The organism is Arenimonas alkanexedens, from assembly GCF_054781355.1.
In genome coordinates this window covers 592,134-945,340 of sequence record NZ_BAAGUO010000001.1, presented here as the reverse complement: position 1 = coordinate 945,340, position 353,207 = coordinate 592,134, and the positions used below count along the sequence as shown (strand labels likewise).

At 67.1% G+C, this 353,207-nt stretch carries 307 protein-coding genes, 8 tRNA genes and 8 pseudogenes (1 of these 323 only partly in view); 131 read left to right on the top strand and 192 right to left on the bottom strand.

Translation table 11 applies throughout. From position 1 onward, the window contains the following. The 5 genes and pseudogenes from ACYVGY_RS04365 to ACYVGY_RS04345 all read left to right on the top strand — a co-directional run. A pseudogene (locus tag ACYVGY_RS04365) lies at positions 1-122 on the top strand (IS3 family transposase); the annotation flags it as partial. Between the two features lie 586 nt (positions 123-708). After that, complete coding sequence (locus ACYVGY_RS04360; protein WP_460456233.1) at positions 709-2,145, top strand: IS1182 family transposase; 1,437 nt, start codon at positions 709-711, stop codon at positions 2,143-2,145. A gap of 623 nt (positions 2,146-2,768) precedes the next feature. Then, positions 2,769-3,665 carry a hypothetical protein gene (locus ACYVGY_RS04355; protein ID WP_460456232.1) on the top strand — a complete coding sequence of 299 codons (897 nt, stop codon included), beginning with the start codon at positions 2,769-2,771 and terminating at the stop codon, positions 3,663-3,665. A 3-nt stretch (positions 3,666-3,668) separates the two neighbouring features. Further along, the gene (locus ACYVGY_RS04350; RefSeq protein ID WP_460456231.1) at positions 3,669-4,925 is read left to right on the top strand and encodes a DUF4785 domain-containing protein; all 1,257 of its coding nucleotides are present in this window, start codon (positions 3,669-3,671) and stop codon (positions 4,923-4,925) included. A gap of 79 nt (positions 4,926-5,004) precedes the next feature. Beyond that, entirely contained in the window at positions 5,005-6,150 is a 1,146-nt protein-coding gene (locus ACYVGY_RS04345; RefSeq protein ID WP_460456230.1) for an MFS transporter, read from the top strand. Between the two features lie 48 nt (positions 6,151-6,198). On the opposite strand, the gene ACYVGY_RS04340 is transcribed toward ACYVGY_RS04345, so the two are convergent. From ACYVGY_RS04340 to ACYVGY_RS04325, 4 genes are all read right to left on the bottom strand, one after another. After that, positions 6,199-7,122, bottom strand: coding sequence for a 5'-nucleotidase (locus ACYVGY_RS04340; RefSeq protein WP_460456229.1), 924 nt, complete (start codon positions 7,120-7,122; stop codon positions 6,199-6,201). Between the two features lie 46 nt (positions 7,123-7,168). Beyond that, the gene (locus ACYVGY_RS04335; protein ID WP_460456259.1) at positions 7,169-7,939 is read right to left on the bottom strand and encodes an NAD kinase; all 771 of its coding nucleotides are present in this window, start codon (positions 7,937-7,939) and stop codon (positions 7,169-7,171) included. 127 nt (positions 7,940-8,066) lie between these two features. Beyond that, entirely contained in the window at positions 8,067-12,980 is a 4,914-nt protein-coding gene (locus ACYVGY_RS04330) for an NAD-glutamate dehydrogenase (protein WP_460456228.1), read from the bottom strand. A 133-nt stretch (positions 12,981-13,113) separates the two neighbouring features. Further along, complete coding sequence (locus ACYVGY_RS04325) at positions 13,114-14,310, bottom strand: acyl-CoA dehydrogenase family protein (protein WP_460456227.1); 1,197 nt, start codon at positions 14,308-14,310, stop codon at positions 13,114-13,116. Positions 14,311-14,434: 124 nt separating this feature from the next. On the opposite strand from ACYVGY_RS04325, the pseudogene ACYVGY_RS04320 reads away from it, so the two are divergent. Beyond that, positions 14,435-15,361 (top strand): annotated as a pseudogene (locus ACYVGY_RS04320) (ArsR/SmtB family transcription factor); the annotation flags it as partial. Further along, positions 15,361-19,122, top strand: a complete 3,762-nt coding sequence (gene metH / locus ACYVGY_RS04315; RefSeq protein WP_460456226.1) for a methionine synthase — start codon at positions 15,361-15,363, stop codon at positions 19,120-19,122. The pseudogene ACYVGY_RS04320 and the gene metH, both read left to right, overlap by 1 nt. Positions 19,123-19,217: 95 nt before the next feature. Here the strand turns inward: metH and ACYVGY_RS04310 are convergent, their stop codons facing one another. The 5 genes from ACYVGY_RS04310 to ACYVGY_RS04290 all read right to left on the bottom strand — a co-directional run bounded on the left by ACYVGY_RS04310 (position 19,218) and on the right by ACYVGY_RS04290 (position 22,944). Continuing rightward, complete coding sequence (locus tag ACYVGY_RS04310; protein ID WP_460456225.1) at positions 19,218-19,937, bottom strand: DUF2058 domain-containing protein; 720 nt, start codon at positions 19,935-19,937, stop codon at positions 19,218-19,220. Between the two features lie 13 nt (positions 19,938-19,950). Further along, on the bottom strand, positions 19,951-20,184 hold the full coding sequence (locus ACYVGY_RS04305; protein WP_460456224.1) for a SlyX family protein: 234 nt from the start codon (positions 20,182-20,184) through the stop codon (positions 19,951-19,953). 10 nt (positions 20,185-20,194) lie between these two features. Beyond that, positions 20,195-21,535: a UDP-glucose dehydrogenase family protein gene (locus tag ACYVGY_RS04300; RefSeq protein WP_460456223.1), complete on the bottom strand. Its 1,341-nt coding sequence runs from the start codon at positions 21,533-21,535 to the stop codon at positions 20,195-20,197. Positions 21,536-21,618: 83 nt separating this feature from the next. After that, positions 21,619-22,392 (bottom strand): FKBP-type peptidyl-prolyl cis-trans isomerase, encoded by a 774-nt coding sequence (locus tag ACYVGY_RS04295; protein ID WP_460456222.1) that lies wholly within the window; start codon positions 22,390-22,392, stop codon positions 21,619-21,621. Between the two features lie 96 nt (positions 22,393-22,488). Continuing rightward, on the bottom strand, positions 22,489-22,944 hold the full coding sequence (locus tag ACYVGY_RS04290; protein WP_460456221.1) for a DUF3429 domain-containing protein: 456 nt from the start codon (positions 22,942-22,944) through the stop codon (positions 22,489-22,491). A 35-nt stretch (positions 22,945-22,979) separates the two neighbouring features. Between ACYVGY_RS04290 and ACYVGY_RS04285 the strand changes: the two genes are divergently transcribed. Beyond that, entirely contained in the window at positions 22,980-23,480 is a 501-nt protein-coding gene (locus ACYVGY_RS04285; protein ID WP_460456220.1) for a nuclear transport factor 2 family protein, read from the top strand. Between the two features lie 18 nt (positions 23,481-23,498). Here ACYVGY_RS04285 and ACYVGY_RS04280 read toward each other — a convergent pair whose 3' ends face one another. Further along, positions 23,499-24,071: a glutathione peroxidase gene (locus ACYVGY_RS04280; RefSeq protein ID WP_460456219.1), complete on the bottom strand. Its 573-nt coding sequence runs from the start codon at positions 24,069-24,071 to the stop codon at positions 23,499-23,501. 140 nt (positions 24,072-24,211) lie between these two features. Between ACYVGY_RS04280 and ACYVGY_RS04275 the strand changes: the two genes are divergently transcribed. The 5 genes from ACYVGY_RS04275 (at position 24,212) to ACYVGY_RS04255 (ending at position 27,299) form a co-directional block, all read left to right on the top strand. Then, entirely contained in the window at positions 24,212-24,448 is a 237-nt protein-coding gene (locus ACYVGY_RS04275; protein WP_460456218.1) for a hypothetical protein, read from the top strand. A 1-nt stretch (position 24,449) separates the two neighbouring features. Next, positions 24,450-24,818 (top strand): GntR family transcriptional regulator, encoded by a 369-nt coding sequence (locus tag ACYVGY_RS04270; protein ID WP_460456217.1) that lies wholly within the window; start codon positions 24,450-24,452, stop codon positions 24,816-24,818. Beyond that, the gene (locus ACYVGY_RS04265) at positions 24,815-25,672 is read left to right on the top strand and encodes an ABC transporter ATP-binding protein (protein ID WP_460456216.1); all 858 of its coding nucleotides are present in this window, start codon (positions 24,815-24,817) and stop codon (positions 25,670-25,672) included. The genes ACYVGY_RS04270 and ACYVGY_RS04265 overlap by 4 nt, the downstream gene beginning before the upstream one ends. Further along, positions 25,669-26,640: a hypothetical protein gene (locus ACYVGY_RS04260; protein ID WP_460456215.1), complete on the top strand. Its 972-nt coding sequence runs from the start codon at positions 25,669-25,671 to the stop codon at positions 26,638-26,640. Before ACYVGY_RS04265 ends, ACYVGY_RS04260 begins: the two co-directional genes overlap by 4 nt. 65 nt (positions 26,641-26,705) lie before the next feature. After that, positions 26,706-27,299 carry a hypothetical protein gene (locus ACYVGY_RS04255; RefSeq protein ID WP_460456214.1) on the top strand — a complete coding sequence of 198 codons (594 nt, stop codon included), beginning with the start codon at positions 26,706-26,708 and terminating at the stop codon, positions 27,297-27,299. A 60-nt stretch (positions 27,300-27,359) separates the two neighbouring features. On the opposite strand, the gene ACYVGY_RS04250 is transcribed toward ACYVGY_RS04255, so the two are convergent. Next, entirely contained in the window at positions 27,360-28,796 is a 1,437-nt protein-coding gene (locus tag ACYVGY_RS04250) for a class II fumarate hydratase (protein WP_460456213.1), read from the bottom strand. A gap of 189 nt (positions 28,797-28,985) precedes the next feature. Between ACYVGY_RS04250 and purB the strand changes: the two genes are divergently transcribed. The 8 genes from purB to ACYVGY_RS04210 all read left to right on the top strand — a co-directional run bounded on the left by purB (position 28,986) and on the right by ACYVGY_RS04210 (position 39,810). Continuing rightward, a complete protein-coding gene (gene purB / locus ACYVGY_RS04245; protein WP_460456212.1) occupies positions 28,986-30,353 on the top strand; it encodes an adenylosuccinate lyase in 1,368 nt (455 codons plus the stop codon). 111 nt (positions 30,354-30,464) lie between these two features. Next, positions 30,465-31,604: a JmjC domain-containing protein gene (locus ACYVGY_RS04240; RefSeq protein WP_460456211.1), complete on the top strand. Its 1,140-nt coding sequence runs from the start codon at positions 30,465-30,467 to the stop codon at positions 31,602-31,604. A gap of 4 nt (positions 31,605-31,608) precedes the next feature. Further along, complete coding sequence (locus ACYVGY_RS04235) at positions 31,609-32,568, top strand: GNAT family N-acetyltransferase (RefSeq protein ID WP_460456210.1); 960 nt, start codon at positions 31,609-31,611, stop codon at positions 32,566-32,568. Positions 32,569-32,751: 183 nt separating this feature from the next. Further along, positions 32,752-35,580 (top strand): 2-oxoglutarate dehydrogenase E1 component, encoded by a 2,829-nt coding sequence (locus ACYVGY_RS04230; RefSeq protein WP_460456209.1) that lies wholly within the window; start codon positions 32,752-32,754, stop codon positions 35,578-35,580. A 27-nt stretch (positions 35,581-35,607) separates the two neighbouring features. Continuing rightward, a complete protein-coding gene (gene odhB, locus ACYVGY_RS04225; RefSeq protein WP_460456208.1) occupies positions 35,608-36,798 on the top strand; it encodes a 2-oxoglutarate dehydrogenase complex dihydrolipoyllysine-residue succinyltransferase in 1,191 nt (396 codons plus the stop codon). Between the two features lie 103 nt (positions 36,799-36,901). Further along, positions 36,902-38,326, top strand: a complete 1,425-nt coding sequence (lpdA, locus tag ACYVGY_RS04220) for a dihydrolipoyl dehydrogenase (RefSeq protein WP_460456207.1) — start codon at positions 36,902-36,904, stop codon at positions 38,324-38,326. Between the two features lie 61 nt (positions 38,327-38,387). Beyond that, entirely contained in the window at positions 38,388-39,380 is a 993-nt protein-coding gene (locus ACYVGY_RS04215) for an oxidoreductase (RefSeq protein ID WP_460456206.1), read from the top strand. A gap of 61 nt (positions 39,381-39,441) precedes the next feature. Next, positions 39,442-39,810: a response regulator gene (locus ACYVGY_RS04210; RefSeq protein WP_460456205.1), complete on the top strand. Its 369-nt coding sequence runs from the start codon at positions 39,442-39,444 to the stop codon at positions 39,808-39,810. A gap of 104 nt (positions 39,811-39,914) precedes the next feature. Here ACYVGY_RS04210 and ACYVGY_RS04205 read toward each other — a convergent pair whose 3' ends face one another. Next, the gene (locus tag ACYVGY_RS04205) at positions 39,915-40,817 is read right to left on the bottom strand and encodes a DnaJ C-terminal domain-containing protein (RefSeq protein WP_460456204.1); all 903 of its coding nucleotides are present in this window, start codon (positions 40,815-40,817) and stop codon (positions 39,915-39,917) included. Between the two features lie 188 nt (positions 40,818-41,005). Between ACYVGY_RS04205 and ACYVGY_RS04200 the strand changes: the two genes are divergently transcribed. Then, complete coding sequence (locus ACYVGY_RS04200) at positions 41,006-41,485, top strand: redoxin family protein (protein ID WP_460456203.1); 480 nt, start codon at positions 41,006-41,008, stop codon at positions 41,483-41,485. 76 nt (positions 41,486-41,561) lie between these two features. Here the strand turns inward: ACYVGY_RS04200 and pbpC are convergent, their stop codons facing one another. The 4 genes from pbpC to mtnA all read right to left on the bottom strand — a co-directional run bounded on the left by pbpC (position 41,562) and on the right by mtnA (position 52,869). Further along, entirely contained in the window at positions 41,562-43,958 is a 2,397-nt protein-coding gene (gene pbpC / locus ACYVGY_RS04195) for a penicillin-binding protein 1C (RefSeq protein WP_460456258.1), read from the bottom strand. A 10-nt stretch (positions 43,959-43,968) separates the two neighbouring features. Beyond that, on the bottom strand, positions 43,969-48,879 hold the full coding sequence (locus tag ACYVGY_RS04190; protein WP_460456202.1) for an alpha-2-macroglobulin family protein: 4,911 nt from the start codon (positions 48,877-48,879) through the stop codon (positions 43,969-43,971). A gap of 182 nt (positions 48,880-49,061) precedes the next feature. Further along, positions 49,062-51,683 (bottom strand): DNA gyrase subunit A, encoded by a 2,622-nt coding sequence (gene gyrA, locus ACYVGY_RS04185; protein ID WP_460456201.1) that lies wholly within the window; start codon positions 51,681-51,683, stop codon positions 49,062-49,064. Between the two features lie 139 nt (positions 51,684-51,822). After that, on the bottom strand, positions 51,823-52,869 hold the full coding sequence (mtnA, locus tag ACYVGY_RS04180; RefSeq protein WP_460456200.1) for an S-methyl-5-thioribose-1-phosphate isomerase: 1,047 nt from the start codon (positions 52,867-52,869) through the stop codon (positions 51,823-51,825). 62 nt (positions 52,870-52,931) lie between these two features. On the opposite strand from mtnA, the gene ACYVGY_RS04175 reads away from it, so the two are divergent. Further along, the gene (locus ACYVGY_RS04175) at positions 52,932-53,636 is read left to right on the top strand and encodes a hypothetical protein (protein WP_460456199.1); all 705 of its coding nucleotides are present in this window, start codon (positions 52,932-52,934) and stop codon (positions 53,634-53,636) included. Here ACYVGY_RS04175 and ACYVGY_RS04170 read toward each other — a convergent pair. From ACYVGY_RS04170 to ACYVGY_RS04135, 8 genes are all read right to left on the bottom strand, one after another. Then, positions 53,630-54,202, bottom strand: a complete 573-nt coding sequence (locus ACYVGY_RS04170) for a DUF3011 domain-containing protein (RefSeq protein WP_460456198.1) — start codon at positions 54,200-54,202, stop codon at positions 53,630-53,632. The genes ACYVGY_RS04175 and ACYVGY_RS04170 overlap by 7 nt on opposite strands. 112 nt (positions 54,203-54,314) lie before the next feature. Continuing rightward, positions 54,315-55,283: an EF-P lysine aminoacylase EpmA gene (gene epmA / locus ACYVGY_RS04165; RefSeq protein WP_460456197.1), complete on the bottom strand. Its 969-nt coding sequence runs from the start codon at positions 55,281-55,283 to the stop codon at positions 54,315-54,317. 34 nt (positions 55,284-55,317) lie between these two features. Further along, entirely contained in the window at positions 55,318-57,444 is a 2,127-nt protein-coding gene (ligA, locus tag ACYVGY_RS04160; protein ID WP_460456196.1) for an NAD-dependent DNA ligase LigA, read from the bottom strand. A gap of 9 nt (positions 57,445-57,453) precedes the next feature. Further along, entirely contained in the window at positions 57,454-58,227 is a 774-nt protein-coding gene (zipA, locus tag ACYVGY_RS04155; protein WP_460456195.1) for a cell division protein ZipA, read from the bottom strand. Between the two features lie 74 nt (positions 58,228-58,301). Then, positions 58,302-61,799, bottom strand: a complete 3,498-nt coding sequence (gene smc / locus ACYVGY_RS04150; protein ID WP_460456194.1) for a chromosome segregation protein SMC — start codon at positions 61,797-61,799, stop codon at positions 58,302-58,304. 197 nt (positions 61,800-61,996) lie between these two features. Further along, entirely contained in the window at positions 61,997-62,278 is a 282-nt protein-coding gene (locus tag ACYVGY_RS04145) for a BolA family protein (RefSeq protein WP_460456193.1), read from the bottom strand. Further along, on the bottom strand, positions 62,275-62,574 hold the full coding sequence (locus ACYVGY_RS04140) for a YciI family protein (RefSeq protein ID WP_460456192.1): 300 nt from the start codon (positions 62,572-62,574) through the stop codon (positions 62,275-62,277). Before ACYVGY_RS04140 ends, ACYVGY_RS04145 begins: the two co-directional genes overlap by 4 nt. A 10-nt stretch (positions 62,575-62,584) precedes the next feature. Next, positions 62,585-64,486: an alpha/beta hydrolase family protein gene (locus tag ACYVGY_RS04135; RefSeq protein WP_460456191.1), complete on the bottom strand. Its 1,902-nt coding sequence runs from the start codon at positions 64,484-64,486 to the stop codon at positions 62,585-62,587. A 107-nt stretch (positions 64,487-64,593) separates the two neighbouring features. On the opposite strand from ACYVGY_RS04135, the gene ACYVGY_RS04130 reads away from it, so the two are divergent. The 4 genes and pseudogenes from ACYVGY_RS04130 (at position 64,594) to rluB (ending at position 68,799) form a co-directional block, all read left to right on the top strand. After that, entirely contained in the window at positions 64,594-65,220 is a 627-nt protein-coding gene (locus ACYVGY_RS04130) for an L-threonylcarbamoyladenylate synthase (RefSeq protein ID WP_460456190.1), read from the top strand. A 120-nt stretch (positions 65,221-65,340) separates the two neighbouring features. Further along, positions 65,341-66,279, top strand: coding sequence for a segregation and condensation protein A (locus tag ACYVGY_RS04125; RefSeq protein WP_460456189.1), 939 nt, complete (start codon positions 65,341-65,343; stop codon positions 66,277-66,279). A gap of 19 nt (positions 66,280-66,298) precedes the next feature. Further along, positions 66,299-67,144: pseudogene (scpB, locus tag ACYVGY_RS04120) on the top strand (SMC-Scp complex subunit ScpB); the annotation flags it as partial. A 5-nt stretch (positions 67,145-67,149) separates the two neighbouring features. After that, entirely contained in the window at positions 67,150-68,799 is a 1,650-nt protein-coding gene (gene rluB, locus ACYVGY_RS04115; RefSeq protein WP_460456188.1) for a 23S rRNA pseudouridine(2605) synthase RluB, read from the top strand. A 24-nt stretch (positions 68,800-68,823) separates the two neighbouring features. Here rluB and ACYVGY_RS04110 read toward each other — a convergent pair whose 3' ends face one another. The 3 genes from ACYVGY_RS04110 to ACYVGY_RS04100 all read right to left on the bottom strand — a co-directional run bounded on the left by ACYVGY_RS04110 (position 68,824) and on the right by ACYVGY_RS04100 (position 74,627). Beyond that, positions 68,824-69,621, bottom strand: a complete 798-nt coding sequence (locus tag ACYVGY_RS04110; protein WP_460456187.1) for an amidohydrolase — start codon at positions 69,619-69,621, stop codon at positions 68,824-68,826. Further along, positions 69,621-70,769 carry a pyridoxal phosphate-dependent aminotransferase gene (locus tag ACYVGY_RS04105; RefSeq protein WP_460456257.1) on the bottom strand — a complete coding sequence of 383 codons (1,149 nt, stop codon included), beginning with the start codon at positions 70,767-70,769 and terminating at the stop codon, positions 69,621-69,623. Before ACYVGY_RS04105 ends, ACYVGY_RS04110 begins: the two co-directional genes overlap by 1 nt. 171 nt (positions 70,770-70,940) lie before the next feature. After that, on the bottom strand, positions 70,941-74,627 hold the full coding sequence (locus ACYVGY_RS04100) for a S8 family peptidase (RefSeq protein WP_460456186.1): 3,687 nt from the start codon (positions 74,625-74,627) through the stop codon (positions 70,941-70,943). 198 nt (positions 74,628-74,825) lie between these two features. Here ACYVGY_RS04100 and ccmA point away from each other — a divergent pair, with 198 nt between their 5' ends. The 10 genes from ccmA to metX are packed head-to-tail and all read left to right on the top strand — an operon-like array spanning position 74,826 to position 82,534. Continuing rightward, positions 74,826-75,479 carry a heme ABC exporter ATP-binding protein CcmA gene (gene ccmA / locus ACYVGY_RS04095; RefSeq protein WP_460456185.1) on the top strand — a complete coding sequence of 218 codons (654 nt, stop codon included), beginning with the start codon at positions 74,826-74,828 and terminating at the stop codon, positions 75,477-75,479. Beyond that, on the top strand, positions 75,476-76,159 hold the full coding sequence (ccmB, locus tag ACYVGY_RS04090; RefSeq protein WP_460456184.1) for a heme exporter protein CcmB: 684 nt from the start codon (positions 75,476-75,478) through the stop codon (positions 76,157-76,159). Before ccmA ends, ccmB begins: the two co-directional genes overlap by 4 nt. A gap of 18 nt (positions 76,160-76,177) precedes the next feature. Then, positions 76,178-76,927 carry a heme ABC transporter permease CcmC gene (gene ccmC, locus ACYVGY_RS04085; protein ID WP_460456183.1) on the top strand — a complete coding sequence of 250 codons (750 nt, stop codon included), beginning with the start codon at positions 76,178-76,180 and terminating at the stop codon, positions 76,925-76,927. Next, positions 76,924-77,082, top strand: coding sequence for a heme exporter protein CcmD (gene ccmD, locus ACYVGY_RS04080; protein WP_460456182.1), 159 nt, complete (start codon positions 76,924-76,926; stop codon positions 77,080-77,082). Before ccmC ends, ccmD begins: the two co-directional genes overlap by 4 nt. Further along, the gene (gene ccmE / locus ACYVGY_RS04075; RefSeq protein WP_460456181.1) at positions 77,079-77,555 is read left to right on the top strand and encodes a cytochrome c maturation protein CcmE; all 477 of its coding nucleotides are present in this window, start codon (positions 77,079-77,081) and stop codon (positions 77,553-77,555) included. The genes ccmD and ccmE overlap by 4 nt, the downstream gene beginning before the upstream one ends. Continuing rightward, on the top strand, positions 77,556-79,475 hold the full coding sequence (locus ACYVGY_RS04070; protein ID WP_460456180.1) for a heme lyase CcmF/NrfE family subunit: 1,920 nt from the start codon (positions 77,556-77,558) through the stop codon (positions 79,473-79,475). It abuts the gene before it with no gap. After that, positions 79,472-80,005 carry a DsbE family thiol:disulfide interchange protein gene (locus tag ACYVGY_RS04065; protein ID WP_460456179.1) on the top strand — a complete coding sequence of 178 codons (534 nt, stop codon included), beginning with the start codon at positions 79,472-79,474 and terminating at the stop codon, positions 80,003-80,005. Before ACYVGY_RS04070 ends, ACYVGY_RS04065 begins: the two co-directional genes overlap by 4 nt. Beyond that, positions 80,002-80,427 carry a cytochrome c-type biogenesis protein gene (locus ACYVGY_RS04060; RefSeq protein WP_460456178.1) on the top strand — a complete coding sequence of 142 codons (426 nt, stop codon included), beginning with the start codon at positions 80,002-80,004 and terminating at the stop codon, positions 80,425-80,427. Before ACYVGY_RS04065 ends, ACYVGY_RS04060 begins: the two co-directional genes overlap by 4 nt. Further along, positions 80,427-81,425: a tetratricopeptide repeat protein gene (locus ACYVGY_RS04055; RefSeq protein WP_460456177.1), complete on the top strand. Its 999-nt coding sequence runs from the start codon at positions 80,427-80,429 to the stop codon at positions 81,423-81,425. The genes ACYVGY_RS04060 and ACYVGY_RS04055 overlap by 1 nt, the downstream gene beginning before the upstream one ends. Beyond that, positions 81,422-82,534 carry a homoserine O-acetyltransferase MetX gene (metX, locus tag ACYVGY_RS04050; RefSeq protein ID WP_460456176.1) on the top strand — a complete coding sequence of 371 codons (1,113 nt, stop codon included), beginning with the start codon at positions 81,422-81,424 and terminating at the stop codon, positions 82,532-82,534. Before ACYVGY_RS04055 ends, metX begins: the two co-directional genes overlap by 4 nt. A gap of 59 nt (positions 82,535-82,593) precedes the next feature. On the opposite strand, the gene ACYVGY_RS04045 is transcribed toward metX, so the two are convergent. The 3 genes from ACYVGY_RS04045 to ACYVGY_RS04035 form a co-directional block, all read right to left on the bottom strand. Continuing rightward, positions 82,594-82,679 (bottom strand) — tRNA-Leu (locus ACYVGY_RS04045). 23 nt (positions 82,680-82,702) lie between these two features. Beyond that, positions 82,703-83,281 (bottom strand): cysteine dioxygenase family protein, encoded by a 579-nt coding sequence (locus tag ACYVGY_RS04040; protein WP_460456175.1) that lies wholly within the window; start codon positions 83,279-83,281, stop codon positions 82,703-82,705. 67 nt (positions 83,282-83,348) lie between these two features. Then, positions 83,349-83,801, bottom strand: coding sequence for a hypothetical protein (locus ACYVGY_RS04035; RefSeq protein ID WP_460456174.1), 453 nt, complete (start codon positions 83,799-83,801; stop codon positions 83,349-83,351). A 168-nt stretch (positions 83,802-83,969) separates the two neighbouring features. Here ACYVGY_RS04035 and ACYVGY_RS04030 point away from each other — a divergent pair, with 168 nt between their 5' ends. Then, entirely contained in the window at positions 83,970-85,289 is a 1,320-nt protein-coding gene (locus ACYVGY_RS04030) for a hypothetical protein (RefSeq protein ID WP_460456173.1), read from the top strand. On the opposite strand, the gene ACYVGY_RS04025 is transcribed toward ACYVGY_RS04030, so the two are convergent. Both ACYVGY_RS04025 and ACYVGY_RS04020 read right to left on the bottom strand, forming a co-directional pair. Beyond that, positions 85,290-85,949 (bottom strand): response regulator, encoded by a 660-nt coding sequence (locus ACYVGY_RS04025; protein WP_460456172.1) that lies wholly within the window; start codon positions 85,947-85,949, stop codon positions 85,290-85,292. 97 nt (positions 85,950-86,046) lie between these two features. Then, complete coding sequence (locus ACYVGY_RS04020; protein ID WP_460456171.1) at positions 86,047-86,856, bottom strand: 3-hydroxybutyrate dehydrogenase; 810 nt, start codon at positions 86,854-86,856, stop codon at positions 86,047-86,049. A 109-nt stretch (positions 86,857-86,965) separates the two neighbouring features. Between ACYVGY_RS04020 and ACYVGY_RS04015 the strand changes: the two genes are divergently transcribed. Continuing rightward, a complete protein-coding gene (locus tag ACYVGY_RS04015) occupies positions 86,966-88,870 on the top strand; it encodes a 3-hydroxybutyrate oligomer hydrolase family protein (protein WP_460456170.1) in 1,905 nt (634 codons plus the stop codon). Positions 88,871-88,993: 123 nt separating this feature from the next. Here ACYVGY_RS04015 and ACYVGY_RS04010 read toward each other — a convergent pair whose 3' ends face one another. The 3 genes from ACYVGY_RS04010 to ACYVGY_RS04000 form a co-directional block, all read right to left on the bottom strand. Continuing rightward, positions 88,994-92,320, bottom strand: coding sequence for a hybrid sensor histidine kinase/response regulator (locus tag ACYVGY_RS04010; protein WP_460456169.1), 3,327 nt, complete (start codon positions 92,318-92,320; stop codon positions 88,994-88,996). A 16-nt stretch (positions 92,321-92,336) separates the two neighbouring features. After that, positions 92,337-93,275, bottom strand: coding sequence for an extracellular catalytic domain type 2 short-chain-length polyhydroxyalkanoate depolymerase (locus ACYVGY_RS04005; protein ID WP_460456168.1), 939 nt, complete (start codon positions 93,273-93,275; stop codon positions 92,337-92,339). Positions 93,276-93,406: 131 nt separating this feature from the next. Beyond that, on the bottom strand, positions 93,407-95,662 hold the full coding sequence (locus ACYVGY_RS04000) for a TonB-dependent receptor (RefSeq protein ID WP_460456167.1): 2,256 nt from the start codon (positions 95,660-95,662) through the stop codon (positions 93,407-93,409). 161 nt (positions 95,663-95,823) lie between these two features. On the opposite strand from ACYVGY_RS04000, the gene ACYVGY_RS03995 reads away from it, so the two are divergent. From ACYVGY_RS03995 to ACYVGY_RS03980, 4 genes are all read left to right on the top strand, one after another. After that, complete coding sequence (locus ACYVGY_RS03995; RefSeq protein WP_460456166.1) at positions 95,824-97,221, top strand: GntP family permease; 1,398 nt, start codon at positions 95,824-95,826, stop codon at positions 97,219-97,221. A 310-nt stretch (positions 97,222-97,531) separates the two neighbouring features. Continuing rightward, positions 97,532-98,035 carry a GNAT family N-acetyltransferase gene (locus ACYVGY_RS03990; RefSeq protein WP_460456256.1) on the top strand — a complete coding sequence of 168 codons (504 nt, stop codon included), beginning with the start codon at positions 97,532-97,534 and terminating at the stop codon, positions 98,033-98,035. Positions 98,036-98,043: 8 nt separating this feature from the next. Further along, complete coding sequence (locus tag ACYVGY_RS03985; RefSeq protein WP_460456165.1) at positions 98,044-98,721, top strand: site-2 protease family protein; 678 nt, start codon at positions 98,044-98,046, stop codon at positions 98,719-98,721. A gap of 162 nt (positions 98,722-98,883) precedes the next feature. Further along, a complete protein-coding gene (locus ACYVGY_RS03980; RefSeq protein ID WP_460456164.1) occupies positions 98,884-99,255 on the top strand; it encodes a hypothetical protein in 372 nt (123 codons plus the stop codon). Between the two features lie 199 nt (positions 99,256-99,454). Here the strand turns inward: ACYVGY_RS03980 and ACYVGY_RS03975 are convergent, their stop codons facing one another. The 33 genes from ACYVGY_RS03975 to ACYVGY_RS03815 form a co-directional block, all read right to left on the bottom strand. Further along, the gene (locus ACYVGY_RS03975) at positions 99,455-99,619 is read right to left on the bottom strand and encodes a hypothetical protein (protein ID WP_460456163.1); all 165 of its coding nucleotides are present in this window, start codon (positions 99,617-99,619) and stop codon (positions 99,455-99,457) included. A gap of 199 nt (positions 99,620-99,818) precedes the next feature. After that, the gene (locus tag ACYVGY_RS03970) at positions 99,819-100,910 is read right to left on the bottom strand and encodes a hypothetical protein (protein WP_460456162.1); all 1,092 of its coding nucleotides are present in this window, start codon (positions 100,908-100,910) and stop codon (positions 99,819-99,821) included. A 50-nt stretch (positions 100,911-100,960) separates the two neighbouring features. Continuing rightward, a complete protein-coding gene (locus ACYVGY_RS03965; RefSeq protein ID WP_460456161.1) occupies positions 100,961-101,575 on the bottom strand; it encodes a trimeric intracellular cation channel family protein in 615 nt (204 codons plus the stop codon). 14 nt (positions 101,576-101,589) lie between these two features. Then, the gene (gene pssA / locus ACYVGY_RS03960) at positions 101,590-102,201 is read right to left on the bottom strand and encodes a CDP-diacylglycerol--serine O-phosphatidyltransferase (RefSeq protein ID WP_460456160.1); all 612 of its coding nucleotides are present in this window, start codon (positions 102,199-102,201) and stop codon (positions 101,590-101,592) included. A 181-nt stretch (positions 102,202-102,382) separates the two neighbouring features. Beyond that, positions 102,383-104,482, bottom strand: coding sequence for a polyribonucleotide nucleotidyltransferase (pnp, locus tag ACYVGY_RS03955; protein ID WP_460456159.1), 2,100 nt, complete (start codon positions 104,480-104,482; stop codon positions 102,383-102,385). Positions 104,483-104,604: 122 nt separating this feature from the next. Further along, positions 104,605-104,865, bottom strand: a complete 261-nt coding sequence (gene rpsO / locus ACYVGY_RS03950; protein ID WP_460456158.1) for a 30S ribosomal protein S15 — start codon at positions 104,863-104,865, stop codon at positions 104,605-104,607. Positions 104,866-105,027: 162 nt separating this feature from the next. Beyond that, positions 105,028-105,984, bottom strand: a complete 957-nt coding sequence (gene truB, locus ACYVGY_RS03945; RefSeq protein ID WP_460456157.1) for a tRNA pseudouridine(55) synthase TruB — start codon at positions 105,982-105,984, stop codon at positions 105,028-105,030. A gap of 9 nt (positions 105,985-105,993) precedes the next feature. After that, positions 105,994-106,356 (bottom strand): 30S ribosome-binding factor RbfA, encoded by a 363-nt coding sequence (rbfA, locus tag ACYVGY_RS03940; protein ID WP_460456156.1) that lies wholly within the window; start codon positions 106,354-106,356, stop codon positions 105,994-105,996. A gap of 15 nt (positions 106,357-106,371) precedes the next feature. Further along, complete coding sequence (gene infB, locus ACYVGY_RS03935) at positions 106,372-109,056, bottom strand: translation initiation factor IF-2 (RefSeq protein ID WP_460456155.1); 2,685 nt, start codon at positions 109,054-109,056, stop codon at positions 106,372-106,374. An 82-nt stretch (positions 109,057-109,138) separates the two neighbouring features. Then, on the bottom strand, positions 109,139-110,626 hold the full coding sequence (nusA, locus tag ACYVGY_RS03930; RefSeq protein ID WP_460456154.1) for a transcription termination factor NusA: 1,488 nt from the start codon (positions 110,624-110,626) through the stop codon (positions 109,139-109,141). Positions 110,627-110,673: 47 nt separating this feature from the next. Beyond that, the gene (rimP, locus tag ACYVGY_RS03925) at positions 110,674-111,207 is read right to left on the bottom strand and encodes a ribosome maturation factor RimP (RefSeq protein ID WP_460456153.1); all 534 of its coding nucleotides are present in this window, start codon (positions 111,205-111,207) and stop codon (positions 110,674-110,676) included. A gap of 473 nt (positions 111,208-111,680) precedes the next feature. Next, entirely contained in the window at positions 111,681-112,340 is a 660-nt protein-coding gene (locus tag ACYVGY_RS03920) for a hypothetical protein (RefSeq protein WP_460456152.1), read from the bottom strand. A gap of 313 nt (positions 112,341-112,653) precedes the next feature. Then, positions 112,654-112,730, bottom strand: a tRNA-Met gene (locus ACYVGY_RS03915). A 64-nt stretch (positions 112,731-112,794) separates the two neighbouring features. Next, complete coding sequence (gene nuoN, locus ACYVGY_RS03910; RefSeq protein WP_460456151.1) at positions 112,795-114,246, bottom strand: NADH-quinone oxidoreductase subunit NuoN; 1,452 nt, start codon at positions 114,244-114,246, stop codon at positions 112,795-112,797. 10 nt (positions 114,247-114,256) lie between these two features. Continuing rightward, positions 114,257-115,786: an NADH-quinone oxidoreductase subunit M gene (locus ACYVGY_RS03905; RefSeq protein ID WP_460456150.1), complete on the bottom strand. Its 1,530-nt coding sequence runs from the start codon at positions 115,784-115,786 to the stop codon at positions 114,257-114,259. Between the two features lie 19 nt (positions 115,787-115,805). Continuing rightward, complete coding sequence (gene nuoL / locus ACYVGY_RS03900; RefSeq protein ID WP_460456149.1) at positions 115,806-117,938, bottom strand: NADH-quinone oxidoreductase subunit L; 2,133 nt, start codon at positions 117,936-117,938, stop codon at positions 115,806-115,808. Positions 117,939-117,945: 7 nt separating this feature from the next. Then, the gene (gene nuoK, locus ACYVGY_RS03895; protein WP_034209925.1) at positions 117,946-118,251 is read right to left on the bottom strand and encodes an NADH-quinone oxidoreductase subunit NuoK; all 306 of its coding nucleotides are present in this window, start codon (positions 118,249-118,251) and stop codon (positions 117,946-117,948) included. Then, on the bottom strand, positions 118,248-118,865 hold the full coding sequence (locus tag ACYVGY_RS03890) for an NADH-quinone oxidoreductase subunit J (protein ID WP_460456148.1): 618 nt from the start codon (positions 118,863-118,865) through the stop codon (positions 118,248-118,250). Before ACYVGY_RS03890 ends, nuoK begins: the two co-directional genes overlap by 4 nt. 16 nt (positions 118,866-118,881) lie before the next feature. Beyond that, complete coding sequence (gene nuoI, locus ACYVGY_RS03885) at positions 118,882-119,370, bottom strand: NADH-quinone oxidoreductase subunit NuoI (RefSeq protein ID WP_460456147.1); 489 nt, start codon at positions 119,368-119,370, stop codon at positions 118,882-118,884. 7 nt (positions 119,371-119,377) lie between these two features. Next, a complete protein-coding gene (gene nuoH / locus ACYVGY_RS03880; RefSeq protein WP_460456146.1) occupies positions 119,378-120,436 on the bottom strand; it encodes an NADH-quinone oxidoreductase subunit NuoH in 1,059 nt (352 codons plus the stop codon). Position 120,437: 1 nt separating this feature from the next. Then, entirely contained in the window at positions 120,438-122,741 is a 2,304-nt protein-coding gene (gene nuoG, locus ACYVGY_RS03875) for an NADH-quinone oxidoreductase subunit NuoG (RefSeq protein ID WP_460456145.1), read from the bottom strand. Continuing rightward, positions 122,738-124,108, bottom strand: a complete 1,371-nt coding sequence (nuoF, locus tag ACYVGY_RS03870; RefSeq protein ID WP_460456144.1) for an NADH-quinone oxidoreductase subunit NuoF — start codon at positions 124,106-124,108, stop codon at positions 122,738-122,740. Before nuoF ends, nuoG begins: the two co-directional genes overlap by 4 nt. 8 nt (positions 124,109-124,116) lie before the next feature. Then, positions 124,117-124,644: an NADH-quinone oxidoreductase subunit NuoE gene (gene nuoE / locus ACYVGY_RS03865; protein ID WP_460456143.1), complete on the bottom strand. Its 528-nt coding sequence runs from the start codon at positions 124,642-124,644 to the stop codon at positions 124,117-124,119. A 14-nt stretch (positions 124,645-124,658) separates the two neighbouring features. Further along, positions 124,659-125,915, bottom strand: coding sequence for an NADH-quinone oxidoreductase subunit D (locus ACYVGY_RS03860; RefSeq protein WP_460456142.1), 1,257 nt, complete (start codon positions 125,913-125,915; stop codon positions 124,659-124,661). Next, complete coding sequence (locus ACYVGY_RS03855) at positions 125,912-126,646, bottom strand: NADH-quinone oxidoreductase subunit C (RefSeq protein WP_460456141.1); 735 nt, start codon at positions 126,644-126,646, stop codon at positions 125,912-125,914. The genes ACYVGY_RS03860 and ACYVGY_RS03855 overlap by 4 nt, the downstream gene beginning before the upstream one ends. A gap of 16 nt (positions 126,647-126,662) precedes the next feature. Further along, positions 126,663-127,217, bottom strand: coding sequence for a NuoB/complex I 20 kDa subunit family protein (locus ACYVGY_RS03850; protein WP_460456140.1), 555 nt, complete (start codon positions 127,215-127,217; stop codon positions 126,663-126,665). Further along, positions 127,208-127,564, bottom strand: coding sequence for an NADH-quinone oxidoreductase subunit A (locus ACYVGY_RS03845; RefSeq protein ID WP_460456139.1), 357 nt, complete (start codon positions 127,562-127,564; stop codon positions 127,208-127,210). The genes ACYVGY_RS03850 and ACYVGY_RS03845 overlap by 10 nt, the downstream gene beginning before the upstream one ends. 80 nt (positions 127,565-127,644) lie before the next feature. Further along, positions 127,645-127,729, bottom strand: a tRNA-Leu gene (locus tag ACYVGY_RS03840). Between the two features lie 55 nt (positions 127,730-127,784). Then, positions 127,785-128,228: a preprotein translocase subunit SecG gene (gene secG / locus ACYVGY_RS03835; RefSeq protein WP_460456138.1), complete on the bottom strand. Its 444-nt coding sequence runs from the start codon at positions 128,226-128,228 to the stop codon at positions 127,785-127,787. Positions 128,229-128,240: 12 nt separating this feature from the next. Continuing rightward, positions 128,241-128,993: a triose-phosphate isomerase gene (gene tpiA, locus ACYVGY_RS03830; RefSeq protein ID WP_460456137.1), complete on the bottom strand. Its 753-nt coding sequence runs from the start codon at positions 128,991-128,993 to the stop codon at positions 128,241-128,243. 43 nt (positions 128,994-129,036) lie between these two features. Next, positions 129,037-129,459 carry a group I truncated hemoglobin gene (locus ACYVGY_RS03825; protein ID WP_460456136.1) on the bottom strand — a complete coding sequence of 141 codons (423 nt, stop codon included), beginning with the start codon at positions 129,457-129,459 and terminating at the stop codon, positions 129,037-129,039. Positions 129,460-129,491: 32 nt separating this feature from the next. Continuing rightward, positions 129,492-131,837 (bottom strand): putative bifunctional diguanylate cyclase/phosphodiesterase, encoded by a 2,346-nt coding sequence (locus tag ACYVGY_RS03820; protein WP_460456135.1) that lies wholly within the window; start codon positions 131,835-131,837, stop codon positions 129,492-129,494. Next, positions 131,837-132,514 carry a methylamine utilization protein gene (locus tag ACYVGY_RS03815; protein WP_460456134.1) on the bottom strand — a complete coding sequence of 226 codons (678 nt, stop codon included), beginning with the start codon at positions 132,512-132,514 and terminating at the stop codon, positions 131,837-131,839. Before ACYVGY_RS03815 ends, ACYVGY_RS03820 begins: the two co-directional genes overlap by 1 nt. 107 nt (positions 132,515-132,621) lie before the next feature. Here ACYVGY_RS03815 and ACYVGY_RS03810 point away from each other — a divergent pair, with 107 nt between their 5' ends. Then, positions 132,622-133,428, top strand: coding sequence for an SDR family NAD(P)-dependent oxidoreductase (locus tag ACYVGY_RS03810; protein WP_460456133.1), 807 nt, complete (start codon positions 132,622-132,624; stop codon positions 133,426-133,428). 27 nt (positions 133,429-133,455) lie between these two features. Here ACYVGY_RS03810 and ACYVGY_RS03805 read toward each other — a convergent pair whose 3' ends face one another. The 11 genes from ACYVGY_RS03805 to prmB all read right to left on the bottom strand — a co-directional run bounded on the left by ACYVGY_RS03805 (position 133,456) and on the right by prmB (position 145,903). Further along, positions 133,456-134,394 (bottom strand): isopenicillin N synthase family dioxygenase, encoded by a 939-nt coding sequence (locus tag ACYVGY_RS03805; RefSeq protein WP_460456132.1) that lies wholly within the window; start codon positions 134,392-134,394, stop codon positions 133,456-133,458. 70 nt (positions 134,395-134,464) lie between these two features. After that, positions 134,465-135,808 (bottom strand): phosphoglucosamine mutase, encoded by a 1,344-nt coding sequence (gene glmM / locus ACYVGY_RS03800; protein WP_460456131.1) that lies wholly within the window; start codon positions 135,806-135,808, stop codon positions 134,465-134,467. Positions 135,809-135,813: 5 nt separating this feature from the next. Further along, a complete protein-coding gene (accD, locus tag ACYVGY_RS03795) occupies positions 135,814-136,704 on the bottom strand; it encodes an acetyl-CoA carboxylase, carboxyltransferase subunit beta (RefSeq protein WP_460456130.1) in 891 nt (296 codons plus the stop codon). Positions 136,705-136,780: 76 nt separating this feature from the next. Continuing rightward, a complete protein-coding gene (gene trpA, locus ACYVGY_RS03790; RefSeq protein ID WP_460456129.1) occupies positions 136,781-137,590 on the bottom strand; it encodes a tryptophan synthase subunit alpha in 810 nt (269 codons plus the stop codon). Next, positions 137,587-138,807, bottom strand: coding sequence for a tryptophan synthase subunit beta (gene trpB / locus ACYVGY_RS03785; RefSeq protein WP_460456255.1), 1,221 nt, complete (start codon positions 138,805-138,807; stop codon positions 137,587-137,589). The genes trpA and trpB overlap by 4 nt, the downstream gene beginning before the upstream one ends. 1 nt (position 138,808) lies before the next feature. Then, a complete protein-coding gene (locus ACYVGY_RS03780; RefSeq protein WP_460456128.1) occupies positions 138,809-139,444 on the bottom strand; it encodes a phosphoribosylanthranilate isomerase in 636 nt (211 codons plus the stop codon). A gap of 136 nt (positions 139,445-139,580) precedes the next feature. Next, positions 139,581-140,348 carry a tRNA pseudouridine(38-40) synthase TruA gene (gene truA, locus ACYVGY_RS03775; RefSeq protein ID WP_460456254.1) on the bottom strand — a complete coding sequence of 256 codons (768 nt, stop codon included), beginning with the start codon at positions 140,346-140,348 and terminating at the stop codon, positions 139,581-139,583. Further along, positions 140,349-142,733 (bottom strand): FimV/HubP family polar landmark protein, encoded by a 2,385-nt coding sequence (locus ACYVGY_RS03770; RefSeq protein WP_460456127.1) that lies wholly within the window; start codon positions 142,731-142,733, stop codon positions 140,349-140,351. Positions 142,734-142,813: 80 nt separating this feature from the next. Next, positions 142,814-143,833 (bottom strand): aspartate-semialdehyde dehydrogenase, encoded by a 1,020-nt coding sequence (locus tag ACYVGY_RS03765; protein ID WP_460456126.1) that lies wholly within the window; start codon positions 143,831-143,833, stop codon positions 142,814-142,816. A gap of 50 nt (positions 143,834-143,883) precedes the next feature. Further along, a complete protein-coding gene (gene aroC, locus ACYVGY_RS03760) occupies positions 143,884-144,975 on the bottom strand; it encodes a chorismate synthase (RefSeq protein ID WP_460456125.1) in 1,092 nt (363 codons plus the stop codon). Between the two features lie 7 nt (positions 144,976-144,982). Further along, positions 144,983-145,903: a 50S ribosomal protein L3 N(5)-glutamine methyltransferase gene (prmB, locus tag ACYVGY_RS03755; RefSeq protein WP_460456124.1), complete on the bottom strand. Its 921-nt coding sequence runs from the start codon at positions 145,901-145,903 to the stop codon at positions 144,983-144,985. A gap of 80 nt (positions 145,904-145,983) precedes the next feature. On the opposite strand from prmB, the gene ACYVGY_RS03750 reads away from it, so the two are divergent. The 5 genes from ACYVGY_RS03750 (at position 145,984) to ACYVGY_RS03730 (ending at position 150,346) form a co-directional block, all read left to right on the top strand. Beyond that, positions 145,984-146,649 carry an SCO family protein gene (locus ACYVGY_RS03750; RefSeq protein ID WP_460456123.1) on the top strand — a complete coding sequence of 222 codons (666 nt, stop codon included), beginning with the start codon at positions 145,984-145,986 and terminating at the stop codon, positions 146,647-146,649. After that, positions 146,646-147,485, top strand: a complete 840-nt coding sequence (gene asd / locus ACYVGY_RS03745; RefSeq protein WP_460456122.1) for an archaetidylserine decarboxylase — start codon at positions 146,646-146,648, stop codon at positions 147,483-147,485. The genes ACYVGY_RS03750 and asd overlap by 4 nt, the downstream gene beginning before the upstream one ends. 46 nt (positions 147,486-147,531) lie before the next feature. Next, positions 147,532-148,242: an arginyltransferase gene (locus ACYVGY_RS03740; RefSeq protein ID WP_460456121.1), complete on the top strand. Its 711-nt coding sequence runs from the start codon at positions 147,532-147,534 to the stop codon at positions 148,240-148,242. 43 nt (positions 148,243-148,285) lie between these two features. Further along, positions 148,286-149,491: an endonuclease/exonuclease/phosphatase family protein gene (locus tag ACYVGY_RS03735; RefSeq protein WP_460456120.1), complete on the top strand. Its 1,206-nt coding sequence runs from the start codon at positions 148,286-148,288 to the stop codon at positions 149,489-149,491. Positions 149,492-149,602: 111 nt separating this feature from the next. Continuing rightward, positions 149,603-150,346, top strand: a complete 744-nt coding sequence (locus ACYVGY_RS03730) for a hypothetical protein (RefSeq protein ID WP_460456119.1) — start codon at positions 149,603-149,605, stop codon at positions 150,344-150,346. A gap of 86 nt (positions 150,347-150,432) precedes the next feature. Here ACYVGY_RS03730 and purT read toward each other — a convergent pair whose 3' ends face one another. After that, positions 150,433-151,632 (bottom strand): formate-dependent phosphoribosylglycinamide formyltransferase, encoded by a 1,200-nt coding sequence (gene purT / locus ACYVGY_RS03725; protein WP_460456253.1) that lies wholly within the window; start codon positions 151,630-151,632, stop codon positions 150,433-150,435. A 136-nt stretch (positions 151,633-151,768) separates the two neighbouring features. Between purT and ACYVGY_RS03720 the strand changes: the two genes are divergently transcribed. The 6 genes and pseudogenes from ACYVGY_RS03720 (at position 151,769) to ACYVGY_RS03695 (ending at position 155,511) form a co-directional block, all read left to right on the top strand. Then, entirely contained in the window at positions 151,769-152,650 is an 882-nt protein-coding gene (locus ACYVGY_RS03720; RefSeq protein WP_460456118.1) for a hypothetical protein, read from the top strand. 275 nt (positions 152,651-152,925) lie between these two features. Further along, positions 152,926-153,615, top strand: a pseudogene (locus tag ACYVGY_RS03715) (SPFH domain-containing protein); the annotation flags it as partial. 7 nt (positions 153,616-153,622) lie between these two features. Next, positions 153,623-153,934, top strand: coding sequence for a hypothetical protein (locus ACYVGY_RS03710; protein WP_460456117.1), 312 nt, complete (start codon positions 153,623-153,625; stop codon positions 153,932-153,934). Next, positions 153,934-154,107 (top strand): type II toxin-antitoxin system antitoxin, encoded by a 174-nt coding sequence (locus ACYVGY_RS03705; RefSeq protein WP_460456116.1) that lies wholly within the window; start codon positions 153,934-153,936, stop codon positions 154,105-154,107. Before ACYVGY_RS03710 ends, ACYVGY_RS03705 begins: the two co-directional genes overlap by 1 nt. A gap of 50 nt (positions 154,108-154,157) precedes the next feature. Next, on the top strand, positions 154,158-154,688 hold the full coding sequence (locus tag ACYVGY_RS03700; protein WP_460456115.1) for a PH domain-containing protein: 531 nt from the start codon (positions 154,158-154,160) through the stop codon (positions 154,686-154,688). 31 nt (positions 154,689-154,719) lie between these two features. Then, positions 154,720-155,511: a M15 family metallopeptidase gene (locus ACYVGY_RS03695; RefSeq protein ID WP_460456114.1), complete on the top strand. Its 792-nt coding sequence runs from the start codon at positions 154,720-154,722 to the stop codon at positions 155,509-155,511. Positions 155,512-155,546: 35 nt separating this feature from the next. Here the strand turns inward: ACYVGY_RS03695 and ACYVGY_RS03690 are convergent, their stop codons facing one another. The 9 genes from ACYVGY_RS03690 to ACYVGY_RS03650 form a co-directional block, all read right to left on the bottom strand. Then, positions 155,547-156,221, bottom strand: coding sequence for a DNA-3-methyladenine glycosylase family protein (locus tag ACYVGY_RS03690; RefSeq protein WP_460456113.1), 675 nt, complete (start codon positions 156,219-156,221; stop codon positions 155,547-155,549). 2 nt (positions 156,222-156,223) lie between these two features. Further along, entirely contained in the window at positions 156,224-156,580 is a 357-nt protein-coding gene (locus tag ACYVGY_RS03685; protein ID WP_460456112.1) for a DUF423 domain-containing protein, read from the bottom strand. Beyond that, the gene (locus ACYVGY_RS03680) at positions 156,577-157,677 is read right to left on the bottom strand and encodes a DUF4340 domain-containing protein (protein WP_460456111.1); all 1,101 of its coding nucleotides are present in this window, start codon (positions 157,675-157,677) and stop codon (positions 156,577-156,579) included. Before ACYVGY_RS03680 ends, ACYVGY_RS03685 begins: the two co-directional genes overlap by 4 nt. A 3-nt stretch (positions 157,678-157,680) precedes the next feature. After that, complete coding sequence (locus ACYVGY_RS03675; protein ID WP_460456110.1) at positions 157,681-159,543, bottom strand: GldG family protein; 1,863 nt, start codon at positions 159,541-159,543, stop codon at positions 157,681-157,683. A 4-nt stretch (positions 159,544-159,547) separates the two neighbouring features. After that, positions 159,548-160,282 carry an ABC transporter permease subunit gene (locus ACYVGY_RS03670; RefSeq protein ID WP_460456109.1) on the bottom strand — a complete coding sequence of 245 codons (735 nt, stop codon included), beginning with the start codon at positions 160,280-160,282 and terminating at the stop codon, positions 159,548-159,550. Beyond that, entirely contained in the window at positions 160,279-161,208 is a 930-nt protein-coding gene (locus tag ACYVGY_RS03665; protein WP_460456108.1) for an ABC transporter ATP-binding protein, read from the bottom strand. Before ACYVGY_RS03665 ends, ACYVGY_RS03670 begins: the two co-directional genes overlap by 4 nt. Before the next feature lie 98 nt (positions 161,209-161,306). Then, positions 161,307-162,578: an SRPBCC family protein gene (locus ACYVGY_RS03660; protein ID WP_460456107.1), complete on the bottom strand. Its 1,272-nt coding sequence runs from the start codon at positions 162,576-162,578 to the stop codon at positions 161,307-161,309. A 140-nt stretch (positions 162,579-162,718) separates the two neighbouring features. Beyond that, complete coding sequence (locus tag ACYVGY_RS03655; protein WP_460456106.1) at positions 162,719-163,360, bottom strand: response regulator; 642 nt, start codon at positions 163,358-163,360, stop codon at positions 162,719-162,721. Continuing rightward, complete coding sequence (locus tag ACYVGY_RS03650; RefSeq protein ID WP_460456105.1) at positions 163,357-164,535, bottom strand: sensor histidine kinase; 1,179 nt, start codon at positions 164,533-164,535, stop codon at positions 163,357-163,359. The genes ACYVGY_RS03655 and ACYVGY_RS03650 overlap by 4 nt, the downstream gene beginning before the upstream one ends. A 169-nt stretch (positions 164,536-164,704) precedes the next feature. Here ACYVGY_RS03650 and ACYVGY_RS03645 point away from each other — a divergent pair, with 169 nt between their 5' ends. From ACYVGY_RS03645 to ACYVGY_RS03615, 7 genes are all read left to right on the top strand, one after another. Then, positions 164,705-165,301, top strand: coding sequence for a GNAT family N-acetyltransferase (locus ACYVGY_RS03645; protein ID WP_460456104.1), 597 nt, complete (start codon positions 164,705-164,707; stop codon positions 165,299-165,301). A gap of 2 nt (positions 165,302-165,303) precedes the next feature. Then, a complete protein-coding gene (gene minC, locus ACYVGY_RS03640) occupies positions 165,304-166,071 on the top strand; it encodes a septum site-determining protein MinC (protein ID WP_460456103.1) in 768 nt (255 codons plus the stop codon). Positions 166,072-166,118: 47 nt separating this feature from the next. Continuing rightward, positions 166,119-166,928 carry a septum site-determining protein MinD gene (gene minD / locus ACYVGY_RS03635; protein ID WP_460456102.1) on the top strand — a complete coding sequence of 270 codons (810 nt, stop codon included), beginning with the start codon at positions 166,119-166,121 and terminating at the stop codon, positions 166,926-166,928. A 3-nt stretch (positions 166,929-166,931) separates the two neighbouring features. After that, positions 166,932-167,204, top strand: a complete 273-nt coding sequence (gene minE / locus ACYVGY_RS03630) for a cell division topological specificity factor MinE (RefSeq protein ID WP_460456101.1) — start codon at positions 166,932-166,934, stop codon at positions 167,202-167,204. A gap of 3 nt (positions 167,205-167,207) precedes the next feature. Next, complete coding sequence (locus ACYVGY_RS03625) at positions 167,208-167,660, top strand: hypothetical protein (RefSeq protein ID WP_460456100.1); 453 nt, start codon at positions 167,208-167,210, stop codon at positions 167,658-167,660. A 149-nt stretch (positions 167,661-167,809) separates the two neighbouring features. Further along, positions 167,810-169,768, top strand: coding sequence for a M2 family metallopeptidase (locus ACYVGY_RS03620; protein ID WP_460456099.1), 1,959 nt, complete (start codon positions 167,810-167,812; stop codon positions 169,766-169,768). A 178-nt stretch (positions 169,769-169,946) separates the two neighbouring features. Next, a complete protein-coding gene (locus ACYVGY_RS03615; RefSeq protein WP_460456098.1) occupies positions 169,947-171,011 on the top strand; it encodes an aromatic ring-hydroxylating oxygenase subunit alpha in 1,065 nt (354 codons plus the stop codon). On the opposite strand, the gene ACYVGY_RS03610 is transcribed toward ACYVGY_RS03615, so the two are convergent. After that, entirely contained in the window at positions 170,991-172,217 is a 1,227-nt protein-coding gene (locus ACYVGY_RS03610; protein ID WP_460456097.1) for a multidrug effflux MFS transporter, read from the bottom strand. The genes ACYVGY_RS03615 and ACYVGY_RS03610 overlap by 21 nt on opposite strands. 125 nt (positions 172,218-172,342) lie before the next feature. Between ACYVGY_RS03610 and ACYVGY_RS03605 the strand changes: the two genes are divergently transcribed. Further along, on the top strand, positions 172,343-174,496 hold the full coding sequence (locus ACYVGY_RS03605; RefSeq protein WP_460456096.1) for a tetratricopeptide repeat-containing diguanylate cyclase: 2,154 nt from the start codon (positions 172,343-172,345) through the stop codon (positions 174,494-174,496). A 5-nt stretch (positions 174,497-174,501) separates the two neighbouring features. Here ACYVGY_RS03605 and ACYVGY_RS03600 read toward each other — a convergent pair whose 3' ends face one another. Next, entirely contained in the window at positions 174,502-174,645 is a 144-nt protein-coding gene (locus tag ACYVGY_RS03600; protein WP_460456095.1) for a hypothetical protein, read from the bottom strand. A gap of 89 nt (positions 174,646-174,734) precedes the next feature. Between ACYVGY_RS03600 and parC the strand changes: the two genes are divergently transcribed. Both parC and ACYVGY_RS03590 read left to right on the top strand, forming a co-directional pair. Continuing rightward, complete coding sequence (gene parC / locus ACYVGY_RS03595) at positions 174,735-176,987, top strand: DNA topoisomerase IV subunit A (RefSeq protein WP_460456094.1); 2,253 nt, start codon at positions 174,735-174,737, stop codon at positions 176,985-176,987. Beyond that, positions 176,984-177,325 carry a zinc ribbon domain-containing protein YjdM gene (locus ACYVGY_RS03590; RefSeq protein WP_460456093.1) on the top strand — a complete coding sequence of 114 codons (342 nt, stop codon included), beginning with the start codon at positions 176,984-176,986 and terminating at the stop codon, positions 177,323-177,325. Before parC ends, ACYVGY_RS03590 begins: the two co-directional genes overlap by 4 nt. Here ACYVGY_RS03590 and ACYVGY_RS03585 read toward each other — a convergent pair. After that, positions 177,322-178,509, bottom strand: a complete 1,188-nt coding sequence (locus tag ACYVGY_RS03585) for a fatty acid desaturase family protein (RefSeq protein WP_460456092.1) — start codon at positions 178,507-178,509, stop codon at positions 177,322-177,324. The two genes, ACYVGY_RS03590 and ACYVGY_RS03585, sit on opposite strands and share 4 nt — an antisense overlap. 239 nt (positions 178,510-178,748) lie before the next feature. Here ACYVGY_RS03585 and ACYVGY_RS03580 point away from each other — a divergent pair, with 239 nt between their 5' ends. Continuing rightward, entirely contained in the window at positions 178,749-179,840 is a 1,092-nt protein-coding gene (locus ACYVGY_RS03580) for a c-type cytochrome (protein WP_460456091.1), read from the top strand. 90 nt (positions 179,841-179,930) lie between these two features. Beyond that, positions 179,931-180,401 carry a YehS family protein gene (locus tag ACYVGY_RS03575; protein WP_460456090.1) on the top strand — a complete coding sequence of 157 codons (471 nt, stop codon included), beginning with the start codon at positions 179,931-179,933 and terminating at the stop codon, positions 180,399-180,401. 60 nt (positions 180,402-180,461) lie between these two features. Here the strand turns inward: ACYVGY_RS03575 and ACYVGY_RS03570 are convergent, their stop codons facing one another. Next, positions 180,462-180,641, bottom strand: a complete 180-nt coding sequence (locus tag ACYVGY_RS03570; protein WP_460456089.1) for a hypothetical protein — start codon at positions 180,639-180,641, stop codon at positions 180,462-180,464. Between ACYVGY_RS03570 and ACYVGY_RS03565 the strand changes: the two genes are divergently transcribed. From ACYVGY_RS03565 to ACYVGY_RS03555, 3 genes are all read left to right on the top strand, one after another. Next, positions 180,640-180,843 (top strand): DUF924 family protein, encoded by a 204-nt coding sequence (locus ACYVGY_RS03565; protein WP_460456088.1) that lies wholly within the window; start codon positions 180,640-180,642, stop codon positions 180,841-180,843. The genes ACYVGY_RS03570 and ACYVGY_RS03565 overlap by 2 nt on opposite strands. Positions 180,844-180,921: 78 nt before the next feature. Then, on the top strand, positions 180,922-183,312 hold the full coding sequence (locus ACYVGY_RS03560; protein ID WP_460456087.1) for a penicillin acylase family protein: 2,391 nt from the start codon (positions 180,922-180,924) through the stop codon (positions 183,310-183,312). Positions 183,313-183,479: 167 nt separating this feature from the next. Then, positions 183,480-183,911, top strand: coding sequence for a hypothetical protein (locus tag ACYVGY_RS03555; RefSeq protein WP_460456086.1), 432 nt, complete (start codon positions 183,480-183,482; stop codon positions 183,909-183,911). Positions 183,912-183,935: 24 nt separating this feature from the next. Here ACYVGY_RS03555 and dapE read toward each other — a convergent pair whose 3' ends face one another. From dapE to map, 5 genes and pseudogenes are all read right to left on the bottom strand, one after another. Beyond that, complete coding sequence (gene dapE / locus ACYVGY_RS03550; protein WP_460456085.1) at positions 183,936-185,066, bottom strand: succinyl-diaminopimelate desuccinylase; 1,131 nt, start codon at positions 185,064-185,066, stop codon at positions 183,936-183,938. Beyond that, positions 185,063-185,422, bottom strand: a complete 360-nt coding sequence (locus ACYVGY_RS03545; RefSeq protein WP_460456084.1) for a Spx/MgsR family RNA polymerase-binding regulatory protein — start codon at positions 185,420-185,422, stop codon at positions 185,063-185,065. The genes dapE and ACYVGY_RS03545 overlap by 4 nt, the downstream gene beginning before the upstream one ends. Then, positions 185,419-186,240 (bottom strand): annotated as a pseudogene (dapD, locus tag ACYVGY_RS03540) (2,3,4,5-tetrahydropyridine-2,6-dicarboxylate N-succinyltransferase); the annotation flags it as partial. The pseudogene dapD and the gene ACYVGY_RS03545, both read right to left, overlap by 4 nt. A gap of 16 nt (positions 186,241-186,256) precedes the next feature. After that, a complete protein-coding gene (gene glnD / locus ACYVGY_RS03535) occupies positions 186,257-188,893 on the bottom strand; it encodes a [protein-PII] uridylyltransferase (RefSeq protein ID WP_460456083.1) in 2,637 nt (878 codons plus the stop codon). Between the two features lie 13 nt (positions 188,894-188,906). Then, positions 188,907-189,683: a type I methionyl aminopeptidase gene (map, locus tag ACYVGY_RS03530; RefSeq protein ID WP_460456082.1), complete on the bottom strand. Its 777-nt coding sequence runs from the start codon at positions 189,681-189,683 to the stop codon at positions 188,907-188,909. Positions 189,684-189,958: 275 nt separating this feature from the next. On the opposite strand from map, the gene rpsB reads away from it, so the two are divergent. After that, positions 189,959-190,786, top strand: a complete 828-nt coding sequence (rpsB, locus tag ACYVGY_RS03525) for a 30S ribosomal protein S2 (RefSeq protein ID WP_460456081.1) — start codon at positions 189,959-189,961, stop codon at positions 190,784-190,786. A gap of 97 nt (positions 190,787-190,883) precedes the next feature. Continuing rightward, a complete protein-coding gene (gene tsf, locus ACYVGY_RS03520) occupies positions 190,884-191,759 on the top strand; it encodes a translation elongation factor Ts (RefSeq protein WP_460456080.1) in 876 nt (291 codons plus the stop codon). Between the two features lie 63 nt (positions 191,760-191,822). On the opposite strand, the gene ACYVGY_RS03515 is transcribed toward tsf, so the two are convergent. Further along, entirely contained in the window at positions 191,823-195,455 is a 3,633-nt protein-coding gene (locus ACYVGY_RS03515; protein ID WP_460456079.1) for an autotransporter domain-containing protein, read from the bottom strand. A 240-nt stretch (positions 195,456-195,695) separates the two neighbouring features. On the opposite strand from ACYVGY_RS03515, the gene pyrH reads away from it, so the two are divergent. From pyrH to ACYVGY_RS03430, 17 genes are all read left to right on the top strand, one after another. Further along, positions 195,696-196,418, top strand: a complete 723-nt coding sequence (pyrH, locus tag ACYVGY_RS03510) for a UMP kinase (RefSeq protein ID WP_460456078.1) — start codon at positions 195,696-195,698, stop codon at positions 196,416-196,418. Between the two features lie 61 nt (positions 196,419-196,479). Then, positions 196,480-197,037 (top strand): ribosome recycling factor, encoded by a 558-nt coding sequence (frr, locus tag ACYVGY_RS03505; protein WP_460456077.1) that lies wholly within the window; start codon positions 196,480-196,482, stop codon positions 197,035-197,037. Between the two features lie 14 nt (positions 197,038-197,051). Then, entirely contained in the window at positions 197,052-197,798 is a 747-nt protein-coding gene (gene uppS / locus ACYVGY_RS03500) for a polyprenyl diphosphate synthase (RefSeq protein WP_460456076.1), read from the top strand. Next, the gene (locus ACYVGY_RS03495) at positions 197,795-198,622 is read left to right on the top strand and encodes a phosphatidate cytidylyltransferase (RefSeq protein WP_460456075.1); all 828 of its coding nucleotides are present in this window, start codon (positions 197,795-197,797) and stop codon (positions 198,620-198,622) included. The genes uppS and ACYVGY_RS03495 overlap by 4 nt, the downstream gene beginning before the upstream one ends. Further along, on the top strand, positions 198,607-199,791 hold the full coding sequence (locus ACYVGY_RS03490) for a 1-deoxy-D-xylulose-5-phosphate reductoisomerase (protein WP_460456074.1): 1,185 nt from the start codon (positions 198,607-198,609) through the stop codon (positions 199,789-199,791). The genes ACYVGY_RS03495 and ACYVGY_RS03490 overlap by 16 nt, the downstream gene beginning before the upstream one ends. Continuing rightward, positions 199,788-201,122 carry an RIP metalloprotease RseP gene (gene rseP / locus ACYVGY_RS03485; protein ID WP_460456073.1) on the top strand — a complete coding sequence of 445 codons (1,335 nt, stop codon included), beginning with the start codon at positions 199,788-199,790 and terminating at the stop codon, positions 201,120-201,122. The genes ACYVGY_RS03490 and rseP overlap by 4 nt, the downstream gene beginning before the upstream one ends. Before the next feature lie 47 nt (positions 201,123-201,169). Next, a complete protein-coding gene (bamA, locus tag ACYVGY_RS03480) occupies positions 201,170-203,674 on the top strand; it encodes an outer membrane protein assembly factor BamA (RefSeq protein WP_460456072.1) in 2,505 nt (834 codons plus the stop codon). 37 nt (positions 203,675-203,711) lie between these two features. After that, a complete protein-coding gene (lpxD, locus tag ACYVGY_RS03475; protein WP_460456252.1) occupies positions 203,712-204,707 on the top strand; it encodes a UDP-3-O-(3-hydroxymyristoyl)glucosamine N-acyltransferase in 996 nt (331 codons plus the stop codon). Positions 204,708-204,720: 13 nt separating this feature from the next. Then, positions 204,721-205,185, top strand: coding sequence for a 3-hydroxyacyl-ACP dehydratase FabZ (gene fabZ / locus ACYVGY_RS03470; protein WP_460456071.1), 465 nt, complete (start codon positions 204,721-204,723; stop codon positions 205,183-205,185). Between the two features lies 1 nt (position 205,186). Continuing rightward, complete coding sequence (gene lpxA, locus ACYVGY_RS03465) at positions 205,187-205,957, top strand: acyl-ACP--UDP-N-acetylglucosamine O-acyltransferase (protein ID WP_460456070.1); 771 nt, start codon at positions 205,187-205,189, stop codon at positions 205,955-205,957. Positions 205,958-205,973: 16 nt separating this feature from the next. Next, positions 205,974-207,170 carry a lipid-A-disaccharide synthase gene (lpxB, locus tag ACYVGY_RS03460; protein ID WP_460456069.1) on the top strand — a complete coding sequence of 399 codons (1,197 nt, stop codon included), beginning with the start codon at positions 205,974-205,976 and terminating at the stop codon, positions 207,168-207,170. Continuing rightward, positions 207,167-207,778, top strand: coding sequence for a ribonuclease HII (rnhB, locus tag ACYVGY_RS03455; RefSeq protein WP_460456068.1), 612 nt, complete (start codon positions 207,167-207,169; stop codon positions 207,776-207,778). Before lpxB ends, rnhB begins: the two co-directional genes overlap by 4 nt. 27 nt (positions 207,779-207,805) lie before the next feature. After that, positions 207,806-211,324 carry a DNA polymerase III subunit alpha gene (gene dnaE, locus ACYVGY_RS03450; RefSeq protein WP_460456067.1) on the top strand — a complete coding sequence of 1,173 codons (3,519 nt, stop codon included), beginning with the start codon at positions 207,806-207,808 and terminating at the stop codon, positions 211,322-211,324. 185 nt (positions 211,325-211,509) lie between these two features. Beyond that, a complete protein-coding gene (locus ACYVGY_RS03445) occupies positions 211,510-212,469 on the top strand; it encodes an acetyl-CoA carboxylase carboxyltransferase subunit alpha (RefSeq protein ID WP_460456066.1) in 960 nt (319 codons plus the stop codon). 31 nt (positions 212,470-212,500) lie between these two features. Next, complete coding sequence (gene tilS, locus ACYVGY_RS03440) at positions 212,501-213,793, top strand: tRNA lysidine(34) synthetase TilS (protein WP_460456065.1); 1,293 nt, start codon at positions 212,501-212,503, stop codon at positions 213,791-213,793. Between the two features lie 32 nt (positions 213,794-213,825). Next, positions 213,826-214,083: an exodeoxyribonuclease VII small subunit gene (locus ACYVGY_RS03435; RefSeq protein ID WP_290888461.1), complete on the top strand. Its 258-nt coding sequence runs from the start codon at positions 213,826-213,828 to the stop codon at positions 214,081-214,083. Next, complete coding sequence (locus tag ACYVGY_RS03430; protein WP_460456064.1) at positions 214,073-214,951, top strand: polyprenyl synthetase family protein; 879 nt, start codon at positions 214,073-214,075, stop codon at positions 214,949-214,951. The genes ACYVGY_RS03435 and ACYVGY_RS03430 overlap by 11 nt, the downstream gene beginning before the upstream one ends. 19 nt (positions 214,952-214,970) lie before the next feature. On the opposite strand, the gene ACYVGY_RS03425 is transcribed toward ACYVGY_RS03430, so the two are convergent. Then, complete coding sequence (locus tag ACYVGY_RS03425; RefSeq protein WP_460456063.1) at positions 214,971-215,306, bottom strand: DUF4870 domain-containing protein; 336 nt, start codon at positions 215,304-215,306, stop codon at positions 214,971-214,973. 100 nt (positions 215,307-215,406) lie between these two features. After that, positions 215,407-216,765 carry a metalloprotease PmbA gene (gene pmbA, locus ACYVGY_RS03420; RefSeq protein WP_460456062.1) on the bottom strand — a complete coding sequence of 453 codons (1,359 nt, stop codon included), beginning with the start codon at positions 216,763-216,765 and terminating at the stop codon, positions 215,407-215,409. Between the two features lie 35 nt (positions 216,766-216,800). Here pmbA and yjgA point away from each other — a divergent pair, with 35 nt between their 5' ends. Continuing rightward, on the top strand, positions 216,801-217,337 hold the full coding sequence (gene yjgA / locus ACYVGY_RS03415; RefSeq protein ID WP_460456061.1) for a ribosome biogenesis factor YjgA: 537 nt from the start codon (positions 216,801-216,803) through the stop codon (positions 217,335-217,337). Between the two features lie 71 nt (positions 217,338-217,408). Here the strand turns inward: yjgA and tldD are convergent, their stop codons facing one another. The 10 genes from tldD to leuS all read right to left on the bottom strand — a co-directional run bounded on the left by tldD (position 217,409) and on the right by leuS (position 230,637). After that, complete coding sequence (gene tldD / locus ACYVGY_RS03410) at positions 217,409-218,851, bottom strand: metalloprotease TldD (protein WP_460456060.1); 1,443 nt, start codon at positions 218,849-218,851, stop codon at positions 217,409-217,411. A gap of 82 nt (positions 218,852-218,933) precedes the next feature. Beyond that, positions 218,934-222,764 carry a YhdP family protein gene (locus ACYVGY_RS03405; protein WP_460456059.1) on the bottom strand — a complete coding sequence of 1,277 codons (3,831 nt, stop codon included), beginning with the start codon at positions 222,762-222,764 and terminating at the stop codon, positions 218,934-218,936. 7 nt (positions 222,765-222,771) lie between these two features. Further along, positions 222,772-224,253: a ribonuclease G gene (gene rng / locus ACYVGY_RS03400; protein WP_460456058.1), complete on the bottom strand. Its 1,482-nt coding sequence runs from the start codon at positions 224,251-224,253 to the stop codon at positions 222,772-222,774. A gap of 11 nt (positions 224,254-224,264) precedes the next feature. Next, positions 224,265-224,834: a Maf family protein gene (locus ACYVGY_RS03395; RefSeq protein WP_460456251.1), complete on the bottom strand. Its 570-nt coding sequence runs from the start codon at positions 224,832-224,834 to the stop codon at positions 224,265-224,267. Between the two features lie 73 nt (positions 224,835-224,907). Next, complete coding sequence (gene rlmH / locus ACYVGY_RS03390; protein WP_460456057.1) at positions 224,908-225,378, bottom strand: 23S rRNA (pseudouridine(1915)-N(3))-methyltransferase RlmH; 471 nt, start codon at positions 225,376-225,378, stop codon at positions 224,908-224,910. Between the two features lie 8 nt (positions 225,379-225,386). After that, on the bottom strand, positions 225,387-225,788 hold the full coding sequence (rsfS, locus tag ACYVGY_RS03385) for a ribosome silencing factor (RefSeq protein ID WP_460456056.1): 402 nt from the start codon (positions 225,786-225,788) through the stop codon (positions 225,387-225,389). Between the two features lie 31 nt (positions 225,789-225,819). After that, the gene (gene nadD / locus ACYVGY_RS03380) at positions 225,820-226,482 is read right to left on the bottom strand and encodes a nicotinate-nucleotide adenylyltransferase (protein ID WP_460456055.1); all 663 of its coding nucleotides are present in this window, start codon (positions 226,480-226,482) and stop codon (positions 225,820-225,822) included. Continuing rightward, the gene (holA, locus tag ACYVGY_RS03375) at positions 226,479-227,522 is read right to left on the bottom strand and encodes a DNA polymerase III subunit delta (protein ID WP_460456054.1); all 1,044 of its coding nucleotides are present in this window, start codon (positions 227,520-227,522) and stop codon (positions 226,479-226,481) included. Before holA ends, nadD begins: the two co-directional genes overlap by 4 nt. After that, the gene (locus ACYVGY_RS03370; protein WP_460456053.1) at positions 227,522-228,013 is read right to left on the bottom strand and encodes an LPS-assembly lipoprotein LptE; all 492 of its coding nucleotides are present in this window, start codon (positions 228,011-228,013) and stop codon (positions 227,522-227,524) included. The genes holA and ACYVGY_RS03370 overlap by 1 nt, the downstream gene beginning before the upstream one ends. 5 nt (positions 228,014-228,018) lie before the next feature. Next, on the bottom strand, positions 228,019-230,637 hold the full coding sequence (gene leuS, locus ACYVGY_RS03365; RefSeq protein WP_460456052.1) for a leucine--tRNA ligase: 2,619 nt from the start codon (positions 230,635-230,637) through the stop codon (positions 228,019-228,021). A 148-nt stretch (positions 230,638-230,785) separates the two neighbouring features. Between leuS and ACYVGY_RS03360 the strand changes: the two genes are divergently transcribed. The 6 genes from ACYVGY_RS03360 (at position 230,786) to ACYVGY_RS03335 (ending at position 237,310) form a co-directional block, all read left to right on the top strand. Beyond that, positions 230,786-232,075, top strand: a complete 1,290-nt coding sequence (locus tag ACYVGY_RS03360; RefSeq protein ID WP_460456051.1) for a metal-dependent hydrolase family protein — start codon at positions 230,786-230,788, stop codon at positions 232,073-232,075. Between the two features lie 84 nt (positions 232,076-232,159). Then, complete coding sequence (gene trxA / locus ACYVGY_RS03355; protein ID WP_460456050.1) at positions 232,160-233,023, top strand: thioredoxin; 864 nt, start codon at positions 232,160-232,162, stop codon at positions 233,021-233,023. 10 nt (positions 233,024-233,033) lie between these two features. Then, positions 233,034-233,507: a DUF4442 domain-containing protein gene (locus ACYVGY_RS03350; RefSeq protein WP_460456049.1), complete on the top strand. Its 474-nt coding sequence runs from the start codon at positions 233,034-233,036 to the stop codon at positions 233,505-233,507. 70 nt (positions 233,508-233,577) lie between these two features. Next, complete coding sequence (locus tag ACYVGY_RS03345; RefSeq protein ID WP_460456048.1) at positions 233,578-235,899, top strand: bifunctional serine/threonine-protein kinase/formylglycine-generating enzyme family protein; 2,322 nt, start codon at positions 233,578-233,580, stop codon at positions 235,897-235,899. A gap of 18 nt (positions 235,900-235,917) precedes the next feature. Next, positions 235,918-236,568 (top strand): DUF502 domain-containing protein, encoded by a 651-nt coding sequence (locus tag ACYVGY_RS03340; protein ID WP_460456047.1) that lies wholly within the window; start codon positions 235,918-235,920, stop codon positions 236,566-236,568. A 100-nt stretch (positions 236,569-236,668) separates the two neighbouring features. Beyond that, positions 236,669-237,310 (top strand): hypothetical protein, encoded by a 642-nt coding sequence (locus ACYVGY_RS03335; RefSeq protein WP_460456046.1) that lies wholly within the window; start codon positions 236,669-236,671, stop codon positions 237,308-237,310. A 78-nt stretch (positions 237,311-237,388) separates the two neighbouring features. On the opposite strand, the gene ACYVGY_RS03330 is transcribed toward ACYVGY_RS03335, so the two are convergent. The 3 genes from ACYVGY_RS03330 to ACYVGY_RS03320 form a co-directional block, all read right to left on the bottom strand. Next, a complete protein-coding gene (locus tag ACYVGY_RS03330; RefSeq protein ID WP_460456045.1) occupies positions 237,389-238,150 on the bottom strand; it encodes a DUF2189 domain-containing protein in 762 nt (253 codons plus the stop codon). 9 nt (positions 238,151-238,159) lie between these two features. Then, positions 238,160-239,542 carry an MBL fold metallo-hydrolase RNA specificity domain-containing protein gene (locus ACYVGY_RS03325; RefSeq protein ID WP_460456044.1) on the bottom strand — a complete coding sequence of 461 codons (1,383 nt, stop codon included), beginning with the start codon at positions 239,540-239,542 and terminating at the stop codon, positions 238,160-238,162. Positions 239,543-239,632: 90 nt separating this feature from the next. Next, positions 239,633-241,768, bottom strand: coding sequence for a S46 family peptidase (locus ACYVGY_RS03320; protein ID WP_460456043.1), 2,136 nt, complete (start codon positions 241,766-241,768; stop codon positions 239,633-239,635). 106 nt (positions 241,769-241,874) lie between these two features. Between ACYVGY_RS03320 and ACYVGY_RS03315 the strand changes: the two genes are divergently transcribed. Both ACYVGY_RS03315 and tdh read left to right on the top strand, forming a co-directional pair. After that, positions 241,875-243,017, top strand: coding sequence for an autotransporter outer membrane beta-barrel domain-containing protein (locus ACYVGY_RS03315; protein ID WP_460456042.1), 1,143 nt, complete (start codon positions 241,875-241,877; stop codon positions 243,015-243,017). An 81-nt stretch (positions 243,018-243,098) separates the two neighbouring features. Further along, positions 243,099-244,136, top strand: coding sequence for an L-threonine 3-dehydrogenase (tdh, locus tag ACYVGY_RS03310; RefSeq protein ID WP_460456041.1), 1,038 nt, complete (start codon positions 243,099-243,101; stop codon positions 244,134-244,136). A gap of 72 nt (positions 244,137-244,208) precedes the next feature. Here the strand turns inward: tdh and ACYVGY_RS03305 are convergent, their stop codons facing one another. After that, a complete protein-coding gene (locus ACYVGY_RS03305) occupies positions 244,209-244,943 on the bottom strand; it encodes a TorF family putative porin (protein WP_460456040.1) in 735 nt (244 codons plus the stop codon). Positions 244,944-245,208: 265 nt separating this feature from the next. Here ACYVGY_RS03305 and kbl point away from each other — a divergent pair, with 265 nt between their 5' ends. Next, complete coding sequence (kbl, locus tag ACYVGY_RS03300; protein WP_460456039.1) at positions 245,209-246,408, top strand: glycine C-acetyltransferase; 1,200 nt, start codon at positions 245,209-245,211, stop codon at positions 246,406-246,408. Between the two features lie 17 nt (positions 246,409-246,425). On the opposite strand, the gene ACYVGY_RS03295 is transcribed toward kbl, so the two are convergent. Beyond that, positions 246,426-247,184: a pseudouridine synthase gene (locus ACYVGY_RS03295; RefSeq protein WP_460456038.1), complete on the bottom strand. Its 759-nt coding sequence runs from the start codon at positions 247,182-247,184 to the stop codon at positions 246,426-246,428. 130 nt (positions 247,185-247,314) lie between these two features. Here ACYVGY_RS03295 and ACYVGY_RS03290 point away from each other — a divergent pair, with 130 nt between their 5' ends. Genes ACYVGY_RS03290 through ACYVGY_RS03260 form a run of 7 tightly spaced genes read left to right on the top strand, consistent with a single transcriptional unit; the run spans position 247,315 to position 253,930 of the window. After that, positions 247,315-248,268 carry an acyl-CoA desaturase gene (locus ACYVGY_RS03290; protein WP_460456037.1) on the top strand — a complete coding sequence of 318 codons (954 nt, stop codon included), beginning with the start codon at positions 247,315-247,317 and terminating at the stop codon, positions 248,266-248,268. Further along, positions 248,265-249,509: an NAD(P)/FAD-dependent oxidoreductase gene (locus ACYVGY_RS03285; RefSeq protein ID WP_460456036.1), complete on the top strand. Its 1,245-nt coding sequence runs from the start codon at positions 248,265-248,267 to the stop codon at positions 249,507-249,509. Before ACYVGY_RS03290 ends, ACYVGY_RS03285 begins: the two co-directional genes overlap by 4 nt. Then, positions 249,500-250,273 carry a DUF1365 domain-containing protein gene (locus ACYVGY_RS03280; protein ID WP_460456035.1) on the top strand — a complete coding sequence of 258 codons (774 nt, stop codon included), beginning with the start codon at positions 249,500-249,502 and terminating at the stop codon, positions 250,271-250,273. Before ACYVGY_RS03285 ends, ACYVGY_RS03280 begins: the two co-directional genes overlap by 10 nt. Beyond that, positions 250,270-251,550, top strand: coding sequence for a class I SAM-dependent methyltransferase (locus ACYVGY_RS03275; RefSeq protein ID WP_460456034.1), 1,281 nt, complete (start codon positions 250,270-250,272; stop codon positions 251,548-251,550). Before ACYVGY_RS03280 ends, ACYVGY_RS03275 begins: the two co-directional genes overlap by 4 nt. A gap of 1 nt (position 251,551) precedes the next feature. Then, positions 251,552-252,100: a DUF2878 domain-containing protein gene (locus ACYVGY_RS03270; RefSeq protein ID WP_460456033.1), complete on the top strand. Its 549-nt coding sequence runs from the start codon at positions 251,552-251,554 to the stop codon at positions 252,098-252,100. Positions 252,101-252,147: 47 nt separating this feature from the next. After that, positions 252,148-252,882 carry a DUF1295 domain-containing protein gene (locus tag ACYVGY_RS03265; RefSeq protein ID WP_460456250.1) on the top strand — a complete coding sequence of 245 codons (735 nt, stop codon included), beginning with the start codon at positions 252,148-252,150 and terminating at the stop codon, positions 252,880-252,882. A gap of 13 nt (positions 252,883-252,895) precedes the next feature. After that, positions 252,896-253,930 (top strand): SAM-dependent methyltransferase, encoded by a 1,035-nt coding sequence (locus ACYVGY_RS03260; RefSeq protein WP_460456032.1) that lies wholly within the window; start codon positions 252,896-252,898, stop codon positions 253,928-253,930. Here ACYVGY_RS03260 and ACYVGY_RS03255 read toward each other — a convergent pair. The 3 genes from ACYVGY_RS03255 to ACYVGY_RS03245 all read right to left on the bottom strand — a co-directional run bounded on the left by ACYVGY_RS03255 (position 253,914) and on the right by ACYVGY_RS03245 (position 257,206). Continuing rightward, the gene (locus ACYVGY_RS03255) at positions 253,914-254,378 is read right to left on the bottom strand and encodes a hypothetical protein (RefSeq protein WP_460456031.1); all 465 of its coding nucleotides are present in this window, start codon (positions 254,376-254,378) and stop codon (positions 253,914-253,916) included. The two genes, ACYVGY_RS03260 and ACYVGY_RS03255, sit on opposite strands and share 17 nt — an antisense overlap. A gap of 162 nt (positions 254,379-254,540) precedes the next feature. Next, positions 254,541-255,617: an OmpA family protein gene (locus ACYVGY_RS03250; protein WP_460456030.1), complete on the bottom strand. Its 1,077-nt coding sequence runs from the start codon at positions 255,615-255,617 to the stop codon at positions 254,541-254,543. Between the two features lie 140 nt (positions 255,618-255,757). Continuing rightward, complete coding sequence (locus ACYVGY_RS03245; RefSeq protein ID WP_460456029.1) at positions 255,758-257,206, bottom strand: bifunctional 2-methylcitrate dehydratase/aconitate hydratase; 1,449 nt, start codon at positions 257,204-257,206, stop codon at positions 255,758-255,760. A 162-nt stretch (positions 257,207-257,368) separates the two neighbouring features. Here ACYVGY_RS03245 and ACYVGY_RS03240 point away from each other — a divergent pair, with 162 nt between their 5' ends. Both ACYVGY_RS03240 and ACYVGY_RS03235 read left to right on the top strand, forming a co-directional pair. Next, complete coding sequence (locus tag ACYVGY_RS03240; RefSeq protein ID WP_460456028.1) at positions 257,369-259,417, top strand: oxidoreductase; 2,049 nt, start codon at positions 257,369-257,371, stop codon at positions 259,415-259,417. A 345-nt stretch (positions 259,418-259,762) separates the two neighbouring features. Next, positions 259,763-260,221: pseudogene (locus ACYVGY_RS03235) on the top strand (cell wall hydrolase); the annotation flags it as partial. A 194-nt stretch (positions 260,222-260,415) separates the two neighbouring features. Here ACYVGY_RS03235 and prpC read toward each other — a convergent pair. The 4 genes from prpC to ACYVGY_RS03215 all read right to left on the bottom strand — a co-directional run bounded on the left by prpC (position 260,416) and on the right by ACYVGY_RS03215 (position 264,771). Then, on the bottom strand, positions 260,416-261,561 hold the full coding sequence (gene prpC, locus ACYVGY_RS03230; protein WP_460456027.1) for a bifunctional 2-methylcitrate synthase/citrate synthase: 1,146 nt from the start codon (positions 261,559-261,561) through the stop codon (positions 260,416-260,418). Positions 261,562-261,564: 3 nt separating this feature from the next. Then, the gene (prpB, locus tag ACYVGY_RS03225; RefSeq protein ID WP_460456026.1) at positions 261,565-262,458 is read right to left on the bottom strand and encodes a methylisocitrate lyase; all 894 of its coding nucleotides are present in this window, start codon (positions 262,456-262,458) and stop codon (positions 261,565-261,567) included. Between the two features lie 52 nt (positions 262,459-262,510). Beyond that, the gene (locus ACYVGY_RS03220) at positions 262,511-263,494 is read right to left on the bottom strand and encodes a malate dehydrogenase (protein ID WP_460456025.1); all 984 of its coding nucleotides are present in this window, start codon (positions 263,492-263,494) and stop codon (positions 262,511-262,513) included. Positions 263,495-263,571: 77 nt separating this feature from the next. Beyond that, a complete protein-coding gene (locus ACYVGY_RS03215; RefSeq protein WP_460456024.1) occupies positions 263,572-264,771 on the bottom strand; it encodes an aminotransferase class I/II-fold pyridoxal phosphate-dependent enzyme in 1,200 nt (399 codons plus the stop codon). Positions 264,772-264,907: 136 nt separating this feature from the next. Between ACYVGY_RS03215 and ACYVGY_RS03210 the strand changes: the two genes are divergently transcribed. The 3 genes from ACYVGY_RS03210 to ACYVGY_RS03200 are packed head-to-tail and all read left to right on the top strand — an operon-like array spanning position 264,908 to position 267,392. Beyond that, entirely contained in the window at positions 264,908-265,639 is a 732-nt protein-coding gene (locus tag ACYVGY_RS03210) for a hypothetical protein (protein WP_460456023.1), read from the top strand. Beyond that, complete coding sequence (locus ACYVGY_RS03205) at positions 265,636-266,802, top strand: M48 family metallopeptidase (protein WP_460456022.1); 1,167 nt, start codon at positions 265,636-265,638, stop codon at positions 266,800-266,802. The genes ACYVGY_RS03210 and ACYVGY_RS03205 overlap by 4 nt, the downstream gene beginning before the upstream one ends. Next, positions 266,799-267,392 (top strand): hypothetical protein, encoded by a 594-nt coding sequence (locus ACYVGY_RS03200; RefSeq protein ID WP_460456021.1) that lies wholly within the window; start codon positions 266,799-266,801, stop codon positions 267,390-267,392. Before ACYVGY_RS03205 ends, ACYVGY_RS03200 begins: the two co-directional genes overlap by 4 nt. Before the next feature lie 41 nt (positions 267,393-267,433). On the opposite strand, the gene ACYVGY_RS03195 is transcribed toward ACYVGY_RS03200, so the two are convergent. Beyond that, positions 267,434-267,943 carry a peptidylprolyl isomerase gene (locus tag ACYVGY_RS03195; RefSeq protein ID WP_460456020.1) on the bottom strand — a complete coding sequence of 170 codons (510 nt, stop codon included), beginning with the start codon at positions 267,941-267,943 and terminating at the stop codon, positions 267,434-267,436. 161 nt (positions 267,944-268,104) lie between these two features. Here ACYVGY_RS03195 and typA point away from each other — a divergent pair, with 161 nt between their 5' ends. The 3 genes from typA (at position 268,105) to ACYVGY_RS03180 (ending at position 272,408) form a co-directional block, all read left to right on the top strand. Beyond that, positions 268,105-269,946 carry a translational GTPase TypA gene (gene typA / locus ACYVGY_RS03190; RefSeq protein ID WP_460456019.1) on the top strand — a complete coding sequence of 614 codons (1,842 nt, stop codon included), beginning with the start codon at positions 268,105-268,107 and terminating at the stop codon, positions 269,944-269,946. A 30-nt stretch (positions 269,947-269,976) separates the two neighbouring features. Next, positions 269,977-270,744, top strand: a complete 768-nt coding sequence (locus ACYVGY_RS03185; protein ID WP_460456018.1) for a sulfite exporter TauE/SafE family protein — start codon at positions 269,977-269,979, stop codon at positions 270,742-270,744. 77 nt (positions 270,745-270,821) lie between these two features. Then, on the top strand, positions 270,822-272,408 hold the full coding sequence (locus ACYVGY_RS03180; protein WP_460456017.1) for an amidase: 1,587 nt from the start codon (positions 270,822-270,824) through the stop codon (positions 272,406-272,408). 35 nt (positions 272,409-272,443) lie between these two features. Here the strand turns inward: ACYVGY_RS03180 and ACYVGY_RS03175 are convergent, their stop codons facing one another. The 54 genes from ACYVGY_RS03175 to ACYVGY_RS02910 form a co-directional block, all read right to left on the bottom strand. Continuing rightward, positions 272,444-273,838 carry a class II 3-deoxy-7-phosphoheptulonate synthase gene (locus ACYVGY_RS03175; protein WP_460456016.1) on the bottom strand — a complete coding sequence of 465 codons (1,395 nt, stop codon included), beginning with the start codon at positions 273,836-273,838 and terminating at the stop codon, positions 272,444-272,446. Between the two features lie 81 nt (positions 273,839-273,919). Beyond that, positions 273,920-274,432, bottom strand: a complete 513-nt coding sequence (locus tag ACYVGY_RS03170) for a disulfide bond formation protein B (RefSeq protein ID WP_460456015.1) — start codon at positions 274,430-274,432, stop codon at positions 273,920-273,922. A 123-nt stretch (positions 274,433-274,555) separates the two neighbouring features. Beyond that, positions 274,556-274,936: a 50S ribosomal protein L17 gene (gene rplQ, locus ACYVGY_RS03165; RefSeq protein WP_460456014.1), complete on the bottom strand. Its 381-nt coding sequence runs from the start codon at positions 274,934-274,936 to the stop codon at positions 274,556-274,558. A 29-nt stretch (positions 274,937-274,965) separates the two neighbouring features. After that, positions 274,966-275,961: a DNA-directed RNA polymerase subunit alpha gene (locus ACYVGY_RS03160; protein ID WP_460456013.1), complete on the bottom strand. Its 996-nt coding sequence runs from the start codon at positions 275,959-275,961 to the stop codon at positions 274,966-274,968. A 23-nt stretch (positions 275,962-275,984) separates the two neighbouring features. Continuing rightward, positions 275,985-276,614 (bottom strand): 30S ribosomal protein S4, encoded by a 630-nt coding sequence (gene rpsD / locus ACYVGY_RS03155; RefSeq protein WP_460456012.1) that lies wholly within the window; start codon positions 276,612-276,614, stop codon positions 275,985-275,987. A 21-nt stretch (positions 276,615-276,635) separates the two neighbouring features. After that, complete coding sequence (rpsK, locus tag ACYVGY_RS03150; RefSeq protein WP_034213261.1) at positions 276,636-277,025, bottom strand: 30S ribosomal protein S11; 390 nt, start codon at positions 277,023-277,025, stop codon at positions 276,636-276,638. 12 nt (positions 277,026-277,037) lie between these two features. Next, entirely contained in the window at positions 277,038-277,394 is a 357-nt protein-coding gene (rpsM, locus tag ACYVGY_RS03145) for a 30S ribosomal protein S13 (RefSeq protein ID WP_460456011.1), read from the bottom strand. Between the two features lie 247 nt (positions 277,395-277,641). After that, positions 277,642-279,012, bottom strand: coding sequence for a preprotein translocase subunit SecY (secY, locus tag ACYVGY_RS03140; RefSeq protein ID WP_460456010.1), 1,371 nt, complete (start codon positions 279,010-279,012; stop codon positions 277,642-277,644). A gap of 4 nt (positions 279,013-279,016) precedes the next feature. After that, positions 279,017-279,454, bottom strand: a complete 438-nt coding sequence (rplO, locus tag ACYVGY_RS03135) for a 50S ribosomal protein L15 (protein ID WP_460456009.1) — start codon at positions 279,452-279,454, stop codon at positions 279,017-279,019. A 20-nt stretch (positions 279,455-279,474) separates the two neighbouring features. Next, the gene (gene rpmD, locus ACYVGY_RS03130; RefSeq protein ID WP_034225585.1) at positions 279,475-279,657 is read right to left on the bottom strand and encodes a 50S ribosomal protein L30; all 183 of its coding nucleotides are present in this window, start codon (positions 279,655-279,657) and stop codon (positions 279,475-279,477) included. Then, positions 279,650-280,171 carry a 30S ribosomal protein S5 gene (gene rpsE, locus ACYVGY_RS03125; RefSeq protein ID WP_460456008.1) on the bottom strand — a complete coding sequence of 174 codons (522 nt, stop codon included), beginning with the start codon at positions 280,169-280,171 and terminating at the stop codon, positions 279,650-279,652. Before rpsE ends, rpmD begins: the two co-directional genes overlap by 8 nt. Positions 280,172-280,267: 96 nt before the next feature. Beyond that, a complete protein-coding gene (rplR, locus tag ACYVGY_RS03120; RefSeq protein WP_460456007.1) occupies positions 280,268-280,621 on the bottom strand; it encodes a 50S ribosomal protein L18 in 354 nt (117 codons plus the stop codon). Between the two features lie 37 nt (positions 280,622-280,658). Next, positions 280,659-281,186, bottom strand: a complete 528-nt coding sequence (gene rplF / locus ACYVGY_RS03115) for a 50S ribosomal protein L6 (RefSeq protein ID WP_460456006.1) — start codon at positions 281,184-281,186, stop codon at positions 280,659-280,661. A 13-nt stretch (positions 281,187-281,199) separates the two neighbouring features. Beyond that, entirely contained in the window at positions 281,200-281,595 is a 396-nt protein-coding gene (gene rpsH, locus ACYVGY_RS03110) for a 30S ribosomal protein S8 (protein WP_460456005.1), read from the bottom strand. A gap of 63 nt (positions 281,596-281,658) precedes the next feature. Then, on the bottom strand, positions 281,659-281,964 hold the full coding sequence (rpsN, locus tag ACYVGY_RS03105; RefSeq protein WP_460456004.1) for a 30S ribosomal protein S14: 306 nt from the start codon (positions 281,962-281,964) through the stop codon (positions 281,659-281,661). A 17-nt stretch (positions 281,965-281,981) separates the two neighbouring features. Continuing rightward, a complete protein-coding gene (gene rplE, locus ACYVGY_RS03100; RefSeq protein WP_460456003.1) occupies positions 281,982-282,524 on the bottom strand; it encodes a 50S ribosomal protein L5 in 543 nt (180 codons plus the stop codon). Positions 282,525-282,535: 11 nt separating this feature from the next. Further along, positions 282,536-282,853 (bottom strand): 50S ribosomal protein L24, encoded by a 318-nt coding sequence (gene rplX, locus ACYVGY_RS03095; protein WP_460456249.1) that lies wholly within the window; start codon positions 282,851-282,853, stop codon positions 282,536-282,538. Between the two features lie 13 nt (positions 282,854-282,866). After that, positions 282,867-283,235: a 50S ribosomal protein L14 gene (gene rplN, locus ACYVGY_RS03090; RefSeq protein WP_290781665.1), complete on the bottom strand. Its 369-nt coding sequence runs from the start codon at positions 283,233-283,235 to the stop codon at positions 282,867-282,869. Positions 283,236-283,246: 11 nt separating this feature from the next. After that, positions 283,247-283,510, bottom strand: coding sequence for a 30S ribosomal protein S17 (gene rpsQ, locus ACYVGY_RS03085; protein WP_460456002.1), 264 nt, complete (start codon positions 283,508-283,510; stop codon positions 283,247-283,249). 9 nt (positions 283,511-283,519) lie between these two features. After that, positions 283,520-283,705, bottom strand: a complete 186-nt coding sequence (gene rpmC, locus ACYVGY_RS03080; protein ID WP_034213298.1) for a 50S ribosomal protein L29 — start codon at positions 283,703-283,705, stop codon at positions 283,520-283,522. 1 nt (position 283,706) lies between these two features. After that, a complete protein-coding gene (rplP, locus tag ACYVGY_RS03075; RefSeq protein ID WP_460456001.1) occupies positions 283,707-284,120 on the bottom strand; it encodes a 50S ribosomal protein L16 in 414 nt (137 codons plus the stop codon). A gap of 6 nt (positions 284,121-284,126) precedes the next feature. Next, a complete protein-coding gene (gene rpsC, locus ACYVGY_RS03070) occupies positions 284,127-284,828 on the bottom strand; it encodes a 30S ribosomal protein S3 (protein ID WP_460456000.1) in 702 nt (233 codons plus the stop codon). A gap of 16 nt (positions 284,829-284,844) precedes the next feature. Further along, the gene (rplV, locus tag ACYVGY_RS03065) at positions 284,845-285,180 is read right to left on the bottom strand and encodes a 50S ribosomal protein L22 (protein WP_034213338.1); all 336 of its coding nucleotides are present in this window, start codon (positions 285,178-285,180) and stop codon (positions 284,845-284,847) included. A 12-nt stretch (positions 285,181-285,192) separates the two neighbouring features. Continuing rightward, entirely contained in the window at positions 285,193-285,465 is a 273-nt protein-coding gene (gene rpsS / locus ACYVGY_RS03060) for a 30S ribosomal protein S19 (protein WP_460455999.1), read from the bottom strand. 6 nt (positions 285,466-285,471) lie between these two features. Beyond that, positions 285,472-286,299 carry a 50S ribosomal protein L2 gene (gene rplB / locus ACYVGY_RS03055; RefSeq protein ID WP_460455998.1) on the bottom strand — a complete coding sequence of 276 codons (828 nt, stop codon included), beginning with the start codon at positions 286,297-286,299 and terminating at the stop codon, positions 285,472-285,474. 9 nt (positions 286,300-286,308) lie between these two features. Beyond that, positions 286,309-286,605 (bottom strand): 50S ribosomal protein L23, encoded by a 297-nt coding sequence (gene rplW, locus ACYVGY_RS03050; RefSeq protein WP_460455997.1) that lies wholly within the window; start codon positions 286,603-286,605, stop codon positions 286,309-286,311. Beyond that, entirely contained in the window at positions 286,602-287,204 is a 603-nt protein-coding gene (gene rplD / locus ACYVGY_RS03045; RefSeq protein WP_460455996.1) for a 50S ribosomal protein L4, read from the bottom strand. Before rplD ends, rplW begins: the two co-directional genes overlap by 4 nt. Positions 287,205-287,214: 10 nt before the next feature. Further along, positions 287,215-287,862, bottom strand: a complete 648-nt coding sequence (gene rplC / locus ACYVGY_RS03040) for a 50S ribosomal protein L3 (RefSeq protein WP_460455995.1) — start codon at positions 287,860-287,862, stop codon at positions 287,215-287,217. A 10-nt stretch (positions 287,863-287,872) separates the two neighbouring features. Continuing rightward, positions 287,873-288,184, bottom strand: a complete 312-nt coding sequence (rpsJ, locus tag ACYVGY_RS03035) for a 30S ribosomal protein S10 (protein WP_027070119.1) — start codon at positions 288,182-288,184, stop codon at positions 287,873-287,875. Between the two features lie 245 nt (positions 288,185-288,429). Continuing rightward, the gene (tuf, locus tag ACYVGY_RS03030; protein ID WP_460455984.1) at positions 288,430-289,620 is read right to left on the bottom strand and encodes an elongation factor Tu; all 1,191 of its coding nucleotides are present in this window, start codon (positions 289,618-289,620) and stop codon (positions 288,430-288,432) included. Positions 289,621-289,663: 43 nt separating this feature from the next. Continuing rightward, the gene (gene fusA, locus ACYVGY_RS03025; RefSeq protein WP_460455994.1) at positions 289,664-291,754 is read right to left on the bottom strand and encodes an elongation factor G; all 2,091 of its coding nucleotides are present in this window, start codon (positions 291,752-291,754) and stop codon (positions 289,664-289,666) included. 18 nt (positions 291,755-291,772) lie between these two features. Then, positions 291,773-292,240: a 30S ribosomal protein S7 gene (gene rpsG, locus ACYVGY_RS03020; protein WP_460455993.1), complete on the bottom strand. Its 468-nt coding sequence runs from the start codon at positions 292,238-292,240 to the stop codon at positions 291,773-291,775. A gap of 57 nt (positions 292,241-292,297) precedes the next feature. After that, positions 292,298-292,672, bottom strand: a complete 375-nt coding sequence (rpsL, locus tag ACYVGY_RS03015) for a 30S ribosomal protein S12 (RefSeq protein ID WP_460455992.1) — start codon at positions 292,670-292,672, stop codon at positions 292,298-292,300. Positions 292,673-292,881: 209 nt separating this feature from the next. Then, positions 292,882-297,090 carry a DNA-directed RNA polymerase subunit beta' gene (gene rpoC / locus ACYVGY_RS03010; protein WP_460455991.1) on the bottom strand — a complete coding sequence of 1,403 codons (4,209 nt, stop codon included), beginning with the start codon at positions 297,088-297,090 and terminating at the stop codon, positions 292,882-292,884. 25 nt (positions 297,091-297,115) lie between these two features. After that, positions 297,116-301,267, bottom strand: coding sequence for a DNA-directed RNA polymerase subunit beta (rpoB, locus tag ACYVGY_RS03005; protein ID WP_460455990.1), 4,152 nt, complete (start codon positions 301,265-301,267; stop codon positions 297,116-297,118). A gap of 242 nt (positions 301,268-301,509) precedes the next feature. After that, a complete protein-coding gene (rplL, locus tag ACYVGY_RS03000) occupies positions 301,510-301,878 on the bottom strand; it encodes a 50S ribosomal protein L7/L12 (protein WP_460455989.1) in 369 nt (122 codons plus the stop codon). A 50-nt stretch (positions 301,879-301,928) separates the two neighbouring features. Continuing rightward, positions 301,929-302,459, bottom strand: a complete 531-nt coding sequence (rplJ, locus tag ACYVGY_RS02995) for a 50S ribosomal protein L10 (protein ID WP_460455988.1) — start codon at positions 302,457-302,459, stop codon at positions 301,929-301,931. Between the two features lie 338 nt (positions 302,460-302,797). After that, positions 302,798-303,502 carry a 50S ribosomal protein L1 gene (gene rplA / locus ACYVGY_RS02990; RefSeq protein WP_460455987.1) on the bottom strand — a complete coding sequence of 235 codons (705 nt, stop codon included), beginning with the start codon at positions 303,500-303,502 and terminating at the stop codon, positions 302,798-302,800. 3 nt (positions 303,503-303,505) lie between these two features. Beyond that, positions 303,506-303,934: a 50S ribosomal protein L11 gene (gene rplK / locus ACYVGY_RS02985; RefSeq protein WP_034213888.1), complete on the bottom strand. Its 429-nt coding sequence runs from the start codon at positions 303,932-303,934 to the stop codon at positions 303,506-303,508. Positions 303,935-304,029: 95 nt separating this feature from the next. Next, a complete protein-coding gene (gene nusG, locus ACYVGY_RS02980) occupies positions 304,030-304,590 on the bottom strand; it encodes a transcription termination/antitermination protein NusG (RefSeq protein WP_460455986.1) in 561 nt (186 codons plus the stop codon). 17 nt (positions 304,591-304,607) lie between these two features. Then, entirely contained in the window at positions 304,608-304,985 is a 378-nt protein-coding gene (gene secE, locus ACYVGY_RS02975) for a preprotein translocase subunit SecE (RefSeq protein ID WP_460455985.1), read from the bottom strand. A 65-nt stretch (positions 304,986-305,050) separates the two neighbouring features. After that, positions 305,051-305,126, bottom strand: a tRNA-Trp gene (locus ACYVGY_RS02970). Between the two features lie 87 nt (positions 305,127-305,213). After that, complete coding sequence (gene tuf, locus ACYVGY_RS02965) at positions 305,214-306,404, bottom strand: elongation factor Tu (RefSeq protein WP_460455984.1); 1,191 nt, start codon at positions 306,402-306,404, stop codon at positions 305,214-305,216. Between the two features lie 72 nt (positions 306,405-306,476). Then, a tRNA-Thr gene (locus ACYVGY_RS02960) sits at positions 306,477-306,552 on the bottom strand. 34 nt (positions 306,553-306,586) lie between these two features. After that, positions 306,587-306,660: transfer RNA gene (locus tag ACYVGY_RS02955), tRNA-Gly, on the bottom strand. Between the two features lie 38 nt (positions 306,661-306,698). Continuing rightward, positions 306,699-306,784, bottom strand: a tRNA-Tyr gene (locus ACYVGY_RS02950). A 71-nt stretch (positions 306,785-306,855) separates the two neighbouring features. Beyond that, entirely contained in the window at positions 306,856-307,947 is a 1,092-nt protein-coding gene (gene ychF, locus ACYVGY_RS02945) for a redox-regulated ATPase YchF (RefSeq protein WP_460455983.1), read from the bottom strand. Between the two features lie 66 nt (positions 307,948-308,013). Then, a complete protein-coding gene (pth, locus tag ACYVGY_RS02940) occupies positions 308,014-308,595 on the bottom strand; it encodes an aminoacyl-tRNA hydrolase (RefSeq protein WP_460455982.1) in 582 nt (193 codons plus the stop codon). Positions 308,596-308,658: 63 nt separating this feature from the next. Beyond that, positions 308,659-309,354: a 50S ribosomal protein L25/general stress protein Ctc gene (locus ACYVGY_RS02935; protein WP_460455981.1), complete on the bottom strand. Its 696-nt coding sequence runs from the start codon at positions 309,352-309,354 to the stop codon at positions 308,659-308,661. 141 nt (positions 309,355-309,495) lie between these two features. After that, positions 309,496-310,452: a ribose-phosphate diphosphokinase gene (locus tag ACYVGY_RS02930; protein WP_460455980.1), complete on the bottom strand. Its 957-nt coding sequence runs from the start codon at positions 310,450-310,452 to the stop codon at positions 309,496-309,498. Positions 310,453-310,502: 50 nt separating this feature from the next. Next, a tRNA-Gln gene (locus tag ACYVGY_RS02925) sits at positions 310,503-310,580 on the bottom strand. Between the two features lie 23 nt (positions 310,581-310,603). Next, a complete protein-coding gene (gene ispE, locus ACYVGY_RS02920; RefSeq protein WP_460455979.1) occupies positions 310,604-311,470 on the bottom strand; it encodes a 4-(cytidine 5'-diphospho)-2-C-methyl-D-erythritol kinase in 867 nt (288 codons plus the stop codon). After that, positions 311,467-312,063, bottom strand: coding sequence for a lipoprotein insertase outer membrane protein LolB (gene lolB / locus ACYVGY_RS02915; protein ID WP_460455978.1), 597 nt, complete (start codon positions 312,061-312,063; stop codon positions 311,467-311,469). Before lolB ends, ispE begins: the two co-directional genes overlap by 4 nt. Next, complete coding sequence (locus ACYVGY_RS02910; protein WP_460455977.1) at positions 312,060-313,706, bottom strand: tetratricopeptide repeat protein; 1,647 nt, start codon at positions 313,704-313,706, stop codon at positions 312,060-312,062. The genes lolB and ACYVGY_RS02910 overlap by 4 nt, the downstream gene beginning before the upstream one ends. 101 nt (positions 313,707-313,807) lie before the next feature. On the opposite strand from ACYVGY_RS02910, the gene hemA reads away from it, so the two are divergent. Genes hemA through ppk2 form a run of 4 tightly spaced genes read left to right on the top strand, consistent with a single transcriptional unit; the run spans position 313,808 to position 317,450 of the window. Further along, positions 313,808-315,079 (top strand): glutamyl-tRNA reductase, encoded by a 1,272-nt coding sequence (gene hemA / locus ACYVGY_RS02905; RefSeq protein WP_460455976.1) that lies wholly within the window; start codon positions 313,808-313,810, stop codon positions 315,077-315,079. Continuing rightward, entirely contained in the window at positions 315,057-316,142 is a 1,086-nt protein-coding gene (gene prfA, locus ACYVGY_RS02900; RefSeq protein WP_460455975.1) for a peptide chain release factor 1, read from the top strand. The genes hemA and prfA overlap by 23 nt, the downstream gene beginning before the upstream one ends. Then, positions 316,139-316,660 carry a molybdenum cofactor biosynthesis protein B gene (gene moaB / locus ACYVGY_RS02895; RefSeq protein ID WP_460455974.1) on the top strand — a complete coding sequence of 174 codons (522 nt, stop codon included), beginning with the start codon at positions 316,139-316,141 and terminating at the stop codon, positions 316,658-316,660. The genes prfA and moaB overlap by 4 nt, the downstream gene beginning before the upstream one ends. 13 nt (positions 316,661-316,673) lie before the next feature. Then, entirely contained in the window at positions 316,674-317,450 is a 777-nt protein-coding gene (gene ppk2, locus ACYVGY_RS02890; RefSeq protein WP_460455973.1) for a polyphosphate kinase 2, read from the top strand. On the opposite strand, the gene ACYVGY_RS02885 is transcribed toward ppk2, so the two are convergent. Then, positions 317,451-318,011: a TlpA family protein disulfide reductase gene (locus tag ACYVGY_RS02885; protein ID WP_460455972.1), complete on the bottom strand. Its 561-nt coding sequence runs from the start codon at positions 318,009-318,011 to the stop codon at positions 317,451-317,453. After that, positions 318,008-319,285, bottom strand: a complete 1,278-nt coding sequence (locus ACYVGY_RS02880; RefSeq protein WP_460455971.1) for a YihY family inner membrane protein — start codon at positions 319,283-319,285, stop codon at positions 318,008-318,010. Before ACYVGY_RS02880 ends, ACYVGY_RS02885 begins: the two co-directional genes overlap by 4 nt. 144 nt (positions 319,286-319,429) lie before the next feature. On the opposite strand from ACYVGY_RS02880, the gene ACYVGY_RS02875 reads away from it, so the two are divergent. From ACYVGY_RS02875 to ACYVGY_RS02860, 4 genes are all read left to right on the top strand, one after another. Continuing rightward, entirely contained in the window at positions 319,430-319,801 is a 372-nt protein-coding gene (locus ACYVGY_RS02875) for a helix-turn-helix domain-containing protein (RefSeq protein WP_460455970.1), read from the top strand. 111 nt (positions 319,802-319,912) lie between these two features. After that, complete coding sequence (gene wrbA / locus ACYVGY_RS02870; protein WP_460455969.1) at positions 319,913-320,506, top strand: NAD(P)H:quinone oxidoreductase; 594 nt, start codon at positions 319,913-319,915, stop codon at positions 320,504-320,506. Next, the gene (locus tag ACYVGY_RS02865) at positions 320,503-320,865 is read left to right on the top strand and encodes a DUF2069 domain-containing protein (protein WP_460455968.1); all 363 of its coding nucleotides are present in this window, start codon (positions 320,503-320,505) and stop codon (positions 320,863-320,865) included. The genes wrbA and ACYVGY_RS02865 overlap by 4 nt, the downstream gene beginning before the upstream one ends. Positions 320,866-320,896: 31 nt before the next feature. Continuing rightward, positions 320,897-321,385: an asparaginase domain-containing protein gene (locus tag ACYVGY_RS02860; protein ID WP_460455967.1), complete on the top strand. Its 489-nt coding sequence runs from the start codon at positions 320,897-320,899 to the stop codon at positions 321,383-321,385. A 23-nt stretch (positions 321,386-321,408) separates the two neighbouring features. Here the strand turns inward: ACYVGY_RS02860 and ACYVGY_RS02855 are convergent, their stop codons facing one another. The 7 genes and pseudogenes from ACYVGY_RS02855 to sufT form a co-directional block, all read right to left on the bottom strand. Further along, on the bottom strand, positions 321,409-323,196 hold the full coding sequence (locus tag ACYVGY_RS02855) for a hypothetical protein (protein WP_460455966.1): 1,788 nt from the start codon (positions 323,194-323,196) through the stop codon (positions 321,409-321,411). After that, a complete protein-coding gene (locus ACYVGY_RS02850) occupies positions 323,196-326,822 on the bottom strand; it encodes a hypothetical protein (RefSeq protein ID WP_460455965.1) in 3,627 nt (1,208 codons plus the stop codon). Before ACYVGY_RS02850 ends, ACYVGY_RS02855 begins: the two co-directional genes overlap by 1 nt. A gap of 29 nt (positions 326,823-326,851) precedes the next feature. Then, positions 326,852-336,247 carry a DUF7507 domain-containing protein gene (locus ACYVGY_RS02845; RefSeq protein ID WP_460455964.1) on the bottom strand — a complete coding sequence of 3,132 codons (9,396 nt, stop codon included), beginning with the start codon at positions 336,245-336,247 and terminating at the stop codon, positions 326,852-326,854. A gap of 68 nt (positions 336,248-336,315) precedes the next feature. Continuing rightward, entirely contained in the window at positions 336,316-338,220 is a 1,905-nt protein-coding gene (locus tag ACYVGY_RS02840) for a hypothetical protein (protein WP_460455963.1), read from the bottom strand. A 310-nt stretch (positions 338,221-338,530) separates the two neighbouring features. Next, a pseudogene (locus tag ACYVGY_RS02835) lies at positions 338,531-338,761 on the bottom strand (proprotein convertase P-domain-containing protein); the annotation flags it as partial. A gap of 138 nt (positions 338,762-338,899) precedes the next feature. Continuing rightward, positions 338,900-340,675 (bottom strand): annotated as a pseudogene (locus ACYVGY_RS02830) (S8 family peptidase); the annotation flags it as partial. Between the two features lie 364 nt (positions 340,676-341,039). Next, positions 341,040-341,594, bottom strand: a complete 555-nt coding sequence (sufT, locus tag ACYVGY_RS02825) for a putative Fe-S cluster assembly protein SufT (protein ID WP_460455962.1) — start codon at positions 341,592-341,594, stop codon at positions 341,040-341,042. Positions 341,595-341,656: 62 nt separating this feature from the next. Between sufT and ACYVGY_RS02820 the strand changes: the two genes are divergently transcribed. Continuing rightward, entirely contained in the window at positions 341,657-342,079 is a 423-nt protein-coding gene (locus ACYVGY_RS02820; protein WP_460455961.1) for a hypothetical protein, read from the top strand. 16 nt (positions 342,080-342,095) lie between these two features. On the opposite strand, the gene ACYVGY_RS02815 is transcribed toward ACYVGY_RS02820, so the two are convergent. Beyond that, positions 342,096-343,487, bottom strand: a complete 1,392-nt coding sequence (locus tag ACYVGY_RS02815; RefSeq protein ID WP_460455960.1) for an NAD(P)(+) transhydrogenase (Re/Si-specific) subunit beta — start codon at positions 343,485-343,487, stop codon at positions 342,096-342,098. Next, on the bottom strand, positions 343,484-343,780 hold the full coding sequence (locus tag ACYVGY_RS02810; RefSeq protein WP_325129613.1) for an NAD(P) transhydrogenase subunit alpha part 2: 297 nt from the start codon (positions 343,778-343,780) through the stop codon (positions 343,484-343,486). The genes ACYVGY_RS02815 and ACYVGY_RS02810 overlap by 4 nt, the downstream gene beginning before the upstream one ends. A 160-nt stretch (positions 343,781-343,940) precedes the next feature. Here ACYVGY_RS02810 and ACYVGY_RS02805 point away from each other — a divergent pair, with 160 nt between their 5' ends. From ACYVGY_RS02805 to ACYVGY_RS02795, 3 genes are read left to right on the top strand one after another with little or no spacing between them, the layout of a single operon-like run. Next, positions 343,941-344,489 (top strand): RNA polymerase sigma factor, encoded by a 549-nt coding sequence (locus ACYVGY_RS02805; RefSeq protein WP_460455959.1) that lies wholly within the window; start codon positions 343,941-343,943, stop codon positions 344,487-344,489. Then, entirely contained in the window at positions 344,486-344,839 is a 354-nt protein-coding gene (locus ACYVGY_RS02800; RefSeq protein ID WP_460455958.1) for a hypothetical protein, read from the top strand. The genes ACYVGY_RS02805 and ACYVGY_RS02800 overlap by 4 nt, the downstream gene beginning before the upstream one ends. Further along, positions 344,836-345,342: a DUF3106 domain-containing protein gene (locus ACYVGY_RS02795; protein WP_460455957.1), complete on the top strand. Its 507-nt coding sequence runs from the start codon at positions 344,836-344,838 to the stop codon at positions 345,340-345,342. The genes ACYVGY_RS02800 and ACYVGY_RS02795 overlap by 4 nt, the downstream gene beginning before the upstream one ends. 7 nt (positions 345,343-345,349) lie before the next feature. Here ACYVGY_RS02795 and ACYVGY_RS02790 read toward each other — a convergent pair whose 3' ends face one another. After that, positions 345,350-346,447, bottom strand: a complete 1,098-nt coding sequence (locus ACYVGY_RS02790; protein ID WP_460455956.1) for an NAD(P) transhydrogenase subunit alpha — start codon at positions 346,445-346,447, stop codon at positions 345,350-345,352. A 100-nt stretch (positions 346,448-346,547) separates the two neighbouring features. After that, a complete protein-coding gene (locus ACYVGY_RS02785; protein WP_460455955.1) occupies positions 346,548-348,785 on the bottom strand; it encodes a DUF1631 family protein in 2,238 nt (745 codons plus the stop codon). Between the two features lie 132 nt (positions 348,786-348,917). On the opposite strand from ACYVGY_RS02785, the gene ACYVGY_RS02780 reads away from it, so the two are divergent. From ACYVGY_RS02780 to ACYVGY_RS02770, 3 genes are read left to right on the top strand one after another with little or no spacing between them, the layout of a single operon-like run. After that, positions 348,918-349,484, top strand: coding sequence for a nitroreductase family protein (locus ACYVGY_RS02780; RefSeq protein ID WP_460455954.1), 567 nt, complete (start codon positions 348,918-348,920; stop codon positions 349,482-349,484). Next, complete coding sequence (locus tag ACYVGY_RS02775) at positions 349,472-350,362, top strand: 5'-3' exonuclease (RefSeq protein ID WP_460455953.1); 891 nt, start codon at positions 349,472-349,474, stop codon at positions 350,360-350,362. Before ACYVGY_RS02780 ends, ACYVGY_RS02775 begins: the two co-directional genes overlap by 13 nt. A 16-nt stretch (positions 350,363-350,378) precedes the next feature. Beyond that, positions 350,379-350,915 (top strand): NUDIX hydrolase, encoded by a 537-nt coding sequence (locus tag ACYVGY_RS02770; protein ID WP_460455952.1) that lies wholly within the window; start codon positions 350,379-350,381, stop codon positions 350,913-350,915. 21 nt (positions 350,916-350,936) lie between these two features. On the opposite strand, the gene pip is transcribed toward ACYVGY_RS02770, so the two are convergent. Then, positions 350,937-351,878: a prolyl aminopeptidase gene (gene pip / locus ACYVGY_RS02765; RefSeq protein WP_460455951.1), complete on the bottom strand. Its 942-nt coding sequence runs from the start codon at positions 351,876-351,878 to the stop codon at positions 350,937-350,939. 112 nt (positions 351,879-351,990) lie between these two features. On the opposite strand from pip, the gene ACYVGY_RS02760 reads away from it, so the two are divergent. Both ACYVGY_RS02760 and ACYVGY_RS02755 read left to right on the top strand, forming a co-directional pair. Further along, complete coding sequence (locus ACYVGY_RS02760) at positions 351,991-352,638, top strand: HNH endonuclease (protein ID WP_460455950.1); 648 nt, start codon at positions 351,991-351,993, stop codon at positions 352,636-352,638. A gap of 83 nt (positions 352,639-352,721) precedes the next feature. Then, on the top strand, positions 352,722-353,207 hold the start of the coding sequence (locus ACYVGY_RS02755; protein WP_460455949.1) for a serine/threonine-protein kinase. 552 nt of this gene lie beyond the right edge of the window; 486 of the gene's 1,038 nt are visible here — the first part of the coding sequence; its start codon is at positions 352,722-352,724; the stop codon falls past the right edge of the window.

The window sequence follows — 353,207 nt, the reverse complement described above, 5'->3', positions numbered from 1 at the left end:
AAGCGCGTGCCGACCTGTTCGACTACCTGGAGCGGTTCCACAATCCGCGAATGCGTCGTAGAGTTGCCCGGCGTGATCGGGAGTTTCAGACCTTAATCAAACCGTCCGCGGAAACGGGGTAGAACCCATCTTGGCCTGGTGCTCAAGGAGGTTCTGGACAACGACCGCGGCCTGGCTCTTCTTGTAAGTGTCTTTGATAGCCGAAAAGATTCCCATTTATTCCTCAATTAATAGAACGCCAAATTCTGATTGGTCTCACGACCCCGAACTTTAGGCTGACAAAGCGCCGAGAGTTTAGGGCGAAGCCACCACAGCAGACAATGCGATTCGGTCGCATTGCGCTACGCGAATCACAGAATCGTGGTTTCAGCCACAGGCGAAGGGAGTCGGGGTAGGACGAACCAGCGCGGTGGCGGTCGCAATAGTGAACTACGCGGAAGGACTACGGCTCACGCCGGGCGCCTCGTGAGCCTGGTCGAACTAATCTGCGCCCCAACCTTAGGGCCGGTCACTGGTGGGGCTGACGCTCTGACTTGCAGCTGCACCAGACTGAGAACCTTTCTCGCTGCTGTCATACCTCATGGCTTATCACCAGCCAACGCAGAGTTTTGGACCGACCGTAAGGAAAACGGTCCACTTCGGGTCGAGGCTGTGTGAAAAACCCACCGCCGATGGCAAAATATCGACACCGTTCGATTGGTGCTCGGGATGAAAAGATTCGTCGATGGTGTCGACCGCTCACAGGGTCTTCTGCTCCCTGATCGGCTTGAAGATTACGTCCACGAAGACAACCCGGTCCGGGCGGTCGATGCCTTCGTCGAAGCCCTCGACCTCGCTACCCTGGGGTTTGCAGCAGCCAATCGTGCCGGCGGTGGCCGTCCGGCCTATCATCCAGCCGTCCTGCTCAAGGTCTACATATACGGCTACCTCAATCGCATCCAGTCCACCCGGCGCCTGGAGCGGGAAGCCCAGCGGAACCTGGAGCTGATCTGGCTGACCGGGCGCCTGGCGCCCGACTTCAAGACCATCGCCGACTTTCGCCGGGACAACGGCAGCGCCATCACGGCGGTGTGCAGCCAGTTCGTCGCGCTGTGTCGGAAGATGAAGGTGTTCTCGCATGCCGTCGTTGCAATCGACGGCAGCAAGCTTAAGGCGGTCAACAGCCGAGACCGCAACTTCACGGCCGGCAAGGTGGAGGCGCGACGCAAGCAGCTTGATGAGAGTGTCGCCCGCTATCTGGCCGAGCTTGATCGCGCGGACCGCGATCCGAGCCTGCTGCCGGAGGGCCGCGTGCCCCACCTGAAGGGCAAGCTGGCAAAGGTACGCGAGCAGATGGCGCAGCTCGACGCGCTCGAGCGTCAGCTGAAACAGGTGCCGGACCATCAGATTTCGCTAACGGATCCCGATGCCAGGTCGATGACCTCGACCGGGCGCGGGACAGGCACGGTCGGCTACAACGTGCAGGCGGCGGTGGATGCCGAGCATCATCTGATTGTGGCGCACGAGGTAACGAATGTCGGCAACGATCGTGGCCAACTCTCCGCCATGGCGAAGAGGGCACGCGATGCGCTCGGCACCGAGCAGATGACGGCGCTGGCTGACCGTGGCTACTTCAATGCCCCGGAAATTCTTGCGTGTGAGGAGGCCGGCATCATTCCGCTGGTGCCCAAGCCCCTCACATCCAACAGCAAAGCGGAAGGTCGATTCGACAAGCGAGACTTTACCTACGACCCGGATGCTGATGAGTACGAGTGCCCGGCTGGCGAGCGTGCTATTCGTCGATTCGCAACACAAGAGAACGGACTGACGTTGCACAAATACTGGTCTTCCGCCTGCCCACGCTGTCCGTTGAAGGCGAGATGCACGACCTCTTCCTATCGACGAATCACGCGATGGGAGCACGAGCACGTGCTGGAGCGGATGCAGGTCCGACTCGACGCGACGCCGCAAGCAGCGGTCGCTCGGCGGCAGACGGTCGAGCATGTGTTTGGCACCCTAAAATGCTGGATGGGCACCACGCCATTGCTGACCAAGACCCTACCGAGGGTTAGAACAGAGGTCAGCTTGGCGGTAATCGCCTACAACATGAAGCGGATGATCAAGATCATGGGTGCGCGAGGTCTGGTTCAGGCGATCGCTGCCTGACCGGCTCTAATTTTTCTTCTTGCAGCGCCGCTACAGCAGAACGTGCGGCTGCCCATGCATGGCGTCCAGTCTTTGGTTTTCACACAGCCTCGGTCGAAAGCTGCCCTCTGGCACATCTGAACTCGTATCAGGCACGACGAGCAGACCAGATATTCGCATTCGGCGTTATGGGAATTTTTCCGAGGCAGCCAGCTTCCGCGTGACCTTCCGCCTAGGACAGCCCGCCGGCCCGGATGATCCGCAGTCCGTCGTGCGTGAGGTCCCTTTCCCGGGGTATCGAAAACATGGACGTTTTCGATAAGCGCCCATGGATGGGTTCACGGCGTCCCCGGAAAAGGGACCTCGCGTGCGGCGGGCGTTCGCGGGGGGCGATCCCGGGGCGGGGGTGGTTTGGTTGGAAGGGCATCGGGACTGAAGTCCCTCCCACATGGGGTGGTGGGGAGAAGACAAAAAGCGTAGGTCGGAGAGCCAGGGGCTTCGGGCCTGAAGGCCCTCCTACAGGGGCGCAGGGTGCGGCGGTGCAGCATGGGAATGTGTTGACCGTCATGGTTTGGGTCGGCATGGTCGGTGTCCATACGCCGGCGCAGGGGAGCACCGGTTCAACCGGACGTGGCCACCCAGGGATGGGGCAATCGCGTTTCGCATCGAGTTCCTGGGGAGGGATCGTGCGCTATCTACTCTTGGCTGCCCTGGCAGCCGTTTCAACACTGTGCGAGGCCAATACCGGCGTCGCCTTCGTCCACGGCACCGGCAAACAGACCAATGCCACCGCCAACTACTGGCAGTCGCCCTTCGTCAACAACGTGCGCGGCGGCCTGGTTGATCCGAACAACTACGTCGTCATCAACTGCGACTTCGAAAAGTACATGTGGGACAACGCAGCCGCGGGTTGCCTCGCCGGCCAGCTGACCACCTTCATCAACAACCGCGGCATCACCCGCCTGATCGTCATCACCCACAGCAACGGCGGCAACGTCATGCGCTGGATCCTGTCGAACCCGACCTGGGACAGCCGCTACCCGAACATCATCGCCAAGACCGTCCGCGTCAACGCGCTGGCGCCTTCGTCCGCCGGCACGCCGCTCGCCGATGCAGTGATTTCCGGCAACGTGTTTGAAGGCGCCCTCGGCTGGCTGCTCGGCTACAAGAACGACGCCGTGCGCATGCAGCAGACCAGCTGGATGGCCAGCTACAACGCCAACTGGCTGCTCGGTACCGCCGGCCGCCCCGCCCTGCCCCGCACCTTCCGCAGCGTGGTCGGCACCGACGTGGATTCCGCGATCTGGGATTCCGACAGCTACTGCGGCGGCTACGTCGAGAACGTCGGCCTAGAGACCACCCAGAACTGGCTGGCCTCCTGCTCCGACGGCTTCCTCAACTGCAGCAGCCAGTCCGCCGCGGGCTACGTCTGGTTCCAGGACAAGAGCCGCATGCGCGGCTCCGAACCGCTGTCGCACAACCAGAGCCGGCGCGCCTGCTTTGGTCTCGACACCATCCTGCGCAGCGACATGAGGTCCTGAGCCATGAAGAAGACTCTCTTGTTCTGCCTGATGTCCCTGGCCGTCTCGGCCCAGGCCGCCACCCTGCTGCCGCCGGGCAGCCGCGACCAGGCGCCGTCGCGGCTGGTGTCGGCGCCGGCACCGGTCGGTGACTTCGAACGCGCGCCGGTGTCCTTTGCCTGGGCGCTCGATCCCTGGGCCGAGCTCGGCGAACAGACGCCCTTCGTCGCCGAGAGCCGCGAATACTGGGCCCTGGCCGAGGCCAGCGAACTGCAGGCCGGCCTCAACATCGACACCACCGCCCCGGGCGCGCTGATCCGCGTCAGCCCGGCCACCGGCAGCCGTGCGGTCGCGCCGGGCCAGCTGCGCATGCTGCGCAACGGCAAGGCCATCGCCGAACCGGAATCCTTCCAGCGGCGTGCCAATACGGCGCAGCTCAAGGCCGCCGGCATGGACGTGCCGGACGGCTCGTCCATCGTCCAGCTCGCCGCCGAACAGGGCCAGGGCCGGTTCCAGGTGCAGCTGGCCGAGGCCAAGGGCCGCTATCTGGTGCACGTGTTCGAGCCCAACAGCGATTACGTGCTCCAGGCCCAGGCCGACCGCAGCCATGTGCTGGCCGGTGACACGCTGGAGGTATCGGCGCAGATGGGACGCGGCACGGCCAAGCTCGGTGGCGGCGCCATGGGCGGTTCGCTGATTTCGCCCTCTGGCCGCAGCTATGACCTCGCCTTCCGCAACGGCAAGGCGCAGATCCAGGTGCCCGATGAAGCCGGCACCCTGCCGGGCCTGTGGGAAGTACACCTCTCGGCCGGCAGCTTCGACCAGGGCGCCAGCATCCAGCGTGATGCCCGCACCGCGGTGGAAGTGACGCGGCCGACCGCACGCCTCGGCGGCGGCTATGCCTTCGATGCGGCGACGCTTCGCTTCGACCTGCCGGTGCAGGTGGCGGCGCCGGGTCGCTACGAGCTGCGCGGCACGCTGTTTGCGAAAGGTCCCGACGGCATTTCGCGTCCGGTGGCGCAGGCGCATGCGGCGAACTGGTTCGAGGCCGGCAACCGGTCGCTGGCGCTGGCCTTCGGCCGCGGCAACATGCCCAGCGGCTTCGGGGCGCCGTTCGAACTGCGCTACGTCGAGCTCAAGGACCAGGCCCGCATGGGCACGCTGGAAACCCGTGAGCTGGCGGTTCGCGAGGCGGGGGCCACGCCGGCCCCGCGCGCCGTCCCCGCCGGTGAGGTGACGGCGCCGGTTCGTGGTGCGATCGGGCGTGAGCGCATCCGCTAGTTCCGGACGCGCGCCAAAGCGGCGATGATGACGGCCGGGCCTTCGGGTCCGGCCGTTTTCTTTTTTGGCGCCGCCCTGCATGGACGCGAGTCTTCGTCGCTTCTCGATTTTCTATTTCTGCTACTACGCCGCGCTCGGCGCCTACTCGCCCTACGTCGGGCGTTGGGTGGACGCGCTCGGCCACGGCGGTTACGTGGTCGGCGGCATGCTGGTGCTTTGGTACGGCACCCGCATCGTGGCGCCACCGGCCTGGGCCGCGCTGACCAGCCGCAGCCAGCGGCCGGGCCATTGGTTCGTCGCCGGCTGCGCGCTGACGATGCTGTGCTTCTCGGTCTTCCTGTTCACCGGCAGCGCCTGGGCGCTGCTGTCGGTGATGGCGGTGTTCGGGTTGTTCTACAACGCGGTGATGCCGCAGTTCGAGGCGATGACGCTGACCGCGCTGGGCCCGCGCGCGGACCACTACGGGCGGCTGCGGGTCTGGGGCTCGATCGGCTTCCTGGTCGTGGCCGGCAGCTATGGCGCCTTGCTCGATCGCGTCGGCGCGCAGCACTTCGCCTGGGTCACCCTGCCCCTGTTCGTGCTGATGCTGGCCGCCGCCTGGCCGCACCGCCACGACCGCCAGGTCGACTACAGCACCCATGCCAGCGACGCCGGCCACCTGTGGAAACGCCCTGGCGTGCGCCGCTTCCTGCTGGTGGCGCTGCTGATGCAGGCCAGCTTCGGGCCGTTCTATGTCTTCTACACCCTTCACCTGCAGGCTGCGGGGCATTCGGGCGCGACGGTCGGCGGGCTGTGGGCGCTGGGCGTGCTGATCGAAATCGCGATGTTCTGGAAGGCGCCGAAACTGATCGCCCGCTTCGGCGCCAGCCGCCTGCTGATGGTCTGCCTGGCCGTGACCGTGCTGCGCTGGACCCTGACCGCGCTGTACGCAGAATCACTGCCGATCATGGCGCTGGCGCAAACCACCCATGCGCTCAGCTTCGCCACCTTCTACGCCTGCTGCATGCGCCTGATGGCCGACTACTACCCCGGCCGCCGCGCCCGCGCTGGCCAGAGCCTGTTCTTCGGCTTCAGCCAGGGCGTGGGCGGGGTGCTGGGCGCGGGGCTGGCGGCGGTGGCGTGGGAACGCAGCGGCGGGGAGCTGGCGTTTCTGGTCGGTGCAACTGTGGCGGCAAGCGCGTGGCTGCTCTACGCGCTGCGGCGACCACCCCCGGTCCAGTTGTAATGAATGTCCATGCCGCCTGCGTCAACGAGGCTTGATCGGACATCGGCTTTACTCGTTGGTGACGCCGAAGGGCACGTGCCCGGTGGCGACGTGCTGGCTGGCGTTTTCGATGTTGTGGCGGGAATCGTCGAAGAAGATGTCGGCGCCGAAGGCCTGCAGGAAGGGGCCCTTGTTGCGGCCGCCGAGGAACATGGCTTCGTCCAGGCGCACGCCCCATTCGCGCAGGGTCAGGATGACGCGTTCGTGGGCGGGCGCAGAGCGCGCGGTGACCAGCGCGGTGCGGATCGGCGAGTCTTCGCCGGGCGGGAAGGCCAGCTGCAGTTCGTGCAGGGCGGCGAGGAAGCCGCGGAAGGGTCCGCCGGACAGCGCCTCGTTGACGCGGGTGGATTCGTTGTCGTGGAAGGCCTGCAGCCCAGATGCCTGCGACACGCGCTCGGATTCGTCGCCGAAGATCACCGCATCGCCGTCGAAGGCGATGCGCAGCTGCGGATGCGCGGGCTCGTAGGCCTTGGCCGGCAGGATGGTGGCGGCGGCGAAGCCGTTCTCGAGCGCGCTGCGCACCGAGGCCGGGTTGGCCGAGAGGAACAGCTGGGCGCCGAAGGGCTTGATGTAGGGCCAGGTCTCGGCGCCGCTGGTGAATACGGCGCGGATGATGCCCAGCCCGTAGTGGCGGATCGAGTTGAAGATGCGCAGCCCGGTGTCGGAGGAGTTGCGCGAAAGCAGCACCACCTCGACCCGCGGCGATTCCGGCGGCGCGCCAGCGTTGAGCGCCAGCAGCTTCTGCACCAGCGGGAAGGCGATGCCCTGCCCCAGGATTTCCTTCTCGCGGCTGCGCTGGAACTGGGCGTAGGCCTCCAGCCCGTCGGCCTGGAACAGCGCATGGCTGTCCTCGAGGTCGAACAAGGCGCGCGCAGTGATGGCCACGACCAGGCGGTCGGCAGGACGGTCGGGCGGTACGGAAAGGGGGCTCATGGCTTGGAGTGTGCGCCGCCGCGGTCTCAGGAGCTGAGAACGGGGCTCAGGTGATGAACTGTTCGTTGAGGATGCGTTCCTCGAGATTGTGCTCGCGGTCGAACAGCAGGGTCACGTGGTGCTCGCGCGACTCACGGATGCTGACCTCGACCACGTCGCGAACCTCGTGCGAATCGGCGGTGGCGCTGACCGGGCGCTTGTAGCCATCCAGCACCTCCAGCCTCACCTCGGTGTCCGAGCGCAGCAGGGCGCCGCGCCAGCGCCGCGGCCGGAAGGCGGCGATCGGCGTCAGCGCGATCACCTGCGAGCCCAGCGGCAGGATCGGCCCATGGGCCGAGAAGTTGTAGGCCGTGCTGCCGGCCGGCGTCGCCACCAGGGCGCCGTCGCAGACCAACTCTTCCAGCCGCATGTGGCCGTTGAGATGCACACGCAGGTGCGCCGCCTGGCGGGTTTGGCGCAGCAGCGAGACTTCGTTGTAGGCCAGCGAATTGACGGTGGCACCGGACTCGGTGGTGGCGCGCATTTCCAAGGGATGCAGCACGGTGGTCTCGGCCGCGTGCAGGCGCTCGAGCAGGCTTTCGGGCCGGTGCTGGTTCATCAGGAAACCGACGCTGCCCAGCTTCATCCCGTAGACCGGCCGGCCCAGCGGGCCGTGGCGGTGCAGCGTGTGGAGCATGAAGCCGTCGCCGCCGAGCGCACAGATGACGTCGGCGTCCTCCGGCGGCACCTGGCCATGGCTGGCGGTGAGCTTGGCCAGCGCGGACTGGGCTTCCGGCGCGGGGCTGGCAAGGAAGGCGATGCGCGGATGGGCGGGCAAGGACATGCCCAAAGCTTACGTCATGTCCCCCGACTGTAGGAGGGCCTTCAGGCCCGAAGCTCTTTGGCGAGAAGCTTCGGGCCTGAAGGCCCTCCTACAAGGGCTTGACGCCGGTGTGGGAGGGACTTCAGAGGGCGCCGGCGGCGACGACCTGGGCCAGGCGGCGGACGGCGACCGACAGCGTCGGGTAGTCGAGGCCGCGAAGGTTCCGCATGTCGGCGAACATCGACATCGTGTACTTGAGCGTGGCGTCGTCGCGGGCCAGCCAGGCTTCTACCAGCGCCTGCGACGAACTGCCGGCGTGCGAGGCACCCAAGACCTGGGCGACCAGCGCGCGCTGCTGCGCCTGCAGCTCGTCGCGCAGCACGCCGCGGGCCTGGGCATGCCAGCGGCCCTCGACCGGCAGCGCTTCGACGCTGTCCATCAGCCACTTGGTGTGCAGGGCGTCGGAAAGGTTGAAGTAGGCCTCGGCCACATCGGCCACCGGCAGGTCCTGCTCAATCGAGACCTCGACGATGTCCAGCGCGTAGGCCAGGAACGGCAGGCTGGCGAAGGCCTGGGCCAGGTCCTCGGGGTAGCCCAACTGCTGCCAGTGGGCGACATCGGCCTGCAGGTCGGCGCGCGCCTCAGCGGGCAGCAGACCGCCCAGCGAACCACGCAGGGCCGCCACGCCGCCGGCATAGCGCTCGACCTTCTCGGCGATATTGAGGTTCTCGCCGGGTCGGTTGAGCAGCCAGCGGGTCATGTTGCGCTGCAGGTGCCAGATGCTGGTGAGGGCATCGAGCTGGGCCGCCTCGGACACCTTCAGGTCGAGGGCATCAATGCGGGCCCACAGTTCGCGGGCGTCCAGCACTTCGCGGCTGATGGTGAAGGCCTTGGCGATCTGCGCCGGGGTCTGGCCGGTGTCTTCCTGCATGCGCAGGATGAAGGTCGACCCCATGCGGTTGACGGTGGAGTTGGTGACCGCGGTGGCGATGATCTCGCGGCGCAGGCGGTGGTTCTCCATGTCCTGCGCGTACTTTTCCTGCAGGGCATTGGGGAAGTAGCGCACCAGTTCCTTGGAGAGGTAGGGATCCTCGGGCACATCGGACTCGAGCATCTGGTTGAACACGACGATCTTGTCGTAGCTCAGCAGCACCGCCAGCTCGGGGCGGCTGAGGCCCTGGCCACGCGCCTTGCGGTCATTGATCTCGGCCTCGCTGGGCAGGAACTCAATGGCGCGATCGAGCAGGCCCTGGCCTTCCAGCGTACGGATGAAGTGGCCGAAGGAACCCAGCCGCGAAGCACTCATGCGCTCCATCAGGCTGATGGCCTGGTTCTGGCGGTAGTTGTCGTTGAGCACGAGTTCGCCGACCTCGGCGGTCATGCTGGCCAACAGCGCATTGCGCTGCTCCTGGCTCAGGTCGCCGCGCATCAACGGCGCCGACAGCAGGATCTTGATGTTCACCTCGTGGTCGGAGGTGTCCACGCCGGCGGAGTTGTCGATGAAGTCGGTGTTGACCAGCACGCCGGCCCAGGCCGCCTCGATGCGGCCCTTCTGGGTCATGCCCAGGTTGCCGCCCTCGCCCACCGCGCGGCAGCGCAGCTCGCCGCCGTTGACGCGCAGGCCATTGTTGGCGCGGTCGCCGGCATCTGCGTGGCTCTCGGTGCTGCCCTTGACGTAGGTCCCGATGCCGCCGTTCCAGAGCAGGTCCACGGGCGCCCTGAGGATGGCGTTCATCAGTTCGTTCGGGCTGAGCTGCTCGACGCCCGCGGGCAGGTCGAGGGCTTCGCGCACCTGCGGCGTGATGGCGATGTTCTTCACCGAGCGCGGATGGATGCCGCCGCCCGCGGAGATCAGCGAACGGTCGTAGTCTTCCCAGCTCGAGCGCGGAACCTTGAACAGGCGTGCGCGCTCCGCGTAGCTGCTCGCGGCATCAGGCGTCGGGTCCAGGAAAATGTGGCGATGGTCGAACGCCGCCACCAGCCGGATGTGCTTGGACAGCAACATGCCGTTGCCGAACACGTCGCCCGACATGTCACCGATGCCCACGCAGGTGAAGTCCTGCGACTGGCTGTCGATGCCCAGCGCGCGGAAGTGGCGCTTGACCGACTCCCAGGCGCCCTTGGCGGTGATGCCCATGCCCTTGTGGTCGTAGCCCACCGAGCCGCCGGAGGCGAAGGCGTCGCCCAGCCAATAGCCATGCTCGGCCGAGATGCCGTTGGCGATGTCGGAGAACGTAGCGGTGCCCTTGTCGGCCGCGACCACCAGGTAGGGGTCGTCGCCGTCGTGGCGCACGACGTCAATCGGATGCACGAGCTCGCCATCAACCAGGTTGTCGGTGATGTCGAGCAGGCCGTTGATGAAGCGCTTGTAGCAGGCGATGCCTTCCGCCAGCTGGGCATCGCGGTCACCGCCGACCGGCGGCCGCTTGACCACGAAGCCGCCCTTGGAGCCAACGGGCACGATGACGGTGTTCTTGACCATCTGCGCCTTCACCAGGCCCAGCACTTCGGTACGGAAATCTTCGCGGCGGTCGGACCAGCGCAGGCCACCGCGCGCCACCGGGCCGAAGCGCAGATGCACGCCTTCGACGAAGGGCGAATACACGAAGATCTCGCGGTAGGGACGCGGCTTCGGCAGCTCGGGCACCAGCGCCGGGTCGAACTTGAAGCTGATGTAGTCGCGGTACTCGCCGTCCTTCTTCTGGAAGAAGTTGGTGCGCAGCGTGGCGTTGATCAGGCTCATGTAGCCGCGCAGGATGCGGTCGTCGTCGATGCTGGAGACGGCGGTGTCGAGCAGGATCTCGAGCGCGTCGGCGCAGGCGTCGATCTGGGCGGCGCGGTCGAGGGCGCGGGCGGCGGCGATTTCCTGCGGGATGGTGTCCAGTGACTGGCGGCTTGCCTGGGGCAGCAGCCAGGCGATCTGGTCGTGCAGTGCGGTTTGGCCAGCTTCGTCCAGCGGCTGTTCGCGGCCGGGCTGGAAACGGGCGGCGAACAGTTCGTACAGCAGTCGCGCGATAACCGGGTAGCGCTGCAGCGTTTCTTCCATGTAGGGCTGGGAGAACGGCACGCCGGTCTGCAGCGCGAACTTGGTGTAGCCGCGCAGCATGGCGATATCGCGCCACTCGAGCCGGGCGCTGGGCAGCAGGCGGTTGAAACCATCGTTCTCGGCGCCGCCGCGCCAGACTTCGGCGAAGGCTTCCTCGAAGGGCTTGCGGGCCGCCTCGACGTCGATCTCGCCGTGCAGCGGCTGGACCTCGAAGTCCTGGATGGACAGGCGCTCGCCGTCCACGTCAATGACGTAGGGATGTTCGGTAAGGATGCGCAGGCCCAGGTTCTCCATCACCGGCAGCACGTCCGACAGCGCGATGTCGCTGCTGCGGCGGATGAGCTTGAAGCCGAGCTGGTCACCGTCGGCGCGGTAGAAGGAAACCCGCTGGTCATCGGGACCGGTCAGCTGCGAAGCCTGCACCACGTCGGCGGCGGCGATCTGCGGGCTGACTTTCTCGACGTAGCCTGCCGGCAGGCTGCGGCCGTAGCGCTGGAACAGGCGCAGGCCCTGCTCTTCGCCCAGGTCGCGGACCAGGGTTTCGCGCAGTTCGTCGTGCCAATCGCGGACGATCCGGGCCAGCTCGGCCTCGAGCTTCTCCTGGTCGAAGGCGACCGTGCAGCCCGCTTTCGGGCGGATCACCAGGTGCAGCTGGGCCAGCGGCGACTCACCGATCTGCACGCTGTGGTCGAGCCGCTCACCCTCCAGCGCGGCCATCAGCAGCGCTTCGACGCGATGGCGGATGCCGGTGTTGAAGCGATCGCGCGGGATGTAGACCAAGGCCGAGAAGAAACGGCCGTAGCGGTCGCGGCGCAGGAACAGACGCGTGCGCGCACGATCCTGCAGACCCAGGATGCCCATGGCCGTGCGCTGCAGCTCTTCGGCGCTGGACTGGAACAGCTCGTCGCGCGGCAGGGTCTCGAGGATGTGGCGCAGCGCCTTGCCGCTGTGGCTGTTGGTGGAAAGGCCCGAGGACGCCATTACGAACTCGTGGCGCTGGCGCACCAGCGGGATTTCCCACGGGCGGCGATTGTAGGCGCTGGAGGTATAGAGACCGAGGAAGCGGTGCTCGCGCACCGCGCGACCGGCGGCGTCGAACACCAGCACGCCGATGTAGTCCATATAGCCGGGACGATGCACGGTGGCGCGGGCATTGGTCTTGGTCAGGATCAGCGCGTCCAGCCGCTGGCCCGGGGCCAGGTCGGCGGCGGCCAGGCCTTCGACCGGGCGCGGTTTCACCAGGTGGTCCTTGCCGCGCAGCATGCCCAGGCCGCTGCCCTGCACCGCGCCCAGCTGGCGGTCGGTGACTTCGTACTCGCGATAGCCCAGGAAGGTGAAGTGATTGTCGGCAGCCCAGCGCAGGAAGGCCTGCGCCTCGGTGCGCGCGGCGGCGTCGACGGGCAGCGCGCTGGTGTCGAGCTCATCGGCGATGCGCACCATCTTGTCGCGCATGGCCTGCCAGTCGATGACCGATTCGCGCACGTCCGACAGCGCGGCCAGCAGGTTTTTCTCGATCGTCTGCATGGCCTCGGCATCGGCCTGGCGGTCGATCTCGATGTACATCATCGACTCTGGCTGGCCCTGGTCGACCGCCTGCAGCTGGCCGCCGGCGTCGCGGGCGATGTTGAACACCGGGTGGGCGATCTGGTGCAAGGACGTGCCGAACTGCGCCAGCGCCATGCGCACCGAGTCGACCAGGAAAGGCATGTCGTCGTTGACGATGCGGACCACGGTATGGGTGCTGTCGAAACCGTCGCCGGCGACGCTGGGATTGAACACCGCCAGCTTGGGGACACCGGCAGTACGCTGCCGGGTGAAGCCCAGGAAGGATTGGGCGATCAGGGCCCACTCACGCGGCGGCCGACCCGCCAGCTCATCTTCCGGAAGCCGCGCGAAGAAGTCGCGGGTGAACCGCTCGAGCAGCGCGTGCTCAGCGGCGGATGCACCGGGCGGCAGGGCCGCGATGACGGCGTTGAGGGTGTCGGCGGAAGCCAAAGCGTGGGCGTTCATTGACCGCGTTCTCGCAGAGCGTGATTAAAGTGCGAAATTGTAGCCCTGCAAAATGGTTCCGGCCAGCCAAAATACAGGCAAAAAGAAGCCCCGCTTCAGCGGGGCTTCGGGTACGCCGGCGTACGGATCGGGCTTAGCGAAGGCCGGTTTCGTTGCGGGCGATCACCAGGCGCTGGATTTCGCTGGTGCCTTCGTAGATTTCAGTGATCTTGGCGTCGCGGAAATAGCGCTCGAGCGGCATTTCTTTGGAATAACCCATGCCGCCGTGGATCTGCAGGGCCTGATGGGTGATGAACATCGCCGCTTCCGAGGCGGTGAGCTTGGCCACCGAGGCTTCCGTGCTGAAACGGCCGCCGACCTTGTCGGCCTCGGTCTTGGCCCAGGCGGCGCGCAGGGTGAGGATCTCCGCGGCGTCGAGCCGGCACTTCATGTCGGCGATCTTGGCCTGGATCATCTGGAACGAGCCGATCGGCTGGCCGAAGCTCTTGCGCTCCTTAACGTAGGCCACCGACGCCTTGTAGGCCGCCTTGCCCAGGCCCACGGCCTGGGACGCGATGCCGATGCGGCCGGCGTCGAGCACGCCCATGGCGATCTTGAAGCCCTCGCCGTCCTTGCCGATCACTTCCTCGGCCGTGGCCACGTAGTCCTGGAGCTCGATCTCGCAGGTGGCCGAGGCCCGGATGCCCAGCTTGGGCTCGGTCTTGCCGCGGTGGAAGCCCGGCTTGGCGGTGTCCACCATGAAGGCCGTGATGCCCTTGGCGCCCTTGCTCGGGTCGGTGATGGCGAACAGGATGATGTACTTCGCCACTGGGCCAGAGGTGATCCAGCTCTTCTTGCCGTTGATGACGTAGCTGCCGTCGTCCTGCTTCACGGCCTTGCAGCGCATGGCGGTGGCGTCGGAGCCCGACTGCGGCTCGGTCAGGGCGAAGGCGCCGATCTCGCGGCCCTCGGCGATCGCGCGCACATACAGCTGCTTCTGCGCCTCGGTGCCGAACTTCAGGATGCCGTTGCAGAACAGCGAGTTATTGACCGAGACGATGGTCGAATGCGCGCAGTCAGCCTCGGCGATCTCGATCATGGCCAACACGTAGCTGATCGGGTCCATGCCGGCGCCGCCGTATTCGGCCGGGACCTCGATGCCCATCAGGCCGTTCTCGCCCAGGGTGCGGATGTTGTCGAGCGGGAACTCGCCGGTTCGGTCGTGGTGCTCGGCGCTGGGCGCGATCTTTTCTTGCGCGATGCGCCGGGCCACGTCCTGGATCATCAGCTGCTCTTCGGTGAATCGGAAGTCCACGGCGGTTCCTCGGTTGGTATGCGGGAAAGGCGTCAATTGTAACGGTTGGCACCCGCCCGCACAGGTCCACGGCGCGTGAAGCGTGGCCGCGCGCGCCTTGACGCCCCACAGCGGCAGGCCTAACCTTCATATCTTTGAATCCGGATGAAAGGATAAAGCCATGGATCTCGACGCTTGGTCGGCCTGCCTCAAGGTCCTCGCCGACCCAACCCGGGTCCGCCTGCTGGCCCTGCTGGAGCGCGAGGAGCTGACCGTGGCCGAGCTCTCGGGCGTCACCCGCCTGGCGCAGCCGCGGGTGTCCACCCATCTGGCGCGCCTGAAGGAAGCCGACCTGGTGCGCGATCGGCGCGCCGGTGTCTCGGCCTACTACCGCTTCAACGCAGAATCCCTGGACCCGGCCGAAGGCAGGCTCTGGGAAGCACTGCGCGACAGCACCGACGACCCGCTGCTGCGCCAGGACGCCGAGCGGCTGCCGGCCATCCTGGCCACGCGCGCCAGCGACCGGAACTGGGCCGACTCGGTAGCCGGCGACATGGAGCGCCACTATTCCCCGGGACGCACCTGGGAAGCCTTGGCGCGCTCCACCCTGCCCCTGCTCGAGCCCGGCGATGTCCTGGACGTAGCTTCCGGCGACGGCGTGCTGGCTGAACTGCTGGCCCCGCACGCCCGCCGCTACGTCTGCGTTGATTCCAGTGCAAGGGTGGTGGGCGCCGCCCGCGAGCGGCTGCGCAAGTACCGGCATGTCGAAGTGCTGGAGGGTGACATGCAGGCGCTGGACTTCCCCGCGGCGCAGTTCGACCTGGTGCTGCTGATGCATGCCCTGACCTACGCCACCAAGCCCGGCCAGGCCATCATCGAGGCCGCGCGGGTGCTGCGTCGCGGCGGTCGGCTGGTCGCCACCTGCCTGGGCAAGCACGAGCACCAGTCGGCGGTAACGCCCTATGGCCACGTCAACCTGGGCTTCACCGTCAAAGACCTGCGCCGCCACGCCGAAAAGGCCGGGCTGGAGGTCACCGTATGCGAGCCGGTCACCCGCGAGAAACGACCGCCCCACTTCGAAGTCCTCACCCTGCTGGCGCGTAAACCATGAAGCTCCTTCCCTGGCACAATCCGGCGCGCACCGAGCGCCTGCTCGCCGCCCTGGCCGAACGCATCCTGGTGCTCGACGGCGCCATGGGCACCATGATCCAGCGGCATTCGCTGGACGAAGCCGCCTACCGCGGCGAACGCTTCGCCGAGGGATACGACGGCCTGCGCTTTTCCGAGGGTCACGCCCACGGGCCGGACTGCGGGTGTAGCGGCTCGGATCTCAAGGGCAACAACGACCTGCTGACGCTGACGCAACCGGCGATCATCGCCGACGTGCATCGCGCCTACCTGGCGGCCGGCGCCGATCTGGTCGAAACCAATACCTTCAATTCCACCAGTGTGTCCCAGTCCGACTATCGGCTCGAGCACCTGGTGCCCGAGCTCAACCGGGAAGCCGCCCGGCTGGCGCGTGCCTGCTGCGACGAAGCCGAGGCGGCCGACCCGGCGCGCCCGCGTTTCGTCGCCGGCGTGCTGGGGCCCACCAGCCGCACGGCCTCCATCAGCCCGAAGGTCGAGGATGCCGGCTATCGCAATATCCACTTCGACGAGCTGGTGACCAACTACGTCGAGGCCGCTCGCGCGCTGGTCGAGGGCGGCGCCGACATCCTGATGGTGGAGACCGTGTTCGACACGCTCAATGCCAAGGCCGCGCTGTACGCGATCGAGGAACTGTTCGAGTCGTTGGGCGTGCGCCTGCCGGTGATGGTGTCGGGCACCATCACCGACCGCAGCGGCCGCACCCTGTCGGGACAGACCGCCGAAGCGTTCTGGTACTCGCTGCGACATGCCCGGCCGCTGTCCATCGGCCTGAACTGCGCCCTCGGCGCGCGCGACCTGCGTGCGCACATCGACATGCTGTCCCAGGTGGCCGACACCCACATCAGCTGCCACCCCAATGCCGGCCTGCCGAACGCCTTCGGCGGCTATGACGAAGGCCCGGAGGAAACGGCCGGCGTGCTGCGTGAATTCGCCGAAGCCGGCCTGCTCAACCTGGTGGGCGGCTGCTGCGGCACCACGCCGGAACACATCGCCGCGATCGCCGGGGCCGTGGCCGGCCTGGCGCCGCGCGCGATTCCTTCGATCGCGCCGTTTACGCGACTGGCCGGCCTCGAGCCGTTCGTCATCACGCCCGACACCAACTTCGTCAACGTTGGCGAACGCACCAATGTCACCGGCTCCATCCAGTTCAAGAAGCTGATCCTGGAGGGTCGCTACGACGAGGCGCTGACCGTGGCGCGCCAGCAGGTGGAAAACGGCGCCCAGGTCATCGACGTCAACATGGACGAGGGCATGCTGGACGCCGAAGTGGCGATGGCCCGGTTCCTGAACCTGATCGCCGCCGAGCCGGACATCGCCCGGGTGCCGGTGATGATCGACTCTTCGAAATGGAGCGTGATCGAAGCCGGCCTCAAGTGCGTGCAGGGCAAGGCCATCGTCAACTCGATATCAATGAAGGAAGGCGAAGCCGCCTTTCTGGCGCAGGCCGCGAAAGTGCGCCGGTACGGCGCCGCCGTGGTGGTGATGGCCTTCGACGAGAAAGGCCAGGCCGACACCTACGAGCGCAAGGTCGAGATCTGCTCCCGTGCATGGAAGCTGCTGGTCGAGCAGGCCGGCATCCCGCCCGAGGACATCATCTTCGACCCCAATATCTTCGCCATCGCCACCGGCATCGAGGAGCACGACGGCTATGCCGTGGCTTTCATCGAGGCGGCGGCCGAACTCAAGGCCCGGTTCCCGCTTAGCCACGTGTCCGGCGGCGTGTCGAACGTTTCCTTCTCGTTCCGCGGCAACAACGCCGTGCGCGAGGCGATCCACGCGGTGTTCCTGTACCACGCCATCCGCGCCGGCATGGACATGGGCATCGTCAACGCCGGTGCGCTGGCGCTGTACGACGACATCGAACCGGCGCTGCGCGAGGCGGTCGAGGACGTGGTGCTCAACCGGCGTGCCGACGGCACCGAACGCCTGCTGGGAGAGGCCGACAAGCACAAGTCGAAGAAAGGCGAGGTGCGGGTCGAAGACCTGGCCTGGCGCGAGGCGCCGGTGGCCGAACGCATCCGGCACGCGCTGGTGCACGGCATCGACCGCTTCGTCGAAGCCGATACCGAAGAGGCGCGCCAGGCCGCGACCCGACCGCTGGACGTGATCGAAGGTCCGCTGATGGCCGGCATGAACGTGGTCGGCGACCTGTTCGGTGCCGGCAAGATGTTCCTGCCCCAGGTGGTCAAGTCGGCGCGCGTGATGAAGAAAGCGGTCGCCATCCTGATCCCCTACATCGAAGCCGAGAAGGCACTCAGCGGCGACGCCGGCAAGGCCAAGGGCAAGGTGCTGCTGGCGACGGTGAAGGGCGACGTGCACGACATCGGCAAGAACATCGTCGGCGTGGTGCTGGCCTGCAACAACTTCGACGTGGTGGATCTGGGCGTGATGGTACCCGCCCAGGTCATCCTCGACCGCGCCCGCGAGGAGAAGGCCGACATCATCGGCCTGTCCGGGCTGATCACGCCCTCGCTGGAGGAAATGAGCCACGTCGCCAAGGAAATGAAGCGCCAGGGCTTCGAGCTGCCGCTGCTGATCGGCGGTGCCACGACCTCGCGCGCGCATACGGCGCTCAAGATCGACCCGCACTATGGGTCGCCCGTGGTCTGGGTAAAGGATGCTTCGCGCGCCGTCGGCGTGATGCAGTCCCTGCTCAGCAAGGACCTGCGAGCGCCCTTCGTGGCGGCCAACGAGGCTGACTACGCCGAGGTCCGCGCCCGCCATGCCAACCGCGGCGACGCCAAGCCGCTGATGGGCCTGGCCCGGGCACGCGGCAAGAAATTTGACGGTGGCTGGACCGACTATGTTCCACCGGTGCCGCTCAAGCCCGGCCTGAGCGTCTTCGACGATTACCCGCTCGCGGACCTGGTCTCGATCATCGACTGGACGCCCTTCTTCCAGACCTGGGAGTTGGCGGGCCGCTACCCGGCCATCCTCGATGACGCCGTGGTCGGCACCCAGGCGCGCGAGCTGTTCAACGACGCCCGCGCCATGCTCGACCAGATCGTTCGGGAGAAATGGCTGACCGCCAAGGGCGTCGTCGGCCTGTGGCCGGCCAACGCGGTGGGCGACGATATCCACCTGCACGCCGACGGCGGCGACGCGGTGCTGCACTGCCTGCGCCAACAGGCCGAGAAGCCGGACGACCGCGCCAACTTCTGCCTCGCCGACTTCGTCGCGCCGCGCGACAGCGGCCGCAAGGACTGGGTGGGCGCGTTCGCCGTCACCGCGGGCCTGGGCATCGAGCCGCATGTTGCCCGCTTTGAAGCCGACCACGACGACTACAACGCCATCTTGCTCAAGTCATTGGCCGATCGCCTCGCCGAGGCCTTCGCCGAACGACTGCACCAGAAGGTCCGCACCGAGCTGTGGGCCTACGTGCCGGACGAAGCGCTGGAAAACGAGGCCCTGATCCGCGAACAATATCGCGGCATCCGCCCTGCCCCCGGCTATCCGGCCTGCCCCGAGCACAGCGAAAAATCGACGATCTTCCGGCTGCTCGACGTGGAGAAGAACACCGGCATGACGCTGACCGAAAGCTTCGCGATGTACCCGGCGGCGGCGGTCAGCGGGCTGTACTTCTCCCACCCCGGCAGTCAGTACTTCGTGGTCGGAAGGCTGTCGCGCGAACAGGTCGCCGACTACGCGCGGCGCAAGGGCGTCCCGGTGGTTCAGGCCGAACGCTGGCTGGCCTCCAACCTCGACTACGACCCCGAATAAGCCGTTTTTTAGAACAGGCGACTGTAGGAGGGCCTTCAGGCCCGAAGCTTTTCGCGAAGAGCTTCGGGCCTGAAGGCCCTCCTACATGTTCCGGGCTACCAGACCAGGTCGTCGGGGACCTGGTATTGCGGGTCGGCGTAGGGATCTTCGCCGGCCGGGGCATTCGGGTCGACGCGCAGGGCGAGGGCCGGTGCGAAGACCTTCTCGGCTTCGTCCAGCAGCGCCGCGGTAACCAGCAGGTAGCGGCCGTCGAGCTGCAGCACGCCGAGTTCGCCGGCGTTGAGCTGCTTGAGCTGGGCTGCGTTGACGTAGATGCGTTTGATCTTGCCGCCGTAGGGGAAGTGCCGGGCGATCTCGGCCTCCTTGTCGTTCAGGCCCTGGTCTTTCACCAGCTCGGTCAGCTTGGCCTTGGCCTCGCGGCGCAGGCGGGCCTCTTCCTGCTTCACCCGCTCGGCCTCGATGCGCTCTTCCTTTTCCTTCTGCGCACGGATGGCGTAAGCCTTGCCGAGGTCGATCTCTTCCTGGCTGCGCGGCTTGCCGCTGCGACGCGTTTCACCCGGCTTGCCCGGCGGGCGCCGGTTGTCCGCGCGCTTGGCGTCCGCCGCGCCGGCCGGACGCGGACCCCGCGGGCCTCGCGTTTCGCCAGGCTTGCCGCCCGGACGCTCACCGCGACGCTCGCCAGGCTTGCCCGGCGCGCGTGCTTTGCCACCCTCGCCCGTGCGGCCGCCCGGGGGCGGCTTGCGTTCGGGACGCGGTTCCGGCTCAGGTGCCTTGAAGCCCAGCCCCATCAATTTATCGCGCAGCGAATTGCTCATGCTTGGATCATGCTCAGTAGTGGGGCGGCGGCGGCTCGACGCCGGAATCGGAGTCCAGCACGCCACGCAGCTGCTTCAGGTCACCCAGCGCGCGCACCAACTGCTCGCTGGCGCGCGCCGTTTCCCTGCGGGTTTCGGCCAGCGCGTCGCTGAGTTCGGTCAAGGTGTGCTCCTGGAACGCGATCCGCGACTCGAGCTCGGCGATGCGGTCCTCGAGACTGGGGCTGCTGGAAGAAGATGTCGACATGTCGGTGGCCTCAATCGCGCCGCAGGGTGCGGCCGCGCCCGATGCCGTAGTAAGCCAGGCCGGCTTCCTCGACGGCATCGGGTGAATACAGATTGCGACCGTCGAAAACCACCCGCGCGCCCAGCTGCTTTGCCATCGTCGGGAAATCGGGGCTGTTGAAGGCCTTCCATTCCGTCACCAGCACCAGCGCATCGGCGCCCTCGAGCGCGGCATCGGGACTGTCGCAGAACACTAGGTCCTCGCGCTCGCCGAAAATGCGGCCAGCCTCGGCCATCGCCTCCGGGTCATGGACCCGGACACGCGCGCCGGCGGCCCATAGCTGGGCCAGCAGGGTTCGGCTGGGGGCTTCGCGCATATCGTCGGTATTGGGCTTGAAGGCCAGGCCCCAGATGGCGAAGGTCTTGCCGGCCAGCGCCGCGTCGAAGTGGCGGCTGATCAATTCGAACAGCTTGCCCTTCTGGTCGTCGTTCACCGCCTCCACCGCGCTCAAAATGCGCGCCGGGTAGCCGTGCTGGCGGGCGATGCGCTCCAGCGCCTGCACGTCTTTCGGGAAGCATGAGCCGCCGTAACCCGGGCCCGGATAGATGAAGTGGTAGCCGATGCGCGGATCCGAACCGATGCCGTGGCGGACCATCTCGATGTCGGCCCCCACGCGCTCGGCGATGTTCGCCATCTCGTTCATGAAGCTGATCTTGGTCGCCAGCATGGCGTTGGCGGCGTACTTGGTCAGTTCGGCCGAGCGCTCGTCCATCACCACCACGCGGTCGTGGCTGCGGTTGAACGGCGCGTACAGGCGCCGAAGCTGTTCGACGGCCTGCGGGCTGCGCGAGCCGACGATGATGCGATCGGGACGCATGCAGTCGTTGACCGCCGCGCCCTCTTTCAGGAATTCGGGATTGGACACCACGTCGAACGCGATATCCGCGCCGCGCGCCGCCAGCTCGGCGGCGATGGTGGCGCGAACTTTGTCGGCGGTACCGACCGGCACGGTGGACTTGTTGACCACTACCACGGGCCGCGAAAGCGTGCGGCCGATCGTGCGGGCGACGGCCAGCACGTATTGAAGATCGGCGCTGCCGTCCTCGTCGGGCGGCGTGCCGACCGCGATGAACAGCGTGTCGCCGTGCGCGATCGCCGAAGCGGCGTCGAGGGTGAACTCAAGGCGCCCGGCACCGTGGTTGGCGCGGACCATGGGCTCGAGGCCCGGTTCGTAAATGGGGATGACGCCGCGGTTGAGGCCCTCGACCTTGGCGGCGTCTACATCCACGCAAACCACGTGGTTGCCGACCTCCGCCAGGCAGGTGCCGGTGACCAGGCCGACGTAGCCGGTACCGAAAACGGTGACTCGCATAGCTTTCCCCTACGGTGCCCGGCGACGCCGGGACCGGGTGTCGCGCGGCCGGCGAGCGGCCGCGCGATTTTCCACGAACGTCGTTACTTGACGATTTCCAGCAGCTCGACTTCGAAGGTCAGGGTCGAGTTCGGCGGGATCGGACCACCGCCGCCTTCGCCATAGGCCAGCTCGGCCGGGATCCAGAAGGTGTACTTGCTGCCAACCTTCATCAGCGCCACGCCCTCCGACCAGCCCGGAATGACCTGGTTGAGGCCGAATTCGGCCGGCTCACCGCGATCGTAGGAGCTGTCGAACACGGTGCCGTCGAGCAAGGTGCCCTTGTAGTGCACCTTCACCACGTCGGTATCGGCCGGCTGGTCGCCGTTGCCGGCACGCACCACTTCGTACTGCAGGCCCGACTCGGTGGTCGTCACGCCCGGCTTTTCCTTGTTGGCGGCGAGGAACTCGGCGCCCTTGGCAAGGTTGTCGACCGCTGCGGCCTCGGCCTTGGCGGCGGCTTCTTCCTGCATCTTGGTGGTGAAGGCCTGCTGCACCTCGACCATCTGTTCGTCGGTGAGCTTGGGCTCGGCGCCGTTGAAGTGGGCAATCATCGCTTCGGTCATGACCTCGATGTCGAGGCTGTCCTTGATCGGGGTCAGCGACTTGGCCATATCCAGGCCAATCATGTAGCTGACCTGCTGCTTCTCAGTCTCCTGACCCTTGATGCCGGCTACCACGGCCGGGGCGTCGGCACCTGCCGCAACCGCGTCGGCGGTCGTGGCGGCGGTGTCTTCGGCTTCGGGCTTGCAGGCGCTGAGGGAGAGCACCAGGCTGGCGAGGACCAGCGGCGCGGCATAACGCAGAGCGGAATTCATTGCGGAAGGACTCCTGATGGGGCGGGCCGGAACGGCGCGACGCCGGCTATTGTCGCGGTGCGCGGCCCGAACGGCAATGCGCGCCGCAAGATTGGTTCAGGCGGGGCCGGTCAGCCAGGCCGCCAATGCCAGCGCGTGGCAGCCCACCACCGCCAGTCCGAGGCCCAGGCGCAGGCGCCGGAAGCTGGCGGGGGCCGGCAGCGCGTCGCCGCGCGCGTCCCACGCGCCAACGAGCACGAAGCCTGCGGCCAAGGCGGTCAATGCCGGAGCGGGCCCCAGCAGCAGCCAGGCGGCCCAGGCCCAGAGGCCGGGCAGCACGGCCCGGACGTACTGCCCCAGCCCGGCGCCTGCCGCCAGCGCACGCCCCCAGCGCACGCCGCCCAGGAAGGACAAAATCACGGCCGAGTAGGCCATGAACGCGTCCAGCGCCGGCAGCCGGAACGCCGGCACGAAAACCAGGCCGGCCAAAAGCAGGAAGGGAACCACGCCGGCCCAGCCCAGGACCAGAGCGGCGCGGTCGAGCGGCGGCGGGGAGGCTTTCGATGGCGTCATGCTGTCCTCACTAGGCAAGGGGTGGAATAAAAAGTATGGAAACCATAGATAGGCTCGCCCAGATCCGCACCCGCCACCCTGCCCCGCCGCCGGCGGCCAGCGACGCCGAAGCCGAGGCGCTGGCGCGCTTCGCGACGTTCTTCTCGAACCTCGCGTCCGACCGGGTCGAGACGCTGGTGCCCCAGACCTATGCCGACGATGTGTATTTCAACGACACGCTCAAGGCTGTCGAAGGTCGCAGCGCGCTCGGGCACTACCTGGGCGAAAGCGCGGAGGCCGTGGAATCCTGCCGCGTCGAAATCCTCGAGACCACGCGCACCGCCAACGACGAGCATCTGATTCGCTGGCGGATGATGATCCGGTTCAAGAAATTCCGCCGTGGCGTTGATACGTGGACCGTCGGCATGAGCCATCTGCGCTTCGATGCCGAGGGTCGCGTGGTTTACCACCAGGACTACTGGAACGCAGCCGATGGCCTGTTCCAGCACATACCGGTGCTTGGCACCCTGATCGCCCTCGTCAAGCGCCGGCTCTGAGGCCGGCGCCCGCCGGGCTCAGGCCTTCGGCGCCGGTTTCGCGGGTGCCGGCTCGGCCAGCAGCTTCTCGATCTCGGCCACCAGCTCCGGATCCTCCGGCTTGGTCCGGCTGCCGAAGCTGGCAACCACGTTGCCCTGGCGATCGATCAGGTATTTGTGGAAGTTCCAGCCCGGCGCTTCGCCGGTGGCCTGGGTCAGCGCCGCATACAGCGGATTGGCGTCGGCGCCGCGCACCTGCACCTTCTCGAACATCGGGAACTTCACACCATAGGTAAGCGTGCAGAATTCCTGGATCTCTTCCTCGCTGCCCGGCTCCTGGCCCATGAAGTCATTCGACGGGAAGCCGAGCACGGCGAAGCCCTGCTCTTTGTAGCGGGCGTACATCGCCTCGAGCCCCTCGTATTGCGGAGTGAAGCCGCACTTGCTGGCCGTGTTGACCACCAGCAGCACTTGACCCCCGTAGGTTTCCTGCAAGTTGACCGTTTCCTTGCCGGCCAGTGCGCGGAAGCTGCGGTCAAGCAAGGTGTCAGCGGCAAGCGCCGGGGTCGCGGCCAACATGCCGGCCATTGCCACACTCGTCCAGATCTTCATTTGACGCCCTCCACCGGCCCACGCCGGGTCTATGCCATCAGTTTGGGCGCTTTGTTGTGCACGAGGTGTTGACAGGCGTTTTCCTAGTGTTATAGTTACCTACAACACCTATCCAATACGTCACTAAGACGGGAGGCGCCATGTACGCCAAATTGAAGACCCAGCTGATCGGACTGTCCGTCGCCCTCGGCTTCGTCCTGGTCGGTTACGGCCTGGGCGAGCCGCCGATGGCCAGCCAGGCCCTGCCCTCCCCCGAGGCCGTCATGGCCCAGGCGCAAGACGCACCCGCCAGCGCGGCCCGCAGCGGAGCGCTCAAGCGCCACCTGGGCATGCCCTACGTGTCCATCGCAGCCCTGCTGCCGCGCCAGGAGTCCTGACATGACCATCGCCTGGAACGACAGCGCGCCGATCTACAGGCAGCTCAAGGACAAAGTGGTGGCGATGATGCTCGACGGCGATCTCAAGGCGGGCGAGGCCTTGCCCTCGGTCCGGCAGATCGCCGCCGAATACCAGCTCAATCCGATTACCGTCTCCCGCGCCTACCAGGAGCTGGCGGACGAAGAACTCGTGGAAAAACGAAGGGGACTTGGCATGTACGTGACACCTGGGGCACGCGAAAAATTACTGGCGTCCGAGCGGGACCGCTTCTTGAAGGATGAGTGGCCGCTGGTGATCGAGCGGATCCAACGGCTGGGCCTGGACATCGGCAAGCTGACCGACCATGCCCGGCAGGGGAGCAAGTCATGAGCGCCGTCATCTCCGCACGCAATCTGAGCAAGCGCTACAAGGGCAAGGCCGCCGTGGACGGGATCAGCTTCGAGATCCCGGCCGGCCGCATCGTCGGCCTGATCGGCCCCAACGGTTCCGGCAAGACCACCACCCTCAAGGCCGCGCTCGGTCTCGTCCCCTTTGAGGGCGAACTGAAGGTACTGGGCAAGGACCCGCGCTCCCAGCGCGACGAACTGATGCAGGACGTCTGCTTCATCGCCGACGTGGCGGTGCTGCCGCGCTGGCTCAAGGTCAAGGACGCCGTGGCCTTCGTCGCCGGCGTGCACCCGCGCTTCGACCGCAGCAAGGCAGAGGCCTATCTGGCCCACACCAAGCTGAGCCCGAACATGCGGGTCAAGGAAATGTCCAAGGGCATGATCGTGCAGCTGCACCTGGCGCTGGTGATGGCGATTGACGCCAAGCTGCTGGTGCTCGACGAACCCACCCTGGGCCTGGACATCCTGTATCGCAAGCAGTTCTACCAGAACCTGCTCGAAGACTATTTCGACGAACAGAAGACCATCATCGTCACCACCCACCAGGTCGAGGAGATCGAACACATCCTTACCGACCTGATGTTCATCCGCGACGGTCGGATCGTGCTGTCGGCGACGATGGATGAAGTGGCCGAGCGCTTCACCGAAGTGATGGTGCCGGCCGACAAGGCCGACGCCGCCCGAGCGCTCAAGCCCATCGACGAGCGGCAGGTGTTCGGCAAGACCGTGATGCTGTTCGACGGCCCGCCGCGCGGCCGCCTGGCCGAATACGGTGAAACCCGCAACGCCGGCATCGCGGACCTGTTCGTCGCCACCATGAAAGGAACCTACGCATGAACACTTTCAAATGGCTCCTCAAGCGTGAGTACTGGGAGCATCGGGGCGGCCTGTTCTGGGCGCCGGTGGTGACTTCGGCGATCTTCGTCTTCTTCTCGATCGTGGGCTTGGCGCTGGTGGGCTTCGGCGTGCGCCAGTTCGACGAAGGCCAGGATGGCCTGAAGATTTCGCAAGGCATCGCCCAGCTCGCCGATCCGACCAAGGCGGCCGAGGTCGGCGCCGCGATCGAACTGCTGATCTACACCCTGGGCAACCCGATCTTTATCGTGATGGCTTTCGTGGGCTTCTTCTATTGCCTGGGTTCGCTGTACGACGACCGCAAGGACCGCAGCATCCTGTTCTGGAAGTCGCTGCCGATCTCCGACACCCAGACGGTGGCGTCCAAGGTGTTCACCGCCGCCGTCGTGGTGCCGGCCATCGCGACCCTGGGGGCCATCGTCACCAGCCTGCTGATCCTGGTGGTGCTGTCGGTGTTCGTGCTGCTGCACGGCGAGAACCCGATCTACTTCTGGGACATCGGCGCGATCGCCCGGGCCTCGTTCAACCTGATCGCCGCGCTTCCGATCTACGCCCTGTGGTCGCTGCCCACCATTGGCTGGCTGATGTTTTGCTCGGCCTGGTCCAAGCGGGTGCCCTTCGTCTGGGCGATCCTGGTGCCGGTGCTGAGCGGCGTGATGGTCTGGATGCTCGGCCTGATGGAACTGTTCGGGAAGAGTGTGGCTTGGTTCTGGGGGCAGGTGGTGGCGCGGGTGCTCAGCGGCACGCTGTCGGGCACGGACATCATCTATCGCCTCGCGGCCAACCCGATCACCACCGATTTCGAGGGTCCGCAGGACGTGGCGCGCATTCTGTCGGTGGGCCAGGCCTACCGCATCCTGGCAGAGCCCGAACTTTGGGTGGGCGTGGTCCTGGGTGCGCTGCTGATCGGCGCCGCGATGTATCGCCGCCGGGTCACCGACGAAGGCTGATACCCGATTTTCACCCCTCAGCGGGAGGCTTCGCCCTCCCGCTACCTTGTCTCAGGAGACACCCGATGAACTTCAACTATCTCGCCGCCGCATTGATCGCATTCTCAAGCCTTGGCGTCACGGCCTGCACCCGCGACGAGACGGGCTCGGAAGAAAAAACCGGCTGGGCCGGAATCGCCGACAAGGCCCGGGCCGAGGTCCGCGAAGAAATGGCCACCCAGGACCTGGACATCGGCAAAAGCGGAGATGAGCTGCCGGGTGCGGCGCTTTCGCCCCAGGGCGATCTGGTGATCGGCGGCGAGAAGGTAGCCATCACCGAGGCGCAGCGCGAGCTGCTGCTGGACTATCGCGCCAGGCTCGCCGACGTCGCGGAGACCGGGGCCGAGATAGGCCTGCAGGCGGCCGCGCTGGCCACCACGGCCATGAAGGAGGCCGCCATGGCCGCTCTCAGCGGCGACGAGGAAGGAATGAAAGCGCGGATGGAGGCGGAGTCGGCCCCCATCGCCGCGGCGGCGCAGGCCCTGTGCGACCAGTTGCCGGCGCTTCTGGCCAGCCAGCGGGCCGCCGCCGACGCGGTCCCCGAGTTCCGCCCTTACGCCACGATGGACGAGAAGGACATCGAGGACTGTGAGGAAAAGCGCCAGGTGTCGATTCCCTGAGCTGGCCGGCCGGCTAAGCCGGCCACATCGCCAGCGCCTGGGCCCATGGGGTCCGTCTGATCAGGACGGACCTTTTTTTGTTGTCCTGCCAAGCCCCTGGCCAGCGCCGGGCTTGCCCTGGATACCGCCCTGGGTCAGGGCGGCGGGATCAAGCAAGGCCTGCAGCGTTTTCTTCGGAAGGCCGGTCGCTTCATGCGCCACGTCCAACACCGGCCTGCCTTCGCGATACGCCTGCTTCGCGATCGCCGCGGCCTTTTCGTAGCCGATCACCGGGTTGAGGGCCGTGACCAGGATCGGGTTGCGGTCGAGGGCCTCGCGCAGGCGCTCCGTTTGCACCGTGAAGCCGGCGATGGCGGTGTCGGCCAGCAGCCGCGAGCCGTTCGCCAGCAGTTCGATGGACTGCAGCAGGTTGTGCGCGATTACCGGCAGCATGACGTTGAGCTGGAAGTTGCCGCTGGCCCCCGCGATCGTCACGGTGGTGTGGTTGCCCATGACCTGGGCGCAAACCATGCACAGCGCCTCGGGCACCACCGGATTGACCTTGCCCGGCATGATGGAGCTGCCCGGCTGCAGCGCGGGCAGCGTGATCTCACCAAGCCCTGCCAAGGGCCCCGAGTTCATCCAGCGCAGGTCGTTGCCGATCTTCATCAGCGCCACCGCCAGCGCGTTGAGCTGGCCCGACAGTTCCACCGACGCATCCTGCGAGGCGATGCCCTCGAACAGGTTTCCGGCCTGTTCGAACTTGGCGCCCGACCGCTTCGACAGCGACGCCGCCACCCGTTTTCCGAAGCGCGGGTCGGCATTGATACCGGTGCCCACCGCGGTGCCGCCAATGGGCAGCCGGCGCAGACGCTGGAGCGTGTCTTCGATGCGTTCGCTGGCCGACGACAGCTGCGCCGACCAGGTGCCCAGCTCCTGCGCCAGGGTCAGCGGCATGGCGTCCATCAAGTGGGTGCGGCCGGTCTTGGTGACCTTGCTCAAGGATTTCGCGCGACGATCGATGCCAGCGCGCAGGTGCTTGATCGCCGGCAGCAGTTGCTCGCGACAGGCCAGCACCGCCGCGACCTGGATCGCGGTCGGCACCACGTCGTTCGAACTCTGGCCCATGTTGACCTGGTCGTTGCCGTGCACGGGTTTGCGGCTGCGCCGCGACGCCAGGCTGGCGATCACCTCGTTCGCATTCATATTGCTGGACGTGCCGGAGCCGGTCTGGAACACGTCCACCGGGAACTGGCCGTCGAGGTCGCCAGCGGCGACCTGCAGGGCGGCGTCCTGGATCGCGGCGGCGACGCCTTTGGGCAAATGGCCGAGGGCGGCATTGGCATCGGCAGCGGCGGCTTTGACCAACCCCAGCGCGCGGATGAACTCGCGCGGCATGCGCAGGCCGGAGATCGCGAAATTCTGCACGGCGCGCTGGGTCTGGGCGCCGTAAAGCGCCTCGGCCGGGACCTGAAGTTCACCCAGGCTGTCCTTTTCAGTACGGGTCTGGCTGGCCATGACTTGCTCCCTGCGAAGAAGCCCCGAGCATACCGCGCCCCTGTAGGAGGGCCTTCAGGCCCGAAGCTTTCCGCCAAAAAGCTTCGGGCCTGAAGGCCCTCCTACAGGGGGAGCTTCGGGCCTGAAGGCCCTCCTACAGGAAGTGCGCGGGTAGAATGTGTGGCTTCCCCGACTTGCCCGAGCCTGCCGATGTCCGACCCTGCCCTCACTGCCCTGTCGCCGCTCGATGGCCGCTATGCCGCCAAGGTCGAGGCCCTGCGGCCGATCTTCTCGGAATACGGCCTCATCAAGGCCCGGATACGGGTCGAAGTGGAGTGGCTGCTGGCGCTGGCCGACGAGCCCGGCATCGTCGAACTGCCGGCCTTCGGTGCCGCCGCCATGGGTCGCCTGCGTGGCCTGGCGCAGGATTTCTCGGTCGCTGACGCCGCGCGGGTGAAGGAGATCGAGCGCACCACCAATCACGACGTCAAAGCCGTGGAGTACTTCATCAAGGAACGCTTGAAGGACGACGCCGAACTGGGTCCGGCGCTGGAGTTCGTGCACTTCGCCTGCACCAGCGAGGACATCAACAACCTCAGCTACGCCCTGATGCTGCACGAGGCCTACACCCGCGTCCTGGCGCCCAGAACCTGGGAGGTGGTGGAGAAGCTGCGCGCAATGGCGCACGAGCACGCCGCCCTGCCGATGCTCTCGCGCACGCATGGCCAGACTGCCTCGCCGACCACCGTGGGCAAGGAAATCGCCAACGTCGTCGCCCGCCTGCAGCGCCAGGTCGCGGTGATGCACGGCATCGAGTTCCCCGGCAAGATCAACGGCGCGGTCGGCAACTACAACGCGCACGTGGTCGCCTACCCCGACGTGGACTGGCCGGCGCTGGCCCAGCGTTTCGTCGAGTCCCTGGGCCTGGACTTCAACCCCTACACCACCCAGATCGAGCCGCACGACGGCATCGCCGAACTCTGCGACGCCCAGCGCCGCATCAACACCGTGCTCGTGGACCTGTGCCGCGACGTCTGGGGCTATATCTCGCTGGGCTATTTCAAGCAGTCGGTGAAAGCGGGCGAAGTCGGCAGCTCGACCATGCCGCACAAGGTCAATCCGATCGACTTCGAGAACGCCGAGGGCAACTTCGGCCTGGCGAATGCTTTGCTCGGTCATTTCTCCGAAAAGCTGCCGATCAGCCGCTGGCAGCGCGACCTCACCGACTCCACCGTGCTGCGCGCGCTGGGCACCGCCTTCGGCCATTCGCTGATCGCGCTCGATGCCCTGCTGCGCGGGCTGGGCAAGCTCAGCGCCCATCCCGAGCGCCTGGCGTCCGACCTCGACGCCGCCTGGGAAGTGCTGGCCGAACCGGTGCAGACTGTGATGCGCCGCCACGGCCTGCCCAATCCCTACGAGCAGCTCAAGGCACTCACCCGCGGCCAGGGCATCACCGCCGAATCGATGCGCAGCTTCATCGAAGGCCTGGACCTGCCGGCCGACGCCAAGGCTCGCCTGCTGGCGCTGACACCGGGCAGCTACGTAGGCCATGCCGTGTCGCTGGCTCGCGACGTTTGAGCCTGCGCCCCCTTTCGCGCCAATCATTCGGGTCTGTATCCAACCGTGGCTAAAAAACCGCAAGCCATCCATCCCATCGAAGTCACGGGCTCGTCCGGACAGCCACTGGGCATGCCCGCCGAGGCCTTCCTGCGCGACTACTGGCAGAAGCGCCCGCTGCTGGTGCGCGCGGCCTTCCCCGGCTTCGAGTCACCAATCAGCCCCGAGGACCTGGCCGGACTGGCCTGCGAAGAGGCGGTGCTGGCGCGCCTGGTGCTGCACGACCGCAAACGCGACCGCTGGGAGCTGCGCACCGGCCCCTTCAGTGAGGAATCCTTCCCGAAGCTGCCGAAGAAGGACTGGACCCTTCTGGTCCAGGACGTGGACAAGTGGGACATGGATATCCGCGCCTTGCTGGGCGCGTTCCGGTTCCTGCCGGCGTGGCGGGTGGACGATGTCATGGTCAGCTTTGCCGCACCCGGCGGCTCGGTGGGCGCGCACGTCGACCAGTACGACGTCTTCCTGCTGCAGGCCCAGGGCCATCGCCACTGGCAGATCGATTCGCGCCCGGACGCGCCCCGCGGCTTCCGCCCGGACGTCGAGCTCAAGCTGCTCAGCCAGTTCAGCCCCGACCACGACTGGGTGCTGGCCCCGGGCGACATGCTCTACCTGCCGCCCGGCGTGCCGCATCACGGCGTGGCCGAGGACGCCTGCCTGACGTTTTCGGTGGGCATGCGTGCACCGTCGCAGGCGGAACTGATGGTCGACTTGGCCGAGGAACTGGCCGCGGCCCTGCCCGACGAGGCCCGCTACGCCGACCCGGACCTGACGCTGCCGGCGGACCCTTGGGAAATCGACGAGACCGCCTTTGGCCGCGTACGTGCAGCGCTGCAGGGGCTGCAGTCGCTGGACGAGCCGGCGCTGCGTCGCTGGTTCGGACGCTTCATCACCCAGTATCGCTCCGCCGGTGAGCTCGGCCGACCGGCACGTCCGCCGTCCCTGGCCACGCTCGAAGCCGAGCTCGGCAACGGGGCCCAGCTGCTGCGCCATCCGCACGCCCGCCATGCCTGGGCGCGCGACGGCAAGCGCGCCTGCCTGCATGCCAACGGCCTGTCGCTGGCGATGGGCGTGACATCGGCACGCCGACTGGCCGGCACCGACGCAGTGACCGCCGCCGACCTGGTCGCGCTGGACGCCGACGGACGGGAAGCGCTGGAAAGCCTGGTGGCGGCAGGCCACTATCAGTTGGTCAAGCCCAAACGCCGCCGGTGAGCCCATGATCCCGACCGAGTTCCGCATCGACCCCGCCGACTACCAGGCCGACTTCCAGGACCTGCGCTCGGTTCGCGAGACCGTCTTCGTACTCGAGCAGAGCGTGCCGATCGAAGAGGAATGGGACGATCTCGACCCCCGCTGCCACCACGTCATCGCCCGTGACGCCAACGACCAGCCGATCGGGACCGGCCGGCTGACGCCGGACCACAAGATTGGCCGCATGGCCGTGCTAAAGGCCTGGCGCAAGCGCGGCGTCGGCGATGCGCTGATGGTGGCGCTGATGAACCAGGCCCGCAGCCTGGGCTGGACCGATCTCAGCCTCAACGCCCAGGTCAGCGCCGAGGCCTTCTATGCCCGCCACGGCTTCCAGCCCTACGGGGCGCGCTTCATGGAGGCGGGCATCGAGCACCAGGCCATGCGCCGCGAGCTCGAGCCCCTGGCCCCGCCCGAGCGCTGGCCCGCGCGCGCGCGCGGCCCCTCGGTGGCTTCGACCGAGTTCGATTCGCTGGGCGCAGCGACCGAGGCCACGATCGCGATCGTCCAGGCGGCACGGCGGGAGCTGCGCTTGTTCAGCCGCGACCTCGATCCGGTGCTCTACGGCCAGCCCGCCGTGCTCGAAGCCTTCAAACAATTTGCCATCGCCGGCCGGGGTGGCGTGGTCCAGGTTCTGGTGCTGGACCCGGCGGCGGTGCAGGCCCAGGCCCATCCGCTGCTCGGCCTGGCCCAGCGCATGACCTCGGTGTTCCAGTTCCGCACGCCCGTTGACGACGTGGACCTGCAATACCCGTCTGCTTTCCTGGCCAACGATCGCGACGGCTATCTTTTCCGCGCCTTGGGCAGCCGCTGGGAAGGCGACTGGAGCCCGGCGAATCCAGCGCGCACGCGCCAGCTGGCCGATCATTTTGGCCGGGTTTGGGAGCGTTCGCGGGCCTGCAGCGAGTTCCGGGCCCTGGGCATCTGAGCCGGCACGAGCGCTCATTCGGTCCCTGCCCTGCCCCAACGGCACCTGACCGCGTCCTGCATCGGGTTCTAAAGCCTCGCCACGCCAGCTATAATCGTGGCCCTCGTCGGCGCGCGCGCCGGCTGCCCGACATCCCATTCCATCAATCACTTACCTGCCATTGCGGCGGGCCAGGCCAGGGTCGTGGACAGTCTGATCAAGCAGTTTAAGCAGACCTCTCAACTTGCCGGCGGCAACGCCGCCTATATCGAAGACCTGTACGAGCAGTACCTGGTCGATCCCGACGGCATCCCTGCCACCTGGAAAACCTACTTCGACGGCCTCAAGGGCCGCGAAGCCGGCGACGTCCCGCATTCGGCGGTGATGGCCAGCGTCAAGGCGGCGGCGAAGGCCGGCAAGCACGCCGGCGGCGGCATGGACGACGAGGCGGCGCGCAAGCAGGCCGCGGTCGGCAAGCTGATCACCGCCTACCGTTCGCGCGGCCACCTGGGCGCCAAGCTCGACCCGCTGGGCATGATGGCCCAGAAGGACGCGCCGGACCTCGACCTGGCCTTCCACGGCCTCTCCCAGTCCGACCTGTCGAGCGAGTTCACCGCCGACACCTGGTTTGCCGAAAAGAAGTTCAAGCTCGGCGACCTGCTGGCCAAGCTGCGCGCCTCCTACTCCGGCAGCATCGGCGCCGAGTTCATGCACATCGCCGACGCCAAGCAGCGTCGCTGGATGCAGCAGCGCCTCGAAAGTGCCGCCGGCAAATACGGTTTCAAGGCCGAGGAAAAGACCCGACTGCTCGAGCGCGTCACCGCCGCCGAGGGCCTGGAGCGCTACCTGCACACCGCCTTCGTCGGCCAGAAGCGCTTCTCGCTGGAGGGCGGCGATTCGCTGATCCCGCTGATGGACACCCTGATCCAGCGCGGCGGCAGCGACGGCGTCCGCGACGTGGTGATCGGCATGGCCCACCGCGGCCGCCTGAACGTGCTCATCAACACCATGGGCAAGCCGCCGCACAAACTCTTCGATGAGTTCCGCGGCCAGTTCGAACACAACGACGACCCGGCGCATTCGGGCGACGTGAAGTACCACATGGGCTATTCGTCCAACGTCTCCACCCCGGGCGGCCCGGTCCACCTGGCGCTGGCCTTCAACCCGTCCCACCTCGAGATCGTCGACCCCGTGGTCGCCGGCTCGGTGCGCGCGCGCCAGATGCGGCGCGAGGATGCCAAGCGCCAGCAGGTGCTGCCGGTGCTGGTGCACGGCGACGCGGCGTTCGCGGGCCAGGGCGTGATCATGGAGCTGTTCCAGATGTCGCAGGCCCGCGGTTTCGCGGTCGGCGGCACGGTGCACATCGTCATCAACAACCAGGTCGGCTTCACCATCAGCCGCCAGGACGACGCCCGCTCCACCTACTACTGCACCGACCCGGCCAAGATCATCGGCGCGCCCGTGCTGCACGTGAATGGCGACGACCCCGAGGCCGTGGCCTTCTGCGCCAAGATGGCCTTTGACTACCGCAAGGAGTTCGGCCGCGACGTCGTGATCGATCTGGTCTGCTACCGCCGCCACGGCCACAACGAGGCCGACGAGCCTTCAGCCACCCAGCCGCTGATGTACAAGAACATCCGCGCCCGCAAGACCACCCGCGAGCTCTACACCGACCAGCTGGTGTCCGAGGGCGTCATTGACGCCGCCGGCGCCAAGGCCCTGGTGGACGGCTACCGCGACAAGCTCGACAAGAACGAAGTCACCACCGAGTTGGCCAAGGTCGGTCCGGATCCGTTCGCGGTCGACTGGTCGCCCTGGCTCGAAGGCAAGCTCTCCGACAAGGTCGACACCGGGCTCAAGCGCGCCACCCTCGACGGCATGGCCCAGCGCATCAACGTGCTGCCCGAGTCCCTGAAGCTGCACGCGCGCGTCGCCAAGATCTACGAAGACCGCCTTAAGATGGCCGCGGGTGATCTGGACATGGACTGGGGCTTCGCGGAAAACCTGGCCTACGCCACCTTGGTCGCGGAAGGCTACAAGCTGCGCCTGGTGGGCCAGGACTCCGGCCGCGGCACCTTCTTCCATCGCCACGCGGCCCTGCACGACCAGGCCACGGGCGAAACCCACATGCCGCTGCGCGCGCTGGCCGCCAACCCCGAGCACGTCATGATCATCGACTCGCTGCTGAGCGAGGAGGCGGTGATGGCGTTCGAGTACGGCTACGCCACCGCCGAGCCCGGCACGCTCAACATCTGGGAAGGCCAGTTCGGCGACTTCGCCAACGGTGCCCAGGTCGTGATCGACCAGTTCATCACCTCGGGCGAGTCCAAGTGGGACCGCCTGTGTGGCCTGGTGCTGTTCCTGCCGCACGGCTACGAAGGCCAGGGCCCCGAGCACAGCTCGGCGCGCCTTGAGCGCTTCCTGCAGCTGTGCGCGCTCGACAACATCCAGGTCTGCACCCCGACCACGCCGGCGCAGATGTACCACATGCTGCGTCGCCAGATGCTGCGCGGCACGCGCAAGCCGCTGGTGGTGATGACGCCCAAATCCATGCTCCGCAACAAGCTGTCGGTGTCCACGCTGGACGACCTGGCCAAGGGTGGCTTCCAGACCCTGATCCCCGACACGCTGGTGAAGGACGCCAAGAAGGCCAAGCGCGTCGTCGTCTGCGGCGGCAAGGTCTACTACGACCTGGTCGAAGCGGCCGGGGCCGGCAAGATCAAGGACGTCGCCATCGTCCGGGTCGAGCAGCTCTATCCCTTCCCGCGTCCGGAGCTTGCCGCCGAGCTCAAGCGCTTTGCCGGTGCCAAGGAAGTGGTGTGGTGCCAGGAAGAGCCGATGAACCAGGGCGCCTGGTACCAGATCCGCCACCATCTCGATTTCTGCCTCGGCAAGGGCCAGTCGTTGAGCTACGCCGGCCGCACCCGGTCCGCGTCGCCGGCCGCCGGCCACCTGAACACGCATAACGAAGAACAGGCGAAGCTGATCGAGGATGCCCTCGTCAACGCGCCCAACACCCATACCGCCGAATAACCTCATTCAAGCCACAGGGCCTCGTCCATGAGCATCGAAGTCAAAGTCCCGGTCCTTCCGGAATCCGTGTCCGACGCCACCATCGCCACCTGGCACAAGAAGGCCGGCGACAGCGTCCGCCGCGACGAGAACCTGCTCGACCTCGAGACCGACAAGGTCGTGCTTGAAGTCCCCTCGCCGGTGGATGGCGTGCTCAAGGAAATCAAGTTCAAGGAAGGCGACACGGTGACCAGCCAGCAGGTCATCGCCATCCTTGAAGAAGGTGCCGTCGAGGAAGCTCCGAAGGCCGAGAAGAAGGGCGACGCGCCCAAGGCCGACGCCGCGCCCGCCAAGGACGCCGCCTCTGCAAAAGCCGCCGCGCCGGCTGCCGCCAAGTCCGGTTCGGCCGAGCTGCCGCCCGGCGCCGCAGCGCACGCCGCGCGCAACGAGGTCAATCCGGCCGACGTTTCCGGCACCGGCCGCGGTGGCCGCGTGACCAAGGAAGACGTGGTCAACCACATCAAGGTCGGCGGCGGCGCTCGTCCCGAGCAGCGCGTGCCGATGACCCGCATCCGCCAGCGCATCGCCGAGCGCATGATGCAGTCCAAGAACTCCATCGCCATGCTGACCTCGTTCAACGAGGTCAACCTGTCCAAGGTGATGGCCATGCGCAAGGAGCTGGGCGAGCCGTTCGAGAAGACCCACGGCATCAAGCTCGGCTTCATGAGCTTCTTCGCCAAGGCCGCCGCCAACGCCCTGCAGAAGTACACGGTGGTGAACTCCTCCGTGGACGGCACCGACGTGATCTACCACGGCTACGCCGACATCTCGATCGCGGTTGCGACCGAGAAGGGCCTGGTGACGCCGGTGCTTCGCAACGTCGAGAACATGTCGTTCTCCGATGTTGAAGAGTCCATCGCCGGCTATGCGAAGGCAGCCCGCGAGGGTGGTCTCAAGCTCGAGGACCTGCAGGGCGGCACCTTCACCATCACCAACGGCGGCACTTTTGGCTCGCTGATGTCGACGCCGATCGTGAACCCGCCGCAGTCGGCGATTCTGGGCATGCACGCCATCAAGGAGCGCCCGATCGCCGACAACGGCCAGGTCGTGATCGCGCCGATGATGTACATCGCGCTCAGCTACGACCACCGCATCATTGATGGCAAGGACGCGGTGCTGTTCCTGGTGGATATCAAGAACCAGCTGGAAAACCCGCACCGCATGCTGCTGGGCCTCTGAGCCCTTGGTAGGAGGGCCTTCAGGCCCGAAGCTTTTCGGCGAAGGGCTTCGGGCCTGAAGGCCCTCCTACCGGTCATTCGCAAGAAACCAATGAGAGGTTGAGATGAGCGAGCAATACGACGTCGTCGTCATCGGTGCCGGCCCCGCCGGCTACCACGCGGCCATCCGCGCCGCCCAGCTGGGTATGAAGGTCGCCTGCATTGACGCGGCCCTGGGCAAGGACGGCAAGCCGGCCCTGGGCGGCACCTGCCTGCGCATCGGCTGCATTCCGTCCAAGGCGCTGCTCGACTCGTCGCGCCAGTACTGGAACCTGCAGCACCAGTTCGCCGACCACGGTATTTCGACCACCGGAGCCAAGATCGATGTCGCGACGATGATTGGCCGCAAGGACAAGATCGTCAAACAGTTCACCGGCGGCATCGCGGCGCTGTTCAAGGCCAACAAGATCACGCCCTACTACGGTTTCGGCACCCTGCACCCGGACAAGACGGTCAAGGTGAAGCAGCACGACGGCAGCGAAGTCGAGCTGGTGGGCAAGCACGTCATCATCGCCGCCGGTTCGGACTCGATCGAGCTGCCGTTCGCGAAGTTCGACGACAAGCACATCGTCGACAACGTCGGCGCGCTCGACTTCACCGAGGTGCCCAAGCGCCTGGGCGTGATCGGTGCCGGCGTGATCGGCCTGGAGCTGGGCAGCGTCTGGAAGCGCCTGGGCGCCGAAGTGACCGTGCTCGAAGCCATGCCCGACTTCCTGGCAGCGGTGGACGCGGAGGCGGCCAAGGTCGCGCTCAAAGAATTCAAGAAGCAGGGCCTGGACATCAAGCTCGGCGCCAAGGTCAGCAAGACCGAGATCAAGAAGGGCGAAGTCCACCTCACCTACAACGACGGCAAGGCCGACCACTCCCTGGTGGTCGACAAGCTGCTGGTCGCGGTCGGCCGCAAGGCCGCCAGCAAGGGCCTGCTGGCCGACGGCACCGGCGTGAGAATAAGTGACCGCGGCCAGATCGAAGTGGACGAGCACTGCTTCACCGGCGTCGACGGCATCTGGGCCGTGGGCGACTGCGTGCGCGGTCCGATGCTGGCGCACAAGGGCTTTGAAGAAGGCATCGCGGTCGCCGAACTCATCGCCGGCCTGCCGGGCCACGTCAACCTCGACACCATTCCCTGGGTCATCTACACCGAGCCGGAAATCGCCTGGGTCGGCAAGAACGAGCAGCAGCTCAAGGACGAGGGCATTCCGTTCAAGACCGGCAGCTTCCCCTTCGCCGCGGTCGGACGCGCGGTCGCCATGGGCGAGCCCGCCGGCTTCGTGAAGGTAATCGCGCACGAGGAAACCGACCGCATCCTGGGCATGCACCTGGTGGGCGTGGGCGTTTCCGAGCTGGTGCATGAAGGCGTGCTGGCGATGGAGTTCCACGGTTCGGCCGAGGACCTGGCGCGCATCTGCCACGCCCACCCGACCCTGTCGGAGGCCATCCACGACGCCGCCATGGCCGTGGACAAGCGCGCCATCCACAAGGCCAACTGATTTCCGGTTGCCACCCGACGAGAGGCGCCCCCGGGCGCCTCTCTGCGTTACAGGAGACCGCATGAGCATTCCCGCCACGTTCCGCGCCTTCCGCATCCACGCTGAGGGGGGGCACCGCGCCGGCATCGAGTCGATATCGCTCGATGACCTGTCGCCAGGCGAGGTGGTCATCCGCGCCGCCTACTCGAGCGTGAACTACAAGGACGCGCTGGCAGGCACCGGCAGCGGCAAGATTCTGCGGAGCTTCCCCCTGGTGGGCGGCATTGATGTCGCCGGCCACGTGCTGGCCTCCACCGACCCGCGCTTCAAGGAAGGCGATGCGGTGCTGTGCACCGGCAGCGGCCTGTCCGAAACCCGCGACGGCGGCTACTCGGAAATCGTGCGCCTGCCGGCCGACTGGACCATCCCCCTGCCCCCGGGCCTGTCGCTGCGCGAAGCGATGGTGCTGGGCACGGCCGGCTTCACCGCCGGCCTGTCGCTGCTGCGCATGGAGCAGAACGGCCAATCGCCCGAGCAGGGGCCGATCGTGGTCACCGGCGCCACCGGCGGTGTCGGCAGCCTGGCGCTCGACATCCTCACCCGCGCCGGCTACGAGGCCCAGGCCATTTCCGGCAAGGCCGAGCATGCAGACTTCCTGCGCCGGCTCGGTGCCACCGAGGTGTATCCGCGCGACACCCTGGCCAGCGCCACGCGCCCGATGGAGAACGCCCGCTGGGCCGGCGCCATCGACAACGTCGGCGATACGACCCTGGCGGCCCTGACGCGGGTCATCCAGCCCTACGGCAACATCGCCAGCTGCGGCCTGGCCGGTGGCCACGGCCTGGCCACCACGGTCATGCCTTTCATCATCCGCGGCGTCTCCCTGCTGGGTATTGCCTCGGCCGGCACCGCGCGCGGCCAGCGCGAGCAGGTCTGGGAGCGGCTGGCGGGACCCTGGAAGCCGGCCCATCTGGACGCCATCTGCACGCGGGAAGCCGCGCTGGAACAGCTTCCCGAGGTATTCCCCCCCATGCTCGCCGGCCAGTCGTTCGGACGAACGGTCGTCCGGATTTGACCGAGGTTGCACCCTGACCACCCCCCCGGCATACAATCACCTACCTGTTGGAGGCCCATTCATGGCACGCATTCTGATTGTTGATGATTCCCCGTCCCAGCTCATGGGCATGAAGCGCATCGTTGAAAAGCTCGGCCATGAGGCACTGACGGCCGAGGACGGCGCTGCCGGCGTCGAAGCCGCGAAGGCGCAGAAGCCCGACCTGATCCTGATGGACGTGGTGATGCCCAACCTCAATGGCTTCCAGGCCACGCGCGCGATCTCCAAGGAAGCCACCACGTCGCACATCCCCATCGTCCTGGTCACCACCAAGGATCAGGAGACCGACAAGGTCTGGGGCATGCGCCAGGGCGCGAAGGCCTACATCACCAAGCCCTTCAACGAAAGCCAGCTGGTCGAAGTCATCAACGGACTCTTGGCCGGCGGCTGAATTACGGCGCTGGCGTCAACGAACGCCACACTGACATCGCCGGTTTTTCCGGCGAAGCATCAAGGGCCCCGAGGGGCCCTTTTTCTTTGTCCTTTCCGCGAGGCTCAGGCCTTGCGCGGATCGAAGTCGAAGGCTTCCGCCATTTGCTGGTACAGGGCTTTCTGCTCGTCGGTGGCCGCTTTCGGAGCGCGCACCTCGAGTTCGACGATCTGGTCACCGTTGGCCGGCTTGCCCGGCAGGCCGCGGCCGCGCAGGCGCAGCTTGCGGCCGGTGTCGGAGTCCGGCGGGATGCGCAGCTCTACCGGACCGCCGAGGGTCGGCACACTGAGCGTGGCGCCCAGCGCAGCCTGCCAGGGCGCCAAGGGCAGCGTGTAGAGCACGTTGCGGCCGTCCACCTCGAACTGGGCGTGCGGCCGGTAATCGATTTCCAGCAACAGGTCGGAAGGCCGTGGACCACCGCGACGCCCCTGCCCCGCCAGCCGGATGACCTGGCCGGGCGCGATGCCCGCCGGCACGTTCACCTCGAGGGTGCGGCCGTCTACGCTGATGCGTTGCTTGCCGCCGGTGTATGCCTGCTCGAGCGAGACGGCCAGCTTGGCCCGCACGTCGCCTTGCGGTGCCTGCTGCCGACCTGGCGCGCGGCCGCCTCCGAACAGCGACTCGAAGAAGTCACTGAAACCACCGCCGCCACCGAAGTCCTGCTCGTAGCGGAATCCGCCGGCACCGGCACCGGCGCCGCCGTAGCCGCCGCCAAAGCCCGGCGGCGGGCGGAACTCTTCACCCGGACGGTAGCCCTGGGCCCGCAGCTGGTCGTATTCCGCGCGCTTGTCCTTGTCGCGAAGTACTTCATAGGCCTCGTTGATGCCCTTGAAGCGGTCCTCGGCGCCCGCCTCCTTGCTCACGTCGGGATGGAACTTGCGCGCGAGCCGGCGATAGGCGGTCTTGATTTCCGCCTCGCCGGCCGTGGCTTCCACGCCGAGGGTGTCGTAGTAATCCTTGAACTGCATCGTCTGCCTCTGGCAACGGAAGGTCCCGCGGCACGGGTCCGAAGGCCCAGTTTACGCGCCGTCCGCCGACCCGGCCTCGCGCGCGTGCTGCATAGATGAGGGCCACGGGCGCAGCTTCAAGCCCCCACGACGTCATCACGTGCGGACGGTAGACTGGCAGACTTGTTTCCACCACCCCCGGAGCTGCCATGACCATCCAGATCGGCGAGAAGATTCCCCAGGCCACCCTCAACATGCTCAAGGACGGTGTGCAGGCCGTGGACACCACCGACCTGTTCGGCGGCAAGAAGGTACTGCTGTTCGCCGTGCCGGGGGCCTTCACCCCGACCTGCTCGGCCAAGCACCTGCCCGGCTACGTCGAGAATTTCAACGAATTCAGCAAGCGCGGCATCGAGGTCGCCTGCCTGTCGGTCAACGACGCCTTCGTGATGGACGCCTGGGCCAAGAGCCAGGGCGTGCCGGCCGGCGTGCACATGCTGGCCGACGGCAACGGTGCTTTCACCCAGTCCATGGGCCTGGAGCTCGACGCCAGCGCCTTCGGCATGGGCCTGCGTGCCAAGCGCTTCGCCCTGTACGCCGAGGACGGCGTGGTCAAGCAGCTGCACATCGAAGCCCCGGGTGAATTCAAGGTTTCGTCGGCGGAATACGTGCTCGAGCACCTCGCCTGATCGCTGCACCCGCGCACCCTGGAAAAGGCGGCTTCGGCCGCCTTTTTCTTTGGTGGACTGAGCGAAGGCGGCCGGGTCAGCGGACCACGTGCAGGTTGAGCTCGGCGAACGCACCGGTGTCGGCCAGCGCCGTGATGCGTTGGGGTCCCGGCTCGTCGAAGGCGTGGTTCCAGGGGCGCGCGCCGCGGGTTTCGCCCGCCAACCGCCCGTTCACCAGCCAACGCACGCGCGCCTGCGTACCCAGGGCGCGCAGCCGCAGGGTCGCCGGCTTGCCGCTGCCGGGTGCACGGGCCAGGCGGGCGCCATTGCCCAGTCCGTCAATGCGCAGCGTTTCCATGGCCTCAAGCGCATCGGGCGCACAGTCGGGCGCCAGCGGCGGAATTGCGCCGGCGCGCCTGATCGCCGCAGGCAGCCACGGATAGGCCAGGCTGGGCCAGCGGGCGACTTCGGTGCGTTGGCGCGCGTGCAGGCCGCTACAGCTCGCCGAAAGCCGGTTTCCGCTGGTCGCGTCCACCTCCAGCGCCAGCCGACCCGCACTCCACAGCTTGGCTTCGCGCTCGGGCAGGGTCGGCGGCAGCGTTCCCGAGAGCGTGAAGGCCTCGCGCTTCTCATGGCACAGGCTCATTGCGCCGGGATCCGGAGGCAGACCCAGCGGCCAGCAGATATCGAGCTTGCGGACCGAATCAGGCAGCGCGCCACGACGACCGTCACTACCCGCACGGGGCAGGCTGTCGATCACTTCGAACAGCAGCGGTAGCGCAGTGATGGCGCCGTACTGCCCGGGCAGCGGCGTGCCGTCGGGACGCCCGACCCAAACCCCCACCGTATGCCGCGCCGTGCCACCGAGCGCCCAGGCGTCGCGAAAGCCGTAGCTGGTGCCGGTCTTCCAGGCCACACGCGGCCGGCCACTGGTGTCGAACGCATCGTCGCGCTGGCCGGGCCGACCATGCTGCTCAAGGATCTCGCGAATGATCCACGCCGCACCCGGCGACAGCAGCCGCCGCTCTTCCAGCGGAGCATCGGCGGTGTAGCGCACGGGTCCGGCCAGTCCGTCGGCGTTGAGCGCCCGGTAGGCACCCACCAACTCCTCCAGCCGAGTGCCGGTGCCGCCCAGGATGATCGACAGGTTCGGCGTGGCGCCGCGCGGCAGGCGCAGCTTCACGCCCGCATGCGCCATGCGCGCAGTGAAGCGCTCCGGCCCCACCCGGTCGAGCATGTCCACGGCGGGTACGTTGAGCGACAGACGCAACGCTTCAGCCACAGAAACCGGCCCATTGAACACGGGATCGAAATTGGCAGGCCGGTAGTTGCCGAAGCTCTGCGGCGCGTCCACCAGCAGGCTTTCCGAATGCACCAGGCCGTCATCGAGCGCCAGCCCGTACAGGAAAGGCTTGAGCGTGGAACCCGGCGAGCGCGTTGCCCGCACCATGTCTACGTGCCCAAGCCGAGCGGCGTCTGCGAACTGCAGCGAGCCGACGTAGGCACGGGCCTCGAGCGTCGCGTTGTCCACCACCAGCAGCGCGGCCGACGTGCGCTCGGGCAGCTGCGAAAAATACGCGGCCATGCGCTGTTCCAGCACGCGCTGCAGGGCGGGGTCGAGGGTGCTGGTGATACGGGACTGCCGCGGGTTCGCGGCGCGCAGTCGCTGTGCAAGCAGCGGCGCCAGCGTCGGCGGCTGCAGCCGACGCGCGACGACCGGCTCGATCCGCGCATCGTCCACCTGCGCCTGCGTCCATGTCGCCAGGCGCGCCATTCGCGCCAGCACCTTGTCGCGCGCTGCGCGCGCTGCCTCGGGATGACGGTCGGGACGAAGCCGGCTGGGTGCCTGCGGCAGCACGGCCAGCAGGGCGGCTTCGGCCTGCGACAGGCGGGCCGCCGGCTTGCCCAGGTAGGCCCAGCTCGCGGCTTCCACTCCGATGATGGTGCCGCCGAAAGGCGCCTGGTTGAGGTAGAGGGTGAGGATTTCGTCCTTGGAATACCGCCATTCAAGCTGCAGCGCGCGCAGGGACTGCCGCAGCTTGCCCAGGGGCGTGCGCGAGTGCGGCTCGATGATGCGCGCCACCTGCATCGTCAGCGTCGATCCGCCGGAGACCACGCGACCATTCGCCAACCATTGCCAGCCCGCGCGCATCAGCGCCAGCGGGTTGATGCCGGGATGCCGCCGGAACCAGCGGTCTTCGTAGGTCACCAGCGCCTGCAGGTAGTGCGGCGATACCTGGTCCAGGGTGATCGGGTATCGCCAGACCCCGTCCCGATTGGCGAAGGCGCGCAGCGGCATCCCGTCGGCGGCCAGCACCACCGTCCCGCCGTCCAGCGAGCCGGGAACCGGCGGCGGGAACAGGCGATCGAGGGCAAGCAGCAGCAAGACCAGCAGCAGGATGCCGGTCAGCAAACGCCCGCTGCGCGAACGCAGCAGACGCCTCCCGACCGGCGGCGTCGCAGCGGCCGCCGCAGACGCCTCCTTCGCCCGCACCTGATGCACGCTAGGGCTGGACGACGGTCACCGTCGCCGGGATGGCGCGGCCCACGCCCCGCAGCTCGGGGCGATACATGTCTTCGACCTGCGGCGGCGGCACCACGTACGTCCCCGGCGTGACGGCGCGTACCAAATAGAACAGCTGCGCTTTCTGGCCCGCGTAAAGCTTGAGCGCGGCCACGTAGCGATCGTCGCGGTACTCCTCGTGCACGATCTCGGACGCATCGCCGCGCTCGGTGATGGTGATGCCTTCGATGCTGACATCCGCCCACTGCCCCGGCGCAGCAAGATTGAGGTTCTCAATCTCCAGGCCTGCCGGCAGCAAATCCACCAACAGCGCATCGGGCATGGCCTGGCGCACTTCGACACTCAGTGCGGCCACCAGCACCTGGCCTTCGCGCAGCGGACCGGGCTTCCACGCCGATCCGTCCGGGTTGTACCAGCTGCGCTTGACCACGATGTCGCTCTCGTCCAGCGCCGGCGCCGTGCGCGGCACACCGGCCACGTCGATGATCGCGAACAGCGGCGCCTCGGTGGCCGGCGTAAACCGGACGCCGGCGGCAAGATCACCGTAGCCGACGTCGCGGCTGAGGATCCGGTCGGCACTGATGGCGACGTCCTGCGTACCGAGCTTGAACTGGCCGGAGAACGTGGCCTCCGAATCCAGCGCCAGCGCCTTGCCCAGCCGCGCCAGGGCGATCTGCTCCTGAGTGCTGAGCCAATAGCGGCTGGCGGACCCACGCGCCTGCAGCTCCCGTGACAAGGCCAGCAGGCGGGCATCCTGGCCGCCACCCTCGCGCTTGCCCTCGCGCAGCAGGGCCAGCATCAGGCTTTGGTCACGCAGCTCCGAGCCGTAGTCACCCAGCCAGCGCGGACGCGCGTCCTTCTTCGACAGGGCTTCGGCGATGGCCTTGGACGCACGCGCCTCATCGCCCTGCATCGCCAGCGCCAAGCCCAGGTGCATCAAGGGCAGGCCGGTCAGCGACTTGCCGCGCTCGTTGTCGAACAGTGCCCGCAGCGTACCCAGCGGCGCACGGTTCACCTTGGCCAGTACGTAGCCAGCCTGCGCCTGGTAGGCGAAGCGCAGATGGTCCGAAGCGTCGTAGGAGTAGAACGGCACACCGCCGGTGAGCAGGTCTTCGTTGAGGCGCTCGAGCGACTTCTGCAGCATCGCCTCGGGCACCGCGAAACCGGCATCGCGCGCATTGAGCAGGAACTCGGTGATGTACGGCGTCAGGATCGCCGCCGAATCGCTGCCGCCCCACATCGAGAAGTGGCCGTTGCCGGTCTGCAGTGCCGCCAGTCGGCTGAACGCGCCCTCCATGCGCTTGCGGCGCTGCTCTTCGTCCAGGCCGCTGAAGCCCATGCGTTTGGCGCTTTCGGCGTCCAGCAACAGGGCTGCATAGCCGCGCGTGGCGGTCTGTTCGACGCAGCCATAGGGGTATTCAAGCAGGTCCTGCAGCGCCCGCGCGAACGGAAGGGGTGGCTGCGTGGTGAGGGTCATGCGGGCCGAAACCGTTCCCGGCATCAGCCCCGCCGCCGCGTCAGTACCGAGCGACAGCGACGCCCCCGGCTGCAGCGTCTCGGCGCGCGAGCGCACCACGCTGCCCCAGGCGGCGCGAACGGGCACGTCGAACTCGCGGTTCACGGCGAAGCCCGCACCTTCCACCCGAAGCTTGAGCGTACCCACGCCATGACCTTCCGTGCCGCTGAGCACATAGGTGAGCGTGGACTTGGCCTCCGGCGCCAGGCTGACCTTGCGACGCTCGCCCGCCACGGCGATCGGGCCGGTGGTGTCGAGGCTGACGCTGAACTCCCCGGCCTGGCCGGTGAAGTTCTGCAGGTCCAGCGTTACGGTGCTGCGGTCGCCCGGCGCGAGCACGCGCGGTGCGCTCACTTCGGCCAGGATGGGCGCGCGCAGGACGCTTTCGCTGCTGCCCTGGCCATACACCTCTTCGCTGTAGACCAGCGCCGACACCCGAAGCGTGCCGTTGAAGTCCGGCACCATCACGTCGACCTTGGCGCGGCCCTGGGCGTCGAGTTTCACCGGACCCGCGAACAGGTCCACGGTCTGCACCCGCGCCGTCGGACGGCGCGCCTGCGGCAGGGCCGGCAGCGCCATGTCACCACCGAAGCGAAGCCGTGCGGCCTCGCCGTCGAAGCTCTCGATCACGCGACCGTAGAGATCATGCGCCTCCACGCCCAGGCGACGCTGGGCGAAGAAGTGCGCGGCGGCATCCGGCACCGGGAAGCGCGTGATGTTGAGGATGCCCAGATCCACCGCCGAGATCGTGGCCCAGGCGGTCTTTCCCGCCAGGGCCGGCGCGCTCACGACCACGGGCAGCGGCTGTTCGGGCCGTGCCTGCGCAGGCGCCTCGACCGTCACCGGCACGCTGCGCTCGGCGCGATCCATCGGCACGTGCACCACGCCAACGGCGCGCGCCGGCGTGACCTTCTCGACCGCCGAGCCACCACGCAGCACCAGCGCGGTGATGTAGATATCGTGGCGCTCCCATTCCTCCGTAACCTTGATCTCGTAGGTTTCGCCCGGCTTGGCCAGCAGTGGCTGAACGTGCAGCAGCTTGTCGGATTCGACCAGCAACAGGCCCTGCCCGGGCTGCGGCGGCGTGACCGTGATGCGCAGGGTGTCGCCGGCGCGGTAGGCGGTCTTGTCCAGCGCCAGCTTGACCTTGTCGGGGCGCGCGTCCAGGCCGCGGTTCTGGTTGTCCCAGCTCCAGCCGGCCACGAACGGCAGGCGCGTGACCAGCCCGGTAGCCGGGTCGGTGACCTCCAGCCGGTACTCACCCCACTCCACCGGGAAATCGATGCGCGCGTCGCCGTCGGCGCGCACGGTCAGCTCGCGGGTTTCGATCGTCTCGAAGCGCGAGGTGTAGTCGAAGCCCCAGCCGCCGCCCGGGTCCTGGCGCCAGTGGAAGTCGCGACGCTCACGCACCAGCCGGACCTGCAGGCCCGCCCCCGCCAGACGCTGGCCAGCAGCATCGGCGCGCATCAGCTCAAAGCCGGCGACCCCGTTCGCCGGCGCACCTTCAGCCACATCAAACAGGGGCCGCACACCGACCAGGGCCTGCGCCGGCCACAGCACGCGCTTGAGGCTTCGGTTCACCGGCCGGCCGCCGCTTTCATAAACGCTGCCATTGACCACCACCGCCACCGGTGCCGTCGGCTTGGCCGCTTCCTCAGGCAGCGGGATGCTCAGGCTGAGCTTGCCTTGGGCATCAAGCGCCTGGTCGATGGCCTCCTTGGCATCGCGCGGCAACACCAGGGTCGGGTCGCCAAAATAATGATCGGGGAAGGCCTCCAGCGGGTGCTGCTCGGCGGCGACCGCCAGTCGCGCGGTAAAGCGATTGCCAGACGCCGGCGCGCCGTAGAGGTAGGCCGCCGAAACATCCAGCGCGAACGCGTCGCCCGGCGCCAACACCTTGGCCTGGCTGTCGAGCTCGAGCTTCATGCGCTCGGGCAGGAACTCCTCGATGCGAAGCGACATGCCCTGCACCACGTCCTTGGCGCCCGGCTCGGTCCGGAACTCGACCTGCCAGCGCCCGGTGGGCACGTCTGCGGACAGCGCATGGCTCCAGCGGTAGTAACCGCCGGGCTCGGCCGCCAGCTGGGTTTCCAGGAAAACCTTGCCGTTGGGCTGCTTCAGGCTCAGGAACAGCGGCTGCGCCTTCACCGCGCGACCGTCGTGGTCACGCATCAGCGCCGACACCTGCAGCGTTTCGCCGGGTCGGTAGAGATCGCGTCCCGACCAGGCGAACACGTCGAACCAGGCCTGCTGCCGACCCGCCACCGAGAACTCGGACAGGTCCAGCGCCGGCTGGTTGAACGGCAACAGCGACACATCGTTGCCGCTGCGCGCGACGAGCACATGGCTGGTGTCGATCTGGTAGGCCACGAGCGCATTACCTGCGCCGTCGGTGGTGGCGCGGGCGACAACCTCACCCTTGCGGTCGAGCACGGTCAGGGCGACGTCGCCGGCGGGGTCGCCGGACTTGAGCGAGGCCGTATGCACCAGCACCTGGTCGCCGTAGGCACGCAGGTGCAGGCCGATGTCGCTGATGAAGAAAATCGCGGTCTCATAGTCTTCGTCATAAGCGCCGACCCGGCGCATCAGCGCGAAGTACAGGCCCGGCTGCTGCAGCTCGGTGATGTTCTGCACCGGCAGGTAGCTCAGGCGGCGCTCGTTCTCGGCGCCGCCGAGCACGAATCGGTTGAGATAGACCGAGTCCGCGACCCGGGTGATCGCAGGGCGGTCCTGCCATTCGCTGTCGCCCAGGTCCCAACCGCCGCGGCGGCCGCCGCGCTGGTAGCCGACGAAGAAATTGGCCACTTCGCTGTCGCGCACGCGCAGGAATTCGACATCCACGTCGGACACGTTCACCGACACCACCGGCAGGCCGCGGGTGTCGCGCGCCGGCAGAACGCTGCCCTGTGAGGCGAAGCCAACCGCCGCGTCCATCGGTCCGGTATTGACCTGACGACGCTCCTCGCGACCCAGGGCCTTGCCGTCGGCGGCCATCAGGCCGGCGCGCAGCAGCACCTCGTAGTCCTTGCTGGCCTCGACATAGGGGAAGCGAAGCACTGAGGCCTCTCTGTCCAGCACCCAACTGCCGCTCACCACGGCGCCGTCGGCATCGCTGACCACCAGCAGTTCATCGAAATCCTGGGTGGCGGCCAGCGGCTGCGAGAAGCCCAACTCGATCGCCAGTTGACCCTGGTGCTGCCCCCGCCCGGCCGTAAGCAGGCCAAAGCCCTCCACGACGGGTCGCGCGTCCACGGCTTCGACCCCCTGCAGCTCGGGCACCTGGTTGGCGTCCCGATTGCAGCCTGCGACCAGCAGCAAGGCGGAAGAAAGAATCAGCAGCGCTAGCGCGCGGCGGAAGGCGGACGTTGCAGTCATGGGCCAGCTCCCCGGAGAAGCGCCCAGTATAGGTCGGCCGTCGCAGCGCGTATGCGCCACGGATTCGCCGACGCGAAGCGGTCAAGGCCCCGCGACGGGCCCTCGCGCGACCGGCCGGATGGCCGCCGGGAGACTGCGTTTGGGTGACCGGCCGCGCGCAGCTGGCGCGCGGCCGGCGGTCGTCAGGCCTCGGACTGCGGCTGCGGAGGCTCAGCGACGGCAGCAGCGGGCGCGCCGTCTTCGTCCAGATCGTCCTCGACCTCGAGCACGTCAACGCGCTCGACCGCGATCAGCTTCTCGTCCCCGGCCACCCGCATCAGGGTCACGCCCTGGGTGTTGCGGCCGACCTGACTCACTTCCGAGGCGCGGGTCCGCACCAGCGTGCCCTGATCGGAAATCAGCAGGATCTCGTGCTGTTCAGTAAGCTGGATGGCACCGACCAGGGCGCCGTTGCGCTCGCTGGTCTGCATCGCGATCACGCCCTGGATGCCGCGCCCCTTGCGCGGGAACTCCGACACCGAGGTGCGCTTGCCGAAGCCGTTCTGGCTGGCGGTGAGGATGTCGCCATCCCCGTCGACCACGATCATGGAAACGACCTTGGCCGACTGCCCTTCTCTGTCGTCCTGCAGGCGCATGCCGCGCACGCCGGTGGCGGTGCGGCCCATCGGGCGCACCTCGGACTCGTCGAAGCGCACGACCTTGCCGTTGCTGGCAAACAGCATCACGTTGCGCTCGCCGTTGGTCAGCTGGACGTCGACCAGGCCGTCGCCCTCGTCGAGATTGATGGCCCAGATGCCGGTGGAGCGCGGACGCGAGTAGTCGCTCAGCGGCGTCTTCTTGACCGTGCCGTCGCGGGTGGCGAAGAACGCAAACTGGCCTTCGTCGAACTCGCGCACGGGCAGCACGGCCTGGACCTTCTCGCCTTCCTGCAGCGGGATCCAGTTGATGATCGGCCGGCCGCGCGAGTTCGGACCGGCGTCGGGCAGCTGGTAGACCTTGAGCCAGAACACGCGACCGGTGCTGGTGAAGGTGAGCAGGGTGTCGTGCGTATTCACCACCCACAGGCGGTCAATGAAGTCTTCCTGCTTCATCGCGGTGGCCGAGCGCCCCTTGCCGCCGCGCTTCTGCGCCCGGTAGGTGGTGAGCGGCTGACGCTTGGCGTAGCCGGCGTGCGAGAGCGTGACCACCACGTCCTCGGATTCGATCAGGTCGAGGATGTCGAGGTCTTCTTCGCCCGCGCGGATCTCGGTGCGGCGGTCGTCGGCGTACTCGTCGCGCAGGTTGCGCAGTTCGGTGCGGATCACCTCGAGCAGCACGTCGGGATTCTCGAGGATCTCGATCAGGCCACGAATGACCTCAAGCAGCTGCCGGTACTCATCGGTGAGCTTTTCCTGCTCCAGGCCGGTGAGGCGGTGCAGGCGCATCTCGAGGATCTGCTGGGCCTGGGTGTCAGTGAGCTGGTAACCCGACGCCTGCAGACCGACGCCGTCCGGCAGGTCTTCCGGGCGCGAGGCTTCGGCGCCGGCAGCGGCCAGCAGCGCGCCGACCAGACCCGGCTGCCAGGTGCGCTCAAGCATGCGCTCCTTGGCCACCGCTGGATTCTCGGAGGTCTTGATCAGCTCGATCATCTCGTCGATGTTGGCGAGCGCGACCGTCAGGCCTTCAAGGATATGGGCGCGGGCGCGGGCCTTGCGCAGTTCGAAGATGGTGCGGCGGGTCACCACCTCGCGGCGGTGGCGGATGAACGCCTCCAGCATCTGCTTGAGGTTGAGGATCTGCGGGCGGCCGTCGACCAGGGCCACCATGTTGATGCCGAACACCGACTCCATCGGCGTCTGCAGGTAGAGGTTGTTGAGCACGACCTCGGCCGAGTCGCCGCGCTTGACCTCGACGAAGATGCGCATGCCGTCCTTGTCGGACTCGTCGCGCAGCTCGCTGATGCCCTCGAGCTTCTTTTCCTTCACCAGCTCGGCGATCTTCTCGATCAGCCGCGCCTTGTTCACCTGGTAGGGCAGCTCGGTGACGATGATGGCCTCGCGGCCGTTGTCCTCGTTGACCTCGACGTCGGCTTTGGCGCGCATGCGCACCCGGCCGCGGCCGGTGTGGTAGGCGGCGTGGATGCCGGCGGAGCCATTGATGATGCCAGCGGTCGGGAAATCGGGGCCCGGCACGTACTGCATCAGGTCGCCGATGCTGGTTTCCGGGTCATCGATCAGGGCGATGGTGGCGTCGATCACTTCGCCCAGGTTGTGCGGCGGGATGTTGGTGGCCATGCCGACCGCGATGCCGGCCGAGCCGTTCACCAGCAGGTTCGGGAAGCGCGACGGCATCACCGTCGGCTCGAGTTCCTTTTCGTCGTAGTTGGGCTGGAAATCGACCGTGTCCTTGTCGATGTCGGCCATCAGCTCGTGCGCCAGGCGCGACATGCGCGCCTCGGTGTATCGCATCGCGGCGGCCGAGTCGCCGTCCACCGAACCGAAGTTGCCCTGGCCATCCACCAACAGGTAGCGCAGCGAGAACGGCTGCGCCATGCGCACCAGCGTGTCGTAAACCGACTGGTCGCCGTGCGGGTGGTACTTGCCGATCACGTCACCGACGATTCGCGCCGACTTGTAATAGGGCTTGTTGCTGTGTGCGCCGAGCTCGTTCATGGCGAACAGGACGCGGCGGTGAACGGGCTTGAGACCGTCGCGGACATCCGGGAGGGCGCGGCCGACGATCACGCTCATGGCGTAATCGAGGTAGCTCCTGCGCATCTCGTCTTCGAGATTGACCGGGATGATTTCCTTCGCGAGATCTGCCATGCGTGCTTCCGTATTCGACGTTCGGGCGGGTGCCGCGACCAGGGCCGCGGGCAAGGGGTTTCAGGGACGTGAAATCATAACAGAAACGGCCCCTGGGAGGGGCCGTTTTGAAGCCATAAAACAAGCACTTAGGCGCGCATCAGGCCCCGAAAACCGCCTGCATCCGGGCCCGGTCCGGTGCCATCACCACGCCACGCTCGGTGACGATGGCATCGATGAGCCCGGCGGGGGTCACGTCGAACACCGGATTCCACGCCTGCACGCCCTCGGCGACGGTGCGCGTACCCGCCACCGACAGGAGTTCGGCCGGGTCGCGCATCTCGATTTCGATGTCGTCCCCGTGGGCCGTGGCCATGTCCACGGTTGACGATGGCGCCACCACCATCAGCCTGGCGCCATGGTGGCGGGCGGCGATGGCGTGGGAATAGGTACCGATCTTGTTGGCGGTGTCGCCGTTGGCGCAGATGCGGTCGGCGCCGACGATCACCCACTGCACCGCGCCGGTCTTCATCAGATGGGCCGCCGCACCATCGGCGATCAGGGTGGCGGCGATACCGTCCTGCTGCAGCTCCCAAGCCGTCAGGCGTGCGCCCTGCAGCCAGGGCCGGGTTTCGCTGGCATAGACCTGCCCGATGCGACCTTGGGCCACGCCGGCACGGATGACGCCCAGCGCGGTGCCGAAGCCGGCGGTGGCCAGCGAACCGGTATTGCAGTGGGTCAGCACGCCGCTGCCTTCCGCGATCAGCGCCGCGCCCAGCGCACCCATGTGGCGGTTGGCGGCCAGGTCTTCGGTTTCGATGGCGCGAGCCTCGGCCTCCAGCACCGCGTGCCAATCGGCGCCGGCGCCGGCCAGCACGCGACGCAGCCGGGTCAGCGCCCACATCAGGTTCACCGCCGTCGGGCGCGCCGCCTGCAGGCGGTCCAGGGCCGGACCCAGCTTCGTGAGCGCATCGGCGCCTCCGGCAGCCTGGATCTGGCCGGCTGCGAGTACGGCGCCCCAGGCCGCGGCAATGCCGATCGCGGGCGCGCCCCGCACCACCAGGTCATGGATGGCGCGAGCTACCGCGTCGCTGTCGCGGCAGGCGACGTGCTCGACCACGAAAGGCAGCCGACGCTGGTCCAGCAGCGACAGGTGGTCGCCTTCCCAGCGGATCGGCCGGATGCGGTCGTAGCGTTCAAAGTCCATGCCAATACCCCTGCGTTCGGGCCGTGAGTTTACCAACACGCAAGCCGCGTTATGCTCGACGCATGAGTACCCGCCCTGCCCGCCCCCGACTGCGCAAACCGCCGCCGCTCGACGCCGGCATCGAGCCCATGCTGCACGCCACCTGCGTCAAGGCCGGCGCGGGCGCTGCACTGCAGGTGGGTCTCGACCGCCTGCCCCTGCTGAAACCCTTCCTGCCGGCAGGCATCCGCCGCGCCGGCAGCACCGAGTCGGCCGAGGACGTGCAGCGCAAGCTGGTCCAGGCGATCTACCAACGCTACAAGCTCAAGCCGGCGGGCTGGGAAGTCGAAGCCGTGCTGGCCGTCGCCCAGACCCAAGCAGTGCTTAGTCCGCTGGCCACGCGCGAAGGCCTGCGCTCGCTGCTTCGCGGATGGCTGCCGGCGGCGGTGAGTACGCCGTTGATGCGCTACACGCCGCTGGAGCCGCTGGTGACCGCCACCGTGCGCGCCGTGGCCTCGACCTGGGCGGCGGGCCGCTATGCCGACAGCGTCTGCCGGCTGCGCAAGGCCGGAGCCGACTGGCTGCCGGCGCCCCTGGCCGGGGCGCTCAGCCTCGCGCCTTCGACGCTTAAATCCTGGAGCGCCGAGGCCCTGGCCCTGGCGATGCCGCCGCTGAAGCTGGCCAGCGCCCTTGGCCGCCAGCTCGGAAGCGTGGTGTCGCCGGCGCCGAAGAAACCGGCGCCGGCGCGTAAGGCCGTGCGAAAAGCCGTCCGCAAGCGGAGTCAGTGAACGATGAAGTCCGCGCGGCAGCCGCGATCAACCCAGATGCCGCGCTGGCTGAAGCCCCAGTCGCGGCGATAGGTGCAATCGGCGTCACTCAGACGGCGACGAATGTCGACCGACGTGATCCGGCCGGGCACTTGGCAGAAGGCCCGGCGATTGCGGACCGACTCGCAGCGCACGATCTGCGGATCCTGCTGATAGCCAGGGCGGCCATAGCCCGGTCGACCCTCGCCGGGACGACCGGCATAGCTGCCGCCCAGTTCGAAGCGTGCGCGGCAGCCATTCGAAACCCAGATGCCCCGGCGGTCATAGCCCCAGGTGCTACCCTCGATGCACGGTCCGCGCGAATTCGAAACCTGCTGCACCAGACGCACGCCGCCGCGCGTATCCACTGAGCAGAAGCGCTCTCGATAGCCGTCGGAGTTGCAGCTCACCACCCGCGGCGCAGCGCGGTTGTCATAGCGGTCGGAATATCGATCCTGGCGGCGGTCGTCGTAGCGGTCATCCGCCTGTGCCATCAAGGGCAGCGCGGCCGTCGCCAAGGCAACGAGTACGAAAAGAATGCGGTTCATGGCGGATCTCCAGTGCCGCGACCCCCTCGGCCGCTCAGTTATGAATCTAGAGCCCTGACCATGAATGGTCGAGCAATCTCGTTCATTCAATAGAAAAACACTTAAGCGCGATTCATGCCCGGTCGAAGGGAAACGCCATGACATCGGCGATCTTGTCGGTCCCCATCAGCGCCATCATCAGGCGATCGATGCCGAGCGCGACGCCGGCGCAGTCCGGGAGTTTCGGCAGGCTGGCAAGCAAACGCTCGTCCACGGCAGGCTGGCTGGCGTTGCGGGTGCGACGCCGAGCCAGGTCGGCCTCGAAGCGCAGGCGCTGCTCGCCGGCGTCGTTGAGCTCGTGATACCCGTTGGCGACTTCCAGCGGCCCCAGGAAGGCTTCGAAGCGCTCGGCCACGGGCGGATCACCGGGACGCAATCGCGCCAGGGCGCACTGGCTGGCCGGGTAGTCGTACACCAAGAGGATACGGCTGGCGGGAATGCTGGGCTGGATCAGATGAGTCATCAGCAAGTCCAGCCAGTCGTCGCGGACCAGGCCGGCGGGATCGATGTCGTATACCGACAGCGGCGAGCGCAGGTCTTCCTCCGGTGCGGTAAGCGGGTCGAAGCCGAACTTGTCGAGGTAGAGCTGGCGGAAGCTGGTGTCGCGCACCGTAGCGCGCCGACCGGCCAGCGCCATGGCCGACTTGAGCAGCTCGGAGGTTTCGTCCATCAGCCGATGGTGGTCCCAGCCGACGCGGTACCACTCAAGCATGGTGAACTCGGGGTTGTGACGTTTGCCGGCCTCGCCGTTGCGGAATACGCGTCCCAGCTCGTAGCAATCACCTACGCCGGCCGCGAGCATGCGCTTGAGCGGAAACTCCGGCGAGGTACGAAGCCAGCGCACCGGAGCGCCGGCCGCGCGCGGCCCGTCGAAGTCCAGGCAGAAGCTTTCAATATTGGGATCGGTGTTGCCGGCCGAGGCCAATATCGGTGTCTCGACTTCGAGCACATCGCGTTCGGCGAAAAAGTGCCGGACCAGAGCATAGAGCTCGGCGCGCAGGCGCAGGGCCTTGAGGTTGGCGGTCGGCTTCCAGTCTTTCATGGCCTTACTCTACGCCCGGCTCGCCGGAACCGCTTCACGCGGCGGAGTTGGCGTTCAGGAATTCCAGCAGGCGCGATTCGTCCCATACCTCGACACCCAGCGCCAGCGCCTTCTCAAGCTTGGAGCCGGCGGCTTCGCCGGCGACCACGAAACTGGTTTTCTTGGACACGCTGCCCGCGACCTTGGCGCCCAGGGCCTGCAGCCGATCACCCGCGGCGTCCCGGCTCATGGCGCTCAAGGCGCCCGTCAACACCACCGTCTGGCCCGCCAGCGGCCCGTCCACCGCGCGCTGCGGCGCCGATTCAGCCCAGCGCACGCCGGCGGCGCGCAGCGCAAGCACCACCTCGCGATTGTGTGGTTCGGCGAAGAATCCTGCGATGCGTGCGGCCACCACGGGACCCACGTCCGGGATCTCGACCAGGCTGGCTTCGTCTGCGGCGCTGATCGGATCCAGCGCGCCGAAGTAGCGCGCCAAGGTTCGCGCCGTGGCTTCGCCAACGTCGCGGATGCCCAGCGCGAACAGCAGGCGTTCAAGGCTGCTGTCCTTGCTGGCTGCGATCGCCGCCACCAGGTTCTCGGCCCATTTGCTGGCGATCTTGCCGGCCTTGACGGTCTCGGGCACGGTCCCGTCGCGCTCGTCGGCGCGCTGCTTCATTTCAAGGAAGCGCTCGACCGTCATCGCATACAGGTCGGCCACCGTGGCGACGTAGCCGAAGTCCACCAAGGCTTCGATAAAGCGCTCGCCCAGGCCGTCGATATCCATCGCCCGTCGCGAGGCGAAGTGCACCAGCGCCTGCTTGCGCTGCGCCGGACAGAACAGCCCGCCCGTGCAGACGATGGCGGCGCCCTCGGCGTATTCGATGCCGCCGGCCTTGGTCTGCTTGAGCACCTTGCGCACTGCCTCGGTGTGCGAACCGCAGGCCGGGCACGCGCTGGGAAATTCGTAGGCGGCGTGGACCGGACGGCCCTGCGCATCCAGCGGGCGCCGATCGCCCAGTACCCGCACCACTTCCGGAATCACGTCGCCGGCACGGCGCACGATGACCGTGTCACCCACCCGAACGTCGAGGCGCGCGATCTGGTCGGCGTTGTGCAGGGTGGCATTGGTGACCACCACGCCGGCCACCTGCACCGGCGCCAGCCGCGCCACCGGCGTCAGCGCGCCGGTGCGGCCCACCTGCACCTCGATGGCCTCGACCGTGGTCAGCTGCTCCTGCGCGGGGAACTTGTGCGCGATCGCCCAGCGCGGCGCCCGCGAGACGAAGCCCATCGCCGCTTGCTGGCCGTGGTCGTCGAGCTTGTAGACCACGCCGTCGATGTCATAGGGCAGCGTATCGCGGCGCGCGCCGACCGCCGCGTAGTAGTCGAGCAGCCCCTGGGTGCCCTGCGCCACGGCCACTTCGGGCGACACCGGAAAGCCGAAGCCGCGCAGCGCCTGCAGCATCTGCGAGTGCCTGGCCGGCAGCGCCCAGCCTTCGGTAGCACCCAGGCCATAGGCGTAAAAGGCCAGCGGTCGCGCGGCGGCGAGCCGGGGGTCGAGCTGGCGGAGTGAACCGGCGGCACCGTTGCGCGGATTTGCGAGCACCTTGCCGCCGGTCTCGCGCATCCGGTCGTTGTAGGCGGCGAAGCCGGCAAGTGGCATATAGACCTCGCCGCGAACTTCCAGCACCGGCGGCGCCGCGCCGCGCAGCCTGAGCGGGATGGCCTTGATCGTGCGCAGGTTGGCGGTGACGTCTTCGCCGGTGGCGCCGTCGCCGCGGGTGGCGCCACGCACGAACAGACCGTTCTCGTAGCGCAGGCTGATCGCCAGGCCGTCGAGCTTGGGTTCGACCGAAAACGCCGGCGCGGGCTCGTTGAGTTCGCGCGCGATGCGCTGCACGAACTCTTCGACTTCGTCTTCGCTGAACGCGTTGTTGAGCGACAGCATCGGTTGCGCGTGCGTCACCTGATCGAAGCCGTCCAGCGGCAGGCCGCCGACGCGCTGCGTGGGGGAGTCGGAAGTGCACAGCGCCGGATGCTCGCGCTCGATCGCCTCGAGTTCGCGCATGCAGGCATCGTATTCGACGTCCGGGATCGCCGGATCGTCGAGCACGTGATAGCGGTGGTTGGCGTCTTCCAGCAGGGCCCGCAGCCGGGCGGCGCGATCAGCGGGCGTGGTCATCCCGGAATCTCAACGCGTGGTCCGAAGGTCCCACTTCTGCTGCTTGCGGTCGTAGTTGCGCAGGTCCTCGCGGATGTGCGCGATGCGCTGGCGTCCGAGCGCGTTGCGCTCTTCGTCGAGCAGCACGCCGTCGAGCAGTTCCGCCATGCGCTGGGCCGTGGGCAGCATCGCGTCCCAGGCGTCGAGCGCCGACAGCGGACCCGGCAGCGCCATGAAGAAGCTCACGCCGGGCGTGCGCAGGTCCTGGATATTGGCCATGTCGAACGAACCCGGCTTGACCAGGTTGGCGACCGAAAAGATCGGACCCTGTTCGGTGTGGTTGTCCACCAGGCGGTGGAAGATATTCATGTGGCCGTAGATCAGGCCCGCTTTCTCGGCGGCCACGACCAGGTCAGGCCCGTGCAGGACCTGGCCGGAACGGGCCGCCAGGAACAGGCTGACGACCTTGTCGAAATTCTCGTCCGGGCGGGCGCCCGGCAGCGGCGCAGGCGCCGGGCGACGATCGGGCACGTCTTCGCCGGCAAGGGTCTTTTCCAGCAGGTCGAGTTCGGACTGCTCGATCGCGGCGGATTCGTCGCCGGTGCCGGCGTCGGCTTCCAGGAGATCACGCAGCGTGGGTTCGTGGCGTGCCCCGGTACCGGCCTCGGGACGGCCGCCGGCATGGCGCTTGCCCTGCTGGCCGGGCGACTTGCGGCTGGTGAACAGGATGACTGCGAACAGCACCAGTGCCGCGACGCCGATGGCGATGCGCAGCAGCGTGGTTTCGCTGAATCCGTCGAGCATGTTGCCTCTCCCTGTCTGGCGTCGGGCCGGATCCGCGGCCCGCGGTGGAATGATGCCCTAAACCAGCGGTGCGGTCAGGCCGCGCCCACCAGCCGCGAGGCCTCGGCCAGGTCGACCGACACCAGCCGGCTGCAGCCCGGCTCGCGCATGGTGACGCCGGAAAGCTGCTTGGCCGCTTCCATCGTCGCCTTGTTATGGGTGACGAACAGGAACTGCACCTTCTCGCTCATCTCGGTGACCATGGACGAGAAGCGGCCGACGTTGGCTTCGTCCAGCGGCGCGTCCACCTCGTCGAGCAGGCAGAACGGGGCCGGATTCAGGCGGAAGATCGCGAACACCAGCGCCACCGCGGTCAGCGCTTTTTCACCGCCGGAAAGCAGCGAAATATTGGAAACGCGCTTGCCGGGCGGGCGCGCCATGATCGACACGCCGGTGTCGAGCAGGTCTTCGCCGGTAAGCTCGAGGTAGGCGTGGCCGCCACCGAACAGGCGCGGGTAGAGCTCCTGCACGCCGGCGTTGACGCGGTCGAAGGTTTCCTTGAAGCGGCCGCGGGTTTCGCGATCGATTTTCTTGATCGCGCCTTCCAGGGTTTCCAGCGCCGAGGTGAGGTCGTTGTTCTGGGCGTCGAGGTAGGTCTTGCGCTCACCCTGCTCGCCGTACTCCTGGATGGCCGCCAGGTTGACCGGCTCGAGCCGGCGCATCTTGGCGTCGATGTCGGAGAGCGACTTCTGCCAGCCCTCGAGATCAGCCTGTTCCGGCAGCGCCTGCAGGACGTCCTCGAGCACCAGGCCGGCGGCAACGATGGCTTCCGACAGCTGGCCGGCGCGCAGGGCCAGGCCCTGCTCTTCCATGCGCTTGGCCGAAATCGCCTCGCGCTGGGCCAGCGACTGCTGGTCGCGCTGTTGGCGGGTCTGTTCATAGCCGCGCATCTCGGCCTCGATGCCGTCGAGCGTGGAGCGGGCCGCGGCCAGGTCCTTCTCGACGACCACGCGCTGGTCGAGCCCGGCCTGGCGCTCTGCCTGCAGTGCGAGCACCGGGGCATCGCCGTCGGCCAACTGCGCGACCAACTCATTCAGACGCACTTCCAACTGAGCCTTCTGGCTGCCCATGCGCGCCAGCGACTGGCTGAGCGCGATCACGCGGGCGCGCTGTGATTCGAGCGACAGCGCCAGCTGATGGGCCGCGTCGCGGGCCTCGCGGGCGCTGTTGCGGGCGGCGTCGCGCTGCTCGCCGAAGCTGCGGCGCTCGGTGTCCAGGCGCAGGCGTTCGGCCTCCAGGTCACCCATCTTCGCCACCGCCTGTTCCAGTCGGGCGCGGGCTTCGCGCACGTTGGACTGGGACTCGTCGAGCGTGGTGGCGAGGGTCGCCAGCTCGGCATCAATTCTTGTGACGCGGGCCTGGGCGGACTCCAGGCGGCTTTTCTGGCCCTGCAGCTGGCCGGCGAGTTCGGACACGCTGCGGTGCGAGAGGTAGAGCGCGCGCTGCGCGTCCTCGCGGTGTTGCTCGGCCTCGAGCAACCGGTCGCGCATCGCGGTCAGGCCCTCGTTGAGCTGTTGCTCCTTCTTGCCCAGCGCCTCGATCTCGGCGCGCAGGGACTGGATCTCGCGCTCGCGGGCCAGTGCACCCTGCTGCGCCTCGCCGCTGCGCAGCACGCGCAGCCAGCCGGCGCCCAGCCATTCGCCGCCGCGGCTGATCACCGCTTCGCCCTGGCCCAAGCTCAAGGCCCGCGCATCGGCCGCGGTTTCGACGGCGTGGATGCTGGCCAGCAGCCGGCGCACGGCGGCCGGGCCCTGCACCTTGGCGGCCAAGGAACCGGCGGGCACCGAGACGGCCTCGGTGGAGCCGCTGACCAAGGCCACACGTCCCTGGCCGAGGCTGGCCAAGGCGTCGAGCCAATCGTTCGGGGTGTCGACGGTTACGGCTTCAAGCAGGCTGCCCAGCACCGTCTCGACGGCCGTTTCCCAGCCCGATTCCACGCTCAGCGCTTCGCCGAGGCGGACGTTGCCGTCCAGGCCCTGGGTCTTGAGCCAGTCCAGCGCGACGTTCTTCTCCTGTCCGAGCGCGGCGTTCTGCAGTGCTTCGAGCGAGGCCAGGCGACCGCGGGCCGCCTGGCCCTGCTTGCGCACGTCGGCCAGCTCGGACTGCTGCTGCCGCTGCTGCTCCTGCAGCGCGCCCAGGGCCGTCTTGCGCTGCTCCAGCGTTTCGCCCAGACCGTCGAGGCTGGCTTTTTGTTGATCGTGGTCGGCGCTCATGCGCGCCAGCGCCTCGGTTACCGACGAGGTGTCGAGGCCGCTGCGCTCGCCAGCCAGCGCTTCGCGCCGCCTGCCGGCATCCATGGCCTGCTTTTCGAGATATTCGATCTTGGTGCGCTCGACCTCGGCCCAGCGCGACGCCTCGGCCTGGGCCTTGGCATAGACATCCCAGCGCTGCTGCCAGTCCTGAAGCGCGACTTCGGCCGCTTTCAAGGCCTCCTGGCGCGCGCTGTCGTCGGCGCGCAGCGCCTCGAGCTTCGGGTCGGATGCGGCGATGGCGTTGTGCAGTTCGGCCAGCTGGCGCTCGTCGCCGCTGATGTGTTCGCCCACCTGGGCGAAGGCGGCATCGGCCTCGGTGCGGGCGGTTTCCAGGCGCTGGCGCAGTTCGCGCTGGTGCTGGATCTGCTGCTCGATGCGGGCCAGTTCGCCGCCGACGCGATAGACCTCGGCCTGGGCGCGGCCCAGGGCTTCGCTGGCTTCGCCGTGCTGGCTGCGGCAGGCCTCGATCTGGGCCTCGGCCTGGCGCTGGTCGGCCATCAGCGACTGCAGCTTGATCTCGTCCTGGGTCAGCGACTCGTGCAGACCCTTGAGGCTGCCGTCGTAGCGGCGGAATTCGAGCGCCTTGAGCTGGGCGTCCTTGTTCAGGCGCTCGGCCTGCAGGGTCTGGTACTGCTCGGCGGCGCGGGCCTGGCGCTTGAGGTGTTCAAGCTGCTTGTCGACTTCCTCGCGAAGGTCGTTCAGGCGATCGAGGTTCTCGCGCGTGCTTTTAATGCGCGACTCGGTTTCCTTGCGGCGCTCCTTGTACTTGGAGATGCCGGCGGCTTCCTCCAGATAGACGCGCAAGTCTTCGGGCTTGGCCTCGATGATCTGGCTGATCATCCCCTGCTCGATGATCGAGTAGCTGCGCGCGCCCAGGCCGGTGCCCAGGAACAGGTCGGTGATGTCGCGCCGGCGGCAGCGCGCGCCGTTGAGGTAATAGTTCGACTGGCCGTCGCGGCTGACCGAACGCTTGACCGAGATTTCCGCGTAGCGCGCGTACTCGCCGCCGATGCTGCCCTCGGAGTTGTCGAACACCAGCTCCACCTGCGCCTGGCTGACCGGCTTGCGGGTCGAGGAGCCGGAGAAGATCACGTCGGTGAGCGAATCGCCGCGCAGTCGGCTGGCCGAACTCTCGCCCATCACCCAGCGCACCGCATCGATGATATTGGACTTGCCGCAACCGTTCGGACCGACCACGCCGGTCATGTTGGTCGGCAGATGCAGCACCGTGGGGTCAACGAAGGATTTGAAGCCCGAGAGCTTGATGGTGGAAAGGCGCATTCGTGGGGGTTCTCAAGCAGCCGGCCAGTATTCGCCGGCCACGGGACGCCGGGGCGTCCCGCCGCAGGGTCGATGGGAGGCTCACGGACAGGTCCGCGCTTCGGCCAAGTTACTGATTTCGCTGGCAGAGCGCGATCCCCGGCACGCGGCCGACGGGCAGTATAACAGCGGCTCCGGGCCTCCGAGGCGACCCGGACTCAGGCTTCGGACGGGGTAAGGGCCTGGATGGAGAGGGCGTGGATATCGGTTTCCATCATCTCGCCCAGGGCCGCATAGACCCGCCGGTGCCGGGCCAGCGGCGCCAGCCCGGCGAAGGCCTGGCTGACCACGGTGACGGCGAAATGGCCGCGGCCATCGCGGGCGCCGGCGTGGCCGGCGTGTTTATGGCTCTCGTCCACGACCTCGAGCCGCTCCGGTGCCAGAGCGGCCTCGAGCGCGGCGCGGATCGCCTCCGGGCGCTGTTCGCGCGGCAGGCTCACGGCAGCACCGGACGGAACGGGCTGACGTCGACCCGGGCATAGACCCCACCGGCCAGGTAGGGATCTTCCGCCGCCCAGACATTGGCCTCGGCCAGGGAACCGAACTCGGCGACGATGATGCTGCCGGTGAAACCGGCCGGACCGGGATCCTCGGCATCGATCGCCGGCAGCGGACCGGCCAGCTTCAGCCGGCCCTGGTCGCGCAGCGCCTCGAGCCGCGCGAGATGCGCGGGGCGATGGGCCTTGCGACCGGCGAGCGAGTTCGGCAGATCAGTGCCGTGGATCAGGTACCACATGACAGATTCCTCAGGGCGCGCCGGGCGCGGGGCGCGGCTCGCCGATGTGGGCTTCGAGGAAGGACAGGACGCGCTGCGACCAGTCCCGGCGATTCTTCATCTGATAATAGCCGTGCGCCTCGAGATCGTATATCCGCACGTCGGCCGGCGCGTCTGCGGCCTTGAGGCCCGACTGCATGGCGCGCGTCTGCTCCAGCGGCGTGGTCTCGTCGAGTGAACCGGCGCCCAGCAGCACCGGCACCCGGATGCGATCGGCCAAGCGCGCCGGCGAGATGGTGGCCAGGTCGACATCACCGAGCGCGGTGCCGAAGTAGTCCCGGCCGAAGCGGGAGTTTGCATCGGCCTTGTACATCTTCACCAGGTCGTAGAGACCGACGTTGCCGATGCCGCAGGCGTACAAGTCCGGCTCGCGCACCAAGCCCATCATCGCCGCATAGGCCCCGTAGCTGGCGCCGTAGAGGCAGATGCGACCCGGCGCGGCGATGCCTTCATTGATCGCCCATTGGGTGGCGTCGGTCACGTCGTCCTGCATCTTCGCGCCCCACTCGCCGTTGCCCGACTCCCGGAAGGCACGGCCATAGTTGCCCGAGCCGCGGAAGTTCAGCTGCAGCACCGCATAGCCACGGCTGGCCAGCAGCTGCACTTCCGAGTCAAAGCCCCAGACGTCGAAGATGCCCTTGGGCCCGCCGTGGGGGACCACCACCAGCGGCACCGGCTTGCCGCCGGCGTTCCGGGGCACGGTCACGAAGCCATCGAGCTGGACGCCGTCGCGGGCCTTGAAGGAAATCGCCTGCATCGGCGCCATCAGGCGCGGATCCTGCCGCTCGTTGGCAGCGATGACGAAAGCGGCTCCGCCCGCCTCGTGGTCAACCCGGTAGTACTCCCCCGAATTGACGTCCGAGCTGACGTGGTAGATGCCGATGCGTCCGTCGCGGGTGTAGGAAGTCGGCGTGACGTAGGAGCCCGGGAAGGCGCGCATCACGTGCGCAAGCGCCTTCGCGAACGGGTCCTCGGGGGCGATCAGCTTGACCTCGGGCTTACCGGCGAGGAAGACCACGCCGATCACGCCGCCGTCCAGCGGAGACCGCAGTATCTGCCCGATGTCTACCCGCTCGTGCCGGGCCACCAAGGTGCGCACGCCCGTGGCCATGTCATAGGCGTAGAGCCCGTCGGGACCCTCGGGCGACTCGATGATCAGGTAGGCGGTCTTGTTGTCGGCCGAGAAGCCGGTGAAATAGAGCTCGACGCCGGTCTCCTCCTCCGAGTTGATCTCGCGCCACTCGCCGTCGTCGTCGCGCTGGAACTGGCGCGAACGAATCTCGTAGTCCTTGTAGCCGGACGCGAAGCGAACCACCCCGGCATTGTCGGAATGAAAGCTGCCGCCATCGAGCGGATGCTTGACCTGTTCGCCGACGAACTTGCCGGTGTTGATGTTCAGGCGCACCAGGCGCGGCGTCGCGCCGGCACTTCGACGGATCACCTGCACATGCTCGTCGTCGCCCCGAAGCGTGTGGTGCAGGAACGCCAGCTCGGTGACGATCGGGCCGCCCTCGCTGCCGTCGGCATTGATCTTGTAAAGGCGACCGCTGGCGCGTGGCGCCGCCAGCGGACCCATGCGCCGGGCGTCCGAATAGACCAATTGCTGGTTGTTGACCCAATGGACATTGGTGACGTGGGTTTCAGCCTTGAACATCACGTAGCCGCTGCGCTTCATGTCCGAGCGGCGCAGGATCACCAGCGCCGTCCTGTCCTCCAGCGGCACGGTGGCGGCGTAGTGCTCGCCGTCGGGGGAGATGGTCAGGCTGGCGATGTCGGCTGGCGCCAGGAACACCTCGGCGGGCAAGGGCTCGGCCTGTGCCGGCGCCGCAAGCAGGACCCAAGACAGCAGCCAGGCAAGGAGGAAAGGACGCATGACGATCTCCGCAGGAAAGACTGCGCAAGGTAAGGGATCGTCCGGGGATAGATAAATAAGACTTTCCCCACCCTCGCCCAGACGCCCGCCACAAGGCACAATCGGGTATGGCAGATCGTCTACACGTCCACCCCGTCAATCCCCAGTCCCGCCTGATCGACAAGGCGGCCGCCGTGCTCACGTCCGGCGGCCTGGGCCTGGTGCCGACCGATGCCGGCTATGCCCTGGTCTGGAGCCTGAACGCCAAAGAGGCCGAGGAGCGCGTCCAGCGCCTGCGCGAACTGGACAGCAAGCACCCTTTCACCTTACTCTGTCGCCAATTGAGTGAGGCAGGCCGCTTGGCCCGGCTCGACGATCCGGCCTTCCGGCTGATGCGATCGCTGACCCCCGGACCCTGCACCTTCATCCTGCCAGCCTCCCCGGACCTGCCCAAGCGCATCAAGAACAGCGGCCGAAGCAAGCGCCGCGACATCGGCATACGCCTGCCGGACCACGTGGTCACGCGGGCGCTGCTGGAAGCGGTGGGTGAGCCTTTGCTTTCAACCAGCCTGTTGCTGCCGGACGAAACCGACCCGGCCAGCCATGAGGCGGAAGTGGTGGCCGAGCGCTGGTTGCGCTGGGCCGACGTGATGTTGGACGCCGAGGACTGCGAGCCCGGCCCCACCAGCGTGGTGGACTGCACGGGGGACACCCCCGAGGTGGTCCGTCAGGGGTTCCATCCCGTTTCACTGTAAAGCGACCTGGCCTGCCCATGACGTCGCGAACCTGCAGTAGCGAGTCATCGTTGCACCCCGGCCCCCTCGGGCCAGTTCGAACAGCTCGATACGAGCCAAAACCCTTTGCATGAGCACTTGATGAGCGAACCCACCGCGATCCCGGCGGAGCAATCGGCATTCCCGCCCTCCCCGCAGCAGCAGGAAATGCCGCTGGCGGTGTTCAAGGGGCAGCCGGTGCTGCAGATGCCGCAGGACCTGTACATCCCGCCGGACGCCCTGGAAGTCATCCTGGATGCGTTCGAGGGACCGCTGGACCTGCTGCTCTACCTGATCCGCCGCCAGAACCTGGACATCCTGGACATCCCGGTCGCCGAGATCACCCGGCAGTACGTGGACTACATCGGCGCGATGGAAGACATGCGCTTCGAGCTGGCCGCCGAGTACCTGGTCATGGCCGCCATCCTGGCCGAGATCAAGTCGCGCATGCTGCTGCCCCGCCCGCCCAGCGAAGAAGGCCTCGAGGCCGACCCGCGGGCGGAGCTGGTGCGCAGGCTGCAGGAGTACGAGCGCTTCAAGAAGGCGGCCGAGGACATCGACGGCCTGCCCCGCCTGGACCGCGATACGGCCGCCGTGCACGCCCACGTGCCCGAACGCAACGTCGCCAAGGTACCGCCGCCGGTGGACCTGCGCGAGATGCTGCTGGCGCTGCGCGACGTGCTCAAGCGCGCCGACCTGTTCACCCACCACGCGATCCGGCGCGAGGCGCTCAGCGTCCGCCAGCGCATGGGCGAGGTACTGGGCAAGCTCGACGACGGCCAGTTCCACGGCTTCGAGACCCTGTTCAACGCCGAGGAAGGCCGCCTGGGTGTTGTCGTGACCTTCCTGTCAGTGCTCGAACTGGCCAAGGAACAGCTGCTCGAAATCGTGCAGGAGCCGCCGCCGGCGCACGCCGATATCCAGTCGCCCCGGCCGCAGCTCGCGCCGATCTACGTCAAGTCGCTGGCCGCCGGCGACGGTGGCGGCGATAGCGAACTTCCCTCCCCCACCTCCGAGGGCGTCGACGATGACTACGCCTGAAGACCGCGACCCCGAGACCATGGACCCAACCCTGATCCGACGCATCGTCGAGGCCGCCCTGCTGGCCGCCCCGCAACCGCTGACCCTGGCCCAGCTGGCCGGGCTCTTTCCCGACGAGGAACAGCCGCCCAAGGACAGCCTTGAGCTCGCCATCGAGGTCCTGCGTGATGGCTGCGCCGAGCGCGGCGTCGAGCTGGTCGAGGTCGCCTCCGGCTTCCGCTACCAGGTCAAGGCCGACGTCCACGCCTGGGTCGCGCGCCTGTGGACCGAACGCCAGACCAAATACACCCGCGCCACTCTGGAAACCCTGGCCCTGATCGCCTACCGGCAGCCGATCACCCGCGGCGAGATCGAGCAGATCCGCGGCGTCAGCGTCAACGCCAACATGATCAAGATGCTCGAAGAGCGCGAATGGATTCGCTCGATCGGCCATCGCGACGTACCGGGTCGCCCGGAGCTGTTCGGCACCACCAAGGTGTTCCTGGACTACTTCGGCCTAAAGAGCCTGGACGAGCTGCCGCCGCTGGCCGAACTCAAGGACATCCCGGAGCTCGAGCCGCAGCTGCCCTTCGACATGGTGCCGGGCATCGCCAGCGCCGCCCTCGCCGCCAGCCTCGACGAGGAAATCGAAGGCGGTGGCCATGCGCTCGGCGAAGACGAGCACGACGACACCGATGACAGCGACGATGAGGCCGGCAACGGCCACTTCATCGCCGATGACGACGACTTCGCCAACGATGGCGACGAGAACCACGACCACGACACCGGCGTCGCCACGACGACCGATGCCGCCAACGCCGACGGCGAAGGCGAGAGTGAGCATCCTTCCGACACTGAGGCTGGCGACACCGCCGAGCCGGAGCAAAAGCAATGAGCGACAAAATCAAAACGACCCTTTCGCTGCGCGCCAAGGGCGGTACGCCGTCCGCGAAGGTTGAGGAGCGACTGCACAAGGTGCTGGCACAGGCCGGCCTCGGCTCGCGTCGTGCGCTGGAAGAGCGCATCGCCCAGGGCCTGGTGAAGGTCAACGCCGTGGTCGCACAGACCGGGCAGTCGGTGAAGGGCGGTGATCGCATCGACCTCGACGGCAAGACCTTCGTGGCAACGGCGCTGACTGAACCCGCCAGCGTGCTGCTGTACAACAAGCCCGAGGGCGAAGTCACCACGCGCGAAGATCCCGAAGGTCGCCCGACGGTGTTCGAATCGCTGCCGCGCCTCAAGGGTGCGCGCTGGATCGCGGTCGGCCGCCTCGATATCAACACCACCGGCCTGCTGCTGCTCACCACCGACGGCGAGCTCGCCAATGCGCTGATGCACCCGTCCAGCGGCATCGCCCGCGAGTACGTCTGCCGCATCCACGGCGAAGTGCCCGACACGGTCGTGCGCAACCTGGCCAAGGGCGTGCAGCTCGAAGACGGCCCGGCCAAGTTCGATGAAATCGAGCGCATCGGCAGCTCCGATTCGCACGCCTGGTTCAAGGTGGTGCTCACCGAGGGCCGCAACCGCGAAGTGCGCCGCCTGTGGGAGTCGGTCGGCTTCAACGTCAGCCGCCTCAAGCGCGTGAAGTACGGCAGCGTGCACCTTCCGCGCCTGCTCAAGCGCGGCCACTGCGAGGAATTGTCTTCCGACCAGGTCGAGAAGCTGCGCGCCCAGTTCCAGCTCGAGCAGAATCCGCCGGTCCTGACGCTTCAGCCGGTGATCGGCCAGCGCAAGTCGCGTCCGACCGAGATCCGCGTTGGCAAGGATCGCAAGCAGGCTTCCTACGTGAACGGCGCGGTGGACGACGAGGCGCGCGAACTGCGCCGCTTCGACACCTTCCGTGAAGACAAGCCCGGCCGCGGCCGCGGTCGCCCGGCGCCTGGCGCCGGCCGTCCGTATGCGGCCAAGGGCGGCAAGCGCAATCCCAATACGCCGGGCGGCAAGCCGTTCTCGGGCCCGATGGGCGCCGATGCGCCGCGCGGCGCGCGACCGGGCGGCAAGCCCTTCGGCGCCAAGCCTTACGGCAACAAGCCCGGCGGCGCGCCTGCGGGCAACCGCGGTCCGCGCGATGACAGCTTCGGCAATCGCGCGCCCGGCGCGCCCGGCGGCGGCTTCAACAAGAAGCCGCGTGCCCCGCGCGGCGACGCCCAGCCGACGCACGCCAATGCCCACGACAGTAATCCGGCCGCGTTCCGCAGCTGGTATGTGCCCGAAGGTGTCGAGACCGGTTCCAAGGTCGCGCCGCCGCGCGGCCAGCGTCCGGGCGGCAAGCCCAGCGGCCCGCGTCCGCAGGGCAATTCGCCCTACGGCCAGGCCCGCGGCCCGCGCGGTCCGAAGCCGGCCGGCGATGCGCCTTACGGCCATTCCCGCGGTCCGGCCGGTCCGGGCGGCAACAAGTCCGCCGGCAATAGCCCGTATGCGGGCCCGAAGAAGGGCCCGCGTGGCCCGGTGGACGGCAACCGCGGCCCGCGCGCCGCCGGCAACGGCGGCCCGCCGCCGTTCAAGAAGAAGCGTCCCGAAGGCCTGCCTTCGGACGACTGAGTCTTGCGGGGGCCGTGAGGCCCCCTACAGAAGCTCGAACCGATCGGCGTCGAGCTGGGCCGGGAAGCGTTCGCGGTGTGCCGCGAGCGCCTGGGCCGAGAACGTGGTGGTGCCGACGTGCACCCCTTCGCCGAACTCAAGCTGCGGCTGTCCCAGGAAATCCAGCGCCGCGCTGTCGCCGGCATAGCGGATGCCGTTGCCGTCGCTGCCGCTGCGATTCACCGCCGCCACATAGCAAAGGTTCTCGATCGCGCGGGCACGCAGCAGGGTCTGCCAGGCATAACGGCGTGGGCTCGGCCAGTTGGCCACGAACAAGAGCAGGTCGTAGTCGAACTGGCCGGGCGCCTCGACCCCGAAACGATTGCGCACGAATACGGGGAAGCGCAGGTCATAGCAGACCAGCGGGCAGACCCGCCAGCCCTTGAGCTCAACCGTCAGCCGATCCCGACCCGCCGCATACCGTTCGTGCTCGCGCGCCATGCGGAAAAGATGGCGCTTGTCGTAGGTGTGCAGCTCGCCGTCCGCCGTCGCCCAAAGCATGCGGTTGTAGACGCCCTCGCCCACCCGCAGCTGCACGCTGCCGGTGACCACGGCGCCCAGGCGCGCAGCCTGCTCGCGCATCCAGGTCACGGTCGGCCCGTCCATGCCCTCGGCGGTGGCCAGCGCCTCGTTGCTGAAGCCGGAGGTGAAGGTTTCCGGCAACAGCACCAGGTCGGTCACGCCTGCCAGCGGCGCCATCAGCTCGCCGTACATCGCGCGATTGGCGGCCGGGTCGTGCCAGACCGTGGCGCCCTGCACCAGCGAGACGCGCAGGTCCTGCATCAGATCTTCGCCAGCCGCTCGATCGCGGCATCCAGCGTGGACTCGACCTTGGCAAAGCACAGTCGCGCCAGGCGCTGGCCCGGCGGCGGCGTCTCGTAGAACGGCGACAGCGGGATGGCCGCCACGCCCTTCTCTATTGTCAGCCAGCGGCAGAACTCGGCGTCCTGCAGGTCGCTGATGGCTGAATAGTCCACCAGCTGGAAATAGCCGCCCGGGACCGGCAATGGTTTTAGGCGCGTGCCCAGCAGCTGCTCGCGGAAGCGGTCGCGCTTGGCTTCGTAGAAATCGCCCAAGGCTTGGTAGTGCGCCGGCTCCTCGGTGATCATCGCCGCGAACGCCCACTGCGCCGGGGCGAAGCTGCAGAACGTGTTGTATTGATGCACCTTGCGGAATTCGGCGCTAAGCGCCGGCGGCGCGATCGCATAGCCGATCTTCCAGCCGGTGCAGTGGTAGGTCTTGCCGAAGCTGGAGATCACCACCGCACGCTCGGCCAGCTCCGGATGGCGCAGCACCGATTCGTGCCGGCGCCCGTCGAAAATGATGTGTTCGTAGACCTCGTCCGAAAGCAGCACGATGTCGGTGTCGCGCAGCAGCGCGGCCAAGGCCGCCATGTCATCGGACGAGAACATGGCGCCGGACGGGTTGTGCGGCGAGTTCACCATCAGCATGCGCGTGCGCGGGGTGATCGCCTCGCGCACGCGCTGCCAGTCCACGCTGAAGTCCACGGGATCGAGCGGCACGTGCACCGGGCGGGCGCCGGCCAGGACGATCGCAGGCTCGTAGCAGTCGTAGCAGGGGTCGAGCACGACCACTTCCTCGCCCGGGCTGACCAAGGCCAGGATGGCGTTGAAGATGGCTTCACTGGCGCCACTGGTGACCGTGACCTCGCTATCGGCGTTGACGCTGCGGCCGTAGCAGTGCGCCGTCTTGGCGGCGATGGCCTGGCGCAGGACCGGGATGCCGGTGGCCGGGGCGTACTGGTTCTTGCCCTCGGCCATCGCCCGCGCCAGTTCATCGACCAGGCGAGCAGGCACCGGGAAGTCCGGAAAGCCCTGGCCAAGGTTTACCGCCTGATGCTCCTGCGCGAGCTGGGACATCACGGTGAAAATGGAGGTGCCGACGTTGGGCAGTTTATTGGGCACGTGCATGGGCAAGGACATCGCGTTGGCTTGGCCAATATTATGCCGCGCACGGCCCTGTGGGAGGGACTTCAGTCCCGATGCCTTCCGACGCAGAGCCTCGGGACTGAAGTCCCACCCACCGTTGCGCAAAAAACAGGGGCCCTGAAGGCCCCTGTCTTCACGCGGGTTGACGATTGCTTACTGGCAGCTCTTGCGCTGCGACAGCTGTGCCACGGGGCGGTTCTCGACCCAGTTTCCGGCGAGCGCACCGCCAAAGGTGGCGTTGACCGACATATTGGTGACGTTGTTGGTCGCCAGCGTGCGGGTGCCGATACCGGCCGGGTTGGCAGTGAGCGCCGCCGAGGGCGCCAGCGGGCTGAAGCCGGAAACCCAGAACAGGTCGAAGCTGCTGTTGGCGGCCGCGAACGCGCGCTGGCCGTAAAGCCAACGCGGGAAGCCCTGGCCATCGTAGACGTAGGGAATGAAGACTTCCTGCGGATTGGCACCGCCGGTGGCGATATAGCTGTAGCCGAAGCCGGACAAGGTCGGCGAGTACCAGTGGCCCGACACATCAAGCGGCTGACCGTTGAACTGCGGGCAGTTGCCGCCGCCGATGCGCACCATCGGCTCGAAACCGCTGCGGCCATCGAGGTTGAAGCTCATGGTCATGCCGCTGGCGTCGGTCGGCGTAACGATCACTTCGCCGACATCCACGCCATGGCCGCTCGTGCCGTTCCAGGACGCGCGGAACAGATCGGCGCGCCAGGTACCGTCGGGGCCGGGCGTGGCGCCCTGCGAGTAGTACCAGGTCGGGGTGTTGTCCTCGAGATAGGCATACCAGACGGCCACCCACTGGTCAGGCGCACCGACCGGCCCGGCGAAGTCGACGAACAGGCCGTGGCCGCTGCGCGCCGGGTTGGCGTACTGGCCCGACAAGAAGGCGACCGGCGTGCCCTGCGTGACGATACGCGCCTTGACAGTGGCGCTGGCGGTCCCGCCGGTGGCATTGCCCGGCACTACGTAGTAACGGCCCGGCAGCAGGTTGCCGCCCGACAGGGTCAGGGTCTCGTTGCCCGAACCGGTGGCCTGGCGGAAGGCCGCCTGGTTGTTCCAGGCCGGAGCGGAAGCAATCACCGGACCGGTCGGCGACGCGACGCGCGCCACATACAGGTCAACGTTGCCGCTGCTGTTGCTGGTGCTGAACTCGACGCTGGTGGCATGCGGCGGCACGTCGAAATACAGCTTTTCGTGGCTGGTGCCGGCAGGCAGCGTAACCGCCCGGCCGACGTTGTTGGCCAGAGCAAACGGCTCGAAGCTGGAGCCGCTGCGGGTCAGGCGAACCGGAATCTCGATCGCCGTGCCGTCCGGGGTGGGCTGGATGAACAGCACGCCCTGGCGCGATTCGCCGTTGACCAGCGTCGGGTCATCGTAGGCCACCCGCACCCGGAAGGACGCGCTGGCCGCGGTGCGGCCGGGACCACTGGCGACCATCGCCGAACTGCCCGACACCGACAGCGGCAGCAGGGTCGAGTCGACGCGGACGTTGGTGCCCGGGCCGCTGTAGTTCTGGACCAGTATCCAGTACGTGGTCGGCGTGGACTGCGAGCTCAGGGTCAGCACGCAGCTCTCGTCCGAGCCCGCGGAGCCCGAGTAGCAAAGCTCTTCCTGCGATCGCGGTTGACCGTTGTTGTCGGTGTCCCGGCCCACGATCAGGTCGATGTCCGGATTGACCGCGGAGGTGGTGACCGTCCAGCGGTACTGCACCGGCGCACTGCCGACGACCGTGGCCGGCACCTGCACCAGGCGCACGTAAGTGTTGGAGTTCGCGTCATACGGGTCGGCTTCCGTCGGGTCGACCGGAATGTTCTGGGTGGTCGTGACCGGCGCAACCAGGCTCGACGCGCTGAAACGCGCGTTCGGCATCGGCACCAGGCCATTGAGCTGGATGTCGAAGTAGTCGCGCTCGCGGGTGACGCTGCGAACGATCGGCGCCAGGCCAGCCTCGGCCACCTGGTTGGCAAACGGCGTGACGTAGACCGAGACCGGCAGGCGCAGGTTCGGACGGCCGTCGCCGGAATTGTTCACCAGCGTGACGCTGCCGTACACCCATTGGCCGATGATGGTCGGGTTGTCCACATTGACCGTGAAGTTGACGGCCTGGCCAAGTGCACTGCTGTTGAACGAGGCCACGCTGGGCGTGATGCTGGCGCCGGCGTCGATGCTGGTCTGGATGCTGTAGTTGCCAGCGGCGGCGCCCGGCATGAGCTTGAAGGTGCGCGTCAGGCTGCAGCTGCGGAAGCAGGCACCGTGGCCAAGGCTGGGCAGGTTGATGTTCTCGGCGCCGCCCGTATAGGGGTTCGCGCGCGGCGTGTTGAAGCCGCCCGCGGGCACGTCCAGGTAAAGACCGGCGCGCGCCGCCAGCGCCACGTCGGCCATGCCCGAGCCCTGGTCATGCGGGGTCGTCGGCAGGCCGAATTCGGTGATCGAAGGACGGGCGGTAAGCATCAGGGCCGAGATGATTTCGTCGGCGCCGTGGGTCGGATGGATCGACTTGAGCAGCGCGGCGGCGCCGGCGATGTGCGGCGCCGACATCGAGGTGCCGCTCAGCTCCGCCATCGAGGTGGAGCCAGCGATGCCAGCGGCGCGGATCTGCACGCCCGGGCCGGTGATATCGGGCTTGATCACGCCCAGCGGAACCACCGGGCCGCGACCGCTGAAGCTGGCCAGGCGGTCGCCGGCGCCGCTGCGGTTGTGGGTCGCGGCGGCGACGCCCATAACCCAGGGCGAATTGGCCGGATTGCCGTGCGTGCCGGGCTCCGGGCCGTCGTTGCCGGCCGAGGCCGACACTACGATGCCGGCCTCACGCGCGGCCAGGAAGGCCTCAGCGTCATCGGCGCCGGCATTGCCGACCGCGGCCCAAGGATCGAAGGGGCCACTGCCGATGGAGTAGTTGATGACGTCGACGCCGTCAACGACGGCCTGGTCGATCGAGGCCAGGATGGCGCTGCCGTCGCAGCTGGAGCCAGGGCAGGCCTTGTAGGCGATCAGGTGCGCGCGAGGCGCCACGCCGGAGTAGACGGTGGGACTGGTACCCGAGGTGAAAGGATTACCGACCGCAGTGGAGGCGGTGTGGGTGCCGTGGCCGTTGGTATCAATCGGATTGGTGGTGATGCCCGAGGGAGCGCTGGTGAAGTCCCACAGGCCGAGCAGCTTGCCGTTGCACAAGAAAGCGTTGACCGCGCAATGGCCCAGCGGAGCGGCCAGCGGGCTGGTGTAGCCGGCGCCAGAGAACGAAGAGTGGCTGCGGTTGATGCCGCTGTCGATGATGCCGACGATCACGCCTTCGCCACGATTTGACGCGACGCCCACTACGGCGCCCGACCAGACCTGGTCGGCCTTGATCCATGCCGGACCGCGGTCGGTCATCAGGTAACGCTGGAAGTCTGGACGCACGGTGCGCACGCCGGCTACCGCGGCGACGCGCTTGGCTTCGGCGGCCGTCAGCTCGACGGTCATGCCGTTGAGGGCATGGTGGAACACATGGATCGCATCGACCGGCCGCATCAGGGCGATGGCCATGTCGTTCATGCGCGAGCGGCGCAGGTCGTCTAGGTAATCGACGTAGGCCTCTGCTTCGACACTCTTGGCGTTGTACTTTCGCTCACCGGTCGCCGCGGCACTCGTCGCGGCGAGGGCGGGACGGCCCTTCTCCATCGGACTGAAGCCGCGGAAACGGGCGGCAGGCGCTTCGTCGAAGACGATGATGTAGGTCTGCAGCGCGTCGGCGCGCAGCGCGTCTACCGCCTTGGGTGAAGCAGCATCGGGGGCACCGGCCGGGAGGCCAAGGCCCAGGGCGATCGCAAGCATCAAGGGAGTCGCGCGCATGTGTCAGCTGTCCTGCAGATGAATGAACTCCCCGATTCTCACTCACTCGCGCCTCAATCACAACGACGGAGAGCCACCCGCAACCCGGCGCCCTTTAATCATTGTGAAGAAGCGCCCTGCCTAGCGCGCCTCTGTTCCCCGACCAGACTGACTTGCGTCATGGACACCGCCAGCGCCGGCTCGTAGCATTCCCGCGCAATGACTGACTCCCCGCACGCCCTACCCCCGCTGCTCAAGGCCAGAGGGCTGTGCTTCGCACGCAACGACGAGCCGGTCTTCGGCCCGTTGGATTTCGAGCTGGGGCCCGGCGAGGCCCTGCTGGTGCTGGGCGGCAACGGAGCCGGCAAGACCACCTTGCTCCGGGTCCTCGCCGGACTGCTGCCCGCCTCGGGCGGCGAAGTCGCGCTGCAGGGCCGCCCGGTCGACCGCGACCACCTGGCCCAGGGCAGCGCCTATCTGGGCCATCTTCCCGGCCACAAGGCTGAGCTCGGTGCGCTGGAAAATCTTGCCTACAGCCACGCCCTGCACGGCGGTGATGCGGGCGCCGACCTGGTGGCGGCACTCGCCGCGGTGGGCCTGGCCGGTCATGAAGACAGCCCCGCACGCCGCCTGTCGGCCGGTCAGAACAAGCGGCTGGCGCTGGCCCGCCTGCGCCTGCAGCCGGCGCCGCTGTGGCTTCTGGACGAGCCTTACGCCAACCTCGACCTGGACGGCATCGCACTGGTGAACCGACTGATCCAGGCGCATCTGGCCTTCGGCGGCGCCGCACTGCTCACCACCCACGGTGCCTATGCGGCGCCGCCGGTACCGGTGCGCACGCTGGAACTGGGCCCGGCCCGGGTCCCGGCATGAACCGCCCGTCCCTGCTCGCCGCCGCCCGCGCCCAGGCCCAGCGTGACCTGCGGCTGGTGTGGCGCCGTCGCGGCGACGCCGCCCAGCCGCTGCTGTTCGCATTGATGGTGGTGGCCCTGTTCCCGCTGGCGCTGGGCGCCGACCCCCAGCAGTTGGCGCGGATCGCTCCGGGCGTGCTGTGGGTGGCGGTGCTGCTGGCGGGCCTGCTTACGCTCGACTCGCTCTACCGCAGTGATGTCGAAGACGGCAGCCTCGAACAAATGCTGCTCGCGCCGGTGCCGTTGGCCTGGCTGCTGGCCGTGCGTGTGGCCGTGCACTGGCTGACGACCGCGCTGCCGCTGGTGCTGGCGACGCCTTTCCTGGCGCAGCTTTTATACCTGCCCGGGGAACTCCTGCCGGTGCTGATGGTCTCGCTTCTGCTGGGCACGCCGCTGCTGAGCCTGGTGGGCGCAGTGGTGGCGGCATTGACGGTCGGCATACGGCGCTCTGGTATGCTTTTAGCCCTGTTGGCGCTGCCTTTGTTCCTGCCCGTGCTGGTGTTCGGGGCAGGCAGCGTGATGGCCGCCGCGCAGGGCTTGCCCTGGGTCGGCGCGCTGTTGTTGCTGGGGGCGGGTCTCGCCCTGGCCCTCGTGTTGGCTCCCCTCGCCGCCGCCGCCGCGGTTCGTATCGCCCTGAGCTGAAGAAGACCCGGAAAACCCGTGAATCCCGTCCTGCTCTGGTTCCATCAACTCGGTTCGCCGCCGGTCTTCGATCGTTTCGCGGCTCGCTGGGCACCGCCGTCCTTCATCGTGGCGCTGCTGATGATGGCTGCCGGCCTTTACGGCGCGCTGTTCATGGTGCCCGCCGACTACCAGCAGGGCGACAGCTTCCGCATCCTCTATATCCATGTACCCGCGGCCTGGATGAGCCTGTTCGTCTACGCGCTGATGGCGTTTTATGCCGTCATCGCCCTGGTCTGGCACATCAAGCTGTGCGAAGTACTGGCCATGGCCTGCGCGCCGATCGGCGCCCTGTTCACTGCCGTCACCCTGGCCACCGGTTCGATCTGGGGCAAGCCGATGTGGGGCACCTGGTGGGACTGGGACCCGCGCCTGACCTCGGAGCTGGTGCTGTTGTTCCTTTACCTGGGCGTGATCGGCCTCAACGCCGCCATCGAGGACCGTCGCGCCGCCGCGCGCGCCGCCGGTTTCCTGGCCATCGTCGGGGTCGTGCTGCTGCCGGTGATCCGCTATTCGGTGGAGTGGTGGAACTCACTGCACCAGGGCGCAACGATCAAGCTGTTCGGCGAATCCACCATGGACGCGTCCATGGCCTGGCCGCTGTGGGTGATGGTGTTCGCCACCAAGTTCTGGTTCATCGGCTCGCTGCTCCAGCGCGCCCGCGCCGACAACCTGGCGCGCGAGGCGGGCAAGGACTGGGCCCGGGCATCGGCTGGGGTAGCGCGATGAATTACGTCGAATACGTGGTGGGCGCCTACGCGGTGTTCGCTGCTTTCCTGGCCTGGGATTTCGTGGTGCCGCGCCTGCGCCTGGCGCGCACCCGCAGCGACATCGCCCAACGCGCCGCGCGCGAGGCCGCCCGCAAGACAGGAAAACCCGCATGAACCCGATCCGAAAGCGACGCCTGCTGCTCATCCTCGCCCTGCTGGCCGCCTCCGGCGTCGCCGCCGCCCTGGTCACGCTGGCCCTGCGCGAGAACATCACCTATCTCTACACGCCCAGCCAGGTGTACGCCGGCGAAGCGGCCGACCAGGCGGTATTCCGCTTGGGCGGCATGGTCGCCAAGGACACGCTGCAACGCGAGGACGGCACCCTGAAGGTGCAGTTCGGCGTCACCGACGGCGACGCCATCATGACCGCCCACTTCGAAGGCATCCTTCCCGACCTGTTCCGCGAGAACCAGGCCGTGATCGCCACCGGGCGCCGCGACGGGGACCAGTTCATCGCGACCCAGGTGCTGGCCAAGCACGACGAGCAGTACATGCCCAAGGAAGTCGCCGATGCCATGGGCAAGGCGCACGAGAAGCACAAGGTCGAGGCAGCGCCCGCGGGCGAGGCTACGCCGGGAGGCTACTGAGTGTTGCCCGAACTGGGTTTGGTGAGCCTGCTGCTGGCCCTGGTGCTGGCCGTGGCGCTTTCGGTGCTGCCGCTGGCCGGCGCCCACCGCGGCCACGCCGCGTGGATGGCCACGGCGCGGCCCCTGGCCTATGGCCTGCTGATGCTGGTGTCGGTGTCCTATGCGCTGCTGACCTGGGCCTTCCTGCAGCATGATTTCTCGGTTGCCTACGTCGCCCAGAACTCGAACTCGCTGCTGCCGCGCGCCTATCAAATCACGGCGGTATGGAGCGCGCACGAAGGCTCGCTGCTGCTGTGGATCTGGTTCCTGGTGCTTTGGACTGCCTTGGTCGCGCGCTTCTCGAGATCGCTGCCGGCGCCGGTCGTGGCGCGCGTGCTGGCGGTCATGGGCATGATCGCGATTGGCTTCCTGGCCTTCACCATCTTCACCTCCAACCCCTTCGAGCGCCTGCTGCCCGGCGCGGCCGACGGTCGCGACATGAATCCGCTGCTGCAGGACCCGGGCATGATCTTCCACCCGCCCCTGCTCTACACCGGCTACGTCGGCTTTGCGGTGGCGTTCGCGTTCGCGGTGGCGGCGTTGATCGACGGCAAGGTGGACGCACAGTGGGTGCGTTGGTCGCGCCCCTGGACCAATGTGGCCTGGGCCTTCCTTACCTTGGGTATCGCGCTCGGCAGTTTCTGGGCCTATTACGAACTGGGCTGGGGCGGCTGGTGGTTCTGGGACCCGGTCGAGAACGCCAGCTTCATGCCCTGGCTGGTGGGCGCGGCGCTGATCCATTCGCAGGCGGTCACGGAGAAACGCGGCAGCTTCCGCGGCTGGACCCTGCTGCTGGCGATCGCGGCCTTCTCGCTGTCGCTGCTGGGCACCTTCCTGGTGCGCTCGGGCGTGCTGACCTCGGTGCACGCCTTCGCCTCGGATCCCGAGCGGGGCATGTTCATCCTGATCTTCCTGGCCATCGTCATCGGCGGCTCGCTGCTGCTCTACGCCATCCGCGCACCCAAGGTCGAGTCGGGCCAGCCGTTCGCCGCGACCTCGCGCGAGACCTTCCTGCTGGCCAACAACCTACTGCTCACCGCCTCGGCGGCGATGATCCTGCTGGGCACGCTGTACCCGCTGCTGGCGGATGCGCTGGACCTGGGCAAGATTTCGGTGGGCCCGCCCTACTTCGGCCTGCTGTTCATCCTGCTGATGGCGCCGCTGGTGGCGCTGCTGCCGTTCGGGCCGCTGGTGCGCTGGCAGCGCGAGGACATGTCGCAGCCGCTGCGCTGGCTGGCGCCGTGGGCGGTGCTGGCGGTGATCGTCGGCGTGATCGCGTTCTTCGCCTGGCCACAGGGCACGGCCAAGACCGCGGTCGGCCTGCTGGGCGCGGCCTGGATCCTGGGCGGCACGGCGCGCTTTGTCTGGCAGCGTGCGCGCTCGAAGGGCAGCCGCTTCACGGCCGAGATGATCGGCATGGTCTGCGCGCACGCGGGCGTCGCGGTGTTCGTCGCCGGCGTGTTCATTACCGAGTCCACCAGCATTGAGCGCGACGTCGCGGCCCGTCCGGGCCAGAGCTTCGAGCTGCGCGGCTACGATTTCGCCTTCGAGGGCGTCGAGAAAGCGCAGGGGCCGAACTATCTGGCCGATCGCGGCAGCGTGCGCATCAGCCGCGATGGCGTCGAGGTGTCGCTGCTACACCCCGAGAAGCGCGCCTACCTGGCCGGTGGCCAGGTGATGACCGAGGCCGCGCTGGACGGCGGCCTCACGCGCGACCTTTACGTCGCGCTGGGCGAGCCCCTGGACGCCAACGGCACCTGGGCGCTGCGCCTGTATGTGAAGCCCTACATCCGCCTGATCTGGCTGGGCTCGCTGTTCATGGCCCTGGGCGGCTTTATCGTCGCCTTCGACAAACGCTTCCGTCGCAAGGTGGCGGCATGATCAAGCGCCTGCTGCCGCTGTTTGCCTTCCTGCTGCTGGCGCTGCTGCTGGGCGCAGGCGTGATGATGAATTCCGGCAAGGACACCAGCGCGATTCCGTCGCCGCTGCTTGGAAAAGCCGCGCCCACGTTCGCACTGCCGGTGCTGGGCGATCCCGATCGGATCGTGCGCAACACCGACCTGCTCGGCGCGCCCTACCTGCTCAACGTCTGGGGCAGCTGGTGCCCGGCCTGCCGCGACGAGCATCCGGTAATCACCCGGCTGGCGGAAAGCGGCGTCGTCAAGGTGGTCGGCTACGACTACAAAGACAGCACCGAGGACGCGCAGCGCTGGCTGGAACAGTTCGGCAATCCCTACGACCTGGTAATCACCGACGAGGAAGGCCGGGCGGCGCTGGACTGGGGTATCTACGGCGCACCCGAGACCTTCCTGGTGGATGCGCAGGGCATGATCCGTTGGAAGCACGTCGGCCCCGTCACCGATGAAGTGGTCAACGAGCAGCTGCTGCCGTTGATCCGGGAGCTGCCATGAAGCGCCTGCTGTTCCTCGCGCTGATGCTGGCTTCGCTGGCCGCCGCAGCGATGGCGCCGATCGAATTCCGCGACGCCACCGAAGAAGCCCGCTTCCGCGCCCTGAGCGCCGAACTGCGCTGCGTGATGTGCCAGAACCAGTCGCTCGCCGACTCCAACGCCCAGATCGCCGAAGACCTGCGCCGCCAGGTGCTGGACCTGATGCGCGAGGGCAAGACCGACGATGAAATCAAGGATTACCTGGTCGCGCGCTACAGCGACTTCGTGCTCTACAACCCGCCGGTGAAGCCCACGACCTGGCTGCTGTGGTTCGGCCCGGGGCTGATCCTGCTGGGCGGTGCCGCGGTGCTGGTGGTGGTAGTGCGTCGGCGCGCCGCCAGCGCGCCCGCGGTGGCGCCACCCAACGACAGCCAGGAGTGGTGATGACGTCTTTCCTGATTGGTGCCGCGCTGTTGGTCGCGCTCGCCCTCGTCTTCGTGCTGCCGCCGCTGTGGCGCACGGCGCGCGGCAGTGCCCTGGTGCTGCTGCTGGCCTTCCCGGTACTCACCGGCGGCCTGTACTGGCGCCTGGGCGAACCGGCTGCGCTGGATCCGATCAACGTCGAGACCCCCACCACGCTGGAGGGCGCCATCGCCCAGCTCGAGCGCCGGCTGGCGGACGAGCCCGGCAACGTCGAAGGCTGGGTACTGCTGGGCCGCAGCAGGATGTCGCAGCAGCGCTGGGGCGATGCCCGCGACGCGTTCGCCAAGGCTTACGCGATCCTGCCAACCGAACCGGACCTGATGGTCGAGTACGCCGACGCGCAGATGCGCGCCGCGCCCGATGGCCGCTTCCCCGACAGCGCCACGGCACTGCTTGAACAGGTGGTCGCCAGCGTCCCGACGCACCAGCGCGGCCTGTTCTTCCTCGGCGCCCAACGCCTGCAGTCGGGCCAGCCCGCCGAGGCCGCTGAAATCTGGGGCCGCCTGCTCCCGCTGCTGGACCCGCAGACCGCGCTGGCCCTGCGCCCGCAGTTCGAACAGGCGCGCGCGATGGCCGGCATGCCGCCGCTGGAAGACGCGCCGATTGCGGCGGGCCCGACCATCACCGTGAGCCTGGCGCTGGCACCGGACCTGGTTGGGCGCGTTGGCCAGGGCGACATCCTGTATGTCTTTGCCCGCACGGCCGACGGCGCCGGCCTGCCGGTGGCGGTAAAGCGCCTGCCCGCCGGGGAGTTCCCGATCACGCTGACGCTCTCGGACGCCGACGGCCTGATGCCGGCGCAGAAGCTGTCCATGCAGACCCAGGTGCTTGTGGTCGCGCGCATCTCCAAATCCGGCGACGCCGCGGCCGCGCCCGGTGATCTGGAGGCCAGCGCCGTGTCGGTGCCGGTCGCCGATGGCGCAAGCGTCGAGCTGCTGATCGACCAGGAACGGCAGTGACCGAGGCCATCCCGCCGGGCACTCGTTTTGTCGCCCTGCCCTCGCCCTTCGCCTTCAAGCGCGGCGGCGAACTGCACGAGGCGCGCATCGCCTTCGAAACCTGGGGCGAGCTCAACCCCGCCGGTGACAATGCGCTGCTGCTGCTGACCGGCCTGTCGCCGAACGCGCACGCCGCGGCCAACGCCGGCAACTCCGAGCCGGGCTGGTGGGAGGCGATGCTGGGTCCCGGCAAGCCGATTGATACCGATCGCTGGTTCGTGGTTTGCGTCAACGCCCTCGGCAGCTGCAAGGGTTCCACCGGTGCGGCGTCCATGAATCCGGCCACGGGCCAGCCTTACCGGCTCGACTACCCCGACCTGTCGATCGAGGACGGCGCCCGCGCCGCCCACCACGTCGTTCAAGCGCTGGGCATCGAACGCCTGGCCTGCGTCATCGGCAACTCAATGGGCGGCATGTCGGCGCTGGCTTATCTGCTGCTGCATCCGGGCATCGCACGCACGCATATCAATGTCTCCGGCAGCGCCCAAGCGCTGCCGTTCTCGATCGCGATCCGCTCGCTGCAGCGCGAGGCGATCCGGCTGGATCCGAACTGGAACCAGGGCCTGTACGACGAACATGCCTATCCCGAGAACGGCATGCGCATCGCGCGCAAGCTCGGCGTGGTGACTTATCGCTCGGCCATGGAATGGGACGGCCGCTTCGGTCGCGTGCGACTCGACAGCGAATGCCGCGAAGACGATCCCTTCGGCCTTGAATTCGAGGTCGAGCGCTACCTCGAAGGCCACGCGCGCCGCTTCGTGCGCAGCTTCGACCCGAACTGCTACCTCTACCTCGGCCGCTCGATGGACTGGTTCGACGTGGCCGAGTATGGCGCCGGCGACGTGATGCGCGGCCTGGCAAAGATCAAGCTCGAACGCGCGCTGGCGATCGGCGTACACACCGATATCCTCTTCCCCCTGCAGCAGCAGGAGCAGGTCGCCGACGGCCTGCGCGCCGGCGGCGCCGAATCCGAGTTCCTGCCCCTGCCCTCGCCCCAGGGCCACGATGCCTTCCTGGTGGACATCGAGCGCTTCGGACCCGCCATCAGTGAGTTTCTCGGCAAGCTCTGACGCGCTGGGCCAGGCAAGGAAGAACCAAAAAAAAACCCGCTTTCGCGGGTTTTTTCATTTGGTACCGGTGATAGGACTCGAACCTACACGACATCACTGCCGGGGGATTTTGAATCCCCTGCGTCTACCATTCCGCCACACCGGCACTACTGGCCCGGTGATTATAGCTCAGGCCGCTTCGTCCAGGCCTAGCTCGCGGGCCGCCTTGGAATACCAGCCCTCGCCTTCCGGCTGGAACATCGCGCAGCAGGTCAGCGCTTTCTTATAGATATGCAGCGACACCGCGATACCCGACGCGCTGGGATTGCGGATGGTGTGATACTCGTGCGGCGGGATCAGGCTGCCGGCGGAACCGGCGCTGGCCGTGTGGGTACCGACCGGCTCGAAGTGGAAGCGCTCGCCTTCCTGCGCCCGCAGCTCGTACTGAGTGATTTCCAGCTGCCCGTGCCAGATGCCCTCGACGCACCACAGGCCGGAATGATCATGGATCGGCGTGCCCTGCCCCGGGCCCCAGGTCATGGCCACCACGCTGTAACCGGAGGACTCGCAGCGGTACAGCTCGCGGCGGGCGTAGTGATCGGTTACCGGCTCGAGCACGCAGGCAGGCAGTTGAATGCCGTTGTCGCCGATTGCTTGGCACAGGCCGTTGCGCAGCCGCTCGGTCACGGCGTGGTCGTCGCCCAGCGCGACGGCGTCATCGATCATCTTGAGCAGGCGGTCGCAGCCGGGAAAATCGAGGGCCAACATGGCATCACCAGCGGTTTCGGGATGGCCGGCAGTTTATCACCCCGGTTTCACGCCGCCTTGAAATCCGTCAATCGCCGGCGGGCCAGGGCCACCAGCCGCGGCCGGTCAGGGCATAGCGGTCGGCCGCCTGCTCGAAGCGGTTGCGGTGGCTGATGCCGCCGCAGGCGAAGTAGAGGGGCAGGAACAGCGGTCCCAACGCCAGGTACTGCAGCACGTGGGCGCGCTCGTGGTCGCCCAAACGCACCTGCTCGTCGCGACCGCCGCGGGCGGCGCAGGCGTAGGTCACGGCTGGCTCGTCGAGGCTTTGCCCGGTGTGCAGGATCACGTTGCCCAGGGTCAGCGCACCGCCGGGACCCCAAGGGTAACGATGGAAAACCAGGGCGGCATCGGAAAACCGGACCCGCGCGCCGAAAGGCATCCCCGCCACACCGGCAAGCAATCCGGCCAGGCTGACCGGGCTGGCCCAGATGAGGCCCAGCGCGGCGACTAGGACAGCTCCGAGGCGACCCAGCGCCGGCATCTGCTTACTGCCCGCCGCAGGTCAGACCTGCCATCGTCTCGACCACCCACTGCTTCACTAGCTGCCTGCCTGTCATCGCACCTTCCATCCGTCGGCGATCCTAGCACCGGGGCCTTGTCCCTGAAGGCCCAGGTCTGCGAACCTTGCGAGTTGCACTCCGGAGTCCACATGAACGAGCACGAAGGCGGAAAGCCGGCAGAAGCGGACGATGTGGCGCAACTGTCGCGACGCACCACGCCGACCTGGGAAATCGAAATGCTGCTGTCCGGCGCCACGGTGTTCGCACTGATGCAGCTGGCCGGAGCCATGCCCGGCTGGGGTGTGTACCTGCTGCCGCGGCTGGCGGACCCTTGGCTCGAAATCAGTCGACTGATGCTGCTCTACGGCAACAGCGCCGTGGTCCTGATGTGCCTGGCCTTCCTGCTGCACCTGCTGCTGCGCGGCTACTGGGTGGCGCTGGTGGGCATGAACTCGGTGTTCCCGGGCGGTCTCAACATGGACCGGCTGCGGGCTGGCCCGGTCGCGAAGTCCCTGTTGGCAAAGAACTGGCAGGACATGGACGCGGCGATCGAGCGGGCCGACAACCGCGCAACGATAGTTTTCGGGCTGGGCATCGGCCTGACCCTGGTGCTGGTGCTGGTCACGCTGTCGGCGCTGCTGCTGTCGCTGTTCGCGCTGGGGCTCGCGCTGGCACTGGGCGAGGCCAAGCTGGCCACCCCGATCCTGATGATCCTGCTGGCGCTGTGGATCGGTCCGCAGCTGCTCGCAGGCTATGTGGATCGCCGCCTTGGCCATCGCTTCCGGCCCGAGGGCTGGGTCTATCGCGCGCTGCACCGAACCCTCCGCTTCTACTCCTGGACCGGCACCAGCCGCGAATCGAGCCCGCTGGTAACGCTGTACTCGAGCAATGTCGGCGAGAAGCGCAGTACCTGGGTGGTGCTGGCCGTGATGCTGTTGGCGACGGCACTGAGCCTGGGAAGCGCGGCGCTCACCAACCAGGACCTGGGTCCGGGCAGCTATGCGGGCTTCCCCGAGGGCGAGGGCGCCATGCCGCGTACGGTGCACCACCAGCACTACGCGACGCGACACGAGCCGGGCGAAACCCCGCTCGTTGCCTTCGTGCCCGACCTGGTGGCGCGCGGGCGGTTCCTGCCTTTGGTGGTGCCTTACGTGCCCAAGCTGCACCAGCGCCTGCTGGAAGACTGTGGGGACACCGGCAAGGGGAGCGACGCCGAGGCGCGCATCGCTCGCCACGCGTCCTCGCTGGACTGCCTCGCCGCAGGCTTCGCGCTTCGCCTCGACGGTGAGCCGCTGCCGCTGGCCCCCGACGCTTACTCGGATGCCGCCCGCGACCTGCGCGGCCTGATGTACATGATTCCGATCGACGGCCTGGCCGCTGGTCGCCATGAAATAGAAATCACGCTTTCCTCCGCTGAGCCGCCCAGGCAGGACCAACCGCGGGTCTGGCGCATCCCCTTCTGGCGCTGATCAGGCCTCGCGCGCGGGGTCGGCCAGCGCCAGCGCGCCCAGCAGCACGCCGGCCTGGGTGCGGTTGCGCACACCAAGCTTTTCGAAGATGGCGCTCATGTGCGCCTTCACCGTGCGCTCCTGAATGCCCAGTTCGTCGGCGATCTGTTTGTTGAGCCGGCCTTCCGCGACGCGGGTCAGTACCTTGAACTGTTGCGGGCTGAGCGTGGCGAGCTTGGCGGCGGTTTCGCGGTCACCGAGTTCGGCAGGCGCGCCCTGCACCGCTTCGCGCAGCGCCGGCGGCAGCCATTCTTCGCAGGCCAGCACCGCGCGCACGCCGGCCTGCAGCTCCGACAGATCCGCGCGCTTGGTCAGGTAGCCCGCCGCGCCGTAGGCCAGCGCCCGACGGATGGTGATCGGGTCGTCGTGGGCCGAGATCATCGCCACCGCGACCCCGGGATGCTCGGCACGCAGCGAAGCCAGGCCGACCAGGCCGTGGCTGCCGGGCATGTGCAGGTCCAGCAGAACCAGGTCGGTGTCGGGATGCGCGGCCAGTGCCGCCTGCACGCCCGGCAGGTCCTCGGCTTCGACGATGGTCGCGTCGGGAAGCACGCCGCGCACCGCCTGGGTCAAGGCCAGGCGATAAAGCGGGTGGTCGTCGGCAATCAAAAGTCGCGTCATACCGCAGATTCTAGCCCGCAACCTGTAGGAGGGCCTTCAGGCCCGAAGCTTTTTGGCGAAAAGCTTCGGGCCTGAAGGCCCTCCTACAGGGCCTGGGTTATTGGGCGGTCCAGCCGCCGTCGACGGGAATGGCGGCGCCGGTGAGGTTGTGCGACTGGCGGCGGCAGAGCCACAGCACGGTGTCGGCGATCTCGGCCGGAAGCGACATGCGGCCGCTGGGCTGCTTCTCGCGCAGCAGTTCGCGCACGCCGGCCTCGCGATCGCCGCCGACGGCTTCTGCGCGCGCGGCGATCTGCGGTTCGATCAGCGGCGTTTCGACCCAGCCCGGACAGACGCAGTTAACGGTGACGCCGCCGCTGTCGCGCGAGCCGGCGCCGGCGTATTCGAGTCCCGCCACCTTGCTCATGCCCACCAGGCCGAACTTGCTGGCGACGTAGGGCGACTTGTTCACCGAGGCCACCAGGCCGTGCACCGAGGCGATGTTCACCACCCGGCCGTAGCCGCGCGCGGCCATGCCCGGCAGCGCCAGGCGCATGGTGTGGAAGGCGGCGCTGAGATTAATGGCGATCAACTTGTCCCAGGTCGCGGCCGGCATCTCGGCAATCGGCGCGGTGTGCTGGACGCCGGCGCAGTTGACCACCACGTCGGCCGGCCCCCAGTCGGCGATCTCGGACATCATGGTTTCAATGGCGGCCGCGTCGGCCAGGTCGACGCCGAAATGCCGCGCCTCCGGGGCACCGGCCAGACGCACTGAATCCAGCGCCGCGGCGATCTGTTCGGCGCTGCCCAGTCCGTTCACCGCCACCCGCGCGCCGGCGGCGCCCAAGCCCTGGGCGATGGCCAGACCGATGCCGGAGGTAGAGCCGGTAACCAGGGCCACGCGGCCCTCGAGGAAGCGATCGGTCATGGCGAAATCCTTGGTTTCAAAGCGATTCCCCACCCTAGCAGCCTGTTCCGGCCGGCGCGTCGTACCAAGGTACGATGCCGCCCCGGCGCACCGTTGCTAAGGTCACCGGATGCAGAAGAAAAAAGCACCGCCGTCCCGCCCCCTGCCCGCGCGCACGCCGCCGGCCTGGGATCGTCGTCGCCGCCAGCCGGTGCTGGCCCTGTCGCTGCTGACGTTGGCCTTGTCGGCCTGCGCCGGCACCAGCCCCCCGCTACAGGGGCGGGAGATGGACGCCGGCCCACCGCAAACTGCGCATCGCGGTGGCGATGACCTGCTGACCGCGGGCCTGGGCGAATCCGGACTTCGCAGCACCACGCCGCCGGCTTTTGCCGACCCGACCCAGCCGACGGCATCGGAACTGCGGCAGCGCGCCGTGTGGGCCAACTGGCGGGGCATTGCCGACCTTGCGCCGGGTGGCGGCTACGGTGAGATCTACGGTTCGCTGGCGCCGGTGCCGGGGCGCGAATACCACGCCCTGATGTATCTGCCCGATCGCAAGCAACCGCACCGGGTGATGCTGCAGTTGCCCGACGCGTTCGACACGCAGGCGCGCTGCGTGGTGGTCGCGGCCTCATCGGGTTCGCGCGGCATCTACGGCGCCATCGCGCTGGCCGGCGCCTGGGGCCTGCCGCGCGGCTGCGCGGTGGCTTACACCGACAAGGGCGCGGGCACCGGCCATGTCGATACCGCCGATGGTCGCGGCTTCGGCATCCATGGCCAACTGGCGGCCGGCAATGCGCCGGTCGAATTCCGCGTGCCGGCGGCGAATGTCGCGGCCGGCGAGGTAGCACCAATCGCCGTCAAGCACGCGCATTCCGGCGACAACCCCGAGGCCGACTGGGGCCGGCACGTTGCCCAGGCTGCGGACTTCTCGCTGCGCGTGCTGTCGCTGGCGCATCCCGAGGCCGGTCCCTGGACCTTCGACAACACCCGCGTGATCGCGGTAGGCGTTTCCAATGGCGGCGGCGCCGTGCTGCGCGCGGCCGAGCTGCCGGAGTCGCGCTTTGATGCCGTCGTGGCGGTATCGCCGAACATCCTCCCGGGCGACGGCGGGCGTGCGCTCTACGACTACTCCAGCGACGCGGCGATCTGGATGCCGTGCGCGCTCAATGCCAGCGCCTTTGACGGCGTATTGCTGGCGCGTCCCGGCGCTGACAAATCGCCCGCGGGCAGCGCACGCTGTGCCTCGCTGCAGGCCGCAGGATTGCTGACCGAGGAATCAGCGCAGGCCCAGGCTGAAGCCGCCCGCCAGCACCTGCTCAACGGCGGCTGGACCGATGCGGCCATCGCCGCCGGCGTCCTGAGCAGCAACTTCGACCTCTGGCGCGCGGTGAACGTTACCTATGCCTCGGCCTACGCCCGCACCGGCCCGGGCGACATGCCCTGCGGCTACGCGTTCTCGGCGGTAGATGCCGAAGGCAAGCCGCGGTCGCCGACCGCGGCCGAGCGCGCGGCCTGGTGGAGCGACTCCAGCGGCATCCCGCCGGGCAACGGCATCACGCTGCGCGATGCCCGCGCCAACGGTGCCGACCCCAGCCTGCCCGGCAACACCTGCCTGCGTGCGCAGTGGGACGATCCGAACAGCGCGGTCCGCATCGGTGCGGAAGAAACCCGGGCCGCGTTGCCGCGGGCGGGCCTGCCGGTGATCGTGGTGCACGGCAGCGACGATGGCCTGGTGCCGGAGGCATTCAGCGGCGGCGCCTACGCGCAGTGGACGCGCGCCCAGGGTCGGCCCGTCACCTACTGGCGGGTTCGCAACGCGCAGCATTTCGACGCCTTCCTGGGCCTGCCGGTGCTGGGCATGCGCTATCTGCCGATGATGCCCTACGGCTATCGCGCACTGGACGCCGCCTGGGCCCACGTCGTCGAGGGCGCCGCCCTACCGGGAGATGCCGAAATCGCCACCACGCCGCGTGCGTTCGTGGAGGGCCAACTCGCCCCCCTGCGCCCCGAAAACCTCGCCCCCCTGCCCTAAAGCACCCCAAACTCTGTAGGAGGGCCTTCAGGCCCGAAGCTCCTCACGAAAAGGCTTCGGGCCTGAAGGCCCTCCTACATTTGGTTATAGGAGCTTCGGGCCTGAAGGCCCTCCTACATTGGGTCAGCGGGCCAGCAGGCGGGCCATGACGGACTTCAGCGCCAGTGGCTTGAGCGGCTTGTGCAGCAGCACGCAGCCTGCGGCCGCCACGGCTTCGCGCACGTCCAGGCCGTGGTCAGCGGTGATCACGACGCAGGGCCGCGCCGGCATCACGGCGGCCAGTCGTTCGCGCAGCATCAGGCCGGTCTGGTGGTCGTCGAGGTGGAAGTCGAGCAGCACCAGGTCCGGCGTTGCCCGGGCGACCAGGCGCAGGGCTTCGTCGCCATCCCGGGCGGCCAGCACTTCGCATTGCCAGCCTTCGAGCAATGCCTGCATCCCGCGCAGCACGTCGGCGTCGTTGTCCACCACCAGCACGCGGCTGCGCGGGGGTTCCGGCGTTGGCGGCTCGGGTAGCGCGGCCGGGGCCGGGGCTGGCGCCGCGCGCGGCACTTCGATCGAAAACACGGTGCCCCGCCCGGGCCAGGAACGCAGCTTCAGCGGCAGGCCAAGCAGGCGCGCCACGCGCTCGGCGATGGCCAGGCCAAGACCCAATCCCTGCCCGCCGCGGTCGAGCCGGCGGAACTCTTCGAAGATCACGGTTTGGTCGGCTTCGGCGATGCCGGGCCCGGTGTCCCAGACCTCGATCGCGATGTGGTCGCCGCGACGACGGCAGCCGATCAGTATCCGACCGCGCGCCGTGTAGCGCACGGCATTGCCCAGGAAGTTCTGCAGCACCCGGCGCAGCAGCTGCGGATCGGTGCGGACCCAGGCGCCGCAGCCGACGGTGTCGAGCGGCAGTGACTTTTCGGCCGCCAGCACCCGGAACTCGGCGGCCAGCGGCAGTATCAGGTCGTCCACCCGGAACACCTGCGGCTTGGGCGCCATGCCGCCGGCGTCCAGGCGGGAAATGTCCAGCAGCCCGCCCAGCAGTGCCTCCGCCGAGCCCAGCGCACCATCAATATTGGCCAGGGCCAGCTGATGTTTTTGCTCGGAAAGCTGCGGCGAAAGCGCATGCACGAAAAGATGCGCCGCGTTCAGCGGCTGCGCCAGGTCGTGGCTGACCGCGGCCAGGAAACGGGTTTTGGCGCGATTGGCGCGCTCGGCCTCGGCCTTGGCACCTGCGAGTTCAGCGGTGCGCTCGGCGACGCGATGCTCCAGCGTCTCGGCCACCGACTTGAGTTCGGCCTCACTGCGGCGGAAGGCGGTGACGTCGGTGAAGGTGGCCACGAAGCCACCGCCCGGCATCGGGTTGCCGCGGATCTCGACCACCCGCTCGCCCATCCGGCGCTCGGTAACGTAGGGCGTACCCGCGCGCATATGTGCCAGCCGGCGCTGCACTGCCTGCTGCGGCGAACGCGCCTGCACCCGCCCGCGCGCCACGTTGTGCGCCACCAGGTCGGCTACCGGCACGCCGACCTGCAGCAGCGGCTTCGGATAGTCGAACAGGTCGGCATAGGGCTTGTTCCAGGCCACCAAGCGCAGTTCGGCGTCCACCACGCTGATGCCCTGATCCATGTTTTCCAGCGCTGCCTCGAGCACGCGCTGGTTGAAGCGCAGCGCCTGCGACGCTTCGCCGACGATGGTGGCGACGGTGTCGAGGTCGCGGCCCTGCTCGCGCCGCGCAGCGTCGAGCAACAGTCGCGCGGAGGCGGCGCCCAGCACGGCCGCCAGCTCACGCTCCACGCGCTGCTGTACCTCGGCGGCAACCGCGCCGTCACCGGTGGTACCGGCCAGGCAAGCCTCTACCCGCGGCAAGGACAGGAAGCGCACCGCGACGGCGCGCAGTCCGTCGCGCGTCAGGGTCGCGCCCTGGCCGCGATCCGGCAGCACGTCCAGGCGCGAGGCCAGGGTCCAGGTCACCAGCGCGCCGGCGACCAGGCTCAGCACGGTGGCGCGGGCAATGCGGCTCCATTCCCCCAGCCCGAACATCGCATCCGGCGACAGCCAGGCCAGGCCGAGCGGCCCATCCACCAGCCACTGGCCGGAATAGCCCCAGGCCTGCGCCAGCGCGGGCACCAGCAGCACCCAAATCCAGACCAGGACCGCGGCCAGCAGGCCGACCAGCACCGCCCGCGGCGGCGTTTGCGGACGCCATACGGCGAAGCCCACGGCGGGCGCCAGGGTCGCCAGCCCCGAGAACGACAGCGCACCGATGTCAGCCAGGGCATCACTGCCGGCGATCGCACGGCTGTAGCCCCAGGCCAGCAACACCACCGCCAGGATGCCCACGCGTCGCTGCATCAGCACCGCACCGCGCAGGTCGGCACCCTTGCCGCCGCCCAGGCCCCAGGCGCCGCGCACCAGCAGCGGCGCCAGCCAGTGGTTGCTGATCATCACGCTCAGCGCCAGCGTCGACAGGATCACCATGCCGGTGGCCGCACTGAGTCCGCCCAGGAAGGCGAGCAGCGCCAAAGCCTCGTGCCCCTGCGCCAGCGGCAGCGCCAGCACATAGAGGTCGGACGGCACGCCGATTGGCGCCAGCAGCGCGTCGCCGGCGCGCGCCAGCGGCAGGATCGGCAGCGCGATCAGCAGCATGTAAAGCGGGAACAGCCAGCGCGCCGTACGCAGCTGGCCTTCGTCGCGGCACTCGACCACGCCGACGTGGAATTGGTGCGGCAGCGTGAACATCGCCAGCGCGCCCAGCAGCACCAGCGCCGGGAAGCCGCTGGCCCCATCTACCGGCGGCGGTACCGGCGGCACGTCCGGCAGCTCCAGTCCGAACCAGACGAAGGCCCCCAGCGCCAGCATCGCGCCCAGCTTGAGCAGCGACTCCAGCGCCATCGCCAGCACCAGGCCGCGGTTGTGCTCGGCGGCCGAGGCGCGCCGCGTGCCGAACAGCATCGCAAACAGCGCCATCGCCAGCGCCACGTACAGCGCGCTGTCCTGCCAGGGGGGCGGCGACAGGTCGGAGGCGCGCGTCAGCAGGCCGTAGCTCATCGCCACGGCTTTGAGCTGCAGCGCGATGTAGGGAACGATGCCCAGCATCGCCACGAAGGTGACGACGGCCGCGAGCCAGGAGTTCTTGCCCAGGCGCGTAGCGATCAGATCAGCCAGCGAAGTGGAATTCTGCTCGCGCGCCAGCCGCAGCAGCTTGAGCAGGAAGCCGAAGCCCAGCACGTAAAGCAGGATGGTGCCGAGGAAGGTCGGCGGAATCGGCCAGCCCGAGCGCTGAGCCTGGGTCACGGTGCCGTAGAAAGTCCAGGACGTGCAGTACACCGCCAGCGACAGGCTGTAGACCACCGGCCACTGCCTTGCCAGCAGCCCCGGCCGCCGTTCGGCCCACAGCGCGACACCGAACAGCAGCCCCAGCCAGACCAGACCGGCGCCGATGACGAAGGCATCGGTCAGCACGGCGCGGCTCCCACCATCAGTCCAGCGGCGCGCCCAAGGCAGCCATGGCCGACGCCAGCCAGCGCAGCTGCAGGCCGCGCCGGGTGTCGTAGTCCGGTCCCGTGTAACCCCACCAGTCCCAACATGCCTTCGGATTCAGCGGCAGATAGCTTGATCGCGCTTGAGGATACAGCACCACCAGCCGCTGCACGTCGGCCCAGCGGTTGAAGCCGGCCTCGCGCGCGAAGCGGTCGCCCAGTCGGCCGATGTCCTGTTCGCAGCCGTGGAAAACGATCACCGCGCCGCAGCGTTCGCCGGCGGCGCAGGCCGCCGGCACGTAGAGCAGCCCGGTGTCGGCCAGCAGCGGATCCTCGCCCTCCGGCACATAGACGGTTTGGTCGAATTTCCGCAACTCTCCTTCGGCCTCGCCGGGTGCCGGCGACGCGCCGAACAACCAGGTCAGGGCCTCGCCAGCGGCGTCGAAGCCGCAGGCGCCGATATGCGGTGCGCCGCCCGCGATGCAGTCCACGCCGGCGGTTCGCGTCGGCATGACGTGTCCGAAGTCGCGCTCGCCGTCCCAGCGCAGGGCCATGCCGGGCGCAGCATCAAGCAACTGTTCGTAGACGCCCAGCGACGCCCGGCTCACGCCTTCGGCCACCGTCGCATCTGCTTGCCCGTGCAGGGCCAGCACGCGATCACCCGCCAGACCGGCCAAGGGCGCGAGCGCGCCTTCCGCAGCGCGCTCGCGCACCTTGCCGGCCAGCCGCTCCGGATCGGGCGTGAACGGCTCGGCCTTCATGCAGGGCCCCAGCGCCGTGTCCAGCGAGGCGCCCGCGCAGCCATAGGGTCCGCCCGCGATCAGCGCCGCCCCCTGCAGACGATCGGAAAACGCGAAGTGCACCTGGGTCGCCATGTAGGCACCCGAGGACAGCCCCACCACCGCGACCCGGTCGGCATCGATGGCCAGGCGGGGCAACGGAGGCTCGGGCGCTTTCGCGCAGGCGGTCAGCAGAAGCGTGGCAACCAGTGCCACCGAGCGCGGACCGGATGTAAAAAGACGGGCCGCTTGCGCGGCCCGTTGGGACATTTCCCGGGGAAACTGCTTCATCAGAAGTTGTAGCGGAGCGACGCGTAGTAGTTGCGAGGCATGCCGTAGTAGGCCGTCTGGATGTTGCCGACGCTGGAGAATTCCTGGCCTTCGGTCTTGTAGACCTCGTCGGACAGGTTGCGCACGCCGGCGCGCACTTCCCACTGGTTGCTGGACGAGGTCCAAGCGCCGAACAGGCCGTACAGGGTGTACTCGCCCTGCTTCAGGTTCTGGCGGTTGTCCACCGACAGCCAGGTCTCGTCGCGGTAGGACGCGTCGGCACCGATGGCCAGGCGGCTGCCGCCGGCCAGGTCGAAGGTGTGCTGCACGGCGACGCGCGCGGTGACCTTCGGGGTGAACGGGACATGGTCGTGGATATTGGCGAACAGCGCCGGGTTGGCGGCGGTGCGCGGGTCGTCGAAGCGATCGTACTTGGCGTCCTGCACGCCGACCTGGGCGCTGAGCACGGTGGATTCGCCCAGCAGTGCGCTGCCTTCGAACTCCATGCCGCGAATGGTTAGCTCGGCGGCGTTGAGCACCGGGAAGGCGAAGGTCGGAATCGGCGCACCCGGATTCTGGATCTCGGAAACGCGGGCCTGGAAATCGCTGTAGCTGCTGTCGAAGAAGGCGAAGTTACCGCGCATGCGGCCGTTGTCAGACTGCAGCTTCACGCCCATTTCCCAGGTCGTGACGAACTCGGGGTTGAACGAGCTGATCTCGGCCGCCGTGTTGGCGCGGCCATTGAAGCCACCCGCCTTGTAGCCGCGATTACCCGAGATGTAGGCCATCGCGTTGTCGCTGAATTCCTTCTGCAGGCTGAAGGACGGCGTCCAGGCGCTCCAGCTGTCTTCGATGGTGAACTCGTTCTGCGGATCGGCCGCCAGCAGGGCCAGGTTCGAGAAGGTGGAAGTGGTGCGGAAGTAGTCCTTCTTGTCCTTGCTGTAGCGCAGGCCGGTGGACAGGGTCCAGGACGGCACGAACTCCCAGGTGGCGTGCACAAAGGCGGCGTAGCTGGTGTTGCTGAGGTCGTCGTCAATGGTGCGCAGGAAGGTCAGCGGCGCGCCGCCGAAGGCCAGGAAATCATCGGCATAGGCTTCCTGGTGCGAGGGCACGTTCTCGTCGAGATAGAACAGACCCATCACGGCCTTGAAGGTGCTGCCGTTGTCGTACTGCAGCTGGAATTCCTGGCTGAACTGGTCCTGGTCGATCGCGACCAACACGTCGCCCAGCTCGAACTCGGAGGCGTCGATGTCGATGTAAGACTCGGTCTCGAGTTCACGGTAGGCGGTGATGGACTTGAACAGGAAGCGGTCGTTGAGGTTCCAGTTCATCGCCAACGATACGCCGGCATGGGTCAGCTCCTGGCCCTGGTCCGGATCAAACGAGGTGCGGGTCTGGAAGTTGTACTCGCCCGGCACGTAGGGGCGCAGAATCACGGTACCCAGCGCGAAGTCGGTCTGGGTGAGGTTGGCCGTCGGCTCACCGAGGGTCAGGGCATTGTCCTGGCGGGTGTAGTCGAGCGACAGGGTGGCGCTGAAGTCATCGCTGGGGCGGAAGGCGAGCTTGGCGCGCAGGGCGCGGGTGTCTTCGCCGTTGTAGTCCTTGCCGGTGACCGGATCGGTGACGTAGCCATCGGAATTGATCCAGGCGCCGGCGATGCTGGCCGCCATGGTGTCGCTGAGCTGGAAGCTGGCGTAGGCACGGCCTTCGGCGCGGCCGTAGTTGCCGGCGGTCAGCTCGACCGCGCCGCGGTCACCGTCGAACGGGTCCTTGGTGGTCAGCTTGATGGCGCCGCCGGTGGAGTTGCGGCCGTACAGCGTGCCCTGCGGGCCGCGCAGCACTTCCACCTGACCCACGTCGAACAGCGAGAACAGCGCGCCGTTGATGCGCGAGTAGTAGACGTCGTCCACGTACATGCCGACGCCCGGGTCGAAGGTCTGCAGCGCGTCGGGCTGGCCGACGCCGCGAATGAAGACGTTCACCGAGTTCGACGAACCGCGGCCCGGCACGATGTTGAGGTTGGGCACGGCGCCCTGCAGGCCGTCGATGCTGGAAGCCTGCAGGTCCTTGAGGGCGGTCTCGCTGAAGGCGCTCACCGCGACCGGCACGTCCTGCAGCGACTCGGTGCGGCGGCGGGCGGTGACTTCCACCACGTCCAGGGTGGTGACGTCGGTGCGCTCGTCCTCGGCCGCCGGGGCCGCGGTCTGGGCCGTGGCCTGCATCGCGGCCAGGGACAGGGTGAGGCCGATGGCCAGGCTGAGGTCGGTGCGCTTCATTGTGTTCCCCTTGCAACTCGGTTGGCTGGCCGGATTGGCCGCATGCCGTGAAGACTATGCGGGGGCCGCGGCGACGGCACCTGTACCTTGGTACAAGTGGCCGGACCCGCGCGGGCTGGTGACACTCGGGACCTTGCTTGCAACCCCGGGGAACCGAAGGCATGTCCTTCCTGATCGTGCTGGCCGCGCTGTGCTTCCTGATGCTGGTCGCCTATCGCGGCTACAGCGTCATCCTGTTTGCGCCGGTGGCGGCCCTGGGCGCGGTGCTGCTGACCGACCCGACCCTGGTAGCCCCGATGTTCACCGGGCTGTTCATGGACAAGATGGTGGGCTTCCTGAAGCTCTACTTCCCGGTGTTCCTGCTGGGCGCCATCTTCGGCAAGCTCATTGAAGTGTCCGGGTTCTCCAAGTCGATCGTGGCCGCGACCATCCGGCTGTTCGGGCCGGACCGGGCCATGCTTTCGATCGTGGCGGTGTGCGCGATCCTGACCTACGGCGGCGTGTCGCTGTTCGTGGTGGTGTTCGCGGTCTACCCGTTCGCCGCCGAACTGTTCCGCCAGGCCGACATCCCGAAGCGCCTGATCCCCGGCACCATCGCGCTCGGCGCGTTCACCTTCACCATGGACGCCCTGCCCGGCACGCCGCAGATCCAGAACATCATCCCCACCGGCTTCTTCGGCACCGACACCTGGGCGGCGCCGGTGCTGGGCACGATTGGCGGCATCTTCATCCTGGCCCTTGGCATGGTTTACCTGGAGTCGCGCCGCCGCGCCGCAGTCCGGGCCGGCGAAGGCTATGGCACCGACCTGAAAAACGAGCCCACGCCGTTTGCCGGTGACCGGCTCGCCAACCCCTGGATCGCGCTGCTGCCGCTGGTGCTGGTGGGCGTGACCAACAAGATCTACACCGTGCTGATCCCGCGCTTCTACGGCGATAGCCACGAGTTCGTGCCGTCGGTGATCGGCAACGCCGCGCCGGTGGTGCAGGAAGTGAGCCGCATCGCCGCGATCTGGGCCGTGGAAGGCGCGCTGCTGACCGGCATCCTGGCCGTGCTGGTGCTGGCCTGGAAGCCAGTGACCGCACACTTCGCCGAATCCACCCAGCCCGCCATCGGCGGCGCGCTGCTGGCCTCGATGAACACAGCTTCCGAATACGGGTTCGGCGCCGTCATCGCGGCCCTGCCCGGCTTCCTGATCGTGGCCAATGCGCTGGGCTCGATCCCGAACCCGCTGATCAACGAAGCGATCACTGTCACCGCCCTGGCCGGCATCACCGGCTCGGCCTCGGGCGGCATGTCGATCGCGCTGGCGGCGATGGCTGACACCTTCACCGCCAACGCCAATGCGGCCGGCATTCCGATGGAAGTGCTGCACCGCGTGGCCTCGATGGCCAGCGGCGGCATGGACACCCTGCCCCACAACGGCGCCGTGATCACCCTGCTGGCCGTGACCGGTCTGACCCACCGCCAGGCCTACAAGGACATCTTCGCCATCACCATCATCAAGACGATGGCGGTGTTCGTGATCATCGGCGTGTTCTACGCCACCGGCTGGGTTTGAGGGCCCACCCGGCGCCAGGCGATATCGGTTTGAGCTGCCTCAAAGGCCCGCCGGCGGCCTATCATTCTGTGGCCGTTGTTTTCACGGCCCACTCCCTGATGCGGGAACAAGCAGAATGACTTTCCCCGACGCGCGCTTCCGCCACTTGATCCTCATGCTGCTTTGTTTCGCCACAGGCGTGGTCGGCACGATCATCGGGCGAATCTATGGCAGCTCGATGGACAGCACCACCGCTTGGGTGGGTCCTGCGATCTTCATCGGCGCGCTCGCTTTCTTTGTGACCGGGCTGCTGTTGCTACCGACCGCGATAATGGCGTTTCGTGCCCCGAGGCCGAAAGCTGCAGAAGTGATAGCTCGGCGCGCCCTGCCCTCCGATGCCGCCGCCTGCGTTGACCTGCGTGGGCGCACGCGCGAGAACGCGGTCTCGGTCGAGCGCCTCGCCGCCATGGGCATCACCGTTGACAGCTGGGCGGCCGACATCGCTGAAGGCCGCCTGCAGGGTCATGTCTGCATTTCGCGCGAGCAACTGGTCGGCTACGGCTTTGGCGACCTCGCCAGCGGCGAAGTCGTGGTGCTGGCCCTGTTGCCGGAGTTCGAAGGCCGTGGCCTGGGCAAGGCCTTGCTTGAGCGGGTAGTGGAGGATCTATGGGCCGCTGGCCACAAGCGCCTCTTCCTCGGCTGCGCCGCGGATCCGAAGCTGCGATCTCATGGTTTCTATCGCCATCTGGGGTGGCGGCCAACCGGCGAGCGGGACGCGCTGGGCGATGAAGTGCTGGAGCTACGGCAGGTGCGCCCCACGGGTGACATCCCTTGAACAGCGTGATGGCCTTGCTGATCCTGCTGACGGTGGTCGGCCTGGCATCCAGTCTTCCCACCTCGGTCGCCGCCCTGGCAGCGCGCCTCCTCGGCGTGGGCGTGCCGGCCATCACGCTGGGCCTTGGGCGGCCACGACTGCAATGGCAGCTCGGCGACACGCGCATAAGCGTGACACCGTGGCTGATCACTTCCTCGTGCACGCTGAAGGAACATGAAAATCTGGAACGCTACGGCGAGCATCCAGGCCTGAGCTTTGGCGAGCTTCACCCCCTGCTTCGCGCAGCGGTGGTGGCCGCCGGACCGTTGGTGGTGCTGGGTCTTTGTGTACTGGTTGGGGGCACAGGCGTCGTCTCGGCCTTCCTGCAGGGCTTTGGCCAGATCATCGAGGGCGCCATAAGCCCGCTGACCCAGGCGCAGTCCTTTCTTGCGCGCTATTGGCAGGCGGCTGCCGGCGCACGGATCGCTACCGGCGCCGCGCTGCTGGCGAAACTCATGGCGTTCCAACTGCTGCCGCTACCGCTACTGGCGGGTGGATCCGCGCTAATGCAGCTCGCCCGCTGGAAGCGGCCGCACGAACCCGCCGAGTCGACCGCTTTGCCGATGGTCGGCCTATGGCTCGTCCTTGCCCTGATGGTTTCCTGGACCATCGCCCTTGCTGTGTTCCTGCTGGCGGGCGCCCCCTAGCGCGGGCGCTGGTCTACATTGGCGAGCGTGACGGCGACGAATGACCGGAGCATTGCTGTGGGCCCGGTGACCGTCTTGAATCCACCACTCAAAGCGGACGTCCCCCAGGCATAGCGGCTGTGGTTTCATGTGTCGGCCAACCAACGTGCCTTGGAAGTCAGCATGCCCACTCTCCGCCTGTTTCGCGAAGTCCAGTCTTGCCAGGACTGTCTGTTCTCTTGGGACGGGTACGCGCATGGTTTTGCCAGAGGGCACACTGTGCTGGAAAAAGAAGGGCGCATTGCTTTCGCAGCCGATGATCTCGGCTATTTCATTCCGCGCGGAGATCACATCGAGATCGAAAGCCAACTGACGGCCATTGGCTGGCACAGACTCGAAAGCTGCCCTAAATGCGGTTCAGGCAGCCTGTTCCCACTTCACTATGACCCCAAAACAATGGTGGACATTGAATGCGTCGAGGTTCGGCGCGAGGATCTTGAGAAAAATGGTCAAAGGTGGACGCTATCTCCATATAGCCTGGTCAGGTTTTCCTAGCTTGATACAGGAGAGCGTTCCTCCTGTAATGACGTGCGAAGCGTGCTTTTCGAATAAGTTGACTGCGCGAACTCACGAGTCCGCTCTTGCCGGTTGGAGCCGCCCATCACCGCCGAGCCGATCAAGCTAAACCGACACGGTAAGTCGCGGCATTCTGGGATCACAGAAAAACCTTTCGGACGTCCTGCAGCCCAGCTGGTCAGTCCTTGGTGCGGGTCTTCGACACGGCGGACATGATGCCGGCGCCGAGAATGATCAGGCAGGTGATGCCCACGTACAGCGTCGGAATGCCTGCGGTGACCATCCCCCAGGCGATGCCGCCGATGACCAGCGCAAGGCCGATGAGAAAGAGTGCAAATGACATGGTGTCGTCTCCTTGTTGCATCCGGGCAGGGAGCCGGTTCCAACGCCGCACGAGCCGCGTTCGGGGTTGATAGCAGCTTTGGTCTGAACCCATTGGGAAGCCGGCCGGGACGGCGCCGGAGACCGCCGGTCCACGGCGTGGCTCGCATGAACCGGCCTATCGCCGGCGTCGAAGCCGGCGCTGGATCGAAAACGCCAGGCTAGAGCGCCGTGCAGGGACCATAGACCATTCGTCCGTTGGCCCCACTGTACTGGTAGCGCCTGCCCGGCCGACCGCCGACGTAGCACTCTGCCGTGCCGTTCTCGTTGTCGCCCACGCCCTGGAACGTCCGGGGCTGTTCGCGTTGCGCCGCGTATGCGCGCTGTCTTGCCGCCAGCTCCGCGGCACCGCCGCGTCGCTGCCATTCCGTTCGCACATAGTTGCCAGCTACTTCGAAACCCGGCTCCCAGTCCTGATTGGCGAGGTCTGCCACATCATCGAATGACAGTCTCTGGAGCGCGGCAGGCCCGCCCGCGGCGATCAACCCAGCCAAGGTCCCCAAGTAGCGCTCCGCTTGAAGGTGCTCACTGATCGCGCGACTGTGCGTGCCGTTCGCGTTTGCCTGGTCGATGATCGAGGCGCGGCGCGCCAGCATGCCCGCCTGGCTCTGATCACCGTGATTGCGATAATTGAGTTCGTACATTTCCTGGGCGGTGCACGAAGTTGGCCGACCCATGGCGCAGCCTCGCTTGGCGTACTGCGCGGCAACCAGCCAGCTGCCGGTGTTGCCCATATCCCAGCCATGCCGCTCACAGGCATAACCATCGCCGCTGTCGCACCTCTCCGTGAGGCTCCGCGTAGCGGGCACCGTCGGGCTGGCCGACGGGAGGGACCTCGCCAAATTCGAGCTTTTCTGCGAGGAGCCGGTCTGTGCCGTACCCGAACGCGCGCTTCCGCCGTGCGCCGACCGCAGCGTTGCCAATTCGTCGCAGCCTTGCGAGATGCCGGCCGAGCAGGATCGTTCCAGTAGCGCCAATGCCCGCGGAACATCCTGTACCACGCCGTTGCCTGCGCCCAAACTCTGTCCGGCGCTGATGCAGCCGACGCTTTTCGGGTCAGCCGCACAGGCCTTGGCGAAAGCCTGGACGGCGCCTACCTTGTCGCCTCGGACAAGTGCCGGGTAGGCAACCTCGAGCCAGGCATCGGCCTCCGTGGATTCCGCGCGGACCAATGAACTTGCCGTCATGGCCGCCCAGAGGGCGATCAATGCCAGCGCAGCGCCAGGTCTCGGCAGAGTGGAAATGAAGGTCATATCGAAAGGTCCCCTGTTAATACGAGCCGTTCCAAGCGCCACGTTCCCGGTCAGGCGGGCGGACGGGCCACCGGAAGTGTCCAGCCGCGACGAATCGCGAAAATTCGCAGGCCGGTGCAGGTCACTACGCCTGCCACCACCACCCAGGGCACGGGGAGCGCGAGCGCCGTGCCTGCGACCACCACACCAGCGCCAGCCAGTGCAGCCACGGCGTAAAGCTCGGCCTTGAGCACCGTCGGCACCTGCGCCACCAGTACGTCGCGCAGCATACCGCCGCCGATGCCGGTAAGCATGCCCAGCAGCATCGCGCCTACCGGGCCCAGACCGAAGGCTTGTGCCTTGAGTGCGCCCGCCACGGCGAACACGCCCAGCCCCACGGCATCGAGCGACTGCACCGGGTTGCGCCAGCGTTCGATCGTATCGGCGCGCCAGAACGTCAGCAGCCCGGCGATGATCGAGATCGTTATGTAGCGCCAGTCCTGAAGGGCCGCCGGCGGGGTGGCGCCGATGAGGGCGTCACGCATCAAGCCGCCGCCGTTGGCCGCGACGAAGGACAGCACCAGTACACCGAAAAGATCCAGGCGATGTCGCACGCCCACCAGCGCGCCGCTGAGTGCGAACACGAAGGTTCCGATCAGATCGAGGATGACGAGTATCAGATCCATGCGTCGCTATCGCTTCAAGGCTTGGGGATGCGCAGCGTCTTGCTGATCATCAGCGAGCCCGACAGCGCAAACATGAGCACCAGCGGATGGAACTCCCAACCCAGGCGTACGCTTCCAAACCACAGCGAGTCGCCGATGCTGCCCTGCCAGGTCGCGACCGCCAGAACGATCACCAGCGCGAGGCTGGTCGGAATCGGCGTGCCTTCGAAATAGCGCACCTTGCCCTCGTCGCCCGCCAGCGCTTCCGCGGTGACGTTGTAGCGCGCCAGCCTGCTGACCCCGCAGGCGACGAAGTAGGACAGCACCAGCCAGTCCCAGCCGCCCTGCATGCCGCAGGCATAGGCCAGCGCCGCCGGGGCGACGCCGAAGGAGATCACGTCAGATAGCGAATCGAGCTCGCGACCGAGGGTGGATGAGGTGTGCCGTGCGCGGGCCACCCAGCCGTCGAAGGCGTCGAAGACGAAGGCCAGCGGGATCAGCGCCATGCCCCACAGCAGGTCCGTCTGGCGACCATCCTGCAGGAAGCGCATGGCCGCGAAGATCGCGCCGGTGCCGCAGAAGGCATTTGCCAGCGTGAAAAAGTCGGCCAGGTGGAACTCGCGAATCATTGAGAAGTGGCGCTTCATAGCCCGACTCTACCAGCGCCCAGCCCGCTGTGGGAGGGACTTCAGTCCCGATGCTTTTCGCAAGAAGCATCGGGACTGAAGTCCCTGCCACAGAGGCTTCGGGCCTGAAGGCCCTCCTACACGGGGCAAAGAAAAAGCGGGCCGAAGCCCGCTTTCTCGTGTGCTGCGTGGAAGCGGGGGCTTAGACGCCCTCGCCCTCCTCGACGGCCTTGATGGACAGGCGGATGCGGCCCTGCTTGTCCACTTCCAGCACCTTGACCTTGACCAGGTCGCCTTCCTTGAGCTTGTCGGAAACCTTCTCGACGCGCTCGTTGGAGATCTGCGACACGTGCACCAGGCCATCCTTGCCCGGGGCGATGGTGACGAAGGCGCCGAAGTCCATGATCTTGGCGACCTTGCCTTCGTAGATGCGGCCCGGCTCGACGTCCGAGGTGATCTGCTCGATGCGCGCTTTCGCGGCCTGGGCAGCGGCGGCATTCACCGAGGCGATGATGATGGTGCCATCGTCCTGGATGTCGATCTGGGTGCCGGTTTCCTTGGTGATGCCCTGGATGGTCGCGCCACCCTTGCCGATCACTTCGCGGATCTTGTCCGGGTGGATCTTGATGGTCAGCAGGCGCGGCGCGAACTCGGACAGCTCCTGGCGCGGGCTGCTGATGGCCTTGGCCATCTCGCCGAGGATATGCAGGCGACCGTGCTTGGCCTGGGCCAGCGCGACCTTCATGATCTCTTCGGTGATGCCGTCGATCTTGATGTCCATCTGCAGGGCGGAAATGCCGCCCTCGGTGCCGGCCACCTTGAAGTCCATGTCGCCGAGGTGGTCTTCGTCACCCAGGATGTCGGAGAGCACGACGTAGTCGCCGCCTTCCTTCACCAGACCCATGGCGATACCGGCCACCGGCGCCTTGATCGGCACGCCGGCGTCCATCAGGGCCAGCGAGGAGCCGCAGACCGAGGCCATCGACGACGAGCCGTTCGACTCGGTGATTTCCGAGACGATGCGGATGGTGTACGGGAACGACTCCATCGACGGCATCACGGCCTGGACGCCGCGGCGGGCAAGACGGCCGTGGCCGATCTCGCGACGCTTCGGGCCCATCATGCGGCCAGCTTCACCGACCGAGTACGGCGGGAAGTTGTAGTGGAACAGGAAGTGGTCCTTCGACTCGCCTTCGACGGCATCGATGATCTGGCCGTCGCGGGCGGTGCCCAGGGTGGCGACCACGATGGCCTGGGTCTCGCCGCGGGTGAACAGCGAGGAGCCGTGGGTGCGCGGCAGCACGCCGGTCTGCACCGAGATCGGGCGGACGGTGTCGAGCGCGCGGCCGTCGATGCGGACCTTGGTCTTGAGCACCGAGTCACGCATGGTGCTGTACTCGAACTCGCCGAATTCCTTCGACAGGTCGGCCAGGCTCCAGCCATTGGCCTCGGCCTGCGGCTTGAGCGATTCGATGACGGACTTCTTGAGCGCCGAGATCGCGTCCTTGCGCTCGAGCTTGTCGCGCACCTGGAAGGCGGCTTCGAGCTTGTTGCCGATGGCGGCCTTGAGCGCGTCGATCGGGGCCTGGGCCTTTTCCGGCGCGGTCCAGGACCAATGCTTGACGCCGACTTCGGCGACCAGCTCATTGATGGCCTTGATGACGGCCTGGAGCTGCTCGTGACCGAACATCACGGCGCCCAGCATCACGTCTTCGCTCAGTTCCTTGGCCTCGGACTCGACCATCAGCACCGCGTTGGCGGTACCGGCGACGACCAGTTCCAGGTCGGAGGTCTTGAGCTGCGTGGTGGACGGGTTGAGCAGGTACTTGCCGTCGACGTAGCCAACCTTGGCGGCGCCGATCGGACCCGCGAACGGGATGCCCGACAGGGCCAGGGCGGCGGAGGCGCCGATCAGGGCCGGGATATCGCCGTGGATCTCGGGGTTCATCGACATCACGGTGGCGATGACCTGCACTTCGTTGCGGAAGTGCTCGGGGAACAGCGGACGGATCGGGCGATCGATCAGGCGGGAAACCAGGGTCTCGCGCTCGGTCTGGCGACCTTCGCGCTTGAAGAAGCCACCCGGGATGCGGCCACCGGCGTAGAACTTCTCGATGTAGTCGACGGTCAGCGGGAAGAAGTCCATGCCTTCCTTCGCGTTCTTGTTGCCGACTGCCGTCACCAGCACGACGGTGTCGTCGAACTTGACGATGACCGAGCCACTGGCCTGGCGGGCGACTTCGCCCGTCTCAAGGGTGACCTGGTGCGACCCGTACTGGAACGTCTTGGTTACTTTCGCCACGATGATTTAGTCCTCTTTTCGGATTCATGCCGACGGGCACCCTGCCCGGCGGTTTCGCATTCGGATTTCCAAGCCCCGAAATGCAACGCGGCGCATCACTGCGCCGCGTCTTTTAACTTGTATTAGCGGCGCAGGCCCAAGCGCTCGATCAGCGTCTGGTAGCGCGACTGGTCCTTCTTCTTCAGGTAACCCAGCAGCGAACGACGCTGGTTGACCATCTTGAGCAGGCCGCGGCGGGAATGGTGATCCTGCTTGTGCGCCTTGAAATGGTCGGTCAGGTGGTCGATGCGGGCGGAGAGCAGGGCGACCTGGACTTCCGGGGAGCCGGTGTCGTTGGGAACGCGCTTGAACTCTTCGATGATCTTGGCGGTATCAATGGACATTGGTTTTCTTCTTGGTGATGCGCAGCCTGCAGGAACGTCGCCAGAATTGACGTCGCACCGCGTGGCCCGCCGGTCGGGAGGTGCTTGTGAAAGCCGCAAAAGTTTAACGGAAGCGGCCTTTGCGGACAAGGCTTCAGCGTCGTCGCGATCCCGGCGGCGCCGTCATGAGGCAGATGCCCAGCGGAACAGGCGTTTGGGCCAGAGTTGGCCGTCTTCACGCCATTCGCCCAGGCCCAGGGAGCGGCCGGTCGCGTCCAGAAGGTTTACGGTGAAGGGCTTCGGGCCTGAAGGCCCTCCTACCGGGTCCTGCAGGAGGGCCTTCAGGCCCGAAACGGCCTGGCCCTGCCCCAGACGCTTGGCCTGGTCCGGGTCCACCACCTCGGCCGGCCAATGGGCCAGCCCGGCCTCGACCGGCAGCAGCAGGGCTTCCAGGGCCGGTTCCCCACCCGCCGCGGCGACCGCCTCGAGCGCGTCAAAGGAATACATGAGCGGCGGGTTGAAGGGCTCCACCCAGGTCCGGCGCAGGGCCGTGATGTGGGCGCCGCAGCCCAGGGCCTCGCCCAGGTCGCGGGCCAGGCTGCGGATGTAGGTGCCCGAGCCGCAGGTGACGCTCAGGCGCAGGCGTTCCCCGTCCAGGGCCAGCAGCTCGATCGCCTCGACCTCGACGGCGCGCTCCGCGATCTCGACCATTTCGCCCCGGCGGGCCTTGGCGTACAGCGGCTCGCCGCCCTGCTTGAGCGCCGAGTAGATCGGCGGCCGCTGCATGATCCGGCCCAGGAATGGCGCCAGCGCCGCCCGCACCGCGGCCGCTTCCAGTGCTGGCACCGGTCGCTCGCGCAGCACCTGTCCGTCGGCATCGTCGGTATCGGTGACCTGGCCCAGCCGAACTTCGGCCTCGTAGGCCTTCCGGCCACCCAGCAACAGGCCCGCGATCTTGGTGGCTTCGCCGAAACAAAGCGGCAGCAGCCCGGTGGCCAGCGGATCGAGGGCGCCAGTGTGGCCACCCTTCTCGGCTCGCAGGAGGTGGCGCACGCGCTGGAGAGCCTGGTTGGAACTCAGGCCAGCGGGCTTGTCGAGCAGCAGGATGCCGTCGAGGGGGCGGAAAACGTTGCGGCCCACGCGCCGGACTCAGTCCTCGGCGGGACCGGGCGGGTTGTCGCGCAGCAGCTGATCGATGCGCTCGCCCTTGTCGACCGAGTCGTCGTAGAAGAAGTGGATCTCGGGCACGTGGCGCATGCGCACGGCCTGGCCCAGGCGATAGCGCAGCTCGGGCGCGATCTCCTTCAGGCCTTTCACCGCCGCCGGACCCTGCTCGCCAATCAGCGCGGTCACGAAGACCTTGGCGTGGGCCAGGTCACGGGTTACCTCGACGTCGGAAACACTGACCGAGGGCAGCCCGTATTCGCGCACCGCCTGGTGCACGATCTGGCCGATATCGCGCCGCAGCTGGGCTGCGACGCGATCGGTGCGATGGAAGCTCTTGTTGGCCATGGCTTCGCGCTCGCCTTACAGCGTGCGCTGGACCTCGATGCGCTCGAAGCACTCGATCTGATCGCCCGGCTGCACGTCGTTGTAGGCCTTCACCGCGATGCCGCACTCGACGCCGCTGCGAACCTCTTCCACGTTGTCCTTGAAGCGACGCAGCGATTCCAGCTCGCCTTCGAAGACCACCACCGAGTTGCGAAGCACGCGGATCGGCTTGGACTTCTTGACGGTACCTTCGGTGACGAGGGAACCGGCGACCGCGCCGAACTTGGAGCTGCGGAACACGTCGCGGACCTCGGCGATACCCAGGATTTCCTCGCGGATCTCGACGCCCAGCAGGCCGGAAGCCACCTGCTTCACCTGGTCGATCACGTCATAGATGATCGAGAAGTAGCGCAGGTCCAGGCCGTTGGTCTCGATGACCTTGCGGGCGCTGGCGTCGGCGCGGACGTTGAAGCCGATGATGACGGCCTTCGAGGTCGCCGCCAGGGTGGCGTCGGACTCGGTGATGCCGCCCACGCCGGAGCTGATGACGTTGATGCGGATCAGGTCGTTCGACAGCGCAACCAGCGACTGGCGCAGCGCCTCGACCGAACCCTGCACGTCGGCCTTGACCAACAGGTTGAGGTTGGCCTGGTCCTTGTCCTGGCCCATCGAGGCCATGATGTCTTCCATGCGCGAACCGGCGGTGGAAACCAGGCGCGACTCGCGGCGCTTGGCGTCACGCTGCTGGGCCACTTCCTTGGCAAGCCGCTCGTCAGCCACGACCACGAAGTCGTCGCCGGCGTCGGGCACGCCCGACAGGCCCAGCACGACCACCGGGATGGACGGTTCGGCCTGGTCGGTCTGCTTGCCGTTCTCGTCGAACAGGGCGCGTACGCGACCGTAATGGACGCCGCAAACCAGGTAATCACCCTTCTTCAGGGTGCCCTGCTGCACCAGCACCGTAGCGACCGGGCCGCGGCCCTTGTCGAGCGCGGATTCGATCACGACGCCAGTGGCGCGGGCGTCGTAGACCGCGGTGAGTTCCATCACCTCGGCCTGCAGGGCGATCGCCTCCAACAGCGCGTCCACGCCCATGCCGGTCTTGGCCGAGATCGGCACGAACTGAACGTCGCCGCCCCACTCTTCCGGCACGACTTCGATCTTGACCAGGCCCTGCTTGACGTTGTCCGGGTTGGCTTCCGGCTTGTCCATCTTGTTCACGGCGATCAGCAGCGGCACCTTGGCGGCGCGTGCGTGGTTCACCGCTTCGATCGTCTGCGGCATCACGCCGTCATCGGCCGCGACCACCAGCACCACGATGTCGGTGAGCTTGGCGCCGCGGGCACGCATGGCGGAGAACGCCGAGTGACCCGGGGTGTCGAGGAAGCTGATGACGCCGCGGTCGGTTTCAACGTGGTAAGCACCGATGTGCTGGGTGATGCCGCCGGCTTCGCCGGTGGCAACCTTGGTGCGTCGGATGTAGTCGAGCAAGGAGGTCTTGCCGTGGTCGACGTGACCCATGATGGTGACCACCGGCGGACGGGTGCTGCGCTCGCCCTGCACGTCTTCCTGATGCGCGACCAGCGCGATCTCGGCGTCGTCTTCGTTGGCCTTGCTGGCGCGGTGGCCGAGTTCTTCGGTCACCAGGACAGCGGTGTCGTGGTCGATGATCTGATTGATGGTCGCCATGACGCCCATCTTGAACAGCGTACGCACCACTTCGCCGCCCTTCATGGCCAGCTTCACGGCCAGGTCGGCCACGGTGATGGAGTCGCCGATGAAGACGTCACGGACGATCGGCGCGGTCGGACGCGAGAAACCGTGCGCACCGCTGGCGGTACGTGCGGGCTCGGGGCCGCGCATCCTGGTCTTCTTGCGGTTGCCGGCGGCACCGCGGCGGGCGCGTTCGGAATCGGTGAGATGCAGCTGGCCGGCCGCGAAACGGCTGGCCTGGCCCTCCTCACCTTCGTTGTCCACCATCGCATGCGAACCACGGACGGCCTTGTTCTTGGGCGGCGCCTGCTTGCTGGCGCCCGGACCGGGCTTGCTGGGACCAGACGGTGCCGGACGTGCGGCCGGCGCCGGCTTGGGCGCGACCGGACGCGCCTTGCGCGGCTCGTGAATGATGATCTGGCCGACCGGGCCGGCGGGCGCGGCGGGGCGCGGCGCGGGCTTGGGCGGCGCTTCCTCGATGACTTCCTCGAACACCGGCTCGGGCAGCGCCACTTCCGCCGGCGCGTTACGCGCGGCTTCCTCAGCGGCAAGGCGGGCCTGCTCGGCGTCACGCTCGAGCTTGCGCTTGCGATCGGTTTCGCTGAGCGCAGCCAGTTCGGCGTCGTTCTGGGCCTTGGACTCTTCGAGCTTGCGCAGGGCTTCCTGGCGCTCGTCGGTCACCGGGGCATCGGCTTCGTCGCGCTTGACGTAGGTGCGCTTCTGGCGCACTTCGACGGTGACCGTGGACTTGGTCTTGCCGGCGCTCACGGTCAGCTCTTCCTGCTTGCGACGGCTCAGGGTGATCTTCTTGGGCACCGACGCTTCCGCCGGCTTGTCGTCCTTGCCGTGGGTACGGCGCAGGAAGCCGAGCAGCTTCATCTTCTCGGTGCTGCTGACCACCTGGTCCGGCCCGCTGAAGGTCATGCCCGCACCCGAAAGCTGCTCAAGCAGCTTCTCGGAGGGCATACCCAGCACTTTGGCCAGCGAAGCAACGGTGACTTCAGACATTGGTTGGTGATTCCTTGGGACTGCGCGCCGGGGCGCGCGTGGTGATGCGGGGAACGACGTGGAGCGGTGCTTCTGGATCCGTTTACTCGAACCAGTGCGCGCGCGCGGCCATGATCAGCTTTGCGGCGCGATCGGCATCCATGTCTTCGATATCGGTGATGTCGTCGGTAGCCAGGTCGGCGAGGTCGTCACGGGTGATGACGCCGCGGCCGGCCAGGGTGTAGGCCAGCGCCTCGTCCATGCCGTCGAGCGACAGCAGGTCGTCGGCCGGCTTGTGCTCTTCGATCTCTTCTTCGGCGGCCAGGGCCTCGGTGAGCAGCGCATCGCGGGCACGGGCGCGCAGTTCTTCGACGATATCGTCGTCGAAACCTTCCACCGCCAACAGCTCGGCGGCCGGCACGTAGGCGATTTCCTCGACCGTGCTGAAGCCCTCGGCGACCAGGATGCCGGCGATTTCTTCGTCCACTTCCAGCTTGTCCATGAACAGCTGGCGCGCGGTGGCCTGCTCGCCCTCGGACTTGGCCGTGACCTGGTCCTGGGTCATGACGTTGAGCTGCCAGCCGGTCAGGCGGCTGGCGAGGCGGACGTTCTGGCCACCCTTGCCGATGGCCTGGGCCAGCTTGTCCTCGGCGACCGCGAGGTCCATCGAGTGCTTCTCTTCGTCGACGATGATCGACTGCACTTCGGCCGGCGCCATCGCATTGATGACGAACTGCGCCGGGTTGTCCGACCACAGCACGATGTCGATGCGCTCGCCGTTGAGCTCGTTGCTCACGGCCTGCACGCGCGAACCGCGCATGCCGATGCAGGCGCCGATCGGATCGGTGCGGTGGTCGTGGGCCAGCACGGCGATCTTGGCGCGGTCGCCCGGGTCACGCGCGGCGGCCTTGATCTCGACCAGGCCCTGGCCGACTTCCGGCACCTCGAGCTTGAACAGCTCGATCATGAATTCAGGCGCGGTGCGGCTGATGAACAGCTGCGGGCCGCGCTGCTCGGCGCGCACGTCGAGCAGGTAACCACGGACGCGGTCGCCCGGGCGCAGCACGTCGCGCGGGATGGCCTTGTCCTTGGGAATGAAGGCCTCGGCGTTGCCGCCCAGGTCCACGAACACATTGCCGCGCTCGACGCGCTTGACGATGCCGTTCACCAGCTCGCCAACGCGGTCGCGCCAGGCGTCCAGCACCTGCGCGCGCTCGGCCTCGCGGACGCGCTGCACGATCACCTGCTTGGCGGCCTGGGCGGCGATGCGGCCGAATTCGGCGTTATCGACCTGCTCCTCGACGAAGTCGCCGACGACGGCGCCTTCCTTCTCGTCAACCGCATCCATCAGGCGAATCTGGCGCTCGGGCGACTCCATCACGACGTCGTCGGCCACCACTTCCCAGCGGCGGAAGGTCTCGTAATTGCCGTCCTTGGGGTCGATGGCCACGCGCACGGACACGTCCTGCTCGTGGTAGCGCTTCTTGGCGGCCGAGGCCAGCGCGGCCTCCATCGCCTCGATGATCACGGCGCGCGGCACGCCCTTCTCGTTGGCCACCGCTTCCATCACCAGCAACAGTTCCTTACTCATCTTTTTCCAGCTCCGTCAGGGGCAGATCAACCGCCCCGGGGTTTTGATCAGGATTCTTTCTTGGCCTTGCGGCGGGTGCCGTCCGGGCCGGTGGGCTTGGGCTGGGCCGCCAGGCCCAGGGCAACCAGGTCGGGGACCAGTCGCGCCTTCTCGATGTTGTCGTGCGCAATGCGCATGTCGCCGGCCTGATGCGCCATCAGGATGTCGTCGCCTTCCACGCCGGTTATCTTGGCCTGGAAGCGGCGGCGCCCGTCCTGCGCCATGCGCAGGGTCAGCTTGGCCTGCTCGCCGATAAAGCGACCAAACTGCTCAGCCGTGAACAGCGGACGATCGATGCCCGGCGAAGACACTTCCAGCGTGTACTGCGAGCTGATCGGGTCTTCGACGTCGAGCACGGCGGCGACTTCGCGGCTGACCGCCTCGCAATCTTCGATCGCGACCAGTCGGCCGGGCGCGTCAATGTAAAGACGCAGCAGCGCGCTGTGGCCGGTGGGCGCGAACTCGATGCCCAACAGTTCCAGGCCCAAGGCCTCCACCGTGGGGGTAAGCAATTCGCCGATTTCAGTCGCCTTGCCGGTCATCGGTTCGGTCAGTGCCTTCTTGGTTACGGAATTTCGAAAACAAAAAAGGGCCGTGAGGCCCTTTTCCGGTACATCCAGGTTCCGGCTTCCCGGAGCCGCCATGTCGGCCGACCCGAGGAAAAAGCCTTGGCATTGAGTCCTTTCGGATCAAGGCCAGAAACTGGTAGCGGGGGCAGGCTATGGAAACCATCTGCCGGAGCCCGACCGCATTCAGTTGGGTGTCGCATGATACGGGTCGAGGGCTGGCCGCGCAAGGCGGCTGTGACGGAGTCCCTACGGCGGCCTCGAGACCAACTCCCGAGCTGGCTTCTCGAGCACCTCGCCGACCTCGCCCTCGCCTGCCACCAGCCGACACAGAGCCTGCCGCAGCCCATCAGCCTGGCGCTCGAGGGTGCGGCCCTGGACCTGGGCGGCCTTAATGGCGTTACGACCCTGGCACGGGAAAGAGGAGATCCCGCCGTCACACCGACGAATCAGGTGAGCGGACAAGACTCTACGTTCACTTGGACCCTGACGCGCCCCCCTCCCTCAGAGCAAGAAAGGGAATGGCTGCCGCCACCGTCAATGTTAATGCAAGTGCTGGTTCCGATCGGCTCGCCGTTGTCGTGCAGAACGCCGTTCCGACACGTATAGGTGTGATCCGGAGGGACAAGTGAAGCCATGGGGATCGGCGCATGCGACAAGTGATAGGCATCCGCGGTAAGAGTCCGCAGCTCAGGATAAAAAACTGCCGTGTCTGCCGAGGCAACCAATTGATCGCCCGATTTGATCTCAACTTTATCGAGCTCGACGACCTGTGGCACTGCGTTCGTGCCTATATGGAAAGATGCCGATTGAGCGTTGAGCTGGGCATATCTATCCAGCTCCAGCGTCATGCCGATTACGTTGACTTTCTCGGCAGACTCATCAACGGAGAAGCTATCCGCTTCATAGGTGAAGGTACGGTTTTCAGCTGCAAGCGCAGCACCTTCAGGCGCCTCACCATACGCAGACGCACAAGCTAAGGCGATGACGGCGCCGAGCAGAACTTTCCTCGCCATGATCATCACTCCTTTTGTCGACCGCCTTTTTTTCGGGACTCTATTGGCCCAAGTTTCCATTGTCAACGCCAGGTTTTCGCCGGGCGTAAGCAATTTTCACGCCTCTGTCTGCAAGCTGCAGAGTTGACGCGATCTGAGTACGCCGGCCTTGCAGCAAGTGGATCACCACCGAGCATCCCGAGTTCGCCATCATCGACCGCAGCACTTGCGGCGCCGTGCAGGCGTGCACCGGCACGCCTGGCGCCGCAGGAAAGCGAGGTGGGAAGGAATCGTTGCAGCGGTTGGCGCAACGCGGCCGGAGCATGCCGGCGGCACGGGATACTCTGCGGGGAACTGATCGGCGAGGCGATCATCAGAAACGAAAACGGCGCGCTCATTGCTGAGTTAGCGCCGTGTACGACTACTGTGGTAGCGGGGGCAGGATTTGAACCTGCGACCTTCGGGTTATGAGCCCGACGAGCTGCCAGACTGCTCCACCCCGCAACAGTAGGCGCGCATTATAGGGGCGCCGACGAGGCCGGCGCAAGCCCAATGTTGATCAGGCGATTCAGGCGACCGGGAAAGCCAGACGGCACCAGGCCAGGATCCACTCAGCGAACAAGCCCAGCACCAGCAAGGCGACCGCATTGACCGCGAACAGTACGCGCACGTGGCTGTCGCCGTGGATGCGGGGACCCTCGCCTTCCGGTTCGTCAAAGAACATCACCTTGACCACGCGCAGATAGTAGAAGGCGCCGACCACGGCCGCCACCACGCCCAGGATGGCCAGCCACATCAGGCCCGCGTCCAGCGCCGCACGCAGCACTTCAAGCTTGGCCCAGAAGCCCAGGAACGGCGGCACGCCGGCCAGCGAAGCCATCACGAACAGCACCAGCATCGCCTGGGTGGGATGGCGCGACCACAGGCCCTTGAAGTCGGAAATATCTTCCGCCTCGAAGCCCTTGCGCGACAGCAGGATGATGGCGCCGAACGCCGCCATGGACATGATCGCGTAGCTGATGGCGTAGAACATCGCCGCCGAGTAGCCCGACTGCCCGCCCTGGGCCAGGCCCATGAACAGGAAGCCCACGTGCGAGATGGTCGAGTAGGCCAGCATGCGCTTGAGGTTGGTCTGCACCAGCGCCACCAGGTTGCCGATGACCAGCGACAGCGCCGCCAGCCAGGCCACCATGTCCTGCCAGTAGGCGTCCAGCGGCCCCACCCCGGACTCGAGCAGGCGATAGGCCATGCCGAATGCCGCGAGCTTGGGCGCCGAACCGATGAATAAGGTCACTGCCGTGGGTGCGCCGTGATAAACGTCGGGCAGCCACATGTGGAACGGCGCCGCGCCAAACTTGAAGGCGATGCCCACCAGCATGAACACCACGCCGAACAGCAGCAGCGTGCGATCGCCCGTGCTGGCGGCGGCGGCGTGGATTTCGCCGAGCTGCAGGCTGCCGGTGGCGCCATAGACCATGGACATGCCGTACAGCAGCAGGCCCGATGCCAGCGAGCCGAGCACGATGTACTTCATCGCGGCCTCGGACGAGCGCGGGTTGTCGCGATCCATGCCAACCAGGCCATAGGAGCTCAGCGCCAGCAGCTCAAGGCCCAGATAGAGCACCAGCATGCTGTTGGAGGAAATCATCAGCATCATGCCCAGCACCGCGAACAGGCCCAGGGCATAGAACTCGCCCTTGAACAGGCCGCGGTCCTGCAGATAGGGCTTGGCATAGACGAAGGAGGCGCCAGCCACCACGTAAACCGCCATCTTGAGCACGTCGCTGGCGGTGTCGCGCACGAACAGGTCGGCGAAGCCGTACACCGGCACCATCGCCATGTCGCGGGCGGTCAGCACCGCCGCCGCGGCCAGTATGAACAGGGCCAGGAAGTGGGTCAGGCCGCGACGCTGGTCGGACAGGAACAGGTCCACCATCAACAGCGCGAACGCTGCCCCGCAGACGAAGATTTCCGGTCCCAGCGGTACCAGGTCGGCGAGAGTCGGCATCGGCAAGGCCATTCGAATTCCCTTACAGCTTGGTGGCGGCGAGCTGGGTTAGCAGCTGCGCGATCGGTGCTTCCATGAGGTCGGTCAGCGGCCTGGGATAGACGCCCAGGGCCAGCGTGCCCAAGGCGAACACGCCCAGCACCAGGACCTCGCGGCCGTTGATGTCGGTCAACTCGGCGACGTGGTGGTTGGCCACCTCGCCGAAGATCACCCGCTTGACCATCCACAGCGTGTAGGCAGCGCCCAGGATCAGCGTGAAGCCGGCCGCGAAGGCCACCCACACGTTGTGCTGGAAGGCCGCCAGGATGACCATGAACTCACCGACAAAGCCAGACGTGCCCGGCAGGCCCGAGTTGGCCATCGCGAAGAAAACGAAGAAGGCGGCGAACCACGGCATGGTGTTCGCCACGCCGCCGTAGTCGCGGATCATGCGGCTGTGCATTCGGTCGTAGACCACGCCGACGCAGGAGAACATGGCGCCGGAGATGAAGCCGTGGGAAATCATCTGCACCATCGCGCCCTGCAGGCCGAGCTGGGCGGCGTCGGTGCTGCCGAGCTCACGCACCAGGGCGAAGGCGATGAAGGTGCCGAGGGTGACGAAGCCCATGTGCGCGATCGACGAATAGGCGATCAGCTTCTTCATGTCTTCCTGCACCAGCGCCACCAGGCCGATATAGACCACGGCCGCCAGCGACAGCCCGATCACCAGCCAGGCCCATTCCTGGCCTGCGTCGGGCACGATCGGCAGCGTGAAGCGCAGGAAGCCGTAGCCACCGATCTTGAGCATGATCGCCGCCAGGATGACCGAGCCGCCGGTCGGCGCCTCGACGTGGGCGTCGGGCAGCCAGGTGTGGACCGGGAACATCGGCACCTTGACCGCGAACGCAGCCAGGAAGGCGAAGAACAGCCACATCTGTTCGGTACCGGTCAGGCGCAGCTGGTACAGGTCGGCCAGCATGAAGCTGCCGTTGCCCGCCTCCACCGTCTGCAGGTACAGGTAGACCAGGCCGATCAGCATGAACACCGAGCCCAGGAACGTGTACAGGAAGAACTTGATCGAAGCATAGACGCGCTTCGGCCCGCCCCAGACGCCGATGATGATGAACATCGGAATCAGCATGCCTTCGAAGAACACGTAGAACAGCATGGCGTCGAGCGCGCAGAACACGCCGATCATCAGGCCCTCGAGCACCAGGAACGCGGCGAAGTACTGGTGCGCGCGACGGTCGATCGAGGTCCAGGAACCAATCAGCACCAGCGCAGTGGTCAGGCTGGTCAGCGCGATCAGCGCCATCGAGATGCCGTCAACGCCCAGGGCGTAGCGGATGTCGAAGCTGGGGATCCAGGCGCGATCTTCGACGAAGCGCATCGCGGGCGAGCCGTAGTCGTGGCCGGCGAACAGCATCAGGCTGGCGGCGAAGGTCGCCAGGGCAACGGTCAGGGCGAACACCTTGCCCTGGTTCGAACGCGCGTCGCCGAAGGCCAGCGTGAGCAGGCCGCCGAGGATGGGCAGCCAGATCAACACGCTCAGCAGGGGCCAGTTGGCTTCCATCAGGTCTTCCTTGTGGGTCTCAGGCGCCGACCGTCCGCACCAGCACCGCCAGCAGGACGATGAGGCCGATGATCATGGCGAAGGCATAGTTGTAGAGGCGACCGGTCTGCAGGTGGCGGACGATGCCGGCGATGCGGTCAACCAGCACCGCCGAACCGTTCACCAGCAGGCCGTCGATCAGGCCGGCGTCGCCGCGCTTCCAGGAGAACTTGCCGAGCTTGATGCCACCGCCCGCGAAGCCCTTGATCCACAGGTCGTCGAAGCCGTACTTGTTTTCCAGGATGCGGGTAAGGAAGGCGCCGAGCCTGCTGGCGCGCATCCTGGTGGCGGTGTCCGGGAAGAACAGATAAAGCGCGGTGGCCGACGCGAAGCCCGCGAACGCTATCCAGAATACTGGCGAGCCCAGGAAGTGCAGGCCGAAGCCGATGGCCGCCGACAGCCAGCCATGGTCGTCATGCCAGAGCGTCTTCGCGGCTGCGGCCACGGTGTCGTGGGCCGGCAGCACTTCGATGGCTCCGCGGAAGAAATCACCGAACAGCATCGGGCCGACCGTGAAGAAACCGATCAGCACGGACGGGATGGCCAGCAGGATCAGCGGGATGGTGACGACCTTGGGCGACTCGTGCGGCTCGACCGGGCCATGGTGGCCGTGATCGTCATGGACGACGTCGTGGTGGGCGTCGGCATGCGCATCGTGCTCGCCGTGACCGTGGGCGTCGACCTCGCGGAAGCGCTCCTTGCCGTGGAAGGTCAGGTACAGCAGGCGGAAACTGTAGAAGGCCGTGACGAACACGCCCAGCATGACCGCCCAGTAGCCGTAGGTCTGGATCCAGCCGCCGGTCTTGGCGGCCTCGCCCGCGGCCACGATGATCGTGTCCTTGGAGAAGTAGCCCGAGAAGAACGGCGTGCCGACCAGGGCCAGCGTACCGATCAGGCTGGTGATGTAGGTGATCGGCATGTACTTGCGCAGGCCGCCCATCTTGCGCATGTCCTGCTGGTGGTGCATGCCCATGATCACCGAGCCCGCCGCCAGGAACAGCAGCGCCTTGAAGAAGGCATGGGTCATCAGGTGGAACACCGCCGCCGAATAGGCCGACACGCCCAGCGCCACGGTCATGTAACCGAGCTGGGACAGCGTGGAGTAAGCCACCACGCGCTTGATGTCGTTCTGGACGATGCCGATCAAGCCGGTGAACAGCGCGGTGGTGGCGCCGATGAACAGCACGAAGCCCAGCGCCGCCTCGCTCTGCTCGAACAGCGGCGACATGCGCGCGACCATGAAGATGCCGGCCGTCACCATGGTGGCGGCGTGGATCAGGGCCGAAATCGGGGTCGGGCCTTCCATCGAGTCCGGCAGCCAGACGTGCAGCGGCACCTGGGCCGACTTGCCCATCGCACCGATGAACAGGCAGATGCAGATAAAGCTGATCACCTGGACTTGCACCGGATTCGCCAGCACCTGCCAGGTATGGCCGAACAGGGCGACCTGGCCCGACCACAGCGTGAAGGTCTCGCTGAGCGAGGCATTCGAGGCCTGGGCGAAGGCGGTCGCGTAGTCCAGCGTGCCCAGCCACATCAGCACGCCGGCGATACCCAGCAGGAAGCCGAAATCACCGACGCGGTTGACCAAGAAGGCCTTGAGGTTGGCGAAGATGGCGGTCGGCCGCTTGTACCAGAAGCCGATCAGCAGATACGACACCAGGCCCACCGCCTCCCAGCCGAAGAACAGCTGCAGGAAGTTGTTGCTCATCACCAGCATCAACATGCTGAAGGTGAACAGCGAGATGTAGCTGAAGAAGCGCTGGTAGCCGGGGTCTTCGGCCATATAGCCGATGGTGTAGACGTGCACCAGCAGCGACACGAAGGTCACCACCACCATCATCATGGCGGTGAGGCTGTCGACCATGAAGCCCACGTGCGCGGCGTAGCCGCCAACCTGGAAGAAGGTGTAGACGTTTTCGTTGAACGGGTCGGCATTGCCCACCGCGAACTGCCAGAGCACCTGGCACGACAGCGCACAGCTGACCGCGACGCCGACGATGGTGACCCAATGGGCCCCTGCCCGGCCGACCTGCTTGCCGAACAGGCCGGCGATGGCGGCACCCAGCAGGGGCGCCAGCGCGATGACCAGGAGCGTGTTCATGGAGATCATGGCGCGCTCAGCCCTTCAACGAATCGAGTTCGGCGACGTTGATGGTCCGCTTGTTGCGGAACAGCGTCACCAGGATGGCCAGGCCGATGGCGGCCTCGGCGGCGGCCACGGTCAGGATGAAGAACACGAAGATCTGACCCGAGACGTCGCCCAGGAACCGGGAGAACGCCACGAAGTTGATGTTCACCGCCAGCAACATCAGTTCGATGCACATCAGCAGCACGATGACGTTCTTGCGGTTGATGAAGATGCCGGCGACGCTGATGCAGAACAGCACCGCGCCGAGCGCGAGGTAGTGGCCGAGGCTGATCACGGGTTGTGCTCCTGGCGGGGTTCGGACACGACCTTGACGAGCCGCACGCGGTCTTCGCTGCGCACCGCCACCTGGCGGCCGGGGTCCTGGTGCTTGGTGCCGGGACGGCGGCGCAGGGTCAGCATCACGGCCACCACGAGGGCAACGGTCAGGATGACCGCCGCGATCTCAAACGGCAGGATGTATTTGCTGAACAGGGTCTCGCCGATCCACTGCAGGTTGGTCTTGCCCAGCGCAGCCGCCGGATCGGTGGAAGAGAGCCCGATCTCGAAACGCTTGCCGCCGATCAGCAGCACCATCTCGGCCGCCATCACCACCACCACCGCACCGGTGATCGGCAGGTAGCGGGTGAAGCCTTCCCGCGCCGGCGTGGTGTTGATGTCGAGCATCATCACCACGAACAGGAACAGCACCATCACGGCGCCGATATAGACCAGCACCAGCACAACGCCGAGGAACTCGGCCTGCAACAACAGCCACAGGCAGGCGGTGGAGAAGAAGGTGAGCACCAGGCTCAGCACGGCGTGCACCGGGTTGCGCGCCAGGATCACGCCTAGCGCAGCCAGGACGGTAACGGTGGCGAAGGCCCAAAAGGCGGCGAGTTGGTAGGTCATGGCGTTGTCCCCTGCCTCAACGGTAAGCCGCGTCGACGGCGCGCCGCTGGGCGATTTCCTCTTCGAAGCGGTCGCCGATGGCAAGCAACTGCGGCTTGCTGACGATGTTCTCGCCGCGCTTTTCGAAGTGGTATTCGTGGATGTGGGTCTCGACGATCGAGTCCACCGGGCAGCTTTCTTCGCAGAAGCCGCAGTAGATGCACTTGAACAGGTCGATGTCGTAGCGGGTGGTACGACGCGAACCGTCGGCGCGCGGCTCGGAGTCGATCGTGATCGCCAGCGCCGGGCAGACCGCCTCGCACAGCTTGCAGGCGATGCAGCGCTCTTCGCCGTTCGGGTAGCGACGCAGCGCATGCAGGCCACGGAAACGCGGCGACTGCGGGGTTTTCTCGAACGGATAGTTGAGCGTGTATTTGGGCTTGAACATGTAGCCCAGCGTCAGTCGCAGACCGGCCAGGAGCTCGAGCAGCAACAGGCTCTTGAAGTAGTTCTTGATCCGATTCATAGCGTCCTCAGGCCCCGAGCGTGAACCAGCTGTTGTAGGCCATGATGGCGGTCACGAAGATCCAGACGATCGTGATGGGGATGAATATCTTCCAACCCAGCCGCATGATCTGGTCGTAGCGATAACGCGGGAACGACGCGCGGAACCAGACGAAGCAGAAGGCGAAGAAGCCGAACTTCAGCGCCAGCCACCACCAGCCCGGCTCGCCCAGGAAGCCCCACGACGGCGGGAACGGCGACAGCCAGCCGCCGAGGAACAGGATTGCGGTCAACAGGCTGACCAACATCATGTTGGCGTATTCGGCCAGGAAGAAGATCGCGAAGGCCGAACCGGAGTATTCGACGTGGAAGCCGGCGACGATCTCGGACTCGCCCTCGGCGACGTCAAAGGGCGCGCGGTTGGTTTCGGCGACGCCGGAGATGAAATAGATGATGAAGAGCGGGAACAGCGGCAGCCAGAACCACTCCAGCGCCCCCAGGTTGCCGGCCTGCGCCTGCACGATCTGGGTCAGGTTCATGGTGCCGGCCGCAACCAGCACGCCGACCAGGGCGAAGCCCATCGCGATTTCGTAGCTGATCACCTGCGCCGCCGAACGCAGCGAGCCCAGGATGGCGTACTTGGAGTTCGACGCCCAGCCGCCGACGATGATGCCGTAGACGCCCATCGAGGTCAGGGCCAGCAGCACCAGCAGGCCGGCGTCGACGTCGGCCAGCACCAGGCCTTCGCCGAAGGGAATCACCGCCCAGGCCGCCAGCGCCGGCGCCAGCGCCAGCAGCGGTGCCAGCCGGAACAGCAGCGGGCTGGCGTTCGCCGGGATCACCAACTCCTTGAACAGCATCTTGAACACGTCGGCGAAGGCCTGGATAACGCCGATGCCCAAGAAACCGCCGATGAACTGCGGTCCCTTGCGCACGTGCATCCAGCCGATCACCTTGCGCTCGAACAGCGTGAAGAACGCCACGCCGATGGTGATCGGCAGCACCAGCACGATGATCTTGGCCAAGGTCCAGGCCACCAGGCCGAGGCCGCCGTAGCCGAGCAGGAAGTCGCGGATCGCATCAATCATCTCAGGCCCCCACCACCGCGAGCCGCGCGGTCGGCGACATCGGCGCCGTGGCCTCGTAGCCGTTCTCGATCCAAAGCGCGCCGCGCGCCACGCGGGCGCTGATGGCGACCGGCAGCACCGCGCTGCCAATACCGTCGCCCACTTTGGCCATACCACCGTCGGACAGGCCGCGCGACAGCGCTTCTTCCGGGTGCAGCACGATGCGGGCGCCCTGGGTCAGCGGATGCGCATTGAGCGCCGCCGCGCGACGCAGCACCGCGTCACCGCGATAGATCGGCGTGCTGGTGATGCGCTCCAGGCCGGCATCGGCCTTGCCCATCTCGGCCAGACCGCTGCCCTGCTCCGGCGCCGCCGGTGCCAGCCCAGCGCGCAGGCCGTGCAGGTCGGTGAATTCGAAGCCAGGCAGGCCAAGCTGGCCGCCCAAGGCACGCAGCACGCGCCAGCCGGCGCGGGCCTCGCCCGGCAGCTTGCCGCCGGGTTGGGTGGCCTGGTCGGTGCCGTCGAGGTTGGTCAGCGTGGCCTCAATCTCCGGCAGCAGGCCGATCGGCAGGATCACGTGGGCAAGCTTCTTGAGCTCGTCACTGGCGAAAGCGGCGAACGCGACCACCTGAGCACCGGCCAGCGCCTTGAGCGCCTGGGCGCCATGGGCGAAGTCGTACTGCGGCTCAATGCCGTACAGCACATAGGCCGGCAACGGCTTGGCCAACATCGCTTCGGCATGCTTGCCCTGACCCTGCGGACGGACGCCGTGTCGCGCAAGGCCAACGGCATTGGCACCCTGCGGCACGCGATTGAGGCTGGCGCCGGTGGTGCTCGCCAGCGCACGCGCGGTGGCACGCAGCCAGGAAGCCTGGGCGTGGTTTTCGGCCATCTCACCGAGCACGATCACCGCGTTGCCGGCCTTGGCCAGCGCGTCGGCCATGTCTTTGGCGCCTTCGTGATCCTGAGCCGCGACGCCCTGTGGCAAGGACGCGCCCGCGGCCTGGGCCACGGCAGCGAGTGCGCCGGACAGCTGCGAGGGCGCGACGATGCGCTTGCCGGCCACGGCGAAGGTCGTTTCGAACTCCACCGGATTGATGACGAACACCTTGGCGCCAAGCTTGCCGGCCTTGTGCAGGCGCTGGTGCAGGAGTGGCAGCTCGTGGCGCAGGTTGCAGCCGACCAGCAGCACGGCGTCGGCAGTTTCCAAAGCCGCGGCAGGTAGCTCGAAGGGCTGAGCGAAGGCGTCGTCGGCGAAGTCGATCGCCTTCAGGCGATGGTCGAGGTGACCGCTGCCCAGGCCGGAGGCCAGGCTCGCCAGCAGTGCGCCCTCTTCGTTCGAGGTGGCCGGGTGCACCAGCACGCCGAGCGATTCCCCGGCGTTCTTGACCAGCTTGGCAGCCTGCGCCAGCGCCTCGTCCCAGCTCGCTTCACGCCAGCCCTCGGCTTCGCGCAGCATCGGGCGGCTGACGCGATCAGCGGCCGCCAGGCCCTGGTGCGAGTAGCGGTCGCGGTCGGAAAGCCAGCACTCGTTGACCGCCTCGTTGTCGCGCGGCACGGTGCGCAGCACTTCGCCGCGGCGGGCGTGCAGGTACAGGTTCGAACCCAGGGCGTCGTGGTAGCCCAGCGACTCACGGGCGACCAGCTCCCAGGCGCGGGCGCGGTAGCGGAAGACCTTGTTGGTCAGCGCGCCGACCGGGCAAACGTCGATGACGTTGCCCGACAGTTCAGTCATCAGCGGCTTGCCGTCGTAGGTTCCGATCTGCAGGTGCTCACCGCGGTACATGCCGCCCAGCTCGAAGGTGCCGGCCACGTCCGCGGTGAAGCGGATGCAGCGGGTGCACTGGATGCAGCGGGTCATGTCGGTAGCGACCAGCGGGCCCATGTCTTCGTCGGCGACCACGCGCTTGCGGTCCACGTAGCGCGACACCGACCGGCCGTAGCCCATCGAGATGTCCTGCAGCTCGCACTCGCCGCCCTGATCGCAGATCGGGCAATCAAGCGGGTGGTTGATCAGCAGGAACTCCATGACGTTGCGCTGCGCATCAAGCGCGCGCTTGGTCTGGGTAGTGACCTTCATGCCTTCCATCACCGGCGTGGCGCAGGCGGGCGCCGGCTTGGGCATCTTTTCGACGTCCACCAGGCACATGCGGCAGTTGGCGGCGATCGGCAGCTTCTCGTGGTAGCAGAAGCGCGGCACCGGGATGCCGGCCTTGTCGGCCGCCTGGATGATCATCGAGCCCTTGGGCGCGGTCATGGCGACGCCGTCGATCTCGATGCTCACCACGTCCGGCGCGGCGTTCGGGGCGGTTGGCTGGGCGCTCATGCGGCCTGCTCCGCGGCGACGACGACCTGACCCTTGGCGAGGTCATCGACATAGAACCGCTTGTTGACGATGGCGTACTCGAACTCGGACCAGAAGTGACGCAGCATGCCCTGCACCGGCCAGGCCGCGGCTTCACCGAAGGCGCAGATGGTGTGTCCTTCGATCTGGCCGGCCGCACTCTTGAGCATGTGCAGGTCTTCCATCGTGGCCTTGCCATCGACGATCCGGGTCAGCACGCGGTACATCCAGCCCGTGCCCTCGCGGCAGGGCGTGCACTGGCCGCAGGACTCGGCGTAGTAGAAACGGGAGATGCGCTGGCAGGCGCGGACCATGCAGGTGGTCTCGTCCATCACCACCACGGCGCCCGAACCGAGGCCGGAACCGGCCTTCTGGATCGAGTCGTAGTCCATGGTGCAGGCCATCATGTTCTCGGCCGGCAGCACCGGCATGGACGAACCGCCGGGGATCACGGCCTTGAGCTTGCGGCCATCCTTGACGCCGCCGGCCAGGGCCAGCAGCTCGGAGAAAGGCGTGCCGAGGCGGACTTCGAAGTTGCCCGGGTTGTTGACGTGGCCCGACACCGAGAAAACCTTCGGTCCGCCGTTGTTGGGCTTGCCCAGGTTGAGGAACCACTCGGCGCCGTTGCGGATGATCGCCGGCACCGAAGCATAGGTCTCGGTGTTGTTGATCGTGGTCGGCCGGCCGAACAGGCCGTAGTTGGCCGGGAACGGCGGCTTGAAGCGCGGCTGCCCCTTCTTGCCCTCCAACGACTCCATCATCGCGGTCTCTTCGCCGCAGATGTAGGCGCCGGCACCGAGGGCGGCGTGGATGTCCACGTCCACGCCCGAACCGAGGATGTCCTTGCCCAGCCAACCGTTCGCGTAAGCATCCTTGAGCGCCTGCTCGAAGTGCTCGAAGGGCTCGTGGTGGAATTCGCCGCGCAGGTAGTTGTAGCCCACGGTGCAGCCGGTGGCGTAGCAGGCAATGGCCATGCCTTCGATCACCGAATGCGGGTTGTAGCGCAGAATGTCGCGATCCTTGCAGGTGCCGGGCTCGGACTCGTCCGAGTTGCACAGGATGTACTTCTGACCCGGCGCGCTGCGCGGCATGAAGCTCCACTTCAGGCCGGTCGGGAAGCCCGCGCCACCCCGGCCGCGCAGGCCGGATTGCTTGACCATCTCGATGACGTCGGCCGGATCCATCTTCTCGTCCAGGATCTTGCGCCAGGCGGCATAGCCGCCGGTCTTGAGGTAGTTCTCGTACGACCAGGGCTTGTCGAAGTGCAGCGTCGTGTAGACAACGCTGTGCTCCTGCGGAGCCGGGCCGACCGGGCCGTAGCCCTCGGAATAATGGGAGTGGTGCGCCATGGCCTGCCTTACTCCAGTCCGTCCAGAAGCGCGTCCACCTGGCCGGTGGTCAGCTTCTCGTGGTAGTGCCCATCAATCAGCATCACCGGCGCGCCTGCGCAGGCGGCCACGCATTCTTCCTCGATCTTGAGGAAGATCCGGCCGTCGGGAGTGGACTCACCGTGCTTGATGCCGAGCTTGCGCTCGCAGTGACGAACCATGTCCTCGGCGCCGTTGAGCCAGCAGCTGATGTTGGTGCAAATCGCGACCTTGTGCCGGCCAACCGGCTCGAGGTCGAACATCGAATAAAAAGTCGCCACTTCATAGGCCCACACCGGCGGCAGGCCCAGGTACTTGGCGGTGGCGGCGATGATTTCATCGCTCAGCCAGCCGGCGTTCTGTTCCTGCGCGGCCATCAGGCCCTGGATCACGGCCGAGCGTTTGCGGTCCGGCGGGAACTTGGCAACCCAGTGGTCGATATGCGCGCGCGTGTCCTCGGACAGCGCGACCATCGGGTCGACGTCCTGGCAGGCAGCGAAGTTTCCAGTGGCTTTCATCGGTCAGATAACCCTTAGCGATCGATTTCGCCGAAGACGATGTCGTAAGTGCCGATCATCGCCACGACGTCGGGCAGCATGTGCCCGCGCACGATGGTGTCCATGGACGAGAGGTGCGCGAACCCGGGGGCACGCAGCTTGAGCCGGAACGGCTTGTTGGCGCCGTCGGAAACGATGTATGCGCCAAACTCGCCCTTGGGCGCCTCGACCGCGGCATAGGCCTCGCCGGCAGGCACGCTATAGCCTTCAGTGAAGAGCTTGAAGTGATGGATCAGCGCTTCCATGTCGTCCTTCATTTCCGCGCGCGAAGGCGGCGCGACCTTGAAGTTCTTCACCATCACCGGGCCCGGATTGGCTCGCAACCACTGCACGCACTGGCTGATGATGCGATTGGACTGGCGCATTTCCTCGACACGGACCAGGTAGCGGTCGTAGCAGTCGCCCTGCACGCCCACCGGGATGTCGAACTCAACCTGGTCATAGGCGGCGTAGGGCTGCTTCTTGCGCAGGTCCCAGGCCAGGCCGGAGCCACGCAGCATCGGTCCGGTCATGCCCCAGGCCAGCGCCATGTCCACCGGCACCACGCCGATGCCGACGGTGCGCTGCTTCCAGATGCGGTTGTCGGTGAGCAGGGTTTCGTACTCGTCAACGCGCTTGGGGAAATCCTTGGTGAAGGCATCGAGGAAGTCGAGCAGCGAACCCTCGCGCCACTCGTTCACGCGCTTGAGGTCGGAACCCTTGCGCCACGGCGACTCACGGTACTTCGGCATCGCGTCCGGCAGGTCGCGGAAGACGCCACCCGGGCGGTAATAAGTAGCGTGCATGCGCGCGCCGGAGACGGCTTCGTAGCAGTCCATCAGCTCTTCGCGCTCGCGGAACGCGTACAGGAACACCGCCATTGCGCCGAGATCGAGGCCGTTGGAGCCGATCCACATCAGATGATTCAGGATGCGGGTGATTTCGTCGAACATCGTGCGGATGTACTGCGCACGAATCGGCGCCTCGACCCCCATCAGCTTCTCGATGGCGCGCACGTACGCGTGCTCGTTGCACATCATCGAGACATAGTCGAGGCGATCCATGTAGCCGATCGACTGGTTGTAGGGCTTGGACTCGGCCAATTTCTCGGTGCCGCGGTGCAGCAGACCAACGTGCGGGTCGGCGCGCTGCACCACTTCGCCGTCCATCTCCAGCACCAGTCGCAGCACGCCGTGGGCGGCCGGATGCTGGGGGCCGAAGTTGAGGGTGTAGTTGCGGATTTCCTGGGTCATGGCGTGGCCGGATCCTTTCGCGGATGCTCGCTGGCGGCCTGCTGCCAGCGCGAGTCCTCGCGCACGACGCGCGCAACACCCACGCGCGGCTCAATCGAGACCGGCTCGTACACCACGCGCTGGCGTTCGGCGTCGTAGCGGACCTCGACGTTGCCGGTCAGCGGGAAATCCTTGCGGAACGGGTGGCCGACGAAACCGTAGTCGGTGAGGATGCGGCGCAGGTCAGGATGGCCCTCGAAGACGATGCCGAACAGGTCGAAGCACTCGCGTTCAAACCAATTGGCAACCGGGTATACGTCCACCAACGAGGGAACCACCGGCAGGCTGTTGTCGGCGGCGAAGCAGCGCAGGCGAAGGCGCTTGTTGGTGCGCACCGAAAGCAGGTGCACCACCACGGCGAAGCGTCGCTCGGGGCCATTGCCACGCGGACGGTCTTCCCATTTGAAGCGGCCCGGGCCGTCATTGCCCTCGATGCCCCGCGAGTAGCCCTCGTCGGTGACGTCGACGGTGTCCCACTCATCGGTGCCGTAGCCGAGGAAGTCGACGCCGCACAGGTCGATCATCTGCTCGAAGGAAAGCTCCGGGTCGTCGCGCAGCAAGCGTGCAGCGTCGGCCAGGGAGTCCGGGGTCACCTCGACGGTGGTTTCGCCCAAGGCCTCGTGCACCGAAACAAGCCGGTCCTGCAGGCGCGCCTTGATGCGCTCGATGAAGCTCGTGGTGGATTCGACCATGGCGTCGGCTGGGTCCTTAGCGGGCGATGGTGTTGGTGCGGCGGATCTTCTTTTGCAGCTGCAGGATGCCGTGGATGAGCGCTTCAGCGGTCGGCGGGCAGCCCGGCACGTAGATATCCACCGGCACCACGCGGTCGCAGCCGCGCACCACCGAATACGAGTAATGGTAGTAGCCGCCGCCGTTGGCGCAGCTGCCCATCGAGATGACCCACTTCGGGTCCGGCATCTGGTCGTAGACCTTGCGCAGCGCGGGGGCCATCTTGTTGACCAGGGTGCCGGCGACGATCATCACATCGGACTGGCGCGGCGACGGACGGAAAATGACGCCGTAGCGGTCGAGGTCCAGCCGCGAGGCGCCGGCATGCATCATCTCGACCGCACAGCAGGCCAGGCCGAAGGTCATTGGCCACATCGAACCGGTGCGGGCCCAGTTGACCAGCGTATCGACATTGGTGGTGACGAAGCCGCGCTCAAGCAGCGGGTTGTCGCCTTCCGGGCGCAGGATGTCGTCCACCAAGCCGATCGGCTCGGGGTTGTTCATCACGCGTTTGATCGTCGAGGTCACTCCCATTCCAGGGCTCCCTTCTTCCAGACGTAGATGAAGCCCAGCACCAGCAGGCCAATGAAGATGCCCATCTCGGTGAGGCCGACGATGCCGAGGTTGCGGAAGTTCACCGCCCACGGGAATACGAAGGCGATTTCCAGGTCGAAAATGATGAACTGGATGGCGATGAGGTAGTAGCGCACGTCGAACTGCATGCGCGCGTCCTCGAAGGCCTCGAAGCCGCATTCGTAGGGGGAGAGTTTCTCGCTCGTCGGGCGCTTCGGGCCGAGGGCCCAACCCAGCACCAGCAGGACGACGCCCAGGCCGGTGGAAACGAACAGGAACAACAGGATCGGCAGATATTCGCCCAACACGCGCGCTTCCTCACCATGCGCCCTTGGGCGCGTTCGCGCCGCCGCTCCAGCATTGCCGGGCGGCAGCCCGTCCATCAGATTGGTGCCCAAGGGGGGACTCGAACCCCCACGACTTACGTCGCTACCACCTCAAGGTAGTGCGTCTACCAATTCCGCCACCTGGGCAGGTGTGCCTCGAACCGGGGTGACCGGTGCGAAGGCGAGAGATTGTACCAGCCGATCAGCCGCCTTGGCTCTCTTTTTCGGCGTTTTCCGCCGGTGTTTCTTCAACCGGCGCCGCCTCGGCGGCAGGTGCGGCATCCGCCGCCGGAACATCGGCCGCCGGGATCACGGGAACATCACCCGCCGGCAGTTCCGCGGACGGGGCCGCGCCGGTGGTGGGCACTTCCGACATCACGCCGAGATCGTCCTCGACCGGCACGAATGCGACGTCGCGGGTGGCGTTCCAGGCCATGGCCAGGCTCATCGCCATGAACACGGCAGCCAGCCACTTGGTCGCGGTGGACAGGAAGTTGGCCGAGCCGCGCGCGCCGAAGACCGTGGCCGAGGCGCCGCCGCCGAAGCCGGAGCCGGCCGCCGCGCCCGAACCGCGCTGCATGAGAATGAGCACGATCATGGCGATCGCGACCAAAACATAAATGACACTGACGATGGTGAGCAGCATGGTTTCTGTCTATTACCTCGCCGCCGCAGCGACGATTGCCAGGAAATCCTGGGCCACGAGGGACGCGCCCCCGATCAGGCCACCATCGACATCGGGCTGGGAAAACAGCTCGGCGGCGTTGGCGGGTTTGACGCTGCCACCGTAAAGCAGTGGCAACGAGCCGGCGATTCTAGCATCGAGCGCATGGAGTTCGCCACGGAGGAAGCCATGGACCTCCTGGACCTGCTCTGGACTGGCCGTCCGGCCAGTGCCGATGGCCCAAACCGGCTCGTAGGCCACCACGGCGCCCTCGAAGCCGGCGATGCCGACCAGGTCCAGGACCGGCTGCAGTTGGCGCTGCAGGGCCCATTCGGTGTGCCCGGCCTCGCGCTGCCCCAGGGTTTCGCCCACGCACAGGACCGGCACCAGGCCGGCCGCACGGGCGGCCTGGAACTTCTCGGCCACCCGTTCGCTGTCTTCCTCGTGGTACTGGCGCCGCTCGGAATGGCCCACCAGCACATAGCGGCCGCCGACGTCGCGCAGCATGCGGCCCGCGGTTTCGCCGGTGTAGGCGCCCTGGTCGTTCACGTCCAGGTCCTGGGCGCCGAAGGCCAGGCCGGACGCGGCATAGCGGTCGGCGAGTTCGCCCAGGTAGGGCAGCGGCGGCATCACCACCACGTCGACGCCGTCAGGGCGCGCCGCGGCGACAAGCGCATCGAGCAGGCCGCGGGCAAAGGCGCGGTCGCCGTGCAGCTTCCAGTTTCCAGCAACGATTCTCTGGCGCATCGGGGATTCCTGGGCGGGCAGGCGCCAAGGATACCGCGCGCGGCTAGGGGCTGACGATGTCCCGGTGCATCGGTGCCAGCCGGCGCAGCAGCTGGTTCTGGGCCCGGAACGGAATGCCGCGGGCATCCATCGCCGCCTGCAGGTCCTCGACCAGGGCGTTGAAGTCGGCCTCGGTCACACCCAGGCCCGCGTGTGATTCGGCCATGCTGCGGCCGGTGTAGACGCAGGGCCCGCCGACCTCGACGCAGATCTGTTCGACCAGGCGATCGTTGAAATTGACGATATCGGTTTCGGCGAACGCGGCATTGATGCGCGCGTCATCGAGAATGCGCACCAGCAGCTCTTCGACCAGCGCCTCGATGCCCGCGCGACCCCCAAACTGCTCGTACAGCGCGGGCCGCGGCGGCGCGGCAGTGGCGCAAGCGGCGAGCAGCAGGATCAAGGCGATGGCAAGGATTGGACGCATGGGCGCCACCACAGCACAGCCCTGCCCCGCGCTCAAGCCCGGGTCTCGGCGAAGCGCCGGCACCACGCCACCAAATCGCCGGCCTCGATTGGCGGACTGAACAGATAGCCCTGCACCATGTCGCAGCGATACTGCCGCAGCAGCTCGAGGCTGGAGTCGCTCTCCACGCCTTCGGCGATCACCGACAGGCCCATGTTGTGGCCCAGCTCGATGGTTGAACGCACGATGACGGCATCGTCGCTGCCCTCGGTCATCTGCATCACGAAACTCTTGTCTATCTTGATCTCGTCCACCGGCATGCGCTTTAGCTGGGCCAGCGAGGAATAGCCGGTACCGAAGTCATCAATAGAAAGCCGGATGCCGCCGGCGCGAAGGCGGTGCAGCATGCGCACGGCATAGTCCACGTCGCGCATCAGCGCCCCTTCGGTAACCTCGAGGATGATCTTGCCTGGCGGCACCCGGTGCCGGCGCTGGCAGGCGTGGATGAAGTCCGGCAGATCCGCGTCCATCAGGTCCATGGCGGAAAGATTGATGGCCACGCCCAGGTCCAGTCCGCCGGCGCGCCACTGGGCGTTCTGTTGCAGCGCCTGCTCGAGCACGAAGCGGGTCAGTTCATGCACGAAGCCCGAGCGCTCGGCCAGCGGAATGAATTCATCCGGCGGCACCGCGCCCAGGGTCGGATGATTCCAGCGCAGCAAGGCCTCGACGTGATTCACCTCGCGACTGGCCAGGTCCACCTTGGGCTGGAAGGTCAGGCGCAGCTCGCCGCGCGTGACCGACTGCCGCAGGTCACCCATCAGGGCCAGCTGGCGCAGGTGCACTTCGTCGCGCCCCGGCTGGTAGATCGCCACGCCGCTGCGCGCCTGCTTGGCGTCGTACAGGGCGATGTCGGCGCGCCGCAGCAGGGTCTGGGCGTCGTCGCCATGGTCGGGCGACAGCACCAGGCCGATGCTGCAGTCGAGATTGAGGCGGGTGCTGGGCAGGTCCAGCGGCTCGCGCAGTTGCTCGAGCAGTGCGCGGGCGCGCCGCGGCGCGTTCTCACGCTCGACGTCGCGCATGATGACCATGAACTCATCGCCGCCCAGACGCGCCACCAGGTCTTCGGCACGCACCGCCAGCTGCAGGCGCTTGCCGACCTGCTGCAGCACTTGGTCGCCGAAGCCGTGGCCCAGGGTGTCGTTGATTTCCTTGAAACGATCCAGGTCCAGCATCAGCACGGCGCAGGCATGACCCTCGGGCCGCGGCGCCGCAAGCGCCTGCTCCAGATGGTCACGGGCACGGGCGCGATTGGGCAGTCCGGTCAGGCCGTCGTGGTTGGCCTGGTGCAGTATCCGCGCCTCGCGCGCGGCAATGCCCTGCTGCATGTGGCCCAGGGCGTTGGCCAGCCCCGCGATCTCGTCGCGGCCCGGGGCCTCGATCGGCTGGGTGTAGTCGCCGGCCTGGATGCGCTGGGCGGCCTTGGCCAGGCGCGTCACCGGCCGGCTGATGCCGCGCCCGAGCACGCCCGCCACCGCCAGCGCGATCAGCGCCGCCAGCCCCGAAAGCACCAGGACCCGGTCCTTGAGCGCCGAATACGGCGCCATGGCCTCGTCCAGCGAGCCCTGCAGCAGCACCATCACCGGCGCCCGGCCCGTGCCCGGAATCGGTTCCGCCAGGGCGAAGTAGCGGTCGCCGACGAGGTCCATCGGCCGGATCAGCCGGTCGGGCTGGAGCTCGCCGGCGGGCATCTGCTCCAAGGCGGCACGCGGAGCTTCTGGCAGGCTCGAGGCATAAACCTGCAGCAAGCCCGCACGGTCGCGGGCAAAGCTGGCGTGGATACCCGTCAAAGCCCGGAAGTCGCCGGCGTAGTCATCCCCGAAAGTAGAGCCGATCGCGACCCAGCCAATCTGGTTCGGGGCCAGCACCGGCAGCAGGGCCATCACCCGAAGCCGGCCGTCGAGATCAACCACGGACAGGGCGAACCCTTCCTCCCGGGCCTGGGCGAGCAGCGGCGCCAGCGCCAGGGACTGCGCCTGGGCATCGGCACCCTCCAGCCCCGCGCGCCAGTCTCCGTCCGGGCCTAGCAGGATGGCGGCGTCCGCACCGATGCGGGCAGCCTGGTTGCGCAACGCCGAAGCCATGGTGGCGGCGTCGCCACTGGCCACGGCGGCCTTGAAGCCGAAATCGTCGGCCAGCACCAGGGTGGATTCCAGCAGCTGGCGGCTGCGCGCCTCGTAGAAGCGCTGCCAGACGCGCTCGGCGACGGCCAGCTCCTGTTCAAGCTGGTCGCTGACGCTGCGCCCGGTGGCGACATGCACGACGGCGAAGGTCGCCAACTGAGCGGCCAGCACCACCAGGATCAACAGGGCGACGATCCGGGTTTGCAGTCGCCATGCCATCAGGGGTCGCGCCTGAGGCTGCGGAAGCGCTCTTGCAGCGCGCGCAGGCGATCATTGCCGCGCCGGTCCGGCGGCGGCGGGCCCAGGGTCAGACTCAACGCGAGCACGACGCCTTCCGAAGTGATCTCGACCGGCGACTCACGCACCTCGGCCTGCCGGGAATGCCAGACCCGCAGCGTGTAGCGGCCCGGCGGCGCGTCCAGTCGAACGACGCCGTCCTCGCCTGACTTGCCGAAATACGGGGTATCAAGCACCACGATGTAGCCAATCATCCAGTCGTGGATATTGCAGCCCACCACGACCACGCCCGGACGCTCGAAGCGCACCGGCTCCAGCGGGGTACCCGAATACAGCGGCAGCTCGAAGGGCTTCGGGGCCGAGAAGGAATAGACCTGATGCTGCACCGTGTCCGAGTTGGGGAAGCTCACCGACGACCCCGCCTGCACCGCCAGCACGCCGGGAGCGAAGGTGGAATCGCGCTGGTCCATCACGGCCGTGGCCCCTGAGGCCCGGGCTGCGCCGGCGTGGAGGCTGGCCACGGCGTCGCTGAGCGGCGAACTGCCGTCGTCGAGCCTGAGCACCAGCGCCGCCGCTGCCGGGCCGCCGCTCAGGCCGGCGAGCAGCACAAAGATTCCGCCAACCCGGATGAGCGGGCGTTTGCGATCGTGGATTCCCATGAAGCCCCTTCTGCCGGCGAAACGCGCCGACGGACGATGATTACCTGTCAGTCCCGGTGATAATGGCGCGAAATCAGGCCCTTCGCCTGCCAGGGAGTCCAGGAAACATGACCCAGTCCACGCTTCGCGGCCACGCCCTGGTCACTGGCGCCTCAAGCGGCATCGGCGCCGCCATCGCCCGCGAATACGCCGCGCGTGGCGTGCCGCTGGTGCTGGTTGCCCGCCGCGCCGAACGCCTGCAGGCGCTGGCGGCTGAGCTTTCGGATCAGGTCGAGTGCGTGGTGATCGCCGCCGACCTGGCCGATCCCGCCACGCCCGGGCGCCTGTTTGCCGACACCCAGGCCCGCGGCCTGTTCATCTCGACCCTGGTCAACAACGCCGGCTACGGCGTGCCCGGCCGCTATCTTTCGTCGGACTGGAAGACCCATGCCGACTTCCTGCAGGTGCTGATGACCTCGGTAGCGGAGCTCAGCCACCGCTACCTGCCGGCGATGGAAGCCGCGGGCTACGGCCGCATCCTCAACGTCGCGTCCCTGGCCGGACTGGTGCCGGCCAGCGCCGGACACACGCTCTACGGCGCAAGCAAACTCTGGCTGGTGCGGTTCTCGGAGTCGCTGGATCTGGAGATGAAAAAACACGGCGTGCACGTCACCGCCGTCTGCCCGGGCATGACCTACACCGAGTTCCATGACGTCAACGGCATGCGCGAGAAGGTCAACCAGCTGCCCAAAGGCATTTGGCTGACCAGCGCCCAAGTGGCGAAGTTGGGCGTGGACGCGGTCGAAGCCGGTCGCCCGCGCGTCGTCACCGGCCGCAGCAACAGGCTGCTGGCGGCGCTTTCGAAGTACCTGCCCGACCGCCTCGCCAGCGCCCTGATCGCCTCGCGCTCGAAAGACTTCCGCGACGCCGACTAGGCATCGGGAAAAACGCGGCCGGAAGCGTCAGACCAGCTTGATCTCGCGGAGGCGCTCGAGCAGGTAGTCGTGGGAGGTGATCGGCGTCGGGTAGCGATCCGGATTCTCCGCGCTGACGCAGCCCGGCAGGGTCTTGATCAGGAAGTCCGGATTCGGGTGCAGGAAGTACGGCGTCGAGTAGCGCGGCTTGCGCGCGGCCTCGCCCGGCGGGTTCACCACCCGGTGCGTGGTAGACGGATACACGTGGTTGCTCAGCCGCTGCAGCATGTCGCCGATGTTCACGACGATGGTGTCGGCATCGGCGGTGAACGGCACCCACTCGCCCTTGCGCGACTGCACTTCCAGGCCCGCGGCGCTGGCGCCAACCAGCAGGGTGATGAAGTTGATGTCCTCGTGCGCGCCGGCGCGAACGTTGGGGACGTTGTCGGCAGTGATCGGCGGGTAGTGGATCGGACGAAGGATCGAGTTGCCGAACTGGGTCTTGTCGGCAAAGAAATCCGCCGGCAGGTCGATGTGCAGGGCCAGCGCCGACAGCACCCGCGAACCGAGCTGGTCAAGCGCGCTATAGAGGCCGTAGGCGACCTCCTGGAACTCCGGGATCTCGGCCGGCCACAGGTTCGGCGGCATCACCTCGGCATACTTCGAATCGCGCGAAATCTCCCGGCCGACGTGCCAGAACTCCTTGAGGTCGAAGTGCTTGGCACCTTTCGCCGTTTCGATACCGAAAGGCGTATAGCCGCGGGCGCCGCCGCCGCCGGGCACGTGGTACTGCTTCTTGGCCGCCTCGGGCAGCGCGAAGAAGCGCTGGAAGACGTCATAGGCTCGGTCGATCTGCGCCTGCGGAATACCGTGGTTGCGGATGCCGGCAAAGCCCCACTCGCGGTAGGCCGCGCCGAGTTCGGCGACGAAGGCCTCGCGGTCGGTGTCAAAGCGCTGGATGTCTAGGGTGGGGATGCTGGCGGTCACGGCGAAGGTTCCGAAGGGGATCGTGGGATGGAGTCTAGGACCGGCCGCGTGAGCCGAGCCTGGACGAAGCTCAAGTCGCGGCGCGGACCACTTCGGCCAGGCGGTCGAGCACCTGCCGCATCAGGGCATCGTCATCGGCCTCGACCGTGACGCGCACCACCGGTTCGGTGCCCGAAGGTCGCAGCACCAGCCGACCCCGACCCGCCAGGGCGGCCTCGGCCTCGGCCCGCGCCGACTGCACGGCGGCGCTGTCGAGCGGCTTCACGCCGGGGGCGACACGGACGTTGACGGTCTGCTGCGGCAGCGGCTGATAGCCGGCCAGCGCCTGCTGCAGCGACTTGCCGCTGCGGCGCAGTACGTCAACCACCTGCAGCGCACTGACGATGGCGTCGCCGGTGCTGGCGCGATCAAGACAAAGAATGTGGCCGGAGGCTTCGCCGCCGAGCACGCCGTCGTCTTCGACCAGGGCCTGGTGCACATAGCGATCGCCGACCCGCGCGCGCCGGAAACCGATGCCCCGCTCGCCAAGCGAGCGCTCCATCGCGTAGTTCGTCATCAAGGTGCCGACCACCGGCCCGCGCAGGCGACCGCTGGCATGCCAGTCGCGCGCGAGCAGCCAGATCAGGCCGTCACCGTCGACCAGGCGCCCCTGCCCGTCCACCATCAGCACGCGGTCGCCGTCGCCGTCGAAAGCAATGCCCAGGTCTGCTCCGGTCTCGCGCACGCGCGCGACCAGGGCGCCGGGATGGGTGGACCCGACTGCTTCGTTGATGTTCAGGCCGTTGGGTTCGTTGCCAATGCAGTCGACCACCGCGCCCAGCTCGGAGAAAACGCGCGGCGCGACCTGGTAGGTGGCGCCGTGGGCGCAGTCGAGCACCAGCTTCATGCCCGACAGCACGAAGTCGTCCGGCACGGTGGATTTGCAGAACTCGGCGTAGCGCGCCATCGCGTCGGTCACCCGCGAGGCCTTGCCCAGGCGCTCGGATTCGACCGTGGTGAATGGCCGGTCGAGCTCGGCTTCGATCGCCGCCTCCACCGCGTCACCAAGTTTTTCGCCCTGGGCCGAAAAGAATTTGATGCCGTTGTCGTAGTGCGGGTTGTGCGAAGCGCTGATGACGATGCCGGCGTCAGCGCGCAGGGAACGGGTCAGGTAGGCCACCGCCGGGGTCGGCATCGGGCCCAACATGCGCACGTCAGCACCGGCGGCGACCAGGCCGGCCTCCAGCGCCGCCTCGAACATGTAGCCCGAGATGCGCGTGTCCTTCCCGATCACGACCGTCGCGCTGTCCCTGCCCTCGCCCACCAGCACGCGACCGGCGGCCGCGCCCAGGCGCAGCATGAAGTCGGCCGAGACTGGCCACTGGCCGACCCGACCGCGAATGCCGTCGGTACCAAAGTATTTGCGTTCGGACATCTGGCTCAGGCCGCGCCGTTCGCGCCGGCGTCGGACGTCGGCATCGGCTGGCGCATCATCAAGGCCAGCAGGGCCGAAAGCTTCTCGCGCATCTGACGGCGATCAATGATCAGGTCCACGGCGCCGTGATCGACCAGGAATTCCGAACGCTGGAAGCCCTCGGGCAGGGTTTCGCGCACCGTCTGCTCGATCACGCGCGGACCGGCGAAGCCGATCAGCGCATGCGGTTCGCCGACGTTGATGTCGCCCAGCATGCCCAACGAAGCCGAGACGCCGCCGGTGGTCGGATGCGTGAGCACCGACACGAACGGCAGCCCCGCGGCGCGCAGGCGACCCAGCGCTGCCGAGGTCTTGGCCATCTGCATCAGCGAGAACAGGCCTTCCTGCATGCGCGCCCCGCCGGTGGCGGAGAAGCAGACCAGCGGGCAGCCCAGCGCCAGCGCGCGCTCGGCGGCCAGGGTGAACTTCTCGCCCACCACCGAGCCCATCGACCCGCCCATGTACTTGAACTCGAATGCCACCACGCAAATGACGTGGTTCTTGAGCTTGCCCTGCACCGCGACCATCGCATCGCGCTCGCCGGTGGACTTCTGGGCCGCCTTGATGCGGTCGGCGTATTTCTTTTGGTCTTTGAAGTGCAGCGCGTCCACCGGACCGAGCGCCGCGCCAATCTCTTCGCCGCTGTCGTCGTCCAGGAAGGCCACCAGGCGCTCGCGGGCACCGATATACATATGGTGGCTGCACTTGGGGCAAACGCGCAGGTTCTTTTCCAGCTCGGGGCCGTAAAGGGCGGCGCCGCAGCGGTCGCACTTTTCCCAGAGACCCTCGGGCACGGCGCGCTTGCCGCCGCCTTCGGTGCGGATCCGCGACGGCATCAGTTTGGTCAGCCAGCTCATTCAGCCACCGGTCTTGTTCGGGGCGTGAAGTTTAGCCCGAATGGCCGGGACCGGAAGACCTGAGCCCCCCGGGGGCTCAGACGTGGGCGTCCAGGGCCGCGCGCAGCGGGGCCAGGAAGGCGCCGGCGCGCTGGGCGGCCTGCTCGGGCGTGTCCGCGCCGGCGAGGGCCTCCACCAGCGCACTGCCGACGACGATGCCGTCCGCTGCGGGCGCCAGGGCCGCAGCCGAGGCGGCGTCGCGAATGCCAAAGCCCACCAGCACCGGCACCTTGGCCTGCCTGCGCAGGTCGCCGGCCTTGGCCAGCACGTCACGGGTGTCGAGCTGGCCGCCGCCGGTCACGCCGGCGAAGGAGACGTAGTACAGATAGCCCTGCGACTCCGTGGCCAGCCGCGCCAGCCGATCCGGCGTGGTGGTCGGTGCCGCCAGCGAGATCAGGTCGAGCCCGGCGGCGTTGAAAGCGGCGCGGGTCGGGCCCGCCTCTTCCGGCGGCAGGTCCACCAGCAGCACACCGTCCACGCCGGCGTCCGCAGCGGCCTGGCCGAAACGCTCGGCGCCCCACATCTCAACCGGGTTCAGATAGCCCATCAGCACCACCGGCGTGTCGGCGTCGACGGTGCGGAACTCGGCAACGGCCGCCAGGATGTAGCGCAGCCCGGCGCCGCGCTCGATCGCACGCTCGGAGCTGCGCTGGATCACCGGACCGTCGGCCATCGGGTCCGAGAACGGCACGCCCAGCTCGATCACATCGGCGCCGGCGGCCACCAGCGCGTGCATCACCGGCACCGTGGCCTCGAGCGAGGGGTCGCCGGCGGTCACGAACGGCACCAGCGCCTTGCGCCGGGCGGTCTTGAGGGCGGCAAAACGGACCGCGATACGGCCGCTCACAGCGCGATGCCTTCGCGCTTGGCGATGGTGAAGATGTCCTTGTCGCCGCGACCCGAAAGATTGCACAGCACCAGGCCGTCCTTGGGCAGCTCGCGCGCGAGCTTCATGGCCTGGGCGACCGCATGGGCCGACTCCAGCGCGGCCAGGATGCCCTCGGTGCGGGCCAGCAGGTGGAAGGCCTCCATGGCCTCGTCGTCGGTGATGCCGACGTAGCTGGCGCGGCCGCTGTCCTTCAGGAAGGCGTGCTCCGGGCCGACGCCGGGATAGTCCAGACCGGCCGAGATCGAGTGGGTCTCGGTGATCTGGCCGTCGTCGTCGCAGATGACATAGGTGCGGTTGCCGTGCAGCACGCCCGGCCGACCGGCGACCAGTGACGCCGAATGGCGGCCGGTCTCGACGCCGTCGCCCGCGGCCTCGGCGCCGATGATGACCACGCCGGGATCGTTGAGGAAAGCATGGAACATGCCGATGGCGTTGCTGCCGCCGCCAACGCAGGCGGTGACCACGTCCGGCAGGCGGCCGTACTCCTCGAGCATCTGCGCGCGCGATTCCTTGCCCACCACGGCGTTGAAGTCGCGCACCAGCTTGGGATAGGGGTGCGGGCCGGCGACCGTGCCGATGATGTAGAAGGTGTCGTGCACGTTCGTCACCCAGTCGCGCATCGCTTCATTGAGCGCGTCCTTCAGGGTTTTGCTGCCCGAGGTGACGGGCACCACCGTGGCGCCCAGCAGCTTCATGCGGAACACGTTCGGGGCCTGGCGCTCGACGTCGGTGGCGCCCATGTACACCACGCATTCCAGCCCCAGGCGCGCGGCGACCGTGGCGCTGGCCACGCCGTGCTGGCCGGCGCCGGTCTCGGCGATGATGCGGGTCTTGCCCATGCGCTTGGCCAACATGCCCTGGCCGATGGTGTTGTTGATCTTGTGCGCGCCGGTGTGGTTGAGGTCTTCGCGCTTGAGCAGGATGCGGGCGCCGCCGACGTGGGCACTCAGGCGCGCCGCTTCGTAGATCGGGCTGGGCCGGCCGACGTAGTGGCGGTAGTCATGGCGCAGTTCGGCCAGGAACTCCGGGTCTTTGCTGTACTTGTCGTAGGCGGCCTCAAGCTCGCGCAGCGGCCCGATCAGGGTTTCGGAAACAAATACCCCGCCATAGCGGCCAAAGTGTCCCGCGGCATCGGGCCATGCGCCGAAATCAGTGATGTCGGCGGCCTGCGGGATGTCATTCCTGGGAACTGCGGTCTGCACGTCGAACCTCGTCTACGAATTGCTGCATTTTGTCGCCGTCCTTGGTGCCCGGCGCGCTCTCGATCCCACTCGACACGTCCACGGCGTAGGGCCGCGCGGTGCGGATAGCCTGAGCGACGTTGATGGCCGAGAGTCCGCCGGCCAGGAAGACCGGCTTGCCGAGTGGCGGGATGGTATTCCAGTCGAACCGTTCGCCGCGGCCGCCGGGTTCGCCCGGTCCATGGCCGTCGAGCAGAAAAGCACTGGCTGAAGGGTAGCGTTTTCGGGCCAGCGCCGCATCGCCTGCACCGTGACCCATCGCCACGGTCTTGATGAAAGGCAGGCCGAAACCGCGGCAGAACGCATCGTCTTCGCTGCCGTGGAACTGCAGCAGGGTCGGCCGAAGGATCTTCAGCGCCGCCGCAACCTCGCTGCCGGGGTTGTCCATGAACAAGGCCACGGCATCCACCAGCGGCGGCACGGCCTGGCGCAGCCCTTCGAGCTGTTCCAGGCCGAGCCGGCGGGGACTGGCCGCGGCGAACACGAAGCCCAGCGCATCCACGCCGAGCTCAACCGCCAGCCGGACGTCGCCAGGCCGGGTCATTCCGCAGAACTTGATGCGCGTTCTCATGGCGACATTGTAGCCGCCCGCCGTGCGCGTCCCGTGTACGCCGCCCTACCCTGCAAGCAAACCATCCTGTGGGAGGGACTTCAGTCCCGATGCCCTTCGGCGAAAAACATCGGGACTGAAGTCCCTCCCACAGGCTTTACAGGGTGACTTCGGGCGGCAGGCCCCACTCGACGGGATAGCGAGGCCCGAGGAAGACCAGACCGCTGGACGGCGCCGTGGGGCCGGCCACCGCCCGATCACGCCCGGCCAGCAGCTCGCCAAGCCAGGCCTCCGGCCGCTCCCCGCGCCCCACCGGCAGCAGGCTGCCGATGAAGTTGCGGACCATGTGGTGCAGGAAGGCGTTGGCCTGAACTTCGACGATCACCCGATCGTCCTCGCGCCGCACGCTTATCTCGTGAACGCTGCGGTTCGGGTGCGGCGCCTGGCAGTGAATGGTGCGGAACGCGCTGAAGTCATGGTCACCGACCAGCGCCTGCGCCGCGCGATGCATCGCGTCGGCGTCGAGCGGCTGGCGCTCCCAGGTCAGGTATTCGCGCTGCATCGCCGGACGCATGGCTCGATTGAGGATGGTGTAGCGATAGCGGCGGGCACGCGCCGCGTAGCGAGCATGAAAGTCCTGCGGCATTTCCTGGCACCACAGCACCGCGATGCTTCCCGGCAGCCGGCTATTGGCGCCCTGCCTGAATGCGTAGGGCGTGCGGCCGACATCCGAATCCAGATGCACTACCTGGCAACGCGCGTGCACGCCGCTGTCGGTACGCCCGGCGCAAACCACCGGGACCGGATGATTCGCGACGAAGGACACCGCCTTCTCGACCTCGGCTTGCACCGTGACGGCGTGCGACAGCCGCTGCCATCCCTGGAAGCCGCTGCCGTCGTACTCGATGCCCAGTGCGTACCGCAGTTAACCGATGTCCTTGAGCAGGCGAGCAGCCTCTTCGCGACCGGCGGGACCCGCTTCGGCCACCACTTCCTCCAGCATCCCCTTGGCGCCCTCGACGTCGCCGATGTCGAGATAGGCCTTCGCCAGTTCGATCTTGGTCGCGCTGCCATCGTCGCTGTCCTCGGCGATCGCGGGCGCAGCGTCGAAGCCTGCGTCAAAGCCCTCGTCGAGCCCCTCGGCAGTGAAGTCGGGCTCAAGCTCAGGCTCAGGCTCCGGCGCGAGCTCGGGCTCGACGATGGCGGGACTTGGGTCGGCAACGCTGCCCGTGACGCGATCCCAGTCTTCATCCTGGTCCACGATCGCCGCCGGCGGCGGCGCCACGACGTCGACCTCGTCCAGGTTGGGGATGTCCGCGGGCGTCGGCTCGGCCGGCTCGGCGGTGGACGCCATCACCCCGGTATCGCCAAAGCGCGGCGCGTTCCAACCGGCCTGGCTGAACAAGGTATTGCCTGGTGCCAGCGACGCACCCATTACCACCGCCTCGCGCCAGCGCGGGTCCAGCGTGCTGCGGACCTGGATGCGCATGGCCTGGGCCGCGCGCTCGTATTCGGGCGCTTCGCCGCGGGCGTAGTGGTAGCGCAGCAGGCCGATATGAGCCTCAAGGTCGCTGGGACGCTCACGCAGCGCCTTCTGCAGGCGCAGCAGGTTCTCGTCGACGCCCGCCGCCGCCACCGGCTCGCCGGCGTCTTCGTCGACGGCATCTTCCGGCACGGCGCGCTGCGCGCCCGGCAGGCTGGCGCGCACGGCATCGTCCTCGGAAATGCGACGGGACGGCGTCGGCATCGCCGACTTGCTGCGGCGACCGCGCAGGGCCAACACCAACCCGCCCAGCAAGACCAGTCCGGCGCCGATCAGCACCAGCGGATTCATGTACCAGGGCGCGGCAAGAGGCGCCGGCTCGGTGACGGCGGCAGCGGTCGTGTCCGGCGGCGAGGCTTCGGGTGCCGCGGCCGGGGTGATCGGCTCGGGCTGGCCGAGGCGGTCCTGCAGCGCCTTGAGCTGGCTGTCCTGCAGCGCGACCAAGCGCTCGCTGTCGGCCTGCTGCTCGTCGAGCTCGGTCAGCTGGGAACGCAGTTCCGCCACTTCCGACTGGCGTGCGGCCAGATCTTCGCGGCTCTGGGTGAGTTCCGCACGCAGTTCAGTGCCCGTGCCGGCACCGCTGGCGCCTGACTGCACCCCGCGAGCGGCTTGCTCGCCGCCCGAGGGCGGCACGATTTCGAGGCGACCATCGGCGGCGGCGGGAGCCGGACGCGCGGCCGGACGCCCCGGGGCCTCGGCGACCGATTCGGCCGGCTGCGGCACCGGCTGGCGACGCGCCTGCCAGGCGCTGGCCTGCTCGCGAACCAAGGCAGCGGCCTCGTCGGCGCCGAGGCTGAGCACCTCGTCGCGCGCCGGGATCCGCAGCACCGCGCCGCGCTTGAGCTGGTTGATGTTGTCGTTGATGAAGGCCTCGGGATTGGCCCGCTGCAGCGCCAGCATCATCTGGTTGATCGTGACGGCCCGATCGGTGCGCGCGCCGTTGGCGATGCTCCAGAGGGTCTGGCCTTCGCTGACCGGACCGTAGCTGTCGGCCGGCGCAGGGGTCGGGGCCGGCTCAGGCATCGGCGCAGGCGTGGCCACCGGGACGGGCTCAGGCGTCGGCACCGGCTCAGGCGCCACGGCTGCGATCTCGGGCTCGGCTTCCGGTTCGGCTTCAGGCTCGGGCAGCACCGGCTCGGGCGTCGGCTCGGGCGTCGGCTCGGGCGTCGGCTCCGGCGCGGGCGGCGGCGTGAGCTCGGCGATGGGCGTCTCGTCCGGCGGGATATCGGTAACCGTCAGCACCGGCTCGGGGTCGGCCAGGGGCGTGGTTTCGACCGGCTCGGGCATCGGCGACGGCGGCGGCGCGACATAGGGCGCGGGGGCCGCGGCCACCGGCGCCTCCAGCGGCCGGATCAAGGCCGGGGCGATGTAGGGCGGATCCACCAGGGCGCTGTACTCGCGCACGACGCTGCCGCGGCCCCAGTTGGCCTCGACCAGGAAAGTGAGGAAAGGCTCGGTGAAGCGCGAGACCGTGGTGATCAGGATGACGGGCTGGCCGGCGGCGTTCTTGCCGATGCTCATCTGAAGGTTGGCGGTCAAGCCGACCGGCCGCTCCAGGCCGACGCGCGCGAACGCTTCGGGCGAAGCCAGGCGCACTTCGAGCTCGTCGAGCTCACCGGCGGCCGCCGAAAGAATGGGGATCTCGGCCACCAGAGGCTCGTTCAGCCCGGACTTGACCTGGATTTGGCCCAGGCCCAAGGCATGTGCGCTGGACGCGCCCAAGGCCAGTGCCAGCGCGAGTGGTAGCTGCAGATGCCGTTTGTTCACGCGTTAACTCTCCCCGAAGAAGGCTGGCGCGACCACTCCCCTGCAGCGGCCCCGACGGAATTACCGGTCGAATATACCGGTCAGCCGGTCGCTTTGACCACGAGTTCCGCCAGCTGCACCGCGTTCAGTGCCGCTCCCTTGCGGATGTTGTCCGAAACAATCCACAGGTCCAGACCACGCGGATGCGACAAATCTTCCCGGATCCGGCCCACGTAGACCGCATCGGTGCCGGCCGCATGCGTCACCGGCGTCGGGTAGCCACCGGGCTCGCGATCGTCGACCACTTCCACGCCGGGCGCCGCCTCAAGCAGCTCACGAGCCGCCGTGGCCGTCAGCTTGTCCCGGGTCTCAAGATGCACCGCCTCGGAATGGCCAAAGAACACCGGCACCCGGACCGCGGTCGGGTTCACCTCAATCGTGTCGTCGCCCAGGATCTTGCGCGTCTCCCACACCAGCTTCATTTCCTCGCGGGTGTAGCCGTTGTCCATGAACTCGTCGATGTGCGGGATCAGGTTGAAGGCGATCTGCACCGGGAACGCTTCCGGCGCGTGGTTCTGGAAGCCGAGCATGGCCGCCGTCTGCCGCCCCAGCTCTTCCATCGCGCTGCGACCGGCGCCGGACACCGACTGGTAGGTGGCGACGTTGATGCGCGTGATGCCGACGGCGCGATGGATCGGCGCCAGCGCCACCAGCATCTGCATGGTCGAGCAATTGGGGTTGGCGATGATGCCGCGCGGGCGATCGGCGACTGCCTCCGGATTCACCTCAGCCACCACCAGCGGCACGTCGTCGTCCTGACGGAAGGCCGAGCTGTTGTCGATGACGACGGCACCGGCCGCCGCGAACTTCGGCGCGAACTCCCTGGACACCGAAGCGCCGGCCGAGAACAGGGCGATGTCCACGCCGGCCGGATCGAAGCTGGCCAGGTCCTGCACGACGATCTCGCGCGCGCCGTAACGCAGCTTGCCACCAGCCGAGCGCTCGCTGGCCAGCAGGTGCAGGGTTCCGACTGGAAAGGTCCGCTCGGCCAGGATCGACAGCATCGCCTCGCCCACGGCGCCGGTGGCGCCGACGATTGCCACGTTGTAGCTCTTGCTCATTGGATACGGATTCCTGGGACGGTATTGGGGTTGCCGCCGCCGCGCCGCGCCTAACCCGGGATGCGCGGCGAAACCACGGCCACGTCGCCACATTGGGCACGATGGCGCAGGGCCTGGTCCATCAGCACCAGGGCCAGCATGGCCTCGCAGATCGGCGGGGCGCGCAGGCCGACGCAAGGGTCGTGGCGGCCGGTGGTGATCACTTCGACGGGCTGGCCGCCGGTATCCACGGTGTCGCCGGGCAGGCGCAGGCTGGAAGTAGGCTTGAAGGCCACAGAACAAATGATGTCCTGGCCGCTGCTGATGCCGCCCAGGATGCCGCCGGCATGGTTGCTGCCAAAGCCGGCTGGCGACATCAGGTCGCGATGCTCGGTGCCTTTCTGGGTGACCGCCGCGAAGCCGGCGCCGATCTCGACGCCCTTCACCGCGTTGATGGACATCATGGCCGCGGCGATCTCGGCATCAAGCTTGCCGTAGATCGGCTCGCCCCAGCCGGGCGGCACCCCGCGGGCGATGACGTCCACGCGCGCGCCGACCGAATCACCGGACTTGCGCAGCGCGTCCATGAACGCCTCAAGCTCGTCCACCTGGGTGGCATCGGGCCAGAAGAAAGGATTGGCTTCGATCGCCGACGCATCGAAGCCGCGTGGACGGATGTCGGCGATCTGCGACACGTGCGCCTGCACGGTGATGCCGTGGCGCTCGGCCAGCCACTTCTTCGCGATCACCGCTGCGGCGACCCGCATCGTGGTCTCGCGGGCTGAACTGCGGCCGCCGCCGCGCGGGTCGCGCAGGCCGTACTTGTGCAGGTAGGTGTAGTCGGCGTGGCCGGGCCGGAACTGCTCGGCAATCTTCGAGTAGTCCTTGCTGCGCGCGTCGGTATTGCGCACCAACAGGCCGATCGGGGTGCCGGTGGTCAGGCCCTCGTAGACGCCGCTGAGGATTTCAACCTCGTCGGCCTCGTGCCGCTGCGAGGTGTGGCGCGACTTGCCGGTGGCGCGGCGGTCCAGGTCGGCGCGGAAATCTTCCGCCGAGACCGCCAGGCCCGGCGGGCAGCCGTCAATGACGCAGCCGATGGCAGGGCCGTGGCTTTCACCGAAAGTCGTGACGCGCAGCAGCCGCCCGAAACTGTTGTCGCTCATCCGTGCGTCAACTCCGCCTGGCGTCGGCCAGGGCCTTGATGCGGGCGTGGTGCGCGACCAGGTCCTCGCGTTCGGCGACAAAGATGCCCATCTGACCCACCTTGAACTCGACCCAGGCCAGCGGAAGCTCCGGCAGCAGCTCGACCAGCGCGCGCTCGCTTTCGCCGACCTCGCAGATCAGCAGGCCGTTCTCGGAGAGATGCCGCGGGGCGTCGCGCAGGATTTCCAGCGCCAGGTCCAGGCCGTCGTCGCCGGCGCGCAGACCCAGGTCGGGCTCGTGCGCGTACTCCGGCGGCAGTGCGTCGGTTTCGGCATGGGTGACGTAGGGCGGGTTGGTGACGATCAGGTCGTAGACCTCACCATCGAGGTTCTTGAACAGGTCGGAGTGGATCAGGCGCAGGTTGTCGGTGTGCAGCCGGATCTTGTTCTCCAGCGCCAAGGCCAGCGCATCGTCGCTCAGGTCCACGCCGTCCACGGCCCACTGCGGGTTGTAGTGCGCGGTGGCAATGGCGATACAGCCCGAGCCGGTGCACATGTCGAGCACCCGCGTGACGTCGCGACCGCCCAGCCAGGGCTCGAAACCGGTCTCGATCAGTTCGGCGATCGGCGAGCGCGGCACCAGGGCCCGCTTGTCGGTCTTGAAGCTCAGGCCGGCGAACCAAGCCTCGCCAGTGAGATAGCAGGCCGGGATGCGTTCCTGGATGCGGCGCTCGAACAGCGCCAGCACGGCCGTGCGCTCTTCCGCCACCAACCGGGCCTGGCCGTAGGCCGGACCCAGGTCGGGCGGCAGGTGCAGGGCATGAAGCACCAGCTGGGTGGCCTCATCCAGCGCGTTGTCATGGCCGTGCCCGAAGGTCAGGCCGGCCGCGCCAAAGCGGCTGGCGCCGTAGCGGATGAAGTCGACGATGGTGACGAGTTCGATTGACATATGCGCCAAGCCCTTGCAATGCCGCGAGTATAGCCGCGCGACCGCTATAATTGGCTCCTCGCCGCCTTCCGGGACACGCCGTGTTCAACCGCAGCACCCTGCTAATCCTCGTCGCCGCGCTCGCGGCCGGCCTCGGCCTCTGGGCCGCCCAGGTCGTGATGGCGCCCGCCCCCGTCACGTCGTCGGCCGGGGCGTCGGTCGCGCCAGCGGTGGATCCGGCGAGTCTCAAGGCCGTGCGGCTGTTCTCCAGTCCGCGCGTCCTGCACCCGTTCGCGCTGGACCAGTCCGACGGCACGCCGCTGGAAGCGGCCGAGCTGCAGGGCCGCTGGACGGTGGTCTTTCTCGGCTTCACCCACTGTCCGGACGTCTGCCCGACCACGCTGTCGGAGCTTGCGCAGTCGCAGAAGGCCTGGGCCGAGCTGCCGGATGAGCGCCGCCCGCAGGTGCTGTTCGTATCGGTCGACCCCGAGCGCGACACGCCCGCCAAGACCGGCGAATACGCCGCGTACTTCCACCCCGCGACCCTGGCCGCGACCGGCAGCGAGGGCGCACTTCAGGCGTTCGCCGGCAGCCTGGGCCTGGTCTACATGAAGGTTGATACCGAGGCCGGTGACTACACCATGGACCACTCCTCGGCCCTGGTGGTGATCGACGCGCAGGGACGCCAGGCCGGTCTGATCCGCCCGCCCTTCGTGCCGGCCGACATCGCCGCCGACCTGGCCCTGCTGTCGGAGGCGGCGCCGTGAGCCCCAAGGTCGCGCTGCAATACGTACTGCCGCACCGCCTGCTTTCGCGCATGGCCCATGCCGTCGCACGCATGCGCACCGTCTGGTTCAAGAACTGGCTGATCCAGCTGGTGGTCCGAAAGTTCAACGTGGACATGGCCGAAGCCGCGGACCCGGTCGCCACCCACTACCCGCACTTCAACGCCTTCTTCACCCGCGAACTCAAGCCCGGTGCACGCGTGGCCGACGCCGACCCGCGTGCGCTGGTCATGCCCGCCGACGGCAAGGTCAGCCAGGCCGGACGCATCGAGGCCGGCCGCATCTTCCAGGCCAAGGGCCAGGCTTTCACCGCCGCCGAACTGCTGGGCGACGAAGCCATGGCCGCGCCCTATGCCGACGGCTGGTTCGCCAATATCTATCTCTCGCCGCGCGACTACCACCGGGTGCACATGCCCTGGACCGGCACCCTGGTGGAAACCATGCACGTACCGGGCCGGCTGTTCACGGTCGCCCCCTGGGGCGTGCAGGCCATCCCGCGTCTGTTCGCGCGCAACGAGCGTCTGGTCTGTCATTTCGAAACCGATTTCGGCCCGATGTGTTCGGTGATGGTCGGTGCGCTGCTGGTCTCGGGCGTGGAAAGTGTCTGGAATGGCGAAGAAATCCCGCCTTATGCGCACAAGCCGGTGCGCCGCGACTGGCGCGGCAAAGGCATCACGCTGGATCGTTTCGCGGAGATGGCGCGCTTCAACTACGGCTCGACCGTGATCTTGCTGTTCCCGCGCGACGCCGTCACGCTCGACACCTTCGCCACTGAAACCATCACGCGCGTCGGCCAGCGCCTGGGTCTGGCGCGCTGACACCCGGACGTGCGCCTCGCGCACGCCCGGGGATAGACTGGGTCGCATGGGCAACCAGCACCAAATCCGGCTGTTCCAGACCGTGGAGCACGCCTGCGGCTATTGGCCCGACCGGCGCTCGCGCGACCTGATCATTGATCCCAGCGACCCCTACCTGCCGACTCTGTTCGGACGGGCCCTGGCCATGGGGTTCCGGCGTTCGGGCGGGCATGTCTACCGGCCGCATTGCGTCGGCTGCCGCGCCTGCATCTCGGTGCGCATTCCGGTGCGGAAGTTCGTGCCCAACCGGGCCCAGAAGCGCTGCCTGGCCCGCAATGCCGACCTTGAGCTGCGCAGCCTTCCGGCACGTCGCACGGCGGAGAATTTCGCGCTGTACCGGCGCTACCTCGACGCCCGCCACGTGGGCGGCGGCATGGACGATCCGGCACCCGAGAACTTCGACGCCTTCCTGGCCTGTCACTGGAGCCCGACCGAGTTCATGGAGTTCCGCTGCGACGGCGAACTGCTGGCGGTCGCGGTAACCGACGTCGTCGGCGATGCGCTCTCGGCGGTCTACACCTTCTACGCCCCGGAACAGGCTGCGCGCAGCCTGGGCACCTACGCGATCCTGCGCCAGGTGCAGCGCGCCCGCGACGAGGGCCGGGAGTACCTCTACCTTGGCTTCTGGCTCGAGGGTCATCCCAAGATGACCTACAAGCGCGGCTACCGACCGCTGGAGTTCCTGGACGGCGCGCAATGGCAGCCTATGCCTGACTAGCCTGGCGCCCGCGACGGCTCGCGTTCGGGCACAATCGCCGCGGATGAAACGCCATATCGCCCTTGGCCTGCTGCTGGCCCTGCTTGCCGCCTGTCGCGGCCACGTCCCGGCCAACGCCATCGCGGAGCCCGCCATGACGCTGCGCGTCGCCACGTTCAACGCATCGCTTTACGACGAGACCCCCGGCGGCCTGATCGCCCGGCTCGACGAGGGTGACGAAGACGCCCGCAGCATCGCCGCGACCATCCAGGCCGTCCGGCCGGATATTCTTCTGCTTAATGAATTCGACTTCGACCCTGCTGGCCGCGCCGCCGACCTGTTCCAGTCACGCTACCTCCAGGTTTCCCAGCACGGCGACGAACCGATCCGCTACCCCTACCGCTACCTGGCCGAGGTAAATACCGGCGTACCCAGCGGCCTGGACCTGGATGGCGACGGCCAGATCGGCGGCGAGGGCCGCCTGCACGGCAACGACGCCTGGGGCTACGGCCTGCACCCGGGGCAATACGGCATGCTGGTGCTGTCAATGCATCCGATCGACACCGCCGCGGCACGAAGCTTTCGCCTGCTGCGCTGGAGCGCGATGCCGGGAGCGCGCGAGCCCCTGCTCCCCGACACCGGCGCATCGTTCTATCCATCCCAGGTCTGGACGCAGCTGCGTCTGAGCTCGAAGTCGCACTGGGACCTGCCCATCAATACACCGCTGGGCCGCATCCATCTGCTGGCTGCACACCCGACACCCCCGGTCTTCGACGGCCCGGAACGCCGCAACGCCGCCCGCAACCACGACGAGATCCGGCTGTGGGCAGAATACGTTTCCGCTGGCGAAAAGCCCTGGCTTTGCGACGACGCCGGGCGCTGCGGCGGTCTGCCCGCCACCGAGCGCTTCGTGATCGTGGGCGACTACAACGCCGACCCCGCCGACGGCGGCAGCCTGCCTGGCGCCATCCATCAGCTGCTCGAACATCCGCGCGTACTGCGACACGCCACGCCGCGCAGCGAAGGCGCCGTCCAGGCTGCCCAGCGCGATGGCGCCGGCAACCTCACCCAGAAGTCCGCGCCCCTGCACGACACGGCATCTTTCGGACCGCGAAACGGCAACTTCCGGGTGGACTACGTACTGCCTTCGGTAGGCCTGCCCATCACCACCAGCGGCGTGTTCTGGCCTGTGGACGGTGAGCGCGGCGCCGAGTGGCTGCAGGCCACCGACCACCGCATGGTGTGGGTGGATCTGGCCGGCCCTGAGTAACCAGGTTCGGGTAGTTACGCCGCGCCCGGCCGGAACCGTACGTTAATCTTCGCGCCCGATTTTGGGGCTAGGATGAAGACTCACTCGCCGTATCCAGAAGGACGTCCCGCGATGAAGATCTCCCGCAAAGATGCCGCCCTGCTCACCGTGCGCGAGCGCACCATGCTGCAATCCACCGGCCCTTGGCTCGTTCGCGACCTCGCCAGCCTGATCAAGCGGCTGCGCGACCTGCGCGACAAGCAGCGCCAGCTCAGCCAGCGCCAGGTGGTCGCCAGCAGCCGCGCCGCCAAGGGCAAGCTGGCCGCGGGAAAACGCTCACTCGAGAAAGCGCGCGTACTGGACCGCGCGCTCAAGCACTTCGAGCGTGATCTGGCGATGCTCAACCTTCAGTCCAGCGCCGCCGCAAAGGAACTGAAGATCACGGCCCGGGCGGCGAAGAAAGCGCCAGCCAAAAAGACGGCCGCCAGCAGCACCGCAAAAAAGAAGGCAGCCAGCAAGAAGGTCGCGGCCAAGAAGGCGACCAAACCGGCTGCGCCGAAGAAAACCGCGGCGAAAAAGGCCGTCGTCAAGAAGGCGGCGACCAAGAAGACTTCAGCCGGCAAGAAGACTTCAGTCAAGAAAACGGCCGCGAAGCAGAGTGCGGCGAAGGCGCCCGCCAAGGCGACGGCCAAGAAAACGGCCGCCAGCAAAGCGTCCATGCCGCCGGTCGCCGTCGCCGCGATCGCCCACACGGGGCCGGAGCGGACCATCTCGGCCAAGGCACGCATCCGCTTGCCCAAGGGCGGGCACGGCGACGCACCCTCGCAGGCCAGCAGCCTGCCCTCGCTGCACCGCCGCGGACTGCGCGGGCGCTGAGTACGCCAGTCTGAGGACCACGCGGGACGCTCGCCGCACGCGGCGAGCGCCCTCCGCCCTCCCGATTCAGATCCAGAGGCGCCGGCTCAGAGCAGATCGACCTTGAGCGCGGCCGCTGCCCGCCGCGCCTTGGCGCGCGCCGACGCGACATCCGCGTCGCGGGCCAAGGTCACGGCTACCCGCCGCTGACCTTCCACGCGCGGCTTCCCGAACAGGCGCAGGGCGCTGTCTGGTTCAACCAGGGCCGCATCCACGTGCGAGAACGCCGGCACACCGTGCCCGGTGGCGAGCACGGCGCACGATGCCGACGGCCCGAGCGCCCGGATATTCGGGATCGGCAAACCCAGGATGGCGCGGGCGTGCAGCGCGAACTGGCTGAGCTCCTGCGAGATCAGCGTCACCAGGCCGGTGTCGTGGGGCCGCGGCGACACTTCGCTGAACCAGACCTCGTCGCCACGCACGAACAGCTCGACCCCGAACACGCCGTAGCCGCCCAGGTCATCGGTGATGGCCTTGGCGACCTCGCGCGAGCGCGCCAGTGCGGCGTCGGTCATGGCCTGCGGCATCCAGCTTTCGCGATAGTCGCCGTCCACCTGCAGGTGGCCGATGGGATCGCAATAACTGGTGCCGTCGCGGTGGCGCACAGTCAGCAGGGTAATTTCATAGTCGAAATTGACGAAGCCTTCGACGATGCAGCGACCCTGGCCCGCGCGGCCGCCGGATTGCGCGTAATCCCAGGCCGCGTCAACCTCGGCCTCACTGCGCACCGTGCTCTGGCCCTTGCCGGATGAGGACATCACCGGCTTGACCACGCAGGGCAGGCCGATGGCGGCCACCGCTTCGCGGTACTCGTCCAGCGTGTCCACGAAGCGGTAGGGCGAGGTCGGCAGACCAAGGGTTTCCGCCGCCAGGCGGCGGATGCCCTCGCGATCCATGGTCAAACGCGCGGCGCGGGCGGTGGGTACTACCTGCTGGCCCTTGCCCGCCTCCAGCTCTACCAGGGTCGGGGTGTGGATGGCTTCGATCTCGGGGACGACCAGGTCCGGCTTTTCGTGCGCGATCAGGTCGCGCAGCGCGGCCGGGTCGAGCATGTTGAGCGTGTGGCTGCGGTGCGCGACCTGCATGGCGGGCGCGTCGTCGTAGCGGTCGGCGGCGATTACCTCTACGCCCAGGCGCTGCAGCTCGATCACGACTTCCTTGCCCAGTTCGCCGGCGCCCAGCATAAGCACGCGCCGGGCCTGGGCCGACAAGGGGGTTCCTAGGGAAACAGAGCGCGAGTCGGTCATGGCGGCGGCAATGGCGGGAAGGAAGCGATAGTGTAACGGCTCGTCCACGCCGCCCTTGTTTCGGGCTGCGCGCCGTTTCTGTCATGCTTGCTTATCCACGAAATCACGTCGCATGCCTCGAACACGAACTCTCCTGTTGCCCACCCTGCTCTTGCTGCCGGCGATTGCCCTGGCGGCACGATGGGGCAAGCCGGAAGTGATGGGCCTGGTATCCGACGGCGCCATCGACGAGATCAGCGGCCTGGCCGCGGCCAGACGCCACCCCGGGATGTACTGGGCGCACAACGACAGCGGCGGCGGCGACACCCTGCATCTTATTGACCCCGGCGGACGCCGCCTTGCCAGCGTGGCCACCCCCGACGCACCGAACATCGACTGGGAGGACATGGCCTCCTTCCGCCTCGATGGACGCGACTACCTGCTGGTGGCCGACACCGGCGACAACGGCGGTATCCGCCAATCGCTGGTGCTGCATGTGTTCGAAGAGCCCCAGGACCTTTCGCGACCGGCAAGCCTGGCCTGGAGCGTCCGTTTCCGCTGGCCCGACGGTCCGCGCGACTGCGAGGCGGTGGCGGTGGACGCGAGGCGTGGCGAAGTCCTGCTGATATCCAAAAAACGTGTCCCCGCCGAACTGTTCCGGGTCCCGCTCGGAGCCACGGAGACGGAACAGGTGGCGGAGCTGATCGGCACCCTGCCCGGCATCGAACAACCCGACCAGGGCGACCTGCGCCGCAGTCCGACCTACGGCCGCTATCGTTCGCAGATCACCGGCGCCGACCTGAGCCCGAACGGCCGTGTGCTGGCGGTGCTGAACTACCGTTCGGTGCACTTCGTGGTTCGCGACGTGGACGGCGACTGGAGCCCCGGCCTGGCCGACAAGCTGCCGCACCTGACCCTGCCCTGGCTGCCCCAGGCCGAAGCGATTGCCTTCTCGCTCGATGGCCGCAGCCTGACCGTCGCCAGCGAACAGCTTCCTTCCCCGATCATCCGGTTCCAGGTCGAGGAAAAGCGCAAGTAACTGTTTTTCAAAAACTTCCGGAACCGAATCGGGCACCAGGCCGACCCCTTATGAAATTGATATCTTTCTGATATCTTAATTTCACCCCAAGGGAGAGACCCATGAAAGAGCAGACCGTAAGTTCCGTCCCCGGCATTCCCTTCGTGCTCGGCTGGCTGTTGGCCTTGGTCGCCACCGTCGCAATTTTCATCCTCGGTGCGGTCAACGAGCAGCCCTGGCTCATCGCGAGCAGCGTGGCTCTTGGCTTCATCGTGTTTGTCCTGATGTTCGGCTTCTACATGGTCGAACCCAACCAGGCCGCGGTGCTGAGTCTGTTCGGCAAGTACGTGGGCACCTGCAAGGACCAGGGGCTGCGCTGGAACAACCCGTTCTTCGCGGCCAAGAAGGTGTCGCTGCGCGTGCGCAACTTCGAATCCGGAAAGCTCAAGGTCAATGACCTCGACGGCAGCCCGATCGAGATCGGCGCCGTGGTGGTGTGGCAGGTGGTGGACTCGGCCGAGGCCGTCTACAACGTGGACGACTACGAAAGCTTCGTACATATCCAGTCCGAAGCCGCGCTGCGTGCGATGGCCACCAGCTATCCCTACGACCAGCACGAGGACGGCACCGTCGCCCTGCGCAGCCACGCGGCCGAGATCGCCAAGCACCTGACCGAAGAGATCCAGGAGCGCCTCGCGCAGGCCGGCGTCACCGTCGGCGAGGCGCGCATCAGCCACCTGGCCTACGCGCCGGAGATCGCCCAGGCCATGCTGCAGCGCCAGCAGGCCGGCGCCATCATCGCCGCCCGTACCCGCATCGTCGAAGGCGCGGTGAGCATGGTGGAAATGGCGCTCGAGCAGCTGGCCGCCCGCAAGGTGGTCGAACTCGACGCCGAGCGCCGCGCGACCATGGTCAGCAACCTGCTGGTGGTGCTGTGCAGCGAGCGCGGCACCCAGCCGGTGGTCAACGCCGGCTCGATCTACTGAGGTCGCCATGGACGAGATGATGCTGGCCGGTCTGTTCGCTGTCGTGATCGCCCTCCCCGGCCTGCTGTTGGGCGGCGCGCTGCTGGCCGGACTATGGCAACCGGCCTCCTTGCAGGACGCCAACGATCCGGACCGGCTGCGCCGGACCGTGGGCAGCATGGTGCTCGGTGCCGCCGGCGCGGTCGTGGCCCTGGGCCTGGGCTTGGTGCTGCTGCCACGCGCGATGGTGGATGCCGCGTTGCCCTACGGACTCGGCGTAGTCGCGCTGGTCGCGGTCGTGATGGCAGTGCGCGTCATGCGGAAAAGAAGAGCCGGCTAGTGGCTGAAAAAAAAGCCTATCCGCTGCGCATCAATGCCCAGGTGCTCGACGCCCTGCAGCGCTGGGCCGATGAAGAACTGCGCTCGGTCAACGCCCAGATCGAATACCTGCTGCGCGATGCGCTGCGCCAGGCCGGTCGGCTTAAAGCGCCGGACAAAGACGATCCATCCTGATCCAGCCGACCAAGCCCCCGCCGCCCCACCTGCTCCCTGGAGAGCCCGCCATGTTCCGACGCCTCGCATTGCCGCCTCTGGGCAAGCCGCCGATCCTGTTCGCGGTCCTGATCGGGGCCGTGCTGCCGCTCGGGATCGCCCTGGTCGTGGTCATGCAGGTCAGCGCCGAACAAGTGTCGCCGGCGATGATGCTGCTGGTCCAGGGCGCCGTCGCGGTGACGTCGCTGGCCATCGTGCTGCCCATGTGGCGGCGCGAGGCCGCGTTCGACGGAGGCCAACTGCGGGTGAAGGCCACCTTCTATACGCGCCAGTCGGCGCTGGCCGATTTCGACCTGGCCGCGGCGCGGGTGGTGGACCTGCGTGAGCGCACCGAGCTCAAGCCGATCATCAAGACCAATGGCTATGCCCTGCCCGGCCTGTCGGCGGGCCACTTCCGGCTGCGCGACAAGCGCCGCGCCTTCGTCCTGATCACCGACCCGTCCCGGGTGCTGTACCTGCCGCATTCGGACGGCAGGCTCTGGCTGCTCAGCCTCGAGCACCCCCAAGCGGTGCTGGATATCCTCCGCCGCGCAGCCGCGTGACGCTCCGGCGCGCGCCGGCTAAGCTGGCCGCATGCACGCCCTAGACTGGCACCTGGTCAACAGCGAAACCATCGAAGCCCTTCCGGCGCGGCTGCTGCGCGCCCGCGCCAATGCCGACGCCCGCGCGCTGGCGCAGGCCCCCTGGCTGCTTCGCCGCAAGCGCGACGGCTGCTTCCTGGCCGTCACCGGCAACGACCGTTTCACCGCGCTGGTGCCCAACCTGGCGCGTGAACCCGGGGTCGAGGCAATCCTGAGCGCGCTGGCTTCGCCGCACGAACGCGCCGGCCGCGGCTTCACCCTGCCGCTGGATGGCCTGCTTGAGCATCTGTCCGCCCTGGGACTGGACACCGACTACGGCGAGGCGGTGGGTCTGCCCTTGGTCGCCGAACCGGTGCGCCTGGAGTTCGCTGGCCGCGACCGCTACCGGCGCCCGCTGTGGCTGCTTGAACCCGCCGCGCGCGCCTGGCGGCGAATGCGCAGGGCGGCCCAGGACGACGACATCCGGCTCGAAGCCATCTCGGGCTATCGCAGCCACGCCTATCAACTAGGCATTTTCGAACGCAAGCTGGCGCGCGGGCTGGCCCTGCCGCAGATCCTCGCGGTGAACGCCGCACCCGGCTTCAGTGAACACCACGGCGGCTGCGCCATCGACATCGGCACGCCCGGCGAACCACCCGCCGAGGAAAGCTTCGAAGCCACGCCAGCCTTTGCCTGGCTGCATCGTCGCGCCGGCGACTTCGGCTTCCGCATGAGCTACCCGCGCGGCAATCCACACGGCATCGTCTACGAGCCCTGGCACTGGTGCTGGCATCCAAGGACCTGATCGCGCGCGGCTGGCAGCGCCCGCCGCAGCCGGAACTAGTCCTGTGAGCGCTTGACCGCAGGCTTCGTAGGCGCGTCGGCGTCGGAAATACGCCATAGGTACAAACCGGCCAAGGTGCGGTAAGGGCCCCAGGCCTCCCCGCGTTCGGCCAGCTCCCTGGGCTTGGGCATTTCCACGAGCTTGTCCAAGCGTTGGGCGCCCTTGCGCACGCCCAGGTCATCGACCGGCAGCACGTCGGGACGACCCAGGTTGAACATGAGCATCATCTCGACCGTCCAGCGGCCGATGCCGCGTACTGCGGTAAGTCTTTCGATGATGGCCGCATCCTCCATCGCGGCCATTTCGCGCGACGCGGGAATTTCGCCGCGGCCGTCGCGAGCCGCCAGATCGCGCAGCGCCAAGGTCTTGTTTCCGGAAACACCGCAGGACCGCAGCGTCGGATCATCCACGCGAGCGAGCGTGTCGGCCCGCAGCTTGCTGGCGCCGATGGCGGCTTCGACCCGGCCGACGATCGTCGCCGCGGCCTTGCCCGACAGCTGCTGGTAGAGGATGGCGCGCGCCAGCGCGTCCGTGGTGTCGAAGGGTTTGCGCCAGCGGGTAGCCACGTCGAGCGGGCCGATGCGGTCGATCCAGACGCGCAGCCGGCGGTCACGGCGACGCAGGTGTGCGACGGCAAGATCGATATCAAATCCGCGCGGACGGCGGGCCATCGCTAGCCTCGCGGACGCAGGGCATCGCCCGCCAGCGTAAGCCAGGCGAGCATCATCAGCACACCGCCAGCGGGCGCGAGCGCGGTAGACGTGGCGACGAACACGGCGCCCAGCAAGCTGCCGGCGAACAGCGCCAGGCCCAGCGCCAGCGCCGCCAGCGCCCACAGCCGCAGCCGCGACGCGGTGGGACCGGACAGCACCAGCAGGGCCAATCCGTGCCCGAACAGGAACAACGCCGCCAGACCGGCCCGTTGCGCGTCGGTGTCGGCCAGGCCGTGGCTGGCGTAGGCGCCCAGGCCGACCGAGAGGGCGCAGGCCAGCGCGCCCAAGGCCGCCAGACTGCGGCCAAACGCGATCACCGGCTGCCGGCCAGGTAGTCGTTGCGGCTGCGCATCAGCGACGCCGCTTTGTAGGGCGGCAGCAGGAACTGGCGGCCTTCAAAGCCCGCCTGCCAGGCATCCACCTGACGGCGCAGGCCCGCGACACGCTCGGCCGGCGGTGCGGGAGTAGCCGCTTGGGCGTCGGCGTCCGCCTCGGCGTCTGGATCGACATCGCCAACGGTATCGGCCGTGTTGCCAAACCAAGCCAGGGCCAGGGCCTCGTCCAGCCGCACCGAGAGTCGCGCCCACGTGCCGCGCGCATCCTGCCAGGCGGCGATGCGGACGGTCACGCCATCTACGCCGATGAAGTCCGCGACCTGGGTCGCCGCCACGCCGGCATCGACAGCGAGATCGTCGAAGGGCAGCTGGTCGGTGAAACCGGCGGTGCTGTTGCCGGCATCGGGATCGGTCATCGCCGCCGGCGGCTGACCGTCCAGGCTGAAGCGATCCTCGACCCGTGAGAGCCGGAACGCGCGCCCGCCCACCGGCGCCACCCGAACCTCCTGGATGCGCGCCATCGGCACGTCGAGCAGGCGGCGGTCGAGCCAGTCGGTGGGTTCGCGGGCGGGCCCGATGTCTTCGTCCAGCAGCCAGGCCTGGGCCTCGTCGCCGACGCGCACATAGCTGCCGCCCAGCGAGGGATGGTTGTTGCCTACGATCAACTGCACGGGCTCGCCGCCGCCCGACAGCCACAGCTGCGCGCCCTTGGCCTCGGGCGAAGCAATGTCCTCGACCCCCAGCCGCGCGTGCAGCGCCGGATTGCGGGTCTTGGGTTCGATGCGCCGGGCCTGGCCCAGTCGGAACAGGGCGCGGCTGACTTCGCGCTGGTTGGCCGGCCAGCCGTCGCGAGCCGGCATGCGCCAGGTGCCGTCCTGCTTCTCGATGCGCACCAGCACCGCGGCGCCGGCGCCGCGCACTTCAATGGTGTCGATGGCCTCGATCCGCCCGGCCAGGCCAGGCAGCGCCAGTCCGGGCGCGGTCTCGTCACCCTGGGCTTGGCGATCGAGCAGCCACCAGGCGGCGCCGGCCAGGCCGGCCACTACCACCGCCACAGCGGCCAGGTGCCTCAAGCGCATGGCTCAGGCCTCCGCCGCGCGGCGGCGCGACCAGCGGCGCCAGGTCAGCCCCAGCGCCAGCAGGATCACCAGCGCCGGCATGGCGAAGATGTTGATCAGCTTCAGACGATCGCCAAGTGACTCGATATCGGCATTGAGGCGATGCTGCACATCGCGCAGCTCCTTGCGCATGCGCAGCTTCTCGTCCTGGAAGCGGAGTATCTCGGCCTGCTGCTGCGGGCTCAGCGCCTGCGCCTGGCCGTCTGCGCCAGGCTGCTGCAGGGCGGCCAACTGTTGCTCGAGTCCATCAAGCTGCTGCTGCAGCCGCTGCTCGCTGCTGCGGTAGCGCTGCTCGGCGCTGCGACGCAGGGCGGCGACGCGCTCGAAGGGTCGCGCCGCCGTGGCGCGGGTGCGTACCCCGATCAGATCGGCGTTGCCGACCAGGTTGTCCACGGCGTTGTAGACGAAGTCGCCGTTGCTGGCGAAGGGGTTGTAGACCGGCTGGCCCAGGAATTCATTCACCTGCACCCACATCCGGTCCGCCAGCACGTCGGTGTCGGCGACGATGACAAGATTCACCGGCTCACGACTCTGGGCCAGGTGCTGGTCGTCGCTGCGATCGGCGAAAGCGCTGACCAGGGGGCCGGTGAAGCGCGCGGCGATAACGTGGGGCTGGCCGCCGGCACGGAAATTCTTGCGCAGCTGGTCGGGATCCGCGCTGGCGTCGCGTACGGCGCTGACGTCGCCGAGCGCCGAGGCGCTGGAACTCTGGGCCAGCGCGTCCATGACCAGGCTCGAGTCGCGACTCAAGCCCAAAGCGCCGGCGCTGGAGAAATTCAGGGTCTCAAGCTCGCCGGTGACCACGTCGTCCGCGTTCAGGGCATCGCGACCCAGGCCCAGCACGGCCAGGTGGCGTACGGGCAGGCCGTTCGGATCGGGCTGCACCTGCAGCGCATGCTTGTCGTCGAGCACCAGCCGGGTCGGGTCGAACTGGATGCCCCAAGCCTGGAACAAGCTCGGCAGGTCCGAGCTGCGCGGGATGGCCACCGACAGCGGATCCAGCGGATCGATCGCCGACTCGTCGGCTTCCGAATCCGGGTCGACAAAGACCAGCAGGCGGCCGCCGCGCATCACGAACTGGTCGATGGCGTAAAGCGTTTGCTCGGGCAGCTCTTTTGGGTGCACCAGCATCAGCAGGTCCACGTCGTCGGCGATCACGCTGGGATTGCCCTGCAGGCGACGCAGCTCGAACAGCTCGGTGATCTGTCGGTCCACCACCCAGCCCGGACGATTGCGGCCCGCCGGATCCAGCGTCGGCCCGATCGGCAGGCCGCTGATCAGCGCCACCACCGGCTGGCGGTCGATGCTGAGCGTGGAAATGAGCTTGGCAACGTCGTATTCGAGGAAGGCTTCCTTGTCCGGCTGGATGAAGGGCATCACCGTCTCGCCGTCGGTGCTGTTGAGCCCCACCAGGCCGAAGAACAGCTTGTCGCCGCTGGTGCCCAGCGGGATCGACTGCAGGCCATAGGCGTCGGCCTGGTCCTCGGCCTCCGAGAACGGCTCCGGATCAATGACTTCCAGCGTCACCTGGCCGGCGCTGCGGGCGGCGACTTCCTCGAGCAGTTCGCGCACGCGGGTGGCGAAGACGCGGAACTGCTGCAGGTCGCGGGTGGCGTGTTCGGAGTAGTAAAGCTTCAGCCGCACCGGCTCTTCGACCCGACCGAGGATGTTCCGGGTGCCTTCGGACAGGGTGTACAGGCGCTTTTCGGTCAGGTCGAGGCGAGCGCCGCGCAGCAGCACCGAATTCAGCGCCACCAAGGCGACGAAACCCAGGGCCAGCAAGCCCAGGGCGAGCAAAGGGGCGGAGCGTCGGGAAAGTTTTTTCATGGCGTCAGTCGGCCTTCTTGAGGTCGATCACCAGCACGGTCGCCGCCAGCCAGGCCGCGATACAGAGCAGGAAGAAAACCACGTCGCGCAGGTCCAGCACGCCGCGGCTGATCGCCTGGAAATGAGTCAGGAAGCTCAGTCCCGCGAAGGCATCGACCCAGGCCTGTGGTGCCCAGCCGCGGACCAGGTCCAGCGCCATCGGGAAGCCCGCCAGCAACAGCAACAGGCAAACCACCACGGTCAGGATGAAAGCAACCACCTGGCTGCGGGTGGCGGCCGACAGTGCGCTGCCGATCGCCAGGAAGGCGCCCGCCATCAGCCAGCTGCCCAGGTAGCCCGCGAAGATGACGCCGTGGTCGGGATCACCGAGCCAGGCCACGGTGATCCACATCGGGAAGGTCAACGCCAGCGCCAGTCCCAGGAAAGCCCAGGCGGCCAGGAACTTCCCCAGCACCGCCTGCCAAAGCGCCAGCGGCAGCGTCAGCAGCAACTCGAGCGTGCCGGACTTGCGCTCCTCGGCCCACAGCCGCATCGCCACCGCGGGCGCCAGCAGCAGGTAGAGCCAGGGGTGGAAGCGGAAGAAAGGCTGCAGGTCGGCCTGCCCCGCCTCATAAAAGCCGCCGAGGTAGAAGGTGAACGCACCGGCAAGCACCAGGAAGATGACCAGGAACACCGCCGCCAGCGGCGTGGCGAAATAGCTGGCGAACTCGCGCCGGAAGACGGACAGCAGCGCGCTCATGCCTTGCCCTCCCCGGTAGTGATTCGCCGGAAGACTTCGTCGAGCCGGCCGCGCTCGGGCTGCAGTCCGCTGTAAACCACGCCACGCTGGCGCAGCCGGTCGGCCACGGCGTCGGCGGTGACCGGCCGGCCCTGCGGGAACACATACAGGCGACCATCGGCAGGATCTTGGTGGAAGCCACTGACGCCGGGCATGCCGTCGAGCGCGGCGCGCGCGGCGATGCTGTCGTTGGCCAGCAGCGACACCGCGCCCTGGAAGCGCGAGCGCGCCAGCAGTTCGGCCGGCGTCGCGTCGGCAAGCACCTTGCCGCGCGCGACGATCATGGCGCGACTGCAAACCGCCTCGACCTCCTCGAGAATATGGGTGGAAAGCAGCACGGTGCGCTCGCGCGCCAGCTCCCGGATCAGACCGCGCACCTCGTGCTTCTGGTTCGGGTCGAGGCCGTCGGTGGGCTCGTCGAGGATCAAGGCGGGCGGATCATGCAGGATCGCGGCCGCCAGGCCGACGCGACGCTTGAAGCCCTTCGACAGCGTGTCTATCGGCTGGTGCAGCACGTCTTCCAGCGACAGCCGCCCCAGCACCGACGCCAACCGCTCGCGGCGGTGGGCACCGCTCAGGCCACGTACGTCAGCAATGAAACCGAGGAAGCCACCGGGCGACATTTCGCCATAGCCGGGAGCGCCCTCGGGCAAATAGCCCAACGCGCGCCGCGCGGCCATCGGCTGGGCCTGTACGTCGTGGCCGCAGACTTTCGCGGTACCGGACGTAGGCGCCAGGAATCCGGCGATCATTTTCATGGTGGTGGACTTGCCGGCCCCGTTTGGGCCAAGGAAGCCGAGCACTTCGCCGGGCTCGACCTTGAAGCTGATGCCGTCCACGGCCAGCAGGCGGCCGTAGCGCTTGTGCAGGGCGTGTGCCTCGATCATCGGGTGCGGTCTCGCTGGCTACGGTTTCGTCGGGCTGCCGGCCCAGGAACACCGGAAACGACAGGGCGGGCACTCGGCCCGCCCTGCGGTGTTGTTGCTTAGGCGGCGACCGCCTCGGGCTCGGCCTCGGCCTCGTCGGCATCCGCCGGCGGAGCGGCGTCACCTTCCTGCTCAGGCAGCGGCGCGATCACGCGCGGAGCCGGGGCATCGGCGCCCTCGATCCGGATCGGCCAGTAAGCGTTGAACTCCGCGTCCTCGGCCAGCATGTCCTTGATCTCGCCCAGGTACTCCTCGTACGGGCGATCGGTAGGCTCATGGCCGCGGACCAGCGCCCAGGCGCGGATCAGGTCACGGATGCGGGCCAGACCCGGCGACGGACCGGTGTAGGTGGTCTTGGCGGCACGCGTAGCAGGAATCTGGGCGTAAACGACCGGACCCTCGACCTTGACGTCGAACGTTTCCAACGGCGCGTTCGGGTCGAGCACCGGGGCGACGTCGGCCACGGCCTCGGCGGCCTCGGCTTCCTCACCCTCGACGGCGTCGCCGGCGACTTCGGCCGGACCCGTGCCCTTGCGACGGATCGGCACGACGACGTCGAAACCATAGGTATCGGAACCGAACTCGTTGGTGACGATTCGCATCGGGCCAGCGGCCTCGAGCTCGTTCTTCTCCATCACCTGGTCGATCCACTTGCGCTGGTTCGTCATCGCCAGGGCGATGTCGTCATTGGCGCGCTTGGCGGCGGTGGTGACCAGCAGCACGTTCTGGGCCGGCAGCTCGACAATCTCGAAGCCAGGCTCATGGTTGCTGTAGTCGAAGCGCGGAATGGTGGTCAGCAGGTTGCTGAGCTTGGTCAGGCCGCGCTTGATGTCGGCGCCGACTTCGCTGTTCACGTACAGGGTGCCGGAATAGCGACCCAGCAGGTCCCAACCGTAGTCCACCGTGTAGCGCTGGGTGATCTCGATGTTCTGGTTGCGCTGGCCGGTCCGCTCAAAGCGGAAGGTCATGCGCTTGTTCGAGCCACGGTCCGGCGTGTCGATCGCATAGACGATCTTCTCGCCCGGAACCACCTCGACGATCTCCCACGTGCCCTGGCCAATCGAATGCTGGCTGGAGCTGAACGCGAGCGCGGCGCCGACGCCGGTCTCGGGACCGGAGGTGGTGAGCTGCATGCGCGGGTCGTGGTTGATCAGCGCATTCCAGTCCTTGAACCGGGTGAAGCCGCTGAGAATGTCGTTCACGGTCGACATCGGGCGATTGGTCTCGACCGAGTGCGAAACAGTGCGCGTAGCAGGCAGGAACAAGCCGATCACCACGAACAGGGCGAGGACGATCAGCAGGGAAATAATCCACTCAATAACTCGGGTCATTCGGAAGCTCTCCAGGAACGGCCCTCGACTGGTCCACATGCCCAATCGCAGGAAGCCGGGAGGATAACAGGTCAGCCAGCCGCCCGGCAGGGGGCGACCGGAAATCGTCGCAAACCCCGCACCGGGCGGGGTCTCAGGCCTTATACCAGCTTGAGTTCGAAGGCTTTGAGAACGGCCCGGGTGCGGTCACGCACGCCCAGCTTGGACAGGATGTTGGAGACGTGGTTCTTGACCGTCCCCTCCGCCACGCCGAGCGAATTGGCGATCTCCTTGTTGGAGAAGCCGCCGGCCATCAGGCGCAGGATCTCGGTCTCGCGATCGGTCAGCGGATCCGGCTGTTCCAGGCTGACGAATTCGTTCTGGAGGCCCTCCAGTCCGGACAGCAGGCGCTGGGTCACGGCCGGCTGCACCAGCGACCCGCCCTGGGCCACGGTCTGGATGGCATTCACCAGCTGGTCCAGGGACACATCCTTGAGCAGGTAGCCGCGCGCGCCGGCGCGGATTCCCGCCAGCACCAGCTGATCGTCGTCGAAGGTGGTCAGGATGATGGTCGGCGGCAGCTGGCCCTGGGCGGTCAGCGCCTGCAGCGCCTCGAGGCCGGACATCACCGGCATGCGCATGTCCATCAGGACGACGTCGGGCTTGATTTGCGGGATCAGCTCGACCGCCTGGCGGCCGTCGCCGGCCTCGGCAACCACCTCGATGCCATCGGCCAACTCAAGCAGGGATTTCACGCCCTGGCGCACCAGGGTCTGGTCGTCGACCAGGCAGACACGGATCATGCGGCGTTCTCCAAGGGCAAACGGATGTCGAGCGCGAAACCCTGCCCGCGCCCGGTGATGATATCCACCCGGCCGCCGTAGGCGCCCAGGCGTTCGCGGATACCGCGCAGCCCGTTTCCGGGCAAGGTTTCGCCGTCGACTCCGCGGCCGTCGTCGCGGGCCTGTATCCGGGCCTCCCGCAGGTCGCGGGTGATGCTCAGCCACAGCGTCGAGGCACCGGCATGGCGCACGGCATTGGTGATGATTTCCTGGGTGCAGCGCAGCAGCACATGGGCGCGCTCCGGGTCTTCGATGGAGAGCGGCTCGGCCAGATCCAGCCGGATGTCCAGCGCGGGCACGCCCTCGACCAGGGTGCGAATGGCGCCGCTGAGGTCGATCGCGCCTTCGTCGCGCATCTCGCTCACCGCTTCACGCACGTCGGTGAGCAGGAGTTTGGCCAGGGTGTGGCTCTGGCGCACGTGTTCCTGGGCGCGGCCCTCGGTGAGGTGGCCAGCGACTTCCAGGTTGAGGCTCAAGGCGGTGAGATGGTGGCCGAGCAGATCGTGCAGCTCGCGGGAGATCCGCACCCGCTCGCTCATTCGCGAACTCTCGGCCAGCAGCGCGCGGGTGGCGCGCAGTTCGGAGTTCAGGCGCCGCTGCTCCTCGCGGGCTTCAGCCTGGCGGCGAGCGACCAGGCCGATCACCATCGCAAAGCTGGAATAGCCCACGTAGGTCATCGCCTGCAGCACCGCGAACCCGGGGGTGAAACCCTCCATCTTGCTGAAAATGGGCACCAGGGCCGCGTGCTGGAGCACCAGCCAGAGCACGCCGACCCGCAGCGGCACCAGCCAGGGGATGACGCCGGCGATGATCATCATCAGCACCGCGCCGACACCGCTGCCGGTCTGGTAGCTGACCACGATGGCCGACACCGTCAGCGCCGCCAGCAGCACGATGTCGGCCAGCCGGCGCTTGCGCAGGCCCAGGGCCCGGGTCATCTGCCAATAGATCAGCCCGAACGCACCATAGGCCAGGATGAGCACCAGCAGGCCGGGGTTGAGGATGGATGGGCCGGACTCGGTGGCTTCGATCGCGGGGAAGTACCAGGTCAGCGCCACCACCGGAATGCCGACGACCGCCCAGGTGAACAGGCCGGAGTAGCGCAGCAGCTGGGTGTGGGAGAGTCGGTTGAGCATCCCGGCATCATAGGCCGGCGAACGCAGCGCCGTTCCACCCCGGAAGTCATGCCCGGGCAACGATTTTCCGGCACCGCCCCCGGGGACGGCGCCCGTGCGATAATCCCGCCCCGATCGCCCGCCAGCGCCTCTCGCCCGCGGCCCCCACGCCATCGGAGTCCCAAAGACAATGCCGATCACCATCCGCGACGTGCGAGAGCACGAGCTGGATTCCGTACTTGCCCTGAACAATGCGGCCGGGCCGTCCATCCTGCAGATGGATGCCACCAAGGCACGATTCTTCTGGGAGTATGCCGAATACTTCCGCGTCGCCGAACAGGACGGCCAGATCACCGGCTTCCTGGTGGCCCTGTCGCAGGACGCGCCTCACGACAGCCCGAACTTCGCCTGGTTCAAGGAGCGTCAGCCGCGCTTCCTGTACATCGACCGCATCGTGATCGCCCGGCCCCGCCGCGGCGGCGGCCGCGGCCGTGCCTTCTACGCCGACGTTCAGAGCTTTGCCGAACTGCGCTGGCCGCAGCTTTGCTGCGAGGTCTTCCTGCAGTCTGGCAACGACCCGGCCCTGCTCTTCCACGGCAGCTTCGGTTTCCGCGAGGTCGGTCAACAGGTCATGCCCGGCACCGACATCCGGGTTTCGATGCTGACCAAGGAAATGTGCAGTTATCCCTTCGTGCAGCAGACCTACGGCACCGGGCTTCCAGACCAGCCCTGGCTGCAGGCACGGGCCCTGCCCGGCCGCCGCGCCCCCCTGGCGACGGGAACCTGAGCATGGCCACCCCCCCGATGGATTACGAACAGGCCGGCGAACTCAAGTTCGGCCAGGTCGGCATCGCCAACCTGCGCGTGCGCACGCTCGACCCCGAGCGACTGGGCGCCGAAATGGCCGAGCGCGTGCAGCGCGCGCCGAAGCTGTTCGCCCGCGCCGCCGTCGTGCTTGACCTCGGCGGCCTGAGCCGCTGCCCGGACGCTGCGCAGACCGGTGCCGTGATCGAAGCCCTGCGCGCCGCCGGCGTGCTGCCGGTGGCCCTGGCCTACGGCACCCGCGACATGGACGAGCTGTCCCAGGCAGTTGGCCTGCCGCTGCTGGCCAAGTTCCGCGCCGCCTACGAGCGCGACGGCGAGGCCGAGCCGGCGCTGCGCCGGGCCCCTGCCGAACCGGCTCCGGCCGCCGCGCCCGCCGCCGCACCGGCTCCGGCCCGCGCGGCCGAACCCGGCCTGATGCACGTGCACCCGGTCCGCTCGGGCCAGCAGGTCTACGCCCAGGACCGCGACCTCACGGTCTGCGCCACGGTCGGCGCCGGCGCCGAGGTGATCGCCGACGGCTCCATCCACGTGTACGGGGCCTTGCGCGGCCGCGCCCTCGCCGGCGCCGGCGGCCTGGCCTCGGCACGCATCTTCTGCCGTGAATTCCACGCAGAGCTGGTCGCCGTGGCCGGGCACTACAAGGTGCTGGAGGAGATTCCCAAGGAACTGCTGGGCAAGGCCGTGCAGATCTGGCTGGACAATGACAAGCTGCGCATCGAACAGCTCGACTGAAACCCCATCATAAGCGCCACCAAAGCGCATCGTTACGGAGAAGAACATTGGCTGAAATCATCGTGGTCACCTCGGGCAAGGGCGGCGTCGGCAAGACCACCACCAGCGCCAGCATCGCCTGCGGGCTGGCCAAGGCCGGCAAAAAGACCGCCGTCATAGACTTCGACGTCGGCCTGCGCAACCTGGACCTGATCATGGGCTGCGAACGTCGGGTGGTTTACGACTTCGTCAACGTCGTCAATGACGAAGCCAACCTCAAGCAGGCCCTGATCAAGGACAAGCGCTTCGACAACCTGTTCGTGCTGGCCGCTTCGCAGACCCGCGACAAGGATGCGCTGACCCTGGAAGGCGTCGAGAAGGTGCTCAAGGCACTGGCCGATGACGGCTTCGACTTCATCGTCTGCGACTCCCCCGCCGGCATCGAGAAAGGCGCGTACCTGGCGATGTATTTCGCCGACCGCGCCGTGGTCGTGGTGAACCCGGAAGTGTCCTCGGTGCGCGACTCCGACCGCATCCTCGGCCTGCTGGCCTCCAAGACCCGCAAGGCCGAGAAGGGCGAACGCGTGCAGGAACACCTGCTGCTTACCCGCTACAGCCCCAAACGCGTGGAGGCCGGCGACATGCTCTCGATCGGAGACGTGCAGGAAATCCTCGGCCTCGACGTGGTGGGCGTGATCCCGGAGTCGCCGGAAGTACTGCAGAGCTCCAACGCCGGCGTGCCGGTGATCCTGGACGAGACCTCACCTGCCGGCCAGGCCTACACCGATGCCGTCGCCCGCATCCTGGGCGAAGACCGCCCGATGCGTTTCACCACGGTCGAGAAGAAAGGTTTCTTCTCCAAGATGTTCGGGGGTTGAATCATGGGAATTCTTGACTTCCTCACCCAGCGCCACAAGAACACCGCCAACGTCGCCAAGAGCCGCCTGCAGATCCTGATCCAGCAGGAGCGTTCGATGCGCGGCGCGCCCGACTACCTGCCGCTGCTGCAGCGCGAGCTGCTGGACGTGATCCGCAAGTACATCAACGTCGACGCCGATGCGGTGAAGGTGGACTTGCACAAGGACGGCGACAACGACCTGCTCGATATCTCGGTCGCGCTGCCGGACAAGGCTACGCCTGCCGCCAACGGCTGACCGGTGCTGACCCTGGCCGACATCGGCTTCGCCGCCCCGGCGGCGCTGCTGGCCCGGCACGGGCTGCGCCTGGTACCGGTGGCTGCCGGGGACACCATCCCCGGCAGTTACTGGGGCGAGTGTGAAGCGGGCCTGATCGGCACCGAGGTCTTCGCCCGCCCCGACACGCCCGTGCACTCGCTGCTGCACGAGGCCTGCCACCTGATCGTGATGCCGGCCGAGCGTCGCGCCGCGGTCCACACCAACGCCACCGACTCGGTTCCCGAAGAGGACGCCGCCTGCTGCCTGCAGATCCTGCTGGCCGACGAACTGCCCGGCGTCGGCCGCGACCGCCTGATGGCCGACATGGACGCCTGGGGCTACAGCTTTCGACTGGGTTCGGCGCGAGCCTGGTTCGAGCGCGACGCCGAAGACGCCTTCGCCTTCCTCGCCGAACGCCAGCTCCTCCCCTTGTAGGAGGGCCTTCAGGCCCGAAGCTCTCCGCCAAAAGCTTCGGGCCTGAAGGCCCTCCTACAGGCTGCGCTTGCGCCGCTTTGGTGAGGGGTCTAGCCTGCCGGAACCCTGCCCCGAGCAGAGCATCCCGACCAGAAACCGGAGCCTTCCCCGTGAAATCCCAACGCGCCCTGCTGGCGCTCGCCATCTCCACCAGCCTGCTGCTCGCGGCCGGCTGCTCCAAGTCCGACCCCGACCAGGCCGCCGCCGGCAAGCCCGGTGCCCCCGCCGCTTCGACCGAAGATGCCGACGCCTTCGTGGCGCGCGTCAACACCACGGTCAAGGACATGACGCCGGAGATGACCTCCGCCGCCTGGCTGGGCGCCACGTTCATCAGCCCCGACAGCCAGCGCCTGGAAGCGGCCGCCAACGAGCGTTGGCTGGCCACCAACAACGCCTTCGTCGAGCAGGCCAAGACCTACGACGCCGAAGGTCTGTCACCCGCCACGGCGCGGGCCCTGCACCTGCTCAAGGTCAGCGCCTCGATGCCCGCCCCGCGCGACCCGGCCAAGCTCAAAGAGCTGGCCGACATCGCCAGCCGCATGGGCGCCACCTATGGCGCCGGCAAATGGTGCGTGGGCGACGACTGCAAGGACATCGGCCAGGTGTCCGCGATCCTCGCCGACACCCAGGGCAGCAGCTACGAAGAAATGAAAGCTGCCTGGGAAGGCTGGCACACCATCGCCCAGCCGATCCGCAAGGATTACCAGCGCTTCGTTGAACTGACCAACCAGGGCGCCACCGAAATGGGCTTCGCCAACACCGGCGACGTCTGGCGCGCGGGCTACGACATGCCGGCCGACGAGTTCAAGGCCGAGGCCGACCGTCTCTGGGGCCAGGTGCAGCCGCTGTACGAACAGCTGCAGTGCTACACCCGCGAGAAGCTGGTGGAGAAGTACGGCGCGCAGGGCCAGGTTGACGGCATGATCCCGGCCCATCTCACCGGCAACCTGTGGCAGCAGGACTGGGGCAGCCTGTGGCCGCTGCTCGAGCCATACCAGGGCGTGGGCAGCCTGGATATCAACACCGCACTGCAGAAGCAGCGTGACGCGATCCTTTCCGAGATGGTGTCCAACGCCGGCGGCATGGGCAAGCTGACCGCCTCGCAGCAGGTCGAATTCGAACGCAAGGCCGATGTCGAGATGGCCACGCGCATGACCAAGCTGGCCGAGAGCTTCTACACCGGCCTGGGCATGCCGGCCCTGCCGGAAAGCTTTTACGAGCAGTCCATGCTGGTGCAGCCGCGCGACCGCGACGTGGTCTGCCATGCCAGCGCCTGGCAGATGAACTCGGATGCCTCCGACGTGCGCATCAAGATGTGCATCAAGGCCAACGAGGAAGAGCTGACCACCATCTACCACGAGCTCGGCCACATCTATTACTACCTGGCTTACAAGGGCCAGCCGCCGATGTTCCAGACCGGCGCGCACGATGGCTTCCACGAAGCCATCGGCGACACCATCGTGCTGTCGATGACGCCGGACTACCTTGCGTCCATCGGCCTGGTGGACAAGCCGGCCGTCAGCCAGGAAGCCGTGATCAACTCGCAGATGCGCATGGCGCTGGCCAAGGTCGCCTTCCTGCCCTTCGGCCTGATGATCGACCAGTGGCGCTGGGGCGTGTTCGACGGCTCGATCGCGCCGGACCGCTACAACGCGGCCTGGTGGGAGCTCAAGGCGAAGTACCAGGGCGTGGCCCCGGCCGGCGGCCCGCGCGGCGAAGAGTTCTTCGACGCCGGCGCCAAGTACCACGTGCCGGGCAACACGCCCTACACGCGCTACTTCCTGTCGCACATCCTGCAGTTCCAGTTCTACAAGTCGCTGTGCGATGCCTCGGGCCACACCGGCCCGCTGTACACCTGCAGCTTCGCCAACAACCCGGAAGCCGGCAAGCGCTACTGGGCGATGATGGAGCGCGGCGCCAGCCAGCCCTGGCAGCAGACGATGAAGGAACTGACCGGCGGCGAGCAGATGGACGCCTCGGCGGTGCTTGAATACTTCGCGCCGCTGCAGACCTGGCTGCAGGAACAGAACGAGGGCAAGACCTGCGGTTGGGAAGCCGCCAAGTCCTGATCCCAAGGCCGGGGCGAAAGCCCCGGCCAGGTAGGAGGGCCTTCAGGCCCGAAGCTTTTCGGCCAAGAGCTTCGGGCCTGAAGGCCCTCCTACCTACGGCCAAGAGCTTCGGGCCTGAAGGCCCTCCTACCTACGGCCAAGAGCTTCGGGCCTGAAGGCCCTCCTACAGAATTCCGTCATGAACCCTCGCCTGCCTGACGCCCTCGCCCCGCAAGCCTTGTCGCACGCGCTGTCGCTCGACGCGGCGTTCTATACCGGCGACGACATGGTCCGGCGCGACCGCGAGGCCGTGTTCGCCCGCAGCTGGCAGTTGGTCGGCCACGAGACGGCGCTGGCCGCGGCCGGCGACCACGTGGTCACCGATGTTGGCGGTATCCCGGTCGTGGTGATCCGCGACACCGAGGGTCGCCTGCGCGCCTTCCACAACGTCTGCCGACATCGTGCCGGCCCACTCGCCACCTGCGACGGCAAAGGCGCCAAGGTGCTGCGCTGCAAGTACCACGGCTGGACCTATACGCTCGACGGCGTGCTGCGCAGCGCGCCGGAAATGCAGGCCACCGAGGATTTCGTACTCGCAGAAGTACGGCTGCCGGAGCTGCGCGTGGACACCTGGCAAGGCCTGGTGTTCGTGGCCGGCGACGGCGCGGTGTCCTTCGCGGACTTCAGCCGCGGCCTCGATGGTCCGCTGCGCGGCCTGTCCCCCAAGGATTTCATCTTCCACCGGCGCTTCCGTTACGAAGTGGCCTGCAACTGGAAGGTCTACTGCGACAACTATCTCGAGGGCTACCACGTCCCGCATATCCATCCCGGCCTGAACAGCCTGCTCGATTACCGGCAATACGTGACCGAGTGCGGCGACTGGTTCTCCTATCAGTACAGCCCGTTGGCCAGTGACGCCGGTCTCTACGGTGACGGCGACGCGGTTTACTACTTCATCTATCCCAATACGATGCTCAACCTGCTGCCCGGGCGGCTGCAGTCCAATCGCGTGCTGCCGCTGGGCGTCGACCGCTGCATCGTCGAGTTCGACTACTACTACGCGCCCGGCGATGACGCCGCGGGCCGGCACCAGGCCGACCATGATTTCGCGCACCAGGTGCAGGACGAAGACATCGAAATTTGCGAGCACGTCCAGCGCGGACTGGCTTCAGGTTCGTACGTGCCGGGCAGGCTCAACCCGCTGCGCGAAAACGCCGTTCATCACTTTCAGGAACTGCTTCGCTCAGCGTATCGCGTCGACTGAGCGCGCCTGGCGCGCGCCGTGGGCCAGGTACCAGCGCCACAGGGCGTAGGCGACCGCGGTAAAGGCGGAGGCGGTCAAGGCCAGGGCCAGCCCGCTATGGCTGACCAAGGGTGACAGCAAGCCGGCGATCGCCGCGTTGGAGACCAGGCTGACGAAGGCCTGCATCGAGGACGCACTGCCGCGCTGGCGCGGGTACATGTCCAGGATCGACAGCGTCACGATCGGGAACACCAGCGCAATGCCGAACGCCCCCAGGGCCGTCGGCAGGACCGCCCAAGGCAAGGACGGTGCGTCAGTAAGGACGTTGTAGCCGATGTTGTAGACGGCGGCGACGCCGCAGCACAGGAAACCCCACTCCACCAGCTTGCGCCCGCTGACCCGCCCGGCGGCGCGGCCGCTGGCGAAGGCGCCCAGCATCATGCCGCCGATGGTCGGCGCGAAAAACCACACGAAGCCCTGCTCGCCCAAGCCCAGGAGATCCATCACGAAGGCCGGCGCCGACGCGATGTACAGGAAGAGTGCGCCGAAATTTGCGGTACCCACCAAGGTCAGCAGCCGAAAACTGCGGTTCGACAGCATCGTGCCGTAGTCGCGCGCCAGGCTGACTGGATGCAGCGGCACCCTTTGTTCCGGTGGATGCGTCTCGGGCAGGCCCCAGGCCGTGAGCAACATCAGCAGCACGCCGAAACCCGCCAGGAACCAGAAGATCCCGTGCCAGTTTGAGAAGCCCAGAATCCAGCCGCCGATCACCGGCGCGATCGCCGGCGCGATGCCGAAGATCATGGATATCTGGCTCATCATCCGCTGCGCGTCGTCGCCGTCCAGGCAGTCGCGCACCACCGCCCGCCCCACGATCATGCCCACGCCGGCCGACAGGCCCTGCAGCGCGCGGTAGACCAGCATCGTCGTCAGGTCGGTCGCCAGCGCGGCGCCGACCGAAGCCAGGGTAAAGATCGCAATACCGGCCAGCAGTACTTTCTTCCTGCCGATGGCGTCCGAAATCGGGCCATGGAACAGCGACATCGCCGCATACCCGACCAGGTAAACGCTGATGGTCTGCTGCATCGCGACCTTGCCCACGCCCAGGTCAGCCGCCATCACCAGAAAGGCCGGGAACACGGTGTCGATCGAGAACGGACCGAACATGGCCAGACCGCCCAGGATCAGGGCCAGTCGCGCGCGGGAGATGGAAAGATGAGGGGTCATCGAAAGCCGGGGCTGAAAACGGTGCCAGCATACAATCACGCCCACGGTGTCGCGTGATCCTGGTCGGCTTGGCCTTCGCCATGCGCCGGGGTATCGTCGGTTCATCCGCGCCCCGGCCTCATCTCATGCCCCCCGTTTTCCGCTGGCCAATTACTCGCCGTCACGCCGCCCTGCTTTGCTTGGCGCTGGCACCAACTGCGCTGCTTGCGCAAGAAGCGGTCCCGCCGCCGCCAGAAGTTCGCGAGGCCGTCCTGTCCGGGCTGGATGCCGCACGTCCCTGGCTGCAGCTGTTGGCCACGGCCAGCGGACCCGACGGCGAACGTCGGATGCACCGCGCGATCGGCCAAATATACGTGGCCGCCCCGGATCCTGGCCGCGCCATCGTGCACTGGCAAGCGGCCGCACGCGCCGGCCTGCAAACCGGTGACCCGCGACTGTGGGCGAACGCTCTTTCGCAGCTGAGCAACCTGGGCTACCGAACGGGCGACTTTGCCTTGGCCATGGACGCCGAGCGACGCGCTCGCGACGCAGCGCGTCGTTTTGGCCTGCGCCGCGAGGAAATCCGCTCCACCCTGGACATGGGCACCCTCGCGGTCTTCGCCAATAACTACGACGAGGCCGAGGGATACCTGCGCACCGCGCTCGCCGGCTACCGCGACATCGGCGACTTGCCGGGCGAAGCGCGTGCCTTGCGTGGCCTGGGTCGGCTGATGGACAACCGCGGCCGCTATGCGTCGGCGATCACGCTGCAGGTGGATGGACTGGCGAAAATGCAGGGCGTGGGCAGCCCCATGGACCTGTCCGAGAGCTATTTCTCGATCGGCCGCCTTTTCATGAATCTGGAAGACTACGAGGCGGCCGAGACCAGCCTGGACAAAGCGCTGGAGCTGCTTCCCGACACCCCCAACTTCTTCCCGCGCGGGTTGAATTTGAATAATCGCGCCATGGTCCATCGCATGCGCGGCCAGCCCGAGCAGGGGCTGGCGGATATTGATGCCGCGCTTGCCATCATGGTCGCCAACGGCAGCGTGCCGGGCCAAGCCATGGGTCGCACCGAACGCGGCAAGCTCTTGACCCTGCTGGAGCGAAATGAGGAGGGCCTGGAGGAAGGCATTGCCGCGCTGGCGCTGGCACGCCAGGTCGGCGAAGCCGCCATGGTTGGTGATGCCCTGCTCGCCGTGTCCTCGACCTACAACGAGATGGGTCGCCACGCCGAATCGAAGGTACTGGCCGAGGAAGTAGTCGCAATTGGCGAAGCCACGAACAACGATCGCTACCGCAGCGACGGCGCGCTGGAAATGGAAAAGGCGCTGGCCGGGCTCGGGCAGCCAGCCGAGGCCCTGCGCTTCAGCCGCCTCGCCCGCGAAGCGCAGCAGCGTATCGCCGGCCCGGGGCGGCTGGGTCGTTTGGCACAAGACAGTGCACCCGCCGAGCTGGCCCAGGCGCGCGAGCGGCTACTGACCCTGGCACGCGCGCCCACGCCAACCGCAGCCCGCCCGCCGACCGATACCGTCGTGCCGGTGTCAGGCGAGCCCGGCGTATCGCCGTCGCTGATGGCCGGCCTGGCCGTGCTCGCGCTGCTGCTGGCCTGGGGCCTGGTGCGGACGGTGCGGCGACTTCGGCACACGCATCAAGAGAAGGAACGGATCAGCGAACGGCAGCGCGAGCTGGAGTCAGCGCATACGGACCTGCAGTCGAAATCCGAACGCCTTCGCCAACAGGTGACGCTGGACCCGCTCACGGGCTGCCTGACCCGAGGCGCCTTTGCCGGCGAATTGTCCGCGCTGCTGGTACACGCCAACCATCATGGGCGCAGCGTCGCGCTGCTGGTTTTCGATCTGGATAACTTCAAAGCCATCAACGACCAGCACGGGCATCTGGCGGGCGACGACGCCCTGCGCCTGGTCACCGGCATCGCCCGCGCAAAGCTGCGCAGCGACGACCTGCTGGGACGCTTTGGCGGCGACGAGTTCCTGATTGCCTGCGAAGGCATGGACCTGCCGACGGCCGAAGCTCTGGCCGAACAGATCCGTTTCGACGTGGCCTGGCGCGCACCCACCCCAGCAGCGGATACCCCCGGCCTTTCGATCAGCGTCGGCGTCGCCACCAGCGACCGTTCCTGCGGCTACGACCCCGAATCCCTGTTCCACCGCGCCGACACCGCGCTTTACGCCGCCAAACGAGGCGGCCGCAACCGCGTCCAGGTGGATGCACCCGGTGACACGACGCCAAGCGAAAGCCGCCGCGCGCGCCACTGGGGTGAGGCGCTGGCCGACTGAGCCCGCTAGCCGGCGCCCAGCACGGGGCCAAGGGCGAGGTACAGCCCGATGACGACAATCCCCACGAACACCAGCCTGAGTACGAAAGCCGTGATCTTCCAGGCCAGCACCAGGCCCAGCACCACCATGAAAATTCCCAACCAGCTCATATGCTTGCTCCTCGATGCGACAGGGGCATCCTATGGCCCGTGGGCCGGTAGAATGGCGACATCGTAGTCCGCCCGAGCCTGACCCCCGCATGACCGAACCAGCCCGCCCCACGTTCCACGGCTTTGAGCAGATCCCTTTGCGCGAGTACGCCGAGCGCGCCTACCTCGACTATTCGATGTACGTGGTGCTCGACCGCGCCCTGCCCTTCCTCGGCGACGGCCTCAAACCGGTGCAGCGCCGCATCATCTACGCCATGAGCGAACTGGGCCTGGGCGCGACCGCCAAGCCCAAGAAAAGTGCGCGCACCGTCGGCGACGTGATCGGCAAGTTCCACCCGCACGGCGACAGCGCCTGCTACGAGGCCCTGGTGCTGATGGCCCAGCCGTTCTCGTATCGCTATCCGCTGATCGAAGGCCAGGGCAACTTCGGTTCCACCGACGACCCGAAGTCGTTCGCGGCCATGCGCTACACCGAGTCCAAGCTCACCCCGATCGCTGAAGTGCTGCTGGGCGAACTGGCGCAGGGCACCGCCGATTGGGTGCCCAACTTCGACGGCACCCTGCAGGAACCCAGTTGGCTGCCTGCGCGCCTGCCGCACCTGCTGCTCAACGGCACCACCGGCATCGCCGTCGGCATGGCCACCGACATCCCGCCGCACAACCTCAACGAAGTGGTCAGCGCGGCCATCCGCCTGCTCGACGATCCTGATGCCAGCGTGCGTGACCTGTGCGAACACGTGCGCGGTCCTGACTACCCGACCACGGCCGAGATCATCACCCCGGCCGCCGACCTCGTGCAGATTTACGAAACCGGCCACGGCAGCGTTCGCGCCCGCGCCACCTGGGCCCGCGAGAACGCCAACATCGTCATCACCGCGCTGCCCTACCAGGTCTCGCCGTCGAAGATCATGGAGCAGGTGGCGATGCAGATGCGCGCCAAGAAGCTGCCCTGGCTCGAGGACCTGCGCGACGAGTCCGACCACGAGAACCCGGTGCGCCTGGTGATGGTCCCGCGCAGCAACCGGGTGGACGCCGAGACCCTGATGGGGCATCTGTTCGCCACCACCGACTTGGAAAAGAGCTTCCGGGTCAATTTTAACATCATTGGTCTGGACGGCCGGCCGCAGGTCAAGAACCTCAAGGCCTTCCTGGCCGAGTGGCTGCTGTTCCGCACCGACACCGTCGCCCGCCGCCTGCGCCATCGCCTCGACCGCGTCGAGCGCCGCCTGCACATGCTCGAGGCGCTGCTGGTTGCCTTCCTCAACCTCGACGAAGTCATCCGCATCATCCGCACCGAGGACGAGCCCAAGCCCGTGCTGATGGCGCGCTTCAAGCTCGACGAAGACCAGGCCGAGTACATCCTCGAGACCAAGCTCAAGCAGCTCGCGCGCCTCGAGGAAATGAAGATCCGCGGCGAGCAGGACGACCTAGCCAAGGAAGCCGAGAAGATCACGGGCATCCTCGAGTCCAAGGCCAAGCTCAAGAAGCAGGTCAAGGACGAGCTGCTGGCCGACGCCAAGAAGTTCGGCGACGCCCGCCGCTCGCCGCTGGTGCAGCGCGACGCCGCCCAGGCCATCAGTGAAACCGATCTGGTGCCAAGCGAGCCGGTGACCGTGGTGCTGTCGAAGAAAGGCTGGGTCCGCAGCGCCAAGGGCCACGATGTCGAGGCCGCCGCACTGAGCTATCGCGACGGCGACGGCCTGCTGCAGGCCGTGCGCAGCCGCAGCACCCAGCAAGTAGCCTTCCTGGACTCCAGCGGCCGCAGCTACTCGACGCTGGCGCACACCTTGCCCAGCGCGCGCGGCAACGGCGAGCCGCTCAGCGGCCGTTTCGCGCCGCCCGCAGGCGCCAGCTTCGTCGGCCTCGCGGCCGCGGAAAACGAAGCGCGTTTCGTCGTGGCCTCGAGCTGGGGCTATGGCTTCGTCACCCGGTTCGAAAACTTCACCGGTCGCAACAAAGCCGGTAAGGCACTGATCAACGCCGACGCTGCCGCTGACATCCTGGCCCCGGTGCCGGTGGTGGACGCCAAGACCGACTGGATCGTCAGCATCACCAGCGCCGGCCACCTGCTGGCCTTCCCGATCAGCGAACTGCCCGAGCTCGACAAGGGCAAGGGCAACAAGCTGGTGCAGATTCCGCCGGCCAGGCTCAAGTCGGGCGAGGAAAAAGTGGTTGCCGTCGCCAGTGTCAAGCAGGGCGGCGAACTGACCGTCTACTCCGGCCGCCAGAAACTGGTGCTGGGCTGGCGCGACCTGCAGGCCTACGAGGGCAGCCGCGCCAGCCGCGGCAACCTGCTGCCGCGCGGCTTCACCAAGGTGGACCGGGTCGAAGTGGGCGCATGAGCACCCTGCCTCCCTGCCCCGCCTGCGCGTCGGTCTACACCTACGAAGACGGCGCCCAGCTGGTCTGTCCCGAGTGCGGCCACGAGTGGTCGCCGGGCGAAGCGACCGAAACCAGTGAGGAAGTGAAGATCGTGCGCGACGCCAACGGCAACGCACTCGCCGATGGCGATACGGTCACCGTCATCAAGGACCTCAAGATCAAGGGCTCGTCCTCGGTGGTGAAGATCGGCACCAAGGTCCGCAACATCCGCCTGGTCGACGGCGACCACGACATCGACTGCCGCATCGAGGGCATCGGTCCGATGAAGCTCAAGTCCGGCTTCGTCCGTAAAGACTAGCCTGCCGCGGGTGCCGGCGCGCCAGTGCGCAGCATGTTGGTATCACCCATCATGATCGACCACAGCCGGCCGAAGCGTTTGAAAACGCTTTCCTCGATGTAGGGCACGCCGTGCTTGCGGCAGATGGCCTTGAGCTCAGGCGCCGCCTGCCGGTACTTGAGCAGAGGCAGGTCCGGCCAGACGTGATGCTCGATCTGGTAATTCAGATAGCCCTGCAGGTAGTCCTGGAGGTCGGTGCCGCCCGGGTAGTTAACCGAGCCGGCGCACTGCTGCAGGTAGAACTCGCCGCGGCTGCGGGGGCCGGTGTCGAAGCGATGGATGTCGTCGCCGGTGTGGTTGGGCGCGATGGTGACGAAGGTGATGACGTTGGCGACTACTTCGGCCAACAGTGAATTCACCAGCACCGCCAGCCAGGCGCCCATGCCGAGCGGCAGGAACAGCGCGGGAACTATGCCGAAGCGAACCAGGCCGTAAGGCAGCACGCAGCGGAGCCAGAACTCCGCGCCCCAGGCCGTGACCGGCAGCATCACTTTTTCGCCGGGAATGACCCAGCACTTCACGTCGCCCATGTTCGGCAGCGGATCGGTATTCGCCTGTGCGGCCGACTGGGCGCGGATCTTCCGGTGCTGCTTGAGCGCGAAGAAGGTATTGGGCGCGTAGTAGCTCAGCTTCCAGGTCATCATCAACAGGATGATCAACAGGCCCTTCACCGGTCGCGGCACCGCGCGGTGCCGGATGAACCAAGCGTTTCGCTCGACCAGGTCCGGATCGCGCTGCTGACCGGTGTGGTAATGGTGCAGTTCGTTGTGCTCGTGCGCCCAGGCGTCGGGATGCAGCCAGTCGAGCCAGTCCAGGTAGCGGCGCCAGCCCCTCGCGAAGTGCTTGCTGGTGAGGCGGGCCGGCATGCCAGGCACCGCGTCGTAACCGCGGTGCATCACCGGATGGGTGACGCAGGCCCAGCGGCCCATGTTGCCCAGGCCCATCAGCAGGGCGGAGAAGGGATTGGGCATGATCCACGCGACGGCGTAGCCCAGCACGGTGCAGACGCGCGCCCAGCGCGACATCTTCAACAGGTGCAGGCGGTCGGCATCGCCAAGATCGGCCTTCAGCCGCTTGTGCAAGGCATCGACCTCGGCCGCAAAGGCCTTGGCATCCACGCCGGCGAAGGGTGATGACTGGCTCAACGCCCGCTCACACGCTGGGTTTTACAGATCATCTCTTGGGTGCTCCAAGCCAGTGGCTCGGCAGGTTACACGGCATGCGCGACCCAGTGAGTGAGCCAGGACCCGTTTCAGGCCTGGCGCTGCCTGCTCGTCCTCGGTGGCGCGTGTATCAAGCCGGGTGACAGAGAACCTGCGGCCTCAGCCGGCCGACCTGCTGGCCGACCGGCGTTATAGTTGGGACGTCCCTTCTGGAGTCGACCATGCGCCTGCCCGCTACCGCCCTCCCGTTCGCCGCCTTCCTCGCACTGGCGCTGTTGACGCCGCAGCCGGTAGCCGCGCAAGAGGGCCCTCCCCCGCTCACTCCGGAGGAGAGCGAGGCGGCCGCGGCGCGCTACCAGCAGTACTGCGCGCTCTGCCACGGACCCGATCGCGCCGGCCATGCCAACGACCACGCGCCTTCGCTGCGATCGGCGTCCTTGCTGGGCTCGGGTTTTCCCGTCGTGATCCGCGAGGCGATCGCCTACGGCCGACCCGGAACGCCGATGGGTGGCTACCACGTCGAGATCGGCGGCCCATTGACGCGGCAGGACATCAGCCAGCTCACGCGCTGGCTGCTGGAAATGGCGCCCACCGAACCCGCCACGCTAGCCACCGCCGTCTCCGGCGACATCGCGCTGGGTGCGGAGGTCTATGGCCAGCATTGCGCCAGCTGCCACGGCGCCCAGGGCGAAGGCGGTACCGGCACCGCGCTCGGCAACGCCACCATGCTCGCGCTGACGCCCGACGGCTTCCTGCGCCACGCCATCGAGAACGGCCGCCAGGGCACGCCGATGGTCGCCTTCAAGGATGTACTCAGCCCGACCCAGATCGACGGCGTCACCGCCTTCCTGCGCAGCCGCAGCGCCGGCTGGGAAGTGCCGGCGCCCCGACTGCATGCGCCGCCGCCGCTGGACGCCTACGTGATCAATCCGGAGGCCGCCGCGCCAGAGTTCACGCTCACCGACGGCATGTACGTCAGCTCGGCTGAACTCGACCGCGAGCTCAAGGCGCGCAAGCGCATGGTGCTGCTCGACACCCGCGTCACCTCGATGTGGGAGCGCGCCCATATCGAAGGCGCGGTCCCCGGCCCCTACTACGCCAGCCGCGAAGAGGTGATGGCCAACCTGCCCACCGACGGCACCTGGATCGTCGCCTACTGCGAATGCCCCCGCGCCGCCGCCGAGTCGGTGGTGCGCAAGCTGCGCGAGGCCGGCGTGCCGAACACCGCCGTGCTTTGGGAGGGCATCCAGGGCTGGGTGAGCCTGGGCTATCCGGTGGTGCAGGGACGCGCGGACACCGCGGCCGCGCCGTGAAACCGCGCCCATTGGCTTCGGACTGAGCCGGGGCGGGCTGGTATCCTGCGGGCCTCGCCGGCAGCGGCGCTCCCCTTGGCCGAACCCGCGATGATCAACAACGACGTCCTGCGCAGCATCCGCTTCATGCTCGACCTGGCCGATGCCACCATCATCGAAACCGCCAAGCTGGCCGACCCCAGCTTCGACCTGGTGCGCGAAGACGTCGCGGCCTACCTCACCCGCGAGGGCGAGGAGGGCTTCGAGGAGTGCCCGGACGTTGTGCTGGCACATTTCCTGGACGGGCTGGTGATCCACTACCGCGGCGTCAATCCGGCCCTGCCGGCGCGCCCTGTGGAAAAGCGCATCACCAACAACCTCGTGCTCAAGAAGCTGCGCGTGGCCTTCGAGCTCAAGGACGTGGACATGCACCAGGCCTTCGAGGACGCCGGCCACCCGGTGTCGAAGCCGGAGCTGTCCGCTTTCTTCCGCCAGCCCGGCCACAAGAACTACCGCGCCTGCGGCGACCAGCTGCTGCGGAACTTCCTCAAGGGCCTGACCATGCGCAGCCGCGGGGTCTGAGCGGGCGCCTGAGCGACAGCCGGTCCGCGGATCTGCCTTCGACGGCTGCCCAGGGGCATATCAACCACGGCGACCGGTAAGGCCGCTACTGATCGCATGACGCCGCAAACCGTTCTTTCGTTCTAGTTCGAGCAAATCGAGCCGGCGCGCTGGTGGTCGGTCGATCCGGCCTTCGACGCCACACTGCGCGCTCGACGCGCTTTCGGCGGTCGAATGCAACTTCTTGATGATGTCCTTCATGCACAGCGAATCGCGCGCCATCCACGTCCTGGCCGAAACCCTTTACCGCGAACATGCGCCGCCGGCAAACCTGGACTTCGAACTGCGGCACAAGGCCATCGTCGGTCAATTCGGCCGCTATCCCCACCGCAATGCCATCCTCGGCCGCGACTCGACGCATGAAGAGATCGCCTTCCTGGCCAAGCCCGGCTCCAGCTTCTGAGGCAGAAACGAGAGGGGATGAACGGCGGGCAGACTTGAGCCATGCTGGGGGTCGGTCACTCACTGCCCCCTCCCCGCCATGCGCAAAGCCCTCCGCGTCTTCTCCCGCCTGCTGCTGGTCCTGCTGATCCTCGCCTTGCTGATGGCGGGCGTCGCCTGGTGGCTGGCGCGCGGCAGCCTGGCCACGCTCGACGGCGAGCTGGCGCTGGACGGCCTGTCGGCGCCGGTGACGGTGACCCGCGACGCACTGGGCGTGGCCACCGTGGAGGCGGCGAACGAGGCCGATGCCGCCCGCGCACTGGGCTTCCTGCACGCGCAGGAGCGCTATTTCGAAATGGACCTGCTGCGCCGCTCGGCAGCGGGTGAACTCTCGGCCTTGTTCGGCTCGCTGGCATTGGAGCGCGACAAGCAGGTTCGCGTGCATCGTCTGCGCGCGCGCATCGATGAGTCCCTGCGCACCATCGCCGGCGACCGCCTGCCGGTGCTCGAGGCCTACCGCGACGGCGTCAACGACGGCCTGCTGGCCCTCGACCGCAAGCCCTGGCCCTACCTGCTGCTGCAGGCCGATCCGGAGCCGTGGACGGTGCCGGACACCGCACTGGCGGGCTATGCGATGTTCTTCGACCTGCAGGACGAGAGTAACTCCCGCGAGCTGGCGCTCTGGCGTATCCGCGAAGTGGTGCCGGCGCCGCTGTACGACCTGATCGCTATCGACGGCAGCGAGTGGGACGCGCCGCTGTTCGGCGAGGCCCGCGGCAATGCCGTCCTGCCCGGTCCCGAGCTGCTCGACTTGCGCGCCCTGCCCACGCCGGACAACGGCGATGACTACGCCGTTTCCGAACCCGCGGCGCCGGGCAGCAACAACTTCGCGGTGGCCGGCTCGCGTACGGCCGACGGTCGCGCCATCGTCGCCAACGACATGCACCTGGGCCTGGGCGCCCCGAACCTCTGGTTCCGCGCCCGCCTGATTTACCCCGACACGCGCGCACCCGGCGGCCGGGTCGACGTCAGCGGCTTCACCCTGCCCGGTATCCCGGCGGTGATCGTCGGCAGCAATACCCACGTGGCCTGGGGCTTCACCAACAGCTACGGCGACTGGCTGGATTTCTATCGGGTCGAGTTCACCGACACGGAAAAGCGCAAGTACCGCGTCCCCGACGGCGTCGCCGCGCTGCGGGTGGACAGCGAATGGATTCAGGTCAAAGGCGGCGACCCGGTCGAGCTGATCGTGCGCGAAACCCGCTGGGGCCCGATCACCCGCGAGCTGCCCGACGGCAGCGCGCTCGCCCTGCGCTGGACGGCACAGCTGCCCGGCTCGCTCAACTTCGGCCTGGCCGACCTGGCCCACGTCGGCGGTCTCGACGAAGGCCTGGCGGTAGCCGATACCGCCGGCATCCCGGCCCAGAACCTGATGATGGCCGACCGCAGCGGCCGCATCGCCTGGCGCCTGACCGCACAGATGCCCGAGCGCGCCGGCGACTGTGCGCCGAAAGCGCCGCTGCAGGTCGACCAGGCCTGCCGCTGGACCGGCTGGCTGCCGCCGACCGAGAACCCGAGCCGGGTGGACCCGGCCGACGGCATCCTGTGGACCGCCAATGCCCGCGTGGTCGACGGCGCCGCGCTGGACCTGGTCGGTGACGGCGGCTACGCCAACGGCGCGCGGGCGAAGCAGATCCGCGATGTCCTGCAGTCGAAGCCGACCCTGTCCGAATCCGACCTGCTGGCCCTGCAGCTCGATGATCGCGCGCTGTTTCTGGCCCGCTGGCACCAGCTGCTGATCGACGAAGCCGCACGCAGCGGCGATCAAGACCTTCAGGCCCTGGCCGCGGCGGCGGCCGACTGGAACGGCCGCGCCAGCGTCGACAGCGTCAGCTACCGACTGGTGCGCGGCTGGCGCCTGGGCGTGATCGAACGCATCCAGAACGGGCTCACCGCGCCGGCCCAGGTCGCGCTCGGCGAAGACTTCGTCATGCCCGATCTGCCCCAGATCGAATCGGTGGCCTGGCCGCTGCTGCAGTCGCGGCCGGCGCATTTGCTGCCGCGTCGTTTCGAGAGCTGGGACGCCCTGCTGGCCGATGCCGCCCGCGAGCTGCGCACCCAGCTCGAATCCGCGGGTCCGCTGGACCAGCGCCGCTGGGGCGAACGCAACACCGCGCGCATCTGCCACCCGCTGGCGGGCGCCCTGCCCGGCTTGCTGCGCGGCGCCCTGTGCATGCCGTCCGAAGCGCTGCGCGGCGACGGCCACATGCCGCTGGTGCAGTCGCCCGGCTTCGGCGCCAGCCAGCGCATGGTCGTCTCGCCCGGTCGCGAGGCCGAAGGTTTCGGCCACATGCCCGGCGGCCAGAGTGGCCACCCGCTGTCGCCGTTCTGGGGCGCGGGCCACGAGGCCTGGGTGCGGGGCGAGCCGACGCCTTTCCTGCCGGGCGCCGCCGCGCACAGCCTGCGGCTCCAGCCGAGCCAGGCGGACTAAAAAATGTGAACAAGTTCACGTTTCGGTGACAAAAAGCTGACAGGCGTCACGAAATGGGCCATAAACGGTCCACTGCCCGGCAAGCTCCGCCGTCGCAGCGACGGGTGGATCGCCGTCAGGGGGAGCGGTTCGCCTTACCGATTCTTTGAACGGCGAGGTGGATTTAAATGCAGTTCCTGATCGTTCTTCTGACACAGTGGCGTCGGCACATGCTGGCGCGCCAGGCCGTGATCGTTCGCCAAGCCGTGTCGGCCATGAACGCCGACCAGCGCAAGCAAACCACCGACATCACGCTCGCCGAAATCCAGGCCGCCTCGCGCCTGCCGCTGCCGCACCTGCACGGCGACAACGACACCACGCCCTATCGTCCCTGGACGCCGGTGGCGGCGATCGCCGCGGCGCGCGCCAAGGACCGCTCGATCCAGCTGCGCCAGCGCAGCATCGCGCTGTGGCTGGCGGTGGTTTACCACGAGACCCGCGGCGCCCCCCATGAGGGTCTGGTGGCCGTGCACCGCGAGGTGCTGGGCATCCTGCGCGAGCTCAAGGACCACAAGCCCACCGTGGCTGCCGAACAAGCCTGGTTCAACCAGGCCGCCTGAGCATGGGAGGGCGGTAAGCGGGGGTCAGCGGGACAGCAGACGCTCGGCAATGGCTCGGTAAAGCGCGGGGAGGCGCTCGAGCTCGGCCACGGCGACACGCTCGTTGACCTTGTGGATGGTGGCGTTCACTGGACCCACCTCCACCACCTCGGCGCCCAGGGGCGCGATGAAGCGGGCGTCCGAGGTGCCGCCGCCGGTGTTTTCATCCGGCGTCGTTCCGCACTGCTCCTGCAAGACCGCGCGCACGGCGGCGCGCAGCCGGCCTTCGCCGGTCAGGAAAGGTTCGCCGCCGCGGTGCCAGCGCAGCTCGTACTGCAGGCCGTGGCGATCGAGCACCGTATGCACTTCACGCTCCAGCGCCTCGGCCGACCAGCCCGGGTTGTAGCGGAAGTTGAACACCACCTCGCAGTGACCCGGAATGACGTTGTTGGCGCCGGTGCCCGAATGGATGTTCGATATCTGGAAGCTTGACGCCGGGAACTCCGGATAACCGGTATCCCAGGCCCGGGCGCACAGTTCGGCCAGCGCCGGCATCGCCTGATGGATGGGATTGCGGGCTTTTTCCGGGTAGGCCACGTGGCCCTGGATGCCCTGCACGATCAGCGTGCCCGAGAGCGTGCCGCGACGGCCGACGCGCAGCAGGTCGCCCAGCACTTCCTTCGAGGACGGCTCGCCGGTGACACAAAAATCGATGCGCCGGCCGGTGGCGCGGAAATGCTCGGCGACCCGGCGCACGCCGTCGATGGCGTCGCCCTCCTCGTCCGAGGTCAGCAGCATCGCCACCGTGCCCGGATGGTCCGGATGCGCGGCCACAAATTGCTCAAGCGCGAGCACGAAGGCCGCCACGCTGCCTTTCATGTCGGCCGCGCCGCGGCCGTAGAGGTAGCCATCGCGAATCGTGGGCGTGAATGGATCGCTGTCCCAGGCCTCGCGCGGTCCGGGCGGCACCACGTCGGTGTGGCCCAGGAAGCACAGCACCTCGCCGCCATCGCCATGGCTGGCCCAGAGGTTCTTCACCGCGCCGAAGTCGATCTGCTCGCAGCGAAAGCCCGCGCGCTTCAGACGCTCCGAGATCAGCGCCTGGCAGCCGGCGTCATCGGGCGTCACCGATGGCCGCGCGATCAGGTCCTGGGCCAAGCTCAGCACGTCGCTCATTTCTTGATCCCGAATCGAAGCTTCCAGCCGTTGTCGGTGAATCCTACGCTGACCGTACCGTCGTCGGTCACCAGCACCGGGCGCTTCACCAGCGCGGGGTGCTCCTTGATGAGCAGCGTCCACTCCGGGTCGGACGCCGGCGACTTGCGCGTCTCCGGCAGCTGCCGCCAGGTGGTGGACGCACGGTTGATGAGCTTGTCCCATCCCCCCAGCTGCGCCGCCCAGGCCTTGAGCGTCTCGGCCGGCACGCGGTTCGTGCGGTAGTCGACGAAGTCATGCGCGATATCGAAGCGCTTGAGCCAGTTGCGCGCCTTCTTGCAGGTGTCGCAGGTGTCCAGGCCGTAGACGGCAATCATTCCACCGCCCCGCGCAGCAGTTCGTTCACCGAAGTCTTGGCGCGGGTCTTGGCATCCACCTGCTTCACGATCACGGCGCAGTACAGCGAGTACTTGCCGTCGGCCGAAGGCAGCGAACCCGAGACCACGACGCTACCGGCCGGCACGCGGCCATAGCTGATCTCACCGGTGGCGCGGTTGTAGATGCGCGTGCTCTGGCCGATGAACACGCCCATGCCGATCACGCTGCCCTTCTCGACCACGACGCCTTCGACCACTTCGGCGCGTGCGCCGATGAAGCAGCCGTCCTCAATGATCGTCGGGCTGGCCTGCAGCGGCTCGAGCACGCCGCCGATGCCTGCGCCGCCGGACAGATGGCAGTTCTTGCCGATCTGGGCGCAGCTGCCGACCGTGGCCCAGGTATCGACCATGGTGCCGGCGCCGACGTGGGCGCCGATGTTCACGAAGCTGGGCATCAGCACCACGTCCTTGCCGACATGGGCTCCGGCGCGAACGATCGCTCCCGGCACGATGCGCGCACCGAGCTTCTGGAAGTCTGCTTCGTCGAAACCTTCGAAGCGCAGCGGCACCTTGTCCCAGAAAGGCGCCGGATAGCTTTCCACCAACTGCATGTCGTTGACGCGGAAGTAAAGCAGCACGGCCTTCTTGAGCCATTGGTTCACTTCCCAGCCTTTGCCGACCGGCGCCGCGACGCGCGCCTTGCCGGACTCAAGCAGGGCGATCGCTTCCTCCACCGCCGGGCGCGTGGAGCCCTCGATCTCGGCCGCGCTCAGCGTCGCGCGGCGCTCGAAGGCGTCCTCGATGATCGCCTGCAGCTCTTCAATGCCGGGCTTCTTACTTGCCATGGTCCGTCTCTCCGTCGACGCAGGCCACGATGGCCTGGCTCAGCTTGTCCAACAGGGCCTGGTCTTCGACGGCGCGGTCGCGCTCGTCGGTGAGCAGGAAAAAATCCTCGACCTTGGCGCCGAAGGTGGCGATGCGCGCGTCGTGCACGCGCAGGCGGTGCTGGCGCAGCACCTGGGCCACGCCGGCCAGCAGCCCCGGCTGGTCGGTGCAGACCAGGCTCATGCGGGTGCGGCGGCCGTCTGCCACGGTATCGAAGGTGACGCGCACCGGCACCCGGAAGTGGCGCAGCTGGCGCGGCGCCGCACGGCGCACCGGCCGCACCCGCGCCGGATCGCGCAGCGCGGCTTTGATCGCCGCCACCACTGTGCCGGTTTCCGGCGCGATGCCCTGCGGCGCGATCAGCTGGAACGTATCCAGCGCGTGGCCGTCGCTTGAATTGAGCACGCGCGCCTCGAGCACGTTCAGACCCAGGCGGTCGAGCGTGGCGACCAGGGCGGCAAACAGTCCGTCGCGATCGAGTGCGCGCACGAAGACCTCCAGGCCGCCTGGCTGCAGGTGCGGCCGCACCAGCACCAGGGTGTCGCTGGCATCGGCTTCGGCGATGCCGCGCGTCTGCCAGGCGATTTGTTCGGGTCGGTAGCGCAGGAAGCCGACATCGGGATAGGCGGCCCAGATGCGCTCGACCGTCACCTCGTCCAAACCTTCGCTCAGCAACCGCTCCATCGCCTTGGCGCGGGTCTCGGCCATGATCTCGTTGGCGTGCACCGGATTCTCCAGGCCGCGGCGCAGCGCGAAGCGCGTGGCGGAGTACAGATCGGCCAGCAGGCGATCCTTCCAGGCGTTCCAAAGTTTTGGGCTGGTGCCGGCGATGTCGGCACAGGTCAGCAGGTACAGATAATCGAGGTGTTCGCGGTCGGCCACTTTGTTGGCGAAACGCGCCACCACCTCGGGGTCGGAGATGTCCTGGCGCTGCGCCGTCACCGACATCAAAAGGTGCTGTTCGACCAGCCAGGCAACCAGGTCGCCATCGGCGGCGGGCAGCGCGTGGATCCGCGCGAAATCGTGCGCATCAACCGCGCCCAGTTCGGAATGATCGCCGCCACGGCCCTTGGCGATGTCATGAAACAAACCCGCCAGCAGCAACAGGTGCGGCTTGCGCAGGCGCGGGAGCACTTCATGGGCGATCGCGAAACGTTCGTCGGCGCGGCGCGCGAAGCCGTCCATGTGCGCCAGCACGGTTAGCGTGTGCTGGTCCACCGTATAGACATGGAACAGGTCGTACTGCATTCGCCCCGAGACTCTGCCAAAAGCCGGCAGGTAGCGCGCCAGCACGCCCAGGCGCGCCATTCGGGTCAGGGTGGCCACCGCCTGGGGAGATTCCAGCAGCGTCATGAAGCGTTGCCGCACGTCGGGCGGCTGCTCGTCACAGGGGCGGATTGCGGACAGCGACTCGCCCAGCGCGCGCGCCGTCTCCGAATGCAGGCCGCGCGCCTGCGGCGACTGGTCCCAGGCCGCGAACAGCGCCAGCATCGGCGCCAGGCCCTGGCGCAGTTGATCGGGCTCGCGCATGGCGAGATAGCCATGGCGAAGCTCGTAGCCCTCGGTCACCGGCTGCGCCGACTCTTCGCCCGAAAGCTGCTCCTCGAAGCGCTGCAGCATGCGGTCGTTGATCCGCATCACCGTGGCGGCGCTGCGAAAGAAGGCCTGCATCATCTGTTCCACCGCCAGGTTGTCGCGGTGTTCGTCCTTCAGGCCCAGCATGGCCGCCAGGGTCTTCTGGTGGTCGAAGCCAAGCCGCTCTTCGCGCCGTCCCGCCAGCAGGTGCAGGCCGAAGCGCAGGCGCGCGAGCTGGCGCCATTCGCGCTCGAGGCTGGCGCATTCGTCCTCGCCCAGCAGGCCCAGCGGCACCAGCGCGCGCAGGCCCGGCACGCCGTACAGGCGCATGCCCATCCAGGTCACGGTCTGCAGATCGCGCAGCCCGCCGGGTCCTTCCTTGAGATTGGGCTCGAGGTTGTGGGCGGTGTCGTGGAAGCGGACGCGGCGACTGCGCTGTTCCTCGCGCTTGGCGGCGAAGTACTCGGCCGGGGGCCACAGCGCGGGCGGTGCCAGCACGGCGGCCAAGCTGGCGGCTGCGTCCGGGTCGCCCGCCAGGACGCGGCATTCCATCAACGAGGTCAGCACGGTGATGTCGTCGCGAGCGGCTTCGACGCATTGCGCAAGCGATCGCACGGCCTGGCTGGTGGCCAGGCCGGCGTCCCAGAGCAGCGAGAAGAAATGGCCGATGGCGGCTTCGTGCGACCGCTGCGCGGCCGGCTCGCCCAGCACCAGCAGATCAATATCCGACTGAGGGTAAAGCTCGGCGCGGCCATAGCCGCCGGTGGCCAGCAGCTGCAGCGGTGCGTCCGCGGGCAGGCAGCGGCCCCAGGCCGAGTTCACGACCAGGTCGCTGGCCTCGCAGCACAGGCTGACCAGGCGATCGATGGCTTCGCCGGCTTCGAAGCGGCGGCGCAGATCGGTGCGGCGAGCAATCAAGCCCGCCTTGGCCGCGTCGCGCCAGGCGGCATCGTCCTGGGCCTCGGCCAGGACCGCGGCCAAGCTGGGATCGGGCGTGGGGACGGCGCTCACTGGCCGGCCCCGGTCACAGGTCGTTGTCGTCGCCGGGCAGGCGGGTCAGGATCTCGACGCCGTCGTCGGTGACGGCCACCGTGTGCTCCCACTGGGCCGACAGTGATTTGTCGCGCGTCACCACGGTCCAGCCGTCGTTGAGCAGCTTGGAGTGGCGGGAGCCTTCGTTGATCATGGGCTCAATGGTGAAAACCATGCCCTTTTGCAGCACCACGCCCGACATCGGCTGGCCGTAATGCAGTACCTGCGGGTCTTCATGATAGATCTGCCCGATGCCGTGGCCGCAGTACTCCCGCACCACCGTGAAGCGCTCGCCCTCGGCGTACTTCTGGATGGCGTGGCCGATGTCGCCCAGGGTGGCGCCGGGCTTGACCACCCGGATGCCGCGGAACATGGCTTCGCGGGTCACGTCCACCAGGCGGCGGGCCTTGACGCTGGGCTCGCCGACGCAATACATCCGGCTGGTGTCGCCGTGCCAGCCGTCCTTGATGACGGTGACGTCGATATTGATGATGTCGCCGTCCTTGAGCACCTTCGATTCGCTCGGGATGCCGTGGCAGATGACGTTGTTGACCGAGGTGCAGACCGTGGCCGGGAAACCCTTGTAGCCCACGTTGGCCGGGATGGCCTTCTGCACGTCGACGATGTGGTCATGGCAGATCCGGTCCAGCTCGGCCGTGGTCACGCCGGCCTTCACGTGGGGGCCGACAACCTGCAGCACTTCGGCGGCCAGGCGGCCGGCGATGCGCATGCGCTCGATATCTTCGGGGGTTTTGATGGTGATTCTCATGGGGGGATTATCCATTACTTGCGGGGGGTTAGGCCAGCGGGCTATACTCCCGCGGCTCGAAACGACTCGTCCCATTCACCGGCACGATCCGTCCCGAACCGCCTACGCCGGGCGTCACCGGTGAATACACACACCAGGCCATCCCCCGTCCCGGGGTGCCTCGGTCCCGGGTCGCAAGACCTGGCCGGGGTTCGAGACGGCAGTCTGGTGGAAGCCCAACCCCGGAGCTCCGAAGCCGCCAGCGTGCGGCCGGCTCCCTATTCAAGGAAACACCCATGACTCAGGTCACCATGCGCCAGATGCTGGAAGCCGGCGTGCACTTCGGCCACCAGACCCGCTACTGGAATCCCAAGATGGGCCCGTACATCTTCGGCGCCCGCGGCAAGATCCACATCATCAACCTCGAGAAGACGCTTCCGCTGTTCACCGACGCGATGAACTTCATCTCGGGCATTGCCCAGAAGCGCGGCACCATTCTGTTCGTCGGCACCAAGCGCTCGGCGCGTGATGCAATCAAGGAAGAGGCGATCCGCTGCAACCAGCCGTACATGAGCATGCGCTGGCTCGGCGGCACCCTGACCAACTTCGCCACGGTGAAGAAGTCGGTTGCCCGCCTCAAGGAGCTCGAGTCCGCTGAGACCGACGGCACCTTCGAGAAGCTGGTCAAGCACGAAGTGCTGGGCCTGCGCCGCGAGCGCGACAAGCTGGAAGCCTCGCTGGGCGGCATCAAGGAAATGAACCGTCTGCCGGACGCGCTGTTCGTGATCGACATCGGCCACGAGAACATCGCCGTGCAGGAAGCCAAGAAGCTCGGCATTCCGGTCATCGCGGTGGTCGACACCAACTACGACCCCAACCTGGTCGAGTACGCCATCCCGGGCAATGACGACGCCATCCGCGCCGTGCAGCTGTACGTCCACGCCGCGGCCGACGCCGTGCTCGAGGGCAAGGCTGCCTCGCCGCAGGCGCACGTCGCCGCCGACGAGTTCGTCGAGCTCGACGCCGAAGGCAACCCGGTCGCCAAGGAAGCGAAGAAGGCCGCTCCGCGCGCCCCGCGCGACGACGCCAAGCGCGCTCCGCGCGCGCCCCGCGCCGCCAAGTAAGTCATGTGTCATGCCGCGGCGCCATCAGGCGCCGCGGCCCATTTCAGGCCGAGGCGACCCTGCGTCGCCGCGGCCACCACTGATTCTGGAGAACCCCATGGAAATCACCGCATCGATGGTCAAGGACCTTCGCGAGCGCACTGGCGCCGGCATGATGGAGTGCAAGAAGGCCCTTACCGAGAACGCCGGCAACATCGACGCCGCCGCCGAGTGGCTGCGCAAGTCGGGCCTGGCCAAGGCCGACAAGAAGGCTGACCGCGTCGCCGCCGAAGGCCGCATCGTGGCCGCCCAGAACGGCGGCAAGGCCGTGCTGGTCGAGATCAACTCCGAGACCGATTTCGTGGCCAAGGACGACAACTTCCTGGCCTTCACCGCCGCCGTCGCGCAAGCCGCGCTGGTGTCCGGCGCCGCCGATGCCGACGCCCTGAAGTCCGCCAAGCTGCCCTCGGGCGAGACAGTCGAAGAAGCCCGCGCCGCCGTCATCGCCAAGGTCGGCGAGAAGGTCGACGTGCGCCGCCTGGCCCGTGTCGATACCGCCAACCACGTCGCCGCCTACATCCACGGTGGCCGCATCGGCGTGCTGGTCGAGCTCAAGGGCGGCGACGCCGACCTGGCCCGCGGCATTGCCATGCACGTGGCGGCGATGAACCCGCCCCACAACAAGGCAGCCGACGTGCCGGCCGACTTCCTGGCCAAGGAAAAGGAAATCGAGCTGGCCAAGATGTCGGACAAGGACCGCGCCAAGCCGGCCGAGATCCTCGAGAAGATCATTGGCGGCAAGGTCGCAAAGATCGTCAATGAGGTGACCCTGTACGGCCAGCCCTACGTGCTCAACACCGACCTGTCGGTGGAAGCCACGCTCAAGGCCGCCGGTGCCGAAGTGATCGGCTTCCAGCGCCTGGCCGTCGGCGAAGGCATCGAGAAAGTGGTCGAGGATTACGCGGCGGAAGTCGCGAAGGCCATGGCGGTCTGATCCATCACCACCGCTTTGAAATCAAGGCCGCGGGGCAACCCGCGGCCTTTTTCATGGCCCGCTTCAGAATTCCCAGCGCAGGCCCAGGGTTGCGCCTTCCTGGGACATGCCTGACCGGGCCAGGATGCGTTCGTAGGTCAGGAAGCCCGAACGCCCGTGGCTGAGCACCATGGACACGCCCAGGCCAAGCCGCAGGTAGCTGCTGTCCAGGTCGTCGCCCAGCACCAGGATGGGCGTGGCGGTCGGGTCATCCACGAAGTAGCCGCGGAACGCCTCCGCGTCGCTGCCGTATTCCTTTACCCACTCCACCTCCAGCTGCGGCACCAGCACGCCCCACGACGCGCTGTAAGCAAACGACGCCTTGCCGCCCAAGGTGGACGACAGCCCGGTCACCGTCCGCGCTTCCACCCGCAGCGCCAGCCCGTTGCCGTTGAGGCCAGCGTCCACTTCTTCCTCGAAGGCATCGAAAGCCAGGCGATTGTAGGCAGCACGGCCATACAGGCCGAAGCTCCAGGCATGCAGCGAGAAGTCCCGGCCGAAGGTGACCGTGGCGCTGGTGTTGCTGCCGTCCGAACTGGCTACGGCCGTCTGGTCCACCACCTCGCCCGGCAGCACATAGGCAATGCTCCGCTCATGGTCGTAACGATTGATGCCCAGTGTCAGGGCGCTGTCGAGGTACCAATCGTTGCCGCGGTACCACGTGCTGTAGCCGGAAAGGCTGAAACCCTGCATTTCCACCGAGCCCAGGCCACCGGCCAACTGCGAATCCTGCTGGGTGTAGCCCAGCGCCACGCCCACCACCAGCGTATCGCTCCACCGGTAGTCCACGCCTGCGGTGAGCCCGGCGACGTCGTAGTCATAGCGCGGCGTGAGCTGGGTGGGATCGAACTCGCCGCGGCCGATGTTGCCCGACACGAACATGCCCCACTTGCCGAAGCCACTACCCGCCTCTGCCGGCGTCGTTTCCACCGCCATCAGCGCCGAGCCCAGTTCGGCCAGCGGCAGGCGCCCGCCGGACAGCGCGAGGGTGAGCCCGGCGAAGGAAATCGAAGGGGTCGGTGCGCCGCTGCGCAGCCCGATCATGCGTCCGTTGAGGTTCTCGAACTGCGCCCCTACGGCCGCGCGGCTGGCGTCAGCCTGGGTCTGGGCCACGTCGGGCAGCATCGCGGTCAGGGCCTCGCCCACGGCGGCCGGATCGCTGATCGAGGCGGCCGTCAGGGCCAGGCATTGCTCCAGCAGATCCTGCTCGTCCGGGCTCAGGCCGCCGGACACCTGCAGCAGGGCGCAGGCCGCGTCCAACGCTTCCGCCACCGACACTTCATTGATGGACAGCGCCGGAAGCGCCGCCAAGCCCGAGGTATGCGTGAACGTGATCGTGGAGCCGACAAACGCGGCGAAGGTCGGGAAGCTTGCCGTGACGACCGTCGTTCCGGCGCCGGTCACCGTGACGGTGTTGCTGGTGCGTCCGTTGGCATCGGTGACCGTGGTTGGACTGGCCAAGGTGCCGCCGCTGGTGCTCCACACCACCGTTTCACCGACCACGGGAACGCCGTTGCCGATCAAGTCAATCACCATCGGCGCCGACGGCACGCCGGGCGACAGCGACTGGGCATCGCCGCCGCCGGCGGAGATGCCGGTGACCACCAGCGTGCCGGTCACGTTGGCATTGAACTGGATCACCACCCCGCCGGGCGCCGTGGCCTGGACCACGACCGGCCCCGGCGTCAGGCCCAATGTGACCTGGGTGCTTGCCTGTCCGGCGATGTCGGTAAGCACCACCGCGGGCGCCAGCGTCGCGCTGCCCGAAAGCACGGTGAAGGTGACCGGTACCCCGGAGAGATCGGGCGCCGGATCCACCAACTGCACTACCAGCGGCAGCGGCAACAATTCGCCGGGGTTGCCGGTCTGGCCGTCACCCCCGGTGACGGCAATGCTGCCCGGCGGCAGCCCCTGGGCATTCGCCGTGACGCTGACCGCATTGGCGAAGACCGAAGCGCGGATCACGACCGGGCCCGGGAAACTCCCGTAGCTGAAACCGACGCTGGCTGTGCCGGCACCGTCGGTGACCGTGACCGGGGCATTGAGCGTTGCCGAGCCCGAGAACACGGTCCATGACACGCTCTGGCCCATCATCGGCTGGCCGGCACCGTCGAGCAGCAGCACTTGCATGGGCGTGCCGGCCTGCTGGCCCGACAAGCCCGCCTGGCCATCCCCCGCCACGACCACCAACGACGGCGGCGCCACGTTGAGCATGAACTCGACCTGCAAGGCCGGCTGGTCACCGCGGAACGCCGTGACCGTCACCGGCGCAAGACCCAGCCCCATGCTCACGACCGTGACATCGGCGCTGCCGCCGGCATCAGTAACAGAGCTGCCGGCACTCAACTGCGCGCCGCCGCTGGCGGACCAGAAAATAGTGACGCCCGGGTCGCCGAACCCGCCATCGCTGGCAAGCACCACCAGCGGCAGCGGCAAGGCGCTGTTCTGTGCGCCGCTCTGGCCGTCGCCGCTGACGATCGCGATGTCGCGCAGCTCCTGCGCATCCACGGTGAACAATTGCGCCAGCAGCGGCGAGTCCACCCGACTGGCGCGCACCGTCACTGGACCGGGGAAGGGACCGACGTCCACGAAGGCTTGCGCCATGCCACTGGCATCGGTCACCGCGCTGGCACCGCTGATCGCGCCGTTGCCACTGAGCACTTCCCACTGCACGGCAACGCCGGGCTGCGGCGCGCCGTTGAGCATGGCGCGCACCACCAGCGGCGCCGCCGTGGTGGTGTCCACGGGCGTGGGCTGGTTGTCGCCGGAGACTTTCTCCAGCGCCGCGATATTGATGGCCAGCGTAAACAGCACGCTGGCACTGGCCTGATCGGCCCGCGAAGCCGTCACCGTCACCGGGCCCGGCCCTGGGCCCAGGTTGGTGACGTTGACGCTGGCACGGCCGTCGGCACCCGTCGTGGCGCTGGCGGCGGAAATCGTCGCACCACCGCTGACCGCCCATTGGATGCTCACACCACCGGCAGGCTGGCCGCCGTCCAACGCCAGCACGACCAGCGGCAGCGGCAAGGCCGTATTGGCCAGGCCACCCTGGCCGTTGCCGGCAAGGATGGACAGGGTACGTGCCGATCCATCGCTGCCGCTGGAGCCGGTAGTGCTGGCGATCGCCGCCACGCCGGCAACGCCGCCGGCCAGCAGGATCAGGTTGCGATGCCCGCCCTTGGTCGCGGTTGGCTCGCCCGGCGCTGGAACTGCCTGAGCGGCCACCACGAACCGATGCGCCACCCGGCGGCAGTCCGCGCCCTGGCAGCTGGGGTCGTCCAGTGAAAGCACGCGAATGCCGTGGTTGCCGGCACGCCAAGGAGTGAATCGCGCCCGCGCCGAACCCGCCTCCACGCCATCGGTACCGCCACGCGTGCCCTCGTCGAGTACATCCAATTCGCCGGAGTCTGGATCTTCCAGCGACCAGTCCAGGCTCTCGCCTGTCACCGGCTGGCCATTGCGACGTTTGAGGATGACCAGTTCGAACGGCTCGCCAACGGTGACCGGCGTAGCGCCCGGTGGCCCGGCGATCGCCTCAAGCGTGGTAACGGGCAAAGGCGGCGCTGGAGTCGCCGCGACAACGGCAGGCACCAGCAAGGCCAACAGCACGGCAAGCATGCGCAAGCTGCGCAAGAGCCGGGAAAAAGCGCTATCCATGGTGCCCCCTGTACACGCGACCCCGGGCGCATGGACGCCCGAAAACCGCGTGCTGGCATGAAAGTGGAATGTCATCAGGTAAGGCCTGCGGTCAATGGCGACCGCTCGGCTTCACCCTTCCCCTTAGAGGCGCAGGACGGCGATGAATCGGCTCATCCGGGCCTTCCTGCCCTGCCGCAGGCCCCGGCGAAGGCACGAATCGGCTAGAATTCCAGCGTTTGCCCGCCCCCGGAGAGTCCCATGAGCACCGCCCCGCTGAAGTACCGCCGCATCCTGCTCAAGTTGTCCGGCGAGGCGCTGATGGGGAACGTGGACTACGGCATCGATCCGGTGGTCATCAGCGACCTGGCGGCCGAGATCGTCGCGGTGCAGCGCGCCGGCGCCGAAGTCGGACTCGTGATCGGCGGCGGCAACATCTTCCGCGGCGCCGGTCTCGCGGCGGCCGGCATGGACCGCGTCACCGGCGACCACATGGGCATGCTCGCCACCGTCATCAACGCCCTGGCGATGGCCGATGCGCTCGAGAAGCAGGGCGGGTTCGCCCGCGTGATGAGCGCCATCAAGATCAACGAGGTCTGCGAGGACTACATCCGCCGCCGCGCGATCCGGCACATGGAAAAGGGCCGCATCGCCCTGTTCGCGGCCGGCACCGGCAACCCCTTCTTCACCACCGACTCGGCGGCCGCCCTGCGCGCCAGCGAGATCGGCGCCGACCTGCTGCTCAAGGCCACCAAGGTGGACGGCATCTACGACTCCGACCCCCGCAAGAATCCCGGCGCGAAGAAGATCGACCGACTGACCTACGACGAAGTGATCGCCCGCAACCTGCAGGTGATGGACACCGCCGCCTTCGCCCTGTGCCGCGACAACCACGTGCCGCTGCGCATCTACGACATGATGCAGCCCGGTGCGCTGATGCGGATCCTGCAGGGCGACGATCTCGGCACCCTCGTCTCGGCCTGAACCGCCGGACCCCCTGCCCGCCTATAATGACCGATTGCCCAGATCCGACGCGGAGCCCAAGATGCTGAACGACATCAAGAAAGACGCCACCACCCGCATGACCAAGAGCGTGGACGGCTTCCGTCAGGAGCTCACCAAGCTGCGCACCGGACGCGCCAGCACCGCCCTGGTCGATCACCTGAAGGTGAACTATTACGGTTCGGACATGCCGCTGTCGCAGGTGGCCACCGTCTCGATCGCCGATGCCCGTTCGCTGCTGATCACGCCCTGGGAAAAAGGCATGGTCGCCGCAGTGGAGAAGGCCATCCTGTCCTCGGACCTGGGCCTGAACCCCAACACCGCCGGCACCGTCATCCGCATCAACCTGCCGCCGCTGACCGAAGAGCGCCGCAAGGAGCTGTCCAAGCACGTGCATGCCGAGGGTGAGAATTCGAAGGTCGCCATCCGCAATATCCGTCGCGATGCGATCCAGGCCGTCAAGGAGCTGCTGAAGGAAAAGCAGGTCACCGAGGACGATGCCCGCCGCTGCGAGGACGACATCCAGAAGCTCACCGACAAGCACGTCAAGGACGTGGACGAGGTGGTCAAGGCCAAGGAACAGGAACTGATGGCGGTCTGAGCCGCGCCGCCCGAATGAGCGCCGCCTCGCCTGCCTTGCGCCAGCCCCGCCACGTCGCCGTCATCATGGACGGCAACGGTCGCTGGGCCGAGCGCCGTCAGCGTCCCCGCAGCCTGGGCCACCGCGCCGGGGCCAAGGCCGTGCAGGTCTGCGTCGACTACTGCCTGGACCACGGCATCGAGGCGCTGACCCTGTTCGCCTTCTCCAGCGAAAACTGGAACCGGCCACAGGAGGAAGTGGGCGCGCTGATGAAGCTCTTCCTGCGCATGCTCAACTCCGAGGTTGATGAACTGCATCGTCGCGGCGTACGCGTCGCCTTCATCGGTGACCGCGCCGGATTCCCGGAAGCGATCCGGCTGCGGATGGCACAGGCCGAAGCCACCGTGCCGCGCGACACCCGCCTGGTACTGAGCATCGCCGCCGGCTACGGCGGCCGCTGGGACATCACCGAGGCCTGCCGACAGCTTGCGAACGAAGTGGCGGCCGGTCGGCTGGCGCCGGCCGATATCAACGAAGACCTGATCGGTCGCCACGTCGGCCTGGCCGACCTGCCGGCCCCCGATCTTTTCATCCGCACCGGCGGCGACCTGCGCATCAGCAATTTCCTGCTGTGGCAGCTGGCCTACACCGAGCTGTGGTTTACCGAAACCCTCTGGCCCGACCTTGATCGCTCGGTGCTGGATGCCGCCCTGGCCGACTTCGCCGACCGCGAACGACGCTTCGGCCTGACCAGTGCCCAGGTGGCCGGGAGTCCTGTATGAGCCGCCGCCAACGCGTCACCACCGCCCTGATCCTGGCCCCGCTGCCGATCCTGGCCCTGCTGTTCCTGCCCACGCCCTGGCTCGCTGCCCTGGTGGCCGCCGTGATGCTGGCCGGCCTGTGGGAATGGACCGCCTTCGCCGGGCTGGAAGACAAGCTGCCCCGCGTCCTGTTCCTCACCGCCAACGCCCTGATGATGGCGGCCCTGGTCTGGGGCGGCGGGCCCAGCCTGTTCACGCTCAAGCTGGTGAGCCTGGTCGGCGTGGTCTGGTGGGCGCTGGTATGCCTGTGGCTGGCGCGGCCGGGCTTGGGCAGGAGCGACAGCCAAGGCGCCCGCGGCATGAAGCTGCTGGCCGGAAGCCTGTGCGTGGTGCCGGCCTGGTGCGCGCTGGGCTGGCTGCACGCCGAGGGCGACTTCGGGCCGCGCTGGACCCTGTTCGCGGTGCTGCTGGTGTGGGTTGCTGACAGCGGCGCCTATTTCGCCGGCTCGCGCTGGGGCAAACGCAAGCTGGCCCCGGCCATCAGCCCCGGCAAGAGCTGGGAAGGCGTCTGGGGCGGCCTGGCGGCGAGCATCCTGCTGGCTGCGCTGGCGCTGCCGCTGCTGGGCCTGACGTGGTCGTCGCTGCCGGCGCTGATGCTGCTGACCGCGGTTACGGCCGCCATTTCGGTGGTCGGCGACCTGTTCGAGAGCCTGATGAAGCGCCATTCCGGCGTGAAGGACTCTGGCGCCGTCATTCCCGGCCACGGCGGCCTGATGGACCGGCTGGATAGTCTGCTGGCGGCGCTGCCGGTGTTCGCGGTGGGCAAGGCATGGCTGGGCCTCTGAATACGATCGCGCTGCTCGGCGCCACCGGTTCAATCGGCGGCTCCACCCTCGACGTCGTCGCGCGGCACCCTGGACGCTTCCGGATCGGCGCGCTCAGCGCTCATTCAAAGGTGGACGAGCTGCTGGCGCTTTGCGCCCGGTTCCGACCCGATTCAGCCGTCGTCACCGACCCCGACGCCTATCCGGCGCTGCGCGACGGCCTGCGCGCGCTCGGCCTGCCTACGCGCGCCCTGGCCGGTCCGGCGGCGCTGGACGAGATCGCGGCCGATCCCGCCAACCACACCGTGGTCGCCGCCATCGTCGGTGCCGCCGGCGTGGCCTCCACCCTGGCTGCAGCCCGCGCCGGCAAGCGCCTGCTGCTGGCCAACAAGGAATCGGTGGTGCTGGCGGGCGACCTGCTGATGCAGGCCGTTGCCGCTGGCGGCGCCACCCTGCTTCCGGTCGACAGCGAGCACAACGCCATCTTCCAGTGCCTGCCCGCCGACGGTCGTCGTGGCGGCGTGCGCCGGCTGCTGCTGACCGCCTCCGGCGGCCCGTTCCGGGGACGCAGCCGCGAATCGCTGGCCGCCGTGACCCCGGACCAGGCCTGCGCCCACCCGAACTGGGTGATGGGCCGCAAGATCTCGGTCGATTCCGCCACCCTGATGAATAAAGGGCTGGAGGTGATCGAGGCGCATCACCTGTTCGGCCTGCCGGCGTCGCAGATCGAGGTCGTGGTGCATCCGCAGAGCGTGATCCACTCGCTGGTGGACTATGTCGACGGCTCGGTGCTGGCCCAGTTGGGCAATCCCGACATGCGCACCGCGATCGCCTACGGCCTGGCCTGGCCCGAACGCATCGATTCAGGCGTGGCGCCGCTGGACCTGGCGGCCCTGGCCCGCTTCGATTTCGAGGCGCCCGACCTGGCTGCCTTCCCCTGCCTGGCGCTCGCCTTCCGCGCACTGGCGGCCGGCGGCGGCGCGCCGGCCGTGCTCAATGCCGCCAACGAAATCGCGGTTTCAGCCTTTCTTCAGGGCGAACTGGGTTTCCTAGCCATCCCCGACCTGATCCAGGCCTGCCTCGACGACATGCCCGCTGCCCCCGCCGGCTCCCTGGACGACCTGATGGCCACCGATGCGCAAGCGCGCCGCCTGGCCCGGTCCCTGATCGCGAAGAGGTCGGTCCGATGACTGAATTCTTCGGCTCGATCTGGTGGCTGCTGGTCAGTCTGGGCATCCTAGTTACCTTCCACGAGTTCGGCCACTACTGGGTCGCCCGCCGCTGCGGCGTCCGGGTACTGCGCTTTTCCGTCGGTTTCGGACGGCCGCTGTGGACCCGGATCGGCAAGGACGGCACCGAATACGTGCTGGCGATGCTGCCGCTGGGCGGCTACGTGAAGATGCTCGACGAGCGCGAGGTCGAAGTCGCCCCGGACGAGCGCCACGAAAGCTTCAACGCCAAGTCGGTCTACCAGCGCATCGCCATCGTCGCAGCCGGGCCGGCGGCCAACCTGCTGCTTTGCATCGCCCTGCTGTGGCTGATGTTCGTGATCGGCAAGCCCGATGCCCAGCCCGACCTGGGCCGGGTCGATGGCCTGGCCGCCGAGGCCGGGTTCCAGCCCGGCGACCGTCTGCTGGACGTCGCGGGCCGCGCCACGCCGACCTGGACCGACGCCGGCATCGCCCTCTCGACCGCGATCATGGACCGCGAGGCCACGCCGGTGCGGGTGCGCACCGCGAGCGGTGCCGAAGCCCTGCGCCAGCTGCCGCTGGATCGCCCGGGCCTGGTGCTGCGTGAAGAACAGCCGTTCGAAGACCTCGGCCTCATGCTCCGCTTCCCGCCCGTGGTCGGCGGTATCCAGCCCGGCGGCGCGGCCGAGGGCCGGCTGCAGGTCGGGGACCGCATCGTTGCCATCGCCGGCGAACCGATTTTGGGCTATGACCAGATCGGCCCGGCCCTGCAGCGCCTGTCCGCCCCCGGCAGGACCCTGGCGCTGGAGGTCGAGCGCGGCGACGGCCGCCGGACGGTCGGGGTGGATCCCCGCCTGGTGGGCGAAGGCGAGTCCCAGACCTGGATCCTCGGCATCCTCGCGGCGGCGCCTGAACAGGACGCCATGCGGCGCTACAGCCCGCTCCAGGCGGTCCCGGAGGCCATCGCCCAAACCGGCCAGATGGCCTCGGACGTGGTCGGGATGCTCTGGCGGATGGTCTCCGGCAAGGCCTCGCTACAGAACATTTCCGGCCCGATCACCATCGCCCGGGTCGCCCACGGCAGCGCCAGCCTGGGCCCGGCCTGGTTCCTGAATTTCCTGGCGATCCTGTCCCTGAGCCTCTGCATCATGAACCTACTGCCCATCCCGGTCTTGGATGGTGGGCACCTGCTGTATTACCTTATTGAGCTGGTCAAGGGCAGCCCGGTCGGCGAGCGTGCGCTCGTGGCGGGCCAGTACATAGGCTTGGCCATGCTGGCCAGCCTCATGGGACTGGCCTTCTACAACGACATTCTCCGACTCGGTTCCTGACCCCCACCCCTTTCGCGGGCACACCGGTGCCCGTCTCCAACGGATTGATGATGACGCGACCCATTGCTCGCCGCTGCCTCCTGAGCCTCGCGCTCGCCGCCGCCCTCGCCGGGCCCGTGCAGGCGCAGAACCAGCCCGCCTTCACGGTGTCCGACATCCGCGTCGAGGGGCTGCAGCGCATCTCCGCCGGCACGGTGTTCACCTACCTGCCGGTCGAGAAGGGAGACACCCTCGACCGCGGCAGCTCGGCGGAGGCCATCCGTGCGCTGTTCCAGACCGGCTTCTTCAGCGACGTCAGGCTCGAGCGCCAGGGCGACATCCTGGTCGTGGTGGTCACCGAGCGGCCCGCGATCAACACCATCACCCTGACCGGCAACAAGGACATCAAGTCTGACGACCTGCTGTCCGGCCTGCGCAATATCGGCCTGTCCGAGGGCGAGACCTTCAATCCGCTGAACCTGGACCGCGTCACCCAGGAGCTGATCCGCCAGTACAACAATCGCGGCAAGTACAACGCCACGATCACCCCGACGGTGACCACGCTCGATCGCAACCGCGTGGATATCGGCATCGTGGTGCAGGAAGGCAAGGCCTCCCGCATCAGCGACATCAACATCGTCGGCAACCAGACCTATCCCGAGTACGAGCTGCGCAGCGGCTGGGAATCGGGCACCACCAATTGGCTGTCCTGGTATCGCCGCGACGACCAGTACTCGCGCGAAAAGCTCTCGGGCGATCTCGAGAAGCTGACCAACTACTACCTCGACCGCGGCTACGTCGACTTCAACGTCGAGTCCACCCAGGTCGCGATCACCCCGGACAAGCGCGACATCTTCGTGACCGCGAACATCGCCGAGGGTGACGTCTACACCATCTCCTCGACCAAAGTGTCCGGCGACACCATCCTGCCGGCCGCGGAAATCGAGAAGCTGGTCGTCCTCCGGGAAGGCGACACCTTCTCGCGCCGCCTGGTCGAGCTGACCTCCGACGCCGTCATCGCCACCCTGGGCAACATCGGCTACGCCTTTGCCCAGGTGAATCCGGTGCCCGAGATCGATCGCGAGAAGCGCACGATCGGCATCAACTTCTTCGTCGATCCGGGTCCGCGCGTGCAGGTGCGCCGCATCGTCTTCAAGGGCAACGTGGGCACCTCGGACGAGGTGATGCGTCGCGAAATGCGGCAGTTCGAGGGCGCCTGGTTCTCCCAGGCCGCCATTGACCGCTCCAAGGTCCGCCTGCAGCGCCTGGGCTTCTTCGAAACGGTGGACGTCGAGACCCCCGAGGTCGCCGGCAAGCCCGACCAGGTCGACCTGGTGGTCAACGTCAAGGAGCGCAACTCGGGCCAGTTCACCTTCGGCCTGGGTTACCAGCAGAACTTTGGCCTGGTCACCACCATCCAGTTGGTGCAGAACAACTTCCTGGGCACCGGCAACCGCGTCAGCCTGGCGCTTCAGAACAACAGCTTCTCGAACCAGTTCTCGCTCGGCTTCACCGATCCCTACTTCACCGACGACGGGATCAGCCTCGGCTACAACCTGAGCTATAGCGACTACAGCTTCTCGAACCGCGACGCCAACCTGGCGCAGTTCGACAACGCCGTGGCCTCGGGCGAGATCGTCGTGGGCCTCCCGCTGACCGAGACCGACAGCATCAGCTTCTCGCTGGGCATCGATCGCAACCAGATCACCACCGACGACTTCGGCACGCCGCCGTTGCTGATCGAATACCTGGTCGACGCCCTGGAGGATCGCGCGCGCTTCCCGCAGTTCCACGTCGACAACGACAACGATCCGCTGACCCCGATCGAGAACGACGACGGCGACCCCAGCACCACCGACGCCCTGACGCTTGGCCCGTTCCGCAAGTGGAACGTCAATGCCTGGCGCCTCAAGACCGGCTGGCAGCGCGACTCGCGCAACGACTTCCTGATGCCGACCCGGGGCACCCTGCACCGCATCGGCGCTGAAATCGTCCTGCCGGGCAGCGACCTCGAGTACTACCGCCTGAGCTACGTGTTCGAGAACTATCGTCCGATCACTTCCTGGCTGGGCGTGAAGTCGGCGCTGGACGTGGGCTACGGCGACGCCTACGGCATCACCAAGGACCGCACCTGCCGCGTCTACGACGACTTCGGCAGCGTGGTCGTTGGCGCGTCGAAGAGCTGCGGCATGCCCTTCTTCAGCAACTACTACGCCGGCGGCCCGAACTCGGTGCGTGGCTTCGAGGTCAACACGATCGGCCCGTTCTACTCGTTCTCGGATACGTTCCGCCAGCCGATCGGCGGTCCGTTCAAGACCGTGGGTTCGTTCGAACTCTTCTTCCCGACCCTGTTCGACAGCCCGAGCACCCGTCTGTCGGCGTTCATCGACTACGGCAACATCTACAACGGCGTGGACGAGTGGGAAGCCAAGACCCTGCGCGTTTCCACCGGCATCGCGGTGCAGTGGCAGTCGCCAATGGGTCCGATCTCGATCAGCTATGCGCTGCCGCTGCAGCGCGAGCGCAGCGACCAGATCGAACGCCTGCAGTTCACCTTCGGCGGCCAGTTCTGAGGCAACCCCCCTGGCCGCGCCGACCACAAGCTTCGAACTGGCCGGCCTGGCCGACCGCTTCGGGCTGGAGTTGCGTGGCGACGGCAAGGTCCTGATCAACGGCGTGGGCACCCTCTCGGGCGCCCGCGCCGGGCAGCTCGGCTTCCTGGCCAATCCGCGCTATCGCAGTGAGCTGGCCGGCACCGCTGCCAGCGCGGTGGTGGTTTCGGCGCAAGACGCCGACGCCTGCCCGGTGCCCTGCCTGGTCGCGAAGTCTCCCTACGTCAGCTTCGCCAGGATCGCTGCGCTGTTCGAGGCATCGGCCGCGCCGGCGCCGGGCGTGCATCCCACCGCCGTACTCGACCCCAGCGCCACGGTTGACGAGGGCGCCCAGATCGGTCCCTTCACCAGCATCGGCGCCCGCAGCCGCGTGGCCGCCGGCGCCGTGATCGGTCCTGGCTGCGTGGTCGGCGAGGACTGCGTGGTCGGCCCTGATTGCCTGCTGGTGGCCCGGGTCACCCTGGTGGCGCGCGTCACGCTGGGCGCCCGCGTGCGTATCCACCCAGGCGCCGTGCTGGGCGCCGACGGCTTCGGCCTGGCGATGGACGCGGGGCAATGGATCAAGGTTCCGCAGCTGGGCGGCGTGGTGGTGGGCGACGACTGCGAAATCGGCGCGAATACCTGCATCGATCGCGGCGCCATCGAAGACACCGTGCTGGAACAGGACGTGCGCCTGGACAACCTGATCCAGGTCGGCCACAACGTACGGATCGGCGCCCATACGGCCTTGGCTGGCTGTGTCGCGATCGCCGGCTCGGCGCGTATCGGCCGCTACTGCCTGATTGGCGGCGGTGCCGGGATCAGCGGCCACCTGGCGATTTGCGACCGGGTCACGATCACGGCCATGAGCCTGGTGACCCAGTCGATCACCGAACCCGGCGAGTATTCCTCGGGCATGCCGGTGCAGGAAAGCCGCCTGTGGCGGCGGAACGGCGCTCGTTTCCGGCAACTGGACCAACTGGCGCGTAAGATAGGCGCCTTGTCCAAGGAATGACGCAAGGAACCCGATGAGCGACGACACCATCAAGATGCCCGTGGACGTCTCGTGCATCCTGCACCTGCTGCCCCACCGCTACCCGTTCCTGCTGGTGGACCGGGTGATCGAGCTCGAGCCGCACAAGCGCATCCGCGCCTACAAGAACGTGAGCTTCAACGAGCCATTCTTCCAGGGCCACTTCCCGGGCCGCCCGGTAATGCCGGGGGTGCTGGTGATCGAAGCGATGGCGCAGGCCGGCGGCTTGCTCACCCAGCTTTCGCAGCCGCGCGACAAAATCAACGAAGGCAAGCTGTTCTACCTGGTGAAGGTGGACAACGCGCGCTTCAACCGCATGGTGGTGCCGGGCGACAAGCTCGACTTCGAGGTCAAGGTCAAGCGCCTGATCCGAAACATGGCGCTGTACGAATGTGCCGCCAGCGTCGATGGCCAGGTGGTCGCCAGCGCCGAGATCCTCTGTGCCGAAGGCAAGGAATGACATGATCCACCCGAGCGCACAGATCGACCCGGGTGCGCGACTGGGCAGCAACGTCCAGATCGGCGCCTTCGCGGTGATCGGCCCGGAGGTCGAGATCGGTGACGACAGCCGTATCGGCCCGCATTGCGTCATCACCGGTCCGGCCCGCATCGGCCGCGCCAACACCATTCATGCCCATGCCACGGTCGGCAACGACCCGCAGGACAAGAAGTTCGCGGGCGAACGCACCGAACTGGTGATCGGCGACCGCAATACCTTCTTCGAGTTCACCACGATCAGCCGCGGCACCGCCGACGGTGGCGGCACCACCCGCATCGGCGACGACAACTGGATCATGGCCTACGTGCACGTCGCCCACGACTGCATCATCGGCAACCAGTGCATCCTCGCCAACAACGCCACCCTGGCCGGCCACGCCGTGCTGGGCGACTGGGTGATCCTGGGCGGCTTCGCGGCCATCCATCAATTCTGCAAGATCGGCGACCACGCCTTCATCGGCATGGGCAGCCTCGTCAATGCCGACGTGCCGCCCTTCCTGATGGTGGCCGACAAATACGCCGAGCCGCGCGGCATCAATGCCGAAGGCCTCAAGCGCCGCGGTTTCGACGCCGATCGCATCGCCGCCATCAAGCGCGCCTACCGGGCGCTGTACATGTCCGGCAAGCCCATGAGTGAAGTTCGCGAACAGCTTGCCCAGGGCGCGACTGAATCGCAGGACGTGCGGCTGATGCTCGAGTTCATCGAGCGCAGCGGGCGCGGCCTCCTGCGCTGAGCCGGTCGCACGAACGGTGGCCGGCGTCACCCTAAGACCGTCCCTTGAGCTAGCCCTCGCGGCAGGGAAGAAACTGCGCATCGCCATCGTGGCGGGCGAAGCTTCCGGCGACCTGCTGGCGTCCGGGCTGTTGCGCGAACTCCGGCTGCGCTTCCCGTCGGCCGAGTTCGCCGGCGTCGGCGGCGAACACCTGCGGGCGGCCGGACTCGATGCGTGGCACGACTGTTCGGAACTGGCCGTGATGGGTCTGGCCGAGGTGCTGCGGCACTTGCCGCGCCTGCTGCGCCTGCGGCGCTCGCTGCGCGAACGCCTGCTGCAATGGCGTCCGGATGTGTTCATCGGCGTGGATGCGCCCGACTTCAATCTCGGCCTGGAACGCAGCCTCAAGCGAGCCGGCATCCGCACCGTGCACTACGTCAGCCCCTCGGTCTGGGCCTGGCGCGAAGGCCGTGCGGCCAAGATCGGGCGCAGTGCCGATCGCGTGCTTTGCCTGTTCCCGATGGAGCCGCCGATCTATGCGCGCCACGGCGTGAACGCGCGCTTCGTCGGTCATCCGCTGGCCGACGCCTTCCCGCTCGAGCCTGATCGCGCCGGTGCGCGCGAACGCCTGGGCCTGCCCGCCGAGGCACCGGTGCTGGCGGTGCTGCCGGGCAGCCGGCTGGGCGAGATTGACCGCTTGTTCCCGGAGTTCATCGAAGCGGCGCGGCTCGTCACCGTCCAGGTTCCCGGCCTGGCGGTGGTGGTTCCGGCCGCCAACCCGGACTGTCGCGCCGCCATCGAGAGAATCCTGGCGACGCAGCCGCTGGCCAATGTCCTGGTCACCAAGGGCAAGGCCCACGACGCGATGATCGCGTCCGACGTGGTGCTGCTCGCCTCCGGCACCGCGGCGCTCGAAGGCCTGCTGGCGAAGCGGCCCATGGTGGTCGGCTATCGCATCTCGGCGCTCACCTACCGCATCGTGATGCTGCTGGGCATGATGCGCGTGAACCGCTACAGCCTTCCCAACGTCCTGGCCAACGAGCCGATCGTGCCGGAACTGATGCAGCAGGACTGCACGCCGGAGAACCTGTCCGCCGCGGTGATGCAGTGGTTCCGTCAGCCTGACGCGCGCGCCGCGCTGTTGCCGCGCTATCTCGCCATCCACCACAAGCTTCGCTGCAACGCGTCTTCGGCCGCCGCGGATGCGGTGGCCGAACTGCTGTCCGAACCTTGAGCGAGGTTCGCATCGCCGGCGTGGACGAAGCAGGCCGCGGACCGCTGGCCGGTCCGGTGGCCGTCGCCGCGGTCATCCTCGATCCGGCACGACCGATTGCCGGCCTGGGCGACTCGAAAGCGCTCAGCCCGGCCCGGCGCGAGGCACTGGCGCCGCTGATCCGCGAGCGTGCGCTGGCCTGGCATCTGGAGCTGGTGGGGATTGAGGAAATCGACCGCCTCAACATCCTGCACGCGACGATGGCGGGCATGGCGCGGGCGATACATGCGCTGGTGCCGGCGGCCACGTTGGCCCTGGTGGACGGCAACCGCCTGCCCCCCGGCCTGCCCTGCCCCGCAGAGGCCCTGGTGAAGGGCGATGCGCGGGAACCGGCGATCATGGCCGCGTCGATCCTGGCCAAGGTGGCGCGCGACCAGCTCATGCGTGAACTCGAGGACGTGCATCCCGGCTATGGCTTTGCGGTGCACAAGGGCTATCCCACGCCCGAGCATCTCGAGGCCCTGCGCCGGCTCGGCCCTTGTCCGCAGCATCGCCGCAGCTTCGCGCCGGTCCGGGCCTGCCTGGTAACCGGGACTGTCAAGCCTTGCCCGCCTCCACCCTCGGGGTAAACTGCCGGTTGACCCTTGGTCCCCGGCATGACGCTCCGATTCGTTCACCTCCACCTGCATAGCGAGTATTCGCTCACCGACTCGACCATCCGCATTCCGGAGCTGGTCGGCCGCTGTGCGGCGCTCGGCATGCCCGCCGTGGCGGTGACCGACACCAGCAACCTGTTCGCACTGGTGAAGTTCTACAAAGCCGCCGAACCGGCCGGCCTCAAGCCGGTGGCTGGCGCCGACCTCTGGCTCGCCGCCGACGGTGGGCCGCCTTCACGCCTGACCCTGCTGTGCCAGGACCGCCGCGGCTACCTCGCGCTGTCGCGACTGATCAGCCGCGCCTTCCTCGAAGGCCATGCCGGCGACTACGTCGCGATCGAACCCGAATGGCTATACCGCGACTGCGAAGGCCTGGTCGCATTGGCCGGCCGCGACAGCCTGCTGGGCCAGCTGCTGGCCGCCGGCCGCGAGGAGCAGGCCGGCCGCGTGCTGGGCGAATGGCGCGCCGCCTTCCCCGACCGCCTGTATCTGGAGCTGACCCGCACCGGCCGCGACGGCGAGGACGCTTTCAACGCCGCCGCGGTGGCCCTGGCCGGACACCACGCACTGCCGCTGCTGGCCAGCAACGACGTGCGCTTCCTGTCGCCCGAAGACTTCGAGGCGCACGAGGCCCGGGTATGCATCGCCACAGGACGCGTGCTCGAGGACCCCAAGCGCCCGCGCGACTACAGCCGCGAGCAGTACCTGAAGTCGCCGGAGGAAATGGCCGAGCTGTTCGCCGACCTGCCCGAGGCGCTTGAAAACACCGTCGAGTTGGCCAAACGCTGCAACCTCGAGCTGAGTTTGGGCAAGTACTACCTGCCCGACTTCCCGGTGCCCGAAGGCCAGACGCTCGACAGCTGGATCCGCGAGGAGTCGCACCGCGGCCTGGACGACCGGCTCGCCAAGTTCGAAGTCGCGCCCGGCCATGACCCGGCCGGCTATCGCGCACGCCTGGACACCGAGCTCGACGTGATCTGCACGATGGGTTTCCCGGGTTACTTCCTGATCGTCGCGGACTTCATCAATTGGTCCAAGCGCAACGACATCCCGGTGGGCCCTGGCCGCGGCTCAGGCGCGGGTTCGCTGGTGGCCTGGGCGCTGGGCATCACCGATCTCGACCCGATCCGCTACGACCTGCTGTTCGAGCGTTTCCTGAATCCCGAACGCGTGTCGATGCCCGATTTCGACATCGATTTCTGCATGGACCGCCGCGACGAGGTGATCGATTACGTCGGCCACAAATACGGCCGCGACAAGGTCAGCCAGATCATCACTTACGGCACCATGGCTGCGAAGGCGGCCGTGCGTGACTGCGGTCGCGTGCTCGGCTATCCGTATGGCTTTGTTGACTCGGTGGCCAAGCTCATCCCGCTGACGCTGGGCGTATCGCTCGAAGACGCGCTGGGGCTGAGCGAAGCGGCAAAGAAAAATGCCGACCTCGCCTCGGCCGAGTTGATCCAGCGCTACCGCGACGAAGACGACGTGCGCGACCTGATCGACCTGGCGCGCAGCCTGGAAGACCTGACCCGCAACGCCGGCAAGCACGCCGGCGGCGTGGTGATCGCACCGACCCCGCTGACCGACTTCAGCCCGCTGTTCGCCGAGCACGTGGCCAAGGGCGAGACCGCCAAGTCGGTCGTCACCCAGTTCGACAAGGACGACGTGGAAGCGGTGGGCCTGGTGAAGTTCGACTTCCTGGGCCTGCGCACGCTGACCATCATCGACTGGGCGGTGAAGGCCATCAACGTCCGGCGCAAGCGCGCCGAGGTGCCGCCGCTGGACATCCTGGCGCTGCCCCTGGACGACCCGGGCACCTATGCGCTGCTGTCCAAGGGCCAGACCACCGCCGTGTTCCAGTTCGAATCGCGCGGCATGAAGGAGTACATCAAGAAACTCCAGCCGGCTCACTTCGAAGACCTGATCGCGCTGGCTGCGCTGTACCGTCCGGGCCCCTTGGGCGCGGGCATGGTCGACGACTTCATCGATCGCCGCCACGGCCGCGCCGAGGTCAGCTACCCGCATCCGCTGCTCGAGGCCATCCTCAAGCCCACCTACGGCGTGATCGTCTACCAGGAACAGGTGATGCAGATCGCCCAGGTCCTGGCCGGCTATTCGCTGGGCGGCGCCGACCTGCTGCGGCGCGCGATGGGCAAGAAGAAGCCCGAGGAAATGGCCAAGGAGCGCGTCAAGTTCGAGGCCGGCGCGGCGGCGCAGGACATCGGCCCGGACTTCGCCAGCCCGATCTTCGACCTGATGGAGAAGTTCGCGGACTACGGCTTCAACAAGTCGCACTCCGCCGCCTACGCACTGATCGCCTACCAGACCGCTTGGCTCAAGGCGCACCACGCGGCCGAATTCATGGCGGCGACGATGTCTTCGGACATGGACAACACCGACAAGGTGGTGACCTTCCTGGAGGAATCGCGCGAGATCGGCCTGACCGTGCTGCCGCCCGACGTCAACGCCTCCGACTACATGTTCGTGGCCCTGGACGCAAAGACCGTTCGCTATGGCCTGGGTGCGGTGAAGGGCGTCGGTCGCGGCGCCTGCGAATCAATCGTTGAAGCGCGCCAGGCCAAGGGGCCGTTCCGCGACCTGCTCGATTTCCTGCGCCGGGTGGATTCGGCCAAGCTCAACCGGCGCGTGCTCGAGGCGCTGGTGAATGCCGGCGCGCTCGATGCCCTCGGCGCCAACCGCGCGTCGCTGATGCTGCAGCTGCCGGAAGTGATCAAGGCCACGGAGCAGCTGGCGCGCGAACGCGCTGCCGGCCAGGTGTCGCTGTTCGGTGGCAGCGGCGCCGAGCCGGAGATCCACCTCGACCTGCCTGAGGCGCCGGACTGGCCGCTGGAAACCAAACTGCTGGGCGAGCGCGAGACCCTGGGCCACTACCTCAGCGGTCATCCGCTCGACCCATGGCGCGGCGAACTGCAGTCCCTGGTCGGCGTCAGCCTGGGCGACCTGGATGCCCTGTGGAGTGCAAAGAAAGACCGCCGGGGCGAAGCCGCGGTCGTGCTCGCCGGCATCGTCACCGCCACCCGCCGGCGCGGCGACACCATGGGCTTCGCCCGGATCGAGGATGGACGTGGCCAACTGGAAGTCGCTTTTTTCCGCGAGGCCTTCGCGGAATGCGCGCACCTACTCTCGCGCGACCGCATCCTGTTGATCGAGGGCAATCTGGCCGAGGACCAGTTCAGCGGCGGCTTCGTGCTGCGCGCGCGCCAATGCTGGGATTTCCGCGCGCTGTGCGCCCAGCACGCGCGCCGGCTGGCGCTGACCGTGGACCTGCGCGCACAGGGCACTTGGGACCGACTGCAGCAGGTCCTGGCCGGCTTCCGGCCCGGCGCCACCCCGCTGCGGCTGGACCTGCTGACCAGCGCCCGGGCCCGCGGCACGCTCGACGTCAACGGCACCGAAGGCGTACGCACCGAGCCCGAGCTGATCAGCCAGCTGCGCGCCCTGCCCGGCGTCAGCCAGGTATCCCTCCAGCTCCACCGCCCCTGGCAACAAGGCGGCTAACCCCTGTAGGAGGGCCTTCAGGCCCGAAGCCCTTAGAGCTTCGGGCCTGAAGGCCCTCCTACAGGAAAGCTTCGGGCCTGAAGGCCCTCCTACAGGAAAGGGGGCAAGAACGGATAGAATCCCGGCCTAGACCCTTTGCTCTAGACCGTCGGCCCCAGGCCGGCGCGTCTGAACCGAGTACCCGCATGAATCCGAACTTCCTCGATTTCGAACAACCCATCGCCGAACTGGACGCCAAGATCCAGGAACTGCGCAAGGCCAGCACCGGGCCCGCGGTCAATATCGAAACCGAGGTCAACGGCCTGCAGGCAAAACTGCGCCTGCGCACCGCCGAAATCTTCAAGGCGCTCACGCCCTGGCAGATCTCGCAGCTCGCGCGCCATCCGCAGCGACCCTACACCAACGACTACATCGGCCTGATGTTCGAGGAATTCCACGAACTGGCCGGCGACCGCGCCTTTGCCGACGATGCCGCCATCGTCGGCGGCCTGGCCCGCATGGATGGCCGCGCCGTAATGGTGATCGGCCAGCAGAAAGGCCGCGACACCAAGGCCAAGATCAAGCGCAACTTCGGCATGCCGCGGCCCGAGGGCTACCGCAAGGCGCTGCGCCTGATGAAGATGGCCGAACGTTTCAAGCTGCCCCTGCTCACTTTCATCGACACCCCGGGCGCCTATCCCGGCGTCGGCGCGGAGGAGCGCGGCCAGTCCGAAGCCATCGCCCGCAACCTGCTGGAAATGGCCGAACTCAAGATCCCGGTCATCTGCACCGTTATCGGTGAAGGCGGCTCCGGCGGCGCCCTGGCCATCGGCGTCGGCGACCGCACCCTGATGCTCGAATACAGCACCTACTCGGTGATCTCGCCCGAAGGCTGCGCATCCATCCTGTGGAAATCGGCCGACAAGGCCCGCGACGCCGCCGAGGCCCTGGGCCTGACCGCCAAGCGACTGTACGAACACAAGCTGGTGGACATGATCGTGCCCGAGCCGCTGGGCGGCGCCCACCGCGACCCGACGACGATGGCGGCCACGCTCAAGCAGGCGATCCAGGCTGAACTCGCGATCCTCGACCGCGTGGATATCCCGCAGCTGCTCGAGAATCGCTACCAGCGCCTGCGCAGCTACGGCGCCTACGAGGCCGCCTGATCCCGCCGGGTAGCCGCCGCTGGGAGGCCGCATGCTCCTGACCTCGCCACCAACGCCTCCGGGCGCTCCCGTCCGCGTCGCTTTCAGCGGCGGCATGGACTCGACGGTGCTGCTGCACTGGCTGGCCTCCAGCCCGGCCATCCGCTCCGACGGCCTACGCGTCCTGCACGTTGATCACGGCCTGCACCCCGATTCTGCAGCCTGGGCGGCGCACTGCGCCGACTTCTGCCGGAAGCACGACCTGTCCCTCGAAATCTGCCGCGTGGCCGTAGACGGCGCCGGACGCGGCCTGGAGGCCGCCGCCCGGGAAGCCCGCTATGGCGCGCTGGCCGCCGGCCTTCAGCCCGGAGAGCGGATTGCCCTCGCCCACCATCGAGACGACCAGGCAGAAACCGTGCTGTTGCGCCTGCTGCGCGGCGCCGGGGACGGCCTGGCGGCGATGCGGCCGCTCCGCCCCTTCGGCCCGGGCTGGCTCTGGCGCCCGCTGCTGGGCGCGCCGCGGACCGCCCTGGCCCGCTACGCCCGAGAGCACGGCCTGGCCTGGGTCGAAGACCCCAGCAACGCCCACGACCGCGCCGACCGAAACTACCTGCGCCACCACGTGCTGCCCCGCCTGACCGAACGCTGGCCCCAGGCCGACGCCGGCCTGGCCCGCAGCGCCTCGCTGCTGGCCGGCCAGGTCGAGCTACTGGCGGATGAGGATGCGCGCCGGCTGGCCCAGGTGCAGGGACTGGATCCGGCCACGCTGTCGGTGCCCGCCCTGCTGGGGCTGGCGCCGGGCTGGCGCGATCGCGTGCTGCGTTTATGGGTGAACTCGCTGGCGCTGCCGCCGCTGTCCGCCGAAGGCCTGCGCGCGATCAACGAGGAGTTGATCCCGGCGCGCGAAGACGGCGAGCCGCGATTGTCCTGGTCGGGCGCGGTGGTGCGGCGCTGGCGCGACCTGCTCCATGCCGGCCCGGAGCTTCCGCCGCTGCCCGCCGACTTCGCCTGTGTTTGGGACGGACGCGTACCGTTGTCCCTGCCGTCCGGCGACCTGTTTTCGCTGTCCCCCACCGGATCATTCGCCGCGCCGCTGCAGGTGCGCGCACGCCAGGGCGGCGAGCGTCTGGTGCTGGCCGGTCGCGGGCATTCCAGCGAACTCAAGCAGGTGCTGCAGGCGCTGGGCCTGCCGCCCTGGCTGCGCGCGCGGCTGCCGCTGCTGTTCGACGCTGACGGCGTGCTGCTGGCCGCTGGCGACGTCGCCCTGGCCGCGCCCCTGCAGGACTGGCTGGCCACGCACGGCTGCTGCCTGCGGCTCACCGCTGCGGCGGCGCCGACACGTTGACCGCCCGCCACCGCTCGCCGCAAACTGCGTCCATGGCCGCCAAGACCCCCGCATCGCCGCCGTCCCCCGTCGCCCAGTTCGAGACCTCGCTCGACGAACTCGAGCAGCTGGTGCAGAAGATGGAAAAGGGCGACCTCTCGCTCGATGATTCGCTCGCGGCTTACGAGCGCGGCGTCGGCCTCTATCGCCAGTGCCAGGGCGCGCTTGAGCAAGCCGAACTGCGCGTGCGCCTGCTCAGCGATCCCGCCGACCCCGACAGCGGCCAGCCCTTCCAGCCCGATGCCGGCTGATCCGGCGGCGGCGCGCTGGCTGCAGCGCGTCGAAGCCCGGCTCGAACTCGCCCTGCCCTCGGCTTCCGAATCACCGCAGACACTGCACGCGGCCATGCGCCACGCGGTCTTGGGCGGCGGCAAGCGCCTGCGACCGCTGTTGGTCTACGCCGCGGGCGCCGCCACCGGCGCCGACGAAGCGCTCTGCGATGCGCCGGCCGCTGCGGTCGAACTGGTGCACGCCTATTCGCTGGTGCACGACGACCTGCCGGCGATGGACGACGACGCGCTGCGCCGCGGACGCCCTACGGTGCACATCGCCTTCGGCGAAGCCACCGCCATCATTGCTGGCGACGCGCTGCAGGCGCTCGCCTTCAGCGTACTGGCGGAAGCCCCGGCGGACGCGACGCTGCGCATGGACTGGCTGCAGTCGCTGGCGCGGGCGGCCGGCGCCCGCGGCATGTGCGGCGGCCAGGCGCTCGACATGGCCGCCACCGGACAGGTACTTGCGCTGCCAGAGCTTGAGCGGCTGCATGCCCTCAAGACCGGCGCGCTGATCGCCGCGGCGGTGCGCATGGGCGGGCTGGCGGGCGGCGCCGATGCGGCGACGCTGGCGAGGCTGGACGACTACGCGACAGCCCTGGGCCTGGCTTTCCAGATCCGGGACGACATCCTCGACGTCGAGGGCGACAGCGCCCAACTGGGCAAGACCGCCGGCAAGGACCTGGCGCAGGACAAGTCAACCTATCCCGCCCTGCTGGGCATGGCGCGCTCTAAGGCGCTGTTGACGACGCTGTCGGAAAAAACAAAAGCGGCCCTCGGGCCGCTTGGGAGCGAGGCCGACGCCTTGCGCCGGCTCGCTGAATTCGCAATCGCGCGGGTCAGCTGACCCGCGCGAAGCGTTTGGCTCAGTTCACCAGACGGATCGAGACCGGATAGCGGTAGCTCTCGCCGTTGTTGGCCTTCATGCCGGCCAGAATGCAGAACACGATGTTGCCGATCAGGATGACCGGGTACAGCAGGAAGCCGATCAGCAGGAAGCTCAGCACGAAGGCCACGACCCATGCCAGCAGCACCGTGATCTGGAAGTTGAGCGCTTCCTTGGCCTGGGCGTTGAGCCAGGACTTGTCGGCCTTGTCCTTGTTGATCAGCCAGATGATCAGCGGAACGATGAAGCCGGCGATGATGCCCGACAGATGGGTGATCAGGGCGAGGGTTTTGTCTTCGGCTTGCACGTCGTTCATTGGTTTCCCCTTGTTTTGGATGCTTCGTTGGGCAGCGCCGGAGGCGCCGCAGCCCGACTAATCTCCGACCTTGTGATGGGACTGTCAAGGAAACGTAGGATCAGGCCTCACCGGCCACCATCATCCGCCCCACCAGGATCGAACCCACGGAGACGTGCGAACGCGCGTCCACGTCGGCACCGACCGCCTCGATGCCGAGGTAGATTTCGGGCAGCCGCCCGGCGATGGTCAGCTCGTCCACCGGGTGCGCGATCTCGCCACCCTCGATCCAGAACCCGGCCGCGCCGCGCGAATAGTCACCGGTGACGGTGTTGGCGCCCTGTCCCATTAATTCGGTCACCAGCAGGCCCCGGCCCATGGCCCGCGCCATGTCCTCCAGGCCGCTGGCGTTGGCGCTGACCTCGAGGTTGTTGACGCCGCCGGCATTGCCGGTGCTCTGCAGTCCGAGCTTGCGCGCCGAATAGCTGCCCATTACGTAGCGCTGCAGGACACCGTCGCGCACCAGATCAGAATCAACGGTCGCCACGCCCTCGGCGTCGAAGGCCGAGGACCGGATACCGCGCATGCGGTGCGGCCGCTCGGTAATGGCGAACCACGACGGCAGGATCTGCTTGCCTGCATGGTCGAGCAGGAAGCTGGCGCGCCGATAGAGCGAACCGCCGGACACCGCGCCGAGCAAATGACCGATCAGGCTGCGCGCCATCTCCGGCGCAAACAGCACCGGGTACTCACCGGTGCGGATCGGGCGCGATCCGAGCCGGCGCAGCGTGCGCTCGGCGGCCCGGCGGCCTACCTGGGCGGGCGTTTCGAGATCGTCCGACGACAGCGCGCTGGTGTACCAATAGTCACGCTGCATCTTGTCGCCACGCCCGGCGATAAGCGCCACGCTGAGCGAATGGCTGGTGCCGCGCTCGGCGCCAAGGAAACCGTGGCTGTTGGCGTAGACCGATACGCTTTCGCTGCGATAGACGCCGGCGCCGTCGGAATTGCTGATGCGGGCGTCGGCCGCGCGGCCGGCGGCCTCGGCCTCCAGCGCCAGCGCGATGGCACGGTCGGCATCCAGCGGTGCCGGGTGCCAACCGTCGAACTCGCGCAGGTCGGTGGCCATGCGGTCGACGTCGGCCAAGCCCGAGGCGGCGTCGGCCTCGGTGTGGCGAGCGATCGCGCAAGCCTGCTCCACCGTGGCGCGCAGGCTGTCAGACTGCAGGTCGGCGGTGCTGGCGCTACCCTTGCGCTGGCCGAAATAGACGGTGAGCCCGACGCCGCGGTCGCGGGTGCGCTCGACGGTTTCGACCTCACCCATCCGGACGTTGACCGATAGCCCGGCGTCCTCGTTCATGGTCACTTCGGCCTGGCTGGCGCCCAGGTGCTTGCACTGGGCCAGGACCTCGCGGGCAAGCCCGGATAGGCGCTCCATGCGGGCCAGGGAATCATCGGATGCTGCGGTCAGGGGCTGCATGGGCGTATCCTTTCGCTCCAGGACGGTGGTGGACGATGCACAGCGAAGACTTCGAAGAAGACGAACACGACTACGGCCCGAGCCGCAGCGAGCAGCGCCGGGAGGCGCTGGCGGTGCTGGACCTGGCGATGAAGCTGGTCGGCGAAAGCGATGCCCGGCTGCAGCAGATCCCGATGGACGAGGACCTGCTCACGCTGGTGATCGCCTCCAAGAAGGTCACGGCCCAGATCGCCCGCAAGCGGCAGGTCCACTACCTGGCCAAGATCATGCGCCGGCAGGACGACGAGGCGCTGCAGCTGATCCGCGCGGCGCTCGACCACGACAAGGCCGAAGGCCGCCGCGAGGCGCAGGCCCTGCACGAGGTCGAGTACTGGCGCGACAAGCTGGTGGCCGACGGCGACCAGGCGCTGTCGGAACTGCTGGCCAGTCATCCGCAGGCCGACCGCCAGCACCTTCGCCAGCTGGCGCGCAATGCCCAGCAGGAAAAACTCAAGAACAATCCGCCGCACGCCCATCGCGAGCTTTTCCGCGAACTGCGCGTGCTGCTTTCGGCCGACGGCGACACCCCGTAGCGGCGAAGCAGTGCGGCTCTTGGCTCCGTTCCGGCGGGCCGGGAAGCCGGCGGGACCTGCCTGGCCTTCAATCACGCCTGCGTGCCGCCCACGGTCATCGCGTCGATCTTCAAGGTCGGCTGGCCGACGCCGACCGGCACCGACTGCCCGTCCTTGCCGCAGATGCCCACGCCCTGGTCGAGCTCAAGGTCGCGCCCGACCATGCTGACGCGGGTCATGGCTTCCGGACCATTGCCTATCAAGGTGGCGCCCTTCACCGGACGGGTGATCTTGCCGTCCTCGATCAGGTAGGCCTCGGTCGCCGAAAAAACGAACTTTCCGCTGGTGATGTCGACCTGGCCACCGCCGAAGTTGGGCGCGTACAGGCCCTTCTTCACTGAAGCGATGATCTCGGCCGGATCGTAATCACCGGCCAGCATGTAGGTGTTGGTCATGCGCGGCATCGGCAGGTGCGCGAAGCTCTCGCGGCGGCCGTTGCCGGTCGGCGCCACGCCCATCAGCCGGGCGTTCAGGCTGTCCTGGAGATAGCCGCGCAGGATGCCGTCCTCGATCAGCGTCGTGCACTGGGTCGGGGTGCCCTCGTCGTCGACGTTGAGCGAACCGCGGCGCGCGGCCAGGGTGCCGTCGTCGACAATGGTGACGCCCGGCGCCGCCACGCGCTCGCCGATGCGGCCGGCGTAGACCGACGTGCCTTTGCGGTTGAAGTCGCCCTCCAGGCCGTGCCCGACCGCCTCATGCAAGAGCACGCCAGGCCAGCCCGGCCCCAGCACCACGGGCAGGGTCCCCGCCGGCGCGTCTATCGCGTCGAGGTTGACCAGCGCCTGGCGCAGCGCTTCCTTCGCCACCGCCCGCGGACGACCGCCGGAGAACAGCTCAGCGTAGGAATAGCGGCCACCTGCACCCGAATAGCCCTGCTCGCGGCGGCCGCCCTGCTCAACGATGACCTGTACGTTGAAGCGCACCAGCGGCCGCACATCGGAGGCCACCGCACCGTCGCTGCGCGCCACCAGCACGGTGTCCACGCCGCCGGAAAGACTCACGATCACCTGCTTCACGCGAGGGTCCTGCGCACGCAGCCATTGGTCCACCTCGCGCAGCACGTTGATCTTCTCATCGGTGGCCATGCCGTCAATCGGATCCACCGGGGCATAGAGCTCGCGCCCCTGGACCAGCACCTGCTGGCCGCCGCCGGCCTGGCGGCCGCTTTGACTGATCGCGCGCGCAGCCGAGGCCGATTCCAGCAGCGCATCGGCGCGGATGTCGTCGGAATAGGCGAAACCGGTCTTCTCGCCGCTGATCGCGCGCACGCCCACGCCCTGTTCAATCGAGTGCGAGCCGTCCTTGACGATGCCATCTTCCAGGCTCCAGCCCTCGCGGCGGCTGTGCTGGAAATAGAGGTCGCCGTAGTCAACGCCGGGCCCCATCAGGCGGCCAAACGCGGCATCGAGTCGGTCAAGGTCAAGGCCGCCCGGCGTGAGCAGGCGCGATTGGGCGAGTTGCAGGGTATCGGTCATGGGTAAGGCGCGTTTGGAAGCGACCACATAGGGTGACAGATGCGGGTCCACACCACGTGATTCAAGCGCGCCCGGGCGCGGCTTAGCGGCGTCCGCCGGGGCCGGACGCCGGCTCACGCGCAGTCGGCGGGCCTTTCTCGATCACTTCCAACACCGGCTCCTTCCAGGGTCCGGACACTTGATACACGGTGCGCGCAGCCTGCTTGAGCGGCTTCTGCAGCACGGCCTGCGCCACCGCACCGACGGCAGCGCCGACCGGGCCACCGGCGATGGCGCCAATCACCGGCAGCGCGCCACCGGCTTTGGGCAGAACTTCGATGCGCTGGTCGTACTGCTGTGCACGCAGGTCGGTGGCGCCGCTGATCCGGATTTCCGCGGCAGGTCCGTTGATCTGCAGCAGGTCGGTAGTGGCGCGGCCGTCGGCGAACACGAATTCGCCCTGCATGGTGTTGAAGCCGAAGCCCTTGTCGAAGAAGTCACTGAAATCGAGGCTGAGCCGGCGCGGGATTTCGGCCAGGCTGATCAAGCCAAGCACGCGGCCGCCGCCACCCGGCTCGACCTCCAGCAGCTGGCCTTCGCCAACTTCTACGGCCAGTGTTCCGTCGAAACGCTCGAGCGCGAAGCTGCCCGGTGACCCCGGCCAACTACCTTCCAGCCGACCGCGGGTTTCGCCATCCTCGACCATCCCCGTCAAGCCGAACGCAGCAAGCATGTCGCCCAGGCTGTCGGCGCCGAACTCGACGTTAAAGCGCGAGCGGCTGGTGCCCTCGCCTGCCCGCAGCCATTCGCCGCGCGAGCGCAGTTCGATCGCGTCGGAGGTCGTGTCGAAGCGGTCGATTCGCAGGCCAGCGGGTAGCGGCGTTGCCTGCAGGTCGGCGACGCCCAGCGCCAGTTCGCCCAGCCTGAGGTCCTGTACGTTGAATCGCAGCGGCGGCAGTTTGGCAGGATCGTCGCTGCGGCCCAGCGTCAGCTCGGCACGCTGCTCGGTCGTCGCCTCCGGTTTTGCGGGCCAGTGCAGGCGGGTGAAACGTCCGTCAATGCCCTGGGCCAGTTCGCGCGGGATGCCGATCTCGCCCGCCACGGACGGACCGTCCAGCATCAGCCGGGTCAATTCGGTTTCGCGCAGCAAGCGCAGCCGCGTGTCGGGGAAGCGGGATCCGAGCAAGTCGAGGCGGGCAATGCGCAGGTCCACTTCGCGCAGTCCACCGCTACCGTCGCCTTGGGCGGCAAACGCGATCCAGCCCGCGGCATCCAGGGTCTCGGTGCGGCCCAGCGCAATCAGGCCCTGGCGCGGCATCGGCGGCTCCTCGCCCGGTCCGAACAACAGCAGTCCGCTCATGGTCTGGTCGCTGCCCATGCGTCCGCGCAGGCGCAGGGTGTCGCCCAACTGAACCCGCACCTCGCCGTCGGCCAAGGGCAGCGGCGCCTCCAGCCGCAGCGGCCAGCTGGCGGCCGCCGGTTTGGCCAGCGGCGCCGGCAGGCCAACGGCGGTCCCGGCGAGGTTGGAGTCAATCGACAGCCGCGACGACCCGGCCGGCGCGCCGGGCAGCGCTTGAGGGATATCCACCGACACCGTCCAGGCGCTGCGCCCGATCAGATAGGGATCGAGCCAGGCCAGGGGTGGGTGCCGCGCAAGCAAGGTCTGCGCCGGAAAAGTGCCGATCAGGGTCGCCCGCGCGGCGAGACCGGGATCGCCCACGTAGTCCTCGCCAACCATCAGGCTGAAACGGGCCGGCTCGCCCTCGAACGTCACCGCCAGCGCGTCGGCTGCAAAGCCGCGGTCGCTGAAGCGGGTGCGTCCGCTCACGTCGCGCAGGTCGATGCCCCAGCGCGGATCCACCAGACGTGCGCCGGCCAGGTCAATGCTGCCTTCGATCCGGCGCGCGCCCAGGCGCTCGGCCAGGGGCAGGTCCAAGGCCAGCCTCACCTCGGCCGGACCGCGGATGCTGGCATTGAGCAAATGATCTTCAAAGCGGGCGCGCAGCGGACTGGCCAACATCAGCGCCTGCAGCGACGCCCCGTCGGCAGGCGACTCGATGTCGAGCACCAAGCGCGGATCGCGGAAGTCGGCGATGCCACCGGCCACCCTGCGCACGCGATTGCCATAGATCATTCCCTCGCCTTCGAGCGTCATGCCCGGACCATCGAACGCAACATCGAGATCCAGTGCCTCGGCCGTCGGCCAGTCCGGATTGAACGCGACTTGCGCCTGCAGCACGCGGACGCGCGCATCGAAACGACCCTCGCCGTTGCGGAACGGCCAATCCCCCAAGTCGCCGGCGAGGACTGCGCGCCCCTGCTCCACCGTGCCGCCCTGGAGCGCCCGGTCGAGCCAGTCGACGCTGTTGGGCGACATCTTGCCCTGCACCCAGAACTTGCCCGAGGCCTGCACCGGCGCCGGATCAACGACGGCGGCCAAGTCCACCCGCGGTCGCTGGGAATCGCCGGGGAAATGCAGCTCGGCGCGCAGGCGCGCGCCAAAGTCGTCGCCGCGGACGCGCAAGTCACTCGCCCCTACCGTCCAAAGCCCGCCTTCGCGCCACCAGCCCAGAGTACCGGCGAGGCGGAAATCAATCGGCTGGCGGAAGCTGGGCCAGTCAAACCGTGCCGGTCCCTCGGCAAGTCGAAGCACGCCCCCATCCTGGTCGTAGGCGACGCTGCCGCCGAGACCGCGCACGCCGGGGCGGTTGCCGTAGGGACTCCAGCCCACCGACGCGATGCGTGCCGAGCCGGACCAATCGCCATCGCGACCCTGCAGCCGCACGTCATGAAGCACGCCGTCGGGCGCGGCTTCGTGCAGCCACTGCCGCAGCCCCACGGGCAAGGCGTCGGACAGGGTCGCCAGCGCCCGCGCCGGCGCCAGGTCCATCCGCGGCGCCTGCAGCGCGAACCGTTCGCCGCCGGCCAGCCACAGCCCGTCGAAGCGATGAGGCTCGGACTGGCCACTCTGCCGGAGCTGAAGTTCCGGTGCATGCAGCTGCCAGCCATTGTCGTCGGCCTGCCATCGCGCCAGCACCTCGATGCGCTCGAACGCTACCGGCGGCGACATCAGCGCTGCGTCGCCGTCCATATGCCAGGGCGTGCGCGCTACCAGGGCCACCGGAGCGAGTTCAGTGCGGCTGCGCACGTCCATGATTCGCTGATTGTCTATGCGCGCCCAAAGGTCGACGCTGCCGGCGCCGGCGACCACCAGGCCCGTGTCGGCCAACAGCGGCGACCACTCCTGTAGCTTCAATGCCTTGCCGCCGGCCCAAAGCAGCCCCGACCAGCGATCGCGCTCGAGGTCGACCACGGCCTCGATCGGAGTGCCGCTGCGATCGGCCCAGGCACGTACGCCCGCGCGCAGCCGGTCGCCGTCCACGCGCAGCCGCAGGTCGACGCGTGACAAACGCAGCTCGCGCCGCAGGCCCGGTGCATGCACGGCCAGGCTGGCGCGCTCGACCTGCAGTTCGCCCAGCGCCTGAAGCGTGTCGAGCGGGTCATTGGCCGGGTCGTACTGGAACGGCAAACCCACCATCCGCCAGCGACGGTCCTCCCCCTGCTCGAGCACCAGCTCCAAGTCGCGCACTTTGAGTTCGGTCAATGGCGCGCCGGGCAGCAAGCCCGAATAAACCGCCACCAGCAGCTCGGCGCGGCCAATGTCGAGGCTGCGTCCCGCCGGCCCGATGCGCAGGCCATCGAGGGTGAAGCGCGGTCCACGACGCGTCCATTCGCCGCGCGCGGCAGTGAATGCGACCGGCTGGCCGATACGCTCGGAAAGCCAGCTCGCCACTTTTTCCGGATGCCGCTCCACCAGCGGCAGCAGCTGGTTGAGTCCGCCCACCAAAGTGGCGGCCAGGATCAAAACCACCAACAAGCCATAGCCGACAATGCGGCGGGCGTGGCGGATCCGTCGGCGCAGCGGCGAATTCATCCGCGGGTCAGAGCAGGACCACGTCGTATTGTTCCTGCGCGTACTGGTCGTCGGCCTGGAAACGGATGGACTTGCCCAGGAACTCCTCGAGCTCGGCCACCGCCGCCGACTCCTCTTCGGTGATCTTGGATACCAACAGGGGCGAGGCGATGACCAGCAGCTGCGAGGCCTCGAACTGGCGCACGGCGCGGGTGATCTCGCGGAAGATCTCGTAGGTCAGGGTTTCCGGCGTCTTGAGCGTGCCGCGGCCGCCGCATTCGTGGCAGGGCTCGCACAGCTGGCGCTCGAGGCTTTCGGTGGTGCGCTTGCGCGTCATCTCGACCAGGCCCAGCGGCGAGAATTCGTGCACCGAGGTGCGGGCGTGGTCGTGCAGCAGGCCTTTCTCGAGCGTGCGCAGCACCTGGCGACGATGCTCGTCGTCGGTCATGTCGATGAAATCAATGATGATGATGCCGCCGAGGTTGCGCAGCCGCAGCTGGCGCGCCACGGCCTGCGCCGCCTCGAGGTTGGTGCGATACACGGTCTCCTCGAGGTTGCGCTGGCCCAGGAAGGAGCCGGTGTTCACGTCCACCGTGGTCATGGCCTCGGTCTGGTCAATGATCAGGTGGCCGCCCGACTTGAGCGGCACCTCCTTCTGCATCGCCCGCAGTATTTCGTCCTCGACGCCGTACAGATCGAAGATCGGCCGCTCGCCCGCATAGTGCTCGATCCGGTCGACCAGGTCGGGCATGAACTGATTGGCGAAGGCCACGACTTTATCGAAGGCTTCACGCGAGTCCACCCGCACTTTGTCTACGTCCTTGCGCATCAGGTCGCGCACCGCACGCAGCGGCAGCGCCAGGTCCTCGTAGATGCGCTGGCCGACTCGGGTGCCGGCGCTGGACGCGCGGATGACGCTCCAGGCGCGCTGCAGGTAGGCCACGTCCTCGGCCAGCGCTTCGTCTGGCTGGTCTTCGGCATTGGTCCGCACGATATAGCCCTGGCCCGACCCGCCGGACAGCGCCGCCATCAAGGTCTTCAGGCGCGCACGCTGCGCCTCGTCGTCAATCCGGGACGACACCCCCAGCACCCGCGAATGCGGCAGGAACACCAGGTAGCGCGACGGGATGGATATCTGCGTGGTCAGACGCGCGCCCTTGCTGCCGATCGGATCCTTCACCACCTGCACCACGATCTCCTGGCCCTCGTGCACCAGCGAGTTGATGGTCGGCGGCGGGCCTGGCGGCGCGGGCTCCTCGCCCTCGCCCGCCTGGGCCAGCGGCAGCTTCAGGATATCGGAGGCGTGCAGGAAAGCAGCGCGGTCTAGTCCGATGTCGACAAAGGCGGCCTGCATGCCGGGCATCACCCGCTGCACCCGCCCCTTGTAGATGTTGCCCACTACGCCACGGCGCGAAGCGCGCTCGATGTGCAGCTCCTGCAGCATGCCGTTCTCGACCACCGCCACGCGGGTCTCGCGCGGGGTGACGTTGATCAGGATTTCCTCGGACACGTGCTTCCTTTTCAGTCCATGGCGCCGAAGCCGCGCAGCAGGCACGCGGTTTCATGCAGGGGCAGGCCCATCACGCCGGTATAGCTGCCGGCGAGGTGGGTAACGTGGGCGCCGAAGCGTCCCTGGATGGCATAGGCCCCGGCTTTTCCGAAGCATTCGCCGGTGCCAACGTAGGCGGCAATCATGGCCTCGTCGAGCGCCTCCACCCGCACCTCGGACACGCTGCTCACCTGCGCCTCGCGGCCGGCGCTGACCAGCCAGACGGTGGACACCACGCGATGGCTGCGGCCGGACAGGTCGCGCAGCATGCGCGCGGCATCGTCGGCGTCCGCCGGTTTGCCGAATACCCGATCGCCCAGCACCACCTCGGTATCGGCGCCCAGCACCAGTGCGCCCGGGTTGGCGACCACCGCCAGCAGTCCGGCGCCGGCCTTTTCACGGGCGACGCGGCTGACGTAGGCATCGGGTGGCTCGCCGGGCAGGCGCTGTTCGGGCACGTTGACGTCAAGCAGACCGAAGTCGACGCCCAGTTGTGCCAACAGGTCGCGACGGCGCGGTGATTGCGAGGCCAGATAGATCATCACCCAAGCATAGCCGCTGGCACCGCCCACGGGCAGTTTCCGCGTCCCCCGCTTCAGCCTGCGGCAGGTCGCGTCAGGCGCGGTGGTAGGGGTGGTTTGCGAGCAGGCTGGCGGCCCGATAGAGCTGTTCGGCAAGCACCAGGCGCACCAGCATGTGCGGCAGCGTCAGCGGCCCCAGCGACCAGCTTTCGCCGGCGGCCGCGATCACGTCGGCCGAATGGCCTTCGGGCCCACCCACCAGAAAGGCCAGGTCGCGGCCCTGCTGGCGCCAGTGCTCCAGGCGGTGGCCGAGCTGCTCGGAGGAATAAGGCTTGCCGCGCCCATCGAGCGTGACCACGTGGGCGCCACGCGGCACCGCGGCCAACACGCGTTCGCCTTCGTCGGCCATGGCGCGGGCCGCGTCACGGCCTTTGCCGCGCATGCCCGGCGCCACTTCCATCAGCTCCAGCGGGAGCCAATGCGAGAGACGCTTTTGATATTCGGAGAAGCCAGCGGCTACCCATTCCGGCGCCCGCTCACCGACTGCGACCAGGCGTGCCTTCATCGCCGTGCTCAGGCCGCCGAGGAATCCTCGGGCGGCTGGTCGCCGACCGTCCACAGGCGCTCGAGCGCATAGAACTCGCGCACCCGCGGCAGCATGACGTGGACGATGACGTCGCCCAGGTCCACCAGCACCCATTCGGCCTCGCGCTCGCCTTCGACGCCCAGCGGCATGACGCCGCACTTCTTGGAGAAGCGAACGACCTCGTCGGCCACCGACTTCACGTGACGGGTCGAGGTGCCCGAAACCACCACGAGGTAGTCGGCGATGCTGGTCTTGCCGCGCACGTCGATTTCAACGACGTCCTTTGCTTTCATTTCCTCCAGCGCCAGGTGCACCTGCTTGAGGATGGCTTCCGGCGACGGGGCCGGGTCGGGCATCTGGGTCTTGATGACGTGGGCTTGGGTGGTCAACGTGGCGCTCGAATCGGAAAGACGGGCCACATTATACGCCCGCCGGGCCCGGACCGCCGCGATAGAGGCCTTCCCGGGTGATGAAGGCGGCCACGGCGGGATCCAGCCACGGGTGGCCCGGCCCAGGTTCACGGGCCAATCCCTCCCGCACTTCGGTGGCCGAGGCCGGATGCAGGGCCATGTCCAGGCGGAACAGGCAGCCGGCTGGCGCCCGGGCCAGGTCGGTCGGATCCTCGCGCCAGCGGCCCTGGCAGGCGGCCGCCAGCCCCGGCGGGAGCGCCTCGAGGCCATGGCCGGGCCGCACGGCCACCACGAAATGCGCAAGGTCCATCAGCGTTTCCCAGTCATGCCAGCCGGGCAGACCCCGGAAGGCGTCCGCACCCAGCACCCAGGCCAGGGCCGCGTCCGGGCCGCGCTCGGCGCGCAGTTCACGCAGGGTGCTGACGGTCCAGGACGGCCCGCTGCGCCGCAGCTCCCTGGGGTCCACCCGGAATCCGGGCTCATCGGCAATAGCGAGGGCCAGCATTTGCGCGCGCTGGGCGGCGCTGGCGCCCGGGGTGGCGCGATGCGGCGGGTCGGCGGCCGGTACGAAAGCCACCTCGGCGCCGAACGCCGCGTGCGCCGCCTGTGCCACCGCGAGGTGGCCGGCGTGGACCGGGTCGAAGGTGCCGCCGTAGAACAGCGCCAGGCTCACGATGCCAGCAGGCTGCGGGCGCGGGCGTCGGCAATGGCCGCCAGCAGGCGCTCGAGCCGCAGCCAGGGGTCACCCTCGCCGCGTCCTTTTGCGGCGCGGTCGATCGCGCCACACTCGGCCGCGAAGGCCTCCCAGCGCGAGGGCGGATGCCGTTCGATCGCGCGGCGGTACATGGCCTGCTTGCTTTCCCAAACCCGGGCGTCGCGCATCGCCGACATCACGTTGCCGGATTCAGCGGCCCGGGCGATCGCGCAAAGCGCCAGCACTTCCTTGGCCACCATCGGCATCAGCCCGGCGACCTGGTCACCCTCGGCGCGCAGCGCCGCCAGCATGCGCACGGCACGCACGGTGTCGCCGGCGAGCGCGGCGTCGACGAGCTTGAAGACGTCGAAACGCGATGAATCGGCGACCAGTTGGTCCATCTTTTCAACGTCGATGGCTTCCGCCGCAGGGCCGCGCCCACCGCCGACCAGCAGGGCCAGCTTGTCCACTTCCTGGGCGGCGGCTAGCAGGTTGCCTTCGACCCGGTCGGCCAGGCGCTGCACGGCGTCGGGCGTGGCGACCAAGCCGCGGCTGCGAAGCCGGCGCAGCAGCCAGTCGCCCAGCTCATGTGTCTTTAGCGGATAGATCGGCAGCAAATGGCCGGCCTTGGCGATCGCTTCGCTCCATTTTCCCGCGTGGCCCCGGCTCCAGTCCTGCGCGGTAATCAGCAGCACCGTATCGGGCGGCGGGTTGGCGCAGTATTCGCGGATTGCCTCGCTGCCGTCCTTGCCCGGTTTGCCGGTGGGCAGGCGCAGGTCGAACACGCGTCGGGTCGCGAACAGACTCAGGGAGGCTATGCCGCGGGCCAGGCTGTCCCAGTCGAAGCTGCCCTCGACATCGAAGATCTCGCGCTCGCTATAGCCCTCTTCGCGGGCCCGGGCCCGGATGGCGTCGGCGGCCTCCTGCACCAGCAGCGGCTCGCCGCCGGTGACCAGGTAGACCGGACGCAGCGGCTCGCCGGCGAGCTGGCGCTCCAGGCGATCGGCGCGCAGCTCCATCAGTCGACGCGCAGCACGGCGTCCAGGCGGCGCAGGATCGCCGCCTGCATCTCGCGGCGCAGCTCTTCCTGGATCAAGGCCTGCTCGGCGGGGCTGCCCGCGGATGCGACGCTGTCGTAGGTGTATTCACGCGTGAGGGCGATGTCCTGGACCGGGACGCGCTCGGCGCCATCGGCACCGACCAGGTCGAAACTGACGCGGTAGGTGGTTTCGTATTCACGCACCTGGGCCAGGCGGTCCAAGGCCAACGGCCGGGTGTTCATGGACTCCGAGCGCACGCGCAACACCGCTGCCGGCTGGCCTTCCACCGCCGCCGTTGCACCGGCGCGGGCGAGCGCCACCGACAGCCCCTGGCCCAGCGGGCTGTAGGGGTCGCTGGTGGCTACCTTCACCGGCCCGAGGTCGGCGGCAAGCGCCAGCGAGGCGCGCGGGCGGAAACCGCAGGCGGTGACGACCGCGAGCAGGCAGACAAGAACCAGTAAACGCTGCATCAGTTTCACCCCGCCACGATGTTGACGATCTTGCCCGGCACCACGATCACCTTGCGCACGGTCAAGCCTTCCAGGAACTTCTTCACGTTCGGCTCGTCCAGGGCAAGGGCCTCGATGGTCTCCTTGCCGGCGTTCACCGACACCTCGATGGTACCGCGCAGCTTGCCGTTCACCTGCACCGCCAGCGTGGCGGCCTCGCGCACCAGCGCCGCCGGATCGGCCTGCGGGAAAGCCAGGTCTTCGAGCGTGGCCTCCGCGTGGCCCAGGCGTTGCCAGAGTGCGTGCGAGGTGTGCGGCGTGATCGGATTGAGCAGCAAGGTCACGGCCTCGAAGGCTTCCTGGCGCAGGGCGCGGCCCTGGGCGCTGGCATCGTCGAACTTGGCAAGCGCGTTCAACAGCTCCATCACCGCCGCAATCGCGGTATTGAAGGTGTGGCGGCGACCGTAATCGTCGCCGACCTTCTGGATGGTCTCGTGCAGCTGCCGGCGCAGCGTCTTCTGCGCGGCGTCCAGCGTGGCCGCGTCCAGCGCCGGTGCCTTCCCTTCGGCGACGTGCTTTTGCACCTGGGTCCACAGGCGGCGCAGGAAGCGGGCCATGCCTTCGACGCCGGCCTCGTTCCACTCCAGGCTCTGCTCGGGCGGCGCCGCGAACATCGAGAACAGGCGCACGGTGTCGGCGCCGTAGCGATCAACCATGGTCTGCGGGTCGACGCCGTTGTTCTTGGACTTGGACATCTTTTCGGTGCCGCCGATCCGCACCGGCTGACCGTCGCTGCGCAACATCGCACCGGTGGCGTGGCCCTTGGGATCGCGCTGCACGTCAACGTCGGCCGGGTTGTGCCAGTCCTTGGAACCGTCGGGGTTGTCGCGGAAGAACGTGTCGGCGATCACCATGCCCTGGCAAAGCAAGTTGGTAGCCGGCTCATCCGACTTCACCAGGCCCGCGTCGCGCATGAGCTTGTGATAGAAGCGGAAATACATCAGGTGCATGATCGCGTGTTCGATGCCGCCGATGTACTGGTCCACCGGCAGCCAGTAGTTGGCGCGCTCGTCCACCAGGTCGGTGGCGCCCGGCGAGGTGTAGCGTGCGTAGTACCAGCTCGACTCCATGAAGGTGTCGAAGGTGTCGGTTTCGCGCTCGGCGTCGGCGCCGCAGGTCGGGCAGGTGGTCTTGCGCCAGGCCGGATCGGCCTTGATCGGCGAGGCCATACCGGTGAAGGCGACGTCCTCCGGCAGCACCACCGGCAGATGTTCTTCGGGCACCGGCTGCGCACCGCATTTCTCGCAGTAGATAACCGGGATCGGGCAGCCCCAGTAGCGCTGTCGGCTGACGCCCCAGTCACGCAGGCGGAAATTGACGCGGCGGCGTCCCAGGTCACGTTCGGACAGCTTGTCGGCCAGGGCATTGAATGCGGCCTGGAAACCGAGCCGGTCGAGATCGCCGGAGTTGACCACGTGCATGCGCGGGTCACTCTTGTCGGCGTACCAGTCTTGCCAGGTGGAGCTGTCGTAGTGCTCGCCGTCGATCGCGATGACCTGCTTGATCGGCAGTTCGTATTTGTGCGCGAACTCGAAATCACGCTCGTCGTGGCCCGGCACCGCCATCACCGCGCCGGTGCCGTAGCCCATCAGCACGAAGTTGGCGATCCACACCGGCACCTTGTCGCCCGATACCGGGTGCACGGCGTGCAGGCCGGTGAAGATGCCCTTCTTTTCCTGGGTCTCGAGCTCGGCCTCGGAGACACCGCCGCGACGGCACTCGTCAATGAAGTCGCGCACCGCCGGATTACCCGACGCCGCCCACAGGGCCACCGGGTGTTCGGCCGCTACCGCGACATAGGTAACGCCCATCAGGGTGTCGGGGCGGGTGGTGAACACTTCCAGCGGCTCGGTCAGGCCGTCGATGGCGAAGCGGATCTCCAGGCCTTCGCTGCGGCCGATCCAGTTGCGCTGCATGGTCTTGACCGCGTCGGGCCAGCCCGAAAGCGTATCCAGCCCGTCCAGCAACTCCTGCGCGTAATCGGTGATCTTGAGGAACCACTGCGGGATCTCGCGCTTTTCCACCAGGGCGCCCGAGCGCCAGCCGCGGCCGTCGATGACCTGTTCGTTGGCCAGCACCGTGTGGTCCACCGGATCCCAGTTCACGATCGAGTTCTTGCGGTACACCAGGCCCTTCTTCATCAGGCGGGTGAACATGAGCTGCTCCCACCGGTAGTACTCGGGGGTGCAGGTGGCGAACTCGCGCGTCCAGTCGTAGGCGAAGCCCAGGCGCTGGAGCTGGCCGCGCATGTGCTCGATGTTCTTGTAGGTCCACTGCGCCGGCGCGGTCTTGTTCTTGATCGCGGCGTTTTCGGCGGGCAGGCCGAAGGCGTCCCAGCCCATCGGCTGCAGCACGTTGAAGCCCTTCATGCGCCGGTGCCGGCTGATCACGTCGCCGATGGTGTAGTTGCGCACGTGGCCCATGTGCAGCGCACCCGATGGGTAGGGCAGCATCGAGAGGCAGTAGTACTTAGGGCGCGAGCTGTCCTCGCCGACCGCGAAGGCTGCGGTGGACTGCCAATGGGTCTGCGCGGCGATTTCCACCGCCTTCGGATCGTAGGCGCTGGGGTCTGGGATGTCGGACATGGTTTCAGGCGGCAAAAAACAGGCCTCCAGCGTAACAAATCGGCGCCCCGCCGGGCGCGCCGCAACGTCCCCGGACGGCGGCGAGGGGCCTTGACGACCCCTGCCCCGCCAGCAGGTACCATCGGGTCTCCATTCCAAGGGGACTTCCATGCATCCGACACGCGCGCTGCTTCCGTTTGCCCTGTGCCTCGCCCTGCCCGCCGCCGCCCAGGCCGAGACCCTGGCCCTGCACTGCGGCCAGCTGTTCGACAGCGCCAGCGGCCGCAGCCGCTCCGAGCAGACCATCGTGGTTGCCGACGGCAAGGTCCGCGAGGTCCGCGCCGGGATGGCCGCCGTCGACGGCGCCCGTTCGGTCGACCTGGCCGGCCACACCTGCAGCCCGGGCTGGATTGACCTGCACGTGCACCTGAGCGGCCAGTCCAGCGCCCAGTCCTATTCCGAAGGCTTCCGGCTCAACCCCGAATTCACCGTGCTGCGCTCGGTAGGCTATGCCCGCAAGACCCTGGAAGCCGGTTTCACCACCGTGCGTGACCTCGGCGGCGAGACCACGCTGGCCCTGCGCGACGCCATTGACCAGGGCCTGGTCGACGGGCCGCGGATCTACGCCGCCGGCAAGTCCATCGCCACCAGCGGCGGCCACGCCGACCCGACCAATGGCCTCAACCACCTGCTCGAGGACGCCGTGGGCGAACCGGGTCCGGCCGAAGGCGTGATCAACAGCCCCGACCAGGCCCGCCAGGCGGTGCGCGAGCGCTATCAGGACGGCTCCGACGTCATCAAGATCACCGCCACCGGCGGCGTGCTCAGCTACGCCAAGAGTGGCGACGCGCCGCAGTTCACCGAGGACGAGGTGCGCGCCGTGGTCGAGGCCGCCAAGGACTACGGCTACCGCGTTGCCGCCCACGCCCACGGCAAGGAAGGCATGCGCCGCGCCATCGTCGGCGGCGTGACGTCGATCGAGCACGGCACCTACATGGACGACGAGCTGTTCGCGCTGATGAAGAAGAACGGGACCTGGTACGTGCCGACCATCAGCGCCGGCCGCTTCGTAGCCGAAAAAGCCAAGATCGACGGCTTCTACCCGGAGGTCGTGCGGCCCAAGGCGGCGCGCATCGGCGCGCTGATCCAGGGCACGTTCGGCCAGGCCTGGCGCGCGGGCGTGAAAATCGGCTTCGGCACCGATGCCGGCGTCGGCCTGCACGGCGACAACGCCGACGAGTTCCTGTTCATGGTCGAAGCCGGCATGCCCGCCGCGGCCGCGCTGCAGACCGCCACGGTGAATGCCGCCGAGGTGCTGGGCGTCACCGACCTGGGCCAGATCGCTCCCGGCTTCCACGCCGACGTAGTGGCCATGCCGGGCGACCCGCTGGCCGATATCCAGGCGGTGAAGAAGGTCGACTTCGTAATGAAGGGTGGCGTGATCGTCCGCCAGCCCTGAGGCCCGCCCCGTGTGCGCCGCGGCTTGATTGCCGCGGCGTCCGCCTCCATGTCCCTCGGGCACCTGACTCTTTACGGATACGCCATGACCACCGTTCCCCCCCACGTTTTCGACGCCAGCCTTGCCGACTTCGAGCAGTCCGTCCTGCTCAAATCCAAGGAAGTTCCGGTACTCCTCGACTTCTGGGCGCCCTGGTGTGGTCCCTGCAAGACGCTGGGGCCCGTACTCGAGAAGCTCGCCGCCGAGTTCAACGGCGCCTTCCTGCTGGCCAAGGTGGACGTGGACAAGGAGCAGCAGCTCGCCGGCTACTTCCAGATCAAGTCGGTGCCGACGGTCATGCTGGTCAAGGACGGACAGATCGCCGATGGCTTCCCGGGCGCCCTGCCCGAGGGGCAGTTGCGCGAATTCCTCAAGCACCACGGTATCGAACCCCGGGCTGCGGAGGAGGAAGCCGCCCCCGAGGTCGAAGCGCCGCTCGACCCGCATGAGGACGTCGTGCGTCTGCGTGCGCTCACCCAGGCCGAGCCGGACAAGGACGAGCATCGGCTCGACCTCGCCCTGGCCCTGCTCAAGACCGGCGCCGTGGCCGAAGCCGAGCAATTGATCGACGCCCTGCCCGCCAACCTGGCCCAGGACGACCGAGCCCTGAACGGCCGCGCGCGCCTGGGTTTTGCGGCCCTGCTCAAGGACGCGCCAGCGGCCTCGGTGCTGGAGGCCGCGATCGCGGCCGATCCCGCTGACCTGCGCGCCCGCCACCTGCTGGGAGCAAGGCATCTGGTGGACGGCGATGCCGCCGCCGGGATGGAACAATTCCTGGAGATGCTGCGTCGCGACCGCGGCTTCGAAGACGGCTTGCCGCGCCGGGCCTTGATCGACGCCTTCCGCGTGGTTGATGACGAGGACCTGGTCGGCAGCTACCGGCGCAAGATGGCCTCGGTGCTGTTCTGAGCCAGCCCGCATGAAGGCCTCGCGCCTGCGTCATTACATGAACTTCTGGCCGCCCTTCCTGTTCGCGGGGATCCATGTCGCGCGCATCAGCGATGATTTCCGCCACGCGCGGGTCGAACTGCGCCAGCGCTGGTACAACCGCAACTACGTCGGCACCCATTTCGGCGGCAGTCTGTTCGCGATGACCGACCCGTTCTGGATGCTGCTGGTGATGCGCCGGTTGGGCCGTGACTACGTGGTCTGGGATCAGGCCGCCGAGATCAGGTTCCTCAAGCCCGGACGGGGCACGGTAAGCGTCGATTTCGACCTGGACGAGACCGCGCTGGACGAGATCCGTGCGGCCGCGGCCGATGGCGGGAAAGTGCTGCGCTGGTTCGATATGGACGTTCGGGACGCGGCCGGCGACGTGGTCGCCAGCGTCCGCAAGCAGGTCTACGTGCGCCGCAAGCGCCGCGCCGCCGAAGCCCAAGACCCGGAAACGTGAGCTGTTTCACGGTTTCACAAATGGCTTGCCTGCGTGGCCGGACACCGTATGCTGGCCCTCCCGACCCCCCGTGCCTGAACGCGAAATGCAGCAGGAAGAAGAACTCTCCCCTGACGAGCTGACCGCCCTGCTCTCGAGCTACATGCCCGAGATCCCCGGCTATCGCGTGCTTCGACGGATCGGCAAGGGCGGCATGTCCCAGGTCTACCTGAGCGTGCAGGAGTCGCTGGACCGACAGGTGGCCATCAAGGTGATGTCGCCGGCGGCGCTGACCGACGAGATTTCAAAGCAGCGTTTCGAGCACGAGGCGCGCACCATCGCCAAGCTCGAGCACCCCTGCATCGTCGGCATCCATGAGGTCGGCCGCACCCGGCAAGGGCTGCTGTATTACGTGCTGCCCTATCTGGCCAAGGGTCATCTGGGCCAGCGTGATTTCACCCAGGACGAGGACCGCGCGGTCGAAGTGCTGCGTTCGCTGCTTTCGGCGCTGGAATACGCGCATGCGCGCGGCATCGTCCACCGCGACGTCAAGGCCGAGAACGTGCTGTTCGACAACGCCGACCGGCCGCTGCTCACCGATTTCGGCATCGCGCTGTCCAAGCGCGACCAGACCCGCATTACCACCGCCGGCCTTGCGGTCGGCAGCGGCGGCTACATGGCGCCCGAGCAGGCTCGCGGCGAAGTGGTGGACGGACGCGCCGACCTCTACAGCGTCGGCGTGCTGGCCTACGAGCTGCTGATGGGCCGCCTGCCCTACCAGGCGGCCGACCCGCTGGCGCTGGCGCTGATGCACGCCCAGGACCCGGTGCCCCGGCTGCCGCCCGAGAAGAAACACTGGCAGTCGTTCCTGGACCGGGCGATGGCCAAGTCGCCCGACAACCGCTATCGCAATGCGCAGCAGATGCTCAGTGCGCTCAACCAGATCGCCAACGGCAAGCCCGCCGAGCCAGCGGTGGATCTGGTCAAGCTGCAGGGCGCCATCGCGCCCTATTGGAAACCTGCGCTGGCGGCCGTGGCGGGCGTCGCGCTGGTGGCCCTGACCCTGGCTTGGTTCATGCGGGACCGTCCGGCAGCGTCGCCCGAGAATGACTTCTTCACGGTCGAGGTGCCTGCACGCACCGACGCGCCCGCGCCAGCCAGCGCCGCGCCCGAGACGGCGATCGCCGCCGAGCCGTCACCGGAGGCCGACGTCACCCCACCCGTTGCCGAGCCCAAGATCGACGCCCCAGCGCCGACACTGGCCTTTGCCCAGGTCAGCGCCGAAGTCACGGTCCATGCGCTCGACTATGACCCGACCCGGGTGGGCGCCCGCGAACTGGCGGCCGCGCGCCGTCAGATCGACCGCCAGCGCCTGAGCCTGCCGCCCGGCGACAACGCGATGGATTCCCTGCGCGCCGCCCGCACCGTGGCGCCGCGGGAGGCTGCGATCGTTCGTTTGGCCGACGAGGTGATTGCCTTCTACGCGGGCCGCATCGTCGCCGCGACCGAGGCCGGCAAGGACCAGGAGGCTCTCGACGACCTTGCCCGGGTGGGGCCTTTCGTTGAGGAATTGGAGCGTGCCGACGGCCCGCCCTGGACCAGCATGCGCGAAGCCCTGGTGCCTGCCCTGCTGGCCCGGCTGCAGGCCGGCCTGGACGACGTGGACGCCGACGCGGTAGATCGCACCAAAGCGCTCGCCGGCAGTCTTGGCATCGATTCGGCCGCGCTCGAGCCGGCCTGGTCGCGGGCGGTGCAACTGCCCAAGGCCGGCGACCCGATCGACGACAACGGTCTGGCGCTGGTGCTGGTGTCGCTGCCCCGCGATGGCCGTCCCGGCCTGGCGGCGATGCGCGCCGAAGTCACCCGCGGTGACTACGCCGCCTTCGACGCCGGCACGGGCCGTGCCGACGCGCGCTGCCGCAACCGGCTGGCGCCCATCTCGCTCAAGCGCCGCAGCTGGGACGACCCAGGCTTCCCACAGGCGGGCACCCACCCGGTGGTCTGCGTGAGTTCCGACGACGCCCGCGCCTACGCGCAATGGCTTGGTCGCCGCAACGGCAAGCAATACCGATTGCCCACCCGCGCCGAATGGGTTCCCTTGGCGACCTATCGCGGCACCGGCAATGCCTGCCGCGACGGCCGCATCGACTGCGGCACGGAAGGCACTGTCGCCGCCAGCCAGGGACCGGCCAGCCACCTGGGTCTGACCGGCATGCGCGGCAACGCGCGCGAATGGCTTTCGGACTGCGAGCGCGACTGCGCCCGCCGGCTGGTGGGCGGCGTGGGCTGGCGCGATCCGGTGGCCCGCGCCAACCCGCAGGGCAGCAACGATTTCGACGCCGACACCGGCTTCGATGATATCGGCTTCCGGCTGGTGCGCGAGGTCAGCGCAGAGGAACTTGGCGCGCGCTGATTGCCCTACAATCGCGGCATGCGACGACTCCGCGCCTATTTCTTCACCGGTCTGCTGACCCTGCTGCCGATCTGGCTGGTGTGGGTCGTGTTCAAATTCGTTCTGGCGCTGCTATCCGATATCAGCCAACCCTGGGTTGGCCCGGTATCGGAAAGGCTGGCCGCGGCGCACCCCGAATGGCTGGGCTGGGTGGACGACCCCTGGGCACAGTCGGCGTTCGCGGTCGCCGGTACGGTGCTCGTCATTATCGGGGTCGGCGCGATGGCGCGACGGGTGGTCGGGCAACGCCTGCTGGCCTGGTTCGAGCGCCTGATCGCCCGTATCCCGCTGATGAAGACGGTTTACGGCAGCGCGCGCAAACTGCTCGACCTGCTGCAGACAAAACCCGACGGTACCCGGCGCGTGGTGCTGATCGATTTCCCGCACCGGGAGATGAAGTGCGTGGGTTTCGTCACCCGCGTCATGCGCGAGCACGGCACTGGCCGCGAGCTGGCGGCGGTATACGTGCCGACCACGCCTAACCCCACGTCGGGCTACCTCGAGATCGTACCGGTGGACCGGCTCACGCCGACCGACTGGACCGTGGACGAAGCCATGACATTCATCATCTCCGGCGGCGCGGTCAGCCCCGACATCATGCCCTTCGAACGACCGGGTGGTGCGGCGTGACCCAGCGCCTGCGGCCGCGCTTCGCGCGCTGAGTGGTTTGTCTGGTCGGCGCCGCCGGGTTTGCGCATCATTCCCTGCTTCCCCCCGTGAGGTAACCCGCATGAACCTTCGCCTTCCCACCCTTTTTGTTGCCGGACTGCTCACCTTGGGTGGCTGCGGTGGTGGGCACGACGCCACCGACGCCGAGACCGCAATCGCCGCCGACGCCACGACGGACGCCGACTACGCGAATGACCAGGAAAGACAGGACAGCAACGATGAGCTGCCGCCGCAGATCGCGCTGACCGTCGAACGCCTTGACCCGCTGGTGCGCGGATTGACGGCCGAGAACAGCCAGCTCGAACAGGCCGTGCCGCGCCTGAAGGCGGCCGAAAGCGACGGCGAGCAGCTGCAGGCGCTCGCGGACATCGACAGTGAGCGCCTGGACGCCATCGGCGCCGAGGCGGCGGGACTCGACATCCACGACTATCGCTGGCTGCGCGACGCGCTGGACCAGCATCTGGGCGCCATCGAGACCCGCGTCGCGCTGGAAGCCCAGTACGGTGAGGCCCTCACCGACGGCATGGACGAAGCCACCGCCGCCGAAGCTCGCCGGGTGGCCGCCGAGGTGATGGCCACCCTGCCCGACCCGTACGCCGACCTCGAGCCGGCGCTGGCCGATGCGTTGCGCCAGCGGCAGGCTGAGCTGGCCGCCCTGCGCGCCGCCAACATCGCCCTACTGTTCGAAGCCTACGAAGGCTGATCGCGGACCAAGCCTGCCTTGCCACGGCTGCCATCGGGCGGCCACCCGGGCTGTGACGTTGCACCAAAGCCAGTCGCGTCAATCGAGCCGCGGCCAGGCCGAGGCGTCCAGGGTCTCGCGGTAGCCGTGCCAGGACGCGTAGGCCAGCCACGGCATGATCACCAGCAAGCCCAGGTAGGCGGTGAGAAACCCGACTGCGGTCAGCAGGGCGATGATCGTCGCCCAAAGCAGGCAGACGCTCTTGTTGCGCAGCACGGCATTCACGCTCGAGACGCCGGCGGTGACCATGTCCACGTCCCGGTCGGCAATCATCGGCAGCGAGAATGCGGCGATCGCGAACGTCAGCGCCGCGAACACCGAGCCCGCGAGTGAGCCGATCAGCAGGAACTCCAGCAGCGCGCGGGCGCTGCCGTCCTCGATCGGCACGAAGGCGTTGACCATCATGCCGGCCCGCGACCACAGCAGCAGGATCACCAGCTGCACCAGCGCGAACACGCCGGCCTGTCCCGCTACCCGGCGGGCCAGGACGAAACTGTCACGCAGGCTCGGGCGCTGCCCTGCCTCCAGCGCGCGGCTGACGCAGTAGAGCCCGACCGCAATCAGCGGCGCCACGAAAACAAAGCCCGACAGCAGCGTCGCCAGGAGCGCGAAGCGTCCGAGTGACCAGGCCAGCGCCGATACCGCGACGCTGACCAACACGATGACGGCACCGAACAGCAGGCTCAGCCCCGGCGTCCGCCGCAAGTCGTGCCAGCCCAGCGCCAGCCAGCGCAGCGGTGCGCCGGTCGGCAGGCTCGCGCAGGGCACCACGAAAGGACGCGCCTCGTCGTTCCCGGCCATGTCCGGAACCTAGACCTCTCGCTCGGCGTCGGGCCGCGCCAACTCGACCGTCGTGCCAGCTTCGCGCAGCTTCTCGGCCAGCGCCTCGCGCGCATCGTCCTCGCCGTGCACCAGCACCACCGGTGGCTTGTTGGCGAAACCGGCATACCACTCCAGCAGCGCCGGCTGGTCGGCATGCGCCGACAGACCACCCACGGTATGGCGCTGGGCATTGACCTGGATCTCCTCGCCGAACAGCTTCACATGCGGCGCACCGTCCACCAAACGCCGGCCCAGCGTGCCGCGCGCCTGATAGCCAACGAACATCAGGTGGGTCTGCCGGCGACCGAGATTCTGGCGCAGATGGTGGCGGATCCGGCCGCCATTGCACATGCCGGAGCCGGCGATGATGATCGCGCCGCGTTCATGGGCATTGATTCCGCGCGACGCCTCCACGGTGTCGGTGTAGCGCAGATTCGGCAGCCGGAACGGATGCGGCTGGCCGCGCCATATCTCGCGCGCCTTGCTGTCGAACAGATCCTGGTGGCGATCGTAGACTTCGGTGACTTTCGAGGCCATCGGGCTGTCGAGGAAAATCTTCCAGCGGTCCATGTTCCAAAGGTCCCAATGGCGCGCGAACCAGTACAGCACTTCCTGGGTTCGACCCACTGCGAAGGCCGGAATAAGCAGGTTGCCGCCGTCGTTCCATGCGTGTTCCAGCACCTCGCCGATTTCGGTGACGGTGGCGGCCCGGTCGCGGTGGGCGCGGCCACCATAGGTTGACTCAAGCAGCACCAGATCGGCCTGCGCCACGGATTCGGGATCGCGCAGGATCGGCGTGCCTTTCATGCCCAGGTCGCCGGAGAACACCAAGACGCGCTCCTGGCCGGCCTCGCGGGCGCGCAGCTCAACGGTGGCCGACCCCAGGATATGGCCGGCCTCGCGCAGCAGCACGCTGATGCCGGGCAGGATTTCGGTCGACTGCTGATAGGGCAAAGGCCGCAACAGCCGCATCACCGGGCCAACGTCGGCACGGGTGAACAGCGGCTTGTGGCGGGCATGGCCGTCTTCGTTGCGCTTGTTGGCATGCTCGGCGTCCATCTCGGCCAGGTAGGCGGAGTCGTCGAGCATGATCTTGAGCAGGTCGGCGGTGGCCGCCTGGGTCCAGATGGGCCCCTTGAAACCGCGCTTGACCAGTACCGGCAGGCGACCGCAATGATCAATGTGGGCGTGGCTGAGAACCAGCGCGTCTACCGAGGCCGGATCGAAGGGAAAAGGCTCGAAATTGCGCTTCTCGTCCTCGTCACTGCCTTGGATCAGGCCGCAGTCAAGCAGGATGCGATGGTCGCCGATCTCGACTTCGTGGCACGAGCCACTGACCTCGCCCGCGGCACCGTGGAAACGTACTCGCATGATCAATCCTCGCTCGGGCGGGATCTATGTATGGCAGAAACGACGACGGCCGGGCAAGCCCGGCCGTCGCTTTGGCGCGCGCTGGGTGGATCAGCGCTTGACGTCCAGCTCCTTGAGCAGGTGCGGGGCCGGGAACACCTTGTCCATGATCCAGACCATGTAGCGGTGGTCCACCGCGATCATGCGGGTCATGGTGGGGTCGAACACCCAGTTCGAACTCACGCTCTCCCAGTTGCCGTCGAAGGCCAGACCCACCAGCTCACCCTTGCCGTTGAGCACCGGCGAACCGGAGTTGCCGCCGGTGATGTCGAGGTCGGACAGGAAGTTGACCGGCACCTTCGCCTTCTCGGCGGCACTCATCGCGGCGGTCGCGTCGAGCTGTGCCTTGGGCGCGTCGAACGGCTCCACGCCGGTGGTCTTGGCGACGACGCCATCGAGCGAGGTGAACGGGGTGTAGGCCACGCCGTCGCGCGGGCTGTAGCCCATCACGTTGCCGTAGGTGATGCGCAGGCTGAGGTTGGCATCCGGGTAAACGCCCTGTCCCTGGCTGCGCTTGTAGTCCTGAACCGCCGCCAGGTAGATCGGACGATAGCGGGTGCTTTCGCCGCCGCGCATCTTGGCCTTGGTTTCCTGCTCGAGCATGGTCGGCTGCAGCGCGACGGCCAGCTTCACCAGCGGATCGGTGCTGGACTCGAAGCTGGCCGGGTCGGCGGCGAGCAGGGCCAGTCGCGCCTCGGTGCCGATCACCTGGGTGCCGGCATAGGTGCTGTCGAGCGCGCGCTCGATCGCCTGTGCGTCGCTTCCGCCCAGCCACGCGTCAATCGCCGCCACACGCTGGTCGGCGGGCAGCTTGATGTATTCCGCGAGCCAATAGGCCATCAGCTGCTTTTCCATGCCCGGGTCGAAGCGGCGCTCGAACTGCCGGATGCTGCCCTCGAAGCCCGGCAGGTCACGTTCCTGATAGCCGGGCGCACGTTCGACGTTGGGCTTGGTCTTCTCGACCGAAAGGCGATAGAGGCCGCGAACCTGCGACAGCAGGCCCATGCCGGCCACTTGCCCGACCACGAGGTCGCGGGCGCGGGTGTCGCGTGACTCGGCCGCCAGCGCCACCAGGCGAGCGTGAGCTTCCAGCGCCGCCGTGCCTTCGTCACCGCGGCTGCGCAGCCAAGCCAGCACCGCGGCTTCCTCGGCGCGCTTGGTGGCCGCGGCATCAATGCGTGCAAAGCCCTCGAGCTGGCCGTCCCAGTTCTTGCTGGCGTTGTTCCAGCCGCGCACCGAGGTGGCGTACTTCACCGCGACCTCGGGATCTTCCAGGCCGGCCGCGTTAACGATATTGATCAGGTTCTTGAGGTGCTGGCCGACCACCGGGTACTGCCAGGCCGACACGTTCTGGAACTCGTCGTACAGCGCATAGCGGTTGGTGGTGCCCGGATAGCCCGCGACCATGACGAAATCACCTTCGTCCAGCGACTCCGTCGCCAGCCGCAGGTGCTGCTTGGGCTTGAACGGCACGTTGTCGGTGGAATAGGCCGCCGGCTTGCCGTCCTTGCCGACATAGGCGCGGTAGAAGGTGAAGTCACCGGTGTGGCGCGGCCACATCCAGTTGTCGACGTCGCCTCCGAAGGTGCCGATCGAATTCGGCGGCGCGTACACCAGGCGCACGTCCTTGATTTCGATCTGGCGGAACAGTCGGTAGGTCTGGCCACCGAAGAAGCTGTAGAGCGTGCAGCGGTAGCCGGCCTCGGACTCGCAGGCGGCGATCAAAGCCTTCTGGGTGTCCTCGAGCGCTTTCTGACGGGCCAGGCCGTCCTGGTCGGGCGAGGTGGCGGCCAACATCTTGTCGGTGACGTCGGTGATCTGATCCATCACGTAGACGCGCGCATTCGGGCCGGCCGACAGCTCCTGATCGCGGGTGGCGGCGATGAAGCCCTCGGTCATCAGGTTCTTCTCGGCCGTCGAGTTGAGCTGGATGGCGCCATAGGCGCAGTGATGGTTGGTGACCACCAGGCCTTCGGGCGAGACCAGGGACGCGGTGCAGCCGCCGAGGGCGACCACGGCGCCCATCGGGTCACCGGTGAGGTTGGCCAACTGCTTCGGATCCAGCTTCAGACCCGCCTGCTTCAGGGGGCCGGCGATTTCCGGCAATTGCTGGGGAACCCACATGCCTTCCTTGGCTTGGGCGGCAAAGGAAAACGAAATGGCGGCGGCGAGTAGGACAAGGCGCATGGCGACTCCTGAGTTTGGCGACTAAACCCCAAGCCTAGCAGCGCCGGAGATTGCAGGCGCGCCGCGGCGGAGTAGACTTTCGACAGGGGACAACAGGGGTTCAATTATGCGTGTGCTTGCACTGCTGGTTTTGCTGCTGGCGACGGGGGTGGGTCCGGCGCGCGCGCAAGCGCCCGGCGACGCGCTGGCGGGACTGTGGACCACCCTGTGCGCAGGCGCGGCTCCCGGCTCCGACCTGGCGACCCGCTGCGCCGAAATCTTCGCCGGCGGTCCGGGCAGCAATGCCGGCGCCGCGGCCGGCAACTTCCTCGGCGAAATCCCTGGTCAAGGCCGCGCGGCCACGCGCGATGGCTCTCCGGACGATGATGCGCTGCGGCAGGCACTAGGGGCTGGCTGGGCCTTGTTCGCCTCTGCCGACATCGGGCGCCTGACCCGCCGCGACGGCGTCAACGAAGCCTCGTTCGACGGCGATACCGGTGCGGTAACGGCGGGCATCGACTGGGCCCCGGGGCAGCGCTGGCGGTTGGGCCTGTTGCTCAACCACGCCCGCGATTCGCTGGATTTCGTCGGCTCGGCCGGCAGCACCCGCACCCGCTTCACCGGCCCGATCGCCACCGGCGGCTGGAACCTGTCCGACGCCGTGTCATTGGACGCTTACGCGGGCCGGCTGCAGGGCGACTACCGGCTGCGCCGGCAGATCAGCTACACCTTGCTCAGCGGCATCAGCGTCAACAGCCTGGCCGCGGCCAGCACCGACGCCGAGCGCAACCTCGCCGGCGCGGGCGTTTCCTGGCTGATTCCGGCCGGCGCCTGGGAATGGCAGCTGGGCGCCGGCATCGACTGGCAGCGCACCGACATCGATCCCTACGCAGAAACGGGCGGCGCGGGCCTGGCCTTGTTCGTGCCGGGCCGCAGCGTCATCAGCCGGCGCGGCCGCGTCGATGCCACGCTGACGCGGACCCTGTCGGCCTCCTGGGGCGTCTGGCAGCCCATGGCCCGGATTGGCTGGCGCCACGAATACGCCAACCTCGCGCGGCCGCTGGGCGTGCGCTTCCTGGGCGACACCAACGCCACGCGGGTCGTGTTCGAAACCGATGACGCCGACCGCGGCTGGGCCGACGCCGGATTGGGCGCGGTCTTCGTCTTCACCGGTGGCCACTCGGCCTTCATCGAGTACCGGCAGCGTCTGGGCCATGACTTCCTGCAGGAGCGTCTGTTGGCGCTGGGCTGGCGGGTCGAGCTGCCCTGATCGGGCTTTCCGGGCGTTTCACGCCCGCCGGGTATAATCGCGGCCATACCGGCCCGATCGGGCCCACGCGGACGCATGAAGATGGCACAGCCAATGATGAAGGCGCTGGTGAAGCGCCACGCCGAAAAAGGCATCTGGATGGAACAGGTGCCCGTGCCCAGCCCGGGCCCGAACGAGGTGCTGATCAAGCTTGAGAAAACAGCGATCTGCGGCACCGACCTGCACATCTACAAGTGGGACGAATGGAGCCAGCGCACCATCAAGCCGGGCCTGGTGATCGGCCACGAGTTCGTCGGCCGCGTCGTCGAACTTGGCCCGGGCGTGACCGGCTACGCCATCGGTGACCGCGTATCGGCCGAAGGCCACATCGTCTGCGGCCACTGCCGCAACTGCCGCGCCGGCCGCCAGCACCTGTGCCCGAACACGACCGGCATCGGCGTGAACCGCAACGGCGCGTTCGCCGAATACATCGTCATGCCTTCGTCGAACCTGTGGCCGATCCCGGACAGCATCCCGTCCGAGCTGGCCGCCTTCTTCGACCCCTACGGCAACGCCGCGCACTGCGCGCTCGAGTTCGACGTGGTCGGTGAAGACGTGCTGATTACCGGTGCCGGTCCGATCGGCATCATCGCCGCCGGCATCTGCAAGTACATCGGCGCCCGCAACGTGGTGGTCACCGACGTCAACGACTACCGGCTCAAGCTGGCCGCCGACATGGGCGCCACGCGCGTGGTCAACGTCTCCAAGCAGTCGCTCAAGGAAGTGATGAAAGACCTGCACATGGAAGGCTTCGACGTTGCCCTGGAGATGAGCGGCAACCCGCACGCCTTCAACGACATGCTCGACTGCATGTACAACGGCGGCAAGGTCGCCCTGCTCGGCATCCTCCCGAACGGCGCCGGCATCAACTGGGACAAGGTGATTTTCAAAGGCCTCGTGCTGCACGGCATATACGGCCGGAAGATGTACGAGACCTGGTACAAGATGACCCAGCTGATCCAGTCCGGATTCCCGCTGGGCAAGGTGCTGACCCACCAGATGCATATCGACGATTTCCAGAAGGGCTTCGAGCTGATGGAAACCGGCCAGTGCGGCAAGGTCGTCTGCAGCTGGGGCTGAGGCCACGCCAGACGGCAAAATGAAACGGGGCGCCTTTCGGCGCCCCGTTTCGTTTTACCTGGATCGAAGGGCTCAGCCGCCGATCGAGAAGGTCAGCACCACGCGGCCGTCGGCGGTGTCGCCGAAGTTGGTGTTGCCCTCGCCATCGGTGTCGTAATAACCGAGCGCCGCGTTGACCGGACCGAAGTCGCGGTTGAGGCTGATGGACCAGTCGCGGTAATTGTCGTAGCCGGTGGAATTGTCAAAGGTGCTCATGCCGACGCCAAGGTCCAGGCCGATGTCCGCGCCCACGTCGAAGCTGCCGCCGAGGCCGAAGTACTGGCCGCGTTCGCCCAGCGCATAGACGTCGTTGGTGAAGCCCCAGGTGAAGCTGAGGGTTTCGGCCCAGCTGACGGTGGTGATCAGCTCGTTGTAATCGCCGTCGCCGAAGCTGTCGTCTTCGCCGATGTAGTTGTAGCGGTTGACCTGGATGTCGAAGTTCCAGTCTTCGGCGAAGTCAGTGGTCCAGCCCAGGTAGGTGTCGATCTCGACGTCCGGGCTGCCGGCACCGAAGTCGACGTTCGACAGCCAGGCACCCACGTAGAAGCCGGAGTCGAAGTTGAGGTCGGCGCCGAGCTGCAGGGCCGGCTCCTCGTCGGTCTGGGAAACGCCGCGGAAGACGTAGTCACTGGTGACGGCGGCGTTCCAGCTGTAGATCGACGATTCTTCTTGGTCGGCATCGGCGCCCATCTCGTCCTGGGCGGAGGCCAGCATCGGCAGCGCGAGCAGCGCGGCGGCAAGCGCGAGCGAAAGATTCTTGTGCTTCATCGGGAAGTCCTCTGTTTTCTTGGGGCAAGTGCAGCGGGTCGTTGTTTTGTTGTTGCTCTGGTCGCGCACCGGTCCGTTTCGGATAAGAGGACAGGTGTTGAAAATAATGGCCGAAGTGTCTCCCAGCCCGGCGAGAGAGGCATGCCGCAGCGCAGCATAACGCGAGGCCGGGACCCGGTCGACGGCTCGCGGGCGGCCCGGGGCCTGACCCCTGGGCACCTGAATCCGGATAATGGCCGCCAACCCCGCACACGAGCCTGCCCCCATGTCCGATGCCGCCCTCGCCCGCTACACCGCCGAACTCGACGCGATCCGCGCCCAGGGCCTGTTCAAGGCCGAGCGGATCATCACCGGGCCGCAGTCAGCCGAGATCACGCTGGCCGACGGCCGGACGGTGCTGAACTTCTGTGCCAACAACTACCTCGGCCTGGCCGACCATCCGGACGTGATCCAGTCGGCCAAGGACGCGCTGGACACGCACGGCTTCGGCATGGCCTCGGTGCGCTTCATCTGCGGTACCCAGGACCTGCACAAGGAACTCGAGGCCAAGATCGCCAGCTTCTTCGGCACCCAGGACACCATCCTCTACGCCGCCTGCTTCGACGCCAACGGCGGTCTGTACGAGCCGCTGCTGGGCGAGGAGGACGCGATCATCTCGGACGCGCTCAACCACGCCTCGATCATCGACGGCGTGCGCCTGTGCAAGGCCAAGCGCTACCGCTACGCCAACTCCGACATGGCCGACCTGGAGAAACAGCTGCAGCAGGCACGCGCAGACGGCGCGCGCACGATCATGATCACCACCGACGGCGTGTTCTCGATGGACGGCTTCATCGCGCCGCTCGACCAGGTCACCGCGCTGGCCCGCAAGTACGACGCCCTGGTCCACATTGACGAATGCCACGCCACCGGCTTCCTCGGCGCCACCGGCCGCGGCAGCGCCGAGGTCAAGGGCGTGATGGACCAGATCGACATCTTCACCGGCACCCTGGGCAAAGCCCTGGGCGGCGCGCTGGGCGGCTTCACCACCGGCCGGCGCGAGGTGGTCGAACTGCTGCGCCAGCGCTCGCGTCCCTACCTGTTCTCGAACTCGCTGCCGCCGCACGTGGTCGCCGCCGGCAGCAAGGTGTTCGACATGCTGGCCGCCGCCGACGACCTGCGCGCGAAGCTGGAGGAGAACACCCGCTACTTCCGCGAACAGATGACCGCGGCCGGATTCGACCTCAAGCCCGGCGTGCATCCGATCGTCCCGGTGATGCTATACGACGCTCCGCTGGCGCAGAAGTTCGCCCAGCGCCTGCTCGAGGAAGGCATCTACGCCATCGGCTTCTTCTTCCCGGTGGTGCCCAAGGGCCAGGCCCGTATCCGAACCCAGATGAGCGCCGCCCACACCCGCGAGCACATCGACCGCGCCATCGCGGCGTTCACCCAGGTAGGCCGCGAACTGGGCGTGATCACGACCTGAGCGCCGTGAGCCTGGCGTCAGTCCGGCGACACCTGGGCGAGCACCATGGCTTCGTCGCCCGAGAGCCGGCGCCAAGCCCCTTTGGGCAGCTCCCCCAACGTCACGCTGCCGATGGCCACCCGTACCAGCCGGAGCACGCCCAAGCCATGGGCGGCGAGCAGGCGCCGGATCTGGCGATTGCGGCCCTCGTCGAGGACGATTTCGAGCCAGGCGTTGCGGGTGCCGCTGCGCAACAGGACCACGGACTTGGCGGCCAGCGGTTCGCCCGCGTCCACGACGCCCGCCACCAGCGCAGCCAGCAGCGCTTCCCCGGGGATCGCGTCGATCTGAACGTGATAGGTCTTGTCGATGCCGTGCTCTGGTTCGGTGATCCCCGCGGCCCAGGCGGGGTCGTTGCTCATCAGCAGCAGGCCCTCGCTGGCCTGGTCGAGGCGACCGACCGGCGCCAGCCAGGGCAGCCCACTGCCCTCCAGGCAGGTGTAGACGGTGTCACGCTGACGCTCGTCGCTGGCGGTCGTGACCTGGCCGCGGGGCTTGTTCAGGACCAGATAGACGCGCTCCGCGGCCCCCAAAGGCCGGCCATCGAGGCTGACCCGGTCCAGGCCCTGTCGCACCGGATGCTCGGGGTCGGTCACGCGGCGATCGTTGACCGCCACCCGCCCCGCCCGCACCCAGTCGGCCGCCTGGGTGCGCGAACAGAGCCCTGCCTTGGACAGGACGCGCGCCACACCGTGGCGCACGCCGTTGGCAGATCGGTTCGGGGCGCGCGTTTGCATCCGCAAAGCATGGCGCATGCGTAGTCAAGGCAGCTAGTCTTTTGTCCGAGCCGAGCCGAGCCGAACGACGCGTCCGCGCGCCCTTGGCCGGTTCACCGCCCCATCACCGCTGGATACCGACCATACGCTCATGCCTGACCGCCTCTCCGACGCCCCGTCCGCCTGGCGCCGCGCCATTCGCGCGGCCGCCCTCTGGTTCGATACCTCCGCAGCTCCGGTGGAGGGCGAGGACCCGGATCAGATTGACTGGCTCCGCGTGGTGCCCTTCATCGCCCTGCACCTGGCCTGCCTGGCGGTGTTCTGGGTCGGTTTTTCCTGGTTTGCGCTGGCAGTCGCCGCGGCCCTGTACGCGGTGCGGATGTTCGCCATCACCGGCTTCTACCATCGCTATTTCTCGCACAAGGCTTTCCGCACCTCGCGACCCGTGCAGTTCGCATTCGCGGTGGTCGGCGCGGCCTCGGTCCAGCGCGGACCGCTGTGGTGGGCGGCGCATCATCGCCACCACCATCGTTTTGCCGATACCGAACAGGATATCCATTCGCCGCGCCATGGCTTCTTCCGCAGCCATATGGGCTGGTTCCTGACCCGTCGCGGCTTCGCCACCAATCTCGACTCGATCAAGGACTTTGCGCGATTCCCCGAGCTGCGCCTGCTCGATCGCTTCGACATCCTGGTGCCGGCGCTGCTGGCCGGCAGCCTGTACGCGCTGGGCGCTTGGCTCGAGCGCGCCTACCCGGGCCTGGGCACCAGCGGGCCGCAGCTTCTGGTCTGGGGATTCTTCGTCTCCACCATCGTTTTGTTCCACGTCACGGTGACCATCAATTCGCTGTCGCACCGCTGGGGCACGCGCCGCTTCGCGACCCGGGACGACAGCCGCAACAACGCGCTCCTGGCGCTGCTCACCTTTGGCGAGGGCTGGCACAACAACCACCACCACTTCCCGGGCTCGGCCCGGCAGGGCTTCGCGTGGTGGGAACTGGACATCACCTACCTGGGCCTGCGCGCGATGTCCTGGGTCGGCCTGGTCAGCGACCTCAAGCCGGTGCCGGCCAACATGCGCAACGCGCGTCCGGAAACGACATGAAGATCGCGGTGATCGGCAGCGGCGTGGCCGGCATGGGTGCGGCCTGGCAGCTCGCGCGCGAGCATGAGGTGGTGCTGTTCGAGCGCGAGGCAAGGCTGGGCGGGCATACCCACACCCATACCGTCAGCCAGGGCGAGCGCAGCTACGCGGTGGACAGCGGTTTCATCGTCTTCAACGCCGACAACTATCCGCTGTTCTCGCGCATGCTCGACGAGCTTGGCGTGCCGTCGAAAGCCACCACGATGAGCTTCTCCGTTCAGGACGCGCGCAGCGGTCTCGAATACAACGCCACTGATTTCGACGGCCTGTTCTGCCAGCGCCGGAACCTGGTCTCCCCGCGCTTCTGGGGCATGGTGCGCGACATCCTGCGCTTCTACCGCGAAGCCCCGGCCCTGCTTGCCCTGCCGGGCGAGGGCCCGTCGCTGGGCGACTACCTCGCCCACAACCGCTATTCGAAACTGTTCATCGAAGACCACCTGATTCCCATGGCGTCGGCCCTGTGGTCGTCGCCGGCCGAAGGCGTGATGGGCTTCCCGGCCAAGTACCTGGCCCGCTTCATGGACAACCACCACATGCTGCAGGTGCAGGACCGGCCGCCCTGGCGAGTGGTGTCGGGCGGCTCGTCCAGCTATATCCGCGCGCTGGAAAAAATCTGGGCGGTGCAGGTGCGGCTGTCCAGTCCCGTACGCCAGCTCAGCCGCGACGCCGACGGTGTCGACGTGCACACCGACACCGGCGTCGAGCGCTTCGATCAGGTCGTGCTGGCCTGCCATAGCGACCAGGCACTGGCCCTGCTGGCCGATCCCAGCGCTGCCGAAACCGAAGTGCTGGGCGCCATTCCATACCAGGCCAATGAGACCGTACTGCACACCGACGCCCGCCTGCTGCCCACCCGGCGCAAGGCCTGGGCCGCGTGGAGCGCCTACGTCCCGGCCGAACCGGGCGCGGCCTGCACCGTCAGCTACTGCATGAACCTGCTGCAGGGCATCGAGTCGCGCGAGCCCTTCGTGGTGACCCTCAACCGCAGCAAAGACATTGACCCGGCCAAGGTGCTGGCGCGGATGCGCTACCAGCATCCGGTCTACACCCACGCCAGCGTTGCCGCGCAGTCCCGCCGCGGCGAGATCAGCGGCGTGAACCGAACCTGGTACGCCGGCGCCTATTGGGGCTTCGGCTTCCACGAGGACGGCCTGCGTAGCGGCATCGAAGTCGCGCGGGCATTGGGCGCCGTGTGGTCCTGAACTCCGCCATCTACGAAGGCTGGGTGCGACATCGCCGCTACACCCCGCGCCCGCACGATTTCCGCTATCGCATGTTCCAGCTCTATCTGGAGCTGGACGAACTGGATCGGATTTTTACCGGGCGCTGGTTCTGGTCGGTCAACCGCCGCAACCTCGCCCAGTTCCGGCGCAGCGACTACCTGGGCGATCCGGCGGTGCCGCTCGATACCGCCGTGCGCGACCGGGTGGAAAGCGCCCTCGGTCGGCGTCCGGACGGACCGATCCGCCTGCTCACCCACGGCCGCTACTTCGGCGTACTGATGAACCCGGTGAGCTTCTACTACGGGTTCCGGGCCGACGGCAGCACCCTGGACTGGATCCTGGCCGAGATCACCAACACGCCCTGGAACGAGCGCCACGCCTACCTGCTGACGGTGGACCGGGCGGAACGCCGCGGCGACGCCCTGCACTGGGACTTCGACAAGGCTTTCCATGTCTCGCCCTTCATGGCCCTGCAGCGGCGCTACCACTGGTCCTTCCAGGTGCCCGGCGACGACCTTCGGGTACACATGGACGTCCTCGACGGCGAGTCCCGCGAGTTCGACGCCACCCTCGTCCTGGCACGGCGCCCGCTGAACGCCCACACGCTGGCTTCATGCCTGGCGCGCTATCCCTTACTCACCTTGAAAGTCGCGGCCGCCATTTATTGGCAGGCGGCCAAGCTTTGGTTCAAACGCACCCCGTTCCATTCCCACCCTGAACGTCCGACCGGAGTTGATCCATGAGCAGTCCCGCCGAAACACTAGCCAGCGTGCCGGGAGCCTCCGTTCGTTTTGGTGCGCTGGACCGCATGCTGCGTACGCGCCTGCTGGCCACGCTGGACGGCCTGCACGGCGGCCAGGTGACCGTTCGCGACGGATTGGGCACGCAGACCCTGGGCGAGGCCGGCGATGGCCTGGCGGTCACGCTGGACGTCCTGGACCCGGGCTTCTACCGCGCCCTGGCCGGCAACGGCTCGGTCGGTGCTGGCGAAGCCTACATGGACGGCCTCTGGCGCTGCGACGACCTGGTGGGCCTGGTGCGCCTGCTGGTGATCAACCGCGACCGCCTGGATGCCATGGAAACCGGCCTGGCGCGCTTGGGCAGTTTCGCGATGCGCACGCTGCACGCCTTCAACCGCAACACCCGCGGCGGCAGCCGCCGCAATATCGCCGCGCACTACGATCTGGGCAACGAGCTGTTCGAGCTCTTCCTCGACGAGAACCTGATGTACTCCTCGGCGATCTTCGCCGAGCCCGACGAATCGCTGGAATCGGCCCAGCGCCGCAAGCTCGAGCGCATCTGCCGCAAGCTCGACCTGCAGCCTAGTGACCATCTGGTTGAAATCGGCACCGGCTGGGGCGGCATGGCCCTGTATGCCGCGAAGAACTTCGGCTGTCGGGTCACCACCACCACCATCTCGCGCGAGCAGCACGCGCTGGCCACCGCGCGTATCGCCGAGGCAGGGCTGGCGGACCGGGTGACCTTGCTGCTCGAGGACTACCGCGACCTCAGCGGCCATTACGACAAGCTGGTCTCGATTGAGATGATCGAAGCCATTGGTCATCAATACCTCGACACCTACGTCGACAAGTGCGCTTCGCTGCTCAAGCCCGAAGGCCTGGCCTTGATCCAGGCCATCACCATCGAGGACAGCCGCTACGAGCAGGCGCTTTCTTCGGTCGACTTCATCAAGCGCCATATCTTCCCCGGCAGCTTCATTCCGTCGGTCAGCGCGATCACGGGCGCCGCGGGCCGCGCCAGCGACCTGCGCCTGGTCAATCTCGAGGATATCGGCCCGAGCTACGCCCTCACCCTGAATCATTGGCGCCAGCGCTTCGTGGCGAACCTGGATAAGGTGCGTGCACTGGGCTACGACGAACGCTTCATCCGGATGTGGGAGTTCTACCTGTGCTACTGCGAGGGCGGTTTCATCGAGCGCTCGATCAGCGACGTGCACCTGCTCTTCGCCCGGCCCGGCAACCGGCAGCCGCACTACCTGCCCGTAGCCGAGGCGTCCTGAGATGAATCAGGCGCTGCGCACGGCCTCCAATGTGCTGGGCTACCAGGCGGTCTGGTTCGCCAGCGTTGCCGGAGCGGGCGCGGGCTACGCTTGGGCCGGCCCGGCGGCCGCGCTGGTTTTCGTGGCGGCCACCCTGGCCCTCGGCGGCCAGCGCGCCCGTGACCTTCGCCTGCTGGCCCTGGCGCTGCCGCTGGGCATCTTGCTCGACACCGCCTTCGCTGCCTCGGGCTGGCTGCGCTATGCCGAGCCCTGGCCCTTTGTCTGGGCCGCGCCAGTCTGGATCTGGTCGCTGTGGGCAGGCTTCACCATGACGCTGAACCACTCCATGGCCTTCCTGCGCGAGCGGCCGCTGGCGGCGTCCCTGCTCGGCCTGTTCGGCGGACCTTTGGCCTATTGGGCCGCCGCGAAAGGTTTTGACGCCGTCAGCTTCGGCGCGCCGTTTGCTTGGGTGATGGGCGCGCTGGCCCTGGGCTGGGCGCTGGTGCTTCCGGCGCTGTTCGCTCTGGATTCGCGCCTGGCCTCGCCGGCGCCGAAAAAGGCGCTGGCGTGAATTGCTGGCAGTCACTGGGCATCATCTGGCTCGGCGCGGCGCTGGCCATGACGGCGCTGTGGGCGTTTTCGATGCGGGTGAAGAACGTCGGCTACGTTGACGTGGGCTGGGCCGGCCTGATGGCTGTGGCAGCGCTGTTTGCCGGCATCTTCGGCGAGGGCGCGCCCATGATGCGAGGCCTGGTGGCCATGTTTGGCAGCGTCTGGGGTGCGCGGCTGTGCCTGCATCTGCTGCATCGCGTGCTCAACGAGGAGGAAGACGGCCGCTATCGCGCCTTGCGCGAGGAGTGGAACGGCAGCAAGGCGCGCTTCTTTGCGTTCTTCCAGCTCCAGGCGGTGGTGGTAGCGCTGTTCTCGCTCCCGTTCATGGCCGCAGCCGCCAACCCCAACTATCAGCTCAACGCCTGGGTGCTGCTGGCGATCGTGGTCTGGCTGGTGTCGATGGCCGGCGAGTCGCTGGCCGATCGGCAGCTCGCGCGCTTCCGTGCCGACCCCAACAACCGCGGCAAGACTTGCCGCGACGGGCTCTGGGCCTGGTCGCGGCATCCGAACTATTTCTTTGAATGGCTGCACTGGTTCAGCTACGTCTTGCTGGCCGTGGGCAGTCCCCTGTTCTGGTTCTCACTGGCCGGCCCGATCGTGATGTTCGCCTTCCTCTACCGGGTCAGCGGCATCCCATGGACCGAAGCCCAGTCGCTGCGCTCCCGTGGCGAAGACTATGCTCGCTACCAGCGCGAGGTCAGCGCCTTCTTCCCTTGGCCGCCGCGCCGAAATTCACGATAGACCGGAGCCCTGAATGTCATTTATCGACCTGTGCGAGCGCGGCCTGCTGCCCGACGCCCTCACCCGCCTCGGCATTCGCCGACTCAGCGAACAGCGGCTGCGCGACGAAGGCGTCAATGACCTCGAGGCCGCTGACCAGCGTTTCCGCCGCCTGCTCGACGAGCTTCGCAAGAGCCCCATCGCGATCGAAACCGCGGCCGCCAACGAACAGCATTACGAAGTGCCCACGCGCTTTTTCGAGCTGTGCCTGGGCAAGCGGCTGAAGTACTCGAGCTGCTACTACGCCACCGGCAACGAGAGCCTGGATGAGGCCGAGGAAGCCATGCTCGCCTTGTACGGTGAGCGTGCCCAGCTGGCCGATGGTCAGCGCATCCTCGAACTGGGCTGCGGCTGGGGCTCACTGACACTTTGGATGGCGCAGCAGTTCCCGAACGCGCGCATCACCGGTGTCTCGAATTCGCGTACCCAGCGCGAACACATCATGGCCCAGGCTGCCCGGCGCGGCCTGTCCAACATCGAGATCATCACCCGCGACGTCAATCAACTCGAACTGCCCGAGCACAGCTTTGATCGTGCCGTGTCGATCGAGATGTTCGAGCACATGCGCAACTACCAGCACCTGCTGGGCAACATCTCGCGCTGGCTGGTCCCGGGCGGCAAGCTGTTCGTGCACATCTTTTGCCACCGCAGCCTGATGTACCCGTTCGAAACGCAGGGCGACGACAACTGGATGGGCCGTTACTTCTTCACCGGCGGCCTGATGCCGTCGGCGGACACGCTGCTGCACTTCCAGGACGACCTGTCGATTGACGAGCGCTGGCTACTGTCGGGGCGCCACTACGAGCGCACGGCGAACCAGTGGCTCGAGAACCAGGATCGCAATCGGGACGAAGTAATGGCCGTGCTCACCGAAGCCTACGGCCCCGCCGAAGCGGCCCGTTGGCACCAGCGCTGGCGCATGTTCTGGATGGCCTGTGCCGAACTCTTCGGCTACTCAGGCGGCAACGAATGGGGCGTGGCCCACTACCGGTTCAGCACTGCTCGGTAGCCGTCACCTTGCAGCCGCCCGCGGGCGCGGCTGCAGGAGCCGCTGCAGGAGCCGCCGCGGCGGCACCCGGCCTGCCGGTGGCGACACGAATACCCTTGGCCTTCATCCACGCGTCGAACTCATCGGCCGTCATCCGACGACCGTTCTGGCTCATGTCGAAACGCCAGGGCGAGTTGTCGTGCTCGGTCTTGGGCTGGTAGGCGGGCGAAGCGGCTGCCGCAGCGGCGGCAGGCTCATTGACGGCAACCTGTTGGACCGCAGGCTGGCGAAGCCGGGCCGTGAAATCAGTAACGTTGACGCAGACGGCGACGGCTGACGGTGCGCGACTCATCTCCGGAACGGGCACCGAGCTGGGCATCGGCGGCGCGGCGGGCGTGCCGCAGGGCGCGGTGGCGGCGCCGGCGATCGCGGGCAGGAACAGGGCAAGCAAGAGAGCGCTGCGGATCATCGGACACCGGAAAATTCGAGGGGATGGTGGAAGCTTAGGTCCGACGACGGTCTCACGCAACGCAAGAAACCGTGAGTTGCCTCACACAACGGTGGCGGCGGCCCTAAAAGACGAAGCCCGGCACTAGGCCGGGCTTCGGGTATTGCCGTGGAGACTGAAGGATCAGTTCTGCACGTTCAGCTCGGTGCGGCGGTTACGCGCACGGCCTTCGGCGGTGTCGTTGGTGTCCAGCGGACGGCTTTCGCCGAAGCCGCTCGGACCCACCAGACGGCCAGCGTCAATGCCGTTGTTGGTCAGGTAGTTGTAAACCGTACGGGCGCGACGCTCGGACAGGCCCTGGTTGTACTGCTCCGAACCGACCGAGTCAGTGTGACCGGCGACTTCGACGCGCAGCTGCGGGTACTTGGCGAGGATCGACACGGCCTCGGCCAGAATGGCCTGGGCGTCCGGACGCAGGGTGTCCTTATCGAAATCGAAGTTCACGCCCTTCAGGTCGATGGTCAGCTGCACCGGGCAGCCGTCCGGACCGATGGCCTGGCCAGCGGCCGAACCCGGGCACTTGTCGTCGCAGTTGTTGATGCCGTCGCCGTCGTCATCCAGGTCGGCGCAGGTGGTCTGCGGGACAACCGGATCCGGCCGCGCAACCACCGGAGCGGCCAGGTTGCCGAGCTTCACGAGCACGGTCACGCCAGCGAGCAGGTCGCTGAAGCGGTCGGCGGTCGGCGACACAACGGAGGTGTCGTCGAAGGACGAGCGATGGGCCAGCTCACCACGCAGGGCGTAGCGGTCCCAGTTGCCCTGCACGCCGATACCCAGCTGCATGGTCAGGTTGGTGTCTTCGCGCTGACCCGGGGAGGCCGGGCTCGGGAAGGCGTCGAACTCTTCTTCAACGCGCTGGGCGCCAACGCCGAAGCGCAGGTACGGGTTCCAGGAGCGGCCTTCCTTGATGAAGTGGTAGCGCGCGTCCATGGTCACGCCGTACTGGCTGAACAGCAGCTCGCGGCCATTGAAATTCGGGTTCTGGTAGTTGATCTCACCATCGATCGACCAGTTCGGGGTAACGAACTTGCCCATGCCCATGGTGTAGTACAGCGGATCCGAAGTCTCGCGGTTCTCGTCCTGGAAGTTCAGGCCGACACCGCCGGAGACGTACCAGCGATCATCGAAATCTTGCGCGGCAGCGGATTGCGCCATGGCGGCCGCGGCAAGCAGGGCGCAGCACAGTAGGTTCTTCTTCATGACTAACTCCATATCAACAGGGGTGACTTTACACAGGGGTACAAGCGTCGCTACGCACCGCGTGCACACAATTCAACGCTTCACCGATCTCGCGTTAACGGGAATCTAACATTCGATTGCCCGAACCGCAAGCTTGGCCTCTACAACGTGAACAGATCCAGAAAACGATGGATCGGGGTCGCCTCGAACCGCGAGGTGTCGCTGGTAAGTGTAAGTATTTCCTCAACTTTTCGACTCGGGAGCTGACCCCGGACCGCCGATTCGAACTTCTCCAGCAGGGCCGGCATGCCCTCCCCCCTGCGCTCCCGGTGGCCCAGGGGTACATCAATGGAGATCCTCTCCGAGCGGCTGCCGTCCTTGAAAAAGACCTCAATGGCGTTGCCGATATAGCGCTTTTCTGGATCGGCATAGTCGCGGCTGAAGTCCGGGTTCTCGCGGACCTCCATCCTGTCGCGCAGCGCATCAATGCGCGGATCGGCCGCCATGGCGTCGGAATAGTCCTCTGCGTTGAGCCGGCCGAACAGCAGCGGCACGGCCACCATGTACTGCAGACAGTGGTCTCGATCAGCCGGATTGGACAGCGGGCCGGTCTTGTCAATGATGCGGCAGCCGGCCTCCTGGGTCTCGATGACGATCCGCTCGATCTGTTCAAGCTTGCCCGCCAGCTTCGGGTGCAGCTGCATCGCGCACTCCACGGCGGTCTGGCCGTGGAACTCGGCCGGGTGGCTGATCTTGAACAGCACGTTCTCCATGACGTAGCTGCCAAACGGGCGATCGAACTCGAACGGCTTGCCGTCGAACATCACGTCATAGAAGCCCCAGGTCTTGGCGGTCAGCGCGCTCGGGTAGCCGACGCAGCCCTTCACCGCGTTCAGGGCGTGGGTAACGGCACGGCGGCAGGCATCACCGGCAGCCCAGCCCTTGCGCGGGCCGGCATTGGGCGCGTGGCGATAGGTGCGCAGGGCCCCGCCGTCCACCCAACTATGGCTGACGGCGTTGATGATCTCGTCCTTGCCGCCGCCCAGCAGATGGGTGGCCACCGCGGTGGACGCCAGCCGGACCAGCAGCACGTGGTCAAGACCGACGCGATTGAAACTGTTCAGCAGCGCGTAGGAACCCTGGATCTCGTGGGCCTTGATGGCGGCGGTGAGGACGTCGCGCACCGTCACCGGCTTGCCGTTCTCGCGCTCGGCCTTGCGGCTCAGGTAGTCGGCGACGGCAAGGATGGCGCCGAGGTTGTCGGACGGATGCCCCCACTCGGCCGCCAGCCAGGTGTCATTGAAGTCGAGCCAACGCACCTGCACGCCAATGTTGTAGGCGGCCTGAGCAGGATCGAGCTCGAATGAGGTGCCGGGCACCCGGGCACCGCCCGGCAGGCTGGCGCCCGGGACGATCGGACCGAGGTGTTTCACGCACTCGGGATGGCGCATGGCCAGCATGGAGCAAGCCAGCGAATCGAGCAGCATGAAGCGCGCGGTGGTGTAGGCCTCCGACGAACCGATGTAGTAGTCGGTGACGTAGTTGGCGATGTCCACCATGGCCGAATCGGGCTCGGGGCGCTGTGCGGAACGGATGTCTTGCTGGCTCATGGGCGGCAGTCCGTGCGTTGTGACGATGGCGATGGAACCGTATGGTGCCAGAAGCGACCCGGCCTCGCCGATCCGGGACTCTCAGGATAACGCCAGTCAGCGCCGCCGCAGGACGCGTTCGCGCCTTGTCGGTCGTCCCCAATCCGGGCAAGGTGAAGCGCTATGACGAACAACTCGCCCGCCATGACCACTTCGCCCTACCCGCATCTGTTCCAGCCCCTCGATCTTGGCTTCTGCACGCTGCCCAACCGGGTGCTGATGGGTTCGATGCACACAGGCCTCGAGGACCACGCCCGCGACTTCCCCAAGCTGGCCGCCTACTTCCGCGAACGCGCCGAGGGTGGCGTCGGCCTGATGGTCACCGGCGGCATCGCCCCGAATCTGGTCGGCTGGCTCAAGCCCTTTGCCGGCAAGCTCAGCTGGCCCTGGGAAATCCACAAGCACCGGATCGTCACCAGCGCGGTACACGCCGCCGGCGGGCGGATCTGCCTGCAGATCCTGCACGCGGGCCGCTACGCCGCCCATCCCCTGCTGGTCTCCGCCTCCAAGGTGAAGGCACCGATCAGCCCGCTGACGCCGCGCGCGCTGACCGCCTGGGGCGTGGAGCGCCAGATCAAGGCTTTCGTCAACACCGCGCGCCTGGCCCGCGAGGCCGGCTACGACGGCGTCGAGGTGATGGGCTCCGAGGGCTATCTGATCAACCAGTTCCTGTCGGCACGCACCAACAAGCGTGGTGACGCCTGGGGCGGCACGCCCGAGAAGCGCATGCGTTTCGCGGTCGAGATCGTGCGCCGCATCCGCGAAGCCGTCGGCCCGGACTTCATCCTGATCTACCGCCTGTCCATGCTCGAACTGGTGGAAGGCGGCTCCGACTGGGACGAGATCGTGCTGCAGGCCAAGGCCATCGAGGCGGCCGGCGCAACCATCATCAACACCGGCATCGGCTGGCATGAGGCCAGGGTGCCGACCATCGCCACCTCGGTACCGCGCGCGGCGTTCGCGGGTGTCACCGCCAAGCTCAAGCCACACGTCAGCCTGCCGCTGGTGGCCACCAACCGCATCAACATGCCCGAAGTCGCCGAGGACATTCTGGCCCGCGGCCAGGCCGACATGGTGTCCATGGCTCGGCCGCTACTGGCCGACTCGCAGTGGGTGAACAAGGCACGTACCGGCCGGCGCGACGAGATCAACACCTGCATCGCCTGCAACCAGGCCTGTCTCGACCACGTTTTCGCGGCCAAGAAGGCCAGTTGCCTGGTCAACCCGCGCGCCTGCGCCGAGACCGAGCTCAACTATCTGCCCACGGCCACACCGCGACGGATTGCGGTGGTCGGCGCCGGGCCGGCTGGCCTGGCCTGCGCGACCGTGGCCGCCGAGCGCGGGCACCACGTCACCCTGATGGACGCGGCGGCCCGGATCGGCGGCCAGTTCAATCTTGCCAAGACCATCCCCGGCAAGGAGGAATTCCACGAGACCCTGCGTTATTTCGACAAGCGACTTGAGCTTACCGGGGTCGAACAGCGCCTGGGCACCGCCGTGGATGCCGCCCAGTTGCTGGCCGGCGGCTTCGACGAGATCGTGCTGGCCACCGGCATTCGTCCACGCAAGGTGGTTTTCCCGGGAAGCGACCACGCCAAGGTCGTCAGCTACCTCGACGTGCTGGGCGGCAAGGTGTTGGCGGGCCCCAAGGTGGCCATCATCGGTGCCGGCGGCATCGGCTTCGACGTCGCCGAATTCCTGGTCCATGAAGGCGAGTCACCGACCCTGGACACGGCGCGCTGGATGGCCGAATGGGGCGTATCACCCGATTTCGAGGGCGCGGGCGGCCTGGCCAAGCCGGCGCCCGAGGCCCCGGCACGCGAGGTCTGGCTGCTTCAGCGCAGTCCCGGCAAGCCCGGGGCCCGGCTGGGCAAGACCACGGGCTGGATTCACCGCTCCGCCCTCAAGGCCAAGGGCGTCCAGGCCATGGGCGGGGTTGAGTATCTGGGCGTGGATGAGGCCGGGCTTCGGATCCGCGTCAATGGACTCGAACAGGTACTGCCGGTTGACCACGTCGTGGTCTGTGCCGGCCAGGAGCCGCTGCGGGCCCTGTTCGACCCGCTGGTTGCGGCAGGTCGGCAGCCGCATCTTATCGGCGGCGCGGACGTGGCGGCCGAGCTGGACGCCAAGCGCGCGATCGAGCAAGGAAGCCGGCTGGCGGCCGGTTTCTAAGCGGACGGGCGGCCCTCAGGGGCCGTCTTCTGAGTAATCACTCCAAATAAAATCAAGAACTTGTAAATGGCCATTCAGCGGGCGTTCGGGTTCCGGCCGTACTATGCGCCTCGGAACCGGCGCCTGTCCTTTGGACGCGCTGGCCAGATACGGCCCCAAAGCACATGGCTTGACGGGGTTTCCGGACGGCGCCCAACCTTCGACGCCCCGACCGGAATGCGAGCCCAGCTCGTCCATCCCCAAAACGCCAGGCCGCAAGCCTTCCCTCGTCCCGTTGGATACCAACAGGCGACCCGCCACCAGGCGGTCGGGGGATTGCGGCGCAACGGAGCAAGGAGTTCCGCCATGAAGTTGTCCTTCATCCTGTGGCTTGCCCAGGTGCTGCCACAACCCGCCGCCGACCCGCTGTGTCTGGCGACGACGATCTACCTGGAAGCCCGCAATCAGTCCGAGCTGGGCCAGCGCGCCGTGGCCGAGGTCGCCCTGCGTCGCCGCGACAGCGGCCGCTGGGGCGAGTCGGTCTGCGAGGTGGTCACCGCCCGCAAGCAGTTCGCCCCGACCATCGTTCATCCCGGCCTGCGCATGAAGAACCTCGAGGCCTGGGAACAGGCCGTGCAGGTCGCCTTCGAGGCCCAGCACGACTGGCGCCAGCCGATCGGCCAGCGTAACGAGGTCGTCCCGGGCGCCAGCCACTTCGCCGCCCTCGACCTGGCCAACCCCGCCTGGGCTACGGCCCCGCGCGTGGCCACCATCGGCGACCACACCTTCTTCAGGGTTCAGCGGCTGACGCCGCCGTCGGTCTCGATGTCGATCCCGGCCGTGGGCGTGCCGGCAGGCCCGCAGGCGCAGCGCCTGGCGCCCTGACCGCCCATCCCTTGCGTGGCCCCAGCGGGGCCCGAAATACATGTGGGAGGGACTTCAGTCCCGATGCCTTTCGCCAGAAAGCATCGGGACTGAAGTCCCTCCCACAATTTTTTCCGGTTCGCCCGAGTGGCTCTTCAGCGCTTGTCGATGGCGACGAAGGCGCGGTCCTCGGGACCGGTGTAGTTGGCGCTGGGGCGGATGATCTTGCCGTCGATACGCTGCTCGATCACGTGCGCCGACCAGCCGCTGGTGCGGGCGATCACGAACAGCGGCGTGAACATCGCCGTCGGCACGCCCATCATGTGGTAGGCCGAAGCGCTGTACCAATCGAGGTTCGGGAACATCTTCTTGAGGTCCATCATCAGCGTCTCGATGCGCTCGCTGACGTCGAACAGGACCGGGTTGCCGCCTTCCTTGCAAAGCTTGCGGCTGATGTCCTTGATGATCGGGTTGCGCGGGTCGCCGATGGTGTACACCGGGTGGCCGAAACCGATCACGATCTCCTTGCGCTCGACCCGCGCCCGGATATCGGCCTCGGCCTCGTCGGCGCTTCCGTAGCGCGCGATGATCTCCATCGCCACTTCGTTGGCGCCGCCGTGCTTGGGCCCGCGCAGCGCGCCGATGGCGCCGGTGATGCAGCTGAAAAGGTCCGAGCCGGTGCCGGCGATGACGCGCGCGGCGAAGGTGGAGGCGTTGAACTCGTGCTCGGCATACAGCACCAGCGACTGGTCGAGCGCGCGCTCGTGCGAGGCGCTGGGCGGCTCGCCGTGCAGCAGGTGCAGGAAGTGGCCGGCGATGGTGTCGTCGTCGGTTTCGACGTCGATGCGGCGACCGTTGCGGGTGAAGTGCCACCAATAGAGCAGCATTGAGCCGAAGCTGGCCATGAGCTTGTCGGCGATGTCGCGGGCCTCGTTCACCGGGTGGCCGTCGCGCTCGGGCAAGACCACGCCCAGCACCGAGCAACCGGTGCGCAGCACGTCCATCGGATGCGCGTTCGCAGGCACCAGCTCCAGCGCGTCGGTGACGATCGCCGGCAGGCCGCGCAGGCGCTTGAGCTTGGTCTTGTAGGCGGACAGCTGGCTGGCGTTGGGCAGCACGCCGTGCACGAGCAGGAACGCCACCTCTTCGAAGCCGGCCTTCGTGGCCAGGTCGTGGATGTCGTAACCGCGGTAGTGCAGGTCGTTGCCGCTGCGGCCGACGGTGCACAGCGCGGTGTTGCCGGCCGGCGTGCCGCTGAGGGCCACTGACTTCTTGGGCTTGGGCAGGGTGGACTCGGTCATGGCTCAGTCTTCCTTCTTTTCCTGGGCGAACAGCTGGTCGAGCTTGTCTTCGTAGGCGTGGTAGCCCAGGAAGTCGTAGAGATCGGCGCGGGTCTGCAGCGTGTCGATGATGTTTTTCTGGGTGCCTTCGCGGCGCACGGTCTGGTAGAAGTGCAGCGCGGCCTTGTTCATGGCGCGGTAGGCGCCGCAGCAGTAGAGCGCGATGTCGACGCCGGCGTCGCGAAGCTCATCGGTCGTAAAGAACGGCGTCGAGCCGAACTCGGTGAGGTTGGCAAGCACCGGTACCTTCACCGCCGCCTTGACCTTGCGGTAGTCGTCGAGCGAACGCATGGCTTCCGGGAACACCATGTCGGCACCAGCCTCGACATAGGCCACGGCGCGCTCGATCGCAGCGTCCAGGCCTTCGGCCGCGGCGGCATCGGTGCGCGCCATGATCACGAAGCCGGCGTCGGTGCGGGCGTCTACGGCGGCCTTCACCCGATCGACCATTTCCTGGGTTGAAACCACTTCCTTGCCGGGACGGTGGCCACAACGCTTCTGGCCGACCTGGTCCTCCATATGCACGGCGGCGACGCCGATACGTTCGAAATTCTTGATGGTGCGACCGATGTTGAAGGCGCCACCCCAGCCGGTGTCAATGTCCACCAGCAGCGGCATCCCGGTGGCGTCGACGATGCGGCGCGCATCCGTGAGGACGTCCTCCATCGTGCTGATGCCCAGGTCGGGCACGCCCAGGGAGTTGGCGGCGACGCCACCACCCGACAGGTACAACGCCCGGTAGCCGGTACGCTTGGCCATCAGGCCGGCATAGGCGGTGATCGCGCCCATTACCTGCAGCGGCGCCTCTTCCTGCACGGCGGCGCGGAAGCGCGCGCCTGCGGAGTGTTTGTCAGTCATTGCGATTCCCTCAATCGCGAAGGCGACCCGGAGGTCGCCTTCGCTGGCTTCATCAGAGCAGGTGGGCGACGCCGGCGCGCTCTTCCTCGAGCTCAGCCAGGGTCTTGTCCATCATGCTGCGGGAGTAGTCGTCGATCTCCAGGCCCTTCACGATCTCGTACTTGCCGTCCTTGCAGATGACCGGGAAGCCGTACATCACGTCCTTCGGGATGCCGTAGCTGCCGTCGGAAGGAATGCCCATCGTGGTCCACTTGCCGTTCGTGCCCAGCGCCCAGTCGCGGACGTGGTCGATGGCGGCGTTAGCGGCCGACGCGGCCGAGCTCAGGCCACGGGCTTCGATGATCGCGGCGCCGCGCTTGCCGACCTTCGGGATGAAGGTCTCGCGGTTCCAGGCCTCGTCACCGATCTTGTCCTTGAGCGAACCGCCGGACACGGTGGCGAAGCGGTAGTCGGGGTACATGGTCGGGCTGTGGTTGCCCCAGACGATCAGCTTCTCGATACCGGCGACGTCGGCACCGGCCTTGATGGCCAGCTGCGACAGTGCGCGGTTGTGGTCGAGGCGCAGCATCGCAGTGAAGTTGTTCGGGTTGATGTCCGGCGCAGACTTCATGGCGATGTAGGCGTTGGTGTTGGCCGGGTTGCCGACCACCAGCACCTTGATGTCACGCGAGGCAACGGCGTTGATCGCCTTGCCCTGCACGGTGAAGATCTCGGCGTTCTTGAGCAGCAGGTCCTTGCGCTCCATGCCCGGGCCGCGCGGCATGGCGCCGACCAGCAGCGCGACGTCGGCATCCTTGAAGGCGACCATCGGGTCATCGGTGCCGACCATGCCGGCCAGCAGCGGGAAGGCGCAGTCCTCAAGCTCCATCATCACGCCGCGGAGCGCGGCCTGGGCCTTCTCCATCGGCAGCTCGAGCATCTGCAGGATCACCGGCTGGTCCTTGCCCAGCATTTCGCCCGAGGCGATACGGAACAACAGCGAGTAGCCGATCTGGCCGGCGGCACCGGTAACGGCGACGCGAACGGGGGTCTTCATAAAATCTCCTAGGAGGAATCGGGCCTGAAGGCCCTCCTACAAATGAAACGGCACCCGGCGGGATGCCGCGGAACGGGTCACGAGAGTTCGGCGAAGAACTCCTGGATACGCTGCAGGCCCTTGGGCAACTGCTCGGTCGGACAGGTGTAGCTGATGCGCATTGCGCGCGGCTCGCCGAAGGCAGAGCCGGGCACGCAGGCAACGCCCTTGGCCTCGAGCAGCACGCTGCAGAAATCAACGTCGTTGGCGACCTTGACGCCCTTGTGCGACTTGCCGAAGGCGCAGCTGATGTCGGGGAAGACGTAGAACGCACCCTGCGGCTTCGGGCAGATCACGCCGGGGATCGCATTCATGGTGTCCACCACCATGTCGCGCTTGGCCTGGAACTCGGCGCACTTGCCGGTCGGCACGTCCTGCGGACCGGTCAAAGCGGCAACCGCTGCGGCGGTGACCACTTCGGGCAGGTTGGTGATGTGGGTCGAGTTGAGCACCGTCACCGCCTTGGCGACGACCTCCGGCCCGGCCATGAAGCCGACGCGCCAGCCCGGCATGCCGTAGGTCTTGGACAGCGAGTCGACGAAGATCACGCGATCGCGCAGCTCGGGACGGGCGTGGACGAAGTTGTGGTAGCCCAGGCCGTCGAAGACCATCGTGTTGTAGATGTCGTCGGTGATGACCCAGGTGTCCGGATGCTTGGCCACGACCTCAGCCAGCGCCGCGATTTCCTCGCGGGTGTAGACCATGCCGGTCGGGTTGTTGGGGTTGTTGAACAGGAACACCTTGGGCTTGGTCGCCAGCGCCGCGTCCAGCTGGGCGGGCGTGAGCTTGTAGTCCTGGCTGGCCGGGCAAGGCAGCTCGAGGATCTTCGCATCCAGCACTTCGGCGATGTCGGCGTAGGTGGTCCAGTACGGCACGGCGTAGGCGATGGTGTCGCCCTCGTCCAGCAAGGCCTCGGCCAGGTTGTAGAGGATGTGTTTGGCGCCGATGCCGGTCGAACAGTTGAGCCGGGTGTAACCCGTCAGGCCGAGTCCGTCCAGATGATGCAAAAAGGCGTCGAGCAGCGCATCGGAGCCGCGGTTGCTGCCGTACTGGCCGCTGTCCTTGTCCAGGGCGTCGCGGGCGGCGGCGTAGACGTGCTCGCCGGGCAGGAAGTTGGGAACGCCGATGGAGAAGCTGACGATATCGCGGCCTTCGGCCTTGAGCTTCTTGGCCTTGTCGGCGACGGCCATGATGGCGCTGGGCTTGGCACGGCCCATGCGCTTGGCAAGCTGGGGCATCGCAATCCTCGCAGGGGTTTGTGGCGGGGCTGAAAAACCCCGTAACAATACCATGCACGCCGCCCTGCCGGCCCCGATGCGGACTTGCCCGCCGCCCACTTTCGGGCATGCTGGCGTCAGGAGGAACGCCATGCCAATGACCCGCCACATCCGCTTTCGCCTTGTCTGGACCCTGGTCCTATGGCTGCCGCTGCAGGCGCTTGCCTACGACCAGAACCGCGTCGCCACCGACGACGCCGGCCAGCGCCTGCGCATCCAGGGCAGCGTGGTGGTGGTGGAGCCCGACATCGAACTGACCGAGGTCACCGCCGGCGGCATGCAGGAGCCGCGCCGGGAGTGGTCGGACGCTGCGCGCCAGCACTTCCCGGCCCAGGTCGCCCGCCTGCTCGACAGCGGCGGGACGGCCCGTCGGCCCGACTTCGACCTCCCCGATGACCTGGACCCCGGATCCCGGCTGGGCCAGGTGGTCCGGCTGAATGAAGCGGTGGCCACCAGCATCGCCGTCTACACCCGGTCCGGCAGCTACCTGGCTACCAAGGACCGCCGGCTCGACTGGACCCTGGGCCCCGGCGTGGAGGCCCTGCGCGAGGCCACGGGCGCGGACTACGCGCTGTTCACCTATATCCGCGACAGCTATGCCAGCACTGGCCGCAAAGCCATGCGCACGCTCGGCTTCCTGGCCGGCGCGGCCATGGGCGGCTACGTCGATATCGGCGGCGGCCAACAGGTCGGCGTCGCGACCCTGGTCGACCTGCGCACCGGGCAAGTGGTCTGGTTCAACCTGATGTCGAACCAGTCGGGTGACCTGCGCGACGCCGAGGGCGCGGCGGAGACCGTGGAGGACATGCTGTCGGGGCTGCCGCTGTGAGCCGGCGCCCTGCCCTGCTGCTTGCCGGCCTGCTGGCGCTGGCTTCGCCGGCCCTGCTGGCGGTGGACCCGGCCCGTCCCGGGCAACGCCCGCCGGCCGGTAGCGATGAGGATGAGCTCTGGTACGCGATGGAGCGCGCCGAACGCGAGCTGCAGCAGCACCCCAGCCGGGTGCGCGACCCGGCCCTGAATGAATACGTGCGCGGGGTCGCCTGCCGGGTCGCCGTCGACCATTGCGGCGACATGCGCGTCTACATCGTCGAACAACCTTGGTTCAACGCCTCCATGTCGCCCAACGGCATGATGATCGTATGGACCGGCGCCTTGCTGCGCTTCCAGGACGAGGCCGAATTGGCCCTGGTGCTGGGCCACGAGTTCGCCCATTTCCGCCAGCGTCATTCGATCCAGCAATGGCGCCGGGCCAAGCGCAGCTCCGCCTTCCTGGGCTCGTTCGGCCTTCTGGCCTGGGGTGGCGGTGCCGGCGCAGCCGGCTATCTCGCCAACATCCTGGGCACGGCAAGCATGTACCAGTTCTCCCGCGACGCCGAGCGCGAGGCCGACCGTCTCGGCTTCGAGGTCGCCACGGGCGAGGGCTACGACGCCCACGCCGGAGCAAGACTTTGGCAGCGCATGAAAGACGAGGAGGACGCGCGCCGCTACGGCAAGCCGGTGCCGGTGTTCGCCAGCCACCCCAAGACCGCCGAACGACTGGAAGACGTGCGGGAAGCCGCCGCGGCCAGCGCACAGGCGACTGGCGAATCGGGCCGCGAAGACTACCGGCGCGCGGTGCGCCCGTTCTTGTCGCACTGGCTGGCCATGGATCTCTCGCGCCGGATGTACGACTCCTCGGTGCGCGTGATCACCGACCTGCGCGAACTCGCCGAGCCCGAGCTCCAGGCCACCTACGCTTTCTTCCAGGGCGAGGCGCACCGGCGCCGCGCCGCCGACGGTGACTTGGACCGCGCCCACGCGCTCTACGCCGAAGCGGTCGCCCTGCCCGCCCCGCCCGCCGCCGCCTTCCGCGAGCATGGGCTGGCGCTGCGGGCGCAGGGTGCCCGTGCGGAGGCCGCCGCATCCCTGACGCGATATCTTGAGATGGCGCCCGATGCCGAGGATGCGGCCTTCGTTCGCCTTTACCTGTCGGAACTGGAGACCGCCAAATGAGCCGGAAGCTATTGCGCGCTGCGGCCCTGGCCCTGGCGTTCGTGCTGCTGGCCGCCTGTGCCAGCGGCGGCGCCGGCGGCCGGCTGCAGGAGGCCGGCGATGCCCGCGTGTTCGACCTGGCGCTGGACACTGACCTGGACTGGGCCCGACTGAAAGCGCCGCGCCAGGAACAATGGACGATAGACGGCGCACCCCTGAACCAGCTGCTGATCATTTCCAGGGTCAAGTCGGGCGAACACGTGTTCCTGGGCGCCAAGCAGCGCCGTGGCCGCCCCGACGGCCCGTGGTTCCGCACCGGCATGCGGCCGGACGAGGTGCGCGATGTCGTGCTCGATGGCCTGCGCGGCAGCGGCTGGGCGAACGTGCGCGGCAGCGACCTGCGGCCGGCACGCTGGGGCGCCAGCCCAGGGCTGCGTTTCGAACTGGCTTTGGACAACCCGGGCGGGCTGATGTATCGCGGCATGGCAACCGCCGCCGAACGCGAAGGTCGCCTGACCCTGCTGGTCTGGATCGCCCCGGCCGAGCACTACTACGGGCGGGACGCAGACGCGGTTTCGCGGCTGTTCGACAGCCTCCGCTTCGTGGAATAGACGCGCTGGCCGGGGCTGTGCGTCCCGGCCAGCGCCGTCACTCAGGCCTTGGCGTCAATCGCCTTGTTCCACTCGCTGACGCGGGCTTCCTGGCTGGCGAGCAGCGCGGCGGTGTCACCCTCGATCTTGACGCTCTCGATCTTGTCGCCGCCGCGCACGGCGTCCACGACCTGCTGGTCACCGGCGCCGATGACTTCGCCGAACACGGTGTGCTTGCCGTCCAGCCACGGGGTGGCGACGTGGGTGATGAAGAACTGGCTGCCGTTGGTGCCCGGGCCGGCATTGGCCATGGACAGCACGCCCGGCTTGTCGTGGCGCAGCTCGGCGCAGCACTCGTCCTCGAAGCGGTAGCCAGGGTTGCCGGTGCCGGTGCCGCTGGGGCAGCCGCCCTGGATCATGAAATCGGGGATGACGCGGTGGAAGCTCAGGCCGTCATAGAAGCCGCGCTGGACCAGGTTGACGAAGTTGGCGACCGTCAGCGGCGCCTTGTCGGCGTGCAGCTTGATGCGGATCGGGCCGCGGGAGGTGGTGAAAACGGCGGTCAGGGACATGCGGGGCTCCGGTGCGGGTGCCGGGCTTATCCCGGCGGATCGACTAGAATGCCACAGGACAAGTGAGCCCCGCGCAGCTGAACAAGCGTTCAGGATAGGTTTTCCTCTATAATCGTCGGCTTCCTCAGCCACGAGCAGCGCGCCGCCAGGCGTCTATCCGCATGTCCATTGAAAAGCTCCGCAACATCGCCATCGTCGCTCACGTCGACCATGGCAAGACCACCCTGGTCGATCAGCTGCTCAAGCAGTCCAACACCCTGGGCGAGCGCCAGCAGCTCGCCGAGCGCGCAATGGACAGCAACGACATCGAGAAAGAACGCGGCATCACCATTCTGTCCAAGAACACCGCGATCCGCTGGACCGCGCCGGACGGCCAGGAATACCGCATCAACATCGTCGACACCCCGGGCCATGCCGACTTCGGTGGCGAGGTCGAGCGCGTGCTGTCGATGGTCGACTCGGTGCTGATCCTGGTGGACGCGATGGACGGCCCCATGCCGCAGACCCGCTTCGTGACCCAGAAGGCCTTCGCGATGGGCTTCAAGCCGATCGTGGTGATCAACAAGGTCGACCGCCCGGGCGCGCGCCCGGACTGGGTGCTCAACCAGACCTTCGACCTGTTCGATCGCCTGGGCGCCACCGACGAGCAGCTCGACTTCACCACCGTCTACGCCTCCGGCCTGAACGGCTACGCCGGCATGGACGAATCGATCCGCGCCGGTGATATGACGCCGCTGTTCCAGACCATCGTCGACAAGGTGGCGCCGCCGCCGGTGGACATGGACGGCCCGTTCCAGATGCGCATCACCTCGCTCGACTACAACAACTACGTCGGCATCATCGGTGTTGGCCGCGTGCAGCGCGGCACCATTCGCACCAACCAGCAGGTCACGGTGGTCGCGCGCGACGGCAAGACCCGCAACGCCAAGGTGCTGCAGGTGCTCGGCTTCATGGGCCTGGAGCGCCATGAAGTGAAGGAAGCGGGCGCGGGTGACATCATCGCGATCTCCGGCATCGAAGGCCTCGGCATTTCCGACACCATCTGCGACGTCGGCTCGGCCGAACAGCTGCCGGTGCTCACGGTCGACGAGCCGACCATCTCGATGACCTTCCAGGTCAACGACTCGCCGTTCGCCGGCACCAAGGACCGCAGCGGCGGCAAGTTCCTGACCTCGCGCCAGCTGCGTGATCGCCTGATGCGCGAGACCCAGCACAACGTCGCGCTGAAGGTCGAAGACACCGCCGACGCCGACAAGTTCAAGGTCAGCGGTCGCGGCGAGCTGCACCTCTCGATCCTGATCGAAACCATGCGCCGCGAGGGCTACGAGCTGGCCGTGTCGCGTCCGGAAGTGATCATCAAGGAAATCGACGGCGTGAAGTCCGAGCCGTTCGAGGCTCTGGTCGTCGATCTCGAGGAGCAGTACCAGGGCGGCGTGATGCAGCGCCTGGGCGAGCGCAAGGCGATCCTCCAGAACATGGAGCCGGACGGCAAGGGTCGCGTCCGTATCGACTTCCTGATCCCGGCACGCGGCCTGATCGGGTTCCAGACCGAGTTCCGTACCATCACCGCCGGCACCGGCCTGCTGTTCCACGTCTTCGACCACTACGCGCCGAAGCAGGAAGGCGAGATCGGCCAGCGCCAGAACGGCGTGCTGATCTCCAACGGCCAGGGCCCGTCGCCGGCCTACGCGCAGATCGCGATGCAGGAGCGCGGCCGACTGATGGTCGAGCCGGGCGAGGAAATCTACGAAGGCCAGATCGTCGGCATCCACTCCAAGGACAATGACCTCACCGTCAATGCCCTGCGCGGCAAGCAGCTGACCAACTTCCGCGCCTCGGGCACCGACAAGGACGAAGGCCTGATTCCGCCGATCAAGTTCTCGCTCGAGCAGGCGCTGGAGTTCATCGACGACGACGAGCTCGTCGAGATCACCCCGGTCGCGATTCGCCTGCGCAAGAAGTACCGCACCGAGAACGACCGCAAGAAGGCTTCGCGCGGCTAAGCCGGAGCCTTTCCCGCAGCAGGCACGGCCATGACGGCCGAACTGTGGCTGCTGACCGCGTTGGCCGGCTTCGCCGCCGGCCTGCTCGACAGCATCGTCGGCGGCGGCGGACTCATCCTCACGCCCGCGATGCTCAACCTGCATCCGGGCCTGAACATCCTCCAGGCCATCGCCACCCAGCGCACCAGCTCGCTGCTGGGCACCAGCGTGGCGGCCTGGAATTATTTCCGGCACGTGGTGGTCGAGCGGCGCATCGTCGTTCCGGCCCTGGTCGCTGCCCTCGCCTTCTCGGCCATCGGCGTGCAGTTCGCCAAGCGGGCCGATCCCGAGTTCCTGAAGATGGCGGTGCTGGTGGTCTGCGTCCTGCTGGCCATCTACACCGTATTTCGCAAGGACCTGGGCCAGAAGGAGGTACGCCGCTTCCCTCCTCATCGCGAGGCCTGGGCGTCCGTGGCGGTCGGCAGCGCCTGCGGCTTCTACAACGGCCTGATTGGACCCGGCACCGGCACCTTGATGGTGTTCGCCTTCGTCAGCGTGATCGGACTGGATTTCCTCAAATCCTCGGCGGTTTCCAAGTCCACCAATGTCGCCGCCGACCTCAGTTCGTGGACCGTGCTGGCGCTGTCGGGCTATGTGGTGTGGCTGCTGGCGATCCCGCTGATCGTTGGCAACATGCTCGGCAGCTACATCGGCAGCAAGCTGGCCATCCGCAAGGGCGACCGATTCATCCGCATGGTGTTCCTGGCGGTGGTGCTGGCGCTGGTGGCGCGCCTGGCCTGGGGTGTGTTCTTCACCTGAGGCACGTTGCAGCACCCGGCGGCGGACGCAATACTCGGGGCGCGGCGCGCGTCGCCCGCGCCACCGGGATACTCCTCATGCATCGACTTCTTCCGCTCGCCCTGTTGACGCTGCTGGTGGCCTGCAGTCAGCCCCCGGCACCTGCGCAAACGGAAACCGCCCTCCAGCCGGTCGAGATCAAGCTCGAGGAACTGGACGTGGCGCAGGCCCAGGCCCGCATGACGGCCGGCGAGTTCACGGCCGAAGCCCTCACCGCCGCCTACCTCGCCCGCATCGAGCTTATTGACGACCAAGGCCCGACGATCAACGCGGTGATCGAGATCAACCCCGATGCACTGACGCACGCGCGCGCCCTGGACGCTGAGCGGGCCGGCGGCAAGCTCCGCGGCCCGCTGCACGGCATCCCGGTACTGCTCAAGGACAACATCGATGCGGTAGGCATGGCCAATAGCGCCGGCTCGCTGGCGCTGGCCGACAACCAGCCCACCCGCGATGCCTTCCTGGTCGCGCGGCTGCGCAACGCCGGCGCGGTGATCCTGGGCAAGACCAACCTCAGCGAATGGGCCAACTTCCGCTCCACGCGTTCAAGCTCGGGCTGGAGTTCGCGCGGTGGCCAGACGCGCAACCCCTACGTGCTCGACCGCAATCCCTGCGGTTCCAGCGCGGGCACCGGCAGCGCCATCTCGGCCAGCCTGGCGACGGTGGGCGTAGGCACCGAAACCGACGGCAGCATCATCTGCCCTTCGGCGGTGAACGGCCTGGTGGGGCTGAAGCCGACCGTGGGCGTCGTCAGCCGCGACGGCATCATTCCCATTTCCATATCGCAGGACACCGCCGGGCCGATGGGGCGCAGCGTCGCCGACGTGGCAGCACTGATGAATGCGTTAGCCGGGATGGACGAAGCCGACCCGGCCGCGCATGCGGCCGCCGGCAACCTGCCGCTGGATTACACCGCCGCACTCGATGCCAATGCGCTGGCGGGCAAGCGCCTGGGCGTGCTGCGGCAGGCCATGGGCTACCACCCGGCGGTGGACGCCAACGTCGAGGCCTCGATCGCCGCGCTGCGGGCCGCAGGCGCCGAGGTGGTGGACGTGCGGATCGAGACGCTCGGTCAATGGAGCGCGGACGAACTGAACGTGCTGCTGTACGAATTCAAGGACGGCCTCAATGCCTACCTTGCCGATCGGCCGAACGTGCCGGGCTCGCTGGAGGCGCTGGTCGCCTGGAACACCGCGAACGCAGCACAGGCGATGCCCTGGTTCGCCCAGGAGCTGTTCGTACTCGCTCAGGCCAAGGGCGGCCTGGATACTCCGGACTATCTGCGCGCCCGCGATCGCATCCGCCGTCTGGCGGGCGAGGATGGTCTGCTCAAGGTGCTCGATGCCGAGCGGCTCGACGCCGTCATCGCGCCCAGCACTTCACCGGCCTGGCCCACTGACTGGATCAATGGCGACCACTTCACGGGCGCTGGCTACGGCGTGGCGGCCGTCGCGGGCACGCCCAGCCTGACGGTGCCTTCGGGCGAGGTGCAGGGGCTGCCGATCGGCCTGGTGTTCATGGGGCGGCCCTATAGCGAGCCGGAACTGCTGGCCATGGGCTACGCCTTCGAGCAGGGCACCCGGGCTCGCCGGGCGCCTCGTTTCCTGCAGACGCTGGCGCCCTGAGGAAAGCGCCGGGGCACACGGCCCCGGCCGCCGACTCAGGCCTTGGCCGGTCTTGCCAGCTGACCCTGCTTGCGCACGATCAGCATCGCGATTTCCAAGGACTGCTCGTAGTTCAGGCGCGGATCGACGGTGGAGCGATAGGCACGCTCAAGGTCGATGTCGGTGAGATCGCGGGCGCCACCCGTGCATTCGGTGACGTTTTCACCGGTCAGCTCCAGATGCATACCGCCCAGGCGGGTCCCGGCGGCGGCGTGCAGCTCGAAGCTGGCTTCGACCTCACTGCGTATGTTGGCGAAACGGCGCGTCTTGAACCCGTTGCTGGTGCTCTCGGTGTTGCCATGCATGGGATCGCAAATCCAAAGCACACGGCGCCCTTCCTTGCGCATGGCGTCGAGCAGCGGCGGCAACTGGTCCGCGACCTTGGCGGCGCCCATCCGATGGATGTAGCTCAGGCGGCCCGGTTCGTTTTCAGGGTTCAGCACGTCGGTCAAACGCAGCAGTTGGTCCGGCGTCACCGAAGGACCGATCTTGACCGCGATCGGGTTGCGTATGCCGCGAAAATACTCGGTGTGGGCGCCGTCCAGCGCCGCCGTGCGCATGCCGATCCAGGGGAAATGCGTGGACAGATTGAACCAGCCCCACTGGCGCGGCACCTGGCGCGTCAGCGCCTCCTCGTAGGGCAGCAGCAAGGCCTCGTGGGAGGTATAGAAATCCGCCCGATTGAGGTTATGCAGCGACTCGCCAGCGATGGTTTCCATGAAGCGCACGGCATCGCCGACGGCGGCCACCATCTTCTGGTACTCGTCCGAGAGCGGCGAATGACCCACCCAGCCCAAATCCCAATATTCCGGGTGGTGCAGGTCGGCGAAACCGCCGTCCACCAGGGCGCGGACAAAGTTCATCGTCATCGCCGAACGGGCGTGTCCCTTCACCATCCGCCGTGGATCCGGCGTGCGCGCCTCGGCGGTGAACTCTGGCTGGTTGATGAAATCGCCGCGGTAGCTAGGCAGGGAAATACCGCCCTTTTCCTCGATGTCAGCTGAGCGCGGCTTGGCGTATTGCCCGGCGAATCGTCCTACCCGCACCACCGGCAAACGTAGCCCGTGGACCAGCACCAGGCTCATCTGCAGCAGCACCTTGAGGCGATTGGAGATCCGTCCTGACTCGCAGTCGGCGAAACTCTCGGCGCAATCACCGCCCTGAAGCAGGAAGCGCTTGCCCTCCTGGGCCTCGGCCAGCTGCTTCTTGAGTGCCAGTATCTCCCACGACGTCACCAGCGGCGGAAGGCGCCCGAGTTCATCCTGAACTTGGGCGAGGGTCACAGGATCGGGATAGGTGGGCTGCTGGGTCGCAACGCGGCCACGCCAGCTCGCCGGCGTCCAATCGCCGGGGACTGACACGGGCTGCAGGTTGCGATCGTTGGCGCTCATCGGGGTTCCGTCTTGGAAGGGGAAGGAAATCATGCCACAGGGTCTCCGTGGCGATGTCAGGACGCTGTGTTGGGAAAGACCTCAGCTGCGCTTTTTCAGCGCCGCCCAAAGCGCGCCCAGGCCAAGCGAGACGAACCACAGCAGGGTCCAGGCAGGCATCGAAACGCCGAGGAAGGTCCAGTCCACCTTAGCGCATTCGCCGGAGCCGGCAAGAATCTTCGACAGCGCATTAAGCGGGCCCATGACTTCGACCATATAGTCCAGGCCCATGCTGCTGCATAGCGGAACATCCCCGGGCGGCAAGGACTGCAGCCAGACGTGCCGGCCCGCGATACCGGCACCGACCGCCGCCGCAGCGAACGCCAGCAGACCGTAGATAGCGCGCCCCCAACGGCCGCGCGGTGAATGCAGGCCGCCGAGCAGGAACACCAGGCCCAAGCCCGCGAAAGCAATCCGCTGCAGGATGCACAGCGGACACGGCAGCATCAGCATGCCGAACTGCACGTAAAGCGCGTAGCCGATCAGGCCGAAACACAGTGCGAAACCAGTCAGGTACTGCGCACGGAAAGACCAGGAGAAAGGATTGGCTGACATCTCGGTATTCCACGACAGGGTGATCAGGTTACACGGACCACGCGGGCGAGCAGAAGTTTCCGCGAACTGAAACAAAGACCCCGGCCGGAGCCGGGGTCTGGGTATCGTGCATGGACTACCGATTTACTCGGTGTCGGCCGCAACCTGCGGGCGATCCACCAGCTCGACGTAGGCCATCGGGGCGTTGTCGCCCGGACGGAAGCCGCACTTGAGGATGCGCAGGTAGCCGCCGGGACGGGCCTGGTAACGCGGGCCCAGCTCGACGAACAGCTTGCCGACCGCTTCCTTGTCACGCAGGCGGGACATGGCCAGGCGACGATTCGCCACGCCATCGGTCTTGCCGATAGTGATGAGCGGCTCGGCAACGCGACGCAGTTCCTTGGCCTTGGGCAAGGTGGTGCGGATGAGTTCGTGCTTGATAAGAGACGCCGCCATGTTGCTGAACATCGCGTCGCGATGGGCACTGTTACGGCTGAGTTGGCGTCCGGAATTACGATGGCGCATGGTCGTGTTTCCTTAGTAAATTACCGGGCTCAGCCCAGCATGCCCTGCTGCAGGCCGGCCGGCGGCCAGTTCTCCAGCTTCATGCCGAGGGAAAGGCCGCGCTGTGCAAGCACTTCCTTGATCTCGGTGAGCGATTTCTTGCCCAGGTTCGGGGTCTTGAGCAGCTCGACCTCGGTGCGCTGGATCAGGTCGCCGATGTAGTAGATGTTCTCGGCCTTGAGGCAGTTGGCCGAACGCACCGTCAGTTCCAGGTCGTCGATCGGGCGCAGAAGCACCGGATCGATGCCCGTCGCAGACGGCTTGGCGGCACTGCGGTCACGCTGCGTGAAGTCGCCGAACACCGACAGCTGGTCCGTGAGGATGTCAGCGGCCGTGCGGATGGCGTCTTCGGCATCGATGGTGCCGTTGGTCTCGATCTCAAGCACCAGCTTGTCCAGGTCGGTGCGCTGCTCGACGCGGGCCGCTTCCACGGCATACGCGACGCGGCGAACCGGCGAGAAAGTCGCATCCAGCACCAGGCGACCGATCGCACGGGACTCTTCGTCCGGGCGGCGGCGATCGGCGGCCGGCTGATAGCCGAAACCGCGCTCGATCTTCAGGCGCATGTTCAGCGCCGTGTCCTTGGTGAGGTGGGCAATCACGTGATCGAGGTTCAGAATCTCGACGTTGTGGTCGGTCTTGATGTCGGCAGCGGTGACGATACCCGGGCCCTTCTTCTGCAGCGTCAGCGTGGTGTGGTCCACGTTGTGCATGCGGATGGCCACGTCCTTGAGGTTGAGCAGGACTTCGAGAACGTCCTCCTGCAGACCCTCGACGGTGGTGTACTCGTGCAGCACGCCGTCAATCTCGACTTCCGTAATGGCGAAGCCGGGGATCGAAGACAAAAGCACGCGACGCAGGGCATTGCCCAGCGTGTGGCCATAGCCGCGCTCGAGCGGCTCGATGACCACCTTGGCGCGGTTGGAGCCGAGGCGTTCAATGTGGGGGCCGCGCGGACGCAGCACCGAAGTAGCGGTAACCGTCATGGTCAAGGTGTCTCCTGAGAGGATTACTTCGAGTACAACTCGACGATCAGCGCTTCATTGATATCCGCAGGCAGGTCGGCACGATCCGGGACTGCCTTGAAGACGCCGGCGAACTTCTTCGCGTCGACTTCGCACCAGCTCGGGACCAAGTCCATCTGCTGGGACAGGTTCACGGCTTCCTGGACGTTAAGGTGCTTCTGCGCCTTCTCGGTCAGGGTGACGGCATCGCCGGCCTTGATCTGGTAAGACGGCAGATTCACCGGCTTGCCATTGACCAGAACGCCCTTGTGCGACACCAGCTGGCGAGCTTGGGGGCGGGTCACGGCGAAGCCCATGCGATACACGACGTTGTCGAGGCGCTGCTCGAGCATCTGCAGCAGGGTTTCACCGGTGTTGCCCTTCTTGCGGGCAGCCTTGGTGTAGTACGAGCGGAACTGACGTTCCAGCAGGCCGTAGATACGCTTGACCTTCTGCTTCTCGCGAAGCTGGGTGGCGTAGTCGGACAGCTTGCCCTTACGGGCAACCGGGCCGTGCTGGCCAGGCTTCTGCTCAAGCTTGCACTTGGAATCGATCGCGCGAGCGGGCGACTTCAGACTGAGGTCGGCGCCTTCGCGGCGGGCGAGCTTACAGGTGGGACCAATGTAACGAGCCATTTATTTAGTCTCCAGTTCCCGTTAGACGCGGCGCTTTTTCGGCGGCCGGCACCCGTTGTGCGGGATCGGGGTCACATCGATGATGTTGGTGATCTTGTAACCGACGGCGTTCAGCGAACGCACGGCGGACTCGCGACCCGGGCCGGGGCCCTTGATGCGCACTTCCAGCGTCTTCACACCGTAGTCGAGGGCGGCCTTACCGGCCTTCTCGGCGGCCACCTGGGCGGCGAACGGGGTCGACTTACGGGAACCGCGGAAACCCGCGCCGCCCGAAGTAGCCCACGACAGCGCATTGCCCTGGCGATCGGTGATGGTAACGATGGTGTTGTTGAAAGAAGCTTGGACGTGGGCGATGCCGTCGGTGACGACTCGCTTGATCTTCTTCTTGGTCTTGACTGCCGGCTTATTCATTGGGCCAGGTCCTTACTTCTTAATGGCTTTGCGCGGACCCTTACGGGTACGGGCGTTGGTCCGGGTACGCTGACCGCGCATCGGGAGGCCGCGACGATGGCGCAGGCCGCGATAGCAGCCCAAGTCCATCAGGCGCTTGATCGACATGCCGACCTCGCGCCGGAGGTCACCCTCAACGGTGTACTTAGCCACTTCGGCGCGGATACGCTCGATTTCAGGCTCGGACAGGTCGCGAATCTTGGTGGCAGGAGCCACCTCGGCCGCGACGCAAACAAGTTTCGACCGAGTACGGCCGATACCAAAGATACTCTGCAGACCCACCCAGACATGCTTCTGGACAGGCAGGTTGACACCCGCAATGCGCGCCATCAGGCGTTCTCCAACTTAAAATTGAGCGCAGTGAATCAAGAATTATAACAGGGCTTGGGGTTCAATTGTAGCCCCCCGGATCCAAAGACCCGGGAAACCCGGCATGGGGAGTGTGCCCATGCTCCGGCGACAAGCTGGTAGTGCCCTCCCCCATCCTGGGGTTAGGCGGCCCGCGCTACTCCAGCGCAGGAACAGTTACCGGCTTATCCGCGCGCCAAGCCGCCGCGCGGACCGCCCATCGTTGGTGTCAGCTTCGGGAAAGACCCCGGCCGCCACCTTTCAGATTCGCTTTCTTCATCAGGCCCTCGTACTGATGTGACATCAGGTGGGCCTGGATTTGGGCGGTGAAGTCCATCACCACCACAACCACAATCAGCAGCGACGTGCCGCCGAAATAGAACGGAACCGACCAGAAGGACCGAATGACTTCGGGCAACAGGCAGACCAGCACCAGGTACAGCGAACCGATCAGGGTCAGCCGGGTCAGCACGCCGTCGATGTAGTCGGCGGTGGCCTTGCCCGGACGGATGCCAGGCACCAGGGCGCCCGACTTCTTGAGATTATCCGCGGTTTCCTGGGAGTTGAATACCAGCGCGGTGTAGAAGAACGCGAAGCCCATGATCAGGCCACCGTAGAGCAGCATGTGCAGCGGCTCGCTCGGCGCAAGCGCCTGGCTGAAGCTTTGCAGCCAACCGCTGAGGCGGTCGCGCCAAGCGTCGCCGGTAGGCGCGCCGGCCTGACCAAACCACTGCACCATGGTCGCCGGGAACATGATCAGGCTGGAGGCGAAGATCGCGGGGATCACGCCGGCCATGTTGAGCTTTAGCGGCAGGTGCGAGTTCTGGTTCATGTACGCCTGGCGCCCACCCTGGCGACGGGCATAGTTCACGGTGATGCGGCGCTGGCCGCGCTCCATGAACACCACGAAGTAGGTAACGCCGACCACCAGGGCCAGAATCACCAGCACTGCGAACCAGCTGAGCTCGCCACTGCTGACCTGCTGCACGGTCGAGATGGCCGCGCTCGGCAAGCTGGCGACGATACCCGCGAAGATGATCAGCGAGATACCGTTACCGATGCCGCGCTCGGTGATCTGCTCGCCCAGCCACATCAGGAAGATGGTGCCGGCGGTGAGCGCCACGATTGCTGTGAGGATGAAGCCAGGGCCCGGCGCGAACACCACGCCCGGCTGCTGCTGCAGCATGCTGGCGATCGAGCCGGCCTGAACAACGGCGAGCACGACAGCACCAATGCGCGAGTACTGGGTCAGCTTGCGCCGACCGCTCTCGCCTTCCTTCTTCATCGCCTTCCAGGGCTCGTAGATCTGGCCCATCAGCTGCACGATGATCGAGGACGAAATGTACGGAATCACGTTCAGCGCGAACAGGCTGAAGCGATTCAGGGCGCCACCGGAGAACATGTTGAACATGTCGACGATGGTGCCCTGCTGGGCCTCCATCAGTTCCAGCATCCGCTGCGGATCGATGCCCGGCACCGGGATGTAGCTACCGATGCGGTAAACGATCAGCGCAATGATCACGAAGACCAGGCGCTGGCGGAGCTCGGTGAATTTACCGAGCCCTCCCAGGGCGCTTGCTGCGGAAGTGGACTGCGTCAAGGCCTTACTCCGTCACGCTGCCGCCGGCCGCTTCAACAGCGGCCTTGGCACCGACCGTTGCAAGCAGGCCCTTGAGCACGAACTTCTTCGTGAGCTCGCCCTTCTTGACGATCTTCGCCTGCTTGGCGTTCGACGGCACCAGCTTGGCAGCGCGCAGCGCGGCGAAATCGATCTCGCCGGCCTCGAGCTTGTCGAGCTGGTACAGCAGCACTTCCGCGGTGTCGTTCTTCAGCTTGGAGCGGAAGCCGACCTTCGGGAGGCGCTTGTAGATGGGCATCTGGCCGCCTTCGAAACCGGCCTTGATCTTGCCCTTGCCGGAACGAGCGAACGAGCCCTTGTGGCCGCGACCCGCGGTCTTGCCGAGGCCGGAGCCGATGCCGCGACCGACGCGGACGCGATCTTTGCGGGCGCCGTCAGCGGGCTTGAGAGTATTAAGCTTCATATGGTTTCTCCTTGGCTCGCTCAGGACTCGACGCGAACCAGGTAATGCACCTGGTTGATCAGGCCGCGCACGGACGGAGAGTCCTTCAGTTCGCGGACGTCATTGATCTTGTTCAGGCCAAGGGCCTTCACGGAGAGGCGGTGGCGGGCCTGGCAGCCACGAAGGCCTTTCACCAGGCGAACCTTGACGGTCTTGTCAGCCATTGAGGATCTCCTCGAGCTTCTTGCCACGCTTGGCGGCAATGCGCGCCGGCGAGGTGGTCTCAGTCAGGCCCTTGACGGTGGCGCGGACCAGATTGATCGGGTTGCGCGAACCCACGGCCTTGGCCAGCACGTTCTTCACGCCGACCGCCTCGAGCACGGCGCGCATGGCGCCGCCGGCGATCACGCCGGTACCTTCCGACGCGGGCTGCATGTAGACGCGAGCAGCGCCGTGGCCGGACTTGACCGGGTGCCACAGGGTACCTTCGTTCAGATCGACCTGGACCATCGCCTTGCGGGCGTATTCCATCGACTTCTGGATAGCGACCGGCACTTCACGCGCCTTGCCGTAACCGAAGCCGACCTTGCCTGCGCCGTCGCCGACAACGGTCAGCGCGGTGAAGGTGAACTGACGACCGCCCTTGACGGTCTTGGAGACGCGGTTGACGGCGACAAGCTTCTCGATGAAGCCGTCGTCGCTTTCCCCGCGATTGCGATCGCGATCGTTGCTGGCCATATGAATGGATTCCTGGGTTTGCTTACGGCCTATGGCCGCTTATGGTTGTGGTTGGAACTGGAAACTCAAGCCCGAGGGCCTGTATAGCCCGAAGGCTTAGAACTGCAGACCACCCTCACGGGCAGCATCGGCCAAGGCCTTGATGCGACCGTGATAGCGGTAGCCGGAACGATCGAAGGCAACCTTGTCGATACCAGCAGCGAGCGCCTTGGCGGCGATCGTGCGGCCGACCTTGGCGGCGGCTTCCATGTTCTTGCTGCCCTTGAGGCCTTCCTTCACGTCGGCCTGCACGGTGGAGGCCGAAGCCAACACCTTGGAGCCGTCGGAGGTGAACAACTGGGCGTAGATGTGCTGGCCCGAGCGAAGCACCGACAGGCGGGCGACGCCAAGCTTGCGGATATGCGAACGCGTGGTCTTGGCGCGGCGCAGACGGGCGATGTTCTTGTCCATGGTATTTACCTCGAGGAAGCGGAAGCGGAAGCGCCCATTAGGCCTTCTTGGCTTCCTTCATGATGATCTTCTCGCCGGAGTAACGGATGCCCTTGCCCTTGTAGGGCTCCGGCTTGCGGTACGCACGGATCTTGGCGGCAACTTCGCCCACCTGCTGCTTGTCCGCACCGGAGACCAGGATCTCGGTCTGGGTCGGCGTCGTCAGCGTGATGCCCTCGGGCGCCACGTACACGGTGGGGTGCGAGAAGCCCAGGCTCAGGTTCAGGTCCTTGCCCTGCATGGCGGCACGGTAACCGACGCCGACCAGCTCGAGCTTGCGGGTGAAGCCCTCGGCAACACCGTGAATCATGTTGGCAACGATCGCGCGGGCGGTACCGGCCATCGGAACGTTATCGGCATGGGCAGCAGACAGCTGCAGAACGCCATTGTCGAGATTGAACTCGACGCCGGTCGGCTTGGTCATGCTCAGGGTGCCCTTGGGGCCCTTGACCGTGACCTTGTCGGCGGTGGCATTGAAATCAACGCCCTTGGGCATTTGGATCGGCTTCTTGGCAACGCGGGACATGGGTGCGTTCTCCTTAGGCCACGAGGCAGATGACTTCGCCGCCCACACCCGCAGCGCGGGCCTGGCGATCGGTCATCAGACCCTTGGAAGTCGAAATGATGGCGACGCCGAGGCCGGCAAGCACCTTCGGCAGGTCGTCCTTGCCCTTGTACTTACGCAGGCCCGAACGGGAGACGCGCTCAAGGCGCTCGATCACCGGCTTGCCTTCGTAGTACTTCAGGGAGACTTCCAAAGTGGCCTTGGCACCCTCGCCGTTCACGCGGAACTCGCCGATATAACCCTCGGACTTGAGAACGGTGGCGATAGCCATCTTCATCTTGGAGGCAGGCATGGAAACCTGCGGCTTACCGACTGCGAGCGCGTTCTTGATGCGCACCAGCATGTCGGCGATAGGATCAGTCATGCTCATTGTTTCTTACCCTTTTAGGTGTCAGGAGCACCGATATCCGCTGGCCCCCTGGGGGGCCGGCGATTACCAGCTGGCCTTGCGCAGGCCCGGTACGTCACCACGCATCGTGGCTTCGCGCAGCTTGTTACGGCCGAGGCCGAACTTGCTGTACACGCCGCGTGCGCGGCCGGTGAGTTCGCAGCGGTTGCGAACGCGGCTCGGGCTCGAGTCACGCGGCAGCTTCTGCAGCTTGGAGCCAGCATCCATCTTCTCTTCGAAAGAGGAGGTGACGCTGTTGATGATCTGCTTGAGCTCGTTGCGCTTGGTCGCGTACTTGGCGACCAGCTTCTTCCGCTTGATATCGCGGTTAACCATCGACGTCTTGGCCATGATCTATATCCTCGAAATCAGTTACGGAACGGGAAGCCGAACGCCTGCAGCAGCGCCTTGGCTTCGTCGTTGGTCTTCGCCGTCGTGGTGATGGCGATATCCATGCCGCGCATTGCATCAACGGCGTCGAAATCGATCTCGGGGAAGATGATCTGCTCCTTGATGCCCATGTTGTAGTTGCCACGGCCATCGAAGGAACGGCCGGACACGCCGCGGAAGTCGCGCACACGGGGCAGCGAGACGTTGATCAGGCGGTCCAGGAACTCGAACATCTTCGCCCGGCGCAAGGTCACCTTGCAGCCAATCGGCCAGCCGTCGCGGATCTTGAAGCTGGCGACGGAGACGCGGGCGTTGGTGGTGATCGGCTTCTGGCCGGCGATCTTGGTCATGTCGGCAACGGCATTTTCCAGGATCTTCTTGTTACCCACGGCCTCGCCCACGCCCATGTTCAGCGTGATCTTGGAAACGCGCGGGACCTGCATGATGTTGTCGTAGCCGAACTGCTCCATGAGCTTCGGAACTACGGTTTCCTGGTAGAACTTTTCGAGACGGGTGCTCATTACATCATTCCTTAGGCGTCGATCGCCTCACCGCTCGAGCGGAACACACGCACTTTGCGTCCATTCTCGAGCACCTTGAAACCAATCCGCTCACCCTTGCCCGAGGCCTGGCTGAACAGCATGACGTTGGAGATATGGATCGGCGCCTCGCGCTCGACGATTCCGCCGGCGACATTCGCCTGAGGATTCGGCTTGGTGTGGCGCTTGATGATGTTGACGTTCTGCACGATGACCTTGTCACCGGCAACACGCACGACTTCACCCTTCTTGCCCTTGTCGGCACCGGCGATGATGATCACCTGGTCGCCCTTGCGAATACGGTTCATTATCCTGTTCCTTCGCTCAGATCACTTCGGGAGCGAGCGAGACGATCTTCATGAACTTCTCGGTACGAAGTTCACGGGTCACGGGCCCGAAGATGCGGGTGCCGATCGGCTCCTGCTTGTTATTCAGCAGCACGGCCGCGTTTCCGTCGAAACGGATCAGCGAACCATCGGCCCGGCGCACGCCGGAACGGGTGCGGACCACGACAGCGTCGTAGACCTCGCCCTTTTTAACCTTGCCGCGCGGAATGGCATCCTTGACGGTGACCTTGATGATGTCGCCGATGTGGGCGTAACGACGCTTGGAGCCGCCGAGCACCTTGATGCACATCATTTCCTTGGCGCCGGAATTGTCGGCGGCCTCGAGGTAGCTTTGTACCTGGATCATTTCTGGCCTCCTTACTTCACGGCGCGCGTGATGATTTCAACCACGCGCCAGTTCTTGGTCTTGGACAGCGGACGGCACTCGGAAACCCGGACGAAATCACCTTCATTGCAGGTGTTCTCTTCGTCGTGGGCATGGAGCTTGGTCGAACGCCGGATGTACTTACCGTACAGCGGGTGCTTGACCTGGCGCTCCACAAGGATCGTCACGGACTTGTTCATCTTGTTGCTGACGACGCGGCCTTCGACCGTGCGCGTCTGATTGGCATTATCGCTCATAGCTCGCCCTTACTTCTTATCGGTCAGCAAGGTCATCGTCTGCGCAATTTCGCGACGGACCAGCTTGATTCGGTGGGGGGCGTTGAGCTGACCGGTTGCCTTCTGCATGCGGAGCGCAAACTGCTCCTTGTGCAGGTCCAGCAGGTGGTTCTTCAGCTCGGTCGCCGACTTTTGACGCAGTTCCTTGAGTTCCATATCAGCGCACCGTCCGGGTCACGAAAGTGGTCTGCACCGAGAGCTTGGCGGCCGCCAGGCGGAACGCCTCGCGAGCGGTGGCTTCGTCGACGCCCTCGATCTCGTAGATCACGCGACCCGGTGCAATCTGGGCCACCCAGTACTCGACGTTGCCCTTACCGGCGCCCATTCGGACTTCGATCGGCTTCTTGGTGATCGGCTTGTCCGGGAACACGCGTATCCACATCTTGCCGCCGCGCTTGACGTAGCGGCTGATGGAACGGCGCGCGGCCTCGATCTGACGGGCGGTCAGCTGCCCGTGCGTGGTCGCCTTCAGGCCGTACTCGCCGAAGCTGACGGCGGCGCCGGCCCAGCTGAGGCCGTCGTTACGGGACTTGAATACCTTGCGGTACTTGGTTCGCTTGGGTTGCAGCATGGCGGCTTACCTCATTTCCTTCGCAGGACGGGACGGGCGCTCGGAGCGCTCCTCCACTTTTTCCTGGCCAACCTGGCTGAAATCGAAAATCTCGCCCTTGTAGACCCACACCTTCACGCCAATGATGCCGTAGGTGGTGAGGGCTTCGGCGAAACCGTAGTCAATGTCCGCGCGGAGGGTATGCAGGGGCACGCGGCCCTCGCGGTACCACTCGGAACGCGCGATCTCGGCACCGTTGAGGCGACCGGCGACGTTGACCTTGATGCCCAGCGCGCCGAGGCGCATCGAGTTGCCGACGGCGCGCTTCATCGCGCGGCGGAACATGATGCGGCGCTCGAGCTGCTGCGCGATCGACTCGGCGACCAGCTGCGCGTCGAGCTCCGGCTTGCGGACTTCGGCGACGTTGATGTGCGCCGGGACGCCCATGATGTCCGAAACTTCCTTGCGGAGCTTCTCGATGTCCTCACCGCGCTTACCGATCACCACGCCCGGACGGGCAGAGTGAATCGTGACGCGAGCGGACTTCGACGGGCGCTCGATCAGGATCTTCGAGATGCCGGCCTGGGCGAGCTTCTTGCGCAGCATCGCACGGACCTTGAGGTCGGACGTGAGGTACTGGGCGTAGTCGCGCTTGTTGGCGAACCACTTGGAGTTCCAGTCCTTGGCAATGCCCAGGCGGATTCCGGTCGGATGAACTTTGTGACCCATATTCTTCGTCCCTGCCTTACTTGCCTGAGCCCACAACCACAGTGATGTGGCTGGTGCGCTTGAGGATGCGGGTGCCGCGGCCCTTGGCGCGGGCCATGAAACGCTTCAGGACGGGACCCTCGTCGACCATGATGGTGGCGACCTTGAGTTCGTCGATGTCAGCGCCGAGGTTGTTTTCGGCATTCGAAATCGCGGACCACAAGACCTTACCGATCAGGTGGGCGGCTTTCTTGTCCGAGAACTTCAGCAGATCGTGGGCGCGGGAGGCCTGCATGCCACGAACCTGGTCAGCAACCAGACGGGCCTTCTGCGGCGAGATCCGGGCCGTGCGGAGAATGGCTTTGGATTCCATAGTCATATCCCCTTACTTGCCGGCTTTCTTGTCGCCGCCATGACCCTTGAAGGTCCTGGTGAGGGCGAACTCGCCGAGCTTGTGACCAACCATGTTCTCGTTGACGAGGACCGGGATATGCACCTTGCCATTATGAATGGCGATGGTGAGCCCGACCATTTCCGGCGAGACCATGGAACGACGCGACCAAGTCTTGATCGGCTTCTTGCTGTTGCCCTGAGCGGCCTCCACCTTCTTGACGAGGTGGTGGTCGATGAAGGGACCTTTCTTAAGAGAACGTGCCATGGCCTATCAACCCCTACGATCGCGCACGATGAACTTCTGGGTGCGCTTGTTCTTGCGCGTCTTGTAACCCTTGGCCGGCGTGCCCCACGGGGACACCGGATGCGGGTTGCCCTGGCCAGCCTTGGCCTCACCACCGCCGTGCGGATGGTCCACCGGGTTCATGGCGGCGCCGCGGACAGTCGGCTTGACGCCGCGCCAGCGCTTCGCACCAGCCTTGCCCAGCTTCTCGAGGTTGTGCTCGACGTTGCCGACTTCACCGATGGTGGCGCGGCAGTCCGACGGCACCTTGCGCATTTCGCCGGAGCGAAGACGCAGGATGGCGTAGGCGCCGTCACGCGAGATCAGCTGGGCGCCAGCGCCAGCGGCGCGAGCCAGCTGTGCACCCTTGCCCGGCTTCATCTCGACGCAATGCACGGTCGAACCCACCGGCATGTTGCGAAGCGGAAGGCTGTTGCCATTCTTGATCGGCGCATCCTTGCCGGCGATGACCTGGTCGCCCTGCACCATGCCCTTGGGGGCAATGATGTAACGACGCTCGCCATCGGCGTAGCACAGCAGCGCGATGTGCGCGGTGCGGTTGGGATCGTACTCCACGCGCTCAACGCGGGCCGGAATGCCCTCTTTGTCGCGCTTGAAGTCGATGATGCGGTAATGCTGCTTGTGGCCACCACCGATGTGACGGGTGGTGATGCGACCGTTGTTATTACGGCCGCCGCTCTTGCTCTGCTTTTCGACCAGCGATTCCAGCGGGCCACCCTTGTGGAGGCCAGCGGTGGAGACGCGCACCATGGCGCGGCGGCCAGGCGAGGTCGGCTTGAATGTCATAAGTGCCATGGGTATGCCTCAGGCCTTGGCCATCACGTCGATCGTCTGGCCTTCGGCCAGGCGAACGTATGCTTTGCGCCAGTCGCCGCGACGGCCTGCGCGCGAACGGAAGGTCTTGCTCTTACCCTTCACGTTCAACACGTTGACCGCTTCGACCTTGACGTTGAACAGCGACTCAACGGCAGACTTGACGTCAGCCTTGGTCGCAGTCGTCGCCACTTCGAAGACGTACTGGTTGCTCTGCTCTTGAATGCGCGCAGTCTTTTCAGACACGCGCGGCGCGCGGAGAATGCCGAAGTTCTTGATGTTGCTCATGCCAGCCACTCCTCGACCTTCGCGACCGCTTCCGCGGTCATGATCACGTGCTCGGCACCGACCAGCGCGACCGGGTCCAGGCCCTGGACGTCGCGAACCTGCACGTAGGGCAGATTGCGGGCGGCCAGGTACAGGGATTCGGTGCCGTTCTCGGTAACGATCAACGGATGGGCGACGCCCATCTCTTTCAACTTGGCGACCATGGCCTTCGTCTTCGGCTCGGCGATGTCAAAGGCATCGACGATCTTCAGGCGGCCCTGGCGGTTCAGCTCCGAGATGATCGCGCAGACAGCTGCGCGGTACATCTTGCGGTTTACCTTCTGGGCGAAGTTGCGCGGCTTGGCGGCAAACGTAACGCCACCACCGATGAAGATCGGGGCGCGATAGTCACCGTGGCGAGCACCGCCGCCCTTCTGCTTCTTGAACTTCTTGGTGGTGCCGCGGACTTCCGAACGCGTCAGCTGGGCCTTGGTGCCAGCCCGGCCGGCGTTGCGGAAAGCAACGACCACCTGGTGCACGAGATCCTCGCTAAATTCGCGACCGAAGATCGCGTCGGATACCGACAGCGTCTTGGCGCTTCCAATAACGGCGAGTTCCATTACTTACTCCTCAACCTTTGCTCGTGGGGCGGACGATCACGTCGCCGCCCGGCGCACCGGGAACGGAACCCTTGATCGCAATCAGACCGCGCTCGGCGTCGACCTTGATCACTTCCAGGTTCTGCATGGTCTGCTGGATCGCACCCATGTGTCCGGCCATCTTCTTGCCCGGGAAAACGCGGCCCGGCGTCTGGCGCTGGCCGATGGAACCCGGCGAGCGGTGCGACAGCGAGTTACCGTGCGTGGCGTCGCCCATCTTGAAGTGATACTTCTTGATGGTGCCCTGGAAGCCCTTGCCCTTCGTGATACCGGCAACGTCAACCAGCTGACCGACAGTGAAGATGTCCGCCTTGATCTCGTTGCCGACTTCGAAGCTGCCTGCATCCTTGTCTTCGATGCGGAACTCCCACAGGCCGCGCCCTGCTTCCACTTTCGCCTTGGCGTAGTGGCCGGAGAGCGGCTTGTTGACCAGCGCGGCGCGCTTGGTGCCGGCAGTGACCTGCACGGCGGTGTAGCCGTCGGTCTCAGTGGTCTTGATCTGGGTGATGCGATTCGGGCTGGCCTCGATCACGGTCACCGGGATGGAACGACCGTCCTCGGTGAAAATGCGGCTCATGCCCGCCTTGCGGCCCACGATTCCAATATTTTTGGTCGTCATGGTATGTGCCTCAGGTCAGCTTGATCTGAACGTCAACGCCGGCCGCGAGCTCGAGCTTCATGAGCGCGTCAACGGTCTTGTCGTTCGGGTCAACGATGTCCAGCACGCGCTTGTGGGTGCGGGTCTCGTACTGGTCGCGCGCGTCCTTGTCGACGTGCGGCGACACCAGGATGGTGTAGCGTTCAATCTTGGTCGGCAGCGGGATCGGTCCGCGCACTTGCGCGCCGGTCCGCTTGGCCGTCTCCACGATTTCGGAAGCCGAACGATCAATCAGGCGATGATCGTAGGCCTTGAGCCGAATCCGGATCTTCTGGTCCGCCATGGCGAATTCCTTGTTTCGGTAAAGAGCGTCGGAATCAGGGGCTTTGCGCCCTGGTTCCCGTGGAAAACAAACTCGGCGGACCATGTCTGGTCCACCGAGCAAGAAAGTATAGCTTGTGTTAAACCTCCCTGTAAAGGGCTGTTTCACACAGCTTCGACCGTCCTGGCCGCGAACACGAGGGGCGTCCTGCCCCTCATTTCGTATGTGGGCCGCCCCTGGGGGCGACCGAGCCGCGTACTATACGCTTACTTGAGCACCTTGGCAACCACGCCGGCGCCGACGGTGCGGCCGCCTTCGCGGATCGCGAAGCGCAGGCCTTCGTCCATCGCGATCGGCGCGATCAGGGTCACGACCATCTTCACGTTGTCGCCCGGCATCACCATCTCAACGCCTTCCGGCAGCTGGCAGGCGCCCGTCACGTCGGTCGTGCGGAAGTAGAACTGCGGGCGGTAGCCCTTGAAGAACGGGGTATGACGACCACCCTCGTCCTTCGACAGCACGTACACCTCAGCCTCGAACTCGGTATGCGGGGTGATCGAACCCGGCTTGGCCAGCACCTGGCCACGCTCGACGTCGTCACGCTTGGTGCCGCGCAGCAGCAGGCCGGCGTTGTCGCCCGCCTGACCCTGGTCGAGCAGCTTGCGGAACATCTCAACGCCGGTCACGGTCGTCTTGACGGTCGGACGGATGCCGACGATCTCGATTTCCTCACCGACCTTGATGATGCCGCGCTCGATGCGGCCGGTCACCACGGTGCCACGACCCGAAATCGAGAACACGTCCTCGACCGGCATCAGGAACGCCTTGTCCACGTCGCGCTGCGGCTCCGGGATCCAGGTGTCCAGCGCTTCCACCAGCGCGATGATCGACGGCACGCCGATCTCCGACTGGTCGCCTTCCAGCGCCGAACGCGCCGAACCCTTGATGATCGGGGTGTCGTCGCCCGGGAAATCGTACTTCGACAGCAGCTCGCGGACTTCCATCTCCACCAGCTCCATCAGCTCGGCGTCGTCCACCAGGTCAGCCTTGTTCAGGTAGACCACGATGTACGGCACGCCCACCTGGCGGGCCAGCAGGATGTGCTCGCGCGTCTGCGGCATCGGGCCGTCAGCGGCCGAACACACTAGGATCGCGCCGTCCATCTGCGCCGCACCCGTGATCATGTTCTTAACGTAGTCGGCGTGACCCGGGCAATCCACGTGCGCGTAGTGGCGCTTCTCCGACTCGTACTCAACGTGAGCGGTCGAAATCGTGATGCCACGCGCCTTCTCTTCCGGCGCCGCGTCAATCGCGTCGTAGGCCTTGAACTCGCCACCGAAGCGCTCGGCGCCAATCTTGGTCAGCGCGGCGGTCAGCGTGGTCTTGCCGTGGTCAACGTGACCGATGGTGCCGACGTTCACGTGCGGCTTGGTGCGCTCGAACTTACCCTTTGCCATGACTATCTACCTCTAAATTCTGGATTTGGTTTGCGTAAGGAAATCAGGACTTCTTGATGACCTGCTCGGCGATGTTGCTGGGCGCCTCGGCGTAATGGTCGAACTCCATCGTGAAGGTGGCACGACCCTGCGACATGGAGCGCATCGAGGTGGCGTAGCCGAACATTTCACCCAGGGGAACCATTGCGTTGATGACCTTGCCCGACGGCGTGTCATCAGTGCCCTGCAGCAGGCCGCGACGACGACTCAGGTCACCCATCACGTCACCCATGTAGTCCTCGGGAGTAACGACTTCGACCTTCATGATCGGCTCGAGCAGGACCGGGTTGGCCTTCTGGAAGCCTTCCTTGAACGCCATGGAACCAGCGATCTTGAACGCCATTTCGTTGGAGTCAACGTCATGGAACGAACCGTCCACGGCCTTGATCTTCACGTCGACAACCGGGAAACCGGCGAGCACGCCATTCTTCAGCTGCTCTTCGATGCCCTTGCCCGCCGCGGTGACGTATTCCTTGGGAACCACGCCACCGACGATGCCGTTCTCGAACGAGAAACCAACACCACGCTCCTGCGGCTCCATCTCGATGACGATGTGGCCGTACTGGCCGCGACCACCGGACTGGCGCACGAACTTGCCTTCCTGCTTGACCGCCTTGCGGATGGTTTCGCGATAGGCGACCTGCGGCTTGCCAACGTTGGCTTCAACGTTGAACTCGCGACGCATGCGGTCGACGATGATGTCCAGGTGCAGCTCGCCCATGCCGGCGATGATGGTCTGGCCCGACTCTTCGTCCGTGCGAACGCGGAAGGACGGATCCTCCTGCGCCAGACGGCCGAGGGCGACGCCCATCTTCTCCTGGTCGGACTTGGTCTTGGGTTCGACGGCCATCGAGATGACCGGCTCCGGGAAGACCATGCGCTCAAGCGTGATGATGTGATCGAGCGAGCACAGCGTCTCACCCGTGGTCACGTCCTTCAGGCCAACCGCAGCCGCGATGTCACCGCACAGCACTTCTTTGATCTCTTCGCGCTGGTTGGAGTGCATCTGCAGCAGGCGGCCAATGCGCTCCTTCCTGCTCTTGACCGGGTTGTACACCTGGTCGCCAGCGTTCAGCGCGCCAGAATAGACGCGGAAGAAGGTCAGCGAGCCCACGAACGGGTCGGTCATGATCTTGAAGGCCAGGGCCGAGAACGGCTCCTTGTCGCCGACCTTGCGGGTAACCGGCTGGTCGTTCTCGTCCATGCCGGTGATGGCCGGGCGATCGAGCGGCGACGGCAGGAAGCTGACAACGCCGTCCAGCATCGCCTGCACGCCCTTGTTCTTGAAGGCGGTGCCGCAGAACATCGGGATGATGTCGCAGGTGATCGTGCGGGCACGGATACCCTGCACGATCTCTTCCTCGGACAGCTCACCGGACTCGAGATACTTCTCCATCAGCTCTTCCGACGACTCGGCGGCGGACTCGACCATGAACTCACGGGCAGTCTTGGCTTCCTCGAGCAGATCGGCCGGAATCTCGGCGTAGGTGAAGGTGTTGCCCTGCGTAGACATGTCCCAGATGATCGACTTCATCTTGATGAGGTCGACCACGCCCTCGAAGCCCTCTTCAGCGCCGATCGGCAGCTGCATCGGGACCGGGGAAGCGGCGAGGCGCGACTTCAGCTGGCCAACGACCTTGCGGAAGTTGGCGCCGGTGCGGTCCATCTTGTTGACGAACGCAAGGCGCGGCACGCTGTACTTGTTGGCCTGGCGCCACACCGTCTCGGACTGCGGCTGGACGCCGCCGACCGCACACAGCACGAACACCGCACCGTCGAGCACGCGCAGCGAACGCTCGACTTCAATGGTGAAGTCGACGTGCCCGGGGGTGTCGATGATGTTGAATCGGTGCTCGTCGAGCGACTTGTCCATGCCCTTCCAGAAGCAGGTGGTAGCCGCGGACTGGATGGTAATGCCGCGCTCCTGCTCCTGCTCCATCCAATCCATGGTGGCGGCGCCATCATGGACTTCACCGATCTTGTGGTTCACACCGGTGTAGAAAAGGATGCGCTCGGAGGTCGTGGTCTTGCCAGCATCAATGTGAGCCATGATGCCGAAGTTGCGGTAACGCTCAATGGGGGTATGACGGGCCACAGCTAAAATCCTTCTCTATTACCAACGGTAGTGCGAGAAGGCCTTGTTGGCCTCTGCCATACGGTGAGTTTCTTCGCGCTTCTTGACCGCGCCACCGCGGCTCTCGGAAGCTTCCATCAGCTCGGCGGCCAGCTTGCGCGGCATGGTGTTCTCGCCACGCTTGCGCGCGGAATCGATCACCCAGCGCATCGCCAGCGCCATGCGGCGCGAGGTGCGGACTTCGACGGGGACCTGGTAGGTCGCACCGCCAACGCGGCGGGACTTGACCTCGACGGCCGGCGCAACGTTCGCCAGGGCCTTTTCGACCAGAGCCAGCGTGTCGCTGTTCTTCTCGCCAATGACGTCCATGGCGCCATAGACGATCTTTTCAGCGATCGACTTCTTGCCGGACTTCATGACCATGTTGATGAAGCGCGCGACGACTTCGCTTCCGTGCTTCGGATCCGGGAGGATCGAACGGGTACCGGGAGAACCTTTACGGGACATAAGGCTTGCCTAAATTTTATTGATCGGGTGTAGAGCGGAGCGGACGAAGCCGCTGGCTCAGGACTTCGGACGCTTGGTGCCGTACTTGGAGCGGCTCTGGCGACGCTTGGCGACACCGGAGGCGTCGAGCGAGCCACGCACCGTGTGGTAGCGCACGCCGGGAAGGTCCTTGACGCGACCGCCGCGGATCAGCACCACCGAGTGCTCCTGCAGGTTGTGGCCTTCGCCACCGATGTAGGAGATCACTTCGAAGCCGTTGGTCAGGCGCACCTTGGCAACCTTGCGAAGGGCCGAGTTCGGCTTCTTCGGAGTGGTGGTGTACACGCGGGTGCACACGCCACGACGCTGCGGGCAGTTGGCCAGCGCCGGAGAGGCGCTCTTGTAGGTATTGGGCTGGCGCGGCTTGCGCACCAACTGGTTGATCGTCGCCATGCGTTCGGAATCCTGATGAAAAATGACACGGCAGGCCGGAAACCGGCCCACCGAGAAGCGGGAGTTTAATTCGCGTTAAACCCCTCTGTCAAATCAATGACAGTGGGGTTTGCTGGTTTCCATCGTCCGTGAATCGAACACGAGGGGCCATCCTGGTCCCTCTTTTCGAATGTGGGCAGGCCATCAGCGGGCCTGCCAGCGCTATAGAGTCAGCCTTCGGAACCGGCGTCTTCGGTGGTCTCAGTGGCCGTCGAGACGGCGCGCAAGGTCTCCAGATCGGAATCGGAAAGTTCGGGATTGGCGGCCTTGCGGCGCTTGCTGTGGTACGCAAGGCCCGTGCCCGCCGGAATAAGGCGGCCGACGATAACGTTTTCCTTCAGGCCGCGCAAGCTGTCGCGGGTGCCGCGGACGGCAGCCTCGGTCAGCACGCGGGTGGTTTCCTGGAAGGAAGCCGCCGAGATGAACGACTCGGTCGCCAGCGAGGCCTTGGTGATGCCCAGCAGCACCGGCTCGTAGCGGGCCGGCAGCTCGTTCTTGGTCAACGCCTTGGCATTGTCCTCGACGACGCGGATACGCTCCGCCTGCTCGCCCGCCATGAAGCGGCTGTCGCCAGCGTCGGTGATCTCGACCTTGCGCAGCATCTGACGAATGATCGTTTCGATGTGCTTGTCGTTGATCTTGACGCCCTGCAGACGGTAGACGTCCTGGATTTCCTTGGTCAGGTACGAGGCCAGCGGCTCTACGCCCAGCAGGCGCAGGATGTCCTGCGGGTTCGGCTCGCCGTCCACCACGGTCTCGCCCTTGGCGATGTGCTCGCCTTCGTAAACGATGACCTGGCGGTACTTCGGGATGAGCTCTTCGTGCTCGTTTCCGTCGGCATCCTTGATGATCAGGCGCTGCTTGCCCTTGGTGTCCTTGCCGAAGCTGATGATGCCGGACACTTCCGCCAACACGGCCGGATCCTTGGGCTTGCGGGCCTCGAACAGATCGGCGACGCGCGGCAGACCACCGGTGATGTCGCGGGTCTTGGAGGCTTCCTGCGGCACCTTGGTCACCACGTCACCCACGCCGACGGCGGCGCCGTCCTGCAGGTTGACGATCGAGCGCGGCGGCAGCAGGTACTGCGCCGGCAGGTCGGTGCCCGGGATGTTGAGGTCCTTGCCGTTCTTGTCGAGGATGCGCACGACCGGACGCAGGTCCTTGCCCATCGAACCGCGACGCTTGGGATCGGTGATCTCACGCGAGGCCAGGCCGGTCAGGTCATCGGTCTTCTCGATGACGGTGATGCCGTCGACGAAGTCCACGAAGCGGACGAAGCCCGCCACTTCCGACACGATCGGGTGGTTATGCGGATCCCAGTTGGCGACGACCTTGCCAGCCTTGACCTCCTGGCCGTCCTTGACGTTGATCATGGCGCCGTACGGGAGCTTGTAGCGCTCACGCTCGCGGCCATGGTTGTCGAGGACAGACAGTTCGCCCGAGCGGGACACCGCGACCAGGTGGCCGTTGGCGTGCTGCACGTACTTGAGGTTGTTGAACTTGACCGCACCCGTGGTTTTGACCGTGATGTTGTCCACCGCCGCCGCACGCGAAGCCGCGCCGCCGATGTGGAAGGTACGCATGGTCAGCTGGGTGCCCGGCTCGCCGATCGACTGGGCCGCGACGACGCCGACGGCCTCGCCATGGTTGACGATGTGGCCACGCGCCAGGTCACGGCCGTAGCAGTGGGCGCAGATGCCGAAGGTGCTGTCGCAGGTGATCGCGGAGCGGACCTTGATGGACTGCACGCCCGCGGCCTCGAGCTTGTCGACCCAGGCCTCGTCCAGCAGTTCGTTGCGGGTGACGATCGGATCCTCGTCGTTGCCCGGCATGTACACGTCCTCGGCCACGATGCGGCCCAGCACGCGGTCGCGCAGCGGCTCTACAACGTCACCACCCTCGACGATCGGGGTCATGGTCAGGCCGTTCATCGTGCCGCAATCGGACTCGGTAACCACCACGTCCTGGGCAACGTCGACCAGGCGGCGGGTGAGGTAACCGGAGTTCGCGGTCTTCAGCGCGGTATCCGCGAGACCCTTACGGGCACCGTGGGTCGAGATGAAGTACTGCAGCACGTTCAGGCCTTCACGGAAGTTCGCCGTGATCGGGGTTTCGATGATCGAGCCGTCGGGCTTGGCCATCAGGCCGCGCATACCCGCCAACTGGCGGATCTGGGCCTGCGAACCACGCGCGCCGGAGTCCGCCATGATGAAGACCGAGTTCATCGACTTCTGCTCGATGGTCTCGCCCTTGGCGTTCTGCACGTCCTCGAAGCCGATGGTTTTCATCATGGCCTTCGCGACCAACTCGTTGGTGCGCGACCAGATATCCACGACCTTGTTGTAGCGCTCGCCGGCGGTGACCAGGCCGCTCTGGTACTGCTCCTGGATCTCCAGCACCTCGGACTCGGCACCGGCCAGGATGCCCTTCTTCTCGTCCGGGATGATCATGTCGTCGATGCCGATCGACACGCCAGCGCGGGTTGCGTACGAGAAGCCGGTGTACATCAGCTGGTCGGCAAAGATCACCGTGTGCTTCAGGCCCAGCATGCGGTAGCAGGTGTTGATCAGGCGGCTGATGTTCTTCTTGGTCAGCTCGGTGTTGGCCAGCGAGAACGGCAGGCCTTCCGGCAGGATTTCCGCCAGCAGCGCGCGACCGATCGTGGTCTCCACGATCGCGGTCTTCTCGCTGCGCTCGCCCTGCTCGTCAGCCTCGTAGGTCTTGAGGCGCACACGAACCTTGGCGTGCAGCTCGACGACGCGGTTGTCGTAGGCGCGCTTCACCTCGGCGACGTTGGCGAACACCATGCCCTCGCCTTTCTTGTTCTCCAGCGCGCGGGTCATGTAGTACAGACCCAGGACGACGTCCTGGGTCGGCACGATGATCGGCTCGCCGTTGGCGGGCGACAGGATGTTGTTCGACGACATCATCAGGGCGCGCGCTTCCAGCTGGGCCTCGAGGCTCAGCGGGACGTGCACGGCCATCTGGTCACCGTCGAAGTCGGCGTTGAACGCGGTGCAGACCAGCGGATGCAGCTGGATGGCCTTGCCCTCGATCAGCACCGGCTCGAACGCCTGGATACCCAGGCGATGCAGGGTCGGGGCGCGATTGAGCAGCACCGGGTGCTCGCGGATGACTTCTTCCAGGATGTCCCAGACTTCCGCCGACTCGCGCTCTACCAGCTTCTTGGCCGCCTTGATGGTCGTGGCGAGGCCACGACGCTGCAGCTTGGCGAAGATGAAGGGCTTGAACAGCTCAAGCGCCATCTTCTTGGGCAGGCCGCACTCGTGCAGGCGCAGGGTCGGGCCGACCACGATGACGGAACGGCCGGAGTAGTCCACGCGCTTGCCGAGCAGGTTCTGACGGAAGCGACCCTGCTTGCCCTTGATCATGTCGGCCAGCGACTTGAGCGGGCGCTTGTTGGTGCCGGTGATGGCGCGGCCGCGACGGCCGTTGTCCATCAGGGCGTCCACCGACTCCTGCAGCATGCGCTTCTCGTTCCGGACGATGATGTCCGGCGCGTTCAGCTCGAGCAGGCGCTTGAGGCGGTTGTTGCGGTTGATGACGCGACGGTAGAGATCGTTGAGGTCGGAGGTCGCGAAGCGGCCACCGTCCAGCGGCACCAGCGGACGCAGGTCCGGCGGCAGCACCGGCAGCACGGTCATCACCATCCACTCGGGGCGGTTGCCCGACTCGAGGAAGGCCTCGACCAGCTTGATGCGCTTGGTGAGGCGCTTGAGCTTGGTCTCGGAGTTGGTGGACGCGATCTCTTCCTTGAGGCGCAGCAGCTCGGAGCTCAGGTCGATGGTGCGCAGCAGGTGGTAGACCGCCTCGGCGCCCATCAGGGCATCGAAGTCGTCGCCATGTTCCTGGCGCGCAGTCAGGAACTGCTCTTCGGTGAGCAGCTGGCCGCGGTCGAGCGTCGTCAGGCCCGGCTCGATGACCACGTAGGCCTCGAAGTACAGGATGCGCTCGATGTCACGCAGGGTCATGTCCAGCATCAGGCCGATGCGCGACGGCAGCGACTTGAGGAACCAGATGTGCGCGGTCGGACTGGCCAGCTCGATGTGGCCCATGCGCTCGCGACGCACCTTGGCCAGCGTCACTTCAGTGCCGCACTTCTCGCAGACCACGCCACGGTGCTTCATGCGCTTGTACTTGCCGCACAGGCACTCGTAGTCCTTGATCGGTCCGAAAATGGCGGCGCAGAACAGGCCGTCACGCTCGGGCTTGAAGGTACGGTAGTTGATGGTTTCCGGCTTCTTCACTTCGCCGAACGACCAGCTGCGGATCAGGTCCGGCGATGCCAGGCCAATCTTGATGCCATCGAAATCCAGCGACTGACGCTGCTGGTTGAACAGATTAAGTAGGTCTTTCATTTGATTCTCCTGTTCTCAGCGCCGATCACTGCTCTTCCAGCTCGATGTTGATGGCGAGGGAACGAATTTCCTTCACCAACACATTGAACGATTCCGGCATGCCGGCCGTCATTTCGTGCTCGCCGTCGACGATGTTCTTGTACATCTGGTTACGGCCCTGCACGTCATCGGACTTAACCGTCAACATTTCCTGCAGGGTGTAGGCCGCGCCGTAGGCTTCCAGCGCCCAGACTTCCATCTCACCGAAGCGCTGTCCGCCGAACTGCGCCTTGCCGCCCAGCGGCTGCTGGGTAACGAGCGAGTACGGACCGGTCGAGCGGGCGTGCATCTTGTCGTCAACCAAGTGGTTGAGCTTGAGCATGTGCATGTAGCCAACGGTGACCGGGCGATCGAACGCCTCGCCGGTACGGCCGTCGTGGAGGATGGTCTGGCCGCTTTCCGGAAGATCAGCCAGCTTCAGCATGGCCTTGATCTCGGCCTCGGAGGCGCCGTCGAACACCGGGGTGGCCATCGGCACGCCGTCGGTGAGGTTCTGGGCCAACACCAGCAGCTCCTTGTCGCTGATCTGCGCCATGTCGACGCGCTCGCCCTGGAGCTTGCGGTCGTGGTTGTAGATCTGGTCGAGGAACTTGCGCAGGTCGGCAACCTTTTCCTGAGCCTCGAGCATGCGCTGGATCTTCTGGCCCAGGCCTTTCGCGGCCCAGCCCAGATGGACTTCCAGCACCTGACCGATGTTCATTCGGCTCGGCACGCCCAGCGGGTTGAGCACGATGTCGACGGTCTGGCCGTCGGCCATGTACGGCATGTCCTGCACGGGCACGATGGTGGACACGACGCCCTTGTTACCGTGGCGGCCGGCCATCTTGTCACCCGGCTGGATGCGGCGCTTAACGGCAAGGTAGACCTTCACCATCTTGAGCACGCCCGGGGCCAGGTCGTCGCCGGCGGTGATCTTGCCGCGCTTGTCCTGGAACCGCTTCTCGAATTCCTTCTCGTGCGCCTCGACCTGCTTCTGCGCGCGCTCGATCACCTCGGCCGCTTCCTCATCCTTCATGCGGATGGTGAACCAGTCGTCCTTCTTCAGGCCGTCGAGGTACTCGCCGGTGATCTCGGTGCCCTTCTTGATGCCGTTCGGACCGCCATTGGCGACCTTGCCAATCAGCAGGCCGCGCAGACGGGCATAGATCGCGCCTTCGAGGATGCGGAACTGATCGTCGAAGTCCTTCTTGACGCGCTTGACCTCGGTTTCCTCGATCTGGCGCGCACGCTTGTCTTTCTCGATGCCGTCGCGGGTGAATACCTGCACGTCAATGACGGTGCCGTCCATGCCCGGGGGCACGCGCAGCGAGCTGTCCTTAACATCGCTGGCCTTCTCACCGAAGATGGCGCGCAGCAGCTTCTCTTCCGGGGTCAGCTGGCTTTCGCCCTTGGGCGTGACCTTGCCAACCATGATGTCGCCGGCGCGCACTTCGGCACCGATGTACACCACGCCCGACTCGTCGAGGCGGCCCAGGGCCTGCTCGGACACGTTCGGGATGTCGGCGGTGATTTCCTCAGGCCCAAGCTTGGTGTCGCGGGCGACGCAGGTCAGTTCCTCGATGTGGATCGTGGTGTAACGATCCTCTTCGACCACGCGCTCGGAGAGCAGGATCGAGTCCTCGAAGTTGTAACCATTCCAGGGCATGAACGCGACCAGCATGTTCTGACCCAGCGCCAGCTCACCGATGTCGGTGGACGGGCCGTCGGCCAGCACGTCGCCGCGGGCGACGCGATCACCCACTTTCACCAGCGGACGCTGGTTGATGCAGGTGTTCTGGTTGGAACGGGTGTACTTGATCAGCGTGTAGATATCGACGCCGGCGTCGTTGTCGTGGATCTCGTCCTCGTTGGCACGAACCACGATGCGGCCCGCGTCGACCTGGTCGATCACGCCGCCGCGCTTGGCATTGACGGTGACGCCGGAGTCGCGCGCCACGGCGCGTTCGATGCCGGTGCCGACCAGCGGCTTCTGCGACCGCAGGGTCGGCACGGCCTGACGCTGCATGTTCGCACCCATCAGGGCGCGGTTGGCATCGTCGTGCTCGATGAACGGAACCAGCGCGGCCGCGACCGAGACCGACTGCATGGGCGAGACGTCCATGTAGTGGATTTCCGACGGCGGCTTGAGCAGGGTCTCGGCCTGGTAACGGCAGGGCACGAACGGTGCCTGGAAGCTGCCGTTCGGGTTGAGCTCGGCGTTGGCCTGGGCGATCGCGTACTCGTGCTCTTCAATCGCCGACAGGAATTCAACCTGGTCCGTGACCTTGCCGTCCACGACCTTGCGGTACGGGGTCTCGAGGAAACCGTACTTGTTGCTGCGGGCGTACACGGCCAGCGAGTTGATCAGGCCGATGTTCGGGCCTTCCGGCGTCTCGATGGTGCAGACGCGGCCGTAATGGGTCGGGTGCACGTCGCGGACTTCGAATCCGGCGCGCTCACGGGTCAGGCCGCCCGGGCCAAGGGCCGACACGCGGCGCTTGTGGGTGACTTCCGAAAGCGGGTTGTTCTGATCCATGAACTGCGACAGCTGCGACGAACCGAAGAACTCCTTGATCGCGGCGGCCACCGGCTTGGCGTTGATCAGGTCCTGCGGGGTCAGGCCATCGGACTCGGCCAGCGACAGGCGCTCCTTGACGGCGCGCTCGACGCGGACCAGGCCCACGCGGAAGACGTTCTCGGCCATTTCGCCGACCGAACGCACGCGGCGGTTGCCCAGGTGGTCGATGTCGTCGACGACGCCACGGCCGTTGCGGATCTCGCAAAGGGTCTTGATGACCTCAAGGATGTCGGACGTGCCGGCGAATTCCTTGACCAGGTTCTTGGAGTTCTCGTCGTTGCGCTCGCCGAAGTACTTGGAGTCGTACAGCACCGAGGCGCCGGTGACTTCCTTGCGGCCGACGCGGCGGTTGAACTTCATCCGGCCCACGCCCGAGAGGTCGTAGCGCTCGAAGGTGAAGAACAGGTTGTAGAACAGGTTCTGCGCGGCGTCCTTGGTGGGCGGCTCGCCCGGACGCATCATGCGGTAGATCTCGACCAGGGCCTCGAGCTGAGTCTTGGTCGGGTCGATGCGCAGGGTGTTGGAGATGTACGGGCCGCGATCGAGGTCGTTCACCCACAGGGTGCCGATCGTGTCGATGCCAGCCTTGCGCAGCTTGGCGACGTTGGCTTCGTTGAGCTCTTCGTTCGCCACCGCCAGCACTTCGCCGGTCTTGGTGTCGACGATGTCGTGCGACAGAATGCGGCCGTACAGGTATTCGTCCGGCACCGCGAGGGTGTCGACCTTGGCCTGTTCGAGCTGCTTCACGTGGCGCGCGGTGATGCGCTTGCCGGCTTCGACGATGACCTTGCCGCCGACCACGAGGTCGAAGTTCAGGGTCTCGCCACGCAGGCGCTCGGCAACCAGCTCCAGCTCAACGCCGTCCTGCTTGGCGATGTGGAAGGTGTTGACGTCGAAGAAGATGTCGAGGATTTCTTCGTTGTTGTAACCCAGCGCGCGCAGCAGGATCGTCACCGGCAGCTTGCGGCGGCGATCGATACGCGTGAACACGGCGTCCTTCGGGTCGAACTCGAAGTCGAGCCAGGAGCCGCGGTAAGGAATGATGCGGGCCGAATACAGCAGCTTGCCCGAGCTGTGGGTCTTGCCGCGGTCGTGGTCGAAGAACACGCCCGGCGAGCGATGCAGCTGCGAAACGATGACGCGCTCGGTGCCGTTGACGATGAAGGTGCCGTTGTCGGTCATCAGGGGCAGCTCGCCCATGTAGACCTCCTGCTCCTTCACGTACTTGATGGCCTTGGTCGACGACTCACGGTCGTAGATGACCAGGCGCACGGTCACGCGCAGCGGGGCGCCGTAGGTGAGGCCACGGTTGCGGCACTCGCGCTCGTCGAACGGCGGCTCGCCGAGCTTGTAGCTGACGTACTCCAGGGCGGCATTGCCGGAGTAGCTGGTGATCGGGAACACCGACTTCAGGGCGGCGTGCAGGCCGCGGTCATCACGCTGGCCGGACAGGGCGAACTCCTGGAGGAACTCGCGGTACGAGTCCATCTGGATCGCCAGCAGGTACGGCACTTCAAGAACTTGCCGGCGCTTGCCGAAGTCCTTGCGGATACGCTTCTTTTCGGTGAAGGAGTACGTCATGGTGAGCTACCGCCTCGGGTATCTGTGGGCCGCGCGTCCGCGGTCCCGGGGGAACATCAAACTGCCAGTTGGAAGTCGCTGGTATTGCCGGCACCAGCACGCCTTCTCTTGCTACTTCCGACTGGCAACTCGGGATCAGTTGCTTGTTACGTTGCGCCGTCCCTCAGGAACGGCCAAAGGCCGGGGGCTTTCGCCCCCAGCCTCAGGTGGTCGCCAATACCAACCGGCGACTCAATTGAGGATTACTTGAGCTCGACCGTCGCGCCGGCCGCCTCGAGGTCCTTCTTGAACTTCGCGGCGTCGTCCTTCGACACGGCGTCCTTCACGATGCCAGTGGCCTCGACGAGGTCCTTGGCTTCCTTCAGGCCCAGGCCGGTGATGGCGCGGACCGCCTTAATCACTTCGACCTTCTTCTCGCCGGCGGCCTTCAGGACCACGGCGAACTCGGTCTGCTCTTCGACGGCGGCAGCGGCAGCGGCCGGACCGGCCATCATGACCGGGGCGGCGGCGGTGACGCCGAACTTCTCTTCGATGGCCTTGACCAGCTCCATCACTTCCATCAGGGTCTTGCCGGCGACGGCTTCGACGATCTGCTCGTTGGAAAGGGACATTGTATTTACCTCTGGATAATTTTCTGGAAAGGAAAGGTTAGGTCGACGGGTCAGGCAGTTTCGACGACAGCTTCGGGAGCGGCTTCTTCGCCACCACCCTGCTGATCGGCGACAGCCTTGACCGCGCGGGCGAACATCGTCGCCGGCTCGGCCAGCACGCGGGCCAGCATCGCAAGCGCCTGCTCACGGGTCGGCAGCGAGGCAAGAACCTCGAGATGCGAACCGGGGAAGGACTTGCCACCGATCGAAACGACCTTGGCCTGCAGCTTGTCGTTGCCCTTGGCGAACTCCTTGATCAGACGACCGGCGGCGCCGGGGTCTTCCATCGAGAACGCGTACAGCAGCGGGCCCACCAGGGCCTCCTGGCTGGACTCGTATTCAGTGCCGGCGACGGCGCGGGTGGCCAGGGTGTTCTTGACAACTTTCAAGAACACACCGGTTTCGCGCGCCTTTTTACGCATCGCGGTCATCTGCGACACGGTCGTGCCGGCATACTCGGCGGCGACCAAGGAGTGTGCCTTCGAGGCGACTTCTGCCAGCTCGGCGACCACTTCTTGTTTCTGGGACAGATTGAGAGCCATTGCACTCCTCCAATAGGACTCCGCTTGCGGCTCCTGCCGCTTGCGGTCTTGGGCGGCACCGTTCCTTCGGCGCCGGGGACGCGGGTGCGTCCCGGTGGTGGCCGATTCCAGAATGATTTCCAGAAGGCGGCACCATCTACGCAGGCCCGGCTTCTCTCGAAGCACGGATTAAACGATCCCGCTTGTGGCGACGGCGAATCCTTGCCAGTCGTGCATCCCTGCCCGACGTCGTCACGCGCTGACCGCACCTGCGGTCTTTGATGGCTCCGGCGAAACGCGTTTCCGCCGGTGCCTTCAAATACTTCCGCCCGGGACGCGTCCCGGGCGGCTGGTTCTTGTTACTTGGCCAGCGACAGCGAGGACGGGTCGATGACCACGCCGACGCCCATCGTCGAGCTCAGGGAGATCTTCTGCAGGTACTGGCCCTTGGACGTGGCCGGCTTGGCCTTGACCAGGTCGCCCAGCAGGGCGTGCAGGTTGTTCTTCAGGGCTTCCGCCTCGAAGTTGGCCTTGCCGATGGTGCAGTGGATGATGCCGCCCTTGTCGGTGCGGTAGCGCACCTGGCCAGCCTTGGCGTTGCGCACGGCACCCGCGGCGTCCGGCGAAACGGTGCCGACCTTCGGGTTCGGCATCAGGCCGCGCGGACCCAGCACCTGACCGAGCTTACCGACCACGCGCATGGCGTCCGGCGTCGCGATGACGACGTCGTAGTTCAGGTCGCCGGCCAGCATCTTGTCGGCCAGTTCGTCCATGCCAACCACTTCGGCGCCAGCCGCCAGAGCCTCGTCAGCCTTGGCGCCGGGCGGGCAGAACACGGCCACGCGGACCGACTTGCCGGTACCGGCCGGCAGCACGGTCGCGCCGCGAACCTGCTGGTCGGACTTCTTGGCGTCCACGCCGAGGCGCACGGAGACGTCCACGGACTCGACGAACTTGGTCTTGGAGTTCGACTGGATCAGCTTCAGGGCTTCGTCCAGCGAATAAGGCTTGCCCGGGGTGACCAGGGTCTGAAGGTTCTTGTAACGCTTAGAGATCTTTGCCATGTCTTAGCCCTCCACCACGAGACCCATCGAACGGGCGCTGCCCGCGATGGTGCGCACGCCAGCTTCCAGGGAGGCGGCCGTGAGGTCGGCTTCCTTGGCCTTGACGATATCTTCGAGCTGCTTGCGGGTGACCTTGCCCACCTTCTCGGTGTTCGGGCGCTTGGAGCCCGAGGTCAGGCCAGCGGCCTTCTTGAGCAGCACGGTGGCCGGGGTGCTCTTGGTGATGAAGGTGAAGGTACGGTCCGAGTACGCGGTGATGATCACCGGCGTCGGCAGGCCCGGCTCGAGCTTGGAGGTCGCAGCGTTGAACGCCTTGCAGAACTCCATGATGTTCAGGCCGCGCTGACCCAGCGCAGGACCGACCGGCGGCGAGGGGTTGGCCTGACCGGCCTTCACCTGCAGCTTGATGTAACCAACTACTTTCTTAGCCATTGTCTTATCTCCGGGTGCAAGCGCCTGTTGTCAGGCTCCCCATCGTGCCGGGTGGGGTTCGTGCCCCGGCTTCCACGCTGTTGCGAAACTTCCCGTCAGGCCTTCTCGACCTGTCCGAACTCCAGCTCCACCGGGGTGGAACGACCGAAGATCAGCACCGCCACGCGCAGGCGGCTCTTCTCGTAATTGATTTCCTCGACGACGCCGTTGAAGTCGTTGAAAGGACCCTCGGTGACGCGGACCATTTCGCCCGGCTCGAACAGCACCTTGGGCTTGGGCTTGTCGACGCCGTCCTGGACCCGGCGAAGGATCACGTCCGCCTCGCTGTCCTGGATCGGCAGCGGCCGTTCGGCGGTACCGCCGATGAAGCCCATGACCTTCGGGGTTTCCTTGATCAGGTGCCAGCTGTCGTCGTCAATGCGGGGAATGCCGCCGTCCTCGTGCGTCTCGATCTGCACCAGCACGTAACCGGGGAAGAACTTGCGCTCGGACTTGCGCTTCTGGCCACCGCGCATCTCGATGACTTCTTCGGTCGGGACCAGCACCTGGCCAAACTTTTCCTGCATCTCGGCGCGCGCAATGCGCGTGTCGAGCGCGCGCTGCACCTGATGCTCAAAGCCCGAATAGGCGTGGACGACGTACCAGCGCTTGGCCATTTTCTACAGACTCCCAATTAGCCCAGCAACAGCCGGATCAGCCACGAAATAATAAGATCGAAGAACGAGAGGATCAGGCTGACGATCACCACCACGACCAGGATCACGCCCGTGATCTTGCGGGTCTCCTGCGTCGTCGGCCACACCACCTTGCGCAGCTCGAACAGCGATTCGGAGGCGAACTCGCGGACCTGGCGACCCTTCGCGGTCAACGCCATGACGCCGGCCGCAGCGACCACGCCAGCGGCAGCGATCAGCCCACGCACCGGACCCGGCCACTGACTGAACCAGTAGAAGGCGACGATGCCGCCAACCACGAGCGCGGCGGCGAGGACGTACTTCGCGATATCGGCGGCGGTAACCGCCCGTTCTGCTTGCTCGACCTTCGTGTTCATCAGCTCTTGCCCGGCTAAAGCCGGTTGGGGGTCGCGGCTCCCTCGGGAAACACGACCAGTGCGGGTGGCGCGCCAGGTAGGACTCGAACCTACAACCTGCGGTTTTGGAGACCGCTGCTCTGCCAGTTGAGCTACTGACGCATTGGCATCTCTAAACGGGCGATGGCGGACCGCTTCCGGCCCGCCATTCCCCTGCCCGTCCGGCCTTCGCCGGGCGGGCGGTCTTTATTACTTGAGGACCTTCGCAACCACGCCGGCGCCGACGGTGCGGCCGCCTTCGCGGATCGCGAAGCGCAGGCCTTCGTCCATCGCGATCGGCGCGATCAGGGTCACGACCATCTTCACGTTGTCGCCCGGCATCACCATCTCAACGCCTTCCGGCAGCTGGCAGGCGCCCGTCACGTCGGTCGTGCGGAAGTAGAACTGCGGGCGGTAGCCCTTGAAGAACGGGGTATGACGACCACCCTCGTCCTTCGACAGCACGTACACCTCAGCCTCGAACTCGGTATGCGGGGTGATCGAACCCGGCTTGGCCAGCACCTGGCCACGCTCGACGTCGTCACGCTTGGTGCCGCGCAGCAGCAGGCCGGCGTTGTCGCCCGCCTGACCCTGGTCGAGCAGCTTGCGGAACATCTCAACGCCGGTCACGGTCGTCTTGACGGTCGGACGGATGCCGACGATCTCGATTTCCTCACCGACCTTGATGATGCCGCGCTCGATGCGGCCGGTCACCACGGTGCCACGACCCGAAATCGAGAACACGTCCTCGACCGGCATCAGGAACGCCTTGTCCACGTCGCGCTGCGGCTCCGGGATCCAGGTGTCCAGCGCTTCCACCAGCGCGATGATCGACGGCACGCCGATCTCCGACTGGTCGCCTTCCAGCGCCGAACGCGCCGAACCCTTGATGATCGGGGTGTCGTCGCCCGGGAAATCGTACTTCGACAGCAGCTCGCGGACTTCCATCTCCACCAGCTCCATCAGCTCGGCGTCGTCCACCAGGTCAGCCTTGTTCAGGTAGACCACGATGTACGGCACGCCCACCTGGCGGGCCAGCAGGATGTGCTCGCGCGTCTGCGGCATCGGGCCGTCAGCGGCCGAACACACCAGGATCGCGCCGTCCATCTGCGCCGCACCCGTAATCATGTTCTTCACGTAGTCGGCGTGACCCGGGCAATCCACGTGCGCGTAGTGGCGCTTCTCCGACTCGTACTCAACGTGAGCGGTCGAAATCGTGATGCCACGCGCCTTCTCTTCCGGCGCCGCGTCAATCGCGTCGTAGGCCTTGAACTCGCCACCGAAGCGCTCGGCGCCAATCTTGGTCAGCGCGGCGGTCAGCGTGGTCTTGCCGTGGTCAACGTGACCGATGGTGCCGACGTTCACGTGCGGCTTGGTGCGCTCGAACTTACCCTTGGCCATTGCGAATTACCCGGTTAGGAATAAAAAGGTTTTCTGCCTGCCCGGAACCGCACCTGCGGCCCCGGGGGTGGATGGTGCTCATCACAGGAATCGAACCTGCGACCTCTTCCTTACCAAGGAAGTGCTCTACCGACTGAGCTAGATGAGCGAATACGTGGTGTTGCGATGAAGCGTGTTCAAGGTGGAGCGGGAGACGGGGATCGAACCCGCATGATCAGCTTGGAAGGCTGAGGTTCTACCATTGAACTACTCCCGCCCTGCGCTGCTTTCCGTTACCGGACAACTTCGCGAAGCTGGTGGAGGGAGGTGGATTCGAACCACCGAAGGCGTGAGCCAGCAGATTTACAGTCTGCCCCCGTTGGCCGCTTGGGTATCCCTCCAGCAAGGAGCCCGCAATTTTCACGGTCGCGGCGGTAAATGTCAACGCCCTTTTCGCAATTACCGTCCCGAATCAGACATTGAAGCGGAAATGCAGCACGTCGCCCTCCTGGACGATGTACTCCTTGCCCTCCAGGCGAAGCCTGCCGGCGTCGCGGGCACCGGATTCACCGCGATACTTGAGGAAATCGTCGAAGGCGATGGTTTCGGCCCGGATGAAGCCCTTCTCGAAGTCGGTATGGATGACAGCGGCGGCCTGTGGCGCGGTCGAGCCCTTGTGCACCTGCCAAGCCCGCACTTCCTTCACGCCCGCCGTGAAGTAGGTCTGCATGCCCAGCAGGGCGTAGCCGGCGCGGATCACGCGATTCAGACCCGGCTCCGACAGGCCCATTTCGGCCAGGAACTCGGCGCGATCGGCGTCCTCGAGCTGGGACATCTCCTCCTCGATGGCGGCGCTGACGGGAACCACCTGCGCGCCCTCGACCTCGGCCCGGGCCCGCACCAGGTCCAGCATCGGGTTGTTCTCGAAGCCGTCCTCGAGCACGTTCGCCACGTACATCACCGGCTTGAGGGTCATCAGGAACAGGTCCCGGACCACGGCCCGGTCTTCGGCGCTCAACCCCAGGGCGCGGGCCGGCTTGCCGGCATCGAGACCCTCGCGAACCCGCGAAAGCACTTCTTTCCGGACGATAGCGTCTTTATTGCCGGTCTTGGCTTCACGTTCGGCGCGGTTAAGCGATTTTTCAACCGACTCCAGGTCTGCCAGCGCCAGCTCAAGGTCAATCACCTCGATATCCGCGATCGGATCGATCTTGCCGGCCACGTGGATGATGTCGGCATTCTCGAAGCAGCGCACCACGTGGGCGATCGCGTCCACCTCGCGGATGTGCGCCAGGAACTTGTTACCCAGGCCCTCGCCCTTGGAGGCGCCGGCCACCAGGCCGGCGATGTCCACGAACTCGAACGAGGTCGGGATGACCTTCTGCGGCTTCACGATCTCAGCCAGCTGCGCCAGGCGCAGGTCCGGCACCGGGACCACGCCGGTATTGGGCTCGATGGTGCAGAACGGGAAGTTGGCCGCGGCGATGCCCGCCTTCGTCAGCGCGTTGAAAAGAGTGGACTTGCCGACGTTCGGCAGGCCGACGATGCCGCATTTGATGCCCATGATGCTGTCTTCCGGTTCGCGAATTTCCAGGCGCCAGCGGTCCGGTGACCGCTGGCGCCTGGCAACTCAGGGTTTAGGGGTGTGCAGGCGCTTCATGGCCTCGGGGAACTCCCCGGCCACAGCCAGCGGCATCACGGCCAGCGCGTCGTCGATGGCGCGCAGGATGCAGGCCTCGTCGTCCTTGCCGGGCTTGCCGAGCACCCAGGGGGTGACCTTGTCCTTGTGGCCGGGATGGCCGATGCCGATGCGCAGCCGATGGAACTTGCCGTGCCCCAGGTGCTGCATGGTGTCGCGGATGCCGTTCTGCCCGCCGTGGCCGCCGTCGAACTTGAGCCGGGCCAGGCCAGGCGCCAGGTCCAGGTCATCGTGGGCGAGCAGGGCCTGTTCGGGCTCGATTTTCCAATAGCGCAGCGCCGCGACCACCGATCGGCCGGACGCGTTCATGAAGGTGGCGGGACGCAGCAGCCAGACGCTGCGGCCGGCGATTTCGATCTTCGCTGTTTCGCCGTGCAGCTTGGACTCCAGCCCGAAGCGCGCCCCGGCCTGGTTGGCGAGGGCGTCCAGAAACCAGAACCCGGCGTTATGCCGGGTCCGGGCGTGTTCGGCGCCGGGATTCCCGAGGCCGACGATGAGGCGCAGATCGCTCACGTCACGTGTGCCCGCCCGCCCCGACCCTCCCCCGCAGGGAGAGAGACAGGACGGGCATTGGGATCACTTCTTCTTCGGAGCCGCCGGCGCCGCAGCGGCGGCGTCCGGCTTGGCGACCTTGGCGGCCGGGACTTCAGCCGATTCCGGCGCAACTTCTTCCTCGACTTCGACGCGGGCATGCTTGGCGATCACGACCGCCAGGTCGTGCTCCTTGCCGGCGCTGGCGAGAGCAAGACCCGGCAGGGTAACGCCCTTGGGCAGCTTGATCTGCGAGAGGTGGATGATGTCGCCCAGAACCAGTTCGGCCAGGTCGATCTCGATGAACTCCGGCAGGTCCTTCGGCAGGCAGCTGACTTCCAGTTCGTTGAGCTCGTGGGTGATCACGACGCCCGCCGCCTTGCCGGCCGGGGAAGTTTCCTGATTGATGAAGTGCAGCGGCACCTTGGCGCGCAGGGCCTCGTTCTCGCTCACGCGCAGGAAGTCCAGGTGCAGGATCTGCTGCTTGAACGGATGGCGCTGCATGTCACGCAGCAGCACCTTCTGGACCTTGCCGTCGACGCTCAGGTCGAGGATGGCGGAGTAGAACCACTCGTTCTGGCTGGCGAGCCAGAGGTGGTTGTGCTCGACCTGGACGCTCTGCGGGTCCTGATGGGCGCCGTAGACGATGGCCGGGACCTGGCCGCTGTGACGGAGGCGGCGGCTCGCACCTTTGCCCTCGACTTTGCGGCCAGTCGCCGTGATGTTGTGGTTGGTAGCCATGTTGGTGTTGCCTTCTTCAGTGTGATGCGCCTTTCGGCGTGTACCGCAGTGCCCGCGACCAGGCGCTGCGTCGTTCCCGGAACCGGGAATCGGGGATCGGCACTCTCGAATGCCGATCCCGGATTCCCTGCCCCGCCTGCTTCAGTCCACGTAGAGGGAGCTGACCGATTCGCCAAATGCAACGCGTCGAATGGTTTCCGCCAGCAGTTCGGCGACGCTGAGCTGGCGAATGCGCGGGCAGGCCCGCGCGGCCTCCGAAAGAGGAATGGTGTCGGTAACCACCAGCTCATCGAGCTGCGAATTGCTGACGTTGGCGATCGCCGCGCCCGACAGCACCGGGTGGGTGCAGTAGGCAACGACCTTGCGGGCGCCGTTGGCCTTGAGCGCTGCCGCGGCTGCGCACAGGGTGCCGGCGGTGTCGACGATGTCGTCCACCAGCACGCAGGTCTTGCCTTCGACGTCACCGATGATGTTCATCACGGTGGCGACGTTGGCTTTCGGACGGCGCTTGTCGATGATCGCCAGTTCGGCGTCGTCGAGCCGCTTGGCGATTGCGCGGGCACGCACCACGCCGCCGACGTCGGGCGAAACCACGATCAGATTGTCGGTGCCCTGGCTGCGCCAGATGTCGGCGAGCAGGATCGGCGAGGCGTAAACGTTGTCGACCGGGATGTCGAAGAAACCCTGGATCTGGTCGGCGTGCAGGTCCACGGTCAGCACGCGGTCGGTGCCCACCGCGGAAAACATCTTGGCGGCGACCTTGGCGGTGATCGGCACGCGTGACGAGCGCATGCGGCGGTCCTGGCGGGCGTAGCCGAAATACGGCACCACGGCGGTGACGCTGGCCACCGACGCGCGCTTGAGCGCGTCAATGAGCACCAGCAGCTCCATGAAATTTTCGGCGGTCGGCGCGCTGGTGGACTGGATGACGAACACCTCCTGCCGGCGCACGTTTTCCTCGATCTCGACTTGCACTTCGCCGTCGGAGAACTGACCCACCTGCGCCTTGCCCAGCGGAATGCCGAGCTGGCGGCAAACCGCCAGAGCCAGCGGACGATTGGCGTTGCCGGTGAATACGAGCAGGTTCTGCTTGCTCATTGGATCTGCCTTTGCGTTCGCTGTTGTGGGACCGTGCTGCGTCCGGTGGATGGCTGGGGCGGTAGGATTCGAACCTACGAAATGCCGGGATCAAAACCCGGTGCCTTAGGCCTCTTGGCGACGCCCCATCACTGGTTTTTCCGGTTCTGGCTCAGCGCGTCGGCAGCGCCCGATGCAGGGGCGAAACCGCGACACCTTCCGCCACCCAGGCACGCAGGCCCGAGGGCAAGCGTGACCGTGCAGCTTCGGCTTCGGCGCGCGCGCCGAAGCGTGCAAAACAGCCGCCGCCGGTCCCGGTCAATGCCGCTGGGCCGAGCTGCGAAAGCGCCTGCAGGGTAGCCTCGATGGCTTCCGAGCGGCGACGCAGCACCGGCTCGAAGGCATTGCCGAGCGCGAAGCCAGAAACGAAGTCCGCAATTGTCGCCGGGGGCGCATCCCGCGTCAAATCAGGGGTTTGGAAAAGCTCCGCGGTGGGCACGCTGACGCCGGAATCAACCAGCAGATAGGCCGCCGGCGGCAGCTCGAGCGGGGTCAGCTCCTCGCCCACGCCTTCGGCCCAGGCGCTGCGCCCACGCACGAACACCGGCACGTCGGCGCCCAAGCGCAGCCCGATGGCGGCCAGATGATCCGGGCCAAGGCCTGCATCCCAGAGATAGTTGAGTGCCACCAGCACGGTGGCGGCATCGGACGAGCCGCCGCCAAAGCCGCCGCCCAGCGGGATGCGCTTTATCACCTCGATATCAACGCCTTTGGCGATCTTAGCTTCACTTTGAATACTCTTAGCGGCGCGAACGACGATGTCTTCGCTCTCCGGCAAAGCGTAGCCCTGGGCGCCGGTCCGGCGGATCTCAGCGTCGTCGCGAACCCGCAGGCGCACGGTGTCGCCCCAATCCAGCAGCTGGAACACGGTCTGCAGGCGGTGGTAGCCGTCCTGGCGGCGGCCCAGGATGCGCAGAAAAAGATTGAGCTTGGCGGGCGCCGGCCAGGCGCTCCAGCCATCGACGTCGGCCATCGTCATGGCGTATCCCAGGCCTCGACGACCAGGCGCACGCTGGCCTGCTCACCCTGGCGCGCGAACACGCGGCGAGGTCGGGCCGGCTCGGCGTCGTCCCATTCCCGATACTCGACCTGCCAGCCCTGCTGCGAGATCAAGGCCGGCAAACCAGACGGATCGAAGGCCATCGTGGCTGGGCCGTCGGCGCGCGCGCCCCTGGCCCATGCCGCCAGCGCCTGCACCGGAAGCCGCCAACCGGTGGCTTCGAACAGCAGCGCTTCGGCGTCCGGACCGCTACGGGTCCCACCTTCCAGGCCCTCCAGCGTCGCCTCTGCGCCCCGCTGCCGGAGCCGCCAACTCTTGCCGGTCACCGGGGCCGCCAAGCGGATTTCGAAATCCTTGCCCTGTTGGCGCCACTCCAGTCGGCCGCTGCCGCCCTCCCCGTTCGCGTTGACCGCCAGTCTTCCCGACAAGCGCCAGTTCGGCTGCGCCGACAACCTCGACTCACGCATCGTCTGTGCCGCCAGCAGGGCGGGATCTTCCATCTGGCGCACAGCTGCGGGCTGACAGGCGGCCAGCGCGGCGACAGCCAGGAACAGCAGGCCAAAACGGGTCATGGGGCAAAGGTCTCCAGCGCGCGTCGAAGCGCACGGTTGTCAGGGTCGATGGCGACGCCCTGGCGCCAGACTTCGCGCGCCTCATCCCGCTGGTCCAGCGTCCAAAGCACTTCCCCGAGGTGGGCGGCGACCTCGGGATCCTTGAGCAGGTCCCAGGCTCGGCGCAGCATCGCCAGCGATTCTTTGCGCTCGCCAAGCCGGAAGCGGATCCAGCCGAGACTGTCCAGGATCGCCGCCGAATCCGGCGCCGCGGCGTGGGCACGTTCGATGTAGGGCAAGGCGGCCGCGTACTCGCCGCGGCGCTCGGCCAAGGTGTAGCCGTAGGCATTGAGCGCCTGCGGATCGTCCGGGTTGTCGTCGAGAATGGCGCGCAGGTCGGCCAGCGAGTCATCAATCTGGTCGGTACGCTCGAGCAGCATGGCGCGTGCATACAGCAGCACCGGGTCACCCTCAAACACCGACAGGCCGCGGTCCAGCGCCATGCGGGCCCGGTCGGCGCGCTGGCCACGCTCAAGGATGTCCGCCTCCACCAGATAGCTGTCGCGGACCCGCTCGCCGTCGGCGCTGGTGTCCGACTGCAGGTCCTTGAGCCGCTCGATGGCGCGATCCGGATCGCCGCGCAGGTCGTACAGGCGCGCCAGCCGCAGCAGCGCCATGTCGCTGCCGGCACCGCGCGGCACGCCCTGATACCAGCGTTCGGCCTCGGCCCACAGCCCCAGGGCTTCGGCGACGTGACCGAGCAGCAGCCGGCGCGGCGGCGGCGGTACCGCGCCGGCCGCCTTGAGTTCGGCGTACAGCAGCTGCATGCCGGCCCGGTCACCGGCCGCGACCAGCCAGGCCGCGCGCTGGCTCAGGGTGACTTCATCCTGGTCGCCGGTGCCCAGCAGGTCGGCGGCAGCGCGCAGGTCGCCCTGGCGTGCAAACTCGCTGGCGGCGATCCGCCGCAGTTCCGGCGGGATGCCGTCCTCCGCGCGCAGCGCCAGCAGGCGCTGGCGGGCCGTATTGAGGTCGCCGCTAACGCGTAGCCGGGCAATTTCCAGCAACCTGGCCCGAGGATCGTCGGGGAAGCGGAGCACGCCCAACTTGATGATGCGTTCGGCCAGCGGACGATCCTTGAGCCGCCGGGCGATGCCAGCCCAGCGCAACCAATCGGCCAGCCGCGGCCGCAGCGCCTCTTCCTCGAACAAGGCCCGAACCACGGCGCGGGCGATCACGGCCGCGTCGTCGCGGGACTCCGCGAGGGCCACCTGCAGCATTTCAAACCCGGGATCGCCGAGCGCAAGCAGTTCACGCGCCGCGTCCATCGCCTCTTCCTGGTCACCCTGCACCAGCGCCAGGCGCAAGCCTGCCCCATGCATGCCGGCAGCCTCCGGTGCCAGCTGACGCCAGCGGGCCAATGCCCGGCGGGCCAGCACGACCTCACCAGCGACCCAAGCCACCTGGGTTGCCCGCTCGGCCACGGCCGGATCGCTGGAGGCGGCCGATGCGGTCTGGAAATGGCGGGCGGCCGCGGGCAAATCGCCGTGCTGAAGGGCGAACTCGCCGGCCAGGACGTCACCGATCGGCGGCGACGGATCCGCCGCGGCAGGGGCGCCAAACGCCAGTGCCAGCAGGACAAAGACAAAACGATGACGCCGGTTCATGGGGTCTGCGTGCCCTAGGGCTAGAATATGGGCCAGAACCCCGAAATGAGAGTCCAGCCCGCGAAAGCTTAGCGCACCCCGCGCCGACGCTGGCCCACCCCATGCCCCTGCTCGCCCTAGGCCTGAACCACCAGACTGCGCCACTGTCGCTGCGCGAGCGGGTCGCACTCGACGCCGGCCAGCTGCCGGGCGCGCTGGCCGGTCTGTCGGCCGTGCCGGGCGTGGAAGAGGCGGCGCTGCTCTCAACCTGCAATCGCACCGAAATCTATGCCCAGGTCCACGAGGGCGCCGAAAGCGCCGTGGCCGAATGGCTGGCCCGGCATCACGGGCTTTCGCCCGACGTGCTGTCGTCCTACCTGTACGAACATCGCGACGAGCACGCCGTGCGCCACCTGTTCCGGGTCGCCACGGGACTGGACTCGCTGGTGCTGGGCGAACCCCAGATCCTGGGCCAGGTAAAGGAGGCGTGGCAGGCCGCGCGCCAACACCGCGCGCTGCGCACGCCGCTCGATCGCCTGTTCCAGCAAAGCTTCCAGGTTGCCAAACGCGTGCGCACCGACACCCGTATTGGCGCGCACCCGGTGTCGGTGGCCTATGCCGCGGTCAGGCTGGCGCGCCAGGTATTCAGCGAACTCGACCGCGCTACCGTGCTGCTGGTCGGTGCCGGCGACACCATCGAGCTCGCGGCGCGGCACCTGGTGGACGCCAAGGCAAAGCGCCTGCTGGTCACCAACCGGACACTCGAACACGCGCAGACCCTAGCCAGCCGGTACGGCGGCTACGCGCTGCCGCTGAGCGAGCTCGACCGCCACCTGCCCGAGGCCGACATCGTCATCACGGCCACCGCCAGCCGCGAGCCGCTGCTGCGCGTGGCCGCAGTAAAGGCCGCACTCAAAGCGCGCAAGCACCGTCCGATGTTCCTGCTCGACCTGGCGGTACCGCGCGATATCGAAGCCGGCGTCGCCGCCCTGCCTGACGTCTACCTGTACACGGTGGACGACCTTGAGCAGGTGATCGAAGAGAATCGCGCTTCGCGCCGAAGCGCCGCCGACCAGGCCCAGGCCATCATTGATCTGCAGGTCGAACACTTCATGGCCTGGTGGCGTGCCCAGGACCGCCAGGAGGCGCTGCGCACGCTGCGCAGTCAGGGCGCCGCCGCCCGCGACGAAGCCTTGGCGCGTGCACGCGAACTGCTGGCCCAGGGCAAGCCGGCCGACGAAGCGCTCAAGCTTTTGGCGCACCAGCTCACCAACAAACTGCTGCACGCCCCCAGCGCTGCCCTGCGCCAGGCCGCCCTGGACGGCGACCTGGACCTGCTACGCACCGCCAGCCGACTCTACGAATCCCCCGATGACACCCAGCCTTCTTCGTAAGCTCGAAGCCCTGGCCGAGCGCCACGAGGAGGTCGGCCGTTTGCTGGCCGACCCGGGCGTGATGGCGGACAACGCCGGCTTCCGTAGCTTGTCCCGCGAGTACGCTCAACTCGAGCCCGTGGCCGCCGGCCTGGCCGAATGGACCCGCGCCCAACGCGACCTGAAGGCGGCCGAGGCGATGCGCGCCGATCCCGAGTTGCGCGAGCTCGCCGACGAAGAAATCCCGACCGCCCAGGCCCGGCTGGCCGCGCTGGACGAAGAGCTCTCGCTGCTGCTGGTGCCACGCGATCCGCGCGACGAAGCCAACCTCTTCCTCGAGGTGCGCGCCGGCACCGGCGGCGACGAGGCTGCGATCTTTGCGGGCGACCTGTTCCGCATGTATTCGCGCTACGCCGAGCGCCGTCGCTGGCAGGTCGAGATCGTGTCGGCCAGTGAAGGCGAACACGGCGGTTACAAGGAAATCGTCGCCCGCATCGAGGGAAAAGGCGCCTATTCGCGACTGAAGTTCGAGTCAGGAACGCACCGCGTGCAGCGTGTGCCCGCTACCGAATCGCAGGGCCGCATTCATACGTCGGCCGCGACCGTGGCGATCCTGCCCGAGCTCGAGGATATCGACGAGATCGAGATTCGCGACGCCGACCTCAAGGTCGACACCTTCCGCGCATCGGGCGCCGGCGGCCAGCATGTGAACAAGACCGACTCGGCGATCCGCATCACCCACCTGCCCACCGGCGTGGTGGTCGAATGCCAGGACGAGCGCAGCCAGCACAAGAACCGCGCCCGGGCGCTGTCGCTGCTCAAGTCGCGCCTGCTCGACGCCGAGCGTAGTAAACAGCACGCTACCCAGGCCCAGGCGCGCCGCCTGCAGGTTGGCAGCGGCGACCGCAGCCAGCGTATCCGTACCTACAGCTTCGCCCAGGGTCGCGTCACCGACCACCGGGTCGAAGGCCTTACGCTGTACGCCCTGCCGCAGGTGCTGGACGGCGACCTGGACGAGCTGGTGGATCGCCTGACCCGCGAGCACCAGGCCGATGAACTCAAGCTGCTGACGGAGGCTGCATGAGCGCCACGACTGAATTTTCCCCGTTGAACCTGTGCGTGTTGACCGTGTCGGACTCGCGCACGACCGCCAATGACAGCTCTGGCGATTACCTCGTCGAAGCCTTGGTGGCCGAAGGCCACGTGCTGAACGAACGCCACATCGTCCGTGACGACAAATATGCGCTGCGCGCGCTGGTGTCACGCTGGATCGCCGATGAGGCGGTGCACGGCATCCTGGTCACGGGAGGCACCGGCTTCACCGGCCGCGACTCGACGCCCGAAGCCCTGCTGCCGCTGCTGGACAAGCAAATGCCCGGCTTCGGCGAAATGTTCCGGGCGCTAAGCTACGAAGACATCGGCACCAGCACCCTCCAGTCGCGCGCCTTCGCCGGCCTGGCCAACGCTACGTTCCTGTTCGCCCTGCCCGGCTCGCCATCGGCCTGCCGCACTGGCTGGGAGAAGCTGATCCGCGCCCAGCTCGACGCCCGCACCCGGCCCTGCAACCTCGCCAACTTGCGCCCGCGACTTCGCGAAACCTGACCAGGAAGCCTTCATGTCCAAGCTCAAGCGCAAGCAATACCAAGAAGAACTGGAAACGCTGCAGATAGAACTCAACGCCGCGGCGCGCTGGCTACAGCACACCGGCAAGCGTCTGCTGGTCGTGTTTGAAGGGCGCGACACCGCCGGCAAAGGCGGAACGATCAACGCCATCGCCGAATGCCTGAACCCCCGCCAGTGCCACGTGGTGGCGCTGTCCAAGCCCAGCGACCGGGAACAGGGCCAGTGGTACTTCCAGCGCTACGTGCCGCACCTGCCGGCGTCCGGCGAAATCGCGCTGTTCGACCGCAGCTGGTACAACCGCGCCGGCGTCGAGAAAGTCATGGGTTTCGCCACGCCCGAGCAGGTGCAGGCCTTTCTCCACCAGACGCCGGTGTTCGAACGCCAGCTGGTTGACGACGGCATCCTGCTGTTCAAGTACTGGCTGGCGGTGGACCAGGTCGAACAGGAAGAACGCTTCCAGGAGCGCCTCGAAGATCCGCTAAAGCGCTGGAAGCTGTCGCCGATCGACCTCAAGGCGCGCGAGAAGTACCTCGACTACGGCCTCGCCCGTGACGCCATGTTCGACGCCACCAATCACCCGTGGGCCCCTTGGCACGTGGTCGACTTCAACGACCAGAAGGTCGGACGCTTGAACCTGATCCGACATCTGCTGGACCAACTGCCGGACCACCACGTGGAAGCGCCGTCGATCGAATTCCCGCCGCTCAAGGGCGAACTGGGCGAAGAAAACTATCGCGGAACCGTGCAGCCGATCCCGGGCAGCTATTAGTCAGCCTTCAGTGCCGGCCTCGGTGATCACGGCAGCCAGCTCCTGCGAAGTCACCGGGCCGAGGAACTTCTTCGCGACGCTGCCGTCGGGCGCGATCAGATAGGTCAGCGGCAGGCCACGCGGGGTTTCGAAGTCCGCCGGCGGCGCATAGACGTCCAGCAGCGCGATCGGATAGCTGGCCGGATGCTTTTCCAGGAATTCGCGCATGGCGGCCTCTTCGATTTCCTCGTAGGCCAGGCCGATCACTTTCACATCGTCGCGAGCGGCGTCGAAGACGCTGAAGTCGGGAATTTCCTTCAGGCAGGGCTTGCACCAGGTCGCCCAGAAGTTCACCACCACCCAGCCGCCGCGCTCGGCTGCGAGGTCGAAGGTACCGTGGTCGAGCGTGGCGACGATCAGGCTGGGATGGGTCGCTGGCTCGGCCGCAGCCGCCGGGGCTTCGACCGCCGCCGGAGCCTCCATCACGGGATCGGCCGCAGACCCGGCATCACTCGCCGGCTGGCAGGCGGCGAGCAGGACGATGGCGAGAAACAGGGCAAGGCGTTGCAGGAAGGTCGTCATGGCGAGGCATTGTCCTTGTTCGGGGTGAAGAAACTGCCGAGACTGCGCGAAAGTGGCTCCTCGAGCGGCTTTCGGAGATGGTCGAGGGCGCGCAGCGCATCACGTCCGATCGGATCATCGAAGCCGGGCAAGTCCGCTTCGCCGCCGGGAATACGCAGCGACAATCGCTCGTGCAACTCACCGATACTGACCTTGCCCAGGTCCCGGCTCAGCAGCCAGGCGCCGTCCTCGGCCCGACGCACGATATTCAGGCCAGCCAGTCCAGCCAGCATTCGCCGCAGGTGGTCATCGGTGAGCATGGGTTCGCAGTCATGGAGTTCCGGCAGGTGCAGGCCGCGGCCGATGCTGCGGGCCTGCTCAAGCCGGCCAAGCAGGCGCAGGTAGCCGTACAGTTCGGTGCCCGGCGGCAGCTGCAGCGCCTTGGGTTGGAAGCGGAACGACGACAGTGAGGCGGCGAACGAAGCGCCCAACAGCACCACCACCCAGCTCAGGTAGAGCCAGACCATGAAGATCGGCACCACCGCCAGCTCGGCGTAAACCCGTTCATAGGACGGCACACCCAGCAGATAGGCGGCGAAACCGCGCTTGGCCAGCTCGAACAGCAGGGTCGCGAACAGGCCACCGGCCAAGGCGAACCTGAAGGCGACGGTGCGGTGCGGAATCAGCCAATACGCGCAGGTGAATGCCAGCAGCTCCACCAGGTTGGGCAGGTAGGTCAGCAAGCGTTCGTGCCAGCTCAGTGCTTCTACGGCGGCCAATCCGGGCAGTGAGAAAAGGTAGGACGTGACCGCCAGGCTCACCACTGCCAGCAGGGTGCCCAAGGTCAGCAGCGTCCAGTACATCAGCAGGCGCAGCAGGCGCGGCCGCGGCGTGGGCACCCGCCAGACCCGGTTGAACGTGGACTCGATGGAGTACATGGTCAGGATCAGCGACACCAGCAGCGCCATCACGCCAGTGAGCGTGAGCTTGCTGGTGCTGGCGGCGAACGTGCGCAGATAGTCTTCAACCACCCGTGCCGAACTGGGCACGAAGTTGGAGAACACGAAGTTGGTGAGCTGGGCGCTCCAGGCGTCGAACACCGGGAAGGCGGACAGGATGCCGAACACGACCATGCTCAGCGGCACCAGCGCGAACAAGGTGGTGTAGGCCAGCGCACCCGCGGTCTCGAAGCAGCGGTCGTCCAGGAAGCGGGTCCACAGGAACTGCGAGAAGGACCGGATCCGCTCCCGGTCAATGCGGTCTAGCCAGCGGCGCAGGGCGTGGGTCAGGGTCATCGGGCGATGGTAGCAAAGCCATGCCGCCAGCCCGCGCCGGCCGCCGCGATCCTGCGCGTCGGCATCGGGGTCGGTTCTGGGGGATCATAGGGGTGACCGCTTTTTCGCCATCGCTGCATTCACGCCCCTACCGACGGAGCCCCGATGAACGGCTTGGCCGCTAGAATCAAACGCTGCAGGAAAGACGCCCACCTCTCACAGGCGGCACTGGCCGAACAGCTTGGACTGGGCCGAAGCGCCGTCGCGCAGTGGGAACGCGACACTCCCGTCAGCCCGACCGTAGGCCACCTGGCCGCGCTTGCGGTCGCCACCGGGGTCTCGTTCGAGTGGCTGGCCACCGGCCGCGGTGCACGGGTCATCGGTGGCAAGGGTGACGAGCCACCCGCCTTCGTCCTCGACCATATCGCCCAAAGCGAAAGCGAGGAGCGCTTGCTGGTCGCCTTCCGCCGCCTTGACGCCCTGGCCCAGCTGCCGGTGCTCGCGCAGCTGGAAGACCTCTCAGCGGACACGCGCTGAGCCGGATCGCGGCGGGAAGCGCACGCGCGCCGACGGGGCGATCGTGAGGCGACGCTGAGGCCGGTTCTGCTAGGCTGCGCGCGGACTCGACTACGCCCGGACGGCCTTCCCATGCCCGACATACTGATTCTTTACTACAGCCGCGGTGGCTCGGTAGCGCAGCTCGCGCGGCATATCGCCCGGGGTGTGGAAGAAGTCCCTGGCATGCAGGCAAGGCTACGCACGGTGCCGCCGGTTGCGCCCGTGACGGAAACCGCCGCCGCACCGGTTCCCGACGACGGCGCGCCCTACGTGCTCAAATCCGACCTGGCCGAATGCGCCGGCCTGATCATCGGCAGCCCGACGCGGTTCGGCAACATGGCCGCGCCGGTGAAGCACTTCATCGACACGCTCGGCGCGGAATGGGCTTCGGGCACGCTGGCGGGCAAGCCGGCGGCGGTCTTCACTTCCACTGCCAGCCAGCACGGCGGCCAGGAATCCACGCTGCTGACCATGATGGTGCCGCTGCTTCACCACGGCATGCTGATCGTGGGCATTCCTTTCACCGAAGCCGCGCTCAGCACCACGCGAACCGGCGGGACGCCCTACGGTGCCAGCCACGTCGCCGGCCCGCAGGATGACCCGCAGCCCTCGGACGAGGAGAAGTCCCTGGCGCGCGCGCTGGGTCGACGCCTGGCCGAAACCGCCCGGAAGCTGCAGGCATGAGCGCCATGGCGCGGCTGGCGCAGGCTTCGATTCTGGCGCTGTTCGCGCTGCTGGTCGTCTGGCACGGCGTGCTGGCTCCGCCGCAGCAGGCGGCGCCCTGGGCCATGGTGGTGTTTTTCTGCGTGCCCCTGTTTCCCGCCTTGGTGTTGGCGCTGCTGGGTCACCGCAGGGCCGGCTTCTGGGGGGCGCTGGCCGCCCTGCTCTATTTCAGCCATGGGGTGATGGTCGCCTGGACAACGCCGGAAACCAGGATGCTCGGCCTGATCGAAGCCTTGCTGTCCACGGTGCTGGTGGTTTCCGCCAGCTGGGACGGCCTGCGTGCCCGAATGGCCAAGCGGCGCAGCCCGCCCGCCGTATAATCGCGTCTTCGCGTCGACCCAAGGAATCGCCATGGAAGAGCTGCTGATCGTCACCACCGGCGGAACCATCGACAAAGTGTATTTCGACGACAAGTCCGACTACCAGGTAGGCGAGCCGCAGATCGGCCGCATCCTCAAAGCGCTCGGCGTCGCCTTCCGCTTCACCGTCATCCCGATCATCCGCAAGGACAGCCTGCACATCACGGCGGAAGACCGCGAACTGCTGCGCGCGACCATCGCCGCGCAGCCGGCGCGCCACGTGCTGGTGACGCACGGCACCGACACCATGGTGGATACCGCCGCGGTGCTGGCCAGCCTGTCCGACAAGGTGATCGTGTTGACCGGCGCGCTTAATCCGGCCGGATTCCGGGGTTCGGACGCCGAGTTCAACATCGGCACCGCGGTGGGCGCAGTACAGGCGGCGGCGCCTGGCGTTTACATCGCCATGAACGGACGCATCTGGGACCCGCTCAAGGTTCGCAAGAACGTCGCTGCGAACCGATTCGAAGCCGCGGGCTAAGCCCGCCGCCGCGACCCGCCGACTCAGTAGTCGCCGGGATTGGCGCTGAACGATACCGGCACGGTAATCGTGACACTGCCGCCGGCCAGCACGTTGATCGTCAGGTTCACTGCCGACCCACCCGCCGCACCACCGCTGGCGGGACAGCTGGAGCCGGCGCTGGCCGAACAGGTCCATGGTCCCGAGAGCGTGACGCCCGCCGGCAGGGGGTCCGACAGGCTCGCGCCCATCGCCGGGCCACTGCCGGCGTTATTCACCACGATGACATAGCTTGCGCTGCCGCCGGGCCGGTAGTTGGCGAGGCCATCCGACTTGCTCACCGTCAACTGCGCTGGCGCCGGCGCAGCCGCTGTATTGGTGATGGTGCAGGTGATCTGGTCGTTCAGCGCCGGCGTAAACGTCCAGCTGCCGCCCGCGGCCAGGCCACCGGGCAAGGCCGTGGATGAACTCCCGTTGGCGTTGGCGCAGGCGATGCTGGCATCGAACTGGCTCAAGCCGTGGGTACTTCCCGCCTGCAATACTTCCGACAGCGTCACTGGGACGCCGGCCGTCACGACCCTTGCGCCGGTGTTGGCGCTACCGTTGGCGGTACCGCTGCCCAAGCCGGTGCTGGCCGAGGCCAACAGACTTGCATCCTGTTCGATACGGACCGTAAACCCGCTGCTGCCGCCGGTCGGGCGCGAGGCGACCGACTTGAGCAAGCTGACCTGCGCCGTGGCATCGGTAATCGTCAGCGTGTTGTTGATCAAACCCGCGGCGCCACAGGTGATCGTGCTGGCCAGCAGGTAGGGCCGCGGCATCGCGACGGGCGTCGGAAGGGTGAAGCTGATCGTCTCGCTGGGCTCGGCGACCGCGTCGCTGACCAAGGTAACGGGCAGAACGAACTCACTGGCAGCGTCACCATCGTAGGCACCCGCCGGCACCGCGATGCTCAGCGTGGTGCTGTTACCGGGCGTCGTGTAATCACTGCCCAACGTCGCGGTGCCGCCGGTGATATTGACCACGACGGTCATGCCGCCGGCCGGAACCGTGCCAGTGACGCGGATCCGCGGGATGTCGGCGGTGCTTGCCGCAGTGGCCTCAGCCTTGGTGTTGGCGGGCTGTACGAACTCGACAAAGGGCCGCAAGGTGATCTGGATGTCGTCCAGGAAATTACCGATGGTGTTGTTGCCGCTACCGGTGGATATCGACTGGAAGCCCATGTTGCTGGTCCCGGTCGCGCCGGTATAGGTAAACGCACCGCTGTAGTCACGCCAGCCATTGGGACCGGCTGCGGAGGTCGCCGTGCCCTGGCTCGTCACCAGAACACCGCCCGTGCCGGCATTGGTCGTCCCTACCCTGACGATCTGCGCCGGGCCAACCAGATAGGACATCACGTCCTGCACCGTCGGGCTGCCGCGACCGCGGTGACTGAAGACCCAGCTGACCTGCTCACCGTTGATCAGGCAAACCGACTGCGACAAACGCGACGATGCCGATGCGTTGAGTTCAACATGCTGCGCGCCATTGCGCGGCGGCGTAGCGTTGAACCCGTTGGTCCAGAATTCCAACGCGGGACCCGACGCGGGCGCGCCGGGAATCGTGGCGTTGGTGCAGTCCAGTGTCTGGGTGACGATCACCGGGTGGTCGGTGGTCCAGCCTGGCACGACGCTTTCACTGATGAAGCGAAAGCAGGCCGGCGCACCCAGCGCAGGCCGCTCGAAACCCAGGTTGATCAGTGTGCGCTGCACCTGGGCCTGGGCCGAACTTGAAAAAACCACCGCCAGCAGAAGTGCAGCGCCCAGCCACAGGCCATTTCCAGGTGCACGCATCAATAGGTACCGGTTACGTTGAGGAACCAACCCTTCTGGTCGTAGTCGAGGACGGTCAGGTTGTCACTGAAGCTGGTGAAATTGTAGCCAATACCCAGGCGGAAATGATCGCCCAGGTGGCGGTCAACGCCCACCAGCCAGCCGGCACGCTCGCTGTCGCTCTCGTCCACCCGCAGCCAGCGGTACTCCGCCAAGGCATCCCATTTCTCAAGGAGGTTGTAGCGGGTCTGCACGGCCGCGAAATCAGCCGTAGTGTCGAACCAGGGGCCGACGGAACGGGCCAGCCTGGCTTCGCCAGAGCGATGCGCGAGCTTGCCGGCCAATTCCCAGTGCGGATTGAGCCGATAGATGCCTTCGAGCGACAGGATCTGCGAACGCTGGTCAAAGTCGGCCAAGGTGTCCTGACCCAGGCTGCTCAGGTCGTACAGATAGGTGTACTTGCCGAGCAGGGCCAGACGGTCGTTGGCCGCGGGACGGTAAGCGAATCCGACGCCGCCTTCGATGAAGCGGGCATCCGCGGCCGGATCGATCGCATCTTCGGTGTCGCCGTAGTTGAAGCGGGCCGCGATGCGCCAGTCGTCGTTGAGACGCCAGTTGAGCCGATTCGCGCTGACCCACTGGGTGCGCTCTTCGAAGCCGGTGTCTTCGCGGTACTCGAGCTTGCTGCTCCAGTTGACGTCCTGGTCGGTGCGTCCGGCGCTGACGCTAACCGCGCGACGATCCACCAGGCCCATGCTGGATTCGAGCTCACCCTTCTGCAGCGTGAAACCGAGCGTCCAGCCCAGGCCAGGATAGAAATCCATGCCGTAGGTGTGCGCGATGCCGCTTTCCTGACGGGTCTTCAGGAACTGGCTTTCGTTGAACAGGTTCACCTGGTCGGAGACGCGCCAGCGCTGGCCAAAGGTCAGGCCGGTGGGCGACGCGCCGTAAAGCGGATCGCCGGCGGTCGTGTCGGTGGAGTGCGTGTAGCTGCCGTAGACCGAGTGCAGGTCGCTCAAGCGGTACTCGGCGTTGACGCTGGCGGCGTCGCCACGCTCGCCCGTGGTCAGCTCGGCGCCGACGCTGGACAGGTTTCCGAACAGGTACTTGCCGCCGAGCGTAAAGGCATCGTTGCCCTCGTAGCTGCCGCCGTCGTCGTCCAGGGTCACCTGGCCAATCCCGTAAAGGTCGAAGGCTTCGCCAATGCGGTGGCTATATCGGACCGCCGCCAGCGAACCGGTCGCGGCAACGCCGGCCCGGGTCTCGGTGACGCCACGAAGCTCGAAGGTCAGCTGGTTGAACTCCGCCAGCCGCCACTCGGCCATCAACTGCGCTTGCTCGACGCCGTCGGCACCGCGCTTGGCTTCGCTGTAGCGTCCGGTCAGGCGCAGGTTCTCTGCTGCCTGCCCGGCAAACTCGGCGCCGTATTCCTCGATGGGCAGGCCCACGTCCTGGCGCGCTACCGAGAAGCCCGCATCCACTTCGCGCCACCAGGCGCCCATCGTCCATTCGCGCTCGGTGATGCCGCGCTCAAGCAGGTTGATACGCGCTTCCACGCTGCGTGCATCACCATCGCGCGCGCCGGCGATCGGGTTGAGTCGAGTGAAGCTCAGACCACCATTGTCGGAAAAGAACACCGGCGCACTGGTGGCTTCGGTGCTGGCCTGCTCGAGCTTGAGGTAGGTGCCGCGCCCCGCCTGAAGGGTCAGGTCGATCGCGCCCAGACGGTAGTCTTCGCCCGCGCGCTGCTCGTCCACGTAGGTGCCACCGATGGCCACGTGGTCACCAAGCCAAGTGCGGCCGTTGAAACCCACCGTGGTCTGGTCGGCGCTGAATCCGACAGGAATATATTCGTAGTCCACCAGCAGACGGTTGTCGAAACCGTCCAGCGGCGTGTCGCGGATGATTGAAGGCAGGTTGTCGCGAACGATCTGCATCAACGGGCGCGTCAGCAGCACGCGGCCCTGCAGTTCGTCGATTTCGTAATCCACGTCACGAACAAGGTTCACGCGCGTCTCGACGCGGCCCGTGAGGGGATCGCGCACTTCCAGCACGACCTGATCCGAACCCGGCAACAGGTCGGTGTGCCGCAAGTAGTAAAGGCTGCCACCCGTGCCGAGGAACTCACTGTGGCCCGGCGCACTCTGCGCCTCCGACCCGAAGGCGCGCAGGCTCTGGCGCGCCTCGCCAAGCGGCGTGCTGGCGCGGCTGCGCCAGGACACCGCGCCGCCGTAAAGGCTGCGCACGTACTGGCCGTATTCGGTCCCGGTCAGGCCGGTGGCGAAGTTGCCCCAGAGCGCCTGGCTCTTGTCCCAGTCAACCCGGACGTACAGGCGACCCTGCGTGTCCACGTCGCGATAGGTCGTGGAGTCGTCGCCGTACACGGGATAGTACTGGTCGGGATCAAGGCGGCGGAACACGTCGCGCGCGTCCGGATCCAGGAAACCGTCGAACAGCTCGCTGATTTCGTTCTCGCGCGTATCCACCTGCGCGGTCACCAGATAGCGACCCTTCACCTTGCCCTTCAGATACATCGCAAGGCGACCTTCGGTGACCACGTCGTCGTAGCGGTCGTCCGCGCCCACCGGCACGACAGCGCCGCTGATGGCGTTGTCAGAAACGGTGACGTCGGCCAGCGCCACCATGAACAGGTAGCGCCCGGTGACATCCACGTCCAGCGTCCGCGTGACGGCGTCCGCACCGGTGCCCACGGCGATATCGAAGCTGTGCTTGCCAACCGGCAGCAGGAACTCGGCCGCGAACTTGCGGTCCAGGTCCACCGGATACGATCGCCCGTCGATGCTCAGGGCCTGGCCGGCGGGAACGCCCTCGCCAACAATGCGCACGCGTGAACCGTAGATCGGGATGTTCTGCAGCCGAAGGTTGCCTTGCCCGAACACCGATTCGGTGAGCTGGCGATCGGCGATCTGCTCGGCGTCGAGACCGGCGAAGCGAGCGTCGGCCTGGGCATCGATCTGCCTCAGGTTGCGCTTGGCCTCCTCCGGTCGAACCAGCGTAAGGGTGTTGGGGTAGGTTTCATCCACGCTGCCGTCGCTGCCGATGGCACGCAGAACGTACGAGAGTTGGTCGCCCTCGCGCAGACGGACGCCGCCCGGCAGTTCACCATTCCATTCGACCTCGCCCACCGCTGTCGACGGCATCGGCAAGGTGGCCAACGGGGCGACCAGGTCGGTATCGGTGCCGCGATAGATAACCAGCTCCTGGCGCTCGGCGAATGCAGGATAGTTGCTGTAGCTCATGAAGCGAACGGGCTTGGCGATGCGCCCGTCGACGAACTCCACCAGTCCGCTCGCCTGCACGTTGAGGCTGGGCTGCGCGAGCTGGGGGTCTTCCGTCGCCCACAGCAAGCCGCCGCCGGGCAGATCTACCGCGAAGCGTCCGCGAACCTGGGTACGGCCATCCTGCCTTTGATCAACGTCAACGCGGCGATCAGTCTGCAGCTGGCTGGCATCACCCGCCTGGGCGTCGGCCTCACCGCGACTGCGGATGCGCAGCACCGCGCCGTCAGCGCCGCTGCAGCCACTGGCGTCGCAGGCCACTTCGGCAGTGGTTGGCTGGGCCTGAGCCATCACGGCGCCCGGAAGCGTTCCGAGCAGGCCGATCAGGGTGTAGTCGAGCAGTTTCATGCGTGTTTTCACGGCGAGTCGATTCCGGTTCACTTGCCTGCTCCCGGCGCAGCGGCGCCTTCGGTCTCTACCCGAAGCCGGGCGCGTTGGTCTGGCGTCAACCGGGCCTCGATCGCCTCGCGCACCGTTTGTGCACGACGCAAGGACAGGGCCTGGTTGTAATTGGCATCACCGCGCACGTCCGCATGGCCGGTGAGCACGATCTCGCAGCCGCAGGCAGGGTCGGCTATCGCTCGCGCGATGGCGTCAATCAAGGACTCGTGGTCGGCGCGCAGCGTGTCGCGGTCGGTGTCGAACAGCACCGAGCCGAGCCTGAGGTTCTCGCCCACGGACACCAGCCGGCCCTTGTCGGCCTCCACCACGTCGATGCGCAGCTTGGCTGCGTGCTCGTCGCCGAGCAACGCCACCAGCTCACGACGCACCGCCATGGCCCGATCGAACGCCAGGGCCTCTTCGCCCGCGATGGTCTCGATGCTGACTTCGCCGCCGTCGTGCTTGCGCACCTGGGCCGCCATCTGCTCGAACACCGCTCGGTAGCCCGGCGCGATTTCACGGCTGCCCGGTGCAAACACCACGGTGCCCAGCTCGAGCTCAACGACGCCCTTGGCCATCGGCGAAGGCGGCATGCGAACACCGAAGTCGAAGCGGGTCGGGATGGCCGGGGTGATGCGACGCATCAAGGGGTTGGCGGTGGTGAACTCGGCGCCCTCGGGCAGCGTGCTCTTGTCCACCTTCACCACGAAGTTCTGGCCGCGCATCTGATTGGACACCACCAGGCCATCGATGTGGTACCGGCCTTCGGCATCGGTCTCGCTGACCAGACCTTCCACGGTTGCCAGGCGCACACCCGGGATGCCGCGCTCGCCCTCGTCCTGCCAGCCATCGCCATTGCGGTCATCGAACACCTTGCCCCAGATGCGGGTCTGCTCGAAGTCCGGATCCAGGCCTGCGCCGGTAATCACCGAAGCCGAGGCCACATTGCTGACCGCGACGCCGAACTGGTAGACGGTGGCCTCGTTGATGTACTCGCCCGGCACGAGCCCGGCGCCCACACGCAGCAGGTATCGGATAGTGGCCGTGCCGCCCACCGCGATGTCGATGCCTTCGAAGGTAATGGGAGACGTGCCCGTGGTGATAGCCGCGTTGTCGGCATCCACCACGCGCTCGCTGCCGGGAACGAAAGCGAAGCCAGGCGGCGGTACGTCCACCACCTGGGCAGCGATCACCGGCAAGGAGCCGACGTTGGTGATGGTGAGCGTGTAAGCCACCAACGAACCAGCGTTCACCTCGCGGGTGGACACTGACTTCTGCAGCCGCAGCTTGCCAGCCAGCGGCTGCACGTTGATGCGGACCACGGCGGTATCGCAGTCGCCGTCGGCGTCGCAGACCTGGTAGGGGAAGCTGTCTGGACCAACGAAGCCTGGATTCGGCGTGTAGGTGAAGCTGCCATCCGGATTCATCACCACCGTGCCATTGGTCGGCGGGCCCACGGCGGTGTAGGTGCTGCTGATATTGCCGGGCGTGTCGTTGTCTGCGGCGGTGCCGGTGACGGGCGTGCCTTCGTCGCCACTGAACTCGTCGTCAACCGCTATCGGCGCGATGTCGCCCGTGACGATGGTGACCGTGATGACGGCGTCGCTGCAGTTGGTGGGATTGAGGATCTCGCAAATCCGGTAGTTGATGATGTAGACGCCGGCACCGACGCCGGGCGCAACGACGACCTGGCCAGTCACCGGATCAAGGGTGACCAGCGGACTGCTGGTGTCGAGCTGGGTGATGGTCACCGTACCGAGGGTTGCCGGGACGCCATTGAGCGTGTCGTTTACCAACACGTTGGGGATGGCGATGCCGCCCACGCCGCCATCCGGCACCGAGCCGCTGTCGTCGACCGCCTGGATCGGGTTCTCGGCTTCGGTGATGGTTACCGTATCGACGGCCGGCACCAGGGTGCCGCCGGCTGGCGTACCCGTTGCAGTGGCGATGTTGGTGACGGTTCCCGGCGAGCCGACGAGGTCGGCCGCAAGGATGGTGTAGCTGCCAGTGCAAGTCGTGAACGTAGCCGGCAACAAGGTGGTGATGGGACAGCTGACCGCGGCGATGCGATCGTCGGTGACGATGATGCCGGTGATCGTGACGTTGCCCGTGTTGCTGACCAGGTACTGGTAGTCGACAACCTGCCCGACCGCGCCGTAGGTCGCCGTGGAGGCCGACTTGACGATCGACAGCGCCGGTCCCGACGCGATCGGGGTAGTCGTCGTGTCCGGCGGGCTGGTCACCGGGCCGCCGATCGGCGGCGTGCCGGTTGCGGTAGCGGTGTTGTTCACCGTGCCGGCGTCTACCTCGGGCTGCGTGATGGTGTGGACGCCCGTACAGGTCGTCGTGCCGCCCGGGGCCAGCGTCGTCACCGGGCACACGGCCGCGGCGTCGAGCTGGGCGTCATTGATCACCAGACCGGTGATCGTGACGTTGCCGGTGTTCGTGACCAGGAACTCGTAGGCGATCGTGCTGCCAGCAGTCGCGCCCGAGGGCACGCCGGCGGTCTTGTCGATCGTCAGCGACGGGGTCGCAGCGATCGGCGTCGTCGTGGTGTCCGGCGGGCTGACAACCGGCGGGCCGACCGGCGGCGTGCCGGTTGCGGTGGCCGTGTTGTTGACCGTGCCGGCATTCACCTCGGCCTGGGTAATCGTATGCGTACCGGTGCAGGTCGTCGTGCCACCAGGAGCCAGCGTAGTCACCGGGCAAACCGCCGCGGCATCAAGCTGCGCGTCATTGATCACCAGACCGGTGATCGTGACGTTGCCGGTGTTGGTCACCTGGAACTCATAGGCGATCGTGCTGCCCGCCGTGGCGCCCGAGGGCACACCGGCGGTCTTGTCGATCGTCAGCGACGGTGCGGCGGTGATCGGCGTATTGGTCGTGTCCGGCGGGCTGGTCGTCGGGCCGCCAACCGGCGGCGTGCCAGTGACAGTTGCCGTGTTATTGACCGTGCCCGCGTTTACTTCCGCCTGGGTGATGGTATGGACGCCCGTGCAGGTCGTCGTCCCACCCGGGGCCAGCGTCGTCACCGGGCAAACCGCCGCGGCGTCAAGCTGGGCGTCATTGATCACCAGAGCGGTGATCGTGACGTTGCCGGTGTTGGTGACGAGGAACTCGTAGGCAATCGTGCTGCCAGCGGTCGCGCCCGAAGGCACGCCGGCGGTCTTGTCGATCGTCAGCGACGGTGCGGCGGTGATCGGCGTATTGGTCGTATCCGGCGGGCTGGTGGTCGGGCCGCCAACCGGCGGCGTGCCGGTCGCGGTGGCCGTGTTGTTGACCGTGCCAGCGTTTACTTCCGCCTGGGTGATCGTGTGCGTGCCGGTGCAAGTCGTCGTGCCACCTGGAGCCAGCGTCGTCACCGGGCAAACCGCCGCGGCATCGAGCTGGGCGTCATTGATCACCAGCGTGGTGATCGTGACGTTGCCGGTGTTGGTGACGAGGAACTCGTAGGCGATCGTGCTACCGGCGGTCGCGCCCGAAGGCGTACCCGCGGTCTTGTCGATGGTCAGCGACGGGGTCGCCGCAATGGGCGTCGTCGTCGTGTCCGGCGGGCTGACAACCGGGCCACCGACCGGCGGCGTGCCGGTCGCGGTTGCCGTGTTGTTGACCGTGCCAGCGTTCACTTCCGCCTGGGTGATCGTATGCGTGCCGGTGCAGGTGGTCGTGCCGCCGGGAGCCAGCGTAGTCACCGGGCAAACCGCCGCGGCATCAAGCTGCGCGTCATTGATCACCAGACCGGTGATCGTGACGTTACCCGTGTTGGTCACCAGGAACTCATAGGCAATCGTGCTGCCAGCGGTCGCGCCCGAAGGCACACCGGCGGTTTTGTCGATCATCAACGACGGTGCGGCGGTGATCGGCGTATTGGTCGTATCCGGCGGGCTGGTGGTCGGGCCGCCAACCGGCGGCGTGCCGGTAACGGTCGCGCTGTTGTTCACCGTACCGGCGTTCACTTCCGCCTGGGTGATCGTGTGCGTGCCGGTGCAAGTCGTCGTGCCACCTGGAGCCAGCGTCGTCACCGGGCACACGGCCGCGGCATCGAGCTGGGCGTCGTTGATCACCAGCGCGGTTATCGTGACGTTGCCGGTGTTGGTCACCAGGAACTCGTAGGCAATCGTGCTGCCAGCGGTCGCGCCCGAAGGCACGCCGGCGGTCTTGTCGATCGTCAGCGACGGTGCGGCGGTGATCGGCGTATTGGTCGTGTCCGGCGGGCTGGTCGTCGGGCCGCCAACCGGCGGCGTGCCAGTGGCAGTTGCCGTGTTATTGACCGTGCCCGCGTTTACTTCCGCCTGGGTGATGGTATGGACGCCCGTGCAGGTCGTCGTCCCACCCGGGGCCAGCGTCGTCACCGGGCAAACCGCCGCGGCGTCAAGCTGGGCGTCATTGATCACCAGAGCGGTGATCGTGACGTTGCCGGTGTTGGTGACGAGGAACTCGTAGGCAATCGTGCTGCCAGCGGTCGCGCCCGAAGGCACGCCGGCGGTCTTGTCGATCGTCAGCGACGGGGCCGCAGCGATCGGCGTCGTCGTGGTGTCCGGAGGGCTGACAACCGGCGGGCCGACCGGCGGCGTGCCGGTCACGGTTGCCGTGTTGTTGACCGTGCCAGCGTTCACTTCCGCCTGGGTGATCGTGTGCGTACCGGTGCAGGTCGTCGTGCCACCCGGGACAAGCGTCGTCACCGGGCACACGGCCGCGGCGTCGAGCTGGGCGTCGTTGATCACCAGCGCGGTGATCGTGACGTTGCCGGTGTTGGTCACCAGGAACTCGTAGGCAATCGTGCTGCCAGCGGTCGCGCCCGAAGGCACGCCGGCGGTCTTGTCGATCGTCAGCGACGGTGCGGCGGCAATCGGCGTATTGGTGGTGTCCGGCGGGCTGACAACGGGGCCGCCAACCGGCGGCGTGCCAGTCGCAGTGGCCGTGTTGTTCACCGTGCCGGCATTCACCTCGGCCTGGGTAATCGTATGCGTACCCGTGCAGGTGGTCGTGCCGCCGGGAGCCAGCGTCGTCACCGGGCACACGGCCGCGGCGTCGAGCTGAGCATCGTTCACGACGATGCCGGTGATGGTCACATTTCCGGTGTTCGTGACCAGGAACTCGTAGGCGATCGTGCTGCCAGCAGTCGCGCCCGAAGGCACGCCGGCGGTCTTGTCGATCGTCAGCGACGGGGCCGCAGCGATCGGCGTCGTCGTGATGTCCGGCGGGCTGACAACGGGGCCGCCAACCGGCGGCGTGCCAGTCGCAGTGGCCGTGTTGTTCACCGTGCCAGCGTTCACTTCCGCCTGCGTGATGGTGTGGACGCCCGTGCAGGTTGTCGTGCCACCCGGAGCCAGCGTCGTCACCGGGCACACGGCCGCGGCGTCGAGCTGCGCGTCATTGATCACCAGACCGGTGATCGTGACGTTACCGGTGTTGGTCACCAGGAACTCATACGCGATCGTGCTGCCAGCGGTCGCGCCGCTCGGCGTACCCGCCGTCTTGTCGATCGTCAGCGACGGTGCGGCGGCAATCGGCGTATTGGTGGTGTCCGGCGGGCTGACAACGGGGCCGCCAACCGGCGGCGTGCCAGTCGCAGTGGCCGTGTTGTTCACCGTGCCAGCGTTCACTTCCGCCTGGGTGATGGTGTGGGTGCCCGTGCAGGTCGTGGACCCACCCGGGGCCAGCGTCGTCACCGGGCAAACCGCCGCGGCGTCGAGCTGGGCGTCATTGATCACCAGACTGGTGATCGTGACGTTGCCCGTGTTGGTCACCAGGAACTCATACGCAATCGTGCTGCCAGCGGTGGTGCCCGAAGGCGTACCCGCCGTCTTGTCGACGGTCAGTGCCGGCGCCGCAGCGATCGGCGTATTGGTCGTATCCGGCGGACTGGTCGTGGGGCCGCCGACCGGCGGTGTGCCAGTCGCAGTCGCCGTGTTGTTCACCGTGCCGGCGTTAATCTCGGCCTGGGTAATCGTGTGCGTGCCGGTGCAGGTGGTGGTGCCGCCCGGAGCGAGCGTCGTCACCGGGCAAACCGCCGCGGTATCGAGCTGGGCGTCGTTGATCACCAGACTGGTGATCGTGACGTTGCCCGTGTTGGTCACCAGGAACGCGTAGGCGATCGTGCTGCCAGCGATGGTGCCCGAAGGCGTACCCGCCGTCTTATCAATGGTCAGCGCAGGCGCTGCCCCGATCGGCGTATTGGTCGTGTCCGGCGGGCTGGTCGTCGGGCCGCCAACCGGCGGCGTGCCGGTGACGGTGGCGCTGTTGTTCACCGTGCCGGCGTTGACTTCGGCCTGGGTGATCGTATGCGTACCCGTGCAGGTCGTGGTGCCACCCGGAGCCAGCGTCGTCACCGGGCACACGGCCGCGGCGTCGAGCTGCGCATCATTTACGACGATGCCGGTGATCGTGACGTTGCCGGTGTTGGAGACCAGGAACTCATACGCGATCGTGCTGCCAGCGGTCGTGCCGCTCGGCGTACCCGCGGTCTTGTCCACGGTCAGCGACGGCGCGGCGGTGATCGGAGTATTGGTCGTATCCGGCGGGCTGGTGGTCGGGCCGCCGACCGGCGGCGTGCCGGTGACGGTGGCGCTGTTGTTGACCGTGCCGGCGTTAACTTCCGCCTGCGTGATGGTGTGTGTGCCGGTGCAGGTCGTCGTCGCACCCGGAGCCAGCGTCGTCACCGGGCACACGGCCGCGGCGTCGAGCTGCGCATCATTTACGACGATGCCGGTGATCGTGACGTTGCCGGTGTTCGTGACCAGGAACTCATAAGCAATCGTGCTGCCGGCGGTCGCGCCCGAAGGCGTACCCGCGGTCTTGTCGATGGTCAGCGACGGCGCGGCGGTGATCGGCGTATTGGTGGTATCCGGCGGGCTGGCCGTCGGGCCGCCAACTGGCGGGGTGCCGGTGACGGTGGCGCTGTTGTTCACAGTGCCGGCGTTCACTTCCGCCTGGGTGATGGTGTGTGTTCCAGTGCAGGTCGTCGTGCCACCCGGGGCCAGCGTCGTCACCGGGCAAACCGCCGCGGCGTCAAGCTGGGCGTCGTTGATCACCAGCGCGGTGATCGTGACGTTGCCGGTGTTGGTGACCAGGAACTCATACGCGATCGTGCTGCCAGCGGTCGTGCCGCTCGGCGTACCCGCGGTCTTGTCGATGGTCAGCGACGGCGCGGCCGTGATCGGCGTATTGGTCGTATCCGGCGGGCTGGTCGTCGGGCCGCCAACCGGCGGCGTGCCGGTGACGGTGGCGCTGTTATTCACCGTGCCGGCGTTAACTTCGGCTTGGGTAATCGTGTGCGTGCCGGTGCAGGTCGTAGACGCGCCGGGAGCCAGCGTCGTCACCGGGCAAACCGCCGCGGCATCAAGCTGGGCATCGTTCACGACGATGCCGGAGATCGTCAGGTTGCCGGTGTTGGACACCAGGAACTCATAGGCAATCGTGCTGCCAGCGGTAGCGCCCGAAGGCACGCCGGCGGTCTTGTCGATCGTGAGCGACGGTGCGCCCGTGATCGGAGTATTGGTCGTATCCGGCGGGCTGGTCGTCGGGCCGCCAACCGGCGGCGTGCCGGTGACGGTGGCGCTGTTGTTCACCGTGCCGGCGTTGACTTCGGCCTGGGTGATCGTATGCGTACCCGTGCAGGTCGTGGTGCCACCCGGAGCCAGCGTCGTCACCGGGCACACGGCCGCGGCGTCGAGCTGCGCATCATTTACGACGATGCCGGTGATCGTGACGTTGCCGGTGTTGGAGACCAGGAACTCATACGCGATCGTGCTGCCAGCGGTCGTGCCGCTCGGCGTACCCGCGGTCTTGTCCACGGTCAGCGACGGCGCGGCGGTGATCGGAGTATTGGTCGTATCCGGCGGGCTGGTGGTCGGGCCGCCGACCGGCGGCGTGCCGGTGACGGTGGCGCTGTTGTTGACCGTGCCGGCGTTAACTTCCGCCTGCGTGATGGTGTGTGTGCCGGTGCAGGTCGTCGTCGCACCCGGAGCCAGCGTTGTCACCGGGCACACGGCCGCGGCGTCGAGCTGCGCATCATTTACGACGATGCCGGTGATCGTGACGTTGCCGGTGTTCGTGACCAGGAACTCATAAGCAATCGTGCTGCCGGCGGTCGCGCCCGAAGGCGTACCCGCGGTCTTGTCGATGGTCAGCGACGGCGCGGCGGTGATCGGCGTATTGGTCGTGTCCGGCGGGCTGGTCGTCGGGCCGCCAACCGGCGGCGTGCCGGTGACGGTGGCGCTGTTATTCACCGTGCCGGCATTAATTTCGGCCTGCGTGATGGTGTGCGTGCCGGTGCAGGTCGTGGTGCCACCCGGAGCCAGCGTCGTCACCGGGCACACGGCCGCGGCGTCGAGCTGCGTATCGTTCACGACGATACCGGTGAGCGTCAGGTTCCCGGTGTTGGTCACCAGGAACTCATAGGCAATCGTGCTGCCCGCCGTGGCGCCCGAAGGCACGCCGGCGGTCTTGTCGATGGTCAGCGCCGGCGAACCGGTGACAGGCGTCGGACCGACCGAGGAGGTGCAGCGGGCATTGGCCGGGCAAGTCGGATCACCGCCGCCGGATACCGAGGCGCTATTGGTGACGTTGGGCAAGGCCGATGCGGTGGGTGTGACCGGAATGACAAAGCTGGTGCTGCCACCCGCCACGAGACCGGCGGCGATGGTGCACGTGACCGTCTGGCCCGAAGCCGTGCAGCCAGCGGGAAGCGTGCCAATGGTCAGGCCGGCAGGAATGGTGTCAGAGATGATGGCGGCAGCCGTAGTCGCAACACCGCCCGTGTTCTCGAGCAGCAGCGTGTAGCTGGCCGGAACGCCGACCGAAAACGCGGCATCGCTCGCGGTCTTCGTAAGCGTCAGCTGCGGCGGCGCAACGGGAACAGGAACCACGGTGCCCGTGTTGTTGCCGGGCACCGGGTCGGGCGTGGCCGTGGTGCCGGTCGCGCTGTTGGAATAGGGCCCCGTCGCATTCACCGTAGCGACGATGTCGAGCGTGGCCGAGGCGCCGTTCGCCAGCGTGCCGATCGTCCACACACCCGTGCCGCTCACGTAGGCACCCACCGTAGCCGTGCTGCTGACAAAGCTGTAGCCGGCTGGCAGCACATCGTTGACCACCGTGGTCAGCGCAGGCGCCGGACCTTGGTTGGTGATGACGATGGTGAAGGTGAGGTTGCTACCAATGACCGGCGCCATGTTGCTGGCGCCCTTGGTAACCGCGAGATCGGACTCGCTGACCAAGGTATTGGTGTCAGTGGCCGTGCTGAGCGTGCCGTCGGGCGCGGTTACCGTGACCGTATTGGCGACACTGGCTGGATAGTTCTGCGCCTGGACGCTTCCGGCAGCGAAGAATGAGGCCAGCAGCATCCATCCCGCCGCAAAGCAGCGGCCGGCACGAAAACGTTGGATGGGCATATGGGCTCCGCTGGCGGTGACGTCGGCCTGGCAATCCCGGGAAGTATTGGCATTCATCGGGCAGGCACTCAGTAGTCGTTGGGATTGGCCGAGAAGGCCACGGGTACGGTGATGGTCAGGGTGCCGTTGGCGCCGGCCACGGTGCCGCTGAGGCTAAGCGTCGTGTTTCCAAGCGCGCCGCCACTGGCCGGGCAGGAACCGCCGGCCGAAGCGACGCAGGTCCACGGCCCGCTCAGCGTGACGCCGGCCGGCAGAGGATCGTCGACAAGCGTACCGACAGCCGGAATGCTGCCGCTGTTGGTCACGACCACCGTGTAAGTGGCGGTACCGCCTGGCGTGTATGCGGTGAGAGAGTCGGTCTTGGTCACACCAAGCACCACCGTGGCAGTCGTACTGCAAACCGGCAACGAGGACAGCGCTGGTGTCGTGGTCGTATTGCCGTTTCCGCCGCGCGTCGCACCGTTGGGCAGGAACTCCGTTACGGCCAATGACGAGGTCGTACCGTTGAGACCGCCCGTCACCGTGGTCGTCAACAGCGCAGGCGCCGCGATGAACCCGCCGCCGCCGCCGCCGCCCGGACCTTCGGACTCATTGTTGACAATCAGCTGGTTGCCGCCATTGCCGCCGCGCGCGAACAGGGATACCCCGCTGGCAGTAGTGGCCGACACCGCGATGGTTCCGCCGCCGCCGCCGCCGCCCGGGGCATCGTTGTGGGCGGGGGTTGAATTCGCCGCGGTGAGGCCATCTGCGACGATCTGCCCGGACCCGGAAATCGTTCCTGCGATTACGAACACAAAACCGCCGCCGCGCGCACCCGATCCACCTGCCGAGTTGTTTGCATCACCTGCCCCGCCGCCGCCGCCAAGGAACAGGCGCGTATTGCCGGTCGTGGACGGGTTGTTGGCGAGCGGGCGCCCGCCGAGGCCACCACGCTCCCGACGGTTGTTGCCAGCCCAGGCCGCGTTGCCAGGCGCCAAGATCAACGCATTCTGGTCGCTGGCTCCATAGGTGTAGCCACCGCGACCGCCACCAGAGGATGTCGTCGTGGCTGTCAGGGTTCCATCAATATTCCAGGCCGCGGCCCAGCCGGGCGTGGACAAACTCGGGTTGCCTTGTCCGTTCCAGGTAAGGCCGGAGTTGCCGTTGGCGCCGCCACCGCCGCCGGCGTTGTGGGCGTTGCCGCCACCACCGCCATTCGCCGGAGCACCACGGCCATAGCGGCCATTGAGCGAGTCGTACTGCGCCTGGAAGCCGGCGATGCTCTCACCCTTCTCGCCGCCATTCGCGTCGGATACGCCACGGAACAGGCTCACGTCGGAACCAGCCGCCGTCGTGATGTTGTCCAGCACGCCACCTCGAAAGCCGGCACCCGATGCGGAGACGATGCCATTGACCACGAATGCGTTCTGCACCAACAGCGGCATTACCCCGCCGGTGCTGCCGTTCCAAAGCGGTGCGCTCAGCGTGACCGCTGCGCCAATTGTCAGGGCGCTGTACTGGGGAACACGGATAACCTGGCTGGCGTTGTTGTAGGAAAAACGCAGGGGCGCAGCGCCGCAGGCCGGACTGAGCGTCACGGTGGTTCCGGACACGCTCAGCACACTGACCAACTCGTAACGGCCCGCATTGCCAAGGCTCGATACGGCGCCGTAGGCGGCGGTGTCGCCTGAACCAATGGTGGCGCCTTGCGCCTGATAGATCATCAGAACGTCGCCCGCGGCGATACCGGCGGCGCTGGCGAGGGACAGCGTCACGCTGCCGGCAACGGCCGCAGAGGCCAGGGTCGTGATTCGCACTTCCGGCAGGGACGCATAGGTCGTATTCGCCGAAATCGTGCGGCTGCCGTCCTTGCCGGGCTGCCAGGCATTGGCGCTGGAAGAAAAAAGCAGGCCCGTGACGACTACAGCGCTTGCCGAAAAACCGGCAGCACGACGAAAGGCGCCAGCGATAGGCGCGAAGGCATTCTGTGACATAGGTCCCCTTTTACTGCTATCGCACCCGGAGACCTGCTCAACCAGCCTGTCCGCGCCGCGCCCCTGTTCCAACCCGTCGGATTCTAGTGAACATTATTCACCACGTCTATGATAAGTGCATGTTATTTCAGTATTTTTATGCGTCACTATTTGCCCCGGCTGGTCCTGTAATGACCGAAAGCGCCTGTTTTCAGGCCGAAACGCCCCGTCCAAGAGTGAGGGGCCCGTCACAATGTGACCCGGGCCCAGCCCTCCAAAAAAAGACCCCGGCCTAAGCCGGGGTCCGATGAGGAGCTGATCCACCTACTTATTAGAAGGTGATCGACCAGCTATTGATGTAGCCGGTATCACCGTTCGCGTTGTCCCTGACGCGCAGGCGCCAGGTGCCGTTGAGGGCCTCCGACGACAGGTTGAACGTGTAGGTACCCACCAGGTTGTCGGCGCTGCCGCCGGCCCGGTTGCTGATGTTGTAGAGCGAGCCGTCCGGCGCGACGAGGTCGACGCGCAGGTCACCGCGGTAGGTGTGGACGATGTTCACCGCGACCGAGGCGTTGCTCGGGCCATTGCCGCTGCGACCGGAAACGCTGATCGGGCTTTCGACCGTAGCGTTGTTGTTGATCGCGTAGTCGGTGGTGTTGGTGTAGGTCTGCGGGCTGCTGCCGCCACCGCCACCCGCCGTGTAGTTACCCACCAGACTGACACCGGAGAAGCTCGAGTAGGCCTTCACGCGGACGTGGTAGGTACCGGCCGAGGGCGCCGCAATGGTGCAGGTCTCGCTGTTGCCGCTCAGGTACGGGCGGCAGACGTAGGACGAGTCCGTCGGCGCGCTGCCGAACTGCACGTACATGTCAGCGTCACCGGTACCACCCGACATGGAGAACGTCAGGTTGGTAGAGCCGGCGGGCACGACCATCGTGTAGTTCAGCGAATTGCCGGTGCTTGCCGAAAGACCAGAGACGGCGACGCCCTTGGTCAGCGTGCCACCGGCCGGCGGCGGCGGGGGCGGCGGCGAACCACCACCGGCCGCATCCACCAAGGCCTTGGCATCGATGATGCCCGCGCCACAACCACCGGAGCAGGCGCCCGGCAGCGGATACGCGGTGGCCTTGAGCTGCGCCTCGACCTGGGCCGGGGTGTACAGCGCCTGGCCCAAGGCCAGACGACGGCTCTGCACCAGGGCCACGGCGCCGGCAACGTGCGGCGCCGCCATCGACGTGCCGTTGTAGGACGCGTAGGACTCGCTGCCGGGCGTGGTGCTACCCGAGTTCAGCGTCGAGAGGATGCCCGAGCCCGGGGCGGCCACGTCGATGGACGCGCCATAGTTGGAGAAGCTCGAACGCGCACCGGAGCTGGTGATCGACGCCACGTTGATGACGTTGTTGCAGCTGGCCGGGGTGAAGTTCGCAGCATTGGCGTTGCTGTTGCCAGCGGCCACGACCACGGTGGTACCCCGGCTGACGGCGCTGTTGATGGCGTTCTGGGTCAGCGTGTCGCAGGAACCGCCGCCGCCCAGCGACATGTTGATGACGTCGGCCGCGTTGGCCGCCGACAGGGTCGGCACACCGCTCACCGTACCGCCCGAAGCCCAGATGATGGCGTCGGCGATGTCGGAAGTGGAGCCGCCGCCGCGACCCAGGACGCGGACCGGCATGACCCGGGCATTGAACGCGGTACCCGCGACGCCCTTGCCATTATTGGTGACCGCCGCGATGGTGCCGGCCACGTGGGTGCCGTGCCAGCTGGAGGACTGGCCGCCGGAGTAGTCACCCGGATCACTCGGATCGGAATCACGACCATTGCCGTCGCCCGCGACGGACGAGCTGGAAATGAAGTCGTAACCGCCGACAATATTGGCGTTCAGGTCACTGTGGCTGACGTGACCGGTGTCGAGCACGGCGACAATGATGCCGGTGCCGGTGGCCACGTCCCAGGCCTGGTTCGCGCGGATGCCCGCGGTGGAGCTGGAGAAGCCCCACTGCTGGCTGTAATTGGTGTCGTTCGGGGTCAGCGTGTGCTTCATGATCCGGTCGACCTGCACGAACTCCACGTTGGGGTTCGCGGCGATTTCCCGCATCAGGGTCTCGGCATCCTGACGGCCCAGCTTCTGGGACACGGCAATGACGTCGGCGCCCAGCGACATGCGGCGCACGTGGCTGGCAACCAGGGGCTTGTTGATGGAGCGGCGTTCACCGCGCTGCAGGCGCGAAGCCTGGACCATCTGGTTGGCGCGGGTGGAGGCCGACTGCAGCGAGCGGCTGAACGCCTCGGCGTTGACCGACTCGGAGCTGCCGTCACGGTATTTGATGATGAAGCGATCGAACTGCGCGTCGGCGTCGAGCGAGCCGAGGTCAACAAACGGGCTGTTCTGCGGTTCTGCGGCGAAGGCGGCGTGCGCGGCCAGCGCAAGGGTTGTGGCCGCAACGAGTCCGCGCAGGCGGAGCTTGCGTGTATTCATGCTCACGATGATGGTTCCCCGAAAAGGTATGGCAAGAAAGGCCGTCAATCGGCCGTGTTTGCTTCCATGCCCCGGGTCCCCTGGCAAACTTTGTCCCCGCGCTGGCCGTCAATGGCCAAAATCGTTGCGGGGCGAATTTCGCCACCCGGACGTGTGATGCACTTCACAAGCACACCGCACGAGCCCGACGCTAGCGTGACGAAAGTCATAGGTCAAGCCGCACTGCGGCAGCTACGCTGACCGGCCGGAGATGCCGCGAAAACACTGGCCTTCGGGACAGCGGAACGCCCACCGCCGAGCTGCGGCAGCGCAACAATTGCGCACATTGATGCCTGCGAACGACGGCGAGGCGCCGTCGGAAAAATCAGAACAGGCCCGTCTCGAGACGCGCGGCGTCGGACATCATGGTCTGGTTCCAGGGCGGGTCGAACACCAGCTCGACATCGGCCTCGACCACGGTCGGCACCCGTTCGACCTTGGTGCGCACGTCCTCGACCAGGATGTCGCCCATGCCGCAGCCGGGCGCCGTCAGGGTCATGCGTACCGCCACGGTGCGTTCCCCTTCGGCATTGCGGCCGAGGTCGCAGTCATAGACCAGGCCCAGCTCGACAATGTTCACCGGGATCTCCGGGTCGAAACACGTACGCAGCTGGTCCCAGACCAGCTTCTCGACGTCATCGTCGCCAGCGCCTTCAGGCAGCTCAAGTGGCGCGGGCATGGGCTTACCGATGGCATCGGCGTCCTCACCAGCGATGCGGAACAGGTTGCCGTCCACGAATACCGTGAAAGATCCGCCCAGGGCCTGGGTGATGTAGCCGGTGGTGCCGGCCGGGAGGGTGACCGCCTCGCCCTGCGGCACCATGACGGCAGCGCAGTCGCGTTCGAATTTCACCGGTTCGCTGGTTCGGGAGTAGCTCACTGCAGGTATCACCTGGCCGCAAAGACGGCTATTTTAGCCCCTTGCCTGCCCTGGAAACCGACTTGCCGCCAACGAATCGTTCCCGAACCGTCCAGGCCTGGCTGCTGCCGCTGCTGGCGCTGGTGGTCGGCGTGCTGGGCATGGTGGCCATCTGGCTGGCCGCCTACCTCAATTTCCGAACCCCCAATGGCTGGCTGGCGCTGGTCGCGGCCTTGGACATGGCGCTGATGCTGCGTCTGGCCGCCGCGCCGGCGGGGCGCATGCGCGCTTTCCTGGCGCTGGCCGGGACCGCCATCGCCACGCTGGCCAGCTATTGGATGATGGCGGCCACCCAGATGGGCCTGCTGCTGGGCCTGACGCCGCTGGAGTCCGCGCAACGCCTGGGGCCGGTGCTTGCCGGCGAACTGGTGCGGCATGCGACGTCCGGCTGGGACATCGCCTGGGCCCTGCTCGCGCTGGCCTTGGCCTGGCGGGTGGGCCGCTAGCCGTGCACCGGCGGGCTCAGTGCCCGCCGTCCACCGACTTGAGTTCGGCCACCAGCTGGCTCACCGCCGCCGCCGCGTCGCCGTAGAGCATGCGGGTGTTGTCGGCATAGAACAGCGCATTCTCGATGCCGGCGAAGCCCGTCCCCTTGCCGCGCTTGATCACGATGGTGTTCTTTGAATTCACCACGTCCAGGATCGGCATGCCGTAGATGGGCGAAGCCGGATCCGTCTTGGCTACCGGATTGACGACGTCGTTGGCGCCGATTACCAGTGACACGTCAGTGGACGGGAACTCGGGGTTGATGTCGTCCATGTCCGCAATCAGATCGTAAGGCACGCCAGCTTCGGCCAGCAGCACGTTCATGTGGCCAGGCATGCGGCCCGCCACCGGGTGGATGGCGAAGCGCACCTTTACGCCGCGCTTCATCAGCACCTGGGTGAGTTCCCAGACCTTGTGCTGGGCCTGCGCCACGGCAAGGCCGTAGCCCGGCACGATCACCACGCGTTCGGCATAGGCCATCATCGCGGCGACGTCGCCGGCCTCGATGGGCTTCTGCGCGCCGCTGATCTCGGCCGCCTCGCCGGTCTGGCCAAAGCTGCCGAACAGCACGCTGGCGATCGAGCGATTCATGGCCTTGGCCATCAGCTGGGTCAGCATGGTGCCAGCCGCGCCCACCACCATGCCGGCGATGATCAAGGCTTCGTTCTGAAGCACGTAGCCTTCGAAGGCCACGGCCAGGCCGGTCAGCGCGTTGTAGAGGGAGATCACCACCGGCATGTCGGCACCGCCGATCGGCAGCGTCATCAGTACGCCCAGCGCCAGCGCGGTGACGAAGAATCCGATGATCACCGGCTGTTCGAGTCCGTAGACGGTCAGCGCGCCCAGTGCGATCGCCAGCACGAACACCAGCGCGTTGAAGGCCTGTTGCCCCGGGAAGGTGAAGCGCCGGTCAAGGCGTCCGTCGAGTTTGGCCCAGGCAATCACCGAGCCGGTCAGCGAAATCGAACCGATCAAGGAGCCGATGACCGCCAATACCAGCGCGGTCTGGGACGGCGCCAGGCCGGCGTCGGAGAACTTGAGCAATTCGACGGCGCCGATGGCCGCCGCGGAGCCGCCGCCCAGGCCGTTGTAAAGCGCGACCATTTGGGGCATGTCTGTCATTGCGACGCGCTTGCCCGAAACCCAGGCAACCAGAGTCCCCAGGAACACGGCCAGGGCAATCAGCGCGACGTTTTGCAGGCCGGGCAACAGGAAGGTGGCCACGGTAGCCAGCACCATGCCGACGCCAGCCCACTGGATACCGCTGCGCGCGGTCACCGGAGACGCCATGCGCTTGATGCCGAGGATGAACAGCAACGCCGCGACGAAATAGCTGGCCTTCACCAACGGCAGCAGCCAGCCGCTCACGCGCCGGCTCCCGGCTTCTTGGACGACTTGAACATCTCAAGCATGCGTTCGGTGACCACGTAGCCGCCAGCGGCGTTGCCGGCACCCATCAGGACCGCCAGAAACCCGATCACTTTCTCGGTGGTGGTGTCGGCGTGACCCAGCACCACCATCGCGCCGATCATCACAATACCGTGCACGAAGTTTGACCCGGACATCAGTGGCGTGTGCAGGATCACCGGCACCCGGCCGATGATCTCGTAGCCAGTGAAGGCAGCGAGCACGAAGATGTAGAGCGCGACGAAGCCGTCCATGTCCCCTCCCCGCGCGGATGCGCGACTGGCCCATCATAACCCTTGGCTTAACAGCGGCTAGGGGCTGGCCGCCGCCAGGCGGGAAGCCCCGGCGGGCGGTCAACCGAAGTCAGGGCGATGCGTTATAAACCGGCATGGACGTCCCATTCGCCCCGCTGTGATGCCGTTCGACGCCGCCCCGTCATCACCGGCCGTCGACTTCGATGCCTTCCTGGCGTCGGTGGAGCGGCGCGCATTCCGCATGGCGGAGCTGGCCCTGGGCCACCGCGAGGACGCGATGGATGCGGTGCAGGACGCCATGATCAAGCTGGTGGCCTACCGCGACCGCCCGCCGGCCGAGTGGACCCCGTTGTTCTGGTCGATTCTGCGCAGTCAGATAACCGACCGGCACCGCCGTAACACGGTGCGTCGCAAAGTAATGGCGGTACTGGGCCGTCACGAAGACGAGCTCGGCGACCCCCTGGAAATGCTGCCCGACCCTAGCGAGGACCCGGCCCGCCGACACACCGACGCCCTGGCCTGGGCTGCCTTGGGCAAGGCGCTTCGACAGCTTCCGCGCCGGCAGCGCGAGGCCTACCTGCTGCGGGAGCTGCAGGGCCTGGACGTCGCCGAGACCGCCGCCGCCATGGGCTGTTCGGACGGCTCGGTTAAAACACATCTGTCGCGGGCGATGGCCGCCCTGCGAATCCACCTGGAGGACTGGCGATGAGCCGCCCCGACCCGATCACCGACAACGCGCGTTCGCTGTTCGATCGCGCCACCGAGCGCCTGGACCAAGGCGCCGCTTTCCGCCTGCGCCGGGCCCGGCACGAGGCCCAGCAGCCGCGGCGAAGGAACTTGCCTGGCATGGTGCCGGCGGGCGCTTTTGCCGCGACCGTGCTGGCCCTCGGCTTGGCCTGGTGGATGCCAACAGCGCCAGCCCCTTCCATGGACGCCGATGAGTTCGCCTCTACGGCCCCTGTCAGCGATTTCGACACCCTGCTTGCCGAGGAAGACCCGGCGCTCTATCTGTGGCTGGCCGATGCGCCGGTGGCGACGTCTGCAAGGTCGGGACCGTGAGGGCCTGCCTCGCCCTGCTGGCGCTGGCGCTTGGCCTCGGCCTGGCCGCGCCGTCCTTTGCCCATGACACCCACGACTCCCGGGGCGAGCGCGACGACCGCGACCACGACCGCGGCCCCATCCCGGTGCCCGCCGGCGTCAGCGTCCCGCGCTGGGACGAACTGAGTCCGTCCCGGCAGGAAGCCTTGGCGAAGCTGCGCGAGGGATGGGATGAACTGCCTGCGTCGCGCCGGGTGCGCGCGCTCGAATCACTGGAGCGCAAGGCCCGCTGGGAAGCGATGACACCCGAGGAGCGCGACAAGCTTCGCGCCGGCGCCCGCAATTTCCGCGACCTGCCGCCGGAGCTGCGCGAGAAAATGCGCACCAGCATGCGGGCCATGCACGCGCTGCCCGAGGCAGAGCGCCGCGCGATGCGCGAACGCTGGCACGGCATGAGTCCGGAGCAACGCCGCGCCTGGCTCCAGACCGGCGGGCCGGCGATCTCGCCTCCGCCGGCAGACTAGCCTCCGATCAGGCCCGCTTCTCGCCGGCGTGGGCGAGGCAGGTCTTGCTGATCAGCTCATCGTCCCAGTCCAGCGTGAGCTGGCCGTCCTTAAGCGACAACGCCAGGAAGTTGTAAACATTGCGCGCGTACATCTCACTGGCGTGCAGACTTCCCTGGCTGGCCAAGTTCAGCGGGCCGGCGACGGTGACACCATCGATTTCGTAGGTTTCGCCAGGACGCGTCAGCTCGCAGTTGCCGCCGGTTTCGGCGGCCAGGTCAACGATGACGCTGCCGCGCTTCATGCCCGCCACCATGGAAGCACTGATGATCTTGGGCGCCGGACGCCCGGGCACCGCTGCGGTCGTGACGATCACGTCCACTGATTTGAGATGCTCGGCCAAGCGCCGCTGCTGTTCGCTGCGCTCCTCGGCGGTCAGCTCGCGGGCGTAGCCGCCCTCGCCGGCCGCACTGACGCCCAGGTCCAGGAACTTGCCGCCCAGGGATTCGATCTGTTCGCGCGTTTCAGGACGCACGTCGAAGCCCTCGACCTGCGCGCCCAGCCGGCGTGCGGTGGCGATGGCCTGCAGGCCGGCCACGCCGGCACCGACGATCAGCACCTTCGACGGCCGGATGGTGCCGGCCGCGGTGGTCAGCATCGGGAAGTAACGCGGTGCGAGCTGGGCCGCGATCAACACGGCTTTGTAACCAGCCATGCCGGCCTGCGAGCTGAGCACGTCCATGGCCTGGGCGCGCGTGGTGCGCGGCAGCCGCTCGAGCGAGAACCCGGTCAGGCGGCCGGCTACCAGCGTGTCCACGCGTGCCGCGTCGGCGTGCGGCGCCAGCAGGCCGACGATCACGGCCCCGGGCTTGAGGTGCGCCAGCCGGACATTGTCGGGCGGCTGCACGCACACCAGGATGTCCGCTGCCGCCAGCGCGGCATCGGCGTCGTCCGTGAGCTCTGCGCCGACATAGGCTTCGTCGGGGAAATGCGCCGGCAAGCCGGCGCCGCGCTCGATCACGAGCCGGGCGCCAAGCGCCGTGAGTTTCTTCGCGGTCTCGGGAGTCATCGCCACGCGACGCTCGCCGCTGGCGGTTTCACGAACCAATACGATGCTGACCGCCATGCCTGCGACTCCTGGAAGCGAATGCCTCGATGCTACCGGAAGCGCCTGCGCTAAGGCAGGGGCGCTGCGGCGACGGCGACCGCCGTCGCGAGCCAAGGCCTCAGTTGGCTTCGGTCTTGAGCTTGCCCATGACCCGATGCAGAACCTGGTCGAAGACGTTCTCCTGCTCGCGCACCAGCAGGTTGCCTTCCTGCTTCATCGCGGCCAGCTCCTCGACCGAGGCGACCAGCACGCGTACGCCGCGGCGGTTGACGAACATCAGGCGCGAGGAAATCGGGCTCACCCAGGAAAGCTTGACCGGATGATGCTTGCCGTCTTCGCCCGCGATGTGGATCCAGGTGCCGACCTTGAGCTGGCGCATCTGCTCGACGTCAGACTCGTTGACCTCGAGATCGTCGCGACCGCCCACCACCTCGAGCCGCGGCTTGAGGTCGGCCAGGGCCGCCGTTGCCGCCACCGTCGCGGCGCTGCGTCGTTCGGGCAGGTTGATGACGTTCTCCACCGGCGGCTCAACCGGCGGCGGAACCTGGCCCAGCGCCAGCAGCTCGAGGCTGTTTGCCAGTGCGCTGATCTGGTCCTGCGCGGCTTCGCCGGTGATGCCGGAACTGGCCAGGACGGTTTCAATGGGTTCGCGCAGTGCCTGCACGGCGGGGGCGACCGGCGTTGACGGAACGCCCTCGCGCGGCAGCAGGGCCAGCAATTGGTCGGCCACAGTCAGGGCCGCCTGCCAAGAGCCGCTCTCCGGGCCCTCGCGCAGGGCGATCATGGAAAGGTGATGGGTCCAGCAGCGCCCGAGGAAATCCTCCATCGCCGGCGTCGGCGACAGGCCCCGGGTGCGCTGTTCGAGTTCCTTGGCGGCCAGTTCGCGAGCCTGCTCGAGCCGCTCCTGTCCGCGCTGGGCCTCCGCGGCGCGACGCTCCGCCAGCTCTACCCGGCGACGGTGCTGGTCAAGGAACGAGCGCAGCTCCTGCTCAAGGGTCTCGAAGATGGCGATGTCTTCGTTGAACTCGGCAATCAGCCGGTCCACGGTGCTTTCGGCCTTCTGCAGCAGCTCGCGTTCCTGCGGGCCTTCGCCACGGTTGCCTTCGCAAGCCTCGGCCAGGGAGTTGAGCAAGCGACGCGCAGGGTGGGTCTTGTAAAGGAAGAGACGGCGATCCATCACCGCAGCCTTCACGAACGGCACCACCAGGCGGGAAATCAGCGTGCGCGAGGTCTGCTCGAAATCGCGCTCGTCGAACATCACGTCAAACAGCATGCCCACCAGGTCGACCGCGTCCTCGTCGTCCTGACTCATGCTGACTTTGTCGGGCGGCAGGCCGATACGGCTGGCGTTCTGGAGCAGTTCGTTCTTCAGCAGCACGGCCAGCGAAGCTTCCGGGCGACTGATCGCCTCGGTGACGGCGTTGGGCACGGTGGACTGCAGCAGCGACAGCACCGACATCATTTCCGGCGCGGCCAGCGGCCGCTGGTCGGGATTGCCGCGATTCTGTTCCGCGCCGGGCTGGTTGCCCGGACGCATGTTGTGCAGCAGCTGCAGCAGGGCGTCGTAGACCGCCCGATCTTCGGGGGCTGCGCCCTGGGCCGCGGACGCGCCTCCGGCACCGGCACTGCCACCGTAGTCGGATACCGCACCGGCGTAGCCGTCGGCAGACGGAGGAGGCGGCGCGGGGGCCTGGCGCGGCGCTGGCTTCTGGGCGCCAGCCGGATGGAAGCCGGCGCTGGCCAGGCGGGCGTTGAGGTCGGTCAGCAGCTCGCGCAGATCGTGGATCAGCTCACGCTCGTAGTACTTGAAAAGCACCATCCGGACGTCGGACGGCACTTCCACGCCTTCCTGGGCGGTGCGGATGGCACCGGCCAGGCCGTGGGCGCTCAGCGGGCTCAGCTCCGGGTCGAGCACGGCGATACCCAGCATGCGCGCCAGGCGCGCGGACAGTTCGTCGAGCTGGTTGCCGTGGATGCGGGAAATGGCTTCGGCGATCAGGTTGGTCGCCAAGTGCTGCTCGAGCTCGCTTTCCTCGAGCAGGGTCAGCTCCGGCGTGCCATCGGCATCGGCGGCGGGCGCAAGCTGACGACCCAAGCCTGCGAAGCCCTGGTCGAGGTGCTCGCGGAAACCACGCTCGATCGGCGCGCGCGAAGTGCGCAGGGCGCGCATCGCATGCAGATAGGGCGAGCCGTCCGGCACGCCGTCTTTCTTGGCGAGGTCGAACAGCCAATCGTCGGCACGCGCGAAGACACGGGCAAGGACCGCCTGCAGATGCTCGGTGCTGCGTCGACGCATGCCCAGGACAAGGTCCTGGGTATTGGCGGGTAGCGGCGGCTGGGTTGTGTTGATGCTCATGGGCCTCTGCACGTCCGGGGGGACTACGCGCTGTGGATGCCAGTGTGGCGAGGGTCGCACAATCCTTCTGTGACCTCGCTCGCAAAACCCGCGAACGGCGGTCTGCGCGGGGTGAATGGTAACCTCACGACCATGAACGAGTTCGACTTCCTGCGCCAGCGCCGCTCGGTGCCGTCCCGCCTGCTGGGGGCGCCCGGCCCAACGCCCGAGCAGACCCTGGCCATGCTGGCCGAGGCCGTCCGGGTCCCCGACCACGGCAAGCTGGCGCCTTGGCGCTTTTTGCGCATCCAGGGCGAGGCCAGAGCGGCGCTGGGCGACCTGCTGGTGGACCGGGCACTGCAGCGCGACCCCGCCGCCCCGGCGGCAGCGGTCGCGAAGGATCGGCAGCGCTTCTCGCATGCTCCGGTGGTGCTGGCCGTGATCGGATGCCTGAGCCGCGGCCACAAAGTGCCCGAACAGGAACAACTACTGTCCGGCGGCGCCGTCTGCTTTGCCCTGCTGCAGGCCGCCCAGGCGCTGGGCTTCGGGGCCCAGTGGCTGACCGGATGGGCGGCCTACGATCCGGTGATCACCGCCCGGCTCGGATTGCTCGATAACGAAACCGTGCTCGGGTTCATCCACATCGGCACGCCAGCCGAACCGGCGCCCGAACGCCAGCGCCCCGACCCCGCGGCCTTGCTCAGCGAATGGAACCCGTGAACGCGCCCGTCCATCTGGTTGACGCCAGCCTCTACATTTTCAGGGCCTGGCACTCGATGCCGCCCGAGTTCGAGGACCGCGAGGGCTGGCCGGTCAACGCGGTGCACGGGTTCGCCCGCTTCCTGCTCGACCTGCTGGAACGGAACCGGCCCGCACGCATCGCCATCGCCTTCGATGAGTCGCTTGATTCCAACTTTCGCAACGAAATTTACCCGGCCTACAAGGCCAATCGCGATGCCGCGCCCGAGGAACTCAAGCGCCAGTTCGGACACTGCCAGCGGCTTTGCCGCGGGCTCGGCCTGCCGGTGCTGGCCAACGGCCGGTTCGAAGCCGACGATCTGATTGGTGCGGCCATGGCCCAGGTGCGCCGCGCCGGCCACGCCGGCCTCATCATTTCTGCCGACAAGGACCTGTCACAGCTGCTCGCGGTCGGCGACGAACAGTGGGACTACGCCCGCAACGAGCGCTGGGGTGCCGATGGGGTCAAGGACCGCTACGGGGTGCATGCCCATCAGATCGCCGACTACCTGGGCCTTACCGGCGACGCCATAGACAACATCCCGGGCGTGCCGGGCATTGGCGCCAAGACGGCCGCCATCCTGCTGGCCCATTTCGGCAGCCTGGACGAGATCTACCAGCGCCTGGCCGAAGTGCCGTTCCTGCGCATGCGCGGCAGCACCCAGCATGCCCAGCGCCTGGCCGAGCATCGCGACATCGCGCTGCTGTCACGCCAATTGGCGACCATAGACGTCAACGCACCGCTGCCGGCGGACTTTGGCACCGCCCAGCGACGCGAGCCCGACAAGGGCGCACTGGAGGCGATCGCCGAAGATCTTCGGCTGGGCCCCATGACCCGCCGCCGACTGCTGTCGGCCTGAATCCCGAGGAACCCGCATGACCGAGTCCGTCACCACCCTGTGCGAAGGCACCTATCTGCGCCTGGTGCGTCGCGGGCATTGGGAGTACGCCGAGCGGACCAATGCCGGCAGCGCAGTGATCGTGATTGCGGTGACGCCTGAGGACAAACTGCTGTTTGTCGAACAGTTCCGGATCCCGATGGGCGCACCGACCATCGAGATGCCCGCGGGCCTGGTGGGCGACCTGGATGCACACGACACCATGGAAGCAGCGGCCAAGCGCGAACTACTCGAGGAAACCGGCTGGCAGGCGGACGAGGTCAAGGTGCTGATGGTGGGTCCGACCAGTTCGGGCATGAGCAATGAGCTGATCGCGTTCGTGCGCGCCCGCGGCCTCACCCGAATACACGCCGGCGGCGGTGACGACAGCGAAGACATCACCGTGCACGAGGTGCCGGTGGCCGACGCGCCGCGCTGGCTTGCGGCGAAGATGGCCCAGGGCTATTCGATGGATCCGAAGCTGTGGGCCGGCCTCTGGCTACTCGACCGCAATCCCGACGGCAGCCCCGCCTGATCCGAACGCGGCAAGACGCCCCTAACGAAACCCGTCGGTCGCGCGCACCAGGATATCCACCAGCTCTTCCTCGAACGCCGCGTGCCCTGAGTTCGGCGCGATCTCCAGCCTTGCTTCCGGCCAGGCCTTCTTGAGGTCCCAGGCGTTCTGCACCGGGCACACCACGTCGTAGCGACCGTGCGCGATGACGCCCGGGATGCCCTTGAGCCGATGCGCGTCGCGCAGCAGTTGGTCATCGGCATCGAAGAAGCCGCCGTTGACGAAATAGTGGCATTCGATGCGGGCGAAGCTGAGCGCGAAATGCGCGTCCTCGTGGCTGTTGATGAAGGCCTCGTCCTGGCGCAGGAAGCTGGTGCTGGCTTCCCACACCGACCAGGCCCGCGCCGCCGCCAGGCGCGTCGCCTCGTCGTCCGACGTAAGCCGGCGGTGGTAAGCGCTAATCAGGTCGTGGCGTTCGACTACCGGGATCGGCGCCAGGTACTTGTCCCAGGCTTCGGGGAACAGGCGCGACGCGCCTTCCTGGTAGAACCACTCCAGCTCCCAGCGCCTCAGCATGAAGATGCCGCGCAGCACCAGCTCGCTAACCTGGCCGGGGTGCGCCTGGGCATAGGCGAGCGCCAGCGTCGAACCCCAACTACCGCCGAACGCCTGCCAGCGCGCGATACCCAGATGCTTGCGCAGCTTTTCGATGTCGGCCACCAGGTCCCAGGTGGTGTTGTCGACCAGGTCGGCGTGCGGCGTCGATCGCCCGCTGCCGCGCTGGTCGAACAGGATGATCCGGTAGTGCGCGGGGTCGTGGAAGCGACGCATCCTGGCGCCGCAGCCGCCGCCCGGACCACCGTGCAACACCACCACGGGCTTGCCTTCGGGATTGCCGCACTGCTCGTAAAAGAGCCGGTGGCGGCCGTCCACGGCAAGCGTGCCGGTGTCATAGGGTTCGATCTCGGGGTACAGGCCGCGCATCAGTCGCCTCGTTCGCAGGATTCCCCGTCGATTCTATCCCGCACCGTCCCGATGGCGCTTGCCGGTGCCCGCCCCTTGAACTGACATGCGCAAGGCGTATGCTCGGAGTGTCATGGGCACAGGTCACACGCATCTGAGTCTGGTGGGCTCCGGGGCGTTCTCTCCCCCGGTCAGCCCGGCGTCTGCACGTGAAATCCGCATGCCCCGCGTTCTCTCGCTGGACGCCCACGGCCGCATCCTCGACTGGATGCACTGGCAGGATGCCGTTTGCCTGTATGTCCGCGGCGCCGTGGCCTGGACCCTGGGCGACCCTTGCCTGACGGTCCATGGCGGTACCAATCGCGCCAGCGGCCAGCAAAGCACCATCGACCTGCACCCGATCGTGGCCGGCCGCAGCCATGCGCGCATCCAGGGCCTCTCGCCCTCGCCGGCCCTGACCAACACCGCACTGTTCGCACGCGACGCCAATCTCTGCCTGTACTGCGGCCGCGAGTACGGCCGGCACTCGCTGACGCGTGACCACGTCATCCCGGTCTCGCGCGGTGGCCGCGATATCTGGGAGAACGTGGTCTGCGCCTGCGTCCACTGCAACTCCCGCAAGGGCAGCCGCAGCCCGCAGCAGGCGTGCATGCCGCTGCTGGCGGTGCCCTACCGCCCCAGCTGGGTCGAGCACCTGATCCTGTCGAACCGGCACATCCTGGCCGACCAGATGGCCTTCCTGAAGAACCACCTCCCCAAGCGCCCTGCCCGGCCCATCTGAGGATTTGACGTGGGGCGGGCCGGCAACAGACACTGCCGGCCTTCACGTCGCTGCGGCAGGCGTGATCAGGGGGAATACCAGTAATGACCACTCACAGTATTTGCTTTGCCGGCCTTTCCCGCGAGGAAGAGGCCGAGATCACCACCTGCTTCAAGCAAGCCAATGCAAGCACCGGCAATCATTGGTTGCTGACGCCGGAAACCGAAGCCCATGTCCTGGTGATCGACATGGACTCGATGTACGGCCAGATGAGCCTGATGAAGGCCATCGGCAGCGACAAGATCGTAGTCGCGCTGACCGCAGGCGGCCGCGCCGACACCGACTACGTGCTGCAGCGGCCGGCCACGGCCGACGCGATCGCATCCCTGTTCACGCAGATCCTGGACGGCAGTCCGGCGGCCGGGCCGACCCCCGTCGCTGCCGAGCCGATGGCCGCCCCGATCGAGAGCGCCCCGGCACCGGCAGCCCCCGTGGTGTCCGAACCCGAGCCGGCGCCATCGCCGGCAGCGCCCGCCCCGGTCGCGGCACGCACCACCGCCGAGCAGCCCGTGGCCCCGCCGCAGGCCGAT

Excerpts from the sequence above, each read along its gene's own strand:
- ACYVGY_RS04360 (WP_460456233.1), top strand. The coding sequence starts at position 709 with ATGAAAAGATTCGTCGATGGTGTCGACCGCTCACAGGGTCTTCTGCTC.
- ACYVGY_RS04355 (WP_460456232.1), top strand. The coding sequence starts at position 2,769 with ATGGGGCAATCGCGTTTCGCATCGAGTTCCTGGGGAGGGATCGTGCGC.
- ACYVGY_RS04350 (WP_460456231.1), top strand. The coding sequence starts at position 3,669 with ATGAAGAAGACTCTCTTGTTCTGCCTGATGTCCCTGGCCGTCTCGGCC.
- ACYVGY_RS04345 (WP_460456230.1), top strand. The coding sequence starts at position 5,005 with ATGGACGCGAGTCTTCGTCGCTTCTCGATTTTCTATTTCTGCTACTAC.
- ACYVGY_RS04340 (WP_460456229.1), bottom strand. The coding sequence starts at position 7,122 with ATGAGCCCCCTTTCCGTACCGCCCGACCGTCCTGCCGACCGCCTGGTC.
- ACYVGY_RS04330 (WP_460456228.1), bottom strand. The coding sequence starts at position 12,980 with ATGAACGCCCACGCTTTGGCTTCCGCCGACACCCTCAACGCCGTCATC.
- metH (WP_460456226.1), top strand. The coding sequence starts at position 15,361 with ATGAAGCTCCTTCCCTGGCACAATCCGGCGCGCACCGAGCGCCTGCTC.
- ACYVGY_RS04310 (WP_460456225.1), bottom strand. The coding sequence starts at position 19,937 with ATGAGCAATTCGCTGCGCGATAAATTGATGGGGCTGGGCTTCAAGGCA.
- ACYVGY_RS04305 (WP_460456224.1), bottom strand. The coding sequence starts at position 20,184 with ATGTCGACATCTTCTTCCAGCAGCCCCAGTCTCGAGGACCGCATCGCC.
- ACYVGY_RS04300 (WP_460456223.1), bottom strand. The coding sequence starts at position 21,535 with ATGCGAGTCACCGTTTTCGGTACCGGCTACGTCGGCCTGGTCACCGGC.
- ACYVGY_RS04295 (WP_460456222.1), bottom strand. The coding sequence starts at position 22,392 with ATGAATTCCGCTCTGCGTTATGCCGCGCCGCTGGTCCTCGCCAGCCTG.
- ACYVGY_RS04290 (WP_460456221.1), bottom strand. The coding sequence starts at position 22,944 with ATGACGCCATCGAAAGCCTCCCCGCCGCCGCTCGACCGCGCCGCTCTG.
- ACYVGY_RS04285 (WP_460456220.1), top strand. The coding sequence starts at position 22,980 with ATGGAAACCATAGATAGGCTCGCCCAGATCCGCACCCGCCACCCTGCC.
- ACYVGY_RS04280 (WP_460456219.1), bottom strand. The coding sequence starts at position 24,071 with ATGAAGATCTGGACGAGTGTGGCAATGGCCGGCATGTTGGCCGCGACC.
- ACYVGY_RS04275 (WP_460456218.1), top strand. The coding sequence starts at position 24,212 with ATGTACGCCAAATTGAAGACCCAGCTGATCGGACTGTCCGTCGCCCTC.
- ACYVGY_RS04270 (WP_460456217.1), top strand. The coding sequence starts at position 24,450 with ATGACCATCGCCTGGAACGACAGCGCGCCGATCTACAGGCAGCTCAAG.
- ACYVGY_RS04265 (WP_460456216.1), top strand. The coding sequence starts at position 24,815 with ATGAGCGCCGTCATCTCCGCACGCAATCTGAGCAAGCGCTACAAGGGC.
- ACYVGY_RS04260 (WP_460456215.1), top strand. The coding sequence starts at position 25,669 with ATGAACACTTTCAAATGGCTCCTCAAGCGTGAGTACTGGGAGCATCGG.
- ACYVGY_RS04255 (WP_460456214.1), top strand. The coding sequence starts at position 26,706 with ATGAACTTCAACTATCTCGCCGCCGCATTGATCGCATTCTCAAGCCTT.
- ACYVGY_RS04250 (WP_460456213.1), bottom strand. The coding sequence starts at position 28,796 with ATGGCCAGCCAGACCCGTACTGAAAAGGACAGCCTGGGTGAACTTCAG.
- purB (WP_460456212.1), top strand. The coding sequence starts at position 28,986 with ATGTCCGACCCTGCCCTCACTGCCCTGTCGCCGCTCGATGGCCGCTAT.
- ACYVGY_RS04240 (WP_460456211.1), top strand. The coding sequence starts at position 30,465 with ATGCCCGCCGAGGCCTTCCTGCGCGACTACTGGCAGAAGCGCCCGCTG.
- ACYVGY_RS04235 (WP_460456210.1), top strand. The coding sequence starts at position 31,609 with ATGATCCCGACCGAGTTCCGCATCGACCCCGCCGACTACCAGGCCGAC.
- odhB (WP_460456208.1), top strand. The coding sequence starts at position 35,608 with ATGAGCATCGAAGTCAAAGTCCCGGTCCTTCCGGAATCCGTGTCCGAC.
- lpdA (WP_460456207.1), top strand. The coding sequence starts at position 36,902 with ATGAGCGAGCAATACGACGTCGTCGTCATCGGTGCCGGCCCCGCCGGC.
- ACYVGY_RS04215 (WP_460456206.1), top strand. The coding sequence starts at position 38,388 with ATGAGCATTCCCGCCACGTTCCGCGCCTTCCGCATCCACGCTGAGGGG.
- ACYVGY_RS04210 (WP_460456205.1), top strand. The coding sequence starts at position 39,442 with ATGGCACGCATTCTGATTGTTGATGATTCCCCGTCCCAGCTCATGGGC.
- ACYVGY_RS04205 (WP_460456204.1), bottom strand. The coding sequence starts at position 40,817 with ATGCAGTTCAAGGATTACTACGACACCCTCGGCGTGGAAGCCACGGCC.
- ACYVGY_RS04200 (WP_460456203.1), top strand. The coding sequence starts at position 41,006 with ATGACCATCCAGATCGGCGAGAAGATTCCCCAGGCCACCCTCAACATG.
- ACYVGY_RS04190 (WP_460456202.1), bottom strand. The coding sequence starts at position 48,879 with ATGACTGCAACGTCCGCCTTCCGCCGCGCGCTAGCGCTGCTGATTCTT.
- gyrA (WP_460456201.1), bottom strand. The coding sequence starts at position 51,683 with ATGGCAGATCTCGCGAAGGAAATCATCCCGGTCAATCTCGAAGACGAG.
- mtnA (WP_460456200.1), bottom strand. The coding sequence starts at position 52,869 with ATGGACTTTGAACGCTACGACCGCATCCGGCCGATCCGCTGGGAAGGC.
- ACYVGY_RS04175 (WP_460456199.1), top strand. The coding sequence starts at position 52,932 with ATGAGTACCCGCCCTGCCCGCCCCCGACTGCGCAAACCGCCGCCGCTC.
- ACYVGY_RS04170 (WP_460456198.1), bottom strand. The coding sequence starts at position 54,202 with ATGAACCGCATTCTTTTCGTACTCGTTGCCTTGGCGACGGCCGCGCTG.
- epmA (WP_460456197.1), bottom strand. The coding sequence starts at position 55,283 with ATGAAAGACTGGAAGCCGACCGCCAACCTCAAGGCCCTGCGCCTGCGC.
- ligA (WP_460456196.1), bottom strand. The coding sequence starts at position 57,444 with ATGACCACGCCCGCTGATCGCGCCGCCCGGCTGCGGGCCCTGCTGGAA.
- zipA (WP_460456195.1), bottom strand. The coding sequence starts at position 58,227 with ATGCTCGACGGATTCAGCGAAACCACGCTGCTGCGCATCGCCATCGGC.
- smc (WP_460456194.1), bottom strand. The coding sequence starts at position 61,799 with ATGCGCCTTTCCACCATCAAGCTCTCGGGCTTCAAATCCTTCGTTGAC.
- ACYVGY_RS04140 (WP_460456192.1), bottom strand. The coding sequence starts at position 62,574 with ATGTGGTACCTGATCCACGGCACTGATCTGCCGAACTCGCTCGCCGGT.
- ACYVGY_RS04135 (WP_460456191.1), bottom strand. The coding sequence starts at position 64,486 with ATGCGTCCTTTCCTCCTTGCCTGGCTGCTGTCTTGGGTCCTGCTTGCG.
- ACYVGY_RS04130 (WP_460456190.1), top strand. The coding sequence starts at position 64,594 with ATGGCAGATCGTCTACACGTCCACCCCGTCAATCCCCAGTCCCGCCTG.
- ACYVGY_RS04125 (WP_460456189.1), top strand. The coding sequence starts at position 65,341 with ATGAGCGAACCCACCGCGATCCCGGCGGAGCAATCGGCATTCCCGCCC.
- rluB (WP_460456188.1), top strand. The coding sequence starts at position 67,150 with ATGAGCGACAAAATCAAAACGACCCTTTCGCTGCGCGCCAAGGGCGGT.
- ACYVGY_RS04110 (WP_460456187.1), bottom strand. The coding sequence starts at position 69,621 with ATGCAGGACCTGCGCGTCTCGCTGGTGCAGGGCGCCACGGTCTGGCAC.
- ACYVGY_RS04105 (WP_460456257.1), bottom strand. The coding sequence starts at position 70,769 with ATGCACGTGCCCAATAAACTGCCCAACGTCGGCACCTCCATTTTCACC.
- ACYVGY_RS04100 (WP_460456186.1), bottom strand. The coding sequence starts at position 74,627 with ATGCGCGCGACTCCCTTGATGCTTGCGATCGCCCTGGGCCTTGGCCTC.
- ccmA (WP_460456185.1), top strand. The coding sequence starts at position 74,826 with ATGACTGACTCCCCGCACGCCCTACCCCCGCTGCTCAAGGCCAGAGGG.
- ccmB (WP_460456184.1), top strand. The coding sequence starts at position 75,476 with ATGAACCGCCCGTCCCTGCTCGCCGCCGCCCGCGCCCAGGCCCAGCGT.
- ccmD (WP_460456182.1), top strand. The coding sequence starts at position 76,924 with ATGAATTACGTCGAATACGTGGTGGGCGCCTACGCGGTGTTCGCTGCT.
- ccmE (WP_460456181.1), top strand. The coding sequence starts at position 77,079 with ATGAACCCGATCCGAAAGCGACGCCTGCTGCTCATCCTCGCCCTGCTG.
- ACYVGY_RS04065 (WP_460456179.1), top strand. The coding sequence starts at position 79,472 with ATGATCAAGCGCCTGCTGCCGCTGTTTGCCTTCCTGCTGCTGGCGCTG.
- ACYVGY_RS04060 (WP_460456178.1), top strand. The coding sequence starts at position 80,002 with ATGAAGCGCCTGCTGTTCCTCGCGCTGATGCTGGCTTCGCTGGCCGCC.
- ACYVGY_RS04055 (WP_460456177.1), top strand. The coding sequence starts at position 80,427 with ATGACGTCTTTCCTGATTGGTGCCGCGCTGTTGGTCGCGCTCGCCCTC.
- ACYVGY_RS04040 (WP_460456175.1), bottom strand. The coding sequence starts at position 83,281 with ATGTTGGCCCTCGATTTTCCCGGCTGCGACCGCCTGCTCAAGATGATC.
- ACYVGY_RS04035 (WP_460456174.1), bottom strand. The coding sequence starts at position 83,801 with ATGCCGGCGCTGGGTCGCCTCGGAGCTGTCCTAGTCGCCGCGCTGGGC.
- ACYVGY_RS04030 (WP_460456173.1), top strand. The coding sequence starts at position 83,970 with ATGAACGAGCACGAAGGCGGAAAGCCGGCAGAAGCGGACGATGTGGCG.
- ACYVGY_RS04025 (WP_460456172.1), bottom strand. The coding sequence starts at position 85,949 with ATGACGCGACTTTTGATTGCCGACGACCACCCGCTTTATCGCCTGGCC.
- ACYVGY_RS04020 (WP_460456171.1), bottom strand. The coding sequence starts at position 86,856 with ATGACCGATCGCTTCCTCGAGGGCCGCGTGGCCCTGGTTACCGGCTCT.
- ACYVGY_RS04015 (WP_460456170.1), top strand. The coding sequence starts at position 86,966 with ATGCAGAAGAAAAAAGCACCGCCGTCCCGCCCCCTGCCCGCGCGCACG.
- ACYVGY_RS04000 (WP_460456167.1), bottom strand. The coding sequence starts at position 95,662 with ATGAAGCGCACCGACCTCAGCCTGGCCATCGGCCTCACCCTGTCCCTG.
- ACYVGY_RS03995 (WP_460456166.1), top strand. The coding sequence starts at position 95,824 with ATGTCCTTCCTGATCGTGCTGGCCGCGCTGTGCTTCCTGATGCTGGTC.
- ACYVGY_RS03990 (WP_460456256.1), top strand. The coding sequence starts at position 97,532 with ATGGCGTTTCGTGCCCCGAGGCCGAAAGCTGCAGAAGTGATAGCTCGG.
- ACYVGY_RS03985 (WP_460456165.1), top strand. The coding sequence starts at position 98,044 with ATGGCCTTGCTGATCCTGCTGACGGTGGTCGGCCTGGCATCCAGTCTT.
- ACYVGY_RS03980 (WP_460456164.1), top strand. The coding sequence starts at position 98,884 with ATGCCCACTCTCCGCCTGTTTCGCGAAGTCCAGTCTTGCCAGGACTGT.
- ACYVGY_RS03975 (WP_460456163.1), bottom strand. The coding sequence starts at position 99,619 with ATGTCATTTGCACTCTTTCTCATCGGCCTTGCGCTGGTCATCGGCGGC.
- ACYVGY_RS03970 (WP_460456162.1), bottom strand. The coding sequence starts at position 100,910 with ATGACCTTCATTTCCACTCTGCCGAGACCTGGCGCTGCGCTGGCATTG.
- ACYVGY_RS03965 (WP_460456161.1), bottom strand. The coding sequence starts at position 101,575 with ATGGATCTGATACTCGTCATCCTCGATCTGATCGGAACCTTCGTGTTC.
- pssA (WP_460456160.1), bottom strand. The coding sequence starts at position 102,201 with ATGAAGCGCCACTTCTCAATGATTCGCGAGTTCCACCTGGCCGACTTT.
- rpsO (WP_460456158.1), bottom strand. The coding sequence starts at position 104,865 with ATGTCCATTGATACCGCCAAGATCATCGAAGAGTTCAAGCGCGTTCCC.
- rbfA (WP_460456156.1), bottom strand. The coding sequence starts at position 106,356 with ATGGCCAACAAGAGCTTCCATCGCACCGATCGCGTCGCAGCCCAGCTG.
- infB (WP_460456155.1), bottom strand. The coding sequence starts at position 109,056 with ATGTCTGAAGTCACCGTTGCTTCGCTGGCCAAAGTGCTGGGTATGCCC.
- nusA (WP_460456154.1), bottom strand. The coding sequence starts at position 110,626 with ATGAGTAAGGAACTGTTGCTGGTGATGGAAGCGGTGGCCAACGAGAAG.
- rimP (WP_460456153.1), bottom strand. The coding sequence starts at position 111,207 with ATGACCGGCAAGGCGACTGAAATCGGCGAATTGCTTACCCCCACGGTG.
- nuoN (WP_460456151.1), bottom strand. The coding sequence starts at position 114,246 with ATGGCCTTGCCGATGCCGACTCTCGCCGACCTGGTACCGCTGGGACCG.
- ACYVGY_RS03905 (WP_460456150.1), bottom strand. The coding sequence starts at position 115,786 with ATGGAAGCCAACTGGCCCCTGCTGAGCGTGTTGATCTGGCTGCCCATC.
- nuoL (WP_460456149.1), bottom strand. The coding sequence starts at position 117,938 with ATGATCTCCATGAACACGCTCCTGGTCATCGCGCTGGCGCCCCTGCTG.
- ACYVGY_RS03890 (WP_460456148.1), bottom strand. The coding sequence starts at position 118,865 with ATGACCTACCAACTCGCCGCCTTTTGGGCCTTCGCCACCGTTACCGTC.
- nuoI (WP_460456147.1), bottom strand. The coding sequence starts at position 119,370 with ATGAATCGGATCAAGAACTACTTCAAGAGCCTGTTGCTGCTCGAGCTC.
- nuoH (WP_460456146.1), bottom strand. The coding sequence starts at position 120,436 with ATGATTGATGCGATCCGCGACTTCCTGCTCGGCTACGGCGGCCTCGGC.
- nuoG (WP_460456145.1), bottom strand. The coding sequence starts at position 122,741 with ATGAGCGCCCAGCCAACCGCCCCGAACGCCGCGCCGGACGTGGTGAGC.
- nuoF (WP_460456144.1), bottom strand. The coding sequence starts at position 124,108 with ATGGCGCACCACTCCCATTATTCCGAGGGCTACGGCCCGGTCGGCCCG.
- nuoE (WP_460456143.1), bottom strand. The coding sequence starts at position 124,644 with ATGAAAGCCACTGGAAACTTCGCTGCCTGCCAGGACGTCGACCCGATG.
- ACYVGY_RS03860 (WP_460456142.1), bottom strand. The coding sequence starts at position 125,915 with ATGACCCAGGAAATCCGCAACTACACCCTCAACTTCGGCCCCCAGCAT.
- ACYVGY_RS03855 (WP_460456141.1), bottom strand. The coding sequence starts at position 126,646 with ATGGTCGAATCCACCACGAGCTTCATCGAGCGCATCAAGGCGCGCCTG.
- ACYVGY_RS03850 (WP_460456140.1), bottom strand. The coding sequence starts at position 127,217 with ATGGGAGTGACCTCGACGATCAAACGCGTGATGAACAACCCCGAGCCG.
- secG (WP_460456138.1), bottom strand. The coding sequence starts at position 128,228 with ATGCTGCTCACCATCGTCAGTGTCATTTATGTTTTGGTCGCGATCGCC.
- tpiA (WP_460456137.1), bottom strand. The coding sequence starts at position 128,993 with ATGCGCCAGAGAATCGTTGCTGGAAACTGGAAGCTGCACGGCGACCGC.
- ACYVGY_RS03825 (WP_460456136.1), bottom strand. The coding sequence starts at position 129,459 with ATGCGTCCAATCCTTGCCATCGCCTTGATCCTGCTGCTCGCCGCTTGC.
- ACYVGY_RS03820 (WP_460456135.1), bottom strand. The coding sequence starts at position 131,837 with ATGGCATGGCGACTGCAAACCCGGATCGTCGCCCTGTTGATCCTGGTG.
- ACYVGY_RS03815 (WP_460456134.1), bottom strand. The coding sequence starts at position 132,514 with ATGGGAATCCACGATCGCAAACGCCCGCTCATCCGGGTTGGCGGAATC.
- ACYVGY_RS03810 (WP_460456133.1), top strand. The coding sequence starts at position 132,622 with ATGACCCAGTCCACGCTTCGCGGCCACGCCCTGGTCACTGGCGCCTCA.
- glmM (WP_460456131.1), bottom strand. The coding sequence starts at position 135,808 with ATGTCCGAACGCAAATACTTTGGTACCGACGGCATTCGCGGTCGGGTC.
- accD (WP_460456130.1), bottom strand. The coding sequence starts at position 136,704 with ATGAGCTGGCTGACCAAACTGATGCCGTCGCGGATCCGCACCGAAGGC.
- ACYVGY_RS03780 (WP_460456128.1), bottom strand. The coding sequence starts at position 139,444 with ATGAGAACGCGCATCAAGTTCTGCGGAATGACCCGGCCTGGCGACGTC.
- ACYVGY_RS03765 (WP_460456126.1), bottom strand. The coding sequence starts at position 143,833 with ATGAGCAAGAGCTACAACGTGGCAATCGTCGGCGCCACCGGCGCCGTG.
- aroC (WP_460456125.1), bottom strand. The coding sequence starts at position 144,975 with ATGAGCGACAACAGTTTCGGGCGGCTGCTGCGCGTCACGACTTTCGGT.
- prmB (WP_460456124.1), bottom strand. The coding sequence starts at position 145,903 with ATGTCAATCGAACTCGTCACCATCGTCGACTTCATCCGCTACGGCGCC.
- ACYVGY_RS03740 (WP_460456121.1), top strand. The coding sequence starts at position 147,532 with ATGGGCAACCAGCACCAAATCCGGCTGTTCCAGACCGTGGAGCACGCC.
- ACYVGY_RS03735 (WP_460456120.1), top strand. The coding sequence starts at position 148,286 with ATGAAACGCCATATCGCCCTTGGCCTGCTGCTGGCCCTGCTTGCCGCC.
- ACYVGY_RS03730 (WP_460456119.1), top strand. The coding sequence starts at position 149,603 with ATGAAGATCTCCCGCAAAGATGCCGCCCTGCTCACCGTGCGCGAGCGC.
- purT (WP_460456253.1), bottom strand. The coding sequence starts at position 151,632 with ATGACCGACTCGCGCTCTGTTTCCCTAGGAACCCCCTTGTCGGCCCAG.
- ACYVGY_RS03710 (WP_460456117.1), top strand. The coding sequence starts at position 153,623 with ATGGACGAGATGATGCTGGCCGGTCTGTTCGCTGTCGTGATCGCCCTC.
- ACYVGY_RS03700 (WP_460456115.1), top strand. The coding sequence starts at position 154,158 with ATGTTCCGACGCCTCGCATTGCCGCCTCTGGGCAAGCCGCCGATCCTG.
- ACYVGY_RS03695 (WP_460456114.1), top strand. The coding sequence starts at position 154,720 with ATGCACGCCCTAGACTGGCACCTGGTCAACAGCGAAACCATCGAAGCC.
- ACYVGY_RS03690 (WP_460456113.1), bottom strand. The coding sequence starts at position 156,221 with ATGGCCCGCCGTCCGCGCGGATTTGATATCGATCTTGCCGTCGCACAC.
- ACYVGY_RS03680 (WP_460456111.1), bottom strand. The coding sequence starts at position 157,677 with ATGCGCTTGAGGCACCTGGCCGCTGTGGCGGTGGTAGTGGCCGGCCTG.
- ACYVGY_RS03675 (WP_460456110.1), bottom strand. The coding sequence starts at position 159,543 with ATGAAAAAACTTTCCCGACGCTCCGCCCCTTTGCTCGCCCTGGGCTTG.
- ACYVGY_RS03670 (WP_460456109.1), bottom strand. The coding sequence starts at position 160,282 with ATGAGCGCGCTGCTGTCCGTCTTCCGGCGCGAGTTCGCCAGCTATTTC.
- ACYVGY_RS03665 (WP_460456108.1), bottom strand. The coding sequence starts at position 161,208 with ATGATCGAGGCACACGCCCTGCACAAGCGCTACGGCCGCCTGCTGGCC.
- ACYVGY_RS03660 (WP_460456107.1), bottom strand. The coding sequence starts at position 162,578 with ATGACCCGAGTTATTGAGTGGATTATTTCCCTGCTGATCGTCCTCGCC.
- ACYVGY_RS03655 (WP_460456106.1), bottom strand. The coding sequence starts at position 163,360 with ATGATCCGTGTCTGCCTGGTCGACGACCAGACCCTGGTGCGCCAGGGC.
- ACYVGY_RS03650 (WP_460456105.1), bottom strand. The coding sequence starts at position 164,535 with ATGCTCAACCGACTCTCCCACACCCAGCTGCTGCGCTACTCCGGCCTG.
- ACYVGY_RS03645 (WP_460456104.1), top strand. The coding sequence starts at position 164,705 with ATGCCGATCACCATCCGCGACGTGCGAGAGCACGAGCTGGATTCCGTA.
- minC (WP_460456103.1), top strand. The coding sequence starts at position 165,304 with ATGGCCACCCCCCCGATGGATTACGAACAGGCCGGCGAACTCAAGTTC.
- minE (WP_460456101.1), top strand. The coding sequence starts at position 166,932 with ATGGGAATTCTTGACTTCCTCACCCAGCGCCACAAGAACACCGCCAAC.
- ACYVGY_RS03615 (WP_460456098.1), top strand. The coding sequence starts at position 169,947 with ATGAACCCTCGCCTGCCTGACGCCCTCGCCCCGCAAGCCTTGTCGCAC.
- ACYVGY_RS03610 (WP_460456097.1), bottom strand. The coding sequence starts at position 172,217 with ATGACCCCTCATCTTTCCATCTCCCGCGCGCGACTGGCCCTGATCCTG.
- ACYVGY_RS03605 (WP_460456096.1), top strand. The coding sequence starts at position 172,343 with ATGCCCCCCGTTTTCCGCTGGCCAATTACTCGCCGTCACGCCGCCCTG.
- ACYVGY_RS03600 (WP_460456095.1), bottom strand. The coding sequence starts at position 174,645 with ATGAGCTGGTTGGGAATTTTCATGGTGGTGCTGGGCCTGGTGCTGGCC.
- parC (WP_460456094.1), top strand. The coding sequence starts at position 174,735 with ATGACCGAACCAGCCCGCCCCACGTTCCACGGCTTTGAGCAGATCCCT.
- ACYVGY_RS03590 (WP_460456093.1), top strand. The coding sequence starts at position 176,984 with ATGAGCACCCTGCCTCCCTGCCCCGCCTGCGCGTCGGTCTACACCTAC.
- ACYVGY_RS03580 (WP_460456091.1), top strand. The coding sequence starts at position 178,749 with ATGCGCCTGCCCGCTACCGCCCTCCCGTTCGCCGCCTTCCTCGCACTG.
- ACYVGY_RS03575 (WP_460456090.1), top strand. The coding sequence starts at position 179,931 with ATGATCAACAACGACGTCCTGCGCAGCATCCGCTTCATGCTCGACCTG.
- ACYVGY_RS03565 (WP_460456088.1), top strand. The coding sequence starts at position 180,640 with ATGCACAGCGAATCGCGCGCCATCCACGTCCTGGCCGAAACCCTTTAC.
- ACYVGY_RS03570 (WP_460456089.1), bottom strand. The coding sequence starts at position 180,641 with ATGAAGGACATCATCAAGAAGTTGCATTCGACCGCCGAAAGCGCGTCG.
- ACYVGY_RS03560 (WP_460456087.1), top strand. The coding sequence starts at position 180,922 with ATGCGCAAAGCCCTCCGCGTCTTCTCCCGCCTGCTGCTGGTCCTGCTG.
- ACYVGY_RS03555 (WP_460456086.1), top strand. The coding sequence starts at position 183,480 with ATGCAGTTCCTGATCGTTCTTCTGACACAGTGGCGTCGGCACATGCTG.
- dapE (WP_460456085.1), bottom strand. The coding sequence starts at position 185,066 with ATGAGCGACGTGCTGAGCTTGGCCCAGGACCTGATCGCGCGGCCATCG.
- ACYVGY_RS03545 (WP_460456084.1), bottom strand. The coding sequence starts at position 185,422 with ATGATTGCCGTCTACGGCCTGGACACCTGCGACACCTGCAAGAAGGCG.
- map (WP_460456082.1), bottom strand. The coding sequence starts at position 189,683 with ATGAGAATCACCATCAAAACCCCCGAAGATATCGAGCGCATGCGCATC.
- rpsB (WP_460456081.1), top strand. The coding sequence starts at position 189,959 with ATGACTCAGGTCACCATGCGCCAGATGCTGGAAGCCGGCGTGCACTTC.
- tsf (WP_460456080.1), top strand. The coding sequence starts at position 190,884 with ATGGAAATCACCGCATCGATGGTCAAGGACCTTCGCGAGCGCACTGGC.
- ACYVGY_RS03515 (WP_460456079.1), bottom strand. The coding sequence starts at position 195,455 with ATGGATAGCGCTTTTTCCCGGCTCTTGCGCAGCTTGCGCATGCTTGCC.
- pyrH (WP_460456078.1), top strand. The coding sequence starts at position 195,696 with ATGAGCACCGCCCCGCTGAAGTACCGCCGCATCCTGCTCAAGTTGTCC.
- frr (WP_460456077.1), top strand. The coding sequence starts at position 196,480 with ATGCTGAACGACATCAAGAAAGACGCCACCACCCGCATGACCAAGAGC.
- uppS (WP_460456076.1), top strand. The coding sequence starts at position 197,052 with ATGAGCGCCGCCTCGCCTGCCTTGCGCCAGCCCCGCCACGTCGCCGTC.
- ACYVGY_RS03495 (WP_460456075.1), top strand. The coding sequence starts at position 197,795 with ATGAGCCGCCGCCAACGCGTCACCACCGCCCTGATCCTGGCCCCGCTG.
- ACYVGY_RS03490 (WP_460456074.1), top strand. The coding sequence starts at position 198,607 with ATGGCTGGGCCTCTGAATACGATCGCGCTGCTCGGCGCCACCGGTTCA.
- rseP (WP_460456073.1), top strand. The coding sequence starts at position 199,788 with ATGACTGAATTCTTCGGCTCGATCTGGTGGCTGCTGGTCAGTCTGGGC.
- bamA (WP_460456072.1), top strand. The coding sequence starts at position 201,170 with ATGATGACGCGACCCATTGCTCGCCGCTGCCTCCTGAGCCTCGCGCTC.
- fabZ (WP_460456071.1), top strand. The coding sequence starts at position 204,721 with ATGAGCGACGACACCATCAAGATGCCCGTGGACGTCTCGTGCATCCTG.
- lpxA (WP_460456070.1), top strand. The coding sequence starts at position 205,187 with ATGATCCACCCGAGCGCACAGATCGACCCGGGTGCGCGACTGGGCAGC.
- dnaE (WP_460456067.1), top strand. The coding sequence starts at position 207,806 with ATGACGCTCCGATTCGTTCACCTCCACCTGCATAGCGAGTATTCGCTC.
- ACYVGY_RS03445 (WP_460456066.1), top strand. The coding sequence starts at position 211,510 with ATGAATCCGAACTTCCTCGATTTCGAACAACCCATCGCCGAACTGGAC.
- tilS (WP_460456065.1), top strand. The coding sequence starts at position 212,501 with ATGCTCCTGACCTCGCCACCAACGCCTCCGGGCGCTCCCGTCCGCGTC.
- ACYVGY_RS03435 (WP_290888461.1), top strand. The coding sequence starts at position 213,826 with ATGGCCGCCAAGACCCCCGCATCGCCGCCGTCCCCCGTCGCCCAGTTC.
- ACYVGY_RS03430 (WP_460456064.1), top strand. The coding sequence starts at position 214,073 with ATGCCGGCTGATCCGGCGGCGGCGCGCTGGCTGCAGCGCGTCGAAGCC.
- ACYVGY_RS03425 (WP_460456063.1), bottom strand. The coding sequence starts at position 215,306 with ATGAACGACGTGCAAGCCGAAGACAAAACCCTCGCCCTGATCACCCAT.
- pmbA (WP_460456062.1), bottom strand. The coding sequence starts at position 216,765 with ATGCAGCCCCTGACCGCAGCATCCGATGATTCCCTGGCCCGCATGGAG.
- yjgA (WP_460456061.1), top strand. The coding sequence starts at position 216,801 with ATGCACAGCGAAGACTTCGAAGAAGACGAACACGACTACGGCCCGAGC.
- tldD (WP_460456060.1), bottom strand. The coding sequence starts at position 218,851 with ATGACCGATACCCTGCAACTCGCCCAATCGCGCCTGCTCACGCCGGGC.
- ACYVGY_RS03405 (WP_460456059.1), bottom strand. The coding sequence starts at position 222,764 with ATGAATTCGCCGCTGCGCCGACGGATCCGCCACGCCCGCCGCATTGTC.
- ACYVGY_RS03395 (WP_460456251.1), bottom strand. The coding sequence starts at position 224,834 with ATGATCTATCTGGCCTCGCAATCACCGCGCCGTCGCGACCTGTTGGCA.
- rlmH (WP_460456057.1), bottom strand. The coding sequence starts at position 225,378 with ATGAAGGCACGCCTGGTCGCAGTCGGTGAGCGGGCGCCGGAATGGGTA.
- holA (WP_460456054.1), bottom strand. The coding sequence starts at position 227,522 with ATGGAGCTGCGCGCCGATCGCCTGGAGCGCCAGCTCGCCGGCGAGCCG.
- ACYVGY_RS03370 (WP_460456053.1), bottom strand. The coding sequence starts at position 228,013 with ATGCAGCGTTTACTGGTTCTTGTCTGCCTGCTCGCGGTCGTCACCGCC.
- leuS (WP_460456052.1), bottom strand. The coding sequence starts at position 230,637 with ATGTCCGACATCCCAGACCCCAGCGCCTACGATCCGAAGGCGGTGGAA.
- ACYVGY_RS03360 (WP_460456051.1), top strand. The coding sequence starts at position 230,786 with ATGCATCCGACACGCGCGCTGCTTCCGTTTGCCCTGTGCCTCGCCCTG.
- trxA (WP_460456050.1), top strand. The coding sequence starts at position 232,160 with ATGACCACCGTTCCCCCCCACGTTTTCGACGCCAGCCTTGCCGACTTC.
- ACYVGY_RS03350 (WP_460456049.1), top strand. The coding sequence starts at position 233,034 with ATGAAGGCCTCGCGCCTGCGTCATTACATGAACTTCTGGCCGCCCTTC.
- ACYVGY_RS03340 (WP_460456047.1), top strand. The coding sequence starts at position 235,918 with ATGCGACGACTCCGCGCCTATTTCTTCACCGGTCTGCTGACCCTGCTG.
- ACYVGY_RS03335 (WP_460456046.1), top strand. The coding sequence starts at position 236,669 with ATGAACCTTCGCCTTCCCACCCTTTTTGTTGCCGGACTGCTCACCTTG.
- ACYVGY_RS03330 (WP_460456045.1), bottom strand. The coding sequence starts at position 238,150 with ATGGCCGGGAACGACGAGGCGCGTCCTTTCGTGGTGCCCTGCGCGAGC.
- ACYVGY_RS03325 (WP_460456044.1), bottom strand. The coding sequence starts at position 239,542 with ATGCGAGTACGTTTCCACGGTGCCGCGGGCGAGGTCAGTGGCTCGTGC.
- ACYVGY_RS03320 (WP_460456043.1), bottom strand. The coding sequence starts at position 241,768 with ATGCGCCTTGTCCTACTCGCCGCCGCCATTTCGTTTTCCTTTGCCGCC.
- ACYVGY_RS03315 (WP_460456042.1), top strand. The coding sequence starts at position 241,875 with ATGCGTGTGCTTGCACTGCTGGTTTTGCTGCTGGCGACGGGGGTGGGT.
- tdh (WP_460456041.1), top strand. The coding sequence starts at position 243,099 with ATGGCACAGCCAATGATGAAGGCGCTGGTGAAGCGCCACGCCGAAAAA.
- ACYVGY_RS03305 (WP_460456040.1), bottom strand. The coding sequence starts at position 244,943 with ATGAAGCACAAGAATCTTTCGCTCGCGCTTGCCGCCGCGCTGCTCGCG.
- kbl (WP_460456039.1), top strand. The coding sequence starts at position 245,209 with ATGTCCGATGCCGCCCTCGCCCGCTACACCGCCGAACTCGACGCGATC.
- ACYVGY_RS03295 (WP_460456038.1), bottom strand. The coding sequence starts at position 247,184 with ATGCAAACGCGCGCCCCGAACCGATCTGCCAACGGCGTGCGCCACGGT.
- ACYVGY_RS03290 (WP_460456037.1), top strand. The coding sequence starts at position 247,315 with ATGCCTGACCGCCTCTCCGACGCCCCGTCCGCCTGGCGCCGCGCCATT.
- ACYVGY_RS03285 (WP_460456036.1), top strand. The coding sequence starts at position 248,265 with ATGAAGATCGCGGTGATCGGCAGCGGCGTGGCCGGCATGGGTGCGGCC.
- ACYVGY_RS03275 (WP_460456034.1), top strand. The coding sequence starts at position 250,270 with ATGAGCAGTCCCGCCGAAACACTAGCCAGCGTGCCGGGAGCCTCCGTT.
- ACYVGY_RS03270 (WP_460456033.1), top strand. The coding sequence starts at position 251,552 with ATGAATCAGGCGCTGCGCACGGCCTCCAATGTGCTGGGCTACCAGGCG.
- ACYVGY_RS03265 (WP_460456250.1), top strand. The coding sequence starts at position 252,148 with ATGACGGCGCTGTGGGCGTTTTCGATGCGGGTGAAGAACGTCGGCTAC.
- ACYVGY_RS03260 (WP_460456032.1), top strand. The coding sequence starts at position 252,896 with ATGTCATTTATCGACCTGTGCGAGCGCGGCCTGCTGCCCGACGCCCTC.
- ACYVGY_RS03255 (WP_460456031.1), bottom strand. The coding sequence starts at position 254,378 with ATGATCCGCAGCGCTCTCTTGCTTGCCCTGTTCCTGCCCGCGATCGCC.
- ACYVGY_RS03250 (WP_460456030.1), bottom strand. The coding sequence starts at position 255,617 with ATGAAGAAGAACCTACTGTGCTGCGCCCTGCTTGCCGCGGCCGCCATG.
- ACYVGY_RS03245 (WP_460456029.1), bottom strand. The coding sequence starts at position 257,206 with ATGAGCCAGCAAGACATCCGTTCCGCACAGCGCCCCGAGCCCGATTCG.
- ACYVGY_RS03240 (WP_460456028.1), top strand. The coding sequence starts at position 257,369 with ATGACGAACAACTCGCCCGCCATGACCACTTCGCCCTACCCGCATCTG.
- prpC (WP_460456027.1), bottom strand. The coding sequence starts at position 261,561 with ATGACCGAGTCCACCCTGCCCAAGCCCAAGAAGTCAGTGGCCCTCAGC.
- prpB (WP_460456026.1), bottom strand. The coding sequence starts at position 262,458 with ATGACTGACAAACACTCCGCAGGCGCGCGCTTCCGCGCCGCCGTGCAG.
- ACYVGY_RS03220 (WP_460456025.1), bottom strand. The coding sequence starts at position 263,494 with ATGAAGACCCCCGTTCGCGTCGCCGTTACCGGTGCCGCCGGCCAGATC.
- ACYVGY_RS03215 (WP_460456024.1), bottom strand. The coding sequence starts at position 264,771 with ATGCCCCAGCTTGCCAAGCGCATGGGCCGTGCCAAGCCCAGCGCCATC.
- ACYVGY_RS03210 (WP_460456023.1), top strand. The coding sequence starts at position 264,908 with ATGACCCGCCACATCCGCTTTCGCCTTGTCTGGACCCTGGTCCTATGG.
- ACYVGY_RS03200 (WP_460456021.1), top strand. The coding sequence starts at position 266,799 with ATGAGCCGGAAGCTATTGCGCGCTGCGGCCCTGGCCCTGGCGTTCGTG.
- ACYVGY_RS03195 (WP_460456020.1), bottom strand. The coding sequence starts at position 267,943 with ATGTCCCTGACCGCCGTTTTCACCACCTCCCGCGGCCCGATCCGCATC.
- typA (WP_460456019.1), top strand. The coding sequence starts at position 268,105 with ATGTCCATTGAAAAGCTCCGCAACATCGCCATCGTCGCTCACGTCGAC.
- ACYVGY_RS03185 (WP_460456018.1), top strand. The coding sequence starts at position 269,977 with ATGACGGCCGAACTGTGGCTGCTGACCGCGTTGGCCGGCTTCGCCGCC.
- ACYVGY_RS03180 (WP_460456017.1), top strand. The coding sequence starts at position 270,822 with ATGCATCGACTTCTTCCGCTCGCCCTGTTGACGCTGCTGGTGGCCTGC.
- ACYVGY_RS03175 (WP_460456016.1), bottom strand. The coding sequence starts at position 273,838 with ATGAGCGCCAACGATCGCAACCTGCAGCCCGTGTCAGTCCCCGGCGAT.
- ACYVGY_RS03170 (WP_460456015.1), bottom strand. The coding sequence starts at position 274,432 with ATGTCAGCCAATCCTTTCTCCTGGTCTTTCCGTGCGCAGTACCTGACT.
- rplQ (WP_460456014.1), bottom strand. The coding sequence starts at position 274,936 with ATGCGCCATCGTAATTCCGGACGCCAACTCAGCCGTAACAGTGCCCAT.
- ACYVGY_RS03160 (WP_460456013.1), bottom strand. The coding sequence starts at position 275,961 with ATGACGGTTACCGCTACTTCGGTGCTGCGTCCGCGCGGCCCCCACATT.
- rpsD (WP_460456012.1), bottom strand. The coding sequence starts at position 276,614 with ATGGCTCGTTACATTGGTCCCACCTGTAAGCTCGCCCGCCGCGAAGGC.
- rpsK (WP_034213261.1), bottom strand. The coding sequence starts at position 277,025 with ATGAATAAGCCGGCAGTCAAGACCAAGAAGAAGATCAAGCGAGTCGTC.
- rpsM (WP_460456011.1), bottom strand. The coding sequence starts at position 277,394 with ATGGCGCGCATTGCGGGTGTCAACCTGCCTGTCCAGAAGCATGTCTGG.
- rplO (WP_460456009.1), bottom strand. The coding sequence starts at position 279,454 with ATGAAGCTTAATACTCTCAAGCCCGCTGACGGCGCCCGCAAAGATCGC.
- rpmD (WP_034225585.1), bottom strand. The coding sequence starts at position 279,657 with ATGGCTGACAAGACCGTCAAGGTTCGCCTGGTGAAAGGCCTTCGTGGC.
- rpsE (WP_460456008.1), bottom strand. The coding sequence starts at position 280,171 with ATGGCCAGCAACGATCGCGATCGCAATCGCGGGGAAAGCGACGACGGC.
- rplR (WP_460456007.1), bottom strand. The coding sequence starts at position 280,621 with ATGGACAAGAACATCGCCCGTCTGCGCCGCGCCAAGACCACGCGTTCG.
- rplF (WP_460456006.1), bottom strand. The coding sequence starts at position 281,186 with ATGTCCCGCGTTGCCAAGAAGCCGATCCAAATGCCCAAGGGCGTTGAT.
- rpsH (WP_460456005.1), bottom strand. The coding sequence starts at position 281,595 with ATGAGCATGACTGATCCTATCGCCGACATGCTGGTGCGCATCAAGAAC.
- rpsN (WP_460456004.1), bottom strand. The coding sequence starts at position 281,964 with ATGGCCAAGACGTCGATGGTTAACCGCGATATCAAGCGGAAGAAGCTG.
- rplE (WP_460456003.1), bottom strand. The coding sequence starts at position 282,524 with ATGAGCACCCGTCTCGAAAAGTTCTACCAGGAAACCGTAGTTCCGAAG.
- rplN (WP_290781665.1), bottom strand. The coding sequence starts at position 283,235 with ATGATCCAGGTACAAAGCTACCTCGAGGCCGCCGACAATTCCGGCGCC.
- rpsQ (WP_460456002.1), bottom strand. The coding sequence starts at position 283,510 with ATGAGCGATAATGCCAATCAGACGCGCACGGTCGAAGGCCGCGTCGTC.
- rpmC (WP_034213298.1), bottom strand. The coding sequence starts at position 283,705 with ATGGAACTCAAGGAACTGCGTCAAAAGTCGGCGACCGAGCTGAAGAAC.
- rplP (WP_460456001.1), bottom strand. The coding sequence starts at position 284,120 with ATGCTGCAACCCAAGCGAACCAAGTACCGCAAGGTATTCAAGTCCCGT.
- rpsC (WP_460456000.1), bottom strand. The coding sequence starts at position 284,828 with ATGGGTCACAAAGTTCATCCGACCGGAATCCGCCTGGGCATTGCCAAG.
- rplV (WP_034213338.1), bottom strand. The coding sequence starts at position 285,180 with ATGGAATCCAAAGCCATTCTCCGCACGGCCCGGATCTCGCCGCAGAAG.
- rpsS (WP_460455999.1), bottom strand. The coding sequence starts at position 285,465 with ATGGCACGTTCTCTTAAGAAAGGTCCCTTCATCGACCACCACCTCGTC.
- rplB (WP_460455998.1), bottom strand. The coding sequence starts at position 286,299 with ATGGCACTTATGACATTCAAGCCGACCTCGCCTGGCCGCCGCGCCATG.
- rplW (WP_460455997.1), bottom strand. The coding sequence starts at position 286,605 with ATGAGCAACATCAAGAACTTCGGCATTCTCCGCGCGCCGCGCGTGTCT.
- rplD (WP_460455996.1), bottom strand. The coding sequence starts at position 287,204 with ATGGAACTCGCCGTTATTGGAAGCGCCAAGACGCTGTCGGTATCCGAC.
- rplC (WP_460455995.1), bottom strand. The coding sequence starts at position 287,862 with ATGACGACCAAAAATATTGGAATCGTGGGCCGCAAGGCGGGCATGAGC.
- rpsJ (WP_027070119.1), bottom strand. The coding sequence starts at position 288,184 with ATGGCGGACCAGAAGATCCGGATTCGGCTCAAGGCCTACGATCATCGC.
- tuf (WP_460455984.1), bottom strand. The coding sequence starts at position 289,620 with ATGGCAAAGGGTAAGTTCGAGCGCACCAAGCCGCACGTGAACGTCGGC.
- rpsG (WP_460455993.1), bottom strand. The coding sequence starts at position 292,240 with ATGTCCCGTAAAGGTTCTCCCGGTACCCGTTCGATCCTCCCGGATCCG.
- rpsL (WP_460455992.1), bottom strand. The coding sequence starts at position 292,672 with ATGGCGACGATCAACCAGTTGGTGCGCAAGCCGCGCCAGCCCAATACC.
- rpoC (WP_460455991.1), bottom strand. The coding sequence starts at position 297,090 with ATGAAAGACCTACTTAATCTGTTCAACCAGCAGCGTCAGTCGCTGGAT.
- rpoB (WP_460455990.1), bottom strand. The coding sequence starts at position 301,267 with ATGACGTACTCCTTCACCGAAAAGAAGCGTATCCGCAAGGACTTCGGC.
- rplL (WP_460455989.1), bottom strand. The coding sequence starts at position 301,878 with ATGTCCCTTTCCAACGAGCAGATCGTCGAAGCCGTCGCCGGCAAGACC.
- rplJ (WP_460455988.1), bottom strand. The coding sequence starts at position 302,459 with ATGGCTCTCAATCTGTCCCAGAAACAAGAAGTGGTCGCCGAGCTGGCA.
- rplA (WP_460455987.1), bottom strand. The coding sequence starts at position 303,502 with ATGGCAAAGATCTCTAAGCGTTACAAGAACCTTCAGACCCTGGTCACC.
- rplK (WP_034213888.1), bottom strand. The coding sequence starts at position 303,934 with ATGGCTAAGAAAGTAGTTGGTTACATCAAGCTGCAGGTGAAGGCCGGT.
- nusG (WP_460455986.1), bottom strand. The coding sequence starts at position 304,590 with ATGGCCAAGCGCTGGTACGTCGTCCACGCCTATTCGGGCTTTGAGCAT.
- secE (WP_460455985.1), bottom strand. The coding sequence starts at position 304,985 with ATGAACACGAAGGTCGAGCAAGCAGAACGGGCGGTTACCGCCGCCGAT.
- tuf (WP_460455984.1), bottom strand. The coding sequence starts at position 306,404 with ATGGCCAAGGGTAAGTTCGAGCGCACCAAGCCGCACGTGAACGTCGGC.
- ychF (WP_460455983.1), bottom strand. The coding sequence starts at position 307,947 with ATGGGCATCAAATGCGGCATCGTCGGCCTGCCGAACGTCGGCAAGTCC.
- ACYVGY_RS02935 (WP_460455981.1), bottom strand. The coding sequence starts at position 309,354 with ATGGCTACCAACCACAACATCACGGCGACTGGCCGCAAAGTCGAGGGC.
- ACYVGY_RS02930 (WP_460455980.1), bottom strand. The coding sequence starts at position 310,452 with ATGAGCAAGCAGAACCTGCTCGTATTCACCGGCAACGCCAATCGTCCG.
- ispE (WP_460455979.1), bottom strand. The coding sequence starts at position 311,470 with ATGACGATGGCCGACGTCGATGGCTGGAGCGCCTGGCCGGCGCCCGCC.
- lolB (WP_460455978.1), bottom strand. The coding sequence starts at position 312,063 with ATGACCCGTTTTGGCCTGCTGTTCCTGGCTGTCGCCGCGCTGGCCGCC.
- ACYVGY_RS02910 (WP_460455977.1), bottom strand. The coding sequence starts at position 313,706 with ATGAACCGGCGTCATCGTTTTGTCTTTGTCCTGCTGGCACTGGCGTTT.
- hemA (WP_460455976.1), top strand. The coding sequence starts at position 313,808 with ATGCCCCTGCTCGCCCTAGGCCTGAACCACCAGACTGCGCCACTGTCG.
- prfA (WP_460455975.1), top strand. The coding sequence starts at position 315,057 with ATGACACCCAGCCTTCTTCGTAAGCTCGAAGCCCTGGCCGAGCGCCAC.
- moaB (WP_460455974.1), top strand. The coding sequence starts at position 316,139 with ATGAGCGCCACGACTGAATTTTCCCCGTTGAACCTGTGCGTGTTGACC.
- ppk2 (WP_460455973.1), top strand. The coding sequence starts at position 316,674 with ATGTCCAAGCTCAAGCGCAAGCAATACCAAGAAGAACTGGAAACGCTG.
- ACYVGY_RS02885 (WP_460455972.1), bottom strand. The coding sequence starts at position 318,011 with ATGACGACCTTCCTGCAACGCCTTGCCCTGTTTCTCGCCATCGTCCTG.
- ACYVGY_RS02880 (WP_460455971.1), bottom strand. The coding sequence starts at position 319,285 with ATGACCCTGACCCACGCCCTGCGCCGCTGGCTAGACCGCATTGACCGG.
- ACYVGY_RS02875 (WP_460455970.1), top strand. The coding sequence starts at position 319,430 with ATGAACGGCTTGGCCGCTAGAATCAAACGCTGCAGGAAAGACGCCCAC.
- wrbA (WP_460455969.1), top strand. The coding sequence starts at position 319,913 with ATGCCCGACATACTGATTCTTTACTACAGCCGCGGTGGCTCGGTAGCG.
- ACYVGY_RS02865 (WP_460455968.1), top strand. The coding sequence starts at position 320,503 with ATGAGCGCCATGGCGCGGCTGGCGCAGGCTTCGATTCTGGCGCTGTTC.
- ACYVGY_RS02860 (WP_460455967.1), top strand. The coding sequence starts at position 320,897 with ATGGAAGAGCTGCTGATCGTCACCACCGGCGGAACCATCGACAAAGTG.
- ACYVGY_RS02855 (WP_460455966.1), bottom strand. The coding sequence starts at position 323,196 with ATGCGTGCACCTGGAAATGGCCTGTGGCTGGGCGCTGCACTTCTGCTG.
- ACYVGY_RS02850 (WP_460455965.1), bottom strand. The coding sequence starts at position 326,822 with ATGAAACTGCTCGACTACACCCTGATCGGCCTGCTCGGAACGCTTCCG.
- ACYVGY_RS02845 (WP_460455964.1), bottom strand. The coding sequence starts at position 336,247 with ATGCCCATCCAACGTTTTCGTGCCGGCCGCTGCTTTGCGGCGGGATGG.
- ACYVGY_RS02840 (WP_460455963.1), bottom strand. The coding sequence starts at position 338,220 with ATGTCACAGAATGCCTTCGCGCCTATCGCTGGCGCCTTTCGTCGTGCT.
- ACYVGY_RS02810 (WP_325129613.1), bottom strand. The coding sequence starts at position 343,780 with ATGGACGGCTTCGTCGCGCTCTACATCTTCGTGCTCGCTGCCTTCACT.
- ACYVGY_RS02805 (WP_460455959.1), top strand. The coding sequence starts at position 343,941 with ATGCCGTTCGACGCCGCCCCGTCATCACCGGCCGTCGACTTCGATGCC.
- ACYVGY_RS02800 (WP_460455958.1), top strand. The coding sequence starts at position 344,486 with ATGAGCCGCCCCGACCCGATCACCGACAACGCGCGTTCGCTGTTCGAT.
- ACYVGY_RS02790 (WP_460455956.1), bottom strand. The coding sequence starts at position 346,447 with ATGGCGGTCAGCATCGTATTGGTTCGTGAAACCGCCAGCGGCGAGCGT.
- ACYVGY_RS02785 (WP_460455955.1), bottom strand. The coding sequence starts at position 348,785 with ATGAGCATCAACACAACCCAGCCGCCGCTACCCGCCAATACCCAGGAC.
- ACYVGY_RS02780 (WP_460455954.1), top strand. The coding sequence starts at position 348,918 with ATGAACGAGTTCGACTTCCTGCGCCAGCGCCGCTCGGTGCCGTCCCGC.
- ACYVGY_RS02775 (WP_460455953.1), top strand. The coding sequence starts at position 349,472 with ATGGAACCCGTGAACGCGCCCGTCCATCTGGTTGACGCCAGCCTCTAC.
- ACYVGY_RS02770 (WP_460455952.1), top strand. The coding sequence starts at position 350,379 with ATGACCGAGTCCGTCACCACCCTGTGCGAAGGCACCTATCTGCGCCTG.
- pip (WP_460455951.1), bottom strand. The coding sequence starts at position 351,878 with ATGCGCGGCCTGTACCCCGAGATCGAACCCTATGACACCGGCACGCTT.
- ACYVGY_RS02760 (WP_460455950.1), top strand. The coding sequence starts at position 351,991 with ATGGGCACAGGTCACACGCATCTGAGTCTGGTGGGCTCCGGGGCGTTC.